The sequence below is a fragment of the Patiriisocius marinistellae genome, assembly GCF_009014635.1.
GTDB classification, from domain to species: Bacteria; Bacteroidota; Bacteroidia; order Flavobacteriales; family Flavobacteriaceae; genus Patiriisocius; species Patiriisocius marinistellae.
Window position 1 is genome coordinate 1 of sequence record NZ_BKCF01000003.1, and the last position, 376120, is coordinate 376120.

334 protein-coding genes, 3 tRNA genes, 1 rRNA gene, 2 other RNA genes and 2 pseudogenes are annotated in these 376120 nt (G+C 32.5%); 175 read left to right on the forward strand and 167 right to left on the reverse strand.

Annotation, left to right across the window (positions count from 1 at the left end; genetic code table 11):
- Positions 1 to 328: 328 nt before the first annotated feature.
- From GB234_RS08700 to prfB, 3 genes are all read right to left on the reverse strand, one after another.
- Positions 329 to 772 (reverse strand): hypothetical protein, encoded by a 444-nt coding sequence (locus GB234_RS08700; protein ID WP_151894174.1) that lies wholly within the window; start codon positions 770 to 772, stop codon positions 329 to 331.
- Between the two features lie 54 nt (positions 773 to 826).
- A complete protein-coding gene (xerA, locus tag GB234_RS08705; protein WP_151894175.1) occupies positions 827 to 1984 on the reverse strand; it encodes a site-specific tyrosine recombinase/integron integrase in 1158 nt (385 codons plus the stop codon).
- Between the two features lie 162 nt (positions 1985 to 2146).
- Positions 2147 to 3260 (reverse strand): peptide chain release factor 2 gene (gene prfB, locus GB234_RS08710; protein WP_151894176.1). Its coding sequence is split into 2 segments (ribosomal slippage): positions 2147 to 3196 and positions 3198 to 3260, totalling 1113 coding nucleotides; the frame shifts between segments, so codons are not numbered across the junction.
- Between the two features lie 206 nt (positions 3261 to 3466).
- On the opposite strand from prfB, the gene GB234_RS08715 reads away from it, so the two are divergent.
- From GB234_RS08715 to GB234_RS08730, 4 genes and pseudogenes are all read left to right on the forward strand, one after another.
- Positions 3467 to 5896, forward strand: coding sequence for a zinc-dependent metalloprotease (locus GB234_RS08715; RefSeq protein WP_151894177.1), 2430 nt, complete (start codon positions 3467 to 3469; stop codon positions 5894 to 5896).
- Positions 5897 to 6002: 106 nt separating this feature from the next.
- Positions 6003 to 7025 carry a threonine aldolase family protein gene (locus GB234_RS08720; protein WP_151894178.1) on the forward strand — a complete coding sequence of 341 codons (1023 nt, stop codon included), beginning with the start codon at positions 6003 to 6005 and terminating at the stop codon, positions 7023 to 7025.
- A gap of 1457 nt (positions 7026 to 8482) precedes the next feature.
- Positions 8483 to 8944 (forward strand): annotated as a pseudogene (locus tag GB234_RS15360) (OmpA family protein); the annotation flags it as partial.
- Between the two features lie 128 nt (positions 8945 to 9072).
- Entirely contained in the window at positions 9073 to 9582 is a 510-nt protein-coding gene (locus GB234_RS08730) for a thioredoxin family protein (protein ID WP_151894180.1), read from the forward strand.
- A 95-nt stretch (positions 9583 to 9677) separates the two neighbouring features.
- Here the strand turns inward: GB234_RS08730 and GB234_RS08735 are convergent, their stop codons facing one another.
- Positions 9678 to 10004 (reverse strand): YbaB/EbfC family nucleoid-associated protein, encoded by a 327-nt coding sequence (locus GB234_RS08735; RefSeq protein WP_151894181.1) that lies wholly within the window; start codon positions 10002 to 10004, stop codon positions 9678 to 9680.
- A 64-nt stretch (positions 10005 to 10068) separates the two neighbouring features.
- On the opposite strand from GB234_RS08735, the gene GB234_RS08740 reads away from it, so the two are divergent.
- The 13 genes from GB234_RS08740 to GB234_RS08800 all read left to right on the forward strand — a co-directional run bounded on the left by GB234_RS08740 (position 10069) and on the right by GB234_RS08800 (position 24466).
- Positions 10069 to 12204: a S9 family peptidase gene (locus tag GB234_RS08740; RefSeq protein ID WP_151894182.1), complete on the forward strand. Its 2136-nt coding sequence runs from the start codon at positions 10069 to 10071 to the stop codon at positions 12202 to 12204.
- Positions 12205 to 12279: 75 nt separating this feature from the next.
- Positions 12280 to 13317: a cysteate synthase gene (gene capA, locus GB234_RS08745; RefSeq protein WP_151894183.1), complete on the forward strand. Its 1038-nt coding sequence runs from the start codon at positions 12280 to 12282 to the stop codon at positions 13315 to 13317.
- 157 nt (positions 13318 to 13474) lie between these two features.
- A complete protein-coding gene (capB, locus tag GB234_RS08750) occupies positions 13475 to 14734 on the forward strand; it encodes a cysteate-C-fatty acyltransferase (RefSeq protein ID WP_151894184.1) in 1260 nt (419 codons plus the stop codon).
- Positions 14735 to 14913: 179 nt separating this feature from the next.
- A complete protein-coding gene (locus tag GB234_RS08755; protein WP_151894185.1) occupies positions 14914 to 15849 on the forward strand; it encodes a UDP-3-O-(3-hydroxymyristoyl)glucosamine N-acyltransferase in 936 nt (311 codons plus the stop codon).
- Positions 15849 to 16262: a nuclear transport factor 2 family protein gene (locus GB234_RS08760; RefSeq protein ID WP_151894186.1), complete on the forward strand. Its 414-nt coding sequence runs from the start codon at positions 15849 to 15851 to the stop codon at positions 16260 to 16262. Before GB234_RS08755 ends, GB234_RS08760 begins: the two co-directional genes overlap by 1 nt.
- Positions 16263 to 16466: 204 nt before the next feature.
- On the forward strand, positions 16467 to 17339 hold the full coding sequence (sucD, locus tag GB234_RS08765; protein ID WP_151894187.1) for a succinate--CoA ligase subunit alpha: 873 nt from the start codon (positions 16467 to 16469) through the stop codon (positions 17337 to 17339).
- A 129-nt stretch (positions 17340 to 17468) separates the two neighbouring features.
- Positions 17469 to 18215: a 3-oxoacyl-[acyl-carrier-protein] reductase gene (gene fabG, locus GB234_RS08770; protein ID WP_151894188.1), complete on the forward strand. Its 747-nt coding sequence runs from the start codon at positions 17469 to 17471 to the stop codon at positions 18213 to 18215.
- A 119-nt stretch (positions 18216 to 18334) separates the two neighbouring features.
- Positions 18335 to 20368 (forward strand): VWA domain-containing protein, encoded by a 2034-nt coding sequence (locus GB234_RS08775; protein ID WP_151894189.1) that lies wholly within the window; start codon positions 18335 to 18337, stop codon positions 20366 to 20368.
- A 19-nt stretch (positions 20369 to 20387) separates the two neighbouring features.
- Positions 20388 to 21203: a prohibitin family protein gene (locus GB234_RS08780; protein ID WP_151894190.1), complete on the forward strand. Its 816-nt coding sequence runs from the start codon at positions 20388 to 20390 to the stop codon at positions 21201 to 21203.
- A 233-nt stretch (positions 21204 to 21436) separates the two neighbouring features.
- On the forward strand, positions 21437 to 21979 hold the full coding sequence (pyrR, locus tag GB234_RS08785; protein ID WP_151894191.1) for a bifunctional pyr operon transcriptional regulator/uracil phosphoribosyltransferase PyrR: 543 nt from the start codon (positions 21437 to 21439) through the stop codon (positions 21977 to 21979).
- A gap of 168 nt (positions 21980 to 22147) precedes the next feature.
- Positions 22148 to 23086: an aspartate carbamoyltransferase catalytic subunit gene (locus tag GB234_RS08790; protein ID WP_151894192.1), complete on the forward strand. Its 939-nt coding sequence runs from the start codon at positions 22148 to 22150 to the stop codon at positions 23084 to 23086.
- Complete coding sequence (locus GB234_RS08795) at positions 23076 to 23411, forward strand: ribonuclease Z (RefSeq protein ID WP_151894193.1); 336 nt, start codon at positions 23076 to 23078, stop codon at positions 23409 to 23411. The genes GB234_RS08790 and GB234_RS08795 overlap by 11 nt, the downstream gene beginning before the upstream one ends.
- Positions 23412 to 23560: 149 nt before the next feature.
- Positions 23561 to 24466 carry a ribonuclease Z gene (locus GB234_RS08800; protein ID WP_151894194.1) on the forward strand — a complete coding sequence of 302 codons (906 nt, stop codon included), beginning with the start codon at positions 23561 to 23563 and terminating at the stop codon, positions 24464 to 24466.
- A 54-nt stretch (positions 24467 to 24520) separates the two neighbouring features.
- Here the strand turns inward: GB234_RS08800 and GB234_RS15145 are convergent, their stop codons facing one another.
- The 6 genes from GB234_RS15145 to GB234_RS08830 all read right to left on the reverse strand — a co-directional run bounded on the left by GB234_RS15145 (position 24521) and on the right by GB234_RS08830 (position 32937).
- A complete protein-coding gene (locus GB234_RS15145; protein WP_208997324.1) occupies positions 24521 to 24775 on the reverse strand; it encodes a hypothetical protein in 255 nt (84 codons plus the stop codon).
- 534 nt (positions 24776 to 25309) lie between these two features.
- Positions 25310 to 26623 (reverse strand): hypothetical protein, encoded by a 1314-nt coding sequence (locus GB234_RS08810; protein ID WP_151894195.1) that lies wholly within the window; start codon positions 26621 to 26623, stop codon positions 25310 to 25312.
- A gap of 169 nt (positions 26624 to 26792) precedes the next feature.
- Entirely contained in the window at positions 26793 to 27458 is a 666-nt protein-coding gene (locus GB234_RS08815; RefSeq protein WP_151894196.1) for a hypothetical protein, read from the reverse strand.
- 224 nt (positions 27459 to 27682) lie between these two features.
- Positions 27683 to 28636 (reverse strand): tRNA dihydrouridine synthase, encoded by a 954-nt coding sequence (locus GB234_RS08820; protein ID WP_151894197.1) that lies wholly within the window; start codon positions 28634 to 28636, stop codon positions 27683 to 27685.
- Positions 28637 to 28751: 115 nt separating this feature from the next.
- Positions 28752 to 29546 carry a head GIN domain-containing protein gene (locus GB234_RS08825; RefSeq protein WP_151894198.1) on the reverse strand — a complete coding sequence of 265 codons (795 nt, stop codon included), beginning with the start codon at positions 29544 to 29546 and terminating at the stop codon, positions 28752 to 28754.
- Between the two features lie 112 nt (positions 29547 to 29658).
- Positions 29659 to 32937, reverse strand: a complete 3279-nt coding sequence (locus tag GB234_RS08830; protein WP_151894199.1) for a VPS10 domain-containing protein — start codon at positions 32935 to 32937, stop codon at positions 29659 to 29661.
- 258 nt (positions 32938 to 33195) lie between these two features.
- On the opposite strand from GB234_RS08830, the gene pdxH reads away from it, so the two are divergent.
- From pdxH to GB234_RS08850, 4 genes are read left to right on the forward strand one after another with little or no spacing between them, the layout of a single operon-like run.
- On the forward strand, positions 33196 to 33840 hold the full coding sequence (gene pdxH / locus GB234_RS08835) for a pyridoxamine 5'-phosphate oxidase (RefSeq protein ID WP_151894200.1): 645 nt from the start codon (positions 33196 to 33198) through the stop codon (positions 33838 to 33840).
- 32 nt (positions 33841 to 33872) lie between these two features.
- Positions 33873 to 34358 (forward strand): SixA phosphatase family protein, encoded by a 486-nt coding sequence (locus tag GB234_RS08840; protein ID WP_151894201.1) that lies wholly within the window; start codon positions 33873 to 33875, stop codon positions 34356 to 34358.
- Positions 34359 to 34362: 4 nt separating this feature from the next.
- Complete coding sequence (ppk1, locus tag GB234_RS08845; protein WP_151894202.1) at positions 34363 to 36456, forward strand: polyphosphate kinase 1; 2094 nt, start codon at positions 34363 to 34365, stop codon at positions 36454 to 36456.
- A gap of 2 nt (positions 36457 to 36458) precedes the next feature.
- On the forward strand, positions 36459 to 37370 hold the full coding sequence (locus GB234_RS08850) for a Ppx/GppA phosphatase family protein (RefSeq protein WP_151894203.1): 912 nt from the start codon (positions 36459 to 36461) through the stop codon (positions 37368 to 37370).
- 147 nt (positions 37371 to 37517) lie between these two features.
- Here GB234_RS08850 and GB234_RS08855 read toward each other — a convergent pair whose 3' ends face one another.
- Both GB234_RS08855 and GB234_RS08860 read right to left on the reverse strand, forming a co-directional pair.
- Positions 37518 to 38099, reverse strand: coding sequence for a MiaE family protein (locus GB234_RS08855; RefSeq protein ID WP_151894491.1), 582 nt, complete (start codon positions 38097 to 38099; stop codon positions 37518 to 37520).
- A 128-nt stretch (positions 38100 to 38227) separates the two neighbouring features.
- Positions 38228 to 40240 carry a DNA polymerase III subunit gamma/tau gene (locus GB234_RS08860; protein WP_151894204.1) on the reverse strand — a complete coding sequence of 671 codons (2013 nt, stop codon included), beginning with the start codon at positions 40238 to 40240 and terminating at the stop codon, positions 38228 to 38230.
- Between the two features lie 176 nt (positions 40241 to 40416).
- On the opposite strand from GB234_RS08860, the gene rnpB reads away from it, so the two are divergent.
- Positions 40417 to 40743, forward strand: an RNA gene (rnpB, locus tag GB234_RS08865) — RNase P RNA component class A.
- Positions 40744 to 41155: 412 nt separating this feature from the next.
- On the opposite strand, the gene GB234_RS08870 is transcribed toward rnpB, so the two are convergent.
- Genes GB234_RS08870 through GB234_RS08880 form a run of 3 tightly spaced genes read right to left on the reverse strand, consistent with a single transcriptional unit; the run spans position 41156 to position 43168 of the window.
- Positions 41156 to 41701, reverse strand: coding sequence for an RsmD family RNA methyltransferase (locus GB234_RS08870; protein ID WP_151894205.1), 546 nt, complete (start codon positions 41699 to 41701; stop codon positions 41156 to 41158).
- The gene (locus tag GB234_RS08875; RefSeq protein WP_172966866.1) at positions 41701 to 42519 is read right to left on the reverse strand and encodes a DUF3822 family protein; all 819 of its coding nucleotides are present in this window, start codon (positions 42517 to 42519) and stop codon (positions 41701 to 41703) included. The genes GB234_RS08870 and GB234_RS08875 overlap by 1 nt, the downstream gene beginning before the upstream one ends.
- Complete coding sequence (locus GB234_RS08880; protein ID WP_151894207.1) at positions 42500 to 43168, reverse strand: hypothetical protein; 669 nt, start codon at positions 43166 to 43168, stop codon at positions 42500 to 42502. The genes GB234_RS08875 and GB234_RS08880 overlap by 20 nt, the downstream gene beginning before the upstream one ends.
- 126 nt (positions 43169 to 43294) lie before the next feature.
- On the opposite strand from GB234_RS08880, the gene GB234_RS08885 reads away from it, so the two are divergent.
- The 5 genes and pseudogenes from GB234_RS08885 to GB234_RS08900 all read left to right on the forward strand — a co-directional run bounded on the left by GB234_RS08885 (position 43295) and on the right by GB234_RS08900 (position 48401).
- Complete coding sequence (locus GB234_RS08885; protein WP_151894208.1) at positions 43295 to 44725, forward strand: ATP-dependent DNA helicase; 1431 nt, start codon at positions 43295 to 43297, stop codon at positions 44723 to 44725.
- 87 nt (positions 44726 to 44812) lie between these two features.
- Positions 44813 to 45517, forward strand: a pseudogene (kdsB, locus tag GB234_RS15215) (3-deoxy-manno-octulosonate cytidylyltransferase); the annotation flags it as partial.
- 57 nt (positions 45518 to 45574) lie between these two features.
- Positions 45575 to 46633: an iron-containing alcohol dehydrogenase family protein gene (locus tag GB234_RS15220; RefSeq protein WP_235906108.1), complete on the forward strand. Its 1059-nt coding sequence runs from the start codon at positions 45575 to 45577 to the stop codon at positions 46631 to 46633.
- Between the two features lies 1 nt (position 46634).
- Positions 46635 to 47171, forward strand: coding sequence for a 1-acyl-sn-glycerol-3-phosphate acyltransferase (locus GB234_RS08895; RefSeq protein WP_151894210.1), 537 nt, complete (start codon positions 46635 to 46637; stop codon positions 47169 to 47171).
- Between the two features lie 189 nt (positions 47172 to 47360).
- On the forward strand, positions 47361 to 48401 hold the full coding sequence (locus tag GB234_RS08900; RefSeq protein WP_151894211.1) for a hypothetical protein: 1041 nt from the start codon (positions 47361 to 47363) through the stop codon (positions 48399 to 48401).
- 96 nt (positions 48402 to 48497) lie between these two features.
- On the opposite strand, the gene GB234_RS08905 is transcribed toward GB234_RS08900, so the two are convergent.
- The 6 genes from GB234_RS08905 to gcvT form a co-directional block, all read right to left on the reverse strand.
- Positions 48498 to 49238 (reverse strand): YebC/PmpR family DNA-binding transcriptional regulator, encoded by a 741-nt coding sequence (locus tag GB234_RS08905; RefSeq protein ID WP_151894212.1) that lies wholly within the window; start codon positions 49236 to 49238, stop codon positions 48498 to 48500.
- Positions 49239 to 49386: 148 nt separating this feature from the next.
- Entirely contained in the window at positions 49387 to 49668 is a 282-nt protein-coding gene (locus GB234_RS08910) for a 4a-hydroxytetrahydrobiopterin dehydratase (RefSeq protein WP_151894213.1), read from the reverse strand.
- Positions 49669 to 49671: 3 nt separating this feature from the next.
- A complete protein-coding gene (locus tag GB234_RS08915; RefSeq protein WP_151894214.1) occupies positions 49672 to 50523 on the reverse strand; it encodes a sugar nucleotide-binding protein in 852 nt (283 codons plus the stop codon).
- A gap of 11 nt (positions 50524 to 50534) precedes the next feature.
- Positions 50535 to 51449, reverse strand: a complete 915-nt coding sequence (locus tag GB234_RS08920) for a glutaminase (protein WP_151894215.1) — start codon at positions 51447 to 51449, stop codon at positions 50535 to 50537.
- 20 nt (positions 51450 to 51469) lie between these two features.
- Positions 51470 to 51763 carry an ankyrin repeat domain-containing protein gene (locus tag GB234_RS08925; RefSeq protein ID WP_151894216.1) on the reverse strand — a complete coding sequence of 98 codons (294 nt, stop codon included), beginning with the start codon at positions 51761 to 51763 and terminating at the stop codon, positions 51470 to 51472.
- 109 nt (positions 51764 to 51872) lie between these two features.
- Complete coding sequence (gene gcvT, locus GB234_RS08930; RefSeq protein WP_151894217.1) at positions 51873 to 52958, reverse strand: glycine cleavage system aminomethyltransferase GcvT; 1086 nt, start codon at positions 52956 to 52958, stop codon at positions 51873 to 51875.
- Positions 52959 to 53305: 347 nt separating this feature from the next.
- Here gcvT and GB234_RS08935 point away from each other — a divergent pair, with 347 nt between their 5' ends.
- The gene (locus tag GB234_RS08935; RefSeq protein ID WP_151894218.1) at positions 53306 to 54841 is read left to right on the forward strand and encodes an NAD(P)H-hydrate dehydratase; all 1536 of its coding nucleotides are present in this window, start codon (positions 53306 to 53308) and stop codon (positions 54839 to 54841) included.
- A 19-nt stretch (positions 54842 to 54860) separates the two neighbouring features.
- Positions 54861 to 56150 carry an APC family permease gene (locus GB234_RS08940; RefSeq protein ID WP_262714108.1) on the forward strand — a complete coding sequence of 430 codons (1290 nt, stop codon included), beginning with the start codon at positions 54861 to 54863 and terminating at the stop codon, positions 56148 to 56150.
- 1 nt (position 56151) lies between these two features.
- On the opposite strand, the gene GB234_RS08945 is transcribed toward GB234_RS08940, so the two are convergent.
- Together GB234_RS08945 and GB234_RS08950 are read right to left on the reverse strand one after the other, a co-directional pair.
- Positions 56152 to 57414 carry an NAD(P)/FAD-dependent oxidoreductase gene (locus GB234_RS08945; protein WP_151894220.1) on the reverse strand — a complete coding sequence of 421 codons (1263 nt, stop codon included), beginning with the start codon at positions 57412 to 57414 and terminating at the stop codon, positions 56152 to 56154.
- 102 nt (positions 57415 to 57516) lie between these two features.
- Positions 57517 to 58884, reverse strand: a complete 1368-nt coding sequence (locus tag GB234_RS08950) for a TlpA family protein disulfide reductase (protein WP_235906096.1) — start codon at positions 58882 to 58884, stop codon at positions 57517 to 57519.
- Positions 58885 to 59013: 129 nt separating this feature from the next.
- Between GB234_RS08950 and hutH the strand changes: the two genes are divergently transcribed.
- The gene (gene hutH, locus GB234_RS08955; protein WP_235906098.1) at positions 59014 to 60513 is read left to right on the forward strand and encodes a histidine ammonia-lyase; all 1500 of its coding nucleotides are present in this window, start codon (positions 59014 to 59016) and stop codon (positions 60511 to 60513) included.
- 9 nt (positions 60514 to 60522) lie between these two features.
- Positions 60523 to 61407 carry a T9SS type A sorting domain-containing protein gene (locus GB234_RS08960; protein WP_151894222.1) on the forward strand — a complete coding sequence of 295 codons (885 nt, stop codon included), beginning with the start codon at positions 60523 to 60525 and terminating at the stop codon, positions 61405 to 61407.
- 54 nt (positions 61408 to 61461) lie between these two features.
- Here the strand turns inward: GB234_RS08960 and GB234_RS08965 are convergent, their stop codons facing one another.
- On the reverse strand, positions 61462 to 64017 hold the full coding sequence (locus tag GB234_RS08965; protein ID WP_151894223.1) for an ATP-dependent Clp protease ATP-binding subunit: 2556 nt from the start codon (positions 64015 to 64017) through the stop codon (positions 61462 to 61464).
- A 260-nt stretch (positions 64018 to 64277) separates the two neighbouring features.
- Here GB234_RS08965 and gyrA point away from each other — a divergent pair, with 260 nt between their 5' ends.
- Positions 64278 to 66812, forward strand: coding sequence for a DNA gyrase subunit A (gene gyrA / locus GB234_RS08970; RefSeq protein ID WP_151894224.1), 2535 nt, complete (start codon positions 64278 to 64280; stop codon positions 66810 to 66812).
- A gap of 61 nt (positions 66813 to 66873) precedes the next feature.
- Positions 66874 to 68133, forward strand: a complete 1260-nt coding sequence (locus GB234_RS08975; RefSeq protein ID WP_151894225.1) for a tetratricopeptide repeat protein — start codon at positions 66874 to 66876, stop codon at positions 68131 to 68133.
- Between the two features lie 95 nt (positions 68134 to 68228).
- Here GB234_RS08975 and GB234_RS08980 read toward each other — a convergent pair whose 3' ends face one another.
- From GB234_RS08980 to GB234_RS08990, 3 genes are read right to left on the reverse strand one after another with little or no spacing between them, the layout of a single operon-like run.
- Complete coding sequence (locus GB234_RS08980; protein ID WP_151894226.1) at positions 68229 to 68978, reverse strand: C40 family peptidase; 750 nt, start codon at positions 68976 to 68978, stop codon at positions 68229 to 68231.
- Between the two features lie 14 nt (positions 68979 to 68992).
- Positions 68993 to 70429: a hypothetical protein gene (locus tag GB234_RS08985; RefSeq protein ID WP_151894227.1), complete on the reverse strand. Its 1437-nt coding sequence runs from the start codon at positions 70427 to 70429 to the stop codon at positions 68993 to 68995.
- A 7-nt stretch (positions 70430 to 70436) separates the two neighbouring features.
- On the reverse strand, positions 70437 to 71615 hold the full coding sequence (locus tag GB234_RS08990; RefSeq protein WP_151894228.1) for an acetyl-CoA C-acyltransferase: 1179 nt from the start codon (positions 71613 to 71615) through the stop codon (positions 70437 to 70439).
- Positions 71616 to 71759: 144 nt separating this feature from the next.
- Between GB234_RS08990 and GB234_RS08995 the strand changes: the two genes are divergently transcribed.
- From GB234_RS08995 to GB234_RS09050, 12 genes are all read left to right on the forward strand, one after another.
- On the forward strand, positions 71760 to 73808 hold the full coding sequence (locus GB234_RS08995; protein WP_151894229.1) for an HD family phosphohydrolase: 2049 nt from the start codon (positions 71760 to 71762) through the stop codon (positions 73806 to 73808).
- A gap of 145 nt (positions 73809 to 73953) precedes the next feature.
- A tRNA-Ser gene (locus tag GB234_RS09000) sits at positions 73954 to 74042 on the forward strand.
- A 66-nt stretch (positions 74043 to 74108) separates the two neighbouring features.
- Positions 74109 to 74183, forward strand: a tRNA-Pro gene (locus GB234_RS09005).
- A 120-nt stretch (positions 74184 to 74303) separates the two neighbouring features.
- A tRNA-Arg gene (locus tag GB234_RS09010) sits at positions 74304 to 74377 on the forward strand.
- 273 nt (positions 74378 to 74650) lie between these two features.
- Positions 74651 to 75730 carry a sensor histidine kinase gene (locus GB234_RS09015; protein ID WP_151894230.1) on the forward strand — a complete coding sequence of 360 codons (1080 nt, stop codon included), beginning with the start codon at positions 74651 to 74653 and terminating at the stop codon, positions 75728 to 75730.
- 15 nt (positions 75731 to 75745) lie between these two features.
- Entirely contained in the window at positions 75746 to 77077 is a 1332-nt protein-coding gene (locus GB234_RS09020; RefSeq protein ID WP_151894231.1) for a sigma-54-dependent transcriptional regulator, read from the forward strand.
- A gap of 184 nt (positions 77078 to 77261) precedes the next feature.
- A complete protein-coding gene (locus tag GB234_RS09025; protein ID WP_151894232.1) occupies positions 77262 to 77441 on the forward strand; it encodes a hypothetical protein in 180 nt (59 codons plus the stop codon).
- 241 nt (positions 77442 to 77682) lie between these two features.
- Positions 77683 to 78981 carry a Glu/Leu/Phe/Val family dehydrogenase gene (locus GB234_RS09030; RefSeq protein ID WP_151894233.1) on the forward strand — a complete coding sequence of 433 codons (1299 nt, stop codon included), beginning with the start codon at positions 77683 to 77685 and terminating at the stop codon, positions 78979 to 78981.
- A 23-nt stretch (positions 78982 to 79004) separates the two neighbouring features.
- Entirely contained in the window at positions 79005 to 79421 is a 417-nt protein-coding gene (locus GB234_RS09035; RefSeq protein WP_151894234.1) for a GreA/GreB family elongation factor, read from the forward strand.
- 14 nt (positions 79422 to 79435) lie between these two features.
- Positions 79436 to 79828: a hypothetical protein gene (locus GB234_RS09040; RefSeq protein ID WP_151894235.1), complete on the forward strand. Its 393-nt coding sequence runs from the start codon at positions 79436 to 79438 to the stop codon at positions 79826 to 79828.
- 80 nt (positions 79829 to 79908) lie between these two features.
- Positions 79909 to 80229: a hypothetical protein gene (locus GB234_RS09045; protein WP_235906099.1), complete on the forward strand. Its 321-nt coding sequence runs from the start codon at positions 79909 to 79911 to the stop codon at positions 80227 to 80229.
- Between the two features lie 12 nt (positions 80230 to 80241).
- The gene (locus tag GB234_RS09050) at positions 80242 to 81081 is read left to right on the forward strand and encodes a putative universal stress family protein (RefSeq protein ID WP_151894237.1); all 840 of its coding nucleotides are present in this window, start codon (positions 80242 to 80244) and stop codon (positions 81079 to 81081) included.
- Positions 81082 to 81131: 50 nt separating this feature from the next.
- Here GB234_RS09050 and GB234_RS09055 read toward each other — a convergent pair whose 3' ends face one another.
- The 8 genes from GB234_RS09055 to tsaD form a co-directional block, all read right to left on the reverse strand.
- Complete coding sequence (locus GB234_RS09055; RefSeq protein ID WP_151894238.1) at positions 81132 to 81707, reverse strand: hypothetical protein; 576 nt, start codon at positions 81705 to 81707, stop codon at positions 81132 to 81134.
- Between the two features lie 2 nt (positions 81708 to 81709).
- On the reverse strand, positions 81710 to 82876 hold the full coding sequence (locus tag GB234_RS09060; RefSeq protein WP_151894239.1) for a class I SAM-dependent methyltransferase: 1167 nt from the start codon (positions 82874 to 82876) through the stop codon (positions 81710 to 81712).
- Between the two features lie 3 nt (positions 82877 to 82879).
- Positions 82880 to 83968, reverse strand: coding sequence for an AI-2E family transporter (locus tag GB234_RS09065; RefSeq protein ID WP_151894240.1), 1089 nt, complete (start codon positions 83966 to 83968; stop codon positions 82880 to 82882).
- A gap of 34 nt (positions 83969 to 84002) precedes the next feature.
- Positions 84003 to 84506: a TrmH family RNA methyltransferase gene (locus GB234_RS09070; RefSeq protein WP_151894241.1), complete on the reverse strand. Its 504-nt coding sequence runs from the start codon at positions 84504 to 84506 to the stop codon at positions 84003 to 84005.
- Positions 84507 to 84516: 10 nt separating this feature from the next.
- Positions 84517 to 85164, reverse strand: coding sequence for a DUF4159 domain-containing protein (locus GB234_RS09075; protein WP_151894242.1), 648 nt, complete (start codon positions 85162 to 85164; stop codon positions 84517 to 84519).
- A gap of 43 nt (positions 85165 to 85207) precedes the next feature.
- Entirely contained in the window at positions 85208 to 85438 is a 231-nt protein-coding gene (locus GB234_RS09080; RefSeq protein ID WP_151894243.1) for a hypothetical protein, read from the reverse strand.
- Between the two features lie 135 nt (positions 85439 to 85573).
- Positions 85574 to 86284, reverse strand: a complete 711-nt coding sequence (locus GB234_RS09085) for a 16S rRNA (uracil(1498)-N(3))-methyltransferase (RefSeq protein ID WP_151894244.1) — start codon at positions 86282 to 86284, stop codon at positions 85574 to 85576.
- An 11-nt stretch (positions 86285 to 86295) separates the two neighbouring features.
- Positions 86296 to 87318 carry a tRNA (adenosine(37)-N6)-threonylcarbamoyltransferase complex transferase subunit TsaD gene (tsaD, locus tag GB234_RS09090; RefSeq protein WP_151894245.1) on the reverse strand — a complete coding sequence of 341 codons (1023 nt, stop codon included), beginning with the start codon at positions 87316 to 87318 and terminating at the stop codon, positions 86296 to 86298.
- 140 nt (positions 87319 to 87458) lie between these two features.
- Here tsaD and GB234_RS09095 point away from each other — a divergent pair, with 140 nt between their 5' ends.
- Positions 87459 to 91808, forward strand: a complete 4350-nt coding sequence (locus GB234_RS09095) for a translocation/assembly module TamB domain-containing protein (RefSeq protein WP_235906101.1) — start codon at positions 87459 to 87461, stop codon at positions 91806 to 91808.
- 544 nt (positions 91809 to 92352) lie between these two features.
- Positions 92353 to 92661: a hypothetical protein gene (locus GB234_RS09100; protein WP_151894247.1), complete on the forward strand. Its 309-nt coding sequence runs from the start codon at positions 92353 to 92355 to the stop codon at positions 92659 to 92661.
- Between the two features lie 60 nt (positions 92662 to 92721).
- Here GB234_RS09100 and GB234_RS09105 read toward each other — a convergent pair whose 3' ends face one another.
- From GB234_RS09105 to GB234_RS09145, 9 genes are all read right to left on the reverse strand, one after another.
- Entirely contained in the window at positions 92722 to 93276 is a 555-nt protein-coding gene (locus tag GB234_RS09105; RefSeq protein ID WP_151894248.1) for a type 1 periplasmic binding fold superfamily protein, read from the reverse strand.
- Between the two features lie 18 nt (positions 93277 to 93294).
- Positions 93295 to 95697 carry a TonB-dependent receptor gene (locus GB234_RS09110; protein WP_151894249.1) on the reverse strand — a complete coding sequence of 801 codons (2403 nt, stop codon included), beginning with the start codon at positions 95695 to 95697 and terminating at the stop codon, positions 93295 to 93297.
- A 33-nt stretch (positions 95698 to 95730) separates the two neighbouring features.
- Positions 95731 to 96066 carry a hypothetical protein gene (locus GB234_RS09115; RefSeq protein WP_151894250.1) on the reverse strand — a complete coding sequence of 112 codons (336 nt, stop codon included), beginning with the start codon at positions 96064 to 96066 and terminating at the stop codon, positions 95731 to 95733.
- 1 nt (position 96067) lies between these two features.
- Complete coding sequence (locus tag GB234_RS09120; RefSeq protein ID WP_151894251.1) at positions 96068 to 96370, reverse strand: DUF6787 family protein; 303 nt, start codon at positions 96368 to 96370, stop codon at positions 96068 to 96070.
- Positions 96367 to 96771, reverse strand: coding sequence for a DUF6146 family protein (locus tag GB234_RS09125; RefSeq protein ID WP_151894252.1), 405 nt, complete (start codon positions 96769 to 96771; stop codon positions 96367 to 96369). Before GB234_RS09125 ends, GB234_RS09120 begins: the two co-directional genes overlap by 4 nt.
- 122 nt (positions 96772 to 96893) lie before the next feature.
- Positions 96894 to 97532 carry a DUF937 domain-containing protein gene (locus tag GB234_RS09130; protein ID WP_151894253.1) on the reverse strand — a complete coding sequence of 213 codons (639 nt, stop codon included), beginning with the start codon at positions 97530 to 97532 and terminating at the stop codon, positions 96894 to 96896.
- Positions 97533 to 97654: 122 nt separating this feature from the next.
- Positions 97655 to 98605: a D-2-hydroxyacid dehydrogenase gene (locus tag GB234_RS09135; protein WP_151894254.1), complete on the reverse strand. Its 951-nt coding sequence runs from the start codon at positions 98603 to 98605 to the stop codon at positions 97655 to 97657.
- Between the two features lie 41 nt (positions 98606 to 98646).
- Complete coding sequence (gene serC, locus GB234_RS09140; protein WP_151894255.1) at positions 98647 to 99714, reverse strand: 3-phosphoserine/phosphohydroxythreonine transaminase; 1068 nt, start codon at positions 99712 to 99714, stop codon at positions 98647 to 98649.
- 116 nt (positions 99715 to 99830) lie between these two features.
- Entirely contained in the window at positions 99831 to 100844 is a 1014-nt protein-coding gene (locus GB234_RS09145; RefSeq protein ID WP_151894256.1) for an acyl-CoA reductase, read from the reverse strand.
- A gap of 62 nt (positions 100845 to 100906) precedes the next feature.
- Here GB234_RS09145 and GB234_RS09150 point away from each other — a divergent pair, with 62 nt between their 5' ends.
- The gene (locus GB234_RS09150) at positions 100907 to 101257 is read left to right on the forward strand and encodes a 4Fe-4S dicluster domain-containing protein (protein ID WP_151894257.1); all 351 of its coding nucleotides are present in this window, start codon (positions 100907 to 100909) and stop codon (positions 101255 to 101257) included.
- A 55-nt stretch (positions 101258 to 101312) separates the two neighbouring features.
- Here the strand turns inward: GB234_RS09150 and GB234_RS09155 are convergent, their stop codons facing one another.
- The 3 genes from GB234_RS09155 to GB234_RS09165 are packed head-to-tail and all read right to left on the reverse strand — an operon-like array spanning position 101313 to position 104657.
- Positions 101313 to 103040, reverse strand: coding sequence for a sodium:solute symporter family protein (locus tag GB234_RS09155; RefSeq protein WP_151894258.1), 1728 nt, complete (start codon positions 103038 to 103040; stop codon positions 101313 to 101315).
- A gap of 3 nt (positions 103041 to 103043) precedes the next feature.
- Complete coding sequence (locus GB234_RS09160; protein WP_151894259.1) at positions 103044 to 103637, reverse strand: helix-hairpin-helix domain-containing protein; 594 nt, start codon at positions 103635 to 103637, stop codon at positions 103044 to 103046.
- Between the two features lie 3 nt (positions 103638 to 103640).
- Complete coding sequence (locus GB234_RS09165) at positions 103641 to 104657, reverse strand: OmpA family protein (RefSeq protein ID WP_151894260.1); 1017 nt, start codon at positions 104655 to 104657, stop codon at positions 103641 to 103643.
- A gap of 283 nt (positions 104658 to 104940) precedes the next feature.
- Here GB234_RS09165 and hisG point away from each other — a divergent pair, with 283 nt between their 5' ends.
- The 8 genes from hisG to hisIE all read left to right on the forward strand — a co-directional run bounded on the left by hisG (position 104941) and on the right by hisIE (position 112412).
- On the forward strand, positions 104941 to 105798 hold the full coding sequence (hisG, locus tag GB234_RS09170; protein WP_151894261.1) for an ATP phosphoribosyltransferase: 858 nt from the start codon (positions 104941 to 104943) through the stop codon (positions 105796 to 105798).
- Positions 105799 to 105855: 57 nt separating this feature from the next.
- Entirely contained in the window at positions 105856 to 107133 is a 1278-nt protein-coding gene (hisD, locus tag GB234_RS09175; RefSeq protein ID WP_151894262.1) for a histidinol dehydrogenase, read from the forward strand.
- A 1-nt stretch (position 107134) separates the two neighbouring features.
- On the forward strand, positions 107135 to 108187 hold the full coding sequence (gene hisC, locus GB234_RS09180) for a histidinol-phosphate transaminase (protein ID WP_151894263.1): 1053 nt from the start codon (positions 107135 to 107137) through the stop codon (positions 108185 to 108187).
- Positions 108188 to 108241: 54 nt separating this feature from the next.
- A complete protein-coding gene (hisB, locus tag GB234_RS09185; RefSeq protein WP_151894264.1) occupies positions 108242 to 109378 on the forward strand; it encodes a bifunctional histidinol-phosphatase/imidazoleglycerol-phosphate dehydratase HisB in 1137 nt (378 codons plus the stop codon).
- A 92-nt stretch (positions 109379 to 109470) separates the two neighbouring features.
- Positions 109471 to 110052 carry an imidazole glycerol phosphate synthase subunit HisH gene (gene hisH / locus GB234_RS09190; protein ID WP_151894265.1) on the forward strand — a complete coding sequence of 194 codons (582 nt, stop codon included), beginning with the start codon at positions 109471 to 109473 and terminating at the stop codon, positions 110050 to 110052.
- A 189-nt stretch (positions 110053 to 110241) separates the two neighbouring features.
- Positions 110242 to 110973, forward strand: a complete 732-nt coding sequence (hisA, locus tag GB234_RS09195) for a 1-(5-phosphoribosyl)-5-[(5-phosphoribosylamino)methylideneamino]imidazole-4-carboxamide isomerase (protein ID WP_151894266.1) — start codon at positions 110242 to 110244, stop codon at positions 110971 to 110973.
- Positions 110960 to 111718 carry an imidazole glycerol phosphate synthase subunit HisF gene (hisF, locus tag GB234_RS09200; RefSeq protein WP_151894267.1) on the forward strand — a complete coding sequence of 253 codons (759 nt, stop codon included), beginning with the start codon at positions 110960 to 110962 and terminating at the stop codon, positions 111716 to 111718. The genes hisA and hisF overlap by 14 nt, the downstream gene beginning before the upstream one ends.
- A gap of 97 nt (positions 111719 to 111815) precedes the next feature.
- The gene (hisIE, locus tag GB234_RS09205; protein ID WP_151894268.1) at positions 111816 to 112412 is read left to right on the forward strand and encodes a bifunctional phosphoribosyl-AMP cyclohydrolase/phosphoribosyl-ATP diphosphatase HisIE; all 597 of its coding nucleotides are present in this window, start codon (positions 111816 to 111818) and stop codon (positions 112410 to 112412) included.
- A gap of 78 nt (positions 112413 to 112490) precedes the next feature.
- On the opposite strand, the gene GB234_RS09210 is transcribed toward hisIE, so the two are convergent.
- Together GB234_RS09210 and GB234_RS09215 are read right to left on the reverse strand one after the other, a co-directional pair.
- Positions 112491 to 113732: a S41 family peptidase gene (locus GB234_RS09210; protein WP_172966867.1), complete on the reverse strand. Its 1242-nt coding sequence runs from the start codon at positions 113730 to 113732 to the stop codon at positions 112491 to 112493.
- 172 nt (positions 113733 to 113904) lie between these two features.
- Positions 113905 to 114690 (reverse strand): LytTR family DNA-binding domain-containing protein, encoded by a 786-nt coding sequence (locus tag GB234_RS09215; RefSeq protein ID WP_172966868.1) that lies wholly within the window; start codon positions 114688 to 114690, stop codon positions 113905 to 113907.
- 76 nt (positions 114691 to 114766) lie between these two features.
- On the opposite strand from GB234_RS09215, the gene corA reads away from it, so the two are divergent.
- Together corA and GB234_RS09225 are read left to right on the forward strand one after the other, a co-directional pair.
- Positions 114767 to 115861, forward strand: coding sequence for a magnesium/cobalt transporter CorA (corA, locus tag GB234_RS09220; protein ID WP_151894271.1), 1095 nt, complete (start codon positions 114767 to 114769; stop codon positions 115859 to 115861).
- Positions 115862 to 115951: 90 nt separating this feature from the next.
- Complete coding sequence (locus GB234_RS09225) at positions 115952 to 116605, forward strand: DNA alkylation repair protein (RefSeq protein ID WP_151894272.1); 654 nt, start codon at positions 115952 to 115954, stop codon at positions 116603 to 116605.
- Positions 116606 to 116674: 69 nt separating this feature from the next.
- On the opposite strand, the gene GB234_RS09230 is transcribed toward GB234_RS09225, so the two are convergent.
- The gene (locus tag GB234_RS09230) at positions 116675 to 117100 is read right to left on the reverse strand and encodes a hypothetical protein (protein ID WP_151894273.1); all 426 of its coding nucleotides are present in this window, start codon (positions 117098 to 117100) and stop codon (positions 116675 to 116677) included.
- 72 nt (positions 117101 to 117172) lie between these two features.
- On the opposite strand from GB234_RS09230, the gene GB234_RS09235 reads away from it, so the two are divergent.
- Positions 117173 to 117850 carry a DUF2461 domain-containing protein gene (locus GB234_RS09235; protein ID WP_151894274.1) on the forward strand — a complete coding sequence of 226 codons (678 nt, stop codon included), beginning with the start codon at positions 117173 to 117175 and terminating at the stop codon, positions 117848 to 117850.
- 108 nt (positions 117851 to 117958) lie between these two features.
- Here the strand turns inward: GB234_RS09235 and GB234_RS09240 are convergent, their stop codons facing one another.
- Entirely contained in the window at positions 117959 to 119254 is a 1296-nt protein-coding gene (locus tag GB234_RS09240) for an OmpA family protein (RefSeq protein ID WP_151894275.1), read from the reverse strand.
- Between the two features lie 184 nt (positions 119255 to 119438).
- On the reverse strand, positions 119439 to 119843 hold the full coding sequence (locus GB234_RS09245) for a glyoxalase (protein WP_151894276.1): 405 nt from the start codon (positions 119841 to 119843) through the stop codon (positions 119439 to 119441).
- 166 nt (positions 119844 to 120009) lie between these two features.
- On the opposite strand from GB234_RS09245, the gene GB234_RS09250 reads away from it, so the two are divergent.
- Positions 120010 to 121371, forward strand: a complete 1362-nt coding sequence (locus GB234_RS09250; protein ID WP_151894277.1) for an NAD-dependent succinate-semialdehyde dehydrogenase — start codon at positions 120010 to 120012, stop codon at positions 121369 to 121371.
- 118 nt (positions 121372 to 121489) lie between these two features.
- Here GB234_RS09250 and GB234_RS09255 read toward each other — a convergent pair whose 3' ends face one another.
- Together GB234_RS09255 and GB234_RS09260 are read right to left on the reverse strand one after the other, a co-directional pair.
- The gene (locus GB234_RS09255; RefSeq protein ID WP_151894278.1) at positions 121490 to 124588 is read right to left on the reverse strand and encodes a VPS10 domain-containing protein; all 3099 of its coding nucleotides are present in this window, start codon (positions 124586 to 124588) and stop codon (positions 121490 to 121492) included.
- 239 nt (positions 124589 to 124827) lie between these two features.
- Complete coding sequence (locus tag GB234_RS09260) at positions 124828 to 125571, reverse strand: LolA-like protein (protein ID WP_151894279.1); 744 nt, start codon at positions 125569 to 125571, stop codon at positions 124828 to 124830.
- A gap of 213 nt (positions 125572 to 125784) precedes the next feature.
- Here GB234_RS09260 and GB234_RS09265 point away from each other — a divergent pair, with 213 nt between their 5' ends.
- Together GB234_RS09265 and GB234_RS09270 are read left to right on the forward strand one after the other, a co-directional pair.
- Positions 125785 to 126672 carry a DUF72 domain-containing protein gene (locus GB234_RS09265; protein ID WP_151894280.1) on the forward strand — a complete coding sequence of 296 codons (888 nt, stop codon included), beginning with the start codon at positions 125785 to 125787 and terminating at the stop codon, positions 126670 to 126672.
- Between the two features lies 1 nt (position 126673).
- The gene (locus GB234_RS09270; protein ID WP_151894281.1) at positions 126674 to 127066 is read left to right on the forward strand and encodes an acyl-CoA thioesterase; all 393 of its coding nucleotides are present in this window, start codon (positions 126674 to 126676) and stop codon (positions 127064 to 127066) included.
- A gap of 9 nt (positions 127067 to 127075) precedes the next feature.
- On the opposite strand, the gene GB234_RS09275 is transcribed toward GB234_RS09270, so the two are convergent.
- From GB234_RS09275 to GB234_RS09285, 3 genes are read right to left on the reverse strand one after another with little or no spacing between them, the layout of a single operon-like run.
- A complete protein-coding gene (locus GB234_RS09275; protein ID WP_151894282.1) occupies positions 127076 to 128182 on the reverse strand; it encodes an endonuclease/exonuclease/phosphatase family protein in 1107 nt (368 codons plus the stop codon).
- 20 nt (positions 128183 to 128202) lie between these two features.
- Positions 128203 to 129489: a mechanosensitive ion channel family protein gene (locus tag GB234_RS09280; RefSeq protein ID WP_151894283.1), complete on the reverse strand. Its 1287-nt coding sequence runs from the start codon at positions 129487 to 129489 to the stop codon at positions 128203 to 128205.
- Positions 129489 to 129773: a DUF3817 domain-containing protein gene (locus GB234_RS09285; protein ID WP_151894493.1), complete on the reverse strand. Its 285-nt coding sequence runs from the start codon at positions 129771 to 129773 to the stop codon at positions 129489 to 129491. Before GB234_RS09285 ends, GB234_RS09280 begins: the two co-directional genes overlap by 1 nt.
- Before the next feature lie 127 nt (positions 129774 to 129900).
- Between GB234_RS09285 and GB234_RS09290 the strand changes: the two genes are divergently transcribed.
- The 9 genes from GB234_RS09290 to GB234_RS09330 all read left to right on the forward strand — a co-directional run bounded on the left by GB234_RS09290 (position 129901) and on the right by GB234_RS09330 (position 141398).
- On the forward strand, positions 129901 to 132735 hold the full coding sequence (locus GB234_RS09290) for a M16 family metallopeptidase (RefSeq protein ID WP_151894284.1): 2835 nt from the start codon (positions 129901 to 129903) through the stop codon (positions 132733 to 132735).
- A 56-nt stretch (positions 132736 to 132791) separates the two neighbouring features.
- The gene (locus GB234_RS09295; protein ID WP_151894285.1) at positions 132792 to 133736 is read left to right on the forward strand and encodes a mechanosensitive ion channel family protein; all 945 of its coding nucleotides are present in this window, start codon (positions 132792 to 132794) and stop codon (positions 133734 to 133736) included.
- Positions 133737 to 133928: 192 nt separating this feature from the next.
- Positions 133929 to 136013, forward strand: coding sequence for a type VI secretion system tube protein TssD (gene tssD, locus GB234_RS09300; protein ID WP_151894286.1), 2085 nt, complete (start codon positions 133929 to 133931; stop codon positions 136011 to 136013).
- Positions 136014 to 136018: 5 nt separating this feature from the next.
- Positions 136019 to 136642 (forward strand): hypothetical protein, encoded by a 624-nt coding sequence (locus GB234_RS09305; RefSeq protein WP_151894287.1) that lies wholly within the window; start codon positions 136019 to 136021, stop codon positions 136640 to 136642.
- A gap of 549 nt (positions 136643 to 137191) precedes the next feature.
- A complete protein-coding gene (locus tag GB234_RS09310) occupies positions 137192 to 137380 on the forward strand; it encodes a hypothetical protein (protein ID WP_151894288.1) in 189 nt (62 codons plus the stop codon).
- Between the two features lie 6 nt (positions 137381 to 137386).
- Complete coding sequence (locus GB234_RS09315) at positions 137387 to 137980, forward strand: hypothetical protein (RefSeq protein ID WP_151894289.1); 594 nt, start codon at positions 137387 to 137389, stop codon at positions 137978 to 137980.
- Positions 137981 to 138784: 804 nt separating this feature from the next.
- Positions 138785 to 139483, forward strand: a complete 699-nt coding sequence (gene tssD, locus GB234_RS09320) for a type VI secretion system tube protein TssD (RefSeq protein ID WP_151894290.1) — start codon at positions 138785 to 138787, stop codon at positions 139481 to 139483.
- Between the two features lie 2 nt (positions 139484 to 139485).
- Positions 139486 to 140913: a hypothetical protein gene (locus GB234_RS15075; RefSeq protein WP_172966869.1), complete on the forward strand. Its 1428-nt coding sequence runs from the start codon at positions 139486 to 139488 to the stop codon at positions 140911 to 140913.
- A 2-nt stretch (positions 140914 to 140915) separates the two neighbouring features.
- Positions 140916 to 141398 carry a hypothetical protein gene (locus tag GB234_RS09330; RefSeq protein ID WP_151894291.1) on the forward strand — a complete coding sequence of 161 codons (483 nt, stop codon included), beginning with the start codon at positions 140916 to 140918 and terminating at the stop codon, positions 141396 to 141398.
- A 155-nt stretch (positions 141399 to 141553) separates the two neighbouring features.
- Here GB234_RS09330 and GB234_RS09335 read toward each other — a convergent pair whose 3' ends face one another.
- Positions 141554 to 142084 (reverse strand): M15 family metallopeptidase, encoded by a 531-nt coding sequence (locus GB234_RS09335; protein WP_235906102.1) that lies wholly within the window; start codon positions 142082 to 142084, stop codon positions 141554 to 141556.
- A 215-nt stretch (positions 142085 to 142299) separates the two neighbouring features.
- Between GB234_RS09335 and GB234_RS09340 the strand changes: the two genes are divergently transcribed.
- Complete coding sequence (locus tag GB234_RS09340) at positions 142300 to 143025, forward strand: SDR family oxidoreductase (RefSeq protein ID WP_151894293.1); 726 nt, start codon at positions 142300 to 142302, stop codon at positions 143023 to 143025.
- Position 143026: 1 nt separating this feature from the next.
- Here GB234_RS09340 and GB234_RS09345 read toward each other — a convergent pair whose 3' ends face one another.
- The 5 genes from GB234_RS09345 to GB234_RS09360 form a co-directional block, all read right to left on the reverse strand.
- On the reverse strand, positions 143027 to 143458 hold the full coding sequence (locus GB234_RS09345; RefSeq protein WP_151894294.1) for a hypothetical protein: 432 nt from the start codon (positions 143456 to 143458) through the stop codon (positions 143027 to 143029).
- A 155-nt stretch (positions 143459 to 143613) separates the two neighbouring features.
- Complete coding sequence (locus GB234_RS09350; protein ID WP_151894295.1) at positions 143614 to 144471, reverse strand: OmpA family protein; 858 nt, start codon at positions 144469 to 144471, stop codon at positions 143614 to 143616.
- Between the two features lie 156 nt (positions 144472 to 144627).
- Positions 144628 to 144762 (reverse strand): hypothetical protein, encoded by a 135-nt coding sequence (locus GB234_RS15270; RefSeq protein ID WP_262714109.1) that lies wholly within the window; start codon positions 144760 to 144762, stop codon positions 144628 to 144630.
- Between the two features lie 34 nt (positions 144763 to 144796).
- Positions 144797 to 145735 (reverse strand): mechanosensitive ion channel family protein, encoded by a 939-nt coding sequence (locus GB234_RS09355; protein WP_151894296.1) that lies wholly within the window; start codon positions 145733 to 145735, stop codon positions 144797 to 144799.
- Positions 145736 to 145854: 119 nt separating this feature from the next.
- On the reverse strand, positions 145855 to 146721 hold the full coding sequence (locus GB234_RS09360; RefSeq protein WP_151894297.1) for a sigma-70 family RNA polymerase sigma factor: 867 nt from the start codon (positions 146719 to 146721) through the stop codon (positions 145855 to 145857).
- A gap of 503 nt (positions 146722 to 147224) precedes the next feature.
- Here GB234_RS09360 and GB234_RS09365 point away from each other — a divergent pair.
- Both GB234_RS09365 and GB234_RS09370 read left to right on the forward strand, forming a co-directional pair.
- Positions 147225 to 149513 (forward strand): M14 family metallopeptidase, encoded by a 2289-nt coding sequence (locus GB234_RS09365; protein ID WP_151894298.1) that lies wholly within the window; start codon positions 147225 to 147227, stop codon positions 149511 to 149513.
- A gap of 57 nt (positions 149514 to 149570) precedes the next feature.
- On the forward strand, positions 149571 to 150227 hold the full coding sequence (locus tag GB234_RS09370; RefSeq protein WP_151894299.1) for a hypothetical protein: 657 nt from the start codon (positions 149571 to 149573) through the stop codon (positions 150225 to 150227).
- Here the strand turns inward: GB234_RS09370 and GB234_RS09375 are convergent, their stop codons facing one another.
- Positions 150228 to 150812, reverse strand: coding sequence for a pseudouridine synthase (locus tag GB234_RS09375; RefSeq protein WP_151894300.1), 585 nt, complete (start codon positions 150810 to 150812; stop codon positions 150228 to 150230).
- A 183-nt stretch (positions 150813 to 150995) separates the two neighbouring features.
- Here GB234_RS09375 and GB234_RS09380 point away from each other — a divergent pair, with 183 nt between their 5' ends.
- A complete protein-coding gene (locus tag GB234_RS09380) occupies positions 150996 to 152561 on the forward strand; it encodes a DEAD/DEAH box helicase (protein ID WP_151894495.1) in 1566 nt (521 codons plus the stop codon).
- Positions 152562 to 152643: 82 nt separating this feature from the next.
- Here the strand turns inward: GB234_RS09380 and GB234_RS09385 are convergent, their stop codons facing one another.
- Positions 152644 to 153264, reverse strand: coding sequence for a hypothetical protein (locus GB234_RS09385; protein WP_151894301.1), 621 nt, complete (start codon positions 153262 to 153264; stop codon positions 152644 to 152646).
- Positions 153265 to 153412: 148 nt separating this feature from the next.
- Complete coding sequence (locus GB234_RS09390; RefSeq protein WP_151894302.1) at positions 153413 to 155332, reverse strand: peroxidase family protein; 1920 nt, start codon at positions 155330 to 155332, stop codon at positions 153413 to 153415.
- Positions 155333 to 155438: 106 nt separating this feature from the next.
- On the opposite strand from GB234_RS09390, the gene GB234_RS09395 reads away from it, so the two are divergent.
- Positions 155439 to 155954 (forward strand): peptide-methionine (S)-S-oxide reductase, encoded by a 516-nt coding sequence (locus tag GB234_RS09395; RefSeq protein ID WP_151894303.1) that lies wholly within the window; start codon positions 155439 to 155441, stop codon positions 155952 to 155954.
- Positions 155955 to 155969: 15 nt separating this feature from the next.
- On the opposite strand, the gene rlmF is transcribed toward GB234_RS09395, so the two are convergent.
- Both rlmF and GB234_RS09405 read right to left on the reverse strand, forming a co-directional pair.
- Positions 155970 to 156869 (reverse strand): 23S rRNA (adenine(1618)-N(6))-methyltransferase RlmF, encoded by a 900-nt coding sequence (gene rlmF / locus GB234_RS09400; protein WP_151894304.1) that lies wholly within the window; start codon positions 156867 to 156869, stop codon positions 155970 to 155972.
- A gap of 96 nt (positions 156870 to 156965) precedes the next feature.
- A complete protein-coding gene (locus GB234_RS09405; RefSeq protein ID WP_151894305.1) occupies positions 156966 to 157199 on the reverse strand; it encodes a YtxH domain-containing protein in 234 nt (77 codons plus the stop codon).
- A 152-nt stretch (positions 157200 to 157351) separates the two neighbouring features.
- On the opposite strand from GB234_RS09405, the gene GB234_RS09410 reads away from it, so the two are divergent.
- Positions 157352 to 158665, forward strand: a complete 1314-nt coding sequence (locus tag GB234_RS09410; protein ID WP_151894306.1) for a DEAD/DEAH box helicase — start codon at positions 157352 to 157354, stop codon at positions 158663 to 158665.
- Positions 158666 to 158832: 167 nt separating this feature from the next.
- Here GB234_RS09410 and GB234_RS09415 read toward each other — a convergent pair whose 3' ends face one another.
- Complete coding sequence (locus GB234_RS09415) at positions 158833 to 160290, reverse strand: membrane dipeptidase (protein ID WP_151894307.1); 1458 nt, start codon at positions 160288 to 160290, stop codon at positions 158833 to 158835.
- 142 nt (positions 160291 to 160432) lie between these two features.
- Here GB234_RS09415 and GB234_RS09420 point away from each other — a divergent pair, with 142 nt between their 5' ends.
- Complete coding sequence (locus GB234_RS09420) at positions 160433 to 163327, forward strand: FAD-binding and (Fe-S)-binding domain-containing protein (RefSeq protein ID WP_151894308.1); 2895 nt, start codon at positions 160433 to 160435, stop codon at positions 163325 to 163327.
- Here GB234_RS09420 and GB234_RS09425 read toward each other — a convergent pair.
- Positions 163317 to 164135 carry a UDP-2,3-diacylglucosamine diphosphatase gene (locus tag GB234_RS09425; protein ID WP_151894309.1) on the reverse strand — a complete coding sequence of 273 codons (819 nt, stop codon included), beginning with the start codon at positions 164133 to 164135 and terminating at the stop codon, positions 163317 to 163319. The genes GB234_RS09420 and GB234_RS09425 overlap by 11 nt on opposite strands.
- 90 nt (positions 164136 to 164225) lie before the next feature.
- Complete coding sequence (locus tag GB234_RS09430; protein WP_151894310.1) at positions 164226 to 165029, reverse strand: hypothetical protein; 804 nt, start codon at positions 165027 to 165029, stop codon at positions 164226 to 164228.
- 179 nt (positions 165030 to 165208) lie between these two features.
- Here GB234_RS09430 and aroC point away from each other — a divergent pair, with 179 nt between their 5' ends.
- The 3 genes from aroC (at position 165209) to GB234_RS09445 (ending at position 169099) form a co-directional block, all read left to right on the forward strand.
- The gene (gene aroC, locus GB234_RS09435; RefSeq protein WP_151894311.1) at positions 165209 to 166273 is read left to right on the forward strand and encodes a chorismate synthase; all 1065 of its coding nucleotides are present in this window, start codon (positions 165209 to 165211) and stop codon (positions 166271 to 166273) included.
- Between the two features lie 140 nt (positions 166274 to 166413).
- Positions 166414 to 167715, forward strand: a complete 1302-nt coding sequence (locus GB234_RS09440; protein ID WP_151894312.1) for a dicarboxylate/amino acid:cation symporter — start codon at positions 166414 to 166416, stop codon at positions 167713 to 167715.
- A gap of 121 nt (positions 167716 to 167836) precedes the next feature.
- Positions 167837 to 169099, forward strand: coding sequence for a phage tail-like protein (locus GB234_RS09445; protein WP_151894313.1), 1263 nt, complete (start codon positions 167837 to 167839; stop codon positions 169097 to 169099).
- A gap of 48 nt (positions 169100 to 169147) precedes the next feature.
- Here GB234_RS09445 and GB234_RS09450 read toward each other — a convergent pair whose 3' ends face one another.
- Positions 169148 to 169993 carry a mechanosensitive ion channel family protein gene (locus GB234_RS09450; RefSeq protein ID WP_151894314.1) on the reverse strand — a complete coding sequence of 282 codons (846 nt, stop codon included), beginning with the start codon at positions 169991 to 169993 and terminating at the stop codon, positions 169148 to 169150.
- A 52-nt stretch (positions 169994 to 170045) separates the two neighbouring features.
- Between GB234_RS09450 and gshB the strand changes: the two genes are divergently transcribed.
- The 4 genes from gshB to GB234_RS09465 are packed head-to-tail and all read left to right on the forward strand — an operon-like array spanning position 170046 to position 173225.
- The gene (gene gshB, locus GB234_RS09455) at positions 170046 to 171164 is read left to right on the forward strand and encodes a glutathione synthase (protein ID WP_503826538.1); all 1119 of its coding nucleotides are present in this window, start codon (positions 170046 to 170048) and stop codon (positions 171162 to 171164) included.
- 36 nt (positions 171165 to 171200) lie between these two features.
- The gene (locus GB234_RS15315; RefSeq protein WP_308645061.1) at positions 171201 to 171602 is read left to right on the forward strand and encodes a hypothetical protein; all 402 of its coding nucleotides are present in this window, start codon (positions 171201 to 171203) and stop codon (positions 171600 to 171602) included.
- 56 nt (positions 171603 to 171658) lie between these two features.
- Positions 171659 to 172033, forward strand: coding sequence for a hypothetical protein (locus GB234_RS15320; protein ID WP_371863335.1), 375 nt, complete (start codon positions 171659 to 171661; stop codon positions 172031 to 172033).
- A 22-nt stretch (positions 172034 to 172055) separates the two neighbouring features.
- On the forward strand, positions 172056 to 173225 hold the full coding sequence (locus GB234_RS09465) for a peptidase MATCAP family protein (RefSeq protein ID WP_235906103.1): 1170 nt from the start codon (positions 172056 to 172058) through the stop codon (positions 173223 to 173225).
- A gap of 6 nt (positions 173226 to 173231) precedes the next feature.
- On the opposite strand, the gene GB234_RS09470 is transcribed toward GB234_RS09465, so the two are convergent.
- Positions 173232 to 173636, reverse strand: coding sequence for a thiol-disulfide oxidoreductase DCC family protein (locus GB234_RS09470; RefSeq protein WP_151894316.1), 405 nt, complete (start codon positions 173634 to 173636; stop codon positions 173232 to 173234).
- Between the two features lie 9 nt (positions 173637 to 173645).
- Positions 173646 to 175805 (reverse strand): endonuclease MutS2, encoded by a 2160-nt coding sequence (locus tag GB234_RS09475; protein ID WP_151894317.1) that lies wholly within the window; start codon positions 175803 to 175805, stop codon positions 173646 to 173648.
- A gap of 147 nt (positions 175806 to 175952) precedes the next feature.
- Here GB234_RS09475 and ung point away from each other — a divergent pair, with 147 nt between their 5' ends.
- A complete protein-coding gene (ung, locus tag GB234_RS09480) occupies positions 175953 to 176618 on the forward strand; it encodes a uracil-DNA glycosylase (protein WP_151894318.1) in 666 nt (221 codons plus the stop codon).
- 293 nt (positions 176619 to 176911) lie between these two features.
- Here ung and GB234_RS09485 read toward each other — a convergent pair whose 3' ends face one another.
- From GB234_RS09485 to GB234_RS09500, 4 genes are all read right to left on the reverse strand, one after another.
- Positions 176912 to 177766, reverse strand: coding sequence for a substrate-binding domain-containing protein (locus GB234_RS09485; RefSeq protein WP_151894319.1), 855 nt, complete (start codon positions 177764 to 177766; stop codon positions 176912 to 176914).
- Positions 177767 to 177768: 2 nt separating this feature from the next.
- Positions 177769 to 178638 (reverse strand): nucleoside phosphorylase, encoded by an 870-nt coding sequence (locus GB234_RS09490; protein ID WP_151894320.1) that lies wholly within the window; start codon positions 178636 to 178638, stop codon positions 177769 to 177771.
- A 70-nt stretch (positions 178639 to 178708) separates the two neighbouring features.
- On the reverse strand, positions 178709 to 179035 hold the full coding sequence (locus GB234_RS09495) for a translation initiation factor (RefSeq protein WP_151894497.1): 327 nt from the start codon (positions 179033 to 179035) through the stop codon (positions 178709 to 178711).
- Between the two features lie 60 nt (positions 179036 to 179095).
- Positions 179096 to 180046, reverse strand: a complete 951-nt coding sequence (locus tag GB234_RS09500; RefSeq protein WP_151894321.1) for an isopenicillin N synthase family dioxygenase — start codon at positions 180044 to 180046, stop codon at positions 179096 to 179098.
- Between the two features lie 124 nt (positions 180047 to 180170).
- On the opposite strand from GB234_RS09500, the gene GB234_RS09505 reads away from it, so the two are divergent.
- From GB234_RS09505 to GB234_RS09575, 15 genes are all read left to right on the forward strand, one after another.
- The gene (locus GB234_RS09505) at positions 180171 to 182177 is read left to right on the forward strand and encodes an alpha-ketoacid dehydrogenase subunit alpha/beta (RefSeq protein ID WP_151894322.1); all 2007 of its coding nucleotides are present in this window, start codon (positions 180171 to 180173) and stop codon (positions 182175 to 182177) included.
- 228 nt (positions 182178 to 182405) lie between these two features.
- Entirely contained in the window at positions 182406 to 182567 is a 162-nt protein-coding gene (locus GB234_RS09510) for a DUF1328 domain-containing protein (RefSeq protein WP_151894323.1), read from the forward strand.
- A gap of 27 nt (positions 182568 to 182594) precedes the next feature.
- Complete coding sequence (locus tag GB234_RS09515; protein ID WP_151894324.1) at positions 182595 to 183071, forward strand: lipocalin family protein; 477 nt, start codon at positions 182595 to 182597, stop codon at positions 183069 to 183071.
- A 9-nt stretch (positions 183072 to 183080) separates the two neighbouring features.
- Positions 183081 to 183785: a YiaD family glycine zipper/OmpA-like lipoprotein gene (locus GB234_RS09520; protein ID WP_151894325.1), complete on the forward strand. Its 705-nt coding sequence runs from the start codon at positions 183081 to 183083 to the stop codon at positions 183783 to 183785.
- A gap of 85 nt (positions 183786 to 183870) precedes the next feature.
- Positions 183871 to 184992: an NAD(P)/FAD-dependent oxidoreductase gene (locus tag GB234_RS09525; RefSeq protein ID WP_151894326.1), complete on the forward strand. Its 1122-nt coding sequence runs from the start codon at positions 183871 to 183873 to the stop codon at positions 184990 to 184992.
- Positions 184989 to 185708 carry a methyltransferase gene (locus GB234_RS09530; RefSeq protein WP_151894327.1) on the forward strand — a complete coding sequence of 240 codons (720 nt, stop codon included), beginning with the start codon at positions 184989 to 184991 and terminating at the stop codon, positions 185706 to 185708. Before GB234_RS09525 ends, GB234_RS09530 begins: the two co-directional genes overlap by 4 nt.
- A gap of 64 nt (positions 185709 to 185772) precedes the next feature.
- Complete coding sequence (locus tag GB234_RS09535; protein ID WP_151894328.1) at positions 185773 to 186825, forward strand: type III polyketide synthase; 1053 nt, start codon at positions 185773 to 185775, stop codon at positions 186823 to 186825.
- Between the two features lie 17 nt (positions 186826 to 186842).
- On the forward strand, positions 186843 to 187607 hold the full coding sequence (locus GB234_RS09540) for an SDR family oxidoreductase (protein ID WP_151894329.1): 765 nt from the start codon (positions 186843 to 186845) through the stop codon (positions 187605 to 187607).
- Between the two features lie 23 nt (positions 187608 to 187630).
- Positions 187631 to 188176 (forward strand): hypothetical protein, encoded by a 546-nt coding sequence (locus tag GB234_RS09545; protein WP_151894330.1) that lies wholly within the window; start codon positions 187631 to 187633, stop codon positions 188174 to 188176.
- Between the two features lie 10 nt (positions 188177 to 188186).
- Positions 188187 to 188615 (forward strand): 3-hydroxyacyl-ACP dehydratase FabZ family protein, encoded by a 429-nt coding sequence (locus GB234_RS09550; protein ID WP_151894331.1) that lies wholly within the window; start codon positions 188187 to 188189, stop codon positions 188613 to 188615.
- Positions 188616 to 188655: 40 nt separating this feature from the next.
- The gene (locus GB234_RS09555; protein ID WP_151894332.1) at positions 188656 to 189927 is read left to right on the forward strand and encodes a beta-ketoacyl-[acyl-carrier-protein] synthase family protein; all 1272 of its coding nucleotides are present in this window, start codon (positions 188656 to 188658) and stop codon (positions 189925 to 189927) included.
- A 16-nt stretch (positions 189928 to 189943) separates the two neighbouring features.
- The gene (locus GB234_RS09560; RefSeq protein WP_151894333.1) at positions 189944 to 190195 is read left to right on the forward strand and encodes an acyl carrier protein; all 252 of its coding nucleotides are present in this window, start codon (positions 189944 to 189946) and stop codon (positions 190193 to 190195) included.
- Positions 190196 to 190310: 115 nt separating this feature from the next.
- Complete coding sequence (locus tag GB234_RS09565) at positions 190311 to 191078, forward strand: TerC family protein (protein ID WP_151894334.1); 768 nt, start codon at positions 190311 to 190313, stop codon at positions 191076 to 191078.
- Positions 191078 to 192292 carry a class I SAM-dependent rRNA methyltransferase gene (locus GB234_RS09570; protein WP_151894335.1) on the forward strand — a complete coding sequence of 405 codons (1215 nt, stop codon included), beginning with the start codon at positions 191078 to 191080 and terminating at the stop codon, positions 192290 to 192292. The genes GB234_RS09565 and GB234_RS09570 overlap by 1 nt, the downstream gene beginning before the upstream one ends.
- 86 nt (positions 192293 to 192378) lie before the next feature.
- A complete protein-coding gene (locus GB234_RS09575) occupies positions 192379 to 192741 on the forward strand; it encodes a hypothetical protein (RefSeq protein WP_151894336.1) in 363 nt (120 codons plus the stop codon).
- Positions 192742 to 192815: 74 nt separating this feature from the next.
- Here the strand turns inward: GB234_RS09575 and hpf are convergent, their stop codons facing one another.
- Positions 192816 to 193118: a ribosome hibernation-promoting factor, HPF/YfiA family gene (gene hpf, locus GB234_RS09580; protein ID WP_151894337.1), complete on the reverse strand. Its 303-nt coding sequence runs from the start codon at positions 193116 to 193118 to the stop codon at positions 192816 to 192818.
- 280 nt (positions 193119 to 193398) lie between these two features.
- Between hpf and GB234_RS09585 the strand changes: the two genes are divergently transcribed.
- The 4 genes from GB234_RS09585 (at position 193399) to GB234_RS09600 (ending at position 197088) form a co-directional block, all read left to right on the forward strand.
- On the forward strand, positions 193399 to 194028 hold the full coding sequence (locus GB234_RS09585) for a nitroreductase family protein (RefSeq protein WP_151894338.1): 630 nt from the start codon (positions 193399 to 193401) through the stop codon (positions 194026 to 194028).
- Between the two features lie 188 nt (positions 194029 to 194216).
- The gene (locus GB234_RS09590) at positions 194217 to 194450 is read left to right on the forward strand and encodes a hypothetical protein (RefSeq protein WP_151894339.1); all 234 of its coding nucleotides are present in this window, start codon (positions 194217 to 194219) and stop codon (positions 194448 to 194450) included.
- Positions 194451 to 194493: 43 nt separating this feature from the next.
- Positions 194494 to 195612, forward strand: coding sequence for an alkene reductase (locus GB234_RS09595; RefSeq protein ID WP_151894340.1), 1119 nt, complete (start codon positions 194494 to 194496; stop codon positions 195610 to 195612).
- Between the two features lie 78 nt (positions 195613 to 195690).
- Positions 195691 to 197088, forward strand: a complete 1398-nt coding sequence (locus GB234_RS09600; RefSeq protein WP_151894341.1) for an NAD-dependent succinate-semialdehyde dehydrogenase — start codon at positions 195691 to 195693, stop codon at positions 197086 to 197088.
- Positions 197089 to 197324: 236 nt separating this feature from the next.
- On the opposite strand, the gene GB234_RS09605 is transcribed toward GB234_RS09600, so the two are convergent.
- Positions 197325 to 198533, reverse strand: a complete 1209-nt coding sequence (locus tag GB234_RS09605) for a multidrug effflux MFS transporter (protein WP_151894342.1) — start codon at positions 198531 to 198533, stop codon at positions 197325 to 197327.
- Positions 198534 to 198706: 173 nt separating this feature from the next.
- Here GB234_RS09605 and GB234_RS09610 point away from each other — a divergent pair, with 173 nt between their 5' ends.
- The gene (locus GB234_RS09610) at positions 198707 to 199015 is read left to right on the forward strand and encodes a TIGR03643 family protein (protein ID WP_151894343.1); all 309 of its coding nucleotides are present in this window, start codon (positions 198707 to 198709) and stop codon (positions 199013 to 199015) included.
- 624 nt (positions 199016 to 199639) lie between these two features.
- Here GB234_RS09610 and GB234_RS09615 read toward each other — a convergent pair.
- Both GB234_RS09615 and GB234_RS09620 read right to left on the reverse strand, forming a co-directional pair.
- Positions 199640 to 200347 (reverse strand): hypothetical protein, encoded by a 708-nt coding sequence (locus GB234_RS09615; protein ID WP_151894344.1) that lies wholly within the window; start codon positions 200345 to 200347, stop codon positions 199640 to 199642.
- Between the two features lie 9 nt (positions 200348 to 200356).
- Complete coding sequence (locus GB234_RS09620; protein WP_151894345.1) at positions 200357 to 200791, reverse strand: hypothetical protein; 435 nt, start codon at positions 200789 to 200791, stop codon at positions 200357 to 200359.
- A gap of 249 nt (positions 200792 to 201040) precedes the next feature.
- Here GB234_RS09620 and GB234_RS09625 point away from each other — a divergent pair, with 249 nt between their 5' ends.
- On the forward strand, positions 201041 to 202807 hold the full coding sequence (locus GB234_RS09625; RefSeq protein WP_151894346.1) for a hypothetical protein: 1767 nt from the start codon (positions 201041 to 201043) through the stop codon (positions 202805 to 202807).
- Positions 202808 to 203157: 350 nt separating this feature from the next.
- Here the strand turns inward: GB234_RS09625 and GB234_RS09630 are convergent, their stop codons facing one another.
- The 15 genes from GB234_RS09630 to GB234_RS09700 form a co-directional block, all read right to left on the reverse strand.
- Positions 203158 to 203610, reverse strand: a complete 453-nt coding sequence (locus GB234_RS09630) for a PIN domain-containing protein (protein WP_151894347.1) — start codon at positions 203608 to 203610, stop codon at positions 203158 to 203160.
- Positions 203607 to 204011 (reverse strand): hypothetical protein, encoded by a 405-nt coding sequence (locus tag GB234_RS09635; RefSeq protein ID WP_151894348.1) that lies wholly within the window; start codon positions 204009 to 204011, stop codon positions 203607 to 203609. The genes GB234_RS09630 and GB234_RS09635 overlap by 4 nt, the downstream gene beginning before the upstream one ends.
- Positions 203968 to 205362: a hypothetical protein gene (locus GB234_RS09640; RefSeq protein WP_151894349.1), complete on the reverse strand. Its 1395-nt coding sequence runs from the start codon at positions 205360 to 205362 to the stop codon at positions 203968 to 203970. The genes GB234_RS09635 and GB234_RS09640 overlap by 44 nt, the downstream gene beginning before the upstream one ends.
- 1 nt (position 205363) lies before the next feature.
- Complete coding sequence (locus GB234_RS09645; protein ID WP_151894350.1) at positions 205364 to 206665, reverse strand: hypothetical protein; 1302 nt, start codon at positions 206663 to 206665, stop codon at positions 205364 to 205366.
- 967 nt (positions 206666 to 207632) lie between these two features.
- Entirely contained in the window at positions 207633 to 209183 is a 1551-nt protein-coding gene (locus GB234_RS09650; protein WP_151894351.1) for a serine hydrolase domain-containing protein, read from the reverse strand.
- A 1103-nt stretch (positions 209184 to 210286) separates the two neighbouring features.
- A complete protein-coding gene (locus tag GB234_RS09655) occupies positions 210287 to 211027 on the reverse strand; it encodes an SDR family oxidoreductase (RefSeq protein ID WP_151894352.1) in 741 nt (246 codons plus the stop codon).
- A 125-nt stretch (positions 211028 to 211152) separates the two neighbouring features.
- Positions 211153 to 212214: an AI-2E family transporter gene (locus GB234_RS09660; protein WP_151894353.1), complete on the reverse strand. Its 1062-nt coding sequence runs from the start codon at positions 212212 to 212214 to the stop codon at positions 211153 to 211155.
- A 392-nt stretch (positions 212215 to 212606) separates the two neighbouring features.
- Complete coding sequence (locus GB234_RS09665; RefSeq protein WP_151894354.1) at positions 212607 to 213443, reverse strand: phospholipase A; 837 nt, start codon at positions 213441 to 213443, stop codon at positions 212607 to 212609.
- Between the two features lie 93 nt (positions 213444 to 213536).
- Complete coding sequence (locus tag GB234_RS09670; protein WP_151894355.1) at positions 213537 to 214133, reverse strand: TetR/AcrR family transcriptional regulator; 597 nt, start codon at positions 214131 to 214133, stop codon at positions 213537 to 213539.
- Positions 214134 to 214145: 12 nt separating this feature from the next.
- Positions 214146 to 215384 carry a TolC family protein gene (locus GB234_RS09675; RefSeq protein WP_172966871.1) on the reverse strand — a complete coding sequence of 413 codons (1239 nt, stop codon included), beginning with the start codon at positions 215382 to 215384 and terminating at the stop codon, positions 214146 to 214148.
- 131 nt (positions 215385 to 215515) lie between these two features.
- The gene (locus tag GB234_RS09680; RefSeq protein ID WP_235906105.1) at positions 215516 to 218716 is read right to left on the reverse strand and encodes an efflux RND transporter permease subunit; all 3201 of its coding nucleotides are present in this window, start codon (positions 218714 to 218716) and stop codon (positions 215516 to 215518) included.
- Between the two features lie 25 nt (positions 218717 to 218741).
- On the reverse strand, positions 218742 to 219758 hold the full coding sequence (locus tag GB234_RS09685; protein ID WP_151894357.1) for an efflux RND transporter periplasmic adaptor subunit: 1017 nt from the start codon (positions 219756 to 219758) through the stop codon (positions 218742 to 218744).
- Between the two features lie 218 nt (positions 219759 to 219976).
- Complete coding sequence (locus GB234_RS09690; RefSeq protein ID WP_151894358.1) at positions 219977 to 220873, reverse strand: helix-turn-helix domain-containing protein; 897 nt, start codon at positions 220871 to 220873, stop codon at positions 219977 to 219979.
- A 110-nt stretch (positions 220874 to 220983) separates the two neighbouring features.
- Complete coding sequence (locus tag GB234_RS09695; protein WP_151894359.1) at positions 220984 to 221454, reverse strand: nucleoside deaminase; 471 nt, start codon at positions 221452 to 221454, stop codon at positions 220984 to 220986.
- 167 nt (positions 221455 to 221621) lie between these two features.
- A complete protein-coding gene (locus GB234_RS09700) occupies positions 221622 to 224939 on the reverse strand; it encodes a LamG-like jellyroll fold domain-containing protein (RefSeq protein ID WP_151894360.1) in 3318 nt (1105 codons plus the stop codon).
- Positions 224940 to 225244: 305 nt separating this feature from the next.
- Between GB234_RS09700 and GB234_RS09705 the strand changes: the two genes are divergently transcribed.
- A complete protein-coding gene (locus tag GB234_RS09705) occupies positions 225245 to 225859 on the forward strand; it encodes a DEAD/DEAH box helicase (protein ID WP_151894361.1) in 615 nt (204 codons plus the stop codon).
- Positions 225860 to 225889: 30 nt separating this feature from the next.
- Positions 225890 to 226531 carry a thiamine phosphate synthase gene (thiE, locus tag GB234_RS09710; RefSeq protein WP_151894362.1) on the forward strand — a complete coding sequence of 214 codons (642 nt, stop codon included), beginning with the start codon at positions 225890 to 225892 and terminating at the stop codon, positions 226529 to 226531.
- 23 nt (positions 226532 to 226554) lie between these two features.
- Here thiE and GB234_RS09715 read toward each other — a convergent pair whose 3' ends face one another.
- The 3 genes from GB234_RS09715 to GB234_RS09725 all read right to left on the reverse strand — a co-directional run bounded on the left by GB234_RS09715 (position 226555) and on the right by GB234_RS09725 (position 231368).
- A complete protein-coding gene (locus GB234_RS09715; RefSeq protein ID WP_151894363.1) occupies positions 226555 to 227559 on the reverse strand; it encodes an LLM class flavin-dependent oxidoreductase in 1005 nt (334 codons plus the stop codon).
- 154 nt (positions 227560 to 227713) lie between these two features.
- Positions 227714 to 229603, reverse strand: a complete 1890-nt coding sequence (locus tag GB234_RS09720; RefSeq protein ID WP_151894364.1) for a CocE/NonD family hydrolase — start codon at positions 229601 to 229603, stop codon at positions 227714 to 227716.
- A gap of 202 nt (positions 229604 to 229805) precedes the next feature.
- Positions 229806 to 231368 carry an SDR family NAD(P)-dependent oxidoreductase gene (locus GB234_RS09725; protein ID WP_151894365.1) on the reverse strand — a complete coding sequence of 521 codons (1563 nt, stop codon included), beginning with the start codon at positions 231366 to 231368 and terminating at the stop codon, positions 229806 to 229808.
- Between the two features lie 315 nt (positions 231369 to 231683).
- On the opposite strand from GB234_RS09725, the gene GB234_RS09730 reads away from it, so the two are divergent.
- The 9 genes from GB234_RS09730 (at position 231684) to GB234_RS09770 (ending at position 242345) form a co-directional block, all read left to right on the forward strand.
- Positions 231684 to 233666, forward strand: coding sequence for an amidohydrolase family protein (locus GB234_RS09730; RefSeq protein WP_151894366.1), 1983 nt, complete (start codon positions 231684 to 231686; stop codon positions 233664 to 233666).
- Positions 233667 to 233668: 2 nt separating this feature from the next.
- Positions 233669 to 235909: an AAA family ATPase gene (locus GB234_RS09735; RefSeq protein ID WP_151894367.1), complete on the forward strand. Its 2241-nt coding sequence runs from the start codon at positions 233669 to 233671 to the stop codon at positions 235907 to 235909.
- Positions 235910 to 235920: 11 nt separating this feature from the next.
- Positions 235921 to 236889 (forward strand): HNH endonuclease family protein, encoded by a 969-nt coding sequence (locus tag GB234_RS09740; protein WP_151894368.1) that lies wholly within the window; start codon positions 235921 to 235923, stop codon positions 236887 to 236889.
- Positions 236890 to 237116: 227 nt separating this feature from the next.
- Positions 237117 to 237941: a T9SS type A sorting domain-containing protein gene (locus GB234_RS09745; RefSeq protein WP_151894369.1), complete on the forward strand. Its 825-nt coding sequence runs from the start codon at positions 237117 to 237119 to the stop codon at positions 237939 to 237941.
- A 150-nt stretch (positions 237942 to 238091) separates the two neighbouring features.
- The gene (locus GB234_RS09750) at positions 238092 to 238670 is read left to right on the forward strand and encodes a TetR/AcrR family transcriptional regulator (RefSeq protein ID WP_151894370.1); all 579 of its coding nucleotides are present in this window, start codon (positions 238092 to 238094) and stop codon (positions 238668 to 238670) included.
- A gap of 24 nt (positions 238671 to 238694) precedes the next feature.
- Positions 238695 to 239327, forward strand: a complete 633-nt coding sequence (locus tag GB234_RS09755; RefSeq protein WP_151894371.1) for an NAD(P)H-dependent oxidoreductase — start codon at positions 238695 to 238697, stop codon at positions 239325 to 239327.
- Between the two features lie 19 nt (positions 239328 to 239346).
- Complete coding sequence (locus tag GB234_RS09760; RefSeq protein WP_371863336.1) at positions 239347 to 240342, forward strand: NADP-dependent oxidoreductase; 996 nt, start codon at positions 239347 to 239349, stop codon at positions 240340 to 240342.
- Between the two features lie 22 nt (positions 240343 to 240364).
- Positions 240365 to 241522, forward strand: coding sequence for an iron-containing alcohol dehydrogenase (locus tag GB234_RS09765; protein WP_151894372.1), 1158 nt, complete (start codon positions 240365 to 240367; stop codon positions 241520 to 241522).
- 16 nt (positions 241523 to 241538) lie between these two features.
- Positions 241539 to 242345: a type 1 glutamine amidotransferase domain-containing protein gene (locus GB234_RS09770; protein WP_172966872.1), complete on the forward strand. Its 807-nt coding sequence runs from the start codon at positions 241539 to 241541 to the stop codon at positions 242343 to 242345.
- A 77-nt stretch (positions 242346 to 242422) separates the two neighbouring features.
- Here the strand turns inward: GB234_RS09770 and GB234_RS09775 are convergent, their stop codons facing one another.
- The 7 genes from GB234_RS09775 to GB234_RS09805 form a co-directional block, all read right to left on the reverse strand.
- Complete coding sequence (locus GB234_RS09775) at positions 242423 to 242884, reverse strand: cold-shock protein (protein ID WP_151894373.1); 462 nt, start codon at positions 242882 to 242884, stop codon at positions 242423 to 242425.
- A 61-nt stretch (positions 242885 to 242945) separates the two neighbouring features.
- Positions 242946 to 244286 (reverse strand): DEAD/DEAH box helicase, encoded by a 1341-nt coding sequence (locus tag GB234_RS09780; protein ID WP_151894374.1) that lies wholly within the window; start codon positions 244284 to 244286, stop codon positions 242946 to 242948.
- Between the two features lie 33 nt (positions 244287 to 244319).
- Positions 244320 to 244769, reverse strand: coding sequence for a KTSC domain-containing protein (locus GB234_RS09785; protein ID WP_151894375.1), 450 nt, complete (start codon positions 244767 to 244769; stop codon positions 244320 to 244322).
- A 113-nt stretch (positions 244770 to 244882) separates the two neighbouring features.
- Positions 244883 to 245137 (reverse strand): hypothetical protein, encoded by a 255-nt coding sequence (locus tag GB234_RS09790; protein ID WP_151894376.1) that lies wholly within the window; start codon positions 245135 to 245137, stop codon positions 244883 to 244885.
- A 216-nt stretch (positions 245138 to 245353) separates the two neighbouring features.
- A complete protein-coding gene (locus tag GB234_RS09795; RefSeq protein WP_151894377.1) occupies positions 245354 to 245545 on the reverse strand; it encodes a cold-shock protein in 192 nt (63 codons plus the stop codon).
- Between the two features lie 103 nt (positions 245546 to 245648).
- Entirely contained in the window at positions 245649 to 247673 is a 2025-nt protein-coding gene (locus GB234_RS09800) for a M13 family metallopeptidase (protein WP_151894378.1), read from the reverse strand.
- Between the two features lie 135 nt (positions 247674 to 247808).
- Positions 247809 to 247985, reverse strand: coding sequence for an adenylosuccinate synthetase (locus tag GB234_RS09805; protein WP_151894379.1), 177 nt, complete (start codon positions 247983 to 247985; stop codon positions 247809 to 247811).
- 290 nt (positions 247986 to 248275) lie between these two features.
- Between GB234_RS09805 and GB234_RS09810 the strand changes: the two genes are divergently transcribed.
- Positions 248276 to 249931 (forward strand): phage tail-like protein, encoded by a 1656-nt coding sequence (locus GB234_RS09810; protein ID WP_151894380.1) that lies wholly within the window; start codon positions 248276 to 248278, stop codon positions 249929 to 249931.
- 5 nt (positions 249932 to 249936) lie between these two features.
- Here the strand turns inward: GB234_RS09810 and GB234_RS09815 are convergent, their stop codons facing one another.
- Positions 249937 to 250800, reverse strand: coding sequence for a winged helix-turn-helix domain-containing protein (locus GB234_RS09815; protein ID WP_151894381.1), 864 nt, complete (start codon positions 250798 to 250800; stop codon positions 249937 to 249939).
- 126 nt (positions 250801 to 250926) lie between these two features.
- On the opposite strand from GB234_RS09815, the gene GB234_RS09820 reads away from it, so the two are divergent.
- Positions 250927 to 251481, forward strand: coding sequence for a YceI family protein (locus tag GB234_RS09820; protein ID WP_151894382.1), 555 nt, complete (start codon positions 250927 to 250929; stop codon positions 251479 to 251481).
- Positions 251482 to 251505: 24 nt separating this feature from the next.
- Here GB234_RS09820 and GB234_RS09825 read toward each other — a convergent pair whose 3' ends face one another.
- On the reverse strand, positions 251506 to 254580 hold the full coding sequence (locus GB234_RS09825) for a hypothetical protein (protein WP_151894383.1): 3075 nt from the start codon (positions 254578 to 254580) through the stop codon (positions 251506 to 251508).
- A gap of 217 nt (positions 254581 to 254797) precedes the next feature.
- Here GB234_RS09825 and GB234_RS09830 point away from each other — a divergent pair, with 217 nt between their 5' ends.
- On the forward strand, positions 254798 to 255091 hold the full coding sequence (locus GB234_RS09830) for a hypothetical protein (protein WP_151894384.1): 294 nt from the start codon (positions 254798 to 254800) through the stop codon (positions 255089 to 255091).
- A 2-nt stretch (positions 255092 to 255093) separates the two neighbouring features.
- Here the strand turns inward: GB234_RS09830 and bshA are convergent, their stop codons facing one another.
- The 8 genes from bshA to GB234_RS09870 all read right to left on the reverse strand — a co-directional run bounded on the left by bshA (position 255094) and on the right by GB234_RS09870 (position 264779).
- Entirely contained in the window at positions 255094 to 256227 is a 1134-nt protein-coding gene (bshA, locus tag GB234_RS09835) for an N-acetyl-alpha-D-glucosaminyl L-malate synthase BshA (RefSeq protein WP_151894385.1), read from the reverse strand.
- Between the two features lie 51 nt (positions 256228 to 256278).
- Positions 256279 to 259197 (reverse strand): serine hydrolase domain-containing protein, encoded by a 2919-nt coding sequence (locus GB234_RS09840; protein ID WP_151894386.1) that lies wholly within the window; start codon positions 259195 to 259197, stop codon positions 256279 to 256281.
- A gap of 206 nt (positions 259198 to 259403) precedes the next feature.
- Positions 259404 to 259889: an ABC transporter ATPase gene (locus tag GB234_RS09845; protein WP_151894387.1), complete on the reverse strand. Its 486-nt coding sequence runs from the start codon at positions 259887 to 259889 to the stop codon at positions 259404 to 259406.
- 126 nt (positions 259890 to 260015) lie between these two features.
- Positions 260016 to 260807: a (Fe-S)-binding protein gene (locus tag GB234_RS09850; RefSeq protein ID WP_151894388.1), complete on the reverse strand. Its 792-nt coding sequence runs from the start codon at positions 260805 to 260807 to the stop codon at positions 260016 to 260018.
- A gap of 62 nt (positions 260808 to 260869) precedes the next feature.
- Positions 260870 to 261238, reverse strand: a complete 369-nt coding sequence (locus tag GB234_RS09855; protein ID WP_235906111.1) for an LNS2 domain-containing protein — start codon at positions 261236 to 261238, stop codon at positions 260870 to 260872.
- A gap of 91 nt (positions 261239 to 261329) precedes the next feature.
- Positions 261330 to 262652 carry a 4Fe-4S dicluster domain-containing protein gene (locus GB234_RS09860; protein WP_151894389.1) on the reverse strand — a complete coding sequence of 441 codons (1323 nt, stop codon included), beginning with the start codon at positions 262650 to 262652 and terminating at the stop codon, positions 261330 to 261332.
- A gap of 2 nt (positions 262653 to 262654) precedes the next feature.
- Positions 262655 to 263608 (reverse strand): MlaD family protein, encoded by a 954-nt coding sequence (locus GB234_RS09865; RefSeq protein WP_151894390.1) that lies wholly within the window; start codon positions 263606 to 263608, stop codon positions 262655 to 262657.
- Between the two features lie 46 nt (positions 263609 to 263654).
- Positions 263655 to 264779: an N-acetylmuramoyl-L-alanine amidase family protein gene (locus tag GB234_RS09870; RefSeq protein WP_151894391.1), complete on the reverse strand. Its 1125-nt coding sequence runs from the start codon at positions 264777 to 264779 to the stop codon at positions 263655 to 263657.
- Positions 264780 to 264847: 68 nt separating this feature from the next.
- Here GB234_RS09870 and GB234_RS09875 point away from each other — a divergent pair, with 68 nt between their 5' ends.
- Positions 264848 to 267649 carry a putative LPS assembly protein LptD gene (locus GB234_RS09875; RefSeq protein WP_151894392.1) on the forward strand — a complete coding sequence of 934 codons (2802 nt, stop codon included), beginning with the start codon at positions 264848 to 264850 and terminating at the stop codon, positions 267647 to 267649.
- Between the two features lie 50 nt (positions 267650 to 267699).
- Positions 267700 to 268080 carry a Rid family detoxifying hydrolase gene (locus tag GB234_RS09880; RefSeq protein WP_151894393.1) on the forward strand — a complete coding sequence of 127 codons (381 nt, stop codon included), beginning with the start codon at positions 267700 to 267702 and terminating at the stop codon, positions 268078 to 268080.
- Between the two features lie 32 nt (positions 268081 to 268112).
- Here the strand turns inward: GB234_RS09880 and folE are convergent, their stop codons facing one another.
- Entirely contained in the window at positions 268113 to 268709 is a 597-nt protein-coding gene (gene folE / locus GB234_RS09885) for a GTP cyclohydrolase I FolE (RefSeq protein WP_151894394.1), read from the reverse strand.
- The gene (gene msrA / locus GB234_RS09890) at positions 268710 to 269255 is read right to left on the reverse strand and encodes a peptide-methionine (S)-S-oxide reductase MsrA (RefSeq protein ID WP_151894395.1); all 546 of its coding nucleotides are present in this window, start codon (positions 269253 to 269255) and stop codon (positions 268710 to 268712) included.
- Between the two features lie 168 nt (positions 269256 to 269423).
- Between msrA and GB234_RS09895 the strand changes: the two genes are divergently transcribed.
- From GB234_RS09895 to GB234_RS09940, 10 genes are all read left to right on the forward strand, one after another.
- Positions 269424 to 271841: a DUF5916 domain-containing protein gene (locus GB234_RS09895; RefSeq protein ID WP_151894396.1), complete on the forward strand. Its 2418-nt coding sequence runs from the start codon at positions 269424 to 269426 to the stop codon at positions 271839 to 271841.
- A 178-nt stretch (positions 271842 to 272019) separates the two neighbouring features.
- Positions 272020 to 272670, forward strand: coding sequence for an ABC transporter ATP-binding protein (locus GB234_RS09900; protein WP_151894397.1), 651 nt, complete (start codon positions 272020 to 272022; stop codon positions 272668 to 272670).
- A 29-nt stretch (positions 272671 to 272699) separates the two neighbouring features.
- On the forward strand, positions 272700 to 273464 hold the full coding sequence (locus tag GB234_RS09905) for a TIGR02757 family protein (protein ID WP_151894398.1): 765 nt from the start codon (positions 272700 to 272702) through the stop codon (positions 273462 to 273464).
- Between the two features lie 124 nt (positions 273465 to 273588).
- Positions 273589 to 274809: a sensor histidine kinase gene (locus GB234_RS09910; RefSeq protein WP_151894399.1), complete on the forward strand. Its 1221-nt coding sequence runs from the start codon at positions 273589 to 273591 to the stop codon at positions 274807 to 274809.
- Positions 274810 to 274858: 49 nt separating this feature from the next.
- Positions 274859 to 276058 carry a sensor histidine kinase gene (locus tag GB234_RS09915; protein ID WP_151894400.1) on the forward strand — a complete coding sequence of 400 codons (1200 nt, stop codon included), beginning with the start codon at positions 274859 to 274861 and terminating at the stop codon, positions 276056 to 276058.
- 43 nt (positions 276059 to 276101) lie between these two features.
- Positions 276102 to 278027, forward strand: coding sequence for a BatA domain-containing protein (locus GB234_RS09920; RefSeq protein WP_151894401.1), 1926 nt, complete (start codon positions 276102 to 276104; stop codon positions 278025 to 278027).
- A 10-nt stretch (positions 278028 to 278037) separates the two neighbouring features.
- Positions 278038 to 279288 carry a dihydroorotase gene (locus GB234_RS09925; RefSeq protein WP_151894402.1) on the forward strand — a complete coding sequence of 417 codons (1251 nt, stop codon included), beginning with the start codon at positions 278038 to 278040 and terminating at the stop codon, positions 279286 to 279288.
- An 8-nt stretch (positions 279289 to 279296) separates the two neighbouring features.
- Positions 279297 to 279614 carry a hypothetical protein gene (locus GB234_RS09930; RefSeq protein ID WP_151894403.1) on the forward strand — a complete coding sequence of 106 codons (318 nt, stop codon included), beginning with the start codon at positions 279297 to 279299 and terminating at the stop codon, positions 279612 to 279614.
- 38 nt (positions 279615 to 279652) lie between these two features.
- Entirely contained in the window at positions 279653 to 279973 is a 321-nt protein-coding gene (locus GB234_RS09935) for a hypothetical protein (RefSeq protein ID WP_151894404.1), read from the forward strand.
- 67 nt (positions 279974 to 280040) lie between these two features.
- The gene (locus GB234_RS09940; protein ID WP_151894405.1) at positions 280041 to 280697 is read left to right on the forward strand and encodes an alpha/beta hydrolase; all 657 of its coding nucleotides are present in this window, start codon (positions 280041 to 280043) and stop codon (positions 280695 to 280697) included.
- Here the strand turns inward: GB234_RS09940 and GB234_RS09945 are convergent.
- A complete protein-coding gene (locus GB234_RS09945) occupies positions 280694 to 281188 on the reverse strand; it encodes a hypothetical protein (RefSeq protein ID WP_151894406.1) in 495 nt (164 codons plus the stop codon). The genes GB234_RS09940 and GB234_RS09945 overlap by 4 nt on opposite strands.
- A 52-nt stretch (positions 281189 to 281240) precedes the next feature.
- Entirely contained in the window at positions 281241 to 282017 is a 777-nt protein-coding gene (locus GB234_RS09950; RefSeq protein ID WP_151894407.1) for an MBL fold metallo-hydrolase, read from the reverse strand.
- 78 nt (positions 282018 to 282095) lie between these two features.
- Here GB234_RS09950 and GB234_RS09955 point away from each other — a divergent pair, with 78 nt between their 5' ends.
- The gene (locus GB234_RS09955) at positions 282096 to 283556 is read left to right on the forward strand and encodes a TonB-dependent receptor (RefSeq protein WP_151894408.1); all 1461 of its coding nucleotides are present in this window, start codon (positions 282096 to 282098) and stop codon (positions 283554 to 283556) included.
- Positions 283557 to 283620: 64 nt separating this feature from the next.
- On the opposite strand, the gene bcp is transcribed toward GB234_RS09955, so the two are convergent.
- Positions 283621 to 284079, reverse strand: a complete 459-nt coding sequence (gene bcp / locus GB234_RS09960) for a thioredoxin-dependent thiol peroxidase (protein WP_151894409.1) — start codon at positions 284077 to 284079, stop codon at positions 283621 to 283623.
- A 43-nt stretch (positions 284080 to 284122) separates the two neighbouring features.
- On the opposite strand from bcp, the gene GB234_RS09965 reads away from it, so the two are divergent.
- A complete protein-coding gene (locus tag GB234_RS09965; protein ID WP_151894410.1) occupies positions 284123 to 284779 on the forward strand; it encodes an endonuclease III domain-containing protein in 657 nt (218 codons plus the stop codon).
- A 259-nt stretch (positions 284780 to 285038) separates the two neighbouring features.
- Here the strand turns inward: GB234_RS09965 and GB234_RS09970 are convergent, their stop codons facing one another.
- Positions 285039 to 285623: an RNA polymerase sigma factor gene (locus GB234_RS09970; protein ID WP_151894411.1), complete on the reverse strand. Its 585-nt coding sequence runs from the start codon at positions 285621 to 285623 to the stop codon at positions 285039 to 285041.
- A 254-nt stretch (positions 285624 to 285877) separates the two neighbouring features.
- Between GB234_RS09970 and uvrA the strand changes: the two genes are divergently transcribed.
- Both uvrA and GB234_RS09980 read left to right on the forward strand, forming a co-directional pair.
- Complete coding sequence (gene uvrA, locus GB234_RS09975; RefSeq protein WP_371863337.1) at positions 285878 to 288661, forward strand: excinuclease ABC subunit UvrA; 2784 nt, start codon at positions 285878 to 285880, stop codon at positions 288659 to 288661.
- Positions 288662 to 289150: 489 nt separating this feature from the next.
- Entirely contained in the window at positions 289151 to 290416 is a 1266-nt protein-coding gene (locus tag GB234_RS09980) for a hypothetical protein (protein ID WP_151894413.1), read from the forward strand.
- Positions 290417 to 290479: 63 nt separating this feature from the next.
- Here the strand turns inward: GB234_RS09980 and GB234_RS09985 are convergent, their stop codons facing one another.
- From GB234_RS09985 to GB234_RS09995, 3 genes are all read right to left on the reverse strand, one after another.
- Positions 290480 to 291766 carry a glycosyltransferase family 4 protein gene (locus tag GB234_RS09985; protein WP_151894414.1) on the reverse strand — a complete coding sequence of 429 codons (1287 nt, stop codon included), beginning with the start codon at positions 291764 to 291766 and terminating at the stop codon, positions 290480 to 290482.
- Entirely contained in the window at positions 291766 to 294207 is a 2442-nt protein-coding gene (locus GB234_RS09990) for a YfhO family protein (RefSeq protein ID WP_151894415.1), read from the reverse strand. The genes GB234_RS09985 and GB234_RS09990 overlap by 1 nt, the downstream gene beginning before the upstream one ends.
- An 83-nt stretch (positions 294208 to 294290) precedes the next feature.
- Positions 294291 to 294551, reverse strand: a complete 261-nt coding sequence (locus GB234_RS09995; RefSeq protein WP_151894502.1) for a DUF4834 family protein — start codon at positions 294549 to 294551, stop codon at positions 294291 to 294293.
- A gap of 104 nt (positions 294552 to 294655) precedes the next feature.
- Here GB234_RS09995 and GB234_RS10000 point away from each other — a divergent pair, with 104 nt between their 5' ends.
- Positions 294656 to 295714, forward strand: coding sequence for a transporter (locus GB234_RS10000; RefSeq protein ID WP_151894416.1), 1059 nt, complete (start codon positions 294656 to 294658; stop codon positions 295712 to 295714).
- Between the two features lie 33 nt (positions 295715 to 295747).
- Complete coding sequence (locus GB234_RS10005; RefSeq protein ID WP_151894417.1) at positions 295748 to 296866, forward strand: GTP cyclohydrolase; 1119 nt, start codon at positions 295748 to 295750, stop codon at positions 296864 to 296866.
- A 61-nt stretch (positions 296867 to 296927) separates the two neighbouring features.
- On the opposite strand, the gene efp is transcribed toward GB234_RS10005, so the two are convergent.
- The 5 genes from efp to GB234_RS10030 all read right to left on the reverse strand — a co-directional run bounded on the left by efp (position 296928) and on the right by GB234_RS10030 (position 302114).
- Complete coding sequence (gene efp, locus GB234_RS10010; RefSeq protein WP_151894418.1) at positions 296928 to 297494, reverse strand: elongation factor P; 567 nt, start codon at positions 297492 to 297494, stop codon at positions 296928 to 296930.
- An 81-nt stretch (positions 297495 to 297575) separates the two neighbouring features.
- On the reverse strand, positions 297576 to 298361 hold the full coding sequence (lpxA, locus tag GB234_RS10015; protein WP_151894419.1) for an acyl-ACP--UDP-N-acetylglucosamine O-acyltransferase: 786 nt from the start codon (positions 298359 to 298361) through the stop codon (positions 297576 to 297578).
- Entirely contained in the window at positions 298362 to 299768 is a 1407-nt protein-coding gene (locus tag GB234_RS10020) for a bifunctional UDP-3-O-[3-hydroxymyristoyl] N-acetylglucosamine deacetylase/3-hydroxyacyl-ACP dehydratase (RefSeq protein WP_151894420.1), read from the reverse strand. It lies immediately after the preceding gene.
- Positions 299761 to 300786 carry a UDP-3-O-(3-hydroxymyristoyl)glucosamine N-acyltransferase gene (gene lpxD / locus GB234_RS10025; protein WP_151894421.1) on the reverse strand — a complete coding sequence of 342 codons (1026 nt, stop codon included), beginning with the start codon at positions 300784 to 300786 and terminating at the stop codon, positions 299761 to 299763. The genes GB234_RS10020 and lpxD overlap by 8 nt, the downstream gene beginning before the upstream one ends.
- Positions 300787 to 300887: 101 nt before the next feature.
- Positions 300888 to 302114 carry an HD domain-containing protein gene (locus GB234_RS10030; protein ID WP_151894422.1) on the reverse strand — a complete coding sequence of 409 codons (1227 nt, stop codon included), beginning with the start codon at positions 302112 to 302114 and terminating at the stop codon, positions 300888 to 300890.
- Positions 302115 to 302355: 241 nt separating this feature from the next.
- On the opposite strand from GB234_RS10030, the gene porX reads away from it, so the two are divergent.
- From porX to GB234_RS10055, 6 genes are all read left to right on the forward strand, one after another.
- On the forward strand, positions 302356 to 303906 hold the full coding sequence (gene porX / locus GB234_RS10035) for a T9SS response regulator signal transducer PorX (RefSeq protein ID WP_151894423.1): 1551 nt from the start codon (positions 302356 to 302358) through the stop codon (positions 303904 to 303906).
- Positions 303907 to 303997: 91 nt separating this feature from the next.
- A complete protein-coding gene (gene tsaE, locus GB234_RS10040) occupies positions 303998 to 304414 on the forward strand; it encodes a tRNA (adenosine(37)-N6)-threonylcarbamoyltransferase complex ATPase subunit type 1 TsaE (RefSeq protein ID WP_151894424.1) in 417 nt (138 codons plus the stop codon).
- A gap of 202 nt (positions 304415 to 304616) precedes the next feature.
- On the forward strand, positions 304617 to 304754 hold the full coding sequence (locus GB234_RS15080) for a hypothetical protein (RefSeq protein ID WP_172966873.1): 138 nt from the start codon (positions 304617 to 304619) through the stop codon (positions 304752 to 304754).
- Positions 304720 to 305226, forward strand: a complete 507-nt coding sequence (locus tag GB234_RS10045; RefSeq protein WP_235906106.1) for a hypothetical protein — start codon at positions 304720 to 304722, stop codon at positions 305224 to 305226. Before GB234_RS15080 ends, GB234_RS10045 begins: the two co-directional genes overlap by 35 nt.
- A gap of 62 nt (positions 305227 to 305288) precedes the next feature.
- Complete coding sequence (locus GB234_RS10050) at positions 305289 to 306488, forward strand: alanine dehydrogenase (protein WP_151894426.1); 1200 nt, start codon at positions 305289 to 305291, stop codon at positions 306486 to 306488.
- Between the two features lie 117 nt (positions 306489 to 306605).
- Positions 306606 to 306980 carry a hypothetical protein gene (locus GB234_RS10055; protein ID WP_151894427.1) on the forward strand — a complete coding sequence of 125 codons (375 nt, stop codon included), beginning with the start codon at positions 306606 to 306608 and terminating at the stop codon, positions 306978 to 306980.
- Positions 306981 to 306989: 9 nt separating this feature from the next.
- Here the strand turns inward: GB234_RS10055 and GB234_RS10060 are convergent, their stop codons facing one another.
- Positions 306990 to 308162 (reverse strand): proline dehydrogenase family protein, encoded by a 1173-nt coding sequence (locus GB234_RS10060; RefSeq protein WP_151894428.1) that lies wholly within the window; start codon positions 308160 to 308162, stop codon positions 306990 to 306992.
- A 70-nt stretch (positions 308163 to 308232) separates the two neighbouring features.
- Between GB234_RS10060 and aroB the strand changes: the two genes are divergently transcribed.
- Both aroB and GB234_RS10070 read left to right on the forward strand, forming a co-directional pair.
- Positions 308233 to 309312, forward strand: coding sequence for a 3-dehydroquinate synthase (gene aroB, locus GB234_RS10065; protein ID WP_151894429.1), 1080 nt, complete (start codon positions 308233 to 308235; stop codon positions 309310 to 309312).
- A gap of 52 nt (positions 309313 to 309364) precedes the next feature.
- Complete coding sequence (locus tag GB234_RS10070) at positions 309365 to 309688, forward strand: hypothetical protein (RefSeq protein WP_151894430.1); 324 nt, start codon at positions 309365 to 309367, stop codon at positions 309686 to 309688.
- Between the two features lie 49 nt (positions 309689 to 309737).
- Here GB234_RS10070 and GB234_RS10075 read toward each other — a convergent pair whose 3' ends face one another.
- From GB234_RS10075 to GB234_RS10095, 5 genes are all read right to left on the reverse strand, one after another.
- Positions 309738 to 310286 carry a type 1 glutamine amidotransferase domain-containing protein gene (locus tag GB234_RS10075; RefSeq protein WP_151894431.1) on the reverse strand — a complete coding sequence of 183 codons (549 nt, stop codon included), beginning with the start codon at positions 310284 to 310286 and terminating at the stop codon, positions 309738 to 309740.
- Positions 310287 to 310395: 109 nt separating this feature from the next.
- Positions 310396 to 311346, reverse strand: a complete 951-nt coding sequence (locus GB234_RS10080; RefSeq protein ID WP_151894432.1) for a YihY/virulence factor BrkB family protein — start codon at positions 311344 to 311346, stop codon at positions 310396 to 310398.
- Complete coding sequence (locus tag GB234_RS10085) at positions 311343 to 311858, reverse strand: DinB family protein (RefSeq protein WP_151894433.1); 516 nt, start codon at positions 311856 to 311858, stop codon at positions 311343 to 311345. The genes GB234_RS10080 and GB234_RS10085 overlap by 4 nt, the downstream gene beginning before the upstream one ends.
- A gap of 94 nt (positions 311859 to 311952) precedes the next feature.
- The gene (locus GB234_RS10090; RefSeq protein ID WP_151894434.1) at positions 311953 to 312429 is read right to left on the reverse strand and encodes an Lrp/AsnC family transcriptional regulator; all 477 of its coding nucleotides are present in this window, start codon (positions 312427 to 312429) and stop codon (positions 311953 to 311955) included.
- Between the two features lie 61 nt (positions 312430 to 312490).
- Entirely contained in the window at positions 312491 to 313627 is a 1137-nt protein-coding gene (locus GB234_RS10095; RefSeq protein ID WP_172966874.1) for a M14 family zinc carboxypeptidase, read from the reverse strand.
- Positions 313628 to 313918: 291 nt separating this feature from the next.
- Between GB234_RS10095 and GB234_RS10100 the strand changes: the two genes are divergently transcribed.
- The 4 genes from GB234_RS10100 to GB234_RS10115 are packed head-to-tail and all read left to right on the forward strand — an operon-like array spanning position 313919 to position 316038.
- On the forward strand, positions 313919 to 314407 hold the full coding sequence (locus GB234_RS10100; RefSeq protein ID WP_151894436.1) for a helix-turn-helix domain-containing protein: 489 nt from the start codon (positions 313919 to 313921) through the stop codon (positions 314405 to 314407).
- A 50-nt stretch (positions 314408 to 314457) separates the two neighbouring features.
- Positions 314458 to 314844: a hypothetical protein gene (locus tag GB234_RS10105; RefSeq protein ID WP_151894437.1), complete on the forward strand. Its 387-nt coding sequence runs from the start codon at positions 314458 to 314460 to the stop codon at positions 314842 to 314844.
- Between the two features lie 6 nt (positions 314845 to 314850).
- Positions 314851 to 315459 (forward strand): methyltransferase domain-containing protein, encoded by a 609-nt coding sequence (locus tag GB234_RS10110; RefSeq protein ID WP_151894438.1) that lies wholly within the window; start codon positions 314851 to 314853, stop codon positions 315457 to 315459.
- Positions 315460 to 315486: 27 nt separating this feature from the next.
- Entirely contained in the window at positions 315487 to 316038 is a 552-nt protein-coding gene (locus GB234_RS10115) for a GNAT family N-acetyltransferase (RefSeq protein ID WP_151894439.1), read from the forward strand.
- A 27-nt stretch (positions 316039 to 316065) separates the two neighbouring features.
- On the opposite strand, the gene mscL is transcribed toward GB234_RS10115, so the two are convergent.
- From mscL to GB234_RS10135, 4 genes are all read right to left on the reverse strand, one after another.
- Entirely contained in the window at positions 316066 to 316497 is a 432-nt protein-coding gene (gene mscL / locus GB234_RS10120) for a large-conductance mechanosensitive channel protein MscL (protein ID WP_151894440.1), read from the reverse strand.
- A 121-nt stretch (positions 316498 to 316618) separates the two neighbouring features.
- Positions 316619 to 319372 (reverse strand): DNA gyrase/topoisomerase IV subunit A, encoded by a 2754-nt coding sequence (locus tag GB234_RS10125; RefSeq protein ID WP_151894441.1) that lies wholly within the window; start codon positions 319370 to 319372, stop codon positions 316619 to 316621.
- A 51-nt stretch (positions 319373 to 319423) separates the two neighbouring features.
- Entirely contained in the window at positions 319424 to 319885 is a 462-nt protein-coding gene (locus GB234_RS10130; RefSeq protein ID WP_151894442.1) for a hypothetical protein, read from the reverse strand.
- A gap of 62 nt (positions 319886 to 319947) precedes the next feature.
- Positions 319948 to 321798 carry a DNA topoisomerase IV subunit B gene (locus tag GB234_RS10135; RefSeq protein ID WP_151894443.1) on the reverse strand — a complete coding sequence of 617 codons (1851 nt, stop codon included), beginning with the start codon at positions 321796 to 321798 and terminating at the stop codon, positions 319948 to 319950.
- 416 nt (positions 321799 to 322214) lie between these two features.
- Between GB234_RS10135 and GB234_RS10140 the strand changes: the two genes are divergently transcribed.
- Positions 322215 to 323057 carry a phosphatase PAP2 family protein gene (locus GB234_RS10140; protein WP_151894444.1) on the forward strand — a complete coding sequence of 281 codons (843 nt, stop codon included), beginning with the start codon at positions 322215 to 322217 and terminating at the stop codon, positions 323055 to 323057.
- 93 nt (positions 323058 to 323150) lie between these two features.
- Here GB234_RS10140 and ychF read toward each other — a convergent pair whose 3' ends face one another.
- On the reverse strand, positions 323151 to 324245 hold the full coding sequence (ychF, locus tag GB234_RS10145; RefSeq protein ID WP_151894445.1) for a redox-regulated ATPase YchF: 1095 nt from the start codon (positions 324243 to 324245) through the stop codon (positions 323151 to 323153).
- Between the two features lie 248 nt (positions 324246 to 324493).
- Here ychF and GB234_RS10150 point away from each other — a divergent pair, with 248 nt between their 5' ends.
- Entirely contained in the window at positions 324494 to 325081 is a 588-nt protein-coding gene (locus GB234_RS10150) for a hypothetical protein (RefSeq protein WP_151894446.1), read from the forward strand.
- Positions 325082 to 325137: 56 nt separating this feature from the next.
- Here the strand turns inward: GB234_RS10150 and GB234_RS10155 are convergent, their stop codons facing one another.
- The 3 genes from GB234_RS10155 to rpsA form a co-directional block, all read right to left on the reverse strand.
- Positions 325138 to 325953: an alpha/beta hydrolase gene (locus tag GB234_RS10155; RefSeq protein ID WP_151894447.1), complete on the reverse strand. Its 816-nt coding sequence runs from the start codon at positions 325951 to 325953 to the stop codon at positions 325138 to 325140.
- Complete coding sequence (locus GB234_RS10160) at positions 325950 to 326807, reverse strand: alpha/beta hydrolase (RefSeq protein WP_151894448.1); 858 nt, start codon at positions 326805 to 326807, stop codon at positions 325950 to 325952. The genes GB234_RS10155 and GB234_RS10160 overlap by 4 nt, the downstream gene beginning before the upstream one ends.
- Before the next feature lie 130 nt (positions 326808 to 326937).
- A complete protein-coding gene (gene rpsA, locus GB234_RS10165) occupies positions 326938 to 328857 on the reverse strand; it encodes a 30S ribosomal protein S1 (RefSeq protein ID WP_151894449.1) in 1920 nt (639 codons plus the stop codon).
- Between the two features lie 388 nt (positions 328858 to 329245).
- Between rpsA and GB234_RS10170 the strand changes: the two genes are divergently transcribed.
- The gene (locus GB234_RS10170) at positions 329246 to 329920 is read left to right on the forward strand and encodes a DUF4377 domain-containing protein (RefSeq protein WP_172966875.1); all 675 of its coding nucleotides are present in this window, start codon (positions 329246 to 329248) and stop codon (positions 329918 to 329920) included.
- A 48-nt stretch (positions 329921 to 329968) separates the two neighbouring features.
- Here the strand turns inward: GB234_RS10170 and GB234_RS10175 are convergent, their stop codons facing one another.
- From GB234_RS10175 to lon, 4 genes are all read right to left on the reverse strand, one after another.
- Complete coding sequence (locus tag GB234_RS10175; RefSeq protein WP_151894451.1) at positions 329969 to 330832, reverse strand: hypothetical protein; 864 nt, start codon at positions 330830 to 330832, stop codon at positions 329969 to 329971.
- A 226-nt stretch (positions 330833 to 331058) separates the two neighbouring features.
- Positions 331059 to 331754 carry a (d)CMP kinase gene (cmk, locus tag GB234_RS10180; protein ID WP_151894452.1) on the reverse strand — a complete coding sequence of 232 codons (696 nt, stop codon included), beginning with the start codon at positions 331752 to 331754 and terminating at the stop codon, positions 331059 to 331061.
- Positions 331755 to 331763: 9 nt separating this feature from the next.
- Complete coding sequence (gene porQ / locus GB234_RS10185) at positions 331764 to 332783, reverse strand: type IX secretion system protein PorQ (RefSeq protein ID WP_151894453.1); 1020 nt, start codon at positions 332781 to 332783, stop codon at positions 331764 to 331766.
- A gap of 146 nt (positions 332784 to 332929) precedes the next feature.
- Entirely contained in the window at positions 332930 to 335380 is a 2451-nt protein-coding gene (gene lon, locus GB234_RS10190; RefSeq protein WP_151894454.1) for an endopeptidase La, read from the reverse strand.
- Positions 335381 to 335687: 307 nt separating this feature from the next.
- On the opposite strand from lon, the gene GB234_RS10195 reads away from it, so the two are divergent.
- Genes GB234_RS10195 through GB234_RS10210 form a run of 4 tightly spaced genes read left to right on the forward strand, consistent with a single transcriptional unit; the run spans position 335688 to position 338589 of the window.
- Complete coding sequence (locus tag GB234_RS10195) at positions 335688 to 336236, forward strand: RNA polymerase sigma factor (RefSeq protein WP_151894455.1); 549 nt, start codon at positions 335688 to 335690, stop codon at positions 336234 to 336236.
- 2 nt (positions 336237 to 336238) lie between these two features.
- Positions 336239 to 336796: a hypothetical protein gene (locus GB234_RS10200; protein ID WP_151894456.1), complete on the forward strand. Its 558-nt coding sequence runs from the start codon at positions 336239 to 336241 to the stop codon at positions 336794 to 336796.
- Entirely contained in the window at positions 336780 to 337862 is a 1083-nt protein-coding gene (locus tag GB234_RS10205) for a hypothetical protein (RefSeq protein WP_151894457.1), read from the forward strand. Before GB234_RS10200 ends, GB234_RS10205 begins: the two co-directional genes overlap by 17 nt.
- Before the next feature lie 4 nt (positions 337863 to 337866).
- Positions 337867 to 338589: a head GIN domain-containing protein gene (locus GB234_RS10210; protein WP_151894458.1), complete on the forward strand. Its 723-nt coding sequence runs from the start codon at positions 337867 to 337869 to the stop codon at positions 338587 to 338589.
- Positions 338590 to 338750: 161 nt separating this feature from the next.
- Here GB234_RS10210 and GB234_RS10215 read toward each other — a convergent pair whose 3' ends face one another.
- From GB234_RS10215 to GB234_RS10225, 3 genes are all read right to left on the reverse strand, one after another.
- Positions 338751 to 340190 (reverse strand): DUF6252 domain-containing protein, encoded by a 1440-nt coding sequence (locus GB234_RS10215; RefSeq protein WP_151894459.1) that lies wholly within the window; start codon positions 340188 to 340190, stop codon positions 338751 to 338753.
- A 61-nt stretch (positions 340191 to 340251) separates the two neighbouring features.
- A complete protein-coding gene (locus GB234_RS10220; protein WP_151894460.1) occupies positions 340252 to 341562 on the reverse strand; it encodes an MFS transporter in 1311 nt (436 codons plus the stop codon).
- 80 nt (positions 341563 to 341642) lie between these two features.
- Complete coding sequence (locus GB234_RS10225; protein ID WP_151894461.1) at positions 341643 to 342458, reverse strand: M48 family metallopeptidase; 816 nt, start codon at positions 342456 to 342458, stop codon at positions 341643 to 341645.
- Between the two features lie 238 nt (positions 342459 to 342696).
- On the opposite strand from GB234_RS10225, the gene GB234_RS10230 reads away from it, so the two are divergent.
- From GB234_RS10230 to lpdA, 4 genes are all read left to right on the forward strand, one after another.
- Positions 342697 to 343212, forward strand: a complete 516-nt coding sequence (locus tag GB234_RS10230; RefSeq protein WP_151894462.1) for a collagen-like protein — start codon at positions 342697 to 342699, stop codon at positions 343210 to 343212.
- A 25-nt stretch (positions 343213 to 343237) separates the two neighbouring features.
- On the forward strand, positions 343238 to 343723 hold the full coding sequence (msrB, locus tag GB234_RS10235) for a peptide-methionine (R)-S-oxide reductase MsrB (RefSeq protein ID WP_151894463.1): 486 nt from the start codon (positions 343238 to 343240) through the stop codon (positions 343721 to 343723).
- Positions 343716 to 344108 (forward strand): peptide-methionine (R)-S-oxide reductase MsrB, encoded by a 393-nt coding sequence (gene msrB, locus GB234_RS10240; protein WP_151894464.1) that lies wholly within the window; start codon positions 343716 to 343718, stop codon positions 344106 to 344108. Before msrB (GB234_RS10235) ends, msrB (GB234_RS10240) begins: the two co-directional genes overlap by 8 nt.
- A 146-nt stretch (positions 344109 to 344254) precedes the next feature.
- A complete protein-coding gene (gene lpdA / locus GB234_RS10245) occupies positions 344255 to 345631 on the forward strand; it encodes a dihydrolipoyl dehydrogenase (protein ID WP_151894465.1) in 1377 nt (458 codons plus the stop codon).
- A 120-nt stretch (positions 345632 to 345751) separates the two neighbouring features.
- On the opposite strand, the gene aroQ is transcribed toward lpdA, so the two are convergent.
- The 4 genes from aroQ to GB234_RS10265 form a co-directional block, all read right to left on the reverse strand.
- Positions 345752 to 346165, reverse strand: coding sequence for a type II 3-dehydroquinate dehydratase (aroQ, locus tag GB234_RS10250; protein WP_151894466.1), 414 nt, complete (start codon positions 346163 to 346165; stop codon positions 345752 to 345754).
- Positions 346166 to 346256: 91 nt separating this feature from the next.
- Positions 346257 to 346772 carry a porin family protein gene (locus tag GB234_RS10255; protein WP_151894467.1) on the reverse strand — a complete coding sequence of 172 codons (516 nt, stop codon included), beginning with the start codon at positions 346770 to 346772 and terminating at the stop codon, positions 346257 to 346259.
- Positions 346773 to 346788: 16 nt separating this feature from the next.
- Complete coding sequence (locus tag GB234_RS10260) at positions 346789 to 347301, reverse strand: autotransporter outer membrane beta-barrel domain-containing protein (protein WP_151894468.1); 513 nt, start codon at positions 347299 to 347301, stop codon at positions 346789 to 346791.
- Between the two features lie 101 nt (positions 347302 to 347402).
- Positions 347403 to 348011 (reverse strand): porin family protein, encoded by a 609-nt coding sequence (locus GB234_RS10265; protein WP_151894469.1) that lies wholly within the window; start codon positions 348009 to 348011, stop codon positions 347403 to 347405.
- Positions 348012 to 348182: 171 nt separating this feature from the next.
- Between GB234_RS10265 and xerD the strand changes: the two genes are divergently transcribed.
- On the forward strand, positions 348183 to 349085 hold the full coding sequence (gene xerD / locus GB234_RS10270) for a site-specific tyrosine recombinase XerD (RefSeq protein WP_151894470.1): 903 nt from the start codon (positions 348183 to 348185) through the stop codon (positions 349083 to 349085).
- Positions 349086 to 349361: 276 nt separating this feature from the next.
- Here the strand turns inward: xerD and rny are convergent, their stop codons facing one another.
- The 4 genes from rny to GB234_RS10290 form a co-directional block, all read right to left on the reverse strand.
- Positions 349362 to 350948, reverse strand: coding sequence for a ribonuclease Y (rny, locus tag GB234_RS10275; protein WP_151894471.1), 1587 nt, complete (start codon positions 350946 to 350948; stop codon positions 349362 to 349364).
- Positions 350949 to 351043: 95 nt separating this feature from the next.
- Positions 351044 to 351153, reverse strand: a non-coding RNA gene (gene ssrS, locus GB234_RS10280) — 6S RNA.
- Positions 351154 to 351204: 51 nt separating this feature from the next.
- Positions 351205 to 351495 (reverse strand): cell division protein ZapA, encoded by a 291-nt coding sequence (locus GB234_RS10285; protein WP_151894472.1) that lies wholly within the window; start codon positions 351493 to 351495, stop codon positions 351205 to 351207.
- A 9-nt stretch (positions 351496 to 351504) separates the two neighbouring features.
- Positions 351505 to 351795, reverse strand: a complete 291-nt coding sequence (locus GB234_RS10290) for a coiled-coil domain-containing protein (protein ID WP_151894473.1) — start codon at positions 351793 to 351795, stop codon at positions 351505 to 351507.
- Positions 351796 to 351940: 145 nt separating this feature from the next.
- Between GB234_RS10290 and GB234_RS10295 the strand changes: the two genes are divergently transcribed.
- Both GB234_RS10295 and GB234_RS10300 read left to right on the forward strand, forming a co-directional pair.
- Positions 351941 to 353629: a M23 family metallopeptidase gene (locus GB234_RS10295; protein WP_151894474.1), complete on the forward strand. Its 1689-nt coding sequence runs from the start codon at positions 351941 to 351943 to the stop codon at positions 353627 to 353629.
- 9 nt (positions 353630 to 353638) lie between these two features.
- A complete protein-coding gene (locus GB234_RS10300) occupies positions 353639 to 356101 on the forward strand; it encodes a TonB-dependent receptor plug domain-containing protein (protein WP_151894475.1) in 2463 nt (820 codons plus the stop codon).
- A 94-nt stretch (positions 356102 to 356195) separates the two neighbouring features.
- On the opposite strand, the gene GB234_RS10305 is transcribed toward GB234_RS10300, so the two are convergent.
- Entirely contained in the window at positions 356196 to 357344 is a 1149-nt protein-coding gene (locus GB234_RS10305) for a cysteine desulfurase family protein (RefSeq protein WP_151894476.1), read from the reverse strand.
- A 121-nt stretch (positions 357345 to 357465) separates the two neighbouring features.
- On the opposite strand from GB234_RS10305, the gene GB234_RS10310 reads away from it, so the two are divergent.
- Positions 357466 to 358332: a hypothetical protein gene (locus GB234_RS10310; protein WP_151894477.1), complete on the forward strand. Its 867-nt coding sequence runs from the start codon at positions 357466 to 357468 to the stop codon at positions 358330 to 358332.
- Here GB234_RS10310 and GB234_RS10315 read toward each other — a convergent pair.
- Complete coding sequence (locus tag GB234_RS10315; protein ID WP_151894478.1) at positions 358329 to 358877, reverse strand: DUF8465 domain-containing protein; 549 nt, start codon at positions 358875 to 358877, stop codon at positions 358329 to 358331. The two genes, GB234_RS10310 and GB234_RS10315, sit on opposite strands and share 4 nt — an antisense overlap.
- Before the next feature lie 179 nt (positions 358878 to 359056).
- Between GB234_RS10315 and GB234_RS10320 the strand changes: the two genes are divergently transcribed.
- Genes GB234_RS10320 through GB234_RS10330 form a run of 3 tightly spaced genes read left to right on the forward strand, consistent with a single transcriptional unit; the run spans position 359057 to position 361680 of the window.
- Positions 359057 to 360997, forward strand: a complete 1941-nt coding sequence (locus GB234_RS10320; protein WP_151894479.1) for a DUF8693 domain-containing protein — start codon at positions 359057 to 359059, stop codon at positions 360995 to 360997.
- A 31-nt stretch (positions 360998 to 361028) separates the two neighbouring features.
- On the forward strand, positions 361029 to 361298 hold the full coding sequence (locus tag GB234_RS10325) for a DUF2752 domain-containing protein (RefSeq protein ID WP_308645064.1): 270 nt from the start codon (positions 361029 to 361031) through the stop codon (positions 361296 to 361298).
- Positions 361299 to 361350: 52 nt separating this feature from the next.
- Positions 361351 to 361680 carry a CCC motif membrane protein gene (locus tag GB234_RS10330; protein ID WP_151894481.1) on the forward strand — a complete coding sequence of 110 codons (330 nt, stop codon included), beginning with the start codon at positions 361351 to 361353 and terminating at the stop codon, positions 361678 to 361680.
- An 80-nt stretch (positions 361681 to 361760) separates the two neighbouring features.
- Here GB234_RS10330 and rocD read toward each other — a convergent pair whose 3' ends face one another.
- A complete protein-coding gene (gene rocD, locus GB234_RS10335; protein ID WP_151894482.1) occupies positions 361761 to 363041 on the reverse strand; it encodes an ornithine--oxo-acid transaminase in 1281 nt (426 codons plus the stop codon).
- A gap of 155 nt (positions 363042 to 363196) precedes the next feature.
- On the opposite strand from rocD, the gene rlmD reads away from it, so the two are divergent.
- Genes rlmD through GB234_RS10350 form a run of 3 tightly spaced genes read left to right on the forward strand, consistent with a single transcriptional unit; the run spans position 363197 to position 365797 of the window.
- Positions 363197 to 364615 carry a 23S rRNA (uracil(1939)-C(5))-methyltransferase RlmD gene (gene rlmD, locus GB234_RS10340; RefSeq protein WP_151894483.1) on the forward strand — a complete coding sequence of 473 codons (1419 nt, stop codon included), beginning with the start codon at positions 363197 to 363199 and terminating at the stop codon, positions 364613 to 364615.
- A gap of 11 nt (positions 364616 to 364626) precedes the next feature.
- The gene (locus tag GB234_RS10345) at positions 364627 to 365127 is read left to right on the forward strand and encodes a DUF6452 family protein (protein WP_151894484.1); all 501 of its coding nucleotides are present in this window, start codon (positions 364627 to 364629) and stop codon (positions 365125 to 365127) included.
- Positions 365093 to 365797, forward strand: a complete 705-nt coding sequence (locus tag GB234_RS10350) for a DUF6048 family protein (RefSeq protein ID WP_151894485.1) — start codon at positions 365093 to 365095, stop codon at positions 365795 to 365797. Before GB234_RS10345 ends, GB234_RS10350 begins: the two co-directional genes overlap by 35 nt.
- Here GB234_RS10350 and GB234_RS10355 read toward each other — a convergent pair.
- Positions 365790 to 366956 (reverse strand): THUMP domain-containing class I SAM-dependent RNA methyltransferase, encoded by a 1167-nt coding sequence (locus GB234_RS10355; RefSeq protein WP_151894486.1) that lies wholly within the window; start codon positions 366954 to 366956, stop codon positions 365790 to 365792. The genes GB234_RS10350 and GB234_RS10355 overlap by 8 nt on opposite strands.
- A gap of 57 nt (positions 366957 to 367013) precedes the next feature.
- On the opposite strand from GB234_RS10355, the gene GB234_RS10360 reads away from it, so the two are divergent.
- Both GB234_RS10360 and GB234_RS10365 read left to right on the forward strand, forming a co-directional pair.
- Positions 367014 to 367748 (forward strand): class I SAM-dependent methyltransferase, encoded by a 735-nt coding sequence (locus GB234_RS10360; protein ID WP_151894487.1) that lies wholly within the window; start codon positions 367014 to 367016, stop codon positions 367746 to 367748.
- Entirely contained in the window at positions 367745 to 368413 is a 669-nt protein-coding gene (locus GB234_RS10365; RefSeq protein ID WP_151894488.1) for a ZIP family metal transporter, read from the forward strand. Before GB234_RS10360 ends, GB234_RS10365 begins: the two co-directional genes overlap by 4 nt.
- Before the next feature lie 36 nt (positions 368414 to 368449).
- Here GB234_RS10365 and trhA read toward each other — a convergent pair whose 3' ends face one another.
- Positions 368450 to 369076 (reverse strand): PAQR family membrane homeostasis protein TrhA, encoded by a 627-nt coding sequence (gene trhA, locus GB234_RS10370; RefSeq protein WP_151894489.1) that lies wholly within the window; start codon positions 369074 to 369076, stop codon positions 368450 to 368452.
- A 106-nt stretch (positions 369077 to 369182) separates the two neighbouring features.
- Positions 369183 to 374903: a DUF8693 domain-containing protein gene (locus GB234_RS10375; protein ID WP_151894490.1), complete on the reverse strand. Its 5721-nt coding sequence runs from the start codon at positions 374901 to 374903 to the stop codon at positions 369183 to 369185.
- A 417-nt stretch (positions 374904 to 375320) separates the two neighbouring features.
- Here GB234_RS10375 and GB234_RS15370 point away from each other — a divergent pair, with 417 nt between their 5' ends.
- Positions 375321 to 375611 carry an ISAon1 family transposase N-terminal region protein gene (locus GB234_RS15370; RefSeq protein ID WP_443094151.1) on the forward strand — a complete coding sequence of 97 codons (291 nt, stop codon included), beginning with the start codon at positions 375321 to 375323 and terminating at the stop codon, positions 375609 to 375611.
- A gap of 400 nt (positions 375612 to 376011) precedes the next feature.
- On the opposite strand, the gene rrf is transcribed toward GB234_RS15370, so the two are convergent.
- Positions 376012 to 376119 (reverse strand): 5S ribosomal RNA (gene rrf, locus GB234_RS10380).
- Position 376120: the final 1 nt, after the last annotated feature.

Below are 376120 nucleotides of genomic sequence, written 5' to 3' on the forward strand. Positions count from 1 at the left end.
CCGCAAACGTGCTCAAATTCCGTTCTGCTTTTCATTCAGATTATGAGTGGTAAATTCCGCATAATATATTCCTTTTTCTATTCAGAAGTTGGATTTCGCAAACATGCTCCAGCATTAAAGCTAACGTCTCAGTATATGAAAAGTAGCGCTGAAAAAGGGTGCTATCCATTCGGTTGAGACACGAGCCGAATTTTTAAATTTTTCTATTTATCTTTCTTTCTCAAATAGCCAAATTTAAAAATTTGGCGACTTCGAAAAAGAGCACTAACTTTTTGTTAAGCAATGACTTACGCTATTTTTTATATACATTGTTGTGCATAGTATTTTCTCACTCTGTTTGCGGTATATAATAAAATCGAAAATTCTCAAATGGTGTACCTTCGACTGCTTTTCCGGCTGGAATTAAAGTTATACTTTTCGATTTAATATCCGCAATTTTTCCGTTCAATTTTCCGTCAACGCTTTTGGTGTAAATAATTTTTTCATCACTATTGTATTCCCATTTTCCAGTAAAATATGTTCCGTCGTCATTATAATTTAAATACTCGCCATTTTCTTTGAAGACATAATCATTATTCGGCGATTTTGGTAGTCCGCTTATTTTTTCTTCGTTTGCCATTCCGTAATCTAATTTCCAACGCTGGAACAATTCGTTTGGTAGTTCAGAATTAGTTTTATTTTGAGTTGTATTTTTCGCATTCTTTTGAGTTCCACAAGAGAATATTATTGTCAGAAATCCGATTAAAAATGCTATTCTAAATGTTTTTTTCATATTATGCACAACTTGTTATATATTACATTTTGTCGTTGTTATCCCGTAAATAAATCAAGATAACAACTGTTTTTTATCGTTGTTATTACGTAAAGATATATTATTTAATGCGTTATCTAAAGGACTTCTAATCTCTCGCAACTCTTTTTTTGTTACATGTGTGTAAATCATTGTTGTTTCTGTTCTTGAATGTCCTAAAAGTTCTTGTATGTATCTAATGTCTGTACCCTGCTCAAGTAAGTGTGTAGCATAACTATGTCTCAAAGAATGTGGGGTTACTGTTTTCTTTATACCAGCAATTTTTGAATTCTTCTTTAAAAATGATCTAACCGAATTTGGACTGTATTTACCTCCATTAGGATTCTCAATAAAGTAAATCTTTGGCTTATACGTTAAGTGATAATTTTTCAAAAGTGGATGTAAACTTTTTGCAATCGTAGTATATCTGTCTTTTCTTCCTTTAGCATTTCTAACATGTAATTGATTACGATTAAAATCAAAATCTTTTAATTCTAAATTTATCAATTCGCCTATCCTTAACCCAGATGCATAAAGCATTGTTATAATCGCTCTGTGCTTAAGGTTTTTAGTACATTCAATTAGCGTTAAAATTTCTTCAATATTTAATACCGTAGGGAGCTTTTTGTCTTTTTTTGGCATATAAATATTCTCAGTATTAATACTGCATGCAGGATAGAAAAAAGAAAAATGCTTTAGAGCGCTTACAATTTGTCGATGGGAACTTAACGAATAATTTAATGTCTTAACGGCCCATTCTAAATAATATCGCACATCATTTTCATCAATGTCGTTAATAGGTTTGTCTTTTGTAAACTTTAAAAACTCATAAACAAAATGACCGTAAGTATTGACGGTACTTTTACTATAACGCTTGCCTTCTAAAAATTTTAAAAAGTGTTCGTAAATATTCCTTTTTTCTAAGTTTAAAAAGGGAGAAATAGGAGAGTTGTTCAAGTTAATGACCGGCACTTCTGCTTTTTCATGAAAGGAATACCCCTTTTCTATCAAAAAGATTTTTAATTCCTTAAGAGTTTTAAAATTATACGGTATATAAAATGTGCGATGGGTTTTTGACCATCTTACAGTAGGAAATTGTTTTATATATTCTTTAACCTCAAAATTATATTCAAATTTTATGGCTATACAATCCAGATCTTTATGTCTAAATTTTTCAAACTTTATTATACTCATAGCGTTAAATATAAGAAGATTATATTGCTATGGTTTTGTAATTGGATATTTATTAATAAAATAAATCTTTAGCAAAATTTATCTTAAAGTAACAACCCCACTCAATAGGAGCAGGGTTATTAATTATTTTAATTTATTAATATTTCCGAAGAAGAACGCAAACTAAAGCATTTCATTTGCCTTATCATCCTTTTGTCCCATCATCATTAAATAAGCTTTTAAAAACTCATCAATATAACCATCTAAGATGGCATCTGGATTAGTACTCTCATGGTTAGTGCGTACATCTTTAACTAGTTTGTATGGTTGTAATACATAGTTACGTATCTGCGAACCCCATTCAATTGCCATTTTGTTCCCCTCAATTTCGGCGCGTTGGGCTTGCTGTTTACGCAATTCAATTTCGTAGAGTTGCGACTTTAGCATCTGCATTGCTTTTTGTCGGTTTTCAAGTTGAGAGCGTGTTTCGCTATTATGAATAACAATGCCACTAGGCTTGTGCGTTAAAATAGCCTTAGTCTCTACTTTATTTACATTTTGACCGCCAGCACCAGAACTTCGTGCAAAATCCCACGAAATTTCGGCAGGATTGATGTCAATCTCTATAGTGTCATCTGCAAGTGGATACACATAAACACTAGCAAAACTTGTATGTCGTTTGGCATTACTATCAAAAGGGGAGATGCGTACTAAGCGGTGCACGCCATTTTCACCTTTTAACCAACCAAAACCAAACTCTCCATCAATCTCTAACGTTACTGTTTTAATCCCAGCAACATCGCCAGCTTGATAATTGAGTTCTTTTACCTTGTAGCCATTTTTTTCTGCCCACATTAAATACATACGCATCAACATAGCAGCCCAATCACAACTTTCTGTGCCTCCAGCACCGGCAGTAATTTGAAGAACAGCACTCATAGCATCACCTTCCTCACTAAGCATGTTTCTAAACTCAATATCCTCAATAGCAGCTGCGGCCTTGCCATAACGTATTTCTACATTTTCTGCAGTACCCTCACCTTCTTTGAAAAACTCAAAAATGACCTCGGCGTCTTCATAAAGGTTTATTGCATGTTGATAGTCTAAAACCCACTTCTTCTTATTGCGCAGCACTTTCATAAAAGCCTCGGCTTCCTGTGCATTGTTCCAAAAATTAGGGTCAAAAGTTTTCTCCTCGTCGTTTGTAATTTCTATTTCTTTGCCAGCAATGTCAAAGATATTGCCTTAACGCGTCCAGGCGGTTGCGAAGGTCTTGGAGTTGGTCTGTTGTAATCAATGTATTTATTTTTTAGTAAAAGTACTGTTATTGAAGATGAGTTCAAAAAGAAAATGTTGTTAGTCTTAAGGTTTTAAACCTTATGCTCTAGGAGTTAGGTCTTAAGTAAAATTATTTTACTATTTAACCCCTTCTTCAAAAACCCAAGATTTAGCCTTTTTAGTTTTATTTACTTAGATTTATAAATTCTGAAATATATAACAACCATGACATATCGCTTCATTTTTATCTGTATTTTTTTTCTCTTCGGAAATGTGACTACACAAGCCCAATTTCTTGATGCAAAAAAAGATTTAAAAGCTTTTAACGGCTATTTTAATTTCCATTATTCTGAAACCGAAGGCGAAATATATCTTGAAATTCCAAAGTCTTTCATTGATAAAGAATTTCTCTACGTTCACTCACTGCGCACAGGACTAGGGAGTAATGATATAGGACTAGATAGAGGACAATTAGGCGATCAAGCGTTAGTAAAGTTTTTAAAAAGTGGAAATAAGTTACTGTTATTGCAGCCTAATTTAAAGTTTCGGGCGGAGACGGAAAACCAACTCGAAAAAAAATCTATTAATGAAGCGTTTGCAAAATCGGTGTTATTTGGTTTCAGTATAAAAGAAACAAAAGCCGAAAATTATATTATTGACCTCACCCCATTTTTAATGGAAGATGCTCACGGCATTACAAGTAGACTTAAAAAGCAAAAAGAAGGAACGTATAAAATAGATGCTACACGAAGCAGTATATGGTTGGAACGTACAAAGGCCTTCCCTAAAAACGTAGAGTTCGAATCTTTACTCACTTTTAAAGGAGAAGCTACAGGAAAAAACGTAAGAAGTATAGCGCCAGATAGTAAAGCATTATCAGTAATTCAGCATCATAGTTTTGTTGAACTACCAGATGCAAATTACACCCCTCGCGCATTTGATCCTCGAAGCGGAAGCTTTTCCATTGATTATTTAGATTATAGCACACCCATTTGGGAACCCATAAAAAAACGTTTTATTACTAGACATAGGTTGACAAAAAAGAATCCCACCCTAGAAATTTCAGAAGCCGTTGAACCCATTATTTATTATTTAGACTCAGGAACACCAGAGCCAGTTCGATCTGCATTACTAGAAGGTGCACGTTGGTGGAATCAAGCATTTGAAACGATTGGTTACAAAAATGCGTTTCAAGTACAACTATTACCAGATGATGCAGACCCAATGGATGTGCGTTACAACGTTATTCAATGGGTACATAGAAGTACGCGTGGCTGGAGTTACGGCGGTAGCGTTATCGACCCACGTACTGGCGAAATTATTAAAGGACACGTGAGTCTTGGGAGTTTGCGCATTAGGCAAGATTTTATGATTGCCCAGGCGTTAATGAACAAGCCATTTGCAGAGCGTGATGATAATTACCAGCCTATGCTAGATATGGCATTAGCACGCATTAGACAGTTATCTGCACATGAGGTGGGGCATACGTTAGGCTTTGCGCATAATTTTGCGACAAGTGCAACAAACAGATCAAGTGTGATGGATTATCCACACCCCACATTGAGCATAGCCAATGGTGAGGTAGATTTTAGGAATGCTTATGCAATAGGTATTGGAGATTGGGACAAAGTGACGGTAACTTATAGTTATAGTGAAGCAGATGCTAGTAATAATTTTGCAAATGAAAAACAACGATTAAATGCAATATTGAAAAATGCAAGCGATAACGGAATGCGCTATATTACAGACAGCGATGCTCGTGCACAAAGTGGAGCTCACGCAACTGCTCATCTTTGGGATAATGGGAAAAATGCAGCACTTGAACTTGAAGATATGTTGCGATTGCGCGCAGTTGCAATGGAAAATTTTTCGATAGATAATATAAAAGATGGTGAGCCATACTCAGTATTAGAAGATGTATTTGTGCCTTTGTATTTTTACCACCGTTTTCAAACTGAAGCTGCGGTAAAGTCAATAGGGGGTATGGATTACAATTATGCGGTAAAAGGTGACGGCCAACTCATTCAAAAAGTACTTCCCAAGGCTGAGCAAGTACAAGCATTAAAAGCTGTTTTAAAAACAATTTTGCCAACAACGCTAGCAATACCAGCAGATAAACTGGCTTTGTTTCCACCGCGTGCTTATGGGTATCCTAGGGATAGAGAATCTTTTAAAAGTAAAAATGGTGTTGCCTTTGATGCCATTGGCGCCGCAGCAACAGCGAGCGACATGACGCTAAAATTACTTCTCAATCCACAACGCGCTAACCGTCTTGTACAACAGAAAGCGATGGATAAAAATACACTAGGTTTTACCGAAGTAGTGGATGAATTAATAGATGCTACCTTCGGAAATTTTAAGGGTGAGAACTATGAGCAAGAAATAAATAAAACGGTACAATTTAACGTAGTACAGCATTTGATGAATGTTTCGGTAAGTGGGCAAAGTAAGCCACAAATTAAAGCTATTTCAATGAGCGGACTGCAAAAAATTTCAGAAATGATTACTAAAGGAAATAGTGCTTTTGATATATTTTTACATTCGGAAATTGACAACTTTAAAAGGTTTCCAGAAAAGTTTAAAGTGATGGCTGCACCTAAAATACCAGACGGAAGTCCTATAGGGAGTTTTGAGTGTATGACAACGAATTATTAAATTGGAATCCGAAAATTTTTGTGTTGATTAACATTTCCGAAGAAAATACTTAATAGAAAATAATATACTAATTAATATTTGAGTTCCCTTTTTGTGGGAGATAATTATGACAATTGATTTAAGAAGTGATACGGTAACAAGACCAACTCCGGGAATGATGGAGGCGATTATAAATGCGCAAGTAGGAGACGATGTGTATAAAGAAGACCCGTCTGTCAACGAATTAGAACGACGTGTTGCAGATTTTTTTGGGATGGATGAGGCGCTTTTTTTTCCTACGGGGAGCATGGCAAATCAGGCTGCAATAAAATTACACACGCAACCAGGAGAGCAATTAATTTGTGATAAATGGGCGCACGTTTATAATTATGAGGGTGGAGGTGTTTCATTTAATAGTGGTGTTTCTTGTAAGCTTGTTGACGGAGATAGAGGTATGATTACTGCGGCTCAAGTTGTAGAAAGTATAAATCCGCCAGATTTTTACCATAGCCCATTAACAACACTTGTGTGTTTAGAAAATACCACAAATAAGGGTGGAGGTGCGTGTTATGATTTTGATGAAATTTTAAAGATTAAAGCCGTTTGCGACGCAAATAATTTAGGGTTGCATCTAGATGGGGCGCGCTTGATGAATGCGTTAGTAGCTACGGGACAAGATCCTAAAGATTATGGGAATGTTTTTGATACCATTTCATTGTGTTTTAGTAAAGGTCTTGGAACTCCTATGGGTACGGTTCTGGCAGGAAAATCTGAGTTAATGAAGAATGCGATTCGAATTAGAAAAATATTAGGAGGTGGTATGCGGCAAGTAGGTTTTATGGCGGCGGCTGGTATTTATGCTTTAGATAATCAAGTAAATCGCATCAAAGAAGATCATAAAAGGGCTACAGAAATTTCAGATTTATTAGTAACACTTTCATATGTTGAAAAAGTAGAGCCTACTGAAACAAACATTGTCATTTTTTATTTAAATCCTGAAATATCTGAACAAAACTTTATGTCATATTTAGAAATAAATGGATGTCGAATAAGTAACATGGGACATGGGAAATTACGTGTAGTTACGCATCATGATTTCACAGACAAAATGTGTTTAAAACTATTAAAGTTATTGCAAGATTTTAAATAAATAGTATAAGTTATTTTTACATGTTAGTATAGTATTCAGTTATTTAGACGGTGTTAATTGTATATTTTATTTACATAATTTAAGTTAAATTATATTCAATTGCATTTAAACGCATTTTTTTTGTGGCTTGTCGAAAAATGTTAAAGCCAATCTTTAATTTAGGGTATCTTTATGAGAGAGTGCTTTATATAATTGTACTTTTACACTGTAATTTAATAACCATTAAACAAACAAACATGAAAAAAATTATTTTATTAGGTTTTGCATTATTAGTTGCTCAGGTAACTTTTGCACAGGACCTTCCAACAAACCCTGAGCCGGGTAAGTGTTATGTAAGATGTGTAACACCTGATGTTTGGGTAAACCAAACAGTAACCGTTCAAACATCCCCAGCGTACAAAAAACTAAGTGTTGTACCAGCACAATATACTACTGAAACAGTAACAGTAGAATCTAAAGCTGCTGCTCAAAACTTAGAAGTTATACCTGCTGAATATACTAATGAGTCTTTTAGTATTGTAACTAAAGAAGCTTCTCAACGTTTAATCACTATTCCTTCTGAAAGAAATACAACTACTGAAACTGTAGTGACAGAAGATGCTAGTTATAGCTTAAGAGTAATTCCTGCTGTTTATGAGAATCAATCTTTTGAAGTTGTTACACAACCAGCTTACCAAAAAATTGAAACTGTACCTGCAGTATATGAAACTAGAGATGTTACAATTACTACAAAAGAACCATCTCAAAGAATGGAAGTTATTCCTGCTGAATTTGGAACTGAGACTGCAACTTATAATAAAAGAGAGTACGGTTCTTCTATTAGAACTACACCAGCATCTTTCACAACAGACTACGAAACAGTGGAGGTTAAGCCTGCTACTGCTCGTTGGGAAATGAGTGATACTCCTGCTGCAGATTGTGCTTCAAGTGACCCTAACGATTGTCGCTACTGGTGTTATAAAGGTATCCCTGCAGAGTATACTACTGTACCAGTACAGAGATTATCTAACGATGCATCTTTTGTAAAAACTCCAGATTGTGTTGATGCAAATAATGGTGGTGAGCCATGTGGACAAGGTACTTATACAAGAACTGTACTTGTAAGACCAGCTTCTACAAGAGTAATTGATATTCCTGGTGAGTCTACAACTGTGCAAACTACAGTAATGGTAACTCCTCCTACAACAAGAGTTATTGATGTTCCTGAAGTAAGAAAAACAATGACTAAGAGAGTAATGGTAACTCCTCCTACAACTGAGCGTATAGAGATTGCTGGTTCTTCTTCAACATACAAGAAAACTGTTTACACAAACGAAACTACTCGTGCAGAAGATATCCCTTCAGTTTCTAAAACATTTTCAAAAAGAGTTATGTCAACACCTCCTACAACAAGAGCCGTTGATATTCCAAACCAAATGAAAACGTTGAAAGTAACTAAGTTAGTTTCTGATGCTAGAGTTGAAGAGGTAACGGTTCCTTCTGAAACTAGAACTGTAACTAAAGAAGTACTACAAACTAAAGGTGGTCTGACTACTTGGACTGAAGTAGAGTGTGCTCTTGTTGAGTACCAAGCACTTCCTATCAACTGGAACTTAGGTTCAGCTACATTAACTCCACAAGCAAAAAACATCATCGACACTCGCTTGATGCCAGTTTTAGCTCAGAACCCAGGAGTTAAATTAGAAGTTGCTTCTCACACAGATTCTAGAGGTGGAGCTACATCTAACCAAGATCTTTCTGAAAGAAGAGCGCAAGCTGTTGTTTCATACCTACAATCAAAAGGTATTAATGGAAGTTTATTAGTTGGTAATGGTTTTGGTGAGCGTAAATTAACTAACAGATGTAAAGATGGAGTTTCTTGTACTGAGCGAGAGCACGCTACAAACCGTCGTACTGAGTTTAGATTAATCAATAACTAAGATTAATTGCAATAAATATACGAATCTTATATAAGAATCGTTTTAAGAGAATTCCCATTAATTTGGGAATTCTTTTTTTTTACGCATCTTTGGCATACATTGTGTAAAAAGACAATAAACTTTATACTATGAAAACTATTCTATCCATTCTTTTATTAAGTATTACAACCTACAGTTTTTCTCAAGAAGTATATTTTGATGATGAAGTAGAAGAGACCGTAATTGTAGAAGAGCAAAAATCTAATCTTAATTGGCTAACTAATATAGATGAAGCTATAGCACTTTCTAAAAAGAACAGTAAACCAATATTAATTTATTTTAATGGTAGTGACTGGTGTTCCCCTTGTGTTGTTCTAAAAGAAGATTTTTTTGAAACTCCAGAATTTGAAAAACGAGCAGATAAATTAATTTTAGTTATGATAGATTATCCTAGAAGAAAAGATATTCTCTCTGCTTCTCAAATGAAATATAATAGAGAAATGATTACTAAGTATAATAAGAGTAAAACATTTCCAAAACTTATCATGCTTAATAAAAATGGTAATCAAGTTGGCAAGTTGTCAGGTTATAGTTCGTTTAATACATATCATGACACTTCACATCATTATAAGTTTGTCGATAAATATATTTCTCAATAAATAAGTATACATAACAAAAAGCCCGAAACTTAAAGTTTCGGGCTTTTTGTTACTATATAATGACGTAGCCAAAAGAGTAAGGTTTAGTCTTGAATTTATTTAAATAATCCATCCATCCCAGGAATATTAGGCATTCCATCTTTTGCTACAGCAGCGAGTTCAGCTTCATTAACAATTGTTGCTTTATCAATGGCTTTGTTAATTGTAAGAATTAGATAATCTTCTAATTGATCTTTATCTTCTAACAATTTTGTGTCTATTTCTAAATTTTTAATTTCTCTATTAGCGGTTAACGTTACTTTTAAAAGACCATCAGTGCTTTGTTCATCAATAAGTACCGTATTTAATCGTTCTTTAGTAGCAGCTACTTTTTCTTGAGTTTCCTTAAGTTTACCCATCATTCCCATTAAGTCTCCAAACATATATTTAATTTTTAGTTATCCGCAAATTTAGTAATTTACAAACCTAAATTTCAATAAAATCTTTATGAAATATTCAGCTATTCTAGTGGTTGCTTCTGTTATTTTTGCAATCTCTTGTAACAACAAAGAAAATCAAAAAAAATCTATGGATATCACTCCTCCTAAAGTTGATAAAATTGCTAAGAATTTAGAAATGCACGGTGATGTTCGTGATGATAGTTACTACTGGCTTAATGATAGAGAAAATGCAGAAGTAATAGACTACTTAGAGCGTGAAAACGATTATTACGCTAAAATGACAGCTCATACTGACGACTTTAAAAATAGTCTTTTTGAAGAAATGAAGAGTCGCATCAAAGAAGATGACTCATCTGTTCCATATAAATTGAACGGTTATTTTTATATAACGAGATACGAAACAGGCAAAGATTACCCAATTTATACTCGTAAAAAAGGTACTCTCGATGCAAAAGAAGAGGTGTTATTTGATGTCAATGAAATGGCAGATGGGCATTCTTATTATAATTTAAATGGTATTAATGTAAGTCCTAATAATAAACTTGTTTCTTTTGGAGTAGATACGGTAAGTCGTCGAAAATATACAATACACATTAAAAATCTAGAAACTGGTGAAATATTAAACGAAAATATTCCATTAACAACCGGAGGTGCAACGTGGGCTAACGATAATAAAACATTATTTTATACAAAGAAGGATGAAGTAACACTTAGATCAAACGAAATTTACAGACATACATTAGGAAATACATCAGATAATGATGTGAAAGTGTTTACTGAAGAGGATGAAACTTTTGGTACGTACGTTTATAAAACAAAGTCAAAAAAGTTTATAATTATTGGTTGTTATAGTACACTTTCATCAGAGTTTAGAATATTAAATGCAGATACTCCCAATGGTGATTTTAATATATTTCAGAAGAGAGAAAGAGGATTAGAATACGATATTTCTCACTTCGGAAATGAGTGGTTCATTGTAACAAATAAAGATAATGCCACTAATTTTAAACTAATGAAAACTTCCGAAGGAAAAACTTCTAAAGAAAATTGGGTTGATGAAATTCCACATAGAAAAGAAACACTCTTAGAAGATATTGAAATTTTTAAAGATTATCTAGTCGTTAGTGAAAGAACTAACGGTCTTAACCAGATTAATATAAAAAGATGGGATGGTAAAGCAGATTATTACTTACCATTTGATAACGAAACCTATACAACGGGAACGGGTGCGAATCCAGATTTTGATTCTAAAATTTTACGCTATGGCTACACCTCTTTAACAACACCTTCTTCAACCATAGATTTTAATATGGAAACTAAGGAAAAAACAGTTTTAAAAGAAACTGAAGTGCTTGGAGGTACATTTGACAAAAATAATTATGAGTCAAAACGTGTTTGGGCTACTGCAGCAGATGGAACTAAAATTCCTGTATCTATCGTTTACAAAAAGGGGATAAAGATGGATGGTAAAAATCCACTTTTTCAATACGCATACGGTTCATACGGAGCAACAATTGACCCATATTTTTCAACAACCAGATTGAGCCTTTTAGATAGGGGGTTTATTTATGCTATTGCACATATTAGAGGTGGTCAATACCTAGGTAGACAATGGTATGAAGACGGTAAATTATTAAAAAAGAAAAATACATTTACAGACTTTATTGATGTTTCAAAATTTTTAATTCAAGAAAATTATACATCAAAAGACCATTTGTATGCTGCTGGAGGTTCTGCCGGAGGTTTATTAATGGGTGCAGTCGTTAATATGGCTCCAGAATTATATAATGGAGTTGTGGCAGCAGTTCCTTTTGTGGATGTCGTTACTACAATGCTAGATGATACAATCCCTTTAACAACGGGTGAATATGATGAATGGGGAAATCCTAATGAAAAAGAATATTATGAGTATATGAAATCATACTCACCTTACGATAATGTACAAGCGCATGATTATCCTAATATGTTAGTAACTACGGGACTTCATGATAGCCAAGTACAATACTTTGAACCAGCTAAATGGGTTGCAAGATTGCGCGAAATGAAAACGGATAATCACATTTTATATTTAGATACAAATATGGAAGCTGGACACGGTGGTGCTTCGGGAAGATTTGAGGCTCTCAAAGAAGTAGCAAAACAATATGCATTTATCTTTGACTTAGAGGGAATTAAAAAGTAGAAATTTTATTTTGTATCTTTGCGCGGTATTAAAATCAAAATGCGATAAGCATTATTTTTTAATCAAATTTCCTCTATGAAAGAAACTATAAAAGCGAATAACAATATTCTGGAATTAATAGGTGATACACCGTTAATCAAATTAAACAGAATTACAGAATCGTTAAAAGGTAATTTCTACGCTAAAGTAGAAGCATTCAACCCAGGGCATTCTTCAAAAGATAGAATAGCACTCTATATATTAGAACAAGCAGAGAAAAAGGGAATTTTAAAACCAGGTGATACTATTGTAGAAACTACAAGTGGTAACACAGGTTTTAGTATTGCAATGGTGAGTATTGTTAAAGGATACAAATGTATTCTTGCAGTAAGTTCAAAATCATCTAAAGACAAAATTGATATGCTTCGCACTATGGGTGCAGAAGTACATGTTTGTCCAGCACATGTGCCAGCAGATGATGCACGTTCGTATTATGAGGTTGCAAAACGAATTCACTTAGAAACCCCAGGTTCTGTATATATCAATCAGTATTTCAATGAGCTAAATATTGATGCCCACTATCATACAACGGGTCCAGAAATATGGAATCAAACAAGTGGACAAATCACGCATCTTGTAGCATGTAGTGGAACAGGAGGTACAATTTCTGGAATAGGACGCTTTTTAAAAGAACAAAATCCTAATATTCAAATTTTAGGAATTGATGCCTATGGAAGTGTATTACAAAAATACCATCAAACAAGAGAGTTTGATAAAAATGAAATTTACCCATATAGAATTGAAGGGCTAGGGAAAAACTTAATTCCAACAGCTACAGATTTTGATACTATTGACTCATTTACTAAAGTAACTGATGAAAGTAGCGCGTTAACAGCGAGAGAAATAGCGAAAACAGAAGGTTTATTTGTAGGATATACAAGTGGCGCAGCTATGCAGGGCGTTAAGCAACTAGCAGAGGATGAAACATTTGATGAAAACAGTAATGTAGTTATATTATTTCCAGATCATGGTTCGCGCTATATGAGTAAAATATATAGCGATGAATGGATGGAACAGCAAGGCTTTATGGATGAAAATTCTGAAGTTAGCGTCGCTGTAAACTATATAAAATAAACGGACTAATCCCGTATTAAAATTTCCGAAGTTATTTGCTTCGGAAATTTTTGTTTAATAAAAAATTGAGTGTCAAATTTTTGCCAAATAGTTCAAATCTTATGATTTGAAACATTATTTGATTAATTTTGCAAATCACTAAAACGTGTGAGTATTGATGAAAGATTTATTTGATAAAATATACAAAGATAAAGGTCCACTAGGTAAATGGGCAGAGGTTGCAGAAGGGTATTTTGTATTCCCAAAATTAGAAGGTCCTATTTCTAATAGAATGAAATTCCAAGGCAAAGAAGTTATAACATGGAGTATTAATGATTATCTTGGTTTAGCAAATCATCCAGAAGTGCGTAAAGTAGATGCAGAAGCAGCTGCTGAGTACGGTTCTGCATACCCAATGGGAGCTAGGATGATGAGTGGTCACACAGATTTACATGAGCAATTACAGGATGAATTAGCAACTTTCGTTAGTAAAGAAGCGGCATATTTGTTAAATTTTGGATACCAAGGGATGGTTTCTACAGTAGATGCACTTGTATCTAAAGATGACGTTATTGTTTATGATGTCGATGCACATGCTTGTATTATTGACGGTGTTCGTTTACATATGGGACAACGTTTTACATACAAGCACAACGATATGGAGAGTATCGAGAAAAACTTGAAACGTGCTACAAAAATGGCAGAGAAAACAGGAGGAGGAATTCTTTTGATTTCTGAAGGTGTTTTTGGAATGCGTGGTGAGCAAGGTAAGTTAAAGGAGATTGTTGCTTTAAAAAAGAAATATAATTTCAGATTATTTGTTGATGATGCGCACGGTTTCGGTACACTTGGTAAAACAGGAGCTGGAGCAGGTGAGGAGCAAGGTGTACAAGATGGGATTGATGTATATTTTGCAACATTTGCTAAATCATTAGCAAGTACAGGAGCATTTATCGCTGCAGACCAAGAAATAATGGATTATTTAAAGTATAATTTACGTTCACAAATGTTCGCAAAGTCACTACAAATGCAATTAGTAGTTGGTGCTTTAAAAAGACTAGATATGTTACGCACAATGCCAGAACTTAAAGAAAAGTTATGGGAGAATGTTAATGCATTACAAGGAGGTTTAAAAGAAAGAGGTTTTGATATTGGAACAACGCAGAGTTGTGTAACTCCAGTGTATCTTAAAGGTACGGTGCCAGAAGCAATGGCATTAGTAAAAGACCTTAGAGAAAACCATGGTGTGTTTTGTTCTATTGTTGTGTATCCGGTAATCCCAAAAGGATTAATATTATTAAGATTAATACCTACTGCTTCTCATACTTTAAAAGATGTGGAAGAAACTTTAGAAGCATTTTCATCAATTAGAGAAAGACTTGAAAATGGTACTTATAAAAGGCTATCTGCATCAGTAGCTGCCGCTTTTGGTGAGTAACTATAAGAGTTAATGTTTTTTTCGAGCTTTATTATTAAAATAATAACACTTTATTTTTTAAGAGTAGTTAATAATTTACTGCTAACATTATATAAGTGATTAGAGTAAAAATATAAAATCCTAACACATCATAAATTGTGTTGGGATTTTTTATATTTGATATTCAAAATTTATACCCTATGAAATTTAGACAACCGCAAACACTTCAAGACATTGCAACAATTTTGGACTGTGATTTTGTGGGGAATGCAGACTTTCCAGTGTTGGGTATGAATGAAATACACGTAGTACAGCCAGGAGATATTGTTTTTGTAGATCACCCTAAATATTATGATAAAGCTTTACAATCTGCAGCAACTATTGTACTTATTAATAAAAAAGTAGATTGCCCTTTGGGTAAGGCATTGCTTATTAGTGAAGAGCCATTTAATGATTTTAATAAGTTAACAAATTATTTTAATCCCTTTAGTCAGGCGAGAGCAGTTATTGCAGAATCGGCAACAATTGGGAAAAACACCGTAATCCAGCCTAATGTTTTTATAGGTAATAATGTAACCATAGGGAGTGATTGTTTGATACATAGCAATGTGGCCATATACGATAATACCGTTATTGGTAATGGAGTCACTATTCACGCAGGTACCGTGTTAGGAGGTGATGCTTTTTATTATAAAAACCGACCAGAAAAATTTGATAAATTAATTAGTGGCGGAAATGTAATCATCCAAGACAATGTTGATTTAGGCGCACTATGTACTATTGATAAAGGAGTAACCGCATCTACGACCATTGGCGAAGGGACAAAAATAGATAACCAAGTGCATGTAGGTCACGATACTGTTATAGGTAAAAGATGTTTAATTGCATCTCAAGTGGGGATTGCGGGCTGTGTCCTAATTGAAGATTTTGTAACCATATGGGGACAGGTGGGTATCACTAGTGGTGTTACTATAGGTGAAAAGGCCGTAATTTCGGCACAAAGTGGTGTAAGTAAATCATTAGCAGGACATAAAAGTTATTTTGGAACTCCCGCAGATGAGTTTAGAAAAAAATACAAAGAGTTGGCATCAATTAGGTTGATACCAGATATTATTGAAAAATTAGATAATTTATAATGAGTAAGAGCGCAAAAGAAATCGTTAAAGAATTTTATAATTACAATCTAGTCTCAGAGCCAGGAAAGGCATTATCATTAATACATGATGATATTGAGTTAATTTGGAACAGTGCAGACGGACTAACCATTATGCACTACCCAGAAATTGTAGAATCTTTTAAAGAAATACAAAGGTCATATGATGACCTAAGAGTAGAGGTGAGTCACGTGTTAGAGGATGAAAATTTTGTAACTATACGTTATAAATATTACATACGCACTATTGAAAATCAAGATGAAGAACTAGGTATAGCTCACTTTATCGCAATATGGCAAATTAAAGATGGTAAACTTTATCGCGGACACCAAATAAGTCAACCCGTTATGAGTGCAGATGATTCTAGCGGAACATACAACAAGGTTAAATATTAATTTCACTGTATTTTTTAGCTAAAAAAAAGTACCTTTGCAGGCGTTCTTCAGGATGTTATGCTATAAGAGGTTTTGTTTAAAATTTCAAGAGTTTAAAAGAAGTTTTTATACTTCGGAAATGTGACAGGAATTAAAACGATTGCTTTTAATATATTTCAGAAGAGAGAATAAAAGGAATAATAACAATCAACATAATACATCGCAATGAGTGTTTTAGTAAATAAAGATTCAAAAATTATAGTTCAAGGATTTACAGGTAGTGAAGGTACTTTTCACGCTGGTCAAATGATTGAATACGGAACAAATGTAGTGGGTGGAGTAACCCCTGGAAAAGGTGGTCAAACACACTTGGATAGACCTGTTTTCAACACTGTAGCAGAGGCTGTAGAAAAAGCTGGAGCAGATACAACAATTATATTTGTACCACCGGCATTTGCTGCAGATGCAATTATGGAAGCTGCAGATGCAGGTATTAAAGTAATCATTACAATTACTGAAGGTATTCCAGTAGGAGATATGATTAAAGCTGCAAACTATATTAAAAATAGAGACTGTAGATTAATTGGACCTAACTGTCCAGGAGTTATTACTCCAGGTGAAGCAAAGGTTGGTATCATGCCAGGTTTTGTATTTAAAAAAGGAAATGTAGGGATTGTTTCAAAATCCGGAACGTTAACTTATGAAGCTGCTGATCAAGTTGTAAAGCAAGGTTTAGGTATTACAACAGCAATAGGTATTGGTGGTGACCCAATTATTGGAACAACTACAAAAGAAGCAGTTGAATTGTTAATTAATGACCCAGAAACTGAAGCTGTTGTAATGATTGGAGAAATAGGTGGTCAACTTGAAGCAGACGCAGCAAACTGGTATAAAGCTAGTGGTAGCAAAAAACCAGTAGTAGGATTTATAGCAGGTGAAACTGCTCCAGCAGGACGTACAATGGGTCACGCAGGTGCAATTGTAGGTGGAAGTGATGATACAGCTCAAGCAAAGAAGAAAATTATGCGTGAGTGTGGAATTCACGTTGTAGATTCTCCAGCAGAAATAGGAAAGAAAGTTGCCGAGGTTCTTGGATAACTTTTAAACAAATAACCATATAAAGCCCTGCTATAATAGCGGGGCTTTTTAGTATATTTGAACTACCAATAAAAACAACCATTACTTAGTTTACAGAGTTATTGAAAGCTCAATTTTAATTGTTTTATTATGAAATTACTAGAAGGAAAAACTGCAATTATCACAGGTGGAAGCCGTGGAATAGGAAAAGGTATCGTTGAAGTCTTTGCGCAACATGGTGCTAATGTAGCATTTACATATAATTCGTCCGCCGAAGCTGCAGATGCTCTTGCTACAGAGATTAGCAAAAGCGGAGTTAAAGCAAAAGCGTATAAAAGTGATGCTTCAAATTATGAGGCATCGCAGGAATTAGCTGCTGCAGTTCTAGAAGATTTTGGAAGCATTGACATTCTTGTTAATAATGCAGGAATCACAAAAGATAATTTATTAATGCGCATGAGCGAAGCAGATTTTGATACTGTTGTGGAGGTTAACCTAAAGTCTGTGTTTAACATGACAAAAGCTGTTCAACGTACTATGTTGAAACAACGTAAAGGTTCAATTATAAACATGAGCTCTGTAGTAGGAGTAAAAGGAAACGCAGGACAAACAAATTATGCAGCGTCAAAAGCAGGAATTATAGGTTTTTCAAAATCAGTTGCATTAGAGTTAGGTTCTCGTGATATACGTAGTAACGTTATTGCTCCAGGATTTATTGAGACAGAAATGACAGGAAAACTTGATGCGGCAACCGTACAATCATGGAGAGATGCTATTCCTTTAAAAAGAGGAGGCTCACCAGAAGATATCGCAAATGCATGTGTTTTTTTAGCAAGTGATTTATCTGCGTATGTAACTGGCCAAGTTTTAAATGTTGACGGAGGTATGCTTACTTAATATTATTAAATTTATTATAAGTAATAGGTTGATATTTAGTAGGCAGTTTTTTATATATTTTAAAAAAAGCTCATAATTACATCGACTTACAAACACAATAACCCACAATTAGTTCCTCTTTGTTTCCAGAAACCATACTTTACATAGTCATTGCCGTAGTAATCTCTTTGATTATTTCGGTATTTATGTATGGATATAAATCTAGATACACTGGTAACTTACGGTGGTTATTTGGAGCACTAAGGTTTGTTACATTATTTAGTATCTTACTATTATTGATTAATCCGAAATTTAAATCGGAAACATATACCGTTGTCAAACCACAATTACCTATCGTGCTAGACAATTCCTCTTCGATTACCGAATTAGGTCAAACGGAAAATGTAGCACAAGTTTTAAACGCTTTAGAAAATTCCGAAACTTTAAACGAACGGTTTGACGTTTCTTATTTCCAGTTCGGGAATGGATTTACTGCTTTTGATTCGCTTTCGTTTTTAGAAAATAATACTAACATTTCAAAAGCTTTTTCATCAATTAATGAGTTATATGAGACTAACGGAGTACCGTTGTTACTCGTTTCCGATGGAAATCAAACCTTAGGAGAAGATTATGAATTTGCAACCCGTAGCTTAAAAGGTCCCGTCTATCCAGTAATTCTAGGAGATTCGACAAAATATACCGATTTAAAAATTCAGCAATTGAACACAAATCGCTATGCGTTTTTGAAGAATAAATTTCCTGTAGAGGCAGTGTTAGTTTATAGCGGGACAGGCACAAAACAATCTCAATTTGTTATTAATCAAGGTAATGCAATAGTGCATCGTGAGATGGTTTCATTTAATGAACAGGATAATACAAAGACGGTTTCAATTACATTGCCAGCATCAAGCGTGGGTTTACAGCGATATACAGCGCAAATTGTTCCATTGAGTGATGAAAAAAATAAAGTTAATAATTTAAAACGATTTGCCGTTGAGGTTATTGACCAAGCTACAAATGTATTGATTGTTAGCAAAGTATTGCATCCAGATTTAGGGATGTTAAAAAAAGCTATTACTACAAATGAGCAACGCACTGTTACTTTTAAAAAGCCAAGTGAAGCTGCGAGTGTATTAAATGATTATCAACTTATAATTTTGTATCAACCTGATGGAACATTCTCATCAGTGTATCAAGAAATAGCTAAACTAAACAAAAATACTTTTGTAATTGCGGGTGAATTTTCAGATTGGAATTTTATAAACAATGCTCAAGAATTATATACAAAAGAAGTTACCAATCAAAAAGAGAATGTCTCTGCTCGCTTAAATTTAAACTATGGAACTTTTGCAATAGATCCCATAGGGTTTAGTGATTTTCCACCTTTAAAATCACAATTTGGTGAATTGAATGTAATGGTACCTCACGAAACTATTTTAGAACAAACGGTGGACGGTTTTGGTAGTGGAAGCCCCATGCTTGCCACGATAGAATTAAATGGAACACGCCATGCAATATGGGATGGAGAAGGTTTATGGAAATGGAGAGCTCAGTCTTATTTAAGAGCAAAAAGTTTTGAAGAATTTGATGAATTTTTAGGGAAAATGGTTCAATACCTTGCATCAAATAAACGCCGTAGTAGGCTAGAGGTAAGTAGTGAAACATTTTATTATAATAATAACCCATTAAAAATTTCAGCGCAGTATTTTGATAAAAACTTTGTGTTTGATAACCGTGCATCAGTATCAATTTCTGTAGTGAATACTGAGTCTAAACAACGTCAAGTATTTCCATTACTACTTAAAAATAATTATTACGAAGTTGATTTAGGTAGTTTAGATTCTGGTGAGTATAGTTATACAGTTTCGGTAAAAGATGAAGAAGTAGCAAGAAGTGGAAGCTTTACAATACTGGAGTTTGATATTGAAAAACAGTTTTTAAATGCTAATATTTCAAAATTAAATAGATTGGCCTCTAAAACAGATGGAGCTTCTTTTTTCCCTTCTGAAATTAACTCACTTATAGACACTTTAGTCAATGATGATTCCTACCGAGCAACACAAAAAAGTGAGCAAAAAGTAGTACCTTTAATAGATTGGAAATACCTGTTAGGGCTTATAACTCTTTGTCTTGCTTTAGAGTGGTTTATTAGAAAATACAACGGACTTATTTAAAATTTATAAAAAGAAAATTATGGAAAAATTACCAAAGATTGGAATACCAATTATAATTGTAGTAGTATTATTAATCATATTACTTGCAAAATCTGCAGTAACAATTGACTCTGGAGAAGCAGGGGTTTTATATAAAACTTTTGATGAAGGAGTTGTTACAGATGAGCCACCACTAGGAGAAGGATTTCACATAATTGCACCATGGAATAAAGTATTTGTTTACGAAGTTAGACAGCAAGAACTTTACGAAAAAATGAGAGTATTATCTTCTAATGGTCTTGAAATACAAATTGAAGCTTCAGTGTGGTATGAGCCTGTATATAGTAATTTAGGTAATCTTCACCAATCACTCGGTGAAAACTATTTAGGTCGTGTAATTCAACCAGCTATTCGTTCTGCTGCTCGTAGTGTAGTAGGTAGATATACGCCAGAGCAATTATATTCTAGTAAGCGTGATGCTATACAAGATGAAATTTTTACTGAAACTAAAATTATTTTAGAAAAGCAGTATGTACAATTAAATCAGGTTTTAGTGCGTGATGTAACATTACCAAATACTATTAAAGATGCAATCGAACGAAAATTAAAGCAAGAGCAAGAATCATTGGAGTACGAATTTAGATTAGTAACAGCATCAAAAGAAGCTGAGAAAGTACGTATTGAAGCACAAGGTAAAGCAGATGCCAATAAAATTTTAAGTGCATCTTTAACAGATAAAATTCTTCAAGACAAAGGTATTGACGCAACAATGAAATTAAGCGAATCTCCTAACTCTAAAGTAATTGTAATAGGCGGAGGCGATGGTGGACTTCCTATTATTTTAGGGAATAATTAAAATGACATTATCATAAAAATGTAAACCGTGCCATTCATGGCGCGGTTTTTTTGTGCAGTATTTTTAAAATATCTAGTTAAATACTTCTGTTTTTTTACTCTTTATCTCCTTAATTCCCTAGTCCATAATCGAAGATATCAATATTCCAACCAATAACATTTCCTAATCCATAAACCTAAACATCCTATAAAAAATAGTATTTTTGTATTCTGAATATACTTCAGAACACTTCTATGAGCCAAAAAGTTTTATTAAACGCAACCGAAATTCACATCGCACTGCATCGTTTGGCTTGTCAATTAATTGAAAATCACGACAACTTTGAAAATACAGTCCTCATTGGTATTCAACCAAGAGGTATTTTCCTTGCCGAAAGGCTAAAGGGACTGCTCGTTTCAGAATATAAAATAAAAAAGGTGCAATTAGGCAAACTTGATATCACATTTTATAGAGACGATTTTAGACGGAGTGGTACACCACTAGAGGCAAATAAGACCCACATTGACTTTGTTGTAGAAAACAAAAAAGTAGTGTTGATTGATGATGTATTATATACGGGACGTAGTATTAGGAGTGCGTTGACAGCGATTCAAAGTTTTGGTCGTCCTGATGAGATTGAACTATTGACCCTTATCGACCGTAGATTTAGCCGTCATTTACCTATTCAGCCAGACTATCGTGGTAGACAAGTGGATGCAATTGGAGATGAGAAAGTAAAAGTATGCTGGACGGAAAACGAAGGAGAAGATGCTGTTTATTTAGTTAATAGTGATTAGTAAAATGTGTTTAGTAATAAATGTAACTTTTTAGCTTACGCGAAAATGTCTTGGATTCAAGAAATAACTGTTGTTTTAATATTTCAGAATAAAGAATAAAGAATAAAGTAGCCAAAGCGAATCGATAAAATTTAATTAAAAATTACCCGCATTCACGGGCAAAAAAACATGAGCGAGCTAAGTGTCAACCACTTATTGGGAATTAAATATATCACCGAAGCGGATATCCAATTGATATTTGAGACGGCTGACCATTTTAAGGAAGTTATAAATAGACCTATTAAAAAAGTACCATCGCTACGAGATATTACCATTGCTAATTTATTTTTTGAAAACAGTACCCGAACACGCCTTTCGTTTGAACTTGCTGAAAAACGTTTAAGTGCTGATGTTGTTAATTTTTCTGCGGCATCATCTTCTGTGAAAAAAGGAGAAACGCTTGTTGATACGGTAAATAATATCTTGTCAATGAAAGTTGATATGGTTGTAATGCGCCATCCTAACCCGGGGGCAGGAGTTTTCTTATCAAAGCACATTAATGCAAGTATTGTAAATGCGGGAGACGGTGCTCATGAACACCCTACACAAGCATTATTAGATAGCTATTCTATAAGGGAACGACTTGGTGATGTCGCTGGAAAAAATGTAGTTATCGTAGGTGATATTTTACACTCAAGAGTAGCATTATCAAATATTTTTGCTTTGCAAAAACTAGGAGCAAACGTAAAAGTTTGTGGTCCAAAAACATTAATGCCCAAATATATTGAGAAGTTAGGTGTTACTTTTGAGCCTAATCTTGTTAATGCTCTAAATTGGTGTGATGTGGCAAATATGCTTCGTGTTCAAAATGAACGCATGGATATAAGCTATTTTCCTTCTACGAGAGAATATACGCAACAATTTGGAGTGAATAAAAAAATACTAGCTTCTTTAGATAAAGAAATAGTTTTAATGCATCCTGGTCCTATAAATAGAGGTGTAGAAATTACAAGCGATGTTGCAGATAGTAAACAAGCAATTATTCTAGACCAAGTTGAAAATGGTGTTGCTGTCCGTATGGCAGTACTATATTTATTAGCATCAAAAATTAAGCAATATGAAAATTAGAAATACAGATACGTTTGTAATTCTTGAAGATGAAAAAGACGGTATTAAAGATTTTGCGTCTTATTTAGAATTTATAATCCCAAAAGCATACGAAGGAAAGAACATCATTGTAAATCTATTGAAATATGATGAGATGGATTTAGAACATTTACTATTGTTTCTTAATATCTCTACAATGCACAGAAAAACAAAACAATCTTTTGTTCTTGTAAATAATGCCATTAATATTGATGTAATCCCACCAGAAATGATGGTAGTACCTACCTTACAAGAAGGAGAAGATATTATTGAGATGGAAGAGATTGAGCGGGATCTTGGGTTTTAATATTCTTTAGGTTAAATTATAGATTTCTTATTTTGATAAATCTATATTATTATGGACCTATCAAAAGATATAAATATTATTATCACACTTGAGTCTATGTGATTCACTAAAAACCATATTTTAAATCGTTAATATTTAATTACCTTAATTTGAAACTAACTATCCTAGGTTGTCATTCTGCTACTCCACGATGGGATGCAAACCCTACGTCTCAAGTTTTAGAAATAAAAGGACACTTATTTTTAATAGATTGTGCAGAGGGAACCCAAGTACAGCTCCGTAGATTTAAAGTGAAATTTGCACGTATTAAGCACATATTTATTTCGCATTTGCACGGTGACCATTTTTTTGGGTTAGTTGGATTAATCTCTACATTTAGATTATTAGGTAGAGAAGCAGATATGCACGTATATGGTCCTAAAGGAATTAAAGACGCTATTTTGCTTCAATTAAAAGTGGGGAAAAGCTACACCAATTACAAACTCTATTTTCATGAATTAGAAAGTGATGAGCCGCAAGTTTTATTTGAAGACGATAAAGTTACTGTAACAACAATTCCGTTGAGTCATAGAATTTATACAAATGGATTTCTATTTAAAGAAAAGCCAGCAGAACGTGGATTAGATGTTGAAAAAGCAAGAGCACTCAATGTAGAGATGAGTTATTATCGCAAGATAAAACAAGGCTCAGATGCTATTACAAAAGAGGGTAAAATGATACCCAATGCAGAAATTACTTTTGATCCTCCAAAACCCAAAAGTTACGCATATTGTAGCGATACGGAGTATTTCCCGCCAATAGTGCCACAAATAAAAGAAGCTACTTTATTATATCATGAATCTACTTTCTTACACGACAACCATGACCTTGCAGTAAAAACAAAACACAGTACAGCTAAAGAAGCTGCAATAATTGCAAAAAATGCCAATGTGGGAACACTAATATTGGGTCATTATTCTGGCCGCTATGGTAATTATAAATTGTTTAAAGATGAAGCAAAAACTATTTTTGAAAATGTAGAATTAGCGGAGGATGGGCGAGTTTTTGAGGTTTAAGTAACGAGATATAACTGTATCTTGAAAGTTAACTAATTAATATATTTGAATTTATTAAGTTTCTATTTTAAATTGATAAGAAAAGTTAGCCGTATATTCTGGTTTTTCAATAGTTTTTCTAATTATAAATTCAAATGTCGGTTCCATTGTTTCTAATTTTCCAACTTCTTCATTTACTGCTTTATTCTCGCTAACCTGCCTCGTAATTCCGCCTAAAATTGTCACGGAATACCAACCATTTTCAATTTCGATATTAGCATGTTTATATTTTTTTAAAGTTGCTCCTTTTTCGGAAGTAAATTCCCTCAAATATGGAATTGTTTATAAATATATTCTGACATTCTTAACTCTTAAACAAAATCCTTCACGTTTATGTAAAAGTTTATTTTTAGGTTTTAAAAGCTCAGGAATTTCATTTGACAAGTTAAAATATATTATATAAGGATGATATTCAATTCCTATTAGCGGTATTATAACACCATTTTCTACAGCAATGTTACCAGACTCCTGAGTAGTAAATTCCGTTAATAAATTGTTTGGCAAACTCTTCTCTATTTTATAGTCAAAAAGTAATTTGGATCGCCTAAAATGAAATAATCCATTAGATCATTCAATACTTTATCAAATTTATAAATTTACTTCATTTCGAAATTTTAGTAGTATGGCGGGTAACGTCTCTGTATATGAGCAGTGTGGAGAAAAATGGCATAAGTCATTCGGACGGACACAAGCTGATTCTTTTTTATTAAATAAGCTAAATTTAAAAATTTGGCGGTTTCGCAAAAGCTTAATTAACATAGGTTTAATCGCTCATTCTCCTACTATTTTTTTACTTTGTTAGGGCTAGTTCTTCTCAAAGTAATCAATTATTCCTGACTTAGTATTAATATTTTCACTTAGAGTAATCAATTTTTTAAGCATTATAATCGCAACATAGTGAAATTTGTAAAATAAATTATTGTCAAATCTAAGTTCTAATCCGTTATGTAAATATCTATCTCTTATTCTATAATGACTAATAAAAATTTTTTCTAAAAGTTCAGTTTCGTTTGATGGAACTAAATTTGGAATTACAAACAGTTTTAATTTTGTTAAACCCCTACTTTTACCTTTTTGCTCCTGAATGAAAATGCTTTCGAACCATGAAATCATCATTACATTTTTTTCGTATGGATTTAGTTGAGACGAGTATCTACCCGCTTGTATAATCAAATCTCGAATAAAATAATCTAATTCTGAAGAAGCTTTCTTATCTAAATAGTTTTTAATAAAATTAAATCCCAACTTTTCAATTTCTTTTAAACGCTTTTTAGTGAATTCAGTTGGTTTTGCGCCATAGTTAGCACTTAAATTGTGTGATAAGTCAAATTTATCTGTATTAGTTTCGCTAAAACTTGTGTGCATTGGAATTAGATAAGTATCAAATTCCAAATCAAAAAGCCTGGTATTTGGGTCATTAATCTCAACTAGAAGAAACATTTTTAGAAGATTTGCACTAATTTTTACATTCTGAACAGCCTTTTTTCTTGCGAATTCGTTTGTTCCAATTCCAATAGATTTGAATACAATTTGGTTATTTAGCGCTTTTGTCAGACCTTCTAGAGTTGCTCTGTCATAATTATTATTATCTTTTTTATATTCTGCTTTTTTCCGATTTAAAAAATCTTCATCGATATGAATTAATTCTGAATTTCCAATGACCAAATTTTCCTCTATATGAAGACCAGTTGTCGAAAAATAGAAAATGTATTCCTGCTTTTTGTCATCAAGAATACGACGCAAATAGTTTATCGGTTCTTCATTTGCTCTTTTTTCAATGTATGTTTTAAAAGCCCAATTACATATATGCTCTTCAATAAATGCCACATCCGTAAACTCATTAAATTCTTTAGTTTCTATAATGCTTTCAGCAATTTCAATAACCTTTCTATAGTTTTCATTGTTAAATCTAATATGACCACCACCTTTTAAATCTTGACTGTAATTAAGTTTATTTCCTAATTCATCAGTATTGTATCTTTTTATATTCGATACTTTACCTAAATTAATAACGGAAGAACCTTTTAGATTACTAGGTTCATCAGATTTTTTTTGCTTTACCTTTTCGGGTTTAATCTCCTCAATTACACTAACTAATTCAAATATTTTATTGTTCAATTTTCTATACTGTTTTTTTTTATGAATTAGTCCTAACGTGTTTGTATAAGAATAGTTGCGGGTTTGTCTGCGAGGATTTTCCGAAGGAAATTCAGACGTTACAAACACGCAACGACCTTTGATTAAGCACTAAACCGTAATAATTTTTATACGGTGTTAGCAGTTGTTTTTATTTCTTTTCCTTTAGTTTTTTCAATTCAATTATTAAACTGTCTTGACTTTTTGATTTAGCTAAATTACTTTTTTCTAAAGACTTTATACTTTCATTTAATTCAGTCAGAGCATTGATTTGGTTTTGTTCCCAAACTTTATCTCCCTCATAATCTTTCAGGGCGAAAAATAAAGCCATTCCAGATATTAATGCTGAAAATACTACAAGACCAATTGATATTCTCGTGTTTTTTGTAGCGGAAATTGCATTTCGTTCAGATGATGTTCTAAACAATATAATTTCTTCATTTAATTTATGAATAAGTTCGCCAAGAAAATCAAGTCTAAATTCCTGCTGTTTGGAACTTCCAGTTAATGATGATACTTCTGAATTCAAGGTGTCTAAAGAACTATCAAGTCTACCGAGTGAAGTCAGTTGTTTATCAGAAAAGTGAGTCGTAATTTTACTTAACAGGTTTATTTCTTTGTTAAGTCCACCAATCAGATTATTCAGTTTGTTTTGTTTTCGGTTTTGCAATTCAGTTAATCCGATTGTAATTCGTCCAGAGTATTTTGCAGCTGCGGCTGGTGTTAAGTCTTTTTTCATTAAATACTTTGATTGAGAATTTATCTTGTCGACAATTTCTTCATCTGTGTATTCAATTGGATATTTTTTCTCTGACATAGGTTTTGTTCAAATAACCACTAACATCTTATATAACGCAATTTATGCATTTTATACGTAATCATTAACCTGATAATAACATAAACAAGTGTTCGTTTACTTTAAGGAATTGTGTAAGAATTTAGATAATTTGTGCTTTATTAGAAGCGAAAAAAACACTTTAATGATCAAAGCCAAGTTACATTTATGATGTGGAAGTAATGTAATTTATCTTTAAAATGAGGTTAAGTGTTTTTTTGAATAGCAATTATTTCTCCAACAGCTTGTTTGTATTTAAATGGATTTCCTGCTTTTTTAATTGCTTTATATACTTTTTGAGGGTTGTGTGTTGACTGTGAAAAGAATTCCCAGAAGCCTAGCATTTTCATTTTAATAGGAGTAGGGCCAGAAAGTGCTGCGTCATATTGCTCATAAATGGTATCGTGAAATTCTCTAAAAATGTCCCATCGGTCTTTTGGATATTCTGTAGAGTTAGCTTTTATCATGCTAGGTAGAAAAGGGTCTGCTATAAGTCCACGACCTATCATAAAATGTTCAATAGTTGGAAAGCGCTCTCGCATTTTTCTAAATTGCTCTACAGTGGTAATATCTCCATTATAATATAATGTGTGCTTAGCAACATCCACACATTGTTGAAAGGCTTCTAGATCTACGCCGCCTTTATATAATTGTTTGCCAAGGCGTGCGTGGATAGCAATGTTTTTAAGTGGGTAGTTTTCTAAAATGGGAAATGCGTCTAAAATTTCCGAAGCACTTTCATACCCCAAGCGCATTTTCATTGATATAGTAACGTTAGTTTCACTATGTGCACGGTTTAAAATATGGTCAATTTTTTCTGTATTGCAAATAAGCCCAGAGCCCATGCCGCTTTTTGTTACCATAGGATAAGGGCAGCCTAAATTCCAGTTGAGTTCTTTGTAACCTAGTGACTGAATGTATTTTATTACAAAAATAAAATGGTCTGCGTCTGCAGTCATTACTTGTGGTATAACTTCTAAGCTTGTATTTACTGCAGGCTCTAAATCTCGCTGATACGATCCCTTAATAATCATCTTCCGGTTAAACCTAATGTACGGAGCGTAAAAAGTGTCTATTCCTCCAAAATATTTTTGTTGTGCATTACGAAAAGGGGCGTCTGTAAAACCTTGTAATGGGGAGGATAATAGGTTGTAGGGCATTTGTGGATTTTAGATTTTCAAAGATAATAGATTATGTGATTTTTTCTTTAAAATAAAATGGGATACGCTTTATATAAAGCATATCCCATTTTGTTGTTTTAGATGTAGTTGGCACTTACATACCGACTTTAGTAATTTTTGTTTCTCCAATAACAATTCCTTTATTTAATGTTGGGCTACCAGAATAGACTATAGTTGCTTCACCATAAGATGTTACTTTAAGTTTTTCTGAAACGTTAAGTTGAAACACACCATCTCCATAAGCCGTTAATTTTGTTTCTTTACTTAAAACGTCCTGGGTATTTACTTTAGTTTCTCCATACGCTGTAATTTTTTGCTTTTCAATAGTACCTTTTGATACCATTAAAAAACTTTCTCCATAAATTGAAACCTGTAAATTTTTAGCATTTACTTCGCTAAAATAAACTTGAGACTCACCAAATATTCTTAATCTTAGTTTATCAACTTTAAATGCACTTTCAAAGTCAAAGCGTTCTTCTCCTCTTAATTCTACATTGTTTATACTTTTATATGTTATTACTGCTCTTACAACAGTACTTTTATAGATGGGAGTTTTACGTTTATATCCATTTACATTTTCTACCTCATTATCTGCGGTGATTTTTGCATCGTCTAAATATACATTCAGTGTCTTTTTTTTTACTTCAATATTCAATTTTTCAATAGGAACTGTAATAGATTCAATAGTTATTGATTCTTTATTTCCTTCTTTGAAAACAACTTCAATATGCGGACTTACGATAACCTTATCAAAACTATCGACACTAATTTCTTTAGACTGTGCAATTGAAAAATTTGAGAAAAATAACAAAATGAATACCGGTAAAACAGCAAAAACTTTTTTACTGGTAATCCATTTTGATTGAGGTTTTATTTGAATTTTAGACATTTTTATAATTTTTAGTGGTTACGTTTATATTAAGGATAACATAATTTTTAATTTGTTACACTTATATTATATTTTCCTTCATTATAAAAATTTAAAATAAAAAATACTAGCTCTATTCTTCTACATACGGAGCACCTGCTGCTTTTAACTGGTTATTTATTGTTTCTAATTTTTGTTCAATTGCACTCAGCTTATTTTTAGCTCCATTTAACTGTGTAGTGATAATTTGCATCTGTTTTTTATGTGTAGATGTAGGACCATATGTAGAACGTTCTATACCTCTATAGACCGCAAAAAGTCTATCACCTATAAGTGGTGTTGTTTTTTCGCCAATAGATAATTTTGCTGGATTTCCGTAGATTTCACTATTCAGCGCATTTAGATCTTTATGGATATTGCTAAACTGTGTTTCTAAACTTCCTGGTGCTAGGTTTGATTTGATTGCTGCTTTTTCCATAGCGTTCACACGTTGTTTTGCTTTTTTAATACCAATATTTAATGCTGAAATATCTCGACTAGTATTTTCATAATTTCTCCAAAAATTTGATGTAATTTCAGAAGAAGCACCTTTAAGAGCACCTTCATACAAAGGTTTTACAGAAAACGAAATAGTTTCATCGAGTTTCTTAATAGTGCCATTTTCTTGTAAATACATTGTTACTTTGTAATAACCTGGAGGCGCCATCAAGCCTTTTGGACCATCCTGTTCTTCGTTCATAGTCATTTGTTCTTCTAGCATGATTGGTTCTAAACTAGGATATCTTAAATCCCAAGCAATACGATTCATACCTGCTTTAGGAGTGGTTGTTATTTTTCTAATAATTTCGCCAGTAGTATCTTCTATAGCAAATATAAGCTGCGGTTGTTCTTCTATGCTTTCTGCAGCTAGTGCATCATAACCTGGAAATGGCACATCTGTGCTTGTATAATTTTTCTCAGATTTCATTCGCTTTGCGTTAGCAGTCATAGGTGCTTCTTTTAAATAATATGTAAATACAGCACCAAAATCTGGATTTGGAGCAACAAAATGACTGTCACCTTGACTTCCCTTTCCACTTTCAAAACTCAAATGTGGTCTTTCTACATACCACCAAGCATCTCTAGTAGCAAATAGTTTAGCTTCTTGCTCCAATGTACTAGATGTTAATTCACGCAAAGGAGTAATGTCATCAAGAATATAAAAACCTCGACCAAATGAAGCACCAACAAGATCATTTTCTCTACGTTGAATAGTAATATCTCTAAACGATATTGTGGGAACGCCACCTTCGAGTTTTGTCCAACTAGTACCACCATTGATTGTAAAATAGATTCCAAATTCAGTCGCAGCAAAAAGCAAATCTTTTTTCACGTGATCTTGAACCAATCGCCACACCATAGTACGTTCTGGAATATTACTTGAAATTGAAGTCCACGTTTTACCTTTATTAGTACTCTTTAAAAGGTAAGGATTAAAGTCGCCATATTTATGATTGTCTAAAGCTACATATACAGTATTGGCATCAAATAGGTCTGCACGAATGTCATTTACAAAAGCAGTTGCTGGAACTCCAGGTAATGAACCCACTGTAGTTTTTCTCCAGTTTGCGCCTCCATCTTCTGTCACTTGTATAATTCCATCATCTGTACCTGCATAAAGAAGTCCTTTTTGTTTTGGGGACTCTGCTAATGATGTAATTGTGTTATAATTACTCATTGCATATACATCCCAACCTTCATTGAAAGATTGTTTTTTACCCATAATAGGAAGCTCAATTCTATTTTGGTTTTTAGTTAGATCACCAGAAATAGCTGTCCAATCATCACCACGATTGTCAGATTTCCACACGCGTTGCGAAGCAAAATAAATTGTAGTAGGAGCGTGGGGGCTTACTAAAATTGGGGCATCCCAGTTATAACGCTCATACACCTCGTTTTCACCTGGTTGTGGTTGAATGTCAATTACTTGCCCTGTGCTTATATCAACTCTTGAAAGTGTTCCCTCTTGTCTTTCTGCATATACTATATTAGGATTACCGGGTTCCGTAGCAGTTTGATGTCCGTCCCAATTTAAAATTACTTTCCAGTCACTATTTTGTATCCCATGAACATTATCTGTTCTAGATGGTCCCCCTTCAGTACTATTATCTTGGGTTCCACCATAAATATTATAAAAAGGTTTTGCGTCATCAACTGCTAATTTGTAAAACTGTGTTACTGGTAAATTTTCAACATATTTCCAAGTCTTAGTTAGATCAAAACTTTCATACAATCCACCGTCACTACCTACTAATAAATAGTCTGGATCATCCTGTCTAAAGGCAATTGCATGATTGTCACCGTGTTTATTCTTTTCATTCATGCGGTAAAATGTTTTTCCACCGTCTTCTGAAATTTGTAAATTATTATCCATCAAATACAAACGCCCATCTTGATGTGGCGAAGCATATAGTTCTTGGTAATAGTGCGGCCCAGTTCCACCCGTCACAGTGTTAGATTGTTTTTGCCATGAACTTCCTCCATCATCACTTCGCCAAAGTCCTCCCGTTCTTCGTTCTAACTCAATAGCGGCGTACAAGGTTTTTGTATTAAAGCTAGATATAGCTAGACCAATTTTCCCCATATTTCCTGAAGGAAGCCCATTTGTTAGTTTCGTCCACGTATCACCACCATCTGTACTGCGATGCAATCCAGAACCGGGTCCACCGCCCATATATGCTGCAACGGTACGATGTCTATCCCAAGTAGCTGCATACAAAACATCTGGGTTTTCATCGTCAATGACAACTTCGGTAACACCTGTCCATTCGTCATTACCTAGTGTTTTTTTCCATGTTTTACCACCATCTATCGATTTGTACAATCCGCGGTCTCCACCACTATTCCAAAGGGGACCTTGCGATGCAACCCAAACAATATTACTATCTTCTGGATGTACAATAATTCTTGAAATATGTTGCGAATCTCTAAGCCCCATATTTTCCCAAGTAGTACCACCATCCATACTTTTATAAACGCCATCTCCAAAAGCAATATGTCTTCCACCAACGTCCTCGCCTGTACCTACCCAAATTGTACTGTAATTGTTTGGGTCAATAGTAACAGCTCCAATGGCAAAAGTGGCTTGTTCGTCAAAAATAGGAGTCCACGTTGTACCAGAGTTTACAGTTTTCCATACACCTCCAGAAGCAACACCAGTGTACCAAATATTTTCATTTTCTGGATGTATAGCAATCGCAGCAATACGTCCACTCATGAAAGCTGGTCCTATGCTTCGTAATTTTAAACCATTAAATACGCTGTCATTAGTTACTTTTTGAGAATTATTATTTCTATTTTTCTGTGCCGAAATGTGTAGGGTGGAAAAAATAAACAACACAATTATACTGTAAGAGAAGTATTTGTTTTTCATAATGTGATTGATGTTTTAGTATTAATTGTAAAATATTATGAGCAATAATTACCGAAACATTGCTGAAACGATAATTTTAATGAACTAAAAATAAATATTTTCTTTTTCAGAAATTGTTAAATTGTGTTAATTGGCTATTCAAAATTTTATTAATAATTGTTTAATAGCAATATTCTTTTCAACATTTAACCAAAATTTAAACAACCCCATATTTCAAACAAACTTTAAACTTTGTACCTTGCGTTAAAGCAATAATTGATGGATAAAAATCTTCATGAATACCGAAAATCCTACGAAAAGGGAACACTTGATTTAAATGATATTAATGTTGACCCAATGAAACAATTTAATGCTTGGTTCTCTAATGCTGAGAATGAAAATGTTGTTGAAGAAATTAATGCAATGACTTTAACCACGGCAAGTAAGAACGGAATGCCTAGAGCTCGTGTTGTACTATTAAAAGAAGTAACAGAAGAAGGCTTTATATTTTACACTAACTATTCTAGTGAAAAAGGACAAGCTATTGCTGAGAATAATCAAGTATGTATTTCGTTCTTTTGGCCAGCACTTGAACAACAAATTATTATCAAAGGAAAGGCGCAGAAAATTTCAGAAGGAAAATCCATAGCTTATTTTAATTCAAGACCTCGTGCTAGTCAACTAGGTGCACTAGTTTCTGACCAAAGTAGTCCTATTGTTAATAGAGTAGCTCTCGAAAAAAAACTGACACTTCTAGAAAACGAATATGAAGACAAAGGTATTCCTAAACCATTAAATTGGGGAGGTTATTTGATTATCCCATTAGAATTTGAGTTTTGGCAAGGGAGAGCAAGCAGGTTACACGACCGAATTCAATATAGTATAGAGAATGGACAATGGATAACTAGGAGGTTGCAGCCTTAATATTTCAGTAGAAAATTATAGAAAAATTAATTATGAAAACATTATATCTTGCGAGACACGCAAAATCTTCTTGGAAACACGATGTAAATGACCATCAAAGACCGTTAAAAGGAAGAGGTAAAAAAGACGCACCATTAGTCGCTGCTCACGTAGCATCAATAATGGAACGACCGCAATTGTTAGTATCAAGTGACGCTGTAAGAGCTTATGAAACAGCGTTGTTTTTTAAGAGTGCTTTTGGACTTGAAGATGCTATTTTTAAAACGAATCACGAATTATACGATTTTAGTGGACAACAGTTGATGGAAGTAATTAAGGGGCTTGATGATGATTTAAATCTCGTAATGCTTGTGGGGCATAATCATGCGCTTACTTCGATTGTAAATATGCTTGGGGATACATTTATTGAAAATGTAACCACAAGTGGCTTTGTAGCAATACAGTTTGATGTTGATTCATGGAGCAATATAGTAACAGGTAAAACCATTAAAAAGGTATTTCCTAGAGATTTAAAATAAACGAATGACAGAAGAAATAGGGACAGGGTCTAGTTTACAGAATAAGTATTTTAATAGAGAAATGAGTTGGTTGCAATTTAATGCTCGTGTTTTACAGGAAGCAGAGGATACAGCAACACCATTAATTGAACGATTGCGTTTTATTGGAATATTTTCAAATAATCTGGACGAATTTTTTAAAGTACGCTATGCAACGATTAAACGAATTGCAGAGGCTGGAAAGGGCGGGCGTAGTTTTCTAGGAGGAATTTCTGCTTCAGAATTAATGGAGGAAATCACTCAAACTGTTATCAAGCATCAAAAAACAAGTTTAAGTATTTTAAATACTATTGAAAGAGAACTTGAAAAAGAACATATTTATATTATAAAAGAAACAGAAGTTTCAGATAATCATAAAGCATTTATAGCTAATTATTTTATTACAAAAGTTAGTCCAGCATTAGTAACAATAATGATTGGCGAATTAGAAAAATTTCCTTCTTTAAAAGATAGTGCAGCTTATTTAGCAGTTAAAATGGTGATGTCTAAAGAGGACAAAGCTTTTGAAGCTAAAAACACGTATGCACTAATTGAAATTCCTAAAAATGTTGAGCGCTTTGTAGAATTACCCGCAGATGGAAATAAACAATACATTATTATACTTGATGATTTAATTAGGTATTGTTTAAACAACATTTTTAGCATTTTTAAATATGATAGTATTTCTGCGCACATGATTAAAATTACGCGTGATGCAGAGCTTGATATTGAAAGTGATTTGAGTAAAAGTTTTATTGATAAAATATCAAAAAGTGTAAAAAATAGAAGTGCTGGTGACCCTGTTAGATTTGTTTATGACAAGAGAATAGACAAAGAAACACTAGATTTTTTAATGTTTAAAATGGGGATTGACTCCACAGATAGTATTATTCCTGGAGGTCGTTATCATAATCGTCGTGATTATATGGGATTCCCTAGCTTAGGTCGTGAAGATTTACAATACAAGAAAATTACCCCATTACCTATTCCAGGTTTAAGCCTGCAAGGAAGTTTGCTTGATAAAATAGCGCAAAAAGATTACCTGCTTTACGCCCCTTATCAAACGTTTTCTTATGTAGTAAAATTTTTGAGAGAAGCAGCATTAGACCCGGCAGTAAAAGCAATTAAAATTACTATTTATCGTCTAGCCGAAATTTCTCACATTGCAAGCTCATTGATAAATGCAGCAAAAAACGGAAAAGAAGTAACAGTACAGATTGAGTTGCAAGCTCGTTTTGATGAACAAGCAAATATTTATTACGCCGAACAGATGCAAGGTGAGGGTGTAAAATTAATCTTTGGGGTGGCAGGATTAAAAGTTCACAGCAAAGTATGCCTTATTGAGAGAGAGGAAAATAGTAGGATTGTTCGTTATGCATTTATCAGTACAGGAAATTTTAATGAATCTACCGCAAGAATATATACAGACTATACCTTATTTACATCAAATCAAAAAATAGGGAAGGAGCTTAATAAAGTTTTTGACTTCTTCGAAGTTAATTATAAAATTAAAAAATACCGTCATTTAATAGTATCACCTCATTATACTAGAAATTCACTTTACTCTTTAATAGAGACCGAAATATTAAACAATATAAAAGGTAAACCTAGCGGAATAAAATTGAAGCTCAATAGTCTATCTGATTATAAAATGATCGACCGTTTGTATGCTGCGAGTAGAGCTGGAGTGAAAATTAAATTGATAGTACGCGGAATTTGTTGTTTAATTCCGGGTGTTAAAGGAATGAGTGAAAATATTGAGATCATTAGTGTCATCGATAAATTTCTAGAACATCCTAGATTGTTTATTTTTGAAAATGGTGGAAATCAAAAACTGTATATATCTTCAGCAGATTTTATGGGTCGTAATCTTGACAATAGAGTTGAAATTACATGCCCTATTTATGATGAAAATATAAAACAAGAAATTAATGATACGTTTGAAATTTGTTGGAGTGATAATGTGAAAGCTCGTATTGTTAACCAAAATCAAGACAATAAATATCGTAAAAATAATAAGGTAAAAGTACGTTCGCAATTTGCATTGTACGAATATTATAAAAATAAACTAGAAGCATAACTGTGTTAACAATTGAAAAATTTGCTGCAATCGATATAGGTTCAAATGCCATCAGGCTCTTAATAGCTACGGTAATTGAAAAGGATGGGTATGCACCACAATTTAAAAAAACATCTTTAGTACGATTGCCAATTAGGCTCGGTGCAGATGTTTTTTTACAAGGGAGGATTTCTGAAGAAAATTACAAACGTATGCTTGATGCGATGACAGCATTTAGTTTAATAATGAAAAACCATAAAGTTGTAGCATACAGGGCTTGTGCAACTTCTGCTATGCGTGAAGCTAAAAATGGTAATGATTTAGCCAAAAAACTTTTAGATACTACAGGAGTAAATATCCAAATTATTGATGGAAATGATGAAGCTGCCATAATTGCATCAACAGATTTAAAAGAACTTATACAAGATAATAAGGTGTTTCTATATGTTGATGTAGGTGGGGGGAGTACTGAATTTACTGTATTTGCAAAGGGTAAAAGTGTGATTTCAAAATCTTTTCAGTTAGGTACAGTGCGTATCATTAATGATATGATTAGAGATACCATCTGGGATGAAGTGAAAAGCTGGATTGTTGAAAATACAAAAGATTACAATAAGCTAGAAGTAATTGGTAGTGGTGGAAATATTAATAGCATTTATCGCTATAGTGAAAAGAAAGTAGGCAAACCGCTTAGCTATTTCTTCTTAGCTAATTTTTACGAAAAAGTAAAAGATTTAACCTATCACGAGAGAATCTTTGAACTACAAATGAACCCAGATAGGGCAGATGTGATTGTTCCTGCAACTAGAATATATCTCTCTGCAATGAAATGGAGCAAAGCAAAAAATATTTATGTCCCTAAAATTGGTTTAGCTGATGGTATTGTTAAACAATTGTATAATGAGCGAAAGGCAAATACATTGGAAGTAAAATAAAATTGGAGAGAATCTTAATTTTAAGAGTATTAGTTTCAACTTTTTGATAGATGTTTTAATGAAGATGAGGGTTTTATACTTGTTGATAAAATAGAGGTAAGAGTTTGAATTAAACATTACAAATTTTAATCAATAACGTCACATGTACTACCCATGAATACTCCCACCTGTGCTTAGCCCTTTCATAACCTCAGCTTCATATTCTAATAGTGATTGCCATTTTTTATCTACTTCGTCACGTTCACCATATTGTCTTGCAAAACCTAAAAACATAGTATAATGACCTGCTTCGCTTATCATAAGGTTACGATAAAATTTAGCCAATTCTTTATCTTGTAATTCTTCACTTAATAATCTAAAACGTTCACAACTTCTAGCTTCAATAAGTGCAGCAATTAGTAACCTGTGAACTAACTGAGTAGTTCGACTACCTCCTTTAGGGAAAAATTTTAAAAGCGCAATTACATATTCATCTTTACGGTCGCGCCCCATGACCCAGCCTCTTTCAATAATTTTATCATGGACTAATTTAAAGTGACTAATTTCTTCTTTTACAAGTAACACCATTTCTTGTACAAGCTCAGTATATTCTGGAAACGAAACTATCAATGAAATAGCTGTGGAAGTAGCTTTTTGTTCACAATAGGCATGGTCTGTTAAAATTTCTTCTACATTTTTCTCTACAATATTTACCCATCGTGGGTCTGTAGGTAATTTTAAACCTAGCATTTTTATTGGGTCTGTTGACATTTGTGACATACTTGATAAAAATTGTTAGTTAAATTAATATAGGCTCTCTCTTTAGATTTATTTATTGAAATTAAAATACATCTAATTTAAATACAATACTCTTTTTTTTAAATATCGAGATCAAAGTGTTTTCTAAGTTCATCAATTAAAGGATTTTTCTCTTTTAATTTTTGAAATTTTTCAATAGGAGTGTAGGCGTATTTCTTTACTTCGGTCTCATTGACATCAATTACAAGGTCAACATTATAGTTTTTAAGTTTTTTGCGCACATAACTCATTAATTCATACTTCTCGCGTTCCACCTCGGTTTTAATTGTGTGGTTGGGGAAAGAAAGATGAATCATTCCATCTTGTAATCTAGGAACATTCATGGATAAATGTGAAAGTAATATATGTTTCCCTTTGCCCTTTACAATTTCGGTAAACTCATTCCAAGCATTAATTAATGCTTCTTCTGTAAAATCTTCAGAAGGTAAATTCTCTTTGTCTGGTGCATTTGCAATAAAAGCCTCTTTTAGTTGATTTCTTTCTTTTATACTTTTTAGAGAAAGAGCAGATACTTTTTTTGCATTGCGTTCGGGAAGTCCTGTAGGTCTTTTTATTTCAATTTTTTGAGGTGTGTTCTCTTCCTGAATTTCATCATCAGTATTCTCTAAATCCTCTGTTGGCTCATACCCTACGTTTTCCTCCATCGAACCACTACTCTCTATAGACTCAACTATATGTGGATTACTAGGAGCAGGTTGAATATCAATATCTAAAACAGGCTCAGCATTTGTGAGTGATTGTAATGCTTCGGCTTCATCGTCAGTTTCAACTTCTTCTTTTAAGTCTTGGTTAGATTGTTTTCGAGTTGTTTCTAAAACAGGTTCTATTTCTTTTTTCTCTACGGAAATTGGAGCTGCAGTAGCGATAATTTCAGATGGTAACCTTTCCGAAGTACTCTTAGGTCCAATTAATACATCTTCCTTTTTAGGAGGAATAATATTTGTAAAATGGGAGGGAGGAAGTACAAAGCGCTTTGAACGCTCTTGTCCTAGACTATTGGAGTTTTTTTTTTCGCCTTTGGCAGTAAGTGATGCCAATTGCAGTAAACATAGTTCAACGAGTAAGCGCTGATTTCGACTTGTTTTAAAGCGCAAGTCACAACTGTTTGCAATTTCTATTCCTTCTATGAGAAAGTCGTGTGGTGTTTTTTGAGATTGTTCAAAATACATGGTCTTTACTTGTTCTCCCACTTCAAGCAGCTCAATAGTTGCTTGATTTTGACAAACTAATAAATCTCTAAAATGAGATGCAAGCCCCATTACAAAGTGATGACCATCAAACCCTTTTGAAAGGATTTCATTATATGCTAACAGAACATTAGGTATATTGTTTTCTAATAATAAATCTGTAATGCTAAAATAATACGTATAATCTAATACATTTAAATTTTCTGTAACTGCCTCACGTGTAAGGTTTTTGCCTGCAAAACTTACCACTCTGTCAAAAATAGAAAGTGCATCACGTAATGCGCCATCTGCCTTTTGTGAAATTACATGCAAGGCATCATCATCTGCAATAATCCCTTCTTGTTTTGCAACATCTGCAAGGTGGTTTTTGATATCTTGAACAGTGATGCGTCTAAAATCAAAAATTTGACAGCGAGATAAAATGGTAGGGATTATTTTATGCTTTTCTGTAGTAGCTAAAATAAAAATAGCGTGTTTAGGTGGTTCCTCAAGTGTTTTAAGAAACGCATTAAAAGCTGCAGAAGATAACATATGTACCTCATCAATAATATATACCTTGTATTTACCCACTTGTGGTGGGATACGAACTTGGTCAATTAAATTACGAATATCGTCAACAGAATTATTTGATGCTGCGTCTAACTCAAATATGTTGAATGCAAAATCTTCATCTTTTTGCTCAGTACCATCTTGATTTATTTTTTTTGCAAGTATACGCGCACAAGTTGTTTTCCCTACACCACGTGGTCCTGTAAATAATAAAGCTTGCGCAAGATGATTATTTTCTATGGCGTTCTCTAAAGTGTTTGTAATAGCCTGTTGGCCTACTACGTCTTTAAAAACGGCAGGTCTGTACTTTCGGGCTGAGACAATAAATGGTTCCATAGTAGGGTAACAAATATAGGATTGTTGGTTAGTTATTTAAAAATAGCTTGGTGATATTTTTCGGTATTTATTAACATTGATGTGTAAAAAAAATCCTTTTTCTTTTCTTCGGAAATTTTATGTTGTTTAAAATTTCCGAAGTGCTTATAAAAAATTATTTTTCATGTAATTTTGCAATAGCAGGCCGCCTTATCGTCTTGGCATTTATGTCAAGTAGGAAAGTCCGGGCACCATAGGGAAGCATAGCGGCTAACAGCCGTCGTTGAGACAGCAATGTCTTGATAGGACAAGTGCAGCAGAAAGTATGTACAGGTAATGCTGTAGTGAAACCAGGTAAACTCTATGCGGTGAAATGTCACGTATACTGGCGCTTAAGGGTTCCCGCCCAATGCCAGAGGGTAGGCAGATAGAACGTTGCAGCAATGTAGCGTGTAGATAAATGATAAGGAATTTCTAGCATAAGCTAGATTGAACAGAACCCGGCTTATAGGCCTGCTTTTTCTTTTATAGCAATCATATTTTTAATCCATTTTTTTGAGCTTTCAAGATTATTGCAAATTTCCATTGGTCTTTGATAAAATTGTTTTTCAAAATTAGCAGTTGCTACACTTGAGTCGTTATAACAAATAACAGCCATGCCTATTAAATTAGGAAAATGTCCTTTTTCTAAATAGCTTGTGGGGTCAACTGTATAATCAAATTTACGATTAGAAATATATCCAAAAAGGGTGTTAGAAAAGTATTGATTGAAAATATCGTGAAAAAGTTCTCTGTGGTCTTTGTCTATAACAATACCTTCTTTTATAGTTGCTATTACGAAGAAATCGTGAATTTCGATTTGGGCAAATTCTAAATCAAATTTTTTAAGGAGTGGGGATTCCATAAAATGAGGTTTGTGGTTTGTGTTTTAACTAATCACATTTCTGTTTTCCCAAAGAAACTAAAAACCGAACCTCCATATCTTCGTGCTTCGGTAAAGCCTGTTATTTGGGACAAATCATTGTGCTTAGTGTGCTCAATAATAACAAAACCATCTGTCTTTAACAAGCCTCTTTCAAAGATTATTTCAACCATTTTTCCTAACTTCTGAATATCAAAATCATAGGGTGGATCCGCAAAAACAACGTCAAATATGTCTCTTGTAGTCTCTAAAAACTTATATACATCAGCCTTAGCTGTTTGTATTGTAAAGTCTAATTCTTTTGCAGTTTCTGAAATATATTTTACACAACCATAATGACTATCAACAGCTGTTATTTGTTCACATCCACGTGATGCAAACTCGTAGCTAATATTCCCAGTACCTGAAAAAAGGTCTAGCAATTTTATTTCATGAAATGCAATGCGATGATTTAGTATGTTAAAGAGTGCTTCTTTTGCAAAATCTGTAGTGGGCCTAACTGGTAAGCTTTTAGGTGCTGTAAGTCGTTTTCCTTTATGTGAACCTGAGATTATGCGCATTAATTAAAGCTTTTTAACAATAGATGGCGGTGAGCCGGTTGACCGTCAATGAATATTGTTTTTGTTTTTAAATCAGTAAAATTAATAGTACGTACGTAGTTGTATAGTAATTTATATGTGGCATCCTCTTCTGAAATATAACCACTCAAAAATAAAGGTGTTTCCTCTGGGTTTATTGCATTTTGTTCAAAGCAAAAAAGAATATAGTATATAAAATCCTCTGGAGTTCTATAATCAAATGTATTACATAATATTAATTTACCATTCTTAGTAATGATCATTGTAAATATGTTTTGATAAACATCTATATGCACATTTAAATCTGCTGAGAATGTTTCAGAACCTAGTACGTGTTTTAAAAGTAACGTTGTTGTATGATGGTATTCAAAACTTCCATATGTTTCAAAAAAATAATTACTAATATTTACATATGGTACATATACAACTACAATATCATGAGCTTGAAGTGAATCATTAGCAATAAAATCTGTAATTAAAATTTTTGAATTAAACTTAAGATATTCTACGGCTTTAGTTTCATCAAATAGAGGGGTAGGAACAACCGTTGAAATATTATTATTGAAGATTAAATTTACTTCGGTAATATTTTCGGTTACATTTAAATTATTATCAATAAGATCTTTTATCTTATGTAATGCCTCTTCTGGTGAAATTGGGGATTTGTGTAATATTTCAGAAAAGAAAACCACTGCATTAGTAACAATAGATGTCACTAAAAAAGAATGTCCGGTCAAAGAAATTTGAACGGACAATCTGTTGTTATGTTTTAATATGTCGTTAGTCTTTAACTGTGTCATATATTTTTGGCCAGTTACCAGATGTGTCAACATTATCTAAAGATCCAACTTTAATTGTAGGTCCATTAACACCTTCAACAGATACTACCTGCTTTTCTTGTTGTAATAAATCTTTATTCATATCATGTAATATTACATCTTTTTCAACTTTCGCTTCAAAGGCTGCATATTTAACATCGTTTTTAAATACATGCCCAGCTTTCATATCAAAATTTTTGTCAACCCCCTCAACAGGAATTTTCATCATAGTTTTGTAACGATTAGAGTTTTTAAAGAGTGAATCTTTTACAGGGGTATATCCTAGTGTGTCAACTAAAACATCTTCGAGTATATATCCACCCGTCATAGCGTCTAGTCCATAGGCTCTATTTTTCTTTTGATCTGCATAACTTGTGTCTCTACGTTGAATGTTTGCAAATTGTCCAACTTCAATAAAGTTAATTAAACTATCAAAATCTCCAGTAAATTTACCATTGATTTCTTTGTAAGCTAATTGTGAAACTTGAATGTCTTTCAAACTTCTAATTACTTTTTCATAACGTGCATCACGTTCTTCATTAAATTTTACGGGACCAATAATAGAATTATATAATTGATATCCAAGAAATGCGATTAATGCCAAAAGAACAACCTGTAAGATTATTTTCATTATTTAGTACCTTTTAAATTTTTATTCAGTTATTGGTCTCTCGCAAATCTACAATTTTTTTTTGTTCGTAAAACTATATTCTTAAAAAATCAACGCATCTTTAACCCCGCAAATGCACTTTAATTTATGGATGTTTCACATTTTTATAGTTTACTTAAAAGCGATTTCCCTCATACTACTACTGCAAAACAAGACATTGCGTTGCAATTATTAGCAAAATTTGTCTTGAGCAAGAAAAAAAATGAGGTCTTTTTATTAAAAGGATATGCGGGTACAGGTAAAACTACAACAACAGGAACTCTTGTAAAAAACCTATGGAAGGCTAAAATGAGTTCAGTTTTATTAGCACCTACAGGTAGAGCAGCAAAAGTTATTAGTAATTATGCTAATCAAGAGGCATTTACTATTCATAAAAAAATATATTATCCTAAAGCAAAAAAAGGTGGAGGAGTAAGTTTTACTCTTCAAAAAAATAAACACCGTAATGCTATTTTTATGGTAGATGAAGCATCTATGATTCCAGATATTAATCAAGACGCAAAACTTTTTGAGAATGGATCTTTATTACAAGACTTAATGGAGTTTGTTCATAGCGGTCATAATTGTAAACTATTATTAATAGGGGATACTGCTCAATTACCACCAGTAAAGCTAGATGTTAGTCCAGCACTTGATAGACGTACCTTAGAAGATTCATTTAATAAAAAGGTTATTGAAATTGAATTAGATGATGTAGTTCGTCAAAAGCTAGACAGTGGTATTTTAGTAAACGCCACGAGATTAAGAGAAACGTTAAATGAAGGGATTTTTGATAGGTTTAAATTTAGTGGAGTTCAATTTCCTGATGTAATTCAACCAGAGGACGGTATGGCGATTATGGATGCGTTACAAGAGCATTACAATAATGATAGAAGTGACGATACCGTATTAATTGTACGTTCTAATAAACGAGCAAATTTGTATAATCAAAGCATACGAACCCGCATTTTAGATCAAGAAGATGAACTTTCTGCAGGTGACAGATTAATGGTTGTTAAAAATAACTATCATTGGGTTTCTAGTGAAAGTGATGCAGGATTTATTGCTAATGGAGATATTGTAGAAGTTTTAGAAATTTTTAGATTTGTTGAGTTGTATGGTTTTCGCTTTGCGGAAGTAAAAGTACAAATGGCAGATTATCCAAGAATGAAAGCTTTTGAAACAGTACTTTTATTAGATACTCTTACTTCCCAAACTCCATCTTTAACGTACGATGAATCAAATAAATTATACCAAGAAGTCATGAAAGATTATGATCATGAAACATCTAAGTATAAAAAGTTTATGGCTGTTAAAAAGAACCGTTACTTTAATGCCTTGCAAGTAAAATTTTCTTATGCTATTACCTGTCATAAAAGCCAAGGAGGGCAGTGGGCTAATGTATTTGTGGAGCAGCCTTATTTACCTAATGGTGTTGATAAAGATTATTTACGTTGGTTGTACACAGCAATTACACGCGCACAAGACAAGTTATATTTAATTGGTTTTAAGGAAGACTTTTTTGAGGAAGTTGGTTAATTTTACATAGATAGTAAATTATTAAAAGAAGTTACATTACTTCTGAAATATTAAATAAACAGCACAATAGATTTGAAAATAATAGCAATGATTCCGGCACGTTATGCCGCCTCTAGATTTCCAGGAAAGCTTATGCAAAATTTGGGAGGTCTCCCAGTAATCATTAGAACGTATGATGCTACAGTAGCTACAAAACTTTTTGATGACGTTTTTGTAGTGACCGATAGTGATATAATTTATAATGAAATTATCAACCACGGAGGTAAAGCCATTATGAGTATAAAAGAACATGAATGCGGAAGTGATCGCATTGCAGAAGCTGTTGCTAACATGGATATTGATATTGTTGTCAACGTACAAGGTGATGAGCCATTTACAAATAGAGAAGCATTAGTACAAGTTCTCGAAGTATTTAAAGGAGACGATGCAGACAAAATTGACTTAGCATCCTTAATGACAGAAATTCACGATTGGAAAGAGATTAGCGACCCTAATTGTGTAAAAGTAATTGTTGATAAGCAAAACTTCGCACAATATTTTTCGCGTTCACCTATTCCATATCCACGTGATAAAAATGCAGCAGTCCAATATTATAAGCATAAAGGGATTTATGCTTTTAGAAAACAAGCAATTTTAGATTTTTACAAATTGCCAATGGGAAAGCTGGAAGCAGCAGAAAAAATTGAATGTATTCGCTATTTAGAGTACGGTAAAAATATAAAAATGGCAGTTACAAACGTTCAAGGAGTTGAAATTGACACGCCAGAAGACCTTGTGAGAGCTAACAAATTATTATTAAAGGAAACCGAAACGAAACAAGCGGGAAAACCCGTCTTTAAAAATTTTCCAATGGTACCAAAAGTGGTTTTTGGAAAAGGTAGTTATGAGCAATTAGCCGAAATAATCAAACCACAACGAAAAAGTAAAGCACCCTTTGTCTTTATAGTAGATGATGTATTTAAGGAAAGTAATGAGGTGATTGACAAAATTCCTTTAAACTTTAATGACAAAATTTTATATGTTTCTGCAGACGAAGAACCAAAAACGAAGCAAATTGATGAAATAGTACAGAATTTAAAATCTGAATTCAATTACACACCTTCTGGAATTATAGGCATTGGTGGAGGAAGTATTTTAGATGTTACAAAAGCAGTATCTATTATGTTGACTAATCCTGGTAATGCAAGAGATTATCAAGGCTGGGATTTAGTAAAGAAAAAAGCTGTATATCATGTAGGAATACCTACAATTTCGGGGACAGGCTCAGAGGTTTCTAGGACGACAGTACTTACTGGTCCAACAAAAAAATTAGGAATTAATAGTGATTTTACACCCTTTGATCAAGTAATCTTAGATCCAGATTTAACAATAGGAGTACCTAAAGATCAATGGTTTTATACTGGAATGGATTGTTTTATTCATTGTGTTGAATCACTTAACGGTACATTTTTAAATGCATTTTCAGAAAGTTACGGAGAAAAGGCATACGATCTGTGCAAAGAAATTTTTGTTGAGAATAAAATTTCCGAAGAAGAAAAGAGAGGTAAGTTAATGATGGCGTCATGGCATGGTGGGATGAGTATTGCATACTCTCAAGTGGGTATCGCTCATGCTATGAGTTATGGATTGTCTTATGTGTTAGGCACAAAGCATGGCATAGGTAACTGTATTGTTTTTAATCAATTAGAGAAATACTATGGAGAAGATGTGGTTTTGTTTAAGGAAATGGTCGAGCGTTTTGATATCACTATTCCTAAAAATGTCTGCGGAAATCTCTCCGAAATTCAAATGAATACGATGATTGATGTTGCATTAGGTTTAGTACCACTTTGGGAAAATGCGCTCGGGAAAGATTGGGAGTCAATAATGACTAGAGATGTATTGAAAGCACTTTACTTAAAGATGTAATATGGGAGTTGCAAAATTTATATATCATACCGTATTTGGCTGGAAAATTAAAGGTGATTTTGACCGTAATATTAAAAAATCTGTATTAATTGTAGCTCCGCATACAAGTTATTTTGATTTTATATTATCAGTACTTGCAAGACGTATTTTAAAGATTGAGATTAATTTTGTAGGAAAAAGAGAGTTGTTTCATCCACTAATAGGTTGGTATTTTAGGTGGATGGGGGGCGCTCCATTAAATAGAGGTAAAAATGAAAATAAGGTACAAGCAATTGCAAGCGTAATAAAAAGCAAAAATGAGTTTAGATTAGCCATAGCTCCAGAAGGAACACGCACTAAGGTTGAAACTTGGAAAACTGGTTATTATTATATTGCGAGGGAAGCGGGAGTGCCAATAATCCCTATAAGTTTAGATTATCCATCAAAAACTATGACAATAGGTACTGCGTTTTTTCCAACGGGTTCTATCGTTGAAGATGAGATTGAGCTTCGTAAATTTTTTAAAGGAGTAATTGGTAAAATTCCTGAGTGGAGTTAATTTTTTTTAATAAATCAAATTTGTAATTAACAGTTTGTTATCAAAAATTGGCGTTAACGATAAATTGCATAGGGTTTTTAAATATTTGATTTACAGATATGGAAAGTTAAAAGTTAGTTAATCGTTTTATTTAAGTTTTTTTATAATTAGAATCAGCGCTATCTATGTTCTAAACAAAAACAACTATAAATGAAAACATTAAAATTTTTAACAGTAACAGCGCTTGCATCATTGGTATTTATCTCTTGTGGGGATGATGACGATATTACGGGTAATGATTTAAGAGTAAATCTTTATGCAACAAGTAATTTGAGTGGTGACATCACAGCATATCAAATTGAAGATGATGGGGATGTAGAAGTAAGAACATTAAGAACAATCCAAGAAAATACGGACGCAGAAGGGCTTTATGTTGATAGCGGAGATGATGAAATTACAGTAGTAAGTAGAAGTAATAAAAATTTAAATACTTTTGATTCTTTAGACAGAACAGATAATGGTGATGCTTTAGAATTAGAAGCAGGTAGCCCAACTATTTTGGGTAGTCCAAGAGATTTAGCAGTTTCATCAAATATTTATGTTGTTTCTGATAATATGGATGTTGACGGTGATGATACTACTGTTGACAATAGACTTTGGGTTTTTACAAGAAACGATAATACATATACGTTAAGAAATGTAATTACAACAGATTTTGCTGTATGGGGAATCGAATTTGTAGGAGATAATCTATACGCAGTTGTTGATAAAACTAACGAGGTAGCTTTATTTTCAAACTTTTCTTCAAACTTTATTATGACTGGACCAGCAGCACCTACAAAAAGAGTTGCTATTGAAGGTATAACTAGAACTCACGGTATTGGCTTTGACGGTGGTACAATGGTGCTTACTGATATAGGTGAAGCTAGCGGTGATGTTTCTCCAAATTTTAATACCGATGGTGGGTTTCATATTATAAATGATTTTCAAGCTAAATTTAGCGCTGTTGAAAACGGTGGTACTTTAGCAGTTGCAGGAAACCAAGTTCGTGTTGCAGGATCAAACACTTTTCTAGGAAATCCAGTAAGTGTAGATTATGATGCAGATGGGAATACAGTTTATATTGCAGAAAGAGCTAATTCTGGTGGACGTATTCTTGCTTTTACAAATGTTTCAACAGGTGGAAATATTGCACCTAATTTAAATAATATTTTAAGTGGTGCATCTTCAGTAGTATTTTCTGAAGACTAAATCTAATCAGTATTCATACTGAAATTTTAATAAAATTAAACTCCCAATTTTTATATAAAATTGGGAGTTTTTTTATGTTCTAAAATGAAGTAATTATTAACTTTCCTCCATAGTATGATATACATTTTGTACATCGTCATCATCTTCAAGTTTCTCTAAAAGCTTTTCAACATCTGCCATTTCTTCTTCGTTCAACTTTTTTGTTACTTGAGGTATTCTTTCAAAACCTGAAGAAAGTATTTCAATATTATTAGATTCTAAATATGCCTGTATATTTCCGAAGCTTTCAAAAGGTGCGTAAATAACAACACTTGTTTCAGTTTCACCATCAGCATTCTCATCTGTATCTTCAAATATTTCTTCTACACCTTCATCAATTAACTCTAACTCTAGCTCTTCTAGATCTAAACCTTCAGCCTTTACTTTAAAATTACAAGTGTGGTCAAACATAAAAACAACTGAGCCAGAAGTACCAAAGCTGCTATCAGTTTTATTAAAACAAGCACGCACATTTGCTACCGTACGGGTATTATTATCTGTAGCCGTCTCAACTAAAACGGCAATACCGTGCTGTGCATACCCCTCAAAAATCACTTCTTTATAATCACCTTGATTTTTATCGCTCGCACGCTTAATAGCACGCTCTACGTTATCCTTGGGCATGTTTATTGACTTGGCATTTTGAATAACTGCTCGCAATCTAGAATTTGAATCTGGATCTGGACCACCTTCTTTTACAGCCATCACAATATCTTTTCCTATACGTGTAAAGGCCTTACTCATAGCAGACCAACGTTTCATTTTCCTTGCTTTTCTAAATTCAAAAGCTCTTCCCATAATTATATTTTATTTGAATATCTCAACAGTTTTAATTGCCAAAATGTAATATTTATATTAAATATCAAATATAAAAAAATCCCTAATAACATCTCCATAAGTATGAATCTGTTATTAGGAATTTAAAATAATAAATGAGTTTAAGATGTTAGCCAATTAACTCATCAATCGCTTTAGCTAGTTTAAAGTCTTTTTCAGTAATTCCATCTGCATCATGTGTTGTAAGATAAATCTCTAGTGTATTATAAATATTTGTCCACTCTGGATGATGCCCTTGTTTTTCACATTCAAACGAAATACGTGTCATTGCGGAAAACGCTTCCTTAAAATTTTCAAACTCAAATATAGTATGTAATGCGCCTTCTTCTATATCCCAACCATCAAATTGAGCTAGTTTTTCGTTTATATCTTTATCGGTCATTTTGTTCATTTCTTAGGTTTTTAGTGTTACTATATCTTCTAAAATACAATTGTCAACAACGTCACTCACTGTAATATTATAATGCTCAGGTAATTTTTTAAATTTGGGCAAAATAGCTAAGTAAGACTCATCATTTCTATCGTACACGTTTTTAAAAATAGGAAATTTACCTGTTGTTTTCTCACAAATTTCTGTTATAAAATCGTTATGGTGTATTACATCTTCACTTGCTAAATGGAAGATACCGTCATCATTAGTTGCAATAATATAATGTAGTTGTTGTGCAATTTTATCTGCAGTTGTAACGCTAATAATTAAATTAGGGAATATTTCATAATTCGTATTAAAACGCACAGCATCTCTAAGCTCTGTAATTCTTGGTGAGTTATTGCCAAAAACCAATGGCAACCTTAAAATAGCTGTCTGCGCAGGAATGGTTTCCAGTAACATTCTTTCTACTGAAATTTTAAACATTCCACCCTTTGTATTAGATTTTGGGCTGTCTTTTTCATACGATGGGAAATCCTTACGTGCATTAAATACATCCATTGATGAAAGAAACAGTAATCTAGCATAATGATGTTGTGATACCCAAGTTGCAATTTCGCGATGGGTTTTAAGCTGCGCTGCATAGTCACCTTTTAAACTTGAAATGATGACAGAGGGATTGACTGTATTTAAAATTTCGGCTATGCCACCTTTTGAAACATCAAAATGAAAGAATTGTTGGTTATTACCAAAGTTATTTTTTGAAGAAAAATAGGTGCCGTAGGTGTCAAAATAGTTGCAAAGATCTCTATAAATTGTGTTGCCTATAAAGCCGCTTGCGCCAATAATTAAGACCGTATGTTTTTGGGGATTCATCTATTATATAACTAAAAAATAGACGATTTAGTCTCTGTTGTAAATTGTTCTAAAGCCTGCATTCCTAAGTAGCTGTTACCCTTTGGATTAAGTGGGGGGGACCAAGCAGTAATTACATAATGGTTGGGTAAAAGTGCAACAATGCCACCACCAACGCCACTTTTTCCAGGCAGTCCTACCTCAAAAGCAAATTCGCCAGCTTCATCGTAAAAACCACACGTAAGCATAATTGCGTTAATACGTTTGGCTTGTTTTTCAGTTAAGCATTGTTTGTTCTTCATGCATTTACCATGATTTGCAAATGCAAAAAAGGAATTTGATAATTGCTCACAAGTCATCTCAAGAGAACACTGATGAAAATAAAAATCTAGAACGTCCTCAACAGGATTTGCTAGATTGTCAAATGATTTTAAAAGATTTGCAATTGCATAATTTCTAAATCCTGTTTTACGCTCAGACTCGGCAACTTCTAGGTTGTATGAAATAGAATCATCACCAGCCAAACCACGTACAAATTGAAGAAAATCTTCTTTTGGATTTTTTAGTGTTGAAACCAAACAATCCGCCACAACGATAGCGCCGCTATTAATGAGAGGGTTTCTAGGAATACCTTCTTCATTTTCTAATAATGACAAGTAGTTAAAAGGATTGCCCGAAGGTTCAACGTCCACTCGTTTCCATAGTTCGTTGCCTTGACTCGCAAATGCCATTGCAAGAGTAAATACTTTTGAAATACTTTGAATGGAGAAGGGTACTTGCGTGTCGCCCACCTCATAATTGTCACCGTGAATATTATTTAAGTAGATACCAAATTTTTCCCCATCAACTTTACCTAACTCTGGAATATAATCTGCGACTTCTCCAGTGTTTTTTGTGGCTTTTAAGTCGCTGTGGATTCTGTTTATTATTTGTTGGAAGTTGGGCATTTTATGTTTGTTATTTGGCTTTAATTTACAAATTGATTAATTAAGGCGATAATGTCTTTATTATTTCTGTTTTCGGCAAGTTTTAATGGAGTAACGCCACTTTCCATTTCTATGATAGAGAGGTCTGCACCGTTTGCAAGTAGTAATTCTATGATAGCTATATTATTGTAGCGAATACTTTCAGATATTGGAAGAGCCATAACCTCTGGATGTTGATAATTAGGATCCATACCTAAACGTAAATACATTTTAACCAATTCAATATCATTATCCTGAATTGCTTTAAACATTGTTTTCCAATCTCCTCCTGACATAATTTTATACTAAATTTTATAATATCGTTACTTGAAAATAAGACTCTACTTTAGTTTATTTTAAGATTGTCGAAAAGCTCATTCTGACTATAATAAACTACAAACGCTCTTAACTCTTCTTATAAAAAGGCAACTTCACTACTGTAGCAGGCACTGCGTTTTTTCTAATTTGAATATTAATTTTTGAACCTACATCTTTAAATACTACAGGCACATAACCAAGACCAATTCCCTTATTCATAGAAGGAGACATAGTACCGCTGGTTACATTCCCTATTTTGTTTCCGTTGCCATCAACAATATCGTAGCCTTGTCTTGGAATTCCTCTTTCGTTAAGTTCAAAAGCAATTAATGTTTTTTCAACACCTTGCTCTTTTTGTTTTTTGAGTGCTTCGCTGTTTACAAAATCTTTATTAAATTTTGTAATCCAGCCTAAGCCAGCTTCAAGTGGAGAGGTACTATCATCAATATCATTTCCGTAGAGGCAATATCCCATTTCTAATCTCAAGGTGTCTCTTGCTGCTAAACCTATAGGCTTAATGCCAAAATCTGCTCCAGCTTCCATTACTTTAGTCCATACTTGAGCCACCTCAGTATTTTTGCAATAGATTTCAAACCCTCCGCTTCCTGTGTAACCAGTTGCGCTTATAATTACATTGTCAATCCCTGCAAAGTCTGAAACTTTGAAGGTGTAAAATTTAATAGCTGCTAAATCTTCAGATGTTAAAGATTGCATCGCTTCAACTGCTTTTGGTCCTTGAATGGCTAATAAAGAATAGTCTTCACTAATATTCTTCATTTCGGCACCCATTGAATTATGACTACTAATCCAGTTCCAGTCTTTTTCAATATTTGATGCATTTACAACTAGCAACCACTTTTCTGCTTCTAGACGGTAGATAATTAAATCATCTACAACACCTCCATCTTCATTGGGAAGACAACTGTATTGCGCTTGCCCATCCTTTAATTTTGAAGCGTCATTGCTACAAACAAGCTGAATTAAATCTAGAGCATTAGGCCCTAAAATTAAAAATTCACCCATGTGCGACACATCAAAAACCCCCACACTATTACGCACAGTTTCATGCTCAGCATTAACGCCTTCGTAAGAAACAGGCATATTATATCCTGCAAATGGGACCATTTTTGCACCAAGTGCTTCGTGTATTTTAGTTAAGGCTGTATTTTTCATCTTTGTGCCCGCACAGGCGGAAATTTATTAATTAAACGTTTTGTTAAATACTTTTAATCACTTCGGAAATTTCAATAATCAATATTATAATTTAGTTTCATTACACCAATTTCCGTTAAGGTTCACAAATGTATTAAAGCGAGGTGTAAACTTCGAATATTTCTTTTGAAATTATCCTCTCTAGGCCATTAAGATATTTGTATTTTTATATTTCTGAAATTTGCCAAAAATTTTTATTAATAAGCGAAGATTACAAACAGCAATTATCAGTTTCAAATAATTAAAATTTCCGAAGAGAGAAACATTATTCTATTCTTGAAATTATTTAAATCTAAAAATCCAAAACTTTGAAAATATTCTCATCAAAACAGTTATACGAAGCAGATGAAGTAACCTGTAATAACCAAAATATAACCTCAGTAGATTTAATGGAGCGTGCCGGTAGTTATATTTTTACATGGTTGCATCAACGTATGCAAGGCGCACAAGTTCCTGTTCATATTTTTTGTGGTATAGGTAATAATGGAGGAGATGGCTTAGTGCTTGGAAGGCTGTTGATAGAAAGTGGTTATAATGTTAAATGTTATATAGCAAATTTTACAGATAAACGCTCGCCTTGCTTTTTGACTAATTACAGTAGGTACAAAGATGTGACTAAAAATTGGCCAATTTTAATGAAAGGTGCAGAAGATTTTCCAGAAATAGCACCTCAAGATATTATAATTGATGCGTTGTTTGGTATAGGATTAAACAGACCTCCAGAAGGGTGGGTGAAGGACTTAATTTTGCACATTAATACACAGAGAGCTTTTAAGTTGTCTATTGATATTCCAAGCGGACTCTCTGCTGAGCAGGCAGTGGAGGACTTTGATGCAATTGTAAAGTCTAATCATACATTAACATTTCAAGCTCCAAAGTTGTCCTTCTTTTTGCCAGAAACAGGCCCTTATGTTACTTTTTATGAGGCAATTGATATTGGTCTTGACGCTGCATATTTAGAAAGTCAAGAACCTTTGGCTCAATTAATAGCAAAGCCACAAGCACAACGTTTTTATAAACAGCGAAATAAATATGCACATAAAGGTAATTTTGGACATTCATTAATCGTTGCTGGAAGCTACGGAATGATGGGAGCCTCTGTCCTTGCTACAAAAGCGACAATGCGCATAGGTGCAGGAAAAGTTACGGCAATGGTACCTAGAAGTGGTTATTCTATATTGCAATCTACAGTGCCAGAAGCAATGGTTAAAACTGATGAAAACGAAGATTTTATTACTAATATTAATTATGATTTTGAACCCGATGCAATTGCAGTGGGTATGGGCATAGGAAATAATGATGAAACTGCAACTGCTTTAAAAGCATTATTAAAAAAAGTGTTATGTCCCATAGTAATTGATGCAGATGCTTTAAACTGTATTTCAAAGACAAAAACACTTATTAAGTTACTCCCAGAGAATGCTATTTTAACTCCGCATCCTGGCGAGCTTGCAAGATTAGTAGGGGAGTGGACAGATGATTATGATAAGATTAAAAAATGCCAAGAGTTTTCTGCAACCTATAAAGTAATTATTATAATCAAAGGTGCAAATACCATTACTGTAATGGGTAATGAACTTTATATTAATACTACTGGAAATCCAGGAATGGCAACTGCTGGAAGTGGTGATGTGTTAAGTGGTTGTTTATCTGGATTATTAGCACAAGGATATGATCCATTATTGGCTTCTGTGTTTGGAGTGTATCTTCATGGTAGTGCAGGAAATATTGCATCTCAAACAGTAGGTTTTGAGGCAATGATGGCAAGTGATATTATAAATAGTTTAGGCGATGCTTTTTTAGAATTATTTAGACAAGAAGAGGAAGCACCCGTAGCTCAATAATCATTAAATAAAGCGAAATTTGTCTGATTCTAAAAATATTAAACTAAAAGATGCCATCGCTATAGGAATAGGAGGTATGGTTGGTGGTGGAATATTTGCAGTATTAGGACTTGCTGTCTCATTAGCTAAAGGAGGTACTCCAGTAGCATTTTTAGTTGCAGGTATAATAGCTTTATTTACAGCTTATGCTTACGCAAAGTTATCATTAAAATATCCAGACCGTGGTGGTACTGTTCGTTTTATTAATGAGGGATTTGGTCAAGGAGTATTTAGCGGTGGAGTTAATAATGTTCTTTGGATAAGTTACATTATCATGTTATCGTTATACGCAAGTGCTTTTGGCTCTTATGGCCCAGAACTTTTTTCGGCTACAGGAGATAAAACTATTGACACACATATTTATATCACTTTTGTAGTTTTACTGGCAACAGTGATTAATTATTATAGTCTAAAGGTTGTTGGAAAAATTGAAAGTGCAGCAGTATTTATCAAGTTGATTATTTTACTTGCTTTTGTAGGTTTAGGTATTTATGGTCTCTTCGGAAATGTAAATTTATCACAACTTAATCCTTCAAATTGGGAAGCACCGTTACAATTACTCGCTGGTGGGATGGTAATATTTGTAGCGTATGAAGGATTTGAACTTATTGCAAATGCAGTTCCAGATATGGAAAATCCGGAGAAAAATATCTTTAAGGCATATTATTACTCTGTAGGTTTTGTAGTGTTACTCTATATTTTAATAGCAATGATTACGGTAGGGTCGCTCAATTTTGATGCAATAGCAACTGCTAAAGATTATGTTCTTGCAGAGGCATCAAAACCATTGATTGGTCAAATAGGGTTTACAATTATGACGATTGCTGCTTTGATTTCTACATTTTCAGCAATTAATGCCACACTTTACGGAGGTAGTAGAGTAAGCTACGAACTTGCCGAAGACGATGAGCTGCCTCATGAGTTTACATATCAATTATGGAATAAACCTGTAGGTCTTCTTATAACAGTTACACTAACTTTACTTATCGCTAACTTTGTTAATTTAGAAAGTATCTCAACATCTGGTAGTGCTGGTTTTCTACTCATTTTTACAATAGTAAATTTTACTGCTTTTAAAAAATCCAATAGCTTGAATGCAAGTAAAATAATAACTTTTTTAGGAGCTATCCTTTGTGCTGCTGCATTCATTGTACTCATTGTTCAACAATTTGATAAAAACAGAATAGGAGTGCTAATTTCTGTTGGAATTATAATCTTTTGTTTTATTGGGGAAGCAATGTTTAAAGCCACAAAAAAATCAAAGAGGTAATCTAGTCATTTTTAGTTTTTTTATACGGTCTAATGATTAATCCCAAAGGTCTGTCATAACTTATGTAATTTGAAAACCAGTCTACAAAAGCAACTAGTTTATTACGAAAACCAACCAATGAAAATATATGAATAAACATCCACACTAACCAAGCAAAAGTTCCTTGAAATTTCCACTTAGGTAAATCTACCACTGCTTTTTTTCTACCTACAGTTGCCATAGAGCCTTTATCTTTATATTTAAAAATTTCCATAGGTTTTCCTGCAATATGTCTTAAAATATTTTTTGACAACGTTTCACCTTGTTGTTGTGCAACGGGTGCTAGCATAGGCAATCCTTTTGGGTTTTCTTTAGTAATATGTGCTGCAACATCTCCAATAGCAAAAACATTTTTATAATTTAAAACTTGGTTAAATTCATTAACCGCAATTCTATTACCTCCTATAATTACGTCTTTTGCTAATCCATCAATGGGAGCTCCTTTTACCCCTGCAGTCCATATAACCGTATCAGTTTTAAAAGTAGTAGCGTCTTCCAGAGTAATCGTACCATTTTCGTAACTATTTACTTTTGCGTTTAGGAAAACATTGATACCTAGTTCCTTTAAATAAACTTCACTCTTTTCTGAAGCATTTTCGGACATTGCAGATAATAATTTTGGCGAAGCCTCATAAAGGTTTATGCTCATTTTTGAGGTGTCAAGTCCTGGAAAATCTTTAGGAATTACATAACGTTTCATTTCAGATAGTGCACCAGCTAATTCAATTCCTGCAGGACCACCACCTACAATAGCTATGTTTAGAATTTCATCAAGAGATGCTCTTTGATTGTCTTCCATCGCTTTTTCTAAATTCTGAAATATAAAACTCCTTAAATTTAATGCATCTGGAATAGATTTAAGCGTTAGAAGTCTTTCTTTAACAGGCTCGAAGTTGAAAAAATTATTTTGACTCCCCGTTGCAATAATTAAATAATCAAATGAAATTTTTCCAGCTGATGTTTTTATAGCATTTTCTTCAAAGGATAGAACTTTTGCCATCCTAAAGCTCACATTATCAAAACTTCTAAAAATTCTGCGAACGGGGTATGCAATACTTCCAGGTTCTAAACCTCCCGTAGCAACTTGATACATTAAAGGCTGGAAATTATGATAATTGTGCTGATCTATGAGCAAAACATCTACTGGTTTATTCTTAAATTTTTTTGCCATAGCAATACCACCAAATCCTGCGCCTATGATAACTATTTTTTGTTTTTGAGCCATTTTAAATTATTATTATTATAAAATCATATTTAGACAAAAAGCCTTCTAGAAAATATTCTAAAAGGCTTTTATTTATTTTACGTTACTCATTTAAATATCTTTTTAGATAAGCTTGTCAAGTAATTTTCTTAATAAAGGATCAGATGGTCTTGGAGCGTCTGCACTTACTATATTTCCGTCTGGGCCAATTAAAATAAATCTTGGTATTCCAGTTATTGCATATTCTGTAACAAAAGAAGACTTCCAGTCGTTATCTGCGATTAATTGAATGCCAACAAGTTCTTTATCAATAACCATTTTCTTCCATTTCTCATAATCTCCTTTACGATCAATTGAGATACTTACAAACTCAATATTTTTATTGTGATACTCTTTTTCAACTTTTTTTAATGAAGGGATTTCTGCTATACAAGGTCCACACCACGTTGCCCAAACATCAATATATGTATATTTTCCATTTAAATCTGCAAGTGCGATCTTTCCACCTTTATGGTTTTCATAATTAAAAGCAGGTGATGGATTTCCTTTTGTTAACGGTTTATATGTATTATATCTAGATGTAATTTCAGCAAGATTTTCTTTGCTTGGATTAATAGCTTTATAAGCATTGTAAACTTCATCTAATTTTTCATTTGGGCTCAATCCATATTGTAAATATTGTGTAACCATTTTCTCTTTAGCAAAGCCATTAGGGTAAATGTTATTAATATGATTTAAATAAGTTATGGTCATATCCTTATCTTCACTTTCATCAGCTAAAAATGCTTCGTAAGCATCATTTTGTATTTTATTATCAACCATTTGTTGATATGCCATGGAAGATCTATATGCAGTAGTATCACTAATAATAATATTGTTATTAAGATTTTTAAAAGAAGTTGTAGGCTTAAAAGAATTATTTTTTGTTATATATGCATGATACTGTGGATACATATTATGTGTAAATGCAGTTGTGTAAATCTCTTCATTTTTTAAAATGTTTAAAAAACTTTTGTTTTTGATTCCACTTGCTACAAGAATACTATCTTCAGCTTTCTTATTAGATTTCATCTTTTCTATATATAAACTTTCTTCATCTGCATAAAGTTCCATAGGACTCATTTCTGCATCTCTTAAACTTTTTTCTCTAGTAAAAATATTTTCATTAGCTAAAGTTCCCTCGAATATTGGAGCTTGACCTGTGTTTGCATCCATTTTAATAGTTAAGGATTTTCCTTTTTCAAGATAAATTGGCATTCTATCACGTCCTAAAACAATATTATAAAATCCTGTAGATGGTATATTAAGTGTATCATTGACACTACCGTTATTGTCTAGTTTTAGCTGTTCATTAAAATTTGCACCAACAATATTAATAGAGGGAGCTCCGCTATTTGCAAAAGTTGCATTAAATGCAACCGTAGTATTTTCCTGTTTTGATTCGCAACTAAATATTAGTATTGTAATAACTAATAGAATGATTCTTTTCATAGATATATCCTTTAATTTTATTTTAATTAAACAAAACTAAACTTTAATAATTGTCTTATGTTTTAATTGATAAAACCTTAACAAGAAATTGTATTTTTGTGTAAACAACTATCTAAATCCGTATTTAATTTGCATTATATAAGCACTACATTGTTAAGTTTATCTGTAATTAATGATATTCTTAAAACAGATAAAAAAATAGCACTTTCTGAAGAAGCTGTTGGAAATATTAACCGATGTCATGATTTTTTATCAAATAAAATGAAAAATAATGACACACCTATTTATGGCATAAATACTGGATTTGGTTCCTTGTGTAATGTCAAGGTTTCAAGTGATAATTTATCAAAACTTCAAGAAAATTTGGTTATGTCACACGCATGTGGCACTGGTGAGTACGTACCAAAGCCAATTGTTAAATTAATGCTATTGTTGAAAATTCAATCATTAAGTTATGGATATAGTGGGGTTCAATTAAAAACTGTTGAACGCCTAACGGAAATGTATAACAACAATATCCTTCCTGTTATATACACTCAAGGAAGCCTTGGAGCTTCAGGAGATTTAGCGCCATTAGCACATTTGTCACTTCCATTATTAGGAAAAGGTAATGTATGGATTGACGATAAGATTGTAGCTTCAGCCGAGGTATTAAAAAAATATAATTGGAATCCAATTGAACTTAAAGCTAAAGAAGGTTTAGCGTTATTAAACGGAACGCAATTTATGAGTGCCTATGGGATGTACTGTTTAATTAAAAGCCATAAATTATCGTATTTGGCAGACTTAATTGGTGCAATTTCGGTAGATGCGTTTGATTGTAATATGAGCCCCTTTGATGCTATGGTACATTTAGTAAGACCACATCGTGGACAGGTTAAAACAGCTGAGCGCATTAATGAATTTCTACAAGATAGTGAGCTAGGAATTTCAGAAAAGAAAAACGTTCAAGATCCTTATTCCTTTAGGTGCATTCCTCAGGTTCATGGAGCGACTAAGGATACTATTGTTTTTGTAGATAAAACGTTTAAGACCGAAATAAATAGTGTTACTGATAATCCAAACATTTTTACAGGAGAGGATAAAATTATTTCCGGTGGAAATTTTCACGGCCAACCGCTTGCGCTGGGATTAGATTACTTGGGTATTGCAATGAGCGAACTGGGTAGTATTAGTGAAAGAAGAACGTATCAACTAGTTTCTGGTCTTAGAAATTTGCCAGCTTTTTTAGTAGATAATCCAGGTTTGAATAGTGGATTCATGATTCCGCAGTATACGGCTGCTAGTATTGTAAGCCAAAACAAACAATTAGCTACACCTGCATCTGTTGATTCAATTGTATCTTCAAATGGGCAAGAAGACCATGTGAGTATGGGTGCTAATGCTGCTACAAAGTGCCTTAGAATTATTAATAATATTGAAACTATTCTCGCTATTGAATTATTGAATGCGACGCAGGCGTTACATTTCCGCAGACCAAAAAAATCTTCACTTTTTGTAGAATCGTTTGTAGAAAGTTTTAGAACTGTAGTTCCATTTGTAAAAGAGGACAGAGTTTTGGCAGATGATATTCATGCCACGATTGCATTTTTACAAAGCTTGTCGATTGATGATGATTTGATTTTTTAAAATCTAATTATGCGAAAAATAATTTTATTTGTAATCTTAGCTTTTAATATCCTTTGTAATGCTCAAGAATATACTCCGCTCTTGGATGATGTAAATGAATGGAAATTTACAACATGTTTTATGGGAGATTGTATAAATGATGTTTATTTTACTAATGGTGATACTTTAGTGAATAATAAAAACTATAAAGTACTTGATGGGTATCATTATATTTCTCGCTCCTTTTTACTGAGAGAAGAGGTTGTAGAGAAAAAGGTTTTTCTTTTGACAATTATTAATGAAGCGCAACGTGAATATTTATTATATAATTTTTCAATGGAGATAGGGGATGAAATTGAAATGCTGAACCCTATCACTCCATTTCCCGAAAGTGGAGGAATGTATACATTAACTAATATAGAAAGTTTACCTTTAGTTGATGGTGCTAATTATAATCACTATTATTTATCTCCTTCTCCAAATAATACAACTAGTTCTTGGGATGCAGTCTGGGTTGAAGGTCTTGGGTCTTTATCTATAATCACGGCTCCAGGAGGGGCTCCTAATTTTGATGGAGTAGGTGAATTAAGTTGTTTTTTTAAAAATGAAGATTTGTTTTATTCCAACTTAGAAAGAGTTCCCGATTGTGAAACACAGTTAGGTGTCGATGAAAATAGTTCTATTTATAATTTTAAATTTATTTCAGAAGAAAATAATTTAAAAATTATAAATACAATTGGGATCTCTAAAATTTTACTGTACACTATTGAAGGTAAATTGATACTTACTTCATTAAATGAAAGTAATGATCCTATTAAATTACTTGATACAACAAATTATAGCAGTGGGGTTTATATAGTTAAATTAACAAACATTAACGGAGCTTTTTCTAGTCATAAAGTAATAATTAATTAAATAAAAAAAGCTCTCATTTTAATAATGAGAGCTTTTTGAGATTATTGATAGATTTTAAGATTCAGTTGTGTTTTTCTGTTTCTTAATTTTGATTGTTAATTCATTTGTTTTTTCATCTAAGTCCATCTTAATACTATCTCCTTCTTTAAGATTACTATTTATAATTTCTTCTGCAAGAGCATCTTCAATGTATTTTTGAATAGCTCGTTTTAAAGGTCTTGCGCCATAATCTTTATCAAATCCTTTATCAGCAATATAATCTTTTGCTTTTTCAGAAAGTTTTAAATTATATCCTAAATCTGTAATGCGTTTATATAATTGGTCTAACTCAATATCAATAATTTTATGAATATCTTCTCTTTCGAGAGCATTGAATACCATTACGTCATCTACACGATTTAAAAACTCAGGTGCAAATGCTTTCTTTAATGCATTTTCAATGATACCTTTTGCATTAGCATCTGCTTGACTTGTTTGAGATTTAGTTCCGAAACCAACACCAGTTCCAAAATCCTTAAGCTTACGAGCACCAATATTTGAAGTCATAATAATGATCGTATTTCTGAAATCGATTTTGCGACCTAAACTATCTGTTAAATGTCCATCATCAAGTACTTGCAAAAGCATATTAAATACATCTGGATGTGCTTTTTCAATTTCATCAAGTAAAACGACTGAATATGGTTTTCTTCTAATTTTCTCTGTCAATTGACCACCTTCTTCATAACCCACATAACCTGGAGGAGCACCAACTAATCTTGAAATTGCAAATTTTTCCATATACTCACTCATATCAATACGAATAAGTGCATTTTCTGAATCAAATAATTCGCGAGCCAAAACTTTAGCTAATTGTGTTTTACCAACACCCGTTTGTCCTAAAAATATAAATGAACCAATTGGCTTGTTAGGATCTTTAAGTCCAGCTCTATTACGTTGAATTGCTTTTACAACCTTACCAACAGCCTCGTCTTGACCAATTACTTTTCCTTTAATAAGTTGAGGTAATTCAGCTAATTTATTGCTTTCAGTTTGTGCTATACGATTAACAGGAACCCCCGTCATCATTGAAACAACTTCTGCCACTTGTTCTTCATCAACCACTTCACGATGAAGTTTAGAATCGTTTTCCCAAACTTCTTGCTCAGTTGCTAAATCTTTCTCAAGGTTTTTTTCATCATCTCTCAATTTAGCAGCTTCTTCATATTTCTGCTTTTTTACAACAGAGTTTTTAAGTTCACGAACTTCTTCTAATTGTGCCTCTAATTTTAATATTTTTTCAGGAACATTAATGTTGGTAATGTGTACACGAGAACCTGCTTCATCTAAAGCATCAATAGCTTTGTCTGGAAGAAAGCGTTCAGTCATATATCTATTAGTGAGCTTTACACATGCTACTAGAGCTGCATCTGTATACGTTACATTATGATGAATCTCATATTTATCTTTAATGTTTTGTAAAATCTCTACTGTTTCTTCGACGGAGGTAGGCTCAACTAATACTTTTTGAAAACGTCGCTCAAGAGCACCGTCTTTTTCAATATATTGTCTATACTCATCAAGTGTAGTAGCACCTATACATTGAATTTCCCCACGAGCTAATGCTGGTTTAAACATATTTGAAGCGTCTAAACTTCCAGTAGCTCCTCCTGCACCTACAATAGTATGTATTTCGTCTATGAAAAGAATTATGTCATCATTCTTTTCAAGTTCATTCATTACTGCCTTCATACGTTCCTCAAATTGCCCACGATATTTAGTACCGGCAACTAGACTCGCAAGGTCTAATGTAACAACACGTTTATCATATAGAATACGAGATACTTTTCTTTGTATAATTCTTAAAGCCAACCCCTCGGCAATTGCGGATTTACCAACACCTGGTTCTCCAATAAGTAAAGGGTTATTCTTTTTTCTTCGACTTAAAACTTGAGAAACACGTTCAATTTCTTTTTCACGACCTACAACAGGATCTAACTTTCCTTCTTCAGCCATTGCAGTTAAATCTCTTCCAAAATTATCTAAAACAGGGGTTTTAGATTTTTTATTAGATTTATTTGTACTCCCACCGCCAAAAATATTGTCTTTATCACTATCTTCATTTTGATTTTCATCATCATTTGGAAAAGCTGCAGCATCAGGACCCTCAGTATAATTATCGTCGTTTGTCAACATTACCTTAAATTGTTCTTTAGCCCCATCATAGTCTACTTTCATTTTATTTAAAAGTTTTGTTGTAGGGTCATTCTCATTTCTTAAGATACATAATAGTAAATGTGCAGTATTAATAGAAGTGCTTTGAAAAAGTTTAGCTTCTAAAAATGTCGTTTTTAACGCTCTTTCTGCTTGTCTAGTAAGATGTAAATTCTTTTTATCATTACTTGTTATAGCTGTACCCGGGTTTGCAGGGCTTAAAATTTCGACTTTGCGTCTTAAATGATTTAAGTCAATTTCAAGGGCACTTAATATGGTTACAGCTTTGCCATTTCCATCTCTCAAAAGTCCTAGCATTAAATGTTCAGTGCCTATAAAATCATGACCTAAACGTAATGCCTCTTCCTTACTAAATGCAATTACATCTTTTACTCTTGGGGAAAAATTATCGTCCATATTTCTTTATTCCTTTTCTCTAAAATTACTAAAAATTACTACTGTATAGGCAAAAACTGTTCCTATTTATGGATAGTTTAGTAAAATGACGAAAAATGTATCGTTTAAAAAAGAAATAATAGCTTTAGTTATCAACTAAAACAGCAATTATATTTGTTAATAAAATGGTGGATAATGGATGTCAAAAAACGTCATCTTACCTATCAAATAATGTATCTTGCTTGTTTAGTAAGATTCATTAAAATTAAGATAAATATACTATGGCTGAAGGTGAAAAATTGATCCCCATCAACATTGAAGATGAAATGAAATCGGCTTACATCGATTATTCTATGTCTGTAATTGTGTCACGTGCACTGCCAGATGTACGTGATGGTATGAAACCCGTTCATAGACGTGTTCTTTTTGGAATGCACGAACTAGGTATTAGAGCTACAGGTGCTCATAAAAAATCTGCAAGAATTGTAGGAGAAGTTCTTGGTAAATACCACCCACATGGTGATACATCAGTATATGATGCAATGGTACGTATGGCTCAAGAATGGAGCTTACGTTATTTATTGGTTGACGGACAAGGTAATTTTGGTTCTGTTGATGGTGATAGCCCAGCTGCAATGAGATATACGGAGGCTAGAATGCAGCGTATTTCAGAAGATATGCTTGCTGATATTGATAAAGATACAGTTGATCATCAATTAAATTTTGATGATACTTTAAAAGAACCAACAGTACTTCCAACAAGAGTTCCAGGGCTTTTAATTAATGGTGCTTCTGGTATTGCTGTAGGTATGGCTACAAATATGCCACCACATAATTTGACCGAAGTTATCGATGGTACACTAGCATATATTGATAATAATGAGATTGAGATTGATGAATTAATGCAACATATTAAAGCTCCAGATTTTCCTACAGGTGGAGTGATTTACGGATATGATGGTGTAAAAGAAGCTTTCCATACTGGACGAGGACGTGTTGTTATGCGTGCTAAGGCTACATTTGAAGAAGTACAAGGTAGAGAATGTATAATTGTTACTGAAATTCCATACCAAGTCAATAAGGCAGACATGATTAAGAAAACTGCCGACATGGTTAATGATAAAAAAATTGAGGGTATTTCTAACATTAGGGATGAAAGTGACCGTAATGGGATGCGTATTGTTTATATATTGAAACGTGATGCTATTCCTAATATCGTACTTAATATGTTATTTAAGTATACGGCATTACAATCTAGCTTTAGCGTTAATAATATCGCCCTTGTAAATGGTCGACCACAAATGCTGAATCTAAAACAATTGATTCATTATTTTGTTGAGCACCGCCATGAAGTAGTAGTTCGTAGAACAGAATACTTACTTAAAAAAGCTAAAGAAAGAGCACATATTCTTGAAGGATTAATTATTGCAAGTGATAATATTGATGAAGTTATTCGTCTTATTAGAGCAAGTGCCAATGCTGATGAAGCAAGAGCTGCGTTAATAGAGGCTTTTGATTTAAGTGAAATACAAGCGAAGGCTATTGTTGAAATGCGCCTACGCCAATTGACTGGACTAGAGCAAGATAAATTACGCTTAGAATATGAAGAGCTCATGAAAACAATACAGGGATATGAGGATATTCTTGCAGATAAGGCGCTTAGAATGCAAATTATAAAAGATGAGCTCATTGAAATTCAAAATAAATATGGTGATGAGCGTCGCTCAGTTATTGAATATGCTGGTGGTGATGTAAGTATAACAGATTTAATTCCAGATGAACAGGTTGTATTAACAATTTCTCACGCTGGATATATTAAGAGAACATCACTCGCAGAATATAAAACTCAAAATAGAGGAGGAGTTGGTCAAAAAGCATCTGCAACTCGTAATGAAGATTTCTTAGAACATTTATTTGTGGGAACAAACCACCAATATATGTTGTTTTTCACACAAAAAGGGAAATGTTTCTGGATGCGTGTTTTTGAAATTCCAGAAGGGAGTAAAACATCAAAGGGTAGAGCAATCCAAAACCTTATTAATATTGAAAGTGACGATAAAGTAATGGCATTTATCTGTACTCAAGACCTTAAAGATGAGGATTATGTAAATAGTCGCTATGTAATTATGGCTACGAAAAAAGGACAAGTAAAGAAAACACCATTAGAGCAATATTCAAGACCAAGAACAAATGGTATTAATGCTATAACTATTAAAGATGATGATGAGTTACTAGAAGCAAAATTAACGCGTGGTGATAGTCAAGTAATGCTTGCGGTTCGTAGTGGAAAAGCAATTAGGTTTGAAGAGGAAAAAACGAGACCTATGGGCAGAAATGCTTCTGGTGTACGCGGTATAAGATTGGCAGATGATAACGATGAGGTAATAGGAATGATTGCTATAAATGATAGGGAGTCTGAAATTCTTGTAGTTTCAGAAAATGGCTACGGAAAACGTTCAAGCATCGAAGATTATAGAATTACAAATCGTGGTGGTAAAGGTGTAAAAACTATTAGCGTTACAGAAAAGACAGGTAAACTGGTTTCAATCAAAAACGTTGTTGATTCTGATGATTTAATGATTATCAATAAATCTGGAATAGCAATACGTATGGCTGTTGACTCTCTACGTGTAATGGGTCGAGCAACTCAAGGAGTACGATTGATAAAAGTACGCGAGGACGATTCAATTGCAGCTGTTGCAAAGGTGATGAAAGAAGATGAGGTCGAAGAAATAGATGGCGAAGTTGATGAAGAAGGTGTACCAATTGCTAAAATAGAAAATGGCACATCTCTTGATAACAAAGAAGAAGAATAAAATTTAATTAATATTTAACCAAAGTATCGGTTTTAGGATACTTATTAAATCCTCAATAACAATGAAAAAACAATTAGTACTAGCCACTGCAGTCTTAGTTTCAGCTATGGCATTTGGACAAAAAAAGGAAATTAAAAAAGCTGAGAAAGCTTTTGCAAAATCAGATTTAGTAGAAGCTGTAGCTCAGATAAAAGCTGCCGAAGCAATGATAGCAGGTGCTGACGATGAAATTAAAGCACAATTTTATGCTGCAAAAGGTGAAATAATGCTTGCTGATGGTAAAGATGGTGATTATGAAAAAATGAAAGATGCAGCCGATGCTTTTATGAAAGCTAAGCAGTTTGATAAGAATAATGACTATGCAGATGCTATTAAAAACGGAGTTCAAAATACAAGAGTTGCTTTAGTTAATAGCGCTGTAAAAGACCAAAATGCTCAAAATTTCAAAATGGCATCTGAAAAACTTTTACTTAGTTATGAGGTAAAAAAGGACACTTCAGATTTATATTTTGCAGCCGGTAATGCAGTAAATGCAAAAGATTATGATGCGGCTTTAATGCACTATGAAAGATTACTAGATATGGGATATACTGGTATTCAAGAAGAGTTTAGAGCTCTACGTATTGAAGATAATGAAGTAGTAACATTTGCAAGCAAAGCAGATAGAGACTCCGAAATGATTTCAGGAAAATACACACAACCTACAGAGGGTATGACTGAGTCTGCTAAAGGAGATATTTTAAGAAGTATTGTTTTAATAGAATCTTCTAGAGGTAACAATGATAAAGCGCTTAGAATTATGAAAGATGCAAGAGCAGAAAATCCAGATGATATGTCATTAATACGTGCTGAAGCAGATATGGTTTATCGTATGGGTGATATGAAACGTTATGAGGCGTTGATGAACGAAGTTTTAGCATCAGACCCTACTAATCCTGAATTGTATTACAATTTAGGTGTTTCTGCATCAGCAAACGGGGACAATACTAAAGCAATTGAGTATTACAAAAAAGCCCTTGAGCTTAAGCCAGAATACCCTTCTGCTCAAATCAATATTGCTTCTGTGATTTTAGGTCAAGAAAAAGGTATTGTTGATGAAATGAATGGCCTAGGAATGACAAAAGCAGACACTAAAAAATATGATGTGTTGTCTGAAAAGCGTAACGGCTTATACTCTCAAGCATTACCATATTTAGAGTCAGCATTAGCATCTAGAAGTGATAATGTAGAGTTAGTTAGAACGTTAATGAATATATATAGTCAACTTTCAATGGACGGTAAGTATAATGAAATGAAAGCTAAACTAGCAACTATGGAATAACCCTTAGTTAACTATTCCAGGTTTAACAAAAAATCCCTAGACTTATTGTCTAGGGATTTTTTGTATTTAATAATGAATTTAAAATGTTTGTCTCTTTATACAATACGCTTTATAACACGTAGTTTGTGTGTATGAACATTACGTTCATAATTAAAAATACCTGTATGGTCAAGTCTGTCAATTCTAACTTTTCCGTGGGCGTGTATAATGTAATGATCTTCCATAATAATCCCTACATGTATAATGTTTCCTTCAGCATTATCAAAAAAAGCTAAGTCACCTGGCTCGCTTTCTTCTATAAAACTCAAAGGTTCTCCTTGTGTTGCCTGCTGGCTGGCGTCTCTTAATAAATTATGTCCGTTGAGTTTGTAAACCATTTGTGTAAACCCACTACAATCAATTCCAAAAGGTGTTTTTCCTCCCCATAAATAAGGAGCATTTAAATATCCCAATGCGGTTTCAATAAATTTTGACTTCGGAAATTTTTGTTTGATTATACTTCCTTCAAAAGAATGACCTAAGATATCAATAGCATTTATTGAACTTCCCATGCATATAGAAAGCATTTGATTTTCTCCTATTGTAATAATGTCTAATATTTCCGAAGAAAGAGTAGGGGTACTATCTTTTAGTGAAACATATTGCTCTTCTTCAATAAGGACAAATTGTTTATTATCGATCCAGCCTTCATATTTGTCAAAAGCTAATCGTATACGACTCCAGTTTTTTCGAGATTCTAATACTTTAAAATGTTCTCCATAAAGTACCTGTGTAACTAGCTCGCTGCTGTCTGCAGTTTCAGCCCTAAGTGGGACGATACTAAGATTACAAATTCCGAATTTCATGGATTTAACTAGGATTATTGGCTGCAATCTCCATTAAGGATATCTTGCTGGGTTGGGTTGTATAGATTTTGAAATATATTGAAATCACCATTTAAGCCGTTATTAAAAATTAGTGAATTGATACCGCATAAATCTGTTAAGTTCTCATTATATTGAATATTAATATCGCTTCCTACGGTCTCGAGGGATGAAAGAAAATCAATGCTAGTGTTTGCAGTACCAACTATGCTTATGGTGTTTGAAATTGTTGTTAAGTTTTGAAATGCATTTACAGAAATAGCTTCGTCAACTATTGTCAAAGGTTGAGAAATTGTAAAATCTGCTATCATTGATACATCATTAAATCCATTAATTGAATTTAATTTTTCTACTTCATTTATTTCTAAATTATTTAGTGTCGTAATAGAATTAAATCCAGAAATATCTCGCAAATTCTCATTATCATCAATTACTATAACTTGGGAGTTTGTAAGTCTGTTGAACCCTTCTAAATTTATAAAAAAACTCTTTGTAAGAAATACCCCACTACAATTTACTAATGATGGAAATATGTTATTTAAAGTTGTCAGTGAATTGTTATAATTAATCGATAATAACTCTCCTATATTTTCAATATTATCCAACCCAGAAATATCTTCAAGACTATTATTGCTTGAAATATCGCAGCGTCCTCCTATATTTATTAGTGAACTCAATTGGTCTATAGCAGGAAGTGAATTATTAAAGCTAATGTTTAAATCTCCAGCAACTGTTGTAATATTTTGCAACCCATTTAATGAAGTCATTACATCGTTAAATGAAACTACAAGTGATCCGTTAACAGCTGCAACATTACTTAATCCAGATAAATCTTGAATTTTGTTTCCAGATATTATTAAGTCGCCTCCTATATTTGTAATATTTGACAAACCCTCAATAGTACTTAAATTACTATTTGATAAAGCACCTGGGCCTATGTCTACACCTATAACTAGATCTTCTGGAATATTTGTAATCCCGCTGAGTCCATTAATATTACTTAAGTTTTCGTTGCCAAATACTCTTATACTTTTCCCTACTTGTATAAGACCAGATAAACCATCAATGGTGTTTAGAGATTCATTTAAACTAATGTTTAATGTGCCTCCTATGTTAGTTATATTTTCAAGCCCATTTAAAGAAACTAAATTACCGTTATTTGAAACAGTAAGGTTTCCTGTAATATTAGAAATTGAACTCAAAGTACTAAGATCAACAATAGTGCTTGAATTAACCACGCTCTCTAATGTGATAGTTAAACTACCATTTATACTAGAATAATTATTGGCACCAAATGTATCAACCTCACTTTGAGATTGTAGTACAATATCTCCAATAAAAGGTGTTGTTTCATTACTATCATCATCACTGGTGCAAGAACCAAAAACGAAAAATAGAAAACCTATAAATAGAATATTCTTAAAACTTTCCATGAAAAAATTATGCGCGTTCAATAACCATTGCACTAGCACCACCACCACCATTACAGATAGCCGCTGCACCTATTTTGGCATCATTTTGTTGTAATACATTAAGTAGAGTAACTAAAATACGAACTCCACTACACCCTAGTGGATGTCCTAAAGATACAGCACCACCGTTTACATTTACATTGCTATCGTTTAATCCTAAAATTTTCATATTTGCAAGACCAACAACTGCAAAAGCTTCATTAAATTCAAAAAAGTCAACATCGTCTTGAGAAACACCAGCTTTTGCTAATGCTTTAGGCAAAGCTTTTGATGGAGCAGTAGTAAACCATTTAGGCTCGTGAGCAGCATCTGCATATCCTGTAACAGTGGCTAAGATTTCAAGACCAAGTTCTTTTGCTTTTTCTTCACTCATTAAAATCATAGCGCCAGCACCATCATTAATAGTAGAAGCGTTTGCAGCAGTAACAGTACCATCCTTTGAAAAGGCAGCACGTAATGCCGGAATTTTTTCCATTTTTACATTCTTAAATTCCTCGTCTTCACTAACAATTATGGCTTCGCCACGTCGTTGTGGAACTGCAACTGGAATAACTTCATTAGTAAATTTACCTTCGCTCCATGCTTTTGCAGAACGCTCGTAAGATTTTATAGCAAAAGTATCTTGATCTTCTCTTGAAAAGTTATGCTCTGTTGCACACAAATCTGCACAAACTCCCATAGCATTATGGTCATACGCATCAACGAGACCATCTTTTTGCATACCGTCAATTAGGGTAGAAGGACCAAATTTTACTCCATTTCTCATATAAACGTAATGAGGAATATTACTCATACTTTCCATACCACCAGCAACAACAACATCTGCATCTCCAAGCGCAATTGCTTGAACAGCATTCATTACTGCTTTCATTCCAGAAGCACATACTTTATTAACAGTTGTACAAGGCACAGTATCTGGAATACCAGCACTTAAAGCAGCTTGTCTAGCGGGTGCTTGACCTACCCCAGCTTGTACTACGTTACCCATGTAAACCTCTTGTACCATCGCTGGATCAAGATTAATTTTATCAAGGGCTCCTTTAATAGCCGCCGATCCTAAGGTGGTAGCACTTAAAGAGGAAAGACTCCCCATAAAACTTCCTATTGGTGTTCTTACTGCAGATACAATTACAACTTTTTTGCTCATAATATTATTTTGAAAATGGGTAAAACTTTAGTTATCCGATAGTCGAATAATTGCTCGCGAATTTACAATAATCTATCTAATTTATCAATTTTTAAGGGTGCTGGTTTTGGCAAAAACCGTCGGTAATGTATACCTTTACTTTTTATGAAAAATATTTTAAACGTAATTTCAAGAAATCAATCAATTATCTACAAGATATTTCTTTTTGTTGCGTCTACATTTTTAATAATATATTTTTTCCCAAAAGGAGGTCAGTTCAAATACAATTTTCAGAAAGGAAAGCCTTGGCAGTATGAAAATTTGTATGCGCCGTTTAGCTTTACAATAAAAAAAGATGCCGAAACTCTAAATGAAGAAAAGCAGACAGTTCAAAACAATATAGTACCTTATTTTGATTATGACACTACTGTAAAGGAAGGAGTAGTAGAGGATTTTAATAGGTTATTGACAGAGACATACGTTGATTCATTATATTCCACTTCTCAAGCAAAGCTGAAACGTGCCGGAATTAAAATAATTGATGATTTATACAGACATGGTGTTACAGATCAGATTTTTCCTTACGAAGATACCAAGTTAGTTTACCTTAAAAATGGGAATGAAATTTCAGAAATTACATATAATCAGATTGTAAAAACCGACAATGTAAAAAAATTAGTTTCATTACCATCAGCTAAAATTTCCGAAGAAAATAGAAATGAGTTGCTTTTAAAAGCAGTAATTGATATTGCTATAAAACCTAACATTGAATTAAATAAAAAATTAACTGATGCTGCAGTAATTGCCGAAATTGATGCCATTAACCCTAATCGAGGTATTATAGAACAAGGAGGGCGTATTGTTGCAAAGGGGGAAGTGGTGGAAGGTGATAAATACCAAATTTTAGAATCTCTAAAAGCTGAATACGAATCACAGGTATGGACAAAATCTAATTATTTATGGTTATTAGTAGGATATGCATTGTTAATTATGCTAGTCCTATTAATGTTGTTTTTGTTCTTAAAAAAATACCGAAAAGATATTTATGAAAATAATACAAAAGTTACATTCATAGTTTTCAACATACTTTTAATGGTATTAATTACAACAATAGTTGTAAAACTTGATGCCAAATACGTATATGTTGTTCCACTGTGTATTTTACCTCTCATACTAAAAGCATTTTTTGATCCAAGAGTGGGATTATTTGTACATGTTTTAACTGTACTGTTATTAGGTTTTATTGTACCTAATAGTTTTGAATATATGTTTTTACAAATTATAGCTGGGATTGTAACTATTTTGACTGTTTCAGAACTATACAAAAGAGCAAATCTCTTTATTTCTGTAGGACAAATAACATTAATTTATGTCATTGGCTATTTTGCTTTTGTATTGATACATGAAGGAAATATAAATGAATTAGAACCTGAAACATTTGGTTATTTTGTTCTATCAGGATTGGCTACACTCTTTGTACATCCTTTGATTTATTTTTTTGAAAAACTTTTTGGTTTAGTAAGTGATGTTTCGTTATTAGAATTGAGTGATACAAATTCTAAGCTTTTAAAAGAACTAGCAAATAAAGCTCCAGGAACTTTTCATCACTCTTTAAATGTAGCAAATCTTGCGGAAGCTGCTGCTCAAGAAATAGGCGCGAATTCAATGTTGGTAAGGGTAGGAGCGTTATACCATGATATTGGTAAGATGGCGAATCCCACATATTTTACAGAGAATCAAATTAATGGTGTAAATACACATAATGAACTTGACCCTATTGAAAGTGCTTCAATTATTGTAGGTCATGTAATTAATGGTATTGAAATTGCTAGAAAAAATAAATTACCAGATAGGATTATTGATTTTATAAGAACACATCACGGTAACAGTGTTGTATATTACTTTTATAAAACAGCTTTAGATAGAGATGGTAATGTTGACAAGGAAGATTTTCAATACCCAGGGCCATTACCTTTTTCAAAGGAAACTGCAATTTTAATGATGGCTGATAGTGTTGAGGCAGCAAGTAAAAGTTTAAAAGAACCTACATCAACAAAAATTGATAATTTTGTAGAAAAAATAATTGATGGACAAATGGAGCAAGGGCAATTTTTAAATTCAAACATTACCCTTAAAGAGATTCAACTCATAAAAAAAGTACTTAAAAAGAAATTAAATAACATTTATCACCTAAGAGTTGAGTATCCTGAATAATTTATAGCTTTTTAAGTGTGACTAAATAATTGATTATTAAATCAATAAAAATCATTTAAAAAAATGTTTATTTTCTGTTGCAAGAAAGCTATTTAAAATTTACATTTGCAACCGCAATTTAAGTGATGCGTTCATTAAATGTATTGGAGAGGTGCCTGAGTGGCCGAAAGGAGCGGTTTGCTAAATCGTCGTACCCCAACAGGGGTACCCAGGGTTCGAATCCCTGTCTCTCCGCAAATATTGCTGAAAACAATGCTTTTCAGTTTCATTGACATACTATTAGTTAAAAAAGATAAGTCACGGGGTGTAGCGTAGCCCGGTTATCGCGCCACGTTTGGGACGTGGAGGCCGCAGGTTCGAATCCTGCCACCCCGACTTTTTTTTTGTGCTACAAGGCTTGTAGCTAGCTAAATAGAATATCCCACCTATTAGACGGATGGTTATAATTATGAGAAATCATTTTGTCAATCATTGTAAAATAATTTTAAGAGTTACGGGCTCGTAGCTCAGCTGGATAGAGCACCTCCCTTCTAAGGAGGCGGTCACAGGTTCGAATCCTGTCGGGCTCACAAGAAAATCTCCTATATAGGGGATTTTTTTGTTTTTAATAAATAATAGTTTATACCTACGTTTTTATTCTTTTGCAATCTTCAGGAATTATATTTGCTTTATAAATAAATCATTGATTAAAATAATAATAATGAGAGAGACCATAAAACTCTCTTTCCTATATTTAAAGAAACTTTTGTAACATAGCCCTAACTTTGTAAACAATCTTTAAATTTATATTATCAAATTTATCATCAATCATTTTCTTCGGAAATTTTAATTTCATTTAAAATATGGCTACAACTGAAGACAATCTAAAAGAACGAATTAAAGAACTTACCTGTCTTTATGAAATATCTTCAATAATCGTTAATGCAGAAATAGATCAAATAGAAGAAACTTTAAAAGCCATAGCCTTTAGCTTAAAAAAAGGTTTTCAGTTTCCGAAGCAAACAAATTTTGCTATCAAAACAACTATATGCTCAATAGAAACAAAGCCTATTGATGAGACGATAAATATTAAATCTGAAATTTTAGTCTTCAATAAAAAAAATGGATTTGTTATTGCTTTTTTAAGCGATGATAAAAGTTCGTTTTTAAAAGAAGAAAAACAATTACTAGATAGCGTTGCTTTAAAAATAGGAAATCTTTTAGAGCGTATTGAGATTCAACAAAACGAAATGTCTCTTAAAAGACAAATGGAACGAGCAGATAGATTGTCTATCCTTGGAGAAATTACAGCAGGTATTGCTCATGAGTTAAATACGCCGCTAGCAAATATACTTGGTTTTGCAGAGTTGCTTAAGAACGACTTTAAGATGGAAAAAGCTGTAGCAGATGATTTAGATAAAATTATTAAAAATGCAATATTCTCACGCGAAGTAGTAAAGAAGTTGATGTTTTTTGCTTGTGAAATGCCACAAGAAATGCAACAAGTAAATTTAGTTTCAAGTATAAAAAATGCATTGACATTACTAGATGCGTCTTTTAAAAAAGCGCAAGTAAGATATATTTTTAATGTTAAAAAAGAAGAAATTTTATTAAAGGCAGATACTATTCAATTAACTCAAATTATTTTTAACCTTATAATCAATGCAATTTATTTTTCTCCAGAAAATGGGCTTATTACAATAGAGGTTAAAGAGAATGAAAATGAAATAATTTTAAAAATTTCGGATGAAGGTAAAGGCCTTTCTGAAGATGCAATTGAGAAGGTGTTTGAGCCTTTTTTTACCACCAAACCCACGGGTGATGGTTCTGGACTAGGGCTTAGTGTTGTCCACGGTATTGTAGCTAGTCATAGAGGAAAAATATCAGCAAAAAATAATTTAAATAGAGGTGCTACCTTTAAGGTTATGCTTCCCAAATCTTAATTTTTAAAACATAAGATGCAACTTAAACAAGAAAACATATTAATTGTTGATGATGATATCAATATTTTAGAGTTATTACAACGACACTTGCAGTCTTGGAATTATCATACATATAAGGCAGTTTCTGTTAAAGAAGCTGTACAAATTTTACGTGATACAAAAATTGATTTATTAATTACAGATTTAAAAATGCCAGAGATTGATGGCTCAGAGCTCATTAAATTTGTTGAAGAAAATTACCCTAATTTACCTAAACTCGTAGTGACAGGTTATCCATCTGTTCAAGATTCATTAAAGGCCATAAAATCTGGTGTTGTAGCTTATTTGACAAAACCTTTTACTAAAGATGAATTAAAACAAGCAATCGATAAATCGTTAGGTAATATTGAAAAACCAAAAAGTAGTAATGAGATTAATATTTCCGAAGTAAAGAATAAACCTTACGGAGAGATTATTGGGGTTTCAGAAAAAATAAATGATGTTATTCAAATAATCGAACGTGTTAAGAATAACAAGGCAACTATATTTATTAAAGGAGAAAGTGGAACAGGAAAAGAACTTGTAGCGCGCGCTATACACTATGAGGGTAAATTTTCTAGAGCACCTTTTATTGCTGTAAATTGTGGAGGTATTCCAGAAAATTTATTAGAATCTGAGTTATTTGGTTATACTAAAGGTGCCTTTACAGGTGCCGAAAAAAATCGTGATGGATTTTTTCAAGCTGCAAATGGAGGCACTATTTTTTTAGATGAGATAGGTAATGCATCAACAGCTGTACAATCTAGATTATTACGTGTGCTTCAAGAAAAAGAAGTTGTTAAAGTAGGAGCTCAAAAAGCTGAAAAAATTGATGTTCGTATTATTGCGGCTACAAATAGTGATTTGAGAGAAATGATTAAAAAGGAGGGTTTTAGAGAAGATCTTTATTACCGTCTCACTGTTGTTGAAATTGATGTTGCTCCTTTGAGAGAAAGGAAAGAAGATATTCCTTTATTAGTTGAAAAATTTTTGTTTAAATACGGGATAGAATACAAAGATAGATTTATAAAAATAAGTACAGAAGCTTCTGCTATTTTACAACGCTATGATTGGCCTGGAAATATTAGAGAATTAGAAAATGTAATACAGCGTTCTGTGATTATGTGTGATAAAATTATTGGTGTAACGCATTTACCAAGTTTATTAAAATTTACAATTGATTTTCCAGATAATCAACTTCTTACCCTTAAAGAAGTAGAAAAAAAACATATTCAAAAAGTACTCAACTTCACGAATAATAATAAAACTAAAGCTGCCGAAATTTTAGGTATTGACCGTAAAACAATTAGACAAAAACTTAATGACTAAATTTATCTAATTACGGTACTTTTTCTCCCAACTGGGTAATTATGCCCCAGTTGTTACTTTATTAATATTTAAGATATACTACTATAAACCCTTATATAGTAGGGTTTCGTTGATTCTGCATATTTCTGGCACCGCCATTGGCATATAGATTGCCTTTAGGTACATAAAATAATAACTATGTACTATGAAATTAAACCAAGTAAACATTTGTCCCTCTTGCATCTATAAAGATACGTGTGTACTTACCATGCAAAAAAATAAAGTATGGTCATGCAGTGAATACGAAGAAGGGTCAGAAATATTTAAAACTGAATCAACACCAGTAGTTAAAAAACAAACCGAACCAGAAATGGCGATGGCATAATTAAAAATAATACAGTATTCAATGTCTTTAATGTATTACTAATAAAATAAGGGCTTTATGAAACTCAATCTAAAATAAATAAAAATGTATCTACAATCAATATTAAATACGAATTCTCAACAAAAAACTGAAGTTAAGAAACGTAGAAGTAAGTATATAACAGAAAGATATAACGAAAGAAATATCACTAATAGACTTTTCAAATAATTAGAATTTAAATTACCCTTTAGCGGTTAAAATTATGACGACAGTAACATTAAATAAACAAAGTAAAAAGGCAAAAGTTAAAGGGATGATGGATAATGTAATGGAGCAATTTAACAGTGCTGCAGATTATATTGAACTTCATCCTAACATTAGAAAAATATTAAGTATAACAAATAATGAAATTGTTGTCCATTTTCCAGTAAAAATGGATAATGGAGATGTAGAGATTTTCACAGGCTATAGAGTACAGCATAATAATGCATTAGGACCTTACAAAGGAGGTTTACGTTACCATCCTACAGTTGATATTGATGCCGCAAGAGCACTTGCAATGTGGATGACTTGGAAAACATCTTTAGCTGGATTGCCTTATGGTGGTGGAAAAGGAGGAATTCAATTAGATCCCTCAAAATACTCACATGGAGAATTAGAACGCATTACTCGTAGATTTACGTTTGCGCTTGCAGATAACATAGGGCCAGAACATGATATTCCTGCACCAGATGTTAATACAAATAGCCAGACAATGGCATGGATGGCAGATACTTATATGAGTACTAGACCGCCAGCAGAGCGTACAGCTAATCAACACGTTGTAACTGGAAAACCAGATGGAAGTGGAGGTCTTGAGGGGCGTGATAGAGCAACAGGATATGGCGTTTTTCTAACAATTAAATTTTGGTGTGAACGTAACAATGAAAAATTAGAAAACAAAAAATTTATTGTTCAAGGCTTTGGAAATGTAGGGTATTGGGCATCTCATTTTTTAGAAAAAGAGGGAGCAAAATTAGTAGCTGTACAAGATGCTTCAGGTAGTATAAGAAATAGTAACGGTATTAAAGTTGAAGATCTATTTAACTATACAAAAATAAATAATGGCGGTGTTACAGGATTCCCAGAATCATTTGATTTAGACAATGAAAAGTTTTTTACATCTGAATGTGACATATGTATTCCTGCCGCATTAGGAAATCAAATTACAAAGGAAAATGCCTCATTAATCAAAGCAAAATTAATTGCTGAAGGCGCAAATGGGCCAACAAATGTTGAAGGGGAAAAAATTCTTTTAGAAAGAGGTGTAACAATTATTCCAGATATTCTCTGTAACTCTGGTGGAGTAGTAGGGAGCTATTTTGAATGGTTACAAAATCGAAATGGAGAATTATGGCAACTTGATGAAGTGATAGCAAAATTAGACAAAAAAATACTTGAGTCATTTAATAAAGTATTTGAGTATTCTAATAGAGAAAGCATGGATTTAAGAACAGCTGCATACTGTATTGCCATTAAAAGAATAGAAAAAGCATATATACAAAGAGGAATTTTCCCATAATTAAAACATTTAAAATCGAAAAGATGAAATACGGAAGTTTAATACTAGAAAAAAAAGAATATGTTTATTTAAAACGCATATTAAATATTTCTGGATATGCTGAAGATTTTGAAACTCAGAAATCATTGCAGAGATTAAGTGATGAGTTAAAAAGTGCTCAAATAGTAAACGAAGAAGATCTTCCTAAAGATATAATTCGTTTTAATAGTAAGGTTATGGTCTATTCTGAAGATGGTTGGGAAAAAACAATTCAATTAGTCATACCATCAAATAAAAATGCCTTACTAGACAAAATATCTATTTTAACACCTATAGGCGCAGCACTTTTTGGATATGCTGAGGGAGATATAATTGAGTGGGATTTTCCTTCTGGTAAACAAGAGCTAAAAATAGTCACAGTGGTACAAACCGAAAATACAAAAATTGAATTACCATTTTAAATATTATATAAATCATGAAAATTTTGCAAAAAGAAATATATAATCACGACGCTGATGTTGATGTAACTCACAAGATCAATTCAATAGAATTAGAAAACTGGATAAATCATCTAGAATACATTAAGAAAGAACTTTCAAATTTAATAGGTTTTTGTGGAAAAGAGTTAAGTCAAAAGTTTAGTAAAAAAGATGATGAGAATGACAGTTTATTAAATGCTCTTCAAAAATACCGAAACTCCAGAGGAGACATAATAGAATGTGAAGATACTCAATGCGATATGGTTTATATTACTGAACATGAGAGCTATAGAAGAAGTTATTTGTATCATTTAGATAAATATAGAAGATTAAAGGATGATTTTTTTAGTAAAGTTCAAGGAAAGTTTACGTTACTTAAAAAAACATAAATAAAAATATTTTGGAAATAAAATTATCTGATAATATAAATGCTCATAGAAGACTTTGTATTAAAAAGGACTTAATAGAATTGAGTCAATGGATTAATACATTATTAGGCATCAATACAGAGATAGATTATTTAAAAAAAATTGAGAGCAACCTTATTAAGGACAATAATATTTCAACAGAAATTCAAAGTTTGCGTAGAAAAAACACATTATTAGTAGGAACTCTCTGTAAATATGAAAAAGAATTAAATATTGAATATCAATACGGGAAAAATGAATATAACGTAATAAGAGCAAAAGAGCACGAGAAAAAGAGAACAGTCCATTCAATATTTATTATTGAATTTACTCAATTGAAGAAAAGGATATATCACAAAATATCTACATATGAACTCAGATAAAAAATTAATAAGATGAAAAAGATTTTAATCCCATTAGACTTTAAAGTTAACTGTTATGAAGCTATTGATTATGCCATAAATTTTTTTAAGCATGAGAAATGTCATTTTTATTTTATTAATTGCTTTAAGCTAGACATTGATGGTCTTAACGCTATACATTTACTTCAAGCTGATGATGATTGGTTTGAAAAACCAAAGCATCAATCTGAAAAAAACCTAGGCTCAATTATTAAAAAATTTACAATTAATAATAGAGGTAAAGACCACCGTTTTAGTGCAATATCTAAGTGTAACAATTTAATTGAGGGTGTTAAAAGTGTAATTGAAGAAATTGATATTGATATAGTAATACTTGCTGGAAAAGCAAATAATATTTCGACTGAAAAATATAGCAGAAACACAAAACGTATTATCGAAAATATACGAGAGTGTCCTATAATGATAATACCCTCATCAGCAAAAATACATGAAAACCCAGAGTTTGTTTTAGTATCAAATTTTGAGGAGGAATTACCCAAAACAGAATTAGAAAATTGGTATGAGTTAGTAAAAACTGCAAGGGGACTTATAAGAATAGTTACTCTAGCATCAAGGGATAAAATGACTTCGTTGCAAAAATTACATCAAAACCGTGTTAGATTTCAAATTGAGATGTTCTCAAACACACCTATTGTAGTAGAATATATAGAAACGGCAAATGAATTAAAAGATTTTGCAAACTGTCATTCTGATTATGTAATTTGTTTAATTGACAAAAAACCAGATTTTTGGAGAATTTGTGGTATTACACATTCAAAGATTACAAACTTGGGACCTTTACAAAGCACTCCTCTTATAGCATTACACCGCTAATAACAATGAGAAAAAATAATGCCTAAAAAAATTAAATAAAACAAGTTAAACTATTCTATACAGCTTAAGTTTTCAACAAAAAATTCTCTAGGATATATAGGTTTAGCAATTTGTTCATTGCTAATCACTTTCTTGAAATTGACGTCAAAATTAGTATTCATAGTTGTTATGCGCATTGTATTTAAAGGTGAATTTGACAAACGCTTAATACTCACATCGTCAAGATAAAAAGAACCTTCACTAGTCATATTATTTAATGATTCCTCTCCCTTTGATTGTCTACCACACGTTTCTTCTCCTAAATATGGAGCAGAAACAAATTCACCACTTTCTAATTGAAACGTAACTCTACTTTTATCATTATAACAAATTATAGGTGGCATCTCAACTGCATTTAGTGATGTATGTAGCACAAAAGATTTGATATTTCCTTGCTTCATCAAAGAGAAATACATAAAAACAGTTTGACCATTTCCTACCATAAATTCGGCAAGAGACTCTTGGGTCAGTTTAAAAATTTCTTCTTCTGTTTCCATGTTAATTTTATAATCACAAATTTTTGTGTTTGATTGTGAAAATGTAGTAAATGCAAGGGTAAAAAATAATAATTGTACTATAACTTTCATAGTTAGATTTTTGCGCAAATTAAAAGTATTTTTTGGTTTTTAGCAACCGTAGTAAAAAATAGATAATGATTCCCCCCATCTTTCAATTTCCACTTTTTCCTAAGTGTTGCAACACTTTCAGGGAAATTACGGGTGGTTATATTTGCTTTATCAAAAGTAATACCATTACGCATTTCTTTTTTATTGTAATTAATAATTTGTTTAATTTTAAAGCTACGACCAGGAAAAATTTGTAATTCTTCACTTGTATAAAGGTGTGTGTGTTTTTCTAATTTTTCCACTTTAAATCTACTAGGTAACAAATTGAATGCTCCACTTTTCATAATTGCAGCATTAGGTTCGTAGAGATATTTCTTCGGAAATGTATACGTATTATCCTTTTTGTCTTCCCATAAAAATGAGAATGTTTCATTGCCCTTATCAGAAATGTTTATTGTTTTAATTTTTAAGGCTTCGAAAGTTTTTTTATTAATCAGCCATAACAATTCCTTCACTTCATTTTCAACTGCAACTATATGAATTTCTTTTACAAAATCTAATTCAGAAAGTCCCACCGAAATATCTAGCATGGGAGAGGTTTTGATTAATATAGTATCTGTATGCTGGAATAATACATTTAAATTTTTAGGAATATTTGGCAAACAATCTTTTAAAAAAAATACTTTTCCTTTAGTGTCATGGCGGCGTGATGGGTCAATATAAACAACATCAAATTTTAAAGATTGAAGATGATCAAATGCATTTCCTGTAATACATTTAATATTATGTTTTTTTAACTTTTTATAATTATGATTCACAATTTGAGAAAGAGATTCATTAATTTCAAAATGTGTAACAGTTTTAAAAACTTTAGAAAAAAATAAACAATCTACTCCATAACCTCCAGTAAAATCTGCAAGTGTTTCGCCGGTTACTAATCTTGATTTATAAGCTGCAGTAACTTGTGATGATGTTTGTTCAAGGTTTAATTTAGGAGGGTAGAGGATACCTTCGGTTGAATGCCAAATGGGAAGTTTTTTTTCTGCTTTCTTTCTACTTTCAATCTGTGTAATTAATTGCTTTGTTGAAATTTCAGAAAAAGGGCTACCGCTAAACGCTAGTTTTGTAGAATCACCTTCATAATTGAAAATGAATTTTTGCACCTCTTTATTAAGTAAAGGGTTATCCAATTTTTATAAATTTTGGGTGAGTCTTTTTACAATTTTATATTCTGAAAAGAACTCTTTTGATACTACTTTTATAACGGTATATGTGGGCACCGCCAGTATCATTCCTGCAACTCCAAATATAAATCCACCAATGAGTATGGCTAAGAAAATTTCTAATGGATGTGATCGTACGCTTTTACCAAATATAACGGGTTGTGAAATAAAATTATCAAAGAGTTGTGCTATACCATATCCTATAGTTAGATAAATTAAGAGCGGCAGTAGTTGTGATGAAAAATCTGCACCTAGGTTATTTGATGTTATGACTAAAACCATTACCACATACCCTATAAGCGGACCTAAATAGGGTACAATATTTAGAAAAGCACAAATTACTGCGATTGCGAGTACATTCTCTATTTTAAAGAATAATAGTAAAACAGAGTAAAAAATAGTTAAAATAAGAATTTGAAATGTTAAGCCTATAAAGTACCTTGAGAGTAACTCTTTTGTTTTATTAAATACTAGAACAAATCTTTTTTCATTTTCTTCTCTTGCAAATACTGTGACAGTATGTATAACCATGGATTCATCTTTAAGCAAAAAAAATGAAATGAATATTACAGAGAAAAAACCTATAATAGCACTTCCAACGTTACCAAAGAAGATGTCGATAAAGCTAGGAACAACTTCTGTATCAAAGTTTTTTACGTATTCGGTTCTTTTAATTGCTTCAACAATATCAATTTGTTCAACACCCAAATAGTCACTAGCTTGAATATTAAGCTCATTTAAATCAGTTTTTACGCCTTCAAAATCAATTTCAGAGATTGCTTGGCTCTCTTCAATAATAATTGGTACAAATATCCATAACAAGCCAATAATTACAGAAATAACCATCAATAGTGTTATAAAAGCAGCAAAGTTGTTTTTAAAGTTTAGCTTATTCTTTAAGAAAAGTATAATAGGTCTTCCTATCAACGAAATAACAGCGGCTACTCCTATATATAAAAATATAACTTGAATTTTGTAAAGAAACCATAGCAATAAAATAACACCTGCAACGATGGCAAGTGCTTTAATAATTCCAAGGGCTATGATTTTTGGCTTCACGTTGTAAATATAGCAAATTGTGATGTCGAAACTATCAAAATTTTGTTAAGGCAAAGAGTGCAATAGATGTAGCTTGAATTACATTCATACTACTATTTTTACCCTGCATTTCAATATGTAAGCTGGTTTTTGCAAACCTTAAAGCATCTATAGAAATACCATTTTTTTCATTACCTATGATGAGTATAGTAGTTTTTGTTTTATCAATTTTAAACGTCTCTAAAGGTATGCTTTGAGTAGTTAATTCTAATGCAATAATTGAATGTTCTTTTTTATTAAAAGTTTCTAATAGATTAATTATACTTAAGCCATCTTTAAATGAAATATTATTTTCTGTACTGCGAGCTGTTCTTTTCAACCTTGAAGATCCAAGATCAACAGTAGTACCACAAAAGTATATTTGATTAATTCCTAAAGCGTCACAAGCTCTAAACAGAGAACCTATATTTGCGGGACTATTGACATTGTCACAAACAAGTATAATATTTGGGACATTTGCAGTAAAAATAGTTTCTTCGTGAGATAATTGAGTAGCCATTAATTAAAAATTAATTTTCAAAGGCATATTTTATAATATTTGCTCCCATTCTAAGAGCCTTTAACCTCACGGCCTCAGGGTCATTGTGTATTTCTGGATTTTCCCAACCATCACCAAGGTCACTTTCAAAAGAGTATAAAATAACAAGTCTACCATTTATTTCGACTCCAAAAGCTTGTGGTCGTGAGTTGTCGTGTTCATGAATTTTAGGGAGTCCATCAGGGAATTTAAAGTGGTACGAGAAAATAGGGTGATTACCAGGAAGTTCTTTTAATTCTTGATTAGGAAATAACTTGGTAATTTCTTTTCTCAAGTATTGATCCATACCATAATTATCATCTATATGTAAAAAACCTCCACTCATTAAATAATCTCTTAAATTTTCTGTCTCTTCTTGTGTAAAAAATACATTTCCATGACCCGTCATATGAAGAAGTGGGTAATCAAAAATATCAATACTCCCTGGTGTTACAGTTTTAGTTTTATTATCTAAGTTTGTATCAATTTGAGAATTGCAAAAATCCACAAGGTTAGGCAATGCAGTAGGATTACTATACCAGTCACCGCCACCACCATATTGTAAGACAGCAATGTCCTGACTAAATAATATAGCAGGAGTTAAACTAATAAGAATTAAAATTTTTTTGAGAATCTTCATAGAACTCAAAAATAATAAATGGGGGAGATAAGTGATGGCTTTATTATAGAAATGTTTTTCTATTCATGATACTAGCCGTTCTGTCTGTAAAATTCATCCAATCTTCTTTAAGTGAATTTTCAAAAGTGACAACATCAATATCGATTTGTATTTCATTAATCAATTTATTGATGTGTTGAATACCCAATGAAGTTAATTGCTGGTTAGAAGTAACCCTAGCAGTAACATTCTTTGGTTGTGAGGAGATTTTCTTTTTTTGTAAAAGTAAATCCAAAATAATACGTGTTTATAGTTAATAAAATAAAATATGTTGCAATTTAGAGAAAATTCTTACACAAACACTGTAATTGTCTAATTATTTATTAATGAGGGATATATATTTATCTGTTTTCGTTTAAAAGTAAATTTATCAGACAAAGTGATATGATACACTATGACAAGCAACAATGGCAGCCGTTTCAGTCCTTAATCTATTTTTGCCTAAGTGTATTGCATCAAAATTATTTTTGAGTGCAAATTCTATTTCAGAAGTTGAAAAATCACCTTCGGGTCCAATCAATATAGTAATATCTTTCTGAAATTTTAATACAGACTTTAATGATTGTTTTTTTGCATCTTCACAATGGGCAATATAACGGTGCGTTTCTATTTCCGAAGCAGTACAAATAAATTCTTTAAAACTAACTGCATCATTTAAAATAGGGAAATAAGCTTTTAATGATTGTTTTGCTGCGCTTTGAATTATCTTTTCATAACGTTCTGGTTTAATTACTTTGCGTTCACTATGATCGCATATGATGGGTGTTATCTGTGTAATTCCTATTTCGGTAGCTTTTTCTAAAAACCATTCGTAACGGTCGTTTAACTTAGTAGGAGCAACAGCTAGATGTAAATTATACTCAGGTTTTGGTTGTGCCTCTACACCTTTTATATGTGCAATACACTGTTTTGGATTTGAACTCTCAAGGGTCGCCTTGTAGAAATTTCCGTAGCCATCTGTTAAGTCTAGAATATCACCCACTTGTTTACGCAATACTTTTATAATATGACGACTTTCATCTTTTTCAAATATAATTTGTGAGCTCGAAGGTGTTAGTGTAGAATTGTAAAAAAGTTGCATAAGTTAAATATTTAAAATTTTAATCGGGCTGCCGCAATAACACTATTATCAGCAATAAGACCCGCTTTTAATTTTAGTTCACCTACAATAGCAATCATTGCAGCATTATCTGTACAAAATTCAAATCTAGGAATATGAGTTGTCCAACCATATTTTTGCTCGCTTTCTTTTAATGCAGTTCTAATTCCACTATTTGCTGAAACTCCGCCTCCTATAGCAATCTCATTAATACCAGTATGTTTTACGGCATTTTTTAATTTGTCAATAACATAACTAACTATTGTAAATTGTAAACTAGCACAAATATCTGCCATATTTTCCTTAACAAAATTAGGATTTTCAGCAGTTTGCTTTTCCACAAAATACAAAACAGCTGTTTTTAAACCACTAAAACTAAAATCCATTGGTTTTACTTTTGGCTTCGGAAATTTAAAACGTTTAGGATCGCCTTGTTGCGCATATGTATCTACTAAAGGCCCTCCAGGATAAGTAAGACCTAAAATTTTAGCGCTTTTATCAAATGCTTCACCTATAGCGTCATCAATTGTTTGACCAATTACTTCCATTTTGAAATGGCTCGTTACTTTAACAATTTGGGTATGCCCACCACTTATTGTTAACGCTAAAAAAGGAAAATTAGGGGTTTGTTGACCATCAGCTTTTATAAAATGAGCTAAAATGTGTGCTTGCATGTGATTTACATCAATTAAAGGAATATCCAATCCATATGCTAAAGACTTTGCAAATGAGGTGCCTACGAGTAAAGAACCCATCAATCCAGGACCCCTTGTAAATGCTATTGCGCTTAGTTGTTTTTTGTCGATATTTGCCTTTTTTAAAGCTAAATCAACAACAGGCACGATGTTTTGTTGATGCGCTCTAGAAGCGAGTTCGGGGACAACACCACCGTACTCTTCATGTATTTTTTGAGTAGCGACAACATTGCTTAATATTACGCCGTTGTGTATTATAGCCGCTGCGGTATCATCGCATGAGGACTCAATACCTAATATGTATGTATTTTCGCTATTCATTTTTTATAAAGGCACATTTATTGGTTGTAAAATTATAACTTTAAAAGCGTATCAAAAAATTAAGAAAAATAATAGTTCGCACTTTTGTAATCATCGCATTACTACTACTACTATTGGTTATTATTTTGTCTATACCGGCCGTGCAAACCCGTATAGCAGAGAAAGTTACAGACGGCCTTAATGAAACATACGGCACTGATATTCACGTTGATAGAATAGGCTTAAATTGGCGTGGAGAAGTGGATGCACGCGACATTTATATTGCAGACCATCACCAAGATACCCTTATTTTTGCAGAACAACTACAAACTAATGTTTTAAGCTTTCGTAATTTGATTTATGGTGATCTTGGCTTCGGAAATATTAACCTTACAAGAGCTAAATTATATGTTAAAAATTACAAAGATGAAGACAGTGACAATCTTACAGTTTTTGCAAATAAATTTAATGATAGCACTACAGAGAGTACAGCCGTATTTAAACTTTTTAGTAATAATGTAGTTATAGCAGATAGTCATGTAAAGATTATAAATGAAAATCTATCTAATCCTGATGTGTTTAGTTTGACTAATCTTAATACAGAGGCTTCAGATTTTAAAGTAATAGGTCCTAAAGTTTTTGCAGATATTGAATCCCTATCTCTTATTGCTGCAAGAGGATTTAAAATTGAAAATTTGAAAACAGATTTTTCTTACGGTCTTACTAAAATGACGCTTAAAGATTTGGTTTTAGAGACAGAAGATTCAAAATTAACTGGAACAATTTCAATGGCCTATGAAAATGGATTTTCAGATTTTGAAAATACTGTAATTCTTGATGGAGATTTTGAACCTTCTGTAATTTCAACAAATGATTTAAAATCATTTTATGATGAATTTGGTAAAAATCAAAAAATAGATTTTCAAGGTAAAATTAACGGAACACTTAATGACTTTTCTTATACAAATGCAAACTTAAGCACTAGTAATACAAGACTCTCAGGTGATTTTTCATTTAAAAATTTATTAAAGGGTAGTAATGCTTTTAATATTGATATGAAAAACCATCGTGTAAGAACGAGCTATTATGATCTGAGAAGATTTTTGCCAAATATTTTGGGTCCCGTTTTACCAGAACAATTAAATGATCTTGGTGTATTTAACTATAATGGTAATACAAAAATAAATAGTATCAAACTTGATACTGATGGAACCTTTACAAGTGATTTAGGTAATGCAAAAGCAAAATTAGTTATTAATAATTATAGCGAAACTAATCTTGCAGATTATAAAGGTAAGCTTGTTTTAAATACGTTTAATTTAGGAAAACTTGCAGGTACAACTTCCCTTGGTAATATTACTGCAGATGTTAAATTTGACGGTCGAGGTTTTACACAAGCTTCGGTTGATACTAAAATTGAAGGAACAATAAGCTCTTTTGAATTTGAAAAGTATAATTATCAAAACATTTCGGTCTCCGGTAAATTAAAAGATCCATTATTTAATGGAGATCTAGTAATAAATGACCCCAATTTAAAACTCGAGTTTAAAGGATTAATTGATGTTTCAAAAGATTTTAATCAATATGACTTTGAGGCAAATGTAACTTTTGCAGAGCTTAATAAATTAAACCTTATTAAACGAGATAGTATCTCTGTATTTGCGGGAAAGGTTATTATGGATATGGACGGAACTAACATTGACAATGTAGTTGGAACCATAAATTTTAAAGAAACATTTTACCAAAATGAAGATGATGATTTTTATTTTGATGACTTTAAAATAATTTCCTCTTTTAAAGAGGAAGAAAGAATTATTGAAGTAAACTCTCCAGATATTGTAGATGGTAAAATTTCTGGACAATTTTTATTAGAAGATATCCCTAATTTATTTATAAATGGAATAGGTAATGTGTATGCAAATTACATCCCGCAAGAAGTCACTACTAATCAATATATTGATTATGAGTTTACAGTATATAATAAGATAATAGAAGTTTTTGTTCCTCAGTTACAATTAGGAGAAAACTCAAGATTAAAAGGGTCTGTATCTTCAGATGACTCTAAATTTGAATTAGATTTTAAATCGCCTGAAATTATAGTTCTTGATTATTATTTAGGGAAGGTTAACGTTCAAGTTGATAACGATAATCCTCTTTTCAATACATATGTATCAATAGATTCAATTTACACTGGTTTCTATAACGCAATAGATTTCAGCTTAATAAACAAAACACTTAATGATACACTTTATATTCGATCAGAATTTAAAGGAGGAAAAGAAAAGCAAGATATTTTTGATCTCTCATTATTTCACACAATTAATCCACAGGGTAAATCTGTAGTCGGTATTAAAAAAAGTAGTATTGATTATAAAGGTAATGTGTGGTATATTAATGAGGAGAACAATGATTTAAATAAAGTATCGTTCGACGATAATTTTAAGCAGGTTCAAATAGATAGCTTAATGCTAAATCATAACGAGGAGCGCATCTCATTAGGTGGTCGTTTACGAGATTCTACCTATAAAAATCTTAAGGCGAGTTTTAAAAATGTAAATATTGGAAATCTCGTTCCCCCAGTAGATAGTTTACGACTTAATGGTACAATGAATGGTTCGCTAGATTTTTTACAGGAAAATGGCGCCTATTATCCAGATGCAAATATTACAATAGATGCAATTAACATCAATGATATTGAATTTGGTGACCTTACATTAGCTGTTGAAGGAAATGAAGATCTTACTCGATATAACATCAATACATCATTGATAAATAACGATGTAAAATCTATTAATGCTGTGGGTAGTATTGATGTGGCAAAAAAGAACCCCCAAATTGACTTAGACATTCGCCTTAATGACTTTAATATGCAGGCATTTAGCCCTTTTGGTGCAGATGTAGTGAGTAATATACGTGGGCTTGCATCTGGTTCTGCAAAGGTTGACGGAAATTACAAAGAGCCTAATATCTCGGGGCGATTAAATTTACGTGAAGCTGGTTTGCTCATCCCATACTTAAACACAGATTTTGATTTAGACAACAGCACCCAAGTAGTGTTAACAAAAAATAAATTAGAAATTGACCGCACAGATATTACAGATACTAAATATAAAACAAAAGGTATTTTCTTCGGAAATGCTACACATAATAATTTTAGTAACTGGTCATTAGACCTCAATATTGAAGCACCAGAACGTTTACTAGTATTAGATACACCACCAGACGAAGATGAATTATATTATGGTACAGCATTTATTAGCGGTAGTGCAGAAATAGCAGGTCCCATCGATGAACTTTCAATAGATGTATTTGCCACAACCGAAAAAGGAACAAGTTTTAAAATACCACTTAGTGATACACAGTCTATAGGTGATGATAGTTTTATAAAATTTTTATCTCCCGAAGAAAAACAAGCACGTATTAGTGGAGAAAAAATTATTACTGAGGAAGTTAAAGGACTCTCCATTAATTTTGACCTTGATATAAACGATAAAGCCGAAGTAGAAGTAGTTGTAGATAAAGTAAATAACTCTACACTAAAAGGTAGGGGAGCAGGTACATTGTTAATTCGACTAGATACTAAAGGTAAATTTAATATGTGGGGAGAGTTTACTGTGATTGAAGGGTTATACGATTTTAGATACAGCGGCATTATTCAAAAGAAAATTGCAGTAGTTCCTGGCGGAAATATAAATTGGGATGGACAACCAGAGCGTGCGAGGCTAGATATTAGCGCAAAATACAGCACAGATGCTAATCCATCAGTATTACTAGATAACCCTACATTTAATAGGAATATCCCTGTAGATGTCATCATTGACTTAACAGGGGAAATTATTCAACCTAATCTAAATTTTAGGATTGAATTTCCAAGAACGGGTGCAACTGTTTTAAGCGAATTAGAATTTAAATTACAGAATGAAGAGGATAGACAAAAGCAAGCATTATTTGTAATTGCAACAGGCTCTTTTGTAAATGATGAGTTTCAAGGAACAAATGCATTTGCTGGAACTTTAGCAGACCGTGTAAGCGGGCTTGTAAATCAACTTTTTGCAGATGAGGATGGAAAATTTAGCGTAGGGTTAGATTACTCACAAGGAAGTAGATTACCTAATGCAGAAACATCAGATAGAGTAGGGATTACATTGCAGACGCAAATTAATGAACGTATACTAATTAATGGAAAAGTAGGTGTTCCTGTAGGTGGAGTAAGCGAAACTGCAATTGCTGGAGATATTGAAGTCCAGTGGCTTATAAATGAAGATGGAACACTACGTATGAATTTCTTTAATCGTCAAGCAGATATTCAATTTATTGGAGAAGATCAAATTTTTGAACAAGGTTTAGGAATGTCGTATTCTGTTGACTTTGATACCTTGAGTGAATTAATTGATAAGTTATTCAATAAAAAAATTACCCTTGAAAAGAATTATGAGTTGACCCCCATTATTCCAGATGATAATTCACCTCCAGTGGATTTTAATAAAAATGGAATAAAGAGAGAAGATTAACTTTATTTAATCTAATACTTTCTTAGATTCATAATTAGTTAAAAGCCACGTTGGAAATACTGCTATACTAAATCTTAAATAAAAGTTTATAGTAATAATACCTTCTTCATTTCCGAAGTAATAAGTAATTTTTATAAGAGCGATTGATATGATTAATTCAATCTAAACATGAATTTTGAAGGGAATAACTTAATACAACCCCAATTAATTTTTTAGTCAATACAGTTAAACTTAGGTGAACTCCTGCTGTGACATATGTAAATATAAAATGATCTTAGAAAGATTGAAAAGTGTGGATGAAGTTAATAAAAAGGAACTTCTAAATAATCAATCACATTATATTACTTATTAGGATATATAAATATAAAAGAACTTAATGATTACGGATTTTCTTATTTAAATAATTAATTAAAAATATAGAAATAAATTATAATACATGCACGAAGTTGTAAGTGTAACAAATTACAATTTAAGCCTACATATTATAGTAATACATTTGGAATGCTTTTTGTATTTCAGTTAAAATAATTTAAAATCGTAAAACATGCAAACCTCAAAATCATCCCTACTGAGAAAAGGAATTATATTTGACGCTATTGGTATGGCAACTAGCTTTATACCGTTGATAGGTCCTTTTTTAGATATTATATGGGCCCCATATGCATCAAAACAGATGACCGAAATGTATAAAGGAAAAGATGGAAAAATTGCTTCTGTAATAGTTTTTATTGAAGAAATACTCCCTTTTACAGATGTCGTTCCTACGTTTACACTTATGTGGTTCTATACATTTGTTTGGAAAAAGGAAAATACTGATGATATGCAACCAATAGAAGTAGAGGTAATGGATTAATAAAAAAAATGCCCGGAAATTAATTTCTGGGCATTTTAATATTACAACTTTTTTTTAAATTTAGTCTATAATTTCTACATCGAAATTTACAGAAACATCAGTCTCTCCACCAGCATCTGCTAAAGTACCATCATTAGGCTTGTTAGGCTCATGACGTAAAGTAATGTTTAAATTACCACTACTCATAGCCCCAGTAACAACTGAAATCTTAGTCCCGAGAGGATTTCCATTACCATCATTATTTGTAGCGGTTGATGTAAGATTTAGTCCAGAACTTGGAATAACAAAAACTTGATGTTCATCATCTTCTTCTTCAACCTCATCTGTTATTTCTTCTGAAGGTGTTTCAGTTTCATTTAAAAAACGAACTGTACCAGTATATGTAGTACCAGACTTCATTTCTCCTACAATAGTTTCAACAGGAGGGTTTGGTCCATCACCGTCAGTATCTCTTGAAGTAAGTGTAACAGTATTTGTTCCATTAACTAGATTTACAATAACGGTGGTAATAACTTCTTCTTCATTAACTGGTTCTGGTGTATCATCATCGTCACTACAGTTAATGAGTAATACTGATAATAAAATAGTTGGAATAATAAATTTTAAATTTTTCATGGTATTTAATTTTAAAGTTTAATAATTGATTTTTAATTGTAGTATAATATTTCTCCCTAAATCGTCAGCATAGTATCGCAGTCTATTTAAATAATCACGATAGGAAGTGTTTAATAAATTAGTTACTCTTAGGCTAATATTTAATTTGGTTTTATTATTTAAATCAAAATTTGTAGCCGTGTTAATATTTATAAGATGATATGCATCAGGTGGCGTGCTTACATCGACTAGTTGAAATGTTTCTGTTTCTGGTAAGAATATTTCAAAATTGTTATCAGGAAATTCATTTTGTCTAAAATTAAATACACTCTCAATACCTACATCAATTTTATGTTTAAATGGTAAAATATAATCTAAACGGTTTGTAATGTTTGCTGATGGCATATTAATTAATGACTCATCTCTAGTAATATCTTTTCCTTTAACAATTGAAAACTGATTAGAATAATTAAGAGCATCATTAATTCTGAATGTTGCATCTGTATCAACTCCAATTAATCTGGCATCGGTCTGTCTGTATTCCCAAACCTGGAAATTTCCACGAACAGTTTGTTGTACTCCCGTAGGTTCGATTAAAATGAAATCATTAATAAATGAGACATATGGGTTTATAGTAAACGAAAATAGGTTTCCTTTTTTTTGTGCCGTTAAGGTTAATTTTTGAGAAATTTCAGAATTAAATCTTAAGTCACCTAGCTCAATTCTTGATGCACTATGATGCAATCCTTCACTATACAGCTCTGAAGCATTAGGTGCTCTAGATGCTAATGAGTAATTTGTAAATAATACATAGTCATCATCAAATTGATATGAAAAACCTGCTGTTGCTGAAGCATTATTAAATGTTGGCTCAGGATTAGTTAATATTTGATTTCCATATTCTTCAACAACTAGATCTTGAAATAACTCATCGTATCCACGAGATTCCCAGAATGTAGTTCTGTAAAATTTAAAAACATCCATATATGTATAATCAAATCGTCCACCCATTTCAGCTATTAATTTATCTGAAATTTGAATATCTGCAATTCCATAAACACCAAATTTGTATTGCTTATAATCAGGTATTAGTCGTCTAACCCCTGTTGAAGGGTCTGCAAAATTCTCTTGAAAATTACCTGTAATTCCAGTTTTAAAAGATATTATATCATTTATATCAGATTCTACTGAGAGACCTATATTATGAGTTGTCAATTTTAAATCTACTGAAGCTTCGTCACCTTCATCATCTCCACGTCGTACATCAAATTCTAGTCGATTATTTTGTTGAAAATCATAGGAAAATTTAATAGTACTAGATGGATTGTATTTATAGAAACCAGAAAACTTTGCTAGATGGTGTATCACTTCTTGACGCGGTGTTCCTATTTTATAAGTAAGATCTCTAATAAATGTAGGTACATCACTCTCTATTGCAATAGCTTGATCCTCACCACCGCCTAGATGGGAAGCACGTAAAATACCAACAGTATTTTTGAAGAAAGAGTAGTATCCTTCAAAACCATATGTTATCTTATTCAACCCAAAGTTTATAGAAAAATCCTGTTCAGATAACCCAGTATTACTTAATACATAGTCTTGTGTTTCAAAATCTGAGTAGCGTTTTACAGTTCCCTGAAATCTCCCAAACCAGCCATTTTCATAACTTTTAGTTAGTACAGATGTTATAGAACCACCACGACCATTAGATTGTCCAGATAGAATTGTTTTACCATAAAGTGAATCTTTTAGAATAACCGGAGTAGGCTCTGCTACAATTACACCTCCTACAGCGTCACCACTAAACTGCAATGCAGCTGCTCCTTTTATAACTGTAATGCTTCCTGCGGTGTTTAAATCTATATTAGGTGCATGTTCAGCTCCCCATTCTTGATCTTGTTGTCGAACACCATTATTAATTATTGTAATTCGGCTACTGTGTAATCCATTAATAACAGGTTTTACAACAGTGTTTCCAGTATTTAATGAAGATACACCACTAACAGTTTTTAAAGCATCACCTAGTGAACCACTGCTAAAAGTTTCAATAGTTTCTAGCTTAACTCGGTTTTCTAAAATACTTTCAGCTTTTGTATAATAAGTTTTTCCTTTAATTAAAATTTCATTTAATTCTTCTAAATGATGTTCAAGTTTAAAGGTCTTATCAAGATTATCTAATAATATAATAGAGAATGCTTCAGTAGTACATTCTGGGTGAGAAACTTGTAAGTTATATGTGTCTTTACAAAGATTCTCAAATTTAAAACGTCCTTCAAAATCAGTTATAGTAGCAATTTCAAGTCCAGCAATTTGAATAACTGCTCCAATTAATGGAGTGTTATCATGGACATCAATAACTTTTCCTGTAAATTTTAAATCACAAGTTTGGGCAATAGCACAAGAGCTGACAATAGCCAGCGCAAGACTTAATAGTGTTTTCATAATTTTAGGTATTCAACAAGTAAATAATAGTACTTACGATTCTTGTTGAAAAAAAGGAGGGCCTCGAAGATAATTAGACTGCGATCTATTTTCTTTAATTAAATAAGTGTAATAATATTCTTGGTTATTATAATTATCAATTGGGATGATAATGTCAATATGGTGCTCATCAAAATGATAAGTTGTAGAAATAAATTTTAGTAAATCACAATCTGTTGAGTCCTCATGTAAATGAGTTTCAACTACACCACAATAATTATGGTCATGACCTTCAAATATATGAGCAAATTGAATAACTGATGGAAACAGAATAACCAACACAAAAAATTGTGCAATTAAAGATGTTATTATAAGTTTCGTTTTTATCATTTTATTCTTTTACTAAAAAACCTAATTTTAAATGTTTTAGCATTTTTTTTTCAAATGCCCAGAAAAATTTAAACTCTCCAAATAACCAACCAAAAAAAACAAGTAAAACTTGATAAACTGGGAAAATGATAAAAATTCTGAATGGCCAGTAAATATACCATCCCATTTCTTTAGTTACACCTAATGCCCCTGTGATAGGAGCTGCTAATTTTGCTGCAGTACTTCCTGTAATAGCAAAAACAATAAAAATCAATATAAGTTGCCAATTTGAGGTAATATTCCAGCGTTGTTTCAATTTTTTCATTTGAGCTTTTGGTTATATTTCTGTTCAAAAAATTGAAAATACATATACAGTAGGTAGTTTACTTCTTGTCCATAATGGGCAGTTCTATTATAATTAATTTCTTGTGGATATAAATCTCTAGAGTAGTTAATATCTCTTACCCTACGATTATATTCAGCTGTGTAAAATATATTTTTTCCTTCCAAGAAAGAAATACCATAAAAGTCTTCATTGGGTTGAGTGCTTAAATAACGCTCAAAACCCTGCTCAAGGATAATTATTTCATATTCAAGCTCTTCATTTGCAATCCTTATGGTGTCTGTTTCAACACTGTCAATCTTAGAGTTTGAAATTATTTTTTTATTGGATTCACAGCCTATGAATACAGTAATGATAATTAAGATTGTGAGGATATATTTCATAAGTCTGTATTTTTGCAAATTTAATAAAACAAGTAAGTGAGTGACTATTTTTAACTTGATTTTATAAAAAAAAAAGCTATCTCATTTAAATGAAATAGCTTTTAAAACTATAATGAAGTGGTTTATTTCCCAAAAAGACCACCTAGCATTCCGCCAAGACCACCACTTTTATTTCCACTACCTAGTACCATTCCAGCAATATCATCAATAACACTACCGTCATTATCACCATCAAGAATAGATTCAATTAAGCTTTGTTGTTTAGGTTGTTGATCTCCACCACCCATTAATCCTCCTAATAAATCCCCAATGCCACTTGATGAATTTACATTTTGTTGTTTTGATTGTTTTCCAATCATTCCTAATAATAATGGAGCTGCAACTTGAAGAATTTGCATAACCCCATTAGTATCCACACCAGATTTTCTTGAAACTGCACCAACAACGTTGTCTTGTGAACCACCTAAAACGTGTCCTAAAATTCCTAGCCCATCTTGTTTAACCTCCTCATTTACCCCTCCGCCAAAAAGACCACCAAGATTGTCTAAAATACTTCCATCATGTTTTCCATTAAGAGCATTCATTAATCCTGCAGCACCTTCTGGACTATTTGCATTTCGTTTCATAGCTCCCATTAACAATGGAAGTGCAGCAGTTAATACAGATGCGGTTTTATCTGCTGGTTGATGTGTTTCTTGACTAAGACCACCAATCATTTGACGTCCCATATCACTATTTAATAAATCTAAAATTCCTGACATTGTTGTTTAATTTAAAATTTGAAAGGTAATTTACTAAAAAATAGATTAAAATTGTTCTATAAAAAACCGAAAACAATTAGTTTGGAATTGTTTTCGGTTAAAGGAATGTTATTTAAGTTTTATTACCCTAGAATATCTACTATTTGAGTAGCTAGTTCAGTTCCTATTCTATCCTGTGCTTCATTTGTAGCTGCTCCTATGTGAGGACTCAAAGAAATACGTTGATTCATTAAAACTTTTATTGCTGGAGTAGGCTCTTGTTCAAAAGTATCTAGACCCGCAAATGATAGTTTTCCACTATCTAAAGCTTCAACTAAGGCTACTTCATCAATAACTCCTCCACGAGCAGCATTTATAATTGCGGCACCATCTTTCATTTTTGAAATTTCGGCTTTGCCTATTATGTAATCTTTTTGAGCAGGAACATGTAATGTAATAAAATCTGAATGTTGAATCAAATCTGATACAGGTGCTGTTTTTATTTTTAATGTTACTTGTTGTCCATCATAGAAATCTAGAGTAATATCTGCTTCACCTACAAATTTGTCACTAGCGATTACTTTCATACCACAACCTAAAGCAATTTTAGCAACTTCACGACCTATGCGTCCAAAACCAATTATCCCAATTGTCTTACCACGCAACTCGCTTCCTTTTGCATAATTTTTCTTGAGATCTTTAAATTTTGAATCACCATCAAGCGGCATATTTCGGTTGGCATCGTGTAAATAACGGACACCTCCAAATAGGTGAGCAAAAACTAACTCAGCAACTGAAGAAGATGATGCAGCGGGTGTGTTAATTACATTTAGTCCTTTCTCACGAGCGTATTTTACGTCAATATTATCCATTCCCACACCACCACGCCCAATTATTTTTAGGCTAGGGCAGGCATCAATTAGTTCTTTACGTGCTGTGGTTGCGCTTCTTACTAATAAAACATTTATATTATTTTCATTAATAAAATTTGCAAGTTGTTCTTGTGCTACTTTAGTAGTGATTACCTCGTAACCAGCTTTTTCTAGTGCGTCAATTCCTGATTGCGATACTCCGTCGTTTGCTAATACTTTCAAATTTTTCTTATTTAATGTTACAATTACCTATTTGATTATGTTTATGCCTTTTTCTCTATTTCTTTCATTACATCTACAAGTACTTGTACACTTTCAATTGATAGTGCATTGTACATAGATGCTCTGTAGCCGCCTACACTTCTATGTCCATTAAGTCCATTTATACCTGCTTCTGTCCATAGTGTGTCAAAATCTAATTTATGATCCTCATTTACTAATGAAAAAGTAGCATTCATTTTTGAACGATCCTCTTTATTAGCTACAAAGCCTTTAAATAATGGATTTCGGTCAATTTCATTATACAACAATTCAGCTTTTTTATTGTTATTTTTTTCAATAGTTGCTACGCCGCCTAATTCTTTTAACCATTCTAGAGTTAACATAGATACATATACAGGAAAAACAGCGGGTGTATTAAACATACTATCTTTTGAGATATGTACTTTGTAATCCATCATTGAGGGTATTTTCCTAGAAACTTGCCCTAACACTTCCTCTTTTACTACAACAAGTGTTGTTCCTGCTGGTCCCATATTTTTCTGTGCCCCTGCATAAATTAAATCAAACTTGCTAAAATCTAGCACACGTGAAAAAATATCGCTACTCATGTCACAAATTAAGGGACAGTCAGTTTCTGGAAAATTATTGATTTGCGTACCAAAAATTGTATTGTTGCTAGTACAATGCAAATAATCTAACCCTGAAGGAATTTGGTAATCCTTTGGAATATAATTAAAATTAGCACCCTTAGATGATGCAACTTCAACAACATCACCAAATAGTTTTGCCTCTTTAATTGCTTTATCTGACCATGTTCCAGTATTAATATAACCTGCTCTTGTTTCTAAAAAGTTAAAAGCAACCATTAAAAATTCCATACTAGCTCCGCCTTGTAAAAACAATGCTTGATATCCTTTATTTTGTAATCCTAAGTGCTCTAATGCTAACTCACGTGCACGATCCATAACATTCACAAAATTTTTACTACGATGCGAAATTTCTATTAGTGATAGATCTAACCCATCAAAATTGAGAACTGCTTCGCTAGCTTTTTGTAATACAGATTGTGGTAATATACAAGGACCTGCGCTAAAATTATGTTTTTTCATAATGCTGAAGTTTTAAAAATAATTAAGAATACAAAGATTGTAAATTGATGATAAATCAATGTTAATTGTATTGTAAGTTATTAAAGTATGTTAATTTGTTTTTAACAAATTAACAATTAAAGAGCTATTAAAAAAGAGAGCGTATCTACGCCATCTGCATAATCCCATAGTTGTGGGGTTTGTGCTTCGCCAAAAGGAATATCTTTCAAAGAAACAACACATTGAATGTTTTCTTTTTCTGAAACGAGCTGCGACCTTAATTTTTCATTAGACGCATAAATTTCGTAGAATATCACCGAAATAGGAGAGGAGAAGCCATTATCGTTTTTCAATAACATAAACTCATTATCTAACAATTTTATATTACTCATTAGATACACCGCTTTATTATAATCATAGTTGTTTGCGTACTTATGATTATTAATAATTTGCTTTTGAACAAACATATTATTAAAAAAGTGATCCCAATTATAATCCTCGGGAACATAAATTTTAGAAACATTGCGACAACCCAAACCAAAATATCTAAAAATATCTTCACTTAGTGCTTCCATTTGCTCAGGAGTTTCATCTCCTGTAATGACAGCAACACTATTTCGGTTTTTACGAATTATGTGTGGATACTTGCTAAAATAATATTCAAAATAAGTTGATGTATTATTGCTTCCGGTAGCGATTACTGCATCAAAATTTTCTAACTTTTCATCTGTAAAAGTAATGTAATCAACGAACCGAGCTTCGATTTTTAATATTTCCGAAGTCAAAAAAGGTAATAATATTTTATCGTTTGACGATAATTTTGCTAAAACTCTATTTCCTGATATTAAAACAGATAAAAAATCATGAAATCCAACTAGCGGTATATTTCCTGCCATTATGATGGCAATTGATTTAGGAATATTGTCTTGAGGTATTTGATAATTAGAAACCCACTTTTCTAAATTATCTTTTTGTAGTGCTTTGCTCCAGCTTTTTAATGCATGAAGAATATTTTCTTCAATAAACCAACCATTATTAGCTTTAGTAGTTCTTAAAACTGTTTGGAATTTTTCGTCTAATGGATTTAAAACAATTGTGTTTAAATAGCTACCCAATTGAGCAAAAGCGTTAATTCTTTCTTGTAATTTCATACTTAGTTTGCAGTTACCGTTCTTAGGCATTAAATTTGCGCAAAGTTAGAAAAAGAAACCCAATGGCAATAATTATTACAGACGAGTGTATCAATTGTGGAGCATGCGAACCAGAGTGTCCTAATACGGCAATTTATGAGGGAGCTGACGACTGGAGATATGCAGATGGAACAGATTTAGACGGTAATATTGTATTACCTAATGGTAAAGCAGTTGATGCTGGTGAAACTCAAGAACCAATAAGTGATGAAATTTATTATATAGTCGCAGATAAGTGTACGGAGTGTAAAGGATTTCATGAAGAGCCTCAATGTGCAGCTGTTTGTCCTGTTGATTGCTGTGTGCCAGATGATGATAATGTAGAAACTGAAGAAGAGCTTCTTGGAAAACAAGCTTTCATGCATCACGAATAATTACAAAAAAATATATTCAAGTTAAAAAAGCATCGTGAAATTTACGATGCTTTTTTCATATAATTTTTTTCCAAATTTTTATTAAAACTCCCGCACAAATTATTGATGTAATAGTTAGTGCAATTGCATAAGATAAATTTCCGTAGATATAGTAACCTGTAGCAAATAAAAAACTATAGGTGCCAATTATTCCTAGTAAAAATCCAAGAATTTTAAAATGAATATTATGAAATTTACTTTCAGAACCAAAAATTAAAGATTCAAAAGTATTGATTGTTTTATCGTCAGTGGGTTTAGTTATTAATGTAATCACAATCCAACAAAGAGTTGTAACAGTTACGCCTATAATTAATTGCCAATAACCTTCTAGCTCAAATAATGGTGTCGACAATTTTTTATTTATAAAGAAAAATATTGCTATTACAAACGATATAACCATTGCTGCAATTTCACTATATGGATTAATGCGATTCCAGAACCAACGAAGAATAAAAAGTAATCCCGTCCCTGCACCAATTTGAAGTAACAAATCAAAAACATCTTTAGCAGATTTAATATAAAAAGAAAATAATGCAGCACAAAGCATTAATACGACGGTTGAAATTCTACCTACTAAAACCTTTTGTTTTTCTGAAGCAGCTTGATTAATAAATCTGCTATAAAAATCATTAACAATATATGAGCTTCCCCAGTTAAGTTGTGTTGAAATAGTACTCATAAATGCAGCAATTAAAGAGGTAAGGACAATACCAATTAACCCAGCAGGCAAATATGTCATCATTGCTGCATAAGCTACATCATGACCTTGCATATTAGTTTCTAAATTTGGAAAAGCCGTACTCAAACTATTTAAATTAGGAAACAATACTAATGATGCTAACCCTACCATAATCCATGGCCATGGTCGTAATGCATAGTGTGCAAAATTGAAGAACAAAGTTGCCCATGTTGCATTTTTCTCATCTTTTGCTGCTAACATGCGCTGAGCAATATAGCCACCGCCACCAGGCTCAGCACCTGGATACCAAGTACTCCACCATTGTACTGCAAAGGGAATAATAAATAATGTTATTAGCATTTCTTTATTAGAGAAATCAGGCAAAATGTTCAATTTTCCAGCAACGTTTTCATGTGTAAGTAATTCTTGAAGTCCGCCTATTTCAGGTAAATTAATAATATATACAGTTGCCCATACAGACCCAATCATTGCAATAAAAAATTGGATCATATCAGTAATCAAAACGCCTTTTAAACCCCCTAAAGAAGAATATATTACAACTATGATTGAAGAATAAAGTAATGTTTCCCACTGGGAAATACCTAAAAGAATATTAGCAATTTTGGCCCCAGCAAGACATACACCAGCCATTGTGATAATATTAAATATAACACCCAAGTAGATGGCTCTAAACCCTCTTAAAAAACTTGCAGATTTCCCAGAATACCTAAGCTCATAGAATTCTAAATCTGTATTAATGCCTGAACGTCTCCATAATTTTGCGTAGAAAAAAACGGTAAGCATTCCTGTGAGGAGCATTGCCCACCAAACCCAATTTCCTGAGACTCCATTTACTCTAACAAGTTCTGTAACAAGACCCGGAGTGTCAGCGGCAAAAGTAGTTGCTACCATCGAAATCCCTAATAACCACCAAGGCATATTCCTTCCAGAAAGGAAAAATTCTTTTGTGCTTTTCCCTGCTTTTTTTGAAACAACGATTCCAACAACTAAGAAAATAATAAAAAAAGTAATAATTAAAACCCAATCGAGCGTTGCTAACTGCATATTCTAAGAGTGTATTGCTTTTAACGCTTTTGCTTGACCTATCCAATCGTCACGTTCAATACGACCTGGGAAAAAATCTATAAGTGTTGTTATTAGGCGAATATCGTTAATTTGTAAACGACTAATTTGATCAAAATTATATATTCCAATTTCATTTAATTTTTCCTCTATGTATGGACCAATACCATTTATCTCTGTAAGACGATTTTTATTAGAAGGATGACCATACCCAAAACTTTCAAAATTTAATTGTGGTTTTCCGGGAGTATAATTTACGTATTCGCTTCTTGTTTTTTCTGCAATCGTTTCTTTAGTTTGTGAAGCTACACTAGTTACATGTTCTCTTTGTTCATTTTTAACTACTTCAATAATTTTTGGCTTAATTTCAGTAAAAATGGTTTCAATATCGGCAACAGGTTTTTGAGTAAGTTTCAAGCTATTCACTTCGTTCTTTAATTTTGAAATTAGCTTACTTTTTTCTCTTACCGTTAACTTTAAACCAGCTAAATAACCAATCAAAAAAGCACTAAACATAAGTACTAATAAACTTATGAAAGTAGGGGTTGAGAGGAGATCTAAAAATTGATTTAATTCCATGATTTATTGAAATTTTATTTCAATACGTTTATTTAATCTACGGCCGTTAGAAGTATTGTTACTTCTAATGGGTTGTAATTCACCTTTAGAAATTGCCGTAATATTTCCAATTTTCACACCTGTACTTCCTGCAAGATACCAGCGAACTTCTCTAGCATAAATTAATCCCATTCTATAATTTTCTGTCGCATTATCATCATTGTCGGTATGTCCAACCACAGAAATTTTCAAATTGGGGTTTTCTAAAACTCTTTGACGTATTTCTCCCGCTAAAGATTCTAATTTTTCATCAATTAAAACACCATTTTCTGAATAATTAGGATAAATGATAATAGATTCGGGAACGGTTACTATAGCATTTTCTTTAATTTTTTTAATCTCATTTGCCATTCTTTCTTCATCAAGTGTTGTAAAGGTAATGGCAATTGCATTTTTGAATGTATTGTTTTTATCAAACTCGAGACTTTTGATAATAGACTTTACTACAATTTTTTCTGCAGGAACACCTACTGTTACTAATATTTTTTTTAATTTCTGTCCTCGTTGTATTCCTAAATTTGGATTTTCAATATCTTCATTAGCACTGTAACGAGAATTTATGTGAACTTCTTTATTAGGATGTTTTTCTAAATAGTTTTTTATTTTTAATTTAAAATCAGCGATACTATCAGCTATAAAAACATTTTTTTTATTCATTATAATTGATATCCCTTCATCAAAAGAAAAAATAATATCATTATTATCGTCAACGGCTCTCAATCCTGTGGCATTAGTTTCAATATGATTTACAGATGCAATAGTATCTTCGGAAATTTGAACATTAGTAGTATTCGCAATTTCATTTTCAATAATAGGTTTTTTATCTGTCTCAGTATTATGAAGAAGTTCTGTTTCCGAAGTAATATTATTTGTGTCACCTGAAGATGCTATTGCGCTAGGTGTCATAATCCAAGAATATACCCACAGAGCAAAAAATGCCCAAACTAAAAAAATTGAAAATGCTATTAAAAAATTTTTCATGAATTTTTTTGCCCCCCAGCAAAATTCAAAGTAAGATTAAATAACAAACATAATAAAATACAATGTTATTTTTAAGAAAAAATTATGAAGTTTTACATCTAGATGTTAATAATAAAATTATTAAGTTTGTATTTTAATTATGAAAACATATAACATACATCATCATCATATTAATAACCACGCTCCTGCGAGGTAGATATGATATTGTGTAAAACCAACTATATATTCTAACCCGTTTGAGCAATCAAACGGGTTTTTTTATTCTCAAAAAATAAAATTAAGTATGCAAAAATTAAAAATAGCGATTCAAAAATCTGGAAGACTCAATGAGGATTCTCTTAATTTACTTAAAGACTGTGGAATTTCAATTGATAATGGAAAAGATCAATTAAAAGCTGATGCACGTAATTTTCCGTTGGAAGTCTTTTATTTACGTAATGGAGATATCCCTCAGTATTTAAAGGATGGAGTAGTTGATTGTGCCATAATAGGCGAAAATGTACTGGTTGAAAAAGGACAAGATATAAGTATGAAAGAAAGATTAGGTTTTTCAACCTGTCGTGTTTCTATAGCTGTTCCAAAAGAATCTGAATATTCAAATAGTGGGGACTTAAACGGTAAGCGTATAGCAACTTCTTATCCTGAAACTGTTAAAACTTATTTGAAAAAAAATAATATTGAAGCAGACATTCATATTATTAATGGAAGTGTAGAAATCGCTCCTAACATAGGACTTGCTGATGCTATATGCGATATTGTAAGTAGTGGAAGCACACTTTTTAAAAATAATTTAAAAGAGGTTGAAGTATTAATGAAAAGTGAAGCAGTGCTTGCAGTTTCTCCTAGTATTACTTCAGAAATCTCTACAATATTAGACAAATTGCAATTTCGAATAGCCTCGGTTTTAAAAGGAAAAAACTCTCGTTATGTTTTGTTGAACGCTCCTAATGAAAAATTAGAAGAAATTACCCAAATATTACCAGGAATGAAAAGTCCAACAATTCTGCCACTTGCTGAAGAAGGTTGGAGTAGTATACACAGTGTGGTTGACCAAGATAAATTTTGGGATATAATAGATCAACTTAAAGAAGCTGGCGCACAAGGTATTTTAGTTTGCCCTATTGAAAAAATGGTGCTTTAATTATACATTTTATGATAATCGCTATTCAATAAAAAGCTTTAAACAGCAGTAAAATTTATGAAAAAAATAAAATTTCCGAAGAAGGAAACTTGGCAGTCTTTATTACAACGCCCCACTAAACAAGTAGCAGATATTGAGCAAACTGTTCTAGAAATTTTTAATGAAATAAAGCTTAAAGGTGATCTCGCAGTCAACAAATACACAAAACTATTTGACGGTGTTGAATTTGAAAATCTAAAGGTAGTAGAGAAAGACCTTAATAAAGCAAAAATTTCGGAAGAATTAAAACAAGCAATACAGCTTGCTAAAGGTAATATAGAGCGATTCCATGATGCTCAAAGAACATCAAAAGTAGCAATTGAGACAATGAAAGGTGTTGTTTGTTGGCAAGAAAAAAGACCTATTCAAAAAGTAGGTTTGTACATTCCTGGAGGAACGGCTCCGTTATTTTCTACTATTTTAATGCTTGCGATACCTGCAAAATTAGCTGGCTGTAAAGAAATAATTTTATGTACGCCGCCAGATAAAAACGGTAATATAAATCCTGCCATTCTTTATACTGCAAAGCTCTGTGGTGTTACAAAGATCTTTAAAATTGGTGGTATTCAGGCAATTGGAGCTATGACTTTTGGAACTAAAACCATTCCGCAGGTATCAAAAATATTTGGTCCTGGAAATCAATTTGTAACTGTTGCAAAGCAAATAGCAACAAAATATGGTGTAGCCATTGATATGCCGGCAGGACCTAGTGAATTATTGGTTTATGCAGACGACACCGCCAAAGCTAGTTTCATTGCGAGCGATTTATTGAGTCAGGCAGAACATGGAATAGATAGCCAAGTTATTCTAGTAACGACATCTGAAAAAATGATGATTTCTGTGGAAGCCGAAATTTTAAAACAACTAGAAAAATTGCCAAGAAAAGAAATTGCAGCAAAAGCAATTGAAAATTCAAAACTAATTCTTGTAGATACCGAAGACGAAGCGATTGAATTAATTAACGAGTATGCACCAGAGCATTATATATTAGTTTCTAAAAATGAAGACTATTTTCTTGATAATATAGCTAATGCTGGTTCAGTTTTCATAGGTAACTATACTCCAGAAAGTGCTGGGGATTATGCCTCAGGGACAAATCACACATTACCTACAAATGGTTTTGCTAAGCAATATAGTGGTGTTAATCTTGATAGTTTTTTAAAGAGTATAACATTTCAGAAAATTTCAGAAAAAGGAATTCAAAATATAGGAAAATCAATCGAACTAATGGCAGAGGCAGAAGGACTTCAAGCACACAAAAATGCGGTCACTTTACGTTTAAAAAGCTTAGAATAATATGAAATTAAAACAATCTGATTTGGATAGGTTGATAAGACCTAATGTAGCCAATTTAAAACCATATAGTAGTGCTAGAGACGAATACAAGGATGTTGATGGAGAAATGATTTTTCTAGACGCTAATGAAAACCCTTTTGAAAATGGTGTAAATAGATATCCAGACCCACAACAGCGAGATGTTAAAGCGCTTCTTGCAGCTCAAAAAGGAATAAATACTTCTCAACTTTTGTTAGGAAACGGTAGTGATGAAGTGCTTGACTTATTGTTTAGAGCATTTTGCGAACCCAATAAAGACAATATTATTACACTGCCCCCCACATATGGTATGTACAATGTGCTAGCTGGTATTAATGCAATTGAAAATAGAGAAATATTATTAAATGAAAACTTTGAGCCTAATGTTACTGAAATTTTAAAAATTCAGGACAATGCATCAAAAATACTATTCATTTGCTCTCCTAATAATCCAACAGGGAATAGTTTTTCAATCGAGGTTATAGTACAATTATTAACATCTTTTAATGGTATTGTGGTAATTGACGAGGCATACATAGATTTTTCTGAGAATGAAAGCTGGATTTCAAAATTAAGTGAATATCCTAACCTTGTTGTAACTCAAACACTTTCAAAGGCATACGGATTAGCAGGAATAAGATTAGGTATTTGTTATGCCTCTCCATCAATTATTGAAGTGCTCAATAAAATAAAACCACCTTACAATGTAAATGAACTTACACAGCAAAGAGCTTTTGAAAGACTTGTAAATATTGAAGATGTAATGGATGAAGTGGAAGAAATTATGGAGCAGAAAGAAATTTTGATTGATGCTTTAGAAAAAATTTCATTTATTAAAAAAGTATATGCTTCCGATGCTAACTTCTTATTATTGAAAGTTGATGATGCAACAATAAGATACAATCAATTAATAGAGAAAGGAATTGTTGTGCGTAATAGAAGTACTCAGCCACTTTGTGAAAATACATTAAGAATTACAGTAGGAAAAATTGACGAAAACAAACAATTAATTCAAATTTTGAATACTTTAAACTAATTGTTTAACATAAAAACATTAAAATAGCTTATTTCAGCAAGTTGAAAATATATTATGAAGAAAAAAGTATTATTTATAGATAGAGATGGGACGATTATTAAAGAGACAATCGACGAACAGATTGATGCTTTTGAAAAGATGATTTTTTATCCTAAAGCATTCACATATTTAGGCAAAATAGCAAAAGAACTTGATTACGAATTAGTGATGATTACAAATCAAGATGGTTTAGGTACTGAAGTTTTTCCAGAGGAAACTTTTTGGCCAGTTCATAATTTTATTCTTAAATCTTTTGAGAATGAAGGAGTAATTTTTGATAAGGTGTTTTTAGATCGCACATTTCCTAAAGACAATGCAAATACTAGAAAACCGGGTACTGGATTATTGACTGAATTTTTTACAGAGGAATACGATCTTGAAAATAGTTTTGTTATTGGAGACAGACTTACAGACATGGAACTTGCAAAAAACCTAGGATCTAAAGGAATCTTTATAAATGATGAAACAAATCTAGGAACTTCGGAAATTACTGTAAAGCGAGATGATTTAGATGCATATATTTCCGTAGAAACAAACGACTGGAAAAATATATACGAATTTTTAAAATTAAAAAGCCGTGTTGCTACAATTGAAAGAAAGACGAATGAAACAGCTATTAATATTCAACTTAATTTAGATGGGACTGGTAAATCAACTATAGATACCGGTATAGCATTTTTTGACCACATGCTTGACCAGATCGCAAGACATGGCCAGATGGACCTAAAAGTCGCTGTAAAAGGTGACTTAGAGGTTGATGAGCACCACACTATAGAAGATACTGCAATTGCACTTGGAGAGGTGTTTAGTATAGCTTTAGGAAGTAAATTGGGGATTGAGCGTTATGGTTTTTGTTTACCGATGGATGATTGTTTAGCACAAGTGGCTATTGATTTTGGTGGACGTAACTGGTTAGTTTGGGAAGCAGATTTTAAACGCGAAATGATAGGGAAAATGCCAACCGAAATGTTTTATCATTTCTTTAAAAGTTTTACAGATGGAGCAAAAGCAAATCTCAATATAAAAGCAGAAGGCACAAATGAACATCATAAAATAGAAGCAATTTTTAAAGCCTTTGCAAAAGCAATAAAAGTAGCAGTAAAAAGAGATGCAGATAAAATGATTTTACCTAGCACTAAGGGCATGCTATAACTTCATTTTTTTGGATAAACTATAACGTTTGGCTGAGCACAGTCTAAACCTAATTAAGAAATAGAGTTTTAAATTATTAAAAAGAATTTAAATTGAAAATAGCAATCATAGATTACGGTGCAGGAAATATTAAAAGCATACAATTTGCATTGCAACGATTGGGGTACAAAGGTATTTTGACTAGTGATGTTAAAGAAATAAAACTTGCAGATAAAGTGATATTTCCCGGAGTAGGCGAGGCAAGTAGTGCCATGCAAAAATTGAGAGATTCTGGATTAGATAATTTAATACCTACATTAACTCAACCCGTTTTAGGCATCTGTTTAGGCATGCAATTATTATGTAATGGAACAGAAGAGGGAACCACAAAAGGCATAGGAATATTTAATATAGATGTTATTAAATTCTCTTCACAAGTAAAAGTTCCACAAATAGGTTGGAATACCATTTCAAATTTAAAAACTGGGCTTTTTTCTGAAATTTCTGAAAACGAATTTATGTACACAGTAAATAGTTTTTTTGCGCCATTATGTGATAATACAATTGCCGAAACAGATTATAACGGAAACTATTCGGCAGCATTAAAAAAAGATAATTTTTACGGAGTTCAATTTCACCCCGAAAAAAGTGGAAATTCTGGAGAGAAAATTTTAGAGAATTTTTTAAAACTTTAGCTTTATTAAAATAAAAAGTTTAAAGTAGAACTAGATTTTTTTAGAAAGGACAAAAAGAAAAGGACAGTTTTCGAAAAAAAATAGTGTCATTTCGATTGTTTGAATGTGGTTAAAATGTCAATTGAAAAATTAAAACAAAATAAATTCTGAATTTAATTAATAAAAGATACCTGCTTTTACAGGCATACTATGAGAATAATACCAGCAATAGATATCATTGACGGAAAGTGTGTAAGGCTTTCAAAAGGTGATTATGACACAAAAAAAATATATAATGAGCATCCATTGGAAGTTGCTAAGCAATTTGAAGCACATGGAATTGAATATTTACATCTCGTTGATCTTGATGGTGCTAAAAGTAAACACATTATTAATCATAAGATACTTGAACAAATTGCAAGTAAAACTACCTTAAAAATTGATTTTGGTGGTGGCTTAAAAACAGATGAGGATTTGCGCATTGCATTTGAAAGTGGTGCAAATCAAATTACTGGAGGAAGTATTGCTGTCAAAGATGCTGTTACATTTAAAAGTTGGATATCAAGTTATGGTCCAGATAAAATAATACTTGGCGCAGATGCAATGAATGAAAAAGTAGCTATAAGTGGCTGGCTAGAAGAAAGTAATAAAGAGCTTATTCCTTTTATTAAGGAATATCAAAAAGAAGAAATTCAATATGTAATTTGTACAGATATTAGTAAAGATGGGATGTTAGAAGGTCCATCATTTAAATTGTACGCAAAGATTTTAAAGGAGTGTAATTCTAAAATTAAACTTATTGCCTCAGGAGGAATTTCAACATTTGATGAACTACCTAAACTTGCCCAAATGGGTTGTGAAGGAACAATTATAGGTAAAGCTATTTATGAAAACCGAATTACAATGAAACAACTAGAAAATTTTATAAATGGCTCTTACTAAAAGAATAATACCTTGTCTTGATATCAAAAACGGTCGTACCGTTAAAGGAATCAACTTTATAAATTTAAGAGATGCTGGTGACCCTGTAGAACTCGCAAAGTTATATAGCGAAGAAGGAGCAGACGAGTTGGTTTTTCTTGACATATCTGCAACAGAGGAACGTAGAAAAACACTTGCAGATTTAGTTCTAAGTGTAGCCTCAACAATAAATATTCCATTTACTGTAGGAGGAGGGATTTCTAGTGTGCAGGATGTAGCAGTACTTTTACAAAATGGCGCAGATAAGGTGTCTATTAACTCATCTGCAGTTAAGAGACCAGATTTGATTAATGAGTTGGCTGGTACGTTTGGTTCACAGTGTATTGTTGTTGCTATTGATGCAAAAAAAATTAATGACCAATGGATAGTCCATCTCGTTGGAGGAAAAGTACCAACTAAACTTAATTTGTTTGATTGGGCAAAAGAAGTTGAAAGCCGTGGTGCTGGCGAAATTTTATTCACTTCAATGGATAATGACGGAACAAAAGATGGTTTTGCAAATGAGGCATTATCAAAACTTTCTGAAATGATAAATATTCCTATAATAGCCTCTGGAGGTGCTGGAAAAATAACACATTTTACAGATACTTTTATTAAAGGTAAAGCAGATGCAGCATTAGCAGCAAGTGTATTTCATTTTAAAGAAATAGGAATTCAAACACTAAAAAAGGAATTGGCAACGGCTGGGGTTTCGGTACGGTTGTAAGTAAATTGAAATGGTAATATTGAATTTTGTTTAACATTTCAGAAGAGAGATTAAATATTAATTAAATAATAGATTCCTGTGATAGTGGGAAATGAATATGAAAATAGATTTTGAAAAGTACAGTGATGGTTTAGTACCAGTAATAATACAAGACGCTACAACAAAAAACGTGTTGATGTTGGGTTACATGAATGAGGATGCATATTTAAAGACTTCGGAAGAAAAAAAAGTAACATTTTTTAGCCGAAGCAAACAGCGCCTATGGCAAAAAGGAGAAGAGAGTGGAAACTTTTTAAGCCTTGTATCAATGGCGGTGGATTGTGATAATGACGCACTTTTAATTCAAGTCAATCCACAAGGACCTACTTGTCATAAAGGAACAGACACATGTTGGGGCGAAAAAAATACATCTAATTTTGGTTTCATTTCAGCATTAGAAAATGTGATAGAACAACGCAGAAATGATTTAGAAAATCCAGATAGTTATGTAGCTTCACTCTTTAAAAAAGGCATTAATAAAATTGCTCAAAAAGTAGGCGAAGAAGCGGTTGAAGTTGTTATTGAGGCTAAGGATGATAATGATGATTTGTTTTTGAATGAAAGCGCAGATTTACTTTTCCACTATTTAATGCTATTGCAGGCTAAAGGTTTTACACTTAGCGATATTGAAAAGGTTTTAATTGATAGACATTAATAAAATTTGAAATCCCACAGCTAATCACAACTGTGGGATTATTGTTTTCATAAAATATAAAATTGAGAAAACGCTATTTTAGTTATTAGATATTAGTGTTTTGGTTTGTTTTATCCAGTCTGTATTAAAATCTAATTTAATAGTAGGTACAACACCTATTCCTTCATATTGCAAGTAATCATCCCCAAAATCCATATTTGTGCCTTGTATATAAAAATGTCCTGAGGGAGTCATACCCGAAGGCGCGTCATCTATTCCATATGCTATTATCCCAAAGGTTGTCTGTCCTATATGCACACTGTTTTCTATTTTTAATAATTTTGTTGTAAACTGTTCGCCATTACTTCCTGTAAACATATTGGTTATCACATATATTTTAGCGCCACTTTTTTTAAATGGTTTTAAAAATTTATCTGATAAATACTTGCTACCACCTACATTATCTCTTAGGTCAACAATAAGATACGGTGTATTAATTTTCTCTTTACATTCTTTTAAAAATGCTTTTGCTGCGTTTCGGTTTTTAGTTGAATAAGCACTAAAGTCTTTAAATGCTACATATTGTATATTATTTGAAAGTTGTTTAAACACCCACTTTTCTTCCTCTGTTGAGAGCTCAACATTACTGTTGTTGTCAATTGATTTTAAATTCCACACACGGCCATTATCAAAACTAAGACTTGGGACTAATCTGGGCATTAGTGTTTCATCTTTATAGGCGTAAAAATCATACTTATTTTTGCTTGTATTTGTAGCATAAAATTTAATCATACCCACTTCCCACTGTGGCAATGAATTTTCTAGAATAACTCCTGCATAAACTTTAGGATTATCAGTTTGATAAATACCTATGAGTTGCAAATCTTTATAATTATAAATTCCCTCGATTGAATTAGCGGGCTTTTGTTTTAATGATTCTTTTAAGGTTTTAATACTTAAATTGGTTTTTGGTAAGCTGCTGAAATATGCCGTACCCTTAAATTGATTTAGTTTGATTGAATCTTTTAAGATATCTTCATTTAAAATTTCAGTATTGAATGAAATGCTTTGATGCAAATCTAAAATCACGGCTTTTTGTTGCAGTAGTAACTTGAAGCATTTTTCTAATGAAATAGGTGTAGCCATTTGAGCCGAAAGCTCATCATATGTATTATTAAATACAGCCTCTTTTTTACCTTTAATTTGGTCCTTGTATGAAGCTGTTTTTTTTAAGATAGCGACTGTGAAATCTAAATCTTTTTTACAATCGCATTTTTCAATTTGTGCAATAGATATTGATGTTAAAAATGTAGTTAAGATTAAAGTTAAAAGCGTTTTCATATTGTTTGTTTTATCCCTGAAAAACTTCAGGTTGTGATTATTTGATGAAACAAACATATTTTAATAAAGCCTGCAAGCCTATTATATTAAGGGCTTTGGGGCGAAATGACTACTCTTTGTGGTGAAAAAATAAAGCTATTTTTTAATTGTAGGCCTAGCGTGGTAAATTTTATTATTGAAATGTACTTTTTGTGTTTTCAACATACGTCTTAGAAACGGGAATTAAAATTTCCGAAGTGAGCAAAACAGATAGCTTTCCTCGTTCCATTTTAAACTGTTGGAAGTGATTTGGGTTGATTAAGTGAGATCGATGCGTTCTTAATAATTGGGGAAGGTCTATTTCAATTTTGGATAGTTTATTCCTAATAAGTTGTCTTTTTAAAGTACCATTGTTAATAAATGTTACTTCAATGTAATTATCGTCAGATTTAATTGCGATTACATCATTGAGAAATAATCTAAGTCCTTCGTAAGTTCCTTCCCCTTTTATTTCAATTTTTTTGTCTTCAAGTTTTTTTTCAAAATAGCGACCTATTGCCCATCTACCTATTATAATTATGGGAAATATTGTCACAATTGTAGGAATATATATACTCCAAGTATAGTACACTAACGAATATGGATTGTCTTCTCCTAGTACAATGACATATAAGTAAATACTCCTAGAAAGTAGTAAACCAAATAGGAGTAACCCTAATAAAAACAATAACTCACTCCATAGTGACCACTTACTATTATTTTTATTATAAATATATTTTTGAAGAGGTAGGACAATTAAATATGCTATGGCTCCTGCAAAGCCATATAATGGTAAAAACATTAATTTCTCTAATGTATCAAACTCATTTGTATTTAGTGGTTCGGTTAGAGTAAGGAATAAGAAAATCCAAATTGATAAACTCAGCGCTATTAATAGATGGTGTTTTAAAAGAGGATCAAATGGATATTTGTTTGTCACTATTTTATGATTCAGTTAAGAAATAAAATTATAAAAATACTTTAGTTTTCCTACCTTTAAAATTCAATAATAAATTATGGCTACTAAAAAAAACAAAAGGAGGGGTATCAAAATTCCTCATATTAAAAAACCTATAATACATAATGAAGCACCTGGAACAGTTACCTATACTGGGAAAAAGGAAAATGTAGCTACTAAGGTTGAAATTATTGACTACTCTAAGGATAGGTACCATAGGGTAGATTCAGAAAATATTGAGGATGCATTTAGTTTTGAATCTTCAGAGCATATTACATGGATAAATATAAACGGTCTCAACAATACTAAAGAAATTGAGCGATTAGGGGAATATTACAACTTACATCCACTTATTCAAGAAGACATTGTGAGTACAAATCAACGTCCTAAAATGGATGAATATCCTGAATATTTATACATTGTTTTTAAAATGCTTCATTACAATGAAAATGGAGATTTTATAAATGAACATGTAAGTATGGTTATGGGTAAAGATTATGTAACCACTTTTCAAGAGGCTGATGGAGATGTATGGGACGGTTTAAGAGATAGACTTGAAAACGCTAAAGGTAGAGTAAGAAACGCTGGTGCAGATTATTTAATGTTCGCTTTGCTAGATGCTATTGTTGACAATTACTTTAGTGTTATTGAAACCTTGAGTTCTAAGATTGAATTTATTGAAGATCAACTTTTTGATGACGATATTGAGGAAGATATAACACAAGATATTCAAATCTTAAAGAAAGAAATACTTCGCATACGTAGGGCAGTTGTACCACTTAGAGAGGTTATCAATAGATTAGAAAAAATTGATAGTGATTTAATTGAATCAAAAACTCAAAATTATATTCGAGATTTATATGATCATATTATACAAGTAAGTGAGAGTGTAGATATTTATAGAGAAATGATATGGGGGCTTATGGATATGTATATGACCACGATTAGTAATAAGATGAACGAAGTAATGAAAGTGTTAACTATCATGGCTTCTATTTTTATACCATTAACATTTATGGCTGGTATTTATGGGATGAACTTTGAATATATCCCAGAACTTCAATTTAAGTATGGTTACTTTGTACTATGGGGAGCTATGATTCTTGTATTTTTTGGACTGCTCTATTATTTTAAAAGGAAGAAGTGGTTGTAAAAAAATCGCAACTATTATAAATTTATGAATTTTAGTTTTGGAAACCGAAATTTTAAACTTAAAAACACTTAAAATTTAAAGATATAAATCATGACTTCTAAGGAGTTTATAAATACTTTAAGTGTTATTACAGAGAAATATAGTGGTGCTATTCCTAAAAGAGAAATTTTCTCATTAGCTAAAGAATTTCAATATATTAAAGTTGAAGAAGTCATAAAATTATTAAGAGATAAAAACAAAGACCACCGTCTAGGAGCTGTGTCTATCTTAGACTGGAAAGCTAGAAATAAAAAAACATCAATAGAAGAGAAAAAGAAAACTTACAAAGCTTATATTAATAACCATAAATGGATTGATAATTGGGGGATGGTAGATAGAGCAGCTCCCTATGTAGTTGGTGGATATTTGTACGATAAAGACAGAGAACCTTTATACGATTTAGCAAAATCAAAACTAGCTATGGAAAGAAGAACAGCAATTGTAAGTACATATTACTTTATTCGAAAGGACGAAATAATCGACACTTTTAATATAGCCGAAATTCTAATAAATGATGCAAACGAATATGTTCAAAAAGCTGTAGGAAGTTGGGTGCGAGAAGCAGGAAAAAGAGATCAAAAAAAATTAAAAGATTTTTTAAATAAATACGCTTCAAGTATGCCTAGAATAACGCTTAGATATGCAATTGAAAAATTTGATAAAGAAACAAAAAAATACTACTTAAACTCAAAAAATAATATCTAAACATACTTTAATAAAAAACTCCCAATATTAAATGAATCATTGGGAGTTTTTTCAATTTAGTAATCTCTATTATTTAAGCCATCCATTTCTAGCAGCACCTTTACTGTAATAGTATAAAAAGATGGAGATGATTATAACAATCATAGGCATTATCATAGCTTGCATCCCTATAATATCTATAGCATCTGTTCCAAAAGCCCAATAGCCTTGCGAAATTAAAACTGTAATTAATGAAATTAAAAATAGAAGTATGGCAATTTTATTTTTCATAAGCATAAGAATACACGCTAATACTCCTGAAAAAACTGAAACTCCAAAAGCAACAGTATACCATAAGGGCACATTTTTCATCATTTCAAGCTCTGCTGGAGCAATTGAATCTGTCATACTATCCATAAAAACTGTAGCAAGTCCAAATTGAAAAAGTCCCATTAAGTTCCATAAAAGTGCTGCGATAGATATTATCCAAAATGCAGTATTTGGTTTGTTATTCATAATAAGTTGGTTTAAGGTTATTCATTATAAATATAGTAATTTTATTGCATTGACAATTTACACATCACAGCAATGAGCGTACAAATACCGAAGGAATCTTTCATTTTTTTAAATAACTTAAAAAAAAATAACCATAGAGACTGGATGCTAGAAAATAAAAAGGAATATTTAGCAAACGAAAAAATACTTAAATCTTTTTATACTGAAATTCAACAAGGATTAAATAAGAGTGATGAAATTGCCAAGCAAAAAATTTTTAGAATCAATCGAGATATTAGATTTAGTAAAAATAAAACGCCATATAATGTACATCGAAGCGTGAGCTGGAGTAGAGCAGGAGCACAGCGCAGAGGTGGTTATTATTTAAGGTTAGAGCCAGGAAATTCTTTAATGGCAGGAGGTTTTTTTGCTCCAGAGCCAGCAGATTTACTTCGTATTCGCAAAGAGTTTGAAATGGATGCTTCGGAAATTAAACAAATATTAAACTATAAGGAATTTGATAAAGCTTTTAGTGGGTTTAACCAAGATAATCGTGTAAAAACAGCTCCAAAAGGATTTAGTAAAGAAGACCCTAATATAGAGTTGTTACGCTTAAAAAGCTATGTTGTTAGACATAAATTTACTGATGCCGAGGTTTTTGCTGAAAACTTTAGTGAAAAAGTTTTGTACCATTATCAATTGTTGCGACCATTTTTCGATTATATGAGTGAAGTACTAACGACAGATCTAAACGGTGAGTCATTATTGTAATTGAAAACAATAATTTTCGAAATTTAATATTTCAGAAGAAAAAAAAAGCCGCTCTCATGACGAGAACGGCTTCACACTTCTAATTAAACAATCTTTAAATTGTCTTACTTAGTTTAATTTAAAAGTAACTCTTCTTACTAGTTGTCTAGCTTCTGAAGAACCTTTATCAACGCTTGCATCTTCACCGTTACCAGTGTGAGAAAGTCTGCTTGCATCAACTCCAGATGCTACTAAGATATCATATACTTTTTTAGCTCTCTTTTCAGATAAGCTACTGTTATATGAATCGTTTCCTAACTCATCAGCATAACCTACTAATTGTGCAGTTGCGCTTGGGTTTTCATTCATATATACTTTAAGGTAGTTAATAGCCTCTAAAGAATATGTTTGAGGAGTTGTACTGTTAAACTTGAAATATACATTTACATATCCTTTGTTAAGTAAATCTCTTACTGTAGTTGTTCCAGATACATTATTAGTGGTTCCACCAGCAACATAATCAGACTCATTTACAAAACGCTCATCAAGTGAAGACTCGATTTCGTCAGGGATTCCGTTTTTATTTTTATCAACAGCGATACCTTTAGTATCAACAGCTACACCACTCATAGTATTTTTCTCTCTGTCTAAATAATCTGGCACACCATCTTGATCTGTATCAATCATATCTGTCTCAACTTTAGACAAACGCGCTTGAAGTTCTTCGATTTCACTCATCATTGCGCTTTCTTCACTATACCAGTCTGCATGAACATCATTCTTACCTAAGTAAAAAGTGAAACCTGCAGATACATTGTATAATAATCCATCATCGATTCTACGCTCAGAAGTTCTAATAATTTGAGTACCATCCCAAGAACGTTCCATACCTACGTTTGAGATTAAAGATATATCAGTGAAGAATGCTAAACGGTTACCTAACTTAATTTGTGGTGTAATACCAGCAACTAAATTAAACGCAGTATCGCTATCATCGCGGTCAACTGGCTCTTGGTAATCAATCATTGAGTAACCACCACCACCATGGAATAATAATCCAAAAGTATTAGTAAAATCACTAAATCCTAGTACGTTACCTAAATTTACAACACCTTCTAAAGAAGCTCTGTAATATTTAGTTTCAAAAGGTAAGAATCCTTCATCTGCATCTTCAGAAATATCATTATAACCAAAAGTAGCTCTTAAACCTACTTTTTCATTCATCATGTAACGAATACCTAAAGAAGCTTGGTAAGGGTTGATACCTTTTGTACCATATCCATTTCCAAAAGATGAGGAAGGTTTTGTAAGACCACCACCTAATTCAACAGACCACTTATTGAAAGCAGATGCAGATTCGGTTTCTTGTGCAAAAGTTGCTGTCGACACAAGTGCTACAGCTAGTAAACATAATATTTTTTTCATTTTATTTGGGATTTTTATTTGCAGCAAAAGTAATCCTCTAAATAAAATAGCAAAGCGATTTCTTAAAATTTATAAATACATTAACATCCCATAACTAATAGTATTCTAATGACTATTAGAATTTGATATTCAACATCTTGAATGTCATCAAATTAAATATATATAAGAATAATGAGTACGGAAATTAAACCAAGACGGTTTCAAATTCTAGCATGTTATTTTTTAATCTTTCTTTAACAATATTCATCATCCTTTTATTTAAAGCAGAAGAGTTTTCAATATATATTAAATACTCTTGTGTTGTAAATTGACCAATAACCATCCCTTTTAAAGAATTTCTAAATTTAATATCTTTTTGTATTGCAGTATCAATATACTCTAAACGTTTATCAACAGTAAGATTATAAAATACATTTTTATGTTTACGAATATAATTTTTAAAAACTAGAACAAATAAATCATTCTGTAACTTTGCTATAGGTCTTAATGTTTTATTCTGAAATTTCTCATCATTAGACATTCCGTCAATCACTTTAGCATTTGGAATTTCTGGTCTAATAGCAATTAAAGTTTGATCTCTTGTGTCCATAACATTTAGGTTTTTACTAAAAATACAAGTTATTTAGACCTTTAAAAAGTTATCTAATGATAGTTATAAACAGTACTATCAACAAACGTCGCCTACTTAGCGTTAAAAAACTCTTAATCAAAATGATAATTTATAGCTTAGTTTTTACCTTTAAAGAAAAACAACAATGACTAAAGTAACATCTATAAATCCTTACAATGGTGACGAAATTAAAACTTTTAAAACTCATACAAAGGTTGAAATTTCTGAAATCTTAAACAAAGCAGACAAACGTTTTTATAGTTGGAGAGAAACAACTTTTGCTCATCGAAAAAAATTAATGCTTGCTGCCGCAGCCGAATTAAAAAAGAACATTAAAGAATATGCCGAAACAATGACTGCTGAAATAGGTAAGCCTATTTCACAATCCATTGCTGAAATTGAAAAGTGTGCATGGGTTTGTGAATATTACGCAGAACAAGCAGAAGATCACATGGCTAATTCGATTATAAAGACAGATGCTCATAAAAGCTATACCAGTTACGAGCCTATTGGAGTCGTTTTAGCTGTAATGCCTTGGAATTATCCATTTTGGCAAGTATTTCGTTTTGCTGCTCCTGCTTTAATGGCGGGAAACATAGGAGTTTTAAAACACGCTAGTAATGTTTTTGGTAGCGCGCTAAATATCGAAAAAGTTTTTAAACGCGCAGGATTTCCAGATAATTGCTTTATAACGCTATTAGTGGGAAGTGAATCTATTGAAGAGGTGATTGAAAACCCAAATATTAAAGCTGTAACACTTACCGGAAGTGGCCCAGCAGGAAGTGCAGTAGCTGCAACAGCTGGTAAGCATATAAAAAAAACAGTATTAGAGCTAGGTGGTAATAATGCACTCGTTGTTATGAAGGATTGTGATATTGATAAAACCGTAGATATTTGTGTTCAAGCAAGATTTCAAAACACAGGGCAGAGTTGCATTGCTGGTAAACGGCTTTTGATTGATGATAAAATTTCCGAAGTATTTATAGAAAAACTATTAGTTAAAGTACGAGAGCTTAAAAGTGGTGACCCAATGGAAGAAGAAACTTACATTGGTACAATGGCACGCGAGGATCTTGCTAAAGAACTTGAACAACAAGTAAAGAATACAATTAAAGCTGGTGGAAAACTTGAAATAGGGGGTAAACGACAAGGCGCTTACTTTGAGCCTACAGTTGTTAGCAATGTTTCTCCTACAATGGACATGTTTAAACAAGAAACCTTTGGCCCTGCGCTTTCTATTACTACATTTAAAACTGTTGATGAGGCAATTGAACTTAGCAATAATTCAAGATTTGGCTTAGGTGTTTCAATCTTTACTAAAAATATTGAAGCTGCTGAAAAAATTGCATATAAGTTTGATGAAGGTGCGGTCTTTATAAATAGTTTAGTTAAAAGTGATCCAAGATTACCATTTGGGGGAGTAAAAGAAAGTGGATACGGAAGAGAATTAAGCGAACATGGAATACGAGAATTTTTAAATAGAAAAACTATTTATATTAATAGATAATTATATTAAAGTAAACCTTAGAATAGATTTGTATGTTATTTAGCAGTAACATGTAATTTTATTAAAAAAAATACCCTCAGATAAGTATCTGAGGGTATTTTAATGAAGATAGCAATCGTTAATCTTTCTTTAAAAATTCTTCTTTTGATTTTAAATTAGGTGCTTCCATTCCTGCCTTATCTAATGCTTTCTTAAATTTCTTTCCTTCTTTCTCCTTAATAGTTGCAAAACGTGTCTGCTCTTTAGTAAACTCTTCTTTGATTAATTCATAATTCTGCATTAATCTTCCTGAAACATTATCATAACTTGTAGCAACATTACTATACAACTCACCCATACGCTCTCTCAATTCTGGTTCTGCACTTGCTACATAATTATCACCTGTAGTTATTACTAAGTCTGTTCTCAAGTTTTCTAACTCATCCCATAATTTTTGTGCGTCTTTAGTTCCTTTACCATTAGCATCTATAACTTCTTTAGCCTTTGATTGCATTTCGCCTATTTCATAAACCATATAGGCTAAGTCTTCGACCATATCAAACATTTCTTTAGTAAGTGCTTCTTGTTTTTTGCGGTCTGCAACAGTTGTAATTGAATTTTTGTCATAAGTTGTTTCAATCATTTGCTCATATGTATCCTTTCCTTTTTGTAATACTACTTTATATTTTCCCTCTGGTACACGCGGAGAAGTGAAACCACCAAAGGATAATGTCTTTGCTGCAGCCATTTTAGGGTTCACTGTATTAAAGTTCCAATCAACAACATTGATTCCTTTTGATTTACCAGGTGATAAAGATGTTATCTTATTTCCTTGCATATCTTGGATTTCCATTATCATTTTTCCAAATGTGTGACGTTTCTTTAAATAATAAACAATACGTGCTGCTGTAGATTTGTTAGCTCCTACAAATTGAGTTTCTGCACCAAAACTTCCTGCAAAACCACTATCTTCAGTCATAGTAAAAGGACTTGACTTAAAGAAATGAACATCTTTTGATAGGATATTTTGATTTAATTCTCTTAGCGGACTAATATCATCAATAATAATAACACCACGACCGTGAGTTCCCATTACTATATCGTTTGTCTGTTTTTGCATGTCAATAAAATGAACCGCAACAGGAGGCATATTATTTGTAAAGTGTGACCAATTTTTTCCACCATCAATACTCACATATAGACCCATTTCTGTTCCTAAAAATAATAAGTTTTCATTTACATAATCCTCTTGAATGTTACGTACAAATGCATTGTCTTGAATATCTGGAGAAATAATTGATTTCCATGTTTTTCCAAAATCGGTTGTTTTCATTGCATATGGTTTCATATCACCAGATGAATGTCCTTCAAAGACGGCATATGCCGTTCCTTTTCCATGAACACTTGCTTCAATATGATAAACCCACGTATTTGCTGGAATACCAGTTAAATTCTTAGTTACGTTATTCCATGATTTCCCACCATCTTGAGTAACCTGTACATTTCCATCATCTGTACCTACCCATAATATATTTCCGTCAAGTGGAGACTCTGCAATAGTAAAAATTGTTGTATGGTTTTCTGCACCACTATTATCTACAGATAATCCGCCACTTTTAGATTGATCTTGTTTACTCTTATCATTTGTAGTTAAATCTGGAGATATTATTTTCCAAGTGTCTCCCATGTCTTCACTAACGTGTAGAAATTGACTTCCCATATAAAAGCGATCTGGCTGATGTGCACTTACTGCCATAGGAGCATTCCAGTTAAATCTAAGTTCAGCATCACCTTTTTTCGGTAAGGGTTGGATAGTTTTTGTTCTATTTCTATCTATATCGTAGCGCCATACGTTTTCAGCCCCTTGCATTTCAGAATAAACAATGTTTTTAGTTGGGTGTTTTAAAACTCTAAATCCATCACCATAGCCTACGCTATTCCAGTCACGAGCATTTACTCCTCCAGGAGAAGTTGACGGGCCGTACCAAGAACCATTATCTTGTAATCCACCATAAACGTTATATGGTTTTGCGTCATCAACACTAATATGATAAAACTGAGATAAAGGTAAATTTTCAACAATTTCAAAAGTAGTTCCTCCATTCCAAGAACGGTATATTCCGCCATCAGTTCCTGAAAAAATCATATCGCTATCATTAATATGAAATGCTAAATCGTGAATATCACTGTGCATATTTCCAAGAGACTTAAACGTCTTTCCTCCATCTCTACTTATTGAACCACTCAATCCACCTTTTAATACTATATCTGGATTATTAGGGTCTATCACAATTCTAGAAAAGTAGAATGGACGAACAACTAGTCCAAAATCATTATTCAAATGTTCCCAGCTCTTTCCTGCATCTTTTGATTTCCAAAGACCATTTTTACTTTTATCTTCTGTCTCTAAAACCGAATATAAAATATTTGAATCGCTTGGAGCTACAGCAATAGCAATACGTCCCAATTTTCCCGAAGGAAATCCAGAATGAATTTTATTCCATGTTGCACCACTATCTGTAGATTTATATAATGCACTATTAAGCCCACCAGAGTTGAAACCCCAACCACTGCGGCGAAACTGCCACATAGAGGTATAAAGTACACTGGGATTATTAGGGTCCATAATAACATCGCTTGCGCCAGTAGAAGGCCCAACGTATAAAATTTTGTCCCATGATTTTCCACCATCACTAGACTTGTAAACCCCACGGTCTGTGCTATCGCTCCATAGAGCACCAAGTACACCTACGTACATTTCGTTTGTGTTATTAGGGTTTATAACGACAGAGGTAATACGCTCACTATTCTCAAACCCTGGAACTTCTTTAAAGTTTGAACCTCCATCTGTAGATTTAAAAAGACCATCACCAACAGATACTGAATTACGTGTCCAAGTTTCACCTGTTCCTACCCATATTGTATTATCCGGATCTTTAGGGTCTAAAGTAACCACACCTATTGACTGTACATGTTCATCAAAAATAGGGGCAAAGGTTGCACCTCCATCGTTAGATTTCCACACACCACCACCGGCAGTACCTGTATAGATAATTCTAGGATTTGTAGGGTGCATTTCAAGGTCATTGATACGACCACTCATTAAAGCTGGCCCAATGTGACGTGCACGCATATCTCCAAATAATTCTTTTCCCTTTAGCGAGATTTCTTCTTGTGCTGTTCCTACAAATGGTATTGCAAACAACACACTAAGTATTGGAATTAAAACTTTTTTCATTTTAGAGTTTTTTTAGTTAAGAAAATGTAAGTGTATGATACATACAATTTCGGTTAGTTTTTAGTGTTTTAAAATTTTAGAAATAATAAGGATTACTTCAAAAATGAGGTATTATTTTTTGATTTGATTATAAGTTGTCAAAATTTGTAATCTGTTACAATTTCCAAAGAAAATTTTAAAAAAACTAGGCATAAAAAAATCCCCGACGGGCGGGGATTTTATAAATGTAAAATTTCAAATTATTTTTTGTCCTCAGGAAAAGCAAACATAGCATTATCTACTTCAGGGTTTAGTTTTATTTCTTTCATATCAATTGCTTGACCAGCCATTGATAATGAAAAAGGAAAATACAAACCATCAACTTCTTGATAATCGCTAAAAGTAGAAATAGCCATCTGTCCTTTCATTGGACCACTAGGAATTTCTGTTTCGCTCATTATAGGTACATAATTTTCAGTGTCAAAATAAAAGAAAGAAACATTAGGTTGCTCTTTTCCATCAACCATAATAGGTTGCATTGTCAATTTTACTTTAAAAACCTCTGCACCTTCTTTAGTTTCTTTACCTAAATATTCTGCTTGAAATCCTTTTTCTTTATAATTTAAAAATGGAGAAGGGAAGCTTCCCATGTTTTTCTTCATATTTTCTGTAGTCTCTGTATCACTTTTTTCAGCAGCCATTGTCATCATATTAGTCGACCACATATTTTCTCCATCAAAAGATAGCATAGTCATTTGTTGACCTTGAAAATTAATTTGTATCATTTGTTTTCCGTCTGTAGTTTGATACATAGTAACTGGAATTTCCATCCCACCTTGATTTGCAGAACCAACCATTTTTGCTCCTTCTACTTTATTCCAAGCGTCAATTCCACCAGTGTTTTCAAAATAATTATTAATAATTTCGTCTACAGTTTGAGCAGTCATTGCAGGAGCTATAGCTAATACTACAAGTGCAATTACAAGCGTTTTTAATGTTTTCATAAATGTTAGTTTTTGTGTTAAATTACGTGATTATAAAGATAAGACTAATTGCTTTTTGGTTTGTTACATTTCATTTAATATTTTTTTAAACCACTTTAAATATAAGGCAAAGCCGAAATATTAAAGCCAAATATAATTAGTACTGCACACCCATATTCAAAAGCCTTGCCAAAAAAATATTTCTGAAGTATCTTTACGTAAACCCATTATTATATGAAATTTGGAAACGTAGAAAACCCTGCCGAAATAGATTTTACATTACCCCAAGACCATCCAGATACTAAAAAGCATCTATCAAAATATTCTACTACAAATAAACCTAATTTATATGTAGGTTGTGCCAAGTGGAATAGGGCAGACCTCAAAGGTTTTTATCCGCGAGGTACTAAAGATGAGCTTGCTTACTATAGTACGCAGTTTAATAGTATTGAATTAAATGCAACATTTTATCGCATATTTTCTGCCGATGTTTTTGCTGGTTGGTATGATAAAACACCAGCCGATTTTAGATTCTTCCCTAAAATGTTTCAAGGTGTAACCCACTGGAAAAGATTAAATGATTTTGAAGGTTATTTAAATGAGTATTTATTGAATGCATCAAATTTAAAGGAAAAATTGCAGATGACTTTTGTGCAAATGCACGGTACTTTTGGACCAAAAAACATAGAACGCCTTGTACCTTTTTTTAAAACTATCCCTAAAGATATGCAGGTGGCAGTAGAGTTTAGACATACAGACTGGTTTAATGATGCGACTGTTGCTAATGAACTTTATGATATTCTAGAAAATCATAATGCCACAAATGTCATTGTGGATAGTGCTGGGCGAAGAGATTTATTACATATGCGTATGACGAGCGATACTGCTTTTATACGTTATAATGGGGCAAATCATGAAAGTGATTACAACAGATTAGATGATTGGATAGATAGGCTAGAGGAGTGGATGTCACAAGGATTACAGAACATCTATTTTTTTGTACATCAAAATATTGAAAAAGCTTCACCTTTACTATCTGCACATTTTATAGAAAAAGCCAATGCAAGATTTGGTACTTCATTGAATATCCCAAAAATGGACAACCCTAAAACTTTATTTTAATATGAATTTCCACACACGTAAATGGATTAAGCCAGAAGACTTAAACCCCAATGGAACATTGTTTGGTGGCAGATTGCTAGAATGGATTGACGAAGAGGCGGCACTATACGCAATTATTCAGTTAGAAAATCCTAGAACCGTGACTAAATATATGAGTGAAATAAATTTCCGAAGTTCTGCGAAGAAAGGCGATATTATTGAAATAGGATTAGTACCCACAAAATACGGGAACTCTTCATTGACACTTGCCTGCGAAGTACGCAATAAGATGACACGAGAAGTAATAATAACTATTGACACCATTATAATGGTTAGCCTTGGAGAAAATGGGAAACCGAAAGCGCACGGTAAAACTAAAATAGAGTTTGTTAAAGATAGGTTTAATGATGACTAATTAAGCGTATTAGTAAACATCTGTAGGTAGCTTTTCTGTGCCTTTTATTTGTTTTTCAGCGCGTTGTAAGTCTTTTTTAGACACTTCGTCTGGTTCTTGGATTGATGCTCCGTCTGGTTCAAAGCTAAATTTTGCATAGACAGGAAAATGATCTGAGTCAATCTTATCACCTCGCTCCATTGATATTATTCTAAATTCTTTTGAAGCAAACACGTGGTCTAGCGGCCAGCGCATCATAAAATTTTTAGAATTAAAGGTATTATAAAGTCCCCTACCTTTCCTCGGGTCCAGCAATTTACTCACTCTTTGAAATAACTGCGAAGTTTGTGACCACGCTACATCATTAAAATCACCTACAACTAGAGTAGGTAATTTGTTTTCTAAAGCTAACTTAGCCGTTAACATCATCTCTTTGTCTCTATCTGTTGACATAGGATTATGTTGTGGCATAGGTGGTGTAGGATGTATAGCATATAATTGAATAATATCACCAGAGGGTAATTTTATTTTTGAGTGTATCGATGGAATGCTATCATCAACTTGGTATTTTATTTGAGGATTTATTAGTTCAAGTTTTGAATATAAAAGCATGCCATAAGTATTGCTTAAGGGAACTTCAACTTTATATATATAGGACTCGTCAAGATTTTTAATAATTTGATTTTGCCATACAGTATCCGTTTCAGTAAAAACAATTAAATCTGCATCATATTTTTTAATCTCATTAAAAAGCTTTTTGTAAGAATCATTTTTTTGAAGCACATTCGCTGTAAAAAAACTTAATTGGCGAGAGACATCATTATTTTCAGCGTCATGCATTTCAAAAGAAGCTAACGGAGTGTATATATAAATTTTATAAATTTGATATGACATACACAACAACATAAGTGTAGCAAACGCATAGTCATTACGGTCTTTAAAATCAAATTTTATAAAATATGCCAGAAATGCAATGATGCTTAATATAGTTAATTGTAAATGCGGAAAATCAAAAACACGAATCCACCAATAATCCATTGCTACAAAACGAAATAACGTAAGGATTACTGTAATTACTCCAAATATTTGAAGATATGTTTTAAAAGAAGTTTCCTTAATTCTATTTAAGATTTTCATAGCCAAAAGATACGTTTAATCTAATTGTTTTCATTGTTGTTCGCAGAAAGATTAGTAAAATCACTTCCTGTAGGACTTTCAAAAACTTCTAAATCAAAGAAGGGAACTGCAGCTATTAAATGATCAAAAATATTTGCTTGTATGCGTTCATAATTCTCCCAAGCTTTATCATAAGTAAAACAAAAAATTTCAATAGGAATACCTTTGTCTGTTGGCGCTAAATGCCGTACCATTAAAAATAATTCAGGATTTATTAATTCGTTTTCTGTAATAAAAGCTTCGGCATAATTTCTAAATATGCCTAAATTTGTTTGGTTTCTTCCATTTATAGCTATTGATTTATCTGCAGCAATGGTTGCATTAAATTTAGAAACTTCTTTTTCTCTATGACTTATATATGGAGCAATTAATTGAATTTTTTTCAATTCCTCTAAGTCATTAGATGTTAAAAATTTAATGGAATTTTGTTTGATAAAAATAGAACGCTTAATTCTTCTTCCTTTGCTTTCTTGCATTCCACGCCAGTTTTGAAATGAGTCTGCAATTAAGCTATATGTAGGTATTGTAGTAAACGTATTATCAAAATTTTGTACACGTACTGTTGCAAGGTTTATTTCGGTAACATAACCATCTGCGCCAAATTTACTAAACGTAATCCAATCACCTATTCGCACAATATCATTTACTGAGACTTGTATTGAAGCAACAAATCCAAGAATGGTATCTTTAAAAATTAGCAATATAACAGCAGATAAAGCTCCTAGTGCGGTAACGCTACCTAAGTCAAATCCTGTCAATAGATTAACAGCAAAGAAAACACCTATTCCCCAAGCAAAAATCATCATTACTTGAACGTAACTCTGCAGTGGTTTGTCTTGATATTTTTCTATTCCTTCTGCATAACTTTTTAAACTTCTTAAAATACTTCTAAATACTAAAATACAAAGTACAACTAAGTAAAGTTGAAGCGCAATGTTAAAAAAAGTATCAATTCTAGGATACTCAATAAAGATAACAGGTAGTGTATGCCATAAAATTATAATAGGAGCAAAGTGGGCAATAAACCTTGGAAAATTACTTTTTACTAAATAATCATCAAATGTACTTTTTGTCTTATCACTAAATGTTTTAAAAGATTGAACGATAATCTTTCTAATAATGATATCAAGAATAGTAACAACAAAAGCAATAATAATACAATTTACAATGATATTTGATATAATAGCAAACGTCTCATTAGCGCCCGTATTAATCATATATTCCTGCAAAATGCAGCTATACTCAACAAGTTTAGCTTCAGTAATCATTAAAGGTATTTTTTATCAGCATAAAACGGTCCAAATGGCAATATAGAACATAAAACTACAATCACTAGTGTTTTTGTGGTCCAGTTTAATAGTTGCGATAGGTATACTGCTCCAGCAATATATAATAAGAATAATACCCCATGCGCCATTCCTACTATTTTTACCATTTGAGGCATTTCCCAAATATATTTTAAAGGCATTGCAACAAGCAATAATAAAAGAAACGAAATAGCTTCAAGCGTACTTATTATTTTAAAAGTTTTTATAGTTTTCTCCACGGAAATATTAATTTTAAACAAAGATACCACTGTCCATTTTACTGTGCAGTATTTTAAGACTTTTTTACAGTATGATTGACTACAAAGTAAGTATCTTTTCAAATTAATATTTCAGAATAAAAAACTAACCGCTATGAAACGCTCATTACTGCTATCATTTATTGCCTTACCATTATTATTTTCTAATTGTTCAGATACTATTTCCGAAGAAAAAAATAGTGAAACCGAATTTAAACTTGACTATGAAAAATTTACATTAGACAATGGTCTTGAGGTAATTCTTCACGTTGATAAAAGTGATCCTATAGTTGCTGTCGCTACGGTAATGCATGTAGGTTCAAATAGAGAAAAACCGGGGAAAACTGGATTTGCACATTTTTTTGAACACATGTCTTTCAATGACTCAGAGAATGTTCCAGTGGGAGCTAACCGTAAAATGATTCCAGAATGGGGTGGAAGCCGAAATGGGGGAACTTGGACAGATGGTACTATTTATTATGAGGTTGTACCTAAAGACGCTTTTGAAAAAATCCTTTGGATTGATAGTGACCGTTTTGGATATATGATTAATACAGTTACTAAAGATGCTTTAGAGCGCGAAAAACAAGTAGTAAAAAATGAAAAACGTCAACGTGTTGATAACGCACCTTATGGCTATACTGATGAAATTATTAGAAAAAATCTTTACCCAGAAGGGCATCCATATAGTTGGACTGTAATTGGTGCATTACCAGATCTACAGGCAGCTACGTTAGAAGATGTTACTGAGTTTTATAATGAATATTATGGAGCTTCAAACGCATCATTAGTAATTGCTGGTGATATTGATATAGCAGAAACAAAGGAGCTGGTTCAAAAATGGTTTGGAGAAATTCCTAGCGGCCCTACTGTTGAAGCTTTAAAGCCAATGCCAGTAACCTTAAATGAAACTAAATCACTCTATTTTAAAGATAACTTTGCAAAACTTCCTGAGTTACGTATGGTATTTCCTACTGTTGAAAATTACAATGAAGACTCGTATGCTTTACAGGTACTAGGACAGTTATTAAGTGGAAGTAAAAAATCTGCTCTTTATAAAGAAATTGTTGAAGAGAAAAAATTAGCACCACGTGTAGGTACGTATCAAAGTAGTAATGAATTAGCAGGGGAATTTATTATCAGAATTCGTGCTAACGAGGGTATTGCACTTGATAATGTGAAAAATGCCATTGACCAAGGATTACAAAATTTTGAAGAGAATGGTTTTACAGATAACGAATTAGAACGCATAAAAGCTGAATTAGAAACTCAAGTGTATCAAGGAGTTGCAACAGTTTTAAATAAAGCATTCCAGCTCGTGCAGGATAATGAGTTTGCTGGTGATCCTGAACGTTCAATAAAAGATACAGAGTATATTAAAAATATGACGCGAGAAGATGTTATGCGTGTTTATAAAAAATACATAAAAGATCAAAATTATATAATGACAAGTGTTATTCCACAAGCAACGCCGGAGCTTGCTGTAAATGGAGCAGAGGAAGCTACCGTGTGGATCGAGGAGGTAGGAGCTATGGCAGAAAATGAAGAGGTAGGACAAGGAGCAGAAGCGATATATGAAAAAACAGCTTCAAAATATGACCGTTCTGAACCAGATTTTAGAGATGCACCATTATTAAAAATGCCTGATGTTTGGACTGGAAAATTAGAAAATGGAATGAACCTCTACGGAATCGAAAATAACGAGTTACCGTTAGTTGAGTTTAATATTACAATCCAAGGTGGACACTCTTTAGATCCTGAAGGAAAAGCCGGATTAGCATCATTAACAGCAGATTTGATGAATGAAGGAACCAAAACAAAATCGGCAGCCGACTTAGAAGAAGCTATTGGTCTTTTAGGTTCAAATATTTATATAGGTTCAGGGACTGAAGATATATACATAAGTGGAAGCTGTCTTTCTCGCAACTTTGAAAAAACAATGACATATGTGGAAGAAATGTTATTACAACCGCGATGGGACGCAACTGAGTTTGACAGATTAAAACAAGAACTTGAAACCTCATTGAAAGGCAGAGAAGCAAACCCAACGGCTATTGCAGCCATTAATTTTAATAAATTATTATACGGTGAAAATCACAGCTACGGTATTCCCACAAATGGAACATTAGAGACCATTGACGGTATTTCTTTAGGAGATATTAAACAATACTACAACAATCTTTCACCTAAAGTAGCCAGTTTTCATGTAGTAGGTAATATTAAAAAAGCTAGAGTTGAAAAAGCATTGAGCGGATTAAGCTCTAAATGGAAAGGTGAAAACATTGCATTAAAAACCCAGCAATTACCATCGCAGGACAAAGCAGGAAACCTTTATTTCATTGATGTACCAGGTTCAAAACAATCAGTATTATACATTGGAAAACTAGCAGTTTCTGCGAATGATGAGGATGCTAAAAAACTTGATTTTGCCAACGAAATTTTAGGCGGTGGTTCTAGTGGCCGTCTATTTCAAACGTTGAGAATAGGAAAAGGTTATACCTATGGAGCTTATTCTAGAGTGCCTAATCGCAAGGAAGTTGCGCCCTTTACAATTTCTTCAAGCGTGCGTGCAAATGCTACATTACCTTCTTTGAAAATTATTGAAGAAATGGTTACTAACTACGGAAACGGATTTACTCAAGAAGATGTTGAGCTTACTAAAAACAAAATTATTAAAGCAAATACACGTGCTTTTGAATCCTTTGGAGCAAAACTAGGATTGCTTGGAAACATTAGTAAATATGGTAAATCTATGGATTATGTTGACAAAGAACAGGCACTTTTAATGAATATGAATTTAGAAGATTTTAAAAATACAATTGAAAAATACATTGCTGAAAAAGACTTAGTATATTTAGTCGTAGGGGATAAAGAGACACAAATTTCCGAAGTTAAAAAACTAGGTAAGCCAGTGATAGAACTTGATATCTACGGAAATATTAAAAAATAAAAAACCAAATTTAGTCTTCCAAAATAAATCAATAATTAAAATTTTAAGAATTTATAATGTTATCATTTCAAACAAAAGAACCTTCCGAAACTATTACGAATTCATTGGAGCATTATTATGAAAAACTTTTAACTTCATTGCCACGTATTGCATTAGCAATTTTTATCATCGTCGCTGGAATATTATTAGCGCAACTCATTACAAATTTTTATAAAAAACGAATTCTCCAAAAAGCAAGTGACCCATTAATGGCACGTTTTCTTGCTCAAGCAATCAAGTTTACATTAATTTCAATAGCAATAATGCTAGGCTTAAAAGCTGCAGGACTCGATGGGGTTGCAACAGGTTTGTTGACCGCAGTAGGGGGTGGAGCGATTGTGTTGGGTTTTGCATTCCAGGATATAGGGAAAAACTTTCTTGCAGGTATTATTCTTGCTTTTAATAGACCTTTTGATATTAATGATACGATAATGATTGATGCGCATTTTGGAAAGGTAAGGGCGCTCAATTTTAGATATACCCATATTAAGACAAGCGATGGTCGTGATATTTTTATTCCCAATAGCGATGTGTTGACAAAACCAGTGCAGAATTACACTGCAGATGGTTTTTTTAGAAATGATTTTGTTGTAGGTATTGGTTATGAGGATGATATTTCTAAAGTAAAGGATATTATATATCAGATTTTAGATAACCATGAGGGTATTGTACAAGATGAAGACCATAAAAATTTTGTAATAGAAGAGGAATTGGGAGCTAGTACTATTAATTTAAAAGTTTTCTTTTGGGTAAACACTTTAGACTATCGTGTAGCCTCCCGCGTGTTAAGAGGTATTGTAATTAAAAAAGTCATTGAAGCACTTATTGAAGCTAAATTTATTCTCCCAGGAAATATCACAGAAATTAAGCTTTATGGAGGACAAGAAGATTTACCGTTAAAATTAAAAAAAGACCCTAATGACAGAGAGTTAGATAAATTAGAAAGAGAAAATAAAGATTAAGTAATTTATTTCTTCAATTTATAGCTATAAAGTTATTATAATAATAATTCCAAGTATAACATATTTGTAATCTTTTAGTTGCAATCAAAAGCAGAGTTAAAGTATATTAAAATAATTAGCTAACATTATTTAAATATAATTACTAAAGCATCTATTTAATATCTATGTCTTAAATTTATACAAAATAGTAACATGAGCATTCAGTCTAAATTATATATTGATGATGAGGTTTTTGAAATACTGGAAAGTAATTTCCAGTATAGTCAAAAATATGATAAAAATAATAGGCCACTCCCTAAGGTTTTTGGAGGTATTTTTAATGTCGTTGTACCAAGTGGAAAAAGTGATACTTTGACTGATTGGGCCATACAAAAGAACATGATGAAAAATGCTAAGATTATTCAAACACCTAATTTTTTAGGTGGTAGTGGTAAGAGTAGAACATTTGAACTTATAGATACTTATTGTGTTTTTGATAAAAACAAATTTGATGCTGTAAATGATAGTTCAATGAAAAATTTCATTACCCTATCACCAGCAATTTTAAAATTAGATGGCGAATTATTACATGAAAGAAATTGGAAACTCACAGATTTAGAAGCTGAGAAAGTAGCGCCAACTACCATTGAAAAGGAGCCTGAGACTCAAATCATGAAAATTGAGTGGCTCGATAGTGAAACTATGGACATTGTTAAAAAAACAGATTACGAAAAAGAGGTTAATCTTGTTGCAACTATTATCAACCCAGCAGGCTCAACAGCTTCTATTACAATTGAAAAAGAAGATAAAAGTGAATTTAATAATGGGAAGAAACAACTCTCATTTACTGAGTCAATTGCAGATGATGGAACGGTTGAGATTAGTGAATTGCTTATTGAAGAAATTTGGGATGAGAATAGAAAAGCCAAAGTTGATAAACTCATTGCTACAATTGAGCATAATAATATAAAGAAAAAGAGTGGTCTATTAGAATTGATTCCTCCGCCTAAGGTTTTAGTTAATTTTAGGCCTATTGATAGTTGGAAAGGGGAATTTGGTTTTGATTGGGTACGTGAGGATGATACAAGTTTATTTAACGATAATAAATTTGAGGACATTGTTAGCAAGCAATATAAAGAAAGCTCCTTTACGACTTTAGAAGATGATGGAAATGCATATAAAGGTCATTATAAAAAGGATGCTACATTACTTAAAAATTTAAAAGAAATGTATAAGCCTTTTGAAGTAACATGGAAACAGGTAACGGATAGTAGTGGTAAAAAAGTTAAAGATAAACACTATACAGAATGGTTAAGCTTAAAGAAAGGAAAAGAGGCTAAGATAAAAATTAGAATTGATGTTACTGAAAAAGCGGATTTTTTAGAATTTGATGATAATGCTAATTTTAATTTCACGCCAAAAAAAATAGATGTGAAGGGTAAAACAGGAAAAAAGACATTAACGGAGGTTGTTACTGTTAAATGTAAAAATGAATTTACTACAGACCAAGAAATAATTATAAAAGCTTTTCAAGAAGATTCAAATAATCGCAAGTTGGCTGGAAAATTAAATGTTTGGAGTAATGATGCCAGCAATCACAAAAATAAAAAAGTAGTTTTCGTACAAATAAAAACAGATATCACTGGCAGTGGTGTACCTAATATATCTAATGCTTCTAATGAAAAAGCTAGAATTAACAAATATTTAAATCAAGCATATGTTGAATTACATCCAGACTCAAAGATTGTTGATATTGATTTAACAACCGATACTAATTTTTCAAGATTTGTTAAGAACGGTAAAATTAAAACGATAGGAGATGCTGTTCCAGCTATACCTGCTGTACCAGCTGTAGCCGCAACATTAACAACACCAGCAATACCTGCAGTGCCAGCGATTGCAGCAATACCAAAGCAGGCTCTAGTTGAATATTTGAAGGAGCAATTGAAAGCAGTAGATAGTAAATATGACACCTATTTTAAAGCTTTTTATTTTAATGAAAATGGATATCATGCTGCAGGTAATTTGAGTGGTTATTCAGCTGCTGGTGCGAATTATGTAGTAGTATTTGCTTCTGCGAATGATCAAACTGCCTCACACGAATTTTTACATTCGTTTGATTTACCACACACTTTCACAAATAGTGAAATAACTGCAAATTCAGAATGTACTTATGAGGCTAAAAAAACAGATAATTTATTAGATTATTCACATAACATAAGTAATGATCCTAACAATAATAAACGTTGTAGTTTATACTATTGGCAGTGGATAAAAGCTAACAAATCTATAACATAGTTAATATGAAATATTTAATCTACATAGCAATTATTATTTTTAATGGCTGCAATGCGCAAAAAAAAGTAAATATGGAACAAGAAATGATTATTCCACAAGTCAATAAAGAATTTGAAACAATTGACCCAAATATCTTTGATGGAAAAGGTTCTAACTTTGAAGTTGTTTTAGAAAATGAACATTTAATTTATACAAGTGCAGATATTGGTTACGGTAAATCTACTTTCTTTACTAATTCTTATTTTAAATCTTTAACTAGTTACTACAAAAACGAAAAAAATGGTGTAAGAAAGAAAGGTATTATGTTTATTAATGGTTCTAAATATGGCACTTGGTATGAATTTAATGAAAATGGTTTACTCATAAATGAAATCAATACCGACGAAGGTTACGAATATAGTTGGGAGAATATTATAGATTATTGTAGCAAAAATGAGATTAAACTTTCCTCAGGTTATCCTAATCGCGGAGGGATAAAAACTGAAATCTATCAAAACGAAGATTGTGGTTTGTTAGTGTGGACCATAAGTTATTTCAATACTAAAAAAAGTGAATATCTTGAAATTACATTAGACGGTAAGACTGGTAAAGAAATTAAAAGAAGAGAATTAGAGTTTATAGGAGGATAAACCAAGAAGGCATTTATTTTTTTTAGAAATACTTAGAGATTTGTGTTATAATTATAAAGTTGAATTAGCATTTTTCTCTTGGATTGGCACATGATACATGCTATTTATTAAATTTTCATTTCTTAATTATATCTCTTTCAATTAGCTGTACACCCCATAATTCAAAATCTCAAAACAGAATAAATAAAAAAAGTAGCTGATAGCGCAAAATATAGCAACTAACAGTTAGCGCATAAAAAGAAGGTATGTTGTCAAATTCTATATATACAAAAGTAGTTTAAACATAGAAATGAATTTAGAAACGAGAATAAAAAAGGTATGTTCTAGTAATGGGAACTCATATCTATAGGTGTATGAAGCGAATACATGTTTGATATTGAAATCGAATATTATTGCTATCCGTATAATACAGGTTTTAGTAGTTAACTCAAAGTGTTCTTATTTGATTAGAGTGGTAGCGAAAAATTAGTAACTGGCTATCGGGGTTATAGTGGTGCTGCTAAAAGTATTAATTTTGAAGCGGTAGTATTATATAATACCTCAACCACAATGCATGAAACTCTACATGCTATAAGTCTGCCTCACACATTTGACAACAAAGGAACGTATACATATCAAAAGGGTCAGACATATAACATTATGGATTACTCTCATCAAACTACTTATGGTAGTAAAGATAGAATTAACACATGGCTTTGGCAATGGGAACAATTACATAAGCATGTAGATATGGAATAAGAAACTATGAAAAATAGCATTAAAATTATAGCGCTCTTACTAGTAATTAATGCAAGTTGTAAAGCACAATTAGAAGCAAAAAAACATCTTAATTCAATGGAAAATTTTAATATTGAAAGATTTGAAAAGCATAAAGTAAATGGTAGTGCAGTTTATGAAGAGATGGATCATACGTATCATCAATTTGGAGATGCCGCTTCTGGATATGTAGAACACATAACATTGCCAAAACCAGAAGTTTCTCAAATATATGCCGAATATTACCCCGATGGTTCACTCAAAATTAAAGGTCTCATGTATCCAAACGAATTTAAAAAAGGAATCTGGAAAGAATACGATATTAAAGGAAATACAATAACTGAAAGCGATTATGACATGCCTTTCACTTTTACTTTTGAAAATATAACAGATTGGATTAAAGTTGAAAATATTGACACTAGTACAAATAAATTTGGCATTTTTAGATCTGTAGATGAAGAAATACCAATTTGGGAAGTTAATTGGTTGGGGAAAAACGGCAACACTATTGAATTTGCCATTATCAATGGAATTAATGGAGAAATTGTTGAAAAGGGAAATCGCAATTACAAAAACAACTAATTAGTTTAGTATATACAAATCAGATAAAACTAAGTTGAATAATTATTATCAATTTGTTTTTGGAAAATTCCTAATGTCATTTTTTGTTGTTTAGTTGTCATAGAAATAATAACTCTCAGAGTATCAATAACTCAAAATTAAAGCAACCTAAAAACTGAAATTGCAATAATTTTATCACTACAAAAATAATAGTAACTAATATAATTAAAGAAAATAATTTAGTGAGATTCTTACAAATACATTGTTCTTCTTACTTAAGATTATATATTTAAAATAATGGTTTCTAAGAATACGGGGAAAATGAATTTAACAGTATTTGAATAATTTCTGCTAAATATAAATTATCAGTTAATACAAAGTTTTTAATCCATAGAAAAATGGTGCTATTTTATCTAATAAAAAGAGAAAAAGGATTATTTAAAGATTATTAACTTGAATAAAAAAGCACTTTTTTATTTTTGAGTTAGACTTAAATAGAAAAATCACTCACGTATTAGAAATGCATAGTCTGTAATTTTTTTCACGCTTTAAGCTTTCATTATTAGTCTCAAACAGCAACACTTCTTTGTTACAGGTTTGAAATCTTAATAAATAATAATTTTAGGTATTTCTTTTTACTGAAATTATAAATATTTTGATAATACGGATTTCCAATTAAGGTATATACTTATTATTAAACTTGATTTCAGAATACAAAATTTTTAACATATATTGTATTGGTTTTTAATAGATTGTGATTGATAAAATCAATTCTACTACTAAATAATTTAATCATTTTATTTTAAATTATAGAAAACTTTAATAATGAGCATTCAGTCAAAATTATACGTTGAAAATGAAGTTTTTGATATTTTAGAAAGTAATTTCCATTACAATCAAAAGTTTGATATAAATAATAGACCACTCCCTAAAGTGTTTGGAGGTATTTTCAATATTGTTGTGCCAAGTGGGAAAAGTGATACTTTGACAGATTGGGCAATACGAAAAACCATGATGAAAAATGTTAAGATTGTTCAGATCCCCAATTTTTTAGGAGGTAGCAGCAAAAGTAGAACCTTTGAACTTTTAGATACTTATTGCGTTTTTGATAAAAATCAATTTGAAAGTTCAAACAATGAACAAATGAAAAATTTTATCACTCTTTCTCCAGCTATTTTAAAACTTGATGGTCAATTACTGCATGAGAGAAATTGGAAGGTCACAGACATTAAAGCAGAGAGTGTAATACCAACTACTATTGAAAATGAGCCTAATATAATTAAATATCATCTCGAAGATATGGAAGGTGTTGAATTATTTAAAAATGAAATTGATGTTGGTGAAGAAATAATGATGGTAGTAGAGACTATCAATGCCATTGGTGAAACACTTGAGTTTGATTTAGATGATCAAAAACTGGATTATGAGCATAACGGTATTAAATTAAAAGAAGATATGCTGAAAGTTAAAATTACAGCAGATATAGTTAGAGTACCATTAAAAGCAATTTTACAGGAAAATTAGTTATGGGAGGAAAAGTATTAATAATAGGTCATCCAAGAACTAGAATGAGTATGAATGTTCCTGTTGTTAGAGTACCACCACTTAAAAGGTTTTTAGTTCATTTTAGAAGACCAGATAGCTATCAAGGAAAATATGGCTTTGACTGGTTGCGGGATGAGTATATTTATCCAATTAAAACAGTAACAAACGATAATAACGGAGTAGCAATTGGTAGTCCAACTGCTCTTTGTACAAATCCTACTGCATTAAAAACTGAATACAGAATTACTAACGTTGTTAATCCCATAAGACCTTATGGTAAAGATTATTACCCAGCTTGGTTATCAATTTTTCCACACACTACAACAACTCAATTTGCACATGGTTCAAACATGCACAGTAGCGGTGTAACTCTTGATCTTGAAATTGAGGAAATTGATGCGCTATCTAGCGATGCAACTAAACTTATATTTGTATCTGATAATCCTAATCTAACTATTACTCCTAATCAAATTGACCTACATACACTTATTGGAACTAAACAAACTAAAAGTCTAGGAGGAAGCGATACGAGAGATTTTTATCTGGCAACTGCCCAGGTAAATATTAAATCTATAAATGCCCCGTTAACAAGTCATACTGAAATAAAAGTAATTGCTAAGTTAGCGAGACAGGAAGAAGAAGTTGGGAAATTAATGGTGTATAAAAATAATGTAATACCAAAAGCTGAAATTGTTGCCGTAAATGTAATAACAGGAAGTACCTCTGCAAGTTTAAGAAATGATTATCAATATCTCTTTAAAAAACAGTCATTTAATCAAGCTTTGATAAGAGCAGAAGTTAGGGTAGATACTCAGTTTAATATAAACACTCTTCCTAGTAGTGATGTTGATGTAATAAATTTTAAAACTAATTATATCAATTCTACTTCAAATATCGGTCGAGGTAATGCAAGTGCATTCAAAAATGACTTAATAGCATTATATGAAAAGTTTGGAGACCATGCGCCCAATGGCTCTGGAATTGACACTAACGCTAATAAAAGAACCTATTTATTTTATACAACTATTACTGCACAAACAGCAGGTACAATGGTTCAAGGAAGTTGTTCTGCAAATTATAATACTAATACAGCTGGAATCATTACGGGTATAAATTGGGGGAATGCATATATTATTTTTGGAACAGCGCTTCAATCAAAAAGAACAGTGCTGCATGAAGGAGCCCATTCATTCTCCCTTACTCATACCTTTCAACAAAGTTCTTCTAGAATTACGGTTAGTTCCCCTTTTGTTTTTTATAAAGGCTTTACAGATAATATTATGGATTATGTGAATCAAGTAGGTGTTTCAACAAGAAATCCATTTGAAGCGAATGACAAAATGAATAATTTTTATAAATGGCAGTGGGGAATTATGAGAAATGACAGAAGTTTAATCTTTAGCTATTAAAAATGAAATCAATCTATATTATCATATTATTGCTATCATCGTGTATTTCAAAAAATGATAGAAGCGATATAACTGAAAATAAAATATCAACCACTCCTATAAAAGCATCAAATATGTTTAAAGAAATAGATTATATGGAATTTAAAAGAAATCCAGCGGAAGATTATTTCTTTACTAGAAAATATAAACTCAACGAGAGTCAATTATTTTATTACACTAGTTCTAATGAACTAAAGACAATGAATTCGACTGCACATTTGGAAACAAAAAAACTTATGGATAGCCTTCCAAAAAAAGTGATAAATGATTTTAAAAATTTAGGGCATCCTACAGTGATTATGGATATACCTGACTGGGAGATAAATATTCACTTTAAAAATGAAGATACTTTATTACTATCTTCTGGAGATTTGCCTGATTTTATGAAAGCCTACGAAAAAATGGCTTGGGAGGTAATGACAACATTAGATGAAATAAAAATTTAATTAGTTATAGAAAAATACAATAAATTTTAAAATGAGTTTTAATAATAATATAACACTTAAAGAGTTACAATATATTAAGAAGTGATATGGTTCTATTAAAGTTAAGATAGCTTATATTAATAATGGTTTTCAAAATATTTAATTATTGATTGTAATTAATCACAAGGTAATTTATCATTCATTGTTTTAAAACGCCAGCTTTGTTTAAAGCTAAAATGCCACCATTCTGTACGTACAGTTTTAAACCCTACTTTAAGTAAGCCTTCTTGTAATAATTTTCGGTTAGCTAAAATTTCTTTGCTGAAATTATAGTTATCGATATGAGAGGCACGGCCAAAAAAATCGTAATCACTACCCATTTCTACATAACAACCATCTAAAGTTACTAGTGTTAAATCCACTGCAGCTCCTTTATTATGGATACTACCTTTTCCGTAGGGATTTGCAACATACGTTGGGCGTGGAACTTTTGACCACATAAATTTTTGTACATCAAGTGGTCGATAACAATCGTAAAATTTAATTTTATACCCTTTTTTACAAAAAAATTGATTAGCATCAAATATTGCCTGGGCAACTTCGGGTTGAAGTAGACACTTAGGACAATCGTATAAAACTTCTCCAATAAAATTATTTGACGTAGCGTATCTTATTTCGTAATCAAATTCTTCTCCATAGATTTTCATGTCAACAAGAGAGTCTTGCTGTTTAACGTTATTAAAATTAAACAGTAATAAATAGGGTAGGAGCAAAAATTTAAAATATGTAATCATAGACAGGGCGCAGCAAATTTCAGCAGTAAAAATAACAATTCATAATTTAAGAATCCATTAATAGAAAACAGACTTATGTATTCGTAGCTTTGATGTATAACCTAAACTATTAATTTAATTAAAAATATATGAGTAATTTGAAAAATAAGGTAGCATTTATTACAGGTGGTAGTAAAGGAATAGGTTTTGGTATTGCTCAAAAATTATTAGGAAATGGAATGCATGTAGCTATTACAAGCCGAAGTACTAAAAGTGCAGATGCTGCCGCTAAAAAATTAGAAAAATTTGCAATTCATGGTTCAAAAGTATTAGGATTGAAAGCAGATGTGCGTAGTTTCCATGAGCAGGAAGACGCTGTTAATAAAGCGATTAAAGAACTGGGTGAGATTGATGTTGTTATAGCTAATGCCGGTTTAGGTCATTTTGGCAATATTGAAGAACTATCTGTTGAACAATGGAATGAAGTTATTGAAACTAATCTTTCTGGTGCGTTTTTTACTTTAAAGTCAACAATAGCATCTATTAAAAAAACTAAAGGATATTATATATCGATTTCAAGTTTAGCGGGAACAAACTTTTTTGCTGGAGGAACGGCTTACAATGCAAGTAAATTTGGTGTGACAGGATTTACTCAAGCTGCCATGTTAGATTTAAGACAATATGGAATAAAAGTGAGTACCATTATGCCAGGAAGTGTTTCTACACATTTTAATGGTAATGAGCCGAGTGATAAAGGTGATTGGAAAATACAAATTGAAGATATAGGTGAACTTGTTGTTGATTTACTTAGAATGCACCCTCGCACATTGCCAAGTAAGATTGAAGTGAGACCTACAACACCGCCATCAAAATAAATTATGCTATTAATTTATTTTTTTCTTTTATAGTTTGTTGTTTAGCCCAAGCTATCGCATTATCTAAAGATGTAAATTTTTGAACTTTAGTTTTTATAAATAATTTTTCCAAAATTAAATTACTTAAACCTATACGTTCATTGGTAACAACTGATATGCAATTTAAAGTATTACTACCATTAAAAAATTTTAACCAATCTTGAGGATATAAAGAATAGGAATGTATTCTATTTGAAACGTAAGAAACTTTTATATTTTTATTTCCAAAATAATTGTATACCTCTTCTATCACTTCTTCTGCACAATCCCAATTAAAAACAACTCCTTGTTTAATTTCTCCAACAACATAATCATCAAAAACATAAAAATCACCTTCGTTGATGGTTATTATCTTTTTAACATTTGAAAAATATTTACTTTCAGCTATTTTCAATATAGTTGTTTGTTGGTGATTATTAACATTATAGGGTTTATCAAATATATAACATTGATATTTAAAACAGACAAAACGCTCAATTTATTCGTTAAAGTGTATAAAAAAAAGCAGCTTCATGGAAGCTGCTTTTCATCATAGTTATTTACTTTCAATTAATTGGCAGAAAGTAGAGCCAGAAATTTATCTAGATTAGGAAGTATTACAATTCTTGTCCTTCTATTAGTGGCACGACCTTCTTTAGTGTCATTTTCAGTCAATGGGCTGTAACTACTTCTTCCTGCAGCAATTAATTTTTCTGGTGCTACATTAAAATCTTCTTGCAATTTTCTAATAACAGCTGTTGAACGTTCAACACTTAAATGCCAATTATCTTTAACTGCAGCTCCAGCTTTCACTGTTTGCGCATCAGTATGTCCTTCAACCATAACTTCCATCGCAGGTTCACTATTAATTACATCTGCTAATCTTTTTAAAAGATCATTTGCTTTAGGGTTTACTCTATAGCTTCCAGAATTAAATAGCATTTTATCTGATATGGTTATCATCACAACTGTCTCATCAATGCTAACTTGAATATCATCTTGGTTTTCAGTCATGAACTCATTTGAAAGATTTTTCTTCAAATTATACGATACAATTAAATTCATTGAATCTTGAAGTGTTTTTGCATTTGCTAGTTGATTCTGGTCAACATTTGCAAGTGCAGCTTTCATTTGTGCTTTATCTTTATTACTCAACACTACATTATCATATTTTTGATAGCGCGAATCACTCAACTCTTTTAAAGTTGTATTTGATGATGATAAAGATTGGATTTTTGAATTATAGTCTGCAACACGTTGCTCAATGCTAGTGACTTTAGCTTCTAATTCTTCTTTTTCTAACTGTGTTTTAGCTAGGGTTGATCTAGTGTCATTATATTGACCTTCAAGTTCTACGTATTTCTTTTTAGAAACACATGAGGTCAATATTGCAACTGAAAATAGGGATACTGCAAATAATTTTTTCATTGTACTAAGTTTTTAATGGTTTATCATTATATAACTTCCATTAGTAAATAATATTCCTTAAAGGGTTGCTATTGTTTTGTTAAACATACCTTAATAAAAAAGCCACTCAATTTCATGAGTGGCTTTATATCAATAAGTTGTAATTAATTTTTATTTTTAACTAAGGCCTAACCAGCCTAGAATAATAAAAAGTATAATAAATACAATAACAGTTCCTACGCAACCGCAGCGACCGCCTCCTATTTTTTTTGCGCCCCATGCGGCAATAATTGCTCTAAGTATATTTTTCATGTTTTTTGTTTGTTAAGTTGATATCATATTAAGATTAAGAAGCACCGTTGTTTTGATTGTGAATTGTTAAATTATTTTTTCCAAAATCCAGCGTACGTATTGGGAATGGGATATTAACATCATTTGCATCAAATGCTTTCTTTATAGCCTTAATTGCTTTATGCATATTTTGATGTCCTTGTTTGCCATTAACACAATCTGCCCAAAAACGGACTACAAAATTTATAGAACTATCACCAAATTCTTGAAAAAAGAATTCAACTTCCTCACCATCCCTTTGTTTAAATGCCTCACCTATAGTTTTTACTGTTAAATCTTCAACCATTTGTAAATCACTTTCATAGCCAACCCCACAAGAAACAATAGTGCGAGAACGAGGAGATATTGAGTAGTTAGTAAATGGATTATCAATAAAAGTAGAGTTAGGGATAATAGTAAATTCATTATCTGGTCTCTTAACAGTTACATTGCGCAAATTGATTTCTGTAACAAAACCTTTCTCTCCATTAGTTTCAATCCAATCACCTATACTTATTTTAGGTAAAAATGAAAGAATAAAACCAGATACAGTATTACTTAATGTTCCTTGAAGAGCAAGTCCTATTGCAAGACCCACAACACCTGCACCAGCCAATACTGAGGTTAGTACCTTGTCTAGCTCCATAACCCCTAGAGCAACAAAAAAACCAATTAATAGGGTTACGGCAAAAACAATTTGACCTATCATTTGCTTAACAGATTCCTCTTTAACTCTCCTAAGAAGAACACGCTTTATTAATTTTTGTAGCCCTTTTGCTATAAAATAGAAAAGTACAATCACTAATACGGCAATAACAAAATTGGGTAGTTTTAAAATAAGAGCATCGAGCCATCCTCCTAATTTTTCCCATAATCCAGAAATTGCATCATCAACATTAAAGGCCTTAGCAACTTCTTTTGTGGTTTCTTTTACTTCTGTAGTAGTATCTTGCATTGATTGTTATTTTGTTCAAATATACGGGTAAGGTTGCTAGAATTGTTTTAACAAAATCCTAAAAAAAAATGCAGATGAAAAATTCATCTGCATTTTAAAATTTAATATTTCTGAAGAATCTATCCTAAATACTTTTTTAAGATATGGCTCTTAGATTCTTGACGTAAACGTCTAATCGCCTTTTCACGAATTTGACGCACACGCTCTCGGCTCAACTCAAAAGTATCACCTATTTCTTGTAACGTCATCGCAGGTTGTCCGCTTAAGCCAAAGTTTAACTTTACCACATCTGCCTCTCTAGGCGCAAGCGTATCAAGTGCTCTGTCAATCTCAATCTTTAAAGATTCATGGATTAACGCTTTATCAGGATTAGGAGTTTCACCACTACTAATTACATCGTATAAGTTATTATCATTTTCACCTTCTTGGAACGGTGCATCCATAGATAAACTTCTAGAAGAGTTTTTCAATGATTGTTTTACACTGCTCACAGTCATATCCAGTTCCTTAGCAATTTCGCTAGCACTAGGTACACGCTGGTGTACTTGCTCTAAATGAATAGATGCTTTACGTATTTTATTAATATCACCAATCTTGTTTAAAGGTAAACGTACCACACGTGATTGCTCAGCAATTGCTTGCAAGATAGATTGTCTAATCCACCATACAGCATAAGAGATAAATTTAAAACCTCTCGTTTCATCAAAACGTTGTGCAGCTTTTACAAGCCCTACATTTCCTTCATTAATCAAGTCACTAAGCGTTAAACCTTGATTTTGATATTGCTTTGCTACAGATATCACAAAACGTAAATTCGCTTTAGTCAACTTATCAAGTGCTCGTTGATCACCTTCACGAATTCTTTGTGCTAACTCAACCTCTTCCTCCGCGGTTATCATATCAATCTTACTTACATCTTGTAAGTAGCTGTTCAAAGATTTTGTTTCTCTGTTTGTAACCTGCTTGGTAATCTTGAGTTGTCTCATAGTGTTTCTCTTTTATTTAAATTTAATACTACTTCCGGATTTTTAAATTTTTTGAAAATGTCTTTAAAAATATCTTCTGAAATTTTAAGGGTTTACTACTTGTTACTGTCAATTAAAATAGCTGTGATATCAATGCTATTTTTAAATTGCTCATATAACTGAAACTAAACGCAAATTTCAAAATCTTATTTCAAATTACTTTAATTACCGAAACTATTAAAGTAAAGCACACATTCAAAAAGCATTTTTTTTGATTTGTCAACACATAAAAAAACATTCCAATTAATAAACCTATTAAAAGGAGCATTTGTTTAATCTATAAAAATATAGTTCAAAAAGAAATAATTAGATAGGGGCGTTGTCAAAGAAATGCAATTTAATGAAACCCATAAAAGGGCTACAATTACTAATACGTAAGAACATCAATAAAAGTTACAAAGAATTTAAAAAAAGTTTTAAAATTTATAAAATCATATCTTTACTATTGGAAAAAGAAAAAATTTATGAAATCATTTAGCCATATTGGAGGCATCCTTATTTTATTAATAGGACTGCAAATTAACGCACAGCAAATATATTCTGAAATTCAAATAGAAAACCCTGAGGATATTGCCCAATTAGCCAATGAAGGTTTTGTTGTAGATCATCTTAATATTGACCAATCTAATAAAATAAAAATACTAGTTTCTGAAACCGAACTACAACAACTTATTATATTAGGCATTCAGCACACTATAACAATACCTAATTATAAAACAAATTATTTACAACAAAGAACAGAAGACGCTAATAGAACAATAACAAGAAATACTAACGTTGCAGCCGGATTTGATTTAGGGAGTATGGGAGGCTTTTACACCTTTGACGAGATTGTAACAAAGCTTGATGAGATGAAGACAGATTTCCCTAATCTCATCACAGCAAAAACAAGTATAGGTACTACAGTTGAAGGAAGAGATATTTGGATGGTAAAAATCTCAGACAACCCAGAAATTGACGAGCCAGAGCCTTCTGCTTATTTTGATGCACTTCACCATGCTAGGGAACCACTCTCAATGGCAACCACAATTAATTATATGTTTTACTTGTTAGAAAATTATGATTCAGATTTACAAGTACAATATTTAGTAAACAATAGGGAACTTTATTTTGTACCAGTAGTAAATCCAGATGGCTACATTTTCAATGAAACAACAGATCCCAATGGTGGTGGACTTTGGAGAAAAAATAGAAACGAAAATACAGGTGGTTGTGTAGGAGTTGATTTAAATAGAAACTACGGTTTTGGTTATAATAACAATTCAAACTGTTCAAGTGGTGATCCTTGCTCAGGAATATATAGGGGAGATGGTCCATTTTCAGAATTAGAAACTCAAGCCATTTCAAATTTATTAACTCAAATTCAACCCAAAACAGCATTTTCAACACATTCTACCGCTGGAACATATTTAATGCCATATGGTTATGATACCTCTCCACCAGATTTTGAAATTTACTCAGAATGGGCATCAGCTTTTTTAGATGAAAATGATTATAGTTATGGAGTTACATTTCAAATTTTAAACTATACATCTTGTGGGACTACACGAGATTATTTACATAGTGAAGGTATTTATGGTTGGACTCCAGAAATTGATGGCTCTGGTTTTTGGCCCATGCCAAGCACTATCTTTGACCTAGTTGGGGAAAACATACGGCCTATGATGTACCAATCTTACATCTCTGGCGCATACTTAGATGTTCAAAGTCACACACAATTAAATAATGCAATACCAGGTGAAACAATGGGATTGATTGTTGAGTTAAAAAATATAGGATTAGAAAACACTAACGGTAATGTAACTGTACAATTATCGATTGATAGTCAATTAATTTCTTCTCAAACCAGTGTTGACTATGGTACTATTAACGCAAGAGAACGAATAGATAATACTGCAACACCATTTTTAATAGAAATTTCCCCAGAGTTTGATAGACAATTTTTTAACGTTGAAATTATTCCATTTCAAGATGGGGTTCGTAACGAATCGATTACAATTCCTATATTTATTGGAGAGAGAACGAATTTATTTACTGATACTGCCGAAAATGGCTCAAGTAACTGGACAGCATCTGGCAATAACTTGCAGTGGGGTGTTACAAATGATGATTCTTATAGTGGGAATACTTGCTTTACAGATTCGGCCGGAGGAAATCAAATGAATGAGACTTTAAATTATTTTGAGCTAAATCAATCTTTCGATTTTTCAACAACCACTGGTCCACTATTGAGTTTTATGACAAAGTTTGCATTAGATTCTGGAGATTTTACAACCTTAGAAACCTCAATTAATGGAGGTACAAGCTGGGAACCACTCGCAACATTTACAGCAAACGAATCTTGGAATATGAAAAATTACAATCTAACCCAATTTAATGGTGAAAGTAATGTTCATTTTAGATTTAAAATGGAATCAAATCAAAGTATTCCAGGTGATGGGTTTTATTTTGATGATTTTTATATTATAGATTATGAAGAAGAAATTTTAAACATTGTTGACATTAATAATACATTTAATATTTCGGCTTTGCCTAATCCTTTTACAAGTCAGATAACAATTTTGGCTTCTGAAATTGTTGATTTTGAAGTAACGTTATTTGATATCCAAGGTCGTAAGATTTCAAAAAATTATAAAAGTGATAACAGCACAATTGTTATTGAAAATCTAGATTCATTAACATCAGGTATATATTTTGCTTTAATTGAAACAAAAGGCGGATATTCATCGTCTATTAAATTAATAAAAGAGTAAAATGTATTTTTGGAGCAATTTTTGCTCTGCAGATATAAAGAAATACCCCCCTTATTTATGAAGTTAATTTTGTCATTATCTATTCTCTTTGCTACTTATGGTGTAATTGCTCAGTTTGATAATCCAAGTTCAAACTCTGTACAGTTTGAACAGGTTGACACAGCCGTTCCGCAACCTACGGGACTCGAGTTACCAGCTACAAAAGTGCCGGGATTGAGCAATAAAGAATATCGTTTTGATGCAAATATGGATAACAACCCACTAGGTAAAGATGACCCAAAACCTATTGATATTACTACTGATGATGGTTTTTTAAGTACTAAGACAGATATGACTCCTAAAGCTTTTCAAAAAGATAAACCAGCTACAGATGAGTATGACAGAGACCAAGTACTAGGTCAAATAGATACAGGAACATCGTATGTAAATGTAGTGTACCGTGACCATCAAAGTGTGGATGGAGATAGGATAAGAGTATATGTCAATGATGATATTGTACAGAGTGATATTTCACTTGACGGCACTTTTAGAGGTTTTGATTTAACGCTTGAGCCTGGTGAAAATGTAATTGATTTTCAAGCACTCAATCAAGGTGATAGTGGTCCAAACACAGCAGAATTACATGTATATGATGATAAAGGAACCCTCATTTCAAAAAATGAATGGAATTTATTGACGGGCAGAAAGGCTACTATTGTTGTTTATAAAAATTAATCACTTTTCAAATTTTACGTTAATCACTTTGACATCCCCTTTGTCCATTCCATGAATTGTAAATTTTCCTATGCGGTAACGAACTAATCGCAACGTGGGAAACCCAACGGCTGAAGTCATTTTTCGTATTTGTCTAAATTTACCTTCGGTTATAGTGATGGAAACCCAACTTGTGGGTCCGTGGCGGTCGTCTCTTATTTTTTTATTGCGAGCGGGGAGAAGTGGCGTTTCAATTTTCTCGACCATCGCCTTTTTAGTAATATATGGTTCATCTTTTACTGTAATTGTAACCCCTTTTTTTAGATGATCAATTGCCGCACTAGTGATTACGCCATCTACTTGTGCATAGTACTCTTTTTCAATTCCGCTTTTATTTATGTGAGTACTGTATTTTCCATTTGTTGTTAATAATAACAAACCTTCACTAGGCTCGTCTAGTCTGCCAACTGCCATAGTACCATTAGGAAAATTATGCAGAGAGCCTAAAAATTTCTTCCTCTTTGCATGCCGGTCATTTGTCAAAAACTGGCTTAAATACCCATCTGGTTTGTATAATGCAAAATAGTGATGTGAGATTGCTTTCATTAGGTGTAAAAATAAAAGTAAAATCTTCGGAAATATGAAGAATTAAATCAATTATGTTTCATTAAACATCTTTTTGTGAGATTTGCTTAAAATTTCAGAAGAAAAAAATAAAATTATCTAAATAGCGCATTGAAAACCCTACAAAAGAGCGTATTTTTGCAACTTGCTAAAACTGAAATTACATTGAAACTTACACACGAAGATTTCCTAGACGAAACTAAAGAAGGTAAAAAACTGTATAGTTACCAAAAAGGGGCTATCAATAAGATTTTTTCTGCCTTTGATGAGGCGAAAGAAAATTATCGCTTACTATATCAACTCCCTACTGGTGGAGGTAAAACTGTTATATTTTCTGAGATTGTTCGTCAATACCTAACAAATCATAAAAAGAAAGTACTCATTATGACCCACAGGGTTGAGCTTTGTAAGCAGACGAGTAATATGTTGACGGAGTTTGGTGTTCACAATAAAGTGATTAATAGTACTGCAAATCTTGATGATCAAGATGAGTATGTGTGTTATGTAGCAATGGTTGAAACACTTAACAATCGTTTGCAGGATGACAAGCTTGATATTAGTGATGTGGGATTAGTTATAGTGGATGAGGCACATTACAATTCGTTCACAAAATTATTTAAGTTTTTTGAAAATTCGTTTTTATTAGGAGTTACCGCAACCCCTTTAAGTTCGAATATCAAATTACCAATGAATGAAAATTATGATGAGCTTATTACTGGTGAGACGATTGATGCTTTGATTGAAAATGAGTTTTTGGCAAGTGGAAATACGTATAATTATAATGTGGGGTTAACCTCTTTAGAGGTAGGTGCTAATGGTGATTATACTGTAAAATCATCTGAAGATTTATATACTACAAACGATATGCTTACTAAGTTAATGCAAGCTTATGAGGAACGTAGTAAAGGAAAAAAGACGCTAATTTTTAATAATGGTATTAATACGTCATTGCACGTTTATGATGCTTTTTCTTATGCTGGTTATCCTATTATGCATTTAGATAATACGGCTAGTAAGAAACAACGAAAAAATATATTACAATGGTTTCATGAAACACCAGATGCTATTTTAACTTCGGTTAGTATTTTGACAACTGGATTTGATGAACCATCTGTTGAGTCTATTATTTTAAATAGAGCCACAAAATCTTTGACTTTGTATTATCAAATGATTGGTCGTGGTTCAAGAATTTTCAAGAATAAATCAACGTTTGATATTATTGATCTTGGAAATAACTTTCATCGTTTTGGGCCTTGGGGAGCAGACCTTGATTGGCAAAAGATTTTCAGATCTCCAAATTACTATTTAGAAAATTTACTTGATGATGAAGAGCTAGAGAGTCATTTTTCTTACGATATGCCTGAGGACTTAAGGGTTCAATTTGCAAAGTCAGAAAATGTTTCTTTTGATATTAAAAAGGCATATACAGAGTCTGTTAGAGCAGGGGAAACATCAAAAGTCATTTTAGAACGTTCTATTGAGCAACACGCATATATTTGTGTTGAAAATAGTGAAGATGTTTATGACGCACTTGAACTAGCAAAACAATTGGGTGACGATATTGATTTTAGAATCATGCGTTATTCAAAATGTATTAGCAAAAGCACACATAATTTTTTAACATGGTTAAAAAATGACTACCGTTTAAAGCTACGCAGTTATTTAAGAAGTAATTTTGATGAGGTGTTTGAGAATATTCATGGTTTTCCACCTCCAGAAGATGATGAATAATGTATAAAATTTAAAGTATTTAAAATTAAAATGCCCCTGTCTTTATTGATAGGGGCATTTATAATTAATAAAGTATTACAACTTATTTATTTTCCTTAGCTTTTTCTGCTCCATTTAATTTTTCCATTAGCTCCTCAAATGTTTCGATGTCTGAAACAAGACCTCCTTTTACATTAAATAATGGCGTGACAACAGTGTCTAGCCTTGTATTAGCCATTGCTATTTGTCTTTTAATCTCTTCGTCCTCACTAAGTATTGTACTTCTATACTTATAAGGACTGCGTTCTAATTTTGCTACAATACTATCACAACCCACACAATTTTCTGCTATATATAAATCAATTGGGTTCAATGGATCAATACGTATTGCTGTCGATTCTTTTCTGAGCGAGCGTCTAGAAATACTATCAGATACAATTATATTAGTAGTATAATTAGGTGTTTCTCCCTTATTAACCATCAAATTAATAACATGAACCTTAGTTAATTTAGGAACCCTAATTGCCCTTGGTTTTCTAGCACTCTGGCGAAAACCAGAACCTTCGACAGTAATTGTAGCTTCGAGGTCAACAAAATTTTCATTTAATGCATATAGCATGATACGATTCCCTTTACGTACTTCCTCTATCTTAATTTCGTTTTCTTGTCCTATTGCTATTGTTGTAAAAACAACCGCGCAAACTATCATAATTTTTTTGAGCATATTTTTCATTTTTTGTAAAAATAAACTTATTGAATGAGCAGACAACTTTTTATTTCTAAGAAATTTCTCATAAACTAAGCTGTATTCCTATTAAATAAAAAAATGCTGTAATTGTTTTATTACAGCATTTATAGCAAATAATTTTCAATTATTTACCTTTTATAATTTTGAGTTGTCCTTTGCCAGCATCACTATCTAATGCTATTACATAAAGTCCATTTGCAAGCGCGTCACTCAACTCAAATTTATGCTCAGTTTTTCCACGCATAATTGCAATTTGTTTTTGTTGAACAATAACGCCATTTACATCATAAATAGTTAATGTAGCCATTGAGGGTCTCCTAGCTTCAATTTGAATATTAAAATATTTTTGTACTGGATTAGGATAGGCTTTAATATTAATATTTTGAACACCAGAAAAAGGAAATAATTCTACAGATAATTGTTCTCTTGGTACTGCTATAAAAACATTTTCTTGTAATGTTTCGATTTCTGTATTTCTCAAAATAATTTGAGACAACTTAGTGTTTTTTATTTCTGAAATTTCATCTGCAGAAAAAGCAGGGTCATTTTCATAATAATAACGGTCACCATCTCTTAATGATTCAAATTGAAACTTTAAGAGTGTATTCATACCTTCTCCCATAATACTGTTTGATATATGGTCCTCACTCATAAAACCAATCCAAGGGTCAACATTATCTATCGTGGTATAAACTCCTTCTAGTGTTTGTTGCAAAGAAGCATCTGATGTTAAATCTTCAAAACCAGTATGTGGAGTTAAAGATAAATCACCCCTAATTGTATTATAATCTGCAACGCCACGCTCTCTTGCTCGAGCAATATTGATAGCTAATAAATCTAGACCTCCAGAACCTGGAGGGCCAAAAAGGAAATTACGTATATCATTCATAATCAAAGGATCTACAAGTTGATGCTTCTGGGCTGCAAAACCTCTAAAAAAGGGTTCAAGACCACCTTCTTCTAATAAAATTGTAGGTTTAAAAAATCCATTTCTTAAATCAATTGCGCCAAAATTCCAATCATCGCCATTTTCTTCAAATCTTACTAAACGACCATTTACCATTGTATGGCCAAAACGATATCCAGCAGCAGAAAATGTGTTAACAATATCAGGTTGGACAGTATTATCGTATCCATTATAAGGAGACATTGTAACACCTATGTTTGTTAAAAACTCTTCATAAGTCACTGCTTGAATTAAGGCACCTACAATTTTTCTGGCACGTTGAAATATTTGCTCATCGTTCCAGTTTGGATTCTCAACTTTTATTTCATCGGCTAATCTATTATGTTCTCTAACCATCAATGTATGAAAACACATCAATCCTGGTTGTTCATTTACTCGAACATCACCACCCACAAAAAACCTTTCTGGCAATGGCATTCCATCAAGAACCATAAACGGAGCAGATGGATCAATAGCACTGTTAAATTCGCCATCTATAGTATTCCAAGGTAATAATCCATTAGAACTCGTTTTCATTTTTCCATCTACATTAGACCGAAGCCAGTTTGCTACACTCTCATCAACTCCATAAACTCCAGAGCCATCAATATAACTTGTAATTTCATTAACATGCCTACGTGGATTTATAACAGATGTTCCTGTGTTTGCATCGCTAATTGATCTAAACATGCGAATCTCTTTTGTTCCCGTACACGCTGGGTCAAACATAGGGTCACATTGCGGAACAAGAATATTATGTGTTTCTGTGGTCTCATCGTCATTTAAATTTATATCATGATCGATAAATTGACCCCAACCCCAAACAAAATCACTAAGTCCTAATTCATTAGGTATAAAGGTATTTTGACTTCCTATTGCATTACTAACAGTACGTGGATTTGCTCTGTCTAAAGCACCTGGCTCGCTAATACCATCTGTATAATCAACAGTCATTAATGTTCTAAAATTAGACTGTGCAGCTCCCCAAGCGGGATTGTCTAAATTGTTTTGAGATCCATCATAATCTCTATTTTCTTGAGCTAAAAATGAAGCACTGCTAAATAGCAACACACCAAGTAGTTGTAGTTTTTTTTTCATTCTCGGTTTTTTTGTTAATTCGTTAAATTTAGCATTTTTTTAAGAATATTTAAAAACTTATGTAAGGTTTCATTTTTAATTCGTCATAATAAAGTTAATTATGGTAATGCAAGAATTTAAATTAAATAATAACAAAGAAAAAATCACACTTGGAGGTGGCTGTCATTGTTGTACTGAGGCAGTATTTCAATCTTTAAAAGGAGTAACAAATGTATTACAAGGGTATGCACTATTAAAAGCTCCTAACAAGTTTTCGGAGGCTGTAATTGTGGAATTTGATAATTCAATAATTACATTACAAGATTTAATAGAAATTCATCTATACACACATAAAAGCACATCACAACATTCTATGCGTGAAAACTATGTTTCTGCTGTGTATGTTTTTTCTGAAATACAACAAATGCAAGCAATTAATGCTATTCAAAAATTTCAGAAACATTTTTCAAAAACAATTATTACAGAAGTTTTAAAATTTAAAGATTTTAAAGCATCTAGGGAAGATATCCAAAATTATTATTTAAAAAATCCATCAAAGCCTTTTTGTGAGCGTTACATTCATCCTAAACTGCAACTATTAAATGAAAAGTTTAAATACCACACAAAAGAAAATTTTATCTAATAAATTAGTATTTTTCTAATTTAAAAACCACCAAGCAAGCATTCTAGAGCGTTTGTTGCCAATATCCATATTAATTGTTCTATGAGTGGCTTTCATTTTATCAAGCTGTTTATAAAGCTTATTTAGGTTCTCTTTATTTGAAACAAGTGTAGTAAACACACCTACTTGATTTTTAAAACCAATGCTTTGTTTAATCATTCGTTTAATAAAAAGCGCTTCGCCACCATTAACCCATAATTCATTTGCTTGACCGCCAAAGTTGCGCGTAATTTCTTCCTTTGTTAATCTTACCTCTCCGGTACTTTCTAAATTTTTAATTTTTCTTAACGTACCTTTAGTAGCAGCTTCTTCAGATGGATGAAAGGGAGGATTACAAACCGTAAAATCAAAATATTCATCATCTTTAATAATGCCTTTAAAAATATCCGCATTGTTTTTTTGATGACGTATTTCTACTTTGTTTAAAATTTCCGAAGTCATTGATACATTAGCTTTAGCCTGCGCTACTGCTGTCTCATTAATATCTGCTCCAATCATTTGCCAACCAAAAAACTGAGCACCCAGAATAGGGTATATACAATTAGCGCCAACGCCTATGTCAAGCCCTTTTCTACCTTTGTTTTTAGATTTTTTTAAACCTAAGCTATTATCCTCCATAAGCTCACTCAAATAGCACAAATAATCCATACGGCCAGGAATAGGAGGGCAGAGGTAATGCGGCGGTATTTCCCAATCAACAACAGCATAATCATTTTTTAAAATTGCTTTATTTAAATGCAAAACTGCATCTGGATTTGAAAAATTAATCGTTGTAGTATTGTAGTTGTTTTCAAATACAAATCTAGAAAGCCCCGGATGAGCTTCAATTAATTTAGTAAAATTATAAGGGGTGTTGTGTGGGTTTTTAGGATGCACGTTATTTGTTTTGTGGCAAGTTAAGTAATTGCAACTTTGGTAAAAAACAAAAATCCCGCATATTGCGAGATTTTCATTTTAAAATTTGAAATGCGATTAGCTATTAAATCCTTCAGTTTGCTTTTTAGCAGCCTGCTTTAATTCTTCATATTTTTGAGAAATAGTTCCTTCAACATCAGCAACTGTATCTTTAATTTTATCACCTGTTTTATTTACTTTAGCTTTTAAAGCATTTTTTTCATCCTGTGACATATTTTTATATTTCCACCATGCAAAAACACCTGCTCCTAATCCTACTAATGCTAATAATCCTTTTTTATTCTTTTCCATAGTTATTTTGTTTTAAAAGTTAACGTATCTATATGACCAAAATGTATTCCACATGTTACAATGGCAGATCTATTTATGAAAACTTTAATAGTTTGATGACTTCGGAAATTTTAATGGGTGGAAACTTTCTTATTTAAAGTAGCTTTGCAGTTATGAGCAACAACTATAAATCAACATCTGAAATACTTCAGAAACTTGACATTTCGGCATTAAACAAAATGCAGGAAGCGTCAATTCCGCAAATTAAATCAAATACGAATATTGTATTACTGGCACCTACTGGATCTGGTAAAACATTGACTTTTTTATTACCATTAATTGAAAGTCTTAACGAAGAAATAGAAGAAGTACAAGCGCTCATACTTGTACCCACGCGAGAACTCGCTATACAAATTGAAACAGTAGCAAGGACAATGGGCTCTGGTTTTAAAGTAAATGCAGTGTATGGTGGCCGTTCTATTCAAAAAGATAAGGTTGAGCTTTCTCACGTTCCGGCTATTTTAATAGGGACTCCTGGAAGAATTGCCGACCATTTTAGGCAAGAACGCCTCAATACAGCGCTTATTAAAACTATTGTTCTTGATGAGTTTGATAAGTCTCTACAAGTAGGCTTTGAAGTTGAAATGAAAGAAATTATCTCTTTATTGCCCAATGTTGAAAAACGTATATTAACATCAGCTACACAAAACTTAGCAATCCCAAAATTTGTTGGGATGGATACTCCTAAACGTTTAGAGTTTTTGAAAGATGCTTCAGAAACTAAACTTACAATTAAAAAAGTAATTTCAGAAACTAAAGATAAACTACAAGCTTTAAAAGAGTTGCTTAATCACTTAGGAAATGAGCAAGGAATTATCTTTTGTAATTTTAAAGATACCATTCAATTTGTGAGTGATTTTCTATATGAAAATGACATTGACCATGGCATATTCCATGGAGGAATGGAACAACGAGATAGGGAAGAGGCACTCATTATGTTTAGAAATGGAACCGTTGATGTTTTGCTGGCTACAGATCTTGCTGCTAGAGGAATTGACATCCCCGAAATGAATTTTATCATCCATTACCAACTTCCTCATAGTCTAGAGGAATTTACCCACCGTAATGGAAGAACTGCAAGAGTTAATGCTAAAGGAACGGCTTACGTGCTTCATTTTAAAGAAGAACAATTAAAAGATTTTATACCCAATATTCCAACAGCAGAAATTTCAGTAAAAAATAAAAGAAGCAAACCTCACTGGGAAACACTTTTCATCACTGGAGGCCGAAAGGATAAAATATCAAAAGGAGACGTTGCAGGATTATTTTTTAAAGAGGGTGGACTTAAAAAAGACCAACTAGGAGTTATAGAGTTAAAACAAAAATGTACGTATGTAGCAGTGCCAGCAAGTATTGCCGATAGTGTTGCAGAAAAATTAAATAATAGTAGATTAAAGAAACGGAAGGTTAGAATTTATGTGTTGTAATATTTATAATTTGCAGCTAGTAAATTTTCAATTGGACACAATGAGCGTGAAATATGATTTTAAAAATGCTTTAATATTTGCCCCAAAATTTGTTTCTGACCCTTTTAAGTTAAAGTTCTAATATAATTTAGACTGTTTTTTAAGATATTCGTTATGTAATTAAGAGACTATTTAAACCATCGTTTCAAAAATTCCACCGCATTATCATTTAATACCCTTTCCACAATTGCTTCTCCAGTTATACGATTAAATGGTTGTAATTGTTCTCCATAGCTAGAAATAAAAGATGTCGCATGATGTACCATTTCTTCTGCTAAGTCTTTAATATTTTCCGCGGTCCAAAGTCCTTTTATAGGATTGACAATACCATCAAAATCGCTACCTATTGTTTGTATTCCCCAACAAAACAATCCCTCTTTATCAAGTACTTTAGCACAATGTTCAACCTGCCGCCATACCAATAAACTCTTTTTCTTTAGCTGTTTACGCTTGTTGGGTATCCATATTTTAGATTCATTAATAGCCTTTTTACTTCCTATGCGTCGTTCGTCTAATTGTATACCAAAAACCCCGTTACTTTTTGCTATTCGTATAAGCTCTTCATCATAAAAATTAATATCAATATTATTAAAAAATTGCGTGCTTTCGGGAAAATTTGTTTCATTCCATTGAATGATTGAACGCATACCGTTTACAGCACCATGACTTGCTATAATTGGGATTGGCACATCGCTATAAATTGTTTCAAGTATTTTATAATATGTTTTTCTGGATCTTGTATTCATGTGTTTTACATCGATATAAATACGTTTCCCATTTGAATCATCTAATAAATGATGAAGCACTTTTCGACCAAGTTCTGTTATATCTTCATTCATTCCTCTTTTTTGATTGTCTTTAAGCAATCCTATGGAAATACTTTCTGAATGTCCGCAGAGTTCATTATAAAAATGATGCGCGAATGTCATAAATAACGGAGGCTTTTCCCAGTTTTTAATTTTTTGAAGATTTGCTAAAACTTCATCTGGACTTCCTGTATCTCTGTTTAGTTCAAGTCCTGTATTTAATGAATGTCCCCCTTCAATGGAGAGAATAATATTGATTATTTTTTTTGTACTGGTTTCTTGTTTTTTATTTTCTAAAATTTCGGCATAACTATTTACTAACCTATATGTATAAAAGATTCCTCCAATTTTTTGAACTTGATTATCTAACTGTTTATAAAAATCATATTCATCAATTAAATCTTTAAAATAATCCTCGTGATTATTCACATAATCAATGCGTTTTTGACTAATACTTGCTGCTAGATTGACTAAAACCTCTGTCAATCCTTTCCATCCAAGTACGGGTTTTGTCAAAAAATGTTTCTCAAAAGGGTATAAACTAACTATAACAGTTTTTGTCCCAGCCATTGCCATTGTTGTCAAATCGGTTTGAGAAAACTTGGTGAGTGTGACAATTCTATTTAAAAACTTTTCTAAGACAGTAGGGGGACTGTAATGCCAAATGGAGTTTTTTCTACCAGCATCTAGCATGTTTTTTTTAGTGGGACTATATTTAAAACTCTTACTATAAGGTTTTAAAGCTGGGTGACAGTGAATGTCAATATAGTTGGTTTTCATTTTAGTTAGTTGAGCGATATAAAGTTACAAATTATTGCAATGCATTAACTGTGAGATTGTTCTGTCAAAAAATAAAAACACAATTTTTATAATAAAAGAGAGTACGTAATACATAGTAACTTTCATTATTTTTACTGCTTCAATGAAAGAACAATTACAACAGTTATCTCAGCAGTTAAATGGGGAACTACTCACAGACTCTCTGCATAGATCCATATATGCGACTGATGCTTCAGTATATCGAAAAATTCCATTAGCTGTTGCATATCCTAAAAATGTTGAAGATATAAAGGAGTTGGTAGATTTTGCTTGGAAAAACAAAACTTCTTTAATTCCAAGAGCAGCGGGAACATCTCTTGCTGGACAGTGCGTGGGAGAAGGTATTGTGGTAGATGTTTCAAAACATTTTACAAAAATCATTTCGATAGATTTAGATAATAAACAAGTAACCGTTCAACCCGGAGTAATTAGAGATGAATTAAATGACTATCTAAAACCCTACAAATTATTTTTTGGTCCCAATACTTCAACTTCAAATAGATGTATGATTGGTGGAATGGTTGGTAACAATTCTAGCGGAACAACATCAATACAATACGGAGTAACGAGAGACAAAGTTGTAGCGATGGATACTGTGCTATCAAATGGAGAGATTGTTACGTTTTCTGAAATTTCTTCGGAAATATTAGACAAAAGAACAAAAAAAGACACACTTGAAGCTTCTATTTATTTAGAATTACACAAACATCTAAATAACAAAGAAGTACAATTAGAAATAAAGAAACAATTTCCGAAGAAAAACATTCATAGACGCAACACAGGATATGCAATTGACGAACTTTTAGATGCCGAAATTCTAGGTGGTAATCAACCTTTAAACTTGTGTAAGCTATTAACTGGAAGTGAAGGCACACTAGCATTTACAACCGCTATAACATTACAATTAGATGATTTACCACCTGCGCACACAGCAATGGTTGTCACTCATTATAATACATTAGAAAATTGCTTGCTCGATGTTGTCAATGCAATGCAACATCAATTGCACACCTGCGAAATGATGGACAACATTATTCTAGAGCGAACAAAGGAAAATACAATGTATAGACCCTATCGCTTTTTTGTAAAAGGTGATCCCAAAGCAATGCTATTGCTAGAGGTTAAAGCAACTACTCAAAGTGAACTTGAGGCTCAAATTTTAGCATTACAAAAAACACTTTTTGATTCTAATTTAAACTACCATAATGTAGTTTTAAAAGGTAATGATATTAACAAGGCACTGCATTTGCGAAAAGCAGGTTTAGGTTTGTTAGGAAATATGATTGGTGATAAAAAAGCGGTGGCATGTATCGAAGATACTGCAGTGGCTTTAGAGGATTTACCGGCATACATAGGTGAGTTTACTCAAATAATGAAGAAGTACAATCAAGATGCTGTTTACTATGCTCATGCAGGTGCGGGTGAGTTGCATCTACGACCTATTCTTAATTTAAAAACTGATGAAGGGGTTGATTATTTCAGAAAAATAACGACAGATGTGGCACATCTTGTCAAAAAATATAGAGGCTCATTTTCTGGGGAGCACGGAGATGGCATTGTTCGTGCAGAATATATACCTCTGCTCATTGGTGATAAAAATTATGAACTTTTAAAACAAGTTAAAACTGCCTTTGACCCACATAACATTTTTAATCCTGGCAAAATAGTGGAGGCATACAAAATGGACGAATCGCTCCGTTATGAGGTAGACCGAAATGAGCCAGAAATTAAAACACTATTTAATTTTGAAAACTCTCAAGGCATTCTAAGATTAGCCGAAAAATGTAACGGGAGCGGTGATTGCCGAAAATCACCAGACCCTGGAGGTGTAATGTGTCCAAGTTATCACGCTACAAAAAATGAAAAGGATACAACTCGAGCAAGAGCTAATATGCTTAGAGAAGTGTTGACAAACAATAATGCTACAAATAAATTTAACTCAACAGATTTAAAAGAAGTTTTCGATTTATGTTTAAGCTGTAAAGCTTGCAGTAGTGAATGTCCAAGTAACGTTGATATTGCTACCACAAAAGCAGAATTTTTATATCAATATCAAAAAGAAAACGGTGCGAGTTTTGCTACTAAATTATTTGCTAATAGTACAACAAACAATAAATTAGGAGCAGTTTTTCCAAGTTTAACTAATACAATTTTTACTAATAAAATTACTTCTTCACTATTAAAGAAAATAAGTGGTGTAGCAAAAGAGCGTTCATTACCAACATTAAACGTTTTTAAGAACAGTGATATTTCTAAAATAAAGCATGCAAAGAAAGTAGTTTTATTTGTTGATGAGTTTTCAAAATATTTAGATGGAAGTATTGCAAGAGATGCTGTTGATTTATTAAAAGGATTAAAATATAACGTTGAAGTAATTGATGTATTAGATAGTGCCCGCGCAATGATTTCAAAGGGTTTCTTAGATGAAGCTAAAATTGAGGCAACAAAAAATATAGACTATTTGAAAGATAAAATTTCAGAAACAATACCTCTCTTAGGAATTGAGCCTTCTGCTATTTTAGGTTTTAGAGATGAATATTTGAAGATGGTTGATGATGTGGACTCGGCGCAGCAAATTTCAGAAAACACATATCTTATTGAAGAGTTTTTAGCTTCTGAAATAGAAAATGGGAACATCACTGCTGCTCAATTTACTAAAGAAGTAAAAAATATTAAAATTCATATTCATTGTCATCAAAAGGCAATGAGTAATCAAAAAGTAACTTTTGATATTTTGAATCTACCATTAAACTATAAACCAACCATTATAACCTCAGGTTGTTGTGGTATGGCGGGTAGTTTTGGGTATGAAAAAGAACATTATCAAGTGAGTATGAAAATAGGGGAATTAAAGTTATTTCCTTCTGTAAGAAAAACTCCAGTAGATACTATTATTGCTGCAAACGGCACAAGTTGTAGACACCAAATTAAAGACGGAACACAACGCCAGGCATTACATCCTATTACAATTTTATATCAAGCACTACTTATTGAGTGAATGATGTGATAATTGTATGTAGATCTACAGGAATGTCTTCAATATTTTCTGCAAAATTTTTTTTTGTGATAGTTTCATTATAAGTGAATAAATTCCATTTTTTATTATTGTATTCTAATGCTGTGAGGTTTTCAATCCAGTCCCCACTATTAAGATACATACATGTGCCTTTATCTGTTATAACTTTTTTAATTATTGGTTGGTGAATGTGTCCACACACTACAAAATCAAAATTATTTTCAATAGCTAAAGATGTAGCAGTCTCTTCAAAATTGGTAACAAACTTCATAGCACCTTTTACACTATTTTTAATTCTTTTTGATAAAGAATATTTTTCTTTTCCCATTTTTAATAAAACACTATTTATAGCTCTATTGATTAAAATAAGAATGTCATATCCCCAACCTCCTAATTTAGCTATCCACTTGGCATATTGAACAGATACGTCAAAAACATCACCATGAAAAAACCATGCGGTTTTACCATCAAGGTTAAGATTAAGTTTATCCACTAATTCAAAATTACCTAAAAGTGAAGGAGAAAATTTACGTAGCTTTTCATCATGATTACCAGTGATGTAATAAACCTTTGTGCCTTTTGATGCAATTGTGATAATGCGCTTTAAGACCTTTAAATGAGATTTTGGGAAATAACTTTTCCTAAACTGCCAGATATCAATAATATCTCCATTAAGGATAAGATATTTAGGTTCTATACTTTGCAAGTAATCTAGAACTTCTTTAGCATGGCAACCATATGTGCCAAGGTGTAAATCTGAAATTACAACAACTTCTACAGATCGTTTCAAATGCGATTAATTTAATCGTAAAGGAATAAAAAGAAATTAAAGAATGCTTTATCTCAGTATTAACAGTGTGTTTTTAAAAAGTTAATCAAATTAATTATTAAAAGAAATAAGACTTGTTGAAGTCACTTGTGTACTCTCTGTAGGAATAGGTAGTTCAATACCTGTGGCTCCTAAATCTGCCAATTGATAATCAATTGTCACCTCAGAAAAGACAAGCCCGGTATTTGCAGCATAATAATTTTTTACTACAAGTGCATCTTGTGAAGCTAATAAAGGAATATTAATCACTGTACCACCTAAATCGATTGAAACTTCAATTTCTAAATTTAAAACTATTCTGGATGAAATTACATCCTCATAAGTAATAGGACCTACAGCATAACTACTCAAAATTGCATCTTGAATAGTTGTTGACGTGTAATTAATCGTAAGTGGTAATACCTCACCAGTATCTAATATAATATTCTCATTAAGTGTATTTGAAAGGGTACTTAACTGTGTATTAGCAGATGCATTAGCATCAAACAAGACAATATCATCTAATGGAATTGTAATTTCTGGAAACCCATCAACGGGAGTCTCTAATGCGCCATTAATAATAAATTGTCCATTAGATTTTCTTACTAAATTGTCTGCGAGTACAGTTATCATTAAACCATTACTAGGCTGTATTGCATCTAAATTAGTATATTCTTTACCATTAGATTGCTGTGTGCCCATTTCAAACATAGTGTCTTCTGTAGTGCCTAGTTCGTTTTCATTACCGTAACTCCAAGTGGCGCCAGCGGTTAGTGGAAAATAATCAGAAGTATTTGAAGAATCTGTGTTTGTGTCATCGTCACTATTACAGCTAATTAGCGCTGCTGCAAAAAGAAAGAGATAAATTTTTTTCATAGTATTTTTCGTTAAAAACGGACATCTTATTAATTAATTTTTACCTAATTTTTTTCAAATATAGCAAAATAGAATTTTGGCAATACTACCATCAAAAACAACATATTGCTCAATAATCAATAACATTAATATTTTTAAAAGTGGAGGCTATAAATTACATTTGTTGAAAACCCTTATTAATGGCAGGAAATACATTTGGTTCTACATTTAAAGTAACCACATTTGGTGAATCACATGGTGAGGCACTTGGCGGAATTATCGACGGATGTCCCGCAGGTCTTAAAATTAATTTTGATGCTATTCAAACAGAAATGCAACGAAGAAAACCAGGACAATCAAAAATAGTTACGCAAAGAAAAGAGCCAGATGCTGTAAAGTTTTTAAGCGGAATTTTTGAAGGAAAAACTACTGGAACGCCCATAGGATTTGTAATTGAAAACACAAACCAGAAATCTAAAGACTACTCACATATAAAAGACACTTATCGCCCGAGTCATGCAGATTATACATATGATAAAAAATATGGAATACGTGATTATCGAGGTGGTGGCAGATCTTCTGCTCGCGAAACTGCAAGCAGAGTAGCAGCTGGAGCTATTGCAAAACAATTGCTTTCAAAAATTAAGATTAATGCTTTTGTGTCATCGGTTGGGGATATATTTATTGACAAACCTTATCAAGATTTAGATTTTACTAAAATTGAAAGTAATGATATAAGATGTCCAGATACGCCAACCGCAAAAAAAATGATTACTCGTATAAATGAAATTAAAAAAGCTGGAGATACCATTGGAGGTACCATAACTTGTGTATTGCAAAACGTACCTGTAGGTCTTGGCGAGCCAGTTTTTGACAAATTACACGCACAACTTGGTAAAGCAATGTTATCAATCAATGCAGTAAAAGGGTTTGAATTTGGAAGTGGTTTTTGTGGGGCAAAAATGAAAGGGAGTGAACATAATGATTTGTTCAATGAGGATGGCACTACAAAAAGTAATCTATCAGGAGGTATCCAAGGAGGTATTAGTAATGGTATGGATATTTATTTTAGAGTAGCATTTAAACCAGTTGCAACTATTATGCAAAAACAAGAAACAATTAATAGTAAAGGTGAGTTGACCCAAATGCAAGGTAAGGGTAGACATGATCCTTGTGTTGTTCCAAGGGCCGTTCCTATTGTTGAGGCAATGGCTGCACTTGTTTTAGCAGATTTTTGGTTACTAAATAAAATGTCTAAATTGTGAGCTTACGCGAAAATTTTAAAGAGACAAAAAATGTAACCTTTGTTTAAAATTTCCGAAGCAACTGATACACAAATAAATAGTTTCGGTTTTAAACTGAAACTATATTAATATAATACACTTAAAGGCAAGAAATAATACATATGAAAAAATTAGCATTACACTGGCAAATACTATTAGGAATGGCTTTAGGAGTCATTTTCGCATTATTATTAACCAATTTTGCTTGGGGTAATGGTTTTATTTCAGACTGGATAAAACCCTTTGGAACAATTTTTATCAACTCCTTAAAGTTAATTGCTGTACCATTAATTTTTGCGTCTTTAGTAAAAGGAGTTTCAGATTTAAAGGATATTTCGAGTCTTTCAAAGATGGGATTAAGAACAATTATCACTTACGTTTTGACAACTGTAATTGCTGTTTCTATTGGGCTTGCTGTGGTAAACCTAGTTGGGCCAGGTAAAACAATTTCAGAAGAAACTAGAAGTGAACTCGTAGATGCATATGGAGGTGAAGCCGAGAAAAGGCAAGAAGCAGCAAAAAATCAAAAAGAAGCTGGGCCACTACAAGCACTCGTAGACTTAGTTCCAAGTAATATTGTAGGAGCTGCGTCAAGTAATGGCAATATGTTACAGGTAATTTTCTTTGCGATTTTCTTTGCAATTGGTTTAATACTTATTCCAGAAAAAGATTCAAAACCTGTTAAAAAATTCTTTGATGGATTTAATGAAGTCATACTCAAGATGATTGATTTGATAATGCTAGCAGCTCCTTATGGAGTATTTGCATTATTAGCCGCATTAGTTGTTGAAGCACCAAGCCCAGATTTATTTGCAGCACTAGGTATGTATGCAATATGTGTAGTTGGTGGATTAGCATTAATGGTAGGTGTTTATGTATTATTAGTTTGGATATTTACAAAAAGATCTCCATCCTCCTTTTTAAATGGAATTGCTCCAGCACAATTATTAGCATTTTCTACAAGTAGTAGTGCAGCTACACTGCCTGTAACAATGGAAAGGGTTGAGGAGCATCTTGGTGTTAAGAAAGAGGTGACTAGTTTTGTACTGCCTATTGGGGCAACAATTAATATGGACGGGACAAGCTTATATCAAGCCGTAGCTGCTGTTTTTATTGCACAAGCATTTGGGATGGATTTAAGTTTTAGTACGCAATTAGGTATTATTGCTACCGCAACTTTAGCATCTATTGGCTCTGCAGCCGTACCTGGAGCAGGGATGGTCATGTTAGTAATTGTTCTTGCACAAGCTGGAATTCCTGAGGCTGGATTAGCCTTAATTTTTGCTATTGATAGACCATTAGATATGTGTAGAACAGTCATAAACGTTACTGGAGATGCTACGGTATCTATGTTAGTGGCTAAATCACAAAACAAGTTAGGAGAGCCTCACATAAAAGATTGGGATGATAATTATAAAAAGTAATAATATGATAATATTGTCCTAAAGATTTAATAACTTAGTATTAAATTTATTACATTTAATTTGTAGTCCCAAATTCTACAACTTACCTATAACGCTATGGATTATTTTTAATTCTGTAGTTATGAAATATTTCTTTTTTGCAATTTTAATATCATTTACTGGTTATTCTCAAGTAGGTATTGGTACAATTAACCCAAGTCCAGCATCTATGCTCGACATTAATAGCACAATAGATAATGGTGCAACCTATCAAGGTTTGATGCCTCCTAAAATTCCTTTATCGACAGATTTATCAAAAATTAATGCAGGAATAACAGACATAGGGTTAATGGTTTTTGTTCAAGAAACCGGTTGTCTAAAAATGTGGAATGGTGCCACATGGGAAGATATTAAGTGTATAACTCCTATTTCTGGAACTGAAGTTAGTTTTGACAATGTCTCTCAGAGTTTAGTAGAGAATGCAGGAGGGATTACTTTTGAATTTACTATTAATAATCCATCAGCAACTACAGCATTAATAATTACAATTAGTCCAAATGAATATTTTGATATAGATGAAACTAACCCTGTTATGGTTACAATACCCGCAGGAACTACAAACTTTACCGCTGTAGATGTTTTCAATATTACAGATGATGCATCTATAGAGGGTAATGAACAAGTTGTATTTACTATTTCTGGAGTATCAGGAGGAGCTGGAGTTCCGTCTGTAGGAACGAGTAATCAACATACATTAACGATAATTGATGATGATGGGGTTTTATTAAACTTACCATACCAAGAATCTTTTGAAACTGATGGAAGTGGGGTTAGATATATAACATCAACACCAGAAGGTTTTAGATCTGGAAATAATGATGACTATTTTTCTAGAGCTCAAGATTCTGATTTTAATAATTACACAGGCGCAAATGAAATATCCTTTAACGGAAGCCCTGACGGTATATATTATTTTGCAGCTCAAGATATCGACGGGTTAACAGGGAGCAGTGGTTTTATGCAAACACTAACTATTTCAGGTATCGATATTACGGGAGGTATTAATCTACAGTTGGATGTTTTATTAGCAGAAGACGATGCTACAGAAGGTAGTGGACAACACTGGGATGGCGGAGATAATTTAATTATAGAATACCAAATAGATGGAGGTTTGTATCAAAAAGTACTCGCAATTGAATCTGAAATTAACGGCAGCAATGGTATTCCGAGAATAGATACCGATTTTGACGGTTTGGGAGATGGAGATGAAATAACAGATACATGGACTAACTACAATGGGGTAATTTCAGGAACAGGGACAACTCTAAATCTACGAATTAGTTTTTCATTAAATTCAGATAATGAGGATATTGCAATAGATAATATTAGAATTTCAAGTAACTAAATAAAAAGTAACTTCTAGATAAATTTTAGATGTTGCTTCGTTATTAGTTTAATTTCCGTCTTTTTGTATCTCTACACTATGTGGATATGGTATCTCTATTCCTGCAGCATCTAGTGCGATTTTTGCTTTTTCTAAAGTAGTAAAATAAACATCCCAATAATCTTCAGTACGACAAGCTGGACGTACTGCAAAATCTACTGAGCTATCATTTAATGCAGCAACTTCAACAAGTGGAGTAGGTGAGTCAAGAACTTTTTCTTGATCTGTTAGTACCTTCATTAATACATTTTTAGTTTGTTTAATATCTGCATCATAGCTAACTCCAATAGTATGAAATACTTTTAAAACTCCTTGTGTTGTATAATTTGTAATATTTCCATTAGACATGGCTCCGTTAGGGATTACAACAAGTTTATTTTGAGGTGTAATAATTTTTGTTGTAAAAATATCAATCTCTTTGACATTTCCTATTTCACCTTGGCCCTCAATTAAATCACCCAATTTATAAGGTTTTAATACCATAATCAACAAACCACCCGCTACATTACTTAATGAGCCCTGTAGTGCTAAGCCTACACCTAAAGCAAGACCTGCTAGTACTCCTGCAAGTGCAGTTGACTCAAACCCCAACAAGCCTAAACAAGTCATTATTAAAAATATTGTAAGCGCATATCTTAAAAGACTTAGTAAAAATTTTGCTATTGTTTTGTCTAAGCGTCCACCTTCACTTTTTCTTTTTACAACTCCTAATATTTTTTTTATAATAAACATACCAATAACTAATAAACCTATTGCTGAGAGCACTTTAGGTCCATAGTCGATTAACATATTTTTACCTTTTTCAAGGTAGTCTATAGATTGGTCAGTTACGTTTGAAAGTTCTTGTATGAGCATGATTATTAAAATATTGTGGTTGAAATAGCTAAAGTATTAAACTTATAATATATTGAAACTAATTTTTTTAACGCTTTATCGAAAAGCTAAGGTGTTATTAATCTTAATTAGTAATTTTAATATTTCAGAAAAACCAACAACTATGAATGTTTGCTTTATAATGTATCCTTGGGAAGAAATGGATGCCGAAAACGATTCCACACTAGCTATGATTAATGAATTTGCAAAACGTGGTCACGGCGTAGCGATTACAACTCCTGCAAATTTAACAATTAGAGATAGTGTTGCTTTTGCATTTTCAAGGTGTTTAAAACGTGCCGAAAAAATTTCGAGCAATCTAAAATCATTTCATTCTAAAGCTGAGTTTTATGATGAAATGTTACCCTTAGCTGGTTTTGACGTAATAATTCTTCGTAGCAACCCACCACTAGATATGATTATGCTCAATTTTCTAGATAGTGTGAAAGATGATGTTTTTATTATGAACGACCTTGATGGAATAAGGCGAGCAAATAATAAATTATATACAGCAGTATTTGAGGATGATAAAAATGAATTTATCCCTAGAACACATGTTACAAAAAATAAAGAGTACCTTAAAAAGACCATAAAAGAAGGACCAGATAAAATGATTTTAAAACCTTTAAATGGTTTTGGAGGATCTGGTGTTATTCTTATTGAAAAAAGAGCTATGAAGAGTATTAACTCCCTATTAGATTTTTATATTGATAATAAAGATGGCACATCAAACTATGTGATTCTACAAGATTATATTGAAGGTGCAGATCAAGGGGATGTACGCATATTGTTGCTTAATGGAAGACCCATTGGTGCAATGCGAAGAGTACCTGGAGAAGAAGATCATCGTAGTAATGTAAGTGCAGGAGGAAGCGTTCAAAAACACACATTAACTAAGCAAGAAAAAGAATTATGCCGTCGCATAGGTCCTAAATTAGTAAAAGACGGACTTTATTTTTGTGGAATAGATGTCATAGGAGGTATGCTTGTAGAAGTTAACGTTATGTCTCCGGGGGGAATTACATACATTAATAAAGTATATAAAACTAGATTACAAGAGAAAATAATCGATTTTGTAGAGGACAAAGTTCAAGAACGAGTTAATGCGTTTGAAAGAAGAACTAAGTTAAGAAAGCACGTTAAGGATGCATAAATTTTTATATTCTGAAATTTTAAAACAACGACACTTATGACTCGATTGCACATTTCAGAAATAATTAAAAATATTGAAAATGAAGTCCTCTTTGAAGCAGTTTCACAAGACTATTCTTTTACAATAAAAATTGATAACTATGTACCCTATGCCTGTGGTGCTGTACATGATGGACATCAATTTAGGAAAGAACTCTGGGAAAATTGCATACACACTGAGTATGATAGATGGTTTGAAGAAGACCCATGTACAAAAGAGTTTGTAAAAACACATCCCATAGTTATTGCTGGTTGTGACAGCCGTTTTGAATACGATTTAAATAGAGACCCCTCAAACGCTATATACGAAGATGCTTGGGGAAAGAAACTTTGGAGAACACCATTAGATAGTGACAACCGTAAAAGAGTCTTAAAAAACATACCGCTTTTTATACGGTAGTTCATGCACTAATAAATAAGCTTGAAGAAAAATTTGGACATGTAATAGTGTATGATATGCACAGTTATAACTGGAAGCGCTGGAATAGAGAAGTACCAGTAATCAATTTAGGAACATCAAATATTGATAATAAACGCTTTGAGAATTTTGCTGAAACATGGCGAGAATCTCTTTCAAGATTAAAATTACCTAATGAAATTAGTGCAACATCAAAAATTAATGACACCTTTCAAGGAAATGGTTATTTTCTGAAATATATTACCGAAAACTTTAAGAACACATTAGTACTTGCAACCGAATTTAAAAAAATATACTGTGACGAATTAAACCAAATTATTTTCCCAGAGGTCGTACACGCAATTGAACAACAATTACAATTTAAAATAAAAAAACACGCAGAAGAATTTATTAAAGCTCATAAGCAAAACTGAATATTTGGTATTTTTGCGATTAATGAAAACGAAAATGATAGCTTCCCCAAAAACAATCCACCCCAATCTTTATAAAATTGACAGAAATCTTAACGCACTAGTACAGAAAATTGAGCTGTTAAATTATATAAACCCTACAAATATAGAGCAAGAGAAAAGAAATTTTTTTAGTTCTAAATATAATGTAGCACCTAATTTTAAGTATCGCCGTATTGATTTTGATGCTCATAAATTACAACAGCACTTATTTTCTCAAGATATAGATAGTATTAATGATGAAGAATCACGCACGTTTTTTAGAGAAGTTATTTATGATTACTCTAGCTTAATTCAATGTATAGAAACCATTGGACAAGGCAATAAATTTTACTACAATGCATTAAAGGCTTTTGGAACTCCTACAGATAAAGATGTTGAGAACGCTAAGTTTATTTTACATTTTACTGATGATGAGCATGATAGCGAAATGTTACCTATGTACAATGCAGATGAGGCAGCTGCATATTTTAGAGAGTTTGTTAAACGATATGATTTTGAATTAAACATTAAATTTTCAAATAAAATATCGGCAGCAGCAATGGTGCAGAATAATACAAAAACACTCATCTTAAAAAAGAATCATCGCTACAGCTCTAATCAATTAAAAGTACTTGCAAACCATGAAATAGGAGTTCACTTAGTAACTACCTTTAATGGTATTAATCAACCACTAAAAATTTTCTATAATGGATTTCCTAAAAACGTTGAAACACAAGAAGGTTTAGCTGTTTTTAGTGAATACATGAGTAATTGTTTAACATTGCATAGATTAAAAGAATTAGCTTATCGTGTTATAGTAGCAGATAGTTTGCGCCGTGGATTCAATTTTTGCGACACTTTTGATTTACTCCATAATCAATATAAACTTAATAGGGAAGAAGCTTATAACATATCATTACGGGCGCATCGTGGTGGTGGATTTACCAAAGACTACACGTACTTAACAGGATTAAAAAAAGTGTATGATCGTTATCACAATGGTAAAAACCTTAATAATCTACTATCTGGAAAAGTATCATTAGATTATGTGCATATTGTTACAAAATGGCAAGAACAAGAACTAGCTGAAGAAAATAGGTATTCAAATCTAGCTTTTAATTCAAATGAGAATAAAAATGAAAAATTAGATTTTATTTTAAAGAACTTAAAGTAAAAATATTCACAAAAACTTTGCCTTCAAATCTGGAGTAGGAATCATACAACTATCCTTCTTGCCATACCATTTATAACGGTTTTTAGCAATATAATCATAAACACCATTCCTAATAAATTTTGGAATAATAATAAAGCCAAATAACAATGGCCACGCGCCTGTTAACTTCTTTGCAGCGTGGAGAGCTGCAGAGGATTTTGTATATGCCTTACCATTTTTAATAAGTACAATTGAATCTGTATTTTTTGGATCAATATTATGCTTAGATAATAAAGATTTTCCTGGTTCTTCTTGTAAAGCACCAAATCTAAAAACATGATCCTTATCTCTTTGAATAATAAAATTGACAGAGCTATTGCAAAGATTACAAACTCCATCAAATAAAATTATTTCGTGGTTTTCCTTTATCATTATATTTCCTTAAACCTTTTCTAAATCTTCTAAGCTAACATTAGTTGTAAAAATGCCATAATTTACTGTTGCTTTTTTCTTTTCAATTTTATCAATTGTACCTATCGCTTTACCATCAATCATTCGCACTCTATCGCCTTCTTTTAAAGTTACTTTTGGTTTAGGAGGTGGAGCTTTTTTAGCTTCGGCTTTTGCTTGTTTTTTACGTTCTCTAATTACCTCTACTTTTTTCTCAACTTCCTGTTGTGTAATACGTTCTTTTGCTTTTATTGCTTTTTTCTTTTTTGGTGCAATTTTTTTACGTTTTGTATTTTCAACAAGTACCATTTTAAAAAGTTCATCAAAAAGCACTTTTTTCTTTTTATTATTATGAAACCTCTCTGCTAATGAGTCGAATTTTTTACCAATACTTATCAGTTTTTGATTCGCATCGTATAGTTCTTGATAGTTTTCAAGTTTTTCTTGAACCTTTGCATTAATTTGCTTTAATTGTTTTTCCTCATTTCGTGCTTTCTCTGCAGATGATTCCAGTGATTCTGATGTTTTACGCAGTTTAGAACGCTCTTTTTGCAAATTAGCAATTGACTTATCAAATCTAATCTTTCCACGCTCTACCTTCTTTTTTGAGCGATTAATCAAACTGTATGGTATCCCGTTTTTCTGCGCTACTTCAAATGTAAATGAACTTCCTGCTTCGCCTAAAAACAACTTATAAAGTGGTTCTAGTGTTTTACTATCAAATAACATGTTTGCATTAATTGCATGCGGTAATTCATTAGCAAGTAGTTTTAGATTTGCATAATGTGTTGTAATAATTCCAAATGCTTCCCGCTCATAGAAAACTTCTAGAAAAGTTTCGGCTAGAGCGCCTCCTAATTCTGGATCACTTCCAGTTCCAAATTCATCAATTAAAAATAATGTTTTGTTGTTACATTTCCGAAGAAAGTGATTCATCTTTTTTAACCTATAACTATATGTACTCAAGTGATTTTCAATAGATTGATTATCCCCAATATCTGTTAACACTCTATCAAAAAAACAAATTTCGCTTTGCGGTTCAACAGGAATCAACATTCCACTTTGAAACATTAACTGTAATAATCCTACTGTTTTTAATGTGATACTTTTTCCGCCAGCATTAGGTCCAGAAATTACAATAATGCGCTCTTCATGTTTCAACGAAATGCTTTGAGGAAAAGTTTTTTCTTTTCTTTTCTTGTTGGCCACCAACAATAATGGATGGTATGCATTGATTAAAGAAAGCGAACGCTCTTGTGATACTATAGGTAAAACACCATTAATTTCATTTGCATATCTTGCCTTAGAAAATGTGCTATCAATCTCAATTAAATAATTTTGATAGGATACTAATAGCTCTTTGTAGGGGCGTACATATTCGGTAAGCATTTTAAGAATTCGCTTAATTTCTTCGCGCTCCTCATAGTATAAATTACTAAGTTCTGTTGTAAACTCATATGTTTCTAAGGGCTCAATGTAAACAATACTTCCCGTCTTTGAAGTCCCATGAACAGTACCTTTTACCTTACGACGATGCATTGCTTTTACGGCAAGTACACGACGATTATCTACTACAGACTCTTTGATTTCATCCAAATAATCTGCACCAGAATAGCGACTCAATGCTTTTCCAAATGATGAGTTTATTTGCCCTTTTACAACATTTAATCGTCTTCGAATTATCAATAATTCTTGCGAGGCATCATCTTTAACTTCACCATATTTATCAAAGATGCTTTGTATTTTTTCTGAAATATGAGACACATAATCTATTTGCGAAGCATGACCATTAAGGTAAACGTAAAACTCATGAAACTTTGCAAAGAATTTTAAAAGAATTCTAGTTGTCTCAGTAATTGTTAATATTTTTCGAAAACCCGAAGTTTCCAAAATACTATTTTCAATATCTAATAATTGAAGCTCTTTAAAAACAGGTTCAAAGCCGTGATTGGGAATAGGGGAGTCACTACCAAAAGACGCTAAGTATTCTTTAACACGGTAAAGCTCTGGCTCAATTTCACTTCTATCTTTAAATGGTTGTGTGTTTAAAACATATTCCTTTCCAGGGGCAGTTATACTAAACTGAGATACCTGCTCTAAAACTGTTTTAAATTCTAAATCCTCTAAGGTTTTATTGTCTATTTTTATCATACGTGTCCCAGAAAATTGGGATTATTATTCAAAGTAAGCTGATGTAATACATTTCAGACTACACTATTTTTCTATTTCATTTCATTGCGAAAGGTAACCACAATGGCTAATTTTACGCATAATTATTTAGTAACAAAAATACGCATTATGAAGATAAATATTGAGGCAAGTTGGAAGCGAGTTTTAGAAGCCGAATTTGAAAAAGAATATTTTAAAAATCTTATCAATTTTGTCAAAACCGAATATTCAAAATACACTTGTTTTCCTCCAGGGAAATCAATTTTTTCTGCTTTTGAGCATGCTCCCTTTAACGATGTTAAAGTTGTAATTATTGGACAAGATCCATATCATGGTCAAGGGCAAGCAAACGGCTTATGTTTTTCTGTGGCAGATGGAATTGCAATCCCTCCTTCTTTACAGAATATTTATAAAGAAATTAAAACAGACTTAAATATTGATATTCCTGGAAACGGAAACTTGGAACATTGGGCTTCCCAAGGAGTATTGTTACTAAATGCAACACTTACAGTGAGGGCACATCAAGCAGGGAGTCACCAAAAAAGAGGTTGGGAGAAATTTACCGATGCTGTAATTCATGAAATTTCAACTAAGCGTGAAGGTGTAGTATTTTTACTTTGGGGAGGATACGCGAAGAAAAAAGGAGCTAAAATAGATAATACAAAACATTTAGTATTAACAAGTGGTCATCCATCACCACTTAGCGCAAATAGAGGATATTGGTTTGGAAATAGTCATTTTAGTAAAACTAATAATTATCTAATTTCACAAAAAAAGTCACCAATAGTATGGTGACTTTTTAAACTTAAAATAAAAATATAAAAAAATTACTCGTCTTCGGGGATGGTTGGCTCGGTAGCATCATTACAGCTAAAGTGTAATAACAGAAAGTTAGTAACTAAAAGTGAACCGAGTATTATTAAAAAAGTAGTCATAGTTATGAGATTATATAACTAAGATGCATAATTGTTTAATGGGTTGCGTTAATTGTTGCAAAAAAGTTAAATTTTTCTCAATTATTTTTTATTTAACTAAATAGATGCTGAATATCAATTAGTTACAAAAAAAAATTAAATTAAAAAAAATTGTTATAATGAAGCTAAAATTTCCGAAGTATCAACAGTTTTTTCAATTAAATCTAATTGTAATAACTTTTCTTGTACTTTTTGAACTTGCTTGTCAGTAAGATTATCTTGACTCCACTCAGTAATAGAAAGCCATTGATTTACATCTTCAACTTTTTGTTCATATCTATTTGAAATCATATTTTCAATAGAAGGAATCTCTTTAAATTCTAATGTGGTTTTATTTATAATCTCTAAAATTTTTCTAATTGCTTCTGCATTATTTTGCAAAACTTCATTTCTAACTGCAATTACAAAACAAGGCCAAGGAGTAGGGCATTCTCCTACAATATTAAAAGGCCCATTATCAACGTAAGGCTTAGTCGTAAATTTTTCCCACATAAAATAATCGCCCTTACCTTCGGGAAGACCTTTTAAAGCTCCATCTAAGTTTTTAATGACTTCAAATTTTAAGTCTTCTTCAGTATTCCAACCTTGATTTTCGGCATTTACGTAAGCCATTAAATGTGATCCAGAACCGTACCTACTGATGGCTGCATGAGTTCCTTTTAAACTAGAAATTGTCTCGTAATTACTATTCTTAGCAACATGAATTCCCCAAATTAATGGTGATTGTACAAATACTTGAACAATTTTACAATCATTTCCTTTAATGATATCTCTAATAATTCCTTCTGTTAAAATGACAGCCATATCAATTTTACCTTCACGCAAAGCGTTACACATTTGGCCAGTACCTCCATAATAATCCTCCCAGCGCAAATTGATGTCAAACTCATGATATTCTTTATCTCGTAACGTTAAATACCAAGGTAAATTGAAATGTTCTGGCACTCCGCCAATTTTAAGTTGCTTCATTATTATAATAAATCTAGTGTCTTTTTTATAAGTTTATCTACTATTGTGCCAGGGGTTTCACTAAATTCTCCAGTGGCTCTATTTGCTAAAATTGCATTTAAAGAAATTGCACGATGCCCTAAAAGTTTTGAGAGTCCATAAATGCCCGAAGTTTCCATCTCTAAATTTGTAATTTTTTTATCATTATACTCAAACGCTTGCAATTTATCATTCAATGCAGCATCTTCAGTTTGCAATCTTAAAACACGTCCTTGAGGTCCATAAAAACCAACGTTAGTTGCTGTAACTCCTGGAAGAATATCTTCTTCGGAAATGAAACGACTCAATAAATCTTCGTCTGCTAAAACAACATAAGGAGCAGATTTTTTAGGATTCCAATTTGTAAATTTCTGAAATGCTTCGGAAAAATTACTGTTCAAAAATGAAACGTTTTTATAAAAATGAAGCAAATTATCAAACCCTATTGCAATTTCAGAAGCTAAAAAACTTCCTACTTTAATATTAGGTTGAATAGCACCACTTGTTCCTATTCTTATAAAATCTAATTGTTGAAATTGAGACTTTATCGTTCTTGTTTTAAAATCAATATTAGCTAATGCATCGAGCTCATTAAATACAATATCAATATTATCTGTCCCTATTCCTGTTGAGATAACAGTAATTCTTTTTCCTTTATAAGTCCCTGTTTGGGTTTTAAACTCTCGTCTATGCACACTAACTTCAATGTTATCAAAATGTTTTGTAACAGTTTCTACACGGTCAGGGTCGCCTACTGTAATTATAGTATTTGCAATTTCACCAGGTTTTAAATTAAGATGATAAATACTCCCATCAGGATTTAAAATAAGTTCGCTATTTTTTATTGATTCCAATCGTATTTTTTTATTTTGACTACTGACTACTGACTACTGACTACTGACTACTGACTACTGACTACTAAACTCAACCTCCTACACGTTTAGTTTTAAAACCTTTATCTTGAAGAAACTGCATTATTTTATCACGGTAATTACCTTGAATAATTATTTGTTCGTTTTTAAAACTTCCTCCTACACTTAACATCTTTTTTATCTCTTTTGCTAATTGCTTAAAGTCACTATCAGCTCCCGTATATCCCTCAATAATAGTTATAGGTTTACCTTTTCTCTTTTCATATTTACAAATCATTGGTTCTTCTTGTAACCAAAGTTTGTCTTCTGTTTCAATTTTAGGTAAATCCTTTTCCTCATGGTCTGGAAATAGGTTTTTAAGTTGGTCTTTTAAGTCCATGGAATAAGTTATTTCAAAACCGCTCAAAATAAATTTTTAGCGAGTACTAATTAAAGGTTATTATTTTTTAATCAATCCAATCTCAACTAATCGCTGATGTAAAAATTCACCAGCTGTAATATCATCAAATGCTTTAGGGTGTTCTTCATTTACACATTCTGGCATGCAATTTAATTTCATATCTCCACGAGGATGCATAAAGAAAGGAATTGAAAATCTAGGATTTCCCCATTCTTCTTTTGGAGGATTTACAACTCTGTGTATTGTTGAACGCAATTTATTGTTAGTATGTCTTTCTAGCATATCACCTACATTAATGACTAATTCATCTTCTTGTGGAATTGCATCAATCCACTCGCCATCTTTTCGTAATACTTGCAATCCACCGGTAGAAGCTCCCATTAATAAAGTAATCAAATTTATATCTCCATGAGCTCCAGCACGCACCGCACCTTTAGGTTCTTCTGTAATAGGAGGATAATGGATGGGACGAAGAATACTATTCCCATTTGCTGCCCAATGGTCAAAATAATGTTCATCAACTCCTATATATAATGCGAGAGCTCTCAAAACATATATGCCTGTTTTTTCTAGCATTCTATAGGCTTCCATTCCAGTTTTATTAAAATCTGGAAGTTCGCTTACAACTACATTTTCAGGATAATCTTCTGAGAGGTTGGCGTCTGCACTTGGTTCTTGTCCAAAATGCCAAAACTCTTTTAAATCTCCTTCTTTCTTTCCTTTTGCATGTTCTTTTCCAAAGCTAACATAACCACGTTGTCCACCAAGCCCTTCAATTTCATACTTCTTTTTGGAAGCGACATCTAATGCAAAAAATGCTTTTATTTCTTTATATAATTCTGAAACCAACTCATCATTTAAAAAATGATTTTTTAAAGAAACAAAACCAATTTCTTCGTATGCGCTACCTATAGCTTCAACAAATTTTTGTTTTCGTTTAGGGTCATCACTGATAAAATCGGCTAAATCTACACTAGGGATATTATTCATAGTTATTTTTTTTAGAATTACAAAGATACCAAAATAGCATATTATTTCCTCATTGAAAAAAAGCAGATAATTTAATGTGTAATACCCTATTTTTTCTAAATTTGATATCTTATATAGCTTCAAAATGAGTACAGAAACTACACAAAAAATTCACTTCGATTATAAACGTGGTGATATAAAAGAAGAAACACTTTTACATCTTTATAAGTCAATGCTTAAGCCTCGAATGATTGAGGAAAAAATGCTAATATTATTAAGACAAGGAAAAATTTCAAAATGGTTTAGTGGGATAGGGCAAGAAGCAATTTCGGTAGGAATTACAACTGTTCTAGACAAAGAAGAATATATTTTGCCAATGCATCGCAATCTTGCCGTCTTTACTACGCGCGAGATTCCATTATATCGTTTATTCTCTCAATGGCAGGGAAAAGCTAATGGTTTTACAAAAGGTAGGGACCGCAGTTTTCATTTTGGAACACAAGAGTTCAATATTGTGGGAATGATTAGTCATTTAGGTCCACAGTTTGGTGTCGCAGATGGTATTGGTCTTGCTAATAAATTAAAAGGAAATAATCAAGTTTGTGCTGTTTTTACAGGAGAGGGAGGTACAAGCGAAGGTGATATTCATGAGGCTTTAAATGTAGCTTCAGTATGGCAATTGCCTGTGCTTTTTTGTATTGAAAACAATGGGTACGGTCTTTCAACCCCTACAGATGAGCAATATAATTGTGAAAATCTAGCCGATCGCGGAAAAGGGTATGGCATGGAATCTCATATTATTGAAGGAAATAATATTCTTGAAGTTTACTCAAAAGTAAAATCGCTTGTTGAGGATATGCGAATAAATCCACGTCCAGTATTACTAGAATTTAAAACCTTTAGAATGCGTGGGCATGAAGAGGCGAGTGGCACTAAATATGTACCGCAAGATTTAATGGATGAATGGGAACAAAAAGATCCACTGATTAATTTTGAAAATTTTCTTATTTCAGAAAATTTAATTACTGAGATTTTTATTGATGAACTAAAAGCAGAAATAAAAGTTGAAATTGATGCAAATTTAGATCTAGCATTTAATGAAGATGTTATCAAAGCAAATTTAACTACTGAATTAGATGATGTGTTTCAAAATCATATATATCAAGAATTTAACCCAAATAAAGATACAGAGGAGCTTCGCTTGATTGATGCAATATCACAAGGTTTAAAACAGGCAATGAGACGGCATGAAAATTCAGTTATTATGGGACAAGATATTGCCGAATATGGTGGTGTTTTTAAAATTACTGAAGGGTTTTTAGAGGAGTTTGGAAAAGAAAGAGTACGCAATACTCCTATTTGTGAATCTGCAATTGTCTCTGCCGCAATGGGACTTTCAATAGCTGGATATAAAGCTATCATGGAAATGCAATTTAGTGACTTTGCAACATCTGGCTTTAATCCTATTGTAAATTACCTTGCTAAATCACATTATCGTTGGAACCAAAATGCAGATGTTGTAATACGTATGCCTTGTGGTGCTGGGGTTGGAGCTGGTCCATTTCATAGTCAAACTAATGAAGCTTGGTTTACACATACACCTGGATTAAAAGTAGTGTATCCCGCATTTCCTTATGATGCTAAAGGTTTAATAGCATCTGCAGTAGAAGATCCTAATCCAGTTATGTATTTTGAACATAAAGCCTTGTACAGAAGTATTCGCCAAGAAGTGCCAACTGATTACTATACAATAAAAATAGGTAAAGCTGCTATTTTAAAAGAAGGAAACGACATAACAATCATCACTTATGGGGCAGGGGTACATTGGGCTTTAGAAACATTAGAGAATAATACACACATATCAGCAGATCTTATTGATCTACGTACACTAGCTCCATTAGACACTGATGCAATTTATACTTCAGTTAAAAAAACAGGAAGAGTTATCATTTTACAAGAAGACGCAATGTTTGGAGGTCTTGCTAGTGATATATCTGCAATGATATCTGAAAATTGCTTTGAACAATTAGATGCACCTATCAAAAGAGTAGCTAGTTTAAATACACCTGTACCATTTGCTGCCAATCTTGAGGAACAGTATTTGTCTAGAGGTAGATTTGAAACTTCTTTGCTGGAATTATTAGAATATTAAATTCTTTATAAAGACAATTATAATTTCACAATTGCAATGTCTATTTTAACATAAAAAGTGTTAAAATAGACATTATCTATTTTATAAAGTTAGTATTTTCAATGTACTACCATAAAACCAAAGGGTTTTAATCATTTAACATTTATAGTTAAACTTCATACAAACTGTATACAACTAAAGCTGTATGACTATAAATTTGAAGTATTACTAACAATAAAAACAAACATTATGATACGTTGGATTATTATCTTTTTAGTTATTGCACTTATTGCTGCTGTATTAGGATTCGGTGGGATTGCTGGAGCTTCTGCAGGTATTGCAAAAATTATTTTTTACATCTTTTTAGTTATACTAGTTGTATCTCTTTTAATGAGAATTCTAAGAAAATAATTTTAATTTAAATTAAAACTACAACCTATGAAAAAATTAGTTATGCTTATTGCTTTAGGATTCGCCGCAATTTCTTGTGGTGTTCCTAAAACAGTAATTCAATCAAAAAAAGTTATAAAAGGACAATGGCTGCTTAACACTATTACTTACGATCAGTCAGGAACTTACAATATGACGGTATTTAATGACACTTCAAAAGAATGTTTTGAAGGAAGTTTATGGCGTTTTATTCCTAATAACAATACTGGTGTTTACTCAATTGGAGGTGATTCATGCCCAAATGGAGATAGAAATTTTGTATTCACAATTCAAGAAGTTGATGCAGAAAGTGGTTATTATGACTTTCTACTAAAACCAACTAATGAAAAAGGAAAATCTGATACAAATATTGGTTTCAGAGTACGTCTTACACAATTAAGTGAGTCAAATATGCAGTGGGAACAAAATGTAATGCTAGACGGTAAACCTTTTGCATTCAAAATGAATTTTTCAAAAACCGAATAAACCAAACTTATGAAAACATATATCAAAAAAATATCGATTTTAGCAATGAGCATAGTCTTAGTTGCAGGAATGACAAGTTGTGAGGCAACTAGAAATGCTAACAACAAACAAAAAGGAGCCGTAATTGGAGCCACTGGAGGTGCAGTACTTGGTGCTATATTAGGTAATAATATAGGAAAAGGTGGTAATGGAGAGTTAGGAGCTGTTATAGGTGGTGTAGTTGGTGGTGGTGCTGGTGTACTTATTGGTAACCGTATGGACAAGCAAGCTCAAAAAATTGAGACTGAAATTCCAGGTGCTAAGGTAGAGCGTGTTGATGATGGTATTGTTGTAACATTTGATGAAAACAGTGGTGTTTATTTTGAAACCGCAAAATATAATATTAACAGTGCATCACAATCTACTCTTGACAAACTTGCTGGTGTACTTATTGAATATCCAGATACAAATGTTCTAGTTGTAGGTCACACAGATAGTGTAGGTAGTGATGTCAATAACATGACATTATCTAAAAATAGAGCGATGTCTGTTACTAATTATTTTACAGGAACTAAAGGTCTTAGTTCAAGTAGATTTACTACAAACTGGTATGGCGAGCAATCACCTATGGGTGATAACGCAACTGCAGAAGGTCGTGCTATGAATCGTCGTGTGAACATTGTAATTGTTCCTAATGAAAAAATGAAGCAAGACGCACAAAATCAAGCAAATTAAAAAGTATTTTAGTATATTTTTAAACCCATTCATTTTATTTATGAATGGGTTTTTTTCTTGTTGAAAGTATTCCGATATTTAATTAATGCATAATACAACAGATTTTGATGTTATAATAATTGGAGGTGGACTCGCTGGACTAACAGCAGCGCTCCATTTATCACAAAATAACATCAAAGTTTTAGTAATTGAAAAATACAAATTTCCTCATCATAAAGTTTGTGGTGAGTATGTATCTAATGAAGTACTTCCATATTTAAATAATTTGGGTATTTTTCCATTAACTCATGGAGCAAAAAGTATTACACAGTTTCAAATAACAACTAATGCTGGCAAATCCATCAAAACCCAACTTCCCATGGGAGGTTTTGGAATGAGTAGGTTCACGTTAGATATGTTGCTATTTGAAAAAGCTTCAAAAACCAGCCAATTTTTAATTGACACCGTGATAGATATAAACTTTTCTTCGGAAATTTTTAGGGTGGAAACCAGTGGTAATAAAAAATACACCTCGTCTTATATCTTGGGCGCATTTGGAAAACGTTCTAATTTAGACATTAAATTAAACCGAAATTTTATTAAGCAAAAATCACCTTGGTTAGGTGTCAAAGCACATTATGAATATGATATGCCAAATAATAAAGTAGCATTACATAATTTTAATGGTGGCTATTGCGGACTTTCAAAGACCGAAACTAATGCCGTTAATGCTTGTTATTTGACAACTTTTAATTCGTTTAAAAAACATGGTGATATTGATACATTTCAGAAAAAAGAATTATCTAAAAACCCTCATCTAAACCATTTTTTCAATAACTCTAAAATGTTATTTGAAAAACCATTAACTATTAGTCAAGTTTCATTTCAGAATAAAAAACTGGTAGAAAACCACATTGTAATGATAGGGGATAGTGCAGGATTGATTCATCCACTTTGCGGAAATGGTATGGCAATGGCCATTCACAGCGCTAAGTTGTTTTCAGAAATATTCATAAAATTTAAAGACTTAAAGACTAGAGATTTTATAGAAAAAACCTACACACAACAATGGGAAAAAACATTTTCAAATCGTCTAAAAACAGGAAGCCTCATACAACGAGTATTATTGAAACCTACGCTAGCAAATACTGTATTTAAAGCAGCCAAATTAGCACCTTCAATCCTACAACACATTATTAAACGTACACACGGGAACGTAACAATATGATTACATTTTCAAACACACAGCGTTCAAAGCAGTCCGAAATAATGGATAATTTTGATCTGCAAGGAAAAGAGATGGAAACACTTTTAACAGATTTAAAAAAAGTAAATTCATTACTTGGCGGAACAAACATTACTATTGACGGAATAAAAAAATTACTCAAAAGCCACAATATTTCAAAACCTATAATAATAGCAGATATAGGTTGTGGTGATGGAGAATTATTAAGAAAATGCGCTAATTATCTTCGGAAATTAGACTATAATTTTTCCTTAATTGGTATTGATGCAAACCCCTTTATTTTAAAAGAAGCCCAAAAGAGATCCATAGACTATCCTGAAATTTCATATCAAACTTTAAATATTTTTTCTGAAGAAATAAAAACATTAAATATAGATATTTCGCTTTGCACACTTTTTTTACATCATTTTAGCAATGAGAAGATTACACAAATTTTAAAACTTTTAAACAAACAATCTAAAATTGGTATAGTTGTAAATGATTTACAGAGAAGTAAGATTGCCTTTAAACTTTTTAAAGCATTTAGTGCTATTTTTATAAAAACTAAGATTGCTAAACATGATGGGCTTGTGTCTGTGGCTAGAAGTTTTAAAAAAGAAGAACTCATTGAACTTGCTAATAATATCCATAATCAAAAATCATTTATAAAATGGAAATGGGCCTTTAGATATCAATGGATTTTATATTCTAATAACTAGTGTTTTAAATTACCAATACTTTGAAAGTATAAATATTTATTTTAATAAATGTCTTAAAAAATATATGCCAGTAAAAATAACAGCAGTTGCAAAACAACTTCCTAAATACTTTAGAGAAACAAAAGAAATTATTCCTTTCGTAGAACAGTGGATGATCAACCAAGATAGCCGTTTTAAACGTAAAGTGGTGAAAATTTTTGAAGGTGCCGGTGTAGATAAGCGTTATAGTATTATGGATCCTATTGAGGTATTTACAAATCCTAGTTTTGAGGCACGTAATGACATTTATGTTCGCGAAGTAAAAAATTTAGGGAGTCAAGCATTAGCAAATGCATTAAAAAAAACTAGCTGGAAACCAACAGATATTGACTTTATAATTACAGTAAGTTGTACAGGCATTATGATTCCATCTGTTGATGCATATTTAATAAACGATTTTAAAATGCGTCAAGACATTGTGCGTTTACCTGTAACAGAAATGGGTTGTGCAGCAGGAGTTTCAGGTATTATTTATGCTAAAAATTTTTTAAAAGCAAATCCAGGAAAAAGAGCGGCTGTCATTGCAATTGAAGCTCCAACAGCAACATTTCAATTAGATGATTATTCAATGACAAATGTGGTGAGCGCTGCAATTTTTGGTGATGGTGCTGCATGCGTATTGTTATCTTCAAATGATGAAGATAAAGGTCCTAAAATTTTAGCTGAGGAAATGTATCATTTTTATGATGCGACTACAATGATGGGATTTAAACTTGTAAATACAGGTTTACAGATGATTCTGGATAAAGAAGTTCCGCAAACAATTAGCAATCATTTTCCTGCTATTGTACACCCTTTTTTAGAAAAAGCAGGAAAAAAAATAGAACAAGTTGACCATTTGATATTTCACCCTGGGGGAAAAAAAATTGTACAAACGGTTGAAGAGTTATTTGGGAGCCTTGGAAAAAACATAGATGATACAAAAGAAGTTTTACGTAAATATGGGAATATGAGTAGTGCAACAGTACTGTACGTTTTAGAAGAATTTATGGAAAGAGATGTGACAAAAGGTGAACTAGGATTGATGTTGAGTTTTGGTCCAGGATTTTCGGCGCAACGCGTATTGCTTGAGTTTTAAAAATTAATAGAAGATAAATGAGCAATTTAAACTATGTATTAATCTTAGGAGGTAGTAGCGGCCTTGGACTTGCTACTGCACAAAAACTCGCTACTTCTGGTTACAATATTTGCATTGTACATCGTGACAGAAAAAGCAGCCTAAATGTTTTTGACAAACAAATAGATTTAATGAAAACTTACGGAGTTGAAGTAATTACATTTAATATGGATGCATTGAAAAAAGAAACAATTACAACAGTTCTTAAAAAATTACCTGAGGACAGTGTGAACATTTTAATTCATAGCATTGCTAAGGGCAGTTTACAGCCATTAGTATCTGAGAATAGTACATTATCAAAAGAAGATTTAGATATCACATTACACGCCATGGCTACAAGTTGGTGGCAATGGACGCAAGCTTTAATTAAAGAAAATAAAATAGTTGCTCAAATGAGAAACATCGCATTTACTAGCGAAGGAAACACCAAGGTATGGAATGGTTATGGAGCAGTTTCTGCAGCAAAAGCCACACTTGAAGCCTTAATGAGACAAATGGCAGTCGAGTTGGCACCGCTTGGGATTACTACAAATTGTATTCAAGCTGGAGTAACACAAACGCCATCATTTAATATGATTCCAGAAAGTGATACATTAGCAAAAGGAGCCACGCAACGTAATCCATTTAATCGTATGACAATGCCAGAAGATGTTGCAAATGCTGTATGGTTACTTGCACAACCAGAAGCAAAATGGATCAATGGAAATGTTTTAAAAGTTGATGGGGGAGAAAGTTTAAAATGATGATGGATTTTTAAAGTGAGACTATGGAACAAATTAGAGTCATATTTTATGTATTAAGTTCTTTCTTTGCTACAGAAAATGGACAAATAGCATCAGAATTTACTACCGTAACTATTGACCCAGTAAATAGTAAGATTGAAATTGTACTGGAAAAATTATTTACAGTTTTACAATCAGAAGATGATAAACAGCTTGTAAAAAGTGAATGGCATAGATTAAATAAGAATAATATAGAGAATTTGAATTGGGCAAATGACTTAAAAAATTTCGTCAATAAAACAATTTTAATCACAGAAACCGAAACAAAGACTCAAGTTAAAATAGAATTAAATTATAAAAGCGAAAAGGATTTAGAAACATTAGGAATTTGGTATAAGGAATCTGAAAATCAATTTGCAATCAATTACCTCCCCGACAATAATTTAGAAACTAAAGAAGGAGTTTTAAGGGACATCTATTGGTATTTTAAAGCAGATAGTATTTTCAAATTTAAAATGGAGCCTTTTCTTAATATGCCAACAAAATATAAAAAAGATAAAAAACCGTTAATCGATATTATAAAACAATAGAAAATAAGAAATGGACCTAGATAATATACTTGCTAAATTGCCATATTCAACTCCATTTCTTTTTGTTGATTCGCTGAGTGAGGTCAATGAAAGTGGAGCAACTGGGTTTTATAAATTCAAAGAAGACAGTTTCTTTTATAAAGGACACTTTAAAAATAACCCCATAACTCCAGGTGTAATTTTAACCGAATGTATGGCGCAAATAGGTGTAGTTTGTTTAGGTATTTTTTTAATGGAAGCCGAAATATTAAAACATCAAAGTGTAGCAATGTCAACTACTAATATTGACTTTTATAAACCGGTATTTCCAGGAGAAAAGGTAAAAGTGGTTTCAGAAAAAATGTACTTCAGGTTTAACAAATTAAAATGTAAAGTGCGTATGCTCAATGAAAAAAACGAAGTTGTTGCTCTTGGAGAAATAAGCGGGATGATTGGCTAATAAAATTGGTCATCAATAATTAAAATTTAAAACAAAGAATATCAAAAAAAGAGTTGTCATAACAGGAATGGGTATATGTGCACCTAACGGAGTAGGACTTCCTGCATTTACTAAATCAATTAAAAAAGGTATTTCAGGAATACGTTTTCAGCCCCAAATGGAGCAAATGAAATTTTCTTGTCAAATAGGTGGAATTCCAGAAATTTCCGAAGAAAAAAAGAGGGAATATTTTACCGAATTACAACTTAGAAACTTTAACGCTAACGGAATTTTATACGGTGTTATCGCTGGAATGGATGCTTTAAAAGATGCAGGCATAAACACTAAAAATCAAGAAGATACCCCTAATTGGAATCTTGGAATCGTGTTTGGTGTTTCTACAAGCGGAGTCGATAAATTTAGAGAATCAATTTATAAAATAGATGATGCTAATGTACGTAGATTAGGGAGTACCGCAGTAGCTCAAACAATGATGAGCGGCGTTAGTGCATATTTGAGCGGAATGATTGGTGCAGGAAATATGGTAACAACAAATAGTGCAGCTTGTGCTACAGGAACAGAAGCGATCATCATGGGGTATGAACGTATTGCTAATGGACAAGCAACTCAAATGCTTTGTGGGAGCAGTGGTGAAGATGGTCCATACATTTGGGGAGGATTTGATGCAATGAAAGTCATTTCATACAAATATAATGATGAGCCAGAAAAAGGATCGAGACCAATGAGCGCAACAGCTTCGGGTTTTGTTCCAGGAAGTGGGGCAGGAGCTTTGTTGTTAGAATCATTAGAAAGCGCACAAGAAAGAGGTGCAACAATCTATGCCGAAGTTCTTGGCGGTCACGTAAATAGTGGAGGTCATAGAGGTACTGGAAGTATGACCGCACCTAACAGCGAAGCAGTACAACGATGTATAAAAAAAGCGATTGAGCATGCTGGTATTAATGTTTCTGAAATTGATTATATCAACGGGCATTTAACAGCTACAACAAAAGACGCTTTAGAAATTGAAAATTGGTCAAAAGCCTTAAATAGAAAAGGATTAGATTTTCCATATATCAATTCGCTTAAAGGTATGACAGGGCATTGTCTCGCAGCTAGTGGTAGTATTGAAGCGGTTTCTACAATTATTCAAATGAATGAAGGTTTTATATTTCCGAATATTAATTGTGAGAATTTAAACCCTGAAATTAGTACTATAATTGATGCTCAAAAAATTCCGGTGCAATGTATTTCCGCAGAGATTAAAACCGCTGTTAAAGCAAGTTTTGGTTTTGGAGATGTGAATGCGTGTGTTATCTTTAGAAAAATTTAAAAATTAAAATTTCCGCATGACTTCAGAAGCGATTTACGCAAAATTATTGCCTATTGTTAAAACTTATTTGCCAGAGGATATTGATGAAAATAATATTAATCCAGACAGCGATTTAACAAAAGAATTAAACATTAACTCAGCTCATTTAGTGGATGTTGTACTTGATGTGGAAGATACTTTTGACGTTGAGTTTGCGAATGAAGACATGGAAAAATTACGCACAATAAACGATGCTATTGCGATTATTCAAACTAAATTAAATAAGTAGAATAAAAATGTTTTCGCTTTTGCGGAAATTTTAAACTATTACTAACTAATGTAAAACAGCTTAAAGTATTGGTGTTTTACTATTAAAAGGATTCTCGTCTCTGCGGGAAATAGATATGGAAGGACTATTTACAATTGAAAATTTTATTACATTAGGATTATTAACAATGTTGCAAGCAGTATTAGGGCTTGATAATTTATTATACATTTCGCTAGAGTCAAAAAGAGCTCCTTTAGAAAAACAAGCTCGAGTTAGAAACATAGGTATAGGTGTTGCTATTGTACTACGTATTGTTTTACTATTTGTGCTGCTAGAAGTGATTGCAGCTTTTCAAAATCCCATATTTTCTATTGATTGGACAGGTATTGTAGAAGGGCAATTTAATATTCATAGTTTAATTGTTCTTTTTGGTGGTGCTTTTATAATGTACACTGCCGTAAAAGAAATCATGCACATGATGGCACTTGATGCCCATGCTAAAATTGATGAGAAGCCAAAATCTGTTGGAATGATTATTACTTCTATTATTATAATGAATATTGTTTTCTCTTTTGATTCCATCCTTGGTGCAATAGCATTGACAGACGTGTTTTGGGTAATGGCTGTAGCCATTATTATAGGAGGTTTATTAATGATCTGGTTAAGTGGAAAAGTTACCGAATTTCTTAAAAAGAACCGTATGTATGAGGTTCTTGGACTTTTTATTTTATTTATTGTAGGTATTATGTTGCTGAGTGAAGGTGGTCATATCGCACACTTATCACTTTTTGGAAATCATATTACACCTATGAGTAAAACAACTTTCTATTTTGTGATTGCAATCCTCGTAATAGTTGATTTAGTACAGAGCAGATATCAGAAAAATTTAACCAAAAATCTTTAATGTTCAACATCATATTACCCGTTATTAAGCCTAAGGTATTAGCCGTAAAACTTTCAACTACGGGCGAACGCAGTGTACGAGACAAACACCCTTGGATTTTTAGTGATAGCGTTGAAAAAGTCAATAAGGAAGGTGAACCTGGAGATATAGCCATTATTTTTAGCCATAACAAAAATAACGTTATGGGAGTAGGTTTATACGACCCAAAATCTCCTATTTCTATCAAAATGGTTCACCACGATGGTGGTACTAAACTCGATGAAAACTTTTTCAATAAAAAAATAAAATACGCGTACACGCTTAGAAAATCATTATTAGAAACAAATACTAATAGCTACAGGTTACTCTTTGGAGAGAATGATGGATTTCCAGGGTTTATCGCAGATGTGTACGCAGACGTACTCGTTATCAAATTGTATAGCGCAATCTGGTATCCATATTTAAAGCTTATTGTAAAATCTCTCATCAAAGTATCAAAAGCAAAAACGGTGGTGCTACGATTAAGCAGAATTTTACAACAAGACACTAATAGCATTTTAAAAGACGGCGCTATTCTCTTCGGAAATTTAACAAACGAAACAATTGTGTTCAAAGAACATGGCGTTAATTTTTCTGCAAATGTTATTAGAGGTCATAAAACAGGTTATTTTTTAGACCATCGCGAAAACCGAAAGCGAGTAGGGCAAATGAGTACAGGAAAGCGTGTTCTTGACGTTTTTAGCTATGCTGGCGGTTTTTCAATACATGCTTTAGCAAAAGGCGCAAAAGAAGTCACCAGTCTTGATATAAGTGTACAAGCGCTACAATTAGCAAAAGATAATGCAAAACTTAATAAACATAGTGGCTCCCATAAAACAATAGCTGGTGACGCCTTCAACGAGATGGAACTCCTTATTAAAAACAACGAGCGGTTTGATGTTGTTGTTATAGATCCACCTAGTTTTGCAAAAAGCCAAAAAGAAATTGTCGTAGCATTAAAAAAATACCGTCAATTGGCAGTATTGGGAGTAAAATTGACCGCACGTGGAGGATTGTTAGTACTTGCATCTTGCAGCTCTAGAATATCAAGCGCAGCTTTTTTTAGAAGTAATGAAAAAGTGCTTGATGAAAGCAATAGAAGCTACACAACGCTTTTAAAAACAACACATGATGTTGATCATCCAGTTACATTTAATGAAGGTTCTTATTTAAAATGTGGATATTATCAATTTTAATTTTTTTAACTTTTTATGTTAAAGAGTTTTAAAGTGATTTTTGTTTTGCTTTTTGATTTGTATTTTATATTTAAAGATAAAATATTATGAAAAATATAATTACAATTTTAGCATTAATGGTTTCAATAACTACGTTATCTCAAAACACCTTTTTGCAAAATGGAACTAATAACAGTGAAGAAAATGCAAAAGATTTAACTGAGAAATATAATGAAGCCCTCATTATGGATACTAATCAACGCTTATTGTTTGAAAAAAAAGTTGAAGAGTTTATCATTAGCGCAGATAAAATTAAAGCAAATTATAATGGAAAAGAAAAGTTAGATATGTTGTTTGCATTAAGACAAAACGAAATTGCAGAAATGGGTGATATTTTGACAAGATTACAATTAAAAAAATATAAAGAAGTACGACAACAAATTCAACCACTTGCTAGAGTAGAACAATAAAAATAAACGAGTTATTTACAAATTAAAAAAGCCCCAATTTGGGGCTTTTTATTTATCAAAATACAAAATATACGTTAGTGCGTTTGCATTTTATCTTTTCTACGTTGTAATTGTGATTTTACTTCAGTTGTTGCTTTTGATAATGATACTTCAAAAGCACCGTTATTAGAAGAAGAAAAAATTGTAGTACCAGGAACGTTAATTCTTATTTCACAAATCATTCCCTTTTCAGGTGAGCTTGTATTCTCTTTCTTAAAATATACATCTGCATTAACGATAAAATCAAATTTATCTTCAAGCTTATTCAGTTTTTCTTCTGCAAGTGCCTCAAGTCTTTTACTAGCAGACACATCTTTGTATTCAAAATTAATGTTCATAGGTCGTCATTTTAAAATTCGTTCTTTAAAGATACAAGAGTTCAAATAGTAGAAAAAATTTTTATCTGTTTTTATGAAAGATTTAAGTAAGAGTAAAAAACACTCTAATTTTTGAAAAGACTTCTAATAAACTAAAAATCAAATCTTAAATATTACTTTATCCTCAGTGGTCTGTAAGTATTCATTATTTAAATGTTAAACTATCTTAATCTGCGTTAAACAAAAGTAAAACAATTTTATGTAGAACAATTGGGGCGTATATTTAAACAAAAACGTATACATGCAAGATAAAACCAAACTACAGAAAGACACAAAATTTGAAATTCATCCATTGCTAGCTGAACGATGGAGTCCAAGGACTTTTAGTGATATGACAGTTTCTGAAACTGAAATCCGAAGTCTTTTAGAAGCTGGAAGATGGGCTCCGAGCAGTAATAATTTTCAGCCGTGGCGTATTATTTGGGGTATAAAAGGTAGCAAAACCTACGATCGTATTTACAACGTTCTTGTTGAGTTTAATCAATCATGGGCAAAAAATGCACCCGTTTTAATGCTTGGTGCTTTTAAAAAAACAAACCCAGATGGAGAAGAAAATTTCCATGCACTACATGATTTAGGGGCATTTTCTGCAATGTTAACTGTACAAGCACAGCATTTAGGTATTGCCGTTCATCAAATGGCAGGCGTAAAGTTTAAAGATGCCTTAAAAGAATTCGATTTTACGAACGATTATCATGTAGCCACCGCATTAGCGTTAGGTTATTATGGAGGAGACAACAGTGATTTACCTGAAGATTTAGCAAAACAAGAAACTCCTAAAAGCGAACGCAAACTTCAACGAGAATTTTCCTTCAACGGAAATTTTAGTGAGACTAATAATTTAAGTGATGATGAACAACCATTAGAGTAGCTCACTATAATACTTACAATATTAAATGTCCCGTCTACTTTTTTTAGATAGGACATTTTTTTCTTCGGAAATATTAAAAACTTTAAACTTATATAATATCACGTTAAATATTTCTCAATTAGGGTTTCTTCAACACTCTTTAAAACAGCCAATGATTAATTTTATAGTGAACAAAAAAATTAGTTATTATGGATACTTCAAAAAAAGATCACGCAGATTTTCAATCAGATTATAGACAATCTTCAAATTTTAATGCAGAAGCTAGAGATGAAAATTTAGAAGTTGCTAAAAATGGAAATGTAAAACTGTCTGAAAAACCACTTTCAGAAACAGACAAACAAAAAATCGCTGATGCTATGGATAATATGCGCAACAAGATTGAAAATACTGGAGAGCGAGTTTCAAGACGTGAGGAAGAATAAACTTAACCTGTTTTTCAATTATTTAAAATTTCAGAAAAAAACTATGAAAGAATTACAACCAATTTTGAAATCCCATACTATGGGAACACTAGAATTACCTAATAGAGTTATTATGGCTCCAATGACTCGAAGTCGTGCAGATAATGAACATACTGCACCTACAGCAGATAAGCATGCAAAATATTATGCGCAGAGAGCCACGGCAGGACTAATTATTACTGAAGGTTCGCAGGTTTCTGAAAGGGCAGTAGGATATATTTATACTCCAGGAATACATAATAAAGAACAAATAGAAGGCTGGAAAAAAGTTACGCAAGAAGTACATGATGCTGGAGGTAGAATTTTTATTCAATTATGGCATGTAGGGCGCATATCGCATCCTGATTTTCATAATGGAAATTTACCAATAGCTCCTTCAGCAATCAATCCAGAAGAAGAAGTGTTTACACCAGACGGTGAGAAAAAAACGGTAACTCCTAAAGCTATGAGTATAACCGAAATTAAAGAAACTCAAAACGAATTTGTTCAAGCTGCTAAAAATGCTGTGGAAGCTGGTTTTGATGGTGTAGAAATTCACTCTTCAAACGGTTATTTATTCCACCAGTTTTTTAGCAGTTTTAGTAACAAGCGTGAAGATAATTATGGAGGGAGTATTGAAAATAGAGCTCGTTTCTTTTTTGAAACCTTGGACCAAATGAAAAAAGTAATTCCAGAAAATAAAATAGGAGCAAGGTTTAATCCATCTTTACATGGAACTTTTGGGATGCAAGTTGTGGAAGACACCATACCTACTTTTGACTATATCATTAAAAAACTAAGTGATGAATATGATTTAGCATACATTCATCTATCCGAACCTTTTACAGATGTAAGTGACGTAAAATTTGCAGAAACAGAAATCGCAAAAAGATACCGTCCTATGTATAAGGGAACATTAATGATTAACACTGGCTTTGACCAAGAAAAAGGTAATGAAGTAATTAAAGCTGGTAATGCAGATTTAGTTGCCTTTGGAAAATTATATATCTCAAACCCTGATTTAGTGGGACGTTTTAGAGAAAATGTTGCAACATCAGACTGGGATAAAGACACATTTTATACACAAGGAAAAGAAGGATATACCGATTATGATGCAAAAACAAGAGAATTAATTCCGTCATAACTAAGTTTAAATTATAAAGAAATATCTAACAACACACTTATAAGTTTTTATAAAATATAAGTGATAAAAATAAAAAACATGAAAGAAAGAGAAATAAAAGGAGGATTTAGAACCATAAATCCAGCTACCGAAAAAGTCATCAAAGAATATACATATATGACAGATGATGAGATGAATGACGCTATTGATAATTGTCATGCAGCATTTGAAGACTGGAAACATGTACCAGCTAAAGAAAGAGCTAAAGTTATTGCGGCAATTGGTAAGCAATTAATGGAACGCCGAGAAGAATATGCAAACTTAATGACTTCTGAAATGGGAAAGGTCATAAAACAATCATTCCAAGAAGTTAAATTATGCGCAGGAATTTGTGAGTACACAGCTAAAAATGGACCAGACATGTTAGCGAATGATGAACGTGAACTTCAAAATGGAGGTAAAGGGGTAATTTCCTTTTCACCTATAGGTATTGTATATGGTATCCAACCTTGGAACTACCCATTATATCAAGCTATACGATACGCAATTGTTAATTTAATGGCAGGAAATGGTGTTATTTTAAAACACGCTCAAAATGTAACTGGTAGTGGATTAATGTTGAAAGAAATTTTTGAACAAGCAGGTTTACCTAAAGACTTATTTACAGTACTTCTTATAGACCATAAGCAATCTGATGATGTTATTGCGAACGATAAAGTGCGTGGAGTAACCTTTACTGGAAGTTCTGCTGGAGGAAAAATAATTGGGCAAAGAGCCGGGGAAGCATTAAAGAAAACAGTACTAGAATTAGGTAGTAATGATGCGTATTTAATCTTTGACGATGCAGATATCGAAAAATCTGCTAAGGCATGTGTACAAGGCCGTATATATAATAACGGAGAAACCTGTATTGCAGCAAAACGTTTTGTAGTTGTTGAAAGTGTTTACGAAGACTTTAAAAAAGCATTTGTAAAAGGGATGAGTGATGTAAAAGTGGGAGATCCTATGGATAAAGATATGGGCATGGGACCAATGGCTCGAAAAGACCTGAGAGAAAAAATACATAGCCAAGTAGAAGAAAGTGTTAAAAATGGTGCAACTATTACTGTAGGTGGTAAAATACCTGACGGTAAAGGGTTGTATTATCCTGCTACCGTTTTAGAAAATGTAGCTCCAGGACAACCTGCTTATGATGATGAACTCTTTGGACCTGTAGCTTCTATTATAAAAGCAAAAGATAATGAAGATGCAATGAGAATTGCAAACGATAGTCGTTTTGGTCTTGGTGGCGGAATCTTTAGTAAAGATGAAGATAAAGCCTTTGAAATGGCTCAAAATCACTTTGATACAGGAATGGTTTTTATCAATAGTTTTGGTCTTGCCGAACCTACAATGCCTTTTGGTGGTGTTAAAGATTCTGGATATGGGAGAGAACACGGAGGCTTTGGAATCAAGGAGTTTGTAAATATTAAATCAATGATGCGTTTAGAGCAATAGTCTTTAGCTTACGCGAAAATGAGCCGAACATGATACCTTCGTTTTAAATTACAAATCTCCAATGTTGGTAATTAGCATTGGGGATTTTTTTATACTGAAATTTTAAAAACAATAACACTGTGAATTATTGAAATGTAAAAATACAGCTGTTTTAAAACTGAATTTATAGTATAACTAAATCAAGAAGTGAAGTACAATGTGCCTTCAGCGATAGCTGTCAATATATTTAATTGATGTTACATTTCCGAAGTTAAAAAACGTTTTGTTCCAAATAAAATTATTAATGAAATTCCTGAACAAACAGCAAATCCAATAAATAGTGGGAGGGAAGAGGTTGCTAAAAACCTACCTATAAACGCACTCATGGGGATTGCCATAAATGTAGCGATAAAGCCCGTTATAGCAGCGCCTATTCCGGCAATATGCCCCAATGGTTGCATTGCCAATGATCTCAAATTTCCGAAGAGAAAACCTATTGAGAAAAATTGAATAGCAAAGAAACCAACTAAAACTTCTACTGGCGGATTTACACCACTAGAAAACAATAGAATGTATAAGGTTGAGACGCCAAAAAATGAAAATAACGCAAATGTGACTAAACGACGCATTCCAAATTTTAAAACTAAAGTTCCGTTTAAAAATGTGGAAGCTCCAATGGTGATTGCAAGCCCTGCAAAAATGAAGGGAAATTCTTCTTCCAGATTGTAATGGTCTCTAAATATTTGTTGAGATGCACTTAAATAAACCATAAATGAGCCTGTGACAAATCCCCAAATTAAGGTGTATGCCATACTACTTTTGGTTTTTAAAACCTCAGGGAATCCTTTTGCTATCTCTTTAAAAGAGAATTTTTTACGATGTGCTTCAATTAATGTTTCGGGTTGTCGCATATAGAACCAAACGCCTACTATTACACAGAAAAAAAGCTGCGCGTAAAAAATCATTTGCCAATTATATGCATCCATTACAAATTTACCAAGGGCAGGAGCAATGACTGGTACTAATAAGAAAACAACGGTTACAAAACTCATAATACGTGCCATATAATCGCCACTATATTTATCACGTATAATGGCAATTGCCATAGTACGAGGAGCAGAAAGACCTACGCCTTGAAGTACTCGACCTATAATCATAACCTCTAAACTTTGTGCAAAAACACAAATAAAACTCGCTCCTATAAATATGAAAAACCCTACTAATACTAAGGGTCTTCTTCCTAAAGCATCTGATAGGGCTCCAAATAAAAGTGGCCCAATACCAAGCCCCATAAAGATTGCAAGAATAATAAATTGATTATCTGCAACTTGAGTTGTATTAATTGCAACTCCTATTGCATCTAGCGCAGGTAATACGGCATCAATAGCTAATGCTACTGCAGCCATAAGTGCTGCCATAAGTGCGATAAACTCAGTTTGGGAGGTTGGGTTTGTAGGCTTTTGCATGAGCGCAAAGGTACTGCTTATAGCACCGAGAATTTATGTTTAAATGAGCTATCGGTGTTAACGAAATGTTATAAAAACTCTTGATTTATATAACGCTAAAATTATAATCATTTAATAAAAGTTTAACCTGTTTAAGTATATGATTAATATGTTAAACATTTTATCTTTGAAAAATGGAACCATTAACAGAGCGCAGAGATGCCACATATGATTTTAACGAGAGTGAATTAGACCGTATTATAGAAATGGCTTGGGAAGACAGAACACCTTTTTCGGCTATTGAGTTTCAATTTGGTTTACCTGAAGGAGAAGTTATTAAGGTAATGCGCAAAACATTAAAGCGTAGTAGTTTTAATAGATGGCGTAAAAGAGTTAATAGCGGCGTAAGTATTAAACATGAAGCAAAAAGACCTAATGGTATTATAACGTTTAAATCTACACGCCAAAAGCAAATTACCGGTAATAAGATTAGTAAACGGTAATTATAAAACCATTGAATTAAAAAAATTAAAGCTACGTACTGTCAATTTAGAAATCTAAAGTGATTTTATAGTTTCCGCAGGTTATAAATTTTTATTTTTAATATATAGAATAGAAAGTAAGGTATATACTTAATCCTAATATTTTCTATTTTACATAATATAAATTATAGTACATTTTGTTTATTATGTTAGTTTCATTGGTAAAACGTCTGTGTAGCTATAATTCTATATTATGTAAAATATCCCTGAATACTCGGTTAGTTTCATTAAATATTATCTGGGGGTCATTAAACTTTTTGGTTTTGGTCTAACTCGAAGATTCGTCGTAATGTACCATAATTGGCCGTTATGTAAAATTGCCGACTGCATTCGCTCTCGATTGCTTTTTTAAAATATTTAGGCGTTGCCATAAATTTTTAAAACACAATTTGCCATCGCTTGCAGCCGCACACAAAGCATATTTAGTTATTGTTTGAAATACTCACATATTCTGGGCAATTGTGCAGTAAAAGTTTTTTAAGAGAATTATGGATGGTTTCCCGTAAGAGTAAAAAATTTAAGCCACACATCCGCCAACGTAAATTTCTTTACACTTACTCGTGTAGTTCTTTTGTTTAAGATTTATTAAAAGATAAACTTGTTAGTTGAAATTTCCACAGAAAAAAAATCAATATCAAGAAAATTTGCCAAAGCTTTAAATTTTGGTCTTTCACCCAAATTAACTTCTATTAATTCTTTATGCGCCGTACATTTAGGAGTTACTAATACAGCCGACTTGACATTTATCTTATTTACTTGAATGTTCCGAGCATTAAAGAAATCTATTATTAATTTATCCTTATCAATTATTTTAAAATAAGTATAACTTTCAAGGCTTGCTCGTAATAATGTTTCCTTATTGCCTTCATTTTTAAGTTCTATTAAATATAAGGTTAAGCTTTCTTCATTAAATGATATTAAATCAATTTTTCCTAAACCTTTATCTTCTCTGGAGTTTTTTATAGGTACTTGATAATCTTTAATTAATCCTAAACCGTCCAATTTTAGTCCAGTAATTCTTTTTGCAAATTTTTCTTCATCTCGATTGCTATTGTTATCAATTTTAAATTTGCTGTGATTATCTGTTTGATACGAAGCTAGCCTTGTTACAGTACTTAATTCCTCAAATAAATGTTTTTTTTGTATTATCTCATTTGAAATAATTTCGGTAAATAATTCATAAGTATCCTTAGTTTTACCTTTCCAATTAACACAATTGCTTTTGTAAAGATTCTCAATATTCGAAAATTCCCAATTCAATTGCTTAACGGTTTCCAATCTTGTATAATTCATAATTTAAATTTAATCAACACTACTATAGAAATTACTAATCTCAAACTTGGCAAGCTCAGGAATTGCCGATGTAAAAATTTTGATTTCCCAATTACTTAAATGCGGCATTATAGATACGTTATTCTCGAAGAATATTCTGTTATCTGGTTTTGCTAATGCTTTTGCTGGAATTAAATAGAAAATTCTTGGTTCATTCTCAATGATTAAAACTAAGCCAAGAAAACGATTTGAAGTAATTACTCCTAAATTTGATTTAAGAATTTTGATAGTTTTTTCTTTGTCAAGATTTATTGATTGTAGATGTAGATTGATTTCTTTGCCCTTAGGACTAAAAATTATAAAATCTAGACCCTCTACTCTACTTTCGTCTGGAGTTATTGTAAACTTGGCTTTTTCAAATTCACTTTTAATGAAATCTAGTATTTGATATTTTGGCAGTTGCATTTACAATTGTAAAGATAAAAGTTTCTTGCACTTTCTTTTTCCTTGATGAATAATAAAAACTTTAAGAGAGTTCGTCGATATAAGTTGTTTCTAATCGCGTTGAAATCACTGATAGCCTTATTCATAATCAAAATCAAAAAATTCAAGATATTAGATTGCATAGTCAGAAAAAATAAATACCCATTAAAGGGTATATTATAAGTTGAAAAATATTCTATATTTATATTCAATCAATTAACCTAACCAGTTATGAGGAATATTTTTTTTTTATTAATCGTTTTTACGAGTGCTTATGCGCAAAGTCAGATAAATTACAATACAGAAGCAAAGACTGATTTAGCTGTTCAAGACAGTATAATTTCCAAAAAGTTTAAAACTTTCAAAGATGATAAAAGGAAACTTGATTCTTTAACTTCAATTTTTTCAAAAGATGTACCTAATTCTTATTCACTGCTCTTACAATCCAAGAAAAAGCTTGATTCTGTAATTAAAATTGGGCAAACAAGTGTTGACTTTTATTCTCTCAAGGGTGTACATAAAGATTCAATTCAAAAATATATCAGCTTTCCTGAAAATTATAATTGGAGTGACGTAGGCGAAACAAACCAATTTATAATTGAAGAACCAGATACGGCAGTTAAAAAAGATCCGGTCACTTATTATCTTTTTGGTGAAGAAAAAATTATTCTTGAGGACAGTGTTATTAATAATCCAGTTGCCAGCAGTATTTTAAATAATGTTGCTGATTCAGATTCAGAAACACATTTTGGTACATTTTGGTTTCCTGCCGATCAAGCGGTAATACCAATAAAACTCAAAAAAAAAATAAAAAAGAAGGCAATTGATAATAAGAAAACTATAAAATTAGATTCAATAGTTTATAAGGATAATTTAAAAGATACTACTCTAGTGACATATAAATATTTAAAATTTGATAGAATTAATTTTGAGTTATATGAAGGTAGCGTAAGAGACTTACGCGTATATCTTAAAGATGAAAAAAATAACACGCACGTATTCGAGAATCGAACGCCAATATCTCTTTTAAGATTTAATCGTGTGAGCGCGCTTAACTTTATTAATTATACTGCTCAGCAAACGGATGTAAATCTTGATCTAAGCAAATATACCTTAAGAATTTCTGATGTATTGAGATATTCATATGGTGTTGATGGAAATTATGTTCCAAACAATGTAAGCTTCAGTTTTCCATTAAAGAATAAAAATGAAGAAACAGATAAGTTAGAAAAAACAAATGAAAAAAGTCCTAATTATTATGAACTAAGACAATCAACAGCTCTTAATAATGTCATAGATCTCCGAGCATATACCGATGTTCTTGGCCTTTCTAATAATAATGAAAATGGAATAGCCCAAATTGAGGGTGAGGCAGATTTTTTCTTGTTTACATATAATATGAGCAATTCTAGTGTTTTCTTATTTAAGAAAATTAAACCTTACGTGTCCTATGCCCGCTTTGATGACGATGATAGGTTTATTGAGACTTCGATGGGAGATATGAATAATCAAGAAATAGATGATAACCTCTCTATAATAGAAAGAGCTTATTTTAACACAGGGCTAACGTTAGACTTACTAAGTTTTAAATTTAAAAAAGAAGATCCTTTTGAGGTACGATGGTATTTTTCTACTAGATATCAAACTGCAAAAGTTAGATTAAATGAAGAAACAGAGGATTACACTACTCTTGGTTTTGGTACAGGACTTGGCTTTGAATTTAGACGACTTAAAAATTTTGCCTTTGATTACTCAATTGAATTTGATTCTTACAATACGTCTCAATATAACGATGTGAACGGTTTAGGTAATACAAATTCTTTTGGTGTTTTGCGGACAGAGGCGGAAGTTTCATATTACCCAGCAAAGAAAAAACACAATGCTATCTTTCTAAGACTTAGAGCCTTTGATGATATTAATGCTAGAGGGTCAAGTTTTTTTCAGGCACAATTTGGATACAAGTTTACAATAGGTGCTGGTAAAGTAGCTGTCAAATAGAATATTGCGGAGTCTATAATTAATGTAAACTTGGCTTTTTCAAGTTCACTTTTAGCGAAGTCTAATATATAAATTTCTGGCTGTTGCATTTAAGATTGTTACTGTCAATAGTTTATTCTTATCTTTTTTCCTTGATGAAAAAAGAAACAAAAAATCAAGGCTTCAGATAACTTTGGAAACAATGTACGGGTCGCTCGCTACACTTTAGAAAGTCTTTGTTAGTCTTAAGATTTATGTAGAACGAGCCTGAAACACTCGTGACTATTAAGATTATTTTGGTCTAACTCTCTAAAGCGCTTAACGCTCAACTCCCTTATTGTTTTACCAAAGTTTTCTGAGGCCGTAGATCACTACATAAAAACATTTGGAATTACTTTTTTCCGCTTATTATATCTATCGATCCTCTGGTCTGATGTAATTAATGGGCACTGCATAGTCATAGCACTAGCTAGAATTTGTTTGTCGTGATTATCAAACTTATGTTTTTTTTCGATGTCAATTATATCTAGGAAATTTTCAAGTATCTCTAAATCGAAGGGTTGAATTTCCATATTTTCTTTTTCAGCTATCACATTGTATACTTCTGCTTTAATACGCTCAATTTCCTCTAAGGTCGTGAACCATTTCTTAAATATCTCAATGAAAACAGTAGCTGGAAAAATCAACTTAACATCATTAGAGTGGAATGCTAAGTCTATAATATCTAAGGACTCCTGAGATATTGAAACCTGAGAACCTATAAACGATGTGTTAAAATATGAAATGAGTGCGCAAGTATCTACAACGTAAAGTTTTGTATTCATTTAGTTATTCTGTTTTGTGCAATGATCAAATCATCTTCTAATGCTAATCCTTCCACTCTATCATTTTTGAAAAGTGATTCAATAAAATATTTATCAGCCTCTTGAATATTAAAATCACTGTATTCCAACCTACTAATTATATGTTGTAATGCTTGTTTAGTATTTATTCCACGCGATTCAAATCTTTCTAAAACTCTTGATAATAAATGATTGATAGATGTTAAACTTCTATCCCAACATAACGAGTCTGACAATAAAACAGAGAGATATGCATAATCATCATCATATTTTTTTGATTTAAAACATTCAACAAGAAGTATCTCTTGTAGTTCTTTAATATTTAATGTGTGATGCAAATTATTTTTCTTTGGATTTTTTAAATAAATCTTCAGAGGTTCCATCGAGAATATCATTAATATCCTCTTTAGTTTCTTCGTCTTTTTTTCCTAGCTTAGTTTGTACATATTCACCATCAATTTTGGACACTTCATCACGTACAGCTGATTCGATTAAGGAATATGCTTTTTCAAGAATTGTCGATGCATTCATTTCAGATTTCTCTCCAATAATTTTTATTGCATCTTCTGTAAAGGGAGCTATTGATGATTCTGGCAACTTATTTAATCGATACTCTTCTAAGTATTTTTCTAGCATCAGTTTTGTATGTTCATAGCTTAACTTGTCAAATTTTACTATGTGTTCAGCTTCATCTTCACTCATAGGACTTCTTCTATGCATACCTGAAACACCCCACGCTTTTTCAACAAGTCTAGGCACTCCTGCGTGTAAAATTAAAATTAAATTATAAAAACCAATTTTAGCATTTTCTAAAATCCCATCAAAAAAATTTGTCCTAAGCTCTAAAGCAAATTCTTGCTTGAGTTTTTCGCTTTGAAAATCTGGAATCCTTTCAAAATCATCAACTATAAAATATGCTCCATTAAAACCAGCAGCTTGAAAAAATAAAACTAAATCATTAAATACAAAATTCATCCTTTCCTTACCTTTTTTGAGAACTTCGTAATAATACTTTTTGAAGTCTTTTTGAGTAACTAACACATTATTGTAAAAAGTGTTTTTGTCTCTATTTAATGGAAAAGAACTACTAATTTTGTCTAATTTTTCGTGTTCATAGTATCCTTTAGTTACTTCCGCTATTTCAACATCATTTTGTTGAAACCAATACAAGTTATTCAATTGTTCTACTATTTCATTTTCATCTAAATCATCAAATGTTATATCTTTTTTTATTTCATTAATTGATGCTAATCGCAAAGAGGCTAAACAATAATTGATTATCCCTTTCTGTATAATTGCATCAAATATCAAATCTACAAAGCTGAAAAAAGTTTTAGTTCTTCCACCAGGCTCAGGACTTAAATGAAGTCCAAAACATTTATTAAGTTCATTCGAAATATTTAGACAGTACTCTTCATTTATTTCATTAATTAAATTTAATGCAAATGCGGATTTACCATTTCCACGTCCTACATAACTATGATCAAGTATATAGCCTAATCTAATATGATTCTGATCTACTTGTGGAACTTTAATAAAATTTTCAATAATTTTATGATGCTCTTTTTCTCTTACCTTAGCTTCATATATTCGCCCATTATATCTATTGTCCTCATTTTCTTTATTGACAAAAGGTGTGTTAGGAAATGGATTTTCTATTAGATTTAAGCTCTCATATTTAGCTTGTTTATCTTTAGGATGTTCCTTTTTCGGTTTTTTTAATAAATTACTCATATTAGGGTTTTTTATAGTCAATAGCAACGATGTTCTTTTGTTGGTTGTTAATTATCACAGGTTCCCTTTTAAGATACATTGCATTAGTTTCGTGAGGAAGTCTGTCTGCCTCTAATGATATTTTAATTTTTGTTTCTCCTTTTAAATTTTCATTGTAGGCTAATTCTAAGAATTCATTAAAAATAAAAGTTGGTATTCTCATTTTGTAGCAAACTTTCTCTCTTAAGTCAGCTATTCTAATAAATGTAGTTTTTCGATTATTTTTTAAATCAAAATATGCATTGGTCAATGCCTCAAAAAATCTATTAGGATTATTCCCATTATTCCATTTAGGCTTATGAATAAATAAGCTTTGTCCATCTGAATAGTTGTAGGAATTCACTAAATCTAAACTCGAATTTTTCTTCAATATAACAGATGTAGGGTAAACTAGCCTTCCGTCAAAATTAGGATAAAACTCAGTTGTATGAATAACTCCTAATTGTTTACCCCTTTCAACCCAGATATTAAAAGTTTCGAAAGAGTAAGGATATTTATAAATTTCTTTTAAAAAAATATTTAGCCAATATTTACGAAAACGACTAATTATTGAATTGTACTTAGCTTTGTTAAATTTTTTATCTTTAATATTAGATATTATTTTGTCTTCAAATAATTTCAACAATAATTCATCCTCAAAATTTTTAAGTGATTTCTTCTTACCAAAGTTTGATTCAATATCCTTTTCTAATCTTAACCTTAACTTATAAGAATATTGTAAAATATGATAAGTAGTGTGCATTTCTTTCTTATCAAATCCAAGTTTACGGGGCGAATAAATAGGAAAAATTAAAAGACCTCCTTTTTGTTTATTTTGATTATAACACAGATTTAACAACTGATAAAAAGAATGATACTTTGCTTCAAGGATTGCTAATAACTCGTTGTAGAATATTCGTTTGCTATTATCTGCAAGTATCAAACACTTTTGACCTCTTTTGGTTAATTGTATTTGATTTGATTTTTTTTTAATTAATCCACAATTTTCAGACTCAATAATTACTTGATCAAAAGTATACATATATCTTTTGACCTGTGTTTCTGATAATTCTTCACTTTCGTCAATTACTAATTTTCTGTATTTTGACTCTCCAAGTCTCTCCTTTTCTTTAAGCAGTTTAAATTTGGAAAAGATTTTGTGATATTCATTGGATAAACTACAACTTTGCAATAAAATAAGGAAATAGTCCAGCAAATAGAATTTTTTAACTATTTGAGGACTAGGAATTATATCTAAATTAAAGTCAAACTTGCCTTCTTTCATAAGTCTATAAAAGTATAAAACTTTGTTCATATTATACCTTTACACACACTTTATCTCCACCCTACCCCAGCCAACGCTGTAAAGAGTGTTCCATTCACATTTTTAATTAACCTTTAGGTAAGAAAACTTTTTAAAGAAGATACACCAGTATTGTGTGCTTTGTCTCAAAGCAAAGTGACATAACGCAGAACATTATAGTACAAATGTTCATTGTGTTGTTTAAGTCATTGTTTCCATTTGATAGCTATAATGTAGTATTATGTAAAATATCCCAGAAGCATTCGTTTCCATTAGAATAATTGGAACTTGGGTCATTAAACTAATAATCGGTTTGCTTCGCAGAGTTTTTTAAAACATTTGTATCTATAATTAGCCGTTATGTAAAATAGCCGCTGCCAAACGCTCGATTGCTTTTATAAATACAAATTGCTTATGGCAATTTATTTTAAACACTCCCGAAGCTTCGGGACTAAACGCTTGCCAACGCCAAAATAAAAGCTAACCTTTTTACTCTTATTATAAATCGCTTATTCGATAAAAAATGTACGTAATAAAAAATTTCAGACGATTCTCGTGGATTGCCACAAGAGCATAAATTTTAAGAAAAATAAAATTCTATGCACTTGTTATATTTATTCTTTTAATTGAAGCTTTCTTTTAATGTTTCATTATTAGGTATTTTAAAAATTGATAATCAATCAATTCTGTAAAATAGTGTCTTGAAACAAAAGAAACAAAAATTCAAGGCTGCATATAATTTTGGAAACAATTAACGGCTCATTCGCTATATTTTAGGAAACATTGTAACTCGTTTACATTGCTTTGAAATCCTTTTTATAATTGAAACTCATAAGAAACTGTATTACTAAACCCCTAAAATATGTACGCTCACTTCACCTTATTGTTTTACCAAAATTTTATGAGGCCAAGTTAAAATCGAGATTCTATTTTATTTATATTATTTCTATTAATCCTGTTTTTTCGTTTTCTCCTCTGCCTTATAGATTCTTCTTACTTCATTTAAAGTATCTACAAAACTCTTTGTGTTTGGAGAAAGCTCTTTTAATAATTCAAAATACAATTTATCACCATTATCGCCATTTGCAAAAATAACCAATCCTTGTTTTGATTCGGGATATAATTGGATAATGGTACGAACTCCGGGGTCTCTACCATCATGATACAATATTTTATCTCCAGATTCTATTTTTACAGACATCCATCCATAACCATACTTTACCATATCCTTAAATAAAAAAGTTTGAGGCGTTGTCATTTCAGTATATGACGTATTTGAAATGTCTGCTCCTTCTAAAATATGAACTCCAAATTTCAGATAATCATCTACGGTTGCTAATATATTACCAGCCGCTAAAGCATCTTTATATTTATTTGTTTTATATTTTTCTCCGTTAGCATTATAATTTCCTGCATATAAACTTTCATCCATACTATCATCCCACCAAAACCGAATGTTGTCCATATCTTGTTTGTTAAACAACATTTTTTGTACAATACTTTCTAATGGTCTATTAAATTTAGCTTCTATACTCTTCTTTAAGTATTCAAACCCTTCGCCTGAATATTCTACGTTTTCTCCTGGATTAAATATAAATGCCAATTTGCCAGAGTCTGATAAATGCCTCCAATTTGGTAGGCCAGATTGCATATTTAATATCAAGCGTGTCGTCAACTTTTTTGTTCTTGGGTCATTAGCAATATCTGAATCAATCCAATATTTATGCAATGGTTCATCTAGATCCCATAATCCCATATCTACTAATTTATAGACTGTTGTTGCAACTACTGGTTTAGTAATTGACGCCACTTTAAAAACCGTATTATTGGTTGCCTTTTCACCATTACTCTGCACTCCAAAGGTTTTTGAATAGGTGATTTTTCCGTCATTAATAAGCCCAACGCTAAAAGCAGGAACTTTATATTCCTTCATCCAGCTTTCGATTTTTTGCTCCAAAGCAGCATTGATTTCGAAACTGAAGTAATTTACAGGTTTATGATCATAACTTAAAATTTTTTCAAGTTTCCAACCTTCTTCAGCTTCATTCCAGAGGTGAATGATTTTTGCTGTCTCAACTAATAATTCTGACCCATCGGCTTGTCTTTCATAAAACTTATGGTCAGAAACTTGCATTGCGCCATAGTTATTTATTGGATATACTTCAAAACTTTCTTCAATGAGTTCTCTACGCAACCAAGGCTTTTCGCCAGCATCCATTTTTTTCCAAATGCGTTCCATGGTCTTTATCAAATCGTTCGCATTGTTTCCAGTTTTGCCGCCTTTATCATGGTAGAACTCAATATCCGACGTAATGTTATTCTTCACATAGTTAACATCATGTGTGTTGAACATGGCATTAAACATTAAACTGTCTTGTTTAAATATGATTTCCTTTAAAGTATTTGTTTCATTATTTGATTGTGAAAATCCATTGATTGATACTAATTGAAGCAATATAATGATTGCTAATAATTGTAATTTTTGTGTTTTAAAAGTCATTATAGTTTTTTTGATTGATATGTATATAGACAATAAAGCTAACCCTTTGTTACAGTTTTATATATTTTTATTTTTTTGCATGAATACCATTCCACACACATTCCACTTCCCTCCTACGTCGTCGTGTAAAAAGTGTTCCATTAACATCGCAGAAGAAACTATTTAGAATAAATTTTTTTAAGAAACTGTAGTAATAACATTCGCTTTTAAGCAAAGCTCAAGTTACATAACGCAGAACATTATGAAACATATTATTTCATAATATGACATTATGTAAAATTGCAATAAGTTATAACAAAATCAATCTAAAGACAAATTGAATTCATAATCCATTAGCTGACTTAGTACGCTAATAATCAAAATGACACACGAAGTAATCAAATAAAATATTGTGTGTGTTTTGAAACTGAATTTTTTAAATCATTTATATATTCCGATGCATCTCGTCCTAAATCATTTTTCTTTGAGAGTAGCTCAAAAGTCTCGTTCATTGCAAAGAAGTATTTTTGATCCTGTCAAGTCCAAACTTTGATATGCCGAATTCATACATCACAGTTAAATCAAACTCAGCTTTGTTAGAGAATATATAATCGCACATCTTGTTTCATTCTGGCTTCAGCTTATTTCATAATCTCAGGTAAGGTTTAAGTGCTGACACCGCTATCTAAACCTTGTTGCAATTTCATTTTTAAAGAGATGAAATCATTGTTTTTAGCTTGGTCTTGCCTTACTCCAGCCACCGCCGTAAAGAGTGTTCCATTCACATTTTTTTAAAAAACCTTAGGTAAGAAAAACTTTTTTGAAGAAGATACCGCAGTATTGCGTGCTTCGTCTCAAAGCAAAGTGACATAACGCAGAACATTATAGTACATTTATGATTATTTGACTAAGATAACGAATAGAAGTTTTTCTGTTATTTTACGACTTATGTTTAATATAAATGAGTTGATGTTTGTTAAGTTATACGTTTTTATTATAGCCATAAAACATCGTTTGGATAATAGACTTGCAGCGGTCAACGCTGGAATATTTGAGCGTTAAGTTATGATAATCATAAAAAAAACCGCCTCGTAAAAGGCGGCTTTACTTTCTGTATATTTTTCTTATTTCTGTTCGCTAGGTACTATATACACATCGTTGATGTTTACTCGTGCTGGTTGCGTGAGTGCATAAAAAATAGCATCTGCAATATCGTCAGATTCCAGCGTTTCCATCTCCAACATTCCCTGCATTTGTTCCTTAATATCCTCGTCTGTAATCGTATCTGTTAAATTAGTTGCTACAGCTCCTGGCTCGATAGATGTTACATTAATACCATATTTAGGTGCCAGCTCTTGTCTTAAACCTTCAGAAAACATTTTTACTGCACTTTTAGTGGCGCAATAAACTGCTCCTCCAGGAAAATAACGATGTGCTGCCATCGATGATATATTAATAATATGACCTCCTTTTTCTTTTTTCATTTCTGGTAACACTGCGGCAACTCCATTTAGAACTCCTTTGATGTTCACGTCGACCATTTGTTCCCACTCGTCGGTTTTTAATTTTTCGATGTAAGAAAGGGGCATTAATCCTGCATTGTTTATTAGTGCATTTACTTTACCGTATTCTTTTACAGCAGATTTTACTGCAGCTTCAAAATCCTTACTTTTAGTAACATCTCCTGTAGCTACCATTGCTTCACCACCCTCTTTTTCAATAGCTTCTTTCAGGTCTTTTAGCTTATCCTCACTACGCGCCATCAAAACAAGTTTTGCTCCGTTAGAAGCCAGTTTTTTTGCTGCTGCCTCCCCTATTCCACTTGATGCTCCGGTTACGATGATTACTTTGTCTTTTAATTTCATAGTTTTAATTTTTCTTTTCCATAAAGTTATCCTTTATTGCACAGAACTGGTAGCATATTTAGGCAGATTTATGAAAGTGATAAGTGAATTTTAACAAAATTGGATATCGCTTTACCAGATAACATTTAACCCTGATTTTTCCTTAAGAGCTTTCCTACGGGTTTTAATGCCGAAATATGAAGGAAAATAACGTTTAGTATGGCTAATACAGGGATTGCAACCAGCATACCAATAATTCCCCATATTAAATTACCAAGGATTACCGAGAGAATAATGAAAAACGGATTGAGATCTACTTCGTCCCCTACAACGTAAGGCTGTAGAATATAACTCTCTATAAACTGAGTTATAGTAAAAGTAAGACCTATACCAATGAGCACCCCGATTTCGCCTTGAGTGAGATAGCCAAAAATAAGAGCAAGACAAAAGCCAATAACATTTCCTAAGTAAGGAATCAACGTTAAAATAGCTGCTAGAAATGCAATGAGTATAAAATTATTGACTCCACTCACTCCAAGCCCTAGTGAATAGATGATGGCAAGAAGGCCTATTAATTTAAATTTTCCTACCAGATATCCCTGAGCTACTTCTGTAATTTCCTGCAGTGTTTTTTTAATTTCTGAAGTATTGTTTTCTGAAAATAAACTGATGAAGAAAATTTTAAATTTTTCACGAAATCTCAAAAGAAAAAATACATAAATGAACACTAATAAAAAGGTGCCAAAAAAACTGAATAGTTGTGACACAACTGCGAAGGCTTTTTCCCTGTTTCCTTCCTGCCCTACTAATTTTGAAGTTTTAAATTTAGCTTTCAAGCCATTTACTTTTTCTTCGGTAATGGGTGTTTTTTCGGTTAAAAATGTAGCAAGTTGCTCCACTTTTGGGGTCATAGTTTCCTTTATAGTGTCCCATTCATCCACCACATTATTAATTTGGGCGGTTACCAGAACAAAGAAACCTACAGAAACAGAAAACAACACCAGCGTACTTAATAAAGAGGTAATGGTCCTCTTTTTAATCCATTTAGCAAAAATATTATCTAACGGAATTAACAACAAGGTTAAAATGACAGCTACACAAATGGGTGCCAAAAACACCTTAGCTTCTATTAGTCCATATATCAGGAAAAACATTCCTACTATAAATGCTGTGAATTTTATAGGTGAACTTCGTGAGCTAATGGTCATAGATTGGTGTTTTTATAAAAATAGCCAATGTGAATTTTAAAAAGGAAATTTTTATTAAAATTTAACTCAATTGTAGGCTTCCCCTTTTTAGGACACATTAAAATTCGATAAATAATTATTATTAAGGTCAGGTTTGAAGAAGAATTTAAATTCTTCTTCAAACCTAGGCTTATATTCTTTAGTGGATTTGTTTCCTAAAGATTTATGTAGGACTAGTCTGAAATTTTGGTCTTTATCTAAATTATTTAGTCTAGCTCTCTAAAACGTTTAACGCTCTCTCCCCTATTGTTTAAACCAAAGTTTTCTAAGGCCGCAAACCATCGCCATTGGTTTTAATATTTAACTATCAATCTTTTTCAAGAGCATTAAATGTATAACCATAATTAACAAATCTACCTAAAAAAATCAAACTCATTGGTCTTAATCACATATCCAATCCTTATCATACTGCGGGACTTTTGATAGTCGAGTAATCCTTCGGCCTGTCCTAAATACCACTCTAACATTATAAACTGGTTAGAACGATTATTCTTAAAAGGATTATAGTATATTCTTGAACGAACTGTACCTTTTCCATCAAGATTCAGTCCCTTTCGAAGCATAATATTAAAATACAGCTTGTCTCTAATCATCTCGTGTTCTATGTTTAATTCGGTAAGTCCTATATATTCCAAAAGGTCGGGATTGTCGTTCTTGTAACCAAATGGTAACCAAGCTTCGAAATTGGCAGTGGTATTTTTAAAAATTTTAGTGCTATAGCTTGCTGTAACTCGATTCCAGCTTCGAGAGAAGATACTATCTCTCCCATTCGATTCATGCTCTAAGGCAATGGTAGCAAATCCTTTTAAAACATCATTAGTGTCGAAAAAAGGTTTACCCATAGCGACAGAAGGGTTAAAATTAATATCCCTAAACGGAAAAGAATCTTCATAAATATCCCAGAATGCTTTTTGTGTATAGGTGAGAAACAAATAGCTGTCCCATGGCAGTCTATTCCTTGTAATAATCTGCTTAAAACTTATTTGATATTTTGCATTTGACGTGGCACTATTAATTTCAGAATTTGTCGGCACGCCAGTTATAAAAAAATTGTCTTTATGAATGGAAAAGTAAGGCAACCTTTTCACGGAATCTTTTAGTTGCTTTCTATTTATAGATTGCGCAAAACTGGATGAACCTAATAATATGGTAACTATTAAAAGTGGAAACGCTAGTTGATGAATTTTCATGTGTGAAATTTTATCGATTATAATATTTAAAGGAGCTGTGCCAATGTTGGAATCAGAAGTCAAATTGTTTTGTTCAATTACTGAAATATTAAATCATGGTTTATGTAAATGTTCCCAACCAATTTTAGAAACTAAACCATATAAAAACAAGGTGCTCAAAAATTCAAGTGACTTGGAGTTAATACTCGAATCAGTAAAATAATAATTGAAATATACCGCATTTGAGAGTTCATCGTATGATTTGCAAATTTCTACAGCGTCTATATCTTCTTTGTATAATCCTTCGCGCTTGCCTTTTTCTAAATTTCCTATCACAAATGGGATGATAATTTTATCCTTAAATGTTATTGCCTTGAAGAGATTTGAATTATGATATTTTTTCAAATCTCTACCAAAACTCGGTGATATGACGCGCGCCACATTGTTAATATATTTAAAAAACTTTTGTAATTCTTCTAATGCATTATCATTCTTCAATCGTATTCTATCAATATTTTTTTTTACTTCAAATGCTTCCAGTTTAATGGCCTCATACAACAGGTCGTCCTTATTTTGAAAATGCCTATATATGGTTTTTTTCGAAATTCCGCATTTTTCTGCAATGTCATCCATAGTAATGTGTTGAATGCCATTACAAAAAAATAAATCCACTGATTTCTGCAATATAATATTCCTTTTTAAGGCTTCCATGATTTACAAAATTTAGTTTAATGTTCCCGTGACTTTATTGTAATTTGCCTGACTTATTTGACTCATGGCTTTAGCATCAATCACTTCAGAATATGCTTTTTGCCATAGTACTTGGGCTTCCAAAACATCTTTTCCTATTACTGTGCCAGCGTCAAAACGGTCTTGATGCAATCTTAAATTTTCATCGGCTTGTTCTAAGGATTCTTCAGTGATTTCAACTCTTTTGATGGCTTGTTGCAATTCTAAATAGGCGTTTTCAATTTGAATAAGAATCAATTCTTGCGTGTCTTCTAATTCTAGCTGTTTTGCTTCAGTTTTAAACTGTTGCTCTTTTACTTTTTGCTTTCTGCCTCCCCAATCAAATACAGGAATATTAACACTTAGGACACCATAATAAGAGGCAAAATCGTTACTAGTATCTGTAAAATCAATTTGTTTTCCAGTAGCATAAAGCCCATTAACATTAAAAGAAACCGTTGGTTTTCTGTCAGCATCTAAAACTTTAGATTGTAGCTTTTCAATTTCGACTGCGTTATTAAGTATTTTAACTTCTGGTCGTTTTGCTACTGCTTCATCTACATTTACTTTTTGAGAAAGCATCAAACTGTTATCTAAGAAATCACTAACTTCAAAATTTGAATTTTCGAGACCTATTAATTGAGCCAATTTTAGCTTTAAAATTGATAAATTATCTTTAGCTGTAATTAAATCTAATTCTGCTTGATTTAATTGTACTTGCACTTGAAGTATATCATTTTTATAAATAAGTCCTGCGTCAAATGAATTACTTAAATCCCTTAATAAAGCTGCTAGAAGCTCCTTATATTTATTGGCCAAATCTACTTTAGCGTTTACATTAATAATTTGCCAATAGGTGGTTTCAACGTCTAATAATACTTCAGACTGTGTTAATTCTCTTTGAGATGTATATAATTCAACAGCGGTATTACTTATTTTTTTTGCTGTATTTATTTTTCCACCTGCATAAATAATTTGTGTAACACCCACAGAAGCTGTTGCTTGATTTTCTGGCAATAATACATTCAAAGGGTCGCCAACATGAATTCCCATAGCGCTAGCATCTACAAAAGGTTTATCAGACGCATAAACAGATGCTTGTGCTGCTTTTGCAGCTTCAATATTTCGCATTGCTCTTTTAGTGTTTTTGTTGTTATCATTTGCTAAGACTTTTGCTTGCTCTAAAGTTAAAATTAGCTCTTGAGCATGCATACTATGATATGAGAATGCCATTATGAGGGTTAAAAAAAATATTTTTTTATAAAATTTCATTATGTAAATAATAATTTGAATTATAGCACTACTGCTTCATATTATGGGGAGTAATTGCAATTAAGCATGGAAGCAGTAGCCTATAATTTTTGTTAATTAAATCGTTTTTTCAATTTATGTTTTAAGATGTCTAATTTTCTAGTCGTTCTGCTTTTCTTTGGTTTATAAAGAATAGGTTCAAAAGTTTGAGCATTTGCATGCATATGTACTTCTTTAGGTGCCTCAATTTTCACGAATTTGTAATACAGAATAGGCACAATAAATAAGGTCATTACCATAGAAACCAATAAACCAACAGCTAAAACACTACCTAAAGGTGCCCAAAGTGGCGATTTTCCAGCAATCATTGGTACTACTCCGATAGCTGCTGCACATGAGGTTAAGAAAATAGGACGCATACGTCTTTTTCCTGCTGCCTTTGCTGCTTCAAGTTTATTGTAGCCATGTTCTAGAATCAATTCATCGGCATAATCAACCAGTATAATTCCGTTTCTAACTACAATACCAATCAAACTTATAATTCCCATAAAGGCTGTAAAACCGAAAGGATTTCCTGTAAGGTATAATCCTAAAAAGGCACCTAATAAACTCAATGGAAACGTTGCTAAAACGATTAATACTTTTAAGAAGTTTTTAAATTGAAATAATAGCACTAAAAAGATAAGCATGATACTAATTCCCATAGATGCTCCCATTCCAGGACCAGTTTCATTAATGCTTTCATATTCTCCACCATAGTTAATACTAATGCCATCTGGCAGATTTAAATCTTCAATTTGAGGCATAATTTCTGCTTGAATGGTTGCAGCTTTTATTCCCATTTGTGCTTCCGATCTTACGGTAAGTGTACGTAATCCATTTCTATGTGCTATAACACCTGTATGCCATTCTGGAGAAATAGTTGCGACTTCTCTTAAAGGTACTTTCGTTCCTAATGCAGTAGAAATGTTTAAACTTCCTAATTCATCTAAGTTTTTTCTATCATTTTCATCATAACGAAGCAATATGTCAATAGGCTTATCACCTTCATAAATCGTGCTTACAGGAAACCCTTTTAATCCTGCGCCTAAAGTTTGCGACACGTTGGTATTCGTCACACCTAATCTGTTTGCAACATCATCTTTTAAAGCAACTGTAGCTCCTAAATAATCATCTTGGTATGTCGTTCTAATCCAGTTTGTGCCTTCGGCATTTCTAAGAATATCTTCAACTTGTACAGCAACTTCTTTTTGCACATTCATATCTTCTCCAGCAATTCTCACTTCTATTGGTGCAGGAGCTTCATTTAAAGATAATTGACGAATTCTTATATAACCATCTGGCACAAAGTTTTTGAACTTATCTAGATATTCCTCAGCCAATTCTGTTGTTGCATCTTTACCTGTTGTGGTAATAAAAATTTGAGCAAAGTTTTTACGCGGAAATTCTGGTGCATACGTAGAATGAAAACGAGGAGAACTTGTACCTACAAAACTGGCTACACCTACTACTCTATCTTCTCCTTCAATTGCTGCCTCTACTCGTTTTACAACTTCTTCGGTTTGCTCTAAACTTCCACCATTTGGTAACCAAACTTCTATATTAAATTGATTTCTTTCGGCTATCGGAAATAACTCTTGCTCTAATTGTGAAGCGACTCCAAAACCTAAGAAAATGGAAAGAAGACCAATTAGCATTGTTAAGTTTGGACTTTTAAAACAACGATCTAACATACTATTGAATACATTTTGTAAACGATCTAGCATGCTATTTTTTTTCTTTTCCTCTTTTTCTGAATCTTTCTTTAATCCTTTTTTAATAAAGACATAACACAAATAAGGTGTTAATAAAAGTGCTACTAGTAAAGACGCAAATAAAGCTACTGCAACCGCAACTGGTAATGCTTGAATAAATTCTTTTGAGATTCCGTTTAAGAAAAATGCTAATGGTAAAAAAGAGCAAATAATAGCCATAGTAGCTGTAAAAACAGGCACCATTAACTGTGTTGCACTTTGCCAACCAGCAGTCCAAGGATCTTCGCCTTCATCTAATTTTTCAACGTAATTATCTACGACCACAATGGCGTCATCTACCACCATACCAAGTACAATAATTAAGGCAGCTAGCGTTACTTGATGTATTTCAATTCCCATCATATTTAGGACTCCAAACGTGATAAAAATAGACACAGGAGCAGCAACAGCAGATACTATTGCAAAACGGAATGGGAGTAAAATAATAACTACCATAATTACAGCTAAAATAGCGATAGCAAATTCTAGCATAAAATGGCTAATACTTTCTTGTACTACTTCTGGCTGGTTTACAATAGTTTGTACGTGTACATCACTTGGTAATTCTTGCTCTATCTTATGTAAAGCAACTTCTACTTTTTCTCCAAATTGTACAATATTGTTTCCTGGTTGCATTTCTATTGCAATCATGGTTACTTTATCGTCACCAACTTTTATAAAACTTGTTGTTTCTTCATAACGACGTTCAATATTTGCTACATCTTTTAAGCGTACAATCTTTCCTTCTGGTGTGCTGTACACAATTTGATTGCCTAAATCGGTAACATTTTTATATTGATTTTTAGCAAAAACAGATACTTCTGAATTTTCTAAGGTAATTCCACCTGCGTAATCTGTATTATTTTGCATTTGGATGACTTGCGCAATACTTGAAAAATCAAAACCATATTGTCTTAATTTTTCATCTTTTACAGTCACATAAATTTGTTCTTTTTGTCCGCCATACCTTTTAATTTTGGATGTTTCCGGAATCGTTTTCAATCCATCTTCTAACTTATCTAAGTAGGTTTCAAGCTCAGCATAATTTCTATTTGGAGCCGAAACAGTAATCATTTGCGAAACAACATCTCCAAAATCGCTATTTACTATTGGTCCAACCATTCCCTTTGGTGTAGCAAAACTTTGTGGAAATGTGGTCATTAATCCACGTTGTAGTGTAGACCAGAACTCATCTGTATTTACTACATTTTCATTTAATTCTACTGTAATAACCACTTGTCCTTCAGAAGTATCAGAAAATGTTTTTGCCTTTCTAATTTCTTCAAAACCAAACAAATATTGCTCTAATGGGTCTGTTAATTGTCTTTCTACTTGTAATTCATCAGCACCAGGAAAAGCAGCAATAACTAATCCTTTACGCACTGTAATTTGAGGATCTTCACTACGAGCCATTGTTGCTAACGAGTAGATTCCTAAAATCATGAGAATTACGGTAAGAACAATCGTTACCTGATGATATTTCATAGAAGCCTCTATGAAATTTATTTTCACTTTTTTCATTTATAAAGTTTCTTTTCAGTTATGATTATAAGGCAATTTTTTGTCCTTCTTTTATATTTTTTTGTCCTTCGATTAACACGTTATCGCCTACCTCTAATCCAGAAGTGATAATAATGTTATTGTTTTTAAAACTACCAACGGTAACACGTCTTTTAATTGCTTTACCATTATCTGCTACAAATACATAAAGAATATCGTTGGCATCTCTGAGTACAGAAACTGAAGGAATAGAGATTACTTCCACAGGGTTTCCTGTGTTAATCTGAATGCTACTAATCATACCTGGTAATAGCTCATTATCCTTGTTGTCTAAGCGAACCTTTACATTAAAGGTTCTGGTAAGTGCATCTGCACTCGGATTTAGAATGTCTATTTTTCCTTTAAAAGTTTTGTTTAGTGAAGCAATGGATACAGATGCTTCTGTACCAATTTTTAATTTAGAAATTTCAGATTCTGTTATCGATGCTTTTGCATATACTTTATCAGTTTTCATTATTGTAAATGCTGGAACACTTGGTGCAGCAGTTGCACCAACTTCAGTTATTTTAGCTGTAATTATTCCTGTAAAAGGTGCATATAATTTAGTGTCATTCAAGTTTTTACCCGCCATACTTTTATTAGCTTTTGCTTGAGCAACAGCTACTTTTGCTGTAATAAAATCGCGTTCTGGTAAACTTCCTTTTTTATATAAACCATTTAATCGATTAAAATTATCATTGTCTTGCTCTAAACTTGCTTCAGCAATGTAAAAGGCGTTTTGATACGTAGTGGCATCAATAGATGCTAATAATTGTCCTTTTTTAACACGTTGGCCTTCTTCTACAGTAACGTGAGATACACGCCCTTGAACTGCAAAACCAATAGAAACAATATTATCTGCTTCTATTGTTCCGCTATAATTTAGCATTTCATTTTCAGGGGTGGTTTTAATCTCTAATACAGTAGCTTTTTGAATTTGTTCTATTGCTTTTTTTTCTTTTTTTTCGCTGGAACAACTTACCAATAGAAAAATAAGTATTGTTACATTTATTAAATGTTTCATAGATAATCTTATTAGTGTAATTTTTGATTTTATTATTTTACACTGCAAAATTGCTCCTAATTGAAGTATTAGAAAAGGTCTATAAAATGATTAAATTGGTCTAAAACAGGTATTTTAATTCAATATAGAAAAACACAAAAGACACACATCGCTGTATCAAAGGCACATGTAATGTACGTGCATATAATTAAATAGGTCAAAAATAGCTTGAAAATAGCTTAGTGTGTTTTTCTAAAAGTAGTAGGAGAAAAACCGGTGTGCTTTTTGAAAAATTTGCCAAAGAAAGATTGATCACTGAATTGTAATTCTTCTGCAATTTCAGAAATACTTAAAACAGGAGTATTGAGTAAAATTTTTGCCTCTAAAATCACAGCTTCATTTATTAATTGATTTGCTGTTTTTCCTGAAATTTCTTTTAACACTTTTGATAGATAACCTGAAGTTACACAAAGTACATCAGCATAAAACTTAACGGTTCTTTCATTTTTTAAATTCTCATTTAAAAGGTCTAAAAAACGAAGCATTAAATCTTCTTGACGTGACAAACTAGCTTCTAAATCTGGAAATTCTCGCTTATAAATTGAAGCGTAATGATACAATAATAATTTAAACGAAGATTGCACTAGTTCTTGTTTAAAGGGTAATTTTTCTAAAGAAAACCGCTGATTTCGTCCTAATATTTTTGCCAAAGAAACAGCCGAATCCATTTCTTCATTAGATAATTTTAATTTTGGAATATTATTACCAGTAAAAAATTCAAAAGCATCGTGGTCCTCTTTTTTAAAACCGTTACTTAGAATAAAATCAACTGTAAAACTCACAGAAATAATACTTAATTTAGGGTTCATTTCAAGAATATGAGCTACAACCTGTGGCTTTGCAATAATGGCTTCGTTTTTTACAAGGGTATGTTTAATTAAATTGAGCTGTAATGTCAAGCTTCCTGAAACTATGAGAAATAGGCAAAAGCTATCGGTTCGAAAAGGATAAGTAATTGGAATTTTTTCAAATCTACTATGAGAAATATGAATATGTAATCCATCACCTTGGTCAGAGTCTCCAAGGATTTCAATAAGTTCACTTATTGTATGATTTTTAATTGATAGGTTTTTCAAATAAAAAGATGCTATAATTATGGAATTTTCAAATATACTATATAGATTTATAGTATAACTCTAATTAAATAGATAGAGAAAATTTACTTTAATTAATTTTCAACAAAAAATTAATACTCCGTTTTGTCTATTTTCTTTGTCCATTCTTGAAATGGTTTTATAGCAATTTCGGGCGATAATTGTTCAAATGGAATACTTCTTTTATTATAAGGTAAAGGAATTTCTTCGTAAATAAAAGCATCATCAAAGCCTATGTTTGCAGCATCTGCTTGACTACTTCCATAATAAACCTTATCTGGTCTTGCCCAATAAATAGCACCTAAGCACATGGGGCAAGGTTCGCAAGAGGTATAAATTATACAGCCATCTAATTGAAATGAATCAAGATTTTTACACGCATCTCTAATCGCAGTAACTTCGGCGTGCGCTGTTGGGTCGTTAGTTGATGTAACCTTATTGTTTCCTTTTCCTATAATTTTTCCATCCTTAACAATAACACAACCAAAGGGTCCACCTTCATTATTTTGCATCCCTCTTAAAGCTGCATTTACAGCTTCTAGCATAAATTTTTCCTTGCTCATTACTAATCTTATTTTTTTGCAAATATACTAGTTAATCTAGTGTTAGTACAGCTCATTTTATATACTCAAAATGGTTTTTTTAAGTATTTATTTTTCTTCGGAAATATTACACAATAAAAAAAGCTTCAGAATTAACCTGAAGCTTTTTAACTTTTTGGTTGTTATAATTAATTTGTTTTAATACGAATGGGGTTTCTTAAAACTCCTTTTAGGTTATTGATTTTTCCAACAATTAATTCGTTATTGTTAAGAATACTTGTTGCTCTAATTCTTAACCCTGCTTCTAGAGGTACGCTAAATTGTTTTCTATTTATTACTTTATTTTTGTTGTTTAAAATTTCCGCAGTAATTCTACCAGTGGAACTTCCACCACTCGAAATAATATCAACACCCTCAAAATTAGGTTTAACATTAAATTTTAAATCGCTATTTTTTGCCGTTGGAATTTTATCAACTTTTAATCTAAAAATATCATTAGTTCCCGAAATTTTGTGCGAATATGCAATATCATATAGTTTATTTTTAGTATTTAAAACCGAGACTTCATTATCTATTCTGCCTAATTTTTCAAAATCATACGTTTCAAGCTCATTTCTACTCAATGCACTATTAATCATCACTTCTTGATTAAGGTTTGATATTGCATATTTAAAATCTGTATTCTTTTTACCTTTTATTTTATGTTTAAAATTATTGTTTAATGCTTGTCCTTTTTGCAATAACATATTGAATGGTTGTGGAGCATCTAACCCTGGATATTGAATAAACATTTTGTTACGATCTGCACGGCTATCTGTACGCTTAACTTTTGTTCCATCAAGATTATTACCGTTTATATCTACTAATGATTCTGTTTCTGCATCATCTCCAAAAACAATGACTGAGCCTAGAATTAATAGTGCAAACATTTCCCAATTGGGCGTTCTTGGAGCACTATTTAATATTCTCCAAGGCATGTAATGTAAACGACCTCCAGACCATTGTCCTCCAGAATAATTTGAGGATCCTTTGTAACTATATGTATTTGAAGACGCATTAACTTTTAAAATGGTTTCCTTAGATGTTACATTAGGATCAAAACAAATAATTTCCCAATTATTTCCAGATTTTTTCCATTTATGTGGGTAAATACAATGCGGCTTTTGAGTAAACCAATAGTCTTGTGAAATACAAATTACGGGGTTATCACCACGGCGAGAACAATTAAGAGTTTCATTAAAAACATCTTTTGGATCATGTGTATTACCACTTATAAATTGTCCTACAAACCACCAAATGGGTGCTGCACCAAGTTGATAAAGATGTTTAACATTCATCTCTCTCTTAATTTGGTTTTTTGTAAATCTGCTAAGGGGTTTTCCAAATCTACTTAAACATTTATTGGCATAAACACCTTCAAGGCTCATCCCAAAACAATTACCCCCTTTAGGAGCATCTTTTGCAAAAAGCTCATAATATAGTGATCTTAGACTTATATGATCAAAAAAGTTAGGATCATTACTTACATCTTTAAACGCATCTGCATATACACTCCAAGGAATGCTATTTGTATTTCCCCAATTACGAACTCCCCAAAAATAATAATCTCGGTCAGACATATTGCCTTGATTTATTTTTGGTCTAACTGACCAATCCAATTTCATAGAACGAGAACCAGGTGCACGATTATAAATACCTCCATTATCTCGTAAACCCCAAGCATTTTGTATATTTAATACTTTGTTATATGTTCCTAAATCATCATCACCTCCGCCAAAAGGCCTACCACCATCACTATCCCATCCTCTTAAAGAAAGTTTAAAATCATCGTTTACATTGTTAGGTATAAAACGCTTAGGTACTGTATACTTCAAGTTTGCTTCTGTTGTATTAGAATAGGTACCATTGTTAGGTAATTTTTTAGTCGTTACTCTGTGGTTATTTTCAAATACTTCAACACGTACATAAATATCACTATCATCTTTCCAAAACACATCATTGTCAGCATCTCTAACTTTTATACGATCAATAAAAATTTCAAAAGGATAACAGATGTATGATTTTTCTCCACTAAACCAAGCTATTGTTCCATTCTGAAATGTATTGTATTTAGCATTTTTAGCAATACCTGGAATATCTAGTTCGTCTGAAGTTGGGAACCCTAATTGACCTAAAGGACCTCCTATTTTTTCATAATTAACACGAATGTCGCCATGAATTTCAAATGCTCCTCTAGAAGGACTCCAGTAAATTGTACAATTTTCAAAATCATTTTTCTTACCAATAACTCGAGTTCCATTTTTTACATCCATTTCATCACTTACCGGATATCCCATTTTTGCTACACCGCCGAGATCCATATACTTCTTTAAGATTGAGCCATGAACTTCTTTTGCTGCTTCGCTCCCATTTTTATAATAAATTCTACCATTTTGAAATTGCTGGTATTTTCCATTGGGGGCATTTCTCTCAGTAAATTTAGGTAATCCTATATGGTGACCACTTTCATCAAGATTCTCATAATGTAAATAAATATTGTTCTTTACTAAAACTGCACCTGTTGTGCTTGACCAGTAAATTCCACCTGTACGGAATAAACTTTTTTTACACCCGCGGCGTTTTCCATCAACCTCATCTGTTTGTAATGCCCCTAATGAACGCTGGATAGTTGCCGAAAAATTTTTATAACGGCTATATATACTTCCATGAATTTCATAAGTACCAAGGGTTGAGTGCATAATAGCACCAAACTCGTAATGCTGTAAGGAATATTCTGCAGTGTTTGATAATCTCTTTACTCTTTTACCAAAATTTAAATTAGGTCTTATCTCATTATATTTGTAAGAAATATGCCAAGCAGCACTACTCCTAGAGCTATCTAGTTTTTGTTCTAAAGCGGTAGGAATATCATTTTGAAATAGTACTTCGGCCATCTCTCCTTTAAACGGAAAGCGTAAGCCATTAACCCAAGAGCCTATATATATTTTTCCACCTGCACCTAATTTTAATTTTCCGTTATAAAATGCCGTAGTACTTACAAGAGTACCATTGATAAAAATTGCTAAAGTATCATGATCATACGCAAATTCAATTTTATACCATGTACTAGCTCTTAGCTCTCTATTAAATCTTACAACTCCTCCACTCCACCCTGTTCTGGAGTTATGTAAACTTACATGTAAGTTCATGCTAGTTGCAGATTTTCCTGGAGTCAAATAAATTGCTATTGGCAAAGAATTAATTTCAAGTAAATTTTGTCTACTGTTAATAGTACTGGGAGTTTTAAAACATATACGTCCAGAAAACTTCTTTGAATTATAGGCACTCTTGGGCACCGAAACTTGAATGGATGCCTTATTTTTAAATTTTAATGCTTTTGTAAATTTCCCAAATATTTTAGGACTTACATCGACAAGTTCACAGTTTTTTACGGTCGCTTTTTTTTGTCCGTCGGGATTAGCAACAGCAAGGCTGTCCATTGTGTAGTGGATAATTGAATTACTCATAATACAGAATTTAAAAGGTTAGTTAGTGCAATAAAATTAATAAAAAAAACCTTTAAAATGCTGCAATACAGTTATTTAACTTCAAAAAAAGGGGTGAATCCCCCATATAGTTCATATTTTTAAGTTAAAATCACAAAACCAACCAAAACACTACATATCAATAACTTAACATTGTTTTAGTACAATGATTTATAAAAGCACCTATAGGATTGATAGCCTAGGTTTATTACGATTATTCTATTTTGAGATAGTATCTTTGTCATTTCTATTTAAGTTATTTTTTAAATTTTACTTCTGAAATCACTATGCCTTTCAAAAAATTACATCCTCATTTACAAGAGAAACTTGAGATTCAAGAAATTACAACACCTACCGCATTTCAGAAAAAAAGTATACCATTAATAAAAAGCGGTGCTAATGTGTATTGTATGGCTCCAAAAGATAGCGGAAAAACAACATCACTTATTCTTACCACAATACAAAAGTTAAAGTGCGAAGCTGTTGGTGATGCACCAAGAGCTGTAGTTCTTGTAGAAAATAAAGCAAAAGCACTAGAGTTGTATGATGCCTTTTTAAAATTTACAAAACATACTACTTTACGTGTTTATGTAGGCTATGAAGAACTGCACATTGATGTTCAAAAATCTGAAATTTTTATGGGTACAGATATCCTAATCTCTACGCCAAAATCAATGAATAAGCTATTTTTACTAAATGGCGTTCATATTTCGCATTTAAAAATCTTTAGCATTGATGATGCCGAATTTTTGACACAACAATCTGCTTACAAAGCAATGATGTCAATAGCACAGAGTATGAAAAAATGTCAATATGTTATTTATTCAGAGAAAATGCACCCTAAATTAAAACGTTTTGAATCTTACTTTATGGAGTACCCAAAAACAGTAACCCTTAAATAATAAAATGGCTTTTAATAAAACTATAATTTGATGATCCCTAAACTTCATTATATTTCTCAAGGAATTACCTCTAAGGAACATTTAGAAAACATACAAAAAGCATGTACTTCTGGAGCCGAATTAGTACAATTACGCTTAAAAATACAATCAGAAAAAAAGCTTTTAAAATTTGCAAATGAAGCCAGAGAAATTACGGCTCATTTTCAAACTAGATTAATCATTAACGACCATTATAAAGTAGCAAAAGAGGTGAAGGCAGATGGCGTACATCTAGGGCAAAATGACGCCTGCCCAACAGTTGTTAGAGATTATTTACATTCTTGGCAAATTATAGGCGGTACAGCAAATACACTTCAAGAATGCAAAACATTAATCGAAAAAGAAGTAGATTACATAAGTCTAGGACCTTTTAGATTTACAACAACTAAAGACAATCTCCCTCCACTATTAGGCTTAAATGGTTATGCCGAAATTTTAAAAACATTAAACACAGAGACTCCCATTATAGGTGTGGGTGGAATTACAATAAAGGATGTTACTGCAATTTTAAAAACGGGTGTTTCTGGACTTGCAATTTCCGAAGAAATCGCGCGAGATTTTAATTCTATTAAGACATTCAATCAATTATTAAATGCTTCTTCCACAGCAGAACAGCGTTATACGTTTGAATAATAATTTATAAAAAAGAGCTTAAATTAGTTAAGCTCTTTCATAATCTCTGCAAAAAGTTTGTACGATTTTATCTTATCATTTACATCATAAATATTTGTGACAGCAATAAGTTCGTCTGCTTTCGTTTTTTCGATAAATTCTTTAACTTGGATTTTTACTGTCTTTTTACTGCCTATAAATGAATACTTTAGCATTTGATGCACTTGAGGGTGTTGCATAATTCCCTTAAGCTCATCTGTCATGTCAACTGGTGGTTGAACAAAATCTCTTTTTCCCGTAAAAATTCCAACAATCATGCGTATTAAAGAGGTTGAAATACGTTTTGCTTCTTCATCTGTATCTGCAATAATAATATTGACACCTGCCATTACGTATGGTTTTTTTAATACAGATGAAGGTTTAAATTCTTTTCTATAAATTTCTATTGCATCCCATAAATGAGTTGTTGCAAAGTGGCTTGCAAATGCATAAGGCAATCCTTTTTTTGCTGCTAAATGGGCACTATCCGTACTAGAACCTAAAATATAAACAGGAACAGCTACACCTTCTGCAACCGTAGCTCGCACTTTTGAAGTTGCATTTTCAACAGAAAAATAGGTTTCTATTTTTTCTAATTCATTTGGAAATGAATGTGCTGCCTGCATAAAGTCTGACCTAATAGCTTGCGCAGTTTCTCTGTCTGTTCCTGGCGCTCTTCCCAAGCCCAAATCTATACGTCCGGGATATAGTGAGCCTAAAGTTCCAAATTGTTCAGCAATAATCAATGGTGAGTGGTTAGGAAGCATAATTCCTCCAGATCCTACACGTAGCGTTTTTGTTCCTTGAGCTACATAGCCAATTAATACTGAGGTTGCGCTACTACCTATGTTTGAAGCGTTATGATGTTCTGCTAACCAATAACGTGTAAATCCACAGTTTTCAGCGTTTTGAGCTAGGTGTAATACGTTATTATACGTTTGTTGTAATGTGTGACCTTCAGATACTAATGCAAGGTCTAATATTGAATATAATGTTTTATTTGGTTTCATAAATATATGATCTATCCAGTTGATTTATATGGTTTTATTACTAAATGTATCATGTTGATTCATTTCAGTAGAAAATAAAATATCCTTTGTAACTGAGTACAAAGGATATTATTTTAGATATAAATATGTTCTGCAATATTGATACCAATATGTACTATCTAAGTGGTAATCTTATTTGTGATGGATATTTTTTTGAATGATGTACTTTGTTTTGAGCAATTACAGCCTCAGACTCATCATAATTATTCCCTCCTGTATTAAGGTTTCTTGCAAAACGAGGAAAGTTACTACTTGAAATTTCAATTCTTATTTTGTGTCCCTTTTCAAAATAATTGCTCGTTGACATAGGTGTTAAATCTAATTTATAGACCTCGCCTTTTTCCATAAACACTTCTTTATCATAACCTTCTCTATAGCGTACGCGTTGAATGGTTTCATCTAAGTTATAAGCTGTTCCGTCTGGATATACATCAATCAATTTTATAGTAAAATCTGTGTCTTTTGCATTTGAGGATACATACAATTCTGTTTCAATAAAACCACTTAACTCAACTCCTTCTTTTAAAACATCTGTGGTATACACTAAAATATCTGCACGTTCTTCCATTTCCTGTTGATTAAAAGCTCCACCTTCAACAGCATTACCTGTACAGCATACGTTTCCACCTAAAGAAGTTACGGGATTCATAGGGTCATAAACAAAAGAGTCTGGATTATCTTTACTCGCTTGTTTAGTAGATAATGTTCCACTACCCACTAAAGAGTTTGCATTTCCTTTACTGTTTAAGTAGTAAGTTGTCATTTTTGAATCTTCTGGCGGCCATTGTGTTGCTGCTTGCCATTTATTACTCCCCATTGTATAGTATTGCACTCTTGGTGTTTTTTCCTTAAAGTTTGTCTTTTCATCTTTTAACCAAAAGTCAAACCAGTTAAATATTTGTTCTTCATAATTAAGACGAGCATCTCCCACGCTCCTTTGTCCTACCATAGTAGTATCTGTCGCCCGGGTATAACCACAATGCAATGTAGGAGCAATAACTAAATATTGATTATCTCTAACCGTTGCATCTTTAGTATTCTCCCTTACATGATTGAACAATGCAAGATTGGGAGTAATAGATACATCATACCATGAAGCAAACCAAAAGCTAGGAACCCCTAATTCCATATCATCATGGTATAGACCACCTTCAAACCATTCAGGATCGTTAGGCTTACGGCGTACCATTTTGTCAAAAATTTCATGCTTACCATTTATATTTTTCAAAATATCTTGAATGGGAAGATGCGACAAGGCTTCCTTCATATCAATTGGTGGATTCTCTGGAGCTAGGTCATAAAAGCGAGAAATTCTTATTAAATCTTCTTGCGTTGCACCTTCTGGTATTCTAGGCTTAAATTTATCGTGTTCTACACCGTACAACCATGAAAAGAACAATAATTGTTCAACTCCACCTCTATACCAGTTACCTTGTTCCATAATGTCACCCACACGTCCTACTCCTGCCCCAAAACCTTGTGGAACCATTGCTGCGTGAGATGGGTGATCTAACGCCGCAACAGCCATTTGCCACTCTGCTGTAGAAGAGCAACCTATTGTACCTATTTTTCCGTTGGACCATGATTGATCTTTCATCCATGAAAAAGCGTCATAACCATCTGTCAAAGGCACACCTAAAATATCCCATTCGCCTTCAGAGTAATAGCGTCCACGTTCGTTTTGTACTACGTAAGCGTACCCTCTTTTTACCATTTCGTAGGCTTGTTTTGCCGTACGTGTTCTTTGTTCTCCATCACCCCATGAGTTAAAATTATATGGTGTACGAGAAAAAATTACTGGAACTTTTCCAGTTCCTTTAGGTCTGTAGATATCTGTAGCTAAACGAATACCATCACGCATAGGCATCATTACTTTTTGGTCAATAATCGCTATTTCTTCCAGCTTTTTAAAAATATCTTCTTCTTCCTTAACCTGCTCTTGTGCAGTAAAGGATTGACAAACAATAAGTAATAAACAAAATGTAATGCTTTTAAAATGTTTCATATAAAAAGGGATAAATAATTAACGACATAAAGTTACTTAAAATTGATGTACAAACAGCTATCAGCTTCTAGATGTTTAATATTTCCGAAGTTAAATATAGTATGTGCAGTACACCTATTTCTTCATGGTATCTTCGGAAATATAATACGTTGAAAGAACTGCTAAAAATTAAAGACTTAAGTTTATTACCAATAAAAAATTACTACCAATCAATTGGGAAATAATCTTTTAAGAATTTTCCAGACCAATGTTTACCAGTATTGATTCCATCTATTAAAGGGTCCATGACCCGTGCTGCTCCATCCACAATATCTAGCGGTGGTTGAAAATCATGTACCTCTACTTTTTTCTTTGACAACTCTGCAGGGTCTTCATCTGTAACCCATCCAGTATCTACAGCGTTCATATAAATGCCAGATTTAGCAAATGTTGCTGCAGAGGTATGTGTAAGCATATTTAAGGCTGCTTTTGCCATATTTGTATGTGGATGCCTATCTTCTTTTTTAAAGCGATGAAATTTTCCTTCCATTGCCGAAACATTAATTATATGTTTCTTCCCTGTGTTTTCTTTCATCATTAAATTTGATAAACGATTGCACAACACGAAAGGTGCGACGGCATTAACTAATTGTACTTCTACCATCTCTGTAGTTTCAATTTCACCAAGTTTTAAACGCCAGCTGTTTGTTTTACGTAAATCAACTTGTTGTAAATCTGCATCAAGTTTACCTTCTGGAAACACTTCAGATGTTTGTAATGAGTTATCAAAACTATATGGTATTTGAGAAAGCGCTGCAGAGTTGCGTAATCCTATTCCAGGTTCTGGACCATGCCAAGTTACTGGAAGCACATTATTTTTACTCGTTTTTGAAGTATCAACACTTAAGTCTGATAATTCCTGTAAACAATCAATATGGTCATTTAATAATGGCTGAGCAAGTTTAGGCAATTGATCTACTGGTAACTTTTCATTTTCCATTAAATGAAAATAGAAACCTGATGGCCTCCTAACTGTTTGTGCTGCATTATTGATGAGAATGTCTAAACGATCATATTTTTGCTCTATATAGTTACAAAAAATTTCGACACTTGGAATGTGTCTTAAATCAAGCCCATGAATATGCAATCTATGGCACCATTGATTATAATCTTCTTCTTTTGAGAATCTAATAGCAGAATCTGCAGGGAAACGTGTTGTAGCAACAACAGTAGCTCCAGAGCGTAATAACATTAATGTAATGTGATATCCTATTTTTAATCTAGAACCTGTAATTACTGCTACCTGACCTTTTAAATCTGTAGTTTGAAAACGTTTAGCGTAATTTAAATCACCGCAGTCTGTACACATCGTATCATAAAAATGATGCAGTTTTGTGTACATCGTTTTACACACGTAACAATTTCTTGGGGATTCTAACTCTAATGTATCTTCTGGAATAGCAGCTGCTGCTAATAACTTAGGTGCTACAAATAAAGTTGCTTCTCTTGCAGATCTAATTCCTGTAGTTTTTCTTGCATGCTTATCTTTAGCAATCATTTTGCGCTTTGCTGCTTTCTTAGCATCTTTTTTTCTTCGCTTAAATTCGTCCCTATTAGGTCGAGACAATTTTCCTGAAACTTTTAACAATGCAGTTCTCTTTTCTTCAGAAAGCTCATAAATCTGGTTTGTGTCTGAAACTAAAAGTTCTAAAATTGAGATAGTTGTATCTATTTCTTGAAGTGAAACTTTACGAACTTTTTCAGGTTTTTTTTGATTTTCAAGCATATCTATAAAGCGTAAAGTTTTAACAAATGTGATACAAATTTAATTTTAGCGAAGGTAAGTATACCTCTTTACAGAATTATAGAAAGCTTATTCTTTTTAATACATACCTATAGTTAAAATTTAACGCTTTTAAAATATTTATGAATGAAATTTAATTAAAGTAAAAGCAGTTTATATTGTTGCAATTTATTTGTATAAAGCACTGGTTTAGTGAACATTTAAAATGATTGCTAATCAATATTTATAAAAAAACCATATCTTAGTACACTCCCTTTTAAAATTTTCTTAGAAAGCTAACCACTAAATAATTTGATTATGCCTAAAAAGCCAATCATCAATGCTCACACACACACTTTTACAAGTAAATTTGTACCTCCATTTCTTGCAAAAACTATAGTTCCTTGGCCATTATATTTTTTGATTCATACTCGCTGGATTGTAGGCTTGGCACAACGCTATTATAGATGGAAACATGGACAAACGTTTCCAAAATACGACAAGAATAAAACTAAAGAAGAGCAAGAAATAGAAAAACAAAAAGCGTGGGATAAAATTTACGCCAGTCGCAGGAAAATGCGAAGTAAAACTATTTCTAAATTTAACTTTAAGGCAAATCGCATCATTTATATTCCGTGGCGGATTATTATTTTCTGGGTATCGTTAGTAGCGTTCTTTTATGTAGCCGAATTTTTAGGTTGGATTTTTGGAATAGATGAAGGTATTAATGACATTTTTACTAAAGTAAAAATATGGCTCACCTCCTATTATTTATATTTTGAATTTCCGGTCGTTTGGAAAGTAGTATGGACTCTAGCAGTTCTTATATTTATAAACTGGAGTCGCAGAACTATCTGGTTTTTAATCAAAAAACTATTTCCATTTTTTCAAAGTATTTTAAGTCCTAACGGCTTAGCGTTATTAGAACGTTATTTATTAATGGGGCGTTTTTCTTTTTATGGTACACAGAAAAAAGTAGCAGAGCGAGCACTTGACCAGCTCCCTCCTAATTCGCAAATGGTAATATTACCTATGGATATGGAATTTATGGGTGCCGGAAAATCAAAAATGACAAACGAAATACTAGCCACAAAAAATAATAATATTCCTAAAAACCCCACTGAGGATGATTGGAAAGACTCTGACTATCACGATACATTTAAATACCAAATGCGAGAACTTTGGGATTTCGTAAAAACAAAGCGCAATGGTAAAAATCCTAATGCATACCATCCTTTTCTATTTTTAGACCCCCGCCGCATAGAAAAAGAAGGTAACTCTTTTTTTAGCTATACAATTGTTGATGGCAAAATGAAGCTAAACGACTGCTATTTAAAAACATATATGGAAGACCGCAACTTTAGTGGTTTTAAAATTTACCCAGCCCTAGGCTATTATGTTTTCGATGAATCACTCTTACCTATTTGGCTATATGCTTCTCAAAACAATATTCCAATCATGACACACTGTGTGATTGGTACAATATATTTCCGAGGAAAAAAGATAAAAGAATGGAACTATCATCCTGTTTTCAAACAATATTATAGAGACAAAAGACAACCTGAAAATCAACCTGAACCCATGGTGTTACCACAAGTAAAACCTGTTGATTTGCAATATAACTTTACTCACCCCATGAATTATTTATGTTTACTTGAGGAAACCTTTTTGCGAGAATTAATAGGTAATGCAAAAGACAATAATTTAAAAACGTTGTTTGGATATACAGATAAGGAAACTCCCCTAACACAAACATTAAAAAATATAAAAATTTGTTTAGCACACTATGGTGGAGAGGAAGAATGGATTAAATATTTAGAAACAGATAGAGATGTTTATGCAAGAAGTTTGATAAAAAATCCCAATGATGGAATTGACTTTATGCAAAATGCTACTAATGAATTTTCTTGGAGCAAAATAAATAGTCTCTGGCATGATACAGATTGGTACTCATTAATATCTAGTATATTGATGAACTATGATAATATGTACGCAGACCTTAGCTACATTATAAGTAAGCCATCAATTTATCCCTTATTAGTAGAAACACTTCGGAAAAGTGACAACTATGAAGCCCAGTTAGTTCATTACAACGCCGAACAGTCTAATAATAAAAAAGCATCGCATTTCAAAGGCCGAAATAGATTGCGAAGTCACATTTTATATGGTACTGATTTTTATGTGGTAAGAAATCATAATTCAGACAAAGACTTATACACAGAAACTCGCGCAGCCCTTGATGATGAAAGTTTTGATTTGATAGCAAGAGAGAACACATTTAATTATTTATCAAGAGATTAGTTATGCTATACATAAACCGAAACTTTGTAAATAAACCTGAAGTATTTTCATCACATCCATTTAAAGATGAAATAAAAGTAATGACAGAATTTTATACCAAAAAAAACATAAAACAATCACGGTATAGAATAAATTCAAGACTCATAGAAAGCCAATTATTAATTGAAAAATTAGTAAAATTATTTCATGGTAAATGTGCGTATTGTGAGTGCGAAATTTTTGAGAAATTCTTTAAAACAGCGCACCATAGGCCTACAGAAAATGCGATGAATTTAGACGGTAAAGTTTCAAAGGAGAGTTATTGGTGGTTAACTTATGAATGGAACAATCTATATTTATTATGTGAACAATGTAGTTCAATGAAAAAAACTCGATTTCCTGTTGCGGGTAAGAGAGTTTCATATTTAGGCAATGTGCCTCAAGAAAAGGCTTTATTAATTGATCCGTGCAAAAAAAAAGATTTTGATGACAAGCATTTTCAACTCTTTAAAAACGGTGAAATTCTTGGAATAACCGAAAGAGGAAAAATTACAATCGAAATTTTAAACTTGAATAATGAGAACAGAAAACAAGAAAGAGCACGCAAAATTTTAGAAATGGCGGGAGCTATATCAATGGCTCGTGGAGCAGCAAATCAAAATGATATAAATAATGCAAAAAGAGAATTAAACAAACTACTAAATAGTGAAGTAGCTTTTTTAAGTTACTCAATAGCCGCATTTAAACACTTTTCTTTAATAACTACAGAGAAAATCGAAAGCTCAAAAATTTACAACGCTATAATTGAAGAAATAGATAATAGCATTTCAGACTTTACATCTTGTATCACAATGAAGTCTAAAGTTGAACGGCCAAAAATTACTAAAAGACATAAAACAAAATCTAATAAACCTTTTCCTATAGTTTCACCCATTACATCATCTATTGATAAATTATCAGATAATATTTTAAAAAGAGATTACTTCATGTCTGCTAAGCGCATTCAAAAAATTGAAATAGTCAATTTTAAAATCATCAAAAATTTGGTGTTAGAATTCCCCAAATCAAAGCATAGAGAAGAGCCTTGGATGGTTCTTTTAGGCGAAAATGGCGCAGGTAAAAGCTCAGTATTACAAGCGGTAGCACTTACACTCGCTGGTGAAGAAAAAGCTAATAATTTAGAATTAAACGCAGCCCAATTTGTCAATAGAAATACGAGCTCAAAAACTGGATATGTAAGGGTTTATCTAGAAGGGGTTTCAGACTTTCTTGAACTTAAATTTAATAAAGACTCTCCTAAATTTACTTCAAATTATGATGCTCCTAAAGTTATTCTATTAGCATTTGGATCTACTAGACTTATGAGTGACACGGTTGATTACGAAACAAATAAAAATCTTATTAATCTAAGTAATTTGTTTAATCCATTTGCAACATTACCAAATATTGAAGGTTGGTTGGGTGACCCAAAAAAAGTAAGTGTTGCACAATTTGACCAGATTGCTATAGCACTTAAAAACGTCTTACAGCTTCCAGACAATAAATTAATATATCGTAGAAAAACTAAAGAAGGTACTTACGAACTTTTTATAAAAATAAACAAACAGAAACAAGGAATTACTGTTAAGGAATTAAGTGCTGGATACAAATCCATAATTGCAATGACTATAAATATAATTAGAGAAATACTCAACACATGGGATAGTTTTAAAATTGCTGAAGGCATTGTTCTTGTTGACGAAATAGGCGTTCACCTCCACCCTAAATGGAAACTTCAAATCATTAGTACGTTACGAGAGATTTTCCCTGCAATGAACTTTATAATTACCACACATGAGCCTTTGTGTTTACGTGGTATCAATGAAGGGGAAGTAGCACTTATGAAAATGGATGAAAACAATCAAGTAATTGCCTTAATGGATCTCCCTTCTCCTAAAGCACTAACCATTGAACAATTAATAACATCAAAATTCTTTGGATTAATAACCTCATTTGATCCAGAAATAGAAGCACAACTTAATTCTTTTTATTTACTGAAATCTAAATTAAACCCTACACCTAACGAGATAGAAAAATTAGAAACATTACGTAGAAATTTAGAACACATTAATGTCATTGATAATGAATCAAATTTAGAAGTTTCTAAAAAATCAAAAATTAATTTAGCTGCAAGTTCTTTAGATGCTGGGTGGATTAATAACCCTAAACATCAAGAAGACTTAAAACAAAAAATCAAAGCGATTTGGGATAAGACAACTTCGTAAAATATAATATTATGATTTTGATAACTAAGAACACAAAAAACCCAAACATTTCAGTATATAAAAAGAAGAGATGGAAAGGCCTTGACGGAAATAAAACAACATTAGCAATTCGAGATTTTAATAAATCTATATTGCATTATACAAATCCTGCAAACTTTAAAGACAACAAAAAATTAACACGTAAAGGTTTTACGTATGAGGCCTATTCACATAAAGACACAAAAAAAGCATTAAAGAAAATTTTTAAAAGTAAGTGTGCCTATTGTGAGAGTTTTATTATGCATATTGAACCAGGTGATATAGAACACTTTAGACCAAAAGCAGAAGTACACACTAAAAATGGAGAAGTTTTAATTCCTGGGTATTACTGGTTAGGCGCAGATTGGAAAAACTTATTATTATCTTGTATAAAATGCAATAGATCAAATAACGAAGCTATAAATTTTTCGGATGGAGAAATCCAAAATATGGGAAAAGCTAATCATTTTCCACTCTCTGATGAGTCTAAAAGAGTTCGATTACACACAGAAGATATTTCAATTGAAGATGAGTTTGTTCAAATTATAAACCCTTGTAGAGAAGATCCAGAAGCACATCTTATTTTTGAAGATAATGGTCAAGTAACAGCAAAAGATGAAAAAGGAGAGAAATCTATTGCCGTATATGGGCTTTTTAGAGCAGATCTCGTTTTAAAAAGATCACAAGTAAGTAGGGATCTAAGTTCCTCACTTACAGATCTCGTATTAATAATTCAACAACTTGATCAACTAGAAGCAGCGAATATTAGTACAGATATCATCTTAAAATTACTACGCGTTAATCTAGAAAATTTAAAATTTGCTTTTCAAATAGATGCGGAATACCTAGCATTAAAAAGACAAAAGCTAAAACGCTTTATAAAACAAAATCCTATTAGTAATCAAAAATTAACAGAAATGGGTATTCCGCTATTAAACTTCTTAAATAGTAATACAATTTAGATAAATAATATAGAGGAATTTATTAGATGCTAAATATTTTATTCAATATTGATCCTTTAAATATTTAAAATTATTTCTTCGGAAATATTATAATAATTACACCTCTTTAATAAAAATCTCACTTTAGAAAAAATTAACGCTTGTTAAGAAAATATTGATACTGGATTAACTCAAATAATTTTGATCGCTGTGTAAATTTGAAATGAACATAAAAAATTACACATATAATGATTAAAACTATTACAAATTTTAAATTTAAAGTTGCATTTATTTTTATTTCAATATTAACATCATCTTCAATATATGCACAAAGCAATTGTGATATTTACTGTCCAAATGATTTTGCTGTTGTAGCAAATTCAAATGGCGAATATGTAGTTGAAGATTATTTTGCAAATAACTTAGTAACTTTAGAGGAATGCAATCCAGGTGCTGTTGTCTCTCAATCACCAGCTCCTGGGACAATAATGGGCTTAGGAGAATTTGAAGTGACAATGACTGTTACTTCTGGTGGAGAAACAGACGATTGTGATTTTGACATTTCAGTAATTGAAGAACAAAGTGGTGATTGTGATTTTGACTGCCCAGATGATCAATTAGGTACAACAGATAGCGCCGGAAACTATGCAATACCTAATTTTGCCACAAATGGTGCTCTTGTAGTAACAGGCAACTGTGGAAATTTTACTTTTGAGCAAGACCCTGTTGCAGGTACTATTGTAACCGCGGGTATTTATAGTATTTCATTATCAGCAGAGTCTGAGCCTGGTACAAGTAGTATAAGTTGTGGTTTCAATTTAACTGTTGATGAAACATTAAATGCAAATAGTTTTTCAATAAATACTTTTACAGTTTATCCAAACCCTGCCTCTAATAAAATAAATTTTTCAAATGAAGTAGAAAACGCCACATTAGCTTCTCTCACTGGAAAAATAATATACCAAACGAAAATGACTAATTCAATTGATGTTAGTTATTTAGATAAAGGGATTTATATTTTAAAAATTGAAAATGGAAATGAATCATTAATTAAAAAAATTGTTATTAATTAATTTTCTACTAATCTTTAAAAATTCATTTTTCATTAATGAAAACCAACTTACAATACGACTGTAGGTTGGTTTTCTCTTTAAATTAAATTCATGTTAAAAAAGAATGAACATTCATTTTTATAAATATCTTTGTAACGTAAATTAAATACAATGGCTAAACTTCAAAAAAGTATAGATAAGCGTAATGAATTAATAAAGGCAACTATTGAGTTGGTAAACAACAATGGTTTTCACGCAACACCTATGAGTAAAATTGCTAAAATGGCGAATGTATCACCTGCAACAATCTATTTGTATTTTGAAAACAAACAAGACTTAGTTAATAAGACTTATATTGAAGTAAAAGAAAAATATACAAAATATGCTTTTGAAACTTACGAAAGCTCAATGCCTGTTAAAAAAGGTTTTGAAATAATATGGAAACGTATTGCAGAATTTAAATTAAAAGAATGCGAGAATGCCATGTTTTTAGCACAATGTGATAATACTCCCACTATCGATGAAACGAGTAGACAGGAAGGTATTAAACATTTACAGCCCCTACTCGACCTCTGGGCACGTGGTAAAAATGAAGGGTTAATAAAACCAGTCTCAGACTATATTTTATATGCATATGCTATAAACCCACTATCCTTTTTAATGATTACTCAAAAAAGAGGAGCATTTACATTAGACAAAACACATTTAGAAGAAGCATATCAATCTGCTTGGAATAGTATTAAAATTTAAATAAAAAACGAAAAAAACAAATAAATGGAATTGATAGAAAAGTTAAATTGGAGATACGCTGCTAAGTCTATGAGTGGAAAAGTAGTCCCTGAAGATAAAATAGAACGTATTTTAGAAGCTGCACGTTTAGCTCCTACATCATCAGGTTTACAGCCTTTTGAAATATTTGTTGTAAAAAACCAAGGTATTAAAGAGCAAATTAGACCAGTTGCTTGGAATCAGTCTGTTATCACAGAAAGTTCACATCTACTAGTTTTTGCTGCATGGGACACTTATACTGCTGACCGAATTAATTATATGTTTGATTTAACAAATAAGATTCGTGGTTTTGAAAACGAAGGTTGGGAAAATTACAGACAACAATTATTAAGCTCGTATCCACAACGTGATGCTGAAGAAAATTTCAATCATGCAGCAAAGCAGGCATATATTGCTTTAGGTACTGCTATGATCGCAGCTGCTGGCGAAAAAGTGGATAGTACTCCCATGGAGGGATTTGATGCTGATGCAGTTGATAAAATTTTAGGCCTACGTGAAAAAGGTTTACGTAGTGCTGTGTTATTACCGTTAGGATATAGAAATGAAGATGAAGATTGGTTAGTAAATCTTGTTAAGGTTAGAAGACCTATGGACGAGATTGTAACCGTTATTGAATAAATTAAAAATGAAAATGAACATGAAAACGATACAATTAAAAAGTAGACCTGAAGGAAAACCAACACTTTCAAATTTCGAATTTGTAGAAGAAGATAAATCGTTAACTATATCTGATGGAGAGATTCTTCTAGAAGCAGCTTATGTTTCTGTAGATCCATATTTAAGAGGACGAATGAACGATGCAAAATCTTATGTTCCGCCTTTTAAATTAAACGAACCTGTACACTCTGGTGTTGTAGCTAAAGTTTTAGAATCTAAAAACGAAAAATTCCAAGTTGGAGATTACGTTTCTGGCATGCTAAACTGGTCTAGACAACAAGTGTCTGATGGCGAAGGCTTAAATAAAGTAGATTCAGAAAAAGCACCTTTAAGCACCTATTTGGGCGTTTTAGGCATGACAGGTTTAACGGCTTATTTAGGCTTTACCGAAATAGGAAAACCTAAAGAAGGTGAAACTATAGTAGTCTCAGGAGCTGCAGGAGCAGTTGGTAGTGTTGTTGGTCAAATAGCAAAAATACTAGGCTTACGCGTTATAGGTATTGCTGGTACAGATGAAAAAATCGAGATGCTAAAAAGCAAATTTGGTTTTGATGAAGGTATCAATTACAACACCACAAAAGACATGAAATCTGCCATTGCAGAAGCTGCGCCAGATGGTGTAGATGTGTATTTTGATAATGTTGGAGGACCAATTTCAGATGCTGTTTTATTCAGTATTAATCGCTTTGCAAGAATTATAATTTGTGGTGCCATTTCGGTTTATAATGAAACGGAAATACCTAAAAGCATAAGCGTACAGCCATTTTTAATAAAAAACAGCGCGTTAATGCAAGGTTTTATAGTAAGTAATTATGCTGAAAAATTCCCAGAAGCGATTCAAAAATTATCAGGTTGGTTAGCTGAAGAAAAATTAACCTATACCGAAACTATAGTTGATGGTTTCGATAATATCCCTCAAGCTTTTATAGATTTATTTGAAGGTAAAAACAAAGGGAAAATGATAGTAAAAATATAATAACCAAAAAAAGAAAAAGAAGATGAACAATTTTGAATTTAAAAACCCAACCAAAATTATTTTTGGAAAGGATACAATAGAACAATTAAAAAATGAAATTCCTGCAGATGCTAAAGTATTATTACTTTATGGTGGAGGAAGTATTAAGAAAAACGGAATCTACGACCAAGTAAAAACCGCTTTGGCAAACGTTGATGTGAACGAGTTTGGAGGTATTCCTGCAAATCCAGAATACGCAACATTAATGGACGCTTTAAAAGTTATTAAAGATGAAAACATTACGTATTTACTAGCAGTTGGTGGTGGATCTGTAATTGACGGAACTAAATTTTTATCTGCAGCTGCAGTTTTTGAAGGCGATACACCTTGGGATATTTTAACTAAAAATGTTAGAACAGAAAAAGGAATGCCTTTTGGAACCGTTTTAACATTACCAGCAACAGGATCTGAAATGAATTCTGGAGCTGTAATTACACGTGAAGAAACTAAAGAAAAATTAGCAATGGGTGGACCTGGTTTATTTCCAGTGTTTTCAATATTAGACCCACAAGTTATTACATCTATTCCAGAACGTCAATTAGCAAATGGTTTAACAGATGCTTTTACACACGTTTTAGAACAATACATGACGTATCCAATTGGAGCTTTATTGCAAGATCGTTTTGCAGAAAGTATATTACAAACATTAGTAGAAGTTGCACCAACAGTATTAAAAGATCCAACAAATTACCAAGCAGCATCTAACTTTATGTGGAGTTGCACAATGGCGTTAAATGGACTAATTCAAAAAGGAGTACCAGGAGATTGGGCAATCCACATGATGGGTCACGAGTTAACAGCTTTATTTGGAATAGATCACGCACGTACTTTGGCAGTTATAACACCAAGTCATTACAAGTATAATTTTGAAGCTAAAAAAGAAAAATTAGCGCAATATGGTGAACGTGTTTGGAACATTACTGAAGGTAGTACAGACGATAAAGCCTATGCTGCAATAGAAAAAACTACTGCTTTTTTCCATGAGTTAGGCATTGATACAAAATTATCTGACTACACTAAAGATTACGAAGGAACTGCAGAAGAAGTTGCTAAACGTTTTAAAACTAGAGGTTGGAAACTAGGTGAACGTCAAGCTTTAATGCCTGAAGATGCAGAGAAAATTGTAAAAATGGCATACTAAATTTATAATTATTTAAATGAAAATAATAAAAACGGTAGCCTTAGCGCTAACTATAATTACAGCTTCAAGTTGTAAAGACAAAACAAACAACACTACTTCTGAAAACGTTTCAGAAGATAAAACAGAACTAAAAAAAGATAAAACTATGAACGTATTATTTGTATTAACATCTCACGACAAATTAGGAGATACAGGAAAAAAAACAGGATTTTGGGTTGAAGAATTCGCAAATCCATATTACACATTATTAGACAAAGGCTCAAAAATTACTATTGCAACTCCAAATGGTGGTGCTGCACCAATAGATCCAAGTAGTGATTCTCCAGATGCTGCAACAGAAGATACTGAGCGTTACAATAAAGACGAAGCAACAAAAGCATTAATCGCAAATACGCACAAGTTAGCTGATATGAATGCAGACGATTTTGATGCTGTATTTTATCCTGGAGGTCATGGACCATTATGGGATTTAGCAAACGATAAAACATCTATTGCTTTAATCGAAAAGTTTAATACTCAAGAGAAGCCTGTAGCATTTGTATGCCACGCTCCTGCTGCATTAAAAGGTGTAAAAGGAACAGATGGAGAACCATTAGTAAAAGGTAAAAAAGTAACTGGTTTTACAAATACCGAAGAAGATACTGTTGGTTTAACAGACGTTGTTCCATTTTTAGTGGAAGACATGTTAAATGAAAATGGAGGAATCTACTCTAAAAAAGAAGATTGGGCAGCTTACGCTATTCAAGATGGTAATTTAATTACAGGACAAAATCCTGCATCGTCTGAGTTGGTTGCAGAAAAATTATTAGAGAGCTTAAAATAGTTTATTAATAAAAAACCCAATTAGAATAGATTTTAAAATCTGTTCTAATTGGGTTAAATAGTTTATAGAGCAATGTATTACTTCTCGAGTTTCACTTTTACTGCATTCATACCTCTTTGACCTTTTTCAAGTTCAAATGATACTTTATTACCTTCTGTAATCTCGTCAATTAAACCACTTACGTGACAAAAATATTTTTGTTGATCTGCTCCATCTACGATAAAACCAAATCCTTTTGAAGTGTCAAAAAAACTAACTGTACCTATACGTACTGGATTAAATTTATCCTCGTCAGTTTCTTCTTTTGGAGGAATTCCCAAAACAATATCTTCTGCTTCAACTTCAACTTTCTGTGAAGGATCTGGCGGTGTGTCCACTAGATTTCCATTAAAGTCTACATAAGCAAATTCAATTCCTGTGCTTCCGTTTTCTTCTTTTTCAAGTTTGCGGGCTTCCATTTTCTTCCGCTTATCTTCACGCTTTTTTAAACGTTTTTTCTCTTTTTCACTCTTACCAAATGTTTGTTGGGATCTTGCCATTAATTTATCTAATCTATTTTTTAATTAATTTATTTTCTAAAGGTACGAAATTTTCAAGAATTTATTTTTTCTTTTTCTTCTTAGATTGTTCGTCCTTTGGAGTTACAGTCTTAGTTTGGTTCAAATGGTGTGCCAAAAGCTTATCAATTAATTCATCTTTGGTAAGATGATGGAAAATTGTTTTAATATCTGTTTTAAAAGCTTCTGAGATAAAATGATTTGGTTTTGTTTTAAAAATTTGTTTTGCCCAAAGTTTTGCATTGTTTTCTTCAATAGCAAGAGCATCAACTTTTAACATTTCAGAAAAAGTAATCCCTAATTCATCTTCTAAATCTGGAATGTCATTTACTTCGTCTTGTTGAATTACACTTAAAGAAAGTCCCTTTGCCCCTGCTCTAGCAGTACGTCCACTTCTATGTACATACGCATCATAAGTATCTGGCAAGTGGTATTGTATTACATATTCAATTTCTTTTACATCGATACCACGAGCTGCTAGGTCTGTTGCTACAAGAATATTAATGTGCCCTTCTCTAAACTGGCCCATAATCCTATCTCTAATTCCTTGTGTTAAACTACCGTGTAATGCTCCAGATGAGAATTTATGGATGGCCAAGTTTTTAGCCAACTTATTAACCGCTGCTTTAGTTTTACAGAAAATAATTCCTCGTTGTCCTTCTTTAGTGCTTAAAAAATGCATTAATACATCTAGCTTTTCTTCTGGGGCAACTACAATATATTTATGATCAATACCTTGATGACCAAGGGTAGCCATATCCACCTCTATATTTTCTACCTTTTTAGAAAGATAATTTTGAACAAGTTGTTTTATTTCGCCATTTAACGTTGCTGTAAATAAAAAGGTTCTTCGCTTTTTAGGCATTACCTTAATAATTGTATCAAGACTTTCTTTTAAAATAGAAACCATTTCATCAGCTTCATCAAGTACTAGATACGAGGCATTACTAATACCCACTGCTTTACGCTCCATTAAATCAATTAGGCGTCCTGGAGTTGCAACTATAATTTGTGTAGGTTCCTTAAGCCTCTCAATTTGAGGTTTAATTGGAATTCCCCCACAAATAGAAGCAATTGAAATAGTAGGGATATTAGCTGCAAAATCACATAAGTTTTTATGTATTTGTTGTCCTAACTCCCTTGTAGGAGCGAGTACAATAGCTTGTATGTCATTATTAGTGACATCAACTAATTGTAATAATGGCAATCCAAAAGCGGCTGTTTTTCCAGTTCCTGTTTTAGCAATTCCCACGACATCATCCTTTTGGTTTAACACTACAGGAATAACTTTTGCTTGAACATCTGTGGGTGCAGAGATATTCATCGTTTTTAATGCTTTAATAAGGGCTTGGTCTACGCCTAAACTTTTAAATGTATTTGCCATATTATTGTAGTTGTACTTCGGAAATATTAATTATTAAGCTTCTTGTAGAATTCTTTTTGACTTACGGTAAGTATACTTTGGATAAATATTTCTTTTAGCAAAACGGTTTAAATTTCCAGCGTTTATCATCTTACGATAAATAGGCTTTGTTACTCCAAAATATTCATAAGTCGCACCATCTGTAAAAGTAATCTCTAAGAGCATTCCCTTATGTTGATAATCTGCGATTGCTGAATTTGTAATGGTCTCTGTGTATTCTGGCAAGTTTTTTTCTTTTGTCTCTGGTGCCATACTTACTAGAAAATGATACCCATCGATAATTCTACGGCTTTGAATCTCAGCTTCTTCTTGCTTTTCATCACCATCTTGAAACTTATCAGGATGCCATTCTTTTACTAAGTTTCTGTATGCTTTTTTTAGAGGTTGGAGTTCAATTTCTTTTTCGACTCCAAATAATTTCTTGTATTCGTGTATGCGCTTCATTATCAGTGATTTTAATAGGGCGCGAAATTACTGCTTTTTAATCGATAAGTAGTAAAATTAACCAATAAAAAAAAGCCCACCTTCAAGATGAGCTTTTTAAAAATAACCTATTATTATTTTTTTGTATGATGCCCCCAAACGATGTCAACAATTTCTTCATCGTTTCTAAGTATAACATATTCTTCAGCTACTCTTTCAGCATCTGCTTGAGTCCTATCGTCTGGTTCATTTCCATGACTAGGAATTTTCCCTAGCTTTTCTGAATAGTTAGCGTTTTCCCAGCGTCTTGCATTTGTAGCGGTATTTAAAATGGTTATTTGAGTTACTGTAAACCATTTAATTTTTCCGTGACTTCCCTTGTTTCCCATAATTGTAGTTTTAATTTGTGTTAGTTAGTAAAAGGAGCTATAAATATAAAATAATTAATAACTTATAAATCAAGCATTTATACCTATTTTAAAGTTTTATACTAGTTGTATTAAAGAGATAATTTGTAAAAAGATATCTTTTTTAAATTATAGTATCCCACAAAAAAATCCCAACCGCGTGACGATTAGGATTTATTAAAACTATATGGGATGCCTTTAGATAACTGTAACGTTTACTGCATTTAATCCTTTGTTTCCTTCTTTCAGTTCAAATGTAACTTCGTCACCTTCTCTAATCTCATCGATTAATCCAGTTACGTGTACGAAGTGATCTTTTTCAACTCCTTCTTCTGTTATGAAACCAAATCCTTTGGTGTCGTTGAAAAATTTTACTGTTCCTTTACTCATTTTACTATAATTTAAATATTAATTACTTAGTAGTTAACAAGTAGCGTGCCATTAATATGAGTAACATCTAAAACTAAAACCTGTTAAAATTTCCGAAGAAAATTTACCATATCTTAATACGTTCTTCAACTGCTTTATAATTACTATCTCCAGGTTTAACATCAAATGCTTCATAAAATGGTGTGCTATTCATCAATGGCCCATTTACACGCCAAATTGCTGGTGAATGTGAATTTGTATTAATATAAGTACGTAAAAAAGCATCGCGAGTTTTAACTCTCCATATTCTAGCGATGGACATAAAAAAACGCTGGTCTGGTGTATAACCGCCTATTTTTATAGTGTCCTGTCCTTGCTTAGTTAATTTAAAGGCGTCGTACGCAATAGAAATTCCACCGTTATCTGCAACATTTTCCCCTACGGTTGTTGCTCCGTTAACATGTACGTCATCAAGCACTGTAAACTCGCTATAGCGGTCAATTATTTGTTGAGTTTTAGCTTTGAAATTTTTTAGGTCGTCGTCTGTCCACCAGTTTTTCACGTTTCCTTCTTTATCATATTGTGCACCTCTATCATCAAATGCATGTGTAAACTCGTGCCCTATTACCATTCCTATTCCTCCATAATTTACAGCATCATCAGCGTTGACGTCAAAATATGGAAATTGAAGAATACCCGCTGGAAAAACAATTTCATTAAGCGATGCATTATAATATGCGGTTACTGTTGAAGGTGTAGTTCCCCATCTGTCCTTGTCTGGTGCTTTGTTAAGTTGAGCAGCCATATAATCAAAATCATTACGTTCTAATGTGATAATATTTTCAAAATACTGATCTTTATTTATTTCTACATCATATTCGCGCCACACATCTGGGTAGCCTATTTTTTTAGTAATAGCATATAGTTTTTCTTTTGCTTTTACTTTTGTACTATCGCTCATCCAGTCAAGATTATCCATTCTGGCTTCAAATGCTTTTTGAAAATTGTTAACAAGCTCTAATGCTCGCTTTTTTGCGGCTTCGTCAAAATGTTGTTTAGTATATAATTGACCTAAAGCAAAACCCAGTAATCCATCCACTTGTCGCACCATCGCTTGTTCTCTCGTTTGCTTCTTTGATTGTCCAGTTAATGCCTTTGAATACTCAAATGAAGCTTCTTCAAACGGTGTGCTTAAATAATCTGCATAGTTAGAAATAACGCTTGCTTTTAAATATAATTTCCAGTCATTTAATGATATTTTAGTTAGCATTTTATCTAAGGCATTATAATACGCTGGTTGTTTCATATCAACCGAATCTACCTGAACTCCTAACGTGTTAAATTGAGATTCCCAATTAAGGTTAGGTTGCATTTTTACTATTTGAGCAAGACTAAACTTATTGTAATTACCTTCTATTTTTCTACGTTCCACACGGGTTTTATGTTCGTTAGCTAATTGTTTTTCTATACTATAGACAGTTAAGGCATTTTGTTCTGCATTAGGTTCATTTACTAATTTAAATAATGTAGTTAGATAGGTTTTATATGCTTCTTGTATTGCAACAGTTTCTTCATCTTTACCAAAATAGTAATCTCTGTCTGGCAACCCAAGTCCAGATTGTGCAGCATGCATTATATTAAATTTGCTATTTTCTTGATCTGCTGAAATGTATAGTCCTATAAGTGATGTATGTCCATTTTTTTGTTCTTCGGAAACGAGCTGCATCAAAGATTTTACGTCGTTGATTTTATTAATTTCATCAAGCATAGGTTTTATGGGTTCAAAACCACGTTTATTTATTTGTACAGTGTCCATCCCAGATGCATAAAAATCACCCAGTTTTTGTTCTACACTACCTTTAGTGTTATCGCTGGCAGCAGCATTTTCTAAAATTTCCTCTAGCAGTTCTCGTTGTGGAATGTTTAAAAACATGTAAGATCCTACACCTACTTGATCATCTGCAATTACTGCATTATCATTCCATTTTTTATTTACGTGAGCAAAAAAATTATCTCCAGGTTTAATATTTTGAGAAATACCATCAAATTCTGGAACCTTAGGCGCTTCTTTTTCTTCTTGGTGCGAATGTGATTCTTTACAAGAGATAAAGATTAATAGTAGAATAATAAGATAAGGGAGTTTTTTCATAACTTCTGAAATATTAATGGTTGAAATAATTTTGTTTGATTGTACTATAAAGATAATGATACGTTTAGTAAGTCACATTTCCGAAGAAATAAATACTCAGTTAATGCGACAAATCATACTAATCATACTAAATAATTACTTATTCTTTTTAACGCTACGTCTCCATAAAAAATAGAATACCACAATGCAAATGGGAAGTATTATAAACATGATTAAATCAAAAGGGTTTGATAAATCTAGTTGGTTACTATCACCTGGATTAGGTGTTCCTGTTGGTACTTGTAAATAGAGAATTTTGTTAAAGTAGTTCATTAATAGTTATTAAATTTAAAAAATACAATTATTATATAAAGATACTAGTTTAAAATTTTTATCTATTTCAACTTAATTAAAAGTTGCATTTAACTAATGATTATAGTTAATTATAAATTTTATCTCATAAAGAATATTTTTAACGAGTTTTTTCCTACAAAAAATATTAAAATAAATATTATTTTTGATAAAAAAACAAATAAACACGCTGTAAAACACTTGTGTTTAAAACAGTTAACATTTACATAGGGTTATCTTAATTATCTTTACACACTTAGAAATTTAATTATATGAAATCAAAATACTTTAATAAGTGTGCTATTTATTCTCTACTAGTTTTAAGCACTTCTATTTTTTTCAAAGGATATTCACAAGTAGGTGTTAATACGAGTTCTCCAGATGCTTCAAGTATTCTTGACATAGTCTCTACTGATAAAGGTATTTTGATACCTAGAATGACTGAAGAAGGAAAAAATGACATCATTACTCCTAAAAAAGGATTGCTTATTTATCAAAACAACGAAGCAGAGGGGTTTTGGTATTACGACGGTTCTATATGGAAACCAATTGATACAAAAGGGGAATTTACGAGTAGTACTGGTGTTGTTCATAACGTTACTAATATTAGACAAGATGATTTTGTTTTTGGTAGTAATTCACTAAATAACATTGCAGGAGCTGATGATGACAGTAGATTTTTATTTGACAAAGGCAAAAGTGCATTTAGAGTAGGTTATAATAATACATCAAGCTGGGATAATAGTGAAATAGGAAGTTTTAGTTTTTCTGCAGGATCTAAAGGCACTGCAAGTGGCACCTACGCAGTTACAATGGGTAGAGAAAATAATGCGACAGGAAGCTATGCTGTTTCAATAGGAAGAAGTAATACAGTATCTGCAGTAAATGGAACAAGTTTTGGATACCTAAATACAGTTTCTGCGGATTATGGAACAACTTTAGGTCGCAGCAATACTGCTAGTGGAGAATATTCATTAGCTGGTGGTATTGCAACAACAGCAAGCGGTCTTCATTCGGTAGCTTTTGGTACTACAAGTACTGCTTCTGGAGAAAACTCATTTGTATTTGGAAGATTGAATACTGCATCTGGATTAAACTCAGCTGCTATAGGCTTTACAAATACGGCAAGTAGTGAAGGAACTTTTGCTTTTGGTAATCAAAGTAGAGCAACTGGTGTACATAGTGTAGCTTTTGGAAATAACCTATCTACTCCTTCTTATAGCGAAATGGCTGTTGGTATTTACAATACTACTTATTCTCCAGCATCGACAACCGAAACTAATGGTAACGACAGAATTTTTAGTGTTGGTAATGGATTTAGAACTGGTGGTGTTACTACAAGAAACAATGCATTTACAATACTTAAAAATGGACATGTAGGTATAGGTACAGATACTCCCAACGAAGCACTTGTGATACATGGAGATGATAACTTTAGTGGCGATGCAGATTTTGACGCTCACAGTTATGGAAGCAACATTACATCTTTTCATATAAGAAGTGCAGCTGGAACTCAAAATAGACCAACAGCAGTGTCTGGAAAAACTAATGCCAATTTTTACAACATGGAAGCTCAAGGTTATGATGGTTCAACTTACAGGACTGCTTCAGCAATTCGTATGGGCGTCATGGCAACGAACTTAACGGGTGCAAATGATATGCCTGGACGTATAGATTTTGATGTTGCGCCAGACGGTACAGCAAGTACAATTACACGTATGCGAATTAACGATCAAGGTAATGTAGGTATTAATACAAGAAATACACCTATTACCGAAAAGCTTGTAGTTAATGGAAAAATTAAAGCTACTTCTGTAAATTTTTCTGGACTTACTACCTATGCAAATGATAGTGCTGCAGCAAGCGGAGGCCTCACACAAGGAGATTTATATAAAACTGCTGCTGGTGATTTAAAAATTAAACTATAATTAAATTAAGCTGTTTCTAATTTATACCCTACTCCGTGAACATTTACAATTTTGATGCTATCATCTTCTTGTAGTTTTTTACGGAGTTTTGATATGTAAGTGTCTAGACTTCTTCCCACAATTACTCCATTGTCTTCCCAAACTCGTTTAGTAAGCTCTTCTCTCGTCACTAATTGATTAGGTTTTGCAACTAGGATTTCAAGCAACTCGCATTCCTTTTGCGTTAACGGAATTTCTTCAGCAGCTTTCACTAATTTAAGTTGATCTGGATAAAAATTAAATATGCCTAACGTTGTAGCGCTAGCGCCTACTTCGTTTTTCTGAAATGTAACATATCGTGTATAAAATACAAAAATCAAAAAAGTTAGTACAAGAAATACTAAAAAGTAAAATAGATATTCATTTCCGAAGGAATCATTATTTAAACGTTTAAAAGTAACTTCGATTACATAACAATCCAATGGAACTAAGCGGCCACCACATGGAATAATATTCTTTTTTTCATCCCCTTTTACGGTATAACTATAAGCTACCTCTTTATCATTACAACGAATAACTTCTACCACATACTCCGTGGGTAATTGTGCTATTTCAAAAGTTGAGGCAACAATCTTATTTAAGTCATTAGGATCAAAAGTCAATTGGTTTTCAAACTCCAATTTATATTTAGAGTCACTCAAATTAATTACAGGTAATACAATTGATGTAGCATCTTGCTGCTTTAATAATAATTGATTTCCTACTTCTCTAAGCGCCACTTTAGCAGTTGCAGTCAAATCATCTTGCGGGTTATTTGAAGAGCATGCAACAATAAAAAAAATAACAATGAGCTTAGAAATAAGATTTATGGTTTGTTTTGTTTTGAGCATGGTTATACAAATTTCGTTGAATTTGCTGACTTTTTACAGTAGTTGACACTTCTTTTACATTCTTTTGACACTTTTAAAATGTTGCTCGTTTAGTTTTGAATCCAAATAAAATCTAAATATCGTTTTATGAAAAATTTAATGCTTACATGTATTGTATTATTTACAACTCCTATCATTGCACAAACAAAAACACATATTTTAAATACTGAACAAAGCGTTATTAATTGGCAAGGCTCCTATAGTTTTAGTTTTAGTGAGCACCGCGGAACTGTTCAATTTAAAAAAGGAAGCCTTATAACTACTGACGGAAATATAATTAACGGAACATTTGTAATAGATATGACTACAATATCTAATGAAGATTATCTTAAAGGATGGGGACCCGTAAAACATCTTCGCAATAAAGATTTTTTTGATGTTGATAGTTTTCCTGAAGCATCACTAGTTATTACTTCTATCAACTATTTTAAAAACACAAATACACACGAAGTATTTGCAAACCTCAAAATTAAAGGAATAAGTAAACCCGTTAAATTTTATGCAAATGTAGATGGAAACAAAAAAACGTTTAAAACCAAATTTATTATAGATCGCACCCGCTGGGGAATAACTTACAATAATGAACTAAAAGATAAAACTATATCTGACGCCGTTGAATTTGATGTCCTCTTACAATTTTAAGCAACAATTGAAAAGCATATAGTTTTAATTTTTAAAAGTTTCTAATTGTTGAGTTAAATCATCAAAACGGGCTTTAGCTTCATCACCCGGTAATTGGTCTGCACCACTAATCATATATAGCAAATATTGTACTTGTGCAATATACATTTGTTGTGGATACGCTCCTTCTGCATTTTTTAATAGCTGAAGATTTGCTTTAATTTGCTTTAATTTAGACTCGTTACTACCATCTTTAAGCAATGTAGCTTGCTGTTCTAGATTAGCTTGTAACTGTCTAGCTTCAGATAATAAATCAATTACTTTTCTTTGCATTATTTGCTGCTCCTTAAGGTCTGCGGCAGTTACTCCAAGAATTTCATTTCTCGGGTCCATTAAAATTTCAAATGATTGCTCTGTTGCTTTTCCTGCTGCAGTCAATCGCACTATGTAATTACCAGGAGTAACCATAGGGCCGTTTCTATAACGTTTTTTCAACTCAGAAGCCCATGCTCCTTTTTCTTTCAAGTCCCAATTAAAACGTTGCATTCCCGGCTTAGAAATTAGCTTATTATCAGTGTATCTAAATAGCTGGCTCAAGTTCATATCTTCAACTTCTTTTACTTCTGCAACACCTTCTTGCTCTTCTATTTCTCGTTCTTCTTTACTTTCTTCAGTTGTTTCAGTTGCGATGGCCGCTATTTTTAATGCCGTACTATCACTTAATATTGTAGTAATAAGGTTTCGGTTTTCGTCAAGAATTTCAAGTTGAATGCTTCCTTTATAAGTCGTGGGGATAAAATAATCTATAATTACACTGGTCTGTGGATATTTTTCATAATCCACTCCCCTTGCGCTTGGATATCGATATCTAATGGTTGTATCTGGTTTAAATAAAACAACGTCTTTATCAAGGTTTAAAATTTCGGCTTGCCGTAAAGATGTTATATTATCTAAAATCCAAAACCCTCTTCCCATAGTACTCAAAATTAAATCTCCTCTAAAAATCTTTAAATCTGTTATTGGAGTTACGGGTAAGTTTTGCTGAAATTTTTGCCATGTTGCCCCGTCGTTAAGCGAAATAAACACTCCTGACTCCGTCCCTACATACAATAATCCTTCACGAACAGGGTCTTCTCGTAAGACACGCGTAACAAAATTTGACGGGATTCCATTTTTTCCATCACTTAATAATTCCCAAGAATTTCCGAAGTCATTTGTAACATACAAATACGGTTTTGTGTCGCCTAATAAATGTCTATCTACAGCGATATACGCTTTTGCAGCATCAAATTGTGAAGGCTCAATAGATTCTACGCGTCCACCTTTTGGCATATTTTCAGGGGTTACATTCTCCCACGTTGCACCATCATCACGAGTAACGGATACAACACCATCATTTGAGCCCGTCCATATTACACCTTGCAATAATGAAGATTCTCGTATAGAATATAAGGTGCTATAATACTCTTCACCCGTAATATCTCTAGTAATTGGAGTTCCAGAAATTTGCTGCTTGTCCGCCTCAAATGCTGTGAGATCTGGCGAAATGGTATTCCAGGTAAGTCCATCATTCACCGTTTTATGTAAGTATTGAGAACCGTGATATACGACACTAGGATTGTGTGGGGATACATGAATAGGTGCCACACGCTGAAAACGATATTTTAAGTCTTTTGGATTATGTCCATAAATGTTTGATGCGCCCACATAGTAGCTTTTTTCGGTACCGGTTCGTTTATCAAAAACACCAAAACGTCCTTTACAATTGGCATAAACTACGTTGTGATTTCCTGGTTTTGGAACAGCAGGTCCTGTCTCGCAACCACCTGTATTTATTAACCACCCAGCGTTTGTATCTTGCACACCACTTGGAGGAAAACTAGGCACAGCAATTGTTGTTGAATTATCTTGTTGGCCTGCGTATAACCAATAAGGATATTGGTCATCAACCTCTACTTGATATAATTCTGCAGTGGGTTGATTAAATTGAGAAGACCACGTTTTACCACCATTGTGACTCACATTTGCACCTCCATCATTGCATTGAATTAATAGTTGTGGATTATTAGGGTTTAGCCAAATATCATGATTATCACCATGAGGAACACTCATTCTTTTCCAAGTTTTTCCTCCGTCAACAGATTTTAATAACGGATTAGAATTTGAATAAACAATATTAGGATTTGTAGGATCAAGCTCTATATTTGTATAATAGAAAGGTCTGTTTACTAAACCCTTATCACTTGATAACTGAATAAATGATTTACCCTGATCTTCACTTTTATAAAGACCACCTTCTTCACCGGGAGCCTCAATTACTGCATATAAAATATCTTTATCTGTAGGTGAAACCGCAAGGTCTATTTTACCAATCAATCCTTTAGGTAAGCCGTTATTCAATTTCTCCCAATCTTTACCTCCATTTTTAGATTTATAAATGCCACCTTCGTTTGTTTCCCCTCCCGAAATTATATTCCAAGGAGTCCGTTGTGCTTTCCAAGCAGCAGCATAAACAACATCTGGTTTTTTAGGGATAAACTCAAGATCTGAAAATCCTACGGTATCTGAAATATAAAGCACTTTTTCCCAAGTGTTTCCTCCGTTTGTAGTTTTGTAAATGCCACGTTCTTCATTTGATTTAAATGCATTTCCAATGGCAGCAACCCAGACAACATTATCATCTTTAGGGTCAATTTCAACGGCACCTATTTGTCCAACATCGCGAAGACCAATGTGTTTCCAAGTTGCACCACTATCAACAGATTTATAAACACCGTTTCCAGCAATTACATTGCTACGAAGTCCATCAGAGCCAGTACCTACATAAATAACATTTGGGTTTTCTACCGAGACTTCAATAGCACCAATTGAAGGTGTCTCAAAAAAACCATCTGAAATATTATTCCAAGTTGTTCCATAATCTTCGGTTTTCCAAACACCGCCACCCGTTGCGCCAAGGTAAAATGTATTGGGCAATGAAGGCACTCCGGTAACCGTTGTTACTCGACCTCCTCTTTCTGGGCCTACAGTACGGTATTGTAGAGATGAAAAGTCTTGTGCAAAAGTTAATGTTGTTATTAAGAATAAACAAATAGTAAATGAGGCTACTGTAATTTTCATAAATCTGTATTAATAATTAGCTTTTATAAATTTAATGATTTTAAAGCGACTTATTTAATCTCTTCGGAAATTTGACACGTAAAAAATGAAGATTCTATTTAATGGCTACATAACTTGTATGTCGAATTGATTTTAAACAAAAGGGATTGTTTAAAAAAAAATTCATTAACGAGTATTTAATTGACTAATTAATGTTTTTGAGTAGATTTACAGGTATATGAAAGCATTTAAAATAGGAGCTAGTATAATAGCTTTAATATTGTTAATTGTTACTTTGGGTTTATTAGCATTACAAAATCTTGCTTCGCTAATAGCTATTGGAACAGGGATTTTGTTCGCTTACTACTTATTTTTATTTATTGTGATAAGAATTATAGGAAATAAAAAAGCCTCTAAATGTGCACAAATAATAATTGGTATTATTTTCTTTTTACCAATTATTATAATGCTTTTTAATCCCGAGGGCTTATTCAATTTTCTATTAAACGGTATTTACTTAGATATGAAATAAAATTAAACCACAACACTTTCCATAGCTCTTTCGTACAGCATTTCGTATTGAGATACTACTGTGTTTGTATCAAATTTTCTAGCGGTTTCTTTTGCTTTCTTTTTAAAGCTTAATAGCATTTCATCATTACTAAGAATTTTAATCGCATTTGCTGCCATCTTATCCACATCTCCTACATCACTTAAAAAACCACTTTCTCCTTGAATGTTAACTTCTGGCAAACCTCCCGTATTACTTGAAATTACTGGAACGCCACTCGCCATTGCTTCTAATGCCGCTAGACCAAAACTTTCTTTCTCAGACGGTAATAAAAATAAGTCTGTAAAGCATAATATTTTGTTTACTTCATTACTATTTCCGAGGAAAATAACTTTATCATCTAACCCTAGTTTAGCTACAAGTGCTTCTGCAGGCTCCCTCTCTGGACCTTCTCCCACGATTAATAATTTTGATGGAATTTTTTGTTGTACTAAATTAAAAATTTGAACAATATCTTGTACCCGTTTCACTGGTCGTAAATTACTCACATGTGTAATAATCTTTTCGTCTGGCAGTGCCATTAAATCACGCTGACAATCTGTATAGGGGTTCACATAATCCTCTACATTTATAAAGTTAGGCACTACTTCAATTTCATTTCTAATATCAAATAAACGCAACGTATCATCTTTTAAACTTTGTGAAACTGATGTAACACAGTCACTGTTATTAATACTAAATGTTACGGCAGGTTTATAAAATGGATGATTACCCACAAGTGTAATATCTGTACCATGTAATGTTGTTACCATTGGGATTTGTATGCCAACTTCAGATAGCATTTGTTTAGCCATATACCCAGCGTATGCATGAGGAATTGCATAGTGAACATGTAAAACATCGATTTTAAATCTCTTTACAGTATCTACTAATTTACTAGAAAGTGCTAACTCGTAAGGCTGATATTTAAACAAAGGATATTGAGGTACCGAAACTTCATGAAAGTGAATGTTACGAGATAATAAATCTAAACGCACTGGTTGTTTATATGTAACAAAATGGATTTCGTGTCCTCGTTCTGCCAATGCCACTCCTAACTCTGTTGCTACTACACCACTTCCACCAAAAGTGGGATAACAAACTATCGCTATTTTCATATTCTATTTTTAAAATAAGCGCTCAAGGCACTTTTATTCGCTTCTTAATTTTTATCTAATAATAGCTTCATAAATTGCCTCTTGAATATCGCTTCGTAGATTTGACCTAATTAGCTTTCGGTTACTTGCATTTGGGTATGTTCGGTTCGACATGAACACATATACTAATTCTTCCTCAGGGTCTGCCCATGTAAATGTCCCTGTAAATCCACTATGACCAAAACTTGTCATTGAAACACAACCGCACGTAGGTCCAGAATTTCCTAATTGAGGTTTGTCAAAACCCACTCCACGACGTACGTTATCATCACAATAATAACATGTATTAAAATCTTTTAAAGTATCCTCAGTTAAATATTGTCTACCACCATAAGTACCTCCCCATAAATAAAGTTGCATCATCTTTGCTACATCGTTAGCAGTACTAAATAATCCCGCGTGACCACTAACTCCGCCAAGCATTGCTGCTCCTTGGTCGTGAACATATCCATGAACTTTCTGCATTCTAAAATAATCATCAACTTCTGTTGGGACAATATCTGCTTTATTAAATTTTTCCAAGGGATTGTATGTTGTGTAATTTGCTCCTAAGGGTTCATAAAAATCTCGCTGTACAATATCTTCTAATTTACTATCAAAGAATTCCTCTAAGTATTTCATCACTAAATAATAAGGCAAGTCGCTGTATTTGTATCCCGCCCTACTACGTAACTCACTTTCTTTAATTTGCAAATAAACACTGTCTTTATATTCCTTTTTCATATACAAATCATTTGCTACTTTGTATGGAAACTCACGGCTGTATTCTTTTTCATACCATTTAGTCATTGGTTTTTTTGTAGCTGTATCCATTGTTTTTACATAATAAGGAATCCACGCTTTTAATCGAGCTGTATGTGTTAACATTCTTCTCAACGTAATGTTTGCTTTATCTGTGCCTTTGTATTCTGGTAACATTTCGGACAGTTTTGTGTCCATTGATAACGCTCCCCTGTCTACTAACTCCATTACAACTGGTAACGATGCCAAAATTTTTGTTAGTGAAGCTACATCATATAAGTCATCATCTTTCACACTGTTTTTTTTGCTTTGTGTATGATATCCAAAATTTTTGCTATATACAACTTTACCTTTTCGAGCGACTAGAATTTGTGCTCCTGGCATCATTCCAGCCCAAAGCCCACCGTTAGCGAGCGAATCAATTTTTTTTAATTTATAACTACTTAATCCAACAGATTCTGGAGTTCCATAAGTAAGTTTTTTAACTTCATTAGTTTTAATTTGAGTATTTAAAGGAAAGTCTTCTCCAAGTGAAACTGGTAGTTTCCCATTTGCAGCACGAGCACCAAAAATGAGTTGTGCAGATAGTGATTGAGAGACCTCGCTATTTTGATATGACATAATCACACCTTCAATATTAGTAGAAGTTTTTAAGTCTAACATTGCATAAGGCCTTGCAAATACATCCAGTATTAATGTGTTAGTACGTGCAATTTCTTGTAACCAAGCTAACTCTCTATTTGTAAATTTAAAATCTTTCCAAGGGTTGTCATTAGATTTATGAAAACCTGCTATTACATAATCATATTTTGAAAGCTTTTTCACGTAACTATCTAAATTATCAGCTTTGACGTAATCAATTTTCGCATATTTCCGAAGATATTTTAAAAATGGTTTTCCATCATCATCACCAAAATTAATATACGCTATCTTTTTATTTGCAACATTTTTAATAGGTAATATAAGGCTATCATTCTTTAAAACAGTTATTGCATTTTCCATTGCGCGTTCGTACAAAACATCATCGACAACAGAATTTAAATCTTCTACAATAAAAAACTCCTGTACTGGTGTATAGTTATTTAACCCAACCATATACTTTGCCATTAATATTTTTTTAACTGAAAGCGCCAAACGCTCCTCAGTAATTACCTGTTCTCTATATGCATTAACTAACAAGGCATGTGCTTTAGGGATATCTTCACTAATTAATAACACATCATTACCTGCCATAAATGCTGCTAGGTCAATTTCGCCTGGTTTTTTAAAATTTGATACGCCTTTCATGTTTAAAGCATCGGTAAATATCAAACCATTGAAACCCAATTGTCCTTTAAGCATATCTGTCACAATTGTTTTTGAAATTGATGACGGTAACCCGTCTTTTTGCTCAAGCGACGGTACATTTAAATGTGCAACCATTACACTAGCTAATCCATCTCTTATCAACCGTTTGTAAGGATACAACTCAATGCTATCAATACGTTGTTTGGTAAAGTTTATTGTTGGTAACGTTTTATGAGAATCAGAATCTGTATCTCCGTGGCCTGGAAAATGTTTTGCGCTCGCAAGTACTCCGGCACTTTGCATGCCTTCCATAAATGCTAAAGATTTTTCGGTAACATTATCTCTATCCTCTCCAAAAGAGCGATTACCAATAATAGGGTTTTTAGGATTTGTATTAATATCAACAACGGGAGCAAAATTAATATGCACACCCATTCTGCGGCTATGTTCACCTATTCTGCGACCTACACTTTTAACAATATCATTATCAGTAATAGCACCTAACGTCATGTTCCAAGGATATGCATACGTAGAATCTAATCGCATTGCCAAACCCCATTCTGCATCCATTCCTATCATTAATGGTACTTTACTAATAGCTTGAAATTCATTATTTAACTTTGCCTGGCGCTTAGGGCCTCCTTTAGAAAAAATCACACCACCTATGTGTTGATTTTTGATCAACGCTTTAATTTTATCAGTTTTAGATTTTGGGTCACTTGAAAAAGCATCAACCATAAAAAGCTGTCCTACTTTTTCTTCAATCGCCATATTATCATAAATACTATCAACCCATTGTTGTTGTTTGACCACATCATCACCCACAATTAGAGGATTGAGTTGTTGGGCATTCGCCGAAATATTAAACAATAAAAAAATAAAGGGGGCAAAATATTTTATCATAAACATCACCCGAGAAAGCAGGTGTCTTTTTTAATACTCAAAAAGTATGAGTATTTTTTGATGCCATTAAAAACTTAATTTCTGCAATAAAGATGCAATTATGGTTAAGTTTAAAGAAGTATCTAAATTGTTAAAGAAATGCATGTTTCTGAAGTAAAAGTTACTAGAAACACACGTGCAATTTTTCTACTATAAAATTACAAAAACTATGCTAGAAATCTATTGTGCCAACTTTCTTTTGCAGGAACTTCCCAATTTTCCTTATACTCAGCTTTTGTATTAACCAAATTGTTAAAAACTACAGTATTAGGGGAAACAGATTTATTCTTTGCCATTTTTCTGAAATCAATCAAACTTTTATGCGCAATATGCTCTCCATTATAATAAGTGACGTTCATTTTATCCATTAAATCAACATCAATTTCATTTTCAATTTCTTGAATAAAATGCACAGAAGCATCAATACTACAACCAGATGCTGATGCGTTTTCTTGATTTAATCCTATAACAATAAATCGATTATATTTCACTTCAAAACCAGCTTCTAAGTTAGCACCATGAGCTGTCCATTGTGTTAAAAAAAATTTTGCCTTTTCTTCTATTAGAGAAACCTCATCATCAGTAAGTTTGCGATTAGCTTGATATATCCAAACACGTGAATCGTCTGGTAGGTTTGTGAAGTCTGTGAGCATTTAGGTTTGTAATTTGAAATGTTATAATTCTCTATATTGAAAAGTTTGTGATGTAAGAAATAAAGTGTGAGAAACGCTATGGTTGAAAGTTAAATGAGAAGTTTTAATTAAACATAAAGCTTCTATTTAAAGTTCTCCTGCACTAGCGATCATCTCTGCTACATCCATTACTTCTACTGCACCTTCTTTTCCTGTTCCTTTAACCCCGTCTGTCATCATTGTATTACAGAAAGGACAACCTGCGGCAACAATTTTGGCGCCAGTTTCAATTGCTTCCTCTGTACGTTCAATATTAATGTCTTTATTTCCTGGCTCAGGCTCTTTAAACATTTGCGCTCCACCTGCTCCACAACATAATCCTTTAGACTTACATCGTTTCATTTCTACAAGCTCTACCTCTAACTTTTTAAGCAAGTCTCTTGGCGCCTCATATTCTCCATTTGCTCTTCCCAAGTAACAAGGATCATGAAATGTAATTTTCTTTCCCTTAAATTTTCCACCTTCAACTTTTAAACGTCCGTCATTTAATAGTGACTTTAAAAATTGAGTGTGGTGCATTACTTCATAATTCCCACCCAATTGAGGATACTCGTTATTAATAGTATTAAAACAATGTGGACATGCAGTAACTATTTTCTTTACCTCGTACGCATTCATTACTTCAATGTTAGTAACGGCTTGCATTTGAAATAAAAACTCGTTTCCAGCTCTTTTTGCTGGATCACCTGTACAGCTTTCCTCAGTACCTAATACTGCAAACTCTACTCCTGCATTGTTTAATAATTTTACAAATGCTTTTGTAATTTTCTTCGCTCTATCATCAAAACTTCCAGCACAACCTACCCAAAATAAAACTTCGGGTTGTTTTCCTTGTGCCATAAACTCGGCCATCGTGGGTACATGTAATTGTTCGCTCATATTAATTGTCCCGTCTTGAACGGGGATTATTTTAATTATACTTGAGAAATTGCTTTTAAAACCTATTCCTCAAAGACTTGAATTGTAACTTCTTTTTCAACTAGCTCTGTAAATTTCCCTTTGTATCTCGTTGCTTTTACTAAGTGATTGTCTACCCAATGATAGTTTCCTCCCCTTGGTTTTCCCATTAATAAAGAATGAAATTTGAAACCATGTTTATTCAACCAGTCTATTGTTACCTCACGGTGATCTTCAGTTCTTGAGGTAAAAAAACAAATAAGATGCCCTTCATCGTACCATCCATTTAGTGTTTTTAATGCATCTGGAAAAGGCTCGCATGTCGCCATACGTTCTGGCTCTTCATTGGGTACGTCTTCGGTAATGGTTCCGTCAATATCTATAAGGTAGTTTTTAACGCCTTCGGGCAACATGGGACTTGCATTTTCTCCTTGTGCGTCTTTAACTATATGTAGGTTGTTTTTACTCAAAATTTTGTTGTTATATATTTCCGAAGGGAAACGATTAATCATTTTTCCAATTCAATCTATCTTGTTGATTAAATGGCCACGGTGCTCCGTTGTTTTCAATATTTGTCATTGTTACATTTAGCTCGTTTGGTGCAGCACTCTGCTCCATCACTAAATATTGACGCATGTCCATAATTATTGATAAAGGGTCTATACTCACAGGACAAGCTTCTACACACGCATTACAAGTTGTGCAGGCCCATAATTCTTCAGTAGTAATATAATCGCCTAGTAGTTGCTTATTATCTGGAACAAAAACGCCTTTATTAGCGTCTAAATTCTTTCCAACTTCTTGTAGCCTATCTCTCGTATCCATCATAATTTTACGAGGAGATAGTTTTTTACCAGTTTTATTTGCTGGACACTCATCTGTACAACGTCCGCATTCAGTGCATGTGTATGCATTGAGTAATTGGATTTGGTTTAAATCCATTACATCACTGGCTCCAAATTTTTCTGGAGCGGGTGCATCTGCTGGTGGGGCTGCAAATGGATCTACATTAGGGTCCATCATCATTTTAACTTCTGCAGTTACAGTTTCATTATTTTTAAACTGCCCCTTAGGCGTTGTTCTTCCATAAAAGACATTAGGAAAAGCAAGCATTATATGCAAATGTTTTGAAAAGTATAAGTAATTTAAAAATACTAATATACCTACAATGTGAATCCACCAAGCGGCACGCTCTATTAATATGAGTGTTGCTTCGCTCATGCCTTCAAATAATGGTTGTAAAAAGCCACTAATAGGAAATGAACCTGCTTGTGTATAGTGGTCTGCTCCCATATTTTGCAATGCCAAATCTGCTCCGTTCATTGTAAGGAACAAAATCATTAAAACAACTTCAAAATATAAAATTATGTTTCCGTCTTGTTTGGGCCAACCTTTCATTTCATTTGCCCAAAATCTTTTTAATTTTATAACATTTCGGCGTAGCCAAAATGCTATAACACCAACTAATACTAAGAATGCTAATACCTCGAAGATGGCTATTAGCGCATCATAAACGGGGCCTAAAAATGCAAAAACACGATGTGTGCCAAAAAGTCCATCAATGATGATTTCTAAAACTTCTATGTTAATAACAATGAAACCTACATAAACGATAATATGCAATGCTCCTGATACAGGGCGTTTTACCATTTTTGATTGTCCAAGTGCAATCCTGGCTACGTTTGCATAACGCTCAGCTTTATTATCAATTTCCTTTATGGATTTGCCGAGTTTAATATTTCGGATTACCTTAAGTATGTTCTTTGTAAAATAGCCTATTCCCGCCACAAGCAGGAATAGGAAAATAATGTTAGGAATATATTGCATGTTTATTGGTCTGGGTCGTCAGGTGTATTATACTCTTTATTTTTTTTGCCAAATACTGAGATATGTACATACCTTTTTGGGTTTAGTTTTACGTCTTGTAATAATTGTTCTAATTGTCTTGAAGCTCCTTCAAGGTTTTCGTAAAGTTTATCATCTTTTAACAATTTTCCTACACTTCCTTCTCCATTTTCAAGGCCCGATGCAATTGACTCAAAACGAGAAATTACTGTTTGAAACTCAGTAACTAACTTGCCTGTTTCTAGCTGAGCTAATGAGTCTGACAGTTGGTTGAAATTTACTGCCATTTCATCAAGATTCGTAAATGTACGGTCTAATTTATCTGAATTATTCCGTAATAATCCATCGAGGCTATTAGATGCTCCATTTAAAGACCCCATTGTGGCGTTTAATTTTTTGATTGCTCCTTGTAAATCCTCACGAGTTTCATCATCAAGTAATTTTGTGAATGAAATTAATAAAGAATCCATCGTAGCGAGAGTACCATTTACCTTCTTCTCTAAAGGCCCAAGCGCTTTTGTTACGGCTGTAAGCATTCCATCTTCTGAACTTCCTAAAAGTGTATCTCCGCGTTGTGCCATATTTCTTGACGCATATTCTGGAACAATACTTAATGCCTTTCCTCCTATTAGACCTGTACTATAAATATTAATTGTACTTTGTTTTGAAAATTGAAATTCCTCTTCCTCTACAGAAAATTCTACTACTAGTTTACCTGTGTCGCTAACATAATCAATATCAGTCACTTTACCTATAATAAGGCCGTTTACAGTAACGGGCGCACTTTTAGCAAGGCCTTCCACATTATCGTACTTAACGTAGAATGTTCGGGTTTTCTCTAAAAGATTTGTGCCTTTGAGATAACTGTATCCAAAAATGAATAGCAAGATCGCTCCAATTGCTAGGATACCTGTTTTAACTTCTCTGGATAGTCTCAATGAATAGATTTTTAAGTATTACAAGCAAATTTAGTAATATTTATTATTAATTGTCTTGGTTCTTTAATACATCTGAAAGTTTAACTTTTTTTTCACCTTTAAATGCAACCACATAGGCAGATGTATAACCCTTTTCTTGAGCAAAAGTTTTCATTAATTGTATCTCATTATAATCTGAAGTTTTACCGTAATAATATTTATAAAGCGCTCCCTCCTTTTCTCTGTCTACTCCTTTTAATCCTTTAAAATTATAAGGTTTTTCATCAAGTTTTTTAGAACTAGCTGCTAATTGCACTCTAAAATCAATGCCTTTAAAGTTTTTTTCTTCTGAGGTTTTAATGGCTTCTTTAATTTCCTCTTCAGTTATAGTTGGATTTTGAGCATCACTTGTTGCTAAAGAAATACTCTTTTTATAGGCAATAATACCGTTTGCAATTTCGCGAGACATTTCTTTTCTTCCCTTGCTAGAATTTATGTAAGCACCTTCAGCTTTATTTGTTAAAAACCCCATTTCAATCAAAACACTTGGCATATAACTATGATGAAGTACCCAAAATACATCTTGTCTTACACTTCTATCATTTCTGCCAAGTTTATTCACCATGTTATTTTGTATCAATCCAGCTAGCATAATGCTTTGATCTAAATATTCTTGCTGTAAAATAGTGAGTCCAATTAATGACTCTGGTGAGTTAGGGTCAAAACCGGCATAACGCTCTTCATAATTTTCTTCAAGAAAAATAACTTCGTTTTCTTTTTTTGCAGTACTTAAATTTTTACCAGATTTATTTAATCCCATTACAAAAGTACCTGCTCCATAAGCACCAGTTCTTGTAAATGCATCACAGTGAATTGACACAAAAATATCTGCATCAATCTTATTTGCTATAGGGGCACGCTCTTCAAGAATTACAAATACATCCGTTTTTCTAGTGTACACAACTTCAAATCCAGGTGTGTTTTCTAAGATTTTCCCTACTTGCAATGTAACATCAAGTACAATATCTTTCTCTATATATCCATTTCCGCGGTTACCAGTATCATGCCCACCATGGCCTGCATCTAGAACTACAACAAATGGCTTTTGTTGTAATACTCCTGCAATGAGTGTCGTCTTATTTATAACAAGACAAAAGGAAAGTACTAAAAGAAATAAGAGATTCGTTTTCATAAAGATATAAACGTATGTATTATTGAGGTATTTTAATTTTTCATATTTTAAAAGTCAGCCAAAAAAATATGCTTAATTTTGACCTTGCAAATAGTAAGCCAAAACTACAAAATAACAGCGCTATCACATTGGGGTACAAACAACACTTATTAACGTTTTTTACACTACTGCTACTTGGCTTATGTACAAGTGTTAAGGCTCAAGAAGTCCCTAAAAAAGATACTCCAACAATACCTGCAGAAATAAATCAAGAAGAAAATATAGATGGCGAAACAATAGTTGTACCAGTACCTAGCATTATTGAAGAAGTTGATGAAAGAGCACAAGACACAACTAAAACAGATACCATTAAACCTCCCAACCAAGAAGTTTTAAAAGACATAGTGGAATATTATGGAGAGGATTATGTGTACATCGACAAAAAAACCAATAAGGTTTACATGTATAATAAAGCATACGTTATTTATGAAGATGTACGTATTGACGCTGGGCTTATCATTTTAGATTATAATAAAAACGAAATTTACGCAAAAGGAATTGACAGTGCTGGTAATTACTCACAACGTCCTGTATTTACTCAAGGTGCAAACAAAGTAGAGCCAGATTCCATAAAATATAATTATGATTCAGAAAAGGCACTAGTATATAACTCACGCGGAGAAGAATCTGGTTTTAGATATATTGCCGAAACAACAAAAAAAGTAAATGATTCTGTGATATTCCTTCGTAATGTAAAATTTACAACATCAAAAAACATTGAAGATCCAGAATATTATTTCTACACACGCAGAGCGAAATTTGTCCCAAAGAAAAAAATTGTAACGGGGTTGACAAATATGTACATTGCAGATGTTCCTACGCCCATAGGACTTCCCTTTGCCTACTTTCCACTAACAGAAGATAGAACCTCGGGGTTTATAATACCCACAATAGGCGAAAACAATAATCGAGGATTTTTCTTTCAAAACGGTGGATATTACTTAGCTCTTTCAGAATATTTTGACTTAACATTACAAGGAGATTATTATACAAATGGAAGTTATGCACTACGCGCACAATCTGCCTATGCTCTTAAATATAAATTTACAGGAGGTGTAAACATTCGCTATGAAAACTTAATTAATAGTGAACGGGGTTTTCCAGATTTCTCACAAAGTACATTATATAATATTCAATGGAATCACTCACAGGACCAAAAATCGAGTCCATTGTCACGTTTTTCTGCTTCTGTAAACTTTGGTAGTAGTGAATATTTCCAACAATCAATTAATCAAATAAACAATGGTAGTGCTTTAGTAAACACACTTCAGTCTTCTGTTAGCTATTCAAAAACATTTGAAGGAGACCCACAAGTAAATACAACCGTTTCTCTTAATTTAAACCAAAATACACAAACACAAGAAATTAATCTAACACTGCCTAATATAACCGCAAACGTGGGGAGAATTTTTCCTTTTGCTCCTAAAACAGGAACTAAAAAAGGAATTATCGATAATATTAACTTACAGTATGATGTTACTGCGCAAAATAGAATTAGAACAACAGATTCTCTCTTTGGAACTTCTAGCATGTTTGATGATGCATTGATAGGTGTTCAACATAGAATTCCTATTAGTACAAATTTTAAAGTACTTGAATATCTTAGTGCTACCGCAAGCACAACGTATACTGAGACATGGTCATTAACAACATTTAACCAGCGATATGATATTGATGCAAATGAAGGTAGCGGTGGCGTTGTGAGAGACACTATATCTGGATTTGATAGTTACAGAACATATAATTTTAATACTAGCTTAGGTACCACTATTTATGGAACATTTAATATTAGCGAAACAGGAAAGATTCAAAAAATAAGGCACGTAATGCGTCCTTCTATCTCGTATAATATCAATCCAGGTTTTGAACAATATTATGATCAATATGAAATTCCTCCATTAACTGCAGACCCTGATGTGAATGCAGAGATTGTTCAATATTCTCGTTTTGAAAATACTATTTATGGAGCCCCAGGAAGAACATATTCGAGTAATATAGGTATGTCATTAAGCAATAATTTTGAAGCAAAAGTTAGAAGTAAAGATTCCACGGCTACTGAACCTAAAAAGGTAGTATTATTAAACAATCTTACATTTTCAAGTGGCTACAACTTATCTGGTGATTCATTAAAATGGAACCCAGTCTCAGTTCGTGGTGCAGTACCTATAATTCCTAAATTAGATATTAACTTTAGTGCTACATTAGATCCTTATGCATTAGACAATAATAATCAAAGAATTGACACATATAATACAGAAAACGGAGGAAGTCTTTTTAGACTAACACAAGGAAATGTTAGTTTAAACTACTCATTCTCTTCAGAAGATTTCAAGGTAAAAAAAGATGACGAAGATAAAAGACTGGATGATGCAACGTTTAGAAATGGTGGTCGCCAAGATGACCTTTTTGGACAAGGAAATGACAACTTTGATGGCAGCCTTTATGAAGATGATGATGACGAAGAAACAGTCACAAATAAAGACTGGTTTAAATATACTATACCTTGGGATCTTAGGCTTGCTTATACAATTACCTATAACAACATTGCCCGCCAAGATGAAATATCTTCACAATCATTAATGTTTAGTAGTAATTTAGAATTAAGTCCACGTTGGAAAGTAGGTGTTTCCTCTGGATATGATTTTAAAAACAAAGGAGTCACTACCACTCAATTTAGATTTCAAAGAGATTTAGAAAGCTGGAAAATGAGCTTTAACTGGACGCCAATAGGTGCTGTAAATACATCTTGGTATTTTTACGTAGGAATTAAATCTTCAGTTTTAAGTGATATTAAATATGATAAACGTAGAGAACCTGATCAACGTTTATAGTAGTTTAGAAATCCTAATTATATCTTGCTAAAAACTTTCAAAAATAATTTATGAAAAAAATAATCCATACTGATAAAGCCCCTGCCCCTATTGGTCCTTACAATCAAGCAGTACTTTTTGGTAATATGCTCTACACATCTGGTCAAATTGCAATAAATCCTGCTACAGGAGAGTTAGAAATAGATGAGATTAAAGCCGAAACAAAATTAGTAATGGAAAATTTAAAAGCCGTATTAGCAGCTGCAGATATGACTTTTGAGCACGTTATTAAAAGCTCTATTTTTGTGAGTGACATGCAGAACTTTAGTCAAATTAACGAAGTGTATGGCTCTTATTTTAATGAAGCTACAGCACCTGCAAGAGAAACTGTTGAGGTTGCTAATTTGCCTAAGTTTGTAAACGTGGAAATTTCAGTTATTGCATCTTTATAAGAAAAATACACTAAATTTTTAAAAATAGTTTTTTAAGATAAGTCATTGCTAATTAATTTTAAAAACTCGTTGCGTGTCTCAATCTTTTCAAACTGGCCTCTAAATCCGGATGTTGTTGTAACACTATTTTGTTTTTGAACACCACGCATCATCATACACATGTGGCTGGCTTCAATCACTACTGCAACTCCTTGTGGTTTTAAAGTGCCGTTAATACATTCAAGAATATCATGCGTTAGTCTTTCTTGAACTTGAAGTCTGCGAGCAAACACATCAACAATTCTTGGTATTTTACTTAAACCTACAATATGTCCATTAGGGATATATGCTATATGTGCTTTTCCAAAAAAAGGTAACATATGATGCTCACACAATGAATACAACTCAATATCTTTAATAACCACCATATCATTATAATCCTCTGCAAACATGGCTCCTTCTAAAATTGCAGCAGGATCCATATCATAACCAGAAGTCAAAAATTGCATAGCTTTTGAAGCTCTTTCTGGGGTTTTTATAATACCCTCACGAGTAACATCTTCTCCTATTCCCTTTATAATGTTTGAAAAATTTGATTTTAATTCCTCTGTAGTTTCTTCACTGTATTCTTCAAAAAATCTGTAGCTCATTTAATATGCTTTAAGTTTATCTGCGTAGTATTTTTTAATCTTATCAATTTTTGGAGTAATTATATATTGGCAATATGGTTGATTTATATTTCTATCATAATACTCTTTATGATCATCTTCCGCATCATAAAAAACCTTGAACTCACTAATTGCTGTAACAATGGGGTTTGCAAATACCTTATGATCCTCTAACACTTCAATAAATACCTGAGCTTGTTGTTTTTGCGCTTCTGAAATATAAAAAATTTCACTTCTATACTGCGTTCCCACATCGTTACCTTGACGATTAAGGGTTGTAGGATCATGAGTTGCAAAAAACACCTCTAGCAATGTTTGATAACTAATAATAGATGGGTCAAAGTTTATTTTGATTCCTTCTGCATGTCCCGTCCTTCCAGTAGTAATTTCTCTGTATGCAGGGTTTTTAATAGTACCACCAGTAAAACCTGGAACAACTTCAAATACGCCTTCTAACCGAAGAAACACCGCCTCTGTGCACCAAAAGCAGCCATTTGCAAAAATAGCCTGTTCAATATTTTCTTTCATAATCTAAACAAAATTAGTGTTTGATAGTTTGTGATACAATAAATCTTAGCTTTTAACTTTTTATTAATATACCTTGCATCATCATAACATTATGTTTGTCTATTTGTGTATCAAACATTACACCTTTATTTAAAATAATCACCCCATAAAGATAGTTATTTCAACACTATGCGCCAGCCATTACTATTGCTCTTATTATTAATTTCAGCTCACTCATTTAGTCAATCAACTAAGTCACTTCAAGCCATTAAAATTTCAGAAGCCCCAATTATTGACGGTATATTAAATGACAATGTTTGGGAAAATATTGACCCTTCTGGGAATTTCTATAATCTAGAACCCTCAAATGAAGGTCTTGCTCGTGATTCTCATAAAACCGAAGTAAAACTAGCGTATGACGATAAAGCAGTATATGTCGCAGCATATTTATATGATCCTAATCCAGATAATATAGCAAGTCAATTTTCGCAAAGAGATGATACAAATGCTCAAGCAGATATTTTTACCGTAGCATTAAACACTTATAATGATGGCATCAACGAAACACGTTTTTTTGTTACTAGCGCAGGAACTATAGCAGATTCTAGAGTAAGCCAAAATAGGCAGGATTTTAATTTTAACGTAGTGTTCCAAGCTCGTGTATCAAGGGATAAAAATGGATGGTACGCAGAATTTAAAATTCCCTATAATGCATTGCGGTTTCCAGAAATTGAAGTGCAAGATTGGAGTATAAATTTTTACAGACGCGTTGTAAACATTAATGAAACATATACTTGGAACCGTATTGATAAAGAAGTGGGAAGAGAAACTCAATACAACGGCCCCGTTTATGGAGTGCGGGACATTAATCCACCTACAAGACTTACTTTTTATCCTTTTGCACAAGGAGTTGTAAGTTCTTTTGATGGAGAAACAATTACAAATTTAAGTGCAGGATTAGATATTAAATATGGCTTGAGCGATAGTTTTACGCTAGATGCTACGCTGATTCCAGATTTTGGACAAACAGCGTTTGATGAGGTAACACTTAACCTGGGACCATTTGAGCAAACCTTTGGAGAACGACGTCAATTTTTCACTGAAGGTACAGAACTTTTTAATAAAGGAGGTATCTTTTTTTCAAGACGTATAGGTGGAAAAGCAACAATTTCGGAAAATGATTTTGAAGAAAATGAAGATGTCAACGAATATCCAAAACGTGTAAATCTGTTAAATGCAATTAAAATTTCGGGAAGAACAAAAGACAATTTAGGGATAGGAATTCTTAATACAATTACAGAAAACACCGCAGTGCTTGTAACAGATACAATTACAGGAGTTGTGCGCGAAGTAGTTATTGAGCCACTAACTAATTATAATGTTTTTGTGCTTGACCAGCAATTTAACGGCAACTCTTCAATCTCCTTGACAAATACAAATGTAACTAGGGATGGTCATTTTAGAGACGGTAATGCTACTGCCTTGGCTTTTGATGTTTCAGATTCTGGAAATAGATATAACGTATCAGGAAGAGGTATAGTTAGTAATGTAAATGGAAATGAAGGAAATATTTCTGGATTTAGAAGTGAGCTTGATCTTGCCAGTATTAAAGGGAAATTTAGATACAGAGTGGGTCATGATTTTGCAAATACCACGTATGATATTAACGACTTAGGATTGAGCCGAAGAAATAATTATAATAATTTTGTAGCTGCTGCATCATATGAAATTTTTGATGCAACAAAAACATTTAATAAATATAGATTTAACTTTACTTATAGGCATGAACGTTTGTATGACCCTAGTGTACAAACAGAAGACTCCTACAGATTTAATTACTTTTTTTCATTACCATCGCGTGATGCCTTTGGTGGTTTTTTTGATTACCGTTCTGAACGTCAAGATTATTTTGAGCCTCGTGTAGATGGAAAATTTGTAACGTTTGCAAATAACGTAGGCGGTAACGCATTTATATCAACAGATTACCGAAGAAAAATTGCATTTGATATTAATATAGGTTTCCGAAATGAATTTGATGGCCCACAGCGTCAATTGTTTTTAGAATTTTCTCCTAGATATCGATTTTCAGATAATTTTGCAGTCGTGGTTAACTCAGAATTAGCAAACCGCAATAATCAATTTGGATACATTGATAATACAGATACAGATGTTTTTTTTGGCCAGCGAGACATAAAAGCACTAGAAAATTCTATTCGTGGAAGTTATAATTTTGACCCATATAAAGCCATTGATTTACGTTTTAGAAATTTCTGGACAGTTGTAGATTATAGTGATGATATATATTTTAAACTCAATGATAATGGTACACGAACGATTATTGAATATGATACATCAGATAACAATCCAAATACAAACTTTAATATCTGGAACCTAGATATAAGTTATCGCTGGCGCTTTGCGCCAGGAAGCGAAGCAACCCTACTCTATCGCAATCAAATATTTAAAAGTGATGAACAAGCTACAATAGATTACACACAAAGTTTAGGTAATTTATTTGAAGAGGCAATACAACATACCGTTTCACTTAGAGTATCTTATTTTATTGACTACAATAACATAAAATATTTATTTAAAAAAGATTCTTAAGCAAAGCCGAAATATTAGCCACATTAAACTTTTAGTGTTTTTCATTACATAATAAAAAGTGAGTTTATTGCTGTTAATACATACTCATATATTATAATTAGTTTTTAATCTTTGTAATAATAAAATTTCAGCACATTTCCGAAGTGAAAAATAATGTAAACCCAAACCCGCTATTTTAATGATTACAGCTAAGAATATTCATAAATACTACGATGAACTTCATGTACTAAAAGGTGTAGATTTACATATTAAAAAATCTGAAATTGTGTCTATCGTAGGCGCATCTGGTGCAGGAAAAACTACACTATTACAAATCTTAGGAACACTGGATGGATTTGACAAAGGCTCTTTAGAAATCGATGGGCATCTTCTAGAAAAATTAAATGAAAAAGAACTGGCGCATTTTAGAAACACATCTTTGGGGTTTATATTCCAGTTTCATCAATTACTCCCAGAGTTTACTGCACTTGAAAATGTATGCATTCCTGGTTTTATTAAAAAAACTCCAAAAGCCGAAGTTGAAAAACGTGGTAAAGAACTTTTAGCCTTTCTAGGTTTATCACATAGAGAATCTCATAAACCAAACGAACTTTCTGGAGGTGAACAACAACGTGTTGCTGTAGCTCGTTCCTTAATTAATAATCCAAGTATTATACTAGCAGATGAGCCTAGTGGTAACTTAGATACAGAAAGTGCAGAGAACCTACACAACCTTTTTTTTAAACTTAGAGATGAGTTTGGGCAAACTTTTGTAATTGTCACCCATAATGAAGAACTAGCATCAATGGCAGATAGAAAATTGACAATGCAGGATGGAAAAATTATTTAAATCTATAATAAACATGTAGTTTTAAAAGTATGAATAAAGTCCAATTAAAAGAATTTCTTGATGAAAAAGCAGCTCAATATAACACGCTAGATTTTATAGAGACAGACCCTATTCAAATTCCGCATAAATTTTCAGTGAAAGAGGATATTGAGATTTCGGGTTTTTTGATTGCTACAATTGCATGGGGAAATAGAAAAAGCATCATCAATAATGGGGAACGATTATTAGAAATAATGGGGAATTCTCCACTAGATTTTGTACAGCACTATTCCGAAGAAAACAAGAAATATTTAAATGGTTTTGTGCATCGCACTTTTAATGAAGATGATTTACATTACTTTTTTAAAGCACTACAAAACATTTATACTAATCATAACGGATTAGAATATGTATTTGCTAAAAATCAAATAAAAAATTCCTTACAACCAGCAATTTCAGCATTTAAAAAAACTTTTTTCGAACTCCCCCATCTACCACGTAGTCAAAAACATGTGAGTGATCCTTTAAAAAATAGCGCAGCAAAACGTATTAATATGTTTTTACGTTGGATGGTGAGGAGTGACACTACTGGAGTTGATTTTGGTATATGGAATTCTATTTCTCCATCTATACTTTCTTGTCCACTTGATGTTCATAGTGGTGGTATTGCAAGAAAATTAAACATATTAACAAGAAAACAAAATGATGCAAAAGCCTTAGCAGAATTAGACAAATCACTTAGAGAATTTGACCCATTAGACCCCGTTAAATATGACTTTGCTCTCTTTGGTCTTGGAGCGTTTGAACGTTTTTAGCATTTATATTAACATTAAAAGCTAATATTGTTAAAATTTTAACGCATCGTTTTTCTTGTATTGTTTTATGTCCTACCTTTACTTATAGCCCTACAGTGACAACAATTTAAATCTATGTTTTAAGATGATTAAACCAAATATTCCTCACAATGAATCTGCTCGGCTTGCTGCTCTTCGTAGTTATAATATTTTAAATACTGACACTAACGAAATAGCATTTGAACAGATAACACATTTAGCTAGCCAGATTACAGGCATGCCTATTTCTTTGATTTCTATTGTAGATAGAGAAGAAGTTTGGTTCAAATCAACTAAAGGAATGAACATCTGTTCTTCAGATCGTAATGAGTCTTTTTGCAGTTATGCAGTAGGACATGAAAATGATACTTTTGTTTTAGAAGATATTAGAAATCACAAAGAATTGAAACATCATCCATATGCAAATATGGAAAAAAATTCAATACAGTTTTATGCTGGTGTTTGTCTTATCGATTCTGATGGTTATAAATTAGGCACTTTGTGTGTAATTGACACAAAACCTAATAAAATTAGTGAACAACAAATAGAGGCTCTAAAAATCCTTTCTAAACAAATTATTAAATTAATTGAATTCCATAAAGCAAATCAATCATTATTAAATGTTCAAAAAGAATTAGAAACTAAAAATGAATCTTTAAGAAGTTTTGCAGGTGTAGTATCACATGATATGAAAATGCCATTAGCAAATATTATTGTAACCGCAGATATATTGAGAGCTAAATATGGGGGTGAGTTAGATGCACAAGCAAAAAAATATTTAGATTACCTAAAAAATTCGTCTTTTACATTAAGCGACTATATAACAGGACTATTAAACCACTACGAAAGTGACTCAATAAAAGAAGGAGGAGTTTATGAATCTTTTGATTTAAATCATTTATTGGAAGAAATAATTGATTTATTAAATATTAAATTTGATTGTGAAATTCATTTTCCAGAAAATAATATTGAACTTGACTGTAATAGATCTGCTTTAGAACAAATATTTTTAAACCTTATTGGCAATAGCTTAAAATACAACGACAAGGATAAAATTATAATAAATATTGACGCTAAGGTAACAGAAAAAGAATATTACTTTACAATTAATGATAATGGTGTAGGAATCCCAGAAGATAAAATAGAAGACATTTTCACTCTATTTACCACAGTGGGAAATACTGATCGCAATGGAAATAAAGGAAACGGGATAGGACTTTCTACTGTTCAAAAATTAGTAATGAGCTTAGGTGGAACTATTAAAGTAGAGTCAATTGAAAATCAAGGGACATCTTTTATATTTACGATAGCAAGAAATTTTAAATAAATTTTACTAAATTTATTTAAATTATATTTGTGCTCCTACTTATAAATTTATGATTACTCCCAAATACCCTCAAAATGAAGCTCAACGACTTGCAGCAGTAAAGTCTTACGGCCTTCTAGATACGCTTGAAGAAGAAGACTACGACAACATTACTAGGTTAGCCGCAAACTTTTGCAATACCCCTATTTCATTAGTTACACTTCTTGATACAGATAGAAATTTTTTAAAATCTCATCATGGAATTTCATTAGATGAAGCCCCAAGAAATGAATCTTTTTGTGGTCATGCAATTTTAGAGAAAAATGCTATTTTTATAGTAGAAGATGCTAAAAAAGATATTCGGTTTGAAGATAATCCTACAGTTACAGAACTTGGAATGCAATTTTATGCAGGAGTACCTATAATTGATGCTGCAGGATATGCTTTGGGAACTTTATGTATTTACGATACTAAACCAAGAAAACTTACCGAAGAGCAAAAAACAACCCTTATTTTGTTAGCCAAACAAGTGGTAAAACTTTTTGAATTAAACAAAAGTAATCTTCAATTAACTGCTACAAAATCTTTATTAGAAGAACGCAATAATAATCTTAAACAATTTGCAGGGTTAGTAAGTCATGACTTAAAATCGCCACTTGCAAATATTACATCATTATCAAGATTACTCAAAGATGAATATATGGTCAAATTTGACCAACAAGGTGTTGATTATTTAGATTACATCGAAGAATCGTCTGATCATTTAAGAGATTATATTGATGGGATGTTGCTATTCTACAAATCAGACGAGTTAGTGAAAGAAAATCATTATGAAATTCCAGTCGCTACTATATTTGATGATATTGATGAAATGCTTTTTGTAGATCACTCTGTATTCAAATACACACAAACCCCTGCAACTATAACCGTTAATAAAGCAGCACTTACTCAAATTTTATTAAATCTTGTAGGAAATGCTCTTAAATATAATCATGAAGAAATTCCATTAGTAGAAGTTAAATTCTCACAGAATAAAAATTATTATATTTTTTCTGTAATTGATAATGGTAATGGTATTGAAAAAGATAAACAAGAACTTATTTTTGAAATTTTTAAAACCGTTGATGAAAAAGACCGTAATGGTAAAAAGGGATCAGGAATTGGACTAGCAACCGTAAAAAACCTTGTTACAAAACTAGGCGGAACTATATCTGTAAGCTCTGAAATAGGCAAAGGCTCAACTTTCACCTTTACCATAAAGAAAGTATAAAAATAAAAAATCGTTCTCTATATTTGTGCAATATTAAAACACAATGCAGTTTAAAAACCCCCTATTACTCTACGCCCTATTTTTACTGCTCATACCCATTTTAATTCATTTATTTCAATTAAGACGATTCCAAAAAGTTGATTTTACTAATGTTGCTTTTTTAAAAAAAGTAAACATACAGACTAGAAAAAGCTCTCAATTAAAAAAATGGTTAACATTATTAATGCGACTTTTAGCATTAGCCTGTATCATATTTGCATTTGCTCAACCTTTTAGCGCTTCAAAAACCGCATTAAATGCTAATAAAGAAACTGTCTTATATATAGACAATTCATTTAGCATGGAAGCAAAAGGCGCTAACGGCACCTTAATGCAACGTGCCATTCAAGACATTTTTAAAGAAACAAAAGATGGTAATAAAATAAGCTGGTTTACAAACAACTCCTCTAAGAAAGACGCTCCTTCAGCTAACTTTAAGTCTGAAATATTAAAAACCGAATACACACACAAGCAATTAACACCTACCGAAGTTTTACTAAAAGCAGAACAACTTTTTAGCAAAGACCAAAGCGCAGATAAACGTATTATTTATGTTTCAGATTTTCAATTAAAAGAAAGTTTTCCTGTAATCAAAGGAAACTATAGTATTGATGCAGTGCAATTAAAACCTCAAGCAATTACAAATATCTCAATAGACAGCGCTTATGTCATTTCAAAAAGCAACAATAAGATAGACCTCGAAGTATTACTTACTGCAAAGAGCGATACCCATAATACAGTTTCGGTTTCTTTGTTCAACGGAAATGTATTAGTTGCAAAATCTGCAGTTGATTTTAGTGATGTAAAGCAACAAAAAGCAAATTTCAGTTTTGAAAATTCTGAAGGCTTTAAAGGACATTTAAGCATTACTGATTCTGGGCTTACTTATGATAATGATTTATATTTTAGCATTAACAAACCCACTAAATTAAAAGTACTTTCCATTAATGAAGCAAATTCAGACTTCCTTCAACGCATGTATAATGAAACAGAATTTGAGTACACCCGCCAAGATTCTCGAAGCCTTAATTACAGTATTATCCCTGAACAAAATTGTATAATTTTAAACGAATTAAAAGAAATTCCAGCATCACTTTCAGCAGCACTACAAGCATTTTCAGACAATGGAGGTAGTGTTTTAATAATACCCTCAAAAGACTCTAGTGCTACAAGTTACAACCAACTACTTAAAGTTTTGAATCTAGGTTCCATTTCCGAAGAAATAATTCAAGAAAAGAACATTACTCAAATTGTTTTTGATCATCCTATCTATGCAGATGTTTTTGAAAAAAGAGTGGTTAATTTTCAATATCCTAAAGTAAATTCGTTTTACGAAACCACATCTCTTGCAACGCCAATATTGAAATTTGAGGATGGAAAACCTTTCATTTTAAATAACGATAATGCCTTTTTTTCAACAGCTTCATTTAATGACGCTAACTCAAATTTTATAAGCTCGCCACTTATTGTACCTACATTATATAATATTGCGCGTTCAAGCTTAAAGCTACCAGCATTGTATTTTGAAGTTGGCTCCCCTACTCGCTTTGCTGTGCCTGTATCCATGATACAGGACGAAATTTTAACAATACGCGATAGTATTGTTAGTTTTATTCCTCTTCAACAAACTAAAGCAAATAAAGTATTAATTTCTACAAATGAAAATCCTTCAGTTTCAGGAACTTTTAGCATTGAAAAAAAACAAGAATTTGTTGAGAACGTGAGCTATAATTACGCTAGAAATGAAAGTAATTTGCAATATGCAGATGTTGATAATTGGGATGGTGTAGAAACACACAAAAGTATTTCAAACCTTTTTGATGCGATTGCAGAAGAAAATAATATTAATGAATTTTGGAAATGGTTCGTCATTGGCGCTTTCCTTTTTTTATTAGCCGAAATGTTAATCTTAAAGTTTGTAAAACGATAATACGCTGCCTATGAACGTGCTATTAAAAGCTGCTACCATTGTTGACAAAGAGAGTAAGCATCATCTCAAAAAAAGAGATGTATTGATTGAGAAGGGTATTATAAAAAAAATTGCCGCAAGTATATCTTTGGATAAGAAAATCAAGGAAATCTCTTTAGATAATCTACATATTTCTAGAGGATGGTTTGACAGTGGCGTAAGTTTTGGTGAACCTGGATTTGAAGAAAGAGGAACCATTGAAAACGGGCTTAAAGTTGCAGCTTATAGCGGTTTTACTGATGTTGCAATCCACACAAACACAGCTCCAGTTCCTGACAATAAAGGGGCTATAAACTTCTTAAAAGCTAATGCTACTAGCAATGCAGTTAACATACACCCACTAGGTTGTTTAACTAGACAGTGTAATGGTGAGGATCTAGCCGAATTGTATGATATGACAGGTACCGGTGTTACTTCATTTTATGATTATAAACAACCTATTTTAAACCCTAATTTATTAAAAATTGCATTACAGTATGTACAAAACTTTGGAGGTATTGTACAGTCATTTCCATTAGAAAAAGCAATTTCGCCAAAAGGAATCGTACATGAAGATATTAATAGTACAAGGCTAGGTCTTAAAGGAATACCTTCATTAGCCGAAGCTTTACAAGTTGCTAGAGATTTATATATTCTAGAATACACTGGAGGAACATTACATATACCTACAATTTCAACAAAGGAGTCTGTTGGTCTCATCAAGGAAGCGAAGAAAAAAGGTTTAAATATAACATGTAGCGTTTCAATTAATAATTTAGCACTTACAGATGATAAACTAGAAAGCTTTGACACCAATTACAAAGTAATGCCTCCACTCAGGACTAATGAGGACGTAAAAGCTTTATTAAAGGGGTTAAAAGAAGGCACTGTTGACATGGTTACAAGTGATCACAACCCTATCGATATTGAGCATAAAAAAATTGAATTTGACCATGCTATGTTTGGTAGTATTGGTTTAGAAAGTTGTTTTGGGGCATTAAATAGTTTAACAGACCTAGAGACAACAATAAACGCGTTGACTAAAAATGAAATTTTCAATCTTCCATCAAGAGAAATTTCCGAAGAGAATATTGCAACTCTTACCCTCTTTAACCCTACTGGCACTTGGAAATTTAATACAAATAATATTAAATCTACATCATCAAATGCTGCTATGATAGGACAACGGTTAAAAGGAAAAGTTTATGGAATACTCTCAAACAACAAATTAGTTCTCAATTAATTAACGTAATGGAAGTATCTGCCGGAAAAAAGAAAGCTATTATAGCTTACATTACATTTATTGGGATGTTAATAGCATTTTACATGAATCGTGATATAAAAAATGAGTTTGCGACGATGCATATAAAAAATATGTTTGGTTTATTTTTATTGCTTATTTGTTCGCAAGTAATTGCAAGTTCTGTTGACCAATTGTTTGGAGATATTCTTTGGGGGATTGCATTTTTATTGTGGATATTTTCAATTATTACAGCAATACAAAACAAAAAACCCTCTATTCCTTATTTTAGTGAGAAATTTCAACAATGGTTTACTTTCTTGAACTAAATAGCTATCTTTAAATGTTTAACGAAAACTAACTACAAATGGAAAAAGTTTCAGACCCTGGAAAAACTAATGCTATTATTGCCTACATTACCTTAATTGGTTGGATAATCGCACTTGTATTAAACAATAACAACAAAACAAGTTTAGCTTCATTTCATATAAGACAAATGTTAGGAATTATGCTAGTAGGTCTTTCAATATCTATAATAATATCCATTACGGGCATTGGATTGCTAAGTATCTTACAAATAGGAACTCTTATTTTATGGATTTTAGGACTTATAGGTGCTATTAACGAAGAAGAAAAGCCAGTACCTGTTGTAGGCGAGCATTTTCAAAAATGGTTTGCTGGACTATAGTAAAAAATTATAAAAACTTTATATATCAAGATGCCATACACTGTGTGGCATCTTTTATTTTTGTAAAATGCAGAAACAATCCTTACAACTAGATCATAATTACCAAGCACCAAAAACTTTAATAGATAATGCTCCAGTGATTATACTATTACATGGTTTTGGGAGTGATGAAAACGATTTATTTTCTTTTGCTCCAGAATTACCAGACACTCACCATATTATAGCGCTTAAAGCTCCAATACCCATGAAGCCTTACGGCAACGCTTGGTATAATATTTATTTTGATGCAGCTGATGGGAAATTCAGCGATATTCCACAAGCAATTGCATCTAGAGATTTGATTAGTAATTGTATTGATGAAATTGTAGAAAAATATAAAGCAGATGTTACTAATGTTACTTTACTTGGGTTTAGTCAAGGTACTATTTTAAGTTTTGCAGTTGCACTTAGTTATCCAGAAAAGGTTAAAAATGTAATTGGGTTAAGTGGCTATATTAACGAAGAGCTTTTAAAAGAAAATTATGCTGAAAATGACTTTAGCAAATTAAGCATATACACAAGCCATGGTACTGTGGACCAAGTACTACCTATTGATTGGGCAAGAAAGTCGCAACCATTTTTAGAAAATTTAAATATTGCATGTGAATACTCAGAATTCCCTGTAGGTCATGGTGTTGCACCTCAAAATTTTTATGAGCTAAAAAATTGGCTAGAAAAACACTAGTTGCTACTATACAATAAAGAGCTAACTGGTGTTAATGTCAATTCATTATTCTCGTCAAAGAAATATTCTATAATCATTTCTCCCCAATTTTGACCGTCAGAAAAGTCTGCTATAATCCAACGATGATTTAAAAATTTAAGCTTGTTAAATCGCATATTTCCCTTTGCTCCTTTGTATTCTATTAAAGGGTTACCATTAGGCGCTCCATTTTGATCATAAATTTTATCTGAAACCATCCGCTCAACTTCTGCAGCATCAAGACCTAAACGCTCTATATAATCCATTGCATTATCATTACCTTGAAGTTTAAAATAGTTTTCTTGATTTCCTATTTTTAAAGAATCTACAATATTTTCTGCTGTTGTTAGTTTTTCTGTAAGCGTAATTATTTTCTTTTCTTGAGATTCAAAAATTGATTTTTCATTTGCATATTGAAAAATAATGAATAATGCAGCAAAGAAAAACAGGTACATAAAAATACTTTTTCTCATCGTAAGGCCTGTTTTACAGGTAAATTTTAATTATTAAATTATTTATTTTTATTTAAAGAGTAAGCTTTAAACCATCGTAGGCTACATGCACATTCTCTGGTAATTGAGCTTCAACTTCATTATGAAATCCAAGTAAATGACTAATATGTGTTAAGTAAGCTTTTTTTGGTTTTAAAATCTTTATAAACATCAAAGCTTCATCTAAATTAAAATGTGATTGATGAGGCTCAATTCTTAAAGCATTTACAACAAGCACATCTAGGTTCTTTAATTTTAACATTTCGGCTTCTGCCACAGTTTTAACATCTGTTAAATAAGCAAAGTTATCAATTCTAAACCCTAAAACAGGAAGTGTATTGTGCAAAACCTCTATAGGAATTATCTCTTTACCAAAAACATTAAAAGAACTCTCTTTACTAATATTTTTTTCTGAAATGGTAGGTGCCCCAGGATATTTATTTTCTGTTTCAAATATGTAACCAAATCTTTTGTGCAAAGATTGAAATACATGTTTTGTTGCAAAAAACGGTATATCACCTTGTCTAAAATTAAAAGGGCGAATGTCATCAATACCAGCGGTATGATCACTATGCTCATGTGTGAGTAAAATTGCATCCACCTTTGAGACATTTTCTCGAAGCATTTGCTGTCTAAAATCTGGTCCACAGTCAATTACAACTGTACTATCATCCCACTCTAACAATACAGAAACACGCAACCTTTTATCTTTTGAGTTTGTACTCAAACACACTGGGTGTTGACTCCCTATAATTGGGATTCCTTGTGAAGTTCCTGTACCTAAAAATGTGACTTTAAAAATAGATTTCATTACTACAAAAATAGTCGTATTTTTTTTGTTTGCCTATTGTATTCACTACCTTTGTTATGGTTGTAAACTAAAAATGCTATGCCAGAAACTATAAAAGGAGATAAGGAATTTGAGGCTATTCCATCGATAAGAAATAAAGCCTTACGCATTAATCTCAATGAAAATATTTATGGGACTTTTGCTGAAATTGGTGCTGGACAAGAAACAGTACGTAATTTTTTTAGAGCTGGCGGTGCATCTGGGACTATAGCCAAAACGATGTCTGCCTACGATAAAGATTTTAGTGATGCAATATATGGCATCGAAGAAGACGGAAGATATGTTACTGAAGCGCGATTAAAGAAAATGCTACACCATGAAATGGGACTTCTTGAAGACCGTATAAGTCGTGAAAAGCATCCAAACAAATTATATTTTTCATACGCAAATACCGTAGCTACAATTGATTTTGCTAAAAAATATAAAGGCCATGGATGGGTAGGTATTAGATACCAAACAGACCCAGATGAAGATTATAGTGAAATAATCCTACATGTTCGTTTTCACGAAAATGAAGCTTTATTACAACAACATACACTAGGTACATTAGGTGTAAATTTAATTTATGGTGCTTTTTACAAACATGATACGCCTAAAAAGTTATTACGTTATTTATATGACCATATAGACAAAGATAAAATTGAAATTGATACAATAAATTTTTCAGGACCATTATTTAAGGAAGTTGACAACCGTTTAATGAGTTTACAACTTATTAAAAATGGGATGACCGAAGCCGTTATGTTTGGTCCTGATGGAAACAATATTTTACCAGCAAGAATACTTTATAAAAAGAATGTTCTTGCGCTTCGCGGAAGTTTTAGACCTGTAACAAAAGTAAACATTGATATGTATGAGAAATCACACAAAATGTTTGTTGCAGAATCTAAAGTTGACCCAGAACGCACCGAAACAATTTTTGAAATTACACTTTCTAACTTACGTGCAGAAGGAGAAATTGACGAAGAAGATTTTATGGATAGAGCAAAACTACTCTGTTCGTTGGGTCACACCGTGATGATTTCAAACTTTCAAGAGTATTACAAGCTCGTAGAATATTTTTCAAGATATACGAAAATGCGTTTAGGTCTTGCAATGGGTGTCAATAATCTTGTTGATATTTTTGATGAAAAATATTACCGTCATTTAAGTGGAGGCATTCTCGAAGCATTTGGAAAACTTTTCTTTAAAGATTTAAAAGTATATCTGTACCCTATGAAAGATGAAGAAACGGGGCAATTTACAACCAGTGAAAATTTGAAAGTTCATCCAAGAATGAAAGAATTATACAAATTTTTCAAGTATAACGGAAAAGTAATTGATATTGAAGATTTTAACCCAGATATTATGAATATTTTTTCTAGAGAAGTTCTTCAAAAAATTGAAACAAATGAAGATGGATGGGAAGAAATGCTACCTAAAGGAGTTTCAGATTTGATAAAAGAAAAACACCTCTTTAGCTGTGAATTAGATACCGAAGAAATTGATGCAGAACACTAAATTGAAATAACGCATTGAAAAATTTAAAATACCCAAAGCAAATTATTGCTTTGGGTATTTTATTTTATATAATCTCTAGAATTTGAGCTGCATGATCTTTGGTTTTAACTTTATCAATAACATGCTCAACTACTCCATTTTCATCTACTAGAAAAGTTTTGCGATATATTCCTTCATATTCTCGTCCCATAAATTTTTTATTTCCCCATACACCAAAAGCATTAATCACTTCTTTCTCTGTATCTGCAAGTAAAGGAAATGGAAATTCATATTTATTTCTAAAATTATTCTGCCTTTTCTCTGTGTCTGCGCTTACACCTAAAATGCGATAACCATGCTTTTTTAAATCTTTATAATTATCACTCAAATTACAAGCCTCAGCAGTACAACCTGGCGTACTTGCTTTTGGATAGAAAAAAACTACAAGCTTTTCTCCTTTAAAGTCACTTAATGAAACCGGATTGCCATCTTGATCATTTACGGTAAAATTAGGAACCGTATCACCTGCTTTTAATGTGTTCATTGTTTTATTTTTGTTTTATAACTAGTCTTTAAAAATACATAATATGAATAAGCAGGAAAAGGTAGATTTTGTTATTAATACGTTAAATGACCTCTATCCCACAATCCCTATTCCATTAGACCACAAAGATCCATATACACTACTAATTGCAGTATTAATGTCTGCACAAAGCACTGATGTAAGAGTTAATAAAATTACTCCACTATTATTTAAAAAAGCAGACAACCCCTATGATATGATAAAATTGACTGTTGAAGAAATAAGAGAAATTATAAAACCTGTAGGGCTTTCCCCAATGAAAAGCAAAGGTATTTATGGACTATCACACATACTTATTGACAAACACAATGGAAAAGTCCCCAACAACCTAGAAGCCCTAGAGGAACTACCAGCAGTGGGGCACAAAACCGCAAGTGTTGTTATATCTCAAGCATTTGGGGTTCCTGCATTTCCTGTTGACACACATATTCATAGATTAATGTATAGATGGGGATTTACAAACGGAAAAAATGTAGTTCAAACTGAGAAAGATGCAAAAAGATTATTCCCTACGGAAATATGGAATGATTTACATTTACAAATTATATGGTACGGTAGAGAGTACTCTCCTGCCCGCGGATGGGATTTAGATAAAGATATAATAACCAAAACAATAGGAAGAAAAACTGTATTGTCTGATTATTACAAAAAAAAGAAATAAAAAAACCCGAAATTCTCATCTCGGGTTTTTCCAAAGTTTAGTTTAGAAGCGCTTCAAACTTCAGGTTTTGGTAATCTATAACACTTAAAGCCTTAGAGTAATCCAGAAGAAACTTAATAGTTTCGTCTTTTGGAACTAAGTTTTCATTCACGCGTTCCGGACGTGAGGGTTTTGAGTACATTTTTGGCATAGAGTTTAATTTTGAGGTTATTGTTATCAAGATAACGACGCAAAATTAAGTTTATTGTATGCCTTAATTTTAATTTGTTAATACAATGTTGTGTTTATCAATCACTTTGCGCAAATTAATAAGTGCATAACGCATTCTTCCAAGTGCAGTATTAATACTTACTCCTGTTTGTTCACTAATTTCTTTAAAGCTCATATCTTTGTAAATGCGCATCATAAGAACTTCTTTTTGATCCTCAGGAAGTTCTTCAATCAAACGACGAACATCACTTTCAACTTGTTCCTTAATCATACCTTTTTCGGCATTCAGAGAATTATCTGAAAGCACTGAAAAAATATTAAAATCACTATTGTTTTCAAACTTAGGCATGCGATTATTTTTTCTAAAATGGTCAATGACCAGATTATGTGCAATACGCATTACCCATGGTAAAAACTTTCCCTCTTCATTATACTTTCCCCTTTTGAGAGAATTTATAACTTTAATAAAAGTATCCTGAAAAACATCTTCAGCTACATCTCTATCAAAAACTTTTGAATAGATAAAACTGTAAATTCTTTGCTTATGCCTTGTTATTAAAATGGAAAGTGAAGATTCCTCACCTTTAAGGTAAGACGACACTAAAACCGCATCAGTAGTTTTGCTTTGATTCATATCAATACTTTTTAAAAATAAACAACTATGTCTTTGGTTGATCAGTTGTTTTTCAAATTGTAAAAAAGTAATAATATGCTATAGGCAATAATTTTAGTTTATGTCGTTATAGAGGGTAAATATAAGATTATTCTTTTCACAATACCAAAAAAAATTAGGACTTTTCTTAAAAAAAATATAAAATACTGCTATGTGCATAGCTATAAAGTATGTGTTATCTTTGTATTTTTCTACTTTAAAATAAGGGCATCACATTGAATACAGACACTCTAGACGCTAAAAAAAACATTATTATCAAAGGTGCAAAACTGCACAACCTTAAAAATATAGATGTTGTTATTCCTCGTAACAAACTCGTTGTAATTACTGGCTTATCAGGTAGTGGCAAATCAAGCTTAGCGTTTGATACATTATATGCAGAAGGCCAACGCCGGTATGTAGAAAGTCTTTCTTCATATGCTAGACAATTTTTAGGTAGATTGAACAAACCTAAGGTTGATAGCATAAAAGGTATCGCTCCTGCAATTGCTATTGAGCAAAAAGTAAATGCCACTAATCCACGCTCTACCGTAGGAACTTCTACAGAGATTTACGACTACTTAAAATTGCTTTATACAAGAATTGGTAAAACATACTCGCCAATAAGTGGTAAAGAGGTTAAAAAAGATACCGTTAGCGATGTGATGAAACACATTAAAAAATATTCAGAAGGTAAAAAACTACTTCTCCTCACTCCTATTATATTAGAAGAAGGTCGTAGTATGGAAAACAAAATACAAGCTTTAGCTCAACAAGGTTTTGCTCGTGTAAAAATTGCTTCGGAGGTTTTACGTATTGATGAATTAAAAGGTAAATCATTGCCTAAAAATATTGAATTAGTTATTGATCGCGTTATTACAAAAGATGATGAAGATTTTTATAATAGACTTGCAGATGCTGTGCAAATGGCATTTTTTGAAGGAAAAGGAAGTCTTATAATAGAAGATATTTCAGAAGAAAAACCTATTCAAATTGAATTTAATAATCGTTTTGAAGCAGATGGCATTACATTTTTAGAGCCTAATGTTCACTTATTTAGTTTTAACAACCCCTATGGTGCATGTCCTACTTGTGAAGGCTATGGTGATGTAATTGGTATTGACACAGATTTAGTAATTCCAAACACTGCATTATCTATTTTTGAAAATGCAATTTTTCCATGGCGTGGTGAGAGTATGAGTTGGTATCGTGATCAACTCGTTAATGCCGCATATAAATTTGACTTCCCTATTCATAAACCTTGGTTTGAACTTACTGAAGCCCAAAAACAATTAGTTTGGGATGGAAATAAACATTTTGAAGGACTACATACTTTTTTTAAATTTTTAGAATCAAAAAGTTATAAGATTCAAAATAGAGTGATGCTATCTCGCTATCGCGGTAAAACAAAATGTAGCACTTGTAATGGCAAACGCTTGCGCCCTGAAGCTGGTTATGTAAAAATCAATAAAGTTCCCCTACAAGATCTAGTAGAATTACCTCTTGATGAAGTTGCAACATTCTTCAAAAAATTAAAATTAAATGAACACGATGCTATAATTGCAAAAAGGTTACTGTTAGAAATTAATAATAGATTGTCATTTTTAATGGATGTGGGGTTAAGCTACTTAACACTCAACCGAAAAAGCAACACACTTTCTGGTGGAGAGTCGCAACGCATTAATCTTGCAACTTCTTTAGGAAGTAGCCTTGTGGGGTCTATGTATATTCTTGATGAGCCTAGTATTGGGTTACACCCTAAAGATACAGAACGACTCATCAAAGTTTTAAAATCATTGCGGGATTTAGGAAATACAGTTATTGTTGTAGAGCACGATGAGGATATCATGAAAGCAGCAGATGAAATAATTGATATTGGTCCAGAAGCAGGAACTTTTGGTGGAAATGTGGTAGCAGTAGGAACTTTTGCTGAAATATTAAAAGCAGACTCTCTTACAGCAGGATATTTAAATGGAACATTAGAAATTAAAGTTCCAAAAAAACGCCGTACCCCTAAGAGTGCTGTAAAAGTAATAGGTGCAAGACATAACAATTTAAAAAATATTGATGCTACTTTTCCTTTAGGGGCATTTACTGCTGTAACAGGGGTATCAGGAAGCGGAAAAAGCACACTCGTAAAGAAAATATTATATCCCGCATTGATGCGAGAGATAGGAGGTTACGGTGAAAAACCTGGCCAATTTTCTGAACTAAGAGGAGATTTTACAAATATTAAAAACGTAGAATTTATTGATCAAAACCCCATTGGTCGTTCCAGTCGTTCTAACCCTGTAACATATATTAAAGCATACGACGACATTAGAAACTTATATGCAAAGCAAAAATTAAGTGATATACGTGGTTATAAGGCCAAGCATTTTAGTTTTAACGTAGATGGAGGACGTTGCGAAACCTGCAAAGGTGAAGGAGAAGTAACTATCGAAATGCAATTTATGGCAGATGTACATCTAGAATGTGATACCTGTAATGGAAAACGATTTAAAAAAGAAGTGCTTGAAGTAAAAGTTGATGATAAGAATATCGATGATATCTTAAGATTAACTGTTGATGATGCTATTACTTTTTTTGCCAAAAATAACGAGAAGAAAATAATTACAAAACTTCAACCTTTACAAGATGTGGGACTTGGCTATGTACAATTAGGCCAAAGCTCTTCTACCCTATCTGGCGGGGAAGCACAGCGTATTAAACTAGCCTCATTTTTAGTAAAAGGTATTACAAAAGATAAAACGTTCTTTATTTTTGATGAACCAACTACAGGGCTTCACTTTCATGATATTCAAAAATTACTTGCTTCGTTTTATGCATTACTTGAAAAAGGACACACACTCGTGGTTGTTGAACACAATCTAGATTTAATTAAATGTGCTGACCACATAATTGATTTAGGAATTGATGGTGGAATTAAAGGTGGTCAAGTTATTGCTGAAGGAACCCCTGAGAAAGTAGCAAAAAATAAAAAATCCTATACGGCAGAATATCTCAAAGAAAAGATTTAAAAAACACAACCAACTTATAATTTAATAACAATAATTGAAGACTTTCAATTTTGGCACGATGATTGTAATTTAATAATTAACGATGCATATTTTATAAAGATCTAAATAGGTTATAATTAATAAGCATATAAAAAAGAAAAATTAAAAGTTTTTGGTTGGTTAGTTTTAGAATCCGTCACTTCATCTCGAAGCTGGCGGATTCTATTTTTAGGTACTCTTTAGTGAGGCAGAAAACAAAATTATTTTCTTCGGAAATTTTAAAATCATTATTAATTTTTTTATGATTTCGAAATTAGAATTTTTGAAATTAAAGATTTTACTCACAATTTTCAAACAATACAATTAAATCCCACCCTTAGTATTTCCGAAGAAAAAGCTCTAAACACCTTTGTAAATAAGGACTTTACGTTTTTGGCACGGTCGTTGGTTACTTATAAACGTACAAAGCTCATTATAGAAATTTAGCGAGTACATAAATACCTTTTAGATATGAAAAATTTAGCAACACTCTTATTCAGTTTCCTTTTAGTAGGAATGACAGCAAATGCGACACCGACCAAAAATGTGTCCGTAAGTGATATGGAGATCAATAGCCGTTATGATGGCAATGCCTATATTTTTACTGAAGGCACTGTAGAATTTTCAGTTTTTCCTGATGGACAATTTGATTTTGTTTATGTAGGTGGTCAAACGGGTACTCAAGTTACCATCTCTTCTCCTAATGGACAAGTGAGTTTTAATACAGGACGTGACCTTGAGGCGTATGTACAGTATGATGATTATGGTGCAGTTATACAGGTGGAAGAAGTTGAAATATATTATGACGAATTTGGCCGTATTACTCAAGCTGGAAACGTAGATATACAATACAACGATAGACGCTTAGTGCGTGTAGGTGGATTGAACATTCATTATAATAACTACGGTCACTATCAATATAGCACTGGATTTATAAATGTTTATAATAGAGCTTATATTTTCCGCCCTTGGCATACATTTTATGTAAGACCTATTTTTGCGAGCTGTATTGTATGGGATGTTCCTTACAGAAGATATTACGCGCCAGTACGTTACAATTATTACACACATGTTAACTATTATAGCAATAGACATCGTGTAGCTTACAACAACTGTCGTAGAGATTTTTACAGACCAGGGAGCCGTATTCACTATAAAAATGGTAGAAACGCTGTAAATAAAGATTACAATGCTAATCGTCGTAATTCTATGGTTACAAGACATGGACGTGACAATGATTATGCAAGAGCAAATGTGAGAACTGCAGATACTAGAAGAACAACTAATAACCGTGTTGCTACTAGAACAAATATTAGTAGAAAAAACAATGAGGTTATAAGTTCGAATAAAAATGAAAGAACTGCACGTACGTCAAGAAAAGTTGCTACAACAACTCGTTCTACAACAACAAATGCTACTAGAAATAATAGTAGTGTAAATAGAAGAAGTACAAATGCGAAAAGACAGAATACAGGACGTATTGCACAAACAACAAAACGCTCAACTCCTAGAAGTAGTAAAACTACCACTAGAAAATCTAGCGCAACGTCACGGTCTGGAAATGTAGTACGTAAAAGTGCTCCATCAACTAAGCGAAGTACAGCAAGAACTTCAAGCGCATCTTCATCTAGAAAAGCTACAACTACTAGAAAATCAACCTCTAGAAGTTCTAGTGCTAGCAAAAGTGGCTCAAGAAATACATCAAGTTCGTCTTCAAGAAGAGGACGTGGACAATAAAAATTTTGGTTGGTTAGTTAGAAACCCCTTGCAGGACAACACGTCTGGCAGGGGTTTTTCTTTTTAAGAAGCGATAGTTTTCTTTATTAGGGTTGCAAGATTGCCCGTTAAATTTTTTCTACTGTATTTTTCTATTCCTTCGGAAATTACTGTCAATTCTCCTTTTTGATATTGTTTGTAATAAATTGTAATCTGTTTTTTTAAAGCCATTTTATCTTCTGAAGTAAAAGAAGCGCCAGATTTTGTTTCCTTTAAAATCCCAAACATATCACTCCCCTTAGGCCCAATTGCTATTATAGGCCGTTTAGCTAGCATATATTCAAACAATTTACCCGGTATGATTGCTTTAGTAGCTTCACTATTAATCTCTAGCAATAACAATACTTGAGCATTACACTGTAATTGTAGTGCTTTTTTATGTGAAACATAGCCTGTAAGAATACAGTTTTTTGAAAGGCCTACCTGAGAGATACTAGACTTCACTTCTTCACTTACAACTCCAGTTAACACTATTTTTAGATCTTCTCTAAACAGCTCATCTTCTGCAGCAATTTCAGCAAGGACATCCCATAATAGCAATGGATTTCTCTCACTCAAAAGAGATCCTATATGTGCAAGAGTAAATGAGGTATCCATTACTGGTTTTAAATCATGGAGTTCATAACCGTTAGTAATAACAGTAATAGGTTTTTGAGTAATAGCTTTGAATTCTTCTTTTGTTGAAGGACTTGTTACAATAATTTGGTCAGCGCTATTAAGTATTTTCGACTCTAAGCTTTTATGCTTTTTAGCAGAGCTTTCACTCAGTCTTAGAGATTTATGGTAGTGAATGGTTGTCCAAGGATCTCTAAAATCTGTTATCCATTTAACTCCTATAGACTCCTTTAATTTCAGGCCAATTAAATGCAAACTATGTGGTGGTCCAGAGGTTATAGCTACATCAATTTTATTTTCTGAAATATATTTCTCTAAATAGTCAACCGAAGGATTAACCCACCCTACTCTTGCGTCTGGTATAAAAAAATTACCTCTTACATATAGTAGTAGCTTTTCAACAAAGCTTATCTTTTTTTCTGAAATGATACCGCTACTCATAGTTTTAGTCTTCTTCTTTGAAAACATCTTAGCAAAACGATACGGCTCATTTATAGGGCGTTTTAAAACCTTAATATCACTAGGAACTTCATTTAAAATAACTTCATCAACTATTGGATACTCTGGATTTGAAGGAACATACATAATAGGTTCTACATCAAAACTTTTTAAATAGGTTGCAAATTTTAACCATCGCTGTACACCAGGACCTCCCGCAGGCGGCCAATAATAACAGATAATAAGCGCTTTTTTCATTATGAGTCAGTGTTTTCCTTTGCAGACTTTTTGTAGGCTAAAAAGAAACCTCCCAACAGTAATAACAAGAAAACAAAGCTACTTGCTAAAGCAATCTTACTTCCCGTTTTAACAACTTGAGGTTCAAACTTAAATTCAATTTTTGAAATTCCCTCTGGGACTATCATTGCACGCAAAATATAATTTGCTCTAAAGTAATCAACAGGTTCGCCATCAATATATGCGTTCCATCCATCAACATAATAAACCTCAGAAAATAACGCTAATTGTTTGCTTTTAGTAGCTGCTTCATATACTAAATGATTAGGTTTATAACTAACTAAATCTATGCTCGCAGTACTATCACGAACCATTTTATTTGTTGGAATTTTTGATAAAAACTCAGCATTGACAATTGCTGTTTTTTTTGTGTTTAAACTGTCTAATAATAAAATTTCTTCATTGGCATTATTTGCTGGCTGAACATTTTCTACAAACCAAGCATTTCCATTTGCATACGGATTGCGTTGTGCTACTTCTGCTCCATTTTTACTACGTGTAATAATGTAGCGTACATTCATCATATTCAAAATACCAATATCTCCTTGATTAATATAAAAGTCTGCAATTTCTTGCATTCTTCTAGGTTTTGCTGCGTGATATCCTCCTAGTGATTTGTGGTAATAACTTGCTTGTGCTCCATTAAATCCGTTTTGAGAATCGTAAACACGGTAATAATCATCATCTTTTTCAATTTGTAATGTAGCTGCAGTTTTTTGAAACGGTTGTTCCATTACTCTTGCTTGTACAAAATCTTCATTATTAACATAACGTCTGTCAACGCCCACTAAATCAAACAATAAAAGTACTGCTAGACCAACAATAACGGCAACTTCCTTTAATTTAGATTTCAGAAATAAAAATAAAATACTTGCGGACAATAAAACTAAAACCAGTGTTCTCAATGCATCGTTTGTAAAAACTGTCATTCTATCTTCCTTAACAGCATTCATAAACGGTGCTCCCATTGCATCAATAATTCCGCCATCATACGGACTTACAAAATTGAATAACGTGGATTTAAAAAGAATAAAAATGAGTGTTAAACCTCCTGTAATTCCAGTAGCATAAAGTAGCGCTTTCTTTCTTTTCTCTTCGGAAATGAAGTTGTTTAAAAATTGATGCAACCCAACAATAGCTAGTACTGGCATTACTAACTCAATAATTACTTGAATTGATGAAACAGCTCTAAATTTATTATACAATGGCACATAATCGATAAAGAAATCTGTTAAGAAACTAAAATTCTTTCCCCAAGACAATAATAAGCTTAAAAGGAAGGCACTTAAAACCCACCACTTTAAACGACCTCGCACTAAGAATAAAGCTAAAATTGCTAAGAAAACTACAACCGCTCCTATATATGCTGGTGCTGCAACAATGGGTTGATCACCCCAATAAATAGGCAAATAACGCATATTATCAACTGCTTGCTGTGGGGTTGCACCCATTTGCAATAAAGCGTTTTCAGTAGCCGAATCGTCTGGAAAATTATCATTGCTCCCACCACCCATAAAACGAGGAATGAAAAGATTAAATGATTCTAGTTTTCCATAACTATACTCGGTAATATACCCATAATCAAGACCTTCTGTTTTAACTTTTGGGCTTCCGTCTGGGTTGATTGTTAGTTCACTATTACCTCTTGTGGAAGTGTCTGCATATTCTTTTGTTGCCATTAAATTAGTAGCATTTAATCCTAGTGCAATTAAAACCCCAATAACCATTACTCCTAATGCTTTAAAATAATGTGGTACTAATTGTTTTCTAATAGCGTCAATTAAATAAGCGACTCCTACACATATAACAAGCAACAATAAATAATAGGTCATTTGAAAATGATTAGCAGATAACTCTAATGCCATTGCAATGGTTGTAAGTAGAAAACCATACACATATTTACCTCTAAACGTGAGAATGATTCCACTTAAAACTAAAGGCATATAAGCAATTGCGTGCGCTTTTGCATTGTGACCTACACCAAGAATTATTATTAGGTACGTTGAAAAACCAAATGCTAATGCCCCTAACAGCGCTAATTTATAATCAAGTTTTAATACTAAAAACAGAATATACATTCCTATAAAATATAGAAAAAGATAATCTGCAGGACGCGGTAAAAATCTAAATAATTCATCCAGTGATTTAATATAGTTGTGTGGGTATTGTGCGCCTAGTTGATAGGTGGGCATACCGCCAAAAGCACTATTTGTCCAGTATGTTTCTGAGTTATCTGTATTTCTAAAATCGCGAAGTTCTTTCGCCATTCCGTTGTGTTGCATTATATCACTTTGTGCTATTGTTTTGCCTTGTAATACGGGGCTAAAATATGCTAGTGAAACAATGACAAAAACTAATAAAACAATAAGGTGAGGAAGTATTTTTTTTAAAGAAAAATTCATAAACAACGTTTGGATTACAAAAGCCGAAAATTATAAAAAATAAAAGAGAAATGTAGTGTATTACTTCAGTAAATAAGGTGGTTTTAATCTATCTCTTCAAAATCAACATATTCTCCAACCACATTAGAATTTTTACTGTTTTTTGACGGTACTTTATCGATTGTAATTTTACCTTCTTCTTGTTGCTTTTGTGGTTGTTCCATATTTCCGAAGAAACCCTCCATTCTTTGTCCCATTTTCTTTTGAATGTATTTAAGAAAATATGGTGTAGCAAATTTGATAATTAATTTCAACGCATAATATGCGATAAGAATGATAAGCAACGTTCTTAATAAAGTCTCCATAGTATTGAAATCAATTTCAAAAATACAAATAGTGGTGCAAAAAGTCATTTGTTACTTCTTAAATAAATGATAAAATCTTATATCTTTGAATTAAACCATACCTTATGAAAAACGTTTCAATTTTACTTGTGCTATTTAGTTCTTTTCTAATACAAACTATGCATGCGCAATACACAGAAACCATAAACAATAATAGGCCTGGTGGGTCTCAAGGAGCTTTCGCAGTGGGAACTAAAGTGTTGCAAATTGAGGGAGGTTTTGGTTTAGGTACTGAAGAACATTCATTATTACAAACTGAAACTAGTGCTTTTGCTATTGATTATGCAGTGAGATATGGCTTATTTAAAGAAGAATTAGAAATTATATTTAACGGAGAGTTTCAATCTAATAATATTACTGATACAAGAACCAGCACTGTAGGTGAACTTGTTTATAGCAATTTTAGATCTAATACACTAGGGGCTAAATACTTAGTTTATGATCCCTACAGAAAACGAGACTTAGAAGGTCCTAATTTATATAGTTGGAAAGCGAATAATAAATTTCAATGGAGAGATTTAATACCTGCTATTTCGGGTTATGTGGGTGCAAACTTTGATTTTATTGATAATCCTGAGGGAAAATTTACTAATAATTACACTGTTGTAGAAGAAGGATTGAGCATTAGTCCTAAGGTTGCTTTAATTACACAGAACAATTTTAAAAGTGGATTTGTTTTAGTTACAAATATAATTGCTAATAGAGTGACAACGGACAATCCAGAATATGGGTATATCGTAACCCTTACAAACACAGTAACAGATTGGTTTTCCGTATTCGTTGAAAATCAAGGTTTTAAAAGTGATGCATATGCTGACCAACTACTTAGAGGAGGTGCAGCAGCTTTAATTACTAGAGATTTACAAGTTGATGCTTCATTATTATATAGTTTAAAAGACACTCCTACAAGATTGTACGGACGTATAGGTGTTTCTTATCGTTTTGATATGCATGACGAGGATGAATTTCTTGAAGAAAAAGGAAAGGCTGGACGTGAAAAGCGTAGAGCTGAAAAAGACAAGAATAAAAAAGAAAAAAGTAAAAATAAAGAGACTAAACAATCCAAAAATAGAAAAGATGGTTTTGAAGATGATGGTGATGACGGTGAAGGTAAGCTATATTAAATATTCTTAAGTAAGAGATACGACGATTGAGATATGATTAAAGTAAAAGAAATTACAACCCAGCAGGAGCTTAAAAGATTTGTAAAGTTTCCATTTACGCTTTACAGTGATTCCCCTTATTGGGTTGCACCATTAACTAATGACGAGTTAGAAACACTGGATAAAACTAAAAACCCAGTTTTTAAAAATGCTACTGCTACTTATTATTTAGCTTATAAGGAAAATAAAATTGTAGGTCGTATAGCTGTTATCATAAATAAGCTAGAGATTGAAGAAATAGGTAAAAAGAAAGTACGCTTTGGCTGGTTGGATATGATAGATGATATCGAAGTGACTAAAGCACTACTTGAAAAAGTATATGAAGCTGGAAGGGAAAATAAATTAGAATATGCTGAGGGCCCTGTAGGTTTCAGCAATATGGAAAAAGCTGGTATATTAACTAAGGGATTTGAAGAATTAAACACCATGATTACCTGGTATCATTACCCTTATTATGCCGAACATTTTGAAAAATTAGGTTTTGAAAAACAAGCAACATGGGTAGAATATAGACTTTCAATACCCGCTACAATTAAAGAGAAAGTTGCTAAATTTTCTAGCATTGTAAAAAAACGTTATGAACTTGAAGTTATTGAGTTCAAAAATAAAAAAGAGATTTTACCCTATGTAAATACAATGTTTGAATTGTTAAACAAAACCTACAATTCTTTACAAACATTTGTTCCTATTCAACAATATCAAATAGATTATTACAAGGAGAAATATTTTGGCTTTATTCAACCAGACTATATTACTTGTATAAAAGACAAAAACGGTGCTTTGATTGCTTTTTCAATAGTTATGCCTTCATTTAGTAAGGCATTGAAAAAGGCGAATGGTTCTTTGTTACCTTTTGGTTGGTATCACATGTGGCAAGCACAACGCAAAAATGATAGAGCAGCCTTCTACTTAATAGGTATTGACCCTGAGTATCAAGGGAAAGGGGTTACAGCAATAATCTTTGAAGAAATGCAGTATTTATTTAACTCAAAAGGGATTGATAAAGTTGAAACAAATCCTGAGCTTATTGAAAATACTGCTGTACAATTATTATGGAAAGACTACGAGCCTGTCCAACACAAAGAGCGTAGTACTTTTAAGAAAAGTATATAAACTAAAAAAATACCAATACATATTAAAATGTATTGGTATTTTTTTAAAGTTGAGTTAAAATTTACTCCTTCACACGCTCTTTATACGTTCCTTTATCTGTCTCTATTTTAATTTTATCTCCTTCATTAATAAATAAAGGTACATTAACCTCCGCCCCAGTTTCCATAACTGCCGGTTTTGTAGCATTTGTAGCTGTATTACCTTTAACACCTGGCTCAGTTGAAGCTACTTCTAAGATTACACTTGCAGGAAGCTCAACAGATAATGGTGCATTATCTTCTGTGTTTATAATGACAGTAACAACTTCACCTTCCTTCATTAGCTCTGGTTTATCAAGCGCTGCCTCAACTAAACGAATTTGAGTATAATCTGCCTCATTCATAAAATGATAAAAATCGCCATCATTGTATAAAAATTGAAATTTATGTGTTTCCACACGTACATCATCAATTTTATGTCCTGCAGAAAATGTGTTGTCCACTACTTTTCCGTTTGTAACACTTTTAAGTTTTGTTCTAACAAAAGCAGGGCCTTTTCCCGGCTTTACATGTAAGAACTCAATAATTTTATAAATATCGTTATTATACTTAATACATAATCCGTTTCTAATATCTGAACTTGTTGCCATAGTTTTGCCCGTTTAGCGGGTATTTTATTTGTGAATTCAGAATTTATTATTTTTAAATTCTGAAATATTAATTAATTGTTATTAGTTATTGCTAAAATAACCTTTCATAATTCCTCGCTTTGCATTTTTAATAAATTGAAGAATCTCGTCACGCTCAGGTGTTGCTTCAAATTCTGCTTCAATAATTTCAGAAGCTTGTGTTGTATTATAATTTTTTTGATACAACAATCTATAAATATTTTGAACTTCCCCTATTTTTTCTGGTGTAAAACCTCTTCGGCGTAAGCCTATAGAATTAATCCCTACATAAGATAAGGGCTCTCTCGCAGCTTTTACAAATGGTGGTACATCTTTACGAACTAAAGAACCTCCCGTTACAAATGCATGACTACCTATAGTACAAAATTGATGAACAGCAGTCATTCCTGCTAAAATCACAAAATTACCCACAGTACAATGCCCTGCTAAAGTGCTTGCATTTGAAAAAATGCAATTATCTCCAACAATACAATCGTGTGCAATGTGACAATATGCCATAATGAGGCAATTATTACCAACTACTGTTTTTCCTCTATCTACCGTTCCTCGATTTATAGTTACATATTCACGAATAGTTGTATTATCTCCTATTACAGCAGTTGTCTCTTCATCTTGAAACTTTAGATCCTGTGGTATGGCTGAAATTACTGCTCCAGGAAAAATATTACAATTTTTACCTATACGAGCACCTTCCATGATGGTCACGTTTGATCCTATCCATGTGCCTTCTCCAATTACTACATTATTATGTATTGTTGTGAAAGGCTCTATAACTACATTTTTTGCAATTTTTGCGCCCGGATGGACATAAGCTAGTGGCTGGTTCATCTAGTTGTTTTTAGTTTTTACAATCTGAGCCATCAATTCGGCTTCAGTCACTAACTTATCGTTAGCATATGCACTCCCTTTCATATGTACAATTCCTCGTCGTATGGGAGTAATTAGTTCTAATTTGAAAATCAAGGTGTCCCCAGGATTTACTTGTTGTTTAAACTTAGCATTATTTATTTTCATAAAAAATGTCAAGTAGTTTTCTGGGTCTGGCACCGTACTCAACGCAAGTATTCCTCCTGTTTGAGCCATTGCTTCTACAATTAGAACGCCTGGCATTACTGGAGCTCCCGGAAAGTGACCAACGAAAAAAGGCTCATTCATTGTCACGTTCTTTAACCCAATAACATGCGTATCGCTTAACTCCATAATTTTATCTACCAATAAAAAAGGTGGACGGTGCGGTAACATTTCCATAATGGCGTTAACATCTTTAACTGGAGTTTTTGTTATGTCAAACTTAGGTATTCCCTGTCGCTTTTCGGTTTTAATTATTTTAGACAATTTTTTTGCAAACTCTGTATTTACAAAATGCCCAGGTTTATTAGCAATAATTTTTCCTCTTATACGTGTACCCACTAAAGCTAAATCCCCTATTACATCTAATAATTTATGTCTAGCAGCTTCATTGGGATGATGCAGTGTCAAGTTGTCTAAAATACCATTTGGCTTTACAGAAATTTCATCTTTACCAAAAGCATGACGCAATTTTTCCATTGTTTTAGGTGATAATTCCTTATCCACATAAACAATTGCATTGTTTAAATCACCTCCCTTAATAAGCCCATGATCGAGTAATGTTTCGATTTCATGTAAAAAACTAAAAGTTCTTGAGTCTGAAATTTCGGCCTTAAAGTCTGAAATATGTTTTATTGATGCATTTTGAGTTCCTAATACTTTAGTGCCAAAATCAACCATCGTAGTTACTTGATAGTTATCAGCCGGTATTAGAGTAATCTCGCTTCCAGTCTCTTCATCTAAATAATGAATAACTTCTTTTACCACATACTCTTCTCTTGGTGCTTTTTGAGATACAATTCCTGCCTTTTCAATTGCCTCAACAAAATACTTTGAAGAACCATCCATTATAGGAGGCTCTGCCGCATTTAACTCTAGGATGCAGTTATCTACTTCAAGTCCTACTAAGGCTGCAAGTACATGCTCAGATGTTTGAATCTTTACACCATTTTTTTCAAGATTTGTCCCTCGTTGTGTATTTGTCACGAAGTTAGCATCTGCTTCAATTCTTGGCGAACCCTCAAGGTCTACACGTACAAAAACATATCCTGTATTTTCAGGAGCTGGTTTAAATGTAAGTGTTACTTCATTACCTGTGTGTAATCCTACACCAGTAAGTGAAATCTCTTCTTTAATAGTACATTGTTGTACAAGGCAATCACTCATCTTTTAGTTGTTTTTCGATAGCGTTAAATCGTTCCATTGTTTTTGGAAGATTTTTAAAATGTACGTAACTTTTACTAAAGCTACTATAATTAAATGCAGGAGAACCTTGTAGTGTTTCTCCATCTTTTATATTTCTACCTATACCACTTTGAGCTTGGATACGTACGTTATCACCTATTACCAGATGGCCTGCAAAACCTACTTGTCCACCAATTAGGCAATTTTCACCTATTTTAGTCGAGCCAGCAATACCTGTTTGTCCCGCGATAACTGTGTTTTTACCAATCTCTACATTATGTGCTATTTGTATTTGATTATCCAGTTTTACACCTTTTCTAATAATTGTTGAACCCAAAGTAGCTCTATCAATTGTAGTTCCTGCACCAATATCAACATTATCTTCAATAATTACATTTCCTGTTTGAGGAACTTTTGTAAATTCTCCTTTTTCATTAGGTGAAAATCCAAAACCATCAGCACCTATAATAACGCCACTATTTATAACACAATTATTACCTATCTCAGTTTCAGAATAAATTTTTGCTCCTGCAAATACAATAACATTATTTCCTAATGTAACGTTATCTCCTATATATACGTTAGGATAAATCTTTGCATCTTTTCCTATGACAACATTCTCACCTATGTATGAAAATGCTCCCAAATAAATACCATCACCCATCGTCGCGCTTTCTGAAATGAATACGGGTTGTTCTATTCCAGTTTTATTCATTTTTACTTGATTGTAATATTCAAGTAATTGAGAAAACGACTTATAAGCATCTTCAACTCTAATTAATGTAGTACTTATTGGGTTATCTGCGACAAAATCTTTACTTACAATTGTTATTGAAGCTTTAGTTGAATAAATAAAAGAAGTATATTTTGGATTTGCTAAAAATGTAAGCGAACCAGGGATTCCCTCCTCTATTTTTGCTAGTTTAGACACCTCTGCTCCACCGTCTCCGTCAACTTCTCCTTCTAAAATGCCTGCTATTTGTTGTGCTGTAAATTTCATGTATTGGTTAAGTTAGAACGTAATGTTGATGTTTGAAACATTTAAATAACGATTATATACTTTCTTGTACGTTCATTTGCAAAAATAGAAAAAAAGCGCAATTAATCCTTTTTGGGATAACATAGATAATATTTAACCACTTCTTTAGATAATGCTTTTAGATTTAATTGATCACTAGCCTTTGCTACATCAATAACTTTCCCTGTTTTTGTCAATAAATTAATTGTATCCTTATCCATTCTATAAGCTTGGTTTGAGATGGAGCCAGTAAACACAAAATAAGATGCTTCATCTGCAGATAGGTTGTGTCTCTTCATCACTTTTTCTTTCTCTGTAGAAATTTTAATATGTGAAAACTCTTTCTTTTTTAATTTTACTTTTAGCAAATCCCTATTTAAAAGCATATTTGAAAGCTCTCTCAACACAAAATCATCATGGTATTGCCATGATTTCATAGCACCAATAATATCATAATCATCCAACTTTGAAAATTTTAAAAGAACATTAGCATCAAACGTATCTAATTTAATCGAAGTATTCAAAAAATAAGTTAAATCTCTACTTGCAGTTAATACCACTCCCTCTTGTGACAACTCCTTTGCACGTTTTAAAATGCGCATTAATAACTGTTCTGCTACTATTCCTGTTTTATGTAAATACACTTGCCAATACATTAATCGTCTTGCCACAATAAATTTTTCGACAGAATAAATACCTTTTTCTTCCACTACGAGAGAATCATCTACAACGTTTAGCATTGCAATTAAACGTTCACTATTTACAGCTCCTTCGCTAACTCCTGTGTAAAAACTATCACGACGCAAATAATCAAGCCTATCCATATCTAATTGACCCGAAATCAACTGGTGTAAAAATTTTCGATGGTATTCATTCTTGAAAATTGTAATCGCTAGTGTTAAACTCCCGTTAAATTGCTCATTCAAAGCCTTCATGAATAACAACGAAATCTCCTCATGATTTATATTTTCTACAATACTGTGTTCCATAGCATGCGAAAATGGGCCATGACCTATATCATGTAATAAAATAGCAATTAAAAGCGCTTCTTTTTCTTTTTCATCAATCTCAATCCCTTTAAAAACAAGAACTTCGACAGCCTTATTCATTAAAAACATAGCACCAAGCGCATGATGAAAACGAGTATGATGTGCGCCAGGATAAACTATATAAGACATACCCATTTGAGAAATACGACGTAAGCGTTGAAAGTATGGATGCTCAATTAACTCAAATATGAGCGTACTCGGGATAGTAATAAAACCATAGATAGGATCGTTTACTATTTTAAGTGTATTTCTTTTTCCCAACTATTAACTAAGATTTAAGAATGATAATGGTTACTACTGAATTTTTCGGCAGTAATTTTGATGTAAATTTAATAAATCAGTTTAGATAAATTGGGTTTTAATACTTCGGAAATGTTAGATAATAAAACAATTCCATTTCAATTTTGAAACAATAGCAACTATACTGCATGTTTTATATTTCAGAAGTAAAAATAAATACTTAATAAACAATCAATAACAACCAGATAAACAATACTATATTATGAGCGAAATAAAAATTCTTTGGGTAGATGATGAAATTGATTTATTGAAACCACACATTATGTTTCTTGAAAAGAAGAGTTACAATGTGACGACTGCCAAAAGTGGAACCGAAGCACTAGAAGAAATTAAAGAACAGAATTTTGATATAGTTTTCCTTGATGAGAATATGCCTGGACTTACCGGTCTTGAAACACTACAAGAACTAAAAGAAATAAACGCTTCACTTCCTGTTGTGATGATTACTAAGAGTGAAGAGGAGTATATTATGGAAGAGGCTATTGGTTCTAAAATTGCAGATTACCTTATTAAACCTGTAAATCCTAATCAAATATTACTTAGCCTTAAAAAAAACTTAGATCATTCTAGGTTGATTTCAGAAAAAACAACTTCAAATTACCAGCAAGAGTTTAGGAAAATAGCGATGGATTTATCCATGGTAAATACTTTTGAGGAGTGGGCAGATATGTATCAAAAGTTAGTTTACTGGGAGTTAGAGCTTGAAGATATTGAAGATAATGGAATGTTTGAAATTCTTGAGTCTCAAAAAACAGAAGCAAATACTCAGTTTTGTAAGTTTATTGACAAGAATTATCCTAAATGGTTTGATGGCAGTACAGACGCACCTACAATGTCTCATACTTTGTTTAGAGAAAAAGTAGCGCCACATATTTCAAAGGAGGCCCCTACATTACTCGTCGTTGTAGATAATTTAAGATATGATCAATGGAAAGCATTTGAACCTTTTATTGCAAATAGCTATAAAAAAAATAGCGAAGAAATGTATTATGGTATCCTTCCTACAGCAACACAATATGCTCGTAACGCCATTTTTAGTGGTCTTATGCCAAGTGACATGGAAAAATTACATCCAGATTACTGGTTGAACGATACTGAGGAAGGTGGTAAAAATATGTTTGAAGATAAATTTCTTGAGGCTCAATTAAAGCGTTTAGGAATGGATATTGACTGGAGTTATCATAAAATATCAAGTTTAAAACAAGGAAATAAATTAGCAGATAATTTTAAAAGCCACAAAGATGAAGATTTAACGGTCATCGTTTATAACTTTGTTGACATCCTTTCTCACTCTAAAACTGAAATGGAAGTTATTAAGGAACTAGCATCAACAGATAAAAAATATAGATCTTTAACTCAGAGCTGGTTTAAAAATTCACCTTTGATGAATATTATTCAGCAAGCATCTCAGTTAGGCTTTAAATTAATTATTACGACAGATCATGGGACCATCAATGTAAAGAATCCTTCAAAAGTGATTGGCGATAAAAATACAAGTTTAAATCTAAGATATAAAACTGGAAAAAGCTTGACTTATGAAAATAAAGATGTGCTAGCAGCTAAAGATCCATCATCAATACATCTACCTAGAATAAACATGAGTAGTTCATTTATTTTTGCTAAAGGAGATCTTTTCTTCGCATATCCCAATAATTACAATCATTATGTAAGTTATTACAGAAATACCTACCAACATGGAGGTGTAAGTCTTGAAGAAATGGTAATCCCATTTATAACATTATCTCCAAAATAATTAATTTGTAAGAATATTCTTCTTTTAATGTATTTAATCCATAAATTAGCTAAGTATTAACATTAAATCCTATATTTGCGTACTTTAATCGATGACATTGACATTTACACTTCCCCAAATCCCTACAGTTGCAAAAGATGTAATGAATTCATTACCGTCTAAAACTGTGCTATTTTACGGTGAAATGGGAGTTGGAAAAACAACTTTGATTAAAGAATTAGCGAAACAACTAGGAGTTACAAATACACTCACCAGCCCAACCTTTTCTATTGTAAATGAATATGAAACTGCATCGGATGATTTATTATATCATTTTGATTGTTATAGGCTAGAAAATGAAGATGAAGCATTAGATTTTGGTATCGAAGAATATCTTAGTTCTGGAAATTACAACTTTATTGAATGGCCAGAAATGATAAAAAGCCATATCCCAGCTAATCATGTAACAATAAAACTAATCAAAAATATAGACGGAAGTAGAACCTTAACTCTCATGCCAGTGAAATAAATTGTTACTATAAATACATGTTTTTTGCATTTTCTATAAGGATTCGCCCCAAATCGTAAACTTATCTTAAAGGTCTTTTCTATTAATAATGAAAAACCCAACAAGATACAACTAAGGTAATTTACGCACTTGTGTTTTTTTGAGCTAGATTTGTGGTATAAACCTCACAAATAATTATTAATCTCACAAAAACAAACTTATTATGAGAACCCTAAAAACTTTATGTATCGTAGCAATTTTCGGAATGGGACTTTTCGCATCATGCACTCCTGAAAATCTAGAAAATGATCAAACAGAACAACAAATTGATAGGAATATCGACATCCCAAGACAGGGGTAAGAAATCTTTAATTCTTGGTGGGATTCTAGTTTTTATAATAGCAATAACACCACTAATATTTTATTCTTATGAAAGTTTCCCAAACTCACAAGTTTGGGAAACTTCTTTGTTTGAATTAAACACAGACTTTCCTTCTTGGATCAATTTTGCATATTTTTCTATTGGAAAATTAGTTCCGATAATTTTATTACTCATTTGGTTTTTTACATGTAAACATTGGTGGCACTGGATTATTCTAGTACCTATGGCAATGTATATTTTTCAACTATGGGGTTTATTAAATGAGAGCAATGGAATGGATGAAGTTGAATTAATTTACATCTTACCACTAATGATGGTTTTAGTTCCTTTTGTTTACCTCATTCGTGCAAAACTTTTCTCAAAAATACGTGGTAATGATCTTGATGCCTTTGAAGAAGAGCTGACTAAAAAAAGAAGTATTTGGAAGCAAGTAACAGATTTGTTTAGATAGTATTTCAAATTTCATTTTTACATTTTTAATCCGTAAATTGACTGCCATTAACTCAACTATCAATGGCTAAACCTACCTCTCCATTTACAAAAGAGCAATTACTTCCGCAGGAAGAAATGCTTGAAATCTCTAAGCAAAAAGGAGAGTTGTATATAGGAATACCTAAAGAAATATATTTTCAAGAAAAAAGAATTTGTTTAACCCCAGATGCTGTTGCTGCTGTTGTAGCTAATGGACACAGACTACTGGTTGAAAAAGGCGCAGGATTAGAAGCGGGATTTACAGACAATGAATATAGCGAAGCTGGTGCACAACTCACAAATGACACTAAAAAAGTATTTGGCTGCCCAATTATCTTAAAAGTTGAACCCCCAACTATTGAAGAATTAGAGATGATAAATCCAAAAACGGTACTCATTTCGGCACTACAACTTAAAACTCGGCAAAAAGAATATTTTAGAAAACTTCAAAAAAAGAAAATTACAGCACTCGCTTTTGAATTTATAAAAGATGAAGATCACTCCTACCCTGCTGTAAAAGCACTCAGCGAAATAGCAGGTACTGCATCTGTACTTATAGCTGCAGAGTTAATGGTTAATGCAAAAAAAGGGAAAGGATTGCTTTTCGGAAACATTAGCGGTGTACCTCCTATTGAAGTTGTTGTCATAGGTGCTGGTACTGTAGGACAATACGCAGTTCGCTCTGCACTTGGACTAGGCGCAAATGTAAAAGTGTTTGACAGTTCGATAAATAGACTTAGAGAATTACAATCAAATGTAGGTTGCACTTTATACACCTCTACCATACAGCCTAAAAATTTATTGAAAGCGTTGCGCCGCTGTGATGTTGCCATTGGCGCTGTTAAAGGAAACAAACGTTCTCCTATAATTGTTACCGAAAACATCGTAGAGAAAATGAAAGAGGGCGCTGTAATAATTGATGTGAGCGTTGACATGGGTGGATGTTTTGAAACCACTCAAATGACTTCGCACGACAACCCCACACATATTACACATGGAGTCATCCATTATGGAGTCCCTAATATTCCAGCACGTTACCCTCGCACCGCTTCTATTTCAATTAGCAATATATTCACCCCTTATTTATTGCAAATTGCTGAGTCTGGAGGGATTGAACAAGCAATACGATTTGATCAAGGATTAAAATGTGGCTTATATTTTTACAGAGGTATTTTGACAAATGAACAAATAGCAGACTGGTTTGATATGCCGTATAGTGATTTAAATCTTTTAATGTTCTAAATTATTTCTCTTCGGAAATTTTAATTCCATTACTATTCTAAACTAAAAATGACAGTACCTTTGCAATTTCTATTTTAAAAGAAATAGAAGTTTTATTTGTCATTTATAATAGCATCTATGAATATCGCTAAACGTTTTTTATTTTATGGTTTTGGGTTTGTAATTGGGATAATACTACTCATGTTTTTTTTGGGCGGAAAGAAAACTGGTTGTGACTATGGACCTGAAGCACGTACACTCAAAAATATAAGAATCAAAGAACGAAAATTTTCTGAAGCTACCATTTCCGCTTTGCGAAATAATGATTTAGACACTTCTGCTATCTCAAAAATTTTAAAAAATGGCGATGTCCTCTTTTCTGAAAGTAATACAAAATTAGATTCTTGTAAACAATATGTTGTTGAAGGTAACGTTTCAGAAAAAAAACTAAAACTACGCATTGAAAACTGTGACAGTATTGCAACGGTACTTACAGCACAGATAAAAAAATAAGCTTTGCAGTTAAATTTTACGTCGCTGTTTTTCTTTTTTAAGCAAATTTAGCTCCCTACTAGTTTGTCCGGCTACAGATGTGTTCTCCTCGGCACGTCTTATTAAATAAGGCATTACGTCTTTGACAGGACCAAACGGAATGTATTTAGCAACATTATACCCTTCATCTGCTAGATTAAAACTAATATTATCACTCATTCCATATAACTGACCAAACCAAATGCGTTTGTCGTTTTTGAGCAATCCTTTTTGACTCATAATCTCCATAGCCATATAACTACTTATCTCATTGTGAGTACCTAAAAATAACGAAATATCATCTAGATTGTCAAGGATATAATTCATCACGGCGTTAAAATTATCATCGGTTGCATTTTTACTTGGACAAATAGGAGATTGATAACCTTTGTCCTCAGCACGGTCATTTTCCTTTTCCATATATGCGCCTCGCACTACTTTATAACCTAGTTTATAACCACCTGCTTTAGCTTTTACATGCTGTTCTTTTAAGTAATCTAAGCGATCCCAGCGGTAGCATTGTAGCGTATTATAAACAATAGCCTTTTCGGTATTATACTTTTGCATCATAGCCTCACAGAGATCATCTGCCGCATCTTGCATCCATGACTCTTCTCCGTCAATTAACAATGAAACATTGCAACTGTGAGCTACTTTACAAACCTTATCATAACGCTCTTTAATTGTTTCCCATTCTTCTTCTTCGGTTGGGGATAAGGGTTGATTTTCGGTTACTTTTTGCCAAATTTTAAATTTTCCGAAGCCTGTAGGTTTGAAAACAGAGAATGGCATCGCATCTTTATGTTGTGCAAACTTGGTTAAATCTATCACCTTTTCCATAGTGGCATCAAATGATAAATTATCTTCTTTACCTTCGACCGAATAATCTAATACAGAATAAACACCTGCTTCGTCTAAGGAGTCCACTGTTAGCATACAATCTTTCTCATTAATACCTCCACAAAAATGGTCAAATACTGTTGATCGTATCAACCCTTCAACTGGTAAATGTAAATTAAGAGCAAATTTTGTAGCAGCTGTACCTATACGAACCAAAGGCTCTTTGGAAATCATTTTAAATAAAAAATAAGCACGTTCCAACTCAGAATCAGTTTTAAGTGCAAATGCAGTTTTTGTATCGTCAAAAGAAGAATTTGTTTTCATATTTAAAATAAAATGTAGACAAATATACTTAGTTTTGATGGCTACCAAAACAACCCAATTAAATTTGTTTATGCTAAAAATAGAAAAAGAAAAAGGTGCTATTTATTTTAATGAAGGTACGTGGAAGGCATTCAAAACTACACTTGAAAAACTACAACCATCCTCTATTTTTATCCTAGTAGATACTCATACAAAAAAACACTGTCTTCCATATTTTTTTGATCTTACTGGACTAAAAAATACTGCATTAATTGTAGAGATTAAAACCGGAGAAGAACATAAAAATATTGAAAGTTGTTTAGAAGTATGGAATACGCTTTCAGAAAATGGTGCAGATCGCGACAGCTTACTTATTAATCTTGGAGGTGGTGTGGTGACAGATTTAGGAGGGTTTGTTGCCTCCACATTTATGCGTGGTATTTCATTTATTAATATCCCCACTACCCTGTTAGCAATGGTTGACGCATCTGTAGGTGGAAAAAACGGAGTTGATTTAGGTTCCCTTAAAAATCAGATAGGTATTATAAATAGCCCTACTGTTGTACTCATCGATACTGTATTTTTAAATACACTACCTAAAAATGAGATGAATTCTGGTTTTGCTGAAATGCTAAAACATGGGTTAATATCAAGTCAAAAATACTGGGTAGATTTAAAAACATTTAATCCCTCTAACACAGAAACTACTGATAAACTTATCTGGGAATCAATTATTATTAAAAATGATATTGTTACAAAAGACCCTTTTGAAAAAAAAGAGCGAAAAACACTTAATTACGGGCACACATTAGGACATGCTATTGAGTCTTATTGCCTTTCAAATCCATTACAAAAAAAACTATTACACGGTGAAGCGATTGCTATAGGAATGATTTTAGCAACTTTTTTATCTTCGGAAATATTAAATTTTGATCAAGCGGAACTATCAAATATTACTTATACATTTCTTGAGAGATACCCAAAAGTAGACTTTAGTGATGCAGCAATTAAAGATATTATTCAATTACTAAAACATGATAAAAAAAATAGAAATGGAGAAGTGAGATTTGTACTTTTAAAAGATTTTGGTAATTGTAGTATAAATTGCTTAGTTGACAATCAATTAATTATAGATGCATTTAATTTTTATAAAAATTTCACTTTAAATTAAATTAACGTATTTGTTTTTTTACTAGTTTTAAAAAATAAACGAACTATTTATTATGAAACGTATCATTGTAGATTTTAAAAAACTAACACCCGAAATACTATCCCTTCTCGTTGAAAAATATCCTGATGGATATGATGACGATGCTGTAATTAAATTTAAGAATGCTAAAAATGAATCAATCGAGGCTGTAGAGGTTAAAACTGAAGACTCTATTTACTTAGTTAAAGTAAGCTCAAAACTTGAAAATTCTATGGCTAAGTTTGACTTAGACGATTATGAAGATGATGAATTAAACGAACCTATTGTAGATTTACCTGAAAAGAAGATGGATGATGATGATGACGAACCGTCAGAAGAAATGGATGATGACTTTTAAGAATTAAAAAAGCCCCTTTGTGAGGGGCTTTTTAATAACTTAATTTAAATTACGCATGTTGTAATTCGTGTTTTCCTTCTTTTATCTCTTCAATTAACTTTGCATTAAATGCAGGTAAATCATCTGGGTTTCTACTTGTAACAAATCCTTCATCACATACAACTTCTTCATCTACCCAGTTTGCTCCAGCATTGATTAAATCATCTTTTATGGATGAGAATGATGTCATTTTTCTTCCTTTAACAACATCTGCAGAAATTAATGTCCATGGTGCATGGCATATTGCAGCAACGGGTTTATGTTGTTTGAAAAAATCTCTTATAAATGTTAAGGCATTTTCATTTCTTCTTAATTTATCTGGATTTATTACACCACCAGGTAACATCAATGCATTATAATCATTTGCATTAACTTGAGATAATGTTTTATCTACATTATATTCATTACTCCAATTACCATCATTCCAAGATTTTATTTTGCCACTGTTTTCACTAATGATTTCTACTTGAAATCCTGCAGCTTCCATAGCTTCTTTTGGTGATTTTAACTCAGATTCTTCAAATCCATTTGTTGCTAGTATTGCTATTCTCTTTTTCATAATCTTTTCGTTTTTATTAATACTTTATTTGACTATTTCAAAGATACTTTTTAAGCCTAGTAATCAGTAGGAATTAACGCTAAGGTTATATTAAACTTTGTTAACGAATTTATAATGAGGTTTTATCTTTTTCTTGATTATGTTGCATTTCGGCAGCTGCCTTATAAGATTTGAGATCAGATAGCTCTCGAGCATACGAAATAGTAGCGTCATTAGTGGGCTCAACTATTATATTGCGGTGATTTGTCCACACTACGGTAAATGAAGCACCAAAAAATAAAATAAGACAAGAATAATAAACCCACAATAATACAAGTACTACACCACTAGCTGCTCCAAATACTGATGCCGGATTAGAGTTTGCAAAATAATAACCTATTCCATATTTACCTAGCAAAAACATGAGGCTGGTTACTGAGGCGCCCAGAATAGTATATTTCCATTTTAATTTTACATCAGGTAGAATACTAAAAATACTAGCAAATAATGCTGTTATAAAAATTTGCGAGAGTATGATATTAAATACTTCAACAACAATTGCAGAAGTTTTTGAATAATAAGTACTTAGATAATTACTAAATACATCTATCACTGCAGAAGCTCCTAGCGAAATTAATAAAAGAAAAGCTATTGCAGCTACGAGTCCAAATGCTGTAACTCGTCGTTTCATTGTGTTTATAATAGACTCTGTTTTTGCACGCACTCCCCAAATAGAATTTAAAGCTTTTTGAAGTTGAAAAAATACTGCTGTCGCACCAAATATCAACATTCCTATTCCTATAATATAAGTTATAGCTCCGCTATCTTCTAACATTGCGTTTTTTATCATACCTTCAATTGCTTCTGCACTCCCCTCACCCATTAATACTGATAATTCTTTAGTGAGACTGCCTGTAACGGCCTCTGTTCCAAAAAAAATACCAGCCACCGAAACACTAATCATTAACACAGATGGTAAAGAAAATAAAGCATAATATGCAATGATAGCACTTGTAGCCCAAGGATCTATACTATCCCAATGGCTATAGGTATCCTTTAGCAATTTGAAAATTTTTTTCATAAATAACGTTCTTTAATTACATTACAATGGTGTAGCTCATGACCGCAAATAATAAAACCCGCTGCAGCTACAGAAAGATCTCCGCCACTTGCAATCCCTTTATTCTTTAAAACATTTTCACTCATACCTTTGAACAAAAGTAATGTGGATGTTCTATTTGCTATGTACTCTTTAATCAAAACATCCATTTCTTTATCATTTGCATAACTATTTGCAACATAAATATCTTGATCAAAACCACTTAGAACCTCTCCTGGATTTCTAGCAAAAGTTAAAGCTCTATAAGCAAAAACACGTTCGGTATCTATAAGATGTAATAAGATTTCTTTAGGAGTCCACTTTTCTTGATCATAACGATATTCATGAATATCAATTGGCAGTTTTTCAAAAAAAGCAACAGTTTCTAACATTCCATCAGCTAATAACTGTAATAAAGAAACTTCTTTATTTAAAAAAATATAATTCTTATAATAAGGTAAGTAATCTGAAGACAATAATTGTGAGATATTCATTTTAAAATAAATACGTTTATAATTCTGTATCGCTAAGATAAAAAAACCCTTTGCTGTTATGCAAAGGGTTTAAATCTAAATTAATGTTAATTGTTTAGAGTGTTCTAAAAATAGAATGCATTAAGCGTTTTTTATCATTTATACTTTCCTCTAAAGAGATCATTGTTTCGGTTCTCGTAACCCCTTCTATATCATCGATTGCATAAATAACATCTTTTGCATGACTCGTGTTTTTTGCTCTAATTTTACAAAAAATATTGAACTTTCCAGTAGTTACGTGTGCTACAGTAACAAATGGAATTTCACTTATACGCTCTAACACAAACTGCGTTTGTGAAGTTTTCTGTAAATAGATACCCACATACGCTATAAATGAATATCCTAATTTTTCATAATCTAATCGAAGTGAAGAGCCAGTGATAATACCCGCTTCTTCCATTTTTTTTACTCTTACATGAACTGTACCCGCAGAAATACCGTGTTTTTTAGCAATATCTGTAAAAGGAGTTCTTGTGTTTTCAATAAGCATATCTAAAATGCTCTGGTCTGTCTGATCTAATTTAAATTTCATTTGTAGGTTTTGGTACTTACAAAAGTATAATTTTAAAACATTGAGAAACCAAACGACGATGTTAAATTAACATTAAATTGTTCCGTTTATCGAAAATAGATGTAACTTTTTTGCCAATATGTAATTTTTCTTGCGAATTTATCAAAACAGAACCTCCTTCAAGGTTAAAAGTTTGATGGCCTAGCTTTTCATTTTTCTCATTAATACTATCAATAACCAACTCAAAAGTCACCTTCCCTCTCGTTAAAACCTCTCTATATTGCAAACATATTTGACTTGATGGCTTTTCATTAGAAATGTAAACATTATTTAAAACTACATCATTAAAAATTTTTTCGTTTTCAGGAATTTTAAAATAGTGTTCTTTACTTTTTACTTCGGAAAAGTGACTAATATTAAACATAGCAGCTAAAGCATAAAAAATATAACTACGGGAAACCTCCCGCTCATAATCATCATTAATATGGCCCGCTTCAAATAATATAGTAGGAACTCCAGCAGTGGTAAAAAAATCTCCCACACAATTATCGTTATACCCATCATCAAAACGCCCTATATTATCTGGAATTAACTCAACTAGTAAATCTATCGACCTATTTATATATGAAATAGCTGTAACCCTCGCTGGTGTAATTGTCCTTTTTTTATTTGCTGCGGGCGCTAAAAAGGAAATTGTTGCAGGAAATTTTCCGTTTAATCCAAAAATACTCCGTTGATCATGCATATTTAAACACAAATCTGGTTTAAGTTCTTCAAACACTTTCCTTAACACCCTACTTTCTTTTTGCGAAAGGTTTTTAGCATCCCTATTTAAATCTACCTCATTAGCATTTTCACGTGTATTGAGTTTTGCTCCATCAGGATTTAAAATAGGAATTATTGTAAATGAATATGACTTTAAAAATATTTCTACTTCCTTCAGAAATATACCTGGATAAGAAATTAATTTTAAAAAGTCAAAAATAGCCTTTGTTGTTGTTGATTCGTTACCGTGCATTTGTGACCAAACCAAAACTTTTTTAGTACCAGTTCCAAGCCTTATTATCGGTATTTTAAAATCATTTTCAGAAGTTCCCGCAACATTAATATCGAAAAAAGTGGAGTAAGAATCTAACAAGTTTTCAATATGGTTTAAGGTTAAATATCTCCCCGAAAGTGATGCTTCAAAATTATCTTTATACCAATCTATAATCTTCATAACCATAATAGTAAATTACAAATGTAAACATACTATTGTTTACATTTGTAAACAGGTTGATTTGTCTTATTGGGTATTGTTGTAAACAAATTATCCAGTTGAAGCTGTAAGTTTTGTAACAAATAAACAAGTAAACAAAAAATAGCACATAAATTATTTGATTTCAGTTATTTATATTTATTTATATAAAGTGATAGTTGTGGTGTTATTTGATATTCTAAGAATATTTACTTATAATTAATGTAATTAATTTACATTTGTAACGTTATTTGATTTTAAGACAACATTACAATGGTAAACAGCTCACAATTTTCTAAAAGACTACAAAAAATACTAGATTATTACGGTGTTTCTGCGACTGCATTTTCTGAAATTATCAGTTTTAATCGCTCTACAATTTCTCACTTATTATCCGGTAGAAATAAGCCAAGTTTAGAATTTGTGATGAAGGTTTTAGAGGCTTATCCCGAAGTAGAATTATACTGGTTATTAAATGGAAAAGGAACCTTCCCTTCCACTCAAAAAAATGAAGTTTCAAAAATTTCAGATACACTTCAAAAACCTGAAAGTCATCATAATTTTATTTCTGAAAATCATAATGTCAATCAAAAAAAAATTTCAGAAGTTCCAAAAAATTTTGAAAATAGTTTAAATCCTATTTCAGGAAAATCTAAAAATGGCGTATATGAAATTTCAGAAGAGAAAAAATTAAATAGCGTACCTATCGATCGTATTGTAATCTTCTACAAAGACGGTACTTTCTCTGAATTTAAAAATTAGTAAGTGGCTTTTTTTAATTGAAATTTCAGAAATTTGTATAAAAATATTTTATGCGTTTTTTTACTATCCTTTTATTTTTGTTGCTATTTACGAGTTGTTATAATGTAGAACGCAATTGTAGTGACTTTAGAAATGGTTCGTTTGAATTTGAACAACTTTTAGGAACCGAAATAATCACATCTACCTTTACTAGAAAAGGTGATATTGCTATTGAACATTTTCAAAATAAAGTAGATACGTTTAGTGTGCGCTGGATTAATGATTGCGAATATATAATGCGTAAATTAAATCCGCAGACGGCTTACGATGAAGAAGCATTGCATTTTAAAATTTTAAGTACTACGAAAGACACATATACTTTTGAATACAAAATGGTTGTTAAAAAAGAAAATCAAGCGCTCAATGTACAAAAAGGCACTGTACGCAAGGTAAAATAAATACTGATGGATGATCTTTCATTAGAGGAATACTGGACAGTTCGTTACAAAGAAGACCGTACTGGGTGGGATATTGGCCATATTTCTACACCTTTAAAAGTGTATATTGACCAACTTACTCATAAAGACATGAAGATTTTAACTCCAGGTGCTGGTAATGGCTATGAAGCTGAGTATTTATTTAAGAATGGTTTTAGGAATGTAAATATTTTAGATATTTCTGAGACTCCACTTAAATCGTTTTCGCTTAGAAATCCAGATTTTCCTAAAAATCAACTTATCCATGATGATTTCTTCAAGCATAATAATAGTTATGATCTTATTATTGAACAAACTTTTTTCTGCTCTTTTACACCAACAACAAAAAACAGGAAAGCATATGCTAAAAAAGTTAGCGAATTACTTGTAGATAAAGGCAAACTAGTTGGCTTATGGTTTGATTTTCCATTGACAGAAGATGTTGAAAAAAGACCTTTTGGAGGGAGCAAAACTGAATACCTAAGTTATTTTAAGCCTTTTTTTAAAGTTATAACATTTGAGACTGCTTATAATTCAATACTAAAAAGATCAGGCAATGAGTTGTTTGGAGTTTTTGTAAAATCTGTTTCTATATAACTTATTCTTAATGCCTACATTTGATGTATGGCTCATAGCACATTGCAATCTGACAGAATTAATTTAAGACTTGTATTTTTGTCTGACTTAAATGCTATTCACGAACTTCATCTTTTTCCAGAGGTGGATGAATTTAATACACTCGGAATACCAACAGAGATCAATGAAACTAGAATTGTTGTTGATTCTTGGATCTATTCAAACAACAAACATCAAATAGAAAATTATACCTTTATTATTGAGGAGACTAAGGCCAAGAGTTTTATAGGAACCATAGGTTTAAAATTATGGAATAAAAAAAATAATAAAGGTGAAGTTTGGTACAAAATACATCCTAAATACTGGAACAAAGGCTTTGCAACCGAAGCTGTAAATCTAATCCTTGATTATGGATTTGACGAGCTTAATTTACATAGAATTCAAGCGGGATGTGCTGTAGAAAATATAGCCTCCATTAAAGTTTTAGAAAAAGTAGGGATGATAAAAGAGGGTCGTGGCAGAAAAGTATTGCCGTTAAAAAATGGCTGGTCAGATAATTTTGAATATTCAATTCTCGAAACAGACCCACGAAAAAAATAAGGTTTTACACTAAACTATTGTAAATTATTAATCTTTTTTCTTTTTTAACATCGCATTTTGTTCTTCCATTAACTTTTCAATATTAGAAAGCAGCTCAATGTTTTTTGGCGTTACAACCTCTTTGTTTTTTGGGTCTTCTGCTTTTTCTTTAAAACGATTTATAAATTTAATCACTAAAAATATAGTAAAAGCGATAACGAGAAAATCAATCATGACTTCTATAAGCTCTCCATAACCTATAGCAATTTCTTTAACCTCACCTTCTGCTTCTTTAAGCACATATTTTCTATCTGCAAAATTGACTCCATCTGTCATTAACGACAATGGTGGCATGACTACTTTTTTTACTATTGTATTAACAACATTATTAAAGGCAGTACCTATGATGATACCAACCGCCATGTCAATCATATTGCCTTTTACAGCAAAGTTTTTAAACTCTTGTAATAATCCAGCCATACCTTTAAATTTTATCTTATAAATAGAGATACAAAAATGTATCTTTTGAAAAATAGATTACGTTAAGGGAATTATAATTCTCTTAACGTAATCTATAAAATTAAAAAAAATGCATCAATAATTAGAACAATGAAGCTTGTCCATCTGGGTCAATTGGTGGTTCTTCTCCATCATCAATAGTTGGTTTTTTTGTTGATGAGTTTTCGGTTTTGCTAGTTAATTCTTTACCAGTCTCATTAGCCACTTCAACCTCTTCCACTACTTCCATTTCTTGCGCCGGAACAGCCTCTGGTGCCTCATAAGGCAAAGGAGACAAAGCATTTATCTCAAGCACTTTATCTTTTGTCAATTGATTACCCATTGCAGTAATTCCTTTGATTGAAATAAACTCTTCTAGATTTAACTCTAAGTTCTCTGCTCTATCTTGACCACGCTTTTTACCAAAGACAATCTCAGCAACTGGTCGATGGTCTGTAAAGATTTTCTCCAAGTAAGACTTAGGGTGCTCAGTGATAACTAACTCATCTTTATCGGGATGCTCAATTAAAAAACGTTTGACGTAAAAAATTTCCTTTTCTCCCTCCCAATAAATTGCAGAAATAGGTTTGTTAGATATCCATTTTTCTAGAATAATTACATCATCTGCAAAGTGCAATGTCATTTCAGGAACAACGGTTTTAACAAGTCCTTTTTGATCAATTATCAATAATCTATCCTCACTAGTAAACTCTCCTAACAACTCTCCTCTACCATCAACATTTAAGCGTTGTACGGTTTCATCAAACCATATTTTTCTTGGTTTTAATGTTGACAATCCTTTTTCTTTTAACTCAATTCTTTTTACTGGATATTTAGTTACGATATTCCCTTTCGAGGCACGTCCTTTTACAAGAATATCGCTAAAATCTAAATCCCATTTCAATTTTTTAATGCTTCCGCTTTGTCTAAGTAAGACAGTGATAATTTCTGCCTCACCGTTGTGGTTGGCTGTAAAATAAAGACATTTAGAACCTTTACTTCCATTAGTCAAATCATATTCTCTATCTCTTGTAACACTCGTTACCGCAAAGCGCTTGACATACGTAGGCCCTTTCAATCCATCTTTATAAATCATGTTATAAATGGTGCGCTTATCTTTCTTTTTAAAGACAGCAACATGTAGAATATTTTTACCTATAAAAGTTTTTGCATCCACTTTTGTGACCATCATTTTTCCTTCTTCAGTAAATACAATAATATCATCTATGTCACTACAATCTGTTACATATTCATCTCTCTTCAAACTTGTGCCTATAAATCCTTCTTGGCGGTTTACATAAAGTTTTGTGTTACGTATAGCTACTTTAGTTGCTTCAATATCATCAAAAACTCTAATTTCTGCTTTGCGCTCTTTCCCTTCGCCATAGTCTTTCTTCAAACGAGTAAAATAATCAATAGCATATACGATTAAGTTGGCTAAGTGATGCTTTACTTGATCAATGCTTTTATCCAGTGCGTCAATCTTTTGCTGTGCTTTATCAATATCAAATTTTGAAATACGCTTGATTCTAATTTCGGTTAATCTTGTGATGTCGTCTTCAGTTACAGCTCTTTTTAAATGTTGTGTAAATGGCTTTAGCCCTTTATCAATTGCAGCAATTACACCTTCCCAAGTTTCCTCTTCTTCGATATCTCGATAGATTCGGTTTTCAATAAATATGCGCTCTAGGTTAGCATAATGCCATTGCTCTTCAAGCTCTCCAAGTTGAATTTCTAATTCACTCTTAAGAAGTGCAACAGTGCGATCTGTGGAACGCCTTAACATTTCAGAAACACCTATAAATAAAGGTTTGTTGTCTTCAATTACACAACCCAATGGAGAGATAGAATTCTCACAATTAGTAAATGCGTATAAAGCGTCAATAGTTTTATCTGGCGAAATTCCTGAGGCAATATGAATCATTATCTCTACCTCTGCTGCCGTGTTATCCTCTATTTTCTTAATCTTTATTTTACCCTTGTCATTTGCTTTTAGTATGGAATCGATAAGAGACCCAGTATTTGTTCCAAAAGGTATTTCGCGAATTACAAGTGTATTTTTATCATGCTGTAAAATACGCGCACGACTCTTTATTTTTCCGCCACGAAGACCGTCATTATAATCTGTGACATCTACCATACCTCCCGTAGGAAAATCTGGTACTATTGTAAAACGCTTTCCTTGTAAATGCTTTATCGAAGCATCAATCAACTCAATGAAGTTATGCGGCATAACCTTAGTTGAAAGTCCCACAGCAATACCCTCAGCTCCTTGCGCTAAAAGTAAAGGGAACATTACAGGAAGGTTGATGGGTTCCTTGCGACGACCATCGTAACTAGCCTGCCATCCAGTTATTTTAGGGTTATAAACCACGTCTAGAGCAAACTTAGATAGCCGTGCTTCAATATAACGAGATGCCGCTGCACGATCACCTGTTAAAATATTACCCCAGTTTCCTTGAGTATCAATCAATAAATCTTTTTGTCCAATTTGCACCATGGCATCTGCAATACTCGCATCACCGTGTGGGTGATACTGCATGGTATGCCCCACAATGTTTGCCACTTTGTTGTAGCGACCATCGTCAAGATCCTTCATTGAATGCATAATACGGCGCTGCACAGGCTTAAAACCATCTTCAATGGCAGGTACGGCACGTTCTAAAATCACATAACTAGCGTAATCTAAAAACCACTCGCGATACATCCCAGAAACACGTGTAATTGTCTCGGTCTCTAATTCTTGTTCTTCCTCCTCAGGCACTAAATTGCCTTCTCCGTCAGCTTCAAGATTTTCAAAATTAATGTCTTCTGGCTCTAAGTTATCTTCGTTGTTGTTTGAGTTTTCGTCACTCATATTTTTGTATTTCTTCTTTCTGAAATTTTAATTATCAACGTATTATAGTTACTAAAAAATAATACTGAATGATTTATTTTCACTCGGCGCAATAGTTCCATTAACTGTTACCACATCAAAAACTCTTTGATCAAAACAATCGCCTTCTATTGTTTTAAATTTAATTTTTATAATAACAAATTGTGTTTCGTCTTCATTGAGTATAAATTTAAAGTCTTCACTATCTCCCATCAATGATGAATCAAAATTTACAGCATTAAAATTGCCAGGTAACTCTTGAAACTCTAACGGAATAAATGTTGACTCATTAGAGAATATAAAATTCTGAAATTGAAACATATTATCTGGTCCAATTAACGTATTGCCATTTTGATCCTCAATAAAAATACGCCCTATTTGAGTCTGTAGTGAAGCATTTTCACAATCTATATTATTGTCATCATCACTACAGCTCACGAATACAATTAAAAACAGTAGTAAGAATAGTGATTTTTCAATAAATGTTTTTTTCATTTTTTTGAGTTTTTGTCAATCTTATTAATAACTCTTTTTTACCATGTCTATTTAAATCAAATTTACTCCTCCACAGTGTCAAGTTCCACTTTCAAGTTTTCAATAATGAACTCTTGCCTATCTGGTGTGTTTTTACCCATGTAGAATTTTAATAATTCTTCAATACTCATTTGCTTGTCTAGCATTACTGGGTCTAACCGAATATCTTCGCCTATAAAATGTACAAACTCGTCTGGGCTAATTTCCCCAAGTCCTTTAAATCGGGTAATTTCGGGTTTTGGTTTTAGCTCTTCCATGGCATTCCTTCGCTCATCTTCGGTGTAGCAATAGATGGTTTTCTTTTTATTTCGGACTCTAAAAAGTGGGGTTTGTAAAATATAAAGATGTCCTTCTTTTATCATTTCAGGAAAAAACTGAAGAAAGAATGTTATTAATAATAATCTAATGTGCATTCCATCAACATCTGCATCTGTTGCAATAACTACGTTGTTGTAACGTAAATCTTCCATCGATTCTTCAATATTCAACGCAGCCTGTAACAGGTTAAATTCTTCGTTTTCGTACACTATTTTTTTGGAGAGTCCATAACTATTAAGTGGCTTTCCTTTTAGACTAAAAACAGCCTGTGTATTTACATCTCTACTTTTTGTAATACTTCCAGATGCACTATCTCCCTCTGTTATGAACAAGGTAGATTCTAGGTTGCGTTCTTTTTTAGTATCGCCTAAATGAATACGGCAATCACGCAATTTTTTATTGTGCAAGTTTGCTTTCTTCGCACGATCTTTAGCAAGTTTACGAATACCCGAAAGTTCTTTTCGCTCACGTTCTGCCTGCATTATTTTGCGCTGTAATGCTTCGGCTATTGTAGTGTTTTTATGGAGGTAATTATCTAATTGAGTTTTTACAAAATCGTTTATGTAAGTGCGGACGGTTGGAAAATCGCCACCCATTTCGGTAGAACCTAATTTTGTTTTTGTTTGACTTTCAAAAACTGGTTCCATCACTTTAATGCTTATCGCACTAACAATAGATTTTCTAATATCACTCGCCTCGTAGTTTTTCCCGTAATGCTCGCGTATTGTTTTTACTAAACTCTCTCTAAATGCCGCTTGGTGCGTACCACCTTGTGTAGTGTTCTGTCCATTTACAAAACTGTGATATTCCTCGCTGTATTGAGTTTTACTATGTGTAATTGCCACCTCAATATCTTCTCCTTTTAAATGTATTACTGGATACAACATATCCTCTTGAGACATGTTATCTTCTAGCAAATCTTTAAGGCCGTTTTCACTAAAAAACTTCTCGCCGTTAAAGTCAATTGTTAGACCTGGATTGAGGTATACATAATTGCGGAGCATTTTCTCCACATATTCATTTCTATATTTATAATTTTTGAAAATCGCTTCGTCAGGATAGAAAATTACTTTTGTCCCCTTACGTTTTCCACTTTCTTCTACGTCACTATTGAGTGTTAAGTTTCCTTCACTAAACTCGGCGTATTTAGTTTGACTATCTCTTACACTTTCTACTCTAAAATAGGAAGATAAAGCATTGACGGCTTTTGTACCCACTCCATTTAAACCTACAGATTTTTTAAACGCACGCGAATCATACTTACCACCTGTATTCATTTTAGAAACCACATCAACCACCTTTCCTAAAGGTATTCCACGACCATAATCACGCACCTTTACCTGTTTGTCTTTGATACGGATTTCAATGGTTTTTCCAGCCCCCATCACAAACTCATCAATACAGTTATCAATGACCTCTTTAAGTAAAATATAGATACCATCATCTGGTGACGACCCGTCTCCTAGTTTACCAATATACATCCCTGGACGCATGCGAATGTGCTCTTTCCAATCGAGCGAGCGTATGTTATCTTCTGTATAATCTGTTTCAGCCATAAAATCGTGTGAATAGTTGTTAAATATAGCGTTTCGAAGTGGTTCTTGGAATATATCCAAACAAAAGTAATTAACAATTGTAAGAAAAAATTGTTAATTAATTAGAGGTCTATTTTCGGTTTTATATCGGCAGAAAATTTGATTTTATTTTCTTCGGAAATTTTAATAAATAAAGTAATTTAAACATAAAAAATCTAGAGTATATACATTTAAAATTAAACTTCAAAGGAGTAGAAATTAACAGTATTATTTTCAAATGTTTAAAATTTCAGAATTAATAATTACAAATCTTTTCTAAAAATAGAAGTATAAATCAATGATGGAATTGAAAAAATCCAGCGTTTTAATACAATTTTAAGTTATAATGAAATGTTAAATGGAATTCAAGTGTCAATAGCAATCATATTTTTGTTGTTATGAAAAAACTACTTTTACCCTTATTATTTATTTTTGGACTATTAACATCTAATGCTCAAAGTGAGTCACCTTATGAATGGGACTGGACGAGAGATGGAATTTGGACAGGTGCCGCGCTTGGCGGTTCTGCTCTTGGACTTTATCTCATTGGAGAAAAAGACGATATTGATGAGGCTGAATTTGCGAGAATTCAAAATGATCTTCAAAATGATGCTGTTGATATTAATTTTCTTGACAACTGGGTAATTGGAAAGCATGATGAGGATGCAAGTAAAATTAGTGATATTCCCTTTGCAATATCATTTGCAGCTCCATTTGCTATGTTGTTTGATGATGAAATTAATGATCATACTGGACAATATTTAGGACTTTATATAGAAAGTCTTGCCACTACAGCTGCTATGTATTCTATTACTGCTGGCCTTGTTAATCGAAGCCGCCCTTATGTTTATGATGATAGCGGAGAAACTGGATTAGACCGCAGAAAAAGTAATAATGGACAACGTTCATTTTATTCTGGGCATGTAGCAGCTACTGCTACAGCTACTTTTTTTATGGCTAAAGTCTATAGTGATTTCAATCCAGATGCAAGTACATTTGGTAAAGTTGCTATTTGGGGAGGTGCAGCTGCTCTTCCAGCAACAGTGGGTTATTTTAGAATGGAAGCAGGTCAGCATTTTTTGACTGATGTTCTTTTAGGGTATGCCTTAGGCGCAGCAACTGGAATTCTAGTTCCTGAATTACATAAAAAGAGAATGGATGGAGTTTCATTTTACCCAACGGGTGGAAGAAATTTTATGGGTGATGAATACAAAGCAATGGCGCTCAAAGTACAATTTTAGAAATTAGGAAAATAAAAAAAAATCGTGATGGAGCTCCATGACGATTTTTTTTTATTTAATATTTTCTATTTATTCTATCTATTTTCAAGAGAATTATACGTTAAAACGGAAATGCATTACATCCCCATCATTAACAACGTATTCTTTTCCTTCAACTCCCATTTTACCGGCTTCTTTTACTTTTGCCTCACTACCATAATTTACATAATCATCATATTTGATAACTTCGGCACGAATAAAGCCTTTTTCAAAATCGGTATGAATTACTCCTGCTGCTTGAGGTGCTGTTGCTCCTACTGGAATAGTCCAAGCACGAACTTCTTTTACACCTGCCGTAAAATATGTTTGTAGGTTTAATAAACTATAAGCTCCTCTAATTAATTTTGCTGATCCTGGTTCTTTTAATCCTAGATCTTCTAAGAACATTTGGCGTTCATCAAAAGAATCCAATTCGGTTATATCTGCCTCTGTTCCTACAGCTAATATAACGACTTCAGCATTTTCATTTGCAACGGCAGCTTTCACTTTTTCAACATATTCATTACCATTTGCAGCAGCGCCCTCATCTACATTACATACATACATTACTGGTTTATCTGTAATAAATTGTAATGGCTGAACAAACTCCTCACGCTCTTTCTCTGTAAAATCAATAGCTCTTACAGAAACTCCTTGTTCTAAGGCTTCTTTAATTTTATTTAAAATACCCTCTTCTTTTTGAGCTTCTTTATTCCCTGTCCTTGACGCTCGTTTTACTTTTTCAAGTTTTTTATCGGTTGTTTCTAGGTCCTTTAATTGAAGTTCAATATCAATTGTTTCTTTATCCCTAATAGGATCAACACTGCCATCAACGTGCACAATATTATCATCATCAAAACATCTTAATACGTGTAAAATAGCATCGGTTTCTCTAATATTTCCGAGGAACTGATTTCCAAGCCCCTCACCCTTACTAGCACCTTTTACAAGTCCAGCAATATCCACTATCTCAACAGTTGCAGGCAACACGCGTTCTGGACTAACTAATTCTTCCAATTTAACCAAGCGGTCATCTGGAACGTTTACAACTCCTATATTAGGTTCAATTGTACAAAAAGGAAAGTTTGCACTCTGCGCTTTAGCGTTTGACAAACAATTAAAAAGGGTTGACTTACCTACATTGGGTAATCCTACGATACCTGCTTTCATTAAGTATATATATTTTTCTGAAATGTGACAAAAGTTATCTTTTTTAATATTTCAGAATTAAAATTTCAGCTAAAAAATCGTGCAAAGATACGGTATAACAAACATAATTATAGCTTTTTATAAATGCATTTTTTTAAACTATAAGAAAACTTTACCATCTGTTTTGCAAACAATTAACAACATGTTATATACTTTTATATCAAACATTAAACAATAACAAACCCAACAACTAATAAATTAAAAAAATCATGAAAAAAATAGCAATAAGTTTAAGTATATTAATTTTTACTGCAGTTGGAATGACAGCTCAGGAAAATGTTGACGTAAAAAAAGAGACTGTAACTAAAAAAGTACACGTTAGTGATAAATATTCAGACGATGTTCAAGTTACAGAAGAGATTGAAGAAGAAATTGAAGTAATTGAGGTTGAAGAAAATAATCAAACTAATCAAGACACTAAAAGGCTTTCTAATAAAAGTGACCAAAAAAATATCGTAAAAAGCGAGTCAAAAATTGATACTGATAAAATTGAGCAGGATAAAATGAAGAATGAAATGCTTAAAGAGGAAATTAAAGTTAAAGAAACTGCTGAACTTCAGGAATCTAAAGAAATGATGATGGAACGTGAAAAAATGGAGCAGAAAGCTATGGCTCAAAAAGAAAAGATGATGGAAAAAGAGCGTCTCGAGAAAAAAGCAGTTTTAGAGAGAGAAGTTGGTCAATCTAAAAAAGAAGCTAAAATGATGAGTAAAGATGCTAAGGCGCAGGAAAAAATGATGAAGAAAGAAGCAAAAAAGAAAGAAAAATCCACTAAGAAAAAAATTGACAATAAATAATAAAATGAATTTTGTCAATCTAAACGGTCTCAATATTTAAATATTGAGACCGTTTTCTATTTTAGACTCTTTTCAATGGTAGATGTATATTCTAAAAAATTACCAATGTTATGGTGTGTAGCTTCTGGAATAGTGATGAATGTAAGTTGTTTCTTTGGAACTGTTTCTGCTAATTTTTTCCCAGATCTAAAACTTACTATTTTATCGTTCGTTCCATGATAAATGATAATTGGCGAAGTTACCTCTCTAATATAAATATTGCTATTTAATTTTATCTTCATTAATGTGTCTAAGAATGGAATCCAAGAAAATTTTTGTTTTGCAACGTCTTTTAGGTTATAAAAAGGAGTTTCTAAAATTACCTTTCTTGGTTTATTTTTAGACGCTAAATATACTGCAAACCCAGTCCCTATTGACCTTCCATATATGACGATATTTTTTTCGGTATAAGAATTTAATAAATAATCATACCACAATTGGGTATCATCTAACATTTTTTGCTCATCTATCTTACCTGTACTCTTTCCGTAGGTGCGATAATCTATAACTAATACATCATATTGTAACGTAGTAAAATAAGAAGCAATATTTCCCCATCTTGATAAATCGCCTGCGTTTCCATGAAAATATAAGATCACCCCTTTTGGATTCTCTACTTTAAAATGTATTCCATGTAGCGAAGTACCATCATTAGCAGTTAATCTTTTTTCCTCAAAAGGAATTTTAAAATCAAATTTATAATCTTGAGGCAAGCTAGTTGCTGCAAATACAATCTTTTCTTGTTTGAAATACATGACGCTAGTGCCAATTAAAATTAATAATAAGAAAACCAGCAGCAAAACGCTGGCAATTTTTGAAATTTTCTTTTTCATTTATATGAATGTTTAACCCCTATACTAGTCGTAGATAGATCAACGTCAATAAGTTGCTCTTGTATTATTTGTGTTAAAATTAAATGATAGGACGCAAAGGTATTCATGTTTTTATGTCCGCCACCCACTATAGGGTACAATTGTGTATTAAAAGGTTGTATTTGGGCTAATTTAATACTTGATTTAAATGGTATCAATTTATCGTTTGTGCCATGTATAATATGTACTGGACATTTAACGTATTGTAGCCATTTATGAGTAGGCATTGGATATTTAAGCAAAATACTTAAAGGCATAAAAGGCATATACCTACCTGTTACAGATAATAAACTGTAGTATGGAGCGTCTAAGATTAACATTTTTGGTTTATTTATAGATGCAAGTTTTGTTGCGAAGCCAGAACCTAATGATCTTCCATAAAGGATAATATATTTTTCAGGAACACGCTGTTTTATTTTATTATAAACATATTGCAAGTCTCTTTTTATAGCTTCCTGCGAGCGTTTTCCAGTACTTTTACCAAAACCTCTATAATCTACCATAATCACATCATAATAATTACGAGTGAAGTCTACAGCAAATTTTCCCCAACCTTTAATACTTTTGCTATTTCCTTTTAAATATAGAACAACTCCTTTAGGGTTTATTGTTTTAAAATGTAGCCCGTTAATTATTGCTCCATCAGTTGTTTCAAGATTGTATTCTTCAACTTGTTGATTTTCGTATTCAAAAAGAAAATCCTTCGGGAGCTTTTCAGGTTTAAATAAAAATTGGTCTTGAAAATAATACAAGAGTACACTAATCACAATATATATTGCAAATATCCAAATTAATGTATGTAGCCAGATAGGCATGTGAGATTAGCTAATTAAGTTAAAATGTTAATACAATAAAGTTACATTAAAATTTCCGAAGAAAAATTGCATATAAAAAAAGAGCCCCGATTGCTCGAGACTCTTTTATTATATAACTAAATGTGACTTATTATTTCTTTCCGTCCATTTTGTCTTTCAAAGCTTGAAGTGCTGAGTTAGCGTCACCTAATGTAGGCTTAGATTCTTCAGCTTGTGCAGCAGCTTTCTTAGCAGCTTGCTTTACAATTTTTGCTTCTTCTTCTTTGTGAATTGCCATGTGAGATGCTACCACTTTCTTGAAATCTTTATTGAATTCAATAATTTGGAATTCTGCTTCTTCACCTTTACTCACATCAGTACCGTCTTCTTTTTCAAGATGACGCTTAGGTACAAATGCAGATATATCATCATTAAAGTTGATAATCGCCCCTTTGTCCACAACCTCATCAATAGTTGCTGTGTGCTTAGTACCAATACCAAACTCAGTCTCATACTTGTCCCAAGGGTTCTCCTCAGTTTGTTTGTGACCTAAACTTAATTTACGTCCATCAACATCTAATTCAAGTACTACAACATCAAGTTTATCACCTATGTTTGTAAACTCACTTGGATGCTTAATTTTCTTAGTCCAAGAAAGATCAGAGATATAAATCAATCCGTCAATTCCTTCTTCTAATTCTACAAAAACACCAAAGTTTGTAAAGTTACGTACAATACCAGAATGACGTGAACCTACAGGATACTTAGTTGTAATATCTGTCCATGGGTCTGGAGTCAATTGCTTGATACCAAGGCTCATTTTACGTTCTTCACGATCCATAGTTAATACCTGTGCTTCAACCTCATCACCAACATTTACGAAATCCTGTGCGCTACGTAAGTGCGTAGACCAAGACATTTCGCTAACGTGGATAAGTCCCTCAACACCTTGAGCTACTTCGATAAATGCACCGTAATCAGCGATTACAACTACCTTACCTTTTACTTTATCACCCACTTTAAGTTCTTCACCAAGTGCATCCCAAGGGTGTGCGCTCAATTGCTTAAGACCTAATTGAATACGTGTTTTATCCTCATCAAAATCAAGGATTACAACGTTTAACTTTTGATCAAGCTCTACAATCTCGTTAGGGTGGTTGATACGAGACCAAGAAAGGTCTGTAATGTGTACCAATCCATCAACACCACCAAGATCAACAAATACTCCGTATGATGTGATATTCTTCACGATACCTTCAAGTACTTGTCCTTTTTCAAGCTGCCCAATAATTTCTTTTTTCTGCTCTTCGATATCTGCTTCGATAAGCGCTTTGTGCGATACTACAACGTTTTTGAACTCGTGGTTGATTTTCACAACTTTGAATTCCATAGTTTTACCTACGTATACATCGTAATCTCTAATAGGCTTCACGTCAATTTGTGAACCTGGCAAGAATGCCTCAATTCCAAAAACGTCAACGATCATACCACCTTTAGTTCTGCACTTAACAAAACCATTAACGATAGTAGCCTCGTCGTGTGCTTTGTTAACACGGTCCCAAGCCATAATCGTTCTCGCCTTACGGTGAGAAAGAATTAATTGACCTGTACTGTCTTCACGCACATCAATTAAAACCTCTACTTTATCCCCTACCTTAAGGTCTGGGTTGTAACGAAATTCGTTTAAAGAAATAACACCTTCACTCTTTGCGTTAATGTCAATAATAACATCACGATCAGATAAGAAAACAACTTCTCCTTCAACAACCTCATCATCAAGAGTGTCTACAAAGTTTTCTGTTACTAATTTTTCAAACTCTTCTAACTTACCGTCATCAACAGGGTCAATTCCCTCTTGATAGTTATGCCAGTTAAAATCTGCAAGAAATTTTTCAGGATTAGACTCCTTCAATGAAGGCTCTCTTTTTTCTTTAACAGGAGCAGCTACTTCTTCAGTCGCTTCTACTGTGTTTTCCACTTCTGTTTCTGCAGGTGCTGCAACAGCAGGAGTTCTTTTTCTTGTTTTTTTAGCAGTTTCTTTTACCGCTTCGTCTTTTGCTTTATCAGCCATTTGTTAATTTTTAAATGTACCCGCTTCTCTTCAAAAACGTGACTACATCCATTTGTATTCTGCTAGTGCTCACTGGTTTAAACGACACACCCACAGAAGGGTTATGTTTAAATTGAATTCCTTTTACCAGTATTGATCGTTAAAAGGGGTGCAAAAATAATCTTTTTGTTTTGATTTTCAAAAGGATACCTTAAAAAATAAAAAGGTTCTCTATTGCTAATACGTTAAGAAAGAAAGCTTTTTAATAAAACGTTCAAAGTGTTTTTTATAGTACTGTAAAGTGATGTTGTTACATTTCAGAAATAAAACTTTTCTTAACAATTTTCAAATGCCTATTTTTAGTTTAATAAATAATGTATTTTCTTTTAACTTCGGAAATTTTAACCTCATGAAACATATTGCAATATTATTAATTTTCATGCTTTATGCTTGCGGAAGTGGAAAACAAAGTTCAATAATAATAACCGAAACATTAGAGGTTGCAAGTTTTAAAGTTTCTTGCCAAGGAACAAATGATGTGCAGTGCATGCAAGTTAGAAAAAAAGGGCAGAAAAATTGGGCAGAATTTAATATCCCTATAAAAGGATTTGAATATCAACAAGGATATAAATACACTATTGAAGTAATCAAGGAAAATCTAGATCCTACAAAAGTGCCAGGCACTGTAGAAACTTTAAACTACACACTTATAAAACAAATAAGAAAACAAAAAGAAAACACCATCCGACTACATGATGTTTGGGTTGTTCAAACTATAAATGATATACCTGTTAACGATATTGGGAAACAACCTCAAATAGTTTTAGAACTCCAATTAAATAATAAAAAGATTTTAGGCAACGATAGTTGTAATAAATTTTTTGGTGCAATTGAGCAAGTAGATGATAATAATCTTCAGTTTGGTCTTTTAGGTAGAACAAAAAAAATGTGCCCAGATATGACTGCTGCAAATCTTTTTTATGATACCATGCAAGAAGTTGACGGGTATCGTATTGAAAAATTGTCGTTGTATTTACTCAATGAAAATGATGAAGAAATAATGAAGCTTAAAAAAGTTGATTAAAAAAAAAAGCGACCTTAAGGTCGCTTTTAAAAACAAAATAAAATATTGTTAGTCTAGAAGGATAACTCCATCATATGCTTCATTAGCATCACTCCAAGAAAAAGTACCTGAAGTGGCTCCTGTACAACCTTCATTAGTATAATCCCCAATGAGTGCAGCATCTCTTACCAAGTGCCATGTAATAGGCCCGCTAAGATCAGAAGTTTGTCCTCCAGCTAATACACTATCTACATCAGCACCTGGTAAATAATCAACTAAAGTACAAACATCAAAATTTTCAAAATTATTATCTGTAAACATATAACCATTATATGTAACTATAAGTTGATCAAAATACTCTTCACCAAATGCACCACCTGTAGTTTCACCTGTAGTAGTTAAATTCCAAGTACCGCTAAAAAAAGGATTCTCTGGATCACTAAAAGTACCTGTAAGAACACTTGACCTTCTTGTACTAGTTTCTTTTGTAATTTCTATAAAATAAAGTTCATTATTTATCGATGCATTTGTAACTCTTGCTTTAACTTGACTTAAATCTAGGATAAAAGAACTATTGTTTGCAATAAAATTAAATGATTGGTCAGTTGTTTCTTGCGAATAATCTCCCTGAGAAGTGTAATCGATAATTTCTCCACCTTCCATTTCTGCATAGGCTGAATACTCTCCATTATTTTCTACATTTATCCAAATAACTCCTCTATCTTGAGAATGTCCTGCTGCAATCACTCCTTTATAAATACCTCTTCTTTGAGTATCAAAGATTTCGTTAGGAGTTTGTTCTTTTGCATTTAAGTTTACTTGTGATGTTGTCGTTAAGTTTGCATTTTCTTGTTCTTCAAGTGATGCTTCTTTTGAGCAACTTGTGAAAGCCATTGCGCTGGCCAAAGCTGTAATTGTTAGTAGGTTTTTCATAATAAAATGATTAAGGGTTAAATAAATGCGTCACCTTAAAAATGTGATGCGGGGCTATTAATTTTTGGCTAAGTTACACATTTCCATCGATTAAAAGCGATATTATCGGTTAAAAGTTTAAATACTAACTAATTACGAAAAAAATGTGTAGGAAAAATCTGACCTAATGTAAAACAAATACCGATAAAGAAAGGGTTTGTTATAAAAGAGGAAATATTAAAAAAAATTATAATCTGCCCGCAATTCTGTCTTTTGCAAGTTGTAGAATTATATGAAATTGGTCTTCTAGGTTCATTTCGCTATTATTAATTTCAATAGCACCCTCTGCTTTGCGAAGGGGAGAGTCTTCTCGTGTAGAGTCAATATGATCTCGTTCTATTACATTTTCCAGCACGTCTTTATAAAGAATGTCATCACCGCGTTCAAGTAACTCTTTATAACGGCGTTGTGCTCGCTTTTCTGCAGATGCATCAAGAAAAATTTTTAATTCAGCATCTGGAAAAACTACAGTTCCAATATCACGACCATCCATCACTAAACCTTTACCCTGTCCCATCACTTGTTGCTGATGTACTAATTTTTTTCTTACCTCAGAAATAGTTGCAACGGGACTCACAAATTCTGAAACTTCTAAGGTTCTTATTTGTTTCTCTACGTTTTCACCATTAAGATAAACTTCGGCAATTCCTGTTTTTTGATTTTTTTTGAATGTAATTGAAATATTTTCAAGACTTGAAATTAATCCTTGACTGTCTAATATTTCCGAAGAGATAAAATTATTACGCATTGCAAATAATGTGACGGCTCTGTACATAGCGCCAGTGTCAACATATATATAATCTAACCAGTCTGCTAATTGCTTGGCTATGGTGCTTTTTCCTGTAGATGAAAAGCCGTCAATGGCAATGGTAATTTTTCCCATGGCGCAAAGTTATCGTAAATCAACTTGTACTCCAAAGAAACTTGTAGAGGCTGCAGTATTATATTTTGAATATGAATAATTAAGCCTAATTTTATTAAGCTTAATACCAAATCCTGCACTTATTCCTGCAAATGCACGTCTGTCAATTATTCGTAATTCTTCTGCTCTTCTAAAATTATATCCTAAACGAATATTAAATCCACTTTCTGGAAACAACTCTACTCCTACTATCATGTGGCGTAATGCGTGATCAAAGAAATTAATATTTTCTTTTGTTATGTTTCCTTCTAGATCTGTAATTTCTCTATCTGGGTTTGAAAATGCTACATTCCAACGTTGCATATTTTCTAATGTAAAATGCCATCTAATTGGGATTCGCTCTAAAGTTTGAGAAATACCAAAGATTAACTCAAATGGTACTTGCTCTAGTTCAATATCGTAAGGAGTAATTTGGGTACCAATATTTCTTGCTACTCCTGCTATATGCAAATCCCAAGGTTCGTAAATGTAATTTAATGCCAAATCTACAGCTACTCCTACTGAGTTGTAACTTTCTAACGTAGATGAAATAAATTTAATATTTCCGCCGACATGAAAATCTGTAAATGGAATATTACGCGCATGCCCTACTGAAACTGCTACTTCTCCCCCACTAAAACTTGCAGTTTCATTTCCATTCTCATCATAACCTTCAAAATTTCCGTAGTTTATATAGGTTGCTCCAGCATGTATTACTTGTGTTCTCCTATCCCAAAGATAAGCATACGCTACGGTACCATAATTTACATCACCTATATAATTGTTATAATTGACTGAGAGCTGGTTATCCATTTCAGGATTAATTGATGCGGGATTAAATAGTCCTTGAATTGGGTCATAATCATAGTTAGTAACCGTTTTACCTCCTAATGCTGCTTGCCTAGGATTATTTACTAAATTTAAAAATGAATAAGTGGAGCGTCCACCAATTTGCCCAATCGCAGAAATGGTTAATAATGAGGCTAATAAAAATAAAACCTTGTGGTTCATTGGCATTGGGACGCGGAGTCTTTACATAGTAACGACTGCAAGTATAAAATATTTTTGAACAGTAAAAAAAGGAAACAATATTATATGACAAAAGAGCTAAAACAAAGAAGGGTTTCCTTTCTTATATTTTAACTCTTTTATTGTTATTATAATTTCTTAGCGTTCTTCACTTTCTCTTTTGTCAATGCGAGTGTTAATACATCACTCATATCTTTGACGTAATGAAAGGTAAGTCCTTTTAAATATTCGGGTTTAATTTCTTCAATGTCTCTTCTATTTTCTTCGCAGAGTAAGATTTCTTTAATTCGTGCTCTTTTAGCTGCGAGTATTTTTTCTTTGATTCCGCCAACGGGTAATACTTTTCCTCGGAGTGTAATTTCTCCAGTCATAGCAATGCTTTTCTTTACTTTACGTTGTGTGAACAATGAGACTAATGATGTCAACATTGTTATACCCGCACTAGGTCCATCCTTAGGGGTTGCTCCTTCTGGAACATGGATATGTACATTATATTTATCAAAAATTTCAGGCTTAAGTCCTAATTTATCTGCATTTGCTTTAATGTATTCCATTGCAATTGTGGCAGACTCTTTCATCACTTTCCCTAAATTACCTGTCATATTTAACGTTCCTTTTCCTTTACTAAGAATAGATTCGATAAATAAAATGTCTCCACCCACACGTGTCCAAGCAAGTCCTGTAACAACTCCAGCTACATCATTGCTTTCATATTTGTTACGCTCCATTTTTGGTGGGCCTAGAATTTCTATTAAAGCTTCGTTAGTTACTTTTACTTCATATTCTTCTTCCATTGCAATTTTCATTGCTGCAAAGCGTACAGTTTTTGCAATTTGCTTTTCTAAACCACGTACACCACTTTCTCTTGTATATCCTTCTACAATTTTTTCTAATTGAGCCTTTCCTACTTTTAAATGCTCCTTAGTTAAGCCGTGTTCTTCTAATTGTTTAGGTAATAGATGCTGTTTTGCGATTTCTACCTTTTCTTCAATTGTGTATCCAGTAACATTAATTATTTCCATACGGTCTCTTAATGCTGGCTGTATGGTACTCAAACTGTTTGAAGTAGCAATAAACATTACTTTAGACAAGTCATACCCTAACTCTAAAAAATTGTCATAAAAAGCGCTATTTTGCTCTGGGTCTAATACTTCTAACATTGCAGATGATGGATCTCCTTGACTACCTACAGATAGCTTGTCAATCTCATCAAGTACAAAAACTGGGTTACTTGTTCCTGCCTTTTTTAAACTTTTAATGATACGACCAGGCATTGCACCTATATAGGTTTTACGATGTCCACGAATTTCGGCCTCATCTCTTAACCCACCTAAGGAGATACGTATATATTCTCTCCCTAATGCTTCGGCAACAGATTTACCTAAACTTGTTTTACCTACTCCTGGAGGTCCGTATAAACATAATATGGGTGATTTCATATCATTTCGGAGTTTGAGAACTGCTAGGTATTCAATGATACGTTTTTTAACATCATCTAATCCATAATGGTCGCGGTCTAAAATTTTCTTAGCTCGCTTTAAATCAAATTTATCTTTACTAAATTCATTCCACGGTAATTCTAATAATAAATCTAGATAGTTTTTCTGAATACTAAATTCAGCCACTTGTGGATTCATTCGCTGTAGTTTAGCCAGCTCTTTTTTAAAGTGTTTTGCTACACTTTCATCCCATTTCTTTGCTTTACCACGGGTTTTCATTTCTTCTATTTCGGCTTCAGAAGAATTACCACCAAGCTCCTCTTGGATTGTCTTCATTTGCTGATGTAAGAAATACTCTCGTTGTTGCTTATTTATATCACTATGAACTTTACTTTGAATATCGTTTCTTAAAGAAAGCTTTTGTAATTCTAGCTCCATAAAACGAAGAGTTTCCATAGCCCTATCTCGCAAGTCATTAACTTGAAGTAAAGTTTGCTTATCTGCAACAGATACGTTTAAGTTTGATGAAACGAAGTTAATAAGGAATGAAGGACTTTCAATATTTTTAATAGCAAAAGAAGCTTCACTTGGAATATTAGGACTATCCTTAATTATTAGTAATGCTTTTTCTTTTATTGACGCTACGATTTCCTTAAACTCAGCATTATCCTTTGCTGGACGTGCTTCGGCAACGGGTCTTACAGTAGCTGTAATAAAAGGTTCTGTAGTCATTACTTGATCGACTTCAAAACGTTTTTTTCCTTGAATAATAACAGTTGTGTTACCATCAGGCATTTTAAGCACTTTAAGAATTTTTGCAACAGTACCTACAGTATTAATGTCATTTATTCCTGGCTCCTCCTCACCTTCTTCCTTTTGACTAACAACACCTATAATTTTATTTCCTTTGTTAGTTTCATTAATCAATTTTATCGATTTGTCTCGGCCTGCAGTGATAGGAACTACAACCCCTGGAAATAAAACAGTATTCCTTAGGGGGAGAATGGGTAAAATTTCTGGTAGCTCTTCATTATTCATTTCTTCTTCATCTTCTGTAGACATCAATGGAATAAACTCCGCATCATCTTGAAATTCTTGTAATGACAGACTGTCTAATATTTTTAATCTTGATTTTGACATAGTATATGATAAGACATAGTGTCACATATTTACGAAACACTATATGATTTAGTTTTTAATTGTAAAATAAGTATGCTAATAGTAACTGATTTTCAGTAGGTTTGATAACTCTAGCGCTTGGTATAATTCAAAGTGTATGCCATATAATTAAACTATAATTGATTTTTAGTTTAACATTTCCGAAGAAAAAAACTACAGAATCTATTTAATATGTAAGACAATATTAAAAGTAAATATTATTAATTTTTTTTATAAACTGTAACAATTAGTAACCCACCGTATCTTTATATCAACCAACCATTAAAAAGTGTCATTAACTAAACTACCAGTCGAAAATTTGCTCGAGCTCTGTTTGCAGAAAAATAACTTGGCACAGCTAGAAATTTATAATCGCTACGAGCGTGCGATGTTTAATACATCTGTTCGTATCGTAAAAGATAAGGCCCTAGCCGAAGATGTTATGCAAGAGTCTTTTTTGACAGCCTTTAATAAATTAGAAACCTTCAAAGGTACGGCAACCTTTGGCGCATGGCTTAAAAGAATAGTTGTTAATAACAGCATTTCAGCGTATCATAAATCAAACAAATATGTACCGTTAGACGAATACTCAATAAAAGGAGAAATGTATAGTGATGAAGATGGCATAGCCGAAATATCAAACAAAAGCCCAAAAGTGCAACACTTATTAAAAATTATGAAAACTCTGCACCCCAAATATGACCAAGTATTAACACTCCACTTTATTGAAGGATTTGATTATGAAGAAATTTGTGATATTCTAAATATTACAAACGCAAATTGCAGAACAATGATTTCTAGAGCTAAAGAAAGTTTGAGAAAAAAATTAAACCTATAATGATGAAAAACTCTATAGAAAACATATTAAAGAACGACAATGGTCAATTTGACGTTGAAAAAACGCCACAAGGGCATCAAAATAGATTTTTTGAGAAACTTAAAGCACAAGAAGAAGTTATTACAATAAAAAACAAGAAAGTTACATGGTGGAAACCTTTAACCATTGCAGCCAGTTTTGCTGTACTATTTACTGTAGGCTCCCTGTTCTTTAACGATAATACCGTGCCTCAAGAAGCGGAGCTTGCCAGTGTATCTGTAGAGATGCAACAAACACAGTCTTTTTTTACAACAGCTATCAATGAAGAGTTAAAAACACTGAAGAGCTATAACGACCCAGAATTAAAAGAAATTATAAATGAAACACTAACCGAAATTGAAGCCTTAGAAGCACAGTACAAAATTTTAAAAGTTGATTTATTGCAAAGTGGTAATGACAAACGCGTTGTAACTGCCATGATTGCAAACTTTCAAAATAGAATTGAACTGCTACAAGAGGTAATTAATACCATAGAAGATATTAAAAATCAAAAAAACAATACAGATGAAATCACGCTATAATATATTATTTTTCTTGCTTTTAACTCCAGCATTATTATTTGCTAATGGTGGTAAGTTAAAAGGAAAATACTCTAAAGAGAGAAAAATTTCTAAAGAGTTTAACGTAAACACGGATGCCGAATTAAAGGTTGACAATGCCTATGGAAACATCAACATTACAACCTGGAATGAAAGCAGAACAGTAATAGATGTCCTCATAAAAACAAGTAGTGATAATGAAAGTAAAGCTATAGAAAAGCTAGAAGATATTACGATAGACTTTAAGGCAAGCAGCAGCCTTGTAATTGCTACTACAAATTTTGAAGGAAACGGTAGAAATTCTAGTTGGAAAAGGAATAACAATCATGTATCCTATGAGATTATTTACACCATTAAACTCCCTATGGAGAACAGCGTTGATTTAACTAACAAATATGGAGCAATTACAATTACAACAATTAATGGCAAAGCTAGAATAAATGCTATGTATGGGGATGTTATCCTAGGGGATTTAAATGCAGATAACAACAATATTAAAATGCGTTACACAGACCACGCTACGATAAACTATATGAAAAGTGGAAAAATTGATGCTGACTATTCTGATTTTTCTTTAGAAAAAACTGAAAATCTAGAGCTCATTGCAGATTACACAAAAAGTAACATAGGCAATGTCAATGAACTCAATTATCACAATCGTTATGGTAAACTTAGGGTAGATAACGCAGCAAATGTTAATGGTAAAGCAGATTATAATGGAGGATTTTTTAAAAATGTGCAAAATAATTTTAATGTAACTGCTCGATACAGCACACTCAATTTAGAAAAAACACAAGCTTCAATGAAAAATATCATTATAGAAGGAAGCTACTCAAAAATAACTCTTGGGCTTCACCCAAAATATAATTTTAAATTCAATGCATCATTAGGCTATGGAGGATTAAAAGGTGCAAATTTTATTACAATGACCACAAAAAATGAAAAAGGTAGTAAGAAAGATTACGAGGGTTTCTTCGGAAATGAGAATACAAACAACAACATAAATATAAATTCACGCTACGGAAGCATAACACTAACACAAAACTAAAACCATGAAAAATTTAAAAACCATTTTAGCTATAACAGTATGTATTGTGGCTACACAGATAACTTTTGCTCAAAAAAACATAAAAGGAAGTGGTAATGTAATAACAAAAACTATTACTACCTCAGACTATCATGCAGTTAATACTATTGGCTCAATTACAGTAGAGCTTGTTTCTGGTAATGAAGGAAACATAAAAGTCATAGCAGAAGATAATCTTCAAGAATTTGTTGAGATAACTAATAACGGTGGTGCTTTAAAAGTAACTACAAAAAACAATCTGCCGTATTACAAATCCACACACGGAATACGTGTTATAGTACCATTTAAAGAATTAGATAAAGTTACACTAATTGGTTCTGGCGATGTGATAGGAAAAGATATAATTAAAACTAACAATTTTGAGACTAAACTCACAGGATCTGGTGATTTAAAACTAGAAGTGAAAGCCCAAGAAATTAATGCCTATATTAAAGGTAGTGGCGACTTAACATTAAGAGGAACAACAAATGTTTTTAACGCTGTTGTATCTGGAAGTGGTGATCTAATAGCTAAAAATTTAAAGACCACAATGACAGATATTTCATTAACAGGCTCAGGTGACGCATCGGTTTATGCTTCTAGTAGTATTAAAGCTAGAGTAAATGGAAGTGGTGATATTGAGTATTTTGGAAATCCTACAACAAAAGATACTAAGGTATTTGGTTCTGGAGATATTGATAAAATGTAAACAATAAGTAAAAATCAAAAAACCGTAGTGAGCTACATTGCGGTTTTTTAAATTAAACATTTCAGATAATTACAGTCACTCTTTATACTGAAACGCAAAACAACAACGCCTCTTTATTTAATATAAAGAGGCGTTGTTGTTTTAAAATTTCTGAAGATACTCTAGAGTATATTCTGAGCGAACTCTCCTTCTGTAATTGATACAATTGCAGGGTTTGTCCCCACATTATCAATAGCTGTAAATGAAAATGTTGCCCTAATATCTCCTGTCTCGGGATCATATTCTTGAACAGTCAATGTTCCTGGGTTTGAACTAAATACGGTATTTACATTAGGTACTGTATAAGTTCCTACAACTTCATCTCCATTAACAACTTCGGTAGCCATGTCATACACACCTACTTCAACTGTAATTGGCAATGTTATTGTAATTTCTCTTCCACTAGGAATCGTAGCTGTGATTGTTCTTGTTTGAATCATATTTATCTCCTCACTAGTTACAATAACATCTATAGCAGCAGGTTCAAAATCTAACCCATCAATTACCGCTCTAAAAGGAGATGGTTCTGGTATTGCAATATCAGTAGTGAAGACTGTAAAACTACCCTCAGTTATTTCAACAATTGTAGGGTCTTGCATTAGTGGGTCTGTTGCAGTAAAGAAGAATGTTCCTTCTAGAATACCATCTGTTACATTAAATGTAGTAATGGTCATTTCTCCAGGGTTTGAACTAAGGTTTTCCCCTCCTGTATTGCCATTATATAGACCAATTAACATTGAACCGTCTGATATCTCACTTTCCATAGGGAATGTACCTATCCCAATATCTGAAGGAATATCAAGACGTATTAATTGTCCTGTTGCAGTTAATGCTTCAATTTTTATAACCAATTCATCACCTACCACATTTGATGTTGTTACTAATGATGTATCCACATGTTCTTCACCATCTGCAAGTGCAAAGAAATCTTCAACTGGCTCCATTGGGTCACCGCCACCGCCGTTACCTCCACCACCATTACCGCCACCGCCATCTTCGTTAAGTGTAAATGGAATTGCTGTAAAGACACCTTCGGTAATTTCAACCTCTTGAACTATTGGGTCTCCATTACCATCAAAAAGAGGATTACCGTCGCCATCTATTGCCTGTCTTACTCCTGTAAATTGGAATGAGCCACTAACAACCATATCCATCTCATTAAATGTAGTAATACTCATTTGGCCAGACCCATTAAGACCACTGGCTGTAGTATATGGATTAAGCGCTGAAGAAGCATCAATATATGCTGCAGTATTATCTGTAGCAGGAATATCTGTTAAATTAAAACTCCCAGTAGCTACATTAGCAACTGCTATTGAAATTGCATTATTGCTCCCTGATACCCCTGTAATTGTAAAGAACCCATCATTAAACACAACTGCTGCAGAACTTGCCGCAGTAAAATTTACTCCATTAATTTTAGCGGTGAAAGCCCCTGGTTCATTATCTCCTGGATTCCCTCCTTGTGGAAATTGCCCTTCTAAGGGTTCATCACTACAAGAAGCAAATTGAAATGCCATTAAGACTACAAGCATCCAATTAAATAGTTTAAATTTTTTCATAGTTAAGTAAGTAAGTTCTTTGGTAATAACGCAAACATAAAGAAAAATTGTGTAATCCTTTTTATTTTTTAGGTACTCTAAACAGTAATATGACCCCAATTATAAAGAACACGACTAAAAACAGGATGGCATTACGCATGCTACCTGTAACTTGGTCGATAAAGCCATAAATGAGCATTCCTATTACTATACCTATTTTTTCGGCAACATCATAAAAGCTAAAATATGAAGTGGTATCTTTTGTTTGAGGTAAAAATTTTGAATATGTAGATCGCGAAAGAGACTGGATACCTCCCATTACTAACCCCACAACCCCTGCTGTAATGTAGAAATGTAAAGGTTCAAAAATAAAAAAAGCAGTAATACACAAGAGTACCCAAACAAAGTTAATTACTATCAATGTTTTAATATTTCCGAAGCGAGAAGATGCCTTGCTTGTTAAAAAAGCTCCCAAAACAGCTACCAATTGTATGATTAAAATACTACCTATGAGCCCTATTGTTTTAGCATCATCATTTCCCCAATTAATTTCCTGCTCGCCAAAATACGTAGCGACTAACATAACAGTTTGTACTGCCATACTGTAAATAAAAAAAGCAGCTAAATAACGTTTTAATTTTAAATTACTTGTTAGGGATTGATAAACGCTTTTTAATTCTCTAAAACCATTGAAAATTACTGCACTAGTAACTTTATGACCCGTTTTATTTCCTTTAGGCAAATAATAAAATGAATACTGACTAAAGATAATCCACCATAACCCTACGGTGATAAAAGAAATTTTCATCGCCTCAACACTCCCACTTCCATCATCACTTAAACCAAATATGGCTGGAAACATTACCATACCAAGGTTAAATATGAGTAATAAGACGCTCCCTATATAACCTAATGAGTACCCCTTTGCACTAGTACTGTCCTGCTGTTCTTTATGGGCTATATCTGGTAAATATGAGTTGTAAAAAACCAAACTTCCCCAAAAGCCAATGAGCCCAAAGAAATAACTCAATAAGCTCAAATAAATATTATCTAGATTAAAAAAATAAAGAGATATACAGGAAAGTGCTCCCAAGTAGCAAAAAAACTTCATAAACGTTTTCTTGTTCCCTACGTAATCTGCTATACCTGAAAGTAATGGTGACAACACCGCAACCATTAAAAATGCTGCTGCAGTAGTGTATGTTATTAAAGGAGTGCTTCGTATTGCGCCACCAAAAATTTCGACCGTTACAATACCTTTTTCCTTAAATAATGCTCCGTAAAAAATAGGAAAAATAGCTGATGCGATTACTAAGCTATAAACCGAATTTGCCCAGTCATAAAATGCCCAAGCATTCAATAATTTTTTAGACCCTTTTTCTAATTCTGCCATTATAATGTATTAAACGTCTAAAATAAAAATATCCCAACGAATCGTCGGGATATTTTAAAAGTAAATTATTTTTTTATTTCTTATTTCCTAAATGTGGTCACACCATACTTTTTAGCTTCAGCTCTCGCTGCTGGTGCCCACTGCATAATATTATTAATACGCGTTTGATTTGCAGGGTGAGTACTTAAAAACTCTGGTGGTGCACCACCTCCCGCTTGGCTCATACGCTCCCATAGCCTCGCTCCTACTATAGGATCATACCCAGCAATTGCCATTAAAGTTAACCCTATTTTATCAGCCTCTGTCTCATGACTACGGCTAAAGGGTAACATTCCTAAAACATTTGAACCAACTCCAAAGGCTTGATTATAAATAGCAGCATTTTCTGAACTTGCTGTACCTACAGCAACTCCTACAGCAGCAACCTGTTGTAACTGTCCTGCACTCATACGTTGTTGTCCATGGTTTGCAAGTGCGTGAGCAACCTCATGCCCCATAATTGCAGCAACTCCAGCTTCATTTTCAGCTATTGGCATAATACCAGTATAAAATACAATTTTACCTCCTGGCATACACCAAGCATTTACAGCTGGGTCATCAACTAGATTATACTCCCAACGATAGTCTGTTAAATATCCTGCATATCCATTTGCAGTTAAATAACGCTCAGCCGCACTTGAAATTTTCTGCCCTACATTTTTAACCATATTTGCTTGCGAAGTCCCAGTTACAACTTTATTTTCAGTTAAAAACTGGTCGTATTGCTGAAATGCCATTGGCAAAATTTGTGAGTTAGGCACAAGTGCTAATGTAGATTTTCCTGTAAAGGGATTAGTAGCACAACCTATTGCAAATAAAGCAATAAAGGCTAAGGATAATAATTGTTTGTAATTCATAATGATGGTGTTTGTTTTCTGATTTAAAAATACAGTTTTTAACATTTTAATACTATTAAAAAAATTATAATTTCTGTCATTTAATTTCTTCGGAAATATCAAATACAAAGCCAAAACTTCTTTAGCTTTTATTTAAGACCGAAATTTTAATAATCCAATTACTTTTAACCTCTCATTATAACAATCAAACAATAACGGAATAGTTGTTGTTACATTTCAGAAAAAAAAGCAAACTCATATGAAACATTTATTTTTATTTATTGGTATTACAACAGCACTTATATTTTCATCTTGCGAAGGTGACCAAGGACCTCCAGGCGAGCCGGGTATTAATATTTTAGGACAAGTTTTTGAGACTACTACAAATTTTAATAATGGTAATGCCTATGAAAGTCTAGTAAGTTTCCCTTCAAATATTACCGTTTTTGAAAGTGATGCAATACTTGTTTATTGGTTAGAAGATGTTGTTTCTGATGGAAATGGTGGCAGTATTGATGTATGGTCTCCACTACCTCAAACGCTTTATGTTGATGGTGGATCATTTCAATATACCTTTAACCACACTTTTCTAGATGTTCTAATATTTCTTCAAGGAGACATTGACCTAAACACCTTAGGATCAGGATTTACAAATAATCAAACATTTAGAATTGCCGTAGTACCATCAGAATTTGCAGACGCAAATTTAAGTATGGATGATTTATTACGACAGATAGAGGTAGATACTTCGGAAATTGAACGTATTTCAAACTAATTACTAAAAAATCAAGAATAAGAATATGAAAAATTTATTTATAGCCATTGCTTGTATTACTCTTTTTAGTTGTAATTCAACAGCCCAAAAAGGCGAAAAGACCACCGAAACTTTTGAAGTAACAAAGACAAAGGCAGAGTGGAAAGAACAGTTAACATTTCAGCAATACGATGTACTGCGCAATGCAGGTACGGAGCCTCCTTTTTCAAGTAAGCTTAATAAAGAATATGATAAAGGAGTTTATGTGTGTGCAGCTTGCGATACACCATTATACAAAAGTGAACACAAATTTGATAGTGGAACAGGGTGGCCTAGTTTTGATCGTGTAATTGAAGGCAATGTTGCGTTTGATACTGACCAAAAGTTAGGTTACACGAGAGTCGAAGAGCACTGCGCTACATGTGGTGGTCATTTAGGTCATGTATTTAATGATGGACCAAAAGATACTACTGGAAAAAGACATTGTATTAATGGCGTTGCATTAAAATTTATCCCTGCAGAAAATGAGTAAATATCCAGTAAATAAAACCGAGGCCGAGTGGAAAGAAGAACTTGGTGAAGCACGATACAAAATTTTAAGAGAAAAGGGTACAGAACGTCCTCACACGGGCGAGTACAATCTCTCTTTTGAAAATGGAACTTATGTTTGTGGAGCATGTAATAATCCACTTTTTGAAAGCGAGAGTAAATTTGAGAGTAATTGCGGATGGCCTAGCTTTGATGAGAGCATTGAAGGTAATGTTGAATATGTAAAAGATATTTCTATGGGAATGATACGTACAGAAATTCTCTGCGCTAACTGTGGTAGCCATTTAGGACACGTCTTTAATGATGGCCCATCTGAGACTGGACAGCGATATTGTGTAAATTCATTGTCTGTTGATTTGAAGAAATAAGTAGTTTTTAATTCATTAAAAAAATCTTGAAAATTAAAGCGCATCAAGCTTTAATTTTCAAGATTTTTTCTTTTTTATAATTTATCTGTTTTTCATTTCACATTTAGTAAATTTGAATTCATAAATTAACAAGCAAAAAAAGTACGATGAGCAAATATGATGTTATAGTTTTAGGAAGTGGCCCAGGAGGCTATGTTACTGCCATTAGAGCGTCTCAACTAGGTTTAAAAACTGCAGTTGTAGAAAAAGAAAGCCTAGGCGGTGTATGTCTTAACTGGGGATGCATCCCTACAAAAGCGCTTCTTAAAAGTGCCCAAGTTTTTGATTACTTGAAACATGCTGAGGATTATGGATTGACAGTAAAGGAATATGACAAAGACTTTACTAAAGTTGTTGAGCGTAGCCGTGGCGTAGCTGATGGTATGAGCAAAGGTGTTCAGTTTTTGATGAAGAAAAATAAAATTGACGTTCTTAATGGCTTCGGAAAATTGAAAACTGGAAAGAAAATAGATGTTGATGGAAAAGAATATAGTGCAGACCATATTGTTATTGCGACTGGAGCACGCTCTAGAGAATTACCTAACCTCCCACAGGATGGTAAAAAAGTGATTGGCTATCGTGAAGCAATGACTCTTAAAAAGCAACCTAAATCTATGATTGTCGTAGGTAGTGGTGCCATAGGTGTAGAGTTTGCACATTTCTATAATTCGATGGGAACAGATGTAACCATTGTTGAATTTTTACCAAATTTAGTACCTCTTGAAGATATTGATGTATCAAAGCAATTTGAGAAATCTTTCAAAAAGAGTGGTATTAAAGTAATGACAAAATCGTCTGTCGAAAAAGTAGATACCTCTGGTAAATTAGTAAAGGCAACTGTAAAAACCGCAAAGGGCGAAGAAGTTATTGAAGCTGAAATTGTACTATCTGCAGTTGGTATTGTTACAAATATAGAAGGAATAGGTCTTGAGGATGTTGGTATTGTTACTGACAAAGGCAAGATTATGGTAAATGACTGGTACCAAACAAACATTCCAGGGTATTATGCTATTGGTGATGTAACCCCAGGACCTGCTTTAGCACACGTTGCTTCGGCCGAAGGTATCACTTGTGTTGAGAAAATCGCTGGAGTTCATGCTGAAGCTATCGACTACGGAAATATTCCAGGATGTACATATGCCACTCCAGAAATTGCAAGTGTGGGAATGACAGAGCAACAAGCTAAGGATGCTGGATATGAATTAAAGGTAGGTAAATTCCCTTTCTCGGCTTCAGGAAAAGCAAGTGCAGCTGGAACAAAAGACGGATTTGTAAAAGTAATATTTGATGCTAAATATGGCGAATGGTTAGGTTGCCACATGATTGGCGCTGGCGTAACAGATATGATTGCTGAAGCTGTTTTAGGTAGAAAGCTTGAGACCACAGGACACGAAGTTTTGAAAGCTATCCACCCACACCCAACAATGAGTGAGGCAGTAATGGAGGCAGTTGCTGACGCTTATGGAGAAGTAATTCATTTGTAGCAATTATCAATTATCAAAAATTAAAAATTAAAAAAATCGCAGTGAATCTTCATTGCGATTTTTTTTAATTAAAATTTCTCTTTTATTAATTAGAAGAAAAATTTATATCCTTGTAATATGCTATAAAAAACTTTGAATAGCTAAATCATAACTTTGTAATCCAAAACCTAAAATAACTCCCTTAGCTCCAGTTGAGACATATGAGTGGTGTCTAAATTCTTCTCTTGCAAATGTATTTGAAATATGCACTTCAATTACAGGGGTTTCAATAGCTTTTACAACATCTCCAATGGCTACAGACGTATGAGTATAGGCTGCTGCGTTTAATATGATACCGTCATAATCGAAGCCTACTGCTTGAATTTTATCAATCAACTCTCCTTCTATGTTAGATTGAAAATATTCAAGTTCTATTTCGGTATACTTAAATTGTAGTTTTGAAAAATAGTCTTTAAATGTCTCATTACCGTAGATAGCAGTTTCACGCTTTCCAAGTAGGTTTAAATTAGGGCCGTTTATTATAATTAATTTCATATTTCAAATATAAGAAATAAAAAAACCGAGAATATGATTTCCTCGGTTTCTGTAGATTAAAACTTTTAATTTCTAAATAGAACTAGCCATATTAAAATTTGAAACCAATTCCTGCATTTAAAAAATTAATTTGTGATTTTATATCTGCGGGTCCTGTATAATAATTATTAACTTGAAAAGTATACCGAGCATTGACATAAAAACCAAATGCAATATCAAATCCTGCACCTGCACCTATCCCTAAATTGAGTTTTGTAAAATCATCAAATATCTCTTCTAATGTATATGTAAATTGAGGTCCCGCTTGTATATATAATTTAGGTATTGGATACAACTTTACCATTAAAGGAATTTGTAAAAAGTTAGAATCATCAATATTAACGTACAATACTTCTGGTTGTACTCTAAACCTTTTTGTCAATTCAAATTCTACTAAAACTCCAGCATAAAAACCAGTCTCAGCATCTTGATCAAAATTTATTGTATCTCCGCCACTTATTTTTCCATCTCCACTAATATAACCCGCTGAAAGACCAAAATTTAAATCTTGGGCCATTGTTGAAAGTCCTAATAAAAATGATATGCTAATTAATATTATATTTTTCATGATATTTATTTAACAATTAAAAATCAAATAAAAGTCCTACACGAGCATGAATATAACCACTATTCTCAACACCTCTATCTAAAGATAATGTGGTATATTTTATTTCACCAAATAAATTTACATTTGACACAAGGTGAATTTTATACCCAGCTCCCACATTTGCACCAAATGATGAATCTTTAAAGGTGGCATCTCCTATTTGAAACCCACCAAAAAGATTTTTTGTTTTTAATGATTGGGACAAGTATTCTCCCCCAGCTAAAACATATAATTCTTTATAAACCTTGTAACGAGCATTTAAGTCTATTGCAAACCAGTTAATGCGATCACTACCATTAAATTCTGCAGTAGAAAAAGTATTTGTATTACCTATTCCCCATTTTTCATCAAACTCATAAATTAAATCTGCACTTACACCTACTCCATCAATTTCTGTAAGATAACCTACACCAAAACCTGCTTTAAATCCTTGAGCATTAACAGCAGAAATTCCACAAACCATACATATTAAAAAAAGTACTTTTTTCATTCTTAAATTTTTAAAAATTAGAATTCAAAAATACAGTATTTAGCATAATAAAAAAGTGGAAACACTATGTTTCCACTTGATTTTTTGAGTAAAATAAATTATTACAAGAAAGAATATCCTGCCCAGACTTGGAATACATTATTTTGATTCTTGTTATTTGTAAAATCACTATCATTAATATTTGAAACACCCTTATTATAGCGCAATCCACCTATAAATCCATTATCCATTGCATATGAAGCTCCTATGGCAACACCAATGTCTAAACTATTAAATGCATCCTTATTATCAACTTCTACTCCATTATTATTAAAGGCTCGCCCACCATCTGCAGAAAGTAAGAAACCAACTACGGGTCCTAACTCACCACTTAAGCCTTTAATAACATTATACTTTACCAATATTGGCGCATTAATATAATTAAGCTTTTGATCATAGTCATCATCAAAGCCAAATACTCCACCAAATTGACTTCCTTGGGCTGAGTATAATAATTCTGGTTGAATAGAAAATTTCATTATTAATGGAATCTCTGCAAAAACCCCTATATGATACGCAATTCTTGAATCAAGACCACCAAGTCCAGCATAAGCATCACCACCTATTGAGGCAACATTTAAACCTGCTTTAGCGCCAAATTTTAAATCCTGAGCTTTAGTCATAGTTAAAGCAAAAATTGATAGACATACTACTAAAATTGATTTTTTCATTTTTTTTTGTTTTAGTTATTACTTGTTTGTAATTAATGTTTACAAATAAAAAATGGTTAACAATTAAAATGCACCAAATTTACTTGTAAATTTAATCAACTGGTTTCTAGATAAATATAACAATAAATATTAAAGCATATATCCACGTAGGATTTTATTTACTTTTACAAAATGAAATGGAACCAAGCCCTAAAATCTTATCAAGACTATTTGCGCATTGAGCGTGGGCTTTCACTCAACTCAATAAATAGCTATTCATTAGATATAAAAAAACTAATGAATTGGCTTGAAATAAATAATAGTAAAGAGTCGCCTATAAAAATTTCTTCGGAAACGTTACAACAATTTATATACACGATTGCAAAAGAAGTAAACCCGCGCTCGCAGAGTAGAATAATCTCTGGTTTAAAAGGTTTTTTTAATTATTTAATCTTTGAGGATTTAAGAACTACAAATCCTTTAGAACTTATCGAAGCACCAAAAATAGGACGAAAACTTCCTGACACACTTGCTGTTGAAGAAATTGACTTTTTAATTTCTGCTATAGATTTAAGTAGTCCTCAAGGAGAAAGAAATAGAGCCATATTAGAAACCCTTTACGGTTGTGGCTTACGTGTAAGTGAACTGACCACCCTTAAAATTTCAGATTTATTCTTTGAAGAAGGCTTTATTAAAATTACTGGAAAAGGAGATAAACAACGCTTTGTCCCCATTGGTGACAACACTATTAGATACATTAATCTTTATAGAAAAGAAGTGCGCGTCCATCAAAAAATTAAAGCAGAAGCGAACGACACCTTATTTCTCAATAGACGTGGTAACGGCCTTACTCGCGCAATGATTTTTACCATAATTAAACAACTTGCCGAAATTTCTGGTATTAGGAAGACAATTAGTCCGCATACCTTTCGTCATTCATTTGCTACTCACCTTTTAGAAAACGGAGCAGACCTTCGTGCTATTCAACAAATGTTAGGGCACGAAAGTATTACTACTACCGAAATTTATACTCATATTGAAACTTCATTTTTAACCGAAACTATAAATAAGTTTCATCCCCGTAAGGATTCTTAGGATAGCTATCTTTTACATGGGTATTCATTTCCGAAGCAAAAAATTAATTTAGTATTTTTTTCTCTGCAATATTGTTGAATACAAGCCTATATATAAAAAAACAGGAAGATAAAAACCTAAATAAGTTACTTCGCGGCGATTTAAAATTTGGTTTCTCATTGATTATCGCGGACATAATTGTCTCGTTTACTTACAAATCAAATTATATATTCAAATTTCAATAAAAAAAAAGACCCCAAACGGGGTCTCTTCGTTAAAATTATATATATAAATTAATTATTTCGCGATATTCACTGCTCTTGTTTCCCTAATCACAGTTACTTTTACTTGACCTGGGTAGGTCATATCTGTTTGAATTTTTTGTGAAATTTCAAAAGATAATTGTGCTGCTTTTTCATCTGTTACTTTTTCACTTTCAACCATTACGCGTAACTCTCTACCTGCTTGGATAGCATATGCTTTATTTACACCACCAAATCCAAAAGCAATATCTTCTAAGTCTTTTAAACGCTGAATATAGCTATCAAGTACTTGACGTCTTGCTCCTGGTCTTGCTCCACTAATAGCATCACAAACTTGCACTATTGGTGACAGCAAGCTTGTCATTTCAATTTCATCGTGGTGAGCTCCAATGGCGTTACACACTTCTGGTTTTTCACCATATTTTTCAGCCCATTGCATTCCTAAGATTGCGTGAGGAACTTCCGTTTCAGATTCTGGCACTTTACCTATATCGTGTAATAAACCTGCACGTTTGGCTAATTTTGAGTTCAACCCTAACTCACTTGCCATTACACCACAAAGTTTTGCAACTTCTCTTGAATGTTGTAATAAATTTTGACCATAAGAAGAACGGTATTTCATACGTCCTACTGCTTTAATCAATTCTGGTTGTAAACCATGAATTCCTAAATCAATTACTGTACGTTTTCCAACTTCAATAATCTCTTCTTCAATTTGTTTTGTTGTCTTTTTTACTATTTCTTCGATACGCGCTGGATGAATTCTTCCATCTGTTACTAATTTATGTAATGACAAGCGTGCAATTTCTCTACGCACACTGTCAAAACAAGAAAGAATAATAGCGTCTGGGGTATCATCAACGATAATCTCAACACCGGTAGCAGCTTCAATAGCTCTAATATTTCGACCTTCGCGCCCAATAATTCTACCTTTTACATCATCACTTTCTAGGTTAAAAACAGATACACAATTTTCAACAGCCTCTTCTGTTCCTATACGTTGAATTGTGGTAATAATAATTTTCTTTGCTTCTTGTTGGGCAGTCATTTTAGCTTCTTCAACAGAGTTCTGCACAAATGCCATGGCATCTGTCTTCGCCTCTTCTTTTAAGCTGTGCATTAATTGTTCTTTAGCCTCATCTGCAGATAGACTTGAAATTACCTCTAATTGTTCAATTTGCGATCGGTGCATTTTGTCAACTTCAGATTTCTTTTTATCCAAAACAGAGAGACGTTCATCATAGTCCTTTTTCTTATTCTCTAGGTCAGATTTTTTATTTTCAAGATCAGCATTAGACTTTTTGTTCTTTGCTAACTCGCTAGAAATCTGCGATTCTTTATCTCTAATTCTTTTTTCTGCATCGCCCATTTTTTTGTCGCGACTATTAATTACTTTTTCATGTTCACTTTTTAATTCAAAGAATTTTTCCTTGGCTTGAAGCATTTTATCCTTCTTAATAGACTCTCCTTCAATAGTAGCTTCTTTGACTATACTTGCAGCTTCTTTTTTAGCAGAAGCTACAGTTTGAGAAGCGTTGTTTTTTTCAAGCATTTTAGCTATCAAAAAACCTATTGCTAGGCCAACAATACCTATTATTATGTACATCACTATATCATTCATTATTCTATATTTAGTTTGGTTTAGGTGTTTAATTATTAGTTTTTAACATCAAATTACAAGGCATAAAAAAGCCTACAAAAATATTTGATTTGTGTAAACTCCAATGAAAAAAAGTTTAGGGCTAACAAACTGCTCAAGAATCCGCTCAAAGACGGCCCGCTTTTACAATTCTAACTCACCCTTCTCAAAAGAATCTCTGTTGAGTTTACCAAAATGTATATTAATGTAGGCAGTAACCTATTTTATGTAAAGAACGTTACGATAATTGCTTTTGCAACAAATCATTAAGAGCACTAATTTTTTGCTCTACTTGGGTTGTATCAGTCAAATTATCAATATTTTTTTGCTCCACTTGCGCTGCAAATTGTAAGGCAGACATTGCTAAAACATCTTGCTTATCTCTTACTGCGTAGCTCTTTTCAAACCTTTTAATCATTGCTTCTATCTTCTTTGCGGCTTTTCTAAGTCCTTCTTCTTGATCTGGATGAATCGTTAATGGATACACACGATCTGCAATAGATAGTTTTATTTTTAATTGGTTTGACATTACTATTTTCTAATCAGAAAGTTGGGTTATACACTGGTCAATTTCCCGAACTAGAGCATTTATTTTGAGTTTTGTATCTCGTTTATACTGGTCGCTGCCAAGCATTGAATTTGCCAATTTTAGCGAATCACAAGTACTTCTCCACTCCTCAATTTCCTTTTGAGATGTCACTTGCTTTTCTTTCAGCACTTTTATTTCCGCGGCTAGAGCTGCTTTTTGCTGTTGTAAATTTGTGTATTTATGCAACAGCTTGCTAACTCTATTCTCCAGCGTATCAACATGTTCTGAAAGCGTACTCATTAACTGGTTATTTCAATCCTATTGTCACAAAGTTAAACTACATTAACGAATAAGCAAACCTTTTGCGTTAATTTTTGTAATATTGGATATCTATCACAATATTTGCCAACTACTCCCCGTATATTAAGCATCTAGTAGTTATTCGATGAAAACAATTATAACAGTCCTTTTACTTAGTTCAATTTCAATATGTGCACAAAGTCTTCCTCAAGATTATTTTGACTCGCCTTTAGATATTCCTCTCATTCTTTCTGGAAGTTTTGGAGAATTACGAAGCAACCACTTTCATAGTGGACTCGATATCAAAACACAACAAAGAGAAGGGGTTCCTATCTATGCTCCAGCAGATGGTTTTATAAACCGTATAAAGGTTGCGCATTATGGCTACGGAAAAGCGCTATATATTAAGCACCCTAATGGCTATGCTACCGTTTACGCTCACCTTAGAGAGTATGCTGGCGAAATTGAAGCATTTGTTAAGAAAGCACAATACGACAAAGAGAAATTTGAAGTTGAGTTATTTCCTGAAGCAACACAATTACCTGTTAAAAAAGGGGCTCTTATAGGTTATACAGGAAACTCAGGTAGTAGTGGTGGTCCACACCTGCATTATGAAATAAGAGATAGCGCATCTAGACCTATGAATCCCATGCTTTTTGGGGTTGACATTCCTGATACGAAAAAACCTATTGTAACAACAGTAATGGCGTACCCTTTAGAAGAGAATGCTATTATAAACGGTTTTAAAAATCCTGTTAAATTAAGACTTATTTTACAAAAAGATGGTTCATACAAAACAGAGAAAGTTATAGCTTACGGAAAAATAGGATTTGGAATAAATACAGTTGACCAAATGAACGGAGCATCAAACAAAAATGGAGTGTATCAAATAAAGACTCATTTTAATGGTGAAGAAAAAGTAGATATACGATTTGAGAAATTTTCATTTGGTGAAACTCGTTATTTAAACCGCTACATTGATTACAATAGCTACAAAGTTAATAGAGATAGAGTTCAAAAGCTATTTAGAGAACCCAACAATCCACTAAGTATTTTTAAATATGAAAATAATAAGGGTGTTATTGAAGTTGAAAATGGGTTTAGCTCTAATTTTAATATTGAAGTAACAGACTTTAAAGGAAATGCTACATTAGTATCAATACCAGTGGAGGGTAAAACAGCAGAAATTTCAGAAGAAAAAGTAATTGATGACTCCTTAGAGTTTGTACAGTCTAATCAGCCAACGACGATAAATACAGGAAAGTTTACTATCTATATTCCTAAAAAGGCATTTTACGAAGACACCTATCTTTCTATAAATACAAGTGGCGATACATTACATTTTCATGAAGATATAATACCTGTTCATAAAAATATTTCAGTAAGCATGAGTATTGAAAACTATACAGGCGCTGATAAAAGTAAGTTGTTTATAGCACGATTAAATTACAGAGGCGATCCATATTACAACACCACACGCCTTAAAGGAAATGTCCTCACAGCACGTACTCGCACATTAGGTAATTATGCACTTGTTGCAGACACAACGTCACCTAAAATAAAGGCCGTAAATTTTACTGCGGGTAAATGGATAAGCAACAATAAAACCCTTAAAATTAAAATTGATGATGATTTGAGCGGGATTAGTTCTTATCGAGCTACTATCAATGGAAAATTTATATTGATGGAATATAATTACAAGACTGACGTTTTAACTTATGATTTTGATGACGCCATCATTTCAGAAACCGAAAATAATTTGAAATTAATTGTAACCGATAATGTGGGAAATAGCAGTACATTTGAAGCTCAATTTTTCAGAAAACAACTATAAATCTTGCTTTTGAAGACACGCCTATATTCCCTTAGCATAGTATTTTTTTTACTTACCTCTACACTTCTCGCTCAAAATGCGACAATAAAAGGTGTTATATTAGATGAAAACAATTTTCCTGTAGCTGGTGCTAATATTTCCTACGGAAATGTGGGAACCATTACAAATTTTGACGGCTATTACTTGCTTGAAATCCCATCAAATAGTGATGTAATTATTACATTTAGTCATGTCTCAAATAAAGATGTAACTGCAACCTTTAATTTAAGTCCTAATGAGGACTATATTTTTAATCCTGTAATGAAATCTACCGTAGAACAAATTACTACAGTCGTTATAACAGGAAGGGAAAATAAACGTGTTGAAGGAATTACAACAATTAGTCCCGAAACTATAAAAAAAATACCCACAGCAAATAGTGGTGTAGAAACGTTGTTACAATCATTACCCGGTGTAAATAACAACAACGAATTAAGTACTCAATATGCCGTTCGCGGAGGTAATTATGATGAAAATCTAGTTTATGTTAATGAGGTTGAAGTATATCGCCCTTTTTTAATACGTAGTGGTCAACAAGAAGGATTAAGTTTTGTAAATAGCGATATGACCTCTAAGGTTGATTTTTCTGCTGGTGGATTTCAAGCAAAATACGGAGATAAACTTTCTTCTGTTTTAGATATTACATATCGGCGTCCCACTGAGTTTGGAGCTAGTCTAGATCTTAGTTTATTAGGAGCAAGTGCAACTGTTGAAGGCATTTCAAAAAATGGAAGACTCACTGGATTAGTAGGTTTACGTTACCGCGATAATAGTTTATTCGTTAATGCTAAAGAAACCGAAACAAACTACCGTCCTACTTTTGCAGATGGACAAACATATTTGAGCTATAAATTTAATAATAAGTTTGAGTTGAGCTTTTTAGGAAACATAGCTATAAATAATTACAGCTATAGTCCATTAACGCGTCAAACAAATTTTGGCACAATTGCAGACCCTATTGCATTATTAGTTTTTTATGAAGGACAAGAAGAAGATAGATATGATACTTATTTTGGCGCATTAAAAAGTACTTATGTTGTATCACCTAATTATACAGCAAAACTTATTGGATCGATTTACCAAACACAAGAGCAAGAATTTTATGATATTTTAGCACAATACCGCTTAGGTGAAGTTGACACAAACATAGGTAGTGAAACTGCTGGAGACGTAACTTTTAGTGAAGGTATAGGGTCTCAACTTACACATGCTCGCAACAATCTTGATGCATTAATTGTCAACCTAGAACACAAAGGAAATGCTACAATTGGAGAAAATGAAATTGAATATGGAATAAAATACACGCATGAAGATATTCGTGATCGCATTCAAGAATATGAAATTATTGACTCAGCTGGTTTTTCTATTCGTCCGCCAATTATTGATTTTGCAAATCTTCAACCCTATGAACCTTTTACATCTGCAATTGTACCTTATACAGATATTAGAGCAGAAAACGACGTGCAAATTGACAGAATAAGCGGTTATGCACAATGGAGTCGAAGAACTACACTTGGAGAAAGTGATGTATGGTTAAACGCGGGTGTTCGTGGGCATAATTGGACAGTTAGCGGCGATGGTATTGAAAGTACTACTCAAACAGTATTTAGTCCACGTGCCCAAATATCTTTAAAGCCAGATTGGGAAATGGACATGCTTTTTAGATTATCTGGAGGAGTTTATCACCAACCCCCTTTCTATAGAGAGTTGCGTGATTCTACAGGAACGGTTAGACCAGGTGTTAAAGCACAAAAATCTATTCATATTGTCCTCGGAAATGATTACAGCTTTGACCTTTGGGGCAGACCATTTACCCTTAATACAGAAGCATATTATAAAAAACTAACCGATGTCAACCCTTATACATTAGAAAATGTAAGAATTAGATATCGTGCAAATAACAACGCAATAGCATACGCCTACGGATTAGACCTAAGACTTGCTGGGGAATTTGTACCAGGAACTGAAAGCTGGGTAAGTTTAGGATATTTAAAAACTGAAGAAAACATTGATGACCGAGGTTATATTTTTAGACCTACTGATCAACGACTAAAAGTTGGTTTACTACTACAAGATTATGTAAAAGTAATTCCTAACTTAAAAGGTTATTTAAACCTACAATACAACACAGGATTGCCAGGAGGTTCGCCAAGCTACGCAGATCCTTATGACTACCAGCAACGATTACGTGATTACAAACGTGCTGATCTTGGAGTACAATATGTTCTTGTAGATGAAAACAGTCAAAGAGAAAGCGGTCTTTTCAAACCATTTGAAGAGTTAACCATTGGTGCAGAGATATTTAATATTTTTGATGTACAAAACTCTATCACAAATACGTTTGTGAGAGACGTTTATACAAAAGTGCAGTATTCAATCCCTAATTATCTAACACCACGTATTTTTAACGTTAGAGTTACCGCTAAATTTTAAAAAATAAGGCATAGCAAACCCTTATAAAATTGAAGATTTATAAACTTCTATTAAAATAGTATGCTTTAAAATTATTTAAAAAGTATAATGTAAATTAGGAGTTGACAAACTCTTTTAGTGTTTCAACAACATAATCTATTTCATCTTTTGTATTAAAACTTGAAAAAGAAAATCTAATAGATGGTTTTGCCATATCTTCATCGCTTAAAATTTCGGCTAAAACATGAGACCCTTTTGAACTACCACTTTGACAAGCACTTCCTTTTGAGCAAGCAATTCCTTTAAGATCAAGTTGAAATAATAACATTAACCCTTTTTCTGGTGTTACAGGCAAACAAACATTTAATAATGTATATGTGCTTTTTTCATCATCATCGCAAGAGCCATTAAATTGTATTTCTGGGATGTGTAAAGTTAATTGCTCCTTAAAGTATTTTTTTAATTCGCCTATATATGCTTTTTCTTTAGATAAGTTTTGATAGCTAATTTTTAATGCTTCTACCATACCTGCAATTGCATAAACAGCTTCTGTTCCAGCTCGCATGCCACGCTCTTGTTCTCCACCAAAAATAAGTGGTTTCAATCCCGTATTTTTTCTTATAAAAGCAAATCCGGCACCCTTAGGCCCATGAAACTTATGTGCTGCAACAGCTGCAAAATCAACAGGGATTTCTTTAAAATCTAATTCAAAATGCCCTACAGATTGTACTGTATCACTATGAAATAAAGCATTGTATTTTTTACACAACTTTGCAGTTTTATCTAAATCTAAAATGTTTCCAATTTCATTGTTAACATGCATTAATGACACGAGAGTTTTATTTTCTGTATCTGCTAATAATGTTTCTAAATGTATAAAATCAACATGCCCACAATCATCAAGTTCGACGTAATCTACTTTAATACTATGGGTAGATTCTAACTGATTAATACTATAAAGTACAGCGTGGTGTTCAATTTTACTTGAAATAATCCGGGTGACTCCTAAATCTCTCACACAACTGTTGATCACTAGATTATCAGCTTCCGTACCCCCTGATGTAAAAATAATTTCAGAAGGAGAAACGTTTAAAATTTTTGCAACTTCTTTTCTTCCAGTTTCAATGAAACTCTTTGATGAACGTCCATAGGCGTGGGATGAAGAAGGATTTCCATATTCTGTTTTAAGTACTTCAGTCATAGAATAAATAACCTCATTTCTTAACTGAGTGGTTGCTGCACTATCAAAATATACTTTTTTCAAGAGGAGTTTTATTTTTAAAATTTGTAATAAAAACAAAAATACAGATAATATTATGAGTATTGATAGCCACTTATAAAGAATTGCTTTACTTTGTAAATACAATTTATATGTACTATTTATAATGAAAAACATTTGGGGCTTACTCGTAACTATATTCCTATTTATAGGCTGCAACGACGGTGATATTATTATAACAAACTTTGATTTTCAAGATGCCACATTGCAAAACTGTGGTGAAGTTGGAGGCTATGTATTTTTTAAGATTAACCCATCTGTAAATGAGAGTATTTCTTTATTACTACAAGTCAATGATGAGCTTTTTATAGAGACTGGCACACAATCTTTTGAACTTTCAGAAACTACAAACACGATCAACTATCGCAGTTTCGACAATGTAATAACAAGTGACTATTTTTGTAATCCAGTGCCCCCCACAAACCCATTAACTATCACTGAATATTTGGGATATTCTGGTACCGTTAATCTTATTTCTGAAACCGTATTAGATGATAATGATAATATTGAGGAAGAAATTTCAACCTTAGACACAGATAATGATGGGTTACCAAATTATTATGACTTTGATGACGATGGTGATAATGTAGCAACAAGTGTTGAGCTTGGTCCTGATTATCCACGAATTCCCCCAAGGGATACTGATGGTGATGGAATACCAGATTATTTAGACAATGATGATGACGGGGATGGTGTTTTAACCATTAATGAAGACACAAACGGAAATATGAATCCGCTCGACGATGTTTCGGATATTGACGTTGGCGCTGATTATCTTAATAATAATATAACTACATCAACACCAGCAACAGGTTATAGAGAACATAGCTATAACAGAACTAGCGACGGTGCAATTATCATTAATGACTTGACACTATTTAATGAAGATGAAGAATTAACCTTTGAAGTTTTTAATTTAGGAGCAATTGATAATGTTAGAAATGAGACTATTCTAATAACTCCAGATTTTTAGGGGCTTACATTCTGAAATATATAAACTTCAGTAGCACCTCTCCCGTATTTTTGATAGTTTGCATCGTTATAAGAAACGTTTTCATATTTACGAAATAAGAACTCCAATTCTGTCCTAAGAACACCTTCACCCACACCGTGAATAAACACTACACGTTGAATTTTTTTTAGCATAGCAAATTCTAATTGTCGCCTTGCCGTATCTATCTGTATTTCAAGCATATCATAATTAGACATTCCTTTTTCATTATGAACTAATTGATGTATATGAAGATCTACTTCCATTGGTGGTAACGTGCGCTCTTTTGGTTTAACACGTGTGTTCTTCTTTGGACGTTTTTCTTGTTTTTCAAATTTCACCTCTTGTGGATTGAAAGTATGAAATTCTCTATTGTTAATTTCCGAAGAAATTACAACAAGTTCAGATTTATGGAATTCCATTTCAAAACCATCTTCAGTTTCAACTGTTATTTTATCCTCATCAATTTGTTGAATAATACCAGAAAATACATCATCAAGAACCATTATTTTATCTCCAACTTTCATACTCAAATTCTTTATAAATATCAAAAATACCTTCAAATTTTATTACCTAAGGCATATAAATCAATGTATTTCGTCGAAAAGTGACGAATATTTTTCCTACACATACCATAATTACTTAAATTTATCGCGTAACAAAAATATTTGACCCCCAAATCCAAATATTTTATTAAATTGAGAATATGAAAACCCTACTACTTACCGCTGTTTCAGCAATTGCAGTTACTTCAATTGCTACAGCTCAATTATCTGTCTCCCCCAATGCAACGACATCTACCGATAGTTATATATATGCCTCAGATGTAAGCATATACGTAGAAGGTTATGTTCGTTTAGTAGAAAATAATAATAATTCTGATACCGAAGCAAGTATGTACTTGCGTAATCAAGCCCAACTTCTTCAAGGAGGGAGTGATAATCAAAATAGAGGAACTGGTACAATATCTGTTCATCAAGATAGTAATTCTGATGCGTATGACTATAACTTATGGGCTTCACCGGTTAGCGTTCCTGTGGCATCTTTTGGTAACGATCGTTTTGGTATATCTAGATTATATCAATCTACAGGTGTAACAAGTGCAAATTCTGCAATTTTGAAGTCTGGTCATAATGGTGTATCTAATCCATTACAAATTTCATCAAGATGGTTTTATCGTTGGGCTCCAGCATCACAAGGTTTTGTTCGAGTAAATAGTGCAGATATTATTCCTGCTGGTTATGGGTATATTATGAAAGGAACTGATATTACTGCAGGAAATGTACCAGAGACACAAAATCAAAATTATGATTTTAGAGGACGTCCTAATAGCGGTGATATCTCAGTTGCACTTTATCCTGTGGGATCTAATGATGAAGGGAATACTTTAACCGGAAACCCTTATCCTTCTGCACTAGATTTAAATGCTTTTTTTTATGACCCAGCAAATGCAGGGAAATTTAGCATGATTCAATATTATGATGAAGATAGAACAATTAACTCTCATGCACACGTAGATAATAAATCTGGTTATAGCACTTGGGCTCCTGGCCCACAAAGTACTATTGCTCCAGGACAACCTGGATATAATCCTGGTACTTATACTGTTGGTGTTTTTCAAAATTTTGACAGTGCTGGAAACCCAATTGGATCAACCGGAGTGGATGCAGAACAAGTAGATGGGAGAAGAATGGCGCCTATAGCTCAAGGTTTTTTTATTAAGTCATTACCTTCTGTCACATCACAAACAACTTTAACTTATAAAAATAGCCATCGCCGTTTTGTTAAAGAGGCAGTTGATATTTCTGAGTTTAAAAATCAAGAAGGCCAATCATCAATCTCTTCTAATTTTGAATCTTCTCATAACCCTTTAGGAGGAAATACCATCGACCCAACCAATCCAGAAGCTGCATTTTTTGCACCCCAGATTAGAATTAACACTTATATGGGTACTTCCCACATGAGACAAACTGTATTAATGCTGCACAATGATACCACAGATGGTTTTGATTTAGGGTGGGATGCTATTAGTCCAATGGATGCAACATCTGAGATGTATTTCGCCGTTATGACTCCATGGCACGATAGAGATCCTTTTCCATTTGTTATTAATTCAATACCTTTTGATAATATTTCAAAACAAGTACCTATTACATTTGAAATTGAAGAAGAAATGACTGTCACGGTTACTGGTATTGAAGAAAATGACCTTCCTGTTGATCATATATATGTTTATGATAATTTAAATGATACTTATCAAGAAATAACTGGAAATAATGCAGCATCTTACTTATTACAACAAGGTGTTTATGAGGACAGATTCTTTATAGTTTTTACAAAATACGAAATAGGTCAAGCTTCTAGAGGTCAAACTAAAGGAGCTGAAGAAGGAGGAAAAGAAGCTATTAACTTCTTTCAAAATAATAGACAAGCACAATTAGAAATTTCAAACCCTGAAGGATACGAAATTAAAAGTGCTGCAATTTTTGATATGACGGGTAGATTAGTTTTAACTCAACAAAACTTAGGTAATAATAGAAATTTACAATTCCCTACAGGTACGTTTAGTAATGGTGTTTATTTAGTTGTTTTGACAACCGACAGCGATGAAATTATTGATTACAAAATTATTGTAGAAAATAGATAAAAATTGTTTATTTATAGGTATGGAAGATTTTATGTTACCCTGCCTTAATAAAAAACTTTTCGGATTAGAATGTTTTGGCTGTGGCTTTCAAAGAGCTACAGCCTTACTTTTTAGAGGTGAGTTCATTGATGCTTTTAAAATGTATCCAGCAATTTATACCCTACTCTTATTTGGGCTCTTTGTTTTTGCCAGCATGATTTGGAATATTAAATACGCTTACAAAATTAAAATTGCCTTTGCTATCCTAAATGGTGTCATTATCCTTGTGAGTTATTTCTACAAGATGAGCTTCTTATTTTAGTACATCAAATTTTTAGATTATTTTTAAGTACTAAACCAAACGACAAATTACTATGGAACAACAAACACTACCCAATTCGCAGGCAATACTCATCTTAGGGATATTATCAATTCCACTATGCTGTTGTTACGGAATTCCCGCATTAGTACTAGGTATCATTGCTATAGTCCTTGCAAAAAAAGCAACTGATTTGCACAATGAAAATCCTGAAATGTACAAAGGTTTTCAAAATGTAAAGACCGGTAAAATCCTTGCAATTATTGGTATATCACTTGGTGTAATATACATTATAATTAACATTGCTATGATTGCAATTTATGGATTTGATGGCCTTCAAGAAATGCAACAGGAAATGTTACAACAATATAACCTAGAAGGATAGTAATAGTTAATAAATAAATTAAAGGGAGCGATATTAATTAAATATTGCTCCCTTTTTTATTTTAAATTTCTTAGGAAATTTTAAATCTCAAATTCTTTAAGCGTTTTAATAATAATATTAATACACTCATCAAGTTGTGTTTCAGTCATAACTAAAGGTGGTGCAAAACGAATTATATTACCATGAGTAGGTTTTGCTAACAGACCATTATCTCTCAATTTCATACAAATATTCCAAGCCGTTTCACTGTCCTCATCATCATTTATAACAATGGCATTAAGTAATCCACGACCACGAACTAAATTGCAAATACCGCTCGTTTCAATATAATCATTTAACTTTTTTCTAAAGATATTACCTAGTTTATCTGCTCTATCTGCAAGATTTTCATCTGTAACAACTTCTAATGCTGCCATTGCAACTGCCGCTGCAACAGGGTTTCCACCAAAGGTTGATCCATGGTTTCCTGGCTTAATAACCTCCATAATATGGTCATTAGCTAAGACAGCAGAGACTGGATAAGCTCCTCCACTCAATGCTTTACCTAATATTAAAACATCTGGCTTAACATCTGGTGTTCCGCTACAATCTTTCTTTGGGCAACTACAATTTCCGCAAGTTGCTAATAAACGTCCTGTTCTCGCAATACCAGTTTGTACTTCATCAGCTATAAACAATACATTATGTTTTTCACAAAGTGTTTTTGCCTTTTTCAAATAATCATCAGACGGAACATAAACTCCAGCTTCTCCTTGTATAGGCTCAACTAAAAAGCCTGCGATATTTTTATTATTTTTAAAAACTTTTTCTAAAGCTTCATAATTGTCATATTCAACTTTTATAAACCCTTTAGTATAGGGACCAAAATTCTTTCGGGCGACAGGGTCATTTGAAAAAGAAATAATTGTAGTGGTTCTTCCATGGAAATTATTTTCACAAACTATAATTTCAGCTTCATTTTCATCAATTCCTTTTTTCTCATAAGCCCATTTTCTACATAATTTTAAAGCTGTTTCAACTGCTTCAGCCCCAGTATTCATTGGTAATATTTTATCAAATTTAAAATATTCTGCCGCAAACTTTTCATACTTACCTAACATATCATTATGAAAGGCTCTAGAGGTAAGTGCTAAAGTTTTTGATTGGTCAATCATTGCATCTACAATATGTGGATGACAATGCCCTTGATTAACCGCAGAATATGCAGATAAAAAATCAAAATATTTTTTTCCGTCAACATCCCACACATATACTCCTTCTCCTTTGTTTAAGACAACCGGAAGTGGGTGATAATTATGGGCTCCATACTTGTTTTCTAAATCAATCGCCTGCTGCGATAAGGACTGTTCTGTTACAGACATAACATTAAATTTTTAAAAATGAAAATTATAAAATTCCTACTATACCTTTATCCTTTCGAAAGCTCGAAAATTCAGCGGAGGAGAGAAATCATCCTTGCCTGCAAATTAATAAAATTTGATATAAAATGTAAAGTAAACTTGGTACTTTTGCGTTTATGGGAAGAAAAAAAACAAATAGAGTTATTTTAGAAAACTTAACCGTTATTGATGCCGGAGCAAAAGGAAAAGCAGTTGCAAAAGCTGAAGATGGAAGAGTTGTTTTTATTAATAATGCTATTCCTGGTGATGTGGTTGATGTACAGACAACTAAAAAACGTAAGGCATATTTTGAAGGGAATGCTATTTCATTTTCAAAACTTTCAGATAAACGTGTAGAGCCTGCTTGTGAACATTTTGGCACATGTGGTGGATGCAAATGGCAAAGTATGGGCTACGAACATCAATTATACTATAAACAAAAAGAGGTTGAAAATAATTTAAAAAGGCTTGGTAAAATTGAGTTACCAGAGCTCTCCCCTATTTTAGGCTCTGCTGAGCAATATTTTTATCGTAATAAAATGGAGTTTTCTTTTAGTGATAGCAAATGGCTTACACTTGAGCAAATTAAAAGCGACGTAATTGTTGAAGATAAAAATGCCCTTGGTTTTCATATTCCTGGAATGTGGGATAAAATTCTTGATTTAAATAAATGTCATTTACAACGTGACCCTAGTAACGCCATTAGGGATTTTGTTAAGGCTAAAGCCGAAATATTAGATATTCCTTTTTTTAATGCCCGTAATCAAACAGGTGTTTTAAGAACTTTAATGATTAGAACATCTACTACAGGAGAAGTAATGGTTTTAATCCAGTTTTTTAAAGAAGATAAAAATAAAAGAGAAGCTTTACTTGAAGCTATCAAAAATAAATTTTCAGAAATTTCAGCTTTGCTATATGTCATTAACGGAAAAGGAAATGACACAATATATGATCAAGAAGTTCTTGTTCACAGTGGGAAAGACCATATATTTGAGGAAATGGAAGGGCTTACGTTTAAAATAAATGCAAAGTCTTTTTATCAAACCAATAGTGAACAAGCTTATGAGCTTTATAAAATAACTAGAGATTTTGCAGGTCTTAAAGGTGATGAACTTGTTTTTGATTTATACACAGGTACAGGAACAATTGCACAATTTGTAGCAAAAAATGCTAAAAAAGTCATTGGTGTTGAAGCAGTCCCAGATGCAATTAAAGCTGCAAAAGAGAATGCAGAACGTAACGGGATTACCAACTGCGAATTTTACGTGGGTGATATGAAAAAGGTGTTCAATGAACAATTTATAGCTATACACGGTGTGGCAGATGTTGTTATTACTGACCCTCCCAGAGATGGAATGCATGCAGATGTTGTTGCTCAGCTCTTAAGCTTAGCACCTCAAAAAATTGTATATGTTAGTTGTAATAGTGCAACACAAGCAAGAGATCTTGCGTTATTAGATAGTCATTATAAAGTAACTAAAGTACAGCCAGTTGATATGTTTCCACAAACTCACCATGTTGAAAATGTAGTATTGCTTGAAAAAAGAAACGATTAGGATTAATAACTATGAGGATAAATATAATTAAAGCTCTTTCAATTTTCTTATTTATTATCACACTTTATAGTGGGTGTACTAGAGATGACATTTGCCCAGAAGGCTCACAATCAACTCCGCAGTTAATTTTAAAATTTAGAGATATTTCAAATCCCACTCAAATAAAATCTGTGACAAATTTGAGTGTAAAACTTACAAGTACACAACAAGAAATTTTCACACCAAGAACAGATACTATATTTCAAATACCACTTAATGCAGCTACTACAATGCAGCAATATAGTTTTACAAGAGATGCTTCTGGTAGTAACCCTAATACAGATTTTGCTACTTTAAATTATGAGCGTGGTGAAGATGTTTACATTAATAGAGCTTGTTCTTTTATTACCACTTTTGAAAATGTTTCCATTTCAGTACAAGGAGAAGGAACAGCAAACTGGATGCTTAATTCAGAAATTACTAACTCAACTGTAGAAAATGAAGACGTTACGCATATTACTATTTTTCATTAGTACAGTTTTAATTTCTAATATTTCAGTAGCACAAACTGAAACCATAGAACCTAATGATACCATTACTCAACCTATTAAATATGGATTGCGAGTAGGGGTTGATATTTCTAAACCAATAAGATCTTTATTAGATAAAGACTATAGTGGATTTGAAATTACTGGGGATTTCAGATTTAGAGAAAAGTTTTACCTGGCTGCGGAAATAGGAAATGAAAAAAAAGATTATTTTGAACCTAACTTAAATGCAAGTACTAGTGGTAGTTATATAAAACTAGGTGTTGATTATAACGCTTACAACAATTGGCTTGGATTGAACAATGCTATTTTCACTGGCTTAAGATATGGTGCATCATCATTTAAACAAGAGTTGCTCGCTTACACAATTTACACTACAAATCAAACATTCCCTACTACAGCAATTGTGGAACCGCAAGAGTTTACAGGTTTAACAGCAAGTTGGGTTGAATTTATAGCGGGCGTTAAAACCGAAATTTATAAAAACTTATACCTTTCAATCAATGTACAATTGAAAAGACAGATTGGTGAAAAAACTCCTGAAGGTTTTGATAATCTTTATATTCCTGGTTTTAATAAAACTTATGATTTTAGTGAATTTGGAGTGGGATATGGGTACACTGTATCTTATTTAGTTCCCATTTTTACTAAGTAATATCACGTTTGCTAAACTTTCTACTACCTGCGTACATCTCATATTTTACAAACTTGCTTTCTAATGCACCATTAAAAAGTTTTATCTTTTTTGATGGCCGCAATCCTACAAATTTTAATGCTTCAAGGTTTGATGTGATAAGCCATGCTTGAGTATCTTCGTAATTACGCTTTAAGGTATTTCCTATCTGTCCATAAAAATGTTCTACATCGCGTATAGAAATTCTCTCGTCGTAAGGAGGGTTAAAAACCATAAAAAGAGGTCTTTCTTGTAGCTTTTCCGTTTGGAAAAAATCTGCTTTTTTGATGGTAATAAATTCACTCAAGTTTGCAGCAGCAATATTTTCTTTAGCTTTTTCAATGGCATTTGCATCATTATCGTAACCGTAAATTTTAAAATGAAATTCTTTTATTTTTTTTAATGCTGCATTTTCAATGAGTTCATATAAATCTACATCAAAATCTGGCCATGTTTCAAAACCAAATTCTTCCACATTCAAATTAGGTGGAATATTACAAGCAATCATGGCTGCTTCACATAAAATAGTACCACTTCCACACATAGGATCCATAAAATCACATTGACCAGACCATCCAGTTTTCATTATCATACCTGCGGCAAGAACTTCATTAATAGGAGCTAATGTATTTGCAACTTTATAACCACGTTTATGTAATGATTGACCTGAACTATCTAAAGAAACAGTGCAAATATTTCTATCAATGTGGATATTGATTCTTAATGTAGGATGGTCAAGATCAACATTAGGGCGCTCCCCTTCCATGTCTCTAAATCTATCTACGATTGCATCTTTCGTTTTTAATGAAATATATTGCGAATGCGTAAAATAATCTGAAAAAACAGTAGAGTTAACTGCAAGTGTTCCAGTTACAGACATATACTTCTGCCAATTGATATTATATATTTTTTCATATAAATCATCCTCTTTAAAAACATTGAAAGCCGCAATAGGCTTTAAAATTTTTATGGCAGTTCTACAGCACAGATTAGCTTTGTACATAAAGCCAGTATCTCCTTCAAAACTCACATTCCGAGTTCCTATTTCAATTTCTGACGCTCCAAGTTGTCTTAATTCTTGTGCTAAAATCTCCTCCATCCCAAAGAGAGTCTTCGCTACCATTTTGAAGTTTTTATTCATAATATATCAATCGTTGAACTGCAAAAATACAGTATTTTTGCACCCCAATACCCGTCTATGCAAAAAGAAGATTTTAATTGGTTTACCTCTTGGTTTGATAGCCCATATTATCACGTACTTTATAAAGATCGTGATTATGAAGAAGCAGGCACGTTTATAAAAAAACTTACATCATTTTTAGATTTAAAGAACAATGCAACAGTTTTAGATTTAGCTTGCGGAAAAGGAAGGCACTCAAAACACTTAGCAACATTAGGATATAATGTAACAGGTGTTGATTTATCGCCTAATAGTATAAAGGCTGCAAAAGCATTTGAGACTAAAAATTTGAAATTTGAAATCCATGATATGTGTATAGCATATTCTGGTAAATTTGATGCTATTTTTAATTTGTTCACTAGTTTTGGATATTTTGAAGCCGAAATAGATAACCTGAGAACAATTAAAGCCATTAGAGATTCACTTAAACCAAATGGTTTTGGGATTATTGATTTTTTAAATGTTGAGTTTTTAAAGCAACATTTAGTGCCTTCAGAACAAAAAACTGTAGATGGAATTATATTTCAGATTAAAAGGAAAATTGAAAATAATTTCATCATAAAAGAAATTAGCTTTGAAGCTGATGGAAAAAATTATTTTTATACTGAAAAGGTAAAGGCTTTAACGCTCAATAACTTTAAAAAATATTTTGAAGAAGCAGGTGTTACGTTGAAAAAAACTTTTGGAAATTATCAATTAGACACATTTGACCCTGCATCATCTGAAAGATTAATACTTATTTTTGGTTTATGATTTACATTGCTTTATTTATTGCTGTAATCGCTGGTTATGGGGTTTCTTTGATTTTAAACAAAGGTCAAGTTTCTAAACTTCCATTATTATTGGCTTTTAGTGGTGCATTTTTATTAGCATTAACACTCTTTGAATTACTGCCAGAAGTTTACGAAACCCCATCAAAAAAAATAGGTGTTTTTATAATGGCAGGTATATTATTACAAATTTGCTTAGAGTTTTTTAGCAAAGGTGCAGAGCATGGGCATGTTCATTTACACGGTATAGAAAAAACATTTCCTTGGTTATTATTTATTAGCCTATCTATACACGCATTACTTGAAGGATTTCCTATTGCAGACGGTCACTCAATTTATATTGGAGTCCTTATCCATAAATTTCCTATAGCAATTATACTTTCACTTTTTTTCATTAAAGCAAAATACAGTAAAAGTATTACACTTGCATTTTTGCTGCTTTTTGCTCTTATGACACCGCTTGGTGCTTTTATTGCAGAAAATACATTTGAGTTAAAAAAGTATAGTATTCAAATAAACGCTGTTGTCATTGGTATTTTTTTACATGTCTCAACTACTATTTTATTTGAAAGCAGTAAGGACCATAAATTTAATTTTACAAAACTTGCAACTATTATTTTAGGTGTTCTTATTGCCTATTTTATCTAAGTAATTTTAAGGCAATTATATTTCCGAAGAAAAACCTTAGGTAACTTGGTGGAATATAAATAAAAAATGGCTTAAGCTACCTAGGAGAACAAATATGTGCCAAATCACATGGTTAAAGTATAGTCTATCCCAAACGTAAAATATTATTCCTGCGGTATAAAAACAACCTCCCGTTATAAGCATTGACATTCCATAAGTATCTACTGTTTTGCTCAGCGCATTTATATCTAATATTATTAACCACCCCATAACTAGATAGAGCAGCAGTGAAATAATTTCGAATTTTCCAGTAAAGAATATTTTGAGAATTGTTCCTATAAATGCTATACTCCATACTATAACAAAAAGTAGAGTTCCTCTGCTATTAGTGAGAAACAGCAATGTTACGGGGGAATAAGTTCCTGCTATCAATAGGTAGATACTTATATGGTCTAATTTTCTGAAATAGTTTTTAGTAGCTGGTTTTTTACTGAAATGATATGCGGTTGAGATAAAATACAACACTATTAAAGAAAGTGAGTAAATACCGAGAGCGAAATATGAAATCGGATTCTCAGATTTATTCAAAGACAGCAATAAAACTCCTGATATTGAAAATATGATAAAGCCTATTCCATGACTAAGTGAGTTATATCTTTCTTCTAGCGGAGTTTGAGCTCTCATTTATATTGATACATATTATAATGTAAAGATACAGTCAAGAAAGCTAAGCAAAAAACAAAGAGCATCCATATGGATACCCTTTGTTATAAAAATTAAAAGTAATTTATTATTTTTTAATAAATCGTTTAGTCAAAGAGCCTTTATCTGTGCTCATTGTAACGAAATATACAGCATTACTTAAATTAGATACGTCAATAGTGGTTGTATTTTGTTGAGAAACTAACTCATTAATAATTACAACTCCTCTTATATCAATAACCTGAATACTTTTAAGTAGTGCATTAGGTGAAGTGATGTTCAATTTGTCTTGAGCAGGGTTAGGGTAAATTGCAATTGACTCAAGTGATAAATCACTAATCCCCAAGGCTTCATTTTCAAATACAATTGTAAAACGTCCCGGGAAATTTCCAGATTCACTACCAAAAGTATAATTGTTTTGTATAAGATTTGTTATCGTATTTGTCAAATTATCAATGAGATAAATTGTTGCACCCGTTATATTATCGCCTTCTCTTTCAGTTAAGGATATTGTGTAAGATTCATCCTGTCCAATTCTTGATGAAAATCCAGCAGTTATGCTAGCTCCATTTGAGAAAGCTTCTCTACTTTGAATAATATAACCTTGATCATTGGATATTTGCGTGTACATTGAAACGGTTGTTGCAATACGCTCTGTATCAAATCCATTATCAAAACCAGCAGTAGCAGCACCAGTAAATACAATTGCTAAATTACTATTATCACTAAATGAATTACTTTTTAAGTTTAACCATAAACGATCTGCTTCTATTGAATTTCTCAATACAGCATCACTCTCAGTTACACGCATATCATTAGTAAATATTACTGGATCATTAGTCATAGCTTTAATTCCAAATCCTTGAGCAGTTGACATAAACTGAGTTGGTGCATTTCCTCCTGTAGTTGAAGCAACACCAGCACCTTCATTACGAACTGATATATCTCTCATATCAAAATCAACCCCTGCTACGTTAGGGTAAATATCCGATGGAACAGTATTATGCTCCCAAAAATATACTTCATTAATTGCGTCATTTCTTGATATAAGTAAATCTGTATCAATAGCGCTTGCGTAAGGATTTGAAAGCATATTAGGACTATCATTAACATCACCTGTAAATGTTGTTGGATATGATATTGTACCACTGTTTAAAGTACCCTCATTAAATAATAAATCATACTCACCTCCAGTAACTAAGTCTGGAGCTGGCCAATACATATAACCTTCAGCAGGATTAAGTGTTCCTGTAAAGGTTAACCAATCGTTTTGATCTGCATCAATAAAATTAGTTGCATCTGGAACTGTCATTCCTAAATCTCCAGCTTCAAAAGCGTTTGTATCATGATTTAGCAATCTGAATCCATCTAAATCAGTCCTGTCAATCTCACTCATAGGACTTCCTATTAACATAAAGTCTCTTGGATCAAGATCTGGGGTTGTTATATTTACATTAATTTCGCCATTATTTAAAGTTACTGCATCTTCATCAATTTGTACAATACTACCTTGATGGTTTACATTTAATGTACCATTAACTGTTATATCTGTATTAATATTAATAAAGTTTCCTGCAGTAACCGTTAATATTCTTCCTGGATTGATGACTAAACTACATGCATTAATATTACCATCATCAACTGTGTTATAAGTTCCGTTAATAATTGCAATATCATTAAATGTTGGGTCATTTGGAGTCCAACTAGAACCGTCCCATGTCACTGTAGATCCAGTACAATCAGGAGAATAAGCACAAATATTAAAATCTCCAGGAGCATCATTATTATATGCATGAACCTCTAAAAAGTATGTTGCGCCAGGTGTTAATCCTTGATAAGAGAATCCTGAAAATCTTACACCAGTTATAATATCATCATTACAAACTAATTGTGTTATACCATCTGTGTCATAAAAAACCATTACAGTATCAAAATTTACAGTATTAGCTTCACTCGTCTCTACAATTATGTTTCCATTTGCAGGAGCTACAAAACTATACCAAACATCATTTTCTAGTCCATCAGTACTTCCACAACTAGCAGCAGTTGATTCTGCAGAATTTGTAGCAAACAATAGTGTTCCTAAAATATTAGAACAAGTAGTGCCAACAACCAAATCTGTTGCATTAGCAAAATTATCATTAACTGGTGGAATTGCTTCTCTTACACATAAATCAAACTCGACGAAGCTATTTAATGCTGTACTCGTGGTTCTAACATTCACTAAATATTCAACATCTTGTATTAAGGTTGCAGTTAAGCTTGTTGAACTACAACTTGTTCCTATTTGATTCAATTCTCCACATAAGCCATCATAAATTGTTATATAAGTACTATTAAAACCAGTATCATTTGTTTCGGTTAAATTAAATAAAAAGTTGCCTGAATTTACTGGGATATATGAATACCACACATCCTTTCCTGATGTAGAACAACCGTCAGGGGCAGTTGTCGTTGCTCCTTCAGTAGTTCCACTTACCTTATTAACACAAGTATCATCTATAGATGCAGTTAATATTTCAGGATTATCACAATCATTGTTTTCTGGGGCAATTAGCTGTACAACACATAAATTAAAATCTACATAACTAGCTGTAGTGCTTGTAGAGCGTACATTGATAAGGTAAGGAATATCTTGATTTAATGTTCCATTGTAAGATGTGCTTGAGCATGATGTGCCTATCTGAGTCAAATTACCACACATACCTGTATAAATTGTAACGTAAGTACTGTTAAAACCAGTATCATTTGTTTCAGAAACAACTACACTATATTGACTTGTTGTAGCAGGTGTAAATGAATACCAAACATCCTTTCCTGAAAAAGAACAACCATCTAAATTTGATATTGTAGCTGCATTTGTAGTACCACTTAATTGATTCTCACATTCAAAATTAGTCGAAGCTATAATTGTTGTTGGACTATCACAAGTATCATTAGCTGGTGGAGTGGAATTTGTAGTAAAAGTTGTTGGACCAACAAAGTCAGTTTCACAATCAGCTTTTACGTAAAAATCATACGACATTTCAGCAATTAGACCTGTAATACTAGCATTTAACGTTGCAACATTCCCATTATCTACTGCTGTGTCTGTTGGTAAATCGCCATTAGCTACAACAACCCATTGATATTCAGTAGTAACAATTCCCTCACTCCAAGATGCTTCGGCAGTAATATCTGTTATAGAATCAATAATTATATTACTTGGTTGTAAACATGAAGGAGCTTCTGTTACTGTCACATCTAAATCAATAGTAACTCCATAAGTGCCATTGTAACAAGGGTTTGGGGTGTTTTGACCACTATCTGCAGTACCGATACGCATTCTATGAATACCCAAAGGCGCTGAGACCGGCAAAATAAATGAGGCATCTAAGGTTGTTGGATTTGCTCCAGATGATACTCCATCAAAAAACTTTTCAGATGCTTCAAAAATTAAATTATCATTTAAGTCAATCCATACATTTGTATCATATGTGAAACCCGTTTGAAATGTTATTTGAAGATTTGTTAATACAGCTTGCTGAATATCTACAGGTACTCCTGTAAAATCTTCATAGGTAACATCGTCTCCTGCACTTGTGAATGTAGTACTATCTATTATAACTTCTGCAATTCCATTATTATCAACACTAGTTGGTATAGAAGTACAATAGCCTGTATAAAATAAAATTGGATCTGAATATTCACTAGTATCGATACCACATATAGCTCTTACATAAACTTCATAAGCTGTATTCTCTGTTAAGGACATAAAATTAACTGAAGGTGTACCAGACAAAGGAGTGCCAGATTCAGTAGGGATACCTGTATCAGCTGTTTGTAAAACATATTCCCAATCAGTTTCAGTAGCACCTGCAGTCCAAGAAACTGTTGCATTTGATGTTGTAACATTTGTAACCATTAAAGCTGAAGGCTCAAGACAACTTGGTAATATGTTAAAAGTAAAGTCATCTAAATAATAAGTATCATTAGTTCCAGTTTGACCATGTCTTACTGCAAAATACGAATCTATTCCAGCAACTATATTTAATTCGATATCCTCATAAGATGAAGATGATAATGTTACCGTGTTTAACACAGTAAAAGTTGAAGCATCAGAAGGGTCTGAAATTGTTCCTACCTCTAATTCTTGTCCTGAAAGACCTTTAGCACTAAAACTTACTTGAACACCATCTGTAGTTAGTTCTACTATTTCAGGAGAAATTAATAAATAATCTCCTGTAATATCATTGTTATTATTAAATCTATAAGATTTGTTCCCAGATTGAGAGTTAAAAGAAGAATTTATTACATAAGTCCACCCTGCTCCCGTATTAATAAAACTCCAACAATTAGGAGCATTTGGAGATGTAGTACCTCCTGTTGTTGTTGTATCAAAATTTTCATTGAATGGAACATTAAATGCACCACAATTAGTAGTAAATAATGAAGCTTCACTATAAACACTCATATCTGTAGGACTGCAAACAGCGCGAACATATACTTCATACTCAGTTGCAGGATTTAGTCCATTGACTTGCGTTGTAGAAATACCATCATTATCCTGTACCAATGTTCCTTCAGTTAATGGATCAAAACCTGGGAGACCAAATTTTATATCCCAACTATTTTCTCCAGTGTTTGCTATCCAAGATAAATCTACACTAGTTGCACTAATGACAGAAGTAGTAAGTTCTGTAGGACTTAAACACGTGGGAGGAGCATTAACAGACCATTGAAAAGTAAAGTCACCAAGTGACGAATTATTATATCCCTCTATAACGATATATATTGTTTGATCAACTCCAGTATCATTTGTCCATTCAGTAACAGCATATTCACCATTACCTGTACCACCATCTATACAAGATAATTCTGTTTCACCTGGGCAAGAACTACTATATGCCACTCTATGTACAGAATCAAAAGTATTTACAGTTTGATTAAAACTAAACTCAAAAGTATTAGGAACTAAAATTTGATAGAACAAATCTCTACCTGCTGTAAGACCGCAACTCAAAGATTCATTTGCAGTGGTCACATTTGTTATCGAAGCTGATAAAGGACTTGTTTCTAAACTCAAATCTATAGCAGTTGCACATGTATTATTTTGTGGAGGCGTTGCATTTGTAGTAAATGATACTGGCCCGACATATTCAATTTCACAATCAGCTTTTATAAAAAAATCGTACGGAGTTTCAGCATTTAATCCAGTAATATTAGTATTTAATGCAGCAGTAGAACCGTTGTCAATAGCTATACCAGTTGATCCATCACCAGAGGCAACAACTAACCATTCATATTCAGCAGTAACAATTCCAGCATCCCAAGATGCCTCCGCAGATATATCTGTCATTGAATTAATAACGGCACTACTAGGTTGTAAACACGTTGGAGGATTAGGAACTATAATTTGAAATGACGCCTCTAGTTCTTCAGGAGTACCATCGCAATTATTACTTTGATCAGTATCCTCATTATCATCAGGAGTAACACCTTCATTATTACCTATTACGTCTCCATAAGCAGTTACAGATATTAATGTTCCATCCCAACTATCATCATACTGATCATAACAGTTAACATAATAAATCCCAGGAGCTAAATCAATATTTTGAATTATAAGTCCTGAGTCATCGCATTGTGTTCCATTACCCTGTCCAAAAACTTGCATCCCTGTACCATCTGGCATTGTCGTAATTGACACCCATTTTTCATTAGGAAAACTTCCACCAGAAGTAGTAATATTAATAGTAGATTGAGCACTAACTTGCAATGAAAAAATAGCAAGACAAGCGATCAATAATAAATTTGTAGTTTTTTTCATAATAATGGGAAATTTTAAAATCTATAAGGTTATTTAATGCTGAAATAAACAGTGAGCAAATTAAAAAAAAAGATTGAACTGGTAATTTAAATCTTAAATTTTAGTTAAAAAACCAATAAAAAGGTTAAAACTTATAAAATATCGTTTAAATACAAGCTAATTGCTTCTTATCGATAATTATCGATAAGAAGCAATTAGTTTTAAAAATGAATTAATCAATAAAATTTAGACTTCAATACGTTAAAATTAAATTAACAAGACAGAAAAAGAATCAGTAAAATTAAATAAGAAAAAATATCATTTTAATATAATAATTTTAGAAAGAGAATTCCAAACTTTAATTTAAGGAATAAGCTTTTAACTCCAATTTTTCAACATTTAAATAGTGCAATTTGACTGGCTAATGAAGGCTCCGAGATACATGCAAAATACTTTGATTTAATAAAATACGAGATTAAAGAGGAAAAGAAACATTTTTATTTTACTGAATTAAGTGAGATTCAAAGTGAATTTAGGGTTTGTAAAACTAAATTCTCAAGGATTCTTTCTAAAAGCTACTGTTCAAGATTTTCCTATTCGAGGAAAGAATGTTTTTTACATATAACAAGAAGCAGATGGCTCAATGAAGTTACAAGTAAATTCGTAACAAGAAACTGGAAGTTAGTAGCAAAAGCAACTAGAATTACTAGTGAGTTCGGTGCTTTTTAAAAAAAATCATTTCCAAGCGCTACTCTTTTAATAGATAGGTTCCGCGTATATAATTTAGCCTTAGATGCATTACAAGAAATTAGAATTAAGTAAAGATGGAAAGCAATAGACGCTATAGAAAATGCTCGAAATAAATAAAAAAATTCAATCCAAAACTACTAAATAATGGTGATACGCTTAAATAACTACTAACCAAAAACAGATACCTGCTATATAAATCAATTACAAAATGGAATAAAAGTTAATCAGAAAAAGTATACACTTTATGCCAAAACTAATCTTGAATAATTAATACTATAAAAGACAAAAAAGACTTTTTTACCAGCTTTAATCAGCTAAATTTCTTTAATTTTTTTATAATAAAAAAGGACCCAATCAATTAAATTGATTGAGTCCTATAAGAAGGCGGCGACCTACTCTCCCACGAGTGCAGTACCATCGGCGCAAACGGGCTTAACTTCTCTGTTCGGAAAGGTAAGAGGTGAGCCCCGTCGCTATAACCACCTTAG

Excerpts from the sequence above, each read along its gene's own strand:
- GB234_RS08700 (WP_151894174.1), bottom strand. The coding sequence starts at position 772 with ATGAAAAAAACATTTAGAATAGCATTTTTAATCGGATTTCTGACAATA.
- xerA (WP_151894175.1), bottom strand. The coding sequence starts at position 1,984 with ATGAGTATAATAAAGTTTGAAAAATTTAGACATAAAGATCTGGATTGT.
- GB234_RS08715 (WP_151894177.1), top strand. The coding sequence starts at position 3,467 with ATGACATATCGCTTCATTTTTATCTGTATTTTTTTTCTCTTCGGAAAT.
- GB234_RS08720 (WP_151894178.1), top strand. The coding sequence starts at position 6,003 with ATGACAATTGATTTAAGAAGTGATACGGTAACAAGACCAACTCCGGGA.
- GB234_RS08730 (WP_151894180.1), top strand. The coding sequence starts at position 9,073 with ATGAAAACTATTCTATCCATTCTTTTATTAAGTATTACAACCTACAGT.
- GB234_RS08735 (WP_151894181.1), bottom strand. The coding sequence starts at position 10,004 with ATGTTTGGAGACTTAATGGGAATGATGGGTAAACTTAAGGAAACTCAA.
- GB234_RS08740 (WP_151894182.1), top strand. The coding sequence starts at position 10,069 with ATGAAATATTCAGCTATTCTAGTGGTTGCTTCTGTTATTTTTGCAATC.
- capA (WP_151894183.1), top strand. The coding sequence starts at position 12,280 with ATGAAAGAAACTATAAAAGCGAATAACAATATTCTGGAATTAATAGGT.
- capB (WP_151894184.1), top strand. The coding sequence starts at position 13,475 with ATGAAAGATTTATTTGATAAAATATACAAAGATAAAGGTCCACTAGGT.
- GB234_RS08755 (WP_151894185.1), top strand. The coding sequence starts at position 14,914 with ATGAAATTTAGACAACCGCAAACACTTCAAGACATTGCAACAATTTTG.
- GB234_RS08760 (WP_151894186.1), top strand. The coding sequence starts at position 15,849 with ATGAGTAAGAGCGCAAAAGAAATCGTTAAAGAATTTTATAATTACAAT.
- sucD (WP_151894187.1), top strand. The coding sequence starts at position 16,467 with ATGAGTGTTTTAGTAAATAAAGATTCAAAAATTATAGTTCAAGGATTT.
- fabG (WP_151894188.1), top strand. The coding sequence starts at position 17,469 with ATGAAATTACTAGAAGGAAAAACTGCAATTATCACAGGTGGAAGCCGT.
- GB234_RS08780 (WP_151894190.1), top strand. The coding sequence starts at position 20,388 with ATGGAAAAATTACCAAAGATTGGAATACCAATTATAATTGTAGTAGTA.
- pyrR (WP_151894191.1), top strand. The coding sequence starts at position 21,437 with ATGAGCCAAAAAGTTTTATTAAACGCAACCGAAATTCACATCGCACTG.
- GB234_RS08790 (WP_151894192.1), top strand. The coding sequence starts at position 22,148 with ATGAGCGAGCTAAGTGTCAACCACTTATTGGGAATTAAATATATCACC.
- GB234_RS08795 (WP_151894193.1), top strand. The coding sequence starts at position 23,076 with ATGAAAATTAGAAATACAGATACGTTTGTAATTCTTGAAGATGAAAAA.
- GB234_RS08815 (WP_151894196.1), bottom strand. The coding sequence starts at position 27,458 with ATGTCAGAGAAAAAATATCCAATTGAATACACAGATGAAGAAATTGTC.
- GB234_RS08820 (WP_151894197.1), bottom strand. The coding sequence starts at position 28,636 with ATGCCCTACAACCTATTATCCTCCCCATTACAAGGTTTTACAGACGCC.
- GB234_RS08825 (WP_151894198.1), bottom strand. The coding sequence starts at position 29,546 with ATGTCTAAAATTCAAATAAAACCTCAATCAAAATGGATTACCAGTAAA.
- GB234_RS08830 (WP_151894199.1), bottom strand. The coding sequence starts at position 32,937 with ATGAAAAACAAATACTTCTCTTACAGTATAATTGTGTTGTTTATTTTT.
- pdxH (WP_151894200.1), top strand. The coding sequence starts at position 33,196 with ATGGATAAAAATCTTCATGAATACCGAAAATCCTACGAAAAGGGAACA.
- GB234_RS08840 (WP_151894201.1), top strand. The coding sequence starts at position 33,873 with ATGAAAACATTATATCTTGCGAGACACGCAAAATCTTCTTGGAAACAC.
- ppk1 (WP_151894202.1), top strand. The coding sequence starts at position 34,363 with ATGACAGAAGAAATAGGGACAGGGTCTAGTTTACAGAATAAGTATTTT.
- GB234_RS08855 (WP_151894491.1), bottom strand. The coding sequence starts at position 38,099 with ATGCTAGGTTTAAAATTACCTACAGACCCACGATGGGTAAATATTGTA.
- GB234_RS08860 (WP_151894204.1), bottom strand. The coding sequence starts at position 40,240 with ATGGAACCATTTATTGTCTCAGCCCGAAAGTACAGACCTGCCGTTTTT.
- GB234_RS08870 (WP_151894205.1), bottom strand. The coding sequence starts at position 41,701 with ATGCGCATAATCTCAGGTTCACATAAAGGAAAACGACTTACAGCACCT.
- GB234_RS08875 (WP_172966866.1), bottom strand. The coding sequence starts at position 42,519 with ATGACACAGTTAAAGACTAACGACATATTAAAACATAACAACAGATTG.
- GB234_RS08880 (WP_151894207.1), bottom strand. The coding sequence starts at position 43,168 with ATGAAAATAATCTTACAGGTTGTTCTTTTGGCATTAATCGCATTTCTT.
- GB234_RS08885 (WP_151894208.1), top strand. The coding sequence starts at position 43,295 with ATGGATGTTTCACATTTTTATAGTTTACTTAAAAGCGATTTCCCTCAT.
- GB234_RS15220 (WP_235906108.1), top strand. The coding sequence starts at position 45,575 with ATGGTACCAAAAGTGGTTTTTGGAAAAGGTAGTTATGAGCAATTAGCC.
- GB234_RS08895 (WP_151894210.1), top strand. The coding sequence starts at position 46,635 with ATGGGAGTTGCAAAATTTATATATCATACCGTATTTGGCTGGAAAATT.
- GB234_RS08900 (WP_151894211.1), top strand. The coding sequence starts at position 47,361 with ATGAAAACATTAAAATTTTTAACAGTAACAGCGCTTGCATCATTGGTA.
- GB234_RS08905 (WP_151894212.1), bottom strand. The coding sequence starts at position 49,238 with ATGGGAAGAGCTTTTGAATTTAGAAAAGCAAGGAAAATGAAACGTTGG.
- GB234_RS08910 (WP_151894213.1), bottom strand. The coding sequence starts at position 49,668 with ATGAACAAAATGACCGATAAAGATATAAACGAAAAACTAGCTCAATTT.
- GB234_RS08915 (WP_151894214.1), bottom strand. The coding sequence starts at position 50,523 with ATGAATCCCCAAAAACATACGGTCTTAATTATTGGCGCAAGCGGCTTT.
- GB234_RS08920 (WP_151894215.1), bottom strand. The coding sequence starts at position 51,449 with ATGCCCAACTTCCAACAAATAATAAACAGAATCCACAGCGACTTAAAA.
- GB234_RS08925 (WP_151894216.1), bottom strand. The coding sequence starts at position 51,763 with ATGTCAGGAGGAGATTGGAAAACAATGTTTAAAGCAATTCAGGATAAT.
- gcvT (WP_151894217.1), bottom strand. The coding sequence starts at position 52,958 with ATGAAAAATACAGCCTTAACTAAAATACACGAAGCACTTGGTGCAAAA.
- GB234_RS08945 (WP_151894220.1), bottom strand. The coding sequence starts at position 57,414 with ATGGCTCAAAAACAAAAAATAGTTATCATAGGCGCAGGATTTGGTGGT.
- GB234_RS08950 (WP_235906096.1), bottom strand. The coding sequence starts at position 58,884 with ATGAAAAGAATCATTCTATTAGTTATTACAATACTAATATTTAGTTGC.
- GB234_RS08960 (WP_151894222.1), top strand. The coding sequence starts at position 60,523 with ATGCGAAAAATAATTTTATTTGTAATCTTAGCTTTTAATATCCTTTGT.
- GB234_RS08965 (WP_151894223.1), bottom strand. The coding sequence starts at position 64,017 with ATGGACGATAATTTTTCCCCAAGAGTAAAAGATGTAATTGCATTTAGT.
- gyrA (WP_151894224.1), top strand. The coding sequence starts at position 64,278 with ATGGCTGAAGGTGAAAAATTGATCCCCATCAACATTGAAGATGAAATG.
- GB234_RS08975 (WP_151894225.1), top strand. The coding sequence starts at position 66,874 with ATGAAAAAACAATTAGTACTAGCCACTGCAGTCTTAGTTTCAGCTATG.
- GB234_RS08980 (WP_151894226.1), bottom strand. The coding sequence starts at position 68,978 with ATGAAATTCGGAATTTGTAATCTTAGTATCGTCCCACTTAGGGCTGAA.
- GB234_RS08985 (WP_151894227.1), bottom strand. The coding sequence starts at position 70,429 with ATGGAAAGTTTTAAGAATATTCTATTTATAGGTTTTCTATTTTTCGTT.
- GB234_RS08990 (WP_151894228.1), bottom strand. The coding sequence starts at position 71,615 with ATGAGCAAAAAAGTTGTAATTGTATCTGCAGTAAGAACACCAATAGGA.
- GB234_RS08995 (WP_151894229.1), top strand. The coding sequence starts at position 71,760 with ATGAAAAATATTTTAAACGTAATTTCAAGAAATCAATCAATTATCTAC.
- GB234_RS09015 (WP_151894230.1), top strand. The coding sequence starts at position 74,651 with ATGGCTACAACTGAAGACAATCTAAAAGAACGAATTAAAGAACTTACC.
- GB234_RS09020 (WP_151894231.1), top strand. The coding sequence starts at position 75,746 with ATGCAACTTAAACAAGAAAACATATTAATTGTTGATGATGATATCAAT.
- GB234_RS09025 (WP_151894232.1), top strand. The coding sequence starts at position 77,262 with ATGAAATTAAACCAAGTAAACATTTGTCCCTCTTGCATCTATAAAGAT.
- GB234_RS09030 (WP_151894233.1), top strand. The coding sequence starts at position 77,683 with ATGACGACAGTAACATTAAATAAACAAAGTAAAAAGGCAAAAGTTAAA.
- GB234_RS09035 (WP_151894234.1), top strand. The coding sequence starts at position 79,005 with ATGAAATACGGAAGTTTAATACTAGAAAAAAAAGAATATGTTTATTTA.
- GB234_RS09040 (WP_151894235.1), top strand. The coding sequence starts at position 79,436 with ATGAAAATTTTGCAAAAAGAAATATATAATCACGACGCTGATGTTGAT.
- GB234_RS09050 (WP_151894237.1), top strand. The coding sequence starts at position 80,242 with ATGAAAAAGATTTTAATCCCATTAGACTTTAAAGTTAACTGTTATGAA.
- GB234_RS09055 (WP_151894238.1), bottom strand. The coding sequence starts at position 81,707 with ATGAAAGTTATAGTACAATTATTATTTTTTACCCTTGCATTTACTACA.
- GB234_RS09070 (WP_151894241.1), bottom strand. The coding sequence starts at position 84,506 with ATGGCTACTCAATTATCTCACGAAGAAACTATTTTTACTGCAAATGTC.
- GB234_RS09075 (WP_151894242.1), bottom strand. The coding sequence starts at position 85,164 with ATGAAGATTCTCAAAAAAATTTTAATTCTTATTAGTTTAACTCCTGCT.
- GB234_RS09085 (WP_151894244.1), bottom strand. The coding sequence starts at position 86,284 with ATGCAACTTTTTTACAATTCTACACTAACACCTTCGAGCTCACAAATT.
- tsaD (WP_151894245.1), bottom strand. The coding sequence starts at position 87,318 with ATGAATAGCGAAAATACATACATATTAGGTATTGAGTCCTCATGCGAT.
- GB234_RS09100 (WP_151894247.1), top strand. The coding sequence starts at position 92,353 with ATGCAAACCTCAAAATCATCCCTACTGAGAAAAGGAATTATATTTGAC.
- GB234_RS09105 (WP_151894248.1), bottom strand. The coding sequence starts at position 93,276 with ATGAAAAATTTAAAATTTATTATTCCAACTATTTTATTATCAGTATTA.
- GB234_RS09110 (WP_151894249.1), bottom strand. The coding sequence starts at position 95,697 with ATGAAAACACTATTAAGTCTTGCGCTGGCTATTGTCAGCTCTTGTGCT.
- GB234_RS09115 (WP_151894250.1), bottom strand. The coding sequence starts at position 96,066 with ATGATAAAAACGAAACTTATAATAACATCTTTAATTGCACAATTTTTT.
- GB234_RS09120 (WP_151894251.1), bottom strand. The coding sequence starts at position 96,370 with ATGAAAAAATTGAAACAACGCTGGAATATTACCTCAAATTGGCAACTT.
- GB234_RS09125 (WP_151894252.1), bottom strand. The coding sequence starts at position 96,771 with ATGAAATATATCCTCACAATCTTAATTATCATTACTGTATTCATAGGC.
- GB234_RS09130 (WP_151894253.1), bottom strand. The coding sequence starts at position 97,532 with ATGTCAGGAATTTTAGATTTATTAAATAGTGATATGGGACGTCAAATG.
- serC (WP_151894255.1), bottom strand. The coding sequence starts at position 99,714 with ATGAAAAAACATAATTTTAGCGCAGGTCCTTGTATATTACCACAATCT.
- GB234_RS09145 (WP_151894256.1), bottom strand. The coding sequence starts at position 100,844 with ATGAAATTACAAGAAAGAATTAACGCTTTTGCTCAATTGGGTAGCTAT.
- GB234_RS09150 (WP_151894257.1), top strand. The coding sequence starts at position 100,907 with ATGGCAATAATTATTACAGACGAGTGTATCAATTGTGGAGCATGCGAA.
- GB234_RS09155 (WP_151894258.1), bottom strand. The coding sequence starts at position 103,040 with ATGCAGTTAGCAACGCTCGATTGGGTTTTAATTATTACTTTTTTTATT.
- GB234_RS09160 (WP_151894259.1), bottom strand. The coding sequence starts at position 103,637 with ATGGAATTAAATCAATTTTTAGATCTCCTCTCAACCCCTACTTTCATA.
- GB234_RS09165 (WP_151894260.1), bottom strand. The coding sequence starts at position 104,657 with ATGAAAAATTTTTTAATAGCATTTTCAATTTTTTTAGTTTGGGCATTT.
- hisG (WP_151894261.1), top strand. The coding sequence starts at position 104,941 with ATGCAAAAATTAAAAATAGCGATTCAAAAATCTGGAAGACTCAATGAG.
- hisD (WP_151894262.1), top strand. The coding sequence starts at position 105,856 with ATGAAAAAAATAAAATTTCCGAAGAAGGAAACTTGGCAGTCTTTATTA.
- hisC (WP_151894263.1), top strand. The coding sequence starts at position 107,135 with ATGAAATTAAAACAATCTGATTTGGATAGGTTGATAAGACCTAATGTA.
- hisB (WP_151894264.1), top strand. The coding sequence starts at position 108,242 with ATGAAGAAAAAAGTATTATTTATAGATAGAGATGGGACGATTATTAAA.
- hisA (WP_151894266.1), top strand. The coding sequence starts at position 110,242 with ATGAGAATAATACCAGCAATAGATATCATTGACGGAAAGTGTGTAAGG.
- hisF (WP_151894267.1), top strand. The coding sequence starts at position 110,960 with ATGGCTCTTACTAAAAGAATAATACCTTGTCTTGATATCAAAAACGGT.
- hisIE (WP_151894268.1), top strand. The coding sequence starts at position 111,816 with ATGAAAATAGATTTTGAAAAGTACAGTGATGGTTTAGTACCAGTAATA.
- GB234_RS09210 (WP_172966867.1), bottom strand. The coding sequence starts at position 113,732 with ATGAAAACGCTTTTAACTTTAATCTTAACTACATTTTTAACATCAATA.
- corA (WP_151894271.1), top strand. The coding sequence starts at position 114,767 with ATGGCTACTAAAAAAAACAAAAGGAGGGGTATCAAAATTCCTCATATT.
- GB234_RS09225 (WP_151894272.1), top strand. The coding sequence starts at position 115,952 with ATGACTTCTAAGGAGTTTATAAATACTTTAAGTGTTATTACAGAGAAA.
- GB234_RS09230 (WP_151894273.1), bottom strand. The coding sequence starts at position 117,100 with ATGAATAACAAACCAAATACTGCATTTTGGATAATATCTATCGCAGCA.
- GB234_RS09235 (WP_151894274.1), top strand. The coding sequence starts at position 117,173 with ATGAGCGTACAAATACCGAAGGAATCTTTCATTTTTTTAAATAACTTA.
- GB234_RS09240 (WP_151894275.1), bottom strand. The coding sequence starts at position 119,254 with ATGAAAAAAATATTATGTTTACTAGCTGTAGCACTTGTGTCGACAGCA.
- GB234_RS09245 (WP_151894276.1), bottom strand. The coding sequence starts at position 119,843 with ATGGACACAAGAGATCAAACTTTAATTGCTATTAGACCAGAAATTCCA.
- GB234_RS09250 (WP_151894277.1), top strand. The coding sequence starts at position 120,010 with ATGACTAAAGTAACATCTATAAATCCTTACAATGGTGACGAAATTAAA.
- GB234_RS09255 (WP_151894278.1), bottom strand. The coding sequence starts at position 124,588 with ATGAAAAAAGTTTTAATTCCAATACTTAGTGTGTTGTTTGCAATACCA.
- GB234_RS09260 (WP_151894279.1), bottom strand. The coding sequence starts at position 125,571 with ATGAAAACATTAAAAACGCTTGTAATTGCACTTGTAGTATTAGCTATA.
- GB234_RS09265 (WP_151894280.1), top strand. The coding sequence starts at position 125,785 with ATGAAATTTGGAAACGTAGAAAACCCTGCCGAAATAGATTTTACATTA.
- GB234_RS09270 (WP_151894281.1), top strand. The coding sequence starts at position 126,674 with ATGAATTTCCACACACGTAAATGGATTAAGCCAGAAGACTTAAACCCC.
- GB234_RS09275 (WP_151894282.1), bottom strand. The coding sequence starts at position 128,182 with ATGAAAATCTTAAATAGAATTAAGGAAACTTCTTTTAAAACATATCTT.
- GB234_RS09280 (WP_151894283.1), bottom strand. The coding sequence starts at position 129,489 with ATGATTACTGAAGCTAAACTTGTTGAGTATAGCTGCATTTTGCAGGAA.
- GB234_RS09290 (WP_151894284.1), top strand. The coding sequence starts at position 129,901 with ATGAAACGCTCATTACTGCTATCATTTATTGCCTTACCATTATTATTT.
- GB234_RS09295 (WP_151894285.1), top strand. The coding sequence starts at position 132,792 with ATGTTATCATTTCAAACAAAAGAACCTTCCGAAACTATTACGAATTCA.
- tssD (WP_151894286.1), top strand. The coding sequence starts at position 133,929 with ATGAGCATTCAGTCTAAATTATATATTGATGATGAGGTTTTTGAAATA.
- GB234_RS09305 (WP_151894287.1), top strand. The coding sequence starts at position 136,019 with ATGAAATATTTAATCTACATAGCAATTATTATTTTTAATGGCTGCAAT.
- GB234_RS09310 (WP_151894288.1), top strand. The coding sequence starts at position 137,192 with ATGCATGAAACTCTACATGCTATAAGTCTGCCTCACACATTTGACAAC.
- GB234_RS09315 (WP_151894289.1), top strand. The coding sequence starts at position 137,387 with ATGAAAAATAGCATTAAAATTATAGCGCTCTTACTAGTAATTAATGCA.
- tssD (WP_151894290.1), top strand. The coding sequence starts at position 138,785 with ATGAGCATTCAGTCAAAATTATACGTTGAAAATGAAGTTTTTGATATT.
- GB234_RS15075 (WP_172966869.1), top strand. The coding sequence starts at position 139,486 with ATGGGAGGAAAAGTATTAATAATAGGTCATCCAAGAACTAGAATGAGT.
- GB234_RS09330 (WP_151894291.1), top strand. The coding sequence starts at position 140,916 with ATGAAATCAATCTATATTATCATATTATTGCTATCATCGTGTATTTCA.
- GB234_RS09335 (WP_235906102.1), bottom strand. The coding sequence starts at position 142,084 with ATGAAAATCTATGGAGAAGAATTTGATTACGAAATAAGATACGCTACG.
- GB234_RS09340 (WP_151894293.1), top strand. The coding sequence starts at position 142,300 with ATGAGTAATTTGAAAAATAAGGTAGCATTTATTACAGGTGGTAGTAAA.
- GB234_RS09350 (WP_151894295.1), bottom strand. The coding sequence starts at position 144,471 with ATGAAAAAATTATTTGCAGTATCCCTATTTTCAGTTGCAATATTGACC.
- GB234_RS15270 (WP_262714109.1), bottom strand. The coding sequence starts at position 144,762 with ATGAAAAATATACTTAGAGCAATTATTGCCGCATGGGGCGCAAAAAAA.
- GB234_RS09355 (WP_151894296.1), bottom strand. The coding sequence starts at position 145,735 with ATGCAAGATACTACTACAGAAGTAAAAGAAACCACAAAAGAAGTTGCT.
- GB234_RS09360 (WP_151894297.1), bottom strand. The coding sequence starts at position 146,721 with ATGAGACAACTCAAGATTACCAAGCAGGTTACAAACAGAGAAACAAAA.
- GB234_RS09365 (WP_151894298.1), top strand. The coding sequence starts at position 147,225 with ATGAAATCATTTAGCCATATTGGAGGCATCCTTATTTTATTAATAGGA.
- GB234_RS09370 (WP_151894299.1), top strand. The coding sequence starts at position 149,571 with ATGAAGTTAATTTTGTCATTATCTATTCTCTTTGCTACTTATGGTGTA.
- GB234_RS09375 (WP_151894300.1), bottom strand. The coding sequence starts at position 150,812 with ATGAAAGCAATCTCACATCACTATTTTGCATTATACAAACCAGATGGG.
- GB234_RS09385 (WP_151894301.1), bottom strand. The coding sequence starts at position 153,264 with ATGCTCAAAAAAATTATGATAGTTTGCGCGGTTGTTTTTACAACAATA.
- GB234_RS09390 (WP_151894302.1), bottom strand. The coding sequence starts at position 155,332 with ATGAAAAAAAAACTACAACTACTTGGTGTGTTGCTATTTAGCAGTGCT.
- GB234_RS09395 (WP_151894303.1), top strand. The coding sequence starts at position 155,439 with ATGCAAGAATTTAAATTAAATAATAACAAAGAAAAAATCACACTTGGA.
- GB234_RS09405 (WP_151894305.1), bottom strand. The coding sequence starts at position 157,199 with ATGGAAAAGAATAAAAAAGGATTATTAGCATTAGTAGGATTAGGAGCA.
- GB234_RS09410 (WP_151894306.1), top strand. The coding sequence starts at position 157,352 with ATGAGCAACAACTATAAATCAACATCTGAAATACTTCAGAAACTTGAC.
- GB234_RS09415 (WP_151894307.1), bottom strand. The coding sequence starts at position 160,290 with ATGAAAACCAACTATATTGACATTCACTGTCACCCAGCTTTAAAACCT.
- GB234_RS09420 (WP_151894308.1), top strand. The coding sequence starts at position 160,433 with ATGAAAGAACAATTACAACAGTTATCTCAGCAGTTAAATGGGGAACTA.
- GB234_RS09430 (WP_151894310.1), bottom strand. The coding sequence starts at position 165,029 with ATGAAAAAAATTTATCTCTTTCTTTTTGCAGCAGCGCTAATTAGCTGT.
- aroC (WP_151894311.1), top strand. The coding sequence starts at position 165,209 with ATGGCAGGAAATACATTTGGTTCTACATTTAAAGTAACCACATTTGGT.
- GB234_RS09440 (WP_151894312.1), top strand. The coding sequence starts at position 166,414 with ATGAAAAAATTAGCATTACACTGGCAAATACTATTAGGAATGGCTTTA.
- GB234_RS09445 (WP_151894313.1), top strand. The coding sequence starts at position 167,837 with ATGAAATATTTCTTTTTTGCAATTTTAATATCATTTACTGGTTATTCT.
- GB234_RS09450 (WP_151894314.1), bottom strand. The coding sequence starts at position 169,993 with ATGCTCATACAAGAACTTTCAAACGTAACTGACCAATCTATAGACTAC.
- GB234_RS15315 (WP_308645061.1), top strand. The coding sequence starts at position 171,201 with ATGACTCGATTGCACATTTCAGAAATAATTAAAAATATTGAAAATGAA.
- GB234_RS15320 (WP_371863335.1), top strand. The coding sequence starts at position 171,659 with ATGCACAGTTATAACTGGAAGCGCTGGAATAGAGAAGTACCAGTAATC.
- GB234_RS09465 (WP_235906103.1), top strand. The coding sequence starts at position 172,056 with ATGAAAACGAAAATGATAGCTTCCCCAAAAACAATCCACCCCAATCTT.
- GB234_RS09470 (WP_151894316.1), bottom strand. The coding sequence starts at position 173,636 with ATGATAAAGGAAAACCACGAAATAATTTTATTTGATGGAGTTTGTAAT.
- GB234_RS09475 (WP_151894317.1), bottom strand. The coding sequence starts at position 175,805 with ATGATAAAAATAGACAATAAAACCTTAGAGGATTTAGAATTTAAAACA.
- ung (WP_151894318.1), top strand. The coding sequence starts at position 175,953 with ATGAAGATAAATATTGAGGCAAGTTGGAAGCGAGTTTTAGAAGCCGAA.
- GB234_RS09485 (WP_151894319.1), bottom strand. The coding sequence starts at position 177,766 with ATGAAGCAACTTAAAATTGGCGGAGTGCCAGAACATTTCAATTTACCT.
- GB234_RS09495 (WP_151894497.1), bottom strand. The coding sequence starts at position 179,035 with ATGGACTTAAAAGACCAACTTAAAAACCTATTTCCAGACCATGAGGAA.
- GB234_RS09500 (WP_151894321.1), bottom strand. The coding sequence starts at position 180,046 with ATGAATAATATCCCTAGTGTAGATTTAGCCGATTTTATCAGTGATGAC.
- GB234_RS09505 (WP_151894322.1), top strand. The coding sequence starts at position 180,171 with ATGAGTACAGAAACTACACAAAAAATTCACTTCGATTATAAACGTGGT.
- GB234_RS09510 (WP_151894323.1), top strand. The coding sequence starts at position 182,406 with ATGATACGTTGGATTATTATCTTTTTAGTTATTGCACTTATTGCTGCT.
- GB234_RS09515 (WP_151894324.1), top strand. The coding sequence starts at position 182,595 with ATGAAAAAATTAGTTATGCTTATTGCTTTAGGATTCGCCGCAATTTCT.
- GB234_RS09520 (WP_151894325.1), top strand. The coding sequence starts at position 183,081 with ATGAAAACATATATCAAAAAAATATCGATTTTAGCAATGAGCATAGTC.
- GB234_RS09525 (WP_151894326.1), top strand. The coding sequence starts at position 183,871 with ATGCATAATACAACAGATTTTGATGTTATAATAATTGGAGGTGGACTC.
- GB234_RS09530 (WP_151894327.1), top strand. The coding sequence starts at position 184,989 with ATGATTACATTTTCAAACACACAGCGTTCAAAGCAGTCCGAAATAATG.
- GB234_RS09535 (WP_151894328.1), top strand. The coding sequence starts at position 185,773 with ATGCCAGTAAAAATAACAGCAGTTGCAAAACAACTTCCTAAATACTTT.
- GB234_RS09540 (WP_151894329.1), top strand. The coding sequence starts at position 186,843 with ATGAGCAATTTAAACTATGTATTAATCTTAGGAGGTAGTAGCGGCCTT.
- GB234_RS09545 (WP_151894330.1), top strand. The coding sequence starts at position 187,631 with ATGGAACAAATTAGAGTCATATTTTATGTATTAAGTTCTTTCTTTGCT.
- GB234_RS09550 (WP_151894331.1), top strand. The coding sequence starts at position 188,187 with ATGGACCTAGATAATATACTTGCTAAATTGCCATATTCAACTCCATTT.
- GB234_RS09560 (WP_151894333.1), top strand. The coding sequence starts at position 189,944 with ATGACTTCAGAAGCGATTTACGCAAAATTATTGCCTATTGTTAAAACT.
- GB234_RS09565 (WP_151894334.1), top strand. The coding sequence starts at position 190,311 with ATGGAAGGACTATTTACAATTGAAAATTTTATTACATTAGGATTATTA.
- GB234_RS09570 (WP_151894335.1), top strand. The coding sequence starts at position 191,078 with ATGTTCAACATCATATTACCCGTTATTAAGCCTAAGGTATTAGCCGTA.
- GB234_RS09575 (WP_151894336.1), top strand. The coding sequence starts at position 192,379 with ATGAAAAATATAATTACAATTTTAGCATTAATGGTTTCAATAACTACG.
- hpf (WP_151894337.1), bottom strand. The coding sequence starts at position 193,118 with ATGAACATTAATTTTGAATACAAAGATGTGTCTGCTAGTAAAAGACTT.
- GB234_RS09585 (WP_151894338.1), top strand. The coding sequence starts at position 193,399 with ATGCAAGATAAAACCAAACTACAGAAAGACACAAAATTTGAAATTCAT.
- GB234_RS09590 (WP_151894339.1), top strand. The coding sequence starts at position 194,217 with ATGGATACTTCAAAAAAAGATCACGCAGATTTTCAATCAGATTATAGA.
- GB234_RS09595 (WP_151894340.1), top strand. The coding sequence starts at position 194,494 with ATGAAAGAATTACAACCAATTTTGAAATCCCATACTATGGGAACACTA.
- GB234_RS09600 (WP_151894341.1), top strand. The coding sequence starts at position 195,691 with ATGAAAGAAAGAGAAATAAAAGGAGGATTTAGAACCATAAATCCAGCT.
- GB234_RS09605 (WP_151894342.1), bottom strand. The coding sequence starts at position 198,533 with ATGCAAAAGCCTACAAACCCAACCTCCCAAACTGAGTTTATCGCACTT.
- GB234_RS09610 (WP_151894343.1), top strand. The coding sequence starts at position 198,707 with ATGGAACCATTAACAGAGCGCAGAGATGCCACATATGATTTTAACGAG.
- GB234_RS09615 (WP_151894344.1), bottom strand. The coding sequence starts at position 200,347 with ATGAATTATACAAGATTGGAAACCGTTAAGCAATTGAATTGGGAATTT.
- GB234_RS09620 (WP_151894345.1), bottom strand. The coding sequence starts at position 200,791 with ATGCAACTGCCAAAATATCAAATACTAGATTTCATTAAAAGTGAATTT.
- GB234_RS09625 (WP_151894346.1), top strand. The coding sequence starts at position 201,041 with ATGAGGAATATTTTTTTTTTATTAATCGTTTTTACGAGTGCTTATGCG.
- GB234_RS09630 (WP_151894347.1), bottom strand. The coding sequence starts at position 203,610 with ATGAATACAAAACTTTACGTTGTAGATACTTGCGCACTCATTTCATAT.
- GB234_RS09635 (WP_151894348.1), bottom strand. The coding sequence starts at position 204,011 with ATGGAACCTCTGAAGATTTATTTAAAAAATCCAAAGAAAAATAATTTG.
- GB234_RS09640 (WP_151894349.1), bottom strand. The coding sequence starts at position 205,362 with ATGAGTAATTTATTAAAAAAACCGAAAAAGGAACATCCTAAAGATAAA.
- GB234_RS09645 (WP_151894350.1), bottom strand. The coding sequence starts at position 206,665 with ATGAAAGAAGGCAAGTTTGACTTTAATTTAGATATAATTCCTAGTCCT.
- GB234_RS09650 (WP_151894351.1), bottom strand. The coding sequence starts at position 209,183 with ATGACTTTTAAAACACAAAAATTACAATTATTAGCAATCATTATATTG.
- GB234_RS09655 (WP_151894352.1), bottom strand. The coding sequence starts at position 211,027 with ATGAAATTAAAAGACAAAGTAATCATCGTAACCGGAGCATCAAGTGGA.
- GB234_RS09660 (WP_151894353.1), bottom strand. The coding sequence starts at position 212,214 with ATGACCATTAGCTCACGAAGTTCACCTATAAAATTCACAGCATTTATA.
- GB234_RS09665 (WP_151894354.1), bottom strand. The coding sequence starts at position 213,443 with ATGAAAATTCATCAACTAGCGTTTCCACTTTTAATAGTTACCATATTA.
- GB234_RS09670 (WP_151894355.1), bottom strand. The coding sequence starts at position 214,133 with ATGGAAGCCTTAAAAAGGAATATTATATTGCAGAAATCAGTGGATTTA.
- GB234_RS09675 (WP_172966871.1), bottom strand. The coding sequence starts at position 215,384 with ATGGCATTCTCATATCATAGTATGCATGCTCAAGAGCTAATTTTAACT.
- GB234_RS09680 (WP_235906105.1), bottom strand. The coding sequence starts at position 218,716 with ATGAAAAAAGTGAAAATAAATTTCATAGAGGCTTCTATGAAATATCAT.
- GB234_RS09685 (WP_151894357.1), bottom strand. The coding sequence starts at position 219,758 with ATGAAACATTTAATAAATGTAACAATACTTATTTTTCTATTGGTAAGT.
- GB234_RS09695 (WP_151894359.1), bottom strand. The coding sequence starts at position 221,454 with ATGAGCAAGGAAAAATTTATGCTAGAAGCTGTAAATGCAGCTTTAAGA.
- GB234_RS09700 (WP_151894360.1), bottom strand. The coding sequence starts at position 224,939 with ATGAGTAATTCAATTATCCACTACACAATGGACAGCCTTGCTGTTGCT.
- GB234_RS09705 (WP_151894361.1), top strand. The coding sequence starts at position 225,245 with ATGCCTTTCAAAAAATTACATCCTCATTTACAAGAGAAACTTGAGATT.
- thiE (WP_151894362.1), top strand. The coding sequence starts at position 225,890 with ATGATCCCTAAACTTCATTATATTTCTCAAGGAATTACCTCTAAGGAA.
- GB234_RS09715 (WP_151894363.1), bottom strand. The coding sequence starts at position 227,559 with ATGAAACCAAATAAAACATTATATTCAATATTAGACCTTGCATTAGTA.
- GB234_RS09720 (WP_151894364.1), bottom strand. The coding sequence starts at position 229,603 with ATGAAACATTTTAAAAGCATTACATTTTGTTTATTACTTATTGTTTGT.
- GB234_RS09725 (WP_151894365.1), bottom strand. The coding sequence starts at position 231,368 with ATGCTTGAAAATCAAAAAAAACCTGAAAAAGTTCGTAAAGTTTCACTT.
- GB234_RS09730 (WP_151894366.1), top strand. The coding sequence starts at position 231,684 with ATGCCTAAAAAGCCAATCATCAATGCTCACACACACACTTTTACAAGT.
- GB234_RS09735 (WP_151894367.1), top strand. The coding sequence starts at position 233,669 with ATGCTATACATAAACCGAAACTTTGTAAATAAACCTGAAGTATTTTCA.
- GB234_RS09740 (WP_151894368.1), top strand. The coding sequence starts at position 235,921 with ATGATTTTGATAACTAAGAACACAAAAAACCCAAACATTTCAGTATAT.
- GB234_RS09745 (WP_151894369.1), top strand. The coding sequence starts at position 237,117 with ATGATTAAAACTATTACAAATTTTAAATTTAAAGTTGCATTTATTTTT.
- GB234_RS09750 (WP_151894370.1), top strand. The coding sequence starts at position 238,092 with ATGGCTAAACTTCAAAAAAGTATAGATAAGCGTAATGAATTAATAAAG.
- GB234_RS09755 (WP_151894371.1), top strand. The coding sequence starts at position 238,695 with ATGGAATTGATAGAAAAGTTAAATTGGAGATACGCTGCTAAGTCTATG.
- GB234_RS09760 (WP_371863336.1), top strand. The coding sequence starts at position 239,347 with ATGAAAACGATACAATTAAAAAGTAGACCTGAAGGAAAACCAACACTT.
- GB234_RS09765 (WP_151894372.1), top strand. The coding sequence starts at position 240,365 with ATGAACAATTTTGAATTTAAAAACCCAACCAAAATTATTTTTGGAAAG.
- GB234_RS09770 (WP_172966872.1), top strand. The coding sequence starts at position 241,539 with ATGAAAATAATAAAAACGGTAGCCTTAGCGCTAACTATAATTACAGCT.
- GB234_RS09775 (WP_151894373.1), bottom strand. The coding sequence starts at position 242,884 with ATGGCAAGATCCCAACAAACATTTGGTAAGAGTGAAAAAGAGAAAAAA.
- GB234_RS09780 (WP_151894374.1), bottom strand. The coding sequence starts at position 244,286 with ATGGCAAATACATTTAAAAGTTTAGGCGTAGACCAAGCCCTTATTAAA.
- GB234_RS09785 (WP_151894375.1), bottom strand. The coding sequence starts at position 244,769 with ATGAAGCGCATACACGAATACAAGAAATTATTTGGAGTCGAAAAAGAA.
- GB234_RS09790 (WP_151894376.1), bottom strand. The coding sequence starts at position 245,137 with ATGGGAAACAAGGGAAGTCACGGAAAAATTAAATGGTTTACAGTAACT.
- GB234_RS09795 (WP_151894377.1), bottom strand. The coding sequence starts at position 245,545 with ATGAGTAAAGGAACAGTAAAATTTTTCAACGACACCAAAGGATTTGGT.
- GB234_RS09800 (WP_151894378.1), bottom strand. The coding sequence starts at position 247,673 with ATGAAAAAACTCCCTTATCTTATTATTCTACTATTAATCTTTATCTCT.
- GB234_RS09805 (WP_151894379.1), bottom strand. The coding sequence starts at position 247,985 with ATGAACTACTTTAACAAAATTCTCTATTTACAAGTACCAACAGGAACA.
- GB234_RS09810 (WP_151894380.1), top strand. The coding sequence starts at position 248,276 with ATGAAATCAAAATACTTTAATAAGTGTGCTATTTATTCTCTACTAGTT.
- GB234_RS09815 (WP_151894381.1), bottom strand. The coding sequence starts at position 250,800 with ATGCTCAAAACAAAACAAACCATAAATCTTATTTCTAAGCTCATTGTT.
- GB234_RS09820 (WP_151894382.1), top strand. The coding sequence starts at position 250,927 with ATGAAAAATTTAATGCTTACATGTATTGTATTATTTACAACTCCTATC.
- GB234_RS09825 (WP_151894383.1), bottom strand. The coding sequence starts at position 254,580 with ATGAAAATTACAGTAGCCTCATTTACTATTTGTTTATTCTTAATAACA.
- GB234_RS09830 (WP_151894384.1), top strand. The coding sequence starts at position 254,798 with ATGAAAGCATTTAAAATAGGAGCTAGTATAATAGCTTTAATATTGTTA.
- bshA (WP_151894385.1), bottom strand. The coding sequence starts at position 256,227 with ATGAAAATAGCGATAGTTTGTTATCCCACTTTTGGTGGAAGTGGTGTA.
- GB234_RS09840 (WP_151894386.1), bottom strand. The coding sequence starts at position 259,197 with ATGATAAAATATTTTGCCCCCTTTATTTTTTTATTGTTTAATATTTCG.
- GB234_RS09845 (WP_151894387.1), bottom strand. The coding sequence starts at position 259,889 with ATGCTCACAGACTTCACAAACCTACCAGACGATTCACGTGTTTGGATA.
- GB234_RS09850 (WP_151894388.1), bottom strand. The coding sequence starts at position 260,807 with ATGAGCGAACAATTACATGTACCCACGATGGCCGAGTTTATGGCACAA.
- GB234_RS09855 (WP_235906111.1), bottom strand. The coding sequence starts at position 261,238 with ATGTTGCCCGAAGGCGTTAAAAACTACCTTATAGATATTGACGGAACC.
- GB234_RS09860 (WP_151894389.1), bottom strand. The coding sequence starts at position 262,652 with ATGCAATATATTCCTAACATTATTTTCCTATTCCTGCTTGTGGCGGGA.
- GB234_RS09870 (WP_151894391.1), bottom strand. The coding sequence starts at position 264,779 with ATGAAAACGAATCTCTTATTTCTTTTAGTACTTTCCTTTTGTCTTGTT.
- GB234_RS09875 (WP_151894392.1), top strand. The coding sequence starts at position 264,848 with ATGCTTAATTTTGACCTTGCAAATAGTAAGCCAAAACTACAAAATAAC.
- GB234_RS09880 (WP_151894393.1), top strand. The coding sequence starts at position 267,700 with ATGAAAAAAATAATCCATACTGATAAAGCCCCTGCCCCTATTGGTCCT.
- folE (WP_151894394.1), bottom strand. The coding sequence starts at position 268,709 with ATGAGCTACAGATTTTTTGAAGAATACAGTGAAGAAACTACAGAGGAA.
- msrA (WP_151894395.1), bottom strand. The coding sequence starts at position 269,255 with ATGAAAGAAAATATTGAACAGGCTATTTTTGCAAATGGCTGCTTTTGG.
- GB234_RS09895 (WP_151894396.1), top strand. The coding sequence starts at position 269,424 with ATGCGCCAGCCATTACTATTGCTCTTATTATTAATTTCAGCTCACTCA.
- GB234_RS09900 (WP_151894397.1), top strand. The coding sequence starts at position 272,020 with ATGATTACAGCTAAGAATATTCATAAATACTACGATGAACTTCATGTA.
- GB234_RS09905 (WP_151894398.1), top strand. The coding sequence starts at position 272,700 with ATGAATAAAGTCCAATTAAAAGAATTTCTTGATGAAAAAGCAGCTCAA.
- GB234_RS09910 (WP_151894399.1), top strand. The coding sequence starts at position 273,589 with ATGATTAAACCAAATATTCCTCACAATGAATCTGCTCGGCTTGCTGCT.
- GB234_RS09915 (WP_151894400.1), top strand. The coding sequence starts at position 274,859 with ATGATTACTCCCAAATACCCTCAAAATGAAGCTCAACGACTTGCAGCA.
- GB234_RS09920 (WP_151894401.1), top strand. The coding sequence starts at position 276,102 with ATGCAGTTTAAAAACCCCCTATTACTCTACGCCCTATTTTTACTGCTC.
- GB234_RS09925 (WP_151894402.1), top strand. The coding sequence starts at position 278,038 with ATGAACGTGCTATTAAAAGCTGCTACCATTGTTGACAAAGAGAGTAAG.
- GB234_RS09930 (WP_151894403.1), top strand. The coding sequence starts at position 279,297 with ATGGAAGTATCTGCCGGAAAAAAGAAAGCTATTATAGCTTACATTACA.
- GB234_RS09935 (WP_151894404.1), top strand. The coding sequence starts at position 279,653 with ATGGAAAAAGTTTCAGACCCTGGAAAAACTAATGCTATTATTGCCTAC.
- GB234_RS09940 (WP_151894405.1), top strand. The coding sequence starts at position 280,041 with ATGCAGAAACAATCCTTACAACTAGATCATAATTACCAAGCACCAAAA.
- GB234_RS09945 (WP_151894406.1), bottom strand. The coding sequence starts at position 281,188 with ATGAGAAAAAGTATTTTTATGTACCTGTTTTTCTTTGCTGCATTATTC.
- GB234_RS09950 (WP_151894407.1), bottom strand. The coding sequence starts at position 282,017 with ATGAAATCTATTTTTAAAGTCACATTTTTAGGTACAGGAACTTCACAA.
- GB234_RS09955 (WP_151894408.1), top strand. The coding sequence starts at position 282,096 with ATGCCAGAAACTATAAAAGGAGATAAGGAATTTGAGGCTATTCCATCG.
- bcp (WP_151894409.1), bottom strand. The coding sequence starts at position 284,079 with ATGAACACATTAAAAGCAGGTGATACGGTTCCTAATTTTACCGTAAAT.
- GB234_RS09965 (WP_151894410.1), top strand. The coding sequence starts at position 284,123 with ATGAATAAGCAGGAAAAGGTAGATTTTGTTATTAATACGTTAAATGAC.
- GB234_RS09970 (WP_151894411.1), bottom strand. The coding sequence starts at position 285,623 with ATGAATCAAAGCAAAACTACTGATGCGGTTTTAGTGTCGTCTTACCTT.
- GB234_RS09980 (WP_151894413.1), top strand. The coding sequence starts at position 289,151 with ATGAAAAATTTAGCAACACTCTTATTCAGTTTCCTTTTAGTAGGAATG.
- GB234_RS09985 (WP_151894414.1), bottom strand. The coding sequence starts at position 291,766 with ATGAAAAAAGCGCTTATTATCTGTTATTATTGGCCGCCTGCGGGAGGT.
- GB234_RS09990 (WP_151894415.1), bottom strand. The coding sequence starts at position 294,207 with ATGAATTTTTCTTTAAAAAAAATACTTCCTCACCTTATTGTTTTATTA.
- GB234_RS09995 (WP_151894502.1), bottom strand. The coding sequence starts at position 294,551 with ATGGAGACTTTATTAAGAACGTTGCTTATCATTCTTATCGCATATTAT.
- GB234_RS10000 (WP_151894416.1), top strand. The coding sequence starts at position 294,656 with ATGAAAAACGTTTCAATTTTACTTGTGCTATTTAGTTCTTTTCTAATA.
- GB234_RS10005 (WP_151894417.1), top strand. The coding sequence starts at position 295,748 with ATGATTAAAGTAAAAGAAATTACAACCCAGCAGGAGCTTAAAAGATTT.
- efp (WP_151894418.1), bottom strand. The coding sequence starts at position 297,494 with ATGGCAACAAGTTCAGATATTAGAAACGGATTATGTATTAAGTATAAT.
- lpxA (WP_151894419.1), bottom strand. The coding sequence starts at position 298,361 with ATGAACCAGCCACTAGCTTATGTCCATCCGGGCGCAAAAATTGCAAAA.
- GB234_RS10020 (WP_151894420.1), bottom strand. The coding sequence starts at position 299,768 with ATGAGTGATTGCCTTGTACAACAATGTACTATTAAAGAAGAGATTTCA.
- lpxD (WP_151894421.1), bottom strand. The coding sequence starts at position 300,786 with ATGAAATTTACAGCACAACAAATAGCAGGCATTTTAGAAGGAGAAGTT.
- porX (WP_151894423.1), top strand. The coding sequence starts at position 302,356 with ATGAGCGAAATAAAAATTCTTTGGGTAGATGATGAAATTGATTTATTG.
- tsaE (WP_151894424.1), top strand. The coding sequence starts at position 303,998 with ATGACATTGACATTTACACTTCCCCAAATCCCTACAGTTGCAAAAGAT.
- GB234_RS15080 (WP_172966873.1), top strand. The coding sequence starts at position 304,617 with ATGAGAACCCTAAAAACTTTATGTATCGTAGCAATTTTCGGAATGGGA.
- GB234_RS10050 (WP_151894426.1), top strand. The coding sequence starts at position 305,289 with ATGGCTAAACCTACCTCTCCATTTACAAAAGAGCAATTACTTCCGCAG.
- GB234_RS10055 (WP_151894427.1), top strand. The coding sequence starts at position 306,606 with ATGAATATCGCTAAACGTTTTTTATTTTATGGTTTTGGGTTTGTAATT.
- GB234_RS10060 (WP_151894428.1), bottom strand. The coding sequence starts at position 308,162 with ATGAAAACAAATTCTTCTTTTGACGATACAAAAACTGCATTTGCACTT.
- aroB (WP_151894429.1), top strand. The coding sequence starts at position 308,233 with ATGCTAAAAATAGAAAAAGAAAAAGGTGCTATTTATTTTAATGAAGGT.
- GB234_RS10070 (WP_151894430.1), top strand. The coding sequence starts at position 309,365 with ATGAAACGTATCATTGTAGATTTTAAAAAACTAACACCCGAAATACTA.
- GB234_RS10075 (WP_151894431.1), bottom strand. The coding sequence starts at position 310,286 with ATGAAAAAGAGAATAGCAATACTAGCAACAAATGGATTTGAAGAATCT.
- GB234_RS10080 (WP_151894432.1), bottom strand. The coding sequence starts at position 311,346 with ATGAAAAAAATTTTCAAATTGCTAAAGGATACCTATAGCCATTGGGAT.
- GB234_RS10085 (WP_151894433.1), bottom strand. The coding sequence starts at position 311,858 with ATGAATATCTCACAATTATTGTCTTCAGATTACTTACCTTATTATAAG.
- GB234_RS10090 (WP_151894434.1), bottom strand. The coding sequence starts at position 312,429 with ATGAAATTTAAATTAGATCAGACAGACCAGAGCATTTTAGATATGCTT.
- GB234_RS10095 (WP_172966874.1), bottom strand. The coding sequence starts at position 313,627 with ATGAAGATTATAGATTGGTATAAAGATAATTTTGAAGCATCACTTTCG.
- GB234_RS10100 (WP_151894436.1), top strand. The coding sequence starts at position 313,919 with ATGGTAAACAGCTCACAATTTTCTAAAAGACTACAAAAAATACTAGAT.
- GB234_RS10105 (WP_151894437.1), top strand. The coding sequence starts at position 314,458 with ATGCGTTTTTTTACTATCCTTTTATTTTTGTTGCTATTTACGAGTTGT.
- GB234_RS10110 (WP_151894438.1), top strand. The coding sequence starts at position 314,851 with ATGGATGATCTTTCATTAGAGGAATACTGGACAGTTCGTTACAAAGAA.
- GB234_RS10115 (WP_151894439.1), top strand. The coding sequence starts at position 315,487 with ATGGCTCATAGCACATTGCAATCTGACAGAATTAATTTAAGACTTGTA.
- mscL (WP_151894440.1), bottom strand. The coding sequence starts at position 316,497 with ATGGCTGGATTATTACAAGAGTTTAAAAACTTTGCTGTAAAAGGCAAT.
- GB234_RS10125 (WP_151894441.1), bottom strand. The coding sequence starts at position 319,372 with ATGAGTGACGAAAACTCAAACAACAACGAAGATAACTTAGAGCCAGAA.
- GB234_RS10130 (WP_151894442.1), bottom strand. The coding sequence starts at position 319,885 with ATGAAAAAAACATTTATTGAAAAATCACTATTCTTACTACTGTTTTTA.
- GB234_RS10135 (WP_151894443.1), bottom strand. The coding sequence starts at position 321,798 with ATGGCTGAAACAGATTATACAGAAGATAACATACGCTCGCTCGATTGG.
- GB234_RS10140 (WP_151894444.1), top strand. The coding sequence starts at position 322,215 with ATGAAAAAACTACTTTTACCCTTATTATTTATTTTTGGACTATTAACA.
- ychF (WP_151894445.1), bottom strand. The coding sequence starts at position 324,245 with ATGAAAGCAGGTATCGTAGGATTACCCAATGTAGGTAAGTCAACCCTT.
- GB234_RS10150 (WP_151894446.1), top strand. The coding sequence starts at position 324,494 with ATGAAAAAAATAGCAATAAGTTTAAGTATATTAATTTTTACTGCAGTT.
- GB234_RS10155 (WP_151894447.1), bottom strand. The coding sequence starts at position 325,953 with ATGAAAAAGAAAATTTCAAAAATTGCCAGCGTTTTGCTGCTGGTTTTC.
- GB234_RS10160 (WP_151894448.1), bottom strand. The coding sequence starts at position 326,807 with ATGCCTATCTGGCTACATACATTAATTTGGATATTTGCAATATATATT.
- rpsA (WP_151894449.1), bottom strand. The coding sequence starts at position 328,857 with ATGGCTGATAAAGCAAAAGACGAAGCGGTAAAAGAAACTGCTAAAAAA.
- GB234_RS10170 (WP_172966875.1), top strand. The coding sequence starts at position 329,246 with ATGAAACATATTGCAATATTATTAATTTTCATGCTTTATGCTTGCGGA.
- GB234_RS10175 (WP_151894451.1), bottom strand. The coding sequence starts at position 330,832 with ATGAAAAACCTACTAACAATTACAGCTTTGGCCAGCGCAATGGCTTTC.
- cmk (WP_151894452.1), bottom strand. The coding sequence starts at position 331,754 with ATGGGAAAAATTACCATTGCCATTGACGGCTTTTCATCTACAGGAAAA.
- porQ (WP_151894453.1), bottom strand. The coding sequence starts at position 332,783 with ATGAACCACAAGGTTTTATTTTTATTAGCCTCATTATTAACCATTTCT.
- lon (WP_151894454.1), bottom strand. The coding sequence starts at position 335,380 with ATGTCAAAATCAAGATTAAAAATATTAGACAGTCTGTCATTACAAGAA.
- GB234_RS10200 (WP_151894456.1), top strand. The coding sequence starts at position 336,239 with ATGAAAAACTCTATAGAAAACATATTAAAGAACGACAATGGTCAATTT.
- GB234_RS10205 (WP_151894457.1), top strand. The coding sequence starts at position 336,780 with ATGAAATCACGCTATAATATATTATTTTTCTTGCTTTTAACTCCAGCA.
- GB234_RS10210 (WP_151894458.1), top strand. The coding sequence starts at position 337,867 with ATGAAAAATTTAAAAACCATTTTAGCTATAACAGTATGTATTGTGGCT.
- GB234_RS10215 (WP_151894459.1), bottom strand. The coding sequence starts at position 340,190 with ATGAAAAAATTTAAACTATTTAATTGGATGCTTGTAGTCTTAATGGCA.
- GB234_RS10220 (WP_151894460.1), bottom strand. The coding sequence starts at position 341,562 with ATGGCAGAATTAGAAAAAGGGTCTAAAAAATTATTGAATGCTTGGGCA.
- GB234_RS10225 (WP_151894461.1), bottom strand. The coding sequence starts at position 342,458 with ATGAATTACAAACAATTATTATCCTTAGCCTTTATTGCTTTATTTGCA.
- GB234_RS10230 (WP_151894462.1), top strand. The coding sequence starts at position 342,697 with ATGAAACATTTATTTTTATTTATTGGTATTACAACAGCACTTATATTT.
- msrB (WP_151894463.1), top strand. The coding sequence starts at position 343,238 with ATGAAAAATTTATTTATAGCCATTGCTTGTATTACTCTTTTTAGTTGT.
- msrB (WP_151894464.1), top strand. The coding sequence starts at position 343,716 with ATGAGTAAATATCCAGTAAATAAAACCGAGGCCGAGTGGAAAGAAGAA.
- lpdA (WP_151894465.1), top strand. The coding sequence starts at position 344,255 with ATGAGCAAATATGATGTTATAGTTTTAGGAAGTGGCCCAGGAGGCTAT.
- aroQ (WP_151894466.1), bottom strand. The coding sequence starts at position 346,165 with ATGAAATTAATTATAATAAACGGCCCTAATTTAAACCTACTTGGAAAG.
- GB234_RS10255 (WP_151894467.1), bottom strand. The coding sequence starts at position 346,772 with ATGAAAAATATAATATTAATTAGCATATCATTTTTATTAGGACTTTCA.
- GB234_RS10260 (WP_151894468.1), bottom strand. The coding sequence starts at position 347,301 with ATGAAAAAAGTACTTTTTTTAATATGTATGGTTTGTGGAATTTCTGCT.
- GB234_RS10265 (WP_151894469.1), bottom strand. The coding sequence starts at position 348,011 with ATGAAAAAATCAATTTTAGTAGTATGTCTATCAATTTTTGCTTTAACT.
- xerD (WP_151894470.1), top strand. The coding sequence starts at position 348,183 with ATGAAATGGAACCAAGCCCTAAAATCTTATCAAGACTATTTGCGCATT.
- rny (WP_151894471.1), bottom strand. The coding sequence starts at position 350,948 with ATGAATGATATAGTGATGTACATAATAATAGGTATTGTTGGCCTAGCA.
- GB234_RS10285 (WP_151894472.1), bottom strand. The coding sequence starts at position 351,495 with ATGTCAAACCAATTAAAAATAAAACTATCTATTGCAGATCGTGTGTAT.
- GB234_RS10290 (WP_151894473.1), bottom strand. The coding sequence starts at position 351,795 with ATGAGTACGCTTTCAGAACATGTTGATACGCTGGAGAATAGAGTTAGC.
- GB234_RS10295 (WP_151894474.1), top strand. The coding sequence starts at position 351,941 with ATGAAAACAATTATAACAGTCCTTTTACTTAGTTCAATTTCAATATGT.
- GB234_RS10310 (WP_151894477.1), top strand. The coding sequence starts at position 357,466 with ATGAAAAACATTTGGGGCTTACTCGTAACTATATTCCTATTTATAGGC.
- GB234_RS10315 (WP_151894478.1), bottom strand. The coding sequence starts at position 358,877 with ATGAAAGTTGGAGATAAAATAATGGTTCTTGATGATGTATTTTCTGGT.
- GB234_RS10320 (WP_151894479.1), top strand. The coding sequence starts at position 359,057 with ATGAAAACCCTACTACTTACCGCTGTTTCAGCAATTGCAGTTACTTCA.
- GB234_RS10325 (WP_308645064.1), top strand. The coding sequence starts at position 361,029 with ATGTTACCCTGCCTTAATAAAAAACTTTTCGGATTAGAATGTTTTGGC.
- GB234_RS10330 (WP_151894481.1), top strand. The coding sequence starts at position 361,351 with ATGGAACAACAAACACTACCCAATTCGCAGGCAATACTCATCTTAGGG.
- rocD (WP_151894482.1), bottom strand. The coding sequence starts at position 363,041 with ATGTCTGTAACAGAACAGTCCTTATCGCAGCAGGCGATTGATTTAGAA.
- rlmD (WP_151894483.1), top strand. The coding sequence starts at position 363,197 with ATGGGAAGAAAAAAAACAAATAGAGTTATTTTAGAAAACTTAACCGTT.
- GB234_RS10345 (WP_151894484.1), top strand. The coding sequence starts at position 364,627 with ATGAGGATAAATATAATTAAAGCTCTTTCAATTTTCTTATTTATTATC.
- GB234_RS10350 (WP_151894485.1), top strand. The coding sequence starts at position 365,093 with ATGAAGACGTTACGCATATTACTATTTTTCATTAGTACAGTTTTAATT.
- GB234_RS10355 (WP_151894486.1), bottom strand. The coding sequence starts at position 366,956 with ATGAATAAAAACTTCAAAATGGTAGCGAAGACTCTCTTTGGGATGGAG.
- GB234_RS10360 (WP_151894487.1), top strand. The coding sequence starts at position 367,014 with ATGCAAAAAGAAGATTTTAATTGGTTTACCTCTTGGTTTGATAGCCCA.
- GB234_RS10365 (WP_151894488.1), top strand. The coding sequence starts at position 367,745 with ATGATTTACATTGCTTTATTTATTGCTGTAATCGCTGGTTATGGGGTT.
- trhA (WP_151894489.1), bottom strand. The coding sequence starts at position 369,076 with ATGAGAGCTCAAACTCCGCTAGAAGAAAGATATAACTCACTTAGTCAT.
- GB234_RS10375 (WP_151894490.1), bottom strand. The coding sequence starts at position 374,903 with ATGAAAAAAACTACAAATTTATTATTGATCGCTTGTCTTGCTATTTTT.